We start from the raw sequence: 438,261 nt of genomic DNA, 5'->3' as shown, positions 1-438,261 counted from the left end.
GTGGGCGGGCTCGGACCGCGACGGCAACCCCTACGTCACCGTGGAGACCACCGAGCGCGTACTCGACCGGCAGCGCCGGCTCGTCACCGAGCGCTACCTCGACGACCTCGACGACCTGCTCGGCGCGCTCTCGATGGACGGCACGCGCGTGGACAGCGAGGCGGCCGCGGACCTCCTCGACGAGGCCAGCGAGGACGTGCCCCGGGTCGTCGACCAGGTCGCCGAGCGCTACCCGGACGAACTGTTCCGGCAGGTCGTCGCCGTCGTGCAGGAGCGCGTCGACCGCGTGACCGACGTCCAGCCGGGCGGCTACGCGGACGCCGAGAGCCTGCTTGAGGACGTTCGCGCGCTCGAAGCCGGCCTGCGGGAGGCCGGGCTCGGGAAGGTCGCCGACGAACACGTCGTGCCGTTCGTGCGGCGCGTGGAGACGTTCGGCTTCCACCTCGCGGCCCTGGACCTCCGCGACCACCGCGAGAAGCACACGCACGCGGTCGGAGAGGCGCTCGACCGCGAGGGCATCGACTACGCGGGGATGAGCGAGGACGAGCGCGTGGAGTTCCTCACGGAAGCCGTCCTGCAGGACGACCCCGTGGTGGACCTCGAAGACACCGAGGGCGTGGACGACGAGACGGCGCGCGTGCTCGGGCGCTTCGACGCGCTCGCGGACTGGCACCGCGAGTACGGCCCGGACGCCATCGACGCGTACTGCATCAGCATGACCGAGGAACCGAGTCACGTGCTGGAGGTCGTCTTCCTCGCGGACCAGGCGGGCGTGCTCTCGCTGCCCGACCACGCCGGCCTCGACGTGGTACCCCTCCTGGAGACGCGGTCGGCGCTGTCGAACGCCCGCGACATTCTCGGAACGCTGTTCGAGAACGAGGCGTACGGCGCGCTCGTAGAGGCCCGCGACAGCACACAGGAGATCATGCTGGGATACTCTGACTCCAACAAGGAGAACGGCTTCCTCGCGGCGAACTGGCAACTGGACCGCGCGCAGCGCCGACTCGCCGCCATCTGCGACGACCACGACGTCGACGTGCGCTTCTTCCACGGGCGCGGCGGCTCCATCTCGCGGGGCGGCGGCCCGATGAACGAGGCGCTGCTCGCGCTCCCCAAGGAGACGGTGACCGGCGACGTGAAGTTCACCCAGCAGGGCGAGTCCATCGCGGAGACGTACGGCAACCCCCGCATCGCGGAGCGCGAACTCGAGCAGATGCTGAACGCCCAAGTGCGCGCGCGCCACGCCGCCATCGCCGAGGACAACCCGGACGTCCCCAACGAGTGGGTCGACGCGATGGAGGAGATGGCCGAGACCGCGCGCGAGGCGTACCGCGACCTCCTCGACTCGGAGGGGTTCGTCTCGTACTTCGAGGCGATAACGCCCATCGACGTCGTCGAAGACCTCAACCTCGGGTCGCGGCCCGCCTCCCGGACGGGCGAGCGTGCCGTCGAGGACCTGCGGGCGATTCCGTGGGTGTTCTCGTGGACGCAGACGCGGTGTGTCATCCCCGGCTGGTACGGCCTCGGCGCGGGCCTCGCGGCCTGCGAGGACGACGACCTCCTCGCGGAGATGTACGAGGAGTGGCCGTTCTTCCGGACGACGCTGGACAACGCGGCGCTCGCGCTCGCGCGCAGCGAACCCGAAATCACCCACGAGTACGCCGCGCTCGCGCCCGACGACCTCCGCGAGCGCTTCCAGCCGCGCATCGACGACGAGTACGAGCAGGCCCGCGACGAGGTGCTGTCGGTGACGGGCCGCGACGACCTCGTCGACCGCGCGTGGCTCCGCGAGAGCCTCGACCGCCGCAACCCCTACGTCGACCCGCTGAACTTCCTGCAAGTGGAGCTCCTGGACCGCAAACACCGGAGTCCCAGCGCCGAGCGCGCGCTCCGGCTCTCCGTGATGGGCGTCGCCGCGGGCATGCAGAACACGGGCTGACCCAGAACCGGCCGCCGACTTCCGTGGCCTTAACCGCGTCACGTGCCTTCCGTATTTTAAATGCCGCCAGCGATACGCACCGACGACCTCGTCAAGGAGTACGGGGACGTCCGCGCGCTCGACGGCCTCTCGCTGTCCGTTCCCGAGGGCTCCTTCTTCGGGTTGCTCGGGCCGAACGGCGCGGGGAAGACGACGTTCATCAACACGCTCGTCGGGCTCGCCCGCAAGACCAGTGGCACCGCCGAAGTGTTCGGCCACGACGTCGAGGACGACTACCGGGAAGCCCGGGACGCCATCGGGCTCGCGCCCCAGGAGTACAACGTCGACCGCTTCTTCCCGATTCGCGAGGTGCTGATGCACAAGGCCGGCTACCACGGCGTCTCCGACGAGGAGGCCGCCGAGCGCGCCGCCGAAGCCCTCGAAACCGTCGGACTGGGTGGGAAGGCCGAGACGCGCTTCGACTGGCTCTCCGGCGGGATGAAGCGCCGGTTCATGCTCGCGCGAGCGATGGTCACCGACCCCGACCTCCTCATCCTCGACGAACCCACCGCCGGGGTGGACGTCGAATTGCGCCACGACCTCTGGGAGGTCATCCGCGGACTCAACGACGACGGTACCACCATCCTCCTCACCACGCACTACATCGAGGAGGCCGAGCGCCTCTGCGACGAGGTCGCCATCATCGACTCCGGGCAGAAAGTGACCGTCGCGACGCCCGACGACCTCACCGAGCGCGGCACCGACGAGGTGACGCTCACGCTCGACGCCGCGCCCGCGGCGACACCGACCATCGACGACGACCGCGTCGATAGGGTGACCGTCGACGGGAGCACGCTGACGCTGCGCGCGAGCAGCGGGAGTGAAGTCGTCCCGGTCGCCATCCGCCAACTGGAGGCCGCGGGCCACCGCGTCCTCGACGTCGACGTCGCGCGCACCAGCCTCGAAGACGTCTTCGTGGACATCACCCGCACCGGCGGCGACGCCACCGACGGCAGCAGCGGCGACCACGAGGACAGTGAGAAACAGGAGGTGGCGCCGTGAATCTCTCGACGGGACTGAAGGCGCTGACGCGCCGCGAGATTCTGCGGTTCGTCCGCCGGCCGTACAACACGTTCCTGCCGCCGCTCATCACGAACGTACTCTACTTCAGCGTGTTCGGCGTCATCCTCGGCGCACGCATCAGCGACATCGGCGGCGTCCCCTACATCCAATTCATCCTCCCCGGGCTGGCCGTGCTGGGCGCGGTCTCGAACGCCTTCGAGAACGCTTCCTTCTCCATCTTCCACGGGCGCTGGAACGAGTACATTCACGAAGCGCTCACCAGCCCGATGGCGTACTGGGAGATGGTCGTCGCGTACGTCGTCTCCTCGGCGCTCCGTGGCGTCCTCATCGGCATCCTCATCGCCGTCATCGGCGCGCTGTTCACGCCCGTCCGAACGCTCGCCCACCCGTTCTACGCGGTGGCGTTCCTCGGGGTCATCACCACGCTGTTCGCGGCGTTCGGCGTCATCGGCGGGCTCGTCGCGGAGGACTTCGACCACCTCACGGTGCTCAACCAGTTCATCCTCCGGCCGCTGGTGTTCTTCGGCGGCGTCTTCTACAGCCTCGACGCCCTCGACGGGCTCGCGCGCACCGCGAGCTACCTGAACCCGATGGTGTACATGGTCAACGGCGTGCGCTACGGCATCATCGGCGTCTCCGACATCGAGCCCGACACCGCGCTCGTCGTGCTGTCGGCGCTCACCGTGGTCGTGCTCGCTATCGACGTCTGGCTGTTCCAGCGCGGCTACGGCCTCACCGACTAACTTTTTCCGACCCGCGTTCTCGCTTGCTGCATGCCGAGCAATCGCGCGTTCGCTACCAGCGTCGCTGCCGTCGGCCTCGTCGCATTCGCGCACGCCGTGCTGACGTGGCCGCCGGTCGCCGTGCTCGCGTTCTTCGGCGGCGGCGCTGCCGTCGCGTTCGTCGCGGAAGCAGTCGTCATCAATCTGGGCTGGCTCGAACACCACGTCGGCCCGAAAGTCCTCGGCGTCCCGGTCTACGTGCTGTTCGGGTGGACGGGCGCCGTCTACGTCGCGTTCCGCGCGGCGCTCCTCGTCACCGAGGGCTGGCTGGCAGTCGCGCTCGCGGCCGTACTCGCAACTGGTTACGACGTGCTCGTCGACCACCGCGGCGTCGCAGACGGCCGCTGGACGTACACCGACGACCTCCCCGGGCCGCGCGTCCGCGGGGTGCCGTGGTGGAACTTCGCCGGCTGGCTCGCCATCAGCGCCGTGACTGCCGGGCTCGCCACGCTCGTCCTGTAGAAAGGAGCCGCGGTTACGGAAGTGCAAGGAGAAAGCCTCGCCCTTCAGAGCGGGGATCAATCCGACAATCGACTACACAATTCACCGTTCGATTGCACGGCAGGATATTCCACGTTGCGTCATCCACATCTTCAAGTGAGTTTGACTACATAGATTACGTATGGCGAAACAGGTCGTCACCCGCACCTACACTGCTTCCATACGGAACCAGCAACAGGTGTCTGACGACCTTGATTCGCTCGGGTTCTCGGCCTCGAAACTCTGGAACGTTGGGCGGTGGGTCTGCGACCGTGTGTGGAATGAAATCGGCCACATTCCCAGTCACAACGAACTCACCGCGTACCTGAAGTCACACGAACGCTACGATGACCTGCATTCTCAGTCAAGTCAGCGAGTCCTTCAAGAACTCGCTGAGGCGTTCAACGGCTGGTACGGCAAACGGCGCAACGGAGACACGCGGGCGAACCCGCCGAAGTACCGCAAACACGGTGACGAACACCCGCGAAGCACGGTCACATTCAAAGCCGCTGGCTTCAAACTCGACACCGAGTACGGGAGAGTCAGACTTAGCAAAGGCTCGAACCTCAAGGAGTATTGGTCGGACTTCATCCTCTGCGAGTATCAGACTCAGCCTGGCGTTGATCTCTCCACCGTGGAGAGCGTACAACAAGCCAGAGCCGTCTGGACTAGTGACGAGTGGGAGTTGCACTTCGTGTGCAAGGTCGAAATCGAGGTTTCTGAAGCACCCGGTGAGAAAACCGTGGGTGTTGACCTCGGTATCAACAACTTCGCCGCGCTCGCCTACGAGGACGGTCACAGCGAACTGTACCCGCTGAACTGTTTGAAGCAGGACGACTACTACTTCAGCAAACGCATCGCTCGCTGTGATGACTCCGATTCCGAGCAGGCCACGCGGTTGAACCAGAAGAAGTCGGCTCGGCGCACCCACTACTGCCACACCCTCTCCAAGCACATCGTCGAACGGTGCGTAGACAAAGGTGTGGGAACGATCGTGGTGGGCGACCTCTCCGACATCCGCGAGGATGAGGAGAACGGCGAGTCGAAGAACTGGGGCAAGCACGGAAACCTCGACCTGCACTCGTGGGCGTTCAACCGCTTCACCTCGATGCTTGAGTACAAAGCCGAGGTGGAAGGCATCACGGTCGAGCAAGTATCGGAGCGTGATACGTCGAAGTCGTGTTCGTGCTGTGGTCGGAAGCGTGGCGCGAACCGTGTGGAGCGCGGGTTGTACGTCTGTGACGAGTGCGAGACGGTGGCGAACGCGGACGTGAACGGTGCTGAGAACATTCGGCAGAAAGTATCTCCGAGTTCACCGAATCTGTCGGTGAATAGGAGTAACGGCTGGTTGGCACAGCCATCGACGTACCTGTTCGATTCAGAGAGCGGCTGCTTCGCACCGCGAGAACAGGTCACGTCGTAGACCACAATATCCCAACGCGGGAATCCTCGCCCTTCAGGGCGGGGAGGATGTCAAGCCGACAGCAGGACCGTGTCGCCGTCTTCCTCGACGTTCACGTCGTAGCCGAACTCCGCGAGGAGGTCGATGCAGGTCTCGACGTGCGTCGTCACTTCGGGCGCCCGGACTTCGCCGCCCGCGAGCGCGACGAACGGGAGCAGCTGGTCGGCGAGGTACTCGTCGACGGCAGCGTCGCCGTCCTCGAACGCCTCGAAGCGCTCGACGGCCTTCTCGCCGACCGTCTCGGGTTCGACGCCCATCTCGCCGAGCTCCGCGAAGCCCGCGCGGGAGTGTTCGTACTCGGCTGCGAGCACGAACGCCGACCCCGAGCAGTCCGCCTCGACGTACTCGGTCTCGACGTCGGCCGCGTCGGGCGCGGGCTCGGCCTGGCGCTCCGCGACGTCGTCCTCGGCCTCGGACTCCTCGGCGACGGAGTACGCGGTCAGCGACTCGCGCTCGCCGCGTTCGGTGACGTCGAGGGCGTCGAGCGTGGACGGCTCGATGGTCAGCGTCGCCTTCCCGCCGCCGCGCGGGTAGAAGCCACGGCGATTCAGGGTGACGTCAGCGTCGAGGCCGTGCTCCTGCAGGACGGGGAGTTTGACGTGCTGGAAGTAGTCGAACGGCGGCGCCCACTTCGCGTCGGTGCCGCCCTCCAGGCGGGCCGTGAAGGACTCGTCGAGCGCGATGGCGACCGGGAGCAAGGCGTCGAACACCAGCGGGACGCTGCCCGCGGTGCCGACTTCCACGGAGACGCTCCCGCCGAGAACCCCCTGGTCCGCCGGGTCGGCGTCCTCGTCGATGTCCTCGTTCGGCTCGAACGTGAACGACTCCGACCCCACTTCGACGCCCCCCGTCTCGGCGTTGCAGACGGCCGCGACTGCTTCGATTGCCGCGCAGTGCTGGGCCTGCAATCCCGGGTTCGCGCGAGCGCGCCGGACGTGTCGCATCCGGAACGGTTCGCCTGTGACCGCGGACAGCGCGAGCGCGGTGCGGACCAACTGGCCGCCGCCCTCGCCCCCGTCGAGAATGTTCATACCGGTACGAGACGTTCGGAGGTGAAAAGGGATTCGTCACCTCGCGGAGTCGCCACAGTTACCACGCTCCCAGCCACACCACCAGCCATGACCGACGAGCCCGCGTTCGACGAAGCGGCGTGGCGCGAGCGCGTTCACGAGCACCGCGCCGAGAAAGACGAGTTCTTCGCGGAGCACCCGCAGTCCCCGATTCCAGTCGGCGACCGCGAGGACTTCGACGGGCTGTCGTACTTCGAGCCCGACCCCGACTACCGCGTCGTCGCACGCTTCGGACGCGCGCAGAACCCCGAGCCGGTCTCGCTGGAGACCACGCAGGGCCCGCCCGCGGAGTACGACCGCGTCGGCGTACTCGGGTTCACGCTCGACGGCGAGCACCGCACCCTCGAAGCGTTCCGCGTCGAGGGCGAGGACTCGCTGTTCGTGCCGTTCGCCGACGAGACGAACGGCGACGAGACGTACCACCGCGGCCGCTACCTCGACGTGGACGCCGCGGACGCCGAACAGGGCGACGACGTCGTGGTGGACTTCAACCTCGCGTACAACCCCTTCTGCGCGTACGCCGACCATTTCTCGTGTGCGCTCCCGCCCGCCGAGAACCGTCTCGACGTGGCGGTTCGAGCGGGCGAGAGAGCCTACGACGCGTAATCGGCGAGCCGCCGGCTACGCGGCGTGAAGAACAGAAAAACCGTCAGCAGTGACGCCACCAGTGACCGCAGTCGGCCGCGTTAGGCCGCGACTTCAGTCGCTTCCAGGAGCTCCTGGTAGCGGTTCCGGATGGTGACCTCGCTGACGTCCGTGACCTCGCTGACCTCGCTCTGGGTCACCTTGTGGTTGGTGAGCAGGCTCGAGGCGTAGATCGCGGCGGCCGCGAGACCGACCGGCGACTTCCCGCTCGTGACGCCGTCCTCTTTGGCGTTGTCGAGCAGTTCGCGGGCGCGGCGCTCGACCTCGTCCGGGAGGTCGAGTTCGGAGGCGAACCGCGGGACGTAGCTGGCGGGGTCGGCGGGCGCGACTTCCAAACCGAGTTCGCGGACGATGTAGCGGTACGTTCGCTTGAACTCCATCGCGTCAATGCGGCTGACGTTGGCCACTTCGTCGATGGAGCGCGGCGTCTGCATCTGCCGTGCGGCGGCGTACAGCGCGCTCGTGGCGACGCCTTCGATGGAGCGGCCGGGGAGCAGGTCTTCGCTGAGGGCGCGGCGGTAGATGACGGAGGCCGTCTCGCGGACCTCCTTCGGGAGGCCGAGCGCGGACGCCATCCGTTCGATCTCGCCGAGAGCCTGCTTGAGGTTACGCTCCTTGCTGTTGCGGGTGCGGAAGCGCTCGTTCCACTTGCGGAGCCGCTGCATCTTCTGACGCTGGCTGCTGGACAGGGAGTTACCGTAGGCGTCTTTGTCCTGCCAGCCGATGTTCGTCGACAGCCCCTTGTCGTGCATCATGTTCGTGGTCGGGGCGCCGACGCGGCTCTTGTTGTCCTTCTCGGTGGAGTTGAACGCGCGCCACTCGGGGCCGCGGTCGATGCTGTCCTCCTCGATGACGAGGCCACAGTCCGCACAGATGGACTCGCCGTGTTCCTCGTCATTGACGACGCGGCCGCCACACTCGGGGCAGCTGAGCCGCTCGTCGGAGGACTCTACCTCGGACTCGGATTCGTTCTCGTTCTGCTGTCGGTCACTGGAGTACGTACGGATTGTGGTGTCACTCATGATGGTGGAAACGTCGGGTGGAGGGCGCACGAGGCTGCCCGACTCGTCGTACTCAGTAGTAGGAGCGATAAGTACTTAAACCTTTTGCAGTTTTGCGCATCGTTGACACACTCTCTTTCGGCCACAGAGACGAAAAGAAGCGAGAATAACCGACTTTTGGGGACACCTAACGATTCGGCCACGATAACCGAAGGGTAGGGAGGATACTGAAAGGTGTTTCGGTGGTAGTCAGTACCACGACCGGTGCCGTCGGAGTATTTTGAGGGGAAAGTGCCGACTGGAGAAACCTTTAACACGGGTGACTATCGATACAGCACAGACCGACTCCCACGCATGACAGACGAAGGGGCACGCGTACTCGTGGTCGACGACGACGAAGCGCTCACCGACGTGTACGCCGAGTGGCTCTCCGAGCGGTACGCCGTCCAGACCGCGACCACCGGCGAAGCCGCCCTGCGCGACCTCGACGACGGCGTCGACGTCGTGCTCCTCGACCGTCGGATGCCGGGGCTCTCCGGCGAAGACGTCCTCGACCGCATCCGCCACGCGGAGTACAACTGCCGCGTCGCGATGGTCACGGGCGTGCGCCCGAACACCGACGTCGTCGAATTGGGCTTCGACGAGTACCTCCTCAAGCCCGTCGACCGCGACGACCTCCACGACGTCGTCGACACCCTCCTCGACCGCTCCGCGTACGACGACCGCCTCCAGGAGCTGTACGCCCTCGCCTCGAAGCGCGCGCTGCTCGAATCCGAAGCCGAGGACGGCGACCTCGAATTGGACGAGTCCTACCAGGAGCTCGTCGCTCGCATCCAGGAGCTCCGGGACCGCATCGACGACACGATGGACGGCTTCGGGTTCGACGACTTCCGCGTCGCGTTCCGCGACGTCCCCGACCGGAACACGGGCAGCGACTGACCAGATGTCGCCGGAGCGCCCTCTCGTCGGCACCGTGACGCGAGCCGTCCAGCGAGCCGACACGGTCCCCGCCCTCCGAAGTGGCGTCTGCGACGCTGTCGTCGACGCCGGCCACGAGTTCGCCTGCTTCTGTGGCACCGACGGTGACTCCGTGACGGCGAGCAAGGCCGCAGTCGAACCGCCCGACCCACAGACCGTCACGCCGACGTTCCGGAGCGCAGCGAGCGGTCCGACCCCGTCCGGGTCCGACGAGGGAGGCGGCGTGTCCGAGCCACTCGACGACGCACACGCACCGACGGCGGACGAACGCACCGTGACGTGGGTCGCGTACGACGACGCGTACGCCGCCGCAGTCCCCGTCGTGGACGCCGACGACTACTACGGGACGCTCGCGTTCGGGCCGGACGGGCGCGCCGACACCGACGCCGAGCGCGAGCGCCTCGCCACCGTCGGCAGAGTCGTCGGCCAGGGGTTCACGCGGCTGGACGCCGTCCGGGAGCGCGACCGGCTGCGGGACTCCCTCCAGACCGAGCGCCGGCAGTTCGAGAAACTCCACAGCGTCGCCGCCGGGATGGTCGGCTGCGAGGACGCCACGAGCATCTACCACCTCGCCATCGACGCCGCCGAGAACATCCTCGAATTCGACGTCTGCGGCATCGACGTCGTCGAGGACGGCTACCTCGTCCCGAAGGCCACCTCCACCGAGTTGGAGCCCGAGGACTCCCAGCGCCTCCCCGCCGACACCGGTATCGCCGGACGGACCTACCAGGAGAACACCTCGATGGTCGTCGACGACGTCGGCGACCACGACGACGCCGAGCCCGCCAACCCCGAGTACACGGCCGTGTTGAGCGTGCCCATCGACGACGTGGGCGTGTTCCAGGCCGGCTCCCGCGAGCACGGCGCGTTCTCGCAGACGGACGCCGAACTCGTCGAACTGTTGATGGCGCACGTCTCCGCGACGCTCCGGCGACTGCGCTCGGCCGACGCGCTCCGGGAGAGCGAGCAGAAGTACCGGACGCTCGTCGAGCAGAGCCACGACGCCGTCGTCACGTACGCCGACGGCGAGCTCTCGTTCGCCAACGAACGCGCGTCGGCGCTGTTCGGGCGCTCCCGCGAGGAACTCCTCGCCGCCGACGCCTGCGAGCTGTTCCACCCCGAGGACCGCGTGAAAGCCGAACGCGTCGCCGGCGAACTGACCGCGGCGGCCGGCCGCCGGCAGACGTTCGAGAGCCGCATCCGGCGACCCGACGGCGGCGTGCGCTTCTGCGAATTCAGCGCCACGAGCATCGACTACGAGGACGACGTGGCGGTGCTCGCCTCGATTCGGGACATCACCGAGCGCAAGGCCCGCGAGCGCGAACTCGAACGGCAGAACGAGCGCTTGGACGAGTTCGCGAGCGTCGTCAGCCACGACCTCCGCAGCCCCATCAACGTCGCGCGCGGGAGCCTCGACCTCGCGACGGACACCGGCGACCACGACCACCTCGACCGCGCCAGCAGCGCCCTCGACCGCATGGAGGGCCTCGTCGAGGACGTGCTGGAACTCGCCCGGCAGGGCCGGCTCGTCGACGAAAGCGAGCGCGTCGCGCTTGCCGACGTCGCGACGGACGCGTGGGACTGCGTCGGCGCAGGAGACGCGACGCTCGCGGTCGAAACCGACGACAGCGTAGAAGCGGACGCCTCGCGGCTCCAGGAGTTGTTCGAGAACCTCTTCCGAAATGCTGTGGAGCATGGCTCCACGAACCCTCGTTCGCACGCTCACGAGGACGCTGTCGAGCACGCCGGGGACGGCGTCTCGGTCACAGTCACGTCGCACGCGGACGGCTTCGCCGTCACCGACGACGGCCCGGGACTGCCCGAGGGCAGCCACGACGAGGTGTTCGAGCGCGGGTACACGTCCGTGGACGGCGGCACCGGGTTCGGGCTCGCAATCGTGGAGCGCATCGCCGACGCCCACGGCTGGACCGTCGAGGCCGTTCCGCCAGACGAGGGCGAGCCGGAGCGCGGTGCCCGGTTCGAAGTTACCGGCTGTCGTGGCGAGTAGGACAACACTTACAGCACCTGACGTTGGCTGTCAGTACGACTAGCCATGAGCCGGGGGCGTGACGACGCGACTGTGCTCGCCGTCGACGACCTGCAGGACTACCTCGACGTCTACGAGCACCGACTCGGCGACCGGTACGACGTGCGGACGGCCAACGGCGGCGAGGCGGCGCTGGACGCGCTCTCGTCGGACGTGGACGTCGTGCTCCTCGACAGGGACATGCCCGACGTCTCGGGCGACGACGTGCTGGCGGCGATTCGGGAAGCCGACTACGACTGCCGGGTGGCGATGGTGACGGCGAACGAGCCGGACGAGGACATCGTCGGACTCGGCTACGACGCCTACCTCAGAAAACCCGTCTCGGCAGACGACTTGACCGACGTCGTCGAGCGCTTGCGCTCGTTGTCAGCGTACGTCGACGCCGTCGAAGCGTTCCACGAGACCAGCGAGCGTCGCGCGGCGGGCGAGCACGACGACGCCGAGCGCGTGCGCGAACTCCGCGAGCGCGCCGACGACATCGCGGACGGCTTCGACGCGCGGGACTACCGCATCGTCTTCCGCGACCTAGAGTGATTACTCGTCGAGGGAGTCGGCGATGGCCGAGAGGCTCGAATCCGGCGGCTGGGTCGCGGCGTACGTCGCGGACTCGCCGGGGACGCGGACGCCGTACTTGAAGCCGGGTTCGACGACGTCGACGTGCACGGAGCGCCCGGCCTCCAGCGGGCCGTCGTCGAGCCACTCCGCGAGGTGGTTGGTGGCGCTCCCGGGGTCGCGGGCGAGCGACGGCGTGTCGTACGCGCCGCGAATCACGGGCGTGCCGTCGTCGTGGTGGCGGAGCTGCACGTGGTACTCGTCGCCGTCGAGAACGATACGAACGACCTCGCCAGCGGGGAAGTCGTCGGCGGCGTCCGCGGGCAGGCGGAGTTCGTGGCGGCGCGTCCCCCCGGCGCGGGCGACGGTCCCGGTCACCGTCTCGACGGTCTCCTCGGAGACGTAGTCGGGCATACGCGAACGGACGGCGCTCGCGCCTAAAAGCCGGGCGGTTACTCGTAGTCGTGGCGGCGCTGCTGGATGGCCCCGAACAGCCTGATGACGCCGCCGAGTAGCGCGCTACAGGCGGCGAAGATGATAGTGAACCAGATGGCAATCGAGAGCAGTATCTCGACGTTCGGGCCGCTGGCCACCCGCCGTGCGAGCACGCCGCCAGCGAGCACGACGGCGTAGAACGCCGCGACTTTGAGCGGGAGGGCGTTCTGCTCGACGAATCGCCCAACTCCCGCCGTCCCCGTGCCGGCCGCCGTACCGTGGGCTCCGCGGTTCTCGGAGTCGAAGCGAGACATCGTGTATCCGGTCGTGAGTGGCGTCTCGCGGAAGAGGGTTGGGTCGAGTTGTGCGCGACCAACCCGTTACAAACTACAGCCGAACGGCCGCCGAAACGAACGGGCGAGCGAACCGCCGCGTTGCGCCGGCCGAACGCGCCGGATTGTCGGCGCTCACAGCGCACCCGGAAGCGAGCGTGGCTACGAAGCCTGATAGGTCGCTTTGCGGGGATGCCGTCGCGGTCGGCGAACGCGCAAAGGGTGGGCTTTTGGTTACCGCTCGCGAACAACCGACTATGGACGCGCCGATACCGACGCCGACCGACGACGCCGGCGGGAGCCGGCGGTACGCGTTCCTCGCCATCCTCCCGTTCCTCCTACTCGGCATCGCGGACGTCGTCCTCCTGCTCGTCTGGGGGTTGAACCCGCTGTGGGGGTTCGTCATCCTCCCGCCGATTCTGTTCATCAGCGTGCTCGGCTGGATTGCGTTCAAGTCCGGGTTCGTCGAGGACCGCGGCACCGCCGACCAGGCCTAGTCGTCGGCGACCGCTCGCACGGGCGCGCCGTCCGCGTCCACGGGCAACGGGTACGCGCGAATCGTGCATCGCTGTGGGAGCGCGTCGAGGTTCCGTAGATTCTCTAGAATCAGTCGCTCGTCGCCGAGCAGCGCGTGGTGAGCCGGATAACCCGTCGGCTCGTCGTCCGTCGCACGCTCGGAGGCCGACGTGACAGTCGAGGGCCGCACAGCGCGCTGCCGCGCTCGTAGTGAGGTAGGGGTGGTCGAAGTAGCGCTGGTCGCCCCAGTGCTCGCTCCAGCCGGTGCGGAAGACGACGAGGTCGGCGTCGGTGTCGGGGACGCGGTCGGCGGGAATCGGCTCGCGCGCGCCGAACGCCGTGCAGTCGACGGTTCGCGCGTCGAACGCGAACGTCTCGACGTCGTACGCGCCGAGCGTCGCGCCGTCGGCGAGCAGGTGCGCGGGCGCGTCGACGTGCGTCCCCGAGTGCGTCGAGCACGCGACTTCGGCGACCCGGTAGCCGTCCGCCTCGAAGGTCGCGTGCGGCGTCATGGACGCCTGCGGGTCGCCGGGGTACCGCAGCCCGGAGCCAATTTCGTGCGTGAGGTCCCACATGGCGACGGCTACCACCGCCGCGGGGTAAACGTTCGCGGTCGTGCGTTCGTGTAAAATCAGTAAACATTAAGCCCGCGCTCGGGCAGTACGACGTATGGGACTGGTCGCCGGCGCGCTCTACGGCGCTCTCGGGGTCGTGCTCGTCGGCGGCGGACTGGTGCTGCGCCGCCAGAAGTCGATGGACGACGTTCCGCTGTACGACCCCGACGCCGCCGACGACCCCGCCGCGCTCGCGCGCCTGCTCGGGCTGTCGCTTGCCGTCTTCGGCCTCGTCACGCTCGCGTTCGGCGTCGCGGAGACGTTCGACCGCGCGACCGGCGTCGTCGTCGGCGGCTACGCGCTCGTCGTGCTGTTCGTCGCGCTCGTGACGGCCGTGCGCTCCCGGCGCTACGAGTGACTCAGACGTCCAGCCGCCGACCGTCCACGTAGGTCTCCTCGACGCGCCGCACCGCCGAGATGTCTGCCAGCGGGTCGTCCGCGAGGACCGCGAAGTCCGCGCGAGCGCCCTCCGTCAGCGTCCCGACATCGTTCCGCGGGAGGGTGCGCGCGGCGACCCGCGTCCCGGCCTGGATGGCGTCCATCTCCGAGAACCCGATTTCGTCCACGAGTAGCTCCATCTCCAGGGCGTTCTCGCCGTGCGGGACCAACTCCGGCCCCATGAAGTCCGTGCCGGCGGCGATGGCGGTGTTCGCCTCGTACGCGCGCTCGACGGCTTCGACGTGGGCGTCGCGCGCTTCGAGAGCCTTCTCCAGCGCCCACTCGGGGACACCGTGGTCGCCGCCGCGCTCGGTGATGCGGTACATAATCGAGAGCGTCGGGACGAACGTCCCGCCGCACTCCTTCAGGAGGCTGACGCAGTCGTCGTCCAGGTAGAAGCCGTGCTCGATGGTAGTCGCGCCGTTCCGCAACGCGGCCCTGATGCCCGCGCTGCCCTGCGCGTGGGCGGCGACGTCGACGCCGGCGCGGTCGGCCTCCCGCGTCATCGCCGTGATTTCGTCGTCCGTGAATTGGCGGCGGTCGGGGGCGTCGCGCTCGCTCAACACGCCGCCCGTGGTCATGATTTTCAGGCAGTCGACGCCGTCCCGCACTCGCTTGCGGGCTTCCCGCCGGCACTCGTCGGCGCCGTCCGCGAGCGTGGACAGCGGCGTGCCGTCGGCGACCCACTCGTGGGGGAGCCCGTGGATGTCACCGTGGCCGGCGGTCTGGGAGATAGCGCGCCCGCTCGTAAACACGCGCGGGCCCGAAACCTCGCCGTCCGCGACCGCCTCGCGGAGCCCGAGGCCGACCGTGCTGCCGAGGTCGCGGACGCTCGTGAACCCCGCGTCGGCCAACTTCCGCAGGTCCGCGGTGGCGCGGGCGGCCGCCAGCGAATCAGGTGTGGTCGTCCAGTCGGCGACGTCCATCGAGCGCGCGCCCTGGAGGTGGACGTGGGCATCGACGAACCCCGGGACGACGGTACGGTCCGGGAACTCGACGTGCTCGGTGTCTGGTGGCGCGTCGACGGACTCGCGGGGACCGGCCGCGGCGATAGTGCCGTCGTCCTCGACGACGAGGCGGGCGTCGTCCACGGCGTCGTCGCGTTGGCCGTCGACGAGTCGTGCGACGTCGAACACTCGCATGGCCGGGCGTTCGCGCGCCACCGGGAAAGCGTTACCCTCCGTTCAGGCCGAGCGCCGCGCGGCGCCGAGCGCGTCCAGCGCGTCGTCGACGAGGCTCGTGTCGTACGTCCAGAAGCCGTAGAAGCCGTCGCTGTGCTCCTCCGCGAGCAGCGCGCACGCCTGCCGTGGGTCGTCGCCGCCGTCGAAGACCACGAACCACGACGACGTGACGTCCGGAATCGCGCTGCCGTGGAAGGTTACGTCGTCGGGCACGTCCACGGTGTCGTCGGGGACGCCGTAGACGTGGACGTCGAGGTCGGTGCTGGCGAGGCGCTCGTAGGTGCCGCGCTCGCCCGCGAAGTTCGACAGCCGCTGGAAGCCCGCGAACAGCCGGCCGTCGCCCGTGCGCCACGCGCGGTCCTCGATTTCGCGGGAGGCTTCCAGCATCTGACGGCGGTTGTACGACGTGAACGTGGTGCGGTCGAGGTGTGAGAGGAGGCGGCTGTACGCGGCGTCCTCGCCGACCGAGCGCGGACTCCCGTGGGTCAGCGAGCGGAGCGCGTCGATGCCGACCGCGGTGAGGAACTCGCCGTCGTCGGACAGCACCGCGTGCTCGGGGTCGCTGCCGGCGTCGGCTTCCTCGATGGCGACGTTCTGGGACGCGAAGTACTCCCGGAGTTCGGGCACGACGTCCGTCCCCGGTTCCGTGTACACCGTGAGCGTCTTCTCGCGCCCCCGGACCGTCGCCACCACCTCGCGGAGGCTCATACTCCGACCGTTCCACCCCTAGTACAAATGCGTTCGGCTGCCGTGTGCCGACCCGCAAGGGCCCGCGAGATTTATGGTGGGACGCCGACGGCGGTGGAACATGGAACGCGCCATCGCCGTCGTGGAAGCCTCCGACTCCGCGAGAGCCCTCGTCGAAGAAGCCGGCGAACTCGCCGCGGGCGTCGACGCGGAACTCCTCCTGGTCCACGTGACGACCGACGACGAGTACGCCGAGCGGCGCGAGTCGATGATGAGCGTCCCGAGCCTCGACGTCAACTACACCGTCGACGAGGCCCGCGACGGCGCCGAGAAGTTCGCGGACGACGTCGGCCGCGACGTCCTCGCCGACGTTGACGTCGACTACGAGCCGGTCGGACGGCTCGGCGAGAAGGGCGACGAGATTCTGGCGCTCGCCAAGGAGCGCGACGCCGACCACATCTTCCTCGCCGGCCGCAAGCGCTCGCCTGCTGGAAAAGCCATCTTCGGGGACGTCACGCAGCGCATCATCCTCGAATTCGACGGCGCTGTCACCGTCGTCACGACGTGAATTGGGACCCGCTCGACGATAGTGTTATGTGGTAGCACGACCCATGATTCGGTATGCACGAGGCAGCGCCGGGCCGACCAGCGTGGAGTCGCCCCGCGGACATCGCCATCCTGACGTTCCTCGCGGGCCGCAGCGCCGAGTACCCCGCCATCGTCGCGAACCGCATCGGGATGCACACGCCGTACGTCGAGACTCGCTTCGAGGCGCTCGCCGAGCGCGACCTCGTCGAACCCGTCACCGGAGAGGTCGTCTACCGCATCACCGAGCGCGGGGAGCGCGCGCTCGACGCCGGCGTCTTGCCAGAGTGAACGGCCATATACGTCCCCGCGCCGAACGTCACAGTATGAACCACGAGTCCTACCTCCGGGCCGTGGACCTCCCGGAGTACACCGACCACGCGACGAACGCCGCCGAACGCGGCGCGGCGCTCGTCGCCCGCCCGCCACACGCGACCGTCGACGCCGACACCGTCGAGGACTGCTACGTCTACCCCGTCCCCGAACTCGGGCCGGACGGGGCCTGTGGCGTGGGCCTCGCGGACGAACCGTACAACCTCGCGCCCATCTGCGGGCTGGAGTACGAGCCCGAACGCCTCCGCGACCACCCCAACACCGCACGCCTGGTCGCGCTCGACGAGACGGTGCGCCGGCTCGCCGAGGAGACCAACCCCGACTGGCTCGGCGTCTACCGCCGCGCCACCAACCCCGACGGCGAGGAAGTGCTCGTCAAGGAGGCGTACGTCGGCGAGCACTCCCGCGCGGAGTTCCCGCTCACCGAGTCGTTCGCCGAGCGCTCGAACAATACCACCGTCGGGCTCACCGGCGAAGCCGTGCTAGTCGAGGACGTCGGCGACTACGACGGCCCGTACTACGAGTGCGACGACAGCGTCCAGAGCGAGTTCTGCTGCCCCATCCTCGCGGACGGCGACGTCGTCGGTATCATCGACGCCGAGGCCCACGAACCGAACTTCTTCACGCCCGACCGCGTGCTCGCCATCGCTGGCGCGTGCGCTGCGCTCGCCGAATCGGACCTCCTGACGCCGCCGCGAGTCGAGGCCTGATTCGACCGCTCTCGCGGGTTTTTCCGAGACGGCGTGGCCACCGAACTTAATACGATACCGGACCTCGCTGCAACCAGAACCATGGACGACCTCACCGGCTTCCAACGCGACCTCCTCGTCGTGACGGCGGGCCTCGAGGACCCCAACGGGCTCGACATCAAGGACGAACTCGAACAGTACTACGAGTCGGACATCAACCACGGCCGCCTCTACCCGAACCTCGACACGCTCGTCGAGAAGGGGCTCATCGAGAAGGGGCAGCACGACGAGCGCACCAACGAGTACGGGGTCACCCCGCGAGGGGACCGCGAACTCCGCGCGCGCCGCAAGTGGGAGAATCGCTACGTACAGGATGTCGTCAAGGAACTCGACGACGACCACCTGCTACTGGCAAACTGAATGGAGCTCGCTGACGCCGTCGACGCCGAGGGAGTCGTCTGCGCGGTCGGGGCGGGTGGGAAGAAGTCGCTGTTGTACGCGCTCGCCGGACGGGTCGACCGCGCGGTCGTCACCGCGACCGTCCGCATCCCGATTTTCGACGAACACGTCTCGCAGGTCGTCGTCACGGACGACCCGGCCGCCGCCGTGCACGAATCGACCGAGTGGCCGCTCGGCGTGGTCCCCGAGCGCGAGCGCGAGGACCGCTACCGCGGCTACGAACCGGAGCGAATAGCGAGCATCGCCGACGCGAACGCGAACGCCGTCCTCGTGAAAGCCGACGGCGCGCGCACCCGCCGGCTGAAAGCGCCCGGCGAGCACGAGCCACAGATTCCGGACTGCGCGGACGTCGTGGTGCCAATTGCGAGCGTGCGCGCGGTCGGCGAACCGCTCTCGGAAGCCGTCGCCCACCGCCCCGAGCGCGTCGCCGCCATCACCGACCTCTCGGTCGGCGACGAGATTCGCCCCGAAGACGTCGCACGCGTGCTCGCCCACCCGGAAGGCGGGATGAAAGACGTTCCCGAGGGCGCGACCGTGATTCCGCTCGTGAACATGGCCGACGACGCCGCACTCGTCCAGACCGCCACCGAAATCGCCGAGGGTGTCCACGACCGCGTGGACGTGCCCCGCGTCGTCGTCACGTCGCTGAAAGCCGACGACCCGGTGAAGACCGTCGTCTAGCGGCCGTTCGTCCGTTCTCGTTGTTCGTCTTCCGGGATAGTCTTACGCGCTAACAGTACGAATCCTGCACAATTATTTATGTGGCTGGCCGCCGTGTTGATCGTATGGAAGGCGACGCGCTCGACCAGCAGGCGGACTTCCGGTCGCTGGTCGACCACCTCGACGGCGTCGCGGTCTGGGTCGCGTCCGAACGGGGCGACTTCGACTACATCAGCGACGGCTTCGAGGACGTGTGGGGAATCCCGCCCGAGGAAATCGAGAACGAACCGGGCGGCTCGTCGAGACGATTCACCCCGACGACCGCGAGCGCGTCCGCTCGAATCTCGAACAGGCCGACCCGGACGAAATCGAGGACACCTACGAGGGTCGCATCGTCCGCCCGGACGGGTCGGTGCGGTGGCTGCAAAACCGCCAGATTCCGGTTCGGGACGCCGAGGGGAACGTCGTCCGGGTCGTCGGCATCTCGACGGACATCACCGAGCAGAAGCGCCGCGAGAACGAACTCGACGCGCTCAACCGGATTCTCCGCCACGACATCCGCAACGACGTGAACGTCGTCGCCGGGTGGGCAGAACTACTCGAGCCCCACGTCACCGAGGAGGGACGCCCACACCTCGAGCGAATCGCCGACGCCGCCGAGCACGTCCTCGAACTCACGGAGATTGCCGGTGAGTACGCGAAGACGGTGACCGACGACCAAGACCTCGAAACGAAGCCGGTTTCGCTGCGCGAGACGCTCCAGCACGTCCTCGACGTCCGCCGCGAGTCCTACCCCGACGCCACGTTCGTCGTCGACGGGGAGATACCGGACGTGGACGTGACGGCCAACGAGATGCTGGGGTCCGTGTTCCGGAACCTCCTCAACAACGCCGTCGAGCACAACGACACCGACGACCCCGCCGTCGAGATACGCTGCGAGACGGCTCCCGACGCCGTCCACGTCCACGTCGCGGACAACGGCCCGGGTATCCCGGACCACCAGAAGCAGATAATCTTCGAGGAGGGCGAGAAGGGGCTCGGGAGTTCTGGCACGGGGATGGGACTACACCTCGTCCAGACGCTGGTCGAACAGTACGACGGCGACGTTCGGGTCGCGGACAACGACCCGACTGGCAGCGTCTTCTCGGTCACACTGCCGCGAGCGACGTAATCCGGACCCGTAGGGACTACTGCGGGGCGAACCGCTCGGCCGCGGCTTCGACGGCTTCGCGGGTGTTGAGGTTCTCGAAGGATTCGAGGTCGCCAGCCGCCGCCACGTCGCGCTCCGGGACCGCGACCCAGTCCAGCGATTCGAGCGGCGCGAGAATCTTGCGGTCGCCGCGGTCGAGGGCGTCCGCGCAGGCCGCGGCCATCGCGTCGGCGCGGTAGACTGCTTGCGTCGTCTGGTACCAGCCGTCGTCCATCTCGGGGACGGCGGCGTCGTGGCCGGCGGCGCGGTCGAAGAGGAGGTCGACGACGGCCGGGTCGACGAACGGCATGTCGCAGGCGACGACGAGCGCGTACTCGCCGCCGGCTTCCCGGAGACCCGCGGCGATGCCCGCCATCGGCCCCTCGTCGGGTTCGGGGTCCTCCGCGACCTTCACGGGGTTCGAGTAGCCGTCGAGAGCGTCGCGGTGAGGGCCGCGCTGGTCGTCGCGGCAATTCACGACTAGTTCGTCGGTGACGTCGGCGAGGCGGTCGGCGACCCGGCGGAGCATCGGCGTCCCGGCGAGGTCGGCCAGCGCCTTGTCGCCGTCGCCGTACCGGGTCGAGCGGCCACCCGCGAGCACGACTGCTGAGCGCACGAGAGAAGGTCGGCGCGCCAGTCGCTTGAACGCTCCGGAGCGACAATGCTTAACCCCGCGCAACCGTTGCCTTCGGGCATGGTCGGGGACCACGTGTTGCGCGTGCGGCTCGGCGAGGGGACCGTGTCGCGCGAGGAGATTCCGCCCGAGTGGCGACAGCGCTACGTCGGCGGGAAGGGCCTCGCCGCGCGCTACCTGCTCGCGGACACCGACGCGGGCGTCGACCCGCTCGGCCCCGAGAACCTGCTCGCGTTCGCAGTCGGCCCGCTCACCGGGCGTGCGCCCGGCGAACCCCGGTTCGCCGTCGTGACGAAGTCCCCGCTCACGGACGCGTTTCTGGACTCGTACGCCGGCGGCGACTTCGCCGCGCGGCTCGCGGGCAGCCTCGACGACTGTCTGCTCGTCCTCGTCGAGGGGGAGCGCGACGAACCGGGCGTCCTCGTCGTCGAAGACGGCACCGCACACATCGAGGATGCGCCCGAACTCGCGGGGATGGACGCCGCCGAGACCGACGCCCAGTATCCGGACGCGGCGGTCGCGTGCGTCGGCCCTGCGGGCGAGCACGGCGTCCGGTTCGCGACGGTCGCGACGGACGGCGGGGACCACCACGCTGGTCGCGGCGGCGCGGGCACCGTGATGGGCGCGAAAGGACTGAAAGCCGTCGTCGCGCGCGGCGACGCACCCAAGACCCCGTCGGAACTGGAAGCCGCGAACGAGGAGTTCGCGGACGCGGAAGTCGGGCGCTGGCAGGCCGCCAGCGAGACCCTCGAATCCGTCGACTTCGCCGACGAAGTCGGCGCGCTCCCGACGCGGGGCTGGCAGTCGGGGACGTTCGACGGGGCCGACGACGTCGGCATCGAGGCCGTCCGCGAAGCCAGCGTCGGGCGAGAGCGACCCGGCGAGGCCGTGCCGGGCGGGTTCCGCGTGCCCGACGGCGACGGCGAGACGGTCCCTCGGGGCGCGGCGTCCATCACGCTGGGCGCCGGCCTCGGCATCAGAGACTTCGACGCGGTCGCGGAGTTAGGTGGACTCTGCGACCGCCTCGGTGTGGACGTCATCAGCGCCGGGAGCGCGGTCGCGTTCGCCGCCCGGGCGAGCGAGCGCGGCGCCCTCGACAGGGACGTCGACTTCGGCGACCCCGAGGGCGCGCGGCGGCTCATCCGCGAGGTCGCTACCCGGGAGACGGACCTCGGGGACGCGCTCGCGGACGGCGTCGTCGCGGCCGCCGACCGACTCGGCTTCGACCAGTTGATTCCCGCGGTGAAGGCGATGGAACTCCCGACGTACGACCCGCGGGCGGCCCCCGCGATGGCGCTGGCGTACGCGACCAGCGACCGCGGGGCGTGCCACCGGCGCGCTCGCCCCATCGAGGAGGCCGCCGTCGCCGCCGAGTCGTGGAGCGACGCGGACCGCGTGCAGGCCGTCGTCAGCGAGCAGAACGCCCGGAGTGCGCGCTGGTGTCTCGTTGCCGACGACTTCGCGGGCGAAGCGGCACCCGAGCAGGGCGCGCGCTGGCTGCGCGCGGTCGGCGTGGACGCCACGGCGGAGTCGCTGGCCGACCTCGGCGAGCGCGCGTGGAACCTCACGCGGCTGTTCAACGTCCGCGAGGGCCACGACCGGCAGGACGACGCGCTCCCCGAGGCGATGACCGTGCCGCTGCCGGACGGCCCCGCGGAGGGCGCGGCCGTCGACCGGGAGCGGTTCGACGCGATGCTAGACGCGTACTACGACGCCCGCGGCTGGTCGGCAGCGGGTGTCCCGACCGAGGCGACGCTGGACCGACTCGACTTGACGGAGGTTACACAGTGACAGAACGAATCGACCTAGACGACGTCGAGGTGGAGACCGAGGAAGACGAGGGCAACGACGGCGACTGGCTGTGGCGCGAGGACGCGTCCGACGACATCGACGGCGACGTCGGTGGCACGGCCGCCGACAGCAGCAGCGGCGGCGGGACGGCGACGGAACCCAGCAGCGACGACGCTGCTGCGGAGTCGTCCGGCGACTCGCAGGGCGACCGTATCCCGCACGTTCCCTACGAATCCTCGAACAGCCCCGCGGGCATCCCGAAAGAGCACGGTGGCTCGGGCGGCGGCGCGGGCCCCGCGGAGGACCGCGCGGAAGCGCCCGAGGCCAGCGGGCCGCACGGCGGGGGCGTCGACGAGATGGCGACCGCGTACACGTACGAGGCCGTCCAGCGCCTCGTCGACCCGCGCATCGCGCTCGCGGAGACGAACGAGTGGTCCGACTGGGTGGGGCTGGTGGGCGACATGCCGGCGCACGCCATCAACTCGTTCCTGCGCGAGCACCAGCTCGACATCGACTTCTTCAACGGTTCCGGGGACGGCCCCGCCGAGCGGCTCGCGGCCATCGGCGAACACTCGATGTTCTACTCCGAGCGGATGGTCGTCGTCGGCGTCGAGGGCGAGGAGTGGATTGCCGAGGAAGCCGGCTGGGAGTTCGTCGACCTCGCCGACGCCGCGGAGAGTGCTGGCTGGGAACTCGACGACTGACGGCGGCTGGGAGTGACGTTCCGAGGGGGAATGATTTTTTACGCGAGAGCCCATCCCTCCGGACATGAGTCTCAGAGAGGCAATCGACCAGACCGGGTGGCTCCCCGTCGCGGTACTGCTGGTCCTGCTGTGGACCATCGTCACTGCGCTCAACGTAGTGAACCTCACGCAGGCGTACTCGGGCGTCGTCGGTCCCTACGTCGGTCAGACGTTCGTCGGCGGCGCACTCGGGCTGCTCGTGCTGCTCGGGTTCGGCGCGGGCGTCGTCTACGTCTACGGCGAGGCCGGCGAGAGCGAACCCACCCCCGAGTCGTTCCCGCCGCAATGATGTACGAATGCTCGCAGTGCGAGAACATGACCCGCATGCCGGGCTGCGAGACGAACGCGACGACGCGCCAGTGTCCCGTCTGTGAGGAAGTGACGACGTGGCAGGTCGCCTTCGAGGGCGAGGGGCTGAGCTTCTGATGCAGTTCGAAGCCAGCGACCGCCTCGTCGCGGCCGCCGACGAGTGGGCGGAGAAACGCATGAGCGACCGCGAGGACGCGCTCGAGACGAAAGTCGAGCAGGCGCTCCTGGAGGTCGAACACCTCGTCTCCGGCGAGCAGGACGTCGACTTCGACGTCGACGAGCGGACGGTCACCTACGAGCCGACCGACGAGCTCGCGGCGTTCCTCGACCAGCAAGCCGAATCAGTCGGCGTCGACCCGGAGGACGTGCTGTCGATGTACGCCGACCTGTTCGCGACGGTGTTCCTCGACAACTACGACCAGGAGGAGCGCCCGCCGAACGCGCCGCCGACGGAGTAGGCGACCGCAACGTTTTCTACGCCCCCCGCTCTACGGCATAGCATGGCACACAAAGAGTCCGGCTGGAAACCGAAGGGCCGCGCGATGCAGTACAAAGGCGAGGACGTCACGGACCACGCCGTCGCCCCCGGCGAAATCAACGACGCGGAGAAAGAAGCCGGCGACAACGACGACGAGTAGTTCTTTTTTACGCGACGAGGTCGCGTTCGAACTCCACGAACCCGCGGAGCACGTGGACCGCGGCGAGGTAGAACGGCTCGTCGGTGGCGTCCACGACGTCGTCGAGGTACGCGTCCAGCCACGTCGAGAGGTGTTCGTCGAGGAACACGCGCTCGAAGCCGACGGCTTCCTCCTCGCCGGCCTGCTGGCGGCGCAGCAGGTTCCGGAGGAACAGCAGTTCGACGCCGACGTAGTCGGCCTCCTCGCTAATCGACTCGGGCACCTTCCAGCCGGCGGCGCCGTAGCTGGCGTCGACTTCCGCCAGCCCCGACGAGAGGAAGTCGGTGTCCTCGCGGTAGTAGGTCTCGTGGGGCTGGACGGGCGGTCGCGGCCCGACGAACAGCCGCGTGAACTCCTTGGCGAGGTCGTCGACGACCGCCTCGACGTCGCGGCCCTCGTTCTCCTCGACGAAGTCGTGGAGGTACTCGAAGCCCGTATCGAGGTCGTCGTTGATGGAGTCTGCGGGCGTGTCGAGACCGCCGTCGAGGAGTCGTTCGACGAACGCCTCCTCGGGGGTGTCGTAGAGTGCGTCGACGAGGTAGTCGACGAGTTCGAGTCGTGCGTCGTAGAGTGCCTGCTGGTCCAAGCTCATGGTTACGTGTCGTAGACGAGTTTCGCGCGGCAGTCGCTGCAGTACTCGAAGACGTCGCCGTCGGCGTCGGGCGCGATGCCCGCGACGACGTCCCCGACTTCCTCGCTAATCTTCTGTGCGGACGCCTCGCTGGTGAACGGCTTGCCGCAGCGGCGACACTCGCGCATCTCGCCGTCCGCGACGGTCGTCCACGCGTCCCCGTCGTTGTTCTCGGGGAGCAGGCCGAGTTCGAGGCCGCCGTCCACGCGGATGGCGTCCTCCATGCAGCCCTCCTCGCAGAGCCCGCAATTCACGCAGCGCTCGTGGTCGAACTCCAGGCCAGCTTCCTCGCGGCGGAGCGCGTCCGTCGGGCAGAGGTTCGAACACGTCGGCGTGAACGTGCAGTCCTCGTTGACTTCGACGCGGCCGAACGACTCCAGCCCGCGGACAACGTCCCGGGGGTCGGTGTGCGGGACGATGGCGCGCACGCTCTCGAGCCCCCACTCGTGGGTGTTGAATTCGGGGTTCGCGGTGGTCGCGTCGGCGATGCCGGTGGCCTCGTGGCCGGTCGGCACCGGCGACGGGTCGAGACCCAGTTCGACGAACCGGCTGATGTCCTCGACGAACGCCTCCGGCTCGCCGGGTTCGGGCGCGAAGAACGCCGTGCGCTTGCCGAGCCCGAGGTCCTCGGTCGCCTGATTCATGCGTGTCACGAGTTCGGCCTTCGGGTCCGGGCCGGAGTGCAGGCAGTCGCCACCACAGCCGACGATGGCGACGCCGTCAGCGCCCGCAGCGAGCGCGTGCAGGACGTGGGCCTCGCCGACGGTGTCCGCACAGGGCACCTCGACGGGGAGAAGCGGCGGGTACTCGATGCCGTCCTGCTGGCGCGCGCGGCGGCCGTACTCGTCGAGCGTGCGGCTCGCACGCTCGTCGCAGACGAACGCCACGACGCCGGTCTCGATGCCATCCGACGACGAGAGCAGTCCGGAGTCGTCGGTCTCGACGAGCATCGACTCGACCTCGCGGGCGATGCGCTCGTTCGAGGGTTCGCGAGCGCGCACTGCGCCGGTCGGGCACGCACTCGTACACGCGCCACAGCCCTCACACGCCACTTCGTCGAACTCCACGCTGTCGATGGTGGGACGGGAGACGGCGCCGTGCGGGCAGGCGTCCGAACAAATCGTACAGCCCTGCTGGCTGGACCCCCCTGCGGCACAGACGTCCATCTCCACGTCGAGGAACTGCGGCTTCTCGATGCCACCGATGAGGTCCTGAACGGCCGCGACGGTCGCGGCGTCGACGGGACCCGTGTAGAAGCCCATGCGGCCGCCGCGCGTCTCCCGGGACGCATCCGGGTAGACGACCTGGTCGGCTTCGACGGTGCGCTCTTCGGGGTGGATGGCGTCCGTGGGACAGCAGTCCACCCAGTCGCCGTTCGGCGCGCCCGGCAGCACGTCGACGGGCTGGCTCGTGACGTACTCGTCGGGCCCCTGCTTGACGCACTCCATGCAGTCGATGCAGTCTTCGGTGACGCCGGCCTGCACCTGTAACTCGAACTCGCCGTAGACGCCGTCGACGTCCGTGACGCGGCCGCGAGCGATGGTGACGTCGCGGAGGTCGTAGTCGGCGTCGGCGAAGTCCTTCCCGTCGGCCAGTAGCGTGACGTCCGCGGAGTCAGACAGCGCCTCGGCGGCTTCGGGGTCGCCGACGACCACGACGTCGTCGCCGGCTTCCCGGGAGACGGTTCGCGGCGGTGCCTCTTCGCGGAGGCCGGCGTACGCGGCGTTGATTTTCCGCGCGACGAGGTCCGTCGCGTCGGTCTCGTCGTGGACCCACGCGCCGCGCTCGCGGTGGTTGACGAACGAGATTGCTTCCGGGTGGAGCCCGGCGTCGTCGAGCACCGTCCGGTATCGTTGCTTGCAGTTGTCGCTCTCGGCCGTGACTATCAGGTGGTCGAGGTCGTACTCCTCGACGACGTGTCGGACTTTCGGGAGCCCTTCCGTACAGAGGAGCGACCCGCTCGCGACGACGTCGACGTCCCGGACGCCTTCCCGGACGCCTTCGAGGTCGAGGTCGACCGCACCACCACAGCCACAGACGAACGCCCCGACGTTCATTCACTCGCCGTTACGTGCGCCCACCGAAAGAGGTTGCGGCTGACTCCCACGAAGAACCGGCAGTCCCCACTTCCTTCCGGGAATTCGGAGGTCAGAATGGCGGGCCCAGGCAGGAACACTAAAGTGGCTGGTCCATCATTAATCGTGGTACACGGTGACAGGCTCTAAACCATGAGTACACAACCGGTCTCTCTGGACCTTGACCGTCGTTCGTTCATGAAGGCGAGCGCCCTCGCGGGCGGCATCGCCCTCGGCGGCGGGATAACCGGCCAGACGCTCGCTCAGGACGGCGAAAGCGGTGGCGCCGACATCTCCGGCGACGATTCGACGCTCACCAAGACCATCTGTAACTTCTGCGCGGTTGGATGTGGTTTCCGCGGAGAACGTGAAGGTGACGCTTTCGTCGGACAGGAGCCCTGGGAGGAGAACCCGATTAACAACGGGTCGCTCTGTTCGAAGGGGGCTGCCATCTACGGCAGCGAACACTCCGAGCGACGTCTGAAACATCCGATGCGGAAGGAAGGCGGCGAGTGGAAGAAGATTACGTGGGACGAAGCGTACTCCCACATCACGGAGGAGCTCGAACGAATCTGGGACGAGTACGGCCGAGACAGCCTGATGTTCCTCGGGAGTGCCCACCACTGCAACGAGGAGGCGTACGCGTCGCGCAAGCTCGCCTCCTTCATGGGCACGAACAACATCGACCACCAGGCCCGTATCTGCCACTCCACGACCGTCACTGGCCTCGCGAACACGTGGGGCTACGGTGCGATGACGAACACGGTCAACGACTACCGGAACTTCGACCTCAACATCATCATCGGGCAGAACCCCGCGGAAGCCCACCCCATCGCGATGCAGCACATCCTCGAGGGGCAGGCCCGCGGCGGCACGGTCGTCTCCGTCGACCCCCGGTACACGAAGACGTCCGCTCACGCGGACGACTTCTACCGGCTGCGTCCGGGGACGGACGTCGCGCTGATGATGGGGCTCATGCGGTACCTCCGCGAGCAGGGCGAGCTCGACGACGAGATGCTCGAGGAGCGCGTGCAGGGGTGGCCCGACGTCGACGGCGAACTCGACGACTACGACCCCGAGACCGTCGAGGAGATTACCTGGATTAGCGCCGACCGCGTCCGGGAACTCGGCGACCTCATCATCGAGAACAAGCCCAACGTCCAGATCGAGTGGGCGATGGGTGGCACTCAGCACAACAACGGCACGCAGAACATCCGTTCGTACGCGCTGACCAGCCTCGCCTCCGGGAGCGCCGCCCACTCGGGCGGTGGCCTGCAGGTGATGCGTGGCCACGCGAACGTGCAGGGTGCGACGGACCTCGGCGTCGCCAGCCACATTCTCCCCGGCTACTACGGCGTCTCCAGCCGTGGTTCCTGGGAGTACTGGGCCGACGTCTGGGACCAGACGCAGACCACGTCCGGCGACGTCACCTACCAGGACCTCTACCAGAAGTTCGAGACGATGCCGCAGGACCTCTTCGAGCAGCAGGGCGGCGACCCTGGTGCCTCCGCGGAGGACCGCTCGCTGATGTTCCAGAACGGGCTGACGGTCGCCCGCTGGTTCGAAGCGGCGCTCCCGCAAGAGGACCGGCTACTGGAGTCGCCAATCTACCAGGAGAACCCCGTGAAGGCGGCGTTCTTCTGGGGGCACTCCTCGAACTCCATCTCGGAGATGCCACGGATGCGCCAGGCGATGGAGGCGCTGGACCTGCTGGTCGTCGTCGACCTGTTCCCGTCGCTGGCGTCCGTGCTGCCGGACCGCGAGGACGGCGTCATCCTGCTGCCGGCGGCCAGCCAGTACGAGCACTGGCGCTCGGTCACGAATTCCCACCGTGCGGTGCAGTGGAGCGAGCCCGTGCGGCCGCCGAGCCACGAGGCGAAGCCGGACCTGCAGATTATGCAGGAGCTGGCCGACCGCCTCGGCTTCGGCGAGCACTTCGACTGGGGTTCGGGCCCCGAGATGTTCAACGGGAAGTCCACCTACGAGGAGGCGCTGCGCGAAATCAACCTCGGCGTCCGTACTATCGGCTATCAGCAGAGCCCCGAACGGCTCCAGCAACACCGGGAGTACGACTACGCCTTCTCCGAGGAGGACACGAAGGCCCACGACACGGGGACGCCGGTCAGCGGCGAGTACTGGAGTCTCCCGTGGCCGTGCTGGGGTGACGGACACCCGGGCACGCCGATTCTCTGGACCGACGAAGTCGACCCCCGCGAGGGCGGCCAGGACTTCCGTTCCCGCTGGGGGACGGAGGCGCCGTCGCCCGACGACTGGGCGGCGATGGACACGGACAAGGAGTACCCGCTCCAGGCGACCTACGACCAGGGCGGCGACGAAGCCCTGAACATGCTCCGGGCGTCGTTCTCCCCGGACTGGTACGACGGCGAAATCGAGGGCGTCCCCGAGTACCCGGGCTTCGCGACGGCGCTGCCCGAGGACCTCGACAACCCCTCGGCACCGTCGCTCCCGTTCGAGTACGCGCTCAGCGAGGACCACTCGCCGTACGACACCGCGGTGGCGCTCAACGAGCGCGACGAGTTCGACTTCGACCTCGACTTCTGGGAGCAGTTCGACAACCCGCAGCCGGACCCGCCGACGGGGCGCGGTCGGGCTCGTGCGGTCGCGTGGGAGTTCCTCGACACGACGCCGGTCCACCGGGAGCCCATCGAGAGCCCCGAGCCGGAGCTGACCGAGGAGTGGCCGGCGAACGGCCAGCAGCACAACGTCTACCGGCTGGACCAGAACAACGCGGAGGTCCAGGACCAGGCGATGAGCCGCATCGCCGACTCCGACGGCGGCATCGACACCATCATGACGACCGGTCGACAGGTCGAACACCAGGGTGGTGGGTCGGAGACGCGGTCGAACATCTTCACCGCGGACCTCCAGCCGCACATGTACGCCGAGATTCACCCGGACATGGCCGAGGAGCTCGGCGTGGACGGCGGGGAACTCGTGGTCGTCGAGACGACGAACCGCGGCTCCGTGCTGGTGAAGGCGCGCGTGACGAATCGCCCGAACGCCGAGGAGACGTTCCTCCCGTACCACTGGGGCGGCATCTTCCAGGGGGAGAGCCTCTTGGACGAGTACCCGGACGGGATGGCACCGTACGCCATCGGTGACAGCGTGAATTCCATCACGTCGCCGGGGTACGACGTCGAAACCCAGATGCAGGAGACGAAGGCCGCGATGGTTCGCATCCGGAAGGCGACCCAGTCCGTGGTCGACGAACTCAACATGGACGTCGACCTGTCGTCGTTCTCGTTCCCTCAGGACGAGAACGGTATCGGCCGACAGAAAGACTTCGACGTCCGGGAGAACAAGCCCGTTCAGTAACAAATGTCATCGAACCAACAATCACAACGTGAGGTCTTGAGCCAGGGGGTCATCAGCACCGGCGAAGGTGCCCGCATCTTCCCCGACGTCGAGGCCTGTATCGACTGCGGTGGCTGTGTCGTCGCGTGCAAGCGCACGTGGGACATCGGCCCGGAGGAACAGCGCATCAGCATCTCCACGATGTTCGAGGGCGAGCAAGCCGACGAGGGCTACAACGCCAACAGCTCGCAGGCGCTCGACGACGGCGCGTTCCCCGGCGAGACCGCCATCCCGATGCAGTGTTACCACTGCGAGAACGCCCCCTGCGTGTCGGTCTGTCCGACCGACGCGCTCCAGAAGAACGACGACGACTTCGTGCAGGTCAGCGAGGACCTCTGCGTCGGCTGTCAGTACTGCCTGTCGGCGTGTCCGTTCGGCGCCCCGCAGTTCCCCGACGAAGACGACGGCGGGAACGCGGTCGTCGGCACCGGCGGCATCATGGACAAGTGTACGATGTGCGAGGAGCGCCAGAACGTCGGGAAGGGCCCGGCGTGCGCCGAAGAGTGCGCGACCGACGCCATCCTCGTCGGCCAGCCCGGTCAGATTGCCGACGAACTCGACAAGCGCGACCGTGACCCCTTCTTCAACGACGAAGCCATGGGGGTCATCTTCGGCGAGGACGCGGAGGTGTTCAACTGATGGCTCGCAGCGACGACGCACGCGGCATGTCGGAGGCGCTCTCCATCGCGGTCAGCGCCGTCGTCGGTATCGTCGTCGCAGTCGCCTCCGTCTGGTACGTCAGCGGCCCCTTCGACGCGAGCTTCGAGACGCTGTACCGCGTCAACCCGACCGTCGAAGGCGGTGGCGTCGGCACCGACTACGTCGCCGGCAACACCGACCCGCTGCTCGACGCGCTCATCGTCGTCATCCATGCGGTCGACGTGCTGATGGGCGTGTTCATCCTCGTGCTCGTGTTCGTGCACTGGGGCGCGTTCCGCCGCCTCGGCGCGCGGATGCGCGACCACGACGAACCCGCGGAGGTCGCCACGGACGGCGGCCGCGACGCGGACAGCGGAGGTGAGAGCGCGTGACGAACATGGACCACGGGAAGTTCACGCGCGTCACGACGTACTTCCACTCGCTGCTCGCGCTGGACGTCTTCCTGTTGTTCTTCACGGGCTACTCCGTGATGTTCAACGACGAACTCTGGTGGATGGTGGAGTTCATGGGCGGCAACGCGGGCGTGCTCGCGCTCCACCGCATCGCCGGCTTCGGCCTCATCGTGCTCACCGTCTTCTGGGTGACACTGATGCTCATCGGGCCGGGACGGCGCAAGAACTTCAAGGCGGTACTCCCGACGCCGACGGACGCGAAGGCGTTCATCCAGGACGTGCAGTTCGTCCTCGGGCGTGCCGACGAACGCCACCCGAACGCGCGCCAGTTCGCGGGCTACTCCTCTGACGAGGTCCCGCTGCTGTCGTACGTCGGGAAGGGCGTCGTCTGGATCTTCACGGTCGAGCTCGTCCTCCTGATGATTTCCGGGCTGCTCATCTGGAGCAAGGTCGGGCTCGCGCAGTTCTTCCAGTCGAAGGCCACCGCGACCGCGTTCGTCACCTTCCACGGCCTGCTCGGAGTCGTGATGGTGATGGGTATCATGTTCCACATCTACGAGCACGGGTTCCATCCCGCGTTCTACCCCGTGGAGATGAAGGCGTTCGTGCCGAAGTCGATGATGCCCCACGAGGAACACGAGGACCACGAGGGCACCGGCATCGAGCTGCTCTCGCTGCGCCCCACGTGGAAGTGGGCCGTGAACCTCGCCGGCGCTGCCGTCGTCATCGGCATCGTCAGCATGCTCTTCGCGAGCATCTTCGACTCCGGCTACCCGATACCCGCCGGGCTGACCCCCGGCGGCGGGCCGACGAGCGTCCTGCTCACAATCGGCGTCAACATCGGGATGTTCGTGCTGCTGCTGGGCGTCGTGCTCTCGACGTACGGCAACGTCCTGCGCGCTCGCTACGAGCAGCAGGTCGCCGGCGACGAACACGACTCCGAGCCCGAGGCGGCCGCAGACGGCGGCCAGCCCCGCGACGACGAGTAACCACACCACGACTCCGTTTTTTCGCCGTCAGCCGGTTCGTTTAAGGGACTCGTCGTGTTAGCCGATATCATGGCTGGTGTACTCGACCTCGTGTACGTCGCGCTCGCACTGCTCGTCTCCGTCGGCGGCGTGTTCACCGTCTGGTGGATCGGTCGCGACCTCGACGACGAAATCGACCCGACCTCGGACCTGCTGCGCGCGGTCGCGGTGTCGGCGTTCCTCGTGCTGCTCGCGTGGCCGTTGCTGGGCTGAATCGCGCGCCAAAAAATCCGTTTTTCGTAGTCGTTACGCCGTCAGCAGCTCCGCGGACTCCTCGGAGAGTTCGACAGTGACGTCCTGGCGGGTCTGCTGGCTAATCTGGTCGATGTTCCGCGTGAGCACGTCCAGAATGTCCTCGGGTTCCGGGTAGACGAGCATGTTCCCCTCGTCGTCCTCCATCACGAGCTGGGTGTCCGCGAGGTTCACCTGGTCGTGGTCGAGGTTCGCGACGATGGCGGGGAGTTCCTCGGCGCCGCCGGGGTCGCCCTCCTCGACCATCGTCACGTACAGCGCGTCTAGGCCGATGAGGTCCTTGTACTCGCGGACGCGGCGCGCAATCTCCACCATGTCCTTCGTGACGGCAGTCTTCTCTGGGTTGCCGTGTTCGCCCTCGTAGCAGTGTTTGCACACCCGCAGTTCGATACGCATAGACGACCGAAGGTGCGACGGCCGCTTGAACCTTCGGCTGTGCGGGCGATTTTCCGTCTCTCGGGCGACGGAAGATTAACCACCCGTGGAGCCGAACGGTGGGGTATGCCCGCCGAATCGCTCGCGAGCTATCTGCGCGAGCTCGACGCCGGTGACCTCAGGTCGGCCGTCCACTACGAAGGCGACGACTACGAGACCGTCTACCAGCGCGAGGACCTCTCCGAGGAGTACACCGAGGCGGAGTTCGAGGAAATCGCGAAGAACTTCGTGCTGAAGGGGTTCGACGACCCACTCGAACAGCCGGAGTTCGCGCGCTTCGGCCACCTCGACGCGACCGTCCGGTGGTTCCACGAGGTCGTCGTCGTCCAGATACCCCTCGACGAGTGGTCGGGCGTCATCGTCGCGTTCGACCGCGAGAGCATCGAGGACACGGGGACGCTCGTCGACGCCCTCCTGGAGTACGTCGAGGAGAACTTCGCCGAGCACGGCGACGTCGCCGAAGACCCGGACGAGCTCGCCGGCGAGTTCGACTAGTAGGACACCCACTCGGTCGGCGACTCGCCGAGGCCGACCACGCGGAGTTCGCGGCCGTCTTCTTCGCTGCGCGTCTGAATCATGCCGTCGTACAGCGGCGCGAGCGTGTCGAAGCTCTCGCGGTTGCTGGTGTCGAGGACGCCGAGTCCGAGCCAGCCCAGCCGCTCGATGTGGCCGACGAAGACGTGCAGAAACCGGTAGACGCGGCGCACGTCGGCGTACATCAGCATCGTCGAGATAGTGGAGATGTCCAGCCGTGCCCGGTCGCACTCGCGTTCGAGGCGCTGGAAGATACCGCCCAGCCGGATGCCCATGTCCGTGATGTCGCCCGGCGAGGAGACGTACTTCACGAGGTCCTGGTCGCGGACCGACTCGCCGCGCTGGCGCGTCACGCAGTCGACGATGCCGGCGCGGCCGTTCTTCACTTGCTCCCAGACGTGTGGCGCGCGCTTCCGGATGGTCTTCGTGCTGTCGTGCGCGCCGACGACGATACCGCCATCGTCGCGCTCGCAGCCGTCGTCGACCAGCGAGAGCGCGAGCTCGCGTTTCCCCGTCAGCGGCGGCCCGCCGACGAGGAGGTTCGAACCCTCGGGAATTTCCTCCACGGGGAGGAACTCAGCGACGTCGTAGCCCATTACGTCGTACTGTTAGCCGCACCGGGATAGGGTTTGTTCCCGACGTGTGACTCGTTTGTCTGTTCTGTGGTCATTCGCGTTCCGCGCGCAGTTCCTCGACGAGGCCGCGAGCGGCTTCCCGGACGGCTTCGTCGCTGGACTGGCTGGGCTCCCAGCCGAGCGCGGAGAGCTTCTCGATGGAGAGGCGCATCTTCGGGACGTCGCCGGTCCAGCCGCGGTCGCCGCCGGTGTACTCGTAGTCGGGTTCGACGTCGAGCTCGTCGGCGACGATGTCCGCGATGCGGTTGACGGAGGTGGTGGTGCGCGTGCCGAGGTTGTAGACGTTGTAGTCGTCGTCCGCGTGCTCGACGACGTGGGTCATGGCGTCGACGCACTCCTCGACGTGCAGGTAGGACTTCTCCTGGCGGCCGTCCCCCAGAATCTCCAGCGTCTCCGGGTCCGCCAGGAGTTTCTCGATGAAGTCCGGGACGACGTTGCCGCGCTGGCGCGGCCCGACGATGTTCGCGAACCGGTACACCCACGACTGGATGCCGTAGGAGTTGGCGTACGTCGAAATCAGCCCCTCGTCGGCGAGCTTGCTCGCGCCGTACACCGAGATGGGTTCGAGGGGCGCGTAGTCCTCTGGCGTGGGCATCGGCGCTTCGCCGTACACCGTCGACGAGGAGGTGAACGCGAGCTTGTCGACGCCGACCTCGTGCATGCGTTCGAGGACGTTGTACGTCATCTCCGTGTTCTCCTCGAACAGCTGGCGGGGTTCGCCGTAGTTCGTGTCCGTGTACGCCGCGAAGTGGAAGACGATGTCCACGTCCGCCGTAATCACGTCGTTCACGTCGTCGGGGTCGCGCACGTCGGCTTTCGCGAACTCCACGTCGTCCGGGACGCGGTCCCGCGTGCCCTTCGAGAGGTCGTCCACCGCGAGCACGTCGTTGTCGGCCGCGAGGTCCGCGGCGAGGTGAGAGCCGACGAGTCCGGCGGCACCCGTCACGACGACGCGCTTGCCTGTGAGGTCCATACCCGACGACACCGGACCGTCGGTCAAGAGCGTTCCGATGGGTGACACGCAGCGTCGCTCAGTCGAGGTGTGCAGGCGGCTCCGGGAGGGCGTCGAGGTGGTCGCGGTCGTGCGAGAGGAAGACGTCGGCGTCCCAGCGCTGCGCGTCGTTCCGGAGGCGGCGCGTGGTCGCGATGGCGGTCTCGGTGTCCCACGCGAACGACGGCTGTCGGTCGGCCTCGTAGGCGGTTTCGAGGAACGCCACGTCGCCGCCGAGCACGACCGTCCCCTCGTTCTCGAGGTCGACCTTCACGGACTGGTGGCCGGCGGTGTGGCCGGGCGTCGGGACGCACTCGATTGCGCCGTCGCCGAACACGTCGTAGCGCCCCTCGACTGGCGTCACGTCGAACTCCGGGGAGCGCAGCACGCCGAAGTCCCCCTCCAGGTAGAGGTCGCGCTGGAACGGGTCCGCGGGCCACCACGCGTACTCCAACTCGGCCTGCTGGACGACGATTTCGGCGTCCGCGAACGACTTCACGTCGCCCGCGTGGTCGAGGTGGAGGTGCGTGAGTACGACCACGTCGACGTCCTCGGGACTGTAGCCGACTTCCGTGAGCAGCGCGGACGCGCGGCGGCCGGCGTTCGTCTCGATGGCCGCGGCGTGGTCGGCGGCCTGCGGTGCGCCGTAGTTGCCGTAGTTCTCGGGGTCCGCGACCATCGCCGGGTCGACGCCGGTGTCCACGAGCACCGTCCCCTCGGGGTGGTCGACGAGGTAACACGGGCACGGCGAGGCGTACGTCTCGCCGGGCTGCTCGCCGCGGACCATCGAGCTGTACTCGTAGTCCCAGTCGGCTGTATCGAACGCGTAGAGCTTCGACGCGGGCATGCTCGTGGCTGCGCCCGGCTCCCTCCTAAGCGTGGTTGCCGAGCCCCGGCAACGAGCGCGGCCGCGGAGAGACTTTTGAACGTGTGGCCCTTCGAGTCGAACATGGATTCTCCCTTCGACGTGCTGGGGGTCGACGAGGACGCCAGCGAGGGGGAAATCGAGCACGCGTACCGCGAGCGCGTCAAGGAAGCCCACCCCGACCAGGGCGGCTCTGCGGCGGAGTTCCAGTTGGTGCGCGCGGCCTACGAGAAGGTCACCAGCGAGGACGCCGACGACGGCACTGACATCGCGACGGAAGCCGGCTTCGGCGACGAGTCACCGACCGACTACGGCGTCGACCCCGAACGCGACTTCCGGCCGTGGGAGGAGACCCACGTCGAGTACCTGAACTACGCCGTGCTGGACGACTACGGCTGGTCGCTCGGCGACGACGACCTCTTCGAGCGCGCCGCCGACGCCGGCCTCGACCCCGTCAACCACGGCGAATTCGACGTCGCGCCCGGCGAGTCGCTCCTGGAAGCCGCCGAGGACCGCGGGTTCGCGTGGCCGTACGCCTGCCGTGGCGGCGCGTGCGCGAACTGCGCGGTCGTGGTCGTCGACGGCGACCTCTCCCAGCCCACCGACCACATTCTCTCCCCGGAGCTGGTCGACCGCGACATCCGGCTGTCCTGCAACGGCGTCCCCACCACCGAGGACCTCCGCGTCGTCTACAACGTCAAACACCTCTCGGAACTGGAGGACCTCCGGCTGCCGCCGTACCCCTTCGAACTCGCGCACGCCGACGACTGACCGCGCGAGTCGAAACGCGTACCCCGGCGGGACGATTCTGCGGACGTATGCAGGGATACCCCGAGGTCACGGTGCTCCGGTACGGCCACCGGCCGGGCCGGGACGACCGGATGACGACGCACGTCGGCCTGACGGCGCGCGCGCTCGGCGCGGACCGCGTCGTCTTCCCCGGGAACGCCGGGCAGTCCGAGCAGACGGTCGCGGACATCACCGAGCGGTTCGGCGGCCCCTTCGACGTCGAACTCACGGACGAACTGGACGCGTTCATCCGCGACTGGGACGGCTTCATCGTCCACCTCACGATGTACGGCGAGCGCCTCCAGGACGTCGAGAGCGAGATTCGACGCATCCACGACGACCAGCGACAACCACTCCTGGTGGTCGTCGGCGGCGAGAAAGTCTCCTTCGAGGTGTACGAGGAAGCCGACTTCAACGTCGGCGTCACGAACCAGCCCCACTCGGAGGTGGCGGGCCTGGCGGTGTTCCTCGACCACCTCTTCGACGGCGCGGAACTCGACCAGGAGTACGAGAACGCCGAGCAGCGCGTGATTCCGCAGGCGCTGGGCAAGCGCGTCGAGGAAGTCGACGAGGAGTGACGCCACAATACTGCCAGTAGGCGAAAGTTTCTCCTTCCGGGTCGTCGCCGTACGAGTATGAGTGTCAGCGGAGGGATTTCGCGGGTGGCACAGGTCGCGAGCAAGTACTTCGTCGTCTGGGTGATAGCGGCGGCGGGCCTCGCGCTCGCCTATCCGGACGCGTTCGTCCCGGTACTGAACTACGTCAACCCCCTCTTGGGCATCATCATGCTCGGGATGGGGCTGACGCTCCAGCCCGCGGACTTCAAACGCCTCGTCGAGCGCCCCGTCGACGTGGGCATCGGCGCGGTGACGCAGTGGCTCGTGATGCCGCTGGCGGCGTACGCGCTCTACCTCCTCTTCGACCTGCCGGACGCCATCGGCGTCGGCCTCATCCTCGTCGGCGCCGCACCCGGTGGTACTGCGTCGAACGTGATGTCGTACCTCGGCCGCGGCGACGTCGCGCTGTCGGTCGCCATCACGACGGTGACGACGCTCGCCGCGCCCATCGTGATGCCCGCGTGGACGCTGTTCATCCTCGGGGAGGCCATCGACGTGACGTTCATGGAGATGTTCACGAGCATCGTCCAAATCGTCATCATCCCGGTCGTGCTCGGCTTCGGGATTCGGTACGTCCTCGACCGCTACTCGCCGAAGGCGGCCGAGGTCGGTGTCGACGTCTTCCCCGTGATTAGCGTCGTCGCCATCGTCGCTATCGTCGCGGGTGTCGTCGGCGCGAACGTCGACAATATCCTCACCGCGGGTGTGCTCGTGCTGGCGGCGGTCGTTCTCCACAACGGTATCGGGCTCGGTGCGGGCTACGGCGTCGGTCGGCTGTTCGGCATGACGGAGGACCGCGTGCGGACGACCACTTTCGAGGTCGGCCTCCAGAACAGCGGGCTCGCGGTCGCGCTCGCGGCGTCGCTGTTCGACCCGGCGGCCGCGCTCATCCCCGCGCTGTTCAGCGTCTGGCACAACGTCAGCGGCCCCGCGCTGGCGAGCTACTTCACGTGGCGCGACGACCAGACCGCGGACGCCGCTGGGGCGACCGCGGACTGACGGTCCGCGCCCGTCAGACGGGGGAGTGACAAGACTTAATGCCGGCGCGGACCCCTTTTTGACGTAATGGCTTTTGAGGAGCTACTCGACGACCCCGTGGTTCAGAAGTACCTCCACGAGTTGGTCGGGCCGAAGGGGATGCCGGTGGCGGTGTCCCCGCCGGACGGCGAAGTAACCGACGAGGAGCTCGCCGAGCGGCTCGGGCTCGAACTGAACGACGTGCGCCGAGCGCTGTTCATCCTCTACGAGAACGACCTCGCGACCTACCGTCGCGTCCGCGACGAGGACTCGGGGTGGCTCACGTACCTCTGGACGTTCGAGTACGACAACGTCCCGGAGAACCTCCGCGAGGAGATGGACCGCCTGCTGGAGGCGCTCGTCGACCGCCGCGAGTACGAACTAGCGAACGAGTTCTACCTCTGTGAGGTGTGCTCGATTCGCTTCGAATTCGGGGAGGCGATGGACCTCGGCTTCGAGTGCCCCGAGTGCGGGTCACCCGTCGAAGCGATGGAGAACACCGACCTCGTGGAAGCGATGGACGAGCGCATCGAGAATCTCCGCGCGGAACTCGGAGTGAGGGCCTGATGGTCGTCCTCGCAACCAAACTGTACGTGGAGGGCGACGCCCGCGAGCGCTCGCTGGACAGCCTCCGGTCGCAAGTAGAGAACGACGTCGGTGAACTCGACGTCGAGTACGACGTCGGCGTGCGCCACGACGACTTCCCGACGGTGACCCTCGAGGGTCCCGACGAGGTGGCCGCGCGGAACGTCCTCGCGGAGACGTGGGGCGAAATCACCGAGGGCTTCGAGGAAGGCGAGACGTACGTCGGCACGCTCGAATCCTGGGACGACGAGGGATTCGTGCTCGACGCGGGCGAGGACGTCCGCGTGCCCACCGACGAACTCGGCCTCGGGCCGGGGACGGCCACCCAGATTCGCGAGCGCTTCGGGCTCGTGCAGCACGTGCCGCTGCGGTTCACGTACGGCGAGCCGGCCGAACTCGCGGAGGTCGAGCGCGACCGCCTCTACGAGTGGACGCGCGGCACCGGCCGCCTGAACGTCAACAGCGCGACTCGCGGCGAGGTCCGCGCGACGGTCAACCGCGCCGGCCACGCCCAGGACATCGTCACCGTCGAACGCCTCGGTCTGCTCGAACAGAGCATCGTCTGCCGCGAGGGCACGGACCCGCCCGGCCTGCTCGCGGCCATCGGGGAGTACCTCCCCTCGGAGCTGCTCGCGGTCGTTCCATGAGCAGGGCCAGGGTGGCGCTCGGGCTGCTCGCGCTCGTCGCACTCGCCGGCTGCGCCGGCACCGGTCTCGGCGGCGCACCCGCGCCTAGCGACGAGCAACTCGCGGAGAACGCGACCTACGACTGGGACCGCGACGCCGACGTCACGCTCAACGTCACCGGCGAACAGTACAAGACCGTCGCCGACGTGAACGGCACCGAGCGCGTGCGCCTCGCCTCGACGAGCGGGTTCGGCGGCCGGAACCCCGTGTTAATTTCGGCGGTGCAGTTCCGCTACGAGAACGGCACCGTCGTCGGCGCGGACGCCATCGACGTCTCCACGCGCGACCAGCGCACGGTAGTCGACCTGCCCGCGGCGAACGGCACGTTCGCGTACACCGGGTCGGCCGGCACGCGCTCGGTGAACGCGCCCCTCGACTTCGAGGGCTCGCACGAGGTCGTGTTGCCGCCGGGGATGCGCGTGTCGTTCCCCATCTTCGGTGACGTCTCGCCGGGCGGCTACGAGAAGTCCATCGAAGACAACCACGTCCACCTGCGCTGGGAGTCCCTAGACAGCGCCACTGTCAGCGCCGAGTACTACCTCGACCGCGACCTCTACATCTTCGGCGGCATCGTCGGCGTGCTGGCGGTCGTCGCGGTCGGCGGCGTCGTCTACTACCGGCTGCGCATCCGCCGGCTGGAGCGCGAACGCGAGCAGTCTGGCCTCGACTACGAGCAGTAGCCCGCGGGGACGTGACTTTTCACCCTCCACTGTATACGAGTGGCCATGCAGGTTGCGGTGGTCACAGTCGGTGACGAACTCCTCGTCGGCGACACCGAGAACACGAACGCGTCGTGGCTGGGCGCACGCCTCACCGAGCGGGGCGCGACCGTCGAGCGCGTCGTGGTGGTGCCCGACGAGCGCGACGCCATCGCCAGCGAAGTCGGGTCGCTGGCGGACCGCTACGACGCGGTCGTCGTCACGGGCGGCGTCGGCCCGACCCACGACGACGTGACGATGGACGGCGTCGCGGCCGCCTTCGACCGCGAGATGGTCGAGCACGCGGACGCAGTCTCGTACTTCCAGACACACGACACCTACCAATTCGCCGACCTCACGGACGGCACCGCGGCGCTCCCCGAGAACGCGCGCCTCCTCGAGAACGAAGTGGGCGTCGCGCCGGGCGCGGTCGTGGAGAACGCGTACGTGTTCCCGGGCGTCCCCGCCGAGATGAAGGCGATGTTCGAGTCCGTCGCCGACGAATTCACCGGGACGACCAACCACGTCGAGTTCGTCCACGTGGACGCCCCGGAGAGTTCGCTGGTGACACCACTAGAAGAGTTACAGGCGGAGTTCGGCGTCACCGTCGGGAGCTACCCCGGCGACGGCGTGCGCGTGAAGATTCAACACGAGAACGAACAGACGGTCCACGACGCAGCCGCGTGGCTGCGCGAACGCGTCTAGCGGTAGAGGTACGCGGTCCACGCGACCGCGAGGACGAGGCCGAGTATCGTCACGGCCCAGCCGACGGAGTTTATCGGGAGTGCAGTGCCATCGGTCGCAGCCAGCAGGAAGCTCATGGCCGGTAGTTCCCGCCGCCCGGTCTTAATTCTTGGTTCACTCGGTCGCGTCGTGCACGACGTCGACGACGTCCCGCCCAGTGTAGTCGCCGCTGGCGTCGAGGGAGACGAGGTAGCCCGAGCGGTCGTCGGTCGGCACGTGCACGACCACGCCGTCCTCGAAGAGGCGGACGGTCGCGTGGAGGTCGCCGAGGTCGTACAGCGACTCCTGGCGGGGCGAAGCGAGCACGTCCAAGACGAGGTCGTCGGCGATGTCGTCGATGGACGCGTCGGCGTACCCTTCGCGGACGTCTTCGCGCATGTACTCGATGTGCCAGTCGGACCCCTCGTGGAAGCCGACGACGCGGAGCGCGTCGCCAACGGTGTCGCGGAGGGCTTCGGCGATGTCGGCGTCGGGAGTCGGCATCGTCGTACGCACGTCACGCCACGACTGTGATACTTTCGAACGACCGACCGGTCGGCTTTTCGGCGCGAATACCCTAGGCAGAGTATGCGAACTGTCGGCGTCGTCGTGAACCCCATCGCCGGGATGGGCGGTCGCGTCGGCCTGAAGGGGACGGACGGGAACGTCGAGGCGGCCCGCGAGCGCGGCGCAGAGCAGCGCGCGCCGGACCGGGCACGCGACGCCCTCGTGGCGCTCCGCGAGCGCGCACCCGACACCGAGATTTTGGCGTACGGCGGCGAGATGGGTGCCGAGGAGGCGCGCGAGGCGGGCTTCGACCCCGAGGTCGTCGGCGAGCCCGACAGCGACGAGACAGCCGCTGCGGACACGAAGGACGCGGTGCGCGCGTTCGTCGACCGCGGCGTCGACCTGATTCTGTTCGTCGGCGGCGACGGCACCGCGACCGACGTCGCGACCGAGCTCGACGAGGTGGACAGCGACGTGCCTGTGCTGGGCGTACCTGCGGGCGTGAAGGTGTACTCGTCGGTGTTCGCGGTGCGCCCGGAGGCAGCGGGCCGGGTCGCCGCGACGTTCGAGGACACCGAGAGCCGGGAAGTCAACGACATCGACGAAGAAGCGTACCGCGGCGGCGAGGTGCGTACGCGTCTCCGGGGCGTCGTCGAGGTGCCCGTGGCGGAGGACCTCCAGTCCGCCAAGCAGGTGCACGCGGGGAGCACGGAAGCGCTCGCGGAAGCGGTCGCCGAGGAAGTCGAACTCGGCGTGACGTACGTACTCGGGCCCGGTGGGACGCTCGGCGACGTGGCGGACGCGCTCGGCGTCGACGGGTCGCCGCTGGGCGTCGACGTCTACCGGGACGGCGAGCTCGTCGTCCGCGACGGCAGCGAGGCCGAGATTCTGGACACGCTCGGCGACGAGAACGTGATTTTCGTCTCCCCCATCGGCGGCCAGGGGTTCGTCTTCGGCCGGGGGAACCACCAGATTTCGCCCGCGGTCGTCGAACAGAGCGAGGTGCGCGTGCTCGCGTCGCCACGGAAACTCGACGAGACGGGCGTACTCCGCGTGGACACCGGCGACGAGGCCGTCGACGAGTCGCTGCGTGGCTGGACGAAAGTCCGGACTGGGCGCTTCGAGCGACGCATGATGAAAGTGGTGTAGCCGCGCGGCAAAAGCAGGAAGAGACGGAGGGAGCCGCGTTACTCGTCGTCTTTCATCGACTGGAGCTGGTCGATGAGTTCGTCGCTGTCGGCGTCGGTGTCGAAGTTGACGCTGCCGTCGTGGTCGTTCTCGTGGACGTTGACTGCGCCGTCTTCGTCGATGTCCGTATTCTGGTTCTCCTGCTCGGACTCGTCGTAGCTACCAAAACCCATGACTACTCCCAGGGGCGGGACAGCCAAAAGGGTCCCGGAATTCGGGGGGACATTTCCGCGCGTCTGCCCACACCTTAAGGCAAGTATAAGGTTAGAGGGATAAGACTAAGGTCGTTCCAGTGCGTTCCAGACGTATGGAAACCCGGAAAGTCCAACGGCTGGGGCCGTCTACGCTGGCGATGACGCTCCCCGCGGAGTGGGCGCGCAATCAGGACGTCGAGAAGGGCGACGAGGTCACCGTCCGCGAGAGCGGGAAGGGCTCGCTGACGGTCACGCCCGAGTCCGCGCACGGCGAGGAGACCGAGGCGACGATTCACGCCGAGAACTTCGACGCGGACGCCGTCGAACGCGCCATCGTCGGCCAGTACGTCCTCGGCCGCCGCATCATCCACGTCGAGAGCGAGGACGCCCTCGACTCCGAACACATCAACGCCGTCTACAAGGCCGAGACCCAGCTCATGGGCCTCGGCGTCGTCGAGGAGACGCCCGAACGCATCACCATCCGGTGCTCGGTCGACCCCGAGGACTTCGACCTCGACAACCTCCTCGAACGCCTGGAGAGCACTGGCTCGACGATGCGCGAGGAGGCCGTGAAGGCGCTCGCACACGGCAGCCCGGACATGGCCCAGCGCGCGCTCAACCGCGAGCGCCAGGCGAACAAGATTTTCGTCCTGTTGCTCCGGCTCATCTTCACCGCCTACCAGAACCCGAACCTCGCGCGCGCCGTCGGCCTCGACGACGGCTTCCCGCTCATCGGCTACCGGTCGGTCGCGAAGAACTTAGAGCTCACCGCGGACAACGCCGAGGACATCGCGGAAATCGTGCTCGAAACCGAGGGCCACACCCTCGACGTCGAGCAGTCCACGATGCGGCGCATCCGGGAATTCACCGACCAGGTCGACGAAATCACGGCTGCCGCCGTCGAAGCCGTCGTCACCCGCGACTACGACGCGACCGTCGAGGTCCGCGAACTGTTCGCGGAATTGGGCGACCGCGAGGGCGACATTCTCGACGACCTCCCGGAGATGGACAACGAGGACATCCTCGAAGTCCGAGAAGTGCTCGTGAGCCTCCAGCACACCGCCGAGTACGCGATGCGCAACGCCGAAATCGCGGCGAACCTCGCGCTCAACGAGCAGTCCAGCCACACCACCATCAGCTAGTCTCCGTTTTCTCACCCCGCAGCGGGTTGCGTGACGCCAGCGTACACGGGAACGCCGGGTGTTCGGCGAAGTGCCGCACGAGCATGTGGCGACGCGACCCCGTGAAGCCGGCCGCGGAGAGGTTCTCCGCGCCGAAGGTTTCGGGGAGCCGGTCGAATAGCCGGCGGACCGCCGCGAAACTGTCGAAGACCGCGGAGTTGCCCGTCGACTCCGCGCCGCGGCGTTCGACGACGTAGCTGCCGTCCTCGCGGTGCTCGGCGGCAGTGCGGAAGAATTCTTCGCGACTCGTCAGCGCGTCACCGACGGCGTCCCGGAGTTCGGCGGCGTGCTCGCGGGAGAGTTCGATGGTTTCGCCGTCGACGGTGACGCGGATATCGCCGCCGTCTGGCTCGACGGCGATGGACTGTTCACAGTCGGAGAACGCGACCAGGAGCCTGGGTACTCCGGTTCATGTGTGCTGAAAGTGAAGCATCGCGTAAAAATCTATCCCCGGCGCGGGGCAGTGCCACGAAGCCTAGTCAGGCTGGCTGCGAACCGCGCGCGAGCAAGCCGTCCTCGGTCGTCGTCCCGTCACCGCTGGTGGTCGTGCTGTCGTCCGTGGTCGTTCCGTCGGTTGTCGTGCTGTCCGACGTAGTCCCGCTGCTCGAGGTCGTGCCGTCGCTGGTGGTAGTCGTGCCGTCGCTGGTGGTAGTCGTGCCGTCGGCGGTCGTCGTAGTCGTCTCGTTGTCGCTCACCTCGCCACCGGCATCACTGCCCGAGTCGCCCTTGTTCCCGAACATGTCGGTCTCGATGGTCTGCGTGTACGTCAGTTCGTCCAGCGGCACGCGAATCGTCTCCGAGGAGCCCGGCGGCTCGATTTCCGCGTAGAAGTCGATGCGGAGCTCGGTCGTCTGGTTGTTCTCGACGTGGGTCACCCACCACTCGTCGAGATTCTCGTTGTCGATGACCGTCGGCGTCTCCACCACGCGGGAACTCTTCCCGGGGATGGTCTGCCCGTTCTCGGTCTCGCCCGCGCCGACCGGCACGCCGTTCATCGTGATGTTGTAGCCGACGTTCGAGACGACGACCGGCGACGTCTTCGGGTTGTAGACGCCGAATTCCAGGTCGATGGGCGTCTCCGCGTCGGTGACGTTGCCCCAGGAGGCGTTCGTCCGCTCGATGACGAGCACGGGGTCCTCGACGAGCGGCATCTCGGCGTTCACCGGGCGGTCCTCGCTGGAGTTGAACTGGCCGAGCAGGTCCGTCTCGATGGTCTCGGCGGCCGGCTGGAACGACGCCGACTGGCCGACGAACCCGGGCTGAACAGTCGCGGACACGGTGAGGCTCGTCTGCTCGCCGCCCCGGACGTGGCTCACCCACCACGCGGGGATGCGCTCGTTGTGGAGTTGCGTCGTCAGATTCACCGTCGAGTTCCCGGTGCCGATGCCGACGCCGTGTTTGTCCCCGCTGGCCATCCGGATATCGTTCATCGCCACCGTGTAGTTCACGCTGGTGTCACCGAGCCGAACGCCGACCGGGTTCGGGTTGTGTATCACGAGGTCGGTCTCGATTTCGGTGTAGGTGTCGTTGACCTCACCGAATTCGTTGTCGACCTGTTCGACGGTCGGCACGCCGAGGAAGCCGGCGAAGAAGGCGCCACCGGCGACCAGTCCGAGGCCGGCGACGACCGTGATAGCGACCCGTATCGTGCTCCCGAACAGCAGCGCGCGGACGTCCATGCTCGATTCGGGGTGCTTGCACAGTGAAAGTCTGTCGGCCTCCGCGGTCGCACCGAGTAGAACCAGTTAAGGGATACCACACGCAACGCCCTGCCATGACGACTGGGTCCACGCAGGAAACGGACATGGGCGTCGGCGTCGGCCTCGCGTTCGGCCTGCTCGCCGTCGCCGCGGCCGCGTACACGTTCGTCGCGCCCGGACAGTTCCAAACCGCACTCGGCTTCGCCGGCGCCGTCACGCTGTCGGCGCTGTGCGTCGCCGCCCTCCACGTGTGGGGGTAGCAAAAGCGATAAACCGCCTTCGGCCGTAGTTGTCAGGTAATGACCGACGAATACACCGACGAGGAACGCCGGATTCTGGAGTTCCTCCACGAGAGCGTCGAGAAGGGCGAGCGGTACTTCCGCTCGAAGAACATCGCGAACCACCTCGGCCTCTCCTCGAAGCAGGTCGGTGTGCGGCTCCCCGAACTCGCGGAGAAGACCGAGGACGTCGACATCGAGAAGTGGAGTCGCTCGAAGTCGACGACGTGGCGCGTCGAACCCGCGTAATCGGCGGCTTTTTGCTGGCGGGCGGAAAAGTCCGCGTATGACAGTTCGGGTCGAGCGCACGTTCGAGGTGTCGGTATCGCCCGAAGACGTGTGGGCGTTCATCGCCGACCCCGAGAAGCGCGCGGGCGCAATCAGCGTCGTGGACAGCTACGAGCACGAGGGCGACACGACGACGTGGCACGTCCGCCTCCCGATTCCGGTCGTCCGGAGCACGATTCCCGTGGAGACGCGGGACGTCGAGACGGAACCCCCGCGGTACGTGAAGTTCGTTGGGAAGTCCCGAATTTTCGACGTCACGGGCGAGCACGAGGTCGAAGCCGCGAACGGCGGCTCCCGCGTGACCAACCGGTTCGTCGTCGACGGCAAAGTCCCGGGCGTGGAGAAGTTCTTCGAGCGCAACCTGGACGACGAACTCGACGGCCTCCAGAGCGCGCTGGAGGCGGAGGCCTGAGATGCGCGTCGCACTCGCCCAGATCGACGTCGAGGGCGCTGCCGTCGACGCGAACGTCGAGCGCGCCGTCGCAGCCATCCGAGAAGCCGCCAGCGAGGGCGCGGACCTCGTCTGCCTGCCGGAGCTGTTCAACGTCGGCTTCTTCGCGTTCGACGCCTACCAGCGCGAGGCCGAACCGCTGGACGGCCCCTCCCTCTCCGCGGTCCGCGAGGCGGCCGTCGAGGCGGACGTCGCTCTGCTCGCGGGGAGCATCGTCGAGGAGTTGAGCGAAACCGAAGGTGGCCCCGACGAGGACGGCCTCTCGAACACGAGTGTGCTCTTCGACAGCGATGGCGAGCGCCTGCTCGCGTACCGGAAACACCACCTCTTCGGCTACGAGTCCGCGGAAGCCCAACTGCTGACGCCCGGTGAGCGGGTTCCGACCGCCAAAATCGGCGGGTTCACGGCTGCGGTCACGACGTGCTACGACCTCCGGTTCCCGGAACTCTACCGGGAGCTGGTCGCCGACGGCGTCGACCTCCTGCTCGTGCCGTCGGCGTGGCCGTACCCGCGCGTCGAACACTGGAAGCTCCTGCCGCAGGCACGCGCCGTCGAGAACCTCGCGTACGTCGCCGCCGTCAACGGCAGCGGTCAATTCGACGAGGCGGAACTGCTCGGCCGCTCGACGGTGTACGACCCCTGGGGAACCCCAGTCGCGAGCACGAGCGACCAGCCCAGCATCGTCTACGCCGACCTCGACCCCGAGCGCGTCGCGACCGTCCGCGAGGAGTTCCCCGCACTCGACGACCGCCGGCACTGACGCGCCGATACCCGCGATACGTGAATTTAAGTGTCGTCGCGCGCTACTCCGTGTTGCCGGTAGTCGACGCTTTTCTCGTCGAACCGGCAAGAACCTCGCGTCCACGTCCGCTCCGCGTCCGCCGACGCGGCCGTGTCCCGGCCCACGGCCGCAGTCCGCGGGAAGTCAACCGCCACCCCTTCCGCCTTCCTCTCTCACGCGCCCCTGAGTCGTGGCTGTCGTCGTAGCTCGAAGAAAAAGCCGCGACGGGCTGCTCAGTCCTCTTCCGTCTTAATGTCCGCAGAGAGACCCTGCAGCCACCAAGCCCTCACGCCTCACTTCGTTCGGCGTTCGCCCTTGGAGATTCCACCAGGGCCGCTACCGGCTGCTCAGTCGTCCTCGGTCTTGATGTCCGCACTCAGCCCTTGGGCCATCTCGATTTCTTTGCTGTTGTTGAGCGTCCACGCGGTGCGCTCGGTGACGGCTTCGATGACCTCGCGAGCGCTCGGGTAGCCGTTACCGGACTTCTTGACGCCGCCGAACGGCAGTTGGACCTCCGCGCCGATGCACGGGAGGTTCCCGTACGCGAGGCCGACTTCGGCGTGGTCGCGGTAGTAGTTGATTTGGCGGTAGTCCTCGCTGATGACCGCGCCAGCGAGTCCGTAGGGCGTGTCGTTGTGGATGTCGACCGCGTGCTCGATGTCCCCGGAGTACTCCACGAGCGCGACGTGTGGGCCGAACACCTCTTCTTTGAGACAGCGGAGGCTCGGGTCGTAGTCGACCTCGTAGACGAACGGGCCGACCCAGTGGCCGTCCTCGTGGCCCTCGGGGATTTCCTCGTCGTCAAGTTCCGTGCGGTCGACGAGCACGTTCGTCGCCTCCTCGCGGGCGAGGTCGTTGTACTGCTGAATCTTCTCGACGTGCTCGGCCTCGATTGCCGGACCCATGAACGTCGAGTCGTCCAGCGGGTCGCCGACAGCGACCTTCTCGGCAACCTCGACGAAGCGCTGCTTGAACTCGTCGTAGATGTCCTCGTGGACGATGAGGCGTTCGCTGGAGACACAGCGCTGGCCAGTCGTCTTGAATGAACTCATCACTGCGGAGTGGACGGCGATGTCGAGGTCCGCTTCTTCCGTAATGACGATGCCGTTCTTCCCGCCCATCTCGCAGGCCGCGAGCTTCCCCGGGTCGCTGGCGACCTCGCTAGCGATTTCGTGACCGACCTCCGCGGAGCCGGTGAACAGCACCGTGTCCACGCGGTCGTCGTCGACGATGGCCGCGCCCGCGTCGCCGTAACCCTGCACCATGTTGAAGACGCCGTCCGGAATCCCGGACTCCTCGAACATCTCCGCGACAATCTGGCCGCACCAGGGTGTCTGCTCGGCGGGCTTCCAGACGACCGTGTTCCCCTCGACGAGCGAGACGGCCATGTGCCAGAACGGAATCGCGACCGGGAAGTTCCACGGCGTGATACAGCCCACGACGCCCCGAGGTTTCCGGCGCATGTAGGCGTCCTTGCTCGGAATCTCGGAGGGCACCACGTCGCCCTTCGGGTGGCGGGCGTCGCCGGCCGCCCACTCGACCATGTGCCACGCCTCGGTGACGTCGGCTTTCCCCTCGCTAATCTCCTTGCCGCACTCCTTGGTGACGACCTCGCCGAGTTCCTCGTGGCGCTCTTTGAGCTCGTGGTAGATGTCCCAGAGGTACTCCGCGCGGTCGATGTGGGAGAGGTCGCGCCACGTCTCGAAGGCGTCGTCGGCGGCCGCGGTGGCCTCGCGGACGTCGGCCTCGGTGCCGCGGTGGAACTCGCCGAGCGACTCGCCGGTCGCGGGGTTCTCGCTCTCGAAGGTCTCGGTCCCGTGGCCGTCGACCCACTCGCCGTCGATGTAATGCTGGTACGTCATCGGCAAAAACTGCGACCGGCGCGGTGAAAAAGGTACACCTTGTGCCCCAGACTCGAGTTACCGCGTCGCGTCGCTGCGCGAACTCGCGGCCTTCTCGATTTCGCCGGCCAGCGCCGCCGCGTCGAAGGCGTGGTCGGGTCGAATCTGAACGAAGCTCAGGAAGTCCTGGGCGTCCAGCAGCGCCGCGGCGTTGTCCGCGCGCGTCCGCGAGCCGTCGCCGGTGTCGTAGGCGTCCAGCGCCACCTCGACGACGGTCTGGGCGCCGACGAGCGGTTCGAGCGCGGCCAGCGCACACGCGAGGTCGTACGCGCGAGCGCCTTCCAATCCGTCGCCGGCGACGTTCGTCGCGTCGATGAAGTAGAGGTCGTCCTCGTAGACGAGGACGTTCTCGCCGCGCAGGTCGCCGTGTGCGACGCCGTTCTCGTGCATCGTCGCGAGCGCGCCGAACAGCTCGGGCGCGTGGCGTTCGACGGCGTCGGCGGGGAGGTCGTCGAGTGGGCGGAACTCCGGGAGGTACTCGAGGACGAGCACGCCGAGCCCGTCCACCTCGAACGCCTCCACGGGTTCGGGCGCGTTCACGCCGATGTCGCGGAGTTTCTGCGTGGCTTCGAGTTCGTGCTCGGCCATCTCGACGGGGCCGTCGAACGGCTCGAAGAACCCCTCGCGGCCGCTGGAGAACGCGCCGAGGTTCCGCGCGCCGGTGAACAGCGCGTGCACGAGCGCGTTCTGCCCGGAGACAATCTTCACGAACCAGCGATCGTTGACGACGCAGGGCGTCGACAGCCAGTTGTCCGTCTCCAGGAACGTCACCCGGACCGTCTCCTGGTCGTAGCGGTCGGCGACCTCGCGGGCGACGGCTTCCAAGGAGTCCCACGGGACGGTCCCGCGGACGAACTGGCGGATGCTCACACCGACGAGAGGGGCCGCGCGAATAAAATTCCGGCGGGCGCGTGCTCGACCGAATGGGAGAGCACGTTATTGCGAACGGTGAACGCAGTGAACCGTGAGCGGAGTGAGCCGCGAGCAGCGTACTCGAATAGCGCAACCCACGAGACGCCCTCCCCCGGAGAGCGCCCGAGCACCGACGAGATGGGAATCGTTCACGGTCGTTCCGGTGTGTTTATGCTGGCGGTGGCAAAGTTTGCAGTATGGACTTCGACCTTCCCGACGAACACCGGATGATTCGGGACACCGTCAGGGAGTTCGCGGAGGCGGAAATCGAGCCCATCGCGTGGGACATCGAGGAGGAACACCGCTTCCCGGCGGAGGTGTTCGAGGAGCTCGCGGACCTCGACATGATGGGCGTGCCCGTCAGCGAGGAGTACGGCGGGCTCGGCGGCGACCAACTGATGTACGCGCTCGTCGCGGAGGAACTCGGCCGCGTCTCGGGCTCTATCGGGCTGTCGTACGCCGCGCACGTCTCGCTGGCGTCGAAGCCAATCGAACTGTTCGGCACGGACGAGCAGAAGGAGCGCTGGCTGCGCCCGCTCGCGGAAGGCGAGTACCTCGGTTCGTGGGCGCTCACCGAACCCGACAGCGGCAGCGACGCCAGCGACATGGACACGACCGCCGAGAAGGACGGTGACGAGTACGTGCTCAACGGCACGAAGCAGTTCATCACGAACGCCTCCGTCGCGGGCAGCGTGCTCGTGAAGGCCGTCACGGACCCCGAGGCGGGCTACGGCGGTATCTCCACGTTCATCGTCGACCCCGAGGAAGACGACGGCTTCGAGGTCACGACCGAGTGGGACAAGATGGGGTTGAACGCCTCGCCGACCTGCGAGATTCAGTTCGACGACTGCCGGATTCCCGCCGACCGCCTGCTCGGCGAGGAGGGCGAGGGCTGGGAGCAGACGAAGAAGACCCTCGACGGCGGCCGCATCTCCATCGCGGCGCTCTCCACGGGCCTCGCACAGGGAGCCTACGAGGCCGCCAAGGAGTACGCCGTCGAGCGCGAGCAGTTCGGCCAGCCAATCTCCGAATTCGACGCCATCCGGAACAAACTCGTCTCCATGCACCGGAAGACCGAGCGCGCCCGCCTCCTCACGCACAAGGCCGCGACGCGCTACGACAACGGCGAATCCGTCACGCAAGAATCGGCGCTCGCGAAACTCGACGCCAGCGAAGCCGCCCGCGAAGTCGCCGAGGACGCCGTCCAGACGCTCGGCGGCTACGGCTACACCACGGACTTCGCCCCGCAGCGGTTCTTCCGCGACGCCAAACTCATGGAAATTGGCGAGGGGACGAGCGAGATTCAGCACCTCGTCATCGGCCGCGAGCTAGGATTGTAAATCGGGAATGCTGGCGCTGTCTTCGCCATCGCTGTCTCCTCCTCGGAAGCCCCCGTTCGCTCGACTCGCGCGGGTCGCTGTGCGCCTCGTCGCTCGCTACGCTCGCTCCTGCGGTGCTTGCATCCCCGTGCTTCGCCGAGCGAACGGCCCCTTCCAGTCCCACCTCGTTGCTCGTTCGGTGAGTGTGGTTCTGCCGGCTGACCCGTCTGTGCGGGTGGGACTGAAAGGGGCGGCTGGCTCGCGTTCAATTTAGTCGTCTCGCGACGCAAGCACCGCAGCGAACGCAGTGAGCGAGGAGCACAGCGAGCGAGCGACCGCGAGCCAGCCGGGGCTTTCGAGGAGATACCGTTGGCAGAGTCGAACGGATACGTGCCCGCGAAAAACAAACCTAGCAGCGCTGTTGCAGAATCCGGTCGACGATGTCGCCCGTAGACAGTACTTCGTCGTCGTAGCGCTTCTCGCGGCCCGACGCGCGGCGGACTTCGCAGTCGACGCCGCGGTCCGCGAGTTCGCTCTCGATGGCGTCGGCGTCGTGGTGTTGGTCGTAGCCGAGCGCGATGACGTCCGGGTCGATGTCCTCGATGGGGGCGAAGATGTCGGATTCGTGGCCGACGCGGGCGTGGTCGACGGCGTCGAGGGCGGCGACGACGTCGCGGCGCTGGCGGTTCGGGAGCACCGGCGGTTCCTTGTGGGTGACGTTCTCGCGGCGCGCGACGATGACGTGCAGTTCGTCACCCATCGCGGCAGCGTCCTCCAGGTAGTGAATGTGGCCGGGGTGAATCAGGTCGAAAGTCCCCTGCGCGACGACTCGTCTCACAGTTCCTCGTCGATGTCTTCCTGCGTGAAGTCGAAAAACGATTCGGGTTCGGGGAGCGGGACGTCGTAGACGTCGAGGGTGCGGGGTTCGCCCTCGTGGTCGAACGCGCGCCACGAGTTCGGGTCGTAGGGCGCGCCGAGGATGATGTGGACGTCGCCGCAGCCGAACGTCGCACGGTCGGCGTCGGAGGGCGCGAGCACGCCGTTGGGGTGGGAGTGGACGCTCCCGACGTTGCGCATGTCGTTGGGGACTTGGCTGGAGTTGAACGTCGCGCTCACGGGGTTGGTCTCCGTGCCCGGCACCATCAACACGTCCGTGACGACGTAGCCGTCGTCGGGGCCGACGTCGAACTCCTTGGCGGGCGTCCCGCGCAGCAGGCCGAGGTACTCGTTGGGGTGGCTGTCCTCGGCGGCTTCCATCGCGAAGTCCAGGGCTTCCCGTGCGATGCCGACGACGTCGGGACGCCCACCGAACAGCATACCTGATAGTCGGCGGCGGTGACTGTTGAGGCTTCCGGAACATCGCGGGACACGGGTCCGCCAGTTTCGCGCGTTCGCACGCGAGACGGCCTTGAAAAGGGTTAAAAACGCCGACGCCGAATCTAGGCACAAGATGACTGACGCTTCCTCCGACGACGAGGCCGACCGGCCGGTCGTCGTCGACCTCCACTCCTCGTGTACCGCGCAGGAGGTCGAATCCGGCGAGTACTACCACGCGACCGTGAACGGCGTCGTCGACTACGGCGTCTTCGTCGACCTCTCCGAGCACGTCTCCGGGCTCGTCCACGAGTCCACGTTCGACGGCGAGCAGGACCTCTACGTCGGCGACGACGTCGTCGTGAAGCTCACGGAAGTCCGCGAGAACGGCGACCTGAGCTTCGAACTCGCCGCCCTCGACGACTACGAGACCGTCGAGCGCGAGCACAGCTACGACCGCATCGACGCCGAGACTGTCGGCGACCACGTCGGCGAGACCGTCCACGTCGAGGGCGAGGTCGTGCAAATCAAGCAGACCGGCGGCCCGACCATCTTCCGCGTGCGTGACGAGACCAGCGCCGTCCCGTGTACGGCCTTCGAGGCTGCGGGCGTTCGCGCGCACCCGGTCGTGGAAGTCGGCGACCTCGTGCACGTGAAAGGCGACGTCGAGGAGCGCGAAGGAACCTACCAGGTCGAAGTCACGGAAATCGACGTGCTCGAAGCCGAGGAAGCCGCCGACGTCGCGGGCCGTCTCGACGCCGCGCTCACCGAGCGCGCCGAACCCATCGACGTCGACCCGCTCGTCGACTGGCCGGCCCTCGAAGGGATGTTGCCGGAACTGCGCTCGGTCGCGCGCACGCTCCGCCGCGCCGTCCTCGAAGGCCGCCCGATTCGGATGCGCCACCACGCCGACGGCGACGGCATGGCCGCCAGCGTCCCCGTGCAGTACGCGCTCACGCAGTTCATCGAGGACGCTCACCAGGACACCGACGCCGCGCGCCACCTCCTCAAGCGCCTCCCGAGCAAGGCCCCGTACTACGAGATGGAGGACGCCACCCGCGACCTCAACTTCGCGCTCGAAGACCGCGCGCGCCACGGCCAGAAGCTCCCGCTGCTCCTCATGCTGGACAACGGCAGCACCGAGGAGGACACGCCCGCGTACAAGGCGCTGGACAACTACGACATCCCCATCGTCGTCGTCGACCACCACCACCCCGACCCCGACGCCGTGAACCCGCTCGTCGAGGAGCACGTCAACCCCTACCTCCACGGCGAGGACTACCGCATCACCACGGGGATGCTCTGCGTCGAACTCGCGCGCATGATCTACCCCGGGCTCACCGAGGAACTCGAACACGTCCCCGCGGTCGCGGGGCTCTCGGACCGCTCGAAGGCCGACGAGATGACCGACTACCTCGAAATTGCCCGCGAGGCCGGCTACGACGACCAGTTCCTCCAGAACATCAGCGAGGCGCTGGACTACGAGGCGTACATGCTGCGCTACGACCCCGGTACGCAGCTCATCAACGACATCCTCAACGTGAACGGCGACGAGGACCGGCACCGCGAACTCGTGCCGTTCCTCGCGAACCGCGCCGACGAAGACGTCGCCGAACAGCTCGAGGCGGCGACCCCGCACGTCGAACACGAGCGCGTCGCGAACGGCGCGAACCTCTACCGCATTGACGTCGAGAACCACGCCCACCGGTTCACGTACCCCGCGCCGGGGAAGACCACCGGCGAAATCCACGACCGCAAAGTCGAGGAGACCGGCGAACCCGTCATCACCATCGGCTACGGGCCGGACTTCTCCGTGCTTCGCAGCGACGGCGTGCGCCTCGACATCCCGACGATGGTCGAGGAACTCAACGAAGAACTTCCGGGTGCGGGCGTCTCCGGCGGCGGCCACCTCGTCGTCGGCTCCATCCGCTTCGTCCCCGGGATGCGCGAGGAAGTGCTGGACGCCCTCATCGAGAAGATGGCGGAAGCCGAACTCGACGAGGAACTCCACACCGCCCCGAAGCGGTAGTCACCGCTCCCCGTTCTCCTGCCAGAAGCCGTCGCGGCCGACGTCACTACTATCGCCGAATTCGATTCGCCGAGCGCAGCCTGCAGTAGCGACTGCAGCGACGGCGACGACTACAGCGAGGGCGACAGGGAACCGCCACGCGCCGCCGCGCCAGTCCGCGCGGAACGCGCGCCCGAAGTAGTCCGCGACCGCGTCGTCTTCGACAACGACCACGACTTCGCGGTTCTCCGTGGCGGCGTGCTCGTTCCAATTTAGACTGCCCACGAGCGCGCGCTCGCCGTCCACGACCGCGCCCTTGACGTGGACTTTCTCGAAGCGCGACCGCGGCTCGACGAGTCGCGCGTCCAGGTTCAGGTTCTCTTCGGCGGCGATGCGGTTCAGGCGCTCCGTCGTGTTCCGGTTGTCCGCACGAGCGTACCACTTCCCGGACAGCAGCACGCGCACGCGGACGCCGCGCCGCGCAGCGTCGATAGTCCAATTCGTGAACGCGCTGTTCCGTTCGAGGCTCGCCTGCTCGACGACCAGCGACTCGTTCGCGGAGGCCACGAGGTCGCGCACCCCGGAGCGCGCGTTGTCGGGCGCGACCAGCACGCGGACGCTGTCGGCCTCTGAGTCTACTGGCGGAAACCGTGTCGGGTACGACTCAGTCGCCGGCTCGCCGTCGACGACGGTGAAGTTCTCGCGGACGGCTCGCCAGGGCTTGGCGTCCGTCCAACTGGTGTCCGCGCGGAACACGCGCGCGAGGTGGTCGGCAATTTGCGGATTTTCGACGGTGACGCCCCAGCCGCGGTTGCCGTGGCCGCCGCTGCCCGAGGGCTTCCAGTTCTCCGAGAGCACGACCGCGCGGTCGTCGGCGACGGCGTACTTGGCGTGGTGGAAACTGTACCGGGCGCGCTCGCCGTCGAGGACCCGGACGTCGACGCCCGCAGCACGGAGCATGTCGAGCCGGTCGTCTTCTGGGCTGGGCGCGCCGCCAGCGACGCTTCCCTCGACGAGTACGCGTACGTCCACACCACGCTGTGCGGCCGCGGCGAGCGCGCGAGTGGCGCGTGCGGAGGTGAACGTGTAGCCCGCGAGGTAGAGTCGGCGCTCGGCGGATTCGAGGGTCTCGATGGGCGGGCCGGCGGCGTCGGGGAGCGCGAACGCGGACACGGAGACGTTCGTTGCAGCGAACGGCGCGAACGAGGAGGCGCCTAGCGGTGTCCACTCGCTCCCGTTCCACTGTTCGGCTGTGGGAGCACGCGGGTACGCGAGTTCGTCGACAGTCTCGTTCCCGGAGCGGAGTTCGACTGTCTCGCCACTGTTTGCGAGTGCAAGTGAGCCGTTCAGCCCGACGACCGGGAGGTCGGTGCGGTTGCGGGCGGCCGCTGGCTGCGTCGAGAGCGCGACCGTCCCGGAGAGCGTGCGGTTCGGAAGTCGGGCGGCGTCGTTGTCGTCGGCGAGCGTCCAGCCAGTCGTGTTCGTCGGCTCGTCGAACGTGACGGCGACGAATTCGCCGGCGTCCCCATCGCTGGCCGGATTGGGCGCGACGGCCGTAATCGTCGCCGACGCGAGCAGCGCGGCGACTGCGAGGCGCGCGAGCACGCCCCGGGTTGGTCCCGGCTTCGTACGTAAAGGTCGGGGAACGCGAGAAGGGTTACGCGGCGGCTTCGGCGGCGTCCGCGTCGAGCGCGTCGGCGGCTTTCTGGGCCTCCTGTTCGACGATGTACGCGCGGTCGTCGGCGTACTCGGCGGCGGCTTCGAGCGCGCGCTCGGTGCCGATTTGGACGAGCGCCCACGCCGCGGACGCCCGCACCGTGTCGCTGTCGTCGTCAGCAAGCACGTCGGTCAATGGCTCGATGGCGCGCGTGTCACCGATGAGGCCCAGGGAGCGCGCCGCGCGGCTGCGCACGCTGTCGTTGTCGGCGACCAGTTGGTTGGCGACGTCCTGGGTGGTGTCTTCGCTGCCGATTTCGCCGAGAGACTTCAGCGCGGTCGTGCGGAGGTCGGGGTTGCCCTCGGCGTCCACGAAGTCGACGACGTGCTCGATGCCGTCCTCGCTGCCGATGCGGCCGACGATTTCGACGGCGAGCGTGTTCCGGCGCGCGGCGCGCTGGCCGACCTCGTCGAGTGCTTCCGGGCTGGCGACGCGCTTGAGCGCCTCCAGACAGTGGCGCTCCATGAAGTCGGAGTCGCCCATGTGTTCGAGGCAGAGCAGAATCATCTCGACGTTCTCGCGCTGCTCCCACTGCTTGAGCGCCGTCCACTCCGGCGGGAAGTCCTTGCGCTTCTGCCCCATGACCTCGTAGTAGCCTTCCGCGCGGAGCTTCTGACGGACCGAGAGGTCGTCCCACTCCTGGGCGTCCTCGACGCCCGCGGTGAGCGCGTCGGTCGCCTCCGTGAGCGCCTCGATTGTCTCGGCGTCCTCGTCGGGGTCGAGGTCCGCGGCTTCGACCGCGGCGACGACCTCGTCGAGTTCCTCCGCGAGCGCCTCCGGGTCGGCGACTTCGCCGCCGACGAACGTCTCGTCGAGCGCCTCGCCGGCGTCGTCGAGGTACGTGCTCACGGCCGCCTGCAGTGCTTGTTCGCCCTGTTCGGTCCAGCGCGTCGACTCCAGCGTGGACTGGGCGTCCTCGATTGCCGCGACGACGTCCTCGGCGTACGGCCCGCGCTGGGCTTCGAGGTCCTCGCGGAGCTCGGACAGCCGGGACTCGAGTGCCTCGGCAGGGGCCTCCTCGTCGTCCTCCTCGGGTTCCGGGAGGTCCGCCGCTTCGAGGTCGGACTCGACGGCGTCGAGAATCGCTTCGACGTCGTCGAGGTCGGCCTCCGTCTCGGCGCTTTCGAGGGCGTCGGCGGCGTCGTCGAGACGCTCCTGAAGCGTTTCTACGTCCACGTCCGGGGCCGGCGCGTCGGCCGACTCCTCGGGTTCCTCGTCCCCGTCGCTCATACCAATTCGTTCCGCCAGCGCGCCTATGAGCGTTTCCCTTCGCCCCGCCAGTAGAATCGCGGCGCGAGCACGAGGTACGCGCACGCCCACGCCAGCAGGACGCGGGGGAACAGCCGCGGGCCGAGCGTCGGCGCGAGCACGGCAGCAGCCTGCACCGCGCCCATCGCGAGCGCGTCCCGCGAGTAGAGGTCGGGGTACGTAATCGACGACACCATCAGCACGGTGAGAACAGTGATTGCGGCGACGACGATTCGCGGGTCGCCGACGCCGGCGAGCACGCCCGCGGCCAGCAGGGTCGCGGCGAGCGTCGTCGGCACGCCCTCCGTGTGGTCGTTGCCCGTGTCGTAGGCCGTGTAGAGGCCGAGGCGGACGACGCCCGCGGCGACGAACAACGCGCACGCGGCGAGCGCGACGACGCCCCACGTGCTCTCGAAGCCCCACGCGTTCCGCGCGACGATGGCAACGAGGAACGCGGGCGCGACGCTGAACGACGCCACGTCCGCCAGCGAGTCGAGGTGTTCGCCGGCCGGCGTCCCGCCGTACTTGCGCGCGAGCACGCCGTCGAGCCCGTCCGCGATGGCGGCGAGCAACACCAATCGCGCGGCGAGCGCCACGTCGACGGTGGCCGCCACGACCGCCACGAAGCCGAGTGCCGCGTTCGCCGCGGTCACGGCGTCCGCGACGCCCAACCGGCCGACGAAGCGGGGTTGCATGTTCCACGCATCTCGGCAGGCGTCCTTACGTGTTTACATCCGTGCTCCCGTCTTGTCCCCGCGTTGTCACCGGTTCGAGGCTCGCGTCGGCGGGACCGCGCCGTATAAATGCGCGACGAACCGACTGTCGACCATGCAACGCCGGGCGTTCCTCGCCGCAGCAGGGGCTGGCGTCAGCGCGGCGCTGGCCGGCTGTATCGGGCCGTCGCTGTCCACCTCGGAGTACGACATCGGCATGCAGTCGAACGCGTTCGTCCCCGAGCCCGCCGTCGAGGGGAACGACGTGCCGACGTTCGAGGCGAGCGTCGGCGACACCGTCGTCTGGGCGAACACCGGCTCCCGGAACCACACCGTCACCGCCTACGAGGACGGCGTCCCCGAGGGGGCCGACTACTGGGCCTCCGGCGGCTTCGAGAGCGAGCAGGCCGCCCGCGACGCGTGGGAGAACAGCATCAACGGCGGCGGCATCGTGCAACCAAGCGAGACCTACGAGCACACCTTCGAGGTCGCTGGGGACTACTACTACGTCTGCATCCCGCACGAGAGCGCGGGGATGCTCGGGAAGGTCGTCGTCACCGAGTGAGGCGACTGCCGGTCGCGCCGCTGTCGGCGTAGTGCGCGAAAAGTGTGAATTCGGACTGTTCGGAAGCGGTTAGACTTCGTCTTCGACGCCGACGGCCGTCTCCTCTTCCTCGTGGACTTCCTCGGGCGGCGCTTCGAGCGTCGCCTTCTGGACTTCCACGCGGCGAAGCGGGTAGATGGTGTTCGCTTCGTCGTAGATGGCCGAGGAGAGCCGGCCCTCCGTGATGGAGTCGATGAGCGCTTCGAACGTGCGCTCCTCGCCGGCTTCCTCGACGAGGTCGATCATCGTGCGACGGATGGCCTTCTGCTGGCTCTGGTCGGCCTGCTTCGTGGTGTACGCGACCGGCTGAATCTTCACGCGGTAGTCGTCCGTCGTGAGGACCGTGATGGTCACGCCAATCTTCGACGACCCGCGGCGCACGAGACTACGCTTGTAGTCCCGCGTGAGTTCGTGCTTCACGAACTCCGTGGACGCGGTGTCGCTCCCGACGTCGTCCACCTGGAAGGTGAGTTTGACGTTGTTCTCGCCGCCGTCGACGAGTTCGTCGAGTGTCGTCTCGATGGTTCGGTCGTAGACCTGTTCTGGCTCTTCGGCGGGCGTCTCGCCGAGCTCCTGCCGGTCGAACTCCTCCGGCGCGAGCACGGTGTACCACCGTTTCTCTTGGTTCTGCTTGGATACGGAACGTTCGCTCATGATTCGTTTGTCGTGTGTCGGTTTGCGTGCTGTGCGACTTCGGTCGCCACCGTGACGTTCACGACGTAGTCGTCGACGGTCGACTGGAGGCCGCCGGTGTCGTCGCGCTCGATGCGCGTGACGACGGCGTCCTCCGTGACTCGCGTGTCCATCTCGGCGGTGTTGTCGGGGCGGACGGCGGCCGCGACCAGTTCCGGGTCCGGTACTGCGGTCCTCATCGTCGCGTGCCGCGTCATAGTTCGCCCCGCACGGTTTCTACGAGGTCTGCTTCGTGTTCGGCGTCTGCGACCGCCAGCGTCGACGTCCCCACGCTGTTCGGGAGGACGTCACGGGCGTCCGCGTCGGTCGTCGCGAGCGCGGCAGCGTCGTCGCCGACGACGAGCACTGCGGGTTCGCGAGCCCGGTAGTCCCGGACGAGTCGCGCGACGGTCGGCTGCGCGACGTCGGCCTCGACGACCTCGACCGCGCTGTACCGCGACGGGTCCGCGCGTCGGACCGCCGCGTGTGCGTCGGTCGCGTGGTCGCGCCACGCGTCCAGCGCCGTCGGCGCGTCGACCGCGCCCTGCGCCAGCGCGACGCCCAAGCCGGGTGCGTCCCACGCTAGCGCACCGAGCACGTCCGCGAACCCCTCGACAGTCTCGAAGGGTCCGGCGGGCGTCTCGTGCGGGCGGAGGACGTCCGCGACGCGGTCCGCGGCGCGCGCCGTCTCGCCGGTCGCGTCGAGTGCGACTACCGAGGCGAGGCGGCGCTGTGCCGCGTCGTCGAGTTCCGGTGGGAGGCCAATTTCGGCGAGCGTCGCGCCCGCCGCCTGCTCGTCCCCCGAGAACGACGCGTGGACGCGCATCGAGTGCGCCAGGCCCGCCGCGAGGTCCGCGGTCGGAATCCCGACGCCCGGACGCCGCGTCGACCCGGCGGCCTCCCGGACGTCGCTGGACGGCTCGACGCCGTCAGCGAGCGCGCCCGCGAACGCCACCACTGGGTCGGGGGCTGCACCGGCTTCCCGCGCCGCGTCGAAGGCCGCGTTCGGTGCGTCCTCGACGAACGACGCGTCGGCAGCCGGCGATTCGACGCCGACGGCCACGAGGGACGTCTCGGCCGCGTCCGGAGCCGACGGCGCGCCGCGAGTCACGCGCACCTGGTACGGTACGTCGCGCTCGTCGCACGCCCCGGCGAGCATCGCGGCGGCCGCGATGCTCCCGCCGGTCGGTGCCGCCAGCACGCGGACGAACTCCGCGTCGGCCAGCACCGACTCGGCGTCGGGCTCGGTCGCAGCTGTGGTGCGTCCCGTCGTCGCCATCTATTCGAGCAGTTCGACCGCGTTCTCGTAGGAGTACTTGAAGTCCTCGTCGAGCTCGTCGCCGCGGTAGTAGTTGGCGAGCCGACGGATTTTGGACTCCGTGTTCTGGAGCGCGCGCTTGTTCTGGTGGTCCTGTCCGTTCTCCTGAACGTGCTCGCGCAGCCGAATCGCCTGCTCGAGGAGGTTACGGAAGTCCTCGGGCAGGTCGGACTTGGCGTCGTTCTCTTCGAGAATCTCGGTGACCTTCTTCCCGGTCGCCAGCTTGACGTCCGGAATCGGCGTGCCCTGCACGCCCTCGTCGCGGAGCTTCATGCCAATCTGCGAGGGGTCGTGCCCCTGCTCGGCGAGCTCCACCACGCGGTCCTCGATTGCGTCTTCGTCTACGTCGCTCCACTCCGGTGGTTCGTCTGCCGCCGGGCGGTCCGAACCGGACGACCCACGGCGGCGCGTGTGCATTCGTGCCATGATTTTCGGATTGGAACTACACGAAACGCTGGCGGCACCGACTGGTGCCGGAACACTACCGCAGTCCCAAGCCGCGCCAGCGAACGCAATTTGCGTCCGAACCCGCGCGGCGCCGTCGGATCTACGGCCGTGTGGTTCCCTACAGGCGAGAACGCCCTCGGGCACGTAAAGGGTTTCCATCTCCCCGTGGAGCCGCCAAATGAATTCGCGGGGTTTATCAACGACCGCGGGAAACGTTTGGATGCGTTCGAGGGCTCGTAGATCAGTGGTAGATCATCCCCCTGGCACGGGGAAGGCCTCGGGTTCAAATCCCGACGAGTCCACTTCTCTAACACTCGACCGCGAAGCGACGCGTGTGTCGCTTCGCGTCGATACTGAGTATTGGCGAGTCGGGATTTGAAGCCCTGGAAGTCGCAGCGCCGAGCGTAGCGAGGCGACCGTCTTCCTCCGGGTTCAAATCCCGCAGGCGAGCGCAGCGAGCCTGCGTCCCTCGCGAAACCTTCGGTTTCGCTCAGTCCCGACGAGTCCACACGTGTTTGTGGCACAAGGCTACGCGTGTGTTAATTCGGTAGAATATCGACGAAACGGTCACGACTTACATTGACGCTCATCGTTATCGGGATTCTGAGTCTTGAAGTTGCGTCAATGAAGCCCAATCTCTTACTCTGACAGCCGCGTCCAGGCGGCACAAGAAGAACCACTCGAGGCCAAGTGAAAGTAGTCAAGGCCGTAACTCCGACCGAAGTTCTCCGACGACCGAGAATGCCGCAAGGTCACTCGGCCGTTGAGGAGCCCTCGGCGTTGTCGCCATCTACCGCCGAACCACTCGTAGTAGACCAATCCGTCCGTTCACGCTTATAGAGATACACCAACCCCGGGATAATCGCAAGCATCGGAATCAACGAACACGCGACCAAGATACTGGTCGTCTTCGGTGACACATTACGGATCCCTGTTCCTCGAGCATCAAGCGACATCCCCACGGGTAGAGCTAGCCAAGCAATAAGTAGAATCCCACCCGCGACAGCCGGTGCTGTATCCGGAATTAATGAAAACCACAGCCATAGAACACCCCACGCAATTATACCAACGACAGCAGTATAGAGCCGCCACTGTCTCTCAGTATTCACACCGACAGTATCCGACCGTTCAAGCCCGAGAAATCGCAGAGCTCGTTCCCTCACGGAGTCCGCAAATCCGTGCGCTTTCAGCACTCTTGTGCCACCATCAGCTAACCACCGCTTATCCGATACACCCCGGCGAATCACGCCAATAACACGACCTGTTGGTTTCCCCGCGATCGCTGCTTTTGGAATATAATCATTCAAATCCTCTACGAACAAATCTCCGTCACTAGCGAGATGCAGATCATCCTTTAGGATGGCGTATTTCACCTTCTGCGACTCAAACTCGCGTTCAACATCCGCGTCCGGATCTGAGAAGATGCCGAATTCGGCCGCATCATGTGGGTTCAGCACAACTTTCCTGTGCGCGCGCTCCATCGCCCGATTTGCTCGGTACTGCTCGTCTTCTAGGAACTCTTCAGCAGACTGCCCCGTGGCAGACTCGATGGCCTCACGGTCGCTCTCACTGAGGTGTTGAAGCTCGCTCTTTAACGAGGAGTCAGACGCGTCTTCACTAGCAGGTGTCGTGCCAAGATACTCCTCAACGATGTCGTACGCATCCATCTCGCCAATAAGATTGATGAGATCGTCGCCATCGATGAGTTTGACGTTTAAGTCACGGGCACGATCCTCGGCAGATCCAGTAAAGTACCCTGTCGTGACGATGATGGCCTCGTCAGTGTCTGCTTCTTGCTGCTTGAGAGCTGAGTATTGTTGAATATCGGGGCCGCCAACGGTATTGGTGTCGCTATACCGCTTTGCTTGGATGAGGGCCTTTTTTCGATAGGGCGAAGTTTTTGTTGCGCGAATATCGACACCAGCGTCGCTGGATTGTTGTTCAACTTCAGCGGTCCAGCCCTGGCGACGCCAAAGGTCGGCGATCAGATGCTCAAACTCAAAGTCGTCCATCGATTGAAGGCGACGCCGGAGCTCGTCGTCCGGCCACGAATGATGGTCGCCGTCAGAGGCCATACGCTGGCCGACTCATGACAGTGGCATAATTATTTCTGTGAGTGATTTTGTGTGTGCGCGCTGCAACTGCGCTCGCGGAATGTGCAGAGACGACGAATCTCAAATTCGACGGACGACATGCGACTGCTCTCACGTCGATTCGGGCATCCGGTACGTGAGCGCGATGACGACGGCCATCACGACCGCGAGGAAGACGTAGCCTTCGTCGAAGTAGCCGTGGTCGCCGACGACGCCGAAGACGACCGGGCCGGCGGCGGCCAGCGACGCGGTGAGCGTGCGGATGACGCCGAGGCCGGTGCCCTGGGTCGCCTCGGAGAACGCTTCCGCGAGGAACGACTGCGTGATTGCGCCGGTGCCGAGCATCGTGCTGACGAGCGCGGTGATGCCGACGAGCGGCCAGATGCCGGAGACGACGGGCAACAGGAGGAAGCCCGCGGCGGCCGGCAGCAGAATCCCGATGAGCGAGCGGCGCATCCCGATGCGGTCGTAGGCCGCGCCGGCCAGCGGCTTGACGAGCACGCCGACCGCGAAGAAGAATCCGAACAGCACGCTCGCCTGCGGGGTGGAGAGGTCTTTCACTGACGTGAGGTAGGTCGGGTAGAACGCGGTGAACGACTGCCAGATGAACATGTAGAGGAAGAGGATGACCGTCATGAACCCGATTTCCGGCGTGCGGAGTTCCGCGAGGACGTCGACGGCGTCCCGCAGTGACTGCGTGCTCTCCGAGTCCGTCCCGGCGTCTGTCCCGTCGTCCCGGCTCGGTGACGTGGCGTAGATGAGAATCCCGGCGACGACGAGCAGCGGCGCGACGAAGCCGAGGCCGGCCTGCCACGCGACGGCGGCGGCGAGCGCGGCGGCAATCGGCGGGAGGACAGTCTGTCCGATGTCGCCGGTCGCCATCGTGACGCCGAGCGCGCTGCCGAGGCGCTGCGTGTAGAGCTTCGAGAGAATCGTGATTCTGGCAATCGGGTACAGCGAGTGGCCGAGTCCCCAGACGGCGGTCGCCGCGAACAGGACGAGTGGCGACGAGGACGTGACGACGAGGCCGAGCGCCGCGGCGACGACGACCGCGCTCACGGCCATGAGCGCGCGCTCGTCGTACCGGTCGGCGAGCATCCCACCGGGGAGCTGGCCGATTGCCGCGAAGAACCACAGCACGGTCACGAGCAGCCCCGTCACCGTCAGTGAGAGCCCGTAGTCAGTCTGGAGGTAGGGGATGATGACGGGGTAGACCATCCGCCCGCCGTTCAGCAGGCCCCAGCCGGTCGCGATAGCGACGAGGGAGACGCCCTTCCCGCCGCCCCACAGCGCCGTCACTTCCTGCCGAACTGCGGTGCGCAGGCCCATTAGGTCTACTCGGAACGGGCAGTCGTGCGCCAATAATAACTGTGTTTCTGCCGTCTCCTCGGGCAAGCGGCGAAGAGTCGAGCGACCGACCGGCCAGCGACTCCGGCCTGGGCGCGGAGGTGAATACCGTTGGTTATATTGGCGAACCTGGCTATTACTCACACGAGTATCTAATGACGGCGAACGACCGGATTCGCACGACGCACATCGGTAGCCTTCCCCGACCACCGGAGCTGCTCGACCTTCTAGAGCAGCGCCAGGACGGCGAGGACGTCGACGCCGACGAGTGGGACGCGACCGTCGCGGACGCCACGCGCGACGTCGTCGAGCGCCAGGCCGAAGTCGGCCTCGACGTCGCCAACAACGGCGAGCAGTCCCGCGTCTCGTTCAACTGGTACGTCGCGGACCGCCTCAGCGGCATCGACGGCGAGCGCGAGCAGGAACTCTGGGCGGACCTCCAGGAGTTCCCCGACTACGCCTCGGAGACGTTCGAGACGGACGTCATCGACCTCTCGATGCAGCCCGTCGTCACCGGCCCCGTCGAGTACACCGGCCACGACGACGCGAAGGCCGAATTGGACGGGTTCCAGGACGCCCTCGACGACGTCGACGCGGACTTCGAGGACACGTTCGTCACCTCGGCGTCGCCCAGCGTCGTCACCGCCACGCACGTCGACGACTACTACGGTGACTACGAGGAGTACCTCTTCGCGGTCGCGGACGCGATGGCCGAGGAGTACGAGCTCGTCGCCGAGACCGGGACGACCCTCCAAATCGACGCGCCCGAACTCCTCACGGTGGGCCACACCGCGGAGTACGCGGACGCACCTCTCGACGAAGTCAAGGCAGCCACGCGCCTCCACGTCGAGGCGCTCAACGAGGCGCTGTCGAACGTCCCCGCCGAGCAGGTCCGGCTCCACACCTGCTGGGGGAGTTACGAGGGCCCCCACCACCTCGACACGGGCCTCGCGGAGCTGCTCCCGGAAATCTACGAGGCCGACATCACGGGGCTCAGCGTCGAGCAGGCCAACCCCCGCCACCAGCACGAGTACCGCGCGTTCGCCGAGCACCCGGTGCCGGACGGCTGGGACCTGATTCCGGGCGTCGTCGACGTGAAGACGAACGTCGTCGACCACCCCGAGACCATCGCGGACCGCCTGGAGCGCGTGGCCGCCGCCGTCGACGACTCGACGCCGCTGGTCGCCGCGCCCGACTGCGGCTTCGGCACGCAGGCCGGCATCGGCATGGTCCACCCCGAAATCGCGTGGAAGAAGCTCGACGCGCTCGCCGAGGGCGCGGAGATAGCGACCGAACGCATCTACTGACGCCCGCACCGGCTCGCGTCGGCGCTTCGCGGATTTGTTTCTACCCCATCATTTATTTGGTGTCAGCAGAGTTACGACTCGTTGTGAGGGGAGCCACCGAATGTCACTGACCGACGCACAGCGACCCGCGAACAGGCGCGAACGCTACCGCACGATGGCCGACGCCGCCACCCGACCGTTCGCGGTCGGCGCCGTCGCCGTCCCCCTGGTCCTGCCCGTCCTGGGCTACCTCTCCGGGGACGTCCGAATCATGTTCACCGTCCACCTCTTCCTCGGCGCGTTCTGGTTCGGCACCGCGGTGCTCGGCGCGGTCGTCCTGGGCCCCGTCATGGGGAGCCTCTCCGAGGAGGCCAACGCGGAGTTCGCGGAGGGCTTCGTCCCGAAGATGAACCTGCTCATGGAGCCGGTGTCGCTCGGCGTCGTCGGCTCCGGCGTCGGGCTCGCGGGCCTGATGGGGCTCTGGGACTCCCCGACGCCGTCGCTGTGGGCGGCGGTCGCGCTCGCCGCCGCGCTGCTCGTGCTCGGGTTCGGCCCGCTCCACAAATTCACGGCCGGGATGTTCGACGAAATCGCCGCCGACGACACCGACCACGAGCGGCTCGCCGACCTGAACAAGAAGTACGGCATGCTGAGCCTCGTCGAACTCGTCCTCATGGTCGCCATCGTCGGCACCATGTCCGGCCTCCGCTGGGGATTCTGAGGGGGAGATTCAGTCCTCGACGCGCGTGCTAATCTCCTCGGCGATGCGGCCGCCGGGGTGGCGCAGCGTGCCGCTCTCGACTTCGTAGACGTAGCCGTGGACATTTGCGTCGACGAGCGGGTGTTCCTCGAGGTATCGGACTTGTGCGGCGCAGGCTTCGTCGATGTCGTCGGTCATGCGCACCCAGTCGGCGACGGTGGCGTCACCGATCGAGAGGTCGGGGAGCGCGGGGTCGAGGTCGACGTCGTCGAGGTCGCCACCCGCGGCGGCCTCCAGTCCGTCGACGACGGCATCGTCGGGTGCGCTCATCATCCCGCAGTCGGTGTGGTTGACGACGATGATTTCCTCGGTGTCGAAGAACTGGGTGGTGAGCGCGGCCGAGCGAATCACGTCGTCGGTGACTTTCCCGCCGGCGTTCCGGAAAATCTGGGCGTCCCCGAGTTCGATGTCGAGGGCGTCCTCGACGGGGATGCGTTCGTCCATGCAGGCGACGACCAGCAGGCGGTCGTCGGTCGGGATGCCCTTGCGGCGGCGTCGCGCCCAGTCGTCGTGGTCCTCGACGGTCGCGTCGACGTGCTCGTGGTGGTGGCCGGGTTCGTGGTCGTGGTTGTGTGAGTCTGCCATGCGAGTGAGCGTTTCTCGCAGAAGCGTGTGGTAGTTGGTCACTCGGCGAGCCTCGCCGGGGAATCCGGGACCACCGAGAACCGCCAGAAAGAACTCGAGAGCCGAGAATTACGCCGGGCTGGGCGTCTGGACGGTGGAGATGTACGACGCGAGGTCCGTCGTGGTAATCATGCCGATGACGTTGTCCTCCTCGTCGACGACGGGCATGTGGTGGAAGCCGTGTTCGAGCATGGCGTCGGCGACGTCGCGGATGGAGTCCTGCGCGCCGGTAGTGACGACGTCCGTGGTCATGTAGCGCTCGACGGTGGTCTGGGCCTTCGGCTTGCTCTTAGCCACGATGGTGACGAAGTCGGTGTTGGTGAGGATGCCTTCGAGGTGGCCGTGCTCGTCGACGACGACGACCGAGCCGATGCTGTTGTCGAGCATGAGCTCGGCGGCGTCCTCGACGAGCGTGTCGGGCGTGACGGTGTGGATGCTGTCCGACATGAGTCGGCCGACGAAAATATCGTCCATACTCGAAGATAGCGCCGCGGCGTGTTAAGCGTTGTCCGCCACCACGTCACGATAGCACAGGCAGCCGCGAGAAACCGAACGACCTACACTCGCTGCAGCGCAACCGGGAACTGTGATTCCCGTCGCGCACGCCCAGACTGCAGGGCTGGACGTTCCGCTCGTGGTGGCGCTCGCCGCCGCGGGCGTGGCGTCCGCCCTGCTCACGGGCGCGGCGCTGGTGGCGTTCCTGCGGCGGCGCTCCCGGCCCTACTTGCTGGTCGCGCTCGCGCTCGCCACGCTGCTCGCGCGCTCGGTCGTCGCCGGCGCGAGCGTCGGCGGCTTGCTCGCGGGCGACGTCCACCACGTCCTCGAACACGGCCTCGACGTCGTAATGGCGGGCCTCGTCATCGCCGCGGTCTGGTACGCGCGCTCGGTCGCCGGCACGCCCACGGGAGGTGACGAGCGGTGACCGACACCCGCGACCGCGTCGCCGCGCACGTCCGCGACGACCCCGGCGTCCACTTCAACGCGGTCGTCCGGGCGACAGACCTCGCGCCCGGGCAGGTCCAGCACCACGCCCGGCGACTCGTCCGCGCGGGCGACCTCGCGGTCGAACGCGTCTCGGGGCGTACGCACTACTTCCCGCCCGAGTTCGACGACTGGGAGCGCGGCGTCGTCGCGCTCGCGCGCCGCGAGACCGCCCGCGACGCCCTCTACCACCTCCTCGACAACGGCCCGTCGCGCCCGGACGACGTCGCGGACAGCGTCGGCGTCGCGCGCTCGACGCTCGAACACCACCTCGACGCGCTCACCACGCACGACGTCGTGGAGAAGCGCCGCGACGAGCGCAACCGCGTCACGCTCGCGCTCGTGCGGCCAGAAGAGACCGTCCGACTGCTCGCCGATGTCGACCCCACTGCGGCCGACCGGTTCGTCGACCGCTTCGAGCGCCTGCTCGACAACTTCTTCGACTAGGCGGCGACCGGTCGGCCGCCGCCCGTCGCGCGCACGATGCTCCCGAGCATCAACAGGACACTCGCCGCGAAAAACACGCCGCCGACGGGCGACGTCGGGTCCATGAACGCCCAGTACGCGGGGGTGGCGGCGGCGCCGAACAGCACCGAGAGCACGCCGTAGAACGCGGGCGCGCAGCAACAGCACGCGGTCGCGCCGGTCGTGGCGACCATCCCGAGCGCGGACGTGCCGCCGTCCGCGGCGCTCTCGGCGCGCGCCTGCTGGACGAGCACGCCGACGTTGACGGCGACGAGGCTCCCGAGCAGCCCCATCATGACGACCGTCCCAACGGAGACGAACCCAGCCATCGGGACCGACGGGAAGACGAACTCGACGGCCGGCCACGCGACCAGCGGGTCCGCGACGGGCAGAAAGACGACCGTCGACTCGGTCGGCGCGCCGACGCCGGGGTCGGGGTTGAGGGTGAGCGTCCCCGCGGAGAACGCGAAGAAGCCGACGAACAGCACGCCCGCGGCGAGACCCGCGCCGAGCGGCCGGCGGTCGCGGCGCAGGCTCTGGACGACGCCCCACGCGTCGCGGTACAGGACGTATCCCACGGCAAACACGACGGTCGCGACGAGCACGTAGCCGAGGACGTGGTAGGTGCCGCCGTTCGGCATCACGATGGGATACACCACCCACGCCGCGAGCAGCACGCCGAGCGCGACGTAGCGCGGGCGTTCGGGCCATCGGCGGCGGCCGACGACGAGGCTGCCGACCGCCATCGCAGTGCCGACGACGAGACTCAGCGTCGGGTAGATAGAGCGAATCTGGGGGCCAGTGTCGGCGACGACCTGGAGTTCGACGAGGCCGACGAGCCCGAACCCGCCGGCGAGCGCGGCGACGAGGCCCGCAGCGGCCCCCGTCGTGCCGTCGACGCGGCCGCGGCGGTACGCGGCCATCGTGACGGCAGCGACGCCGATGCCGACGAACGCGAGCGCGAACAGCAGCCAGTGGGGCGTGCCGGCGTGCGTGGTCCCAGTATGGGCGGCTGCCGGACTCGCGAGCGCAGCGACCGCGGCGACGATGCCGCCGGCGCGGCCAGCGGCACGGAACGGATGCATACCCGTTCTCTCGTGCGGAGTGGCTTGCGGGTTCTGGTCCGCGCGTCGAATTCGACGGGTGCACCAGAACGGCTTTTCGCGTGAACGCGCAACATCCGGGTATGCTTCCGGACTCCCGCGGCGTGAGCCGCCGCGCGTTCCTCAAGTCCGCGGTCGCCATCGGCGGCGCGAGCGCGCTCGCGGCGTGCATGGACCGCGAGGACGCCGACGTTCCAGCAGGCGTCGACGACCCGGCGTCGCTGCCCGAGCGCCAGCACGCGTGGAACGACGCCCTCTCGCGGGACGACGCGGGGAACGTCGTGCCGCCGCGCCACCACGCGCTCCTCCACTTCGACCTCGACGGCGAACCCACCGACGAAGCCCGCGGGACCGTCGAATCCGCGCTCCGCACGCTCGAACGCGCCTACGAGTACTCGAACGACGGCCTGCTCGCGACGCTGGGCTACTCCCCCGCGTACTTCGAGCGCTTCGACGCCGAACTCCCCGAGTCCGTCCACCTCCCCGAGCCGCAGCCACTCTCGGACCTCGAAGACCCCGCGCTGGACACGCCCGACGCCATCCTCCACCTCGCCAGCGACCACGCCAGCGCCGTCCTCGAAGCCGAGGAGGCGATGCGCGGGAACCGCGACACCGCGAACGGAATCGACGTCGACGCCGCGCTCACGGGCGTCTTCTCGGTCGCGGACCGGCGCTCCGGGTTCGTCGGCGACGGCCTCCCCGCCGAGCACCAGGACACGGGCGGCGTCCCGGACTCTGAGCCCGTGCCCGAGGACGCGCCGTTCTACATGGGGTTCGAGTCGGGCTTCGAGAAGAGCCAGGCGACCGAGGACCGCGTCACCATCCAGTCCGGGCCGTTCGCGGGCGGCACCACCCAGCACGTCTCCCACATCGACCTGAACCTCACGCAGTGGTACGAGCAGGACGACCGCGAGTCCCGCGTCGCGCAGATGTTCTGTCCCGCGCACGCCGACAGCGGCGCGGTCGAGGGCACGGGCGAGAACCTCGGCGACAGCCCCCAGCTCGACGACTGCGGCGACCCCGTGGAGACGGGCAGCGAGCGCGGCGTCGTCGGGCACTCGCAGAAGTTCCAGCGCGTCCGCGAGGACGGCCGGCCGGTCATCCTTCGCCGGGACTTCGACTCGACGGACGGCGGCCACGCGGGCGTGCACTTCCTCGCGCTCCAGCGCGAAATCGCGGACTTCGAGCGCACTCGCGAGGCGATGAACGCCACCGACGTTAGCGGCCAGACGCCGGTCGGCCGCACGCAGAACAACGGCATCCGCCAGTACCTCTCGGTCACCCACCGCGGCAACTACCTGCTGCCGCCGCGGTCGAGTCGCGCGCTCCCCACCCCGGAGGGCAGCGATGCGTAAGCCGAGTCGGCGCGCGTTCCTCGCGGCAGCAGGCGCTACCGGTCTCGGCGCGACCGCGGGCTGTCTGGGATTCCTCGAAACGGAGCGCGCGACCCGCGAGCCGCCGCTCCCCGAGAACCGCCCAGACGCCGCCTACGTCCCCTCGCACGTCGAAGGCATGGAGATGCCTGGAATGCAGACCAGCGGCCGGTACGCGTGCGCGCTCTCCTACACGTTCCCGCACCGCTTCTGGCTGGTGCGCGGGACGGACACCGACCGCGTGGACGTCCGCGGCGAGGACGACGTCCACCTGATGGTCGCCGTCTGGGACACCGAAACCGGCACGGTGCTGCCGGAAGCGAACGTCGCCATCGAGCACACGGGCCCGGACGGCGAGACGTCGTCGGTGACGCCGTGGCAGATGCTCTCCCAGCAGATGGGCGTCCACCACGGCGACAACGTCGCGCTCGGGCCGGAGGGCAACTACGACGTCACTGTGCGCGTCGTCCCGCCGACCACGCGCCGGACGGGCGAATCGGCCGCGACCGACCCCGTGGAGTTCGGCTTCTCGTTCACGTTCGACCGCTCCAGCCTCGACGACCTCCCGTTCGAGGACATCCCCGCCGACCGCGAGGGAAGCGAGGGCGCGGTCGACCCGATGGACATGAAGAGCGCGACGCTCTCGCAGGCACCCACAGAAGACGCGTTCCCGATTCCGGTGCGCGGCACAGGCGAGACGGGCGGCGCGAATCTGGTCGTCGGGACCGCGGACCGACTCGGGAGCCTCGCAACCGGCGACGGCGAGACGTACGTCGCGACGTCGCTGCGCACGCCACACAACCGATTCGTGCTCCCGAACGCATCGTTGTCGGCGACCGTCGACGCGGGCGGCGAGCGCGTCTTCGACGGCGACCTCGTGCCGACGCTCGACGCCGACCTCGGCTACCACTACGGCGCGGTCGTCTCCGCTTCTGACGCAATCGAGAACGTGACCGTGAGTGTCGACACGCCGCCGCAGGTGTCGCGCCACGAGGGGTACGAGACGGCGTTCTTCGACTTCTCGGACGTGTCGGTCTGAACGGCGAATCGACAGCCCGGTAGCTACTGTTGGACTTCGTCGACCAGTGACGCGACGGCGTCGTCGACGAGGCGCTGCCTCAGCCGCCCTTGCCAGAACGCGATGTCGTCGGAACTGAGCGACTGGACACCCCACGGGACGATGCGGCTCTGTTCGGGTGTTCCACCGCGTATCCAGTCGTCGTCCGGGATTTCGAGGAGTCCGTCCATCCACGACTTCGTTGTCAGCGTGACTACGATGTACTGTTCGCCGTGGAACGGTCGGTCCTCGTGATTCGAGAGGACGAGCCAGGGGCGTGCCTGCTTGGCACCGTCGAACGGGTCTACGCCGTAGACGACGTCGCCCGGTTCGAAAATCGGCGTCGGTTCCTCGTCGCTCACTGTTCGTCGTCGACGCTCGGGTGCGCTCCCTCGGGCGACTGCTCGCGCCAGGCGTCCGCGTCCTCCTCGCCGAGTTGCTCGTTGAACAGGGAGGTGGCGCGCTCGTAGCCGTCGTACTCCGCGAGTCGCTGCTCGTCGTCGGTGACCGCCCAGTACGTCGCCTTGTGTTCGACGAGGTCGCGGTCCTTGAGCCGCGTGAGGGCGGTGCTGACCGCTCCTTCGTCGATTTCGAGGCGAGCGGCAATCTCGCCCGCTTCGAACGCGTGTCCGTCGTGGCTCGCGAGGAACCCGAGGACGCGCTCTGGGACGGACAGTCCGGCGAGCTCGTCCTCGCTCGCGTTCTCGAAGGTTTCGCGGTCGATAGACATCTCGGGTGGACGTACGGTCTCCAGCGACAAGAGCGTTAGTGACGAAACCGACGTAAGCACCGAAAGTACGCGAACCCCGCATCCTTTTGGCTCGACGGGCGAACGCGGGGTATGGAGCGGTTACGCGAGTCCTTCCAGCGCGCGCCCGTCATCGAGAAAGAGGGTGGGTACGAGTACGTCGTCCTCCCAATCAGCAACGGCGTGCCGATGCTCGAGCCCGCGCTGCTGCGGGAGGTCGTCGTCGGCATCACGCGGGTCGCGGACCTCGAGGACGTGGACAAAATCGTGACGCCGGAGGCGATGGGCATCCACATCTCCACGGCCGTGAGCCTGCAGACGGACCTCCCCGTGACAGTCGTCCGGAAGCGCGAGTACGGGCTGCCCGGGGAGGTCGAAATCCACCAGGAGACGGGCTACTCGGAGGGTGAGATGTACGTCAACGACGTGGAGGAGGGTGACCGCGTGCTCGTGCTGGACGACCTGCTGTCGACGGGTGGGACGCTGCGCGCGCTCACGGACGCCCTCGACGGCATCGGCGCGGACATCGCGGACGTCGTGGTGGTCATCCGGAAGGTCGGCTCGGAGAGCGCGATGGCCGACTCGCCCCACGACGTGACGGCGCTGGTGGACATCGAGGTCGCGGACGGCGAGGTCACGGTCGTCGACGAGTACCGGTAGCGCCCGCCGGCTTCGTGTCAAGGAGCGTGGTAATTGGTCGCAAGGGTTTTTGCGGCTGCCTGGCCAGTACTGGCTAATGGCAGGCGACGATGCCGGGGCCGGTGGGGCGACCGCCAGCGGCGGCACCGACGACGCACCAGCTGAGGGCACACCGGGCGAGCGGAATCGGGACTACGACTGGCAGCAGCTCACGCCCGCCGTCCGCGAGTACGACGGCGGCGCGACGGTCGGAGAGTACTCCTGGGTGGACTATCTGGAGGAGTACGGGAGCGAGGACGCCGCCGAGCGCGTTCAGGAGCGCCGCGAGCGCGCACGGCACGAACTCGCGGCCGCCGAGGCGGGCCGCAAGGAGGACGTCGAACCGCCGTACCCCGAGTGGGACGAACTCGGCGCGGACCCACCGAAGCCGAAGTGGGGGGCCGTCGACGCGGACCCGAGCGACGACCTCGGGTTCGACCCCGACGAGAAGGGCGACGTGCTCGGGACGGCGGCGCGGCGCGCGAGCAACTTCCACGACTACTTCGACGAATTCACCGACCCCGCGACGACGCCCGTCGCGAAAGACGAGTGGATGTGGGAGCACTTCAAGCGCGAGTACTACTACGTCGGCGACAACGACTGGACGCGGCCCCGCGACGACGACGGCGAAATCGTCCGGTTCGACCCCGTGGAGTACCTCGGCTTCGACCCGGAGAACGTCGAGAACTGGCTGTCCGTGAAAGACGACGCCGCCGACGAGATGCTCGACCTCGAAGACGAGCGCACGGTCGACATCCACGAGGACATCGACGAGGACGCGTTCTTCTCGACTATCGAGGGGAAGACCACCATCGCGAACCGCTACGACCTGGAGAAGGCGGTGCCGATGGAGAAGAAACGCCACTTCCGGGAGGTCGAGCGCTACTGGGTGAACAAGCCGTACGCGTTCGTCGTCATCTTCCACTCCGACCGCGAGAACGAGAAGAAGTACTACCTCGTGGAGCCCTACCGCAACCCCATCGAGGCGGACCTCCAAGAGTTCCTCACGGAGAAGCTCAGAACGGCTATCAAGTACGCCAGCGACGACGTCACGGCCGCCGGCGACGAGGCCGAGCGCCGCGGCGTCATCGAGCGCGAGACGCGGAAACTGCTGGACCGCTACGACCTCTACGTCGGCCCGGTCGGGCGCGAGCAGTCGTTCGTCGACAAACTGCTGGCGGCCGTCGGGAGAGGGAAACCACCGGTCGAAACCGACGACGGCCACCTCGACGGCATCATGGCGCGCCCCGAGCCCGCGGTGCTCGCCGAGGACCCGGACGCCCTCACGCAGTACCAGGTAGAGACGCTGCTGTACGTGCTCCAGCGGAACTTCATCGGCTACGAGCGCATCGACGGCATCAAACACGACATCAACGTCGAGGACATCTCCTGCGACGGCTACGACTCGCCGGTGTTCGTCTACCACACCGACTACGAGAACCTCATCACGAACGTCTACCACGGCCGCGAGAGCCTCGACGACTTCGTCGTGAAACTCGCCCAGCGCTCCGGAAAGGGCATCTCGAAGCGCCAGCCGCAGGTCGACGCCACGCTCCGCGACGGCTCCCGCGCCCAGCTCACGCTCGGCCAGGAGGTCAGCGACCACGGGACCAACTACACCATCCGCCAATTCAAGGACGTGCCGTTCACGCCCGTGGACCTCGTGAATTGGCAGACGTTCAGCCTCGACGAGATGGCGTTCCTCTGGCTCTGCATCGAGTCCCACAAGAGCCTCGTCTTCGCGGGCGGCACCGCCTCCGGGAAGACCACGAGCCTGAACGCGGTCTCGCTGTTCATCCCGAGCAACGCGAAAATCGTCTCCATCGAGGACACCCGCGAGGTCGAACTCCCCCAGCGCAACTGGATTGCCAGCGTCACCCGCCCGAGCTTCGGCGAGGACGAGACCGGCGACATCGACGAGTTCGACCTGCTGGAAGCCGCGCTCCGCCAGCGCCCCGACTACATCGTGATGGGCGAGGTGCGCGGCGAGGAGGGTCGCACGCTCTTCCAGGTGATGAGCACCGGCCACACCACGTACACGACGTTCCACGCGGACAACGTCGGCGAGGTCCTCAAGCGCTTCACCACCGAACCAATCAACGTCTCGAAGACGCTGTTCACCGCGCTGGACCTCGTGTCGGTGCAGTCCCAGACGCGCGTACGCGGCCAAAAGGTCCGGCGCAACCGCTCGATTACGGAAATCAACCGCTACGACCCGGAGAACGACGAAATCAACGTCAACGACGTCTTCCAGTGGGAGCCCGAGGACGACTCCTACCGGCAGACTGCGGACTCCTCGACGCTCGAGGACATCAAATTCGACCGCGGCTGGACGCAGATGGAGCTCGACCGCCAACTGCAGGAGCGCCGCGTCCTGCTGGCGTACCTCATCGAGCAGGGCCTCAACGAGTACGCGCAGGTCGCCGCGACCGCGCAGGCGTACATCAACGACCCCGAGACCATCCTCACGCTCGTCGCCAACGGCCAACTGGAGGCGGCGCTCGAAGACCTCCGCGGGATGGAGAGCGTGCTCATCGACGTCGATCCCGACAAGGAGGCGATGGTCCCGCGCCCGGACCCCTCCGAGAGCGTGCTCGCGGAGGCCGAGTCCATCCTCGAAACCGCCCGCGAGGAGGGCGGCGTGCTCACGGAGTACGAGGGCGAGTCCGCGGAGTCGCTGGCGACCGCGCTCACGCCCGACGCCGCCGCGGAGGACGTGGTCGCGGACACTCGTGGGCTCGACGCCGAGGACCTCGAAGCCGCCATCGAGGAGGTGGCCGACGCCGACCTCCCGACCGAGCAGGAAGCCACGGAGTCGTCGACGCGGGACGCGTTCGCCGACGACCTCGACCCCGCCATCGAACCCGTGGCAGAGAGCGACGACGGGTTCGGGAGCTTCGAGCCCGCGGCACCCAGCGACGACACGGCCGCCAGCGACGGCGGTGAGGCCGCCGACGAGTCCGAGGACGAACGCGAGGGGAGCACCGAATGAGCACGGGGTCGCAGTCGTTCGGCGAGGGCGCGGACGTCGTCGCGGACGCGTTCTTCCCCGTCTACCAGTGGGCGTTCAGCGACGGCAGCGACTTCATCGCGGACGTCGAGACGAAGCTCGCGGAAGCCCGCATGGACGACCCCGTGGAGCTGTTCGTCTCCCGGGCCATCGGCGTGGGCGTCCTCGCGGGCGTCACGCTCTGGCTGCTCGGGCTCGCGCTCGGCTACGGCCTCTTCTACACCGGGCTCGTGGAGACGGAGACGCTCATCGGCGTCCCCGTCCCGAACGAGACGCTGCTGGCCATCGTGCAGGCGCTGAAGATTCCCGCGCTGGTCGTCGGCACCGGCCTCTTCTTCGGGTTTATCGGCTTCACGGCCGGGTTCGGCGGGCTGCTCTCCGTGCCGTACATGCGCTCCAGTTCCCGGGAGCGCGAGATCAACATGCTGCTGCCGGACGCCGTCTCGTTCATGTACGCGCTCTCCATCGGCGGCATGAACCAACTGGAGATTCTGGAGGCGATGGCGAAGGCCGACGACACGTACGGCGAGGTCGCCATGGAGTTCCGGAGCATCGTCCAGGAGACCGAGTACTTCGACACGGACTACCGGAGTGCGGTGCGGAACCGCTCGATGGAGACGCCCAGCGACGAACTCAGCCAGTTCCTGACGGACATGCTCTCCATCATCAACTCCGGCGGGGACATGACGGAGTTCCTCTCGGACAAGAAGGACAAGCACATGCGCACCGCCAAACAGCAACAGGAGCTCACGCTCGACACCCTGGAGCTGTTCGGCGAGATGTACATGACGCTGTCGCTGTTCCCACTCCTCCTCATCATCATCCTCGTCATCATGAGCATGCTCGGGCAGGCCCAGATGCGGCTGCTCTATGCCACCGTCTACGTGCTCACGCCCATCGTCGGCCTCGGCTTCCTCGTGCTCGTCTCCACGGTCAAGCAGGACGAAATCGGGGACGGCTTCCTCGAATTCGAGGGCGAGGACACCGGCCACCGCGAACCCGGCCTGCTCAGCCTCGGTCTCGTTGAGCGCTTCGTCGGCGAGTACGCGATTTTCGACCGCGTGAAGCGCCGCGAGGGGACCTACGAGACGATGCAGGTGATGCGCCACCCCGCGCGCTTCTTCCGAGACAACCCGCTGTTCACGCTCGCGTTCACCGTGCCGGTGACGCTCGTGCTCGTCGTGAACGCGTTCCTCGCAGGCCTCGCGCCGACGACGCTCGACGCCATGGTCGACGCCCCAATCTGGGGGACGTTCCTCTACGTCTACCTCCCGCTGTATCTGATTGGGTTCCCGCTGGCGGTGTTCCGCGAGTGGAACGTGCGCTCGCGGCGCCGCATCACGAACAAGCTCTCGGACAACCTCCGGAAGCTCTCCTCGGCCAACGACACCGGGATGACGATTCTGGAGTCCATCGGCGCGGTCTCGGAGACCACCAGCGGGAAGCTCGGCGAGGAGTTCGAGACGATGTACGCGAAGGTGAACTACGGCACGAGTCTGAAGCGCGCGCTCGTCGAATTCAACAACAAGTACCACATCCCGCGGCTCGCCCGCACGGTCAAACTCATCACGAAGGCACAGGAGGCGTCCAGTCAGATTACGGCGGTGCTGTCGACGGCCGCACAGGCCAGCGAGAACCAGGACGACATCGAACGCGAGCGGCGCTCGCGGGCCCGCATGCAGGTCGTCATCATCATCATGACGTATCTCACGCTGCTGGCAGTGATGCTCATCCTCCAGGTGAAGTTCCTCGGCACGATGAGCGGCCTGGAGACGTCGACCGGGGGTGCTGGCGGCGCGGGCGGCCAGTTGAGCTTCGGCGGGAACATCGACACCGAACTGCTGGGGATGATGTTCTTCCACGCGGTGACGATGCAGGGCGTCATCTCCGGGTTCGTCGCGGGCTACATCCGCGACGCGAGCCTGCTCTCGGGCGTGAAATTCGCAGTGATACTGCCGACCGTCGCGCTGATAGCGTTCTCCTTCGCGTGACCATGTCCCGAGCACAGACCACCATGGACTTCGCCGCGGGCGTCAGCATCTTCCTCGTGACTGTGGCGTTCGCGTTCGCGTTCGTCCCCGGCATCATCACGCCGTTCGCGGACCCGGACGTCGGCGACCCCGTCTCCGCGAACCGCATCGCCGACGACCTCGCGACCGACCGACTCGCGTCCCCGAACCAGCCCTACGCCCTCGACACGGAGCGAACTGCCGCGTTCTTCGCGGACGGCGACGCCATCGGCGAGTTGGCGCTGCGCGACTACAAGTCGGCGAACGTGACATTGACGACTACTTCTGGTGACGTGGCGACCATCGACGGCGTGCGCGCAACGGCCGGACAGTCGGTGTCTGCGGACGCCGACGCGACCGTCGCGTGGCGGAGCGTGACCGTCGGCGGCGACCGCTACGAGCTCGTCGTGAGGGTGTGGTAGCATGCGGGCGCAAGCGCACACGCTGGAGGGCGTCGCCGCCGCGCTGCTCATCGTCGCGACGGTCGCGTTCACGATTCAGGCGACCGCGGTGACGCCGCTGACCGCGAGCACGGCCAGCCAGCACATCGAGACCCAGCACGAGCGGGCGGCGTCCGGCCTGCTGGAGACCGAGCGCGCGAACGGCAACCTCTCGCGGACGCTGCGCTACTGGAACGGCTCCGCGGCGGCGTTCACGAACGCCAGCAACGAAGGCTACTACGTCGGCGAAACCCCCGGAGCGTCGTTCCTGCTCGCCGTCGAGGAGACGTTCGGCGACCGCGCGGTCGCGTACAACGTCAACGCCTACTACGTCGGTGCCGACGGCGACCGCCACGTCCGCCGGCTCGCGTTCCACGGCCAGCCGAGCGCGGACGCGGTCGCCGCCACGCGGCTGGTCACGCTCTACGACAATCAATCGGTGATGGAACGTAACGGCACTCGCTTCGAGCCGACGGCGAAGACGCTCGCGGACGTGAACGCGGCGGCAGGCGAGCGCTACTTCGCGCCGAACGCACCCGGCCACGCGTACGCCGTCGTCGAAGTGGAGGTGGTAGTGTGGCGGATGTGAGCCGGTCGTGGTGCGGCGACGACCGCGGCGTCTCCACGGCGCTCGGCTACGTGTTGAACGTCGGCGTCGCCGCCATCCTCGTGACGATGCTGTTGTTCTCCGCGGGGTCGCTCGTGGAGACCCAGCGCGACCGCGCCGTCGAGACCGAACTCCGCGTGGTCGGCGACCGCGTCGCCGCGGACCTCGCGGCCGCCGACACGCTCGCACGCGCCAGCGACGGCGGCAGCGTTCGGTACACCGTCGAAGCGCCGTCGAACGTCGCCGGCTACGGGTACGACGTGCACGTCAACGAGTCCGGGAACGGGAACGTCGTGCTCAACGCCGACCGCTCGGACGTCACCATCACTGTCGAATTCCAGACGGAGATACCGGTCGAGAACGCGACCGTCGAGGGCGGCGACTTCGTCGTGGTCTACGACGGCAACCGGCTGGAGGTCGAGGATGCGTAGCGTGCGCATCGACGGCCTCTCGGGAGAGCGCGCGGTCAGCGACACGCTCGGATTCGTGCTCATCTTCGGTATCATCGTCTCCACGACCGCGGTCGTCTACGTCGGCGGATTCGACGCGCTCACCAGCGCGCGGGACGCCCAGCAGTTCTCGAACACCGAGCGCGCGTTCGACGTGCTCGACTCGAACGTCGACGACCTCGCCGTCCGCGGCGCGCCCAGCCGTTCGACGGAGGTGTTGCTGTCGGACGGCGCGCTCGGGTTCGGCGACCCGGTGACGTTCAACGTCTCCGCCGACAGCGGGGCGTTCTATCAGGCCACGACCAGGCCGATAGTGTACCGCGCCGACGACGGCGACCGGCTCGTCTACTCGAACGGCGCGCTGTTCCGCCAGTACGGCGACCGCGCGGTGCTGTTCGGCGAGCCGCGCGTCTCGGCGGGCGACCGCACGCTCGTCCCCGTCGTCGCCACGGAGCCGGACGGCCGAGGCGTCTCCACGGACGGCACGCAGCGAGTGCTCGTCCGGACGACCGTCAGCGCCCGCGACGTCGAGTCGTTCTCGACGCCCGCGAACCTCACAGTCACGTCGCCGCGCGCCGCGGCCTGGGAGCAGTACCTCGAAGCCGAATTCGGACAGAACTGTGACGGCCCGGACGAGGGCCGCACCGGCGAAGTCGAGTGCCCACTGCCCGGCAAAGAAGTCTACGTGCAGGGCATCTACATCGACGTCGCGGTGGCCTGACTACCGCACGGTCACGTTCACCGCGTTCTCGGTGATGTGGAGGAACGTGACGACGCGCTCCCCGGAGGAGTCGTACTCGAGTTGGCCCGTGGACGCCGAGAGGTCGGTGCTCGCGGAGTTCCCCGACGGGTTCTGTTTGCCCTTCGAGAGCACCTTCAGGTCGACGTTCGGCCCCATCTTGCCGAGCGCATAATTCACGAGGTTCCCCGTGGAGTTGTTCGCGACGGGCGCCCCGCCGCCGCTCTCGTACGTGAGATTCGTGTCCCCGGTCAAGTCGAGATGCATCGTCGGCGTGTTGTCGCCGTCGCAACTGTACGCGTACGTCGAGTCGTTCTTCGAGAAGACGTCGCTGCCGCCCCACGTGTGCGTCGTCCCGCCGTCCGTGTACTCCAGCGTGACGTCGGGCTGGTTGCCGTCATTGCAGACGTTCGCGCCCTGAATGTCGAACTCGAAGCGCTGGGAGCCGCCGTCGTCGGCGACGAGCGTCCAGTGGAGGTCGCTGAAGTCGGAGTTCTTGTTCGGTTTCAGCGTGAACGTCAGCGACTCCACGGGGTCGTCGCCGGCGAGCCCGCGCAGTTCGAGGGGCGTCTCTTCGAGCGTGAATTGGCCGCCGGTCCCGCGCGCGACGAGTTCCAACTCGACGCGGTTCTCGTCGGGTAGCACGGTGACGTTGCCGCTCGTCCGCGACTGGAAGAACGACGCCCAGCCGCGGTAGTAGTCGCTCTCCACGGCGACGGTCACGGTCCCGTTCTGGAGCGGGTTCGTCCGTCCCGGCCCGGGGAAGACGGAGCGATTCGTCTCGGCCTCGTTGCGCGTCACGCGCGCGGTCGGCGCGCCGGCCGCCGTCTGCGCGCTGCCGGTGACGCGAATCACCGGGAGCGTCAGCGTCGCGTCCTGGTAGTTGAACTCCGGCGGCGACACCATCTCCGCGCCGGCGCCCCGCGAGTACCAGACGCCGCCGCCCTGGTACGCGACCTCGGTGTCGCCGTTCTCGTAGACGACCGACCCCAGCGTCGTGTTCAGGTACTCGGTCGTCGAACCGCCGTCGCCTTCCCTGACGACGACCATGCGACCGGTGTCGGGCCGCACCTCGTAGCTGCCGCGCTCGGAGTTCGCCAGCGTCAGCGACTGGCCGTCCGACCGCCCGAGCGCGACGAGCGCGCTGCGCGCGTCGAAGAGACTCATCGACTGCTCGGCGCGCTGGACCGACGACTGGTCCTGTGCGGCGTCAAGCGCGCTGCCACCCGCCACGACCACGACGCCGACCCCGGCGACCGTGATAGCGAGCAACAGCACCACTCCGATAGTCTCCGTCTGCCCCCGCGCGTCCATACACCCTCCAGTTCGCCGGTGACACGCAAGAAGGTGACGGGGAACTGTTGGAGAACGACCACGAGCGCGGGCGAACGGCCAGATGAAGGGGAGGAAAGCCGCGGAAGTTAGCAGTAATAGAGGGCGTGACGGGAGTCGAACCCGCGATCTAGAGGTTAGGAACCTCTCGCCGTGTCCGCTTGGCCACACGCCCTCTACGTCGAGCGAGGACGGGGCAGAGAAAAACCGTTACGTTAGTTGCCGGACGGGGTTTCGGAGTCCGTGTCGGCGTCCGTCGAGTCCGTGGTGGTCTCGGTTTCCGTGCTCTCCGTCTCGGGCTCGCCCTCAGCTTCGGGGCCGTCGCGCATCTCCTGGAGTTCCTGCTCGACTTCCTCGCGGCCTTTCTGGAACTCGCCGATGGCCTCGCCGCTGGAGCGGGCGAGCTTCGGAATCTTGTTCGCGCCGAACAGGAGGACGGCGATGAGCAGGATGACTGCCCACTCCATGCCGCCCGGCAACCCGCCGATGAACAGGGGAGTACTGGTGAACATCGCTACTCGATGGTAGCCTGTTCGCAATTATAGGCTTTATGCTCCTTTCAGTGTCGCAGTAACGGCAGCGAGCGGACACGAGCGGTGCGTTTTCGGCCGCGCTCGCTCCCGGTGGCGACTGCGAGGAAGCCGGCACCGTCACACGGTTTTTCACGACGGCCCACGAATCCCCGAGGTATGAGCGACGCCACGCAGTCCGACGCCGACCGCGAGTACGACCCGGACGCCGAGCACGCGTTCCCGGACGAGCGCCTGAACGAGGTGCTGGCGTTCGTCACCGACGACCCCGAGATTACGACGTACCTCGACGCGCAGAACGTCAACCCGGTCAAGCGGAAGGGGTACAACGACCACGGGACCAAGCACATCGAAATCGTCCGGAATCGCGCGCTCAAACTCTACGACCTGTTGAAGCGCGGCGGCGTCGAGTTCAACGGCGCGGCCGACCAGGGGCTCGACGAGGCCGACGAGGGCGTTATCGTCGCGCTCGCGGCGACGCTGCACGACATCGGGCACGTCGTCCACCGCGACGAGCACGCGTACTACTCGATTCCGCTGGCGGCGGACCTCCTGGACCGCATCCTCCCCGAGTTCTACGCGACGCCCGAAGCCGTGCGCGTCAAAGCAGAGGTGCTGCACGCGATTCTCTGCCACCACACCGAGGAGGACCCGCTCACGACGGAAGCGGGCGTCATCCGCGTCGCGGACGGCCTCGACATGGAGCGCGGGCGGTCGCGACTCCCCTACGAGCGCGGCGGCCGCGGTATCAACACCATCTCCAGCCAGGCCATCGACTCGGTCACCCTCGAGGAGGGCGACGAACGTCCCGTACTCGTGGAAATCGAGATGCGCAACGCCGCGGGCGTCTACCAGGTCGACAACCTCCTGAAGGAGAAACTGCACAAGTCCGGCATCGAGAACGACGTTCGCATCGTCGCGCTCAACACCGGCGGCGACAGCGACCAGCTCGTCGAGCGCATCGAACTGTAACCGTGGGACGCCGCCCTCGCTCGTCTCGCCGGGGGTAGACTCTTATCCGAATAGCACGAACGATTGGCACACTCGTGTCTCTCTCGTCCCGGACGGGCGGCACCGCCATCGTGGTGCTCGGCCTCGTCCTCTCCGCGTTTCACGTGCGGACCGTCGGCGTGCTGTGGGGCGCGCCGGCGCGCGTCGTCGTGAACGGGCTCCTCCCGTTAGTGCTGGCCACGTTCGTGGTGGCCGCGGGCGTGAAACTCGTGCGCAACGACGTGGTCGCCGACCAGTTCGTCACGCGCGTGCTCTCGTGGGTTGCGGTCGGCGTCGTCGTGCTCGCTGCGGCGACAGCGTGGATGTTCGCGAGCGTGCTCGTCACCGGCCCCCTCCCAGCGAACGCCACGCTGACGCTGTTGAACGCCGCGACGCTCGGCGGTCTCATCGGCTATCTGGTCGGCGTCTACGACGCGCGCCGCCGCGAACAGCAGGTCCAGGTCGACCAGTTGAACCGCATCAACAACACGCTCCGCATCGCGACGCGGGAAATCGTGAACGCGGACACCCGCAGCGAACTCGAACAGCAGGTCTGCGAGCGCCTCCAGCAGTCCGAGCCCTACGAGTCGGCGTGGATAGGGCGCTACGACCCGGAGGACAGCGAACTCCGGCCGGACGCGTGGGCGGGGTTGGACGACGAGTACTACGAGTCCGTCGTCATCGCCGTCGACGGGGACGACGCCCACGGACAGGGTGCCGGCGGGCGCGCCGTCCGCACGGGCGAGATTCAGTGCTCGCAGAACGTCTCGACGGACCCGTCGATGGAGCCGTGGCGGGAGCTGTTCGCCGAGCACGGCGTCGAGTCGGTGGCGGTCGTCCCGCTCGTGGACGGCGACACAGTCCACGGAATTTTGAGCGTGTACGCCGACCGCCCGTACGTCTTCGACGAGCCCGAACGGGAGGTGTTGATGGAACTCGGCGAGACCATCGGACACGACATCACCTCGCTGGAAGCCCGCGAGCAACTCCGCCGCCGCGAGCGCGAGTTGGCCAGTCAGAACGACCGCCTCGAGGAGTTCGCGTCGGTCGTCAGCCACGACCTCCGCAACCCGATGAACGTCGCGGAGGGCTCGATTTCCCTGGAGCGCGAGGACCGCGACAGCGACGCGCTCCAGCGGGCTGCGGACGCGCTCACGCGGATGAACGAACTCGTCGAGGACATCCTGGCGCTCGCGCGGACCGGCCAACTGGTGAGCGAGTTCGCCAGCGTCGACCTCCGGGCGGTCGTCGAGGACGCGTGGGCGACCACCGAGACCGAGACGGCGACACTCGACGTCGAGCCGTCGCTCGGCACGGTCTCCGGGGACGAGAGCCGCATCCGCGAGCTGTTCGAGAACCTCTTCCGGAACGCCATCGAACACGCCGGCGACGACGTCACCGTCTCCGTCGGCAGCCTCGACGACGCCGACGGCTTCTACGTCGCCGACGACGGCCCCGGCATCTCGCCGGCGGACCGCGAGAGGGTGTTCGACGTGGGCTACTCGACGAACCCGGACGGCACCGGGTTCGGGCTCAACATCGTCCGCAGCATCGCCGACGCGCACGGCTGGGACGTCACAATCACGGAGAGCGACGCGGGCGGCACGCGCTTCGAGTTCTCGGGCGTCGAGACCGACGCCGCCCGTCCGGTCGACGAACAGGTCGCGTAGAGTGAGCCACTACCCCTATGAGTGCGCGTCGCGAATCGAACCCATGACAGCGGACATTCGCGTGCTCCACGTCGACGACGAGCCAGGGTTCGCGGAGCTGTCCGCAGAGTTCCTCGAACGCGACAGCGACCGCATCACGGTCGAAACCGCGGCCGACGCGGACGAGGCGCTCGCCTACCTCGCCGACAACGTCGTGGACTGCGTCGTCTCCGACCACGACATGCCCGGTCGCACGGGCATCGAACTGCTCGAAGCCGTGCGCGAGGACCACCCCGACCTCCCGTTCGTGTTGTTCACGGGGAAGGGCAGCGAGGAAGTCGCCAGCGACGCGATTTCGGCGGGCGTCACCGACTACCTCCAGAAGGAAGCGGGCACCGACCAGTACGCCGTGCTCGCCCACCGCGTGACGAACGCGGTCGAGCGAGCGCGCGCCGAGCAGGCGGCCGAGCAGACGCGAACACAACTCCAGGCGGTCGTGGAGAACACCGCCGACACCATCCTCATCGTGGACGGCGAGAGCACGATTCTGTTCGCGAACCCTGCCGCCGAGGAGCTGTTCGGGTACACGCCCGGCGAACTCGACGGCGAGTCGCTGACCACGCTGATGCCCGCGCGCTACCGGGACGAGCACCTCGACGCCGTCCAGCAGTACCTGGAGACCGGCGAGCGGACCAACGACTGGCAGGCCGTCGAGTTCCCCGCGCTCCACCGGGACGGCCACGAGGTCCCCGTCTCGGTTTCGTTCGGCGAGTTCGAGCAGGCCGGCGAGCAGCGGTTCATCGGCGTCCTCCGGGACGTCTCCGAGCGCATCCGGATGGAGGAACAGCTCCGGGAGCGCGAGGAGCGCTTCCGGCAGGTCGTCGAGAACATCTCGGAGGTCGTCTGGCTGTTCGACCCGGACAACGAGGCCGCCTTCTACGTCAATCCGGCCTACGAGGAGGTCTGGGGCCGGTCGGCGGAGAGCCTCTACGCGAACCCGACGTCGTTCCTCGACGCGGTCCACCCCGAGGACCGCGAGCGCGTCGAGGCGGCGCTCGGCTCGCGCGCCGACGGCGAGTACAGCGAAGAGTACCGCGTCGTGCGTCCCGACGGCGAGGTGCGGTGGGTGCACGACCGCGCCGTCCCCGTCGAGGACGACGACGGCGACGTCTACCGGCTGGTCGGGGTCGTCTCCGACGTCACGGAGCGCCGGCAGCAACGCGAGGACCTGCTGCGGGTGCAGGACCTGCTGGAGAAGACCGAGCGCATCGCGGACGTCGGCGGCTGGGAGATAGACACGGAGACGATGGAGGTGTTCTGGACCGACCACCTCTTCGACCTGCTGGGCGTGGAGTACGACGAGGAGCCGCCGCTGGACGAGGCCCTCGACGTCTACCACGAGGACGACCGGCCAATCGTCGAGGGCGCGGTCGAAGCCGCGCTCGAATCGGGGGAGCCCTTCGACGTGGAGGTCCGGTTCCGGCGGCCGGACGACGAGGTCCGCTGGCTCCGCATAAAGGGCGTTCCGACCATCGAGGACGGCGACGTGGTGACGCTCCGCGGCGCAGTGCAGGACGTCACCGAGCAGCGCCGCTACCGCCACCAACTGGAGCGACAGAACGCGCGCCTCGACCAGTTCGCCAGCGTCGTCAGCCACGACCTCCGCAACCCCCTCAACGTCGCGTCCGGCCACCTGGAACTGCTGTCGCTGGACCAGGAGGACGAGCACTACGACGCGATTGCGCACGCGCTCGACCGGATGGACCGCATCGTCGAGGACATGCTGTGGCTCGCCCGCGAGGGCAAAGACATCGACGCGACCGAACCGGTCGACCTGCGGACCGCGGCCGAGGACGCTTGGCAGGCGGTCGTGGGAGCCGACGACGACAGCGAACTGGTCGTCGCGGACGACCTCGACGCCGTCGACGCAGACTACGACCGGCTGTGTCAGCTCCTGGAGAACCTGTTCCGAAACTCGCTGGAGCACGGAGCAGACGCCGGCGACGGCGTGACCGTCTCCGTCGGCGCCCTCGCCGACGGCGCGGGGTTCTACGTCGCGGACGACGGTCCCGGGGTTCCCGAATCCGAGCGCGAGTCGGTGTTCGAGGACGGCTACTCGACGTCGGCGTCGGGCACCGGGTTCGGGCTCTCGATTGTCGAGCAAATCGCCGACGCGCACGGCTGGGACGTGCGAGTCACGGAGGGGGCGGCGGGTGGCGCGCGAATCGAGATAACGAAGCGGGAGTGACGGCGCTGGCGTCAGCGCGGTGTGAGGCCGACGGCGTCGGCGAGGAGTTCGTGCGAGCGGAGCGCGTCGTCGTGGTCGGCGACGACGTGCTGAATCATCACTTCGTCGACGCCGACGCGGTCCGCCAACTGTTCTAAGAGGGAGTTCAGCGTCTCCGGACTGCCCGAAATCGCGCGCGGCCACTCGTCTTCGTCCAGCGTCTCGGGCGTCGGCTCGGGAACGCCGCCGAGTTCGTCGATGGCTTCCTCGACGGACGGCGCGGTGCCGGTGACGCCGCGCTTCATCCGCTGGAAGGACGCTTCTGCGGTCGCGCGGAGTCGCGCGGCTTCCTCGTCGGTCTCCGCGCAGACGGCGTTGACGGCGACCATGCCCTCGGGTTCGTCGACGCTGCCGGCCAACTGTGAGGGCTGGAACGCCTCGCGGTACTCCTCGAAGGCGTGCGTGGCGAACTGCGGGCGGATGAACGCCGCGAAGCAGTAGCGCAGGCCGAGTTTGCCCGCGATTTTCGCGCTGGAGGGACTGGAGCCGAGCGCCCACGGAACGGGGGTCGCTTCGCCGGAGCGCGGAATCTCGACGTCGCTGTAGGCGTGCGTGGCAGGGTAGTCGTCGTAGAGGTGGTTGACGACGGCCTCGATTTTCTCACGGTGGTCCTCGTCCGGGTTCGGGACGTGGCGTTCGGTGCCGAGGGCTCGGTCGACCGCCGGCGAGCCGTTCGCGCGCCCGAGACCGGCGTCGATGCGGCCCGGCGCGAGCGCGTCGAGGACGCCGAACTGCTCGGCGACCTTGAACGGGCTGTAGTGGTTGAGGAGGACGGCCCCCGAGCCGAGGCGGATTTCGTCCGTCTCGGCGGCGAGGTGGCCGAGCAACACTTCGGGCGTGGTGCCGGCGAGCGTGTCGCCCATGCCGTGGTGCTCGGCGACCCAGAAGCGCTCGTAGCCGAGGCGTTCGGCCTGCTGGGCGGCCTCGACGGTGTTCGCGTAGGCGTCCGTCGCGGTGCCGCCCTCGGGAACCGGGGAGAGGTCGACGACAGAGAGGTCCATGTTCCCGTTCGTGGACTGCGGGAGAAAACGGTTCGGCTCGCGGAAGCCGGTCGCCGGACAGGAGGAATTATGGCGCCCGACGCCCGGGTCGTTCGTATGACGGAGTTCTCCCAGCGAGTCGAAGCCATCTCCATCAGCGGCATCCGGGAAGTGTTCGAGGCGGCCGGCGAGGACGCCATCAACCTCGGACTCGGCCAGCCCGACTTCCCGACGCCCGAGCACGCCCGACAGGCCGCCGTCGACGCCATCGAGGCGGGCGACGCGGACGCGTACACGTCGAACCGCGGGACGCCCGAACTCGTGGACGCCATCGTCCAGAAACACCAGCGCGACAACGACCTCGACGTCGCGCCGGAGGGCGTCATCGCGACCTCCGGCGGGAGCGAAGCGCTCCACCTCGCGCTGGAAGCCCACGTCGACCCCGGCGAGGAAGTGCTGTTCCCGGACCCCGGGTTCGTCTCCTACGACGCGCTCACGCGCATCGCGGGCGGCGAGCCGGTCGGCCTGCCGCTGCGCGAGGACCTCACGCTCGACCCCGCGACCGTCGAGGAACACATCACGGAGGACACGGCGGCGTTCGTCGTGAACTCGCCAGCGAACCCGACGGGCGCGGTGCAGTCCCCCGAGGACATGCGGGAGTTCGCGCGCATCGCCGACGAGCACGACGTGCTCTGTGTCTCCGACGAGGTGTACGAACACATCGTCTTCGACGGCGAACACCGCTCGCCGATGGAGTTCGCAGAGACCGACAACGTCGTCGTAGTGAGCGCGTGCTCGAAGACGTACTCGATGACGGGGTGGCGCCTGGGCTGGGTCGCCGCCAGCGAGCGCCGCGCCGAGCGCATGCTGCGCGTCCACCAGTACTCGCAGGCCTGCGCCAGCGCGCCCGCGCAGTACGCCGCCGAAGCCGCACTCAGCGGCCCGCAGGACGTCGTCGACGAGATGGTCGCGCAGTTCGAGCAGCGCCGCGACCTCGTGCTCGACGAACTCGAAGACATGGGCCTCGACGTCCCGAAGCCGGAGGGCGCGTTCTACGCGATGCCGAAGGTGCCCGACGGCTGGGTGGACGAGGTCATCGACCGCGGCGTCGTCGTCGTGCCCGGTGAGGCGTTCGGCGAGCACGGCGAGGGCTACGCCCGCATCTCCTACGCCACGGACACCGAACAGCTCCGCGAGGCCCTCGACATCATGCGCGAGGCGACGAACGCGCTCCAGTAGTACCCTCGTTTTTGCTGTCGGTCCGTAGTTCGCTCCCTGACAGTTATGCCGCCCGCGTCCTTTGGTACGTGTATGCACATCACGCGGCACGGGCGTGGGGGCCGCGCGACCGTCGCGGCGCTGGCGTCGCAGGTCCACCCGGTGTTCATGCTGCCGCCGCTGGCCGCGGCCGGATTCGGGGCCGTGCTCGCAGGCGAGTTCTCGCTGGCCGTCGCGGGCGTCCACCTCGCCGCGATGTTCTGCGCCGTCTACACCGCCCACGTCAAGGACGGCTACGTGGACTTCCACGTGCGCGGCGAGGACGACGACCACCCGCTCACTCCAGCGGGCTGCCGGGTCGCCATCCGCGCTGCGTCGCTGTCGTTCTTCGCCTGTGTCGCCGGCCTCTGGTGGCTCGTCGGCCCCGGTGCCGCCGCGCTCGCCGTGCCCGCGTGGCTCGTCGGATACCACCACGCGCCCCAACTCGACACGAACCCCGTCACGACGACGACCGGCTACCCGCTCGGCATCGCCGTCGCGCTCGTCGGTGGCTACTACGCGCAAGCCCAGTCGCTCGCCGTCCGCCCCGTCGCGTTCGCGGGCGTCCTGCTCGTGCTGCTCTCGGGCGTGAAGGTCGTCGACGACGTGCAGGACTACGACTACGACCGCTCCATCGACAAGCGCAGCGTCGCCGTCGTGCTCGGGAAACCGGGCGCGCGACGGCTCGCGTACGGCCTGATGGCGGCCGCGATGGCCTGCGTCGTAGCGCTCGCTGTACTCGCCGTCTTCCCGCCGAGCGCCGTCGCTGCGGTCGCCGCGTTCGCAGTCGTCGCCTGGTTCGCGGCGCGCGCCGAACCTACCGTCGCGACGATGCTGCTCGTGCGGGGCTGCTACGTCTTCCTCGCGGCGCTGGTCGCCGCGGTCTGGTTCCATCCGCTCGCGTAGCCCGCTCGCGGCGAGAGCGGTGTGCTGAAGGGCGCGGGCGGCGTCTGGACGGCCATGGACGCCTGGCAGGACGACGACGCGCTCGCCGACCAGTACGCGGACGCGTCGAACCTCGCCGCCCGACAGGTCTTGCACGCGCGGTTCTCCACGGCCGACCGCTCTCCCCACGAGTGGCTGTTCGACCAGTTCGACCTCCCAGAGGACGCGATGGTGCTCTCGCTCGGCTCGGGGCACGGCGCGCTCTGGACCGCCAACGCCGACCGGATTCCCGCCGGCTGGGACGTCACCGTGACGGACAACTCCGCGGGGATGATGATGGACGCGATGGAGGCGCTGGAGGACGTTGACCGCGAGTTCGACTTCGACTCGGTGGACGCCCGCGACATCCCCTACCCGGACGACACCTTCGACGCCGTCACCGCCCACTTCGTGCTCTCTCACCTCGCTGCTGCGGACCGCGAGCAGGCACTCTCGGAGATTCGGCGCGTGCTGAAGCCCGACGGGACGCTGTACGCCGCGACGACCGGGACCGACGACCTCGCCGCCGTCTTCGACGCGGTCGCCGAATTCGGCAGCCGGCCCGCGGACGCCGGGTTCGCGCTGGAGAACGGCGAAGCACAGCTGCGCGAGCAGTTCGCGAGCGTCGAACGCCGGGACTTCGAGGACGAACTCGAGATTACGAAGTCCGAGCCGCTGGTCGCGTACCTGCTCTCGCTACCGGGCTTCGACGGCAGCGACGCTTTCGAGTTGGAACGCGCGTTCCGCGACAAAATCGGCGAAGAGAGGTTCGTCGTCGAACGGTCCGTGGGCGTGTTCGTCGCGTCGGGGTGACTACTTCGCGGTGGAGACGATTTTGATAACGTCGCCTTCCTCGAGTTCGTAACCCTCACCGACCTCCCGGCTGGTCTTCGCGTTCACCGCGTGGAGGTAGCCCTCGACGATGTCCGAGTGGACGGCGTACGCGAGGTCCACGGGCGTCGAGCCGTTCTCCAGGAGGAACGCGTCAGGGAGGACGTTGCCTCTCGCGTCGGTCCACTTCGACTGGTCCTGCACGGGGTAGGCCGTGACCATGTCGAGCAGGTCGTAGACCGCGTGGTTCAGCGCCGCCTGGACGCCCGTGCCGCCGTACTCGCTCGTCGTCTCGCGGAGTTCGTCGAGGGCTTCGCGCTGGCCCTCGCTGATTTCGCCCGTTATCTCGAAGTCCTCGTCGCCGGGGTCGTAGTCGAGGAAGCCGGCGTCGACGCCGCGGCGGAGCGCGAGTTCGCCCTGCGCAGTCGCGGGAATCACGGGCTTGTCGAGGTCGAGCAACCGCTGGACGTTCTCGGCGGGCGCGACGTCGATTTTGTTCGCGACGACGACGATGGGCTTCGTGCGCTGGCGGATGCCGCGTGCGAGCGCCTCGCGGTCCTCGGTGGTCCACTGCACCGGGTCCTCGGAGTAGTCCATCCCGCGGAGGACGGCAGCGACGTCGTACTCGGTCGCGCCGAACCCCGTCATCAGGTCGGTCACGGCCTCTTCGATGTCGAAGCCGGGGCTGCGGGACTGGCGCTCGACGGTCTCCCAGTTGCGGTCGACGATGCCCGCCAGCCAGAGGTCCATCTCCTCCTCGATGAAGTCGATGTCCTCGATTGGGTCGTGCGTGCCGACCTCCACGGGTTCGCCCTCCTCGTCGGTCGCGCCCGCGGCGTCCACGACGTTCACGATGACGTCCGCGTTCGTGAGCTCGTCGAGGAACTGGTTGCCGAGCCCGCGCCCCTCGTGTGCGCCCGGCACGAGGCCCGCCACGTCTAGCAGTTCGACGGGGACGTAGCGCTTGCCGTCGTGGCAGTTCTCGTGCCCGCAGCGCTCCTCGCGAGTGAGACACGGACACTCCGTGCGCACGTGAGTGATGCCGCGGTTCGCGTCGATGGTGGTGAACGGGTAGTTCGCGACGTCCACCTCCGAGCGCGTCGCGGCGGTGTAGAACGTCGACTTGCCGGCGTTCGGCTTCCCGGCAAGCGCGATAGAGAGCATACCACGTGGTAGCGCGAGCGCGGAAGAATGGCTTTCGGTTGGGCGACTCACCCCAAGCGATATTCGGCGCCCGACAGAACCACTCGGGCGATGAACACGCTCGAGGTTACGCTCCGGCTGGTCGCGGGGCTCGGGTTGATTCTCGCGAACGGCTTCTTCGTCGCCATCGAGTTTGCCCTGACCCGCGCCCGCCAATTCACCGAGGCGGAGTTCGTCGACGGCAACCCCTCTCTGGAGCGCGCGTGGGAGATGACCAACGACCTCGAGCTCTACCTGACGACGTGCCAGGTCGGCATCACGGCGTCCTCGATTGCGGTCGGTATCGTCGCCGAACCGGCGCTCGCAGCCATCTTCGAGCCGGTGTTCCACAACACGTGGCTCGCGTCGGTCGGCGCCGGGGCGGTGCTGGCGTTCCTCGTCATCAACCTCGTCCACCTCACGCACGGCGAACAGACGCCGACCTACCTCGGCGTGGAGCGCTCGCGGTTCGTCTCCAAGTACGGCGCCGGGCCGCTGTACTGGTTCCACTTCGCCATCTCGCCGATTATCAAGCTCGGCGACGGCGTCGCGAAGGGGACGCTGAAGCTGTTCGGCGTCGAGATGACGGGTGCGTGGCTGGAGACCGAGGAGGACGTCATCGAGTCGCGCGCCGACCTCCGGAACCGCCTCGGGTCCGTGCTCGGCGAGTCCGACCTCACCCAGGAGCGCCGCGAGGAAGTCCTGGGCGCGCTCGACATCGACCAGATGCCCATCGAGAACGTGATGGTCGACGCCGACGACGTCGTCGCGCTGTCGACGACCGTCGGTCTCGAGGAGAACCTCGAACGGATGAGCGAGACGCCGCACGTCCGGTACCCACTGGTCGGCGAGACCCTGGACGACTTCCGCGGCATCGTCTATCTGCCGGCGGTGTTCCGCGACCTCGACGACCTCCGGTCGGGTGAGGACACCCTCGACGACGTCGCCCAGCCGCCGATGACGATTCCGGCGTCACTACCCGTCAGTGACGCCATCGACCGCTTCCAGTCGGAGCGCCAGGAGCTGGCGTTCGTCACCGACGAGAACGACCACGTCGTCGGCCTCGTCACGGTCACGGACGCACTGGAAGCCATCGCCGGCGAAGTCGAGGACCCGCTCGACGACGAGCACGAGCGTTAATCCGCCCGCAAGCGCGTCGCAGCGCTCCCGGCCGCGACGACGAGGAGCATCACGCCTGCGAACAGGTACGCGAGGTCGCCAGCGAGGTCCCACACCTTGTACTGGTAGTCGTAGAAGCCACCGCCGAGCACGAACCAGAAGCCGTTGACGCCGGTGAGCAGCGCGACGAGTCCCAGAAACGCGACGAGTCCCTCGCGCCACAGTCGCACGCCGACCACGAGCGGCGACGGGGACTTGTCGGGTTCACCGCGCTCGGGAACGTGGGGGTTACCCGCGTCGGCGTCACCGCTGGAGGGCGAGTCAGACATAGGGAGGACTGGTCGAGGAGCCGACTAAACTATTCGGGGTCGCGGTCCGCACGGCTGCCGAGGTGCATCTCGCCGCGGGCGCGGATGACGCCGTCGACGTCGGCGTCCGGGTGGACGTGGACGTCCTGCCCGGAGACGTCGCCGAGCACGACCGCGCCCGGTTCGACGCGTACGTCGCCGTTGCGCGTCGTGACGTCGCCGTGAATCTTCGTGCCCGAACCCACGCTCACGTCGTCTTGGGCGCGCAGGCTGCCGAAGATGTTGTTGTCCTCGCCGACGTCGATGCTGGTCGCGCGGATGTTGCCGTGCAGCCGGCAGTCGTCGCCGATGGTGGCGGGCGTGGAGACGCGCCACGCGTCGTCGGAGACGCTCCCGGAGCGCGGAATCGTCAACGGCTGGGCGTCGCCGCTGGCGGCGAACTGGTCGACGAGCTCCTCAGCTTCCTCCTCCTCGCCGATTTGGAGGAGGTGGGTGAGGTAGACGACGAAGAACGTGATGGTGGGCATCGGATTCCGGATGACGATCCAGCCGGAGGCCTCGAAGCCCTCCTCGATGTCGACGTCGTCGCCGATGTCGAGGTCGCCGCCGACGACCAGCCGACCCGTGATGTGGACGCGCTCGCCGAGGTAGGCGTCCTCGCTGGCGAGCACGTTCCCGTCCACGTCGCACCACATGTCCAGCCGGCAGTCGCCGTCGGCTTCGATGTCGCCGGCGAACGAGACGCGTTCGCCCGCGATTACGCTGTGGCCGCGAACCCCGAGTTCGACCGTGGACTGGCCGCCGACCAGCACGTCGCCGTCCACCACGACGTCGTGTTCCTGTACGGTGGTGCCGTCGGGCACGACGAGTTCGTCTATCGGGTTCGGGCCGAGCACACCCGTCCAATCACCCCGCACGCCAATAAACCCCGCGAGAGCGCACGCCAACCGTCGGACGGCGGGCTTTTGTCCGCTCGTCGCCTACTCGGTGGTATGACTACGCTCTCGTTCGAAGACGACGGCGTCGACATCGTCTACGAAGGCACGGAGTTCCGCATGGAGCGCGAACTCATCGAGGAAGCCACCGACAAGAACTACCACGAGGTCACCGACCACGAGGTGCTCAAACTCGTGGAGCGCGACCCCTCGCTCTCCGGCGAGCCGCGGCGCATCGGCGACATCGTCTAGACGCGAAGTTTTAGGTCCGAGCGCGGCAATCGACGGGTATGACCGCGACGCTCCCCGACTTCGAACACCCCTCGTGGGTGACGGCGCTGGCTACGTTCGCGAGCTACGGGCTCGTCCTGCTCGCGATGACCGTCCTGTTGTTCCTCGTGCCGTACGCCATTTTCACGGCGCTGTGAGCAGGAGCTAGCGACAAAATACTCGTCGCGTAAAATCAGGGGGAAAGCGGCAGCTACGCGGCGTCGAACCGAAGAGGACGAGAGAGAGGAGTTACGCGAAGGTGCGCGTGGGTTCGGCGCTGGCGTCGGTGTCCTGTTCGAGCTTCTCCAGCGCGTTCTCGAAGTCCTGCATCGTGATTTCCTCGCGGTCGTCGCGGATGGCGAACATCCCCGCCTCCGTGCAGATTGCTGCGACGTCCGCGCCGGACTTGTCGTCGGTCTCCGCGGCGAGGCGCGTGAAGTCCACGTCCTCGGCGAGGTTCATGCTCCGCGTGTGGATGCGGAAGATCTTCTCGCGGCCGGTCTCGTCGGGGTTCGGCACCTCGATGAGGCGGTCGAAGCGGCCGGGGCGGAGGATGGCGCGGTCGAGCATGTCGAAGCGGTTGGTGGCGGCGATGATGCGGATGTCACCGCGCTCGTCGAAGCCGTCCATCTCCGAGAGGAGCTGCATCATCGTCCGCTGCACCTCGGCGTCGCCGGAGGTCTTCGAGTCCGTACGCTTGGACGCGATGGCGTCGATTTCGTCGATGAAGACGACGGCGGGCTCGTGGTCGCGGGCGACCTGGAAGAGGTCGCGGACGAGCTTCGCGCCCTCGCCGATGAATTTGTGGACGAGTTCGCTGCCGGCCATCTTGATGAACGTCGCGTCCGTCTGGTTCGCGACGGCCTTCGCCATCAGCGTCTTCCCGGTGCCCGGTGGCCCGTGCAGGAGCACGCCGCTCGGCGGGTCGATGCCGACGGTGTCGAACATCTCGGGCTCCTTCATCGGGAGCTCGACGGTTTCGCGCACCTCGCGGAGCTGCTCGTCGAGCCCGCCGATGTCCTCGTAGCCGACCTCGGGGGACTCGTCGACTTCCATGACGCGGGCGCGGACGTCGGCCTCGTCATCGAGGCGTTCGACGATAGAGAGGGAGTTGTTGACCGCTACCCGGGCGCCGGGTTCGAGGTCGTCGCGGAGGTCGTCGGTGACCTCGGTGAGCGCCTCCTGGTTGTTGCCGTGCTGTTTGATGATGGCACCGTCGTTGTTGAGTTCCTGGACGGTGGCCACGAACAGCGGCGACTGCTTGAGCTTCTTGTTCTCGTGGGAGAGCCGTTCGAGCTTCTGCTGGTACTTGTTGTTCTCGGCGTTGGCGTCGAGCAGGCGGTCCCGCATCTCCTCGTTCTCGTCCTCGAGGGCGGAGAGCTGCTCCTCTAGGGCCTCGATTTTCTCCTGGAGAGAGGCGCCGTCGTCGTAGGGCAGCTCGGCGTCCTCTGCGGTCTCAGTCATCACTTCTGGGTAGGGTGTTAGTTCATAAGAGGCTTCGGGTGACCCAACACCTCGCGCCGAGGATAACCGTTGTGCATTTTCGATAGCGAAACCATTATCTAAGTGCATCCGGAATGGGTGGGTATGAGCGCCACCGCCAAAGACACGGAGACGGCCGAAGCACTCGAAGACCTCCCCCCGAGCGCGAAGCTCGTCGCGAAAGTCCTCGAATACAACGACACCCTCACGCAGAGCGAACTCGCCGAAGAGACCCTGCTGCCAGCCCGCACCGTCCGCTACGCGCTCACCCGCCTCGAAGAGCAGGACGTCGTCGAGTCCCGGTTCTCGTTCTCCGACGCGCGCAAGCGCATCTACACCCTCGCCTGATTCGGGCGTCGACCGCTGTCCCTGCTCCTGCTGCGCCAGCTACCCGCGGTGGACCCTGTGTTTTGTCTGCAGAAGCCACGTCTAGTCGAGCGAAAGCCGGCCGAGTAGCCGCTATCGGGCAGGAAATCGAAAGGGGCCGACCGCTCGCGGAGCGAGCCGACGCAAGCACGGCCGCAGGCCGCGCGCAGCGAGGCGCAGCCCGCGAGCGCGAGGGGGCTTTCGGAGACGTCGTCGCTGTCTCCAGTCCAGTAATCGCCTCCACTACCCACCCCACAGAAGCGCCGAACCTTTATCCGGCGTAGCGCTACATCCCCACAGTAATGGTTCGCGTCATCCACACGGGGGACACCCACCTCGGCTACCGCCAGTACCACTCCCCCGAGCGCCGGCAGGACTTCCTCGATGCCTTCGAGTCGGTCGTCGAGGACGCCGTCGCGGCGGACGTGGACGCCGTCGTCCACGCCGGCGACCTCTACCACGACCGGCGTCCCGGCCTCCGCGACATCCTCGGCACCATCGACGTGCTGCGGCCGCTCCGCGAGGCCGACATCCCGTTCCTCGCCATCGTCGGCAACCACGAGGGGACGCGGGACGCCCAGTGGCTCGACCTCTTCGAGACGCTGGGGCTCGCCGAGCGCCTCGACGAGACCGGTCGCCGCGTCGACGACACCACGTTCTACGGCCTCGACTACGTCCCCGAGTCCAAGCGCCCGGCCCTCGACTACGAGTTCGCCGAACCCGAGGCCGAGCACACCGCGCTCGTCTCCCACGGCCTGTTCACGCCGTTCGCGCACGCCAACTGGAACCTCGACGCGGTGCTCGGCGAGTCGAACGTCGACTTCGACGCCGTGCTCCTCGGCGACAACCACGCCGCCGACACCGCGCAGGTCGGCGACACGTGGGTCACGTACTGCGGCTCGACGGAGCGCGCGAGCGCCAGCGAGCGCGACCCCCGCGGCTACAACGTCGTGGAGTTCGACGACGGTGACGTCGCCATCTCCCGGAAAGGCATCGAGACCCGGGAGTTCGTGTTCGTGGACGTCGACCTCGGGCCGGAGGACGGCACCGAGTACGTCCGCGAGCGCCTCCGCGAGCGCGACCTCGAAGACGCCGTCGTCGTGGTCACCGTGGAGGGCGACGGCGATACCGTCACGCCCGCCGACGTCGAGCGGTTCGGCGACGAGCGCGGTGCGCTACTCACGCGCGTCAACGACCGCCGCGAGGTCGAGACCGACGAGGAGGTCGAGGTGTCGTTCGCGGACCCCGACGAGGCCGTCCGCGAACGCGTCCGTGACCTCGGGCTGCGGGAGGCGAGCCTCGACATCGACGATACGGTCCGGGACGGCGACCTCGCGGACTCGAACGTCCGCGAGCGCGTGAAACAGCGCGTCGAAGCCGTGCTCGACGACGAGCCGACCACCGAGGCCGACACTGACGCCGACGCTGACGGCGAGGAGGAACCGGCCGAACGAGCGCAGGCGACGACCATGGAGGACTTCTCGTGAGATTCACGCGCGTCTCCCTGCGGAACTTCAAGTGCTACGAGGACGCGGACGTGCGCCTCGACCGCGGGGTCACGGTCATCCACGGACTGAACGGCAGCGGGAAGTCCAGCCTGCTGGAAGCCTGCTTCTTCGCGCTGTACGGCGCGAGCGCCCTCGACAAGACGCTCGACGAAATCGTCACCATCGGCGCGGAAGAAGCCGAAATCGACCTCTGGTTCACGCACGCGGACAGCGACTACCACGTCCACCGCCGCGTCCGGAACACGGGCGAGCGCGCGTCGACGCCGGACTGCACGCTCGAGACGCCGTCCGGGAGCATCGACGGCGTCACCGACGTCGAGGAGTACGTCGGCGACCTGCTGCGGATGGATGCGGAGGCGTTCGTGAACTGCGCGTACGTCCGGCAGGGCGAGGTGAACAAGCTCATCAACGCGTCGCCGAGCACGCGCCAGGACATGCTCGACGACCTGCTCCAGCTCGGGAAACTGGAGGACTACCGCCAGCGCGCCGGGGACGCACGGCTCGGCGTGGAGGACGTCAAGACCAACGTCGCGGGGAAGCTCGACCAACTCGACGAACAAATCGAGGCCAAGGAAGCCGAAAATCCCCACGACACGCTCGCGAGTCTGAAGTCCGAACTCGCGGACGTCACCGAGGACATCGAGAATTACGAGGACCAGCGCGAGACCGCCCGCGAGACCCTCGAAGACGCGGAGAGCGTCCTCGACGCCTACGAGGAGAAGCGCGCGGAACTGGACGACGTTGCGGAGACGATTCGCGACGTCCGGGAGGCCATCGCGGAGACCGAGAGCGAGCGCGAGGAACTCGCCGACGAAATCGGCGAGCACCGCGAGCAGGCGGACGACCTCGAAGCCGAAGCCGACGAACTGGTCGCGGAGACCGAACTGGACGAGGCGGACGCGGAGGCCGCGGAAGCGAAGCGCGGGGAACTCGCTGCGGAACGCGAGAACGTCACCGAGCGCGTCTCCGAGGTCGCGCCCGAAGTCTCGAAGCTCTCGACGGAGGCCGACAACGCCGCCGAGCGCGCCGACGAACTCGAAGAACGTGCCGCTGACCTGCGAGAGGCGGCCGACGAACTCGAAGCCGAAGTCGAGGAACTTGAGGCCGAACGCGAGGAAGCCGTCGAACGCATCGAGGAATTGGACGAGGAAATCGCCGAGGAGAAGGCGGCGTTCGAGGACGCGCCAGTCGAATTCGGGAATGCCGAGGCGCACCTCGACTCGCTGAACGCGGACCTCGACGACCTCCGGGAGCGCCGCGAGGGCGTGCGCGCCGACCGCCAATCCGCCGAGGACCGCGTGGAAGAGGCCGAGGAGCTACTGAACGCCGGGAAGTGCCCGGAGTGCGGCCAGCCAATCGAGGGGTCGCCGCACGTCGAGAGCGTCGACGAGTACCGCGAGCGCGTCGCCGACCTCGAAGCCGAACTGGATACCATCGAGGAAGACGTCGAAGACGTCACCAGGCGCATCGACCGCACCGAGGGCCTCGTGGAGCGCGAGCGCGAGGTCGCGGACCTCGAACGCAACCGCGAACTTGCAGTCGAGCGCCGCGACGACCGCGAGGACGCCGCGAGCGAAGCGCGCGAGGACGCGGCGGAGAAACGCGAGCAGGCCGACGACCTCGAAGCCGAGGCCGGGGACGCCCGTGAGGAAGCCGAATCCAAGCGCGAGCAGGCCGAAGCCAAGCGCGAGGAACTCGCGGAGTTGAACGCCGAACAGTCCACGCTCAAGGAGCGCATCGAGCGGTTAGCCGACCTCGCGGACGTGCTGGAGGAGGCTGCCGACCACCGCGAGGCCGCGGACCAACTCGCGGAGAAGCGCGCGAGCCTCGAGGACCGGAACCGCGAGCGCCGCGACCGCCTGAGCGACCTCCGGGAGCGCAAGCAACGCCTCGAAGCCGACTTCGACGAGGACCGCGTCGAGGCGGCGAAGGCGGACGAGGAGCGCGCCGAGGACTACCTCGAACAGGTCGAATCCAAACTGGACGACCTCCACGAGCGCCGCGACGAGCTCCAGGGCCAGATTGGCGCGGCGGAGAACGCCATCGAGGAACTGGAAGCGCTGCGCGACCAGCGCGAGACGGTCGCCGCGCGCCTCGACGAACTCCAGGAGATTCACGACGAGGTCTCCGAGTTGGAGTCGATGTACGGCGACCTGCGCGCGGAACTACGTCAACAGAACGTCGCGAAACTGGAGCGCCTGCTGAACGAGACGTTCGAGCTGGTGTATCAGAATGACTCGTACGCCCGCATCGAACTCTCCGGGGACTACGAGCTCACCGTCTACCAGAAGGACGGCGAGCCTCTCGAACCCGAGCAACTGTCGGGCGGGGAGCGCGCGCTGTTCAACCTCAGCCTGCGCTGTGCCATCTACCGGCTGCTCGCGGAGGGCATCGACGGCGAGGCACCGCTCCCGCCGCTCATCCTCGACGAGCCCACGGTGTTCCTCGATTCGGGGCACGTCTCGCAGCTCGTCGAACTGGTCGAGCAGATGCGCCGCATGGGCGTCGAGCAGATTGTCGTGGTGAGCCACGACGACGAACTCGTGGACGCCGCCGACGACGTCGTGCGCGTGGAGAAGGACGCGACAACGAACCGGTCGCGCGTGGTGCGCGACCCCGAGGAAGTGCTGGCGGACTAGTTCTGTCGGAGCGCGTCGATGCCGTCTCTCCCCGTCTCGGTGAGCTGGTAGCCGCGCTCGCCGTTCACCGTCGCTTCCTCGACGAGGCCGGCGGCGCGGAGTTCAGTGACGCCACCGAGCAGGTCGCTCTCGCAGGTGTCGTACGCGCCGAGCATCTCGCGGGCAGCTAGCGGGCCGCGATCCGCCAAGTCGACGAGCAGGCCGAGCAGCCAGTCGTCGTGGCAGGCGGTGACGACGCGGCGCGCGGGCTCGGGGACGGCGGTCGCGAGCGCGTCGAGGGGCGCGTCGCCGTCCGCGGGTTCGAGGTCGTCGTTCGGGACGTGGCGCTCGTCGCCGGTCTCGGGGTCGCGGACGAGGCTGCTGTCGCTGCTCTGCTTGAGGAGGAGGTAGTGGTGGCCGTCGTCGTCGCGAACCGTACGCATGTGAGGAACGAGCGGGCGCGTGGCGTTAGGCCTTCCGGGGTGTCACTCGTTGTCGCTCTCGCCGGTGTAGCGCTGGTAGCGCCAGTAGCCGAACGCGAACAGCACGAGCCCGAGGACGACCGCGAGGCCGCCGTACTGCCAGCGCCCGCGGAACGCGACGAACATCAGGCCGAGGCTGACGGCGAGCAACGCGACGTTGAACGTGGCGACGAGCGTCCAGAACCGCCGGCGGAGGCCCGCGGGCGCGTCCGAGCCGTCCGGAATCTCAGGCGCGTCGACGGACGGGACATCGACCTCGGGCGCGAGCTCCTGCTCGGCGTCGCTGGGTTCGTCGTCGAGGAAGTCGTGGTCGCCGTCCGCTTCGGACTCGTCGAACACGCTCGGAGAAGGGCGGCGTCGGTGGAAAAGCGTTGCCTATCAGAGCACGTCGCCCAGCGACACGGCGTTCGTCGCTTTGAGCCACGCGAGCGGATTGTCGGCGTCGTAGAACACGACGCCGTCATCTGTGTCGTAGGACTCGACTGTATCTCGGGCGTCCTCGCCCTCGGGCAGCTGTGGGACGTCGTTGTGGCGGTTCGTGTCGCCCGCTGCGTGGTCAGTCACGTCTGTCACCTCGGTCTGTGGTAAGAAGTAGCATGGCATAAGCCTTCTCCCGGTGGCCGATTTCGCCGCGCAGAAGGGCGAGTTTTTAGGCGACAGGACCGAACGATTACGTAATGGAAGACACGGACCTCTCCGAGTTCATGCACGAGGGGAGCGACGCCGCCGACGACGCGGCGGACGTCCCCGACGACACGGTCCGCGCGGAAGCGGAAGTCGTCGCGGGGGACGGCGACCCCGTCGTGAACGAAATCGTCTCCGCGGAAGCCGACGCGCTCCCGGACGCCGACAGCGACGTCGAACTGATGGTCACGCAGGTCGACTACACCGTCGAGGGCGACGGCGACCGCGAGCGCCCCGTCGTCCACGTGTTCGGCCGCACCGCCGACAACACGGCCGAGCACGTCCGCGTCCACGGGTTCCGGCCGTACTTCTACGCGCCCACGGACAGCATCGACGAGGACGACCTCGCGCAGGACGTCATCACGGGCTCCGAGGAGACCGACGAGAACGGCGACCCCTACGAGTCCATCCGCGGCGAGAAGCTCACGAAGATTTTCGGGCGCACACCCCGCGACGTCGGTAATATTCGGGACCGCTTCGAGCACTACGAGGCGGACATCCTGTTCCCGAACCGCCTGCTCATCGACAAGGACATCACCAGCGGCATGCGCGTGCCCGAGCGCCGCGCCGACGACGGCGCGGTCTACGTCCACCACGACGAAATCGAGACCTGCGAGGTCGACGCCGACGTCCGCGTCAACACCTTCGACATCGAGGTCGACGACCGCTCCGGGTTCCCCGAAGAGGGCGAGGAACCGATACTGTGCCTGACGAGCCACGACTCCTACCGCGACGAGTACATCGCGTGGCTCTACGAGGCACCGGACGCGACCGCGCCCTCACCCGACGAACTCGTCGACCACGACCTGATGGACGAGCGCGCGGACCTCGAAATCCGGGCGTTCGACACGGAAGAGGCGATGCACGAGGCGTTCGTCGACTACCTCGACGAGACCGACCCGGACGTGCTCACGGGCTGGAACTTCGACGACTTCGACGCGCCGTACTACATCGACCGGCTGGACGAACTCGACCCGTACACGGACCACGACCTCGACTCTGACAGGCTCTCGCGCGTGGACGAGGTCTGGACGTCGGGCTGGGGCGGTCCGAACGTGAAGGGGCGGGTCGTCTTCGACCTGCTGTACGGCTACCAGCGGATGCAGCGCTCCGAACTGGACTCCTACCGGCTGGACGCGGTCGGCGAGAAGGAACTCGACGCCGGCAAGGAGCGGTACACGGGCGACATCGGCGACCTCTGGGAGAACGACCCCGAGCGCCTGCTGGAGTACAACGTCAGGGACGTGGAGCTCTGCGTGGAAATCGACCGCAAGCAGAACATCGTCCCGTTCTGGAAGGAGGTCGCGGAGTTCGTCGGCTGCAAGCTCGAAGACGCCACCACGCCCGGGGACGCGGTGGACGTGTACATCCTGCACAAGGCGTACGGTCGGTTCGTGCTGCCGTCGAAGGGCCAGCAGGAGTCCGAGGACTACGAGGGCGGCGCGGTGTTCGACCCGATTACGGGCGTCCGCGAGAACGTCACCGTGCTCGACCTGAAGTGTTTCAGCGGAGACACGGACCTGCTGACACCGGAGGGCGTTCGGAATATCCGCGAGATGGAGCGAGGTGATCCGGTGTACACGCTGAACCCGGAGACGTTCGAATGTGAAGTGAAACCCGTCGCGGAGACCCACACCTACGACAACCGATTCGGGGAACTCCACCACCTCAGCGGCACGACCCACGACCTCAAAATCACGGAAAACCACAGACTCCTCCACTCGAAAGAACGCGGCTGGGACGAGCAGACGCCGGACGACTTCGAGTTCGCCGAATACCGTGACATCCCTGACAACGAACGATTCGCGTTCCCCCAGCACGAGCCCATGCGCGGACGCACCCCAGAGCAGTTCGACCTCGCGGACGAAGTAGCCGACGGGCACATCGCCGTCTACTCCGAGGACGACCTCCGTGTGTTCCGCCATCAGATGCCGGACGCAGTGACCGAGCGCCTCGACCTCGTCCACGGGAGTTCACAGGCGCTCGGACTCCAGCGCAAGGTGGGAAAATATCTACTCCCCATCGAGACGTACCGCGCACACCGGGCAGTAATCGATGAACACGCGGATGACGTGTTCCTCAAATACGACAGCGGGCACTGCGAAACGCCGCTTTCGTTCGAGATGAACGATTGGCTTCGTCTGGTAGGGTGGTACGTGACGGAGGGGAGCGTCGATTCGAACAACGGACGGATCACGCTCCATCAGCAGGATACGGACGGTCGAGAGCGCATTCGGGAACTGCTCGACCGGATGAAACTCGACTACAACGCCGACAAACGCGGCTTCAATATCTCGAACAGAGTGCTACAGGAGTGGCTCGTCACACACTGCGGTGAGGGGTACGCCGACAAACAGCTGCCCGACTGGGTGTTCTCTCTCGATGCAACCTTGCTCTCTACCCTCCTCAATACGACGGTTCGGGGGGACGGGTCGGTTACGGAGTCGGGGCTACGGAAGTTCTGGACGAAGAGTGTTCATCTCCGCGATGCGATAGCCGACATCGCGGTTCGCTGTGGGCACAAGCCCACCGTCTCGGAACAGTCGGACGGAACCTACTACGTGTCCATCGGCAAACGGGGGTCGTTCCACAAGGGAACGAACGCGACGGTAGAAGAACATGACGGGCAGGTCCACTGCATCACTGCCGAGGACAACCACGTAGTTCTCGCCGGCCGTAACGGGAACTTCCAGTGGGTCGGACAGTCGCTGTACCCGATGTGCATGGTGACGACGAACGCGTCACCGGAGACGAAGGTCGACCCCGAGGCCTACGACGGGGAGACGTACCGCGCGCCCAACGGGACACACTTCCGGAAGGAGCCGGACGGCATCATCCGCGAGATCATCGACGAGACGCTCGGTGAGCGCGAGCAGAAGAAGGCGCTGCGCAACGACCACGACCCGGAGAGCGAGGACTACGACCGCTACGACCGCCAGCAGGCCGCAGTCAAGGTTATCATGAACTGCTTCACGCCGGACACCGACGTCCTGACACCCAAGGGGGTCCGCAACATCCGGGACCTGGCCGTCGGCGACGAGGTGTACTCGCTCGATCCGGACACGGTGGAATTGGAGGTCAAGCCGGTCGTCGACACCCACACATACCCCGACTACCGCGGTGACCTTGTCGACATCGAGACGAACAAGACGGATTTCCGGGTAACTCCGAACCACCGGATGCTGGTGCGCAAGAACGAGACGAACGGGATTACCCACGACGACTACCGCTTTGTCGAGGCAGGCAACCTCGACGACGCGACGAACTACGAGCTGCCCCACGACTGGGACGGACCGGATGGGGACTCGCTAGACGTAGTCGACCTGACCGAATATGTCGACGACTACGAGGTCTGGGTTCGGCCGTCGGTACACGGACACACCTTCGCAGCCGAACTCGGGTACTACCCCGACACGGTCCTGAAGAACGACCTCGGCGAGGAAGGGTACGTCTTCGGGCCCGATGAGTTCGAGAAGCACAGGGAATACATCGAGACTGTCGCCGAGCGAACGTACGTCCACGCCGAACCCGGGCGGAAGTGGATTCCGCGGACGTTCGACGGTGACGACTTCCTCGACCTGCTGGCGTGGTACGTCACCGAGGGGAACGTCTACACGTCCGAGACGAAGCAGTTCGGCGAGAAGACGCGCGGCGCCGCGACGTCTGTCAAGATAGCCCAGGAAGCTATCGCGGACGGCGGTGACGGCGACCACGCCGCTATCGGCGACCTGCTCGACCGGATGGGGTTCGATTACTTCGTCGACGACCGAAGCTATCAGTTCACGTCGCAGCTACTCGGGAACCTGCTCCGGGACCGCTGTGGCGATGACAGCTTCGAGAAGCGGATTCCGGAGTTCGTATTCGACTTGAGCCAGCGGCAGAAACGCCGATTCCTGGAAACGCTCGTCGACGGAGACGGTGACCGGCAACCGAACTCGTGGCGCTACACGACGTCGAGTGAACGACTCCGGGACGATGTCTTGCGGCTGTGTACACACCTCGGGCTGACCGCGGGCTACAACCGCGACAGCGGCTCCTGGCGGATCCACGTCACCGAGGAGAGCAAGAACACGCTTCGGATGCACCGGAGCGGGTCGCTGAGTACGGCCGAGGACGGAGTCTACTGTGTCACCGTGGAGGACAACCACACGCTGTTGGCTGGGCGAAACGGGAAGTTCCAGTTCGTCGGTCAGTCGATGTACGGCGTGCTGGGCTGGGAGCGCTTCCGCCTCTACGACAAGGAGATGGGCGCGGCGGTCACCGCGACGGGCCGCGAAGTCATCTCGTTCACGGAGGAAGCCGCCAACGAGGTCGGCCACGAGGTCGCGTACGGGGATAGCGTCACCGGCGACCGACCGGTCGTCTCGCGGGACCCGAACGGACGCATCCGCATTCTCCCTATCGAAGACCTCTTCGAGCGCGGCGAGACGGAGACCGAAGTCCTCATCGCCGCGGACGGGGACGTCGTCGCGAGTACAACACCTGGAAAGGCGCGGCGGTCACTCGATGGTTGGGACGCCCTGTCACTGAGCGACGACGGCGAACCGGAGTGGCAGCCGATTCAGCAGGCGATTCGCCACGAACCGGACAAGCCGGTCGTGAACCTCCAGCACAAGTTCGGTGAGTCCACGACCACGCGCGACCATTCGTACGTCGTCGAGGACGGGGACGAATACGTGGAGGCGTCGCCGGAAGACGTCTCGGAGCCGCTCCGTATCCCCGGATTTGCGGACGTTGCGGAAGTATCCGAGATCGACGTGTACGAGGTACTGTCGGGGTACACGCGGACCTACGAGGACGGCCGGAGCGTCGGATCGGCCAACGCCGAGCAGAAAGTAAAATGCGTCCACGCCAACGACGAGTACGTCTGGTTTGGCCACGAGCACCACGGCAGCCTTGACTCCACGATCAAGGTCAAGCGCCACATCGACCTGCACAGCGAGGACGGTCTGGCACTGGTCCGGCTCCTCGCTGCGTACGTCACCGAGGGAAGCGCCACGACAACGGAGACCGCCGAATCGAAGTTCGGAGCGAGCATCGCCGAATCCCGTCGTCCCTGGCTCGAAGGGCTGCAGGAAGACTACGACAGGCTGTTCGAGAACGCGACAGTTAGCGTGATCGAGGGCGATTCGAGCAACGAACGAACAGTTGGATACAGCATCGCGGACGGCGAGAGTGAGGTCTCGTACGACGACACGACGCAGAAGCTCCGGATGATGAACGAACTCTCGGCAGTGTTCTTCCGGGAGTTCGCCGGACAGACGTCACGCGGGAAGCGCATCCCGTCGGTCATCTACCACCTCGACGACGACCTCCAGGAGTTGTTCCTCGACGTTCTCGTGGAGGGAGACGGGTCGAGGAAGTTCCCACGCTACAGCGACGAGTACTGCGAGCGGAACTTCGACTTCGAGACGACGAGCCGGGAACTGGCTGCCGGACTGTCGATGCTGCTCACACAACGCGGAGAGAAGCACTCACTCAAATACCGGGACGAGAAGGAGTCGTACACGATTCGAACCTGTGACCACTATCGAGCGGGCCGCGACCCGGTCGTCAGCGAAGCCGAACACGACGGCTACGTGTACGACCTCAGCGTCGCGGAGAACGATAACTTCGTCGACGCCGTCGGCGGAATCGTCCTCCACAACACCGACTCCGTGATGCTGGAACTCGGTGGGGACGTCACCACGGAGGAGGCCATCGGTGAGTCCTTCGACATCGAGGACCACATCAACGCGGCCTACGACGAGTTCGCCAGCGAACAGTTGAACGCCGACGAGCACCGCTTCCAAATCGAGTTCGAGAAGCTCTACCGACGGTTCTTCCAGGCGGGCAAGAAGAAGCGCTACGCCGGCCACATCGTCTGGAAGGAGGGCAAGGACGTCGACGACATCGACATCACAGGCTTCGAGTACCAGCGCTCGGACATCGCGCCCATCACGAAGCGCGTGCAGAAGCGCGTCATCGAGCTCATCGTCAAGGAGGGCGACGTCGACGCCGTCGAGGAGTACGTCCACGACGTCATCGAGGAGTACCAGGACGGGGACGTCGACCTCGACGACATCGGCATCCCGGGCGGTATCGGCAAGCGCCTGGACAACTACGACACGGACACCGCGCAGGTCCGGGGCGCGAAGTACGCGAACCTCCTGCTCGGCACGAATTTCCAGCGCGGCTCCAAGCCCAAGCGCGTCTACCTGCGGAAGGTGCATCCGGAGTTCTTCCGCGAATTGGAGGGCGAGAACCCGGACATCCGCGACGACCCGCTGTACGTGGAGTTCAAGACCGACCACGACGTCATCTGCTACGAGTACGCCGACCAGATTCCCGAGTCGTTCGAAATCGACTACGACGTGATGCTCGACAAGACCCTCAAGGGCCCCATCGAGCGCATTCTCGAAGCGCTGGACATCTCCTGGGACGAGGTCAAGAGCGGGCAGACCCAGACCGGGCTCGGGAACTTCATGTAGGCGCCGGGGGCGTCAGTCGCCGTGGACCGACTGCGCCCGCTGGACGTCGCGTTCGAGCCGGTCAGCGTGTTCCAGACGGAGCGCCCTGGCTCGCTCGCGCGAGACTGTGCTGTCTCCGTCGATTTCGTGCGTTAGCGGGTCGTACGCATCGACGTCGAAGCCCATGCGGTCGAGGTAGGCGCGGACGGCCGACGAATCGAGTCCGTCGCGAATCGCGGTGTCGACGTACTCGCGGACGGTGTCGAACGCCGGCGCGACGACGCCGCGCTCGGTGACGCCGCCGTCCTCCCCGACCCGGAACCCGTCCTCGCGGACGTGTTCGACGACGCCGACGACGTCGTCGGCGAGTTGGAGCACCTGACTCGGGAGCGCGGTGTCGGGCGCGCGCCACTCGACGGTGCCGAACTCCTCGCGGAACTTCACCGGCGTCCAGACGGCGTTCTCCGGGTCGAACGTCGACTCCACCGTCTGTCGGTCGACGCCCGCGTCGACGGCAGCGTCGACGAACTCCTCGTAGCGACGGTCGAGGCGGTCCTCCCAGTCGGCGGTGTCCTCGACGTACGGCCACAGTTCGCCCTGCTCGGGGAGGGCGTCGTAGGCAAGTCGGCGGTAGCACTTCGAGCGCGCGCCGGCGGCGACGCGCTCGCCCCGGAAGTACGGCGAGGAGTTGACTAGCGCCAGTGCCGGGTCGAGCGCGACGAGCGCGTTGAACTGCGCGACCTCGTGGCCGGGCTGCTGTTCGACGTGGACGTGCGTGCCCGCACAGGGCCGGACGTAGTCGAAGCGCTCGCCGATAGCCCGGCTCTGGATGCGCGTGCGGTCGCTCGTCCGCTCGGCTATCTCGTCGTGGTTCACGGGCGTCGCCAGCGGGACGAGGCGCTTCCCGGCGTCGTCCGCACGGCGGAGCACGGCCCGGAGGCGGTCGAGCAGCGTCGCGCGCAGTTCGGCCGTCGTCTCGCAGGGTGTCGTCTTGACTTCCAGCACCGGTTCGACGAACTCCCGCTCTGCACCCTCGACGTCGACGAGCGCGCCGGGTTCGGTCAGTCGGCCGTTCTCGTCGACGACCCAGTATTCGACCTCGATACTCCGTCGTATCGGCTCTGATTCGCGTGCTGACACGGTCCTGTGTGTGAGTGTGCTCAGTCGTCGGTTCGACTCGCGGTCAGGCCCGCACGAATCGTGTCACACGTTAGCACAGAACGACAGTCAACAAGAAGGTTTCGCGGCCGGCGAATTTCCGGTCGTTCGTCCAGCCGGCGGCGGTCAGAAGTGGCTGAATTTGTCGCGGCGGTAGACGTCGATTTCGCTGGTCGTCGTCGGCGCTTCCTGCCGAGCGGCGAACGCGATGGCTTCCGCGATTTCGACTGGCTCGGTGACCTCGCCGGGCTCGAACACGTCCTCGAAGGCGTCGCCGTCCTCGCTGCCGAACTCCGAGCGGACCTCCGTGGGATTGACGACGGTGACCGCGACGCCGTCGTCGCCGTACGCGGCTTCGACGCTGTGCGCGAACCCGCGCAGCCACCACTTCGTCGCGGCGTAGACGGGGTTCGACGGCCGCGGGTACTGGCCGGCGAAACTCCCCACGAAGATGAGGTTGCCGTCGGCCTCGCGGAGGTGTGGGAGCGCCGCCCGCGTCGCGAAGAACGCGCCGTCGCAGTTCACGTCCATCATCTGGCGGTACTGGCTCGTGTCGAGGCTCTCGACGTCGCTGCCGCGGCCGAGGCCGGCGTTGTTCACGAGCACGTCGACGCCGCCGAACTCCTCGACGGTGGCGTCCACCAGCGACTGGACTTCGGCTTCGTTCGTCACGTCCGTCGGCACGACGTGGGTGTCGGCGTCGTGTTCGGCGGCGAGGTCGTCGGCAATCGCTTCGAGGCGTTCGCGGCGGCGTGCGGCGAGCACGACTGTCGCGCCGTCGCGAGCGAGCACGCGCGCCGTGGCTTCGCCGATGCCGCTGCTGGCACCGGTGACGATGGCGACTTCGCCGTCGAGTCCTGCTGAGACCATGTGCGGCCGAACGGCAGCGAGGGGCTTGATAGTTGGCCGAGTCTACGGCGAAACCAGGCGCCCATCACGACCCGTTCAGGGGTTTAGGTTTTCCCAAACGAAAACAGTTTTTTCGCAAACGCGAACCGGAACCCGTGAATTCCGTAACCGTTATGCGTCCCACGCCCCTCCCTACAGACGACTGAGGCAATGGCTACGCTCGAACTCAAAAACGTACACGCGAAAGTCGCAGAAGAGGGCGGAGAGCAGATTCTCGAAGGCGTCGACCTCGAAATCCCGTCGGGCGAAATCCACGCCCTGATGGGCCCGAACGGCTCGGGGAAGTCGACCACCTCGAAGATTATCGCCGGCCACCCGGCCTACGACGTCACCGAAGGTGAAGTCCTCCTCCACCTCGAGGAGGGAGACTTCGACGACGTCGCCGAGTTGCCGGAGGACGCACGGACGTGGAACCTCCTCGACCTGGAGCCGAACGAGCGCGCCGCGCTCGGCATCTACCTCGGCTTCCAGTACCCCGCCGAAATCGAGGGCGTCACGCTCGTGAATTTCCTCCGCACCGCGCTCAACGCGAAACTCGAAGAGCGCGACGAACTCCTCTTCGGCGAGGACGAGGAAGCGGAAGAAGACGACGAGGGCTACGAGACCTCCCCGATGGAGGGCCCCGCCGACGAAGGCGAAGTCGGCGTCGCGGAGTTCCAGGAACTCCTCTCCGAGAAGATGGAAGCCCTGGACATGGACGAGTCGTTCGCGACGCGCTACCTCAACGCCGGCTTCTCCGGCGGCGAGAAGAAGCAGAACGAGGTCCTCCAGGCCGCCATCCTCGAACCGTCGATTGCCGTGCTCGACGAAATCGACTCCGGCCTCGACATCGACCGTCTGCAGGACGTCGCGAAGGGCATCAACGCACTGCGCGACGAACAGGACACGGGTATCCTCCAGATTACCCACTACCAGCGCATTCTCGACTACGTCGAACCCGACCGCGTCCACATCATGCTCGACGGCGAAGTCGTCATGGAAGGGGACGCCGAGCTCGCCGAGAAGCTCGAAGACAAGGGCTACGACTGGGTGCGCGACCAGGTCTACGAGACCGCGTAAACCACAATCATGAGCTCAGACCAAGACCACCTCGAAGAAACCGACACCGAGGCCCGATTCGAATTCAAGAAGGAGGAGAAGTCCGCCTTCAAGTCCGAGAAAGGCCTCACTGAGGAGACCATTCGGCTCATCTCCGACGACAAAGACGAGCCCGAGTGGATGCTCGACCGGCGCCTGCGCGCCCTCGAGCAGTACAAGAAGATGCCGATGCCGACGGACTGGCCGGGCCAGCCGGACCTCTCCGAACTCGACGTCGAAGAGATTGTCCCCTACATCCGCCCCGACGTGGACAAGCGCTCGGGCGCGGACGAGTGGGAGGACCTCCCGGACGAGATTCAGGACACGTTCGAACAGCTGGGCATCCCCGAGGCCGAGCGCGAGGCGCTCTCCGGCGTCGGCGCCCAGTACGAGTCGGAAGTCGTCTACCAGAACATGCAGGAGCGCTGGGAGGAGAAGGGCGTCGTCTTCTGCAACATGGACGAAGCCGTGCAGGAGTACCCCGAACTGGTCAAAGAGCACTTCATGACGAAGTGCGTGCCGGCCAGCGACAACAAATTCGCGGCGCTCCACGGCGCCGTCTGGTCCGGCGGGAGCTTCGTGCACATCCCCGAGGACGTGACCGTGAACATGCCCGTGCAGGCGTACTTCCGGATGAACTCCGAGGGCATGGGTCAGTTCGAGCACACGCTCATCATCGCCGAGGAAGGCTCCGAAGTGCACTACATCGAAGGTTGTTCGGCGCCGAAGTACGGCAGCCACAACCTCCACTCCGGTGGCGTCGAAGTCTTCGTGAAAGAGGACGCTCACGTGCAGTACTCGACCGTGCAGAACTGGTCGAAGAACACGTTCAACCTCAACACGAAGCGCGCCATCGTCGAGGAGAACGCCACCATGGAGTGGGTCTCCGGTTCCATGGGGTCGAAGGCGACGATGCTGTACCCCTCCTCGATTCTGAAGGGCCGCGGCGCGACTGACAACCACATCACCATCGCGTTCGCGGGCGAGGGCCAGGACATCGACACCGGCGCGAAGGTCTACCACAACGCGCCCGACACGAAGTCCACCATCGAGTCCAAGTCCATCGCGAAAGACGGCGGCCGCACGAACTACCGCGGCCTCGTCCACATCGCCGACGGCGCCGAGAACTCCTCGACGTCCGTCGAGTGCGACGCGCTGATGTTCGACAACGAGTCCACCAGCGACACCATGCCGTACATGGAGATCAACGAGTCGAAGGTGGACGTCGCCCACGAGGCGACCGTCGGCAAAATCGGCGACGAGGACGTCTTCTACCTCCAGTCTCGCGGCCTCGACGACGACGACGCCAAGCAGATGATTGTCGCGGGCTTCATCGAGCCCATCACGGAGGAACTGCCCATCGAGTACGCGGTCGAGCTCAACCGCCTCATCGAACTCGAGATGGAGGGGAGCCTCGGATAACATGAGCACCCAACTGCACCAGGACATCAGCGAAGAGACCGTACGGCAGCTCGCCGACGAGCACGACGAGCCCGAGTGGCTGCTCCAGACGCGACTGGACGCCCTCGACGCGCTCGAAGACCTCGACTACCCGAGCGTCATCGAGACGCCCGGCCGCAAGTGGACGAACCTCGAGGACCTCGACTTCGAGGCGCTGGTCGACCCGCTCACCCAGACCGAGCAGAAAGACCAGGTCGGCCCCGAGGACGTCGAAGTCGCGTCGTTCCACGAGGCCCTGCAGGACGACGACCTCGCCGAACTCGTCGAGGAGCACTTCGGCAGCATCGTCGACCCGCAGCAGAACCGCCTGACCGCGCTGTCGACGGCGCTGTTCACGACCGGCACGGTCGTCTACGTGCCCGCCGGCGTCGACGCCGAGGACGTGAAGATTCGGACGTCGATGACCTCCCGTTCGCTGTTCAACTACACGCTCGTCGTCACCGAGAGCAACTCCTCGGTGACCATCCTGGAGCGCCAGGACACGAGCGACGACGCCGCTCCGGTCGACGACGGCCGGTACTACTCCGGCGTCGTCGAAGTCGACGCAGGCGAGAACTCCTACGTCCAGTACGGGAGCCTGCAGGACTTCGACGAGGACACGTACAACTACACCGTCAAGCGCGGCGACGCGACCACCTACAGCACGGTCGACTGGATCGAGGGTAACCTCGGCAGCCGCCTGACGAAGACGAGCGTCTCCACGGAGCTCAACGGCGACTCCAGTGAGACGAAAATCGTCGGCGCGTTCTTCGGCCACGACGGCCAGCACTTCGACCTCGACTCGAAGGTCTGGCACCGCGGCGAACACACGACTGCCGACCTCGTCACGCGCGGCGTCATCGACGACGACGCGCGCTCGGTGTACGAGGGCGTCCAGGACGTCGGCGAAGACGCCTGGGACACCTCCAGCTACCAGCGCGAGAACACGCTGATGCTGAGCGACGAGAGCGAGGCCGACGCCTCCCCGAAGCTCATCATCAACAACCACGACACCGAGGCCAGCCACTCCGCGACCGTCGGTCAGGTCGACGAGGAGACGCTGTTCTACATGGAGAACCGCGGCGTTCCCGAGCAGCTCGCCACGGACATGCTCGTCGAGGGCTTCTTCGTGCCGGTGCTCGAAGAAGTCGAAGTCGAGGAGCTCCGCGAGGACCTCCAGACGCGCATCCACGAGCGCCTGCAGTAGGCGTTCGCGCTCCGAGGACGGCCACTGTCGCGCCGTCGTCGGAGGGAACGGTTTAAGTCCGCTTCTCTCTCAGTTACGAGTAGTATGACCGGAGTACCGCCGTCGAGGTGTGCGCCGTGAGTTCGGTCGCGGCCCGCGTCGACTCCGACGACCAGCTCGCGCGCCTCCTCCAGATCGGCATCGTGCTCGAAGAGGTCGTGGAGGCCCGCGCGCACCGACACTACCAGTCGCTACCCGTCGAGGAGCGCGACGAAGCCATCGAGGAGCTGCTCTCGGAGGCCAGCGCGGAGTCCGCCGAACACCGCCGACGGCTCGAATCGCTCGTCGAGGAACTCGACGCCGACAGCATCCCCTTCGAGGACGTCAAAGAGCTCGTCGCGGGGAGCTACGGGCAGACCGGCCCGGAGGACTTCGACGGCGTACTCTACGACCAGCTCCACGGCGAGGAGACCGCGTACAAATTCTACGACGACCTCATCGACGCCGTCGAAGCCAGCGACGCCACGTTCGGCGTCGACCGCGAGGCGGTCCTGGAGACGCTCCGGGACATTCGCCACGCGGAAGCCGAAGGCGTCGAAGAGGTCGCGAAACTGATGGAGGCCCGCGCATGAGCACGGAACAACCGACCCCACAGCGGAGGTGTGTCGCGTGAACACTGCCGACCAGTACTTGAAGACGATTTTCCTCGTCGAGCAGCTCGAAGACGGCCCGGCGGCGACCGGCGAGCTCGCCGACCGCCTCGGCGTCAGCCCGGCGAGCGTCAACGAGATGGTGGGGAAACTCGAAGAGCGCGGGCTCGTCGCCCACGAGAAGTACAAGGGCGCGACCGTCACCGACGACGGCGAAGCCCGCGCCCGCGAGGCGCTGCAGACGTACTGCATCCTCGAGCGCTTCCTCGCGAACGTCCTCGACGTCGACGACTTCCGCGCGGAAGCCCGGCAACTGGAGCCAGTCATCGACGAGACGGTCGCGGACCGCCTCGACATGATTATCGACCGCGAACCGCAGTGTCCGGAGTGCTTCGACGCGGAAGCCGACGCCTGTGGCCTGCTCGTCGAGGAAGGTATCGAAGCCGACGACTGAGCGGTTCTTTAAGTGGGCTAAATTTCTAGTCGGGTCCGGACGTGGCGTCCGTATGGACTGCCCGACCTGCGAGAAGGCGCTCTCGACGGAGCGGGGGATGCGCCAGCACCACACGAAAGTCCACGACGAACCACTCCCGAACCGGACCTGTGCGGACTGTGGTACTGAGTTCTACGACCCGAAGTCGCGGCGCACGTACTGCGACGACTGCTACTCACAGGCGGGAGAGAAGAACGGGAACTACGCTGGCGCAAAGGAGACGACGGAGTGCGAGCAGTGTGGTGACTCCTTCGACTACTACCCTTCCAACAAGGACGGCGTCTACTGCTCGGCGTGTGTCGAGGACGCGGACGGCCTACTCCCCGGTGAAAGTTCGTCTGTCCCGCACGTCGAAGTCGAGTGTGAGTACTGTGGAGAACTACTAGAACGGCACCCATCACGCGTCGAGTCGGCGTCGTACGGCGAGTTCTGCGACCTCGGCTGTTACGGCGAGTGGCTGTCGGAGAACGTCGTCGGAGAGGCCCACCACCAGTGGGAGGGTGGGACGATTCCCTACGGTTCCTCGTGGTGGCAAGTCCGGCGTGCGGCACTGGTTCGTGACGAGTACGAGTGCCAGAACTGCGGCGCTGGGGTCGAGGAACTGGGCCGTAAGCCAGACGTCCATCACATCGACCGCGTTCGGGATTTCGACGACCCCGAGGACGCCCACAAACTAGACAACGTGGTCTGTCTCTGTCGGTCGTGTCACCGTCGCATCGAGGACGGCGACGTGGCGCTCCCCTCTGGGAATCCGTGAAGAGCAATCTTATTGTGTGCCCGCCGGTTACCGTCGGATGCAGTCCCGTGGTGTAGTGGCCAATCATATGGGCCTTTGGACCGGTGCGGGTTTGCGTACCGGAAAGACAGCCCACGACGGCGGTTCGAATCCGCCCGGGACTACTGTCACTTTTGGCGAGCCGTGCTCTACTACTTCGACGCCAGTACCGCGATTTTCGCGGCGACGTGAGGAACTAAAGGGGCGTCGTACTTCGAAGCGAGCAGACCGGCAAACCCGTTAATCTGTAGCCCCTACCGAGAATAATGACTGACTCCATCCGCGTGCTCCACGTCGACGACGAGCCCGGGTTCGCGGAGATGGCGGGCGAATTCCTCGAACGCGAGGACGACCGCATCGAAGTGGAGACTGCTACGAACGCCAGCGACGCGCACTCGATTCTCGCCGACGAGGACGTCGACTGCGTCGTCTCGGACTTCGACATGCCGGGGCAGAACGGTATCGAGTTCCTCGAAGCCGTGCGCGAGGAGTACCCCGAGTTGCCGTTCGTGCTGTTCACGGGGAAGGGCAGCGAGGAAGTCGCCAGCGAAGCAATTTCGGCGGGTGCGACCGACTACCTCCAGAAGGAGGCGGGTACCGACCAGTACACGATTCTCGCGAACCGCGTGCTGAACTACGTCGACACGGCGCGCGCGAAGTCCCAGCGGCAGCGGCAGTTGGACGCCATCGAGGCCGCGAAGGAGGGCATCAGCATCCTCGACGAGGACGGCGAGTTCATCTACGTGAACGAGGCCTACGCCGACCTCTACGGCTACGAGCCCGACGACCTCGTCGGCGAGCACTGGCGGGTGCTGTACCCGGATGACGCCGTGTCGCTCGTCGAGGACGAAATCCTCCCACAGGTCAGGGAGGTCGGCGTGTGGAGCGGGCAGACGACGGGGCTGCGGGCGGACGGCGAGACGTTCGTCGAGGACCACACGCTGGCGCTAACGGAGAACGACGAACTCGTCTGTACCGTCCGCGACATCACGCAGAACCGGGAGCGCGGGGAGGCCCTGGCGGCGCTGCACGACGCGGCGACGGACCTGGAGGCGGCGGACACCGAAGACGAGGTGTACGAGATTCTCGTGGACGCCGCCGAGGACATCCTCGACTTCGACCTGGTAGCGGTGGACGTCTACGACGACGACGCGCTCGTGCAGGCGGCGTGGTCGCTGGACGCAGACACGGAGGGCTACTGGGAGGTGACGCCGCTGGAGGAGGACACGTTCGCGACGCGAGCGTACAAGGGCCAGGAGACCATCGTCGTCGACGACCTCCGGGAGTACGAGATTACGCCCGCGGACCCCGAGTATCGGTCGGCGTTGACGACGCCGATTGCGGACATCGGGACGTTCCAGGCGGTCTCGCGCGAGCCAGAGGCCTTCGGCGCGACGGACCGCGAATTGGCGGAACTGCTGGCGGGCCACGCGCGGGAGGCGCTCACGCGCCTGGAGTCCGAGCAGCAACTCCGCGAGCGCACGGAGGAACTGGAGCGACAGAACGAGCGCCTCGAGGCGTTCGCGACCATCGTCTCCCACGACCTGCGGGCCCCGCTGAACGTCGCCAGTGGCCGGCTGGCGCTCGCTCGCGACGATGACGACAGCGAACACCTCGAAGCAGTCGCGTCGTCGCTGGACCGCATGGAGACGCTCATCGAGGACACGCTGACGCTCGCCCGCGAAGGACAGGCAGTCTCGGACCGCGAGCACGTCGACGTCGCGGACGTCGCCGAGCAGTGCTGGGCGCGTGTCGCCGACGCGTCGGCCACGCTAAACGTGGTCGACGAATTCGCCGTCCGCGGCGACCGCGACCGCCTCCAGCAGGTGTTCGAGAACCTCTTCAGAAATGCGGTGGAACACGGCGGCGAAGGCGTCACGGTTCGCGTCGCCCGGCTCGACGACGGCAGCGGGTTCTACGTCGAGGACGACGGTCAGGGCATCCCCGAGGACGAGCGCGAGGCCGTCTTCGGGCACGGGTACACGACCAGCGACGACGGCACCGGATTCGGGCTCGCCATCGTCGAGGAAATCGTGAACGCGCACGGCTGGTCGGTCAGCGTCGCGGACAGCGAGGACGGCGCCCGCTTCGAAATCACGGGCGTAGAACTGGTCGAGCGCGCCGACGCCGCACAGTAGCCGCGAGCGACCTGAACGGGCAGAGCGGTTAAGTGTCGTCCACGAGAGCACTCTCGTGGAGTTCCACCATGGCAACCGGCACCGTCGACTTCTTCAACGACCAGAAGGGGTACGGGTTCATCGAGACCGAGGACGCCGACGACGACGTGTTCTTCCACATGGAGGACGTCGGCGGCGCGGACCTCGAAGAAGGTCAGGAGGTCGAGTTCGACATCGAGGAGGGCGAGAAGGGACCGCGCGCGACGAACGTCACGCGCCTGTAGCGGGCGCGTCGATTCTTCGCCGTTACGACCGGGTGGCGCGAGCCTCGCGGACGTCCGCGCCGTCCCGCACCATGTCCGGACAGTCCGGGCAGACGCGCGGCTGTTCGACGCCGGGCGGGGTGAACACGCGGACGTAGTCTTTGGTGACGAACGACTCGCAGTTCTGGCAGAGCGGCATCTCGATTGGAGGCGATGGAGTGTCGGTATATATGTTTTGTGTGGATTTTACCAGCGTGAATAAATAGTCCTCCGGAGCCCGCAGAGCGAACGGCCTAACCGTCGCGGCCGCCTCCAGCGCGTATGAGCGATACGCTGGAGTCGCTGCCGGACCGCCCGCTGCGACAGCAGGAAGTCACCGCGCTCAACCACGCCGACGCGTTCTCGCTGGTGGTGCCCGTCGACCGCGAGGACGCCGTCGAGGCCGACACCCGCGAGCCCGTCGTCATCACCGAACGCGTCATCCTCGGCACCGACGACTGGGTGACGGGGCTGGTGTACGACGACGGCTGGCTAGAGGTCGAGTCGGTCGCCATCGACGACCCCGACGAGGAGCGCTTCGAGGCGATGCGGGACTGCGAGGCGGCGGTCGCCGAGTACGACCTGGACTGACCGTTCGGCCGGTCTCGGGAGACCTGCAAAAGGCTAAAGAGAGAAACAAGCCTTCGTTGTAGTAATGACAGTACGTGTACGCCGGCCAACGGAGGTGAGACTGTGGGCGTCGAGATAAAGGAGTCGCCGGTCTCCGAGCCGCAGTTCGACGAGATGGCGGCGTTCGTCCGCGACTACCTCGAAGCGAGCGTGGAGAACGAGGACGACGGCGGGCGGATGCGGTGGTATCCGTGGCACTCCGCGGAGTACCGCTTCACCCACATCCGGAACGTCGTCGAGCTCGGCGAGCGCATCGCGCGCGAGGAGGGCGCGGACGTCGACGTCGTCCGCGTCGCGGCGCTGTTCCACGACATCGCGAAACTGGAAGCCGAGCAGGAGGAGCACGCCGACGAGGGCGCGCGCATCGCGCGGAAGTACCTGGAGACCCACGGCGACTTCGCGCCGTCGTTCGTCGACCAGGTGTGTGCGGCCATCGCCGACCACTCCCACCAGGGCGACCTCTCGGAACTCCCGCTGGAGACGCGGTGTCTCATCGAGGCCGACGTCCTCGACAAGGCGGGCGCGAACGGCGCGGCGCTGATGTTACTGCGGATGGGCTACGAGGCCCGCACGCACGTCGACGCCGCGGAGATGATAGACCGCGTGCTCGAGCGCGGCGAGAACGCCGCCGAGCGCGTGGAGAGCGACACCGCCGACTCCATCGCCCACCAGCGCATCAAGCGCGTGCGGTGGTTCCGGGAGTGGCTGGAAGCCGAAGTGCCGGGGATGCGCGAGTAGTTACAGCCCGGCCGCCGTTTTGAGGAAGAGGACGCCGAAGACCGCCAGCGCGCCCGCGCTGACGTACGCGACTGCTTTTCCGAACGCATCGACGCGCTCGCCGGCCGCGCGCAGCGACGCCGGGAAGCCCGCGGCCCAGAGGAGGATACCGCTGAAGAAGCCGGCGATGGTGAGCGCGCCGTTGCCCGCGGCCAACTGGAGGCCGAACGCCGAAATCTCGGTCGGGTTCAGGAGGGCGACGCCGGCGGTCAGCCACCACGTCATCTGGTAGGGGTTCGCGAGCGCGAGCACGAACGCCTTCCGGAAGCCGCGGCCTTCTGCGGGCTCGGCGTCGGAGAACGAGCCGGCGTCCTGGAAGGCGCCGTACGCGTAGTAGAGCATGAGCACGCCGCCGATACCGACCATCACTGTCTCGACGGCCGGGGCGTCGTGGATGAGGGCGACGACGCCGACGAGCGCGAGCACGAAGAAGCAGGCGTCGGCGGCCATCGCGCCCAGGCCCGCGAAGAAGCCCGCGCGCCAGCCACGAGTCACGGCCTCCTCGGCGATGACGGCGTTCATCGGGCCCGGTGGCGCGGCCAGCGACAGTCCGAGGGCGAGCCCAGCAATCACGGAGACGGCAACGTCGAACACGACTACAGATAGTCGCAGGCCGCGAAAAAGCCGCCGATTACAGTGCCAAGAACACCGGGAGCGCGCGAGCGACCGAGCCGACGATGCCCTCCCAGACGGAGACGTCGAAGAGGAGTTGCAGCGCGACGTCCCCCGCGAAGAAGAAGAAGAGCGTGGCGGCCGCGAGGTGCGCGCGGCGCGCGTCGAAGCTCTGGGAGAACCGTGCGAAGAACATCGCGTTCAGTAGGCTGACGGGGATAATGGCGGCCATCTCGCCGACCCAGATGGCCGGTGCCGCGCCATATTGGGCGGCCAGCCCGATGGTGACCAGTTGGGTCTTGTCGCCGAATTCGCCGACGAACATCATCGCGAAGATGGGGAGGAACCCGCCGAAGTACGTCGGGATGGCGCGCCCGAAGATTGTGGCTTGCTCGAAGCGGCCGCCGAGCGCGACGATGCCGCCGTCGCCCTGCATCGGCCCAGGGTTGCCGTCGGCGGGCATCGAGCGCAACAGGAGCACGCCGAACACGAAGAACAGCGCGCCCGTGATGGCGTCGAGGTAGACGCCGGGGAGCGCGTTCCGGAGCGCGTTTCCGACGAGGATTTCGGCGGCCGTCCAGATGGCGAACGCGGTGGTGGCGGCGGCGACGACGACTTTCGGGTCGTACTGCGTGGACAGCCCCGCGATGATGAATTGGACTTTCTCGCCCGGCAGGACCGCGAGTTGGGCGGCGAACGCGATGCCGGCGAGTTCGGCGAAGCCGGTCACGATTCGGACACCTCGTCGAGCGAGCGCACGCGAATCACGGCCGCGACGCGGTCCGGGAGGTGAACATCCTCGCCGTCGATGTCGACGACGAACAGCCCGATGGGGGCGTGTTCGCGGACGGAGAGTTCGGTGCCGGGTTCGATGCCGGCGTCCGTGAGGTAGCGCAGTTCCTCGGAGTTGCGGTCGTCGACGCGCGCGACGACGACGCGGTCGCCGGCGACGTGGTCGGCGAGCGCGGTGGTGTCGGGGTGTTCGGGCGGTTCGAGGTCCGCGCTCGGAATCGGGTCGCCGTGCGGGTCGACGGTGGGGTCGTCGAGTTTCCGGGCGAGGCGGCGCTCGAACTCCTCGCTGATGTGGTGTTCGAGCGCGTCGGCCTCGTCGTGGACCTCGTCGTACTCGTAGTCGAGGTGGTCCGCGAGGAACGACTCCAGGAGGCGGTGGTGGCGCAACACTTCCAGCGCGACCGTCTCGCCCTCGGGGGTGAGTTCGACGCCCTTGTACTTCTCGCGGGCGACGAGCCCGCGCTCTTCGAGCTTCCCGACCATGCTGGTGACCGTCGGGGGCGTGACGTCGAGGTAGTCGGCGATGGCGGAGGTCTTGACCGGCGGGCCGTGCTCGCGCTGGAGCACGTAGACCGCCTTCAGGTAGTCCTCCATGACGTCCGAGAGCATTCGTTGTCGGGGGTTTAGACGCGTCTAAACAAATAGTTGGTGATAGTAAAACAGGCTGCCGTGCCGGTCACTGGGTGCTACCGCGCCGGCCAGCGTACGAACCGACGCCGACCGCCGTCGCGGCCGCCAGTACGGCCACCTCGGCGAGACTGTCGCCGAAGACGAGGACGGCCAGTGCGACGTACACCACGGCCGCGACGGCCGCGGTGAGGACGGCGAACGGAATTGGGCCCATCGACCGGAGTTCGGGCATCAGCCCGGACGAGGGTCGCGGAACGTGAAACGGTGGCGGGCAGTCGCAGCGACAGCGAACGCGACGCCGGAGGGACAAGATACCTGTAGGCTGCGCCTGACAACTCTCCCATGCCCCGCTCTCGGCGCGCCCTCCTCGCCAGTACCGCCGCCGTCGCCATCGGCGCACTCGCCGGGTGTAGCCGCCCGTTCCGCGGGTCCCGGCCGGGCGTCACACCGACCCAGTCAGACGCGTGGGCGACCCGACACGGCGGGAGCAGTCGGACTCGCGCCAGCGACGCGGCCGCAGTCAGTTCCGACCCCGCGCACCAGTGGCGAGACACCGACTTCCCGCAGTACGACGGCGGCGTCTTCACCGCCGCTGGCGGGGGGTTCGTTGTCGACACGCACACCGTCACCGCCGTCGCACCGGACGGCAGCGTCCGCTGGCGCGACGACACCGGCTACTACGGCCAACCCCTGCTCACGCGGGACGCGGTCGTCGTCGCGGCGATGGACGGCAGTCTCGTCGCTCTCGACCGCGCGTCGGGGGAGCGCGCGTGGACCGGCGCGGAGGTGTCGCCGACCGCACTCGCTGCCGGCCGAATTCTCGGGGCGGACGGCTCCGAAACCGTCGCCGCTGCCCGACCGGGTGGCGGGACTGCGTGGACGCGTCGCAGCGCTCACGCCGACTACGTGCCAGCTGTCGCGTGCGGCGAGGAGACGGTTCTCGCGGCATTCACCTACCGCCACCAGCCGCGGGACGACACCACCGCGATGCGGAATCGGTCGACCGTCGTCGCGTACGACGCCGGCAGCGGCGACGTACAGTGGCAGTTCGGCGTCCCCGGGGCCGTCGAGCGTCTCGCAGTCAGGAACGGTCGGGTGTACGTCGGCGCGGGAATTCGAGACCTGGGCGCGGTGCTGTCCGTCCTCTCGCTGTCGGAGGGACGCGTGGCGGTTCGACGTACGTTCCTCGGGGCGTGGCTCGACGGCCTGACGGTCACTGCAGACCGCGCAGTCGCGGCTGCCGGGACGACACTGGTCGGGTTCGACGAACGCCTCGACGGCCGGGTCTGGTCGGAGTCGCTGCCGGCGCGCCCGAGTTCGCTGGCTACAGCCGCCTCGCTGGTGTACGCGACGTGGAGCGAGCCGACGGACGAAACCGTCGTCGCGGCGTTCGACGCCGCCGACGGCGAGCGCGAGTGGCAGGTCACGCTGACGGCGGACTGGGGGTACGTCGCGGGCGTGACAGACGGCCGCGTGTTCGTCGCCACGAACGACGAGACGGGACTGCACGTGCTCGAATAAGGCCCGCCCGTCGATGGCGGTCGGCCACGTCCGGTGTCGTGCTCGGGCAGTGCCCGCCGATTCCACGGGAGTGGCCTCTAACGGGCCTACGCTCCGCTTCTGTACGTCTGTGAACTCCGTGGAGTGCGCCCAGCGTATTCTTGCCGTAACCGCACCGTACTCGACAGTAATATAAACCTGCCGGCTGTCTCGTGTGATAGTATGTCATCCGAAAAGACGCGTCGTCGGTTCCTCGAAGCAGCGGGTATTGCTGGCGTTGCGGCGCTCGCTGGCTGTAGCGGAAACGGCGGCGACGGCGACTCGACGACACAGGACGGCGACTCGACGACGACGCAGAGTGGCGGCGGAAGCAACCGCCTGAGCTGGCACGCCGGCGGCACGGGTGGCACGTACTACCCGCTCTCGAACGAGATCAAGACCATCGTCGAGGCGAACACCGACTTCTCGCTGAACGTCCAGTCCACGGGCGCCAGCGTCGAGAACGTCGGGAGCCTCTCGGACGGCTCCGCGGACTTCGCGCTCATCCAGAACGACATCGCGTACTTCGCGAAGAACGGGACGGGCATCGACACGTTCCAGGGTAACGAAATCGAGAACCTCCAGGGCGTGGCGACGCTGTACCCCGAGACGATTACCGTCGTGACGCTGCAGGACACCGGCATCGAGACGCTGAGCGACCTCAGCGGCGCGACCATCAACACCGGCGACCTCGGCTCCGGGACGCAGGTCAACGCGAACCAGATTCTGGAAGCGGTCGGCATCACCGACTACAACGAGCAGAACGCCGGCTTCTCCCAGGCGTCCGAACAGCTCGCGAACGGCGACATCGACGCGGCGTTCGTCGTCGGTGGCTGGCCGGTCGGCGCAATCGAGGACCTCGCGAACACGAACGACGTCCAGATTGTCCCGATTCAGGGCGAGAACCGCCAGGCCGTCAAGGACGCCGCCTCGTGGTTCGCCGACGACACGATTCCGGCCGGGACGTACACGGGCGTCGACCAGGCCGTCGAGACCGTCGCCGTGCAGGCGATGATTGCCACGCACTCGGGTGTGGATGCCGAAACCGTCGAAACGGTCACCGCGGCCATCTTCGACAACGTCGACGAGCTAACCATCAAGACGGACTTCATCTCCGCCGACAGTGCGCAGGACGGGATGTCCATCGAGCTCCACGACGGCGCGGCGGCGTACTTCGACGCGTAAACCACACAGACAGCCATCGCGGCGCCGACGCTCGCTTCCTCCTCGGTGCCGTCGCGGTAATCCCCTCCACTACCCATCGTGATTCACCGAATCCTCCGACGAAAGCGGGTCGTGGTAGCGCTGGTAGCCGTCGTCGCCGTGCTACTGGTCGCTCTCGCTGGCGGAGCAGCAGGTGTCTCGACCGGGCAGGTGCTCGTGGTCGAAGACCTCGACACGGGCGAACGATACGTCACGGAACCGGTCGAGACGGGCAGTACCGTCGAACTACGGTACATGCACAGCGTCGAGAAGACGCCAGTGAACGACGTGTATCGCGTCGACGGCGAGACGCTCGTCAACACGCGAATGGAGTTCGAATCCTACGGCTGGGGGCTCCCAGCGCGGGTCAACGTCACGAACGTCAACGGAACGTTCGTCTACGACCCGCCGGAACCAATCATGACCCTCGAGACGCTCTCGGTGTCCCCTGGTCGGGTTGCGAACCACACACTAATCGTCGACGACCGACGGATTGACTTGGTGGCGCAGACGAACGCGAGTGATGTCCGCATTCACGTCGAACGGCGGACGTTGACCGACGTATTCCTATGAGCACGAACAACCCAGACGACAGTGACGAAGCGGAGCTTTCCAGAGAAGAGGCCGACGAGCTCATCGACGAAATCGAGCGGCGGCGGTCGCTGAAGGGGCTCGCCGCCCTCGCCGTCTCGGCGATAGGGATTCTCTTCTCGCTGTTCCAGTTGATTCTGGCTGCCCAGAGTTTCTACTTCACGATTCCGCTTCCGCTGGTCGCCGACATCGAAGTGGGGTTACAGCTCCTGCAGGCGAACGCTATCCACGTGGCGTTCGCCCTGGTGTTGACGTTCCTGATGTTCCCCGCGACGATGGGCGAAGGAGTCTTCTCCAAGCGCCTCGGGACCGCGGTCGACGCAGCGGCCGCCCGGCTCGGCTCGGCGAACCCCGTCGCACGCGTGCTCGACCGACTCCGGAGCGTCGCTCGCTGGGCGTTCGTCGACCCCAACCGGAGTCGCGTCACGCCGTTCGACGTGGTCTGTATGGGCTTCGCGGTGCTCACCGCGCTGTACTTCCTCACCGAGTTCGGAGAGATACGAGACATGCGCGTGTTCGGGCTAGAGTCCGGCCGGCCGGTCACGGGCGTCTACCCGTTCCTCGAACCGGTTCTCGGCGGCGTGCCGTTCGTCAGCGAGTTCTCGTACGCGCTACTGTTGGGCGCAATCGGCATCGTCCTCGTGCTCGAAGCGACGCGTCGGACGCTCGGCCTCCCGCTGATGATTATCGTCGCGACGTTCATCGTATACGCACGCTGGGGCTTCCTCATAAGTAGCGACACGCCGTTCCTGGGCCTGCTCGCGATTCCCCGGCTGACCTGGCCGGACATCGTGCAGAACCTCTGGTACAACACGGAGAACGGCGTCTTCGGGATTCCGGTGACGGTCTCCGTGAGCTTCATCTACATCTTCATCCTGTTCGGCTCGTTCCTCGAGATGAGCGGCGCTGGCCAGTGGTTCATCGACCTCGCGTACGCCGCGACCGGCAAGCGGAAGGGCGGCCCCGCGAAGGCGAGCATCCTCGCGAGCGGCTTCATGGGGACGATTTCGGGGTCGTCGATCGCGAACACGGTCACCACCGGCGCGTTCACCATCCCGCTGATGAAGCGCTCGGGATACTCGCCGGAGTTCTCCGGTGCCGTCGAATCCTCTGCGTCATCCGGCGGCCAAATTCTCCCGCCAGTGATGGGGGCGGCGGCGTTCCTGATGGTCCAGTACACCGCGACGCCGTTCCGCGAAATCATCCTCCTCGCGACCGTGCCGGCCATCGTGTTCTTCTTCGGCGTCTGGGTGATGGTGCACCTGAAAGCCGTCCAGGAGGGCATCGGTGGCGTCGAGAGCGTCGAAACCGCGTCGATGCGCGACCACCTCAAGCGCGGCTGGTTCTACCTCGTCCCCATCTTCCTGTTGCTGTACTACCTCATCATCGAGCGGCTCTCCGTCTCCCGCTCGGCGTGGTTCACCCTCGTCGCGCTCGTCGCGCTCATCACGTTCATCGCCGCCTACAGCGAGCGGACGCGCACCTTCCTGCTCGGGTCGCTGGCCGTTATCGCCGGCGCTGACCTCCTGAGTTTCGTCGTCGCCGGCGTCCCGGCCACGGGCTTCCTCGGCGGTGCCGGCGGTGCCGGCATCCCGCTCGGCGAGGCGGCCGGCATTGTCGTCCCGCGGTTCGGCTGGTACGCGATGCTCGCTGGCGTCCTGACGATGCTGTTCTACACGGACGTGCAGTCGGCGTTGCTTGACCTGAACCCGACCGTCCAGAACGCCGCCGAAACCGCCGGCGAACGCGCTGGTCGCGACCTCGGCAAGAACCAGTTGTTCCGCACCGGAACCTTCGTCGTCAAGTCGATGGACGAGGGCGCGCGGACGGCGGTCCCGGTCGTCATCGCAGTCGCGGCTGCCGGCATCATCCCGGGCGTCATCAGCGTCTCCGGCCTCGGGCCGAACCTCACCTCGTTGCTGCTCGCGCTCTCCGGTGGCTCCATCGTGATTATGCTGCTCGTGACCGCCGTCGCGAGCATCATCCTCGGCATGGGGATGCCGACGACGGTGACGTACATCATCCTCATCTCGATGCTCGCGACGCCGCTCGTCGAGTTCGGCATCCCGCTGCTGGCCGCGCACCTGTTCATCCTCTACTTCGGCGTCATCGCCGACATCACACCGCCGGTCGCCGTCGCGGCCTACGCCGCCAGCGGCGTCGCGAAGTCCGACCCGTTCCAGACCGGCGTGAAGGCGTTCTCGCTGTCGCTGAACAAAGCAATCGTCCCCTTCGCGTTCGTGCTCGCGCCCGGCATCGTCCTCCTGCGTGAGAAGGCGAACGCGGCCGAGTTGCCGCTGCGGGAGCGCTACCGCGTGGTCAACTTCGGCGACCTCGCGGAGCTGTCGTACTCCGTGCCCGAGATTCTGGTGCCGATTGCCGGGGTCTTCCTCGGCGTCATCGCGCTCGGGGCGACCGTCATCGGCACGCTGTACACGGACGTCAACCGGCGCGAGCGGGCGGGCTTCGCGCTCAGCTCCCTCCTCCTCATGGCCCCCGCGCTCCTCTCGACGTCGGTGTTCGACCTGCTCGGCTTCGTCGGCGTCACCGTGTCCGTCAACGCGCTCCTGCTCGACCTGACGCTCCGAGGCGTCGGCTTCGTCCTGTTCGTCGCGCTCACGCTGAAGAACCGGCGGGAGCTCGGTTCGACCGGTGAGACGCCCGACGCAGCGTCCGCCTGAGCGCGCCGCTGTCGTCGACGATTTTACTAGGACTGTTCTGCCTCGCTGCGAGAAACGTGACCGCGACCGTCACCAGGGCGTGCCGTTTCGACCTCAGTCGGGACGGCGTTCGTCGCTCGTTCTGGGGTATCGAGGCGAAGTCGTCCTCAGATGCCCTTGCTCATCAGGTGCGAGCGCAGCACGTCGGCGTCCTTGTTGGCGCTTCCCGTGTTCAGGATGACGACCGTGTCGTCCTCGCCGAACGCGCCGTCCTCGGCGAGCGCGGACGCACCCGAGGCGGCGGCCGCACACGTCGCGCCCATCTCCAGGCCCTCGTGGGCGGCGACGGTCGTCGCGGCGTCCAGAATCTCCTCGTCGCTGGTCGCGACCGCGCCGCCGTCGCTCTCGCGGAGTGCCTCCAGCACGAGCGGGCTGGCACCCGGGTCCGGAATCTCGATGCCGCCACAGATGGTGTCCGGCGTGTCCCACGGCTCGTGGACGTCGCGGCCCTCCTGGAACGCGCGCACGATGGGCGCGCAGCCCTCCGCTTGGGCGGCGTACATCTTCGGGAGGTCGTCGGTGAGCCCGAGGTCGCGGAGCTCCTTCGCCGCCTTGTGCATGCCGACGAGGCCGACGCCGCCGCCGGTCGGGTAGACGACGTGGTCGGGGGTCTCCCAGTCCAGCTGTTCGGCGGTCTCGTAGTACATCGTCTTCTTGCCCTCGTGGCGGTACGGCGTCTCGAAGGTCCGCACCGAGTACCAGTCGTCGTGCTCGTCCATCGCGCCGTCGAAGGCAGCGCCTGCGTCCCCGATGCGGCCCTCCACGATAGTCATGTCGCCGCCGTGGACGTTCACCATCGCCTTGTTGGCGAAGCCGGACCGCGACGGCAGGAAGACGTGCGAGTCGATGCCCGCGCGGCCCGCGTACGCGGCCGCCGACTGGCCGGCGTTCCCGGCCGAGACGAGCGCCACGTCGCTAGCGCCGTGCTGGTGGGCGGCGGTCACGGCGACCGTCTGCCCGCGGTCCTTGAACGTCCCCGTCGGGTTCCGACCTTCGTCCTTGATGTACACCTCGCCGACGCCCATCTCGTCGGCGAGCGTCGGGCACGACACGAGCGCCGTCGCACCCTCGTCCATCGAAATCGCCGAACTCCGCGAGAACGGCAGCAGTTCCTCGTAGCGCCACATCGAGTCGAAGCGCCGCGACTCGAAGGTCTCCCGGGTGACGTCGAGGCTGTCGTAGTCGTAGGTCGGGTCGAGGATGCCCCCGCAGTCCGGACAGCGGTGGGTCGCCGTCTCCGGGTCGAACGTCTCCTCGCAGTCTACGCACCGAAGCCCCTCGAACGCCGGCGTCGTCTCCATGTGCGGGCCTTCGTAGCGGGCGCGAAAAGCCCTGTCCCTTCCGGCGTGACCGCCCCGAGAGCCCGCACGTTCTTGTCGCCCGCGGGCGAACGGCTGGGTATGTCTGACTCTCGAGTCGTGGTCGTCGGCGGCGGGCTCGCCGGGCTCACGGCGGCGCGCCACCTCGCCGCGGACGGCTTCGACGTGACGCTGTTCGAGCGCAACGAGGACGTCGGCGGGCGCGTGCGCTCGCGGCGCGGCGACGGCTACATTTTCGACCGCGGCTTCCAGGTGTTGTTCACCGCGTACCCCGCGGCGCGACGGGAACTGGACTTCGGCGCGCTGGACCTGCGCGCGTTCTCGGCGGGCGCGACCATCTGCCGAGGCGACCAGCGCTCCGTGCTCGCGGACCCCCTGCGGGAGCCCGGCGCGCTCGCGGAGACGCTGTTCAACGCCGAGATTTCGACGATGGACAAACTCCGCACGCTCCGGCTGCGCGCGGACCTCAAGGCGAAGTCCGTCGACGAAATCTTCGCGGAACCCGACGCAACCATCGAACAGTACCTCTACACGTACGGGTTCTCCGAGCGGTACGTCGAGCGGTTCGTGCGGCCGTTCTACGGCGGCATCACGCTCGACTGCGACCTCGACACGTCCAAGCGCGTCTTCGAATTCACGTTCAAGATGCTCTCGGAGGGGAAGACGGTCGTCCCGGCTGGCGGGATGGGCGAACTCTCGGACCAGTTGGCTGACCGTGCGATTACGCAGGACGCGCGCATCGTCACGGAGACGCCAGTCGAGGGAATCGCCCCGGGGGACGCCGCGGTCGACGTCCAGATTTCTGGCGAAACCGTCGAGGCGGACGCGGTCGTGGTCGCCGCGGACCCCAAATCCAGCCACAACCTCACGGGCGTCGACGCGATTCCGACCGACGGCCGCGGCTGCGTCACCCAGTACTTCGCGGTGCCGTCGGGTCACCCGCTCGCGGACAGCGACCGCATCCACCTGAACGCAGGCGGCGAGGTACCGACGACGGTCGCGCCGCTGTCCGGCGTCGCCCCCGAGTACGCGCCCGACGACCGCGCGCTCGTCGCCGCCACGACGGTCGGCCACGAGGACGCCGGCGACGACGTCCGCATCGAGTCCGACGGCGACCTCGAAACCCAGACGCGCGAGGTCCTCTCCGCGTGGTACCCGGCGGCGTCGCTGGGCGACTTCGAACTGTTGCGCACCGACCGCCTCCCGTTCGCGCAGTTCGCGCAGCCGCCGGGCGTCCACGAGGACCTCCCCGACGTTCGCGCGCCCGGCGGCGCGGTCTACCTCGCGGGCGACTACACACACGACTCCTCCATCAACGGCGCATTAGCGAGCGGAAAAGCGGCGGCCGACGCAGTCAGCGAAGACTTACAGTAGGCCGCGTAGGTCGCCGAGCGCGGGGAACGCCAGCGTCTCGCCCTCGCTGACGACGACGGGCCGGAAGCCGTCCGGGTCCGAGAGCATCGAAGACAGCGAGTCGTCGCGTCGAAGGCCGTTCACGAGCGTGCCCGGCGCGAGGCGCGTGAACGCCGGCAGCACGACGACGTCGCTGCCCTCGTGCTGGCGCGGGCCGTAGAGGAAACACGGGTGGCGCGTCCCCTCGATTTCGACCGCGGGGTGTTCGTGGCCGACGACGTAGCGCTCGGCGTCCACGGGCGGGTCGTCGTGGCCGTGCCAGATTGCCGTGCCGTCCGGGAGCACGACGGCATCCTCCGCGTCGATGCCGACGGAGTCCAGCATCGCGTCGTGGTTCCCGCGGACGACGCGGAACGTGGCGTCCGCTCCACGGACTGCTGTCTCGATGGCGTCGACAGTACCACGGACGCCGTCGGGGACGGTTCCGTGGACGTGCAAGAGGTCGCCCGCGACAACGACGGTCGCCGGCTCGAACTCGGCGAGCAAGGCGTCGAGGCGCTCCACGAGGTCCGCGCGCTCGCCCAGCGGCAGGGCGACGTCGGAGGCCGCGTCCCGGCCGACGTGGACATCAGCGAGCACGAGCGCGTCCGCCTCCGGGAGGTAGGCGGCGCGCTCCCCGAACGCCAGCCACGACGGAGTGTCGCTCACGCACCCCAGTCGGCACTACGGGGGGTTAGGTCCAGCGGTCCGCGAGCAGACAGGAAAAACGGGTCGCCGTTAGCCGATGTACCGGAGGTCTTCCTCGCCGCCGGGGCTCGGGCCCTCCTCCATCTCGCGGAGGCGGCTGACGACCTCCTCCATCTCCTCGGCGCGGTCGTCGAGGGCTTCCTCGTCGAGGTCGAAGCCGAGCATGTCTTCGAGCACCGCGAGGACGGCCTTCGCGGCCTTCGGGTCCACGAGGTAGCCCGACGTCTCGCCCATCAGGCAGGCGGCGTCGAAGCCGCGGCGGCCGCCCAGCCCGAGCAGCAGGCCGCTGGAGCCGACGATGCCGCCCGCGGGCTCCTCGCTGCGGAACTCCACGCCCGCTTCTTCGAGGCGCTCCTTGAGGTCGTCCTCGGAGACGGCGCCGATGACGTCGTGCTCCTCGACGAGTTCCCCCGTGGGGACGCCGCCGAGCGCGTACAGCTCGCTCGCGCCGAAGTCCTCGGCGACGTCGAGGAACGCCTCGGTGACGCGGTAGTGGCCGACGTTGTCCTGGGCCTGGTGGTTGCCCGTGAGCACGAGGAGGTCCCGGCCCTCCGTGTCGACGGCGTGAATCTCGGCGTGCGCGAGCGCCGCGACGCTGTCGTCCCCGACCGTGACCTGTGGCGGGAAGTGCTCGCTGTGCACGCGCGCGACGAGTTCGCTGTCCGCCTCCTCGACGACGTGCTCGGCGACGAGTTTCCCGACGTGCCCGACGCCGGGCAGTCCTTCGACGAACACGGGGTCGTCCAGCTCCGGCTCGGATTCCCACGCGATGTCGATTTCGTCCATACCCTAGGGGCGGCTGCGTTCCTTAAGAGCGCGTCGGTAGCGCCCGTGCGGGTCCTCCGGGTCGAACGGCGCCGGCGCGCTGTTGACGGCGTCGGCTCCGCAGTCGGGACACTCCGCAGAAAGCGTGTACACCGGGCGGCCGTGGCGGTCGCGCCACGCCGAACACACCCGGATGTCGGACTTCATTCCTCTTCGAGCTGGCGCTCGCGGTGGAAGTTCCCCTCGCCGCCCTGCGCGTCGATTTCCTCGACGGCGCGGGCGCCGGCGGCTTCCAACTGGTCCTCGGCGGTCTTGTAGTTCGGCGCCTGCACCCGAATCCGGTACTCGGGCGCGCCGACGTACGTCACTTCGAGGTCGGCCTCGTCGGGGACCTCACCGTTCCCCTCGGCGGCCTGCAGGGCTTCCTTCACGTCGTCGACGCCGTCGGGGGCGGGCGACGTCAGCGTCACGTAGCCCGTGACCGTGACGTAGGGCACGGAGACGTTCTCGCGTGCGGTCTCGACGATGGCGTCCTGCTCGTCGTCGTCGAGGTCCGTCTTCTCGAGGGCCTCGTAGCCGTGAATCGCGGCCTGCTCGAACCCCTCGTAGAGGCTGCCGAACTCGCCGAGGAGTTCGTTGGCGATGCGGCGGAACTGGTCGTCGTCCATGTCCTCGCCGAACGCCAGCGTCAGCCACTTGTCGGCCTTCTGCTCGTTCTTCCACTCCTGAATCTTGTCCGAGCGCTGGTGGTCGTTGACGTCCTTCAGCGAGAGGTCGATTTGCTGAGCGGACTCGTCGACGTCCAGCACCTTCGCGACGACCGTCTGGTCTTCGTTGACGTGGTCGCGAACGTTCTTGATCCAGCCGCTGGCCACTTCGCTGACGTGTACGAGGCCACGCTTGTCCTCGTACTCTTCGAGGTCGACGAACACGCCGAAGTCCTCGATGTCGTCGACCTTGCCGACGACGAGTTCGCCCTCCTCGGGCCAGCCGACGTACTTCATCTGGCCTCGACAGTTTCGACGACCTCACCGGTGAACTCCGCCTCGCCGCCGGTCGGACGCGCGAGCGTCGTTCCGCAGACGGCGCAGGCGACCTCCGAGGAGGCCTTACCGAAGACGATTTGCTCGTTCTCACAATCCGGACACTCGACTTTGAAGAATCCTCCCGCCATTGTTAGTCCTGGAAGACGAGACGGCCGGTGCGCCATCCCTCGCGGAGGTGAGCGTTCCCGCACTCGTTGCAGCGGTACTTGAGGTCCGTCTTCTTCGTCGGCTTGTTGCCGACCGGCACCTTCGAGAACCGACCGTGGTTCCCGATGGAGGCGTTCGCGCGCTTGGTGCGGCGAGCGTCCCACTTCATGCCGGACGAGCGGCCCGTACGGACCTTCTCGACCTCGATTTGGTTGTGTTCGTCACAGTGCGGGCAGTAGCTGTTGAATCGGCGTGGCATCTCCATAGGCTAAATCAGCTCTGTTGTCTCTCGGTTACACGTGGCCGCTTAAAATCCGTTTGGTTTCGGGGGCGAACCACTCAACCCACGCACAGGTCTCTCGCTCGCGCTCGGTGCGGGCGCGCGACGGCCGGCTTCGAAGCGTTTAATCCGCCACCCTCCGAAGCCGCAGCCATGAAGCGACTCATCATCCACGGCGACCCCGGCGTGCGCCGTGACGGCGTCATCGAGTACGACGGCGAGGAGAAGGTCCTCTTCCAGGTGACGCGAAACGGCGACTGGCACGGCCCGGACGAAGTCCAGCTGTGGTGTGTCGTCGGCGACGAGGACGAATTCGAGGACTACGAGAAGCGCAACTTCATCCCGCACTGGCTGGACGTCGACACCGTCGACGCCGACGACGTCACCGTCCACAAGCGCGCCGGCGACCTCGCGGTCTAATTTTCGGTTCCTACTGTTCGACGAGTTCGGACTGTGTGACTTCGTAGACGGTCACGTTCTCGTTCGTGAACGCGACACGGATGCCCGGTTCCTCGTCGGTCACGCGCACATTGTAGCGGTCGCGCTCGACCGGCCCGACCCAGACGTACTGCACGTCGTGTTTCCGCAGGACGATGGCCCGCGAGACGGCTTCGCTGGTCTCGTAGACCACGCCAACGTCGCTGACGCGCGTCCGGTACGCGGAGTCGCTGTGGTAGTTGCCGGCGTGCGACCAGCCCGCGACCGTCGGGATTCCAGTGAGACTCGACGCTGGGTTCTGCCACGTGTACGGCGTCGTCCCCGGCGCGGAGACGATGTGCGGCTGGCCGGGCTTCTCGTTCAGCCACTCGATTGCGGCCCCCTCGTCGGGGCGCTCGTCGTTGACGTACTCGAAGGCGTCGAGGGTCGCGTCGTCCGCGCTGTCGACGTGGCTGGCGACCGCGAAGCCGCCGTAGATGGACGCCGACACCACAAGCAGGACGGCGAGCGCGGTGCCGCCGACGGACCGCAGGCGGGACGCGTCGGGCGTCCGCGCAGCGAGGGCGGCGAGCGCGACGCCGGCCGGCACCGACCAGAGCGCCCACACCTGCGCGTATACCTTGAAAATCGTGTTGTAGCGCTCGTAGGAGGCGGCGTCCGCGACGTAGACGTACTCGATGATGACGACGAGGCCCGCGCCGGCGACGACGAGCACGCCCTCGAAGCCGACGGCGTCCCGGCGCCGGAGCAGCCACGCGCCCGCGAGTATCGGACCGGCGAGCAGGACGGCGACGACGCCGACGCGCACGCCGGCAATCACGGGGTCGACGGTCGCGGCGAGTAGAATCGCGGCGATGGCAGCGAGGCCCGCCGCCGCCCAGTCCGAGCCGTCTCGAGCGACCCGGGAGACGAGGTACGCGCCGAACGAGACGAGGAACAGGCCGTGTACGAGGAGGAACGCGCCGAGTTGCGTCGGCACGGGGAACGCCGCGGGGTGTTGGTTGCTCGCGCCCGCGAGCAGGACGCTCTGGACGAACGGCAACGCCACGACGAACCCCAGAATGGCGACTGCGACCGCGACGGCGACGGCGAAGAGGACGCGCTGTACCTCTCGCGCTGCCGCGCTCGACCGCTCGAATCGCCGTGCGACGGATTCGGGCAGCAGCGTTCGCGGGTCGGCGTCCGCGAGTGCGACGCTCAGCATCGCCACGCCGGCGACGGCCGGGAAACTCCACGTGTTCACCGTGAGAATCGTCGCCGCGGCGACCGGGAACGCGCCGAACAGCAGTACGAGCCGGCGGCGGCGCTCCGGCTCGGGAGTTCGTGCGTACGCCAACCCGACGCCGACCGCGAGGAACAACACGGCGACGCTCATCATGTGCGCGTGCAGGTCGCCGTTCAGGTACGCGAACAGCGGAAACTCGTTGATGCCGGTCTCTACGACGCGGCTCGCGTGCCACATGTCGAACTCCGCGGGCGAAATCGTCGGCGCGCGGTTGGACTTGATGCCCGCGGCGACGACCGCCTCCCGGACCACGTCGTAGGTGCCCGCGAGCAGCCGCACCGGCGTCACGAGGTTGCTCGCGAACCCGTAGACGAACGCCGCCAGAATCCCCGCGCGGACCCGCGTCGACCCCGCGAGCACGGCGGCCGCGAACGCAGCCGGCACGGCGAGGTAGTACCACGGCACGCCCAGCGTCACGAGCAACACGACGAAGACGACCGCCGCGACGCCGAGCGCTATCGAACCCTCGACGGGATCGCTGTCCTCGAAGCGGCCCGCGGTAATCGTACTCGCGAGCCCGTACGCGGCGGTCACGGCCATCGCGTAGAAGCCCGCCAGCGCCGGGTCGTAGGCGAACCGGCCGGTCGTCCCGGACAACAGCGCAAGCGTCGCCGCCATCAGGTGGCCGCCGTAGTAGTAGACGACGCGCTCGCCCGCGAACCAGAAGTCCTGGGGCGGTAGCCGGTCGGCGCGCAACAGGCTCTGCAGCAGCCCGAAGTCGAGGAACTTCTCGCCGCCGTAAGGGTGGACGCCGTCCGCAGCCGCCCGAATCGCGATTAGGAACAGGAACGCGACGGTGAACACCGCTACGACCTCCGCGAGCGGGCGCTTCGGGACGTCGACGCCGCCGCGCGCCAGCCACGCCGACGCCGCTACCAGCGCGGCTGCGACGCCGACAACCACCCACAGCCCGAACGCCAGTTGGCCGACCCACAGCGTCGGCACCGTCAGCAACACGACGGCCGTCGGCACGGCCAGCGACGCGCCCCGGTCCGGCGCGTCCGGCAGCAGTCGCGCCGCGAACGGCAGCCCGACGACCAGCAACACCTGGTAGAGCAGCCACCAGCGAACGACGACGCCGTACTCCATCGGTGGAACCGTACGCAGCCGCCGCTAAACGCTTTCGGGTTCGTTCTCTGCGCTCCCCTCTCGACGACCGAACGGCTTAATGCTCGCACCCGACACCCCCCGAGAGTAACCGATGAGCCGCGCGCACGACGACGAGGAGGTCCCGGAAGCCGAACGCGACGCGCTGCTGACGATTGCGCACGGCGCGGTCGTGACCTCCAGCGGCGTCTCCGCGCAGCGCGCGCTGATTACCGCCTCGGAGTTCGTGCTCGCGCGCGGCCTCGGCCCCGTCGCGTACGGCGTGTACGCGCTCGCGTGGCGCATCGCGCAACTGCTCTCCCGGCTCGTCACGTTCGGCAGCGTGCCCACGCTCCAGCGCTACCTCCCGGCCTCCGAGGACGACCCTGCGAAACAGTCCAGGGTGACTGGGCTCGCGTACGCCACCACCATCGGTGTCGGCGCGCTCATCGCGGCGGGCGTGTGGGTGCTCGCGCCGTGGATTAACGCGACGACCGTCGACCACCCGGCGTTCCCGGCGACGATGCGGCTGTTCGGTGTCTTTGTCGTGCTCCTCGGCCTCGTGATGGTGTACGCCGCGACCTTCCGCGCGGGCGGGTCGGCGCGCGGCGAAGTCCTGTTCAACAAGCTCCTGCGGCCCGCCACGCGGCTCGTCGGCGCGCTCGCGGCGCTCGCGCTCGGCTACTCCGTCGTCGGCGTTGCGGGCGCGTTCGTCGCCTGCCTATTCGTCGTGGTCGTCGCCGGCTACCCGGTCACCGCGCGCGTCACCGGCATCCGACCGTCGCTGAAGGGTGCTCGCAGCGAAGCGCGCCAGTTCTACGACCACGCGCTCCCGGTGGCGATGAGCAGCCTCGGGAAGGTGTTCCAGAACCGCGTCGACGTCCTCCTCGTCGGCGCGCTGCTGACGGCGGTCGCGGCCGGCGTCTACAACGTCGTGCTCGTGCTCGTCTCGATTGCGTGGATTCCGCTGCTGTCGTTCAACCAACTGCTGCCGCCGGTCGCCTCGCGGCTCTACGCCGAGGACGACACCGCGACCCTGAACGCCGTCTACTCGTCGGTCACGCGGCTCATCGTCACCACCGTCGTCCCGATTCTCGCCGTCCAACTCGTGTTCGGGCGGGAGCTCCTCGCGCTGTTCGGCGAAACGTACGTCCGCGGGTACGTCCCGCTTGCGGTCTACCTCGGCGGCGTCTTCGTCGGAAGTGCCGTCGGCGCGACCGGCTGGCTGCTGATGATGACTGACCACCAGTACGCCCGCATGGCCCTCGACTGGCTGCTCGCTGTGCTGAACGTCGCACTCACCTACTTGTTCGTCCGGGAGTTCGGGCTCGTCGGCGCTGCACTCGGCACCTCACTGGCCATCGCCGTCCAGAACGGTATTCAGGTCGTGCTCCTCCGGCGCTTCGAGGACCTGTGGCCGTTCGACGCCACATTCCTCCGCCCGCTCGCCGCGGGCGTCGTCATGGCCGCCGTGCTGGCCGGTGTTCGTACTGCTATCGACGGCATCGTCGTTGTCCCGCTCGGCGTGCTCGTCGGCCTCCCGATCTACGTCACGGCCCTCCACGTGCTCGGCGTCGACCCGCGCGACCGCTTCGTCGTCCGCGAACTCGCCGCCTGCTACCGCGACGCGCTCGGCGAGAAACTGGCGCGTTGAACCGCTGGGGGCGTAGAAACGGCGTCACAACTTCGCAAAAACACACGTGATGCGTCGCGCGGAGGCGACGCTGTGGAATGTGAGTTTTAGAGGCGTAGCGGGAAGTAGATTTGAACCGGAGCCAGACGGTCCTCGCGCCGCCAGAGCAAGCTCTGGCGTGCTCTCGCTCGCTTCGTTCACGAGAACTCCGCTCGGCTGCGTCTGGCAGGGTTCAAATCCGCCGCGACTACGTGTGGAAACAATCGCGGAGATGAAACTCCGCGATTGGTTTCGTGGAAGAAGTAGCGGGAAGTAGATTTGAACTACGTGAACCTCGCTGCGCTCGGTTCTCTCGTTCCAATCCACTTCGCTACACGCACGTTGTCGCGGCACGCCCGGCGATGAAACGCCGGGCTATGCGGCGCGACGTTGAGAGAAGTAGCGGGAAGTAGATTTGAACTACCGATCTCCGGGTTATGAGCCCGGCGGAATCTCCTGGCTATCCCATCCCGCTGCATTCCTTCGTAGCCCGGTCCCGCAGTTAAGGGTTCTGTTTCGGTCGCCGTGTGGGAGTTCTCCCCCAGCTACGCGTCGAGTTCGTCGAGGAGGGTCTGGGCGGCCGCGCTGGACGAGCCGGGGCCGCGCGCGGTGAGGAGGTCACCGTCGACGGTGACGCTGGTGTCGGCGTCGAGTTCGGCGTCCCAGTTCCCGCCGGCGGCTTTCACTTCGTCCTCGACCCAGTAGGGGAGCTTGCGGCCGTCGGGCATCCGGTCGTGGTCGTCGACGATGCCTTCCTCCCACTCGTTCGGGAAGCCGGTGACGTCCCGGCCGGCGACGAGGAAGTCGTTGTCGCTGGCTCGCGGGTCGCTACGCTCCCCGCTCGCTCGTTCCGAGGCGCTACGCGCCTCGCTATCTCTCGTGAACGCGAGAATCCCCGCGGCGTGGCAGACGACCAGCGCCTTCTCGCTGTCGCCCTCCACGGCGTTCCGGAGGAGGCGGCGGGCGTCGACATCCTGGTTGACGTCCCACTCCGTGCCGTGGCCGCCGGGGAAGACGACCGCGTCGTAGTCCGCGGCCTCGACTTCCGTGACCGAGACCGGATTGTTGAGGCGCTCGTCGTTCTCGTGGACGTCGCGCACCCACTCGGCGGTCTCCTCGCCGACGTTCTCGGGGTCCGCGGAGCGCTCGTCGAGCACCGGCGGCGACCCGCTCGGCGTCGCGACCGTAATCTCGAAGCCTTCGCTGTCGAGCGTCGTGAGCGGTTCGACGCACTCCTCTCCCCAGTAGCCTTCCTCGCTGACGACGAATAGTGCAGACGGCATACACGAACAGTGGAGCGGCAGCGGGAAAAACTCCGTCGAGGCCGCGAGTTCCGCCGGCAGTCGGCTCAGTCGTCGCCTTCGGCGTCGACGATGACGACGTCGCCGTCCTGGACGTCGACGTTGATGAGCGTCTTCACGGCCGTGTCGGTGTCGTCGAGCTCGTTCGGGCCGGCCTTCTTGATGACCGCGAGGACGTCCGCGACGTCCGCGCCGATGTGTTCGAGGGCGTCCGTGATGGCGCGCAGGGTGCCGCCCGTCGAGAGCACGTCGTCGAGGACGAGCACGCGGTCGCCTTCTTCCACGTCGTTGATGTACATCTCGTTCTCCGAGTAGCCGGTCTGCTGGCTGAGCGCGACCTCGCCGGGCAGGCCGTACTCGCGTTTGCGGATGACGACGATGGGGATGTCGGTCATCAGCGACACCGCCGTGGAGATGTGGATGCCCATCGCGGCCGGCGTGACAATCTTGTCGACCTCGTCGAGTTCTGCTTTCCGGATGATGCGGATGACGATTTCCCGCAGCAGCTCGGGCTCCAGCATCGGGACGCCGTCGCTGATGGGGTGGACGAAGTAGTGGTAGCCGTCTTTCTCGATGATGGGCGCGTCGAGCAGGGACTGCTTGAGCCTATCCATGCAGGAAGTACTTGCGCCGCGAATAAAAGGTGACGGAACGAGCGCGACCGTGAGAGGGGGTCGCGGGGTTACAGCACGAGTACGAGCGCGACGGCGACCATCACGACGACCAGCAGGATGCTCGTGCTCATGTCCGCGCGCAGCGAGACGCGGTCCTCGCCAACGAGCCGCCCCGCGGCAGCGCCCGGTGCAGTGACGACCGCCGCAGTCGCGTCGGCAGTGCGGACGGCGGCGCGGTCGACGGCGGCGTACAGTTCGGTGACGCCGACGGCCAGATACCGGGTGGCGTAGAACGTCAGTGGGTTGTACGCGTTGTCGACGTCCGGCACGCGCCCGAGCTTCGAGAGCGGCTTCTTCACGAGCACGAAGCCGACCAGCCCGGCCGCGGCGAGCGCGACGCCTTCGAGGATGTGGCTGGTGGTGTACGTGTGGTAGGCGTGAGAGACGACGTTGGGGTCGGTGACGTCGTAGGGCAGCACGGCGAACAGCGCGTCCGGCGCGAGCCCGTAGACGATACACAGCGCTGCCACAGTCACCATCGCGACCGACTGGCCGCGGTTGGCGTCCTTCACGGAGCCGTCGTAGCTGCCGTGGAAGAACGCGTAGTAGCCGAACTTGATGAACGACATGAACGTCCCGACGCCACCGATGAGCAGCAGAATCTCGAGGCTGGTGTAGCCGGCGACCGAGAACGGTCCCTTCACGAAGTCGTAGTGGCTCGCCGAGATGACGATGCCCTTGCTGACGAAGCCGTTGAATCCGGGGAAGCCCGCAATCGAGAGCGCCGCGACGGTGAACGCGGCGGCGGTCAGCGGCATCTCGCGGGCGAGCCCGCCGAGCTTCTTCAGGTTCTCCTCGCCGGTGCGGTAGACGACGACGCCGGCGGCCATGAACAGCAGGCCCTTGTAGAGGATGTGGTTGAAGACGTGCGCGAACGCGCCGGCCTGCGCGAGCGCCGAGCCGATGCCGACGCCGGCGACCATGTAGCCGACCTGCGACTGGATGTGGTAGGAGAGCAGCCGGCGCATGTCGTTCTGGAACAGCGCCATCGTCGCGCCGAAGACGGCCATGAAGCCGCCCATGTACGCGACGGCGACGCTGCCGTCGTCGGGGAACACGCGGTACATGCCGTAGACGCCGGTCTTCGTAGTGAACACGCAGAGGAAGACGCTGGCGGCGACGTGCGGGCGCGGGTAGGTGTCGGGAAGCCACGCGTGCAGCCCGATGAACCCGACGTTGACGCCGATGCCGATTGCGCCGAGCACGGGCGCGACTGGGCCCGCGAGCCCGCCGGCTTCGGGGCCGCCGGGGACCGACGCGAACAGGAACGTCCCGGTCTCGGCGAAGTGCCAGACGATGGCGCCGAGCAGGAGCGTGCCGCTGATGCCGTGCGCGAGCGCGTACCGGAAGCCCGCGCGGACGGCGCGGCCGCCGTAGTGCCACACCAGCAGCGTGCTCGTGACGGCCATCAGCTCCCAGAAGAAGATGAGCGTGAGCCAGTCGCCGCCGAAGACGGCACCGAGGCTCGTGCCCACGTAGCCGAGCGCGAACGCGCTCTGGAGGTTCTCGGCATCACTGGCGTACGAGTAGAGGATGGCGGCAGCACCGATGAACCCGAAGATGAGCCCCATCAGCGTCGAGAACGGGTCGACGTTGAACAGCACGGCGTCGAACCCGAACAGCGTCGTCCGGAAGTAGACGCCGTCGGAGACGAGCCAGACGTAGGGGACGACGGCGGCGCTGGCGAGCGCGCCGAGCGCGTGACCGACGCGCCGCCCGAGGAACGGCAACAGTATCGCCGCCAGCAGGACGGGGACGAACGGCGGCACGATGGCGTCCATCAGGCCACCACCCCCATGGTGACGGCGGCGTCGGCGACGTCACGGACGAGCTGGAGGAACACCGCGGTGTCCGGCACGACGCCGAGCACGACGGAGCCCGCGGCCGCGAACAGAATCGGGCCGAGTAGCAGCCACGTCGACTCCGCGCCGTTCGGCGCGCGGCGCTCGAACCCGCCGTGGCCGTGGTCGTGCCCGCCGTCAGCGCGGGTCTTGTCGCCGAAGCGACCGCCGAGCGGCCCGGAGACGAGTGGCTTCTCGTCGGAGCCCTCGGCGCTCTCGAAGAACGCTGTGTAGACGACCGGCCAGAAGTACGCGATGTTCAGGATGCCCGAGAGCAGGAGTGCGGCGGTAAACACGAGGTTGCCGCTGGAGACGGTCCCGATCAACAGGAAGTACTTGCTGACGAACCCCGCAATCAGCGGGATGCCCGCCATGCCGGCGGCGGCGACGGCGAACGCGCCCATCGTGAGCGGCATCCGCTTACCGATGCCGGCCATCTCCGAGATGTAGTCGACGTGGGTCTCGACGTGGACCGCGCCCGCGCAGAAGAACAGCGTGAGCTTCATGAACGCGTGCGCCGGGATGTGCAGCAGCCCGCCGATGAGCGCCCACTTCGCGGCCTCGCCGGGACCGACGGCACCGGCGACTGCGATGCCGAGCACGATGTACGAGAGCTGGCTAATCGTCGAGAACGCGAGCCGGCGCTTGAGGTGGTCCTGCCGGAGCGCGATGACGCTGGCGACGACGAGCGTGAACGCGGCGACCGCCGCGAGCACGCCGCCGACGCCGAGTTCCGCGACGAGGTCGATGCCGAAGACGTCCAGGAGGACGCGCGCGATGCCGAAGACGCCGGACTTGACGACCGCGACCGCGTGCAGCAGGCCGGAAACGGGCGTCGGCGCGACCATCGCGTCCGGGAGCCAGGAGTGCAGCGGCATCAGCGCGGCCTTCACGCCAAAGCCGGTGACCAGCAGCGCGAACGCCGCGCGAGCGAGCGTCGGGTCGGCGTTCGCGAGCGCGGCGATGCCGCCCGTGGTGAACGCCACCGTCCCCGTGAGCTGGTAGACGAGCACCGTGCCGGCGAGCACGGCGACGCCGCCGCCGAACGTGTACGCGAGGTACTTGCGACCGGCGGCGCGCGCCTCGTCGGTGCCGTCGTGGGCGACCAGCGGGTACGTCGCGACCGTCAGCAGCTCGTAGAACACGTAGAGCACGACGAGGTTCGACGCGAACGCGACGCCGACGGCGGCGGAGACGCTGCCGGCGAACGCGGCGAAGTACCGCGTCTGGTGGTCTTCGTCGAGCCCCCGCATGTAGCCCATGCTGTAGAAGCTCGTGACTATCCAGAGGGTGCTCGCCAACAGCGCGAACAGCAGGCCCAGCGAGTCCGCACGGAGCGTGAACTCGACGTACGGGACGAGCTGTCCGAGTTCGGTGACGTAGACGTCGCCGGCGAGCGCGGCCGGCACCATGCTAGCCACCAGCCCGAACTTCGCCAGCGCCGCCAGCATCGTCCACGCTTCGCGGACGTTCGGGCGGCCGTTGGACGCCAGAATCGGCGCGACCGCGACCGCCGACACGAGCACCGCAGCGAGTGGCCGGAGGGAGGTGATTTCAGTCATGAGAGGAGTGCCTCGATTGTCGGTTGGAGGGCGTCACTGTAGCCGAAGACCGCGAATCCGAGCGCGACCGCGAGGACGGCCGCGGCGACGACCGTCGCCTGCATGCCGAAGGAGACGCCGGTCGCGTCCTCGCCGCCGTCAGCACGCGCGTCGACGCGCTCGACGGCGGGTTCGAGGTCGACGCTGGGTTCGCGGAAGAACATGCGTTCGACGAGCCGCGCGAAGTACGCCAGCGTGAGCAGCGTGCTCCCGACGATGACCGCGAGCAGCGCCCACGAGCCGGCTTCGGCAGCGCCGACGGCGATGTACCACTTGCCCGCGAAGCCGATTGTCGGCGGGATGCCGACCATCGCGACCGCGAGCACGCCGAAGACGCCCGCGCCGACCGGCGAGCGCTGGACGAGGCCGTCGAACTCCTCGACGCGGCGCGCGCCGGTCTCCGTGGCGACCAGCCCGGCAGTGAGGAACAGCCCGCCCTTCATGATGGCGTGGCCGACGAGGTGGATGGCCGCACCCATGAGTGCGGTGACGTTCCCGATGGAGATGGCGGCGACCACGAGGCCGAACTGCGAGACCGACGAGTACGCCAGCATCCGCTTGACTTCCGACTGGGAAATCGCCAGCAGGCTGCCGGCGACGATGCTGACGACGGCCCCGCCGACGAGGATGGCGTGCGCCAGCGGGTTCGCGTCGACGAATCCAGCGCCGAACACCGTGTAGACGACGCGCAACAGCGCGTACGCCGCAATCGTGGAGACGAGCGCGGAGATGAGCGCGCTGACAGTGTCGGGAGCGCCCGCGTAGGCGTCGGGCTGCCACGTGTGCAGCGGGAACACCGCGACCTTGATGAACAAGCCGACGACGATGAACGCGAACGCCGCCTGCGTGAGCGTCGCCGTGTAGCCGTTCTCGGCGAGCTTCACGGCGAGGTCGGCCATGTTCAGCGTCCCGGTGTCGATGTACGCGTAGCCGACGCCGAGCAGGAACAGCGACGCGCCGACGGTGCCGACGAGCAGGTACTTCAGCGCCGCGACCGCCGACCGGCCGCGGTCGCCGCTGGCGACGAGCGCGTACGCCGCCAGCCCCGTGATTTCGAGGAAGACGTACATGTTGAACAGGTCGGCGGTGACGCTCATCCCGGTCAGGCCGGTGACCAGCAGCATGTACACCGCGTAGAACGGATTCGACCGCGGTCCCGCGCGCCGGGCGTACGCGAGCACGCCCAGCGAGACGACCGCAATCAGAACTATCATCGTCGCGGTCAGGCCGTCGACGACGAGTTCGATGCCGTACGGCGCTTCGAAGCCGCCGACGACGTACTCGATTGTGCCCTCCGTGAACGCCGTCGCCGCGAGCTGTGCGGCGACGACGAGCTGGACGGCGCACGCGACGACCGCGACCGGCCAGCCGCTCTTCGAGCGCACGATGCCGGCGACGAGCGCCACGAGCGACCCGACGATGGGTGCGGCGACTGCGAGCGCGACGAGGTCACTCACTCTCACGCACCTCCTTGAGGGTGTCCTCGGTGAGCGTGCCGTACTCCGCGTAGATGCGGACAATCATCCCGAGCGCGACCGCCGTCAGCGCGACGCCGACGACGATAGCGGTGAGGATGAGCACGTGCGGCAGCGGGCTGACGTACGGTGCGCTGGCCGTCAGCACGGGCGGGCTGCCGCCGTCGAGGTACGCCGACGCGATGAAGAACAGGAAGATACCGGTCTGAAAGATGTTCATGCCGATGACTTTCTTCACGAAGTTCCCGGCGGCTATCATCACGTACGTCCCGATACCGAGCAGCAGGAACGACGCGACGTAGTAGTCCCGGGTGACGAGTAGGTCTATCATTCGTTGTCACCTCCGTCCTTGCCGGCGTCGATGGCGAAGAACAGGCCCGTGATGGTGCCCGCGACGATGACGCCGATGAACAGTTCCACCACTTCGATGCCGTACTTGCTGGCGTGGTGGATGCCGTACGCCGAGTAGTCGAGGAAGCCGCCGCCCGCGACGACCGTGCCGACGCCGATGGCGACGAACGCCGCGACGCCGCCCGCGACGACGAGCACGAGCGTGGCTTCGCCGACCCACTCGCGGAGCGGGTCGATGCCGAACGCGATGCCGAGCATCAACATCACGGTGGCGACGACGACGCCGCCCTGGAACCCGCCGCCGGAGGAGTCCGCGCCGTGGAACATCAGGTAGAGGCCGTACGTGAACACGAACGGCGCGACGACGCGAACCGTCGCCATGATGATGGGGCTCTCGACGTACGATTGCAGGTCGTCGGCCGTCTCGGCGGCCTCCGGGTCGGCTTCCGAGGTAGATTCGCTCATGCGAACACCTCCTTCTTGAGCACGACGAGCAGCCCGACGCCCGCGGAGTAGACGACGACCGCCTCGCCGAGGGTGTCGAACCCACGGTAGGCCGCGAGCACGGCCGTAACGGCGTTTTTCACGCCCGTCTCCTTGTACGCGTGTTCGAGGTAGTACTGCGTGACGTCCGACGCGATGACGGTCGTGTCGGCGGCCCCGATTTCGGGGAGCGCGCCGAGCGTGGTCGCCAGCACGGCGACGAACAGTACGGCGACGCCGAGCGCCGGCACATCGAGGCGTTCGAGCACGCGGTCGCCCGACGGCCGCACCGTCTTCGCAATAGTGAGGAGGAACAACACGGTGGTGACGCCAGCGCCGACCGCGGCCTCGGTGAGGCCGACGTCGGGTGCCTGCAACACAACCCAGACGACCGCGATGCCGAGACTGTACGTCGCGAACGCGATGATTGCGGCGAGCACGTCCCGGAGGACGGCCGTCGCCAGCGCGGACGCGAGCACGAACGCGATGAGCGGGAGTTCGAAGTTCATTCGCTATCACCCTCGTCGGTCGTCCACGGTTCGATACCCTGGTCTTCGGCGGCGCGCGCGATGGCGTGGGCTGCGGTCGGGTTCGTGACGAACATGAACAGGACGAGCAGCGCGGCCTTCACGCTGGAGAGGTCGAAGCCGAACGTGACGGCGACCGCCGCGAGCGCGAGGCCAGCGCCGAGCGTGTCGCTCTTCGACGCGCCGTGGGTGCGCGTGTAGACGTCGGGCAGCCGCAGCAGCCCGACCGCCGCGACGAACGCGAAGAACGCGCCACCCGCGACGAGCGCGAGCACCGCAATCTCGCGGGGCGTCACAGCACACCACCCCGTTCGACGGTGAACTTCGAGATGGCGATGCTCATCAGGAAGTTCAACAGCGCGTAGACGATGGCGATGTCGAGCGCCGAGGGGTTGCCGGTGGCCGCCGCGACGAGCGCGATGATGACGACGATGTTCGTCCCGATGGCGTTGACCGCGATGACGCGGTCCTGCATCGTCGGGCCGCGCACGACGCGGTAGAGGATGGACAGCGAGACGACGATGAACGCCGCCGCGCCCCCGAGGAGGATGTCGGTGAGCAGCGTCACGCGTTCTCACCCTCCGTTTCGTCGTCGGTGCGTGCGCCGCGTTCGGTGGGGCTGGCGATGCGGGCGGCGCGCCGGCCGTAGAACACGAACCGGACCGCGCGTTCGAGCGCGCCGTCCAGCAGGTCGTCGCGAGCACCGGCCGTGAGGCTGTGCACCGTGAAGTGGCGCTGCGTGACGTCGATGGTGAGCGTCCCGGGCGTAAGCGTGATGCTGTTCGCGAGCGTCGTCGCCGGGAGCGCCGACCACACCGCGGCGTCGAACTCCACGACGCGCGGGTCGATGGGGAGCCGCGGATGGAGGACGACGTACGCGATGTCGAGGTTCGCCTTCACGATTTCCCACAGCAGGAAGGGAACGTACAGCGCGAACCGTGCGAGCCGGCCGCCGAGCTTGCTCACCTCGACCTCGCCGCGCGTCGTGATGCGCCACAACAGCGCGGAGACGACGCCCGCGGTGATGGCACCGGTCGCGAGGTCGAACGTCGCCAGCGTGCCCGAGACGAGCAGGTAGAACCCGTACGTCGCGCAGAACAACACGACGAACTGGCCGAGGCCGGCGGTCCGGGTGAGCGGGCTGCGGCGGGTCGGCCGCTCGACGGGCGCGAGTTCGACGGTCAGGCCGGCGGATTCGAGTTCGCCCTCCAACGGCGGGAGCAGCGGGGCCATCCCGAGCGGGTTGTACTCGGGGTCGAGCACGACCGTCCCGACGCCGTGGCGGCGCGCGTAGTCGGCGAGCACGTCGGCGTAGTCGCCGGGGTTGAAGAGGTACTCCGTCCGCCCGACGACGGCAGTTGCGACGGCGACCGAGTCGGCGTCCTCGCCGAGGTCTTCCTCGACCCACACTTCGATGCGGTCGAGGAGGTCCGCGGCAGCCGTCGCTTCCGAGCCCTCCTCGCTGGTGTCGATGCGTTCCGACACTGGGTAGACGAAGTGCAGGGTCGGCCGGCCGTCGGCGTCGGCCGCCCGTTCGGCGACGTACGCCACCGTCTTCCGGAGCGTCACCGAGTCGTCGACTGGGACGAGCAGGTCGTCGCCAGCCATCAGGTCACCCCCCATGGTTCGGGCCGCAGCGCCGACTGCGGCCGCGTAGCTAGCGTCATTTGTCGTGTTCGGCGAGTGGGTGCGCCGTATAATGATGCCTTCGGTTTCCCCGCCAACTGCCGACGGTTCCGCGCGCTCCGGGTCAGTCCCGCGCGGCGAGTTCGTCAGCGACGCGGCGGCCGAGCGCGGTCTTGCTGCCGACGAACTCGGTGATGTCCTCGCGGGTCACGAACAGCACGCGGGTGTCCTCGTCACCCATCACGCTGGCGTCGTTGGCGACGACGAACGAAAGGTCCGCGCGTTCGAGCGTCTGCCGCGCGGCGGCGACCATCGCGTCGTCGTCGCCGGACGTCTCGGCCTTGAACCCGACGATGGTGAGGTCGGGGTGCGCCTCGCGGACTTCGTCGATGAGCTTCGGCGTCGGCTCCAAGTCGAGCGTGAGGTCCTGCCCGGAGCGAATCTTCTCCTCGCTGACGTCGACGGTGTAGTCGCTGACCGCGGCCGCGGAGACGAGCGCGTCGGCGTCCGCGCAGGCTTCGCGGGTCGCCGCCAGCATCTCCGCGGCGGTCTCGACCCGCACCGTGTCGGCGTGGGGGACGGCCTCGCCCTGGTGAACGAGCGTGACGTCGGCCCCGGCGACGTAGCAGCCCGCGGCGACAGCGCGGCCCGTCCGGCCGGACGCGCGGTTCGTGAGCACGCGCACGGGGTCGATTGGCTCGCTGGTCGCGCCGCTGGTGACGACGACGTGCTCGCCGGCCAGCGGGTCCCCGCTGGCGGCGCGCGCCGTCTCGACGGCGATGGCTTCCTCGGTGGCGATTTTGGCTTTTCCCTCCTCGACGCGCGGGTCCACGAAGTTGACGCCCCACGACTCCACGCGGTCGATGGCGTCCAGCACGCCCGGGTGGTCGTACATCGGCTCGTGCATCGCGGGCGCGATGACGACGGGGACGTCGGCTCCGAGCGCGGTCGTCGCGCACGTCGTCACGGGCGTGTCGTCGATTGCGCCCGCGATTTTCCCGACCGTGTTCGCGGTCGCCGGCGCAATCAGGAAGACGTCCGCCCAGCCGTCACGCCCGCAGAGGTCGACGTGCTCGACGCTCCCCGTAATCTCGGTGACGACGGGGTTGTCCGTGGCGAACTCGACGGCCCACGGGTTGACGATACCCTGTGCGCTCCCGGTTGTCACGGCCCGCACGCTCGCGCCGCGGCGGCGGAGTTCGTGGGCGAGTTCCACGACCTTCACCGCCGCGATGCTGCCCGTGACCCCGAGGGCGACGTTCACTCCGGAGAGCATTCACAGGGGGTTCGCGCTCCCGGCTATAAATAGGCTGGTCAGTCGTCGTCCTCGACGCTCGGGTGCATCGTCGGCGGCTCCACGGGCGAGAGCGCGGCGAGGGCGTCCAGGCTCGCCCGCTCGCGCTCGCGGCGTTCGGCCTCGTCGATTTCCTCGCAGCCAGGCGGCACGTCGCGGTCGCGGCCCGTGAAGTAGCCCTCGGGTGCCACCCAGTCGTGGTAGTGGGGGACGTCGCTGTCGTCGATGACGGTGAGGCCGACAGTCGCGCCGTGGCCCGCTGCGACGACGGCCTGGTGGTACTGGCGCGCGACGCGGCCCGCGGCGTAGATGCCGTCGAGGTCGGTGCGGCCGAATTCATCGACGTCGAGCATCGTCTTCGAGCCGCGGTCGATGCGGGACAGCTCGAAGCCGTCGAGGTAGGAGCTGTCGGGCCACGACGCCGCGACGACGAAGTCCGCGGCGTCAGTACCGGCGTCGTCCGTCTCGACGACGAAGCCGTTGTCGGTGTCAGTGACGCGTTCGACGTGCGCTTCGACGAATTCGACGCCGGCGTTCTCGGCCTGCTGGCGGGTGGCGTCGAGGAAGGTTCGCGCGTTCACGCCCGCGGGGAACCCGGGGACGTTTTCGAGGTGGGCGTTGCGCGCGAGAATCGGCTCGCCGGCGTCGTAGACGGTCGTGTCGAGGCCGGCGCGTGCGGTGTAGATGGCGGCGGTCAGGCCCGCGGGCCCGCCACCGACCACGGCGACGTGTGCTGTCATGGCTGCGCGTTGGCACCGGACGGATACAAGCACCGCGGTCGAGGCGGGCCCGCAGTAGACCTTTGTCGCCGCGCGGCGTAGGGAGTGTGTGAACACGGTCGAGGTGAGCACGGACGTCCGCGTCCCCATCGAGGAAGCGTACGCGTTCGTCGCCGACTTCCCGCGGTACGCCAAGTATTCGGAGTACCTGCAGTCGGTCACCCAGCACGGGAGCGGCGGCGTGGATACCGAGTACGAGCTGACGTTCGCCTGGTGGAAACTCACGCACGCGGTGCGCTCGCGGGTCACCGATACGGACGAGCCCGAGCAAATCGACTGGAAGCTCGTGGACGGCATCGACGCGCACGGCCGCTGGGAGGTCGCCGAGACCGCGGACGGGGCGCGGGTGACGCTCGTCGTCACGTACGACACGGGCAGCGCGCGCGGCGCGCTCGACTTGCCGCGGCTGGTGTCCCTCGATTGGGTGGTCGACAAGGTCGTGGGACTCGTCGTCGAGGAGGGCGAGCGCGTCGTCGAGCGCGTCGTCGCGGACCTCGAAGGCGAGCGCCGCCCGGTCGAGCTCGCGGTCGAGACGTACTGAGGGCACGACAACGCTTATCCGGTATCGAGTGAACGCTGCGGACGTGACAGTACGCGACACGAGCGCGGGGTTCGGCGCTCGACGGAGGGCAGCACAGTGACCGACGAACCGCTCTCGGTCGGCATGCTCGGCTACGGGTTCATGGGCGACGCGCACACGAACGCGCTCCGCACGCTCCCGCAGTTCTTCCCGGACGCACCCGCGGTGTCGCTGGACGTGCTCGTCGGGCGCAACGAGAGCGCCGCCCGCGAGGCCGCCGACCGCCTCGGCTTCGACCGCGTGGAGACCGACTGGCGGGACGCTATCGACGACGTTGACGTCTTCTACAACCTCGGCCCGAACGACGTCCACGCCGACCCCTCCATCGCGGCGCTGGAGAACAACGTCCACGTGCTCTGCGAGAAGCCGCTCGCGCCGACCGTCGACGACGCCGAGCGGATGGCGGAGGCGGCCACAGAGAGCGACGCGACCGCGGGCATCGGGTTCAACTATCGATTCGTGCCCGCCGTCCAGTACGCCAAACGGCTCATCGAGGACGGCGCGCTCGGCGAGATTCGCCACGCGCGCTTCCGCTACCTCCAGGACTGGCTGGTCGACGCGGACGCGCCGTGGTCGTGGCGGATGGACGCCGACACCGCGGGGTCGGGCGCGCTCGGCGACCTCGGCGCGCACAGCTTCGACCTCGCGCGCTACCTCGTCGGCGACATCGACGCCGTCAGCGGGCACCGCGAGACGTTCGTCGAGGAGCGCGTCCCCGAGGGCGAGAGCGAAGCACGGCCCGTCACCGTCGACGACGCGTTCGCCGCGCACGCGGAGTTCGCGAACGGCGCGATGGGGACCTTCGAGGCGACGCGGTACGCGACCGGCCGGAAGAACGGCCACACGTTCGAAATCGACGGCTCCGAGGGCGCGGTCCGATTCGACCTCGAACGGCTCAACGAGCTGGAGGTCCGCCGCGGGGACGGCCGCGGCTTCGAGACGGTACTGGTCACCGACGAGGACGACCCCTACGGCGAGCACTGGTGGCCCGCGGGCCACGTGCTCGGGTGGGAGCACACGTTCGTCCACGAGAACAGCGAGTTCCTCGGCGCGGCCGCCGGCGACGGTGAGTTCGCGCCGGACTTCGCGGACGGCTTAGCTGTTCAGCGGCTGCTGGACGCCGTCGAGCGCAGTGACGACCGCCGCGAGTGGGTGACGGTCTGAGAAGTTACTCCTCGAAGTCGCCTTCGTAGTCGCCGCCGTACCGCATGAAGAGGTAGGTCAGGCCGAGCACGGAGACCATCGACCCGGTCGCGGCGACGCCCAGCGTCTTCGCGCTGTCCGGGAGGATGGACTGGTAGCCGGTCTGTTCGGGCGGATTCTCCGTGACTTCGATGACGCCTTCCATCCCCGCGCCGGCGTGGGGCGTGCAGACGTACTCGTAGGTGCCTTCGACCTCGAACGTGTGCTCGTAGGTGAACCCGGAGTCTTCGAGCGGTTCGTGGCCCTCCCAGGAGGCCTCGCCGGGAATCGACGTCGGGGCGACGTTGTGGCCGCTGCTCCCCCACTCCCAGCGGACGGTGCCGCCGGGCTTGACGTACGCGGTTTCGGGGTCGAAGACGAGACTCCCGCCCGGCCCGACCGTGACGACTGTCGGGCCGCCCTCGCCTTCCTGTGCGGCGGCGGTCCCGGTGGCGGCGACCCCCGCAGCGGCGGCACCGGCACCCGCCCGGAGGAACCTGCGGCGTGTCACCCGCTCGTCTGCATCGGAGTTCATGTCCGGGGCTATGTGACACCGGGTACTGAATACTTTGGTTTGTGGCTCCTGCCGGCCGTCCCGCGAGTCGCCGACGGAGCCGCGACCGTCAGTCCTCGCGTCGCTCCGCGGGCGGCCGCTTGACGCGGGCTGCCAACGGGCCGTCGAGGGCCAGCTGCATCGTCACTTCCGCGCGGAGCCGCTCGGTGACGTCGAAGCCGAGGTTGTCGTAGACGTGGACGGCGCGCTCGTTGTCCTCGTCGACGGTCAACACGAGCGACTCGCAGCCGACCGCGTCGGCGTACGCGACCAGTTGTTTGAGGAGTTCGGTACCCACGCCGCAGCCCCGGTGGTCGGGGTGGACGAACACCACGAGTTCGGGGTCGCTGGCGTCGGCGGGTGCCGCGGCGGCGTGCCCCCGGACGCCGTCGTCGGCGACCGCGAGCAGATTCAGCCCACCGTCCGCGAGGCCGTCTAGCCACCGTTCGATGCGCTCGCGGGTGCGCGGCGGGAGGCCGAGCGTCGTCGTCTCCAAACTCATCGCGTCGTACATCTCGACGAGTGGCGCGCGGTCATCGGCGGTGGACGGCCGTACGACGTAGGGCTGGCCGTCGTCGTCGAACGCGCGCGGGCACCGTGGCTGGCAGTACGCTGTCCCCCCGCAGCGCGAGTTGTCCCACGCGTCACACGCGGGCCGCTGGTCGCTTCCGTCCACGGGCATACTCGCTCGTAGGACGCGAACTGCCTTCAAAACGGAGCCGAAACTGTGGGGGTGTTGATAACGGGATGCGGAGCGACACGGCACCCGCAGCGAGCGCGACGCGCGCAAAAACTCCGCGTGCCGAGTCGAGGGTTCCAGAACCCTTTTGCCGGGTCGCTGTCCACGTGCGAACATGGCAGACGTCGAAACCGAACTCCGCAAGGAACTTTTGGACGCGTTCTCGGGTGCCGACTACCCCGTGAAGAACCAGATGGGCCTCGTGCCCGCGCTCCCGAACGGCCCCTCGACGAAGTTTGAGGCTGGCGGCAAGTCCTTCACCGCGATGGAACTGGCGACGAAGCTCTCCAGCCGCGCCGAGTTCCCCTACGACGACGCCGAATCCCTCGTCGACGACGTCATCGAGGGACTCAAAGACGAAGGCGACATCTGAACGCGAACCGATAGCGCGACGACGCGCCGCAGTGCGATTTCTCTTTCCGAAACGACTTACGGCGTGGTCGGCGTCGGTACGGTCATGACCGACTGGATTGGCGACGTGTTCACCAGCGAGACCGGCTGGACGCACCTCGAAACGCTCGTCGACGTGCGCGACCGGATGGCGGGGTCGCCGGGCGAACGCGAAGCCGCCGAAGCGACGCGGGACGCGCTCGCGGCCGCCTGCGGGGACGCCTCCCTCGACGAGTTCGAGATTCAGGGCTGGACGCGCGGCGACAGCGCCGTCGAGACGCCCGCCGGCGAGGAGGACTGCATCGCCTTGCCACGCAGCCCGAACGGCGACGTTGCGGGCGAGTTCGTCGACCTCGGCTACGGCCTCCCGAACGACTTCGAGGAGACGGACCTCGCCGGGAAGGTCGTGATGGTGGCCTCGGACGTGCCCGGCTGGTACGACCGCTACCTCCACCGGCGCGAGAAGTACTACCACGCCGTCGAAGCGGGTGCCGCGGCGTTCGTCTACAAGAACCACGTGGAGGGCTGCCTGCCGCCGACTGGGAGCGTCGGCACCGAGGAGCAACCGCTCGGCGAGATTCCCGCGGTCGGCGTCTCCAAGGAGGTCGGCGCGCGCCTCGGTCGGAAGTACGACGGCGAAAGCGTGGGCGTCTCCGTGAGCGCCGAGGTCGGCGACGCGACGAGTCAGAACGCCCACGCGACGCTCGGCCCGGACACCGACGAGGAACTGCTCGTGACGAGCCACGTCGACGCCCACGACATCGCGGAGGGCGCGATGGACAACGGTGCCGGCACCGCGATGGTCGTCGAACTCGCGCACGTGCTTGCCGACCGCGAGGCCGACCTCGACACGAAGGTTCGCTTCGTCTGCTTCGGCGCGGAAGAGGTCGGACTCGTCGGCTCGGCCTACGACGCCGCGAACCGGGCCCGCGAGCACGTCCGCGCCGTGTTGAACCTCGACGGCGTCGTCGCCGGCCGCACGCTGGAGTTCTACACGCACCACTTCGACGCGCTCGGCGACGCCGCCCGCGAGGTCGCCGACCGCTTCGACCACCCGATTTCGGTGACGCCCGTGATGGGCCCACACTCCGACCACTGGGAGTACGTGAAGTTCGGCGTCCCCGGCTACCACGTCACCAGCCAGACCGACGGCGACGGCCGCGGCTGGGGACACACGCACGCGGACACGCTCGACAAACTGGAAGTGCGGACGTTCCGCGAGCAAGCCATCCTGCTCACGGAGCTCGCGGTCGAACTCGCCAGCGAGGGGTTCGCCGTCGCGCACGCCAGCGAGGCCGACGTCGCCGCCGCGCTCGAGGACGAGGACCTCGCGGAGGGGATGAAGAGTACCGGCGACTGGCCGTACTGACGCCGGGAGCCCGTAGCCTTTTTGCGACTGCCGGCCCCGCGTTCCGACGATGAGCGAGACGAGGCTGCGTGGGGTGTCGCGGTGACGCGCGTCGGCATGCTCGGCGACGGAGCGACGGCTGCCGCCGACGTCGTGCGTGACGCCGGCGGGGAAGCCGTCGTGGGCGACGAGGTGCTCGACAGCGACGCGGACGCCGACGTGGTCGCGGCGCTCGGCGAGGACGCGCTCCTCGACGCGCTCGCCGCGGCGTCCGGCGCGCCCGTCCTCCCGGTAAGCGCGGGCAGCGAGTACGGCGGCGTCACTCGCGACGACCTGCCGGACGCGCTCGCCGCACTCGCCAGCGGCGACTACGAGGTCGACGACCGCCCGACGATGGCGGTCCGCGCCGGCGAGACGGCGGTTCGCGCGCTCGCGGACGTGATGCTCGTGACGGACGAGCCCGCGCGCATCTCCGAGTACGCGGTCACCACGCAGGGTCGCGACGTCGACGAGGTGCGCGCGGACGGCGTCGTCGTGGCGACGCCCGCCGGCAGCCACGGCTACGCCGCCGACGCGGGTGGACCGTTGCTGTCCGCGGACGCCGACGCGCTCGCCGTCGTCCCCGTCGCGCCGTTCCGCGTCGAACGCGTCGAGTGGGTGCTCGACGCGCCCGCCTCCGTCACCGTCGTCCGGGAGGAAGCCGACGTCGCGTTGTTCGTCGACGGCCGCGATTACGGGTTCGCGGCCCCGCACGCCCCCGTCGAATTCGACTGGGGGGAGCCGTTCCCCGTGGCGGTCGTCGCGGCGTCGCGGGGCGTCGGCTTCGAGTGAGCGTATTGGAAAAGACATAATACCGCGACAGACCGACGTTCGCGCATGGCAGTTCCATCGGTCACGCTCTTCGGGCCACTCGACACGGTGCTCGCGCCCTACGCGGAGTACGCCGTGTTGCTCATGGTCGTGTTGAACTTCGTCAGCCGGCGCGTCGCGCACGCCGCCCACGAGCGGCAGGCCGAGGACGGCGCGGACGCGCTCTCGTGGCACCCGTTCCACGCCTTCACGACGTGGGGCGTCGTGCTGTTGAGCTTCTACTACCTCACGCTGCACCACCACAGCGGAATCGTGTTGTCCGCGCTCGCCGTCGGCACGCTCCTCGCCGACTTCTTCGAGTTCGAGGCCCGCAAGGTCGAAGCCCGCGAAGGCCTCGAACTGGAAGCCCCGAAGGGTGCCATCGTCGCGGCGACAATTACGCTCATGTACGCGGCCTACATCAGCGTCTTCTTCCTCGTCAAGCCGTACTGGGTGCAGGTCGTCTGAGGCGGCCCCGGCTCGAACTTCTTGCCACTTCGAATAAACTGTCCAATAACACGGTCGTCCCACCAGTTCTCTCCAGCGACGAGCACGCTCCGCTGCGGTTTGGGAACATCTCGGTAGCGACCACGAGTAGCGTAGTGGACGCCAGCAGCGACACGAGCGACGACGAGCGGAGGCGGCGCTACGCAACGGGAGAAACGACGGCGAGGAGGAGCGCGGTTACTCGCTGCTGACCTTCGCGTACAGCTCGCGGCCGAGCGGCACGCCCACCCAGAAGACGAGCGCGCCGAAGATGGCCAGCCAGAACATCGACTCCAGTAGTATCAGCGCGGCTTCGCCGAGCATCGAGAGGTCACTCGGCGGCGCGCCAGTGAGCTGGGGACCCGCGAAGCTCGGGGTCTTGTACCAGCCAGCCAGCACCATCCAGATGAGGCCCGCACCCGTCAACAGGCCGAGCCCTTTCGCGAACTCGTCAGCCATTATCCGAAGGTTCGTCGCCGCTGTCTTTATCCTTTGCCATTCCGCTGGCGCGGAACCGCGAGGAGAACGCGTACACGAGGCCGCCCGCCGCGATGAGACCGACGCCGAGCGCCGCGAACGCGACGTTCACGTCCTCGGGCGCTGCCCGTCCCGCGTTCGTCGCGGTGTCCAGCGCGACGAACCCGAGCACGACCGACACGACGGCGAACAGCGTGGAGAAGACTGTCACGGACTTGTAGAGCCGGTCGGGCACGACCACGTCGCGGCCGCGTTCGTCGTCACCCATTAGCTGGACGAACGGGCGGCCGATACTTCACTGTCGCGGTCGACGGGAAACAGGCGCACTGAGAACGAGGAAAGGAGAGTGTGAGGCGGGAGAGGTGAGGAACGTCGGCGCGGGTCGAAGCCGGTTACTTCGGCGGCCGGAGCTTGTAGTAGCGGCGGTTGAGGTCGTACATGTACCCCTCGCGCATCGTCTTCAGCAGGGCGTACGAGATGGCACCCGCAATCGGCGGCACGAGGAACGTCAGGTCGAACAGGAGGTGGGGATTGATGGGCACCAGATTCTTCATCGACAGCGCGCTGATGGTCACCGCGAACACGACGCCCATCACGCCGATGGCCGCCCAGAACGGCTGCTCGACGGGGCGGCGCGCGCTCCCCTTGTTGAGGAACGGAACGATGGCGATGAACCCGACGACGACGAGGTTGGCGAGCACGCCGTACGTCCGGTCGGCCATCAGCTTCTGCCCGCCGAGGATGGCGAGGTCGGGGTTCAGCGGACCGAGCTTGAGCAGGCCGAACGACCAGTAGAGGTACCAGTCCGGCAGGATGATGCTCGGCGTCTGGCTCGGGTTCGCGGGCGCGCCGAGGTGCGGCGGGAGCGTCGACGCCAGGAAGAAAATCATCCCGACGAAGAAGCTCGTGAGCGCGAGGTTCCGGATGAGTTCGTGGGGCCAGACCGGGAACGCGAGCACGTCGCGTTCGACGTAGTCGGACTCCTCGCGGAGGTCCTGGTCCTCGCGGCGGGAGCGTTCGAAGTACTCGTAAGTCAGCCGGGAGAGGCCGGTCGTGCGCTCCTTGCGTTCGCGCCACGTCGGCGTCTCGTCGTCCGGCGGAACGATGCCCGTGCCGTCGGTGCGAGCCGCGTCGTCGGTGTGTTCGTCGTCTGCCATGGTTTTAGTGGGGTTCCGCGATGCCCTGCATCCAGACGAGTCCGAGGTGGATGGCGATGACCGTCGTCACCACGAACGGGAGCAGGAACACGTGGAGGATGTACATTCGCTGGAGTGTCGGCTGCCCCGGCGAGAAGCCGCCGAACACGAGCTGTGCGACCCATTCGCCGATGAGCGGAATCGAGAGGCTCATCTCGACCCCGATCTGTCCGGCCCAGAACGCGAGCTGGTCCCACGGGAGCAGGTAGCCGGTGTACCCGAAGACCATCGTGAGACTGAGCAGGACGATGCCGATGATCCAGTTGACCTCGCGGGGTTCCTTGTACGCGCCCGTGAAGTAGACGCGCAGCATGTGGAGGAACACCGCGGCGGTCATCACCTGCGCGGCCCACCGGTGCAGCGACCGGAGGAAGAACCCGAAGTTCAGGTCCGTCATGATGGCGGCGACCGTGCTGTACGCGACGGTCGCGCCCTCGATGTCGACGGAGCCGGCGGCCGCGGACGGCGAGTAGTAGAACCCGAGCAACGCGCCGGATATCGCCGCGACGACGTACGCCAGCGTGGAGAAGAACCCAAGCGAGTACAGGGGGTACCAGTACCAGAACTTGTTGTCGAGGTTGTACTGCTCGGTGTGGCTCTTCGGCATCTGGAGGTTGACGCGGTAGTACAGCGTCTCCAGCAGTTCGAGGTAGTCGACCAGCCGCAGCCGCTTGTCGAGCCAGACGAGCGTCGCGAGGAACGTGTGCTCGATTGGCGTGAGGTCCTTCTCTTCGAGCCACGCGTCGTGGTCGTGGTCGTCCTTGCGTTCGACGCTCATCTATCCGTCCTCCGGGCGCGGGTACGCCGTGAAACTACGCTTGACGATGCTGTACGGGTCGTAGATGGACTGGTGGCACGCACAGTAAATTTTGTCCCCGGCACCCTCGTAGTTCGAGGACCGGTAGCCGGGCACACAGCAGTAGTGCGTGCACTTGTTGAGGAACGCCATGAAGCCGTCCTGGGTGGCGGCGTCGAGCCACTCGCCGACTTGGCCGCTTGCTTGCTCGACGGCGTCTTCGAGGAGCGTGCTCCTGATGACCTGCACCGGAATCGAGTTGTCCGTCTCCTGGGAGCGCCACGTCACTGACGCGGGCTTCCCGATGCCGGCTTCGCCGTACTGGTTGTCCCACGTCTCGTAGTCTTCGAAGTCGTCGACGTGGACCTGCCCCGAGCCGGGCTGCCACTCGTAGGCACTCGAACCGCCCGAGTACCGGAAGTAGTTGTCGCCCTCGTAGCTCGGCTGGATCCCCTGGTAGTCCTGAATGCCGCAGTACTGGTACCAGTCGACTTCGTACGTGATGCCGCCGAGGTCTTGGCGGGCGACCTGGACGGTCTCGCCCTGCTGTTCGACTTCCTGAATCTCGGGGTAGACGCCGCGGAGGTACCCCTCGTCGTCGATTTCGATGGGAACCATCGGCATCGCACGCGGGGCCGGGCCGTCGGTGTTCTGGACGCCGAAGTACGTCGTCTGGCCGCCGCCGGTCCCCGTCTGGTTGGTGACGGCGTCGAGGCTGGCCACGCCGGCCGTACCGACGCCGGCCACGCCAGCGCTCCCGACGACGCCCTTCACGAAGCGGCGACGCCCCGAACTCTCTGGGTACTTGTCAGACATAGTTATTTCTCGTAGTAGGGGTAGATTGCCTTCTTGAACTGTTCGCCGACGTCACCGAACGCGGATTCGCCGTCGACCTGGTCCTCGCGGACGTAGAGGTCTTCCCACTTGCGCCGGCGCTTCTTCACGATCATCACGTCCGGCAGGAACTCCTTGCGGTAGAGGAGCAGGACGAACGAGAGGTCGATGAAGATGGCCGCGAGGAGGAACCCGAGGTACATGTTCCCGACCGGGTCGACGCCCCAGCCCGTGATGAGGCCGTACGCGAACACGGCCACGAACGCGATTTCGACGAACGTCAGCAACACGATGGCGATGGTCGCCGCCGTGCTCTCGCGGGCGGGCTCGTACCGGTGGATGTCGCCGTAGTTGGAGCCTTTCGAGGACATTTATTCTTTGTTGGGTGCGCTCGCGTTCTGTGATTCGCCGTACTTGAGGACGAAGAAGGCGTAGACGAGCGACACGATCATCATCAGGATGGTCGCGATGCCCACGAAGTGTGCCTGAAACGGCACGCCCATCTCTTCGGGGTTGAGCTCGGCCTCGCCGCCTTCGCCGCCGGGTGCCTGTCCGCTCTCGTTGACGACCACGTTGCCGACCATCCCGAGCGCCTCGTGGGGGTCACAGACGTAGTGGTACTCGCCCAGCGGCCCGTCGAACGTGTACGAGTACGTGAACTCGGGGCCGGTGATTTCGGTCTGGACGTCCCAGTCAGCGCCCTCCGGTACGTCGGTCGCGTGGACGTTGTGGCCTGCCGACCGCCACACCCACTCGACCGTCGCGCCGCGCTGAACGTAGACGGTCTCGGGGTCGAAGACGTTCTGGCCGTTCGGGCCGACCTCGACCGTCTTCGTCGTCCCCGCGCCCGGGAGTTCTTCGCCCTCGCCGGAACCGCTACCGTCGGTCGTGGCGTTCCCGGAGGTCGTGTTGTTTCCTTCGCCCTCCTGGACGGCGGCGGACGTGGAGGACGACCGAGCGCCGGCTGCGCCGATGGCTGCAGCGCCGCCGGCCGAACCGGTCGCAATCTTCAGAAAGTCCCGCCTCTTCATACAGTCGTGAGTCAGGATGGCTCCCGCATAAACCCACCGATGGCCGCGCGGGACGAGACGCGCCGTACGCCGGTTCTACCGGCGTTCAGGGGGCGTCGGAGTGGTCCCGCTGGCTGTCCGTTTCCGGGACGAACGACGGGCGCTCGCCGTCGCCGAGCCCCGCCGAACGCAGCCGGTTGCGAAACTCCTCGGAGCGGAAGCGGTCCGACAGCCGGGCGTTGGCGACGACGACCAGCATTAGCGCGCCGAACAGCACGAAGCCGACGCCCGCGATGACGGCGATGATGGCGGAGTTCCCGAGTGGGTGGAGTTCCAGGGTCGTCCCCGCGACCGTGCAGGCGCGCGCCGTTGACCCGGTGACCGGTGGACACCCCCGCACGAGCGGGTCGTAGACGAGCGGGGAAAGCACGAGGAGGAGGCCGACGACGACCTGCGCGAGGCCGATGTACTGGAGCAGCGTCGTCCCGAGGCCGCCGCTCCCCTCGGGGACCTCCTGTGGGTCCGGGAGGCCGGCGTTCTCGGGCGCGTCGGGGACGTCGTAGTCGTCCATCGAGCAGAGCGCGACCGTCGGTTTCACGTCCCGGAGGACGGTGCCGCGGCCCTCGACGGTGCCGTCGGCGTAGACGACCGCGTACCCCTCGTCGGAGTACGCGAGCACGACGGGTTCGCCGTCGATGGTGTCGCGTTCGACCACCGCGAACACGTCGCGGGTGGCGACCCGGTGCCGGAGGTCGGCCTCCACGCGGTCGAGCAGCTGTTCGCCCGTAATCCACGTGTCGGGGTCGAAGGCGGCGTCCCACTCCTCGGCGGACAGCTCGGCCATCTCCTTCGGGCCGAACTCCTCGAAGTCGACCTGTTCTCGGAGGTCCGCCGGCGTCTCAGCGTCGGGCTCCTCGTCCGGCGCAGGCTGTCCGCCCTCGCCGGCGTTGGAGTCAGTCATCACCTCGAAGTTGCGCGTGAAGCGGGTAAACGCTTCCGACCTACACGACGACGTAGTCGACGTTCGTGTCGTTGGCATAGACGGTCACGTCGACGGACTCGTAGGCGAGGATTGCCTTGTCGAAGACTGTCTCGTTGCCGCGGTCGACGACCACGCGCACGTCGTGCCCGCGGTCGTGTATCTCCCGCGTGAGAGAGACCTCGTTACCGGCGGGGACGTCGTAGGTGTCGGCGTCACCGTCGGGTGCCAGCGTCACGGAGACGTTCTCCACGCCCGCGCTGGCGTGCACCGAGAAGTGGTCGGGGGCGTGCGACGTGCCGACGCCCGTGTGTGGTTCGGTCGTGTCACTGGTCGTCTCCGTCGGTGTCGCCGTCGGCGCAGTCGTCGGGACCGTCGTCTCGCTACCGGTCGGCGCGAGCCCCGCACAGCCCGCGACGGCGACGAGGAGGGCGACTGCGGCGATTCGCGTCGAGGACATAGCCAGAACCTGCGGCCGAGACCGGTAAACGTCTTGTGTCAGTCGCTCCCGCGGTTTCCGCGTCGAGGGAACGAAGCGAACCCGTTTAGTCGCGTCGCGCGAACCTCCCGGTATGGTCGCAGACGTGACGGTGGCGAGCGTGGCCGCGCTGCTGGTCACCGCGAGCTTCCCGTGCTACCTCTACGGCGCGTGGATAATCGTCGACGCCGAGACCGTCACGTGGGGGACGCTTAGACACCACCTCGCGTACATCTTCCTCGGGCTCGCGCTCAACACCGTCCCCGTCGTCGTCTGGATGGTTCCCGCGCTGTTCGACCAGCTCGGCGGGTTCGCCGTCGTTCACGCGTTCTTCGGCGTGCAGGCGTACGCGCTGCTGGCGTTCGCGCTCACCGGCATCGTCCCTATTCTGCGCGCGAAACGCGAGTACAACCTCTACCACGACCCCGACCAGGACGTCGACCTCGACGAGATTCACGAGAACATGAGCGCGTGGCGGCTCCGCCTGCGCGCGGGCGTCATCGGATACGTGCTCTGCTGGCTGGTGGCGTGGGTGCTGGGCGTCGCGCGGTTCGTGACGAAGTACGAGACGGAGTTCTGAGGACCCTACCGCCCGCGAGGTCCCTACCGCCCGCGGTACCAGACGTAGCCGAGGACGACCGCGAGGACGAGCAGCCCGCCGGCGAAGAACAGCACGCCCGGCGGGAGCCCCTGTGCGGCCGACTGCGACGCGGTAGTCGCGGCGGTCGTCGTCGCCTGCGCCGTTTCCGTGGCCTGCTCGTTCATGATGCCGATACCTCCACCATCGGTCGTCGCGGCCGCCGTATCGCCCGACCCGCCAGTCGTCTGGTAGTCCGTCGGTGCACCCTGTCCGCCGAACAGCCGCTGGACGACGAGGCTCGCGACGCCGAGCACGCCGACCGCGCCGAGCACGCGCAACAGCCGCTCTTTCAGCGACGGCTTCGACGCCTCGTCGGCGGCGAACACGACCAGTGACTCCGAGGCGGGCGCGTAGACGTTCATCTCGCGGCCCTGCTCGGAGTACCACGTGTCCGCGACCTCCACGAGGTCCGCCGCCACGAGCTTCTCCAGGTGGTACGTCGCGTTCTGGAGCGACGTTCCGACGTCGTCGGCGACGCTCGACGCGGTGTCGGGCTCCTCGTACAGCGCGGCGAGGATCTCGCGAGCGGTGCTCGAAGACAGCGCTTCGAACACCTCGTCGGCGGCGTCCTCGCGGATGCCGACCACGCGCGAGCCGTCGCCGCGCTCGACGGTCGACCGCGACGGGAGTAAGCGGTTCCCAGCCATCTACGCGGGGCTACACGTCGCTCCCTCAAAGCACCTCCTAAAGCTAAAGCTCCGATTTGACTCTGTCGGCGGGAGAGCCAAACGCGCGCTTACCGGCGGCTTACCACTTGCTGCCGTCGGCGAGGTCGACGTCGTGCTGGAGCTTCGAGGACGGACAGACGTCTTCGAGCAGGCAGTCCGAGCAGTCCGGGTTGCGCGCGGTACACGTGTCCCGGCCGTGGCTGATGAGCCAGTGCGTGAAGTTCTGCCAGTGTTTGCGCGGGACGACGTCCATCAGGTCCTCCTCGATGGATTCGGGACGTTCCTCCTCGGTGATGCCGAGCCGCCGCGAGATGCGCTGGACGTGTGTGTCCACGACGATGCCCTCGGTGATGTCGTGGCCGTGCTGGAGCACGACGTTCGCGGTCTTCCGCCCGACGCCGGGAAGGTCCGTGAGTTCGCTCATCGTGTCCGGAACCTCGCCGTCGTGCGCTTCGACGATTTGCTGGCAGGCGTTCTTGAGATAGCCGGCCTTGCTGTTGTAGTACGTAATCGAACTGAGGTCCTCGGCGAGTTCGTCCTCGTCGGCGTTCGCGTAGCCCTCCGGGGACTGGTACTTCTCGAAGAGGTGGGCGGTTTCCTTGTTCACCCGCTCGTCGGTGCACTGCGCGGAGAGAATCACGGCGACCAGCAGTTCGAGGCGGCTCGAGAAGTTCAGCGAAATCTCGGGCTCGGGGTACTCCTCTTCGAGTCGGTCGATGACCTCCTCGACCTGCGCCTCGCGCGTGTCCAGCGGTGTTCCCATACCAGGAAATCGACCGTCCACCCCTTCCCTGTAACGGAACCGGCGCGGCGAACGTTCAAATACGAAGACGGGACCACGGCCACGCGTGACCTGACGACGGCGGCAGGGTGTTCGCGGGAGCGCGGCACGCCACTCTGCCGACCCGCCGACGCGCGTGCCGCCTGTCAGCCCTACGTGCCACCCGGTTCCGTCACCTGCCGGCCGGCTTCCGGGACGTTTATGCGCGCGACAGACCCCCATCGGGGTATGAAAGCGACCGCGCGAGCCCACCCGATTCAGGGCATCGTGAAGTACCACGGGATGCGGGACGAGCAGCTCCGGCTCCCCTACCACGACTCCATCAGCGTCTGCACCGCGCCGAGCAACACGACGACGACCGTGGCGTTCGAACCCGACCGCAGCGAGGACAGCTACGTCGTCGACGGCGAGGTCGTCGACGGCTCCGGGGCCGACCGCATCCGGAAGGTCGTCGATGAAGTGCGCGAGCGCGCGGGCGTCGACCACCGCGTGCAGGTCGAGAGCGTGAACAACTTCCAGTCGAACATCGGCCTCGGGTCGTCGGCGTCCGGGTTCGCCGCGCTCGCTCGCGCGGCCACCGAGGCCGTCGGCCTCGACCTCTCGCTGCCCGAGGTTTCGACCATCGCGCGGCTCGGGTCAGCATCCGCAGCGCGCGCCGTCACGGGCGGGTTCTCCGACCTCCACACGGGCCTGAACGACGAGGACTGCCGGAGCGAGCGCCTCGACGTCCCCGACGAGTTCGTCGACGACCTCCGCATCGTCATCGCGAAAGTCCCGTCGTACAAGGAGACCGGGCACGCGCACGCCGAGGCCGCGGACAGTCACATGTTTCAGGCGCGCCTCGCGCACATCCACGCGCAACTGGCGGAGGCACGGGACGCCCTCCGCGAGGGTGACTTCGAGCGCGTGTTCGAGACCGCCGAGCACGACTCGCTGTCGCTGGCCGCGACGACGATGACCGGCCCGTCGGGGTGGGTGTACTGGAAGCCGGACACCATCGAGGTGTTCGACGCCGTCCGCGAACTCCGCAGCGAGGCGGACGTGCCCGCCTACTTCTCGACGGACACCGGCGCGACCGTCTACGTCAACACGCGCGCCGAGCACGCCGACGAGGTCGAAGCGGCAATCGCGGACTGCGGCGTCGAAACCGACGTTTGGAAGGTCGGCGGCCCCGCGCACGTGCTTGACAAGAGCGACGCGCTGTTCTAACCCGCGCGGGCGGGTACGGTTTTGACCCTGGCTCGCGTAGCCAGTCATATGCGCGTCGTCGTACTCGGCGGTGGTTACGCGGGCGTCGTCCTAACCGACCGGCTGGAGCAGCGCCTCCCGGCCGACGTCGACCTCGTGGTGGTCGACGACACCGGCGACCACCTCGTCCAGCACGAACTCCACCGCGCGATACGCCACCCGGAGTTCGCCGCCGACGTCGTCGTCCCGCTCGACGACATCTTCGACCGAGCGCGCGTCGAGGTCACGACCGTCGAGCGCGTCGACCGCGACGTCCGACAAGTCGAACTCGCGGACGGCACCAGCCTCGACTACGACGTGGCCGCGGTCTGTCTCGGCGCGGAGACCGCGTACTACGGCCTCCCGGGCGTCGAGTCACACGCCAGCCCGCTGAAGCGGCTGCCGGACGCTGCACGCATCCGCCACGAGTTCGAGAACCTCGTCGAGTCGGGCGGCGGCACGGCCGTCGTCGGTGGCGCTGGCCTCTCCGGCGTGCAGACGGCGGGCGAACTCGCAGCGTTCGCGCGCGAGAAGGACGCCGCCGTCGACGTCGTGTTGCTCGAACAGCGCGAGACGGTCGCGCCGTCGTTCCCTGAGCAGTTCCGGGATGCGGTCCGCGACGAACTCGATCGCGAAGACGTCGAGGTGCGCACCGGCGTCACCGTCTCGCGCGCGAGGGCCGAGGCAATCGAAACCGACGACGGCGACGTGGCGTACGACGTGTTCGTGTGGACGGGCGGCATCCGCGGCCCGGACGCGGTCGGCGGCGAGCGCGTGAACGTTCGCGCGGACTTCGCCGTGGACGACCACACGCTCGTGCTCGGGGACGCCGCGCGCGTCGTCGACGCCGAGGGGACGGCAGTACCGGCGTCCGCGCAGGCGGCCGTCCGCGAGGCGAAGGTCGCGGCGCGGAACGTCGAGGAAGTGGTCGCAGACCTGCGTGAACACGACGACGGCTTCCGGCCCCGACTCGAACGGTACACGTTCGACTCGCCGGGCTGGCTGGTGAGCGTCGGCGACGGCGCGGTCGCGCAGGTCGGCCCGAGCGTGTTCCGCGGCGCTGCGGCGAACGCCGTGAAGTCCGGCGTGGGTGCGAGCTACCTCGCGTCCGCCGGCAGCATCCGGGATGCGGTCGGGCTGCTCCGCGAGGAGTTCGACCTCGCCGGGGAGTGACCCGGCTCGTGTAACTTGACGGCCAATCCAGTTTTACGGGACCCAACCGACTAGACGAGTATGACGGCCGACAGTTCCGCGGCTTCGGGTCCGCCCGTACAGACCGACGGGAGGGGGTCTGCAGAGGGCAGCGACGCGCTCGACGGCGACCACACGGTTCTCGTCGTAGATGACGAGGCGGAGTTCGCGGGGGCAGTCGGCAACTGGATAGACCAGCGGTGGAATGCGGTCGTCGCGACCAACGGCGAGGAAGCCCTCGAAAAGTACGGCCCCCACGTCGACGCCATGTTGCTCGACCGGCGGATGCCGAAGCTCTCCGGCGACGAGACCCTCCAGCGGATACGCGAGCGCGCCGGGAGCGCCCGCGTCGCGATGTTGACAGCGCTTGAGCCCGACCTCGACGTGGTCGAGTTGGACTATGACATGTACCTTGAGAAGCCCGTGGACCGCGGAGAGGTCGTGGACGCCACTCGGGAGCTCCTGGAGCGCGCGAACTACACGCGAGAACTCCGGGCGCTGTACGCGCTCAGTTCGAAAGTTGCCGAGTTGCAGGCGCGCTACGACGAGGCGGAGCTGGCCGACGACGAGCGCTTCCAGCGGCTGCAGACGGAGTTAGAGCGCGTGCGCGAGCAGGCTGCCTCGCAACTCGACGGCACCGACGACAGGACGATGGCCGAACTCCTGCAGGTCGTCGAGGACGCCGGCCGGTAGTCGTCAGGTCGACGCCACGGGGAGCGTGATGCGGACGACGGTGCCCGTGGGTTCGTTGTCCCGGATTTCGACGCCGCCACCGTAGGATTCGACGGTTTTGCGCACGAGGAACAGCCCGAAGCCGCTGCCGGAACTGTGTTCGCCGAGTTCGCCGCGCTCGAACACTGCTTCCTTGCGGTCGTCGGAGATGCCGGGGCCGTTGTCCGCGACCCGGACGGTCACCCAGTCGCCGTGGCGTTCGGCGTCGACGTGGACTCGGGGCGTCTCCTTGTCGTTGTGTTCGACGGCATTCGTGAGGACGTTCTCCAGCACTGGTTCGAGGAGTTCGTCGGCGCTCACGGCGACCTGCGGGATGTCGCCGAGCGAGACGACCGCGTCCTCGTAGGCGTTGCGCGTGCCGTCGGCGACGTCTTCGAGCGCCGGCCGGAGGTCCACGGGCCGGAGAACGTGTTCGTCGTCCTCGACGAGGGACTTGGTGTAGGTGCGCATCGTCTGGACGAACTCCGCCATGCGGTCGAGGTGGTCGAGGAGGACGTCGCGGTGGTCGTCGAGTTGTTCGTCGTCGGCGTCGTCGAGCGTCTGGAGGCGGGCCCGCACGACCTGGATGTCGTTGAGGAGGTTGTGGCGGAGCGTGCGGTTGATGAAGTCCAGTTCCTCGCGCTCGGCCGCGAGTTCGCGCTCGTAGTCGAGGCGGCCGAGCACGTCGTCGAGATGGGTAGCGAGCACGTTGACTGCGTTGAGTTCGCGAGTGGCAAGGTGGGCGACGAGTTCGACGCGGCCGCGGTCCCCAACCTCGGCAACCGTGTTGAACGTGCTGTCGGAATCGTCCAAGCCGGCGACGACCTCGCCGTCGAGCACGACGCGGACGTCCGAGGGAGCGTACAGTTCCTCGACGGCTTCCCGGGCGAGCGCGGCGGCGCGGTCGCGGCTTTCCGCGTTCACGAGCTTCGACGCGTACTCGTGGAGGAGGTCGAGGCGTTCGTTGGCTTCCCGCTCGCGCGCGAGCTGTTTCTGCTCGGTGACGTCGGTCGCGACGACGTAGACGTACGTTCGCCCGCGGTCGGTTTCGTAGGGGACGAACTGGACGATGAATTCGCGGGCGTCGTGGTCGCCGCGGTCGCCGTACGCGACTTCGTGAACGCCGTTCGCTACGCTGTACGCGATTTCCTGAGTCGTCGTCTCGCCGCCGTGGTCGCCGTCGAACAGTGACGACACCGACGTCCCCGCGAGGCGGGAAGCGGCCTCGATGGCGGCGTCCGGGTCGTCGAACGTCTCCCGGAAGCGCTCGTTCGTCGACGAGACGGTGGGCGAGCAGTCCGCGAGTTCGACGGTGGCGACGGCGTCGCTGGTGTTCTCGAAGAGGCCGGCGAGGCGGTTCCGTTCGACCTGGAGGTCGCGGCGGCGGCTGTCAGAGCGCGCGCGGTAGACGCCGATGCCGAACGACCCGAGCGCGCCGACGACGACAGCGTCGAGCGCGATGACGTACGGCTTGAGTTCGTGCATCGTCCACAGTTGGATGGCGACAATCCACGCGAACAGCGCGGCCGTCGCGACGAACCCGGCGAACGTCGTGGACACGACCGTGGTGGCGTGGTCGCTGTCCCACTCGGAGCGCGCGAGCCAGACGCCGCCCGCGACGAGGAGGGCGGCGAGCGCGAACAGGGTGACGTTCTCGACGAGCGAGGGAAGGATGCCCCAGCCGAGTTCGGTGGTGTCCTCCCAGACGTCGTACAGCGGCACGGCGAACAGCGCAGCACCGAGGAAGGCGACGGCGTACCCGGCGAGCCGCCGGCGGCTGTCCGATGTCAGGGAGTCGGCCATTTGTCGCAACTGCTGGCAGCAGGCAGTTAAGCGTACTCGCCGAACCGAGCGCGAGCGCGCCGAATTACGCCGTGTTCGCGCGCGGCAGGTCGACGACGAACACGGTTCCACGGGGCTCGTTGTCGGTGACGCGGACGTTGCCGTCGTAGTGGGCGACGAGCGTGTGCACGAGGTCGAGGCCGCCGTCGGCGTCGGCGAGGACGGCGGGGTCGACGCCGGGGCCGTTGTCGCGGACTTCGAGGTGCACCGTGTCGTCGACGGGTTCGACCGCGACCTCGACCCAGGGGTCGTCGGCGTCGTTGTGCTCGGCGGCGTTCTCCACGAGGTTGTCCACGACCGTCTGGAGGGCATCGTTCGCCCACACGTGCGCGGACTCGGGAAAGTCGGTCCTGACAGTGACGCGGTAGGCGTCGGCGACGCGGTCAGCGGCAGTCTCGGCGAACGCCGTGAGGTCGACGGGTTCGAGGGTCGCGTCGTCGGTGATGGTGTTCGCGATGGTGGTGGCGTTCTCGACGCGGTCGAGCGCCTCGTTGGTCTGTTCGCGAATCGTCTCGGTGCGGGATTCGACCGATTCGTCGTCGGTCCTGGTAGCGAGCAGCTCGGCCTGCCCGCGGACGATACCGAGGCTGTTGCGGATATCGTGGCGGAGCACGTCGTTGACGAACGCGAACGCGTCGCTGGCGTGGGATGCGCGCTCGGCGTCACGGCGCGCGCGGACGTAGAAGACGCCCGCGACGAAGCCGGCGAGCGCGCCGACGCCCGTGTAGACGAGCATCGGGAACACGGGTTCGGCGACACTGCGGCCCTCGAACTCGCGGACGGCGATGGTGAGGAACGTGATGGTGGCGAAGAGCGTGCCCCCGACCGCCGACCAGGTCGCGACGAGCCAGCGCCTGTCGGTCTCCAGGTCCGCGGTGTGCAGCCAGTAGCCGGCTGCGAGGAGTGCCACGGCGGGGACGCTGTCGACGACGAATGCAGACAGCGGCCCGCTGACGTGGTTGATATGCTCGATTTCGGTGGCGTGGTGGGCCGCGGAGACGGCGAGCAGGCCGACTGCGAGCCCCGCGACGCCGGCGACCGGCAGGTGTCGTTGCACACCGCCCATATGGGAAGCGACCGGAGACGCTAACTTAGTTGTTTGTAGTCACGAGGCGGGTGAACGACGCGAAGAAGGAGTTCTCAGTTCTCGGGGTGCTGGAGCGTGAACGGGCTGTCCTTGCCGGGAGTCGCGCGCAGGACGCGCTGGACGCGGTTGTACCACTGGTCGTAGAACCGGCGGCGTTCGGCGTCGGACGCCTCGCCCGCGACCAGTTTCGGAATCAGGTCCGTCACGCTGTCGCCGTCCGCGCGCGGCGGCGACGTGCCGACGGCTCCCGGCGCGAACGAGACGCGGACGCTGTCGTCGGTGTCGAGGCGGTGGAACACGAACGTGCGGCCGGGGCCGTCGAGGTCTGTGAACGACAGCAGGTTCTCGCGGCCGCCGTAGCCGCCGAACCCAGTGAAGCCGGTCTCGCGGTCCGCGCCGGTGACGTGGCTGACGACGTTCGCCATCGGGCCGAGGCCGTGGTCGTCGGGTTTGCCGCCGACTTCGACGGCGACGTCGCTGCGGACGGGGAGGTCGTCGGGGTAGAGGTCGTCGAGCGCGAGCTGCGTCGCACGGAACGCGCCCGCGACGGCGGGGCAAGCGTGGCCCGCGGCGAGCACGACTTCGGGGAAGCCGACGACCAGCGGGTCGCCCTCGGGGACGACGCCGAGCAGTTCCGCGAGCGGGTCCCGGACCGCGATGGGGTCGGCGTCCCCGAGGTGCTGCCAGTTCGTTCGCTCGGTGCCGCGTCTCGGTGTCGGGTCAGTCGCTGAGTCGAGGAGGTCACTCATGGATTTCGAGGTAGGTGGTGTACTGTTTGCGGAGGACGCGCCGCCGGCGCTCGACGACGGCGAGCAGTTCGTGCGGGGTCTCGGCGGCGAGTTTCGGGTACTCGGTCTTCGCGCGGCGGTCGGTGCTGTGGATTTCTAGTACCGCTCCCGCGGGGAGGTCTTCGAGCGCGCGCTGCACGCGCACGATGCCGTTGGCACAGCCGCGGCCGCGGTTGTCGACGGTGCGGTCGGGGTCGACGTCGGGTTCGGTGTCGGGGACGTCGAGGTCGGGCATCAGTCGCCCACCTCCTCGTCCATCTCCGCGAGGTCACAGACGCCGTCGATGGGCGAGCACGCGCGCCACATCGGGCACGCGAGGAAGATGGCGAACAGGACGGCGACGAACCCGAGTTTCGCGAGCACCGCGAGCCCGACGGTCGTGCCGACGTACGTGCCGGCGCTGGTCCCAAGTGCGTCGACGGCCTGGTAGACGCCGGTCGCGACGAGCGTCGGGATGACGAACCGCACCGTCCACCGGAACCGTCCGAGCTGTTCGCCGGCCGCTTGGACGACGGGCGGCGTCGGACGGAGTTGGCCGGTCGGCACGGCGACGAAGATGTTCCAGACCGCGCCGCCGACCCACGCTGCGAACGCGAGCAGGTGGACCGCCCGGGAGACTGCGGAAACGGTCCCGCCACCCGCGAGTGCGACGTCGGTGATGGCAGACAGCGCGACGGTGAGGACAGCGCCCACGAGCGCGAGAACGCCGGCGAGCGTCCGGAAGCGTTCGGGCACGGGGGCGTCGTCGAAGGTGTCGATGGCCCCCGTAGAGACGGTGGCACCGAGCGCGACGGCGAGCGCCACGCGGAGCCCGGGCGGCGCGTCGGCGTAGACGACGGTGAGTAGCGCGACGCCAGTCGCGGCGAGCACGGCGAGCGCGGCGACCGCGATGCGGTCGAAGCGCCGGTACATCTCCGCGCAGTAGTCGGCGGCGGCGTCGACGTCCCCCGGGCGGACGAAGCCGTGTTTCCAGAGCAGGCCGCCGAGGAGCACGCCGAGCGCGACGAAGTAGCCCCACTTGGCGAGTGCCAGCACCGGCGACCACTGCCCGGTGAGGTCGAGGGTCAGCGCGGTGCCGACCAGCGACGCCGCGAGGATGACCGCAAGCGCGGCTTTCGGGAGGAGATACTTGTCGAAGAGTTCGTCGGCGACTGTGCCGGCCGGCTCGTGGGTCACGTCTGCCATCGCGACTGGAACACCTCGCCCGGTGATTAGGCACACCTAAACTAAGGGCTGTGCGCGGACATGTTCGGCTCCAATCACGCAGCCCCAACCGAACATCTCCGGACGCAAGCCTTTGCGCGCCAGCGGCCTACGTCGAGGTGATGGACGCTTCGACGCGCGACGCCGAGGTCGGCGTGGAGTGGACGCGAGCGAGCGCGAGCGAGCGCTGCGCGCCGGTCCAGCGGAAGGTTCGCTACCTCGAAGTCGTCATCGAATACCGGGGGCTGGAGGCCACGCGGTTCGGCGGCGCGTTCTTCCCCGACGCCGTCCCCTACACCTGCGGCGAGGCGGCCCGCGTCTTCTACTGGCGTTCGGTCCTCGACGCCGCCACGCCCCCGGCGAGCGAGTGGGACCACGTCTGCGCGACGCCGTACCGCGTCCAGCCAGCGAGGGAGGGCGAGCGAGTCACACCGGCGCTGACAGCCGACGACGGGCGGACGGTCGTCGTGGAGGGGACGGTCGGCGGCGACTCGACGGAAGCCGAACTCGCAGCGGGCGTGGCTCCCGAGGTGACCGTCGAACGGGTGGCCGGGGGCGAGGTAGTCGTCGCGGCGGCCGGCGACTGCTACCGCGTGGAGCGCGGGGAACGCCACGAACTCCCGCTCGGCGAGCAACGGGTCGAACCCCCCGACGGCGAACGCGCGACGGCGACGCCCGTGCTGACCGTCCGGTACCCGGGCGAGCGGACGTTCTACCATCCTGCCGTCGACGCGTCCTACCGGCTGTTCCCGTCGTTCGGGCTCGACCTCGATAACGTGTCGCACACGCTAAACATCGAGCCCGGGCCGAACGTCGGCGAGGACGCAGTCGCCGCGGCACTCGGCGTCGATCTCGATTCGCGGCCGTACGCCGAGCGCGTGCTCTGGCAGGCGTTCGTCCACACCGCGTTCGGGGACGACGCAGCGCCGACGCTCGCGCAGTTCCCGGGCGGCCTGCTCGCGGTCTGGCCGGGCGAGTGAACTCGACTACTCGTCGGCCGGTCCGAGGTAGTCCCACGCCCGCAGGCAGTGACTGTCGGCCTCGATATAGTGCTTGACGTCGTGGCCTTCCTCGTGGACCCGCTGCGCCACGTCCCCGATGCGGGCGGTGTCTGCGGGGACGAACAGAAACTTCGTCGGTTCCACACCGACCAGGCGCGGGGTGCGACCAAAAGAATGCTGACCACCCCGAGCGAGGAACGTCTCAGTTCCGCCATAGGTCAACTCCCGGAATTGCGACCGGACCCGAGTGATTCCGCCGAATGCGTGGTGAAAGGTGTCATATCCGGAATCCATTTATACCAGCTGCCTGTTAATGCGTGGTATGCCATCAAGAGTCAATCGGCGCGACGTCATCCGCGGGCTCGGAGCTGCAGGTGTCGCCGGGCTCGCCGGCTGTACCGGCGGCGACGGCGGCGGCAGTGACGAGACGACGACCGGCGGGAGCGTTGGCGACACGAACACCACCAGCGACGGCGGCAGCACCAGCCGGACGCTCATGCAGGGCGTCCTCCTGCCGACGACCGGCGACCTCGCGGACCTCGGCGCACCCATCCGCGACGGCGCAATCCTCCCGCAGACGCTGCTCGAAGGCGAGACGGACTTCGAGCTGGACTTCTCCGTGCAGGACACCCAGACCGACCCCAACGCCGGCCAGTCCGCGGCGCAGACGCTGCGCAACGGCGGCTACCCCGCGGTCACGGGCGCGGCGTCCTCGGAGGTCACCATCGCCGTCGCGGAGAACGTCTTCATCCCCTCGGGGATGGTCGGCTGCTCGCCCGCGAGCACGTCCCCGGCCATCACCGACCTCGAAGACAACGGCCTCATCTTCCGCACGCCGCCGACGGACGCCCTGCAGGGCCAGGTGCTCGCACAGGTCGCCGTCGAACAGCACCAGGCGTCGACCGCGGCGACGATGTACGTGAACAACTCCTACGGCCAGCTGCTCGCCGAGAGCTTCAACTCGGCGTTCCAGGACCAGGACGGGCAGGTCGCCCAGGAGGTCTCCTTCCAGAAGGGACAGTCGTCGTACACCTCGCGCATCTCGCAGGCGCTCAACGACAACCCGGACGTCATCGTCGTCATCGGCTACCCCGAGAGCGGCATCCAGCTGTTCCGTGACTTCTACTCGGACTTCGACACGGACGTCCCGATTCTCGTCACGGACGGGATGCGGTCGGCGAGCCTCCCCGCGGACGTCGGCAACCCGCTGGACAACGTCACCGGCACCGCGCCGCTGGCGGCGGGTCCGGGCCGGGACTACTTCGACGAGCAGTACCAGGCCGAGTACGGCGAGGAACCCGGCGTGTTCACGTCGCAGGCGTTCGACGCCACCGCGGTCTGTCTGCTCGCGAACGCGGCCGCCGGCGAGAACTCCGGGGCCGCCATCGCCCAGGAGATGCAGAACGTCGCCAATCCCGGCGGCGAAGAAGTCACGCCGAGCACGCTCGCGGAAGGCCTCGAAATGGCCGCCGAGGGCACCGAAATCCAGTACTCCGGTGCGTCCAGCGCCGTCGACTTCGACGAGAACGGCGACCTGAAGGCCGCGACCTACGAGTACTTTGGCTTCCAGGAGGGCGGCGGCATCGAGACCCTCGACGAGATTCAGTTCTCAGCGTAACGCCACGACCACCCGTTTTTTCGACGCCACGCCCGACAGCGACGCGTCCCGCGCGCCGAGACGGATTCTCTGGGCTTGCGAACGCCACCAGCGTGTTTTGTCGGTGCCTGTGAAACTGCCGCGCGGAGAGTCATGCAAGCTACACGAATGCGAGTGGCGGCAGCGACCGCCCTCGTCGTCGTCTCCCTGACTGCGGGCTGCATCGGCGGGCTGTCGGCCGACGGCTCCGTCGACGCGAGCGCGGTCGGAGACGCAGTCGAACAGCGGTACGCCGCCCTGAACGGCTACGACGCGACGGTCACCCGCACGGTCGAAGTCGGCGACTCGACCACGACGGCCCGCGCGAACGTCACCGTCCGCGGCGACCGACGAGAGGTAACGTACACGGCCGGGCCGCGCGCCGGTGAGACAATTGCAGGAACGACCGACGGCGGCCCGGTTTTCGACGCCGGCACGAGCGCGGGAAGCCCCGCGACGGCCGCCGGCTACGGCGCGCTCGCGGAAGCACTCGTGCGCACGAGCGACGTCAGCGTCGAGCGCGTGACCACCTACGACGGCCACCGGGCCGCGGTCGTCGAACTGGACCCACAGGAGAACGCGACCGACGACGGAGCGAACGCCACGCGGACCGTCTGGGTCGACCTCGACCGCGAGATTCCCTTGAAGGTCGTCACGTCGTGGACGACCGCCGACGGCCAGTCCGCGTCGGTGACGGTCACGTACGACGACGTGACGCTCGTCCGGAACGAGTCCGCGAACGCGGAGGTGGCGGCGTGACGACCGACCGCTCCGCCCGCGGCAGCGTACGCGGCGTGACCATCGTGCTCGTCGTCGTCGGCGTGGTGGTCGGCGTCGCGTTCGCGCCCCAGGCGTGGGGGTACGCCACCGAGCCCGACGGTACGGTCGCCGTCGTGGAACTCCACGGCACCATCACGGGCGACTCCGCGAGCGCGGTCGTCGACGACCTCCGGGAAGCCCGACAGAACGACTCCATCGAGGCGGTCGTCCTCGACGTGGACAGCCCCGGCGGGACCGCATCCGCGAGCGAACAGCTCTACCTCGCGGTGAAACGCACCGCGGGCGAGATGCCCGTCGTCGCGAGCGTCACCGGCACCGCGGCCTCCGGGTCGTACTACGCCGCCGCGCCCGCCGACAACATCTACGTTACGCCCGCCTCCGTCGTCGGGAGTGTCGGCGTGCGCGCCACCCTGCCCTCGGGCGGTGTGCCCGCCGGCGAAGTCGTGACCGGCCCGGACAAGGGCAGCGGCTCGACGCCGGACGAAGTGCGCGAGCGCGTCGAGACGCTGCGCCGCGCGTTCGTCGGCTCCGTCTTCGCCGAGCGCGGCGACCGCATCAAGTTGACGCGCGAGGAGGTCTCGCACGCGAAAGTGTATGCGGGCGCAAGCGGCGTGGAGAACGGCCTCGCCGACGAAATCGGCGGCGTCGACACGGCCATCGGGGCCGCCGCCGACGACGCCGGCCTCGACGACTACGACGTGGTGCGCATGGAAGCACCGCAGCCGTCGGTGCTCGCCCAACTCGGGCTCTCGACCGACGACGCCCCCGCGGACGCGACCACCGGGCAGGTGTTCGAGTACCGCGGCGTGGACACCGTCCAGTACCTGATGCTGCACGGGACAATCGAGGCGAATACGCAAACGGAGGTGACCGCGAATGCGAGCGCGTGAGGTTGCACGCGCCGTCGGCGTCGTCGCCGTCGTCGCTGCAGTCGTCCTCGCGGCGGCGTTTGCGGGCGGCCTGGTGTTGGGGTCGCCCGCCCAGTCCGACGCGCCCGCCGCGCCGGCCTACGACACGAACGAACTCGTCGCCGAGCCGATCGAGGACGGCGGGAGCGTCACCCCGCCCGCGGGCGACGAATCGAAGACCGTCGTGGTGGACGTGAGCCACGGCAACGACGTCAGCGAGGACGCCCTCCAGCCGCTCGTCGACGCGCTCGTCGCCGCGGATCACGAAGTCCGGGTGTACGGCGGCGGGTCGTCGAGCGGGTTCAACAGTCAGCCCGGCGCGGCGTTCAACGAGACGCTGCGCGGTGCGGACGCGCTCGTCGTCGCCAGTCCCGCAACGACGTACTCGTCGAACGAGGTGGCGGGCGTGGAAGCGTTCGCCGACGCGGGCGGTCGCGTGCTGCTCGCCGCGGAGCCGCCGCCGACGACGAGCACGACGTCGACCGTCTCGATTCCCGGCCTGACGTCCAGCGGGTCCGTGTCAGCAGCCGGTCAGCCGGCGAACCTCGCGGCGGCGTTCGGCGTGTCGTTCGGGAACGGCTACCTCTACGACATGGCCGAGAACGCGAACAACTTCCAGTCCGTCTACGCGAGCGGTGACGGCGGCGTCGCCGACGGCGTGGAGAGCGCTATCCTCACCGACGCGACACCCGTGACGACTGGCGGGGACGCCTCTCCGGTGCTCACCGCCAGCGACGTGTCGCTGTCCTCGACACGCGACGAGGCGTCGTACAGCGTCGCCGCGCGCAACGGGAACGTGCTCGCAGTCGGGGACACCGACTTCCTGACGTCGAGCGCCGCGACCGAGGGCGACAACGACGTGCTGTTGAGCAACGTCGCGGCGTTCCTCGTCACTGGAGACAAAGAAGCAGGCGCGCCGGCCAGCCCGTCCGGGTCGGCTGGCGGACAGAACGGAACCGGGACGCCGGTCGTGACGGCCTAGCCGCCGAGGAACTCCTGGCGGACCTCGTCGTCCGCGAGGAGCGCGTCGCCGTCGTCCATGTAGCTGTTCTCGCCGTTGACGAGCACGTAGCCGCGGTCACAACGGCGCAGCGCCTCCTTGGCGTTCTGCTCGACCATCAGCACCGAGGTGCCGTCGTCGTTGATGCGGTCGATGCGGTCGAACATCTCGTCGACGAGGTCGGGTGCGAGGCCCGCCGAGGGCTCGTCGAGCATCAGGAGGTCGGGGTCGAGCATGAGCGCGCGGCCCATCGCGAGCATCTGCTGTTGGCCGCCCGACAGCGACCCCGCCTTTTGGGTGGCCCGCTCTTCGAGAATCGGGAAGCGGTCGTACACCGACTGTATCTGGTCCTCGGGAACGTCGTCGAGGATGTACGCGCCCATTTCGAGGTTCTCGCGGACCGACAGCCCCGCGAAGACGTTCTCGTTCTGGGGGACGTAGCCGATGCCCTCGTGGATGATTTCCTCGGGCGGGAGTTCGTGGATGGGCGTCTCCTGGAACGTAATCGCGCCGCCCATGTACGTCGTCAGCCCGAAGATGGATTTCATCACGGTGGACTTGCCGGCCCCGTTCGGGCCGACGATGGTGACGTACTCGCCGTCGCGGACGTCGAGGTCCACGCCCGACAGCACCTGGAGGTCGCCGTAGCCCGCGTCGAGGTCGCGGACCGCGAGGATGCCTTCCTCGTCGTCGGGGAGTGCGGCCTCGCGGGAGGCGTGTTCGCTCATACGTTCCCCCCGAGGTAGGCCTCGATGACTTCCTCGTTGTTCTGTATCTGTTCGGGCGGCCCCTCGTCGAGGACGCGCCCCTGGTGCATGACGATGACGTGCTCGCAGTTCTCCATGATGAGGTCCATGTCGTGTTCGACGAGCAGGAACGTCAGCCCCTGCTCGCGGAGGTCGTGGATGCGGTCGAGGAGCTTCTCCTCCAGCGTGGGGTTGACGCCCGCGAACGGCTCGTCCAGCAACATCACGTCGGGGTCGGTCATCAGCGCGCGCGCCAGTTCGAGGAGTTTGCGCTGGCCGCCCGAGAGGTTGCCGGCGTACTCGGTCGCGAGGTGGTCGAGTTCGAAGAACTCCAACGTCTCCCAGGCTTCCTCGCGGCGGTCGCGCTCCTGGTCGACGACCTGGCCGCGCATCCCGGGGACGACCGAGCGCGTGATGGACTCGCCCTGCTGGTCGCCCGGCGCGAGCATCACGTTCTCCAGGACCGTCATCTCGTCGAGTTCGCGGGCAATCTGGAACGTCCGCACGAGCCCGCGCTGGGCGATGTCGTGGGGCTGGAGGCCCGTGACTTCCTCGCCGCGGAAGTAGACGTCGCCGGCGGTCGGCTCGTGGACGCCCGTGATGCAGTTGAACGTCGTTGATTTGCCGGCCCCGTTCGGGCCGATGAGCCCGGTCAGCGACCCCTCTTCGACTTCGAAGGAGGCGCCGTCGACGGCCGTGATGCCGCCGAACTCCTTGCGCAGCCCCTCGACTCGGAGCGGGAGGCCGCGGGGCACTTCCTTCGCGCCCTCCTCGATTTCGGAGTCGGCGGCTTCCGGTTCGAGGTCCTCGGGGACGTCGACGTCCTCAGGCACCTCCGCGTCGGCGATGTCGTCGCCGGCGTTACTCATCGTCGTCACCTCCGTTCTCGGCAGCAGGACTGCGGCCCGGGCGCGTGTCCGCGGCCAGCGAGACGCCGGCAGCAGTCTCCTTGCGCGCGCCGAGCAGGCCGTCCGGCCGGCGCTGGACGAGTACGACGAGCAACAGCCCCATGCCCATGAACCGGAGCGTGTCGATGTTGTTCAACAGGAACCCGGCCAGCGGCATGAGTTCGCCGCTGGCGATGGGGACGAGCGCTTCGATGAGGTTCGCGGGGTCCGCGGAGACATCGAAGGCGTTCGTGATGATGTTCCGGACGACCGGCGGCGCCTCGAACAGCAGGCTGGCGAACAGCGCGCCGCCGAGCACGCTCCCCATGTTCGACCCGGCGCCGCCGATGATGAGCGCGATGAAGATGTAGAACGTGATGTTCGGTCGGAACGTCACCGGCGTAATTGAGGCCCGCGGCCCCATCGCGAACCAGAGGATGCCCGCCAGGCCCATCAGCCCGCAGCCCAGCGCGAACGCGCGCACCTTGAAGTTCTGGGTGTCCTTGCCCAGCGACTGGGCGGCGGTCTCGTCCTCGCGGATGGCCTTCAGCACGCGGCCGTACGGGGACTTCCCCGTGCGCTCTAAGACGAGGTAGACGACCAGCAGCGCTACCAGCACGCCGACCGTGTAGACGGTGTTGATGGCGGTGAACCGCTGGATTCCGAACTGTTCGGCGAACGAGAACACCACTTGTCCGACCGCGGTCGGCTCCGAGATGGTGCTCGACGGGTCGCTCAACAGCAGCGTGTTGGCGGGGCTCGTCGGGAGGTTGTCGAAGCCGCTGGCACCGCCCGTGATGTCCGCGAACGCGGGCGTGTTGTAGACGATGCGGATGATTTCGGAGAGCGCGACCGTGACGATGGCGAGGTAGTCGGCTTTCAAGCGGAGCGCCGGCAGCGCCGCGACGAGGCCGACGATGGTCGCCGCGAGCATGCCGCCGATGATACCGATTGGCAGCGGGAGCCCGAGGCCGGCCGGACTGCCGGCTGGCGAACTGGACAGCATCGCGACGGTGTACGCGCCGACCGCCATGAAGCCCGCCACACCGATGTTGAACAGGCCCGCGTACCCCCACTGGATGTTCAGCGCGAGCACGACGATGCCGTACACCGCCGACAGGAACGTCACGCGGCGCACGAGCGCGAGCAGGCCGTTGTTCCCGTAGCCGAGCTGGGTGCCGAACGCGTAGAACAGCGCCCAGATGCCGAGGAACATCACCGTGACTTTCGCGGCGTCGTACGCGAAGAGCTTGCGCAGCGGGTCGAGGGCGTCCCGTGTGGTGGACTCGCTCATGCGGTCTTCACCCCCCCGAAGATGCCCGACGGGCGGAAGAGTAGAATGAGAATCATGAGCGCGAACGCGGTCGGCCGGGCGAACGACGAGAGGTCGCCCTGCAGCCAGATGAGCGACATCCGGCTCGCGAGCCCGATGACGAGCCCGCCCGCGATGGCACCGTAGATGGAGCCGATGCCGCCCATGATGACCGCCGCGAAGATGAGCAACAACAGCAGCCAGCCGGTCTGGAAGCCCAGCCCGCCCTGCGAGAGCACGAGCAGGTAGCCGGCGGCACCCGTCAGTCCGGCCCCGATGAGCCACGTCGACTTGATGACGCGCTCGGTCGGGATGCCGGTAACCTGCGCGAGCGCTCGGTTGTCGGCCATCGCGCGCATCGCCTTCCCGAGTTTCGTCTGCTGGAGGAGGACGTGGAGACCGACCATGAGTACGGCGGCGACGACCACGAGCGTGACCTCGTGGAGGTCGACGATGATAGCGCTGCGGGCCGGGCCGAGGAACGGCAGCGCGTCCGTCACCGCCTGCGAGACGTTCATCGACGGGAGCTGGTCGGTGGACGTGACGATGCGGCGGCCGTTCCCGAACACGAACGCGACCAGGTACCGGAGCATGAACGCCACGCCGATGGACGCGATGAGCAAGGAGATGCCGTCGGCGTCGCGCATCGGCCGGTAGACGAAGCGGTCGAGCACGAGCGCGACCGCGACGGTCATCGCGACGGCGACGACGAGCCCGACGACGATGGCCAGCGGCGACAGCCAGATGTTCGCGCCGGCGTCCAGCGGCGGCGTTTGGAGCAGGACGAGCGAGACGAGGTCCGCGTCTTCGAGGCGTGGTTGGCCGAGGCCCGTAACGGCGTTGATGGCCGTCTCGGTGATGGCCAGCAGGCCGCCGATGCCGGCGATGACGTACGTGACCGCCCACCCGGAGAACGCGCCCGCGGTGAGGTAGTCGCCGTGCGCGAAGTTGGCGAAGTTGAGGATGCTGTACGTCAGCGACAGGCCGATGCTCGCGAGGCCGATGACAGCGCCGATGACGACGCCGTCCCACGCCAGCCCCGCGGCTTCACTGAGGGGGACGTCCCCGCCGAACCAGAGCGCGAACCACGGGGTCTCGAAGGGGCCCAGCGAGACGCCCACGAGTTTCGCGAGCAGGTCCAGGAGGAGGACGGCCGCGACCGCCCAGACGACGGCCGCGCCGGGACTGCGCCGCGCGGCCCGGAGTCCGCGTTCTACTGTTGCGTTCGCTTCCATGTGTATTTCTCTCGTGGTACGCTCGGACACGGAGCGATAAATAACGCTCGTTCGATGTGGCAGTATTTGCCTATCGCGGTCCCTGTTGGCGAATCATCCGCGAAAAATCGAACCGGGCCGCGCTACCTCAGACCGCGTCGACGCCCGTCTCGTCGGTCCGAATCTGGTAGGCCTCCGAGACCGGGAGGATGAAGATTTTGCCGTCGCCCGGTTCGCCCGTGTGAGCGGCCTCGCTGAGCGCTTCGGCGACGTCCTCGGCGTCGATGTCCGCGACGACGATTTCGATTTTCACCTTCTGGTGGAGGTCGACGGTGTACTCCTCGCCGCGCCACTGCTCGGTCATCGCGGGCTGGCTGCCGCGCCCGCTGACGTCCGTGACCGTCAGACTGGGCGCGCCGACTTCCGCCAGCGCCTGCTTCGCTTCCGAGAGCTTGTCCGGCCGGATAACCGCCATGACGAGTTCGATGTCGCTTTCAGTCATCTTCGTTCACCCCACTGCCGTCGGTTGCCATAGCTCCACTGTCCCCGCTGGTGACCGTGACGCCGCCGTCGCCGGCGGTGTCGACGAACTCGGGGTACGCCGTGTACCCGTGCTCGCTGCGGTCGAGTCCGATGTCTTCGTCGTCCTCGTCGGGGCGGAGCCCGACGGCGACGTCCGCAATCTTGAACACAATCACCGTCGTGACGACGGTCCAGACGACGATGACGCCGATGCCGACCGCCTGCATCAGCAGCTGCGAGGCGGAGAAGCCGTCGACCGCGAACACCGGAATCAGCAGCGTCCCGATTGCGCCCGCGCTCCCGTGGACGGGGAAGACGGCTGCGACGTCGTCGATTTTGAGCGTGTCCGTGACCCACCGGTAGACGATGGGTGCCTGCGCGCCGCCGATGATGCCGAGGACGAGGCCGCCGACCCACGTGACGTGGGGGACAGCACCCGTGACTGCGACGAGGCCGGCGAGCAGGCCGCTCGCAGTGAACAGCGGGTCGGGCTTGCCGTCCGACCAGCCGGTCACGAGCGCGGCGGCGACTGCGCCGCCGCCCATGCCGAGGGTGGTGTTCAGCGCGACGCGACCGAGCGCGTCACCGGTGAACGAGAGCGCGCCGTCCGTGACGCTGAGCACTGCCGCCTGCGTGCCGACGTTGAAACCGTACCAGCCGAACGCGAGGATGAACGTCCCGAGCACGGCCAGCGTGATGGAGTGACCGGGAATCGGCTGACTATTGCCTTCGGAGTCGTAGCGGCCGCGGCGCGGGCCGACCATGTACGCGCCGACGAGGCCGGCGACGCCGCCGAGCATGTGGACGACGGTCGCGCCCGCGAAGTCGAGGAAGCCGGCACCGATGGCCTGACCGACGTAGCCCGCGCTCGACAGCAGGCCGTTGCCGCCCCACGCGAACCCGGCGACGACCGGGTAGATGAACGCCGTGAGGCCGATGGAGTAGAAGATGTACGCCTTGAACTTGATGCGTTCGGCGACCGCTCCGCTGACGATGGTCGCCGCGGTCATCGCGAACACGGCGCTGAACAGGTACGAGCCGATCCACGCGCTCGGGTCGTTGACGTACGCGAACGCCGCGGAGACGCTTACGTCCGCCCCGGGCGTCGTGAGGGCACCCGCGAGCCCGAAGACGCCGAGCCCGAGCACGAAGAACACGAGCACGCCCATCCCCCAGTCCATGAGGTTCTTCATCAGGACGTTGGCGACGTTCTTCGCGCGTACCTGCCCAGCTTCCAGCAGCGCGAAGCCCGGCTGCATGAAGAAGATGAGGAAGCAGACCACGAGCGTCCAGACGGTGTTGACGCCGTCGACGATGGTACCGGCGTCCGCCTGCGCGAGGAGTGCGCCCTCAAGCATCGTCGCGCCCCTCGACACCTGCTGAGGTCGGAGTTACGTTCAGCGAACGGTGCATTTCTTGTAGAACACGACCACTAATCTTTGATATTGCTCCACGTTCAGGCATTAAATCCGTCACATCGTTGGACACCCGGCTTCTACACTAAAGGTTAACGTATAAACGCCTAATCGAATGGTATTACGATGGTAGTGTAGGTAGTGTATAAGGACAATACAACAGGTTTCTCAAGAAATACAATCTATTTCTGTTCACCCTCAAAATATAGGCTTGTCGCTTCCATGTGCACGAGGTGCGCAGGCGGAACGAACATATTTCCAGCCAGTGAGCCAGTGAGAACGAGGCTGGACGACGAAACCGGACTGCGAAACGCGCGTGGCGACTCGGGGATGCCGAGTTAGAAGAGCGTGATGCCGACGCTGTACGCCCAGCCGGTCGTGGCGTACGCGGCGATGGCGAGCGCGCCGCCCGCGAGGGCGACGTTCTTCAGGAATCCGGTCATCTCGTCCTGCTGTTGGTCCTCGGGGACCGCCCAGAAGTCGTGCATCGTGAGCGCGGAGACGACGAGGAACCCAGCGAGCGCGACGGCACCGACGACCGGCAGGACGCCCGCGACGACCGAGAGGCCGCCGAACACGAGCACCGCGCCGGAAACGAGCACCGAGAGCTTCGGCGCGGGGAGGCCCTTGTGCTGGGCGTAGCCAGTCATGGCTTCGGTCTGCATGAAGTGGTTGAGACCCATGAACGCGAGCACGCTGCCGTACAGCACGCGTGCGACCAGCAGGAGGACGTCGGCGGCCGCCATCAGGCCGACACCTCCGCGTGGAAGTCGGAGTGGTCGTCGAGCGATGCAGCCGCGTCGGCTGACGTCTGGATAGTAGCTTTCACAACGTTACTTGGTTCGTTGCAGAACCTACTTGTACGTTTGGCGATACGCGGGCCACCGGGTGACACGCGTGTCGCCGACTAGTTGGACGCCTGCAACGATTCGGCCAGAGTGCCGTCTCATACCTCTTCGCCGACGATATCGCCGAGCCACGACCCGACAACCGCGAACTCGTCGTCGGTGACCTCGTGGCCGACACCCTCGTAGACGCGCTCGGTGACGTCGCCGTTCAACTCGTGGAACACGGCCGCGGTCTCGTGGACGCGCTCGACGGGCACGTTCGGGTCGCTGTCGCCGACGCCGAGGAAGACCGGCGCGCCGTCGAGCGAACCATGATAGTCGCTGGAGTCGACCTCCTCGCCGAGCAGGCCGCCGCTCAACGCCGCGACGCCGCCGTACCTGCGGGGATTGCGCGCGGCGTACTCGCTGGCGAGGAACGCGCCCTGCGAGAACCCGAACAGGACAACGTCTTCGATTGCCACGCCCCACTCGCGCACGTCGGCGAGCACGCGGTCGACGGCCGCGAGTGCCGACGAGACGTGTGGCTCGTTGCGTTCGACCGGCGCGAACGACGAGTACGGATACCACCGGCTGCGCGCGGCGTCGGGCGCGACGAACGTCACGCCGTGGCGGTACAGCGGCTCCGCGAGGTTCACGACACCCTGCGCGGTCGCGCCGCGCCCGTGCAGCAGGACGACCACGGCGGCCGCCACGGACGCTGGCGCGCCCGCGGTGACTGCCGGCTGGTCGGCGTGCGGGTCGCCGTCAGTCATCCAGATACGGGACCGAGAGCGGCGGGAGCTGGCGCTCGATGAGGTCGCGGTCCTCGGCGAACTGGTCGGGCAACCGGAGCGATTCGCCGAGGTCGGCGACGTCCTCGTCGAACGCGAGCCCGGGCTTCTCGGTGGCCAGTTCGACGAGGATGCCGCCCGGCTCGCGGACGTACAGCGAGTGGAAGAAGTACCGGTCGTGCACGCGCGATACGTCGTAGTCCCGGTCACGGAGGAAGTCGTGCCACTCGTACAGTTCCTCGACACTCTCGGCGCGCACGGCGACGTGCTGAATCGAGCCCGTTCCCTCGCGCCCGAACTCGCTGGTCGGGCGGTCGAGCAGGTCGATGACGGTCGCGTACTCGCCGTCGGCCTCGTAGCGAATCCGCGTCTCGTCTCGCGTGCGTTCCTCACCCACGAATTCGAGGCCCAGCGTCTCCAGCAGCGCGCCAGTCGTGTAGGGGTTCGTCGGGAGCGCGGTGACGCTGTGTACGCACCGAATCGCGTACGCCTCGGGGACGGGGCCGCCAGTCCACGGCTCGACGGGGGCCTCGCCCTCGACGAGTTCGACGTTCGTGCCGTCCGGGTCGGTGAAACGGAGCACGCGGTCGCCGAACCGGCTGTCGGTCCCGATTACGTCGACGTCCGCAGAACACTCTGTGTTCCGATGGGCTGGGGAAGACGACTCGGTCGTCTTCCCAACGCCGTGGTCGGCGAGGCGGCCGCGCCAGTACGGCAGCGAGCCTTCCGGGACGACGAACGCCACCGCCGAAATCTGGGGTTTGCCGACGCGGCCCGGCACCTCGTTGGGGTACGGGAAGCACGTCAGCACGGTCCCGGGGTCGCCGGCCTCGTTCCCGTAGAAGAGGTGGTAGCGCAGCATGTCGTTCTGGTTGACCGTGCGCTTGACGAGCCGCAGCCCGAGGACGCCGGCGTAGAAGTCGACGTTGCGCTGGGCGGACTCGACGAGGCCGGTGACGTGGTGGATGCCGGGCGTGTCAGTGAGCACGAGTGTGGGGAAAACCGAGGCGGGGAGCGTTCAGTAGCCGACGCCGGTGGAGGCGTCGGGCAGGTCCGCGGGTTCGGCGTCGAGGCCGAGCTCTTCGAGAGCCTGCTTCATGTGGCGGTCCTCGGCGAAGTCCGCGCCGTCCGCCTCGCGGAGACGCTGGGCGGTCGCCAGCACTTCGCCGCGGCGGTCGTCCGGGATGTCGTACTTGTCCGCGGAGAGTTCGACGATGAGGCCGTTGTTGTCCTGCGTGTACAGCGAGAAGAAGATGCCGCGGTCGAAGACGTTGTAGCCGTGGCCGGCATCGTCGAGGGCTTCCATGACGTCCTCGAAATCCTCCGCCTCAATTGAAAATGAAAGGTGGTGGACGCTGCCTGTCTGCGTGGGGATGCGGCCGCGGTTCGAGGCGCGGTCGTCGCTGACGAAGACGGTGAGGATGCGGCCGTCGCCGGTGTCGAAGAACAGGTGCGTCTGCGAGGGGTCGTCGAGGTTCGGCTGGCGGAGCACGAGCGGCATCCCGAGCAGGTCGCGGTAGAACGCGATGGTGTCGTCGGGGTTGCTCCCCCAGATGGTGATGTGGTCGGTGCCCGTGGTCCGGAACGGGCTGTCGGGTGCTTCTGCGGAGACGGGAATGGATTCGTCTGCCATACCCCTCCGTAGGCCGTCCGGTCGGATAAGCGCTCGCGGGTGTCGACGCCACCGGGTGACACGCACGTCATCGGGCCGGGGAACGTCACCGCTTTATTCGGGAGCGGCGTACCCGCGAGCGTGCAGATTGTGGGGTACAAGACGACGCCCGGCGAGGGGCCGGCCGCACTCCGCGTCGCCAGCGAGGGGCGCGTCGAGCGCGTGCCGCTGCTGGCGGGCGAGTCGCTGGCGTACGCGCTCGCCGAGCGCCACTGCGCGGGCGCGACCGAGGACGGCGTTGGGAAGACGACTGAGTCGTCTTCCCCAGCCCATCGGAACACAGAGTGTTCTGCGGACGTCCACGAGGCCTGCGGGAACGAGGACGCGCCGTACTGCGACGACCACACGTCGACGTGGCCGTGCGCGCGCTGCGTCGGGAACTGCGCGATGCCCCGCGAGTCGTGCCACGAGGAGCACGCCGTCTACCTCGCGGCGTTCGCACCGGACACGTTCAAGGTGGGCGTGACGCGCTCGTGGCGACTCGACACGCGGCTGCGCGAGCAGGGCGCGGACCGCGCGGCCCACATCCGAACCGTCGAGGACGGCAAGCGCGCGCGGCAAATCGAGTACGGCATCGCCGAGGAGATTGCCGACCGCGTGCGCGTCCCCACCAAAATCCGGGGATTCGCCGAGCGCGTGGACGACGACGCGTGGGACGCCCTCGTCGCGGCGTACGACCCCATCGAGCGCTTCGACTTCGACTACGGGCTGGCCTTCGACGCGCGCCCGGTGGCGGAGACGATGGCCACGGGGACCGTGCTCGGCACGAAGGGGCGCGTGCTCACGTTGGAGCGCGGTGGGACGACGTACGCCGTGGACATGCGCGACCTCGTGGGCTACGACGTCACCGAGGGCGCGAGCGAGCGGGACCGCCAGTCGAGTCTCGGCGCGTTCTAGACGCGGCGAACGCGACCGTGGAAAGCGACTTTTTTCCGTGCGGGTAGTGAACCAGATGGTATGGCAGACGACGAATCCGACGCCGAGAACGAGGGAGACGAGGAGGAGAAGTCCTTCCGAGAGCGCGTCGAGGAAATCCGAGAGGAACGCGCGCAGGAACGGGACGAGGGCGAAGAGGGTGAAGGCGGCCCCCGCGAGCGGATGCAAGAAGCCATGGGCGGCGGCGGTGGCGGCCCGCCCGGAATGGGTGGCGGCGGTGGCGGCAACCCGTTCGCGCAGATGATGGGCGGCATGATGGGCGGTGGCGGCGGTGGCGGCCCGCCCGGTATGGGTGGCGGCCGCGGCGAGGAGTCCGAGGGCGGCACCAGCGAGAAGGTCGAGCGCGAACTCGAACAGCTCCGCAAGGAGCTCGAACGCACGAACAACAAGCTCGACCGCATCGCGAACGCGCTCGAAGACTAGCGCAGTTCGCCGTACAGCTCTTCTAAGTCGTCGATTGCGCGTTCGACGCTAATCGCCTCGCGGCGCGCGAGACAGTTCTGTGCGAGGCGTTCGCGTTCGTCGAGCGTGCGCTCGATGGCCTCGCGGAAGCCGTCGATGTCGCCGGGTTCGTAGTGATAGCCGGTTTCGCCGTCGTCGATGGTCTCGGCGAGCGCGCCGGCGTTCACCCCCGCGACGGGCGTCCCGCAGGCGTTGGCCTCCAGGGCGACCAGGCCCTCCGTCTCGACGGGGCTGGGGAACGCGAACGCGTCCAGCGCGGCGTAGAACGCCGGCAGTTCCTCGCGGTCGAGGAACCCCAGAAAGCGCACATCGGCGTCGCGCTCGCGGGCTTCGGCTTCGAGGTCGTCGCGGGCGGGGCCGTCCCCGCCGAAGACGACCGTCGCGTCCAGTCCTTCCGCGGCCGCGAGCAGGTCCGAGAGCCGCTTCTCGTAGCCGTGGCGGCCGGTGTAGCCGACCAGCGCCTCGTCTTCGGGGAGGTCGTGGCGCGCGCGGAAGTCGTCGGTGTCGACCGGCCGGAACGTCTGGACGTCGACGCCGTTCGGGAGTGGTTCCACCGGCGCGTCGACGCCGAGGTCCCAGACGTGGTCGCGGGTGCGCTCGCTCGGCGTCAACACGAGGTCGGCGTGGTCGAGGAACCAGCGCTCCCAGCGCTCGCTCGCGCGCCGGACGACGCCCGTCGCCGCGTCGGGGACGACGTAGTTGGCGTACTCGGCCGTGGGCGTGTGGTAGGACGCGACGAACGGGAGGTCGTGCTTGCGCGCGAACCGCAGGCCGGCGAGTCCGAGGCCGAACGGCGTGTGCGCGTGCACGACGTCAACGTCGAGGTCCACGACGGCGCTCGGAGTGCGCGGGAGCGCCATCCGGTAGCCCTCGTAGAACGGGAACCCCAGGCTCGGCACGGCGTGCTCCGCTGGCCCGGCGTCGTAGTCCGCGCGCGGGTAGACGACCGGCATCTCGCCGCCCCGGGACTGCCAGCGGTCGTGCCACGTCGAAACCGTGTAGGTCACGCCGTTGACCGTCGGCAGGTACGAATCCGTGAACGCCGCGACGGTCGGCAAGTCCTCGCTCACGCTACCCCTCCGCGTCGCCCGCAGCGACCTCTTCCGGTGGCACGCCGTCGACGAGGCCCTGGTAGGCGGCTTCGAGTTCGTCGCCGACGCGAGCGAGGCTGTGCGACTCGGCGGTCTCCCGGGCGTTCTCGCCGAGGCCCTCCCGGAGTTCGGGGTTGTCGGCGAGCCGCTGGAGGGCGTCTCGGAACTCCGCGAACGTCGAGCACATCAGGCAGTCCTCGCCGTCCGTGAAGAACTCCCGGAACACGTCGATGTCCCGGAGGACGACCGGCTTCCCGCAGGCCATCGCCTCCAAGACGGCGATGCCCTGGTTCTCGACTTTCGCGGGGAAGAGGTAGACGTCGCCCGCGCCGAACGCCGCGCGCTTGTCCTCCATGTAGCCGGTGAACGTCACGTTCTCCGGCGGATTGTTCACCCACTTTCGCGTGGCTTTCCCGGCCTGTGGCCCCTCGTCGTAGGGGCCGAACCACGCGAAGTCGTACTCCGTGGCCTTCGCGAGTTCGCAGAACATCGTGAGGCCCTTGCGCTCGAACACCTCGCCGACGGCGTACACGACCATGCCGTCGAGGTCGAAGCGCTCCCGAGTGTCCTCGCGGAACTGGTCGTAGCCCGCCAAACTCTCGACGTCCACGCCGTTCGAAATCTGCTTGATTGGCGCGTCCACCGGGTAGGATTCGAGGACGCCCCTGGTGTACTCGCTGGGGCAGAGCACGAGGTCGGCCTGCGAGTAGAACCACCGCAGGTAGGGTTCCAGCGCGGGGGCGACCGTCGACGACCCCCTGAAGGACTCCGCGAAGTCCTCCTTCGTGACGTGCGCGTGCAGCACGAGCGGAATGTCGTTGCGCTTGGCGTGCCGCGCGACGGCGACGCTCCCCGGCCCGACGAGGTTGCAGTGCACGAGGTCGTAGTCCGCGAAGTAGCCTTCGCCAGCGAACAGCGTGCCCAGCGACTGCACCGGGTTGCCCGCGCGCCACGGCGTCTCCACCACCTCGACGGCCGTCGTCGCGAGGGCCTCGCGCTGCTGGCGCGTCGCCGTCACGATTCCCCCGCGGAGCCGGTCCTCGAATTCGAGGTAGTTCAGCGCCCGCATCGTCCGACGCAAGCCGACCGTCGCCGATAATCCTACCGGAACTGTCTTCGGTCACCCACGCCTGCCCGTAGATATGTCCATCGCGGCGGAGCGAATCGAGCGACTGCACGCCCTGGCACGGGAGGCCGCCCGCGAGGGCGACGACGACCGCGCCCGCGAGTACGTCCGCCTCGCGCGCCGGCTCGCGGAACGCAACCGGCTCACGCTCCCCCGCGAGTTCCGGCGGTCCACTTGCGACGCCTGCGACGCCTACCTCGTCCCCGGCCGGAACGCCCGCGTCCGCACGCAGGACGGCCACGTCGTCGTCACCTGCGACTGCGGCCACCAGTCCCGGTACCCCTACGAGTAGCAGAGCCGGCCGCGACCGATGCAACAAGTTTCAAAGCCTCGCGGCCTGAACTGTTGATAGAACATGAGCGAGGACCTAGCGAAGCAAGCCCACGAGGCCGACGTCACGGTCTGGGTGGGGAAGGCGGGCGTGGACGCGGTCGCGGACGAACTCTCTGACCAGCTCGACGACCGGGACGTCGTGAAAGTGAAGTTCCTGCGTTCGGCGCGCGGCGAGGGCTCCACCGAGGAGCTCGCCGACCAGCTCGCGGACCTCGCCGGCGCGGACGTCGTGGAGACGCGCGGTAACACGGCGGTGTACCAGTAATGCCAGTGGAGCCGCTGCCGTTCATCCGGGAACTCGTGCCGCAGTACGCGGGCGCAGTCACGCAGTTCCTCTACTTCGTCGCGGCGTTCGTCGCCATCTACCTCGTCGGGAAGGTGGTCGTGCGCCCGCTGTTCGACCGCGTGCTCCGCCGCCGCGACCTCGACGCCCACGCCCGCAAGCCCCTCCAGAAGCTCGTGAACTTCGCCGTCGTCTTCGTCGCCATCTCGGTGGCGTTCGGGTTCGCGGGCTACGGGAACTTCCTGACGAGCCTCGCGACCATCGCCGCCGCGGCGACGCTCGCCGTCGGGTTCGCGATGCAGGACGTCATCAAGAACTTCGTCGCGGGCGTGTTCATCTACACGGACGAGCCGTTCCGCGTCGACGACTGGATCGAGTGGGACGGCAACGCCGGCGTCGTCGAGGACATCAGCCTCCGCGTCACCCGCGTGCGCACGTTCGACAACGAACTGCTCACGGTACCGAACTCGAACCTCACGGACGACGTCATCAAGAACCCGGTGGCGAAGGACAAGCTCCGCCAGCAGTTCCTGTTCGGCATCGGCTACGACGACGACATCGACGAGGCCACCGAAATCATCGTCGAGGAAGCCGAGGCCCACGACGGCATCCTCGACGACCCGGGCGTGACGGTGCGGCTGACCGAACTCGGCGACTCCTATGTCGGCCTCAAGTCGCGGTTCTGGATTGCCAACCCCTCGCGGTCGGACTTCGTGAGGACCCGCAGCGAGTACGTCCAGTCGGTCAAAGAGCGCTTCGACGAGGCGGGCATCGACATCCCGTACCCGATTCGCACGCTCGACGGCGAGGTCGAGATTTCGGGGTCGCCGGCGACCGAACACCTCGAATAACGCGGTCCGCCGCGGCGGGCCACCCGGTTCGCCCGCGAACTGGGGTGCCCGGCCAACGATACACGAGTTGACGTGATGGCGTGACGGGTCGCTGGAACAGCACGTGGACGCCCCGACGAGGATGAAATTTTACGGGGCCAGATAGTGTACAGCGCGTATGATTCTCTGCGTAGACCCCGACGCGTCGGCCCGCGAACGCACGCGGGCCGCGCTCTCCGAGGCCGGCTTCGACGTGGTAGCGGCCGGCTCGCTCGCCGACGGCCGGGCCGTCCTCGACGAGCACGCCGTCGAGTGCGTCGTCACGGAACACGAACTCCCGGACGGCACCGGCCTCGAACTCGTGGACGCGGTGCGCGAGCGCTACCCCGACGCAGCCTGCGTGCTGTTCACGGCGACGTCGCTGGACAACATCGACACCGGTGCGTTCGGCTCCCTAGTCGCGGAGTACGTGCACAAGGACGACGACCACGACGAACTCGTCGACGTCGTCGAGCACGCGCTGGCGTTTCGCAGCCAGACCGCGTACCCGCTGCCGGAGAACGAGGACGCCAGGCTCGCCGCGCTCGAACGATACACCAGCGAGACCGAGTCGCTTGGCGATTCCCTCGACCGCCTCACCGAGCTCGCGGCCGAGCTCTTGGACGTCGACTCCGCCGCCGTCGGCATCATCGACACCCACACCGAGGAGTTCCTGTCGTGCCACGGCATCGACTTCGGCACGATGGACCGCGACGAGTCGGTGTGCACGTACGCGATTCTGGACGACGACGTGACCGTCGTCGAGAACGTCCAAGCGGACCCACGGTTCGCGGACAACGACGCGCTGCGCGCCGCAAACATCCGGTTCTACGCGGGCAAGCCGCTGGTCACGCCGGACGGGGAAGCCATCGGGACGTTCTGCGTGCAGGACGGCGAATCCCGGGGGTTCCCGGACCGCGACCGCGAGCTGCTGTCGATGCTCGGCGACGAGGCGATGGAACAGCTGACACTGCGGCGGCGAATCCGCGACGCGCGGCGGGGTGGTCGGGATGACTGACGACTACGACTTCGAGGGGCTGCCGCTAGTGTCGCTGCGCCCGGGCACGAGCGTGCTGGTCGTCGGGCCGTCGCACGCCGGCACCCGTCACCTCGCGTTCCGGATGCTCTCCGGGCCGCCCGACGAGGGCGCGATTCTCGTCAGCACGAACCAGCGCGCGGGCCGCATCGCCGACGACTGGGCGCGCAGCGGCTTCGAACTCGACGAGGAGCGCGCCGCGATTCTGGACTGCGTCGGCGACGAGGACCAGAGCGTCCGCGCGCAGGTCCTACCGGTCTCCGGACCGTCGGACCTGACCGGCATCGGCATGCGCTACTCGGACGTCGACCGGACGTTCCGCGAGTCCGGCGTCGAGCGCGTGCGCACGGGCCTGTTCTCGGTGTCGACGCTGCTGTCGTTCGGCGACCTCAAGCCTGTCTCGCGGTTCGTGCACACGCTCGTCGGCCGCATCGACGCTATCGACGGCATCGGCGTGTTCTGCATCGACCCCGGGATGCACGACGAGCAGACCGTGAGCACCATCACGCAGTTCTGCTCGGCGCGCATCGACGTCCGCGAGACCGAATCCGGCCAAGAACTCCGCGCCCGCGGCGTCCCCGACCAGCCCCGCGAGTGGGTAAGTTTCGACGTCGAAACGGAGTAAGAGACGAGAGCGGCGCGCTATGCGCGCCGGCTGACGAACGACGAACGCAGCTCGCCGTGCCGTCGCTGTGCGGTTTTTTAGCGTAGATTTTGCAGCCGCGAGCCGTCGGCTCGCGGCTGTAAAAGGTACGTATGAATGGTTGGACGGGCCGAGGTGGCCCGGCGTTCCTGCCCGGGTAGTCCCGGTCGCCTTCTCCACCCCGCGACCCTCCGAGCGACGAGCGTTCGGTGCTCCGCTGCTCACTTCCGTGCCTGACGGAGTGGCACCGACGAACCGCGACGGCGACACCCTTGCAGGTGCGCGCCGCGGGCCGCCGTCCCCGAAGGACGAGGCTTCCACGTTGGCTTCCGGGGCCCGGACGGGTCGACCGGACTCCCCCGGATTTCGGCCCCCGCTGATGACTGTCTCGCGGGTAGAGGGCGGGGCCAAACCGCCCGGCCTAGTCCAGTTCATCGTAGTCGACTCCCTCTTAAGGGCCTTTCGGGACGACCGCTGCGTTGTATGACATCACGGAGCGCGTTAGCACTTTAGCGTCGCTGCGAAAACTGCCAGCCATGTCGGCACTGCTCGACCACTACGAAGCCGTCCGCGAGGAGTTCGACTACGACCGCCCGGACGTCGACATCGGGTCGCTGTCGGCGTCGCTCGTAGACCGCGCGTTCGTCGCGACGACCGACACTGATGCGCTCCGGGAGGCCGACGACCGCGACACGCTGTTCGTCGCGAGTGCGGGCCTCACCGGAACGCCGCACGTCGGCACCGTCGCGCAGATGTACGCAGTCAAGCGCCTCCACGAGGCGGGCTTGGACACGCAGTTTCTGCTCGCCGACTACGAGAAGTACGCCAGCGACGGCCGCGACCTCGACGTGGTGCGCTCGCTCGCCGACGACTACCGGACGTTCCTCGACCGAATCGGATACGGTGGCGAGGTGCGCACGCAGTACGACGACCGCGATGTGATGCAGACGGCGTTCCGGCTCGCCCCCTATTTCGAGTTCGAGGACGGCCCGACGTTCGACGTGGAGCCGACCGAGTGGGTCGAACAACTCCGGACGGTGTACGACGACGACCAACTGACCCACGACGACGCGACAGGTGCCACGAGGTTCGGCGGTCGGGTCGCGTCGCTGCTCTGTCTCGCGGACTTCCTCCACCCCACAGTCGAGGACGACTACGACCAGACCGTGTTCGTGCTCGGCGTCGACGAGCACGCGCTCGTGCTCGCAAACGAGTACTACACCGAGAAGACGCCGTTCGAGCCCGCCTTCGAGGGATTGTTCACGCGCATGGTCCCGGGGCTGAACAGCTACCCGAAAATGGCGAAGACGATTCCGGGGTCGGGCATCACGATGGACATGTCCCCGGAACGAGTGCGGCGACTCGTCCACGAGGCCGACGACGGCGCGACGCCCGCCGAATCCACCGTCTATCAGATGCTGTGTCTGGTCTCCGAACACGACGACCAACGCCTCGGCGAGTTGGCGGACGCCTGTCGAGCAGGCGGCGAAGAGTGGGATGCCGCAGTCGCGGCGTACGCCGACTTCCTCGCGGACCTCGCGGCGGCGTGGCCCGAGTAGCAGAAGCGACCGCTGGCACTACAGCCGAGGGAAACGGTCATCCCGGGCGAACGTCTACTGCCGGCCATGGGATTCGGCTCGACCGCGAAGAAGCTCCAGAAAGTGACGGAGATGGCGGACAAGCTCTACGAGCGCTTCGAGCGCCTCCGGGAGCAGGTCAACGACCTGACCGAGACCGTCGAGGACACCCACGGCCGCGTCGCGGACCTCGAAGCCGAACTCGCCGAGCAGCGCGCGCTCGTCGAAGCGCTCGCCGAGAAGGAGGGTGTCGACGTCGAGAGCGTCGTCGGCACTGAGTCCGAGGCCGCCGCGGAGGCTGGCGTCGGCGACGCCGGCAGCGAGCGTGTGGATGGCAACGACTAAAGAACCCAGGCAAGAATTACCGGCCAGATGACCACCCACCGGAGGCCGCTGGACTCGGTGCTAGAGACTATCGGGGAGACGCCGCTCGTGCGCGTCCACGCGTCGCCCGACGACGTCCCGGTGTACGCGAAACTGGAGTCGTTCAACCCCGGCGCGAGCGTGAAAGACCGCATCGGGAAGTACATGCTCGAAGCGATGCTCGACTCGGGAAAACTCTCCGAGGGCGGCACCGTCGTCGAGCCGACCGCCGGCAACACCGGCATCGGGTTCGCGGTCGCCGCCGGCCAGCTCGACGTCGACGCCGTCTTCGTCGTCCCCGAGCGCTTCAGCGTCGAGAAACAGCAGTTGATGCGCGCGCTCGGTGCCGACGTCATCAACACGCCCACCGAGCACGGGATGGGCGGCGCCATCGAGCGCGCCCACGAACTCGCCGAGGAACTCGACGACGCCGTCGTCCCCCAGCAGTTCTCGAACCCGCTGAACCCACGAGCCCACTACGAGACCACGGGCCCCGAAATCGGCGAGGCGCTCGACGGCGAGGTCGGCGCGCTCGTCGCGGGCTGTGGCACCGCGGGCACGCTCATGGGCACGGGCCGGTTCCTCCGCGAGCGAGTGCCCTACCTCCACGTCACGGCCGTCGAACCGAAGGGGTCACTGTACGCGACCACACAGGGAACCGACGTCGAGAAGGGCGAGTACAAGACCGAGGGCATCGGCACTCACGACCCGACGACGAACGAGCTGTTCGACCCCGAGTTCGTCGACGACGTCGTCCAGATACCCGACGAGGACACGCACGCGGAGATGCAGCGGCTCGCCCGCGAGGAAGGCCACCTCGTGGCGTCCAGCTCCGCCGCGAACTGTCTCGCAGCGCTGGACGTCGCCGAGCGCGCGGCGGCCGGCGACCTCGACTTGCCACACGACTGCGTGGTCACCGTCTTCCCGGACTCCAGCGAGCGCTACCTCTCGAAGGGCGTCTACGGCAGCTACGAGGAGTGGGAGGGCTGACGCCACCCGACCACTGTCGGAGCGGGAGCGTTCGCACGACGCGTCACTCGACGAAGCCTATAACTCGGACTGTCGAGAACCGGGCCGACGTCCCCATGGACCTCTCGAATCTCCCACGAGCCGCCGAAGCCGACGCCGACGGGTTTCGCAAGGAGAACAACCGCCTCCTCGGCATCCCAGTCGACGGAACCGTGATGATTCGCGCCGGCTCGATGGTCGGTTACACCGGCGAGTTGACGTTCACCGGGAAGTCGACCGCCGAGGGCGGCCTCACCGGCTTCGTCAAGGAAGCCGTGACCAGCGAAGGGACGCCGGTCATGGTCGCGGAAGGCTCCGGCTACCTCTACGTCGCCGACCGCAGCAAGAAAGTCCAGACTCTCGACCTCGACGCCGGCGAGTCGCTCTCCGTCAACGGCAACGACGTGCTCGCGTTCGAGTCGAGCGTCGACTACGAAATCAACACCGTCGGCAGCCTCTCGGGGGCTGCCGCGAGCGGACTGACGAACGTCTACCTGACTGGTCCCGGCGAAGTCGCCGTCACGACGCACGGCGACCCGCTGGTCGTGACGCCACCCGTGAAGACCGACCCGGACGCGACGGTCGCGTGGAGCGACGGTCTCTCGCCGTCGTTCTCCGTGAACAAGGCGCTCGAAATCGGGCAGACCTCCGGCGAGTCCGTCCAGATGGAGTTCACCGCCGACGAGGGATTCGTCGTTCTCCAACCCCACGAAGAAGGCGGGCAGATGTAGAGTAGGGTTTCAGGCCTTCAAGCGGCCGTGCTCGACTTTCATGCACTTGTCCTGGACGACGCGCAGCCCCGCGTCTTCGGCGCGCTGGGCGGCGTCGTCGTCGCGGATGCCGAGTTGCGTCCAGACGACCTGCACGTCGTCGCGCGCGATAGCTTCGTCAACAATAGCTGCGACCTCCTCGCTAGGCCGGAACACGTCCACGATGTCGACCTGTTCGTCAACATCGGACAGCGAGTCGTAGGCCTCCCGCCCGAAGAGTTCGTCGGCGTACGGGTTCACGGGAATCACGTCGTAGCCGTGGTCGAGGAGGTACTGGGGGACGTCGTGGGCAGCCTTCCCTGGCGTCGAGGAACAGCCGACGACGGCGACGTGGTCGTGCTCCAGAATCTCCCCGAGTTCGGCGTCGGATTCGACGGGCATACGCTCTCGTTGGGCGGCCGCAGCGAAAAAGCTACAGGTCCCGCCAGTCGGTGCCGTCGTCGATGCCGACGAGGCGCGACTCGAAGCCGCCGTCCTCGCGCTCCCGAATCGTGACGATGCCGTCGAACAGTTGTTTGAGCGTGCTCACCGTCTGCTCGTCGTGGGCGCTGGAGTCGACGACGAACACACCGAGGGCGTCCGCGCTCTGCACGCGCCCCGTGAACACGTGGAGGAACCGGAACACCGTCTGGAGGTCCGAGTACATCAACAGCGTCGACAGCGAGTGCAGGAGAATGCGGTTGCGGGTGACGCCGCGCTGCTGGTAGAGCGCGCGCAGCAGCTCGGAGAGCTCGATACCGATGCCGGTGAGGTCCACCGGCGAGGACGCGTAGCGCACGAGTTCGGACTCCGTCGCCGTCCCCATCCCCTGCTGTTTGGTGACGCAGTCGACGACGCCCAGCAGCGGCTCGGCCTCGCCGACGTGCTCGGCGAAGTCCTCGATGATGCGCTCGGCGCTGTCCTTCGTCGACACGACGATGGCACCCTCGCCTTCCCAAGCGCCGGTCGCGAGGATGTCGAATCCGAAGTCTCGCTTGCCGCTCATCGGCGGTCCCTCAACGAGGATGTTGGTCCCCGGGTCGACGTTCACGTCCGAGAAGGCCGCGCCAAGCTCGTACATTATGCTACCCCTCGCGTCCCGACTGCGACCGGGGGGTGGCGTGTCGACGAGTCGTGCTCCCCCGTTCTCATCTGCCCGAAAGATATGCTGATTCGCTTATATTCCTTTTGATTGGCCGCCTTACGGGGCGGCCAGCCGACCGGCGATAAACGCTACAGCGGCAACGAACGTCCCGGCCTTCAGTAGTTGCTGGCCCGCCTCCGGGTCGTCGAAACTCCGGTACGCCGCCGCCAACATCACCGCGTCCGCGGGTGCCACGACGACGAGATACCAAACCCCGAACGTCCCAACCAGGTACGGCACCGGGCTCGCGAGCACGGCGATCACCAAGAGCACGGTCCCGAGCACGAGCGCGTGCCGCTCGCCCACGACGATGGGGAGCGTCCGCAGCCCCTCCTCGCGGTCTCCGGCCACGTCCTCGACGTCCTTGATGACCTCGCGCGTGAACGTCGACAGCGCTGCCAGCACCGCGAGCACGCCGCCCGCCAGCGGGTCGCCCACGGCCGCCGCGCCGAACAGGAACGTGCTCCCGACGAGGTACGCGACCAGCGCGTTCCCCGCGCCCGGCAGCCCCTTGAAGTACTCCGTGTACGTCACCAGCGCGACGAGGTTTACTGCCGCGATGCCCAGCGCCAGCGGCGGCAACTGCAGCGCGAGCAACATCGCACCCGCGAACAGCGCGAGACTGAACGCGAGCGCACCGCGCTCGGACACCGCACCCCGCGGAATCGGCCGCTCCGGATTGTTGATGCGGTCGATCTCCCGGTCGAAGTAGTCGTTTATCGCCATCCCTGCCGCCGTCGCGAACCACGTCGCCCCCACCGCGGCCGCCGTCGCCGCCGGCTCCGCGAACGCCCCACCGGCGACGAACGCCCCGATGAACGTCAACGCGCCCGCCGCGACCGTGTTCACTGGCCGCGTGAGCTCCACCAGCCCTCGAACTGTCGCCGCCACGCTCATGCCCACGCGTACGCGGACCACCCCGAATAAAGGAGGCGATACGACCGAACCCCCGCCCGTACCGAATCACCGGGTTTAAAGCCGACCTCCGTCTACGTTCGCGTGCCGGGCGCTTAGCTCAGCTTGGACAGAGCACTTGGCTTCGGACCAAGACGCCGCGGGTTCAAATCCTGCAGCGCCCATCATTTTGCGACGGACGTAGGTGAGGATCTACATCCGGGCCGAAGAATTTGAACCCTGGCAGTCGCGCGCAGCGAAGCGAGCACGTCTGCCTCCGGTTCAAATCCTATAGCGCCATTTCGGGGGTTCTCACAAGGCTGTCCCCGATGATTTCGCGCGACCGGTTTCTACCGAATCCTCCGAAGTCACACGTCACTCGCTACCGAGTAACTGCTTGCCTCTCACGCTGGTCCCATCTTCCGTTGTGAGGGCCTCCGTCGAACTCGTCCGAGCAGGCCCACCAAGTTGGCTCACACTGTACACACGGCAACGGATAAGTGGACAGGCCCACAACGTACACATCATGAGCGCCGACAAGAAGCGAGTGCAATTCCGCGCTCCGGACCGCCTCATCGACCGCACAGACGCACTCGCAACCGTTCTCGGCGAGGACCGAACCGACATCCTCGTCACTGCCCTCCGCGAGTACCTCCAAGACGCCACCCACGACGACGCCCTCACCCAGGAAATTGCCGCCGCCTACTACGACGACGAAATCTCCTACGACCAACTCAAATCCCTCGTCGGCGCCGAAGAAGCTGCGAACCTCCGTGTCCTCAAACAGCAACTGAACGAAGACTTCGTCGACGACATCGCCGAGCAATAAATGGCGACGCTCGTCGCAGACACCTCCGCACTCGTCAGCCTTGGTATCCCAGCTGATAGCGACTTCAGCCCGCTCTCTCTATGTTTCTCCGCCTACGACGTCCGCATTCCGACTGTCGTTGTGGACGAGCTCCGCGAAATCGCGTCCTACGACGACGAACACGGTCGCGCCGCAACCGACGTTCTGGACCGAATCGACGACGCGATGACCCAGACAGTCGAACTGGACACGGAATTTCCACTCGATGACGGTGAGAACGCCGCCGTGACGCTCGCGAACAACACCGAAGCAGCCCTCCTGCCGTGTGACGAATTCAATCGACTCGGGCTCATTCACGCGTCGCTGGCCGATACGCGACTCGTCACGACGCCGACGCTCCTCTCGGTATTCGTTCGAACGGAGCAACTGTCTTCGGAGGATGCGCTTGCACTCCTCGCCGACATCAGTACGGCCCGCAGTTGGGACGACAACAGCTACGTCCAACGCGCACGCTCGCTCCTCACGAACGACTAGAAGCGAAGTGACTGGGGCTGTTCGTCACTCGCTGGTGACCGTCAACGAAGGATAATATGTTGTTCGTATCTGGCAAAGTGCGGTCTCGTTTCTGGATCGATCGCCGTTAGCTAGCACCTCGTCGGTTAGCGGATTGCTGTGCGCTATCCGACAAAAATCCGCAAAAGACGGCACTACAGCCCGCTACGCGGTGCTGTTCGTGAGCGTGACTTCCTCCTGCGTGACGACGGTCTGGGAACCGCCTTCACCGTACGCGGTGACCGTAATCGTGGTTGAAATCGGGCCGTCCGCAGTATTATACACTTTCACGGTATCCCCGACTTCAGCGAGATTGACGCCGTCGGTGGCGTTAGTGTCGGTGCTAGTTGTAGAGACACTGAGGTTGACCGCATTCCCCTCGCTAATCCACGTCACGCTCGCATTACCGTCGTCTGTCTGACTGATATCCGCCCCCGCCTGCACGTTCTCGCTCACGGAGTCGCCGAAGCCGAGTACGAAGCTGGCGATGACGGCGGCCAGGATGACTGTAATCGCTACCATCAGGATGACGCCGATGACCGGCGAGACCCCACGTTCGTCGCGGTCAGGGATTTCGAAGCTGATTTTCATGGTTCTCGTCACACGCATGACACCGATGGTCAGCGCTTACACTCAAATGGCCATCACCTGTAATAAAACCTCTGTGGCAGGTCATAGCCAATCTAACATGTGAAAGACGCTCGTCTGACGAGTGAGAGGGGGCGGACCGTGGCGATGCCAGGCCCACGAAGAAATCAACGTCGAGATGCTGACTGACCTCGGAATCCTACCGGGGTGAACGTACTCCTCCCGCCCGCCGGTGAAAGTTTTGTGGGCAATCTCGGCACGGCGTCGAGTTCCCGATAGCGAGAATCCATTCAGGTGCGCGAGCCGCGCCGTTTTTCCGGCCGTGCGGCGCGTATTCCAGCATGGCGACACTCGGCACGAAACTGGTGCAGATGGACGCGGTGCCCGCGGTGCCCGCGGTGGTACACTACGCGGACGGCGGGCAGGACGGCCCGCTGGAGATTCAACACGTGCAAGTCGAGGACGACACCGTGAACGCGGTGATTCACGTGCAGGCGGGCGGGAAGCAGTCGCTCGCACGGATTACGGGTGGGCTCGACGACGACGATCTCGAACTCCAGATTCCGACCGAGCCCGCGGACTTCGACTCCGTGGAGGCGTTTCTGGCTGCCGACGACATCTTCGAGACCGCGAAAACCATCGTCGACATCCAGACGGACCTCTGACGCGGGCCGAGGGAGCGGGACGCTACTCGTCGGCCTGTTCGGGGTCGCGGCCCGGCACGAGCCCCTGCGCCATGAGGCGGCGCGCGACGACGACGAGCCCGTTCCCGACGCCGGTGCCGAAGATGGCTTGCTCGGTGTGCGTGTCGGGCATGATGGAACTCACGAGGAACGACGACTGGTCGACGAGCATGAGCCGACCGATGCCGACGTCGTGGTCGGCGTCAGTCTCGCTCCGGAGCCACTCCAGCCCGGAGATGAACGTCGTGGCCTCTGGCACCGCATCCTGAATCTCGGCCTGTGCGGACGCCGAGACGGTGCCGATGGCCAGGTCGACGTCCTCGGGGAAGCCGTTCAGGTGTTCGACGAGTTCGTCGGTCAGCAGGGAGCGGTCGCCGACGACCAGCACGACTTCGTCGTCGGCGTCCTCGACGAGCTGGTTCGCGCGGTTTGCGATTGCGGTCTGTCCGGTCAGCGTCCACACTTCCTGGACCGAGGACTTCGCGTCGCTCTCGACGCTCTCGACGGCTTCGAGCGCGTCGCGGAGCTGTTCGACGCGGGATTCGTACCGGTCGCGCAGCGTCTCGGTGGCTTCCGCCAGCGGGACGGCGCGGAACTGCTGGGGACTGGAGTGCTGAATTTCGACGAGTCCCTGTGCCTCCAGGACGCGAATCGCGTCGTAAATCCGTGTTCGCGGCACGTCGGTGATTTCGCTGAGCTTTTTCGCCGTGCCCGTCGGAACCCGTGTCAGGCCGACGAAGCACTTGGCTTCGTACTCTTTCAAGCCGAGTTCTTGGAGGACGTCGATGGCCTCCTCGGCGTTCTCGTTCCTGGTCATGTGTCCCAACGCGCAGCCCGGACGAGTCCGGGAGTCTAACGAAGAGTAGCACTGCAGGACGGATATGCGTTGTTACTGTAACCGTCAGTAGCGGTGACAGTGATCCATCCATAAGTGCCGTAAACTGTTGTCTCACCGCTATTCCGAGGATTATTTGTGATTCCTACAGTGACAGAAGAGTCGCGATAGCGAGCGGCAATATCGGACTCGCTTCGCTCGTTATCTCGGTTTACCCGATTAATCATAAAATCATTATACGGTCGGCTGAGAAACTTCACGGGTGGCACGCGACCCCTTTGTGTCCCTACCACAACTCCGCGTGCCAGCCTCGCCACACCGCGTGGCGGGGTTCTCGGAGCGGGCAGACCAGTTATGACTGCTAATTCACCCGACGACGCGCGCGCCGTCGCCATCGAACAGCTCGAACAGTTCGGCCTGAGCACGTACGCGGCGCGGACGTTCGTCGCGCTCGTCGGCCTCGACACCGGCACCGCCAAGGACGTCAGTCGGGTCGCGGACGTGCCTCGAACGCGAGTCTACGACGCCGTCGACGAACTCCGCGACTACGGCCTCGTCGACGTCCAGCAGTCCACACCTAAGGAGTTCTGGGCCATCTCCGCGGAGACGACCGGGCGGAAGGTCGAACGCGAGTGGCAGCACCGCGCAGCCGTCCTCACGGAAGCGCTGGACGAAATCGAGCCAATCGAGCGCCGGGACGAACAGCGCGGCGTCTGGACGGTTTCCGGCCGGGAGACCGTGACCGACCGCGTGCTGGAGTTCTGCGAGAACGCCGAAGACCGCATCGTCTACATGACCGTCGAGGAGCTGCTCACCGAGGGCGTCGTCGACGCCCTCGAAGCGGCCGCGGACCGCGGCGTCGACATCGAGCTCGCGGGCGTGTCGCCGGACGTCCAGGAGCGCATCCAGGAGGAGGTGCCCAGCGCCGAGCTGTTCGAGTCGCTGTGGATGTGGTCGGACACGCCGGCCGGCCGGCTCATGATGGTGGACGGCGAAACGACGCTCGTGAGCGTGCTCGTCGACGGGGAGAACGGCCAACCGTCGACGCCCGAGTCGGAGACGGCCATCTGGGGGAGCGGGGAGTCGAACAGCCTCGTCGTCGTGCTGCGGGCGATTTTCACGTGGCGTCTCGACGACGCCGACTAGCTATCTCGTCGCGAGCGCGAGCACGACTGCGGTCAATCCACCCCACGCGACAGCGCCGCCGACGGCGAACGTGAGCAGCGTGCCGTCCCCCAGGAAGCCGGCGACGGCCCACGTGAGCACGCCGACTCCGGCGAGCACGTGCGTCATCGTGCCGCGGACCGGGGGGTCGCGGCCACCGACGGAGAGCCACGTCCCGTAGGCACCAAGCACCAGCGCGAGCACGTAGAACAGCGCCCCCAGCCCGCCCCACAGCGAGAACAGGCTCGCCAGCAACGAGCCGTCACTGCCGTCACTGGAGCCGGGTGCGGTGGTCACTGTCGCGGTCGGCCCTACCGTCGGCCGCTGTGTCGTCCGCTCGGCGGGCTCGACGGTGACGTTCACGGTCGCGTCGTCGAGGCTGCGGACGCCCAGTTCGTCCTCGACGGTGAGCGAGACCTCGTACGTCCCGGGCTCCTCGAACGCGGTCACGTGTGTCGCCGCCACGCCGGAGCGACGCTCGCCGTCGACGGTGAAGTCGTAGCGCGCGATAGCGCCGTCGTCGGTGGATTGGCGTCCCGAGAGTTCGACCGGCTCGCCGGGCCGAACGGTCGTCTCGTTGGCTGCGAGCACCGCGGTCGGGCGCTCGTAGCGCGGGCCGAACGGCTCGCTCGCGAACGGTATCGGGTCGACCTTCCCGCCGTCGGTGACGACCGCGTCGCCCGCGCCGCCGGGGTTGAGCGTTTCGTGGTACGGGCCCGACTCGGCACCCCAGTAGTTGTGCTCGGCGACGACGGTCCCCCCGTCGAGAGAGCTACGCAGGCCGACGATGTGGCCGTAGACGTCGTTGTGCACGAGTTCGACGTTCGGGGCGTTCTCGACGACCACGCCAGTCGCAGCAGCGGCGTCGCGGCCGCCGTCGGCGCGCTCCCGGTCCGCCGTGTTCAACACCACGGAGTTGTTGGCGAGTCGCGCCGGCGTCGGCCCGGCGACGCGCGCGCCGTTCGCGTTCGCCGCGATGGTGTTGTTGTGGATTTCGGTGGTCGTGCCCGCGCGCTGTCCCGCGACGTCGACGCCGAACTCGTCGTTGTCGAGCGCGTCGTTGAAGCCGACGACCACACCGCCGAGCAGGTCGCTCGCCCGAACGGAGAGTCCGTCATCGGCGTTCCCGACGAGGCGGTTCCGGAGGGCAGTCACGCCGCGCACGCGGACCGCGGAGACAGCAATTCCCGGGCCACCGTTCCCGCGCACGACGTTGTCCGCGAACACCGTCTCGTCGACCTGCTGGGTGGCGAACGTCGCGCCGCCGTCGCCGTTCTCGGCGAGCGTGTTGTTCCGCACGTCGAAGGCGTCCACGAAGACGTACTCCGCGGTGGCGTCGACGCCGTACCGGTCGTTACGTGCGAACTCGTTGTTCTCGACGGCGAGCGAGACGTGCTGGATGCCGCCGGTCGTCCGCCGCAGCGCGACTTGGAGGCCGTTTCGGGCGTCGACGACCGTGTTGCGCGCGAAGCGCACGCGGTCGGCGTCGGTCGCCGCTTCCACGTGGAAGCCGCTCCCGGACGCACCCCGGACCACGCTGTCCAGCACGTACACGCCGTCGAGCGCGCCGCCACGGAACGCGACGCCGTCGCCGCCCACGCTCTCGACGCTGATGCGCCGGAGCGTCACGTCCTCGATGCGGTGCGCGTTCGTGGACTGCGGGCGCGCGTCCGTCGACTCGGTCTCGAACGCCACGCCAGCGGCCGAGACGCCGGCGACCGTGACGTCGGTCATGCTGACGTCGGAAATCTGCCGCGCTCGCACGCGAACGCCGTTCGCGCCAGTGTTCGCGAACGTGGTCCCGGAGATTTGCACATTCCGGATGGCGTCCACGTACGGTTCGGTCTCAGGAACCTCGAATGCGACGCCCGCGCGTCCGACGTCCGTGAACCGTGAGTCCGTAATCCGAATCGACGGCGACCCGTTGCGCGTCGTGACGGCCAGCCCGTCGCGGACGTGCTCGCGGACCGTCGCGTTGCCGAGCCGAATCGACCCCTCGCTGGAGGTCGCCGTAATCGCCGTCGTGCCGTGTTCGACGACAGCGTGCGCCAACCGGAGCGTCGAATCGCCGTCGCCGGCGTACTCGATGGTTTGCCACGTGCCCGCGTCCGAGGACGCGTCCGCGGTCGTGAACTGAATCGGGTCGGCCGCGGTTCCGGCCGCGATCAGGCTTCCTTCGACGGTGATCGTGACCTCCTCGCCGACGTTGACTCGCGTTCCGGGCTCGACAGTGAGCGTCGCGTCCCCGGTAATCGTCAAGTCGCCGCCGACGTAGTACGGGCCGTCCTCGGCCGTCCACATCGTGTTCTCGGTCACGTTACGCTCGACGTACGTCGGCGTCGTCTCCGCAGCCGTCGCTGGCACGGCAGCGCTCGCGGCGACGCCGGTGGCGACCACCCCGAGCACCACGAGCGCGCCGAGAAGGAGTTTTCGCGACGTCATGTGAGTGCGTGCAGGAGCCGTCCCAGCGGGTAGTGAATCGACCAGTCGAACGCGCCAGTACTGCCCGCGACCGCCGAGTTCTCCGCGTCGTCGTTCGGGGTCGTGGGGTCCGTGCTGCGTAACACTTCCTCGCCGTCCGGAATCCCGTCGCCGTCCGAGTCGGTTGCGGTCGGATTGGAGCCGTACCGCCGCAGTTCGATGGCGTCTTCGACGCCGTCGCCGTCCGTGTCCGCGTCCAGCGGGTCCGTCCCCGTGTCGCGGTACTCGGTCAGGTCGGTGAGCCCGTCGCCATCCGTGTCGCGGTCCTCGTCGTCGGTGTCGAGTTCGGCTTCGAGCGGGTCCGGGAGCCCGTCGAGGTCCGCGTCGGCCTCGATGGCCGACGTGTTCCCAGCGAGTTCGGAGCGGTCGTCGAGGCTGTCGGCGTCCGTGTCCGCGTCCCCGTAGTCGGTTCCCTCACGGATTTCGTCGTCGTCGCGGACGCCGTCGCCGTCCGTGTCGCGGGCGGCCGGGTCGGAGTCGAACTGGTGGACCTCGTAGCCGTCTTCGAGTTCGTCGCCGTCCGTGTCCGCGTCCTGGAAGTCGGTCCCCAAGGAGAGTTCGTTGGCGTTTGAGAGCCCGTCGGCGTCGAGGTCACCGCCCTTATTGACGACGTGGACTGTGATTGCCTGGTCGTCGCGGCGCTCGGTGTCGCCGCTCTGCGAACTGTACATCGTCGCGTACAGCGTGTGTCGGCCTGGTTCGAGCTCATGCTCTCGGGGTTCGAGCGTGAGGTCGGCGTCGGTCGTCGCCAGTTCGCCGAGCGTTACCGTCGTCACGTCCAGCGAGGTGTCGAACGGTTCGCTGTAGCTGGCCTCCCGGGTTTCGGTCAGGCGGACGTCGTAGTCGGCGTAGTAGGTGTCGGAGTCGTCGAGGTAGTCGCCGACGGTCACCTGTACGGTCGCGGGTTCGTCGGCCCACACGTAGTAGACGCCACCGCGCTCGGTCGCAGCGCCCGCGCCGGTCACGTCGACCGAGAGGACGCCGGAGTCGACCGTGGTGGCGTCGGTGGTGCCGGCTGCGAGCGCCGTCGCCGGGCTCGCCGCCACGAGAGCGAGGACGACGGCGACCACGGCGACACGCGGAACTGAGCACCGAGACACGTACCTCTGTCTTGGTGTAACGCACTTGAAGATAGTGGTGAGTGCACCCGACTAGGTGAGCAGTCCGGCCGCCGTCCCGGGTTACTCGTCGACGTCCGGGCCGGGGAACCGCCGCATCGCGTCGTCGCTCATGCGCAGGGACGCGGCGGTCAGGACAATCGGTGTGCCGGGTGCCCTCGCGACGCGGCGGGCGTCGACCGCAGCGCGAGCGCCGTCGCTACGAGTGGAGCGTCTCGTACACCTGCGGGAGCAGGTACGCGAACGCGGCGAGCACCACGGCGAACAGCAGCGTCAGTAGCAGTTCGACGGGACTCATAGATTATTTGTTTTCTTCGAGAGGACGTAATCTTTGTGGCCGGCAAAGAGAAAACGGTTTGCCGCCCTACCATCCACGAAAGACCATGAAGGTACGAATCGGTGCCGGCGCGACCGAGGAGGAAGCGCAGGCGGTCGCCGCCGCGCTCGCCGAACACGTCGCCGACGAGGTCGAAGTGTACCTCGGCGAGGCCGACGAGCCCGCAGCCACCCACGCCGCCCCCGAGCCCTCCGCGAGCGACGAACCCGAGGAGCGCGAACTCGGGCCGACCGAGCGCGAACAGCGGCTCCGCGAGGAAATCGCGGACGTCCTCGAAGGCGGCCCCGAGAAGTACAAGGCGCGCCTGAGCGAGCAGGACAAGCTGTTCGTGCGCGACCGCCTCGACCTCTGGTTCGGGGACGAGGACGGGGACGGCGCGGGTGACCTCCTCTTCGAGGACGGGAAATTCGCCAACTTCGACTCCTGGCACCCGAACAGCCCGGACGTCGACGAGGCCGACCCCGACACCCGCCTCCCGGCGGACGGCCTCATCACCGGGGCGGCGGACTTCGAGGGCCGGGACGTCCACTTCATGGCCAACGACTTCACCGTGAAGGCGGGGTCGATGGCCGAGCGCGGCGTCGAGAAGTTCCTCCGGATGCAGCAGCGCGCGCTCAAGACCGGCCAGCCGGTGCTGTACCTGATGGACTCCTCGGGCGGCCGCATCGACGAGCAGTCCGGGTTCTTCGCCAACCGCGAGGGCATCGGGAAGTACTACTTCAACCACTCGCGGCTCTCCGGGCGCGTCCCCCAGATATGCGTGCTGTACGGGCCGTGCATCGCCGGAGCCGCCTATACGCCCGTGTTCGCGGACTTCACCGTGATGGTCGAAGGGATGTCCGCGATGGCCATCGCCAGCCCCCGGATGGTGAAGATGGTGACCGGCGAGGAAATCGAGATGCAAGAACTGGGTGGGTCCGAGGTGCACGCCCGCCAGTCCGGGAGCGCGGACCTCGTCGCCCGCGACGAGGAACACGCCCGCGAACTCGTCTCGGACCTGATTCAGTACCTCCCGGACAACAGCGACGAGCAGCCGCCGAGCCAGCCCGCGAAGCCGCCCGCGAAACCCACCGCGGGCATCGACGGCCTGATTCCCGAGTCCCCGAACCGGGCGTACGACATGCACGACCTCGTCGAGCGCGTGGTTGACGGCGACTCCTTCTTCGAACTCAAACCCGAATACGGCAAGGAGATTCTCACGGGGTACGCGCGCATGGACGGCCGCACCGTCGGCATCGTCGCGAACCAGCCCGCCGAGCGCGCGGGCGCTATCTTCCCGGACGCCGCCGAGAAAGCCGCGGAGTTCGTCTGGAAGTCCGACGCCTACAACATCCCGCTGCTGTACCTCTGTGACACGCCCGGCTTCATGGCGGGCTCGCAGGTGGAGGAAGACGCCATCCTGGAGAAGGGCAAGAAGATGATTTACGCCACCAGCGAGGCGACCGTCCCCAAGCAGTCCGTCGTCGTGCGGAAGGCCTACGGCGCGGGCATCTACGCCATGACAGGCCCCGCCTACGATCCCGAAGCCACCATCGCGCTCCCCTCGGGTGAAATCGGCATCATGGGGCCGGAAGCCGCAATCAACGCCGTCTACGCGAACAAGCTGAACGACATCGACGACCCCGAGGAACGAAAGCAGCGCGAGCAGGAACTCCGCGAGGAGTACCGCGAGGACATCGACGTCCACCGGATGGCCAGCGAGACCGTCATCGACGAAATCGTCCCGCCCTCGAAACTCCGGACGGAGCTCTCGAACCGCTTCGCGTTCTACGAGGACGTGGAGAAAGACCGCCCGTCGAAGAAACACGGCACAATTCTCTGAGGCGGCGATGTTTCGGGCGCGCTACGACAGGTGCGCGGTGACGTCCGTCGAGGAAATCATGCCGACGTAGTCGTCGTCGACGACCGGGAGGTGTTTGATGCCGTACGTGGTCAGCATGGCGGCGACCTCCTCCATGTAGAGGTCGGGCGCGGCGGTCTCGACGTCGGTCGTCATCACGTCCGCGACCGTCATCTCGGCGACGCCCTGCCCGTCGGCGACGGCGTCGAGGACGTCCGTGCTGCTGATTATCGCGCGCGGCGTCGTCGTGACGACGAGCGCGCTGATGTCGTTCGCGCGCATCCGCTGTGCGGCCTCCTTCACGGTCGCGTCGGCGCTAATGGTCTCCAGCGGCGTGGACATCACGTCCTCGACTGTGGGCTTCTCGGAAGAAGACATATCACACGACACGAACTCCCCGACCAAGGCAGTTTCCCCGTCCGCGGGGTTGCAGTCGCGAACAGTTGCGGTCAGTCCTCGGCGTGTTTGCGCTTCAGCGAGAGCGCCGTCCGGTCGAACTCGCAGACCAACTCGTCGCCGCGGTTCACGGCGAACGCTTCGACGTGGAAGGTGACGACGCCGCGCTCGCCGTCGCTGGTCTCGCGCTTGTCGGTGACCGTCGACTGCGCGCGGATGGTGTCGCCGTGGAACACCGGCGCGGGGTGTTCGACGTCGTCGTACGAGAGGTTCGCGACGATAGTCCCGTCGGTGGTGTCCGGGATGGTGAGGCCGACGGCGAGACTGAGCGTGTAGAGGCCGTTGACGACGCGCTCGCCGAACTGCGTGTCGGCGGCGAACTCGGCGTCGAGGTGCAGCGGCTGCTGGTTCATCGTGAGGTCGCAGAACTGCTGGTTGTCCGCCTCCGAGACGGTGCGGCGCTTCTCGTGCTCGATGGTCTCGCCGACGTCGAACTCCGCGTAGTAGCGTCCCGTCATGCGTGAGTGGGGTCGGCCCCAATCCTTAAAACCGCCGAAATCGCGGCCAACAGGCTTTTACTCCGGGGTATGGCCACCAGCCTTTTTCAGTCAGCAGGCGACGTTGGGAATATGTCAGGGGACTACGTCCGTGCAGGGGTACTGGTGGCTGTCGTTGTCACGGCTGCCGCGTTCGCCGGGCTGACGACAGCAGCAACGAGCGGCTCGATAGAAGCGTCGCCGAACGACGCAGGCGCGACCGCGACGCACACGGTGACAGCCACGGTGGACAGCGACGAGGGTGGTAGCTCCTGGAACGGACTAGCGGTCCACTACGAGGCGACCGACGTGAGCAACGTCGGCCAGAACGACCTCGTCGATATTCGCATCGAGCGCGACAACAGCAGCGAGTCCATCGACGTCTCCGACGACGTCAGCAGCGTCGGTTCGGAGAACAACGGCCAGACGCTCAACATCGGACTCGGCGGCGTCTACGACCTCTACGAGGGCGACCAGATCGTCGCCACCTACGACGGCGCGCAGAACCCGGACGCAGGCGACTACGGAGTGGGCATCCGCATCAACCCGCAGAGCAGCAGCGCGGAAGCGTCCGCGACGCTCTCGATTTCGTCGAACACGACGGCCACGCAGACGGCGACCGCGACCGCCACGGCCACGCCGACCGCGACGACGAGTGATTCCGGTGGGAGCGACACGACGGACAGTAACGACGGCGATACGTCCGGCGGCAGCGACACGACCACGAGTACGTCCGGCGGCAGTGACACCACCGCGACCACCACGACGTCGGACAGCAGCGACGAAGACAACGGGACGTCCGACATCGTCTCCTGGGCGTCCGTCGACGCGGAACCCGCGGAACCGAACACGAACGCGACGCATACGGTGATTGCCACGGTCGACAACGAGACCGCGGGCGACTCGTGGAACGGGCTCGCAGTCGACTACAGCGGGACGGGGACGAACGTCGACGAGGTCGGACAGGGCGACGTCGCGAAAATCGGCATCGACCGCGGCGGCGACGCGGGCAACGACACCGTCGACGTGAACGTCTCCGACGACCTCAGCAGCGTCGACGCGTCGAACGACGGCCAGACGCTGACCGTCGGCCTCGGCGGGAACTACGACCTCCAGTACGGCGACGAAGTGGTGGTCGTCTACGAGGACGTCCAGAACCCCTCGGAGGGCATCTACCAGGTGCCGCTGGACGTGAACCACCAGAGCAGCGGCGGCACGGGAACCGCGCCGTTCGTCCTGCTGACGGACGACGAGACGACCGAGACCGCGACGCCGAACACCGAGACCGCGACCGAGACCGCGACGCCGAACACCGAGACCGCGACAGCGGAGTCGACGCCGTCGACGTCGCCCGGATTCGGGACTATCGCTGCGGTCGTCGCGCTCGCCGCGGCCGCGCTGCTCGCGCGCCGATAGACATACAAACGGCCGGGGCGACCCCCCGGCATGGCTCGACGCAGCGTCCTGTTTTCGCCGGGCGACCAGCCGGAGTTACTGCGGAAGGCACCGGAGACGGGCGCAGACGTCGTCGTCTTCGACCTCGAAGACGCGGTCGTGCCCGCGCGCAAGACGGAGGCGCGGACCGCCGTCCAGTCGGTGCTCGCGGACCCCGGGTTCGACCCGGACTGCGAGGTCTGCGTGCGCGTGAACCCGATTGGAGCGGGCGCTCGTGACGACGTGGAGACGGTGCTCGCCGGGGAGAGCCCGCGCCTCGACGCTGTCGTCCTCCCGAAAGCCCGGTCCGCCGACGAGGTGACGACGCTCGGCCGACTGCTCGACGAGCGCGCATTCGACGTCCCCGTACTGGCGCTCGTGGAGTCCGCGCGCGGCGTCCTGCGCGCCGAGGAGATCGCGGACGCCGGGCCGACGGACGCGCTCGTGTTCGGTGCCGAAGACCTCGCAGCGGACGTCGGCGCGACGCGGACCGACGACGGCGTGGAAGTCCTCCACGCGCGCGAACAGGTCGTGCTCGCGGCGGGCGCAGCGGGCGTGGACGCCATCGACACCGTCTACACGGACATCGAGGACACGGAGGGGCTCGCCGAGGAGACCGAGTTCGCCGCGCAGTTGGGCTACGACGGGAAGCTCGCGATTCACCCCTCGCAGGTCGACCCCATTAACGACGCGTTCACGCCCGCCGACGAGGACGTCGAGTGGGCGAAGCGGGTTCTCGACGCCAAAGAGGAGGCCGACGAGGCGGGCCACGGCGTGTACCGCGTGGACGGCGAGATGGTGGACGCGCCGCTGGTCGCGCAGGCCGAACGCATCCTCGAACGGGCGCTCGCGGCCGGAATCGAGAATGGTAATTAGTAACGTTCGGTGCATATCCTCACACGAATTCCGCCACGCTTTTGCTGAGCGACGAAGTCGCTCGGAGTAATGACGGACACGAATCCCTTCGAGAGTCTACAGGAACAACTCGACGACGCGAGCGAGTACCTCGATGTCCGCGAGGACGTCCTCGAACGCCTCAAACAGCCCGAGCGCGTGCTCGAACTCACGCTGTCCGTGGAGATGGACGACGGCACCATCGAGACGTTCGACGCGTACCGCTCGCAGTTCAACGGCGACCGCGGCCCGTACAAGGGCGGCATCCGCTATCACCCCGGCGTCACCCGCGACGAAGTGAAGGCGCTCTCCGGGTGGATGGCGTACAAGACGGCCGTCGTCGACATCCCCTACGGCGGGGGGAAGGGCGGCATCGAACTGGACCCCAGCGAGTACTCCGAGAGCGAACTCGAACGCATCACGCGGTCGTTCGCCGAGGAGATTCGGCCGTTCATCGGCGAGGACAAGGACGTGCCCGCGCCCGACGTGAACACGGGTCAGCGGGAGATGAACTGGATCAAAGACACCTACGAGACGCTGGAGAACACGACCGCGCCCGGCGTCATCACGGGGAAAGCCCTCGAAAACGGCGGCAGCAAGGGCCGCGTCGAGGCGACCGGCCGCTCGACGATGTTCGCCGCCCGCGAGGTCTTCGACTACCTCGGCAAGGACATGGAGGAAGCCACGGTCGCCGTTCAGGGGTACGGGAACGCCGGCTCTATCGCCGCGCGACTCCTCGAAGACCTCGGCGCGAACGTCGTCGCCGTCTCGGACTCCTCGGGCGCCATCTACAACCCCGAAGGGTTCGACACTCGCCAGGTCAAGGAGTTCAAGCGCGATACCGGCAGCGTCGCGGGCTACGACCGCACGACCGAGGAGTTCGGCAACGAGGACCTGCTCACGCTCGACGTCGACCTGCTCGTGCCCGCGGCCCTGGAAAACGCCATCGACGGCGGCCTCGCCCACGACGTCCAGGCAGACGTGATCGTGGAGGCCGCGAACGGCCCGCTCACGCCGGATGCCGACGACGTGCTCACGGAGCGCGGCATCCACGTCGTCCCGGACATCCTCGCGAACGCGGGCGGCGTCACCGTCTCGTACTTCGAGTGGGTGCAGAACCGCCAGCGCTTCCAGTGGACAGAGGAGCGTGTCAACGAGGAACTGGAGTCCGTCATCACCGACGCCTTCGACGCGATGATTGACGCCTACGAGGCCAACGACCTCCCGAACCTCCGCACGGCCGCGTACGTCGTCGCCGTCCAGCGCGTCGTCGACGCCTACGAAGGCAGCGGTAGTTGGCCGTAACTCCTCGAAAAAAGCCGCGGGTCGCGTTACAGGTAGCCTTCTTCCGCGAGGCGCTCGACCGCTTCTTCGAGCCGTTCGGTGCTCGCCGCGTACGAGATGCGCGCGTAGCCCGGCGTGCCGAACGCGCTCCCGGGGACGGTCGCGACGTGGGCGTCCTTCAGGGCGTCCTGGCACCACTGCTGGTCTCGCGGCTCCCCGCCGCTCGACGATTCCGAGGCGCTACGCGCCTCGCCGTCCCCGTCGACGGGCACCATCACGTAGAACGCGCCGTCCGGCTCGGGGACGTCGGTGCCGTGCTCGGCGAACAGTTCCAGCAGGCGCTCCTTCCGGGACTCGAACGCCTCGACCATCTCCTCGACGGCCTCGTCGGTGTTCTCGATGGCTTCGACGCCGCCATGCTGGACGAAGTTCGTCGCCGAGGAGACGGAGTGCGAGTGCACCTTCCCCGCCTGGTCGATGAGCTCCTCGGGTCCCGCGAGGTAGCCCAGGCGCCAGCCCGTCATCGCGTACGCCTTCGAGAAGCCGTTGATGGTGACGGTGCGCTCGAACATCCCGTCGAGGGCGGCGAGGCTCACGTGCTCGCGGCCGTAGTTGATGTGCTGGTAGATTTCGTCCGAGATGACCGTGATGTCGTGCTCGACGGCGAGGTCGCGGACACTCTCCATCGCCTCGCGGGAGTACACCGAGCCCGTGGGGTTGCTCGGGGAGTTCACGACCAGCAGCTCGGTGTCCTCGGACACCGCGTCGGCGAGTTCGTCCAGCGCCGGCTCCAACTGGAAGTCGTGGGGAGAGAGGTCAACGCGGTTCAGTTCCGCGCCTGCGATTTTCGCCATCGCCTCGTAGGACACCCACGCGGGGTCCAGCAGCGCGACCTCGTCGCCGTCGTCGACGAGCGCCTGGAACGTCTCGAACAGCGCCTGCTTCGCGCCCGGCGTCACGATGACGTTGCCCGCCTCGTAGTCGATGCCGTCGCCGCGGAGCTTCGACGCGATGGCCTCCCGGAGTTCCGGGATGCCGTTCGAGGACGTGTAGCCCGTCTCGCCCGCTTCGAGGGCGTTCTCGGCGGCGTCCTTGACGTTCTGCGGCGTGTCGAAGTCCGGTTCGCCGACCGAGAGGTCGATGACGTCTTTCCCTTCGGCTTCGAGTTCGTTCGCGAGGTTGCTGACCGCAAGCGTCGCGCTCGGTTCTACTCGTCGTACCCTGTCAGTGAAGTCCATCTTAGAGTTCCTCCGCGAGGTGAATCGCGCTGTCTACGGCTTCCGCTCCCTTCTGCACTCGTTCGCGGGCTTCCGCGCCCGACATCCCCGGCCCGGCGACGCCGAACGCCACCGGCGTGTCGCGGTCGAGGCTGACGTCGGTGAGCTTCTGGGCGGTCGCGTGTGCGATGACGACGTCGTGGTCGGTGTCGCCCGTGACGATAGCGCCGACGACCGCGACGGCGTCGACGTCGTCGCGGCGCGCGAGCCGGTCGGCGGCCAGCGGCGCGTCGTACGCGCCCGGCACGCGGACCAACTCCACGACGTTGGCGTCCGCGTCGTCGGCCGTCTCCACGGCCGCCGACTCCATCTGTTCGGTGACGCTGCGGTTGAACTCCGCAACGACGAGCCCGAGCTCTACCATGTCCGAACGGTCTCTCGGGGTGGATAAAGGCCTACCGTTACGGACAGTTCCCGCGAACCCACAAGTTTGTATGCACCCCGTTCCGTTTGGCGAACGAAATGCCCTCCTTCGGACGCCGCCGCGCCACGGCGCTCGCGGTTGCCTTCGCGGTGCTGGCCGCGCTCGTCCTCCGAGTCGTCGCGCTCGGCGACCGCATCTTCCACTGGGACGAGGCCCGCGTCGGCTACTGGGTGCTCCAGTACGCCGCGACCGGCGAGTGGGCCTACCGCGCCATCGTCCACGGCCCGTTCCTCTTCCACGTGAACGAGTGGCTGTTCGGCGTCTTCGGCACCAGTGACGCCGTCGCGCGAGCGCCTGTCGCGGTCGTCGGCGCGCTCCTCCCGGCGACGGCGTGGCTGTTCCGCGCGCACCTCGACGACGTGGAGGTGGCGGCGCTGGCCGCGCTGTTCGCGCTCAACCCCGTGCTCGTCTACTACTCGCGGTTCATGCGCAGCGACGTGCTCGTCGCGGCGTTCAGCGTCGCCGCGCTCGGCCTCGCGGTACGCGCGCTCGACACCCGCCGCGGCGGCTACCTCGTCGCCGCCGGCGCGGTGCTCGGCCTCGCGTTCACGACCAAGGAGAACGCGCTCGTCTACGTCGCGATGTTCGTCGGCGCGAGCGCGCTCCTACTGGACGAACAGCTGTTCACGGCGCGCAAGCGCGACGAGTCGTTCGAGACCGTGCTCCACGAGCACCTCCAGCGCGCCGGAAGTGGCCTGCTCGCGTGGCGGCGCGCCATCGCGGGCGGCGCGCTCGCGTTCCTCGTCGTAGTCGTCGTCTTCTACGCGCCGCGGCCCGAGTTCTACGCGGCGCTCACGAACCCGACGCAGCTTCCGGGCGTCGTCGCTGCGGGGACAGCCGGCGCGTGGACGGAGTTCTGGAGCACGTGGGGCGTCAGCGGCAGCGCCTCCCGCCAGCACAGCTACGTCGCGTTCCTCGCGGATGCGCTGCAGACGCTCGGCGCGGCGTCGCTGATGCTCGTCACTGCCGCCGTCGTCGGCTTCCTCGCGGAGCGCTACGTCGCCGACGAACCCCGCGACCTCGTGCTGTTCGCGGGCTACTGGGCGGTCGCGTCGGTCGTCGTCTACCCCGCGATTACGGACATCTCCGGGCACTGGTCGGTCGTGCACGCGGTGGTTCCGCTGGCGGTTCCCGCGGCCGTCGGCGTGCGCGTGGTCGTGGACCGCGGCCGGTCGGCCTCCCGGAGCGACGACCGCGTCGGCGTCGCGCTCGCCGCACTCGTGTTGCTCGCGGCGGCCGGGCAGATGGGAGCCGTCACCGCGGAGACGTCGTACCTGATGCAACTGGACGAGGACAACGCGCTCGTCCAGTACGGCCAGCCCGGCAGCGACATGCGCGCGACCATCGAGCGCATCGACCGCATCGCCCCCGGGAACGACGGCACGGACGTGCTCTACTACGGCAGTCACTTCCACGTCACCGGCGAGTACGACGCCTCGGACCCGGACAGTGTCGAGGGGACAAACTGGTTCAATCGGCTGCCGCTCCCGTGGTACACGGAGCGCGCGGACGCGGTGACCGACTCCACGACGCGACTGACCGAGCCGGCGGTCGCCGGGAACGAGACGGTCAGCGTCGAGACGACGGACGCGCCGGTCGTCGTGACGCAGGCGAAGCACTACCAGGAGGTCCGCGAGCGCCTCGGCCCCGAGTACGAGGGGTGGACGTACGAACTCACGGCGAGGAACACGATAATCGTCGTCTTCGTGGACACCGGGGCACCGGGCTTCGCTGACTCCGAGTGAGCACGGGCGTGTACACTCTGTCGGTTCCTTCGGCAATTCTTATGCAGGAGTAGGCGGAAGTCGCGGGTGATGACGGTACCCGTTCCCGGAGCGACAGTCGGGGTCGTTGGCGGCGGCCAATTGGGCCGGATGCTCGCGGAAGCAGCGAGCCCGCTGGGCGTCGACGTGGTCGTCCTCGACCCGACGCCGGACTGCCCGGCGTGTCCGCCTGCTGCCGACCAGATTACGGCGGCGTTCGACGACCGCGACGCCATCCGCGAGCTCGCCGAGCGCGCGGACGTCCTCACGTACGAAATCGAGCTCGCGGACCCCGCGGTGCTCGCGGACGTGAGCGACGAGTACGACGTGCCCGTCCACCCGTCCCCGGGGACGCTGGAGACGATTCAGGACAAGCTCGTGCAGAATCGGGCGTTCGAGGACGCGGGCGTCCCGGTCCCGCCGTTCCGCGCGGTCGACGACGCCGACGACCTCGAAGCCGCGTTCGAGGCGTTCGGGCGGCCGCTGATGCTGAAGGCGCGCACCGGCGGCTACGACGGCCGCGGGAACGCGCCCGTGGAGTCGGTCGCCGAGGCCCGCGAGACGTTCGACGGCCTCGACAGCATGGTCGCCGAGAAGCTCGTCGACTTCGAGCGCGAACTCTCGGTCATCGCGGCCAGCGGCGACGGTGAGACGGCGACGTTCCCGGTCGCGGAGAACGTCCACGAGGCCGAGATTCTCCGCGAATCCGTCGTTCCGGCGCGCACCAGCGAGCGCGTCCGCGAAGAGGCGACTGAAGTCGCCCGCGACGTGCTCGACGCGCTCGACGGCCGCGGCGTTTTCGGCGTCGAGTTATTTGAAGTGGATGGCCGAATCCTCGTCAACGAGATCGCGCCCCGCCCGCACAACTCCGGGCACTACACCATCGAGGGCTGTCACACCTCGCAGTTCGCGCAGTTCGCGCGCGCGCTCTGCGGGCTGCCGCTCGGGGACACGACGCTCCGCCAGCCGGCCGTGATGGCGAACGTGCTCGGCGACCCGGAGGGCGCGGAGCGCCCCGCCGAACTGGCCGGCGTGTCGAGCGCGCTGCGGGACGACCGCATCGCCCTCCACTGGTACGGCAAACGCGACGTCCGCCCGCTCCGGAAGATGGGGCACGTCACGGTCGTCGGCGACGACCGCGGCGAACTCCTGATGCGCGCTCGCGCCGCCCGCGACGCGCTCTCGTTCACACCCTCAAACTCATGACCACAGTAGCAGACCTCGTCGAGTTGTTCGAATCGGAAGCCGCACGGGACCGCCCCAGCGAGCAGACGCCCGACGTCGGCGTCATCATGGGCAGCGACAGCGACCTCGACGTGATGGCGGGCGCGCACGACGCGCTCACCGACCTCGGCTTCGCGGAAGTCACGGACTACGACGACCCGCCTTCGGGGTACACCTTCGAGTCGTGGGTCGTCTCCGCGCACCGGACGCCGGACCTGATGTACGCGTACGCGGAGACGGCAGCCGACCGCGGGCTCGACGTCATCGTCGCGGGTGCCGGCGGGAAGTCCGCGGACCTCCCGAACATGACCGCGTCGCTTTCGTACCCGATTCCGGTCGTCGGCGTCCCCGTGCAGGAGAAGTCCGTCGACTCGGTCATCGGGATGCCGACGGGCGCGCCCATCACGGCCGTCGACGCCGGGAAGTCCTACAACGCCGGGCTGTCGGCCGCACAGTTCCTCGCGACCAGCGACGACGAACTCGCCCAGCGGCTCCGCGACCTCCACGCCGAACGCCGGGACGGCGTCGCGGACGTGTCCCGCGAACTTCACGAACGCGGGACGCCGGGCTTCCGGTCGGCGCGGGACTGACCAGTCACGTCACCGACGCCCGAACGCCGCAGTCGCCCTGAAACCCCCGAATTCTCCCGTCTCCGGCCGTGCGAGCATAAATCAACGTTTATGGGCGTGGGGTCCAAACTCCCGCTCGTCACGGAGACACTCCTATGAATCCATGGATCGCCATCGGTATGTTGGCGCTCGTGGGCATCCTCATCCCCGCATCGATGATGATGGTGTCCTCGCTACTGCGCCCGACCGTACCTGAACAAGGGAAGCGAGCCACCTACGAGAGTGGCGAGGTTCCGACGGGGAACGCGCGCGTCCAGTTCAACATCCAGTACTACATGGTCGCGCTGCTGTTCCTCGTGTTCGACATCGAGACCGTTCTCATCTTCCCGTGGACCGTCATCTACCAGGACGCCGTCCAGTCTGCCGGCCTGACGCGTGCACTGCTGCCGATGCTCGTCTTCATCGGCGTGCTCGTCGTCGGCCTCGCGTGGGCGTGGCGCAAGGGCGTCGTCCGGTGGGTGCGGACACCGCGGCACGGAGGAAAACCACATGAGCAGTGACCAACCACGCGACAGTATTACGGGAACCAGCGAACCGCTGACTGACACCCGCGAAGCCCGAATGGGGGAGGGCGTCGACAGCCGGTTCAACTCGAAGCTCCGCGAGGCGTTCGGCTCGACGCCGTTCATCCTCACGAAGTTCGACAAATTCATGAACTGGGTTCGCGGGTCGAGTATGTTCATGCTGCAGTTCGGCATCGCTTGCTGCAGCATCGAGATGATGCACACGTACTCGGTCAAACACGACCTGGACCGCTTCCACGCCGGCGTCCCCCGCGCGTCGCCGCGGCAGGCCGACGTGATGATTGTGCCGGGGACCATCGTCTCGAAGTTCGCCCCGCGCATGAAGCGCGTCTACGACCAGATGCCGGAGCCGAAGTTCGTCGTCAACATGGGGAACTGTTCGACCTCCGGCGGCCCCTTCCAGGAGGGGTACAACGTCGTGAAGGGCGCCGAGGAAGTCATCCCGGTCGACATCCATATCCCGGGCTGCCCGCCCCGCCCGGAGGCGCTCGTCTACGGCGTCGCGAAGCTCCAGGAACGCATCGCCAACGGCGAGTCATCGCCGGTCACGGTCAAGCCCTACGAGCTCGAACAGTTCGGGGACCTCGACCGCGACGAGATGGTCCAGAAGCTCGCCGACGACATCGACGAGGAGACCCTCGTCATGCGCTACAACTGGGCTGATTCGCCATGAGTACGTACGAAGAGCGCAACGTCGAACCCCCGACGACTGAGTCGGGCGACGTCGACGGTGACGCCATCGAAGCGCTGCTCGGCGACCACGTCCTCGACCGCGAGGAACACCTCAACGCCGACGCCTACGTCGTCCGCGCGGACGCCGTCCAGGACGTCCTCCAGACGCTGAAGGACGACGCCGGCTTCGACCACCTCTCGTGTGTCACCGCCGAGGAGCACGAGGACCGCTTCGAGAGCATCTACCACCTCAAGCAGTACGACGACCCGACCAACGAGGTCAGCATCGTCGTGCCGACGTCCCGCGAGGAGCCGGTCAGCGAGAGCGCGGCCCCCGTCTTCCGCACCGCCGACTGGCACGAGCGGGAGGCCTACGACCTCGTCGGCGTCCAGTACGACGACCACCCGAACCTCGAACGCATCCTCCTCCCCGACACGTGGCAGGGCCACCCCCTGGGTCTGGACTACAACCAGGACAAGCCCCAGATTGTCACGTTCGAGGAGAACAAGAACCCGCTGGAGGACCACGCCCGCGGCGGCGAGGACTCGGACACGATGTTCCTCAACATCGGTCCCCACCACCCCGCCACGCACGGCGTCCTCCACGTCGAGACGGTGCTGGACGGCGAACAGGTCGCGGACGTCAACCCCGACATCGGCTACCTCCACCGCTGCGAGGAGCAGATGGCCCAGAAGGGGACCTACCGCTACCAGATTATGCCGTACCCCGACCGCTGGGACTACGGCCCGGGCGGCATCGTCAACGAGTGGGCGTACGCCCGCGCCGCCGAGGACCTCGCGGACATCAAGGTCCCCGAGTACGCGCAGGTCATCCGGACGATGGGCTCGGAGATGTGCCGCATCGCCTGCCACCTGCTCGCCACCGCGACGTTCGCGCTGGACCTCTACGGCGACTTCACCGCCATCTTCATGTACGGCATGCGGGACCGGGAAATCGTCCAGAACCTCCTGGAGGACCTCACCGGCCAGCGCATGATGTTCAACTACCTCCGGCTCGGCGGGGTCGTCTGGGACATCCCCGAACCCCGCGACGAGTACTTCGAGAACGTCCGGGACTTCCTCGACGACCTCCCGGCGAAGCTCGACGAGTACCACGACCTCATCACGGAGAACGAGATCTTCCAGTCCCGGTGTGTCGACACCGGCTACCTCGACCCCGAGGTCGCCAAGAACTACGGCGTCACGGGCCCGGTCGCCCGCGGCTCCGGCATCGACTACGACCTCCGCCGCGACGACTCCTACGGCTACTACGACGAGCTCGAATGGGACGTCGTCACGGAGGACGGCGGCGACAACTTCGCGCGCCTCCTCGTGCGGATGCGCGAAATCGAACAGTCCGCCCGCATCATCGAGCAGTGCGTCGACCTGCTGGAGGACTGGCCGGAGGACGAGCGCGAGATTCAGGCCAACGTCCCGCGCACCCTCAAGCCCGAAGCCGGCAAGGAGACGTACCGCGCCGTCGAGGGCGCGAAGGGCGAACTCGGCATCTACATCCGCGCGGACGGCACCGAGAAGCCCGGGCGGTTCAAGATTCGCAGCCCGGCGTTCTCGAACCTCTCCGCGCTCAAGGAGATGTCCACCGGGGAGTACATCCCGGACCTCGTCGCCACGCTCGGCAGCCTCGACGTGATTCTCGGGGAGGTGGACCGATAGATGGCGACGGCGACGCCACTCCCCGACACCATCCAGGACCTCCTCGGCATCGGCGGGTTCGCCGGGGAACTGCTCTCGATGCTGCTGGGCGCGGCGCTCGTCGGCACCATCATGCTGACGATGACCGCGTTCGCGGGCCCGTGGGCGAAACGGAAGATTACCGCGGCGTTCACGGACCGCATCTCCGTCAACCGCATCGGCCCGATGGGGCTGGGGACCATCATCGTCGACGCAGTCCGACTGCTGTCGAAGGAGCTCATCATCCCCGAAGGTGCCGACCGGCCCGCGTACGACGTCGCGCCGGTCGTGCTCGCGGGCTCGGCGCTGCTCGCGTTCGCCGTTATTCCGATGGGCAACGGCATCCACCTCGCCGACCCCGAGACGGGGCTCGTGTTCGTGTTCGCAATCGCGTCGATTGCGAGCCTCGGCCTCCTGATGGGCGGGTACGCGTCGAACAACAAGTACAGCCTCCTCGGCGGCCTGCGCGCCGTCGCACAGAACATCGCCTACGAGATTCCGCTCGTCGTTACCGCGGCCTCCGTCGTGCTGTTCACGGGGTCGCTCCAGATGAGCGAAATCGTCGCCGCCCAGACCGTGGAACTGGTGACCATCGCCGGCATCCGGATTCCGGCGTGGTTCGCGTTCGTGAACCCGTTCGCGTTCGTGTTGTTCCTGATAGCGAACCTCGCGGAGGTAGGCCGCAACCCCTTCGACACGCCCGAAGCGCCGACCGAAATCGTCGGCGGCTACCAGACCGAGTACTCCTCGGTGTACTTCGTGCTGTTCTACCTCGGCGAGTTCGTGCACATCTTCCTCGGCGGTGCCATCATCGCGACGCTGTTCCTCGGCGGCCCGGCGGGACCGTTCCTGCCCGGGTTCGTCTGGTTCACCATCAAAATCTGGGCGGTGTTCCTGTTCACGCAGTGGTGCCGGTCGGCGGTCCCGCGCGTGCGCATCGACCAGATTATTGAGATTGGCTGGAAGGGCCTGCTGGTCCTCTCCTTTGCTAACCTCCTGCTCACCGCAGTTATCCTCGGGGTGCTCGGACTATGATTGGACTACTCAAAGGGATGGCAACGACGATGAAACACGCCCTCGACGGTGAGACGTTCACCGTCGAGTACCCGGAGGAAGCGCCCGAAGTCAGCCCGCGCTTCCGCGGGGTGCACAAGTTCAGCCAGGAGCGCTGCATCTGGTGTCGCCAATGCGAGAACGTCTGCCCGAACGACACCATCCAGATTGTCACGGACAAGCAGCGCAACGGCGAGCAGTACAACCTCCACGTCGGACAGTGCATCTACTGTCGGCTCTGCGAGGAGGTCTGCCCGGTGGACGCGATTCTCCTCACGGAGAACTTCGAGTTCACCGGGGACACGAAACACGACCTCGTGTTCAACAAAGAACAGTTGAAGAACGTGCCGTGGTACAACGACCTCGACCCGCTGGCGTCCCGCGAACCCGACCGGGGTTCCTGGGTCGGCGAAGGCGAAGGCGAGGTCGACTACCAGTAGTTGCGCGCCCGTCTCGAAACCTACAAAGGGCGTATTTGCGAACCACAAGGTGACTGAAATGACGACCGAAACAATCGCGTTCGGGCTGTTCGCGCTGCTCACTGTAGCGTGCAGTCTCGGCGCTGTCCTGGTGCGGGACGTGTGGCACTCCGCGCTGCTGCTCGGCGGCTCGCTGATGAGCTTCGCCGTGCACTACGTGATGTTACAGGCGGAGTTCGTCGCCGCGATGCAGATTCTCGTCTACGTCGGCGGCGTCCTCATCCTCATCACGTTCGCAGTGATGCTCACGCGTCAAACTGGAGGTACAGGAGAGGTGACTAACGCATGACGACGCGACCACGACTGCGCGACCCGTCGACGTTCGCGACGGGCGTCGTCGCGGTCGCGTTGTTCGCGGTACTCGCGGCCGTGTTCCTCGGCGCTGGCTTCGAGGGCGCGGCCGGGTTCGCCGGCGACGCGAACCTCACGGCGACCATCGGCTACGCGCTGCTCGGCCTGATGGACGTCGCGGGCGAGAACACGGTCGCCAGCGAGGGCTTCCTCGCGGCGTTCATCATCGTCGCGTTGCTGCTGGACGCCGCGCTGGAGGGCTCGGTGCTGCTCGCGAGCCGCGACAACGAAGGGGGTGACGGCGAGTAATGGCGGTCGCCGTCGAGTACTACCTCCTGTTGTCCGCGGCCGTGTTCTGCACGGGCGTGTTCGGCGTGCTCACGCGCGAGAACGCGCTCATGTTCCTCATCAGTGTCGAGCTGATGCTGAACTCGGCGAACATCAACCTCGTGGCGTTCTCGCAGTTCTACGGGAACGCGACGGGCCAGGTGTTCAGCCTGTTCGTGATGGCGCTGGCCGCGGCGGAGGTCGCCGTCGGCCTCGGCATCATTCTCGTGTTGTACCGGAACTTCGACGACGTCGACGTGCGCAACGCGACGACCATGAGGTGGTAAGATGGTAGGTGCATTCGACTTCACTCCGGCCATTCCGCTGCTGCCGTTCGCCGCGTTCCTCGTGGCGCTGCTCGTCGGCCACTTCGCGCCGCGGCTGCTGCCGAAAGGCGGCGCGATTCCCGGCATCCTCGCGACCGCCGGGTCGCTGCTGTTGTCCCTCTGGACGTTCCTGGCAGTGAGCGGCGGCAGCTACCACGCACAGGACATCTACACGTGGGTCGTCGGCCAGAACACGTTCAGTCTCCACTTCGGCATCCTCGTCGACCCGCTGTCGGCGATGATGCTGGTCATCGTGTCGCTGGTCGCCGTCCTCGTGCACGTGTTCAGCCTCGGCTACATGAACGACGAGGGCGAGACCGGCCTCCCGCGGTACTACGCCGGCCTCGGCCTGTTCACGTTCTCGATGCTGGCGTTCGTCGTCGCGGACAACCTCCTGATGGCGTTCATGTTCTTCGAGCTGGTCGGGCTCTGCTCGTACCTGCTCATCGGGTTCCACTTCCGGGAGCCCGGTCCGCCGAGCGCCGCGAAGAAGGCGTTCCTCGTCACGCGCTTCGGGGACTACTTCTTCCTCGTCGGCGTCGTCGGCATCCTCGCGACGTTCGGCACCGCGCGGTTCGTCGCCGTCGGTGACGGTGTCCACAGCTTCCCGCACCTCGCCGAGCAAGCGCTCGCGGCTGCGGGCGGCGAGGGCACGATGCCCGAACACGTCGCGCACTTCCTCGACGTCGTCGGCATGAGTCCCGAGACGTGGTTCGCGATTCTCGGCCTGCTCGTGCTCGGCGGCGTCGTCGGCAAGTCCGCGCAGTTCCCGCTGCACACGTGGCTGCCGGACGCGATGGAGGGCCCGACGCCCGTCTCCGCGCTCATCCACGCCGCGACGATGGTGGCGGCCGGCGTCTACCTCGTCGCGCGCATGTACGGCTTCTACGCGCTGCTCCCGACCGTCCTCGCGATTATCGCGCTGGTCGGCGGGTTCACCGCGCTGTTCGCCGCGTCGATGGGCGTCGTCAAGGACGAGCTCAAGCAGGTGCTGGCGTACTCGACAATCAGCCAGTACGGCTACATGATGCTCGGGCTCGGTACCGGCGGCTACATCGCCGCAACCTTCCACCTGATGACCCACGCGTTCTTCAAGGCGCTACTCTTCCTCGGCGCCGGGTCGGTCATCATCGCGATGCACCACAACGAGGACATGTGGGACATGGGCGGCCTCCGCGAGAAGATGCCCGTGACCTACTACACGTTCCTCTCCGGCAGCCTCGCGCTCGCCGGCATCGTGCCGTTCTCGGGCTTCTGGTCGAAGGACGAAATCCTCTACGAGGCGCTCATCTACGGCGCCGGCGACAGCCCGATTCTGCTCGCCGCGTACGCGATGGGGCTGCTCGCGGTGTTCTTCACGGGCTTCTACACGTTCCGGATGGTGTTCCTCACCTTCCACGGCGAACCCCGCAGTGACACCGCCCGCGACCCCCACAGCGTCCGCTGGAACGTCAAGCTCCCGCTGGTCGTCCTCGGGATTCTCGCGGCCACCGTCGGCCTCGTGAACATGACGCCCGTCGCGGAGCTCACGGGCCTCCACATCGAATACCTCCAGCAGTGGCTGGTGATTCCGGAGGCCAGCGACTTCGCCGCGCTCGGCTACGACAACTACCACCACCTGCTCGAAGAGTTCGCCGGCTACAAGGCCGCAGACATCGGCCCGCTCGCGCCGGGTGCCGTCTCGCTGGCGCTCGCGCTCGGCGGTGCCGGCCTCGCGTGGGTGCTGTACAACGTCGACTCGCCGACCGAGCACACCGAGAAGCTCGGCGACGTCAAGACCGTACTGTACAACAACTACTACCAGGACGAGTACCAGGTGTGGCTCGCGCGAGGCGTCACGCTCCCGCTCGCCCGCGCCGCCGACACGTTCGACCAGGGCATCGTCGACGGCGTCGTCAACGGCGTCAGCAGCGTGAGCCTGTTCGCCGGCAGCCGCGTCAAGCGGATTCAGGACGGCCTCATCACGCACTACGCCGCCCTGTTGACGCTGAGTCTGGTCGTCCTCCTGGTGGCCTTCGGCCTCCTCGGGGGGTGGTTCTGAATGTTGATCGAAGCACTCATCGCCGTCACGTTGGTTTCGGCGTTCGTCGTCATGCTCGCGCCCGACAAGGTCGCGGGCAAGCTGGCGTTCGCCCTGAGTCTGCTCCCCGTCGCGGGGAGCCTCTGGATGTTCGGACAGTTCGACGCGAGCGGGAACGCGCTCTTCGAGAGCGGGTCGCTCGCGTTCGAGACGACCGCGCGCTGGATTAGCGTCGGCCCGTACGCGCTCAACTGGCACGTCGGCCTCGACGGCATCAGCATGCCGCTGGTCGTGCTGTCGACGCTGCTGACGTCGCTGGCCATCGTGAGCGCGTGGACGCCGATTCAGGAGCGCCAGAGCCAGTTCTACTCGCTGATGCTGTTCATGCTGGCGAGCCTCCTGGGCGTGTTCACGGCGCTGGACTTCTTCGTCTGGTTCGTCTTCTGGGAGTTCGTGCTCGTGCCGATGTACTTCCTCATCGGCATCTGGGGCGGCCCGCGCCGGAAGTACGCCGCCATCAAATTCTTCGTCTACACGAACGTCGCCAGCCTGGTGATGTTCATCGGGTTCGTGGCGCTCGTGTTCGCGCTCCCGGTCCAGACGATGGACCTGCCGGCCATCGCGGCCGCGCTCGACGCTGGCAACTTCCAGACGACGTACGGCCTCGGTGCCGAGACCCTGAAAGTCGTCGCGTTCTTCGCGATGTTCCTCGGGTTCGCGGTGAAGGTGCCGTTGGTCCCGCTGCACACGTGGCTGCCGGACGCCCACGTGCAGGCCCCCACGCCGGCCTCCGTGATGCTGGCGGGGGTGCTCCTGAAGATGGGGACGTACGCGCTGCTCCGGTTCAACTTCACGCTGCTGCCGGGCGTCGCGCGCGACTACGCGGTGCTCATCGCCATCTTCGCCGTCGTGTCGGTCATCTACGGCGCGATGCTCGCGCTCGCCCAGCAGGACCTCAAGCGCATCGTCGCGTACTCCTCGGTGTCGTCGATGGGGTACGTGATTCTCGGGCTCGTGGCGTACAACGTCTACGGGCTCGGCGGCGCGACCTTCCAGATGGTCGCCCACGGCCTCATCTCGGGGCTGATGTTCATGTGCGTCGGCGTCATCTACAACGTCGCCCACACGCGCATGGTCGGCGACCTCTCCGGCATCGCGGACAAGATGCCGGTGACCGCTGCGGTGTTCGTCGCTGCGGCGTTCGGCTACATGGGCCTGCCGCTGATGGCGGGCTTCGCGGGCGAGCTGTTCATCTTCCTCGGCGGCTTCAGCGCCACCTTCCCGTACGCCCAGCTGTTCACGGCGCTGGCGATGTTCGGCATCGTCGTCGTCGCGGGCTACTTGCTGTTCGCGATGCAGCGCGTCCTCTTCGGGCCGTTCAGCGCGGACACGGACTACGACATCGTGCCCGCAGCGCCCCACGACGCGGTCGCCATCGTCGTGCTGGTGGTGCTGGTCGTCGTGCTCGGGACGGTCCCCGAGGTGTTCTACGACATGATTCAGGACGCGGTCAACCCGATGGTGGACTCGCTGCCGGAGGTAACCGCCTTCCTCACCGGGGGTGAGCTCTGATGGTGGAACTGCCACCGCTGACGCCCCAGCTGCTACTCGGGCTGACGGCCATCGTGCTGTTCGGCATCGACATCGTCGCGCCCGACGCGCGGAAGAACGGGCTGCTGGCGTCGGTGAGCGCCATCGGCACCGTCGCCGCCGCCGCGACCGCGGTGTGGTTCCTCGCGGCCGGCTCGGGCGACTACCGGTTCGTGCAGTTCGACGGCGCGCTCGTCGTGGACGCGTTGAGCCTGTTCTTCGCGTTCGTCGTCGCGAGCGTCGCCACGCTCGTCGTGATTGCGAGCTACGACTACATCGAGGGCGAGGAGCACGTCTCCGAGTACTACTCGCTGGTGCTGCTGGCGGCGACCGGCATGTCGCTGATGGCGGCCGCCAACAGCCTCGTGACGGTGTTCGTCGCGCTGGAACTGGCGAGCCTGCCGTCGTACGCGCTCGTTTCGTTCCTGAAGACCGACCGCGGCAGCGTCGAAGCCGGCCTGAAGTACTTCCTCATCGGCGCGCTGTCCTCCGCCGTGATGGCGTACGGCATCAGCCTCGTGTACGCCGCGACGGGCACGCTCCTGCTGGACGACATCGCGGCCGAAGTCGCCGGCAACCAGTTCGGCGGCGTGCTCGGTCTCGGCATCCTGCTGCTCGCCGGCGGGTTCGCGTTCAAGACGGCCTCGGTGCCGTTCCACTTCTGGGCACCGGAGGCCTACGAGGGCGCGCCCGCGCCGATTAGCGCGTTCCTCTCGTCGGCGTCGAAGGCCGCCGGCTTCGCGGTCGCGTTCCGCGTGTTCACGACCGCGTTCCCGCTCGACGCGGTGGCCGCCGTCGCCATCGACTGGTCGCTGCTGTTCGCCGTGCTCGCGGTGGTCACGATGACCCTCGGGAACTTCGCGGCGGCCACGCAGAACGAGGTCAAGCGGATGCTCGCGTACTCCTCCATCGGACAAGCGGGCTACGTGCTGATGGGGCTTGCCGCGCTCCAGAGCGGCGCTGCGGAGGCGAACGCCTTCGTGCTCGGTGCGTCGATGACCCACCTGCTCGTCTACGGCTTCATGAACACGGGCGCGTTCCTGTTCGTCGCGCTCGCGGAGTACTGGGACGTGGGCCGCACGTTCGAGGACTACAACGGGCTCGCGACCCGCGCCCCCGTGGCGTGTGTCGCGATGACCGTGTTCATGTTCAGCCTCGCCGGCCTCCCGGTCGGCGGCGGCTTCCTCTCGAAGTACCTGCTGTTCGCGGGGACCGTCCAGGCTGGCTTCGCGTGGCTCGCGGCCATCGCGGCCATCAACAGTGCGCTGTCGCTGTACTACTACTCGCGAGTCGTCAAGGCAATCTGGATCGAGGACCCCAGCGACGACCTCTCGCTGGCCGGGACGCCGACCGGCCTCTACACCGCCGTCGTCGCGGCGGCGGTGGCGACGGTCGTCCTGCTGGTGGCGTTCGACCCGGTCGCGCAGACCGCCGTCCACGCCGCCGACGTCCTGTTCGCGCTGTAAGCGAACGGGGCACAACGGTACCTTTTAGCGGATTCAGCAGCTATCACGGGTCAACGAATGGTTTCTCGGCTCGTGCTCGGTTGCGGCACGACCGGTCACGCCCTCGTCGAACACCTCTCACAGCGCCGCGGCGAGCTGTTCGTGCTCGACGGCGACGCGAGCCGCGTGGAGTCGCTACGCAACGAGAAGGTCGCCGCCGAGGTCCGGGACGTCACCGACCCCGCCGAGATTAGCGGGTTGGAGCGCGACGTCGACGTGGTGCTGGTGGCGACCGACGGGGCCGCCGCCAACCGGCTAGCCGCGGAGGCCGCTCGCGAGGTCTACCCGGACGCCGAACTCGTGGCGTACCTGGGGTTCGAGGCGACCAGCGACGACCGCGAGGCGCTGGACGCGGTCGCCGACCGCGTTGTCGACCCCGGGGCGGCGATACTCGACCACGTCGAGGAGGTCGCGACCGCCGAGGGTTCCGGGAAACTGCAGGCGCTGCGCACGACGCTCGAAGCCATCGACGGGACGCTGGGCGTGTTCATGCACGATAACCCCGACCCGGACGCTATCGCGACGGCCGTCGGGCTGTCGCGCATCGCCGCGGAGTTCGGGGTCGAGACGGAGGCGTATTACTTCGGGGAGATTTCCCACCAGGAGAACCGCGCGTTCGTCAACCTCCTTGACCTCGACCTCCGGAACGTCGAGGCCGGCGAGGAACTGGACTTCGACGCCATCGCGCTCGTGGACCACTCCGCGCCCGGCGTCAACGACCAACTCGACCCCGAGACGGAGGTGGACATCGTCGTCGACCACCACCCGCCGAACGACGACGTGGAAGCCGACTTCGTGGACATCCGCCCCGGGCTGGGTGCGGCCAGCACCATCCTCGTGGAGTACATCCGCGGGTTCGGCCTCGACGTCGAGACCGAGGTCGCGACGGCGCTTCTGTACGGCATCCGCGTGGACACCGACGACTTCGCCCGCGAGATTACGACCGACGACTTCGAGGCGGGCGCGTGGCTGCTGGACCGCGCGGACACCGACATCCTGGAGCGCATCGAGAGCCCGTCGGTGAGCGCGGACACCCTCGACACCATCGCGCGCGCCATCCGCAACCGCGAACTCGACGGCTCCGTGCTGGCCTCCTGTGTGGGCGCCATCTCCGACCGCGACACGCTCGCGCAGGCCGCCGACCGCCTGCTCGCGATGCGGGGCGTGACGGTGACGTTCGTCTACGGCTACACCGAGGGTACCATCTACGTCTCCGCGCGGTCGCGGGGCAGCGACGAGGACCTCGGCGCAGTGTTGCGGTCGGCGTTCGACGAGATGGGGAGCGCGGGCGGCCACGCGGACATGGCGGGCGCACAACTCCCACTCGGGCTGTTCGACGACGTCGGCGAGGAGGCCGAGCAGACGCTCACGGAGATGGTCGAGGACGTGGTGGCAACGCGGTTCTTCGAGGCGGTTCGCGGGGGGTGAGTTTTTCCCGGTCGACGCGTAACGGGCACGTGATGGATTCGGCCCTCGACCACAACGGCGCGAAACCCACGGTCGACGACTACATGACCCGTGACGTCGCGACCGTCTCCCCCGACGACACCGTGCGCGACGTCGCGACCCGCATCTCCGAGAGCGAACACAACGGCTTCCCGGTGACCGAGGGGCGGCGCGTCGAAGGGTTCGTCTCCGCGCGGGACCTCCTCCTCTCCGACCCCGACGAACTCGTGTTCAAGGTGATGAGCGACGAGCTCATCGTCGCCCACCCCGAGATGAAGGTGACCGACGCCGCCCGGGTCATCCTGCGGTCGGGCATCCAGAAGCTCCCGGTCGTCGACGACGCGGGCAACCTCGTCGGCATCATCTCGAACTCCGACGTCATCCGCTCGCAAATCGAGCGCGCCACGCCCGAGAAGGTCGGGAAGCTCAAGCGCACCCTGGAGACGATTCACGGCATCGAGGCCAGGGAGGAGCGCCGCACCGTCGAACTGGCCGAGCTGGTGCCGACCCAGGGGAAGGTGTACGCCGACGAACTGGAGGGCCGCCAGTACGAACTCGAACACGGGCTCGCGGAGCCGCTGGTCGTCATCGACAACGGCGGCGTCGAACTCCTGCTGGCGGACGGCCACCACCGCGTGATGGCCGCCGAGCGCGCGGGCATCGGGGAGATGGACGCCTACGTCATCGTCCTGGAGCGCCGCGTCGACCTGGGGATGGCCCGCACCGCCGACAAGGAGGGCCTGGAGTCGATTTCGGACATCCACGTCGTGGACTACGCCCACCACCCGCTCGTGGAGACTATCGAGCGCCTGCAGTAGGCGCGCCTACACCTCGTCGACGGCCAGCGTGTCGTCGACCCGTAGCGTCACGTCGTCGTCCCCGACAGCGACTGTGAGTTCGACAGCCGAGCCGTCGGCCGTGAGGTCGGCGCTGTCCGGGTCCCACACGAACGACAGGCTCGCGGGGAGTTCGCGCTGCGCGTCGACGCCGTGGTCGTAGTACAGCGAGACGACCGCGGGGTGGCCCATGACGGCGGCCGCGGCCCGCGTGGTCAGCGACAGCCAGCAGTTCTCGCAGGCGAACGTGGCGTTGACGTGGCCGTCCTCGGTCTCCTCGAACTCCGCGACGGCCACCGGCGCGGAGCAGACGAAACAGACGCCGTCCGCGAGCGAGCGCAGGTCGCGGTGGACGTCGCCGACAGCGAACGCGAGCACGTCCTCGATGGTCGCGTCCGCGACGGCCGTCGGCGGGACCGAGCGCTGGAGAAACAGCCCGTGGTCGTCGCACTCGACGGAGACGTAGTGGTTCTCGTAGCGCGCAGTCAGCGCTGCGCCGCAGTGCGGGCAGTCGTGGTCGACCAGACCCGACCGCGGTTCGGGGTCGTGGCTGTACGTCCCCGACTCGATGGAGCCGATGGCGCGGAGGCCGACGGCCGTGGGCGCGTAGCCGCCGTCGCGCTTGCGCACGAACTGGTCACGGAGCTTGTCGAGGTGGTAGTTGAACCGCCCGGCGTCGTCGACGCCGACTGCCCGACGGAGTTCCGCGAACGGCACGCTCGTCTCGCCAGCGGGGTGTTCGCGGTCGCTGAGTTCGCGGAGGATGGCGACGCGGACGGGGTCCGAGAGCACGCCGAACGCGTCGGCGACGCGCGCGGCGTCGGCGGGGTGGTCGCTCATACGCCCGCATCCACAGCCAGCGTCAAAAACCTAGCACGGGACCGCCCTCGTATCAGATACGAAACAGAACAGTCGTTCTGGAAACCATTAACCGAGTCGCTGGCGGACTCGTGGCCATGCAGCGCACCCACCCTGAACGGCGGGCCGACGAGCCCGCCGACTCCGCCGGCGACGAGGTGCTCGTCGTCGACGACCTCCAGAAGACGTACGGCGACGGCGAGGACGCCGTGCGCGCCGTCGACGGCGTCTCTTTTTCCGTCAAGCGCGGCGACGTCGTCGGCGTGCTCGGGCCGAACGGCGCCGGCAAGACGACCACAATCAAGTCGATTCTCGGGCTCGTCGTCCCGACCGGCGGCACCGTCGAAATCGCTGGCGTGGACGCCCACGACGACCCGCGAGCGGTCTATCGGCACGTCGGCGCGATGCTGGAGGGCGCGCGCAACGTCTACTGGCGGCTCACGGTCCGCGAGAACCTCGATTTCTTCGCGGCGCTCGGCGGACAGAACCCCGCCGCTGCTCGCGGGCGCCACGACAGCCTGCTGGCGCAGTTCGGCCTCACCGAGAAGGCCGACGAGACGGTCAACGACCTCTCGCGGGGGCAGAAGCAGAAGGTGTCGCTGGCGTGCACGCTCGCCCGCGGCACCGACGTCGTCTTCCTCGACGAGCCGACGCTCGGCCTCGACGTCGAAGCGTCGCTGGAGCTGCGCCGCGAGCTCCGCCGGCTCGCCGACGAGGAGGCGATTACGGTCGTGCTCTCCAGCCACGACATGGACGTCGTCGAGGACGTCTGCGACCGCGTCGTCATCCTCTCGGAGGGCGAGGTCATCGCCGACGACCCAATCGAGGACCTCGTGCGCGTCTTCGAGACGCAAGCCTACCGCGTCACCGTCGACGGCGACGTTCCCGAGCGCGTCCGCGAACGCCTCGCTAACTCCTTCGACGTCGCGGAGTGGGAGACGGTGGGCGGCCGCACGCGCTTCGACGTGACGCTCACCGAGGGCGACGCGCTCTACGACGTCCTCGACGTGCTCCGGGACGCGGACCTCGCGCTCGCGGACGTCGACGGCCTCGACCCGGACCTCGAAGACATCTTCCTCGAAGTCACGGGGCGCACGCTCGGCGAGCACGCGGAGGGGTCGCAGTGAGCGCGCCGACTGACGACACTGGCGTCGGTAGTGACGCCGCGGCAGTCGACACGGGCGTGCGAGGCTACGGCCAGTTCTTCCGCGCGGCGTTCCGGAAGAAACTGCTGTTGCTCGTGCGCTACCCCGTGAACACCATCTCGCAGTTCGGGACGTTCCTGCTGGTCTTTTTCGTCGTGTTCTACGGCGGTCGCGCGGTCGCGCCCGCCGCAATTTCGGAGAGCATCGAGGGCATCATCGTCGGCTACCTGCTGTGGAGCATGTCCATCACGGCGTACTCGGGGCTGTCGTGGGGCGTCACCCGGGAGGCCCAGTGGGGAACCCTCGAGCAGCTGTTCATGTCGCCGTTCGGCTTCGGCCCCGTGATGGTCGTCAAGACCGTCGTGAACGTCCTCGAATCGTTCCTCTGGGGCGCGGCGACGCTGCTCGTGATGATGACCGTGACGGGGCGCTGGCTCACCCTCGACCCGCTGACGGTGCTGCCGCTGGGCGTGCTCGCGCTCGCACCCGCGGTCGGCGTCGGCTTCGTCTTCGGCGGGCTCGCCATCCGCTTCAAGCGCATCGAGAACGCCTTCCAGCTCGTGCAGTTCGTGTTCATCGGGCTCATCGCCGCCCCCGTCGCCCAGTACCCGCTGCTGAAGTGGCTGCCGCTCGCGCAGGGCAGCAACCTCCTGCGGACCGCGATGCAGGACGGCGTCGCGCTCTGGAACCTCCCGCCCGCCGAAATTGCCATCCTCGTCGTGACGGGCGTGGGCTACCTCGTCGCCGGCTACGCCGCCTTCCACTACTGCCAGCGGTGGGCGCGCCGCGAAGGCGTGATGGGGCACTACTGACTGGTTCGCTTCGACGTGGCCTCCCGTTGGTCGTCGACGCCGCTCACGGCTCCCGGTGGTCGCCGTTCGTGCTAGCGTGGCTCGCTTTGCTCGCCACGCACCCCTCGAAAACCCTATGAACGTTCCGGCAAGATTTGAGAGCATGTTCGACGACGAGGAGCTCGCCGACATCCGCGAGGCCCGGGAGGACTGGGAGGACGACACCCTCGACCCCGTGCTCGACGCCTACGGCGAGCGCAAGGAGCGCTTCGCGACCGTCTCCAACGTGGAAGTCGACCGGCTCTACACCCCGGAAGACGTCGCGGACCGCGACTACACCGAGGACCTCGGGTTCCCCGGGGAGTTCCCGTACACGCGCGGCGTCTACCCGACCGGCTACCGCGGCCGCACGTGGACGATGCGGCAGTTCGCGGGCTTCGGCACCGCCGAGGAGACCAACGAGCGCTTCCACTACCTCATCGAGAACGGCCAGACCGGGCTCTCGACGGCCTTCGACATGCCCTCGCTGATGGGCCTGGACAGCGACGACCCGATGAGCCTCGGGGAGGTCGGCAAGGAGGGCGTCGCCGTCGACACCCTCCGCGACATGGAGATTCTGTTCGACGGCATCGACCTCTCGGAGGTCTCGACGTCGTTCACCATCAACCCGAGCGCGCCAGTAATCTACGCGATGTACCTCGCGCTCGCCGACCAGCAGGGCGTCCCCCGCGAGGAGATTCGGGGCACCCTCCAGAACGACATGCTCAAGGAGTTCATCGCGCAGAAGGAGTGGGTCGTCCCGCCGGGGCCCTCGCTGGACCTCGTGACGGACGTCGTGGAGTACTGCGCCGCGGAGACGCCGAAGTTCCACCCCATCTCGGTGTCCGGCTACCACATCCGCGAGGCGGGGTCGACCGCGGTCCAGGAGTTGGCGTTCACGCTCGCGGACGGGTTCGCGTACGTCGAGGACGCCCTCGACCGAGGACTTGACGTCGACGAGTTCGCGCCTCAGCTCTCCTTCTTCTTCAACTCGCACAACTCCATTTTCGAGGAGGTCGCGAAGTTCCGCGCGGCGCGGCGCATCTACGCCCGCGTGATGGACGAGCGCTACGACGCCGAGAAGGGGGCCTCCAAGCAACTGAAGTTCCACACGCAGACCGCGGGACAGAGCCTCACCGCCCAGCAGCCGCTGAACAACGTCGCCCGCGTCACGCTACAGGCTCTGGCGGCGGTGCTGGGCGGCTCGCAGAGCGTCCACACGAACTCCTACGACGAGGCGCTCGCGCTCCCCAGCGAGGACGCCGTGCGGGTCGCGCTCCGCACCCAGCAGATTATCGCCGAGGAGTCCGGCGCGGCGGACATCGTCGACCCGCTCGGCGGGAGCTTCGCCATCGAAGCGCTCACCGACGAGGTCGAGGCGGAGGCGATGGCGTACATCGACGAAATCGAGGCGAAAGGCGACGGCTCGATTCGGGACGGCGTGCTCGCGGGCATCGAAGAGGGATACTTCCACCGCGAGATTCAGGAGGCCGCCTACGAGTACCAGTCCCGCGTCGACGCCGGCGAGGAGACGGTCGTCGGCGTCAACGCCTACGAAGTCGAGGAGGACACCAGCCCGGACACGCTCCACGTCGACGAGGACGCCACCCGGGAGCGCCAACTCGGCCGGCTGGCGGACGTGAAAGCCGAGCGCGACGACGACGCGGTCGCTGACGCGCTAGACACGCTCCGGGATGCCATCCACGGCGACGAGAACACCGTCCCCTACATCGTGGACGCGGTGAAGGCGTACGCGACGATGGGCGAAATCATGCAGGTGTTCGAGGACGAGTTCGGCGGCTACCAGGAGACGGCCGCGGTCGCCTGACTAGAGGTACGCCGAGTCCCACCGCGTCGCCTTCCGCTTGTTCGCGCACTCGCTGCACTCCACGCGCCCCATCGCGTCCATCGAGGTGTCCAGCGACCCGCAGTTCGCGCAGTAGAAGCCGTAGCGGTCCGCGCGGTCGGGCGTGTTGTAGGCCGCGTAGAACGGTGCCTTCGAGCCGCGCTCGCGCTCGTCGTACGCGACGAAGACGGTGCCGCCGTCGACCTCGTGTTCCTCCGTGAGTTCCGCAGCCTCGTCCGCGGGGAGGTTCACGTAGAGGTGTTCGGTGTACGTCTCCCCGGCGATGTCGAGCGTGCGCTTGCCGGTGCGCGCGTAGCCACTCGCCTGGTAGAACTCGTTGCCCGCGCGGTTCGCCGCGAGCACGCGTCCCTCCACACGGTTCGCGCTCCGCTCTAGGAGTTCGGTCTCGGTGTGTTCGAGCAGCCGGCCGCCGAGCCCGCGGTCCCGATGGTCGGGGTGGACGTGCAGCCACTGGATGGCCGCGACGCCGGCCGCGGACGCCGAGGACTGGCCGCCGTCGGGCTGGCGGACGTCGAGTTCGCTCTCCGAGAACGCGACCACGCTGTCGTCGTCCACGACGACGAGGTAGACGACGTCGTCGGCGTCGAGGCGGTCGGCGAGCCGGTCCGTGCCGTACCACTCGTCGGCCGCGGCCGCGACGATGTCCTCGCCGAGCTGGCCGGCGTACGTCGCTTCGAGAGACGCCTCCGCCACGCGCCGGATGCCGTCCGCGTCGTCGTGAGTGGCTTCTCGAACCTTCATGTCCGTTTGCATGTCCTTCCACCCACTAATACCTACCCGCAGTCCACGAACGGTCAGGCGTCGGCGCGCTCGGAGACGAAAACGATAGCCAGGAGGCCGATGCCGAGCAGGACGCCCACGGAGACGACGCCGAACAGCGCGAGGTTCAGCGGGTTCAACTGGAACGTAATCGGGCCGACGGCACCGTAGGCTGCGCCCGACCCTTCCACGAGCGGCCCGGAGGGGCCGCCGCCGTCCCCGTAGACGATGATGCCGAGCACGTAGCCGAACAGCCCGGCGACGGCGACCGCGGAGGCGTACATCCACAGCACCACTCGTCGACCGCGCGTGTCGGGTTCGCTCACGCGCAGTCGTAGGCAGCGGAGTGGGTAGCCTTTTGCGGTGTCGCCGCCAACAGGCCGGGTATGGAAGACAAGGAGCTCATGTTCGTGGTGCTGGCGGGTATCGCACTCCTGATGTTCCTGACCGGCTTCGTGCTCGTTCTCGCGTAGAAAAACTCGTGCGTCTCAGTCCGCGGACTGGGTGTCGTCGGATTCGCCGCCGTCCGTCGCCGGGACGGGCGACTCGCGCTGCTGTTCGTACCACTCCCAGTCGTTGGTGAGCTGGCCCGTCTCGTCGAGGTCCCACGGGTCGCCGCTGTCGACCTTGGGGCCCTCCTTCCAGGAGACGACCATGTTCCACACCCACAGCAGGGTGCTGATGCCGATGAGGAACGCGCCCGCGGTCGCGATCTGGTGGGCGGTGACGAACTGCGGGAGATACGTCGCGTACCGCCGCGGCATGCCGCCGTAGCCGAGCCACAGCATCGCGAGGAAGGTCATGTTCGACCCGACGAGGCCGAGCCAGAAGTGCGCGTGCGCGAACCGCTTCTGGTACATCCGACCGGTGATCATCGGGAACCAGTAGTAGGTGCCCGCGAACAGCGCGAAGCCGATGGCACCGTAGACGATGAAGTGGAAGTGGCCGACGACGTAGTAGGTGTCGTGGAGGATGAGGTCGACGGGGATGGCGGCGAGGAAGATGCCGGTGACGCCGCCGATGATGAAGTTCTGGACGAAGCCGATGCAGAACAGCATCGGCGCGGTGAGCCGGAGCTTGCCGTTCCACATCGTCGTAATCCAGTTGAACACCTTCACGGCGGATGGTATCGCAATCGCGAGCGACACCGCCATGAAGCTCGCGCGGAGCCGGGGGTCGATACCCGTGGTGAACATGTGGTGGGCCCACACGCCGAACGAGAGGACGCCGATAGCCAGCGTGGAGTAGACGACGAACTTGAACCCGAACAGTTTCCGCCCCGAGAACTTCGGCAGCACGAGGCTGACGATACCCATCGGCGGCAACACGAGAATGTACACTTCGGGGTGGCCGAAGAACCAGAACAGGTGTTGCCAGAGAATCGGGTCACCGCCGGCGACCGTGAAGAACGTCGTGCCGAAGTTGCGGTCGAGCAGCAACATGATGAGCGCGCTGCCCAGCAGCGGGAACGCGAACAGAATCAGCCCGGACTGCGTGAGCATCGTCCACGAGAAGATGTCGAGGCTCGGCCAGCCGACGTCGTCGCCGCGCTCGGTGAAGATGGTCGCGATGAAGTTGACCGCACCCATCGTCGCCGAGACCCCCGTGAGGTGGAGGCCGAGCAGCATCATGTCGATGGCGGGGCTGGACATCTGGATGGACAGCGGCGTGTACATCGTCCAGCTGGTCTGGGCGGTCGCGACGCCCGGCAGCAGGAAGCCGCTCCAGACGAGCAGCGCGCCCGGCGGGAGCAGCCAGAACGCGATGGCGTTGATGCGGGGGAACGCCATGTCGTCGGCACCGATGAGCAGCGGGATGAAGTAGTTCCCGAACGCCGCAATCATCGGCGTCCCGAACAGGAACAGCATCGTGATGCCGTGACTGGTCAGGAGGCCGTTGTACAGCGCGGGGTCGATGATGTTCGTCGCGGGTGCGGCGAGCTCGATGCGCATCAGGAGCACGGCGAGGCCGCCCCAGGCGAACGCGATGACACCGTACGTGCCGTAGAGAATCCCGATGTCTTTGTGGTCGACCGTCGTGAGCCACCGGACGACGCCGCCCGGCTTCTCTTCGTGTCCGTGTTCGGTGCGCTCCCCGAGCGCACCGCCGACGTCGCTGAGAGGCGTGTACGACCGCCAGTCCTCGAGGCGCGCGAGGGAAGCAGCCACCGCGACGAGAAGCACGCCCATCAGCACGGTTAGCACCAGTGATGACGAGGCCATGGAGCACAGTCAGTACCGGACCGTAAAGAAAGCTTAGGATTGGGCGCGCCAGCGCGCGCACCGAGAATCACGGGACGCCGCGCAGATTTCGCGCGGGAGACGGCGGCGCGGTCGAGAGCCGGTTCAGCAGTTTCGAGGTGGAGTCTCCGGCCTCAAGGAGTGACCGAAGCGTAGCGAAGGGAGCGAGTAGGCCGGAGAGGAAACCGACATGGGACGATATAACCGACATACTGCGACCACCCGACTCCCAAGTATTTAAGAATCGATGGCATTATATCTGAAATATGGAGGTCCGGCGTACCGCTCCTGTCAAACTCGTCGTTCCTGACGAGCGCCGCGACGACCTCCACGAAACCGCGCGGCAATTTCGTTATTGTGCCAACCGCGCAAGCGAGTTCTGTTGGTCCGATACCTCCTATACCGAGTGCGTCACGGCCAACACCACCGCACGGGACGGACTTTACGACGACCTCCGCGAGGAAACTGGCCTTACCGCGAACCTCGTCCAAGAAGCCATTCGACGCGGCGTCCAAGCCGTCAAAGGATGCGTCGAACGCTGGAGACAGGGTAAGCGCGTGAGCCGACCGGAGTTCACGTCCTGGAGTCTGCTCTACGACAAGCGGAGTGCGACCTTCTACCGGAACAAAGTCTCGCTCTCAACCGTTAACGGGCGTGTCGAGTGTGACTTTGAACTCCCCTCGGACAGCCCCACACCATACGAGGAGTACGTGCTGTCCGAGGAGTTCGAGTTCCGTGCGAGCACGCTCCAGTACGACGCAGTCGACGACGAGTTCTACTTCCATATCACCACGCGGAAGTACGACTGCGACGGAGACGATGGTGGGTCAGCTGAGGTTTCAGCAGATACCGAGCACCAAACAGTTCTTGGTATCGACCTCGGCGTCAACAGTCTCGCCGTCTCCTCAACCGGCACGTTCTGGCAAGCAGACGACTACGACCACTGGACTCAGGAGTTCGAGAAGCGACGTGGTGAGATGCAACAGCGCGGCACGCAAGCCGCGCACAACGCCGTGCGTCGCCTCGGCAAGCGCGAACAAGCGTGGCGCAAACAGTACATCCACACAGTCGCTAACGAAGTCGTCACGGAGGCCCTCTCTTACGACTGCGACGTAATCGTATTCGAGGACTTGACCGATATTCGAGAACGACTTCCCGAAGCGAAGTGGCACCACGTCTGGGCGTTCCGACGCCTGTTCGAGTACGTCTCCTACAAGGCCCCCGAACAGGGTGTCTCCGTGGAGCAAGTCGAGCCGAACCACACGTCCCAACGCTGTTCTCGGACGGACTGTGGGTTCACGCACGACGATAACCGCCACGGCGAACACTTCGAGTGTCAGAAGTGTGGTACGAAACCAGCGCGGACTACAACGCCGCAAAGAACATCGGACTGCGGTACGCTCGGAAGCGACAACACAGCCTCCGTTCCTCGCCCAAGTCGGGGAGCGGAGACGCAGAAGTAGACCTGCGTATAAATGGTGGGACGTTGAACGGCGACGGGTACCAGCGTATTGCTGGCGACTGATTGCCGGGAGTCCACATCAAAGCCACCGAAAGGCATCGCCTTTCGAGGCCTCGACGGAGCAACGTTCCGTCGGTGGCCCCACCCTCAACGAACTGAGGCGCGGAGCGCTGAGGGAGTAGGGTGGGGTAGTTTACTGCGGGCCGACTTCCTCCTCGCCGGTCTCGATGCGCTTGGCCGCCGCGTACGTGAGGATGGAGAGCGCGACCAGCATCCAGCCCACGAGGATGAACTGGATGACGCGTTCGAGCGTGAAGCCCGACCCCCACGGGTTCACGGCCACGAAGGCCACGAAGAAGAACGCGAGGATGGCCAGCGGGACGATGTTGACCGTGAGGTCGAGGAGGGTGTCCGTGTCGAAGATGGTGGAACTCATTAGCGGGAGTTCGGAGCGGCGGACAAATATAGCTTGAGGATTCAGCGCCAGCCCCGGGCTACAGGCGACCGGTTTCGAGGAGGAACAGCGCGACCGACGCGGCGGCGACGACGATGCCGGTGCCGCCGAGTGCGAGGCCACGCGCGGTCGCGGACGTGGCGACGTAGAGCAGGCCGCCGAGCGCCCCGAACACCGCGCCGACCGCAAGCGCGGGCCGGTGCAGCGTGGATGCGAACCCGGATTCGCGGAGGATGCCGACGATGCTGCCCGCGAGCAGCACGAGCCCGCCGACGGCGACGGGAAGCAGCCCGTCGAAGAGGATGCCGATTTCGGAGATGACGAGGCCCAACACGAGCGGAATCGGCCACGGGCTGGCGCGCGGGTACTGGTCGCTCAGTCCCTGCTCCGTTTGCTCGACCATACCACGACGTTCGGCGCGGTGGGTTAGAAAGCCATCGCTTCCGCTCAGACGGCGACCACGGCGTACGTCATCAGGAACCCGAAGTACAGCGCGACGAGCACGGCGAGCGCGCGCAGTCGGAACGACCGAAGGTCCTCGCTCTCGTCGTGGTAGGCGTCCTCGAAGGCGTCGCGCTCGTCGTCGTCGAGGTGCTCGTAGTGTTCGAGCCCGCGGTGGAGCGCGCGCAGGCGCTCGGTCGGGAACGCCTCGCCGCAGTACGAGCACCGGAGCGCGTCGTCGGGAGCGGTGGTATCGGTCATAGGAACGGTGGTTCGGCGGCCGGCTGGCCGATTATCCAGAGGCTGGTCATCGTGTAGAACACCATCACGAGGGTGAGCGTGTACTGGCTGCGAATCGCCTGCAGGCGACCAGGGAGTTCGTCGTAGGCGGTGCCGTGCGCGACCCAAATGGCGAGCAGGTGGCCGAGGAGGACCGCGGCGACGCCGACGCCGGAGAGCCAACTCGGGAGCACGAGCGTGCGCGCGACCGGCGGGTCCAGGGGCGCGAGCAGCGCCCCGAACAGCGACGGGGACAGCGACAGCGCGTACACGAGGTAGTGCGCGAGGTGGTAGCCCGCAGCGATGGCGAGCAGCGACGGCGCGAACCGGCGCGCGAGCACGGCGGCGTCCGTGTACGTCGGCGCGACGTCGCGGGCCTTCCGGGCGGCCCACCAGTAGAGTCGGTGGAAGCCGAGGAAGCCGACGAGGAGTGCGCCCGGGTAGAGCACTGGCGCAGGGACGCCGGCGTCGACGACCGAGCGCGCGAACGACGCCCACGCGGGCGTGCCGACGAACCCGTCGTAGGTCGTCCCCCGGACGAGCGCGAGCAGGAACGCCGTCGATGCCCACGCCGCACGGCCTGGCGAGAGCGCGACGTCGCGTCCGTCGAGCACTCACGCGACCGGGCGCGTGAGCGTCCGGAACGGATTCACGGGAGGCCACGAGTTCCCGACGAGGTACGTCGACATCGCGAACGCCGCCCACCAGCCCACCCAGACGAGCACGATAGCACCGTTCCGGAGCGGCTCGGTCGGCCCCGCAAACCCAGTGAGCAGGACGAACGCGAAGCCGGCGAGGCCGACGACGTGGCGGACCCACGGGAGCACGCGCCGAGGCGCGGGGAGGTGGTGGTGCCACTCGTGGACGGCCGCGACGAACTCGCGGTCCGTGACGAAACTCGCCAGCAGGAACGACGCGCCGACGACGGCGCCACCCGTCGAGAGGAACAGCCACGTCGGCACCGCCAGTTCCTGCCCGCTGGCGTCGCGGAGGCTGCCGCCGTGCGCGACGGCGACACCACAGACCACGACGAGGCCGACGACGGCACCGAGCACGCGCGCGCCGCGACGAGACATATCTGGGGGTTACCGGCGGCTCCTCGTGAGGATTGCGGTACGGCTCCGGCGCGGACGGAGTTGGATGGGTTTTTAGTATTCGCCCCGCAACTCGCTGGTATGACCGTCACGGACGACTCAGAGGACCACGGCCACCACCTGCCGGCCGTGGAGGACTGGCCGAAGGGCTTCGGCGAGGCCAGCTGGTGGCCGTTCGTCACCGCCGTCGGTGCCGCCGGGTTCTACATCGGCGCCGCGCTGTACGTGCTCGGACAGAACGAGACGTTCGGGTTCGTCACTCCGATGGTCGGGCCGGCCGTCTTCGTGGGGAGCGTGTTCGTCTTCCTCGCGGGCCTGTACGGCTGGGTGTACCACGCCTTCGTGAAGCACTTCTGGAGCCGGGAGACGACCGGCGGCGCGGCGCTCCGCTGGGGGATGATGCTGTTCCTCGGCACGGAGATTGCGACGTTCGGTGCCGGGTTCGTCTACTACTTCTTCATCCGCGCGGGCTCGCAGTGGTCCCAGGCAGTCCAGCACGTTCCCGAGGGGTTCCTCGGTGCGCTCGTGCTCGCGAACACCGCCATCCTCGTGGTGTCCAGCATCACGCTGCACTTCGCGCACGTCGCGCTCCGGGAGGGCAACCGGTCGCGATTCCTCTCGCTGCTCGTCTCGACGCTCGTGCTCGGCGTGATATTCATCGCCGGCCAGGTGTACGAGTACTACGAGTTCATCGTCCACGAGGGGCTGTCGCCGACCGGCGGCATCTTCGAGAGCGCGTTCTTCGGGCTGACCGGCCTCCACGGCCTCCACGTCTCCCTCGGTGCGGTGCTGCTGGCCATCGTCACCGTCCGCGCGTTCAAGGGCCAGTACTCCCACGAGCGCGACGTCTCCGTGGCCACCGTCTCGATGTACTGGCACTTCGTCGACGCCGTCTGGATCTTCCTCGTCGTCGTGCTGTACGCCGGCGCGGTCGTCAGCTTCTAAGCGACCGCCGTCTTTTTTCGCGTCTGCCGCGAACGCGCAGGCATGACAGTCGACGCCGACCGGCTGCGCTCGCTCGTCGACGCGCCGGTCGTCCACCGCAAGTCGGTGCCGAGCACGAACGACCTCGCGCGCGCCGAGGGCCGCGACGGCGCAGCCCACGGCACGTTCGTCGTCGCGGACGAGCAGACCGCGGGCCGCGGCCGCACGGGGAACGTATGGGCGTCGCCGCCGGGCGGCGTCTGGTCGAGCACGCTCGTCTACCCCGACTTCGACGCGAGCCACGTGGGCCGGCTCACGTTCGCGGGCGGGCTCGCGGCCGCCGAGACCGTCGAATCGTTCGGCGTGGACGCGGCCCTGAAGTGGCCCAACGACGTGGTCGTCGGCGACGACGCGCGGAAGCTCTGCGGCGTGCTCACCGAAGCGGTCGTCGACGAGGTGCCGGTCGCCGGTAAGCCCGTCGACGAAGTGCTGCCCGGCACGGACCCCGCGGACGCCGAGTTGTCGTTCGCGGTGCTGGGCGTCGGCGTGAACGCGGCCCTCGACCCGAGCGACCTCGACGTAGAGCGGGATGTGACGACGTTGCGGGCGGAAGTCGCGGACGTGGACGCGACGGCAGTCGCGGCGACGCTGCACGAGCGACTGCTCGCGTGGGTCGAGCGCGTCGGGACCGACGACGGATTCGCGGCGGCGCTGGACGCGTGGCGCGAGCGGAGCGCGACGCTCGGCGAACGCGTGCGCGTCGAAACGCGGAGCGGCGAGACGGTCGTCGGCGACGCTACCGGTGTCACGTCCCGTGGCGCGCTCGTCGTCAACACGGGCGACGAGGCCGTCGCCGTCACGGAAGGCGAGTGCAGTCGGCTCCGGCGCGCGTAGCTACGCGGCGAAGCGGTGCGGAGCAGCGAGAAAGGAACGAGAGAAGCGTCGTTAAACGTCGATGGTCGTGTTCTCGGGATCCTCGACCCACTCCTGGTAGGTGTCTTCCTCGACGACCGCGATGGTGCCGAGCATCTCGGAGTGACCCTGGCCGCAGAACTCAGCGCAGTAGAGCTGGTAGGTGCCCTTCTCGTTGACCTCGGTGATGAGGTAGTTGGTCTGCCCGGGGACGGCGTCGGCCTTCAGGCCGATTTCGGGCGCGTGGAACGCGTGAATCACGTCCTGTGACTGCGTGCGTATCACGAGCTTCGTGTCCTCCGGGACCACCATCGGTTGGTTGCCGACGTCGACGTCGTCGGTCGCAGCGCCGGAGCTCACCGTGAGGTTCTGTTCGGGGTACTGGTAGTTCCAGTACCACTGAACGCCGACGGCGTCGACGACGACGGTGTCGTCTTCGGCCATCGCCTCCTGGGCGTCGGCCTGCGTCGCCGTGACCGACGGCTGTGCCATCACGCCGTAGGCGGCGACGCCGACGAACAGGAGGACGACGGCGGTGGCGACGGTCCACGTGATTTCGAGCCGGCGGTTCTCCTTGGTCGGTTTCGCCTCGTCGCTGTTCCGGAACTTCCACACCGTGTAGACGAGGATGCCCTCCACGAGCAGCGTGACCGGGAGCGCGGCCGCGAGCAGCATCGAGTTCAGGTTGCGGATGAGCTCCTCGGTCACCGACTGGTACTGCTGGGCAGCGACCGGGTCCACGAAGGCGGCGAGGAAGCCGACGGCGGCGACGAGAACGGGTACGAGCCGCTTGCCTCTCATACTATCGTGGTCGTTCGGAGCGGTTCCATAAATAGGTGCTGAATCGGGGCGTCGGCGAGTCGGATAGGCTAAGTGGGCCGCGGCGTAATCAGCTGACGAGAGACGTTCGTGACTCGAAACATCCCCGACCGGTTCACGGCGGTGCTCGCGGCGGCCGCGATGGGCGTCTACGCGCTGCTCGTCGTCGGCGCGACGTCCGCGCTGACGAACGCAGCCGCAGCGTGTCGCTCGTGGCCGGCCTGCGACGGACGCTGGTACGCCCTCGACTCGCTGTCGCTGGCGGTCGTCTGGGGCCACCGGACCGCCGCCGTCGTCACCGGCGTGCTCGTGCTCGCCGCCGCGGTGATGGCGTGGCGGCGTGACTCCTCCGCGCGCGTTCGCGCTGCGGTCACCGTCGCGCTGGCCGCCTACCCGGTCCAAATCGCGGTCGGCGCGCTCACTGCGACGACGCCGGCTTCGGCCGCGCTCGGCGGCGCACACCTCGCGCTCGGCGTGTTCATCTTCGCCGGGCTGGTCGCCGCGCTCGCGTGGACGCTGGAACTCCAGACGGGCCACCTCCCGTCCGCGGAGTGGGAGGGCGAGCCGAAGGGCGACGACGGCGACGACAGTGTCCCCGTTTCGGGGCCGCTGGCGACCGCGTACGCGTACTTCCGGCTGACGAAGCCGCGGCTGATGTGGCTGCTCTGCTTGGTCGCCGCCGCCGGCATGGCGCTGGCCGCTGGGCCGAGCCTCCACGCGGAGACGGTCGTCGCGACACTCGGTGGCGGCGTGCTCGCCATCGGCGCGTCGGGCACGTTCAACCACGTGCTCGAACGCGAGAAAGACCAGAAGATGTCCCGCACCGACGACCGGCCGCTGGCGACCGACCGCATCCCGAAGCGCAACGCCATCGCGTTCGGCGTGACGCTGGCGGCGGCGTCGCTGGCCGCGTTCTACTCGGTGAACCCGCTGACCGCGGCGTTGGGGTTCACCGCCATCGTGTTCTACTCGGTAATCTACACGCTCGTGCTGAAGCCCAACACCCGACAGAGCACGGTCATCGGTGGCGCAGCGGGCGCGCTCCCCGCGCTCATCGGCTGGGCCGCGGTCACGGGCCAGGTGGGCGTCGCGGGCCTCGCGCTCGCGGCGGTCATCTTCCTGTGGACGCCCGCGCACTTCTACAACCTCGCGCTCGCGTACAAGGACGACTACGAGCGCGGCGGCTTCCCGCTGATGCCCGTCGTCAGCGGCGAAGCGACGACGCGCAAGCATATCGTCTACTACCTCGGCGCGACGCTCGTCGCCGCGGTGGCGCTGTCCGCGCTCGCGGGCCTCGGCGTGCTGTACGCGGCGACGACGGTCGTCTTCGGCGGCGTGTTCCTGTACGCCGCGATGCGGCTCCACCGGGAGCGCGACCGCGCCGCCGCGATGCGCGCGTTCCACGCGTCGAACGCCTACCTCGGCTGCCTGCTGGTGGCCGTCGTCGTGGACGCGATGGTGGTCTGAGTGGGCGCGTCAGTCTCGCTCTCCCCGAGCCGATTCCAGCCCACGCGGAAGACGCTGCTGTACGCCGCGTTCCTGCTGAACGGCGAACTCGCCGTCGTCCTGTTCTACTTCGCGGTGTCGGCGTCGGTCCCCACCGACCCCGTGGTGCTGGCGTACCCGTTCGTCTGGATTAACGCCTCCATCTGGGCCGTCTCCCGGGTGGACCTCCCGGACGCCTCCCGGCGACAGCGCGTGTTCGCGCTCGGCGTCGGCCTCGCGTACTTCCTCCTGTTGGGGGGAATCGGCGGCGTCTACATGTTCGACGGCGCTGGCCTCGGCGCGCGCATCTCGTGGCTCTCCCCGGGCTGGGGACCCGCGCTCGTCTACAGCGGGTCCGCGCTCACGGTCAGCCTCCTCCCGTTCAAGGTCGTCGGCTACGCGACGCTGGCGTACCTCGTCGCCGCCACCGTCCTCGACGCCGCGAAGACCGGCGTCGCGGGCCTGCTCGGCTTGCTCGCGTGCGTGAGTTGCACGTGGCCGATAGCCGCGACCGTGTTCACGGGCGCGTTCGGCAGCGCGTCCGCGCTCGCCGCCGCCGCGCAGAACGAGCCGTACGGGCTCTCGACGGTCGTGTTCGTCTCGTCCATCCTCTTGCTCGTGTGGCGGCCGACGCGGTAGCCGACCGCGTTCCGCAGTGCTTTACGTCCGCGCCCGCCGACTCACCAGTATGACTTCCGTTGTCGTCGCCGAGGCCGTCGAGAAGGCCTACGGCGACACCACCGCCGTCGACGGCGTCTCGCTGTCGGTCGGCGAGGGCGAGGTGTTCGCGCTCGTCGGCCCGAACGGCGCGGGCAAGACGACGCTCGTGCGCTGTCTGACCGGCACGACGACGCCCGACAGCGGCAGCGTCGAGTTGCTCGGCGACGAGCCCAGCGAGACGAACGACCAGCGCGTCGGCCTACTGCCACAGGAGTTCGCGCCACCGGACCGCCTCACTGCGGGCGAACTCGTCGGCTACTACGCCGGCCTCTACGACGACGCCCGCGACCCCGAGGCGGTCCTCGCGGAGGTCGGCCTCGACCCCGACACGGAGACGTGGTACGGCGACCTCTCGGGCGGCGAACAGCGCCGCGCGTGTGTCGCCGCCGCGCTCGTGAACGCGCCGGACGTGCTGTTCCTCGACGAGCCGACGACCGCCGTCGACCCCGCGGGCCGGCGCGCGCTCTGGCGCGTGTTCGAGGACCTCGCAGCATCGGGCACGACCATCTTCCTCACGACGCACGACATGGCCGAAGCACAGCGCCTCGCGGACCGCGTCGCCCTGCTCGCGGACGGGACGGTCGCGGCGACAGGAACCCCCCGAGAGCTCGTCGCCGAGCACGGCGGGGAGCCGCGACTGGTCGTCGAACTCCCCGAGGAACCGTCGGAAGCGCCCGACGTGCCGGGTTTCGGCCCCGAGGTGACGCGGGAGGGACTCGTTTTCTCGGACGTTGCACCCGAGGCCATCGGCGACGTCGTGGCCGCGCTCGACGACGCCGGGGTGGCATTCGAGGCGCTGTCGTGGCGCGAGCCGACGCTAGAGGACGCGTACCTCGCGCTCGCCGGCGACGTCGAAGGCGTGGAGGTGAAGCGATGAGCCGGCTGGCCCGCGTTCGCGCGGAAGCGACCGCGACCTATCGGACGTTCCTGCGGCGTCGGACGGCGGTGTTCTTCACGTTCTTCTTCCCGGTGTTGCTCATCGTCATCTTCGCCGGGCTCGTCCGCACGACGTCGGGCAGCGGCGGGCTGTTCACGGAGCCGACCGCGTACTACGTGCCGGCGTATCTCGCCACCGTCGTGCTGTTCACGCCGCTGTCCCGGGTCGGGAGCACGGTCGCGCGCCACCGCGAGGGCAACCGCTTCGAGAAGCTGTCGACGACGCCGCTGACGCGCGCGGAGTGGCTCGCCGCGCACACGCTCGTGAACGTCGCGCTCATCGCCGCGGCGTGCGCGGTGCTGCTCGTCGCGCTGCTCGCGACGGGCGCGTCGTTCGCGCTCTCCCCGTGGCTCGCCGTGCTCGTGCCCGCGACGTCCGTGGTGTTCTGCGGCGCCGGCGCGGTCATCGGGAGCTACGCGGACGGCCAGGACGGCGCTATCGCCGCGAGCAACGGCATCGCGCTCCCGTTACTGTTCCTCTCGGAGACGTTCGTCCAGCCCGACCTGTTCCCGGCGTGGTTCCGGCCAGTCGTGGACCTCTCGCCGCTGGCGTACTTCGCGCGGGGCGTCCGCGCGGCGACCTATGCGGGCGGCGACGTGACGACGAACGCGGCGGTGGTCGTCGCGCTGGCGGTCGCCGCGTTCGCCGTCGGCACGCTCGCGATTCCGTGGACCGAGTGAGAAAGACTACGCCACGAACCCGGTTCGCTGGGTGACTGCGGCCGCGCCCGCGACGACCGACAGCACGACTGCGACGGCAGCGACGCCGACCCACAGTGTGAACGCGAGACTCGCCAGCGCTCCCGCGAGCAGCCACTGCGCGACGCCGAGCGGCACGGCGAGAACGCCGGCGACGGCGGCGGTGCGCGTGGCAATCGTCTTCGCTTGCGCGACGCGGAGCGCGGTGGCGTCCGCCTGCGATTCGGCCGACCCGAGCACCGTCTCCGCGCCGTCGCCCGCGACGAACGTCGTGTTCCAGCAGCGCTCGCAGGGCGGGTCAGGCTCGGGCTGGCGCGTCCCGCAGGCCTTGCAGCGCCACACCTGTTCGTCGTCGGCGGCGTCCATGCTGGCGTCTTCTCCCGATTCCGCGAGCAAGTAGCTATCGATGCCTCCGCGTTCGCGCCCGGATTTCTGCCGACTCCACAGCCGGTACGGGGTGGACTGAGCGAACGCTGCGCGTTCGCGAGGGTCGGAAGACGAACGCAGTGAGTCTTCCGGGACTGAAAGGGGCGGGGCGCTCGACGAACCCAGCCGACGCAAGCACCGAGGGAGCACAGCGACCGAGGCGCGCAGCGAGGCTCGGGAGTCGAGCGCCCCGGGGCTTTCGAGGAAGTGTAGATAGCAGCGAGTCCTACGGCGTAGAGGACTCTGGCTAGCGCGGGACCCAGGAGTAGACGTGGTTGAGCATCCAGTAGGTGACGACGCCCAGGAACAGCGACAGCGACCACGCCGTCACGGCAATCCGGCCGTACTTGGCGTGGCTCGTCTCCCGCAGTTCCGCCGGGCTGTGCGTGAGACCGAGCGTGATGGCGTAGAGGACGACGGGGACGGCGACGACGGAGAGGCCGATGTGGATGGCGAGCATGAGGAGGTACAGCGGTTCGACGATACCCGCGTACTGGGCGAGGAACTGGCCTTCCTCGATGACGATGGACTTCTCGAAGCCGCCGCCGACTTTCCAGAGGTAGAGCACGAGGAACACGCAGATGAGCGCGAACGCGGTCAGCATCGCGGCGCGGTGTTTCCGGACGTCGCCGCGCTTGATGAAGGCCGCGCCGACGAGCAGGCTGGTGAGCGCGAGCGTGTTCACGACGGCGATGGCGTCCGAGAACAGCAGCACGGTCTCGTCTGAGAGGGGCGGGAACAGCGGAACGATGCCGGAGAAGGCGGCGGCGACGAGCGCGTAGCCGACGACCGAGAGCACCACAGTGACGCGGCGCGGGTTCGCTCGCGCGTAGTCGGAGACGGAGGTCATGAGTGGACGTTCGGCCCCGTCCACAAACCCGCTTTCGCTTCTCGCGGGAACAACCGGAGTTTGGGTAGCGCAAGCAGAACTGTAATAGAAGTCCGTTAGAGTGAAACACGTATGTGGCAAAATTCCGGCCATGAGCCACGAATCCCAGCGGAACATCCGGTGCCTGGTGGCCAAAGTCGGACTCGACGGCCACGACCGGGGCGCTCACGTCATCACGCGGGCGTTCCGCGACGCCGGATTCGAGGTCATCTACTCGGGCCTCCACAAGGCCCCCGAGGAAATCGTGCAGGCGGCCGTCCAGGAGGACGTCGACGTGCTCGGCATCTCCATCCTCTCGGGCGCGCACAACACGCTCGTCCCGAAAATCGTCGAAGGCCTCGAAGCGTACGATGCCTTCGAGGACACCCTCATCATCGTCGGCGGCATCGTCCCCGACGAGGACCGCGAGGGCCTGAAGGAGGCGGGCGTGGACGCCATCTTCGGGCCGGGGACGCCGATGGAGGAGACCATCGAGTTCATCCGGGCGAACGTGACGCGGCGTGACTGAGATGGCCGCCCAGGACGCCCTCGACCTCGTGGACGAGCTGCTTGCCGGGAAGCACCGGGCGCTCGCGCGCACCATCACGCGCATCGAGAACCGGTCCCCGGGCTACCGCGACCTCGTCGCCGCGCTCTACCCGCACACGGGGAACGCGGACGTCATCGGCATCACGGGCAGCCCGGGCTCCGGGAAGTCGACGCTCGTGGACAAGATGGCGAAGGCGTACCGCGACCGCGGGCTCACCGTCGGCGTCATCGCGGTCGACCCGTCGTCGCCGTTCACGGGTGGCGCGGTGCTCGGGGACCGCATCCGGATGGCCTCCACCGCGACTGACATGGACGTGTTCTTCCGGTCGATGTCCGCGCGCGGCAGTCTCGGCGGCCTCTCGACGGCGACCACGGACGCCGTCAAAGCGCTGGACGCGTTCGGGAAGGACAAAATCATCATCGAGACGGTGGGTGCCGGGCAGAACGAGGTCGACGTCGTGAAGACCGCGGACACGGTCGCCGTGCTCGTGCCGCCCTCCTCCGGCGACGACGTCCAGATGCTGAAGGCGGGCATCCTCGAAATCGGGGACGTCTTCGTCGTGAACAAGGCCGACCTCGCCGGCTCGGACAAGACCGTCACCGAACTGAAGAACATGCTCGACATGCGCGAGGGCGAGCCCGGCGACTGGAACCCCGAGGTCGTCGAGACGATTGCGAACAGCGGCGAGGGAGTAACCGAATTCCTCGACGTGCTCGACGCCCACACCGACTGGCTCGACGAGTCGGGCCGCCGCGAGGCTAAGCGCCACCAGCGCCACGCCGAGGAACTGCGGAACCTCCTCCGGGAGGACGCGAGTGAACTCATCGAGGACGAACTCGACGCGCGCGGCGGCATCGACGACCTCGTCGAGCGCATCGACGCGGGCGAGACGACGCCGTACGACATCGCCGACGACGTGGTCGAACCCCTCGCGGACTGCCTCGACCAGCAGCGCGACTGAGCCCGTCACAACGGCTAAGCGACTGGCGGCTGAACCGTCCCGTATGCGACTTCGTAGACTCCTCGCTGGCGCTGTCGGCACCGTCGCGGCCGCGGACCTCCTCGACCGCGGCCTCCGCGCGAAGGCCGGGGAGTTGCCGCCGACGCTCGCGGGCGCACAGGACACCTACCGGTGGCGCGGGTTCGACGTAGCCTACACCGAGGCCGGCGAGCCCGACCGGCCGGACGTGGTCTGCCTGCACGGGATTCACGCCGCCGCGTCGAGTTGCGAGTTCGAGGGCATCTTCGACGCGCTCGCCGAGGACTACCACGTGATTGCGCCGGACCTTCCCGGGTTCGGTCGGACCGACCGCCCGCCGGTCGCGTACACGTCCTCGCTGTACGAGGAGTTCGTCGCGGACTTCGTCTCGGACGTTGCCGACGACCCGGTCGTCCTCGGGAGTTCGCTCTCGGGCGCGTGGGCGGCGATTGCCGCCGGGGAAACGGACGTCTCGGGGCTGTTGCTCGTCTGTCCGACCGCGGACACCAGCCCGCGCCGGCCGTGGCTGCGCGCGCTGTTCCGCTCGCCCGTGCTCGGCGCGGCGGCGTTCGACGCGCTGACCGCGAAGCCGTCGCTGCGGTTCTTCGACGAGCGCGACGCCTTCTACTACCCCGAGCGCATCCCCGAGGACCTCCTGGATTACCAGTGGCGGACCGCCCACCAGGAAAGCGCGCGGTTCGCGCCCGCGTCGTTCGTCGGCGGCTATCTCGACGCGGACGTCGACCTCGGTGCAGAACTCGGCGAGCGCGACTGCCCGGTGACGCTCGTCTGGGGCCGGGAAGCCACCGTCTCGACGCTCGCCGCCGGCCGGGACGTCGCCGAGGACGCGGACACGCGGCTGGTCGTCGTCGACGAGACGCGCCTGCTCCCCCACGCAGAACAGCCCGAGGTGTTCCTCGACGCGGTCCGCGAGGACCTACCGCGGCTCGAAGACCACTAGCCGCTCGCCCCCCGTCTCCGTCTCGCCGATACCGGGTTCGACGTCCAGCCCGATTTCGACGTCCGCTACGTCTGCTAGCACCTGCCCCGTGAGCCGCACCGGGCCGAAGTCCGCGACGGCCGTGACGTAGGGTGCGTCCTCGGCGAACGACGGTGCAGGGACGTGGACCTTCGTGTACGTCGCCACCGCACCGGACTCCGGGAGTAACACTTCGTCGAGGTCGGCGCTCCCGCACTCCGGGCAGACGCGCCGCGGCGGCAGGCTCCCGTGGCCGTTCGCGCACTCCACGTAGTAGCCGTCGCCCTCGGCGAGCGCGTCGAGGAACTCGTCGAAGCCCGCGTCGCGCACGGATTCGTCGTCTTCAGTCATTCTGCGACCTCCGCTAAGACGTGGACCACGGCACTCGCCACCGTCCCACCGGCGTTGTGCGCGACGCCGACACGCGCCTCGGGGACGTGCTCGCTGTTGACGTGGTCGCCGCGCAGCAGTTTCGTGAGTTCGGCGACCTGACTCGTCCCCGTCGCGCCGACCGGGTGGCCCTTCGCCTTCAGCCCCCCGGAGAGGTTCACGGGGAGGTCACCGTCCTGCGTGGTCACGCCTTCGCGGGCGGCCGTGATTCCCTCACCAGTCTCGAAGAGGCCCAGCGATTCCAACGCGAGCACTTCCGCAATAGTGAAGCAGTCGTGGACCTCCGCGACGTCCACGTCGTCGGCCGCGATGCCGGCGTCCGCGTACGCCTCTTCAGCGGCTTCGGTAGCGGCGGGCGACGTCGCGACGTTCTCGCGGTCCTGCAGCGCCATCCGGTCGCCGCCCTGTCCCGTTCCGGTAATCGCGACGCCCGCGTCGAGGTCGTGCGACTCCCCGTACTCCTCGCTAACGAGAACGACCGCGCTCGCGCCGTCGGTCACGGGGCAGGCGTCGTAGAGGTGCAGCGGGTCCGCGACCGGCGGCGAGTCCAGCGCCGCCTCGACGGTGATTTCGCGCTGGTACTGCGCGTGCTCGTTGCCCACAGCGTTGGCGTGGTTCTTCACCGCGACGTGCGCGAGGTCCTCGCGCGTGCCGCCGAACTGCTCGAAGTACGCCGTCGCCATCATCGCGTACGCGCCGGGGAACGTGACGCCCGCGCGCACCTCGTACAGTTCGTCCGCGGCGATGGCCAACGCCTCCGTCGACCCCGCCGTCGAGAGGTTCGTCATGCGCTCGGACCCACCGACAACGAGCACGTCGGCCTCGCCGTTCCGGACGTCCCGGACGGCCTGCCGGAGCGCCACGCCGCTGGACGCGCACGCGCTCTCGTAGCGCGTCGCGGGCGCTTGCACGCCCAGCGCCTCCGCCGCGAGCGGGCCCTGGTGGCCCTGGTGCTCGCTCAACTCGCCCATGAAGTTGCCGTAGTAGACGCCCTCGACGTCGTCGCGGGCGACGCCGGCGTCCTCGATGGCGGTCGCCCCCGCCTCCGCGAACAGGTCGCGGCTCGTGCGCTCGGGGTGGCGGCCGAACTTCGTGATCCCGGCACCGGCCACGCGAACCTTGGTCATGGCTCACGATTGTTCGAGCGGGGTCAAAAGGTGTGGGGAACCCCGGGTTACATCCCCATGTCCGCGGCGGCGTCAGGAACCGGGAGGTCGTTGGGGTCCACGCCGAGCAGCTCCGCGGCGTGGTCCAGAGCCATGTCGAAGCCGTAGTACCGCTCCAGTTCGTCGCCGTCCGCGGTCGGGCGCACCTTCAACATCGCGTACCCTTCGACGTTCTGCGCGACGGCGGCCGTCCGGCCGTCGCGCTCGAACGCCAGCACGCGCTCGGTGTCGGTCTCGGAGTAGCGGGCGGTGACGCCGTCGGCCTCGGCGGTCTCCTCGGTCATCGTCGGCGATTCGGCCGGCCACGGGAAAAACACGACGGGTCTGCACGATGGAGGGACTTATGGTGTCGCCCCGACCACGACCGTCCGATGGCGATTCCACGTTGGACGTGGCCAGACACCGACGACCCAGCGACCGCCACCGAACTTCGGGACGCGACGGCGGCGTTCGACGCGCTCTCGGACCCGACGCGCGCAGCGATTCTCGGCGCGCTGTTCGACGCGAGCGGGCCACTGTCGTACTCCGCCCTCGCGTCTGCCGCCGACGTCCCGGATAACGGCCGCCTGAACTATCACCTCCGACGCCTCGACGACCTCGTCGACCACTCGTCGGCCGGCTACTCGCTGTCGGCGCGCGGTCGTGCGCTCGTCGAGGGCGCGCTCGACGCGACGGAGGGAGACCGTAGTCGGGAGAACGTTCGTTCTCCAAATCGTTAACGGCGCGGGGGACGTGTCTCGAAGCGATGCGAGTCGCCACGCGGAGGGGTAGCGTTGGCTGAAGGCGAACCGACCACCGAGCACAGCGATAGGGACGGCGTGCAGTCCGTGGAGTTCACCGCGGCGGGCGTCCGCGAGGGGTTCGTCTCGGGGTTCCCCGTGGCAGTCGGCGTCGCGGGCTACGGCGTCGTCTTCGGCGTAGTTGCGCGCCGTGCAGGGTTGAGCGTCGCGGAAGCCGGGCTGATGAGCGCGACCGTGCTCGCGGGCGCAGCACAGTTGGTCGCCGTCGAACTGTGGGCGGCCCCGATTCCCGTGGTCGCGGTGGTCGCGACGACCGCGCTCGTGAACCTCCGATACGTGCTGATGGGCGCGGCGTTGCGGCCGTGGCTCCAGCAGGTCACCGTGCCGCAGGCGTACACGAGCGTGTTCTTCTTCGCCGACGAGAACTGGGCGCTGTCCATCGGGACGTTGCGCGCCGGGAGCAGCAACGGCGCGTTCCTGTTCGGGAGCGGCGTCGTGCTCTGGCTGCTGTGGATAGCCTCCACCGTCGTCGGCGCGACCGCCGGCGACCTCGTCGGCGACCCCGCGACGTACGGTCTGGACTTCGTCGCGACGGCGCTGTTCCTCACGCTCGCCGCCGGCTTCTGGGAGGGGACAGAGTCGCTGCGGCCGTGGGTCGTCGCGGCGACCGCCGCGCTCGCCGTGCACGCCGTCGTCCCCGGCGAGTGGTACATCCTCGCGGGCGCGCTCGCCGGTGCCGCGACGGAGGTGGTGACCTACGATGATTGACGCGCTCAACCTCGACCCGACCGTCGTCGGGGTGATTCTCGCGATGGCCGCCGTGACGTACGCCACGAAGGCGGGCGGTTTCTGGCTACTCGGCCGCGTCGACCTCTCCGAGCGCGCGGAAGCCGGCATCGACGTGCTCCCGGGCGCGGTCGTCGTCGCGTTCGTCGCGCCCGCGCTCGCCGAGGGTGGAGTTCCCGAGTGGGTCGCCGCCGTCGCAACCGTCGCCGTCGCGCGCAAGACCGGAAACCTGCTGGTGTCGCTGGCGCTCGGCGTCGCGGTCGTGCTCGCGGTCCGGAACGTGCTGTAGCCGCAGACCAGCGCCTGCACCACACCTTTTGTGTCGGCTGCCTAACGAACCAGTCGAGTGATGGGCGACCACCCGGCGGACCGGTACGTGAGACGCGAGTTGGAGCGCGACCGATGAGCGGTAATGGTGGACCGACGCCCCCGTCCGAGCGCGTCGTCGGCCTCGACGCGCTCCGCGGGTTCGCGCTGCTCGGTATCCTGGTCGTCAACGTCCGACTGTTCTCGATGCCCGAAGTCGTGTTGCTCAACCCGACGGCGTACGGCGACTTCGCGGGCGCGAACTACTGGGCGTGGTTCGCCGGTCACGTGCTCGTCGAGCAGAAGTTCATCACGCTGTTCACGCTGCTGTTCGGCGGCGGCATCGCGCTGTTCACCCGCAATCGCGAGCGCCGCGGCGACCCGGTGCTCGGCCTCCACCTCCGGCGGTCCGGCTTGCTCGTCGCGTTCGGCCTCCTGCACGCCTACCTGCTGTGGTACGGCGACGTGCTCGTCGCGTACGGCGTCACCGCGCTCTGGGTCGTCTCCGCGCGCCACGAGACCGCACGACGGCAAGCGGTGCTCGGGCTCGGCCTGCTCCTCGTGCCGTCCGCGACGGAGGTGCTGTCCGCGCTGTTCTCGGACCTCTCGGCGTTCGTGCAGACGTGGCGACCAGCCGAGGCAGCGCTCCGCGCGGAAGTCGAAACGTACCGGAGCGGCTGGCTCGCACAGATGGCTCACCGCGTGCCGACCTCGTTCGAGCGCCAGACGGCCGGCTACCTCGCGTCGACGGGCTGGCGCGTGAGCGGGTCGATGCTGCTCGGGATGGCGCTGTTCGAGTGGGGTGTCCTGACGAACGACCGCTCGCGGCGGTTCTACCGGCAGCTCGCAGCCGTCGGCGGCGTCACTGGGCTCGCAGTCGCGCTCGCCGGCGTCTGGTACGTCGAAGCCAGCAACTGGACCCCGGCCGCGGGCCTGCTCTGGCGGCAGTTCAACTACTGGGGGAGCCTCCCGCTGGCCAGCGCGTACGTCGCGCTCGTCATGCTGTACGCGCGCCGGCGCCCCGACGGCATCCTGACGCGCACGCTGGCGGGCATCGGCCGCACCGCCTTCAGCAACTACCTCCTCCAGAGCGTGCTCGCGACGTGGGTTTTCTACGGCCACGGCCTCGGGCTGTTCGGCCGCGTGACGCGATTCGAAGCGCTCGGCATCGTCGCCGCCATCTGGGTCGTGCAGGCCGCCCTCTCGATGCTCTGGCTGCAACGGTTCCGCTTCGGGCCGATGGAGTGGCTCTGGCGCACGCTCACGTACGGCGAGCGCCAGCCGCTACGAATCGACTGACTACTTCAGCAACCGTTGCGCAATCGTATTTCGGAGCACTTCGCTGGTGCCCTCGTAGATTTCGTTGAGCTTCGCGTCCCGGTAGTAGCGCTCGACGGCGAAGTCCTTCGTGTAGCCGTAGCCGCCGTGAATCTGGATGCCCTCGTTGGTGACCTCGCGGCTGATTTCGGAGGCGTAGAGTTTGGCCTGCGCGGCGTCCTTGATGAAGTCCTCGCCGCGCATCTTCTTGTCCGCGGCGCGGTGCATCAGCAGTTTCGCGGACTGAATCTTCGTGTCCATGTCCGCGAGCTTGTGCTGAATCGCCTGGAAGTCGCTGATGGGCTGGTCGAACTGCTTGCGGGCCTGCGCGTACGTGAGGCTGTCGTCGAGGGCCGCGCGCGCCAGGCCGATGGAGCGCGCGGCGATGGTGATGCGGCCGCCGTTGAGCGTTTCGAGCGCCTGCTGGAAGCCCTCGCCTTCCTCGCCGAGCAGGCGGTCCGTGGGAATTCGCATGTCGTCGAAGCGTAGTTCCGCGGTCGGACAGCCCTTGTCGCCGAGCTTGTCCTCCGTGCCCTCGACGTGGAAGCCGTCGTCCTCGTCAGGACGCACGACAAACGACGAGATGCCGCGGTGGCCGGCGTCGGGGTCGGTCTTCGCGAACAGCGTAACCGTGTCCGCGACGCTCCCGTTCGAAATCCAGAGCTTCTCGCCGTTTATCACGTATTCGTCGCCTGCGTGCCCGCTGGCACGTTCGGCGGTCGTCTCCATCGACGGAACGTCCGAGCCCGCGCCTGCCTCCGAGAGCGCGAACGCGCCGATTTCGTCGCCGCGGTTCATCGCCGCGAGGTACTCGGCCTTCTGGTCGTCGTCGCCGTACTGGTAGAGCATGTTCCCCGCGAGGCTCGTGTGCGCCGCGACGACCGTGCCGAGTCCGCCGCTGCCCCGGGAGAGTTCTTCGAGCGCGATAGCGTAGGAGTGGTAGTCCAGGCCCGCGCCGTCGTACTCCTCGGGGAACGGCATCCCCATCAGGCCGAGGTCGCTCATCTCCTCGACGAGGTCCTGCGGGAACTCGTCGTCGTGGTCGATGTCCGCGGCGCGCGGAATCACTTCCTCGTCGACGAACTCCGAGACCATCTCCTTGATTTGGCGCTGTTCGTCGCTGAGGCTGAAGTCCATACGCGAATCTTGCCGGGTCGTTCCTTTAGTTTTCCTATGAGCGTGGCCGACCGCAGGGAGGCCACGTTACGGCGAGCGGGGAGCACCGCGACCCGCGAGCAGCGTGGCCGAACAACGCGATCTCACATTTCCGCGAACGCGGAGCACGCGCTCGACGGCGGAGAGCGCGGAACGTTGAGCGGGGAACGGAGTGACCCGCGAGCCGCGTGGTCGAGAGCCACTGTCCGCCTCGCGAGCACCGCGACTAGGAATCCGTCGGTTCGCCAAACCGTCCCCCGTCCCTTTTTGCGCGTGGTCCCCGTAACGGGGGTATAGCGATGGTCGGAGGCCACCCACAGTCCCCCCAGCCCGCGGCCGACGAGCGCGCGTGGTGCCACGACGCCGTGCAGGACGTCTCCCGCACGTTCGCGTTGACTATCGACGCGCTCGAAGAGCCGATGGCGACGCGCATCTGCGTCGGCTACCTGTTGTGCCGCGTGGCGGACACCGTCGAGGACGCCACGTCGATACCGCCCGCCGAGCAGGCCGCGCTCCTGCGGACGTACGACCGCGTACTGGACCCCGGCGACGAGACGGGTATCGCGGCGTTCCAGGAGGACGTGGAGCCACACCTGCCGGCCGAACTGGACGCCGACTGGACGGTCGTCGCGGAGGCCTCGCGGGTCCTGCGGGCGTTCGAGAGCCTCGACGCGGACGCGCAGGCCTCGATTCGGCCGACCGTCCGCGAGATGACGACGGGGATGGCGTCGTTCGTGGAGCGGTACGCCGAGGACGGCGGCCTCCGCATCCAGTCCGTGGAAGAACTCGAAGAGTACTGCTGGTACGTGGCGGGGACAGTGGGGGAACTCGTCACGGAGCTGCTGGCGGCGGACGCGGCCCGCGAGGAGGCGGCGACGATGCGCGAGCACGCGCGGTCGTTCGCGCTCCTCCTCCAGTTGGTGAACGTCGCCAAAGACGTCCGGCCGGACTACCACGAGGAGAACAACGTCTACCTGCCGGCGTCGTGGCTGGACGAGGCGGGTGTCGACCCGGACGCGGTCGCGGACCCGTCGAACGCCGACGGCGTGGGGAGCGTCGTCGAGCGCGTCGTCGACCGCGCACGGGGGTACGCGGACGGCGCGCAGCGGTGGCTGGAGGCGATGCCGACGACCAGCGGGAACACGCTGGCGGCGTGGACGGTGCCGTACCTGCTGGCGGTCGGGACGATGCGGGAACTCCGGGACCGACCCGGGGATGTCGTCGTGGACGGCGACGTGAAGGTCTCGCGCGCCGAGGTGCACGCGGTGCTGGCGCGCGTCACGGACGACTTCGACCGGACGGCGCTGGACCGGCTGCGCGAGCGCATCGCGAGCCAGTCGCTGGCCTGAACCCGGAACGCGTTAGTCGCTGCCGGCGCGAGCCTTTCTCATGGAGACAGTCGCCGACGTCGTCGCGAGTCTCGACGACCCGGACCGGCCGGTCGTGCGCGCCGACCGCGTCCACGACGCCCGCGAGTTCCGGTCGCAGACGTACAAGACCGGGAACGCGCTGCGGCACTGTGGCGTGCGCGAGGAAGCTGGCGTCGCGATTCTGGACGTGCCCGCGCCCGCCGCGCTACAGACGTTCCTCGGCGCGGCGCTGCTGGGCGCGACCGTGGAGTTCGAGCCGGACCGCGTGGTCGAGGCGCGCGTGCTCGCGGGGCCGACTGCGGAACTCGGCGAGTACGACCTGCCGCCGGGCGGCCAGCGCGTCGGCTGGGGGGAGCCGCCCGCGGACCCGTCGTGGATGTACTTCGAGCGCGACGTGTGGAGCGAGAACCCGACGTTCCCGGAGCCGTCGGTCACGCCGGAGACCGAACTCCTCGCCGGCGTCACGCACGGCGAAGCGGTCGACGCGGCGCAACGGGTCGCCGAGCAGTACGACGCGGACGACCGGGTCGCAGTGCGCGCGCCGCTCGCGGAGCCGGGGACGATTATCGCGGGCGTGCTCGCGCCGTTGCTCGCGGGTGCGTCGATAGTGCTACCGCCCGCTGGGGGCGCGGGAACGGTCGCGGTCGCGACAGGGGACGCGCCCGAGGACCGCGTGGTCGCGCCGGGCGACGCCGCGCCGTAGGCGACTGTCCGTGAATGAGTACCAATCTCGCGGAACCGCTATTATCCGGGGGTGAAATGGGGGACACATGCCAGATGCAGTAATCAGCTGGGGTGGCCGAGCCTCCACGGGCGCGGCCGAGTCCGAGCGCGCCGACGGCGCCCCCGAGGGCGACGAGCGCGACGGAGGCACCCAGTGCGGCACGCATCGAACAGTGGGAGCGAGCGGCAGCGAATCGAGCGGCGACGTGGTGAGCGAGTGATGCCCGGACCGATACTCGAGGTCGGCGACGACCTCGTCCTGCGGACCGTCGAGCGCGACGACGCGGCGTTCCTCCAGCGCTTGTTCACGGACCCGTACGCGCGCCTCGGCCTCCACGCGGGCGGCCACAAGAGCGAGGCGGAGGTCGAGGAGTTCGTCGAGGAGGAAGTCGAGGACGACTCCAACGCGGCCTACCTCGCGTGCGTGGACGAGGACGACGCGCCCTACGACCACCCGGACGACGAGGAAACGACGCCGGTCGCGTTCGTGTTCGCGAGCCACGTCGACCGCGACCGTCCGGGCCTCGTGCTCTGGGTGCCCGAAGAGCACCGCGACGAGGGCTACGGCGCTGCCGCAGTCGACCTCGCGCTGAAGGGGCTGTTCCGGACGTACGACGCCCACACCGTCGGCGCCGAAGTGCTCGAGGGCGACGACTACACGCGGACCGCGTTCGAGACTGTCGGCTTCACCGACGAGGGCCGCGGCCGCGAGGTGTGGTTCGCGGAGGGCGAGTACCAGGACGCCATCGAGTACGGCTTGCTCCGCGAGGAGTGGGAGGGTCGATGATGCCCGGGCCAGTCGTCACAGAGGGCGAGCGCGTCACGTTCCGCACCGTCGAGCGCGACGACGCGGCGTTCATCCAGCGCTCCTGCACGGACCCCCGCATTCGCTACTCGCTGGGCTCGATTCACCACCGCTCGCGCGCCCAGCAGGAGGAGGGCATCGAGGAGTGGATAGAGAGCGAGGGCACCGTGACGTTCGTCGCGTGTGCAGACGAAGAAGACGCGCCCCGCGGCCACCCCGACGACGAGGAGACCACGCCCATCGGGAGTTTCAACGCACGCCACGTGGACGGCGACCGCGTCTGGCTGTCGTACTGGCTGCTCCCCGAGTACCACGGCGAGGGCTACGGCCGCGACGTGGCCGAGACGGGTATCGACTACGTCTTCGAGAACTACGACGTCCACGGCATCACCGCGGGCGCCTACGAGTTCAACGACGCCTCCCGCGGGCTGCTGGAGGCGATGGGGTTCACGCAGGTCGCGCGCCGCCGCGAGTCCCGGTACATCGACGGCGACTACTACGACGAGGTGCGCTACGACCTGCTGCGCCGCGAGTGGGCCGAACAGTAATTCTTTTTTGCGCGTGCTCGGTCGGTGCCGGCAGTGACCGAGACGACCGCGCGTTGTCTGATTCGGGAGCTCGACGAACTGTTCGTCGAGGAGGTCGTCGACCCCGACGAGGGCCGGGTCTACCGGCCGTTCGGCCGTGAGGTGGAACCAGACGAGTCCCCCGAGGCGGCCGTCCGCGCAGCGTTCCGGGAGACGCTCGGCGTCGACCTCTCATGGGTGACCGAATTGGGCGAGTACGACGGCGTGCGCGTCTTCGAGGCGAGCGCCGACCAGAACTGGCTGTACGACGAGACCGGAATTACGGTCTACGACCCCGAGACCGGAGAGACGACGCGGCTGGCGTGGCTCCACCGTGAGGACTTCGAGAAGTACGGGGAGACGTTACGCCCCGAGGGGCTGCTGGCCGACCTCTGACTACTGGGCGTTCTCGATTGCGTCGATGGCGTCGGGGTTCTCGATGCTGGAGCGGTCGCCGATGTCCTCGCCGGTGTACGCGCCCTCGATGGCGCGGCGGACGATTTTCCCGGACTGGGTCTTCGGGAACTCGTCGACGAACAGCACCTCGCGCGGACGGAACGGCTTGCCCAATTCGGCGCCGACCTGCTCGCGGAGTTCCGCGCGGAGGTCGTCGCTGGGTTCGACATCGTCCTCCAGAATCACGTACGCGACGACGGCCTCGCCCGTGGTGTCGTCGGGAACGCCGACCGCGGCAGCCTGGTTGACGGCGTCGTGGTCGATGAGCGCGCCCTCCACTTCGGCGGGGCCGACCTTCCGGCCGGCGACGTTGATGGCGTCGTCCGCGCGGCCGTGCAGGAACCAGAAGCCGTCCTCGTCGACCTGCGCCCAGTCGCCGTGGTTCCAGACGTCCTCGAAGCGCGACCAGTACTCCTCGAGGTGGCGCTCGTCGCCGCTCCACAGGGACTTGGTCATCGCGGGGTTCGAGGAGCGCGCGACGAGGTAGCCGCGCTCGTGGGCGTCCTTGATGGAGTTGCCGTCCTCGTCGACGACGTCGATGTCCATGCCGAGGCCGGGGCCGCCCAGCGTGCAGGGCTTCAGCGGCTGGATGGGCATCGGCATGAGGAAGCAGCCGAACACCTCGGTGCCGCCGGAGATGTTGATGATGGGGGCTTCGCCGTTGCCGACGTGCTCGTAGAACCACTCCCAGCTCTCGGGGTCCCACGGCTCGCCCGTCGACCCCAGCAGGCGCAGACTCGAGAGGTCGTGGCCCTCCAGCCACTCGTCGCCGTATTTCCGGAGCGCGCGAATCGCGGTCGGCGAGATGCCGAATTGGGTGACGCCGTGGCGGTCTATCATCTCCCAGAAGCGGTCGGGTTCGGGGTGGTCGGGCGCGCCCTCGTACATCACGATGGTGCCGCCGAACGCGTGGTTGCCGACGAGCGTCCACGGTCCCATCATCCAGCCGATGTCGCTGACCCAGAAGAAGCGGTCGCCGGGTTTCTGGTCGAAGCCGAAGTGAATCTCCTTGGTGGGTTGGACGAGCGTGCCCGCGTGCGTGTGGACGATGCCCTTCGGCTTCCCCGTCGTCCCCGACGAGTACAGGAGCATGCAGGGGTCGCTGGCGTCCATCTCGCGCGTCTCGAAGTCGTCGGCCTGCGTCTCGACGGCCTCGCTCCACCACTCGTCGCGGTCGTCGTCCCACGGGATGTCCGCGTCTAGCCGGTCGTAGACGATGGTGTGCTCGACGTGGCCGGCCTGTTCGATGGCCTCGTCGGCGGTCTCCTTGAGCGTGATTTCGTCGCCGCGACGGTAGAAGCCGTCCCCGGTGAACAGCACCGAGCACTCCGCGTCCGAAATCCGGGTGGCGGTGGCGTCGACGCCGAACCCGGAGAAGATGGGGACGGCGATGGCGCCGACCTTGAAGATGCCGTAGAGGATGCTCTGGACCTCCGGCACCATCGGCATGTAGAGGCCGACTGTGTCGCCCTCGCCGATGCCGCGCTCGGTCAGCGCGTTCGCGACCTGATTGGCCTGCCGGTGGAGGTCGTGGTAGGTCTGCTGGCGGACCTCGCCGTCCTCGCCCTCCCAGATGCAGGCGACGTGGTTGCGGGTGCCCGAGTCGACGGCGGCGTGGCGGTCGACGGTGTTGTGCGCGACGTTGAGTGTCGCGCCCGGATACCACTCCGTGAACTGCGGCCCCTCGGAGTCGTCCCGGACCTCGTCGAAGCCCTCGTAGAACTCCAATCCGAGGTAGCCCGGGAGCTCCCCCCAGAACCAGTCGAGGTCCGAGGTGGTGCGCTCGACGAGTTCGTCGTAGTCCGCGATGGCGTACGTCTGCATGAAGTCCCAGACGTTCGTGGACTCGACGAACTCGTCGTCGGGTCGGTGGACGATCTCGTCCACTTCGTCGAGCGTATCCATACGTGGCAACTCTTGCGTTCCCGTCAAAGGTGTTTCGCAGTCCCCGGCGCGCGGGCTGACGCCGGGAGCGTCGGATGTGTGGCCGCACACGCATCACAAACGTTATTAAAATATCCACCGTTCGTTCGGTTAATAAATGATGCCGAGCGGCCCCTCCACCGACCGCGGGGGCGTCACCACGGTAGTGGTGGTCGCCGCCGTCGCCGCCGTGGTCGTCGCCGGCGCGCTGTGGTTGGTCGCCGCGCCCGAAGCGACCAGCCAGCCAATCGGCACGGACGCCAGCGAGCAGTACGCCAGCATCGGCGGCGTCACGGCGACGGAGACGACCGTCGTCGAGCGCGGGAGCCGCACGAGCCGGACGGTCGCCGAGGTGGCGCTCCGGCCCGGAACGGACCAGCGCCGCGAGGTGGTCGTGAACGAGAGCGAGCGCTACGAGGTGACGGTGTCGAACGGGTCGACGATGTGGTTCTACGACGGCGACGCGAACCGCGCGAAGCGCGTGCCCCTCTCGCCGACGCCGGGCGACGCGGCCAGCCGCGCCGACCGCATCGAGCGGCTGTTCACTGCACTGAACGTCACGCAGAGCGACGCGTCCACGAGCGCGTCTGGGCCGGAAGTCGCGCCGCTGCCCGTTGTCCCGGACGCCGCCAGCGAGCCGAACGCGTCCACCGACACGGCGCTCGGCGTCGAGTACCGCGGCACGACGACAGTCGGCGACCGCGAAGCGTACGTCCTCCACGTCGCGCCGCAGACCGACGGCGCGGCCTACGAGCAGACGCTACTGGTGGACACGCAGCGGTTCTTCGTGCTCGAACAGCGCACCGAGTGGGTCGACGACGGGACGCGCGTCTCCGTGCGTACGACGTACACGAACGTCTCCTTCGACCCCGGGCTGAGCGCGGACGCGTTCACGTTCGACCCGCCCGCGAACGCGACCGTCGAGCACGTCGACACGCCCGAGACGACGACCTACGAGAGCGCAGCGGCGCTCCGCGAGGCGACGAACGTCTCCGTTCCCTCCCCGGAACTACCGGCGTCGTTCCGGCCGACGTACACCTCCGAAACGACGGGTGACGTGCACGGCGTCGGCCTCCGGTACGTCAACGAGACCGGGCGCATCACGGTCGCGAAGTACAATCGGACGTTCCCCGCGGACGGCGATCGCACAGTCTTGGTCGGCGACCACGAGGCCGCGGTGACGTACGGCCCCACGGCGTCGGTGTCGTGGAACTGCGAGGAGTACCGGTATACGGTCCGCGGGCAGGACGTGCCCGCGTCGGTGCTCGTGGAGGTCGCGCGCTCGGTCGCCTGCGAAGGGTCGTCGGCGTGATATTTTAGTCGAGTGGCTGCGAACGTCCGCGAGTGACCCGAGCCCTCCTCACAGCCCTGGTCCTCGCCAGCATCGTCGCCGGCGCCGTCGCCGGGAGCGCCGTGGCTGCGGACGCCGACGCCAGCCTGGTCGCGCGCTATCCGGCGGAAAACGGCTCGATGACCGAGACGCCGGTCGTGACCGCCGACGACATCGCCTCGGCCGAACCGACAACGACGCAGCACGGACAGCCGGGGGTCGCCGTCACGCTGACCGACGAGGGCGCACAGTCGTTCACCGACACGCTCGTCGACGCAGGATTCACGTCCGACAACGCCACCGGGAACTGTCCGGCCGACGGCGCGGAGCGGAACGACGAGGGGTACTGCCTGCTCACCGTCCTCGACGGTGAAGTCGTCTACGCGGCGGCGCTCTCGCCGTCGCTGGCGGACGCCATCGAGGGTGGCGCGCTCGCGGACGACCCGCAGCTGTTGCTCGCCACCGCCACCGAGTCGAACGCGACCCGGCTCGCGGAGGCGTTCGGCGCGTCGGTCTCCGAGAACACGACCACGGCGCGCACACAGACACCGACGACCAGCGACTCGGCCGAGAACGCGACGGCGACGACGAACACGACGGGGACGAGCGTCCCCGGGTTCGGCGTCGTCGCGGCGCTGCTCGCGGTCGCGCTCGCTGCCGGTGTGCTGTCGCGTCGGTGACCGACGGCGGCCATGTTTAGTCGAGCGAAAGCCGGACGCTCAACCGCTCTCGTGGCGGGAAATCGAAAGGGGCCGAGCGCTCGCGGAGCGAGCCGACGTAAGCACCGCAGGCCGACGGCCGAGGAGCATGGTTCGAGAGACGCCGGCGGCGTCTCTCGTCATCTCGAAAGAGCGCTACGCGCTCTTTCGGCGACAGCGAGGCGCAGCCCGCGAGCGGGAGGGGGCTTTCGAAGAAGACGTTGTCACCATTCTCCCGTCCTGTCCCCTCCGTAACTAAACAGTATCCCGACGGCCCCGCAAACGCTTTTCCGAGGGGCGTCCAAGGGAGGAGTATGTACGCCCGCGACGCGAAGAAACACGAGGAGGTGTGGTTGCTCGACCGCCTCGACGAGTTCGGGTTCGAGGACCCGGCGTTCCGCTCGCGGGACTACGTGCTCGCCATCGACGAGCAGACCAACGAGCGCGCGGGGTTCGCGCGCCTCCGCGTGCACGCCGTCGACGACGAGCAGGTCTGCGAATTCACGAACATCGGCGTGCTGGAGGACTGGCGCAGCCGCGGCGTCGGCGCACACCTCCTCGAACATCTCGTGGAGGACGCCCGCGACCAGGGCTTCGAGACGGCGTACGCGCTCACGGACGAGCCCGAGTACCTCGCGCAGTTCGGCTTCCAGCGCGTGCCCGCCGACTCCCTGCCCGAGCCGCTCCCGGACCGGCTGGACGCGACCCGCGAGTACCAGCCCGACGCGGTGCCGGTCCGCCTGAACTTCGTGGACTTCGAGATTCCCGAACGCCTGCGGAAGCGCTTCACCGAGCGCGAGAGCGACGAGGAATCGGAACCCGAGGAGTCCGCCGAGGACTTCGGCATCGACTCGGACTCGGCGACGTACAAGTACGACACGGGCGGGTGACGGAGGGCTTCGGGGAGCGCACGAACTAAGGCACAGTCCCGCCTCGCTCCAATCATGTTCGACGACGAGGACCTCGCAGCGATTCGCGAGTCCCGCGAGGAGTGGGAGGAAGACTCCCTCTCCCCCACGCTCGACCGGTTCGGGGAGCGCAAGGACGAGTTCCGAACGGACACGGGCGGGCAGTCCGTCGACCCGCTCTACACGCCCGACGACGTCGCGGACCTCGACTACGAGGAGGACCTCGGCTTTCCCGGCGAGGACCCGTACACGCGCGGCGTCTACCCGACGATGTACAGGGGGCGGCTGTGGACGATGCGCCAGTACGCCGGCTTCGGCACGCCCGAGGAGACCAACGAGCGCTTCCACTACCTCCTCGACCAGGGCCAGACCGGGCTGTCGATGGCGTTCGACCTCCCGACGCAGATGGGCTACGACTCCGACGCCACGATGGCGCAGGGCGAGGTCGGGAAGTCCGGGGTCGCCATCGACACGCTCCGCGACTTCGAGAAGGTCTTCGACGGCATCCCGCTGGACGAGGTGTCGACGTCGATGACCATCAACGCACCCGCCAGCGTCCTGCTGGCGATGTACATCGCGGTCGGCGACCAGCAGGGCGTCGACCGCGAGGAGCTCCGCGGAACCATCCAGAACGACATCCTCAAGGAGTACATCGCGCGGAACACGTACATCTTCCCGCCGGAGCCGTCGATGCGCGTCATCACGGACATCTTCGAGTACTGTGCCGCGGAGACGCCGAAGTTCAACACCATCTCCATCTCGGGCTACCACATCCGAGAGGCGGGCGCGACGGCGGCCCAGGAAATCGCGTTCACGCTCGGCGACGGCATCGAGTACGTCGAGACGGCGCTGGACGCGGGCTTGGACGTCGACGAGTTCGCGCCGCAGCTCTCCTTCTTCTTCAACGCCCACAACAACATCTTCGAGGAGGTCGCGAAGTTCCGCGCCGCGCGCCGCATGTGGGCGTCGATTATGGAGGAGCGCTTCGACGCCACCGACCCCAAGAGCAAGCAGTTGAAGTTCCACACGCAGACTGCGGGGTCGACGCTGACCGCCCAGCAGATCGACAACAACATCGTGCGCGTCGGCTACCAGGCGCTCGCCGCGGTGCTCGGCGGCACGCAGAGCCTCCACACGAACGGGAAAGACGAGGCGCTCTCGATTCCCACCGAGGAGTCTGTCCGGACTGCGCTCCGGACCCAGCAGATTCTCGCCCACGAGTCCGGCGCGGCAGACACCATCGACCCGCTCGCGGGGAGTTACTACGTCGAGAACCTCACCGACGAAGTGGAGGCCGAAGCCCGCGAGATTCTCGACGACGTGGACGACCGCGGCGGGATGCGCCAGGCCGTCGAGGACCAGTGGGTGCAGCGCCAGATTCAGGACGTGGCGTTCGAGCGCCAGCAGGAAATCGAGGACGGCGAGCGCATCATCGTCGGCGTCAACGAATTCGAGGTCGAGGAGGACGAACCCGAGGTCGACATCGAGGAGGTCACCGCGGAGGACGAGCGGCAGAAAGTCGAGCAGGTCGAGTCCGTCAAAGCCGACCGCGACGAGGAGGCCGTCGAAGCCGCGCTCGCCGACTTGAAAGACGCCGCGGCGGGCGAGGAGAACGTGATGCCGTACATCGTGGACGCGGTGAAGGCGTACGCCAGCGTCGGCGAAATCTGTAACGCGCTCCGGGACGTCTTCGGCGAGCACCAGCCCGGCGCCGCGCTGTAGAGACGCGGCTGGCGTCGCCGCGACGCCCCGTATTATGGAGCTCCCGCGCGGAGTTGAACACATGTTCAACGACAGCGGCTGGACCGCCGACGAGCTGCCCGACCAGTCCGGGCGGAACGTCGTCGTGACGGGCGCGAACAGCGGCATCGGTTACGAGGCCACGAAGGCGTTCGCGGCACACGGCGCGCACGTCGTGCTGGCCGTCCGGAGCGTCGAACGCGGCGAGGACGCCAAACGGGAAATCGAGGCCGAGTATCCGGGCGCGTCGCTGACCGTCCACGAAGTCGACCTCGCGGACCTCGACTCCGTGGCGGCGTTCGCCGACTGGTACGATACCGAGTACGATTCGCTTTCCGTGCTCGCGAACAACGCGGGCGTGATGGCGATTCCGCGCTCGGAGACCACGGACGGCTTCGAGACGCAGTTCGGCGTCAACCACCTCGGGCACTTCGCGCTCACCGGCCACTTGCTGGGCGTCCTGCGGCGGACGAGCGGCCAAGCGCGCGTCGTCACGCAATCCAGCATGGCCCACGAGAGCGGCGAAATCGACTTCGACGACCTCCAGCACGAACAGGAGTACGACAAGTGGGAAGCCTACGGCCAGTCGAAACTCGCGAACGTGCTGTTCGCGTACGAACTCGACCGCCGGCTACGCGCTGCGAATGCGAGCGTCACCAGCGTCGCCTGCCACCCCGGGTTCGCCGCGACGAACCTCCAACTGCGCGGCCCCGAAGCCGAGGGGTCGCGGCTGCGCCTGCTCGGGATGAAGGCCGCCAACGCCGTGCTCGCGCAGAGCGCCGAAGCGGGCGCGTGGCCGCTGCTGTACGCCGCCACGCACCCGTCCATCGACGGCGGGGAGTACGTCGGCCCCGGTGGTTTGTTGAATATGCGCGGCCACCCCGAAGAACAGCAGTCCAGCGAGCGCTCGCGGGACGAGGCGACCGCGCGCCGGCTCTGGTCGGTCTCCGAGGACCTCACCGGCGTCTCCGTCGACCTGCCCGCGCCGAGCGACGACTGACGCGGCCGGGCACGCGCCGGAGCCTTGATGGTGGGTCGCCAGCCACCTCTCCGCATGCACGTCGACCACATCGGTGTCGCCACCGACGACGCCGACGGTCTCGCGGCGCTGTACGAGACGCTCTTCGACGCGCCCGCGGTCCACGAAGAGACGCTCGACGGCCTCCGGGTCGTCTTTCTCGAACTCGACGAGAACAGCTACTTCGAACTACTCGAACCGGTCGACGCGGACACCGACATCGGCGCGTACCTCGACCGCGAGGGACCTGGCATCCACCACGTCGCGCTCGCGACCGAGGACATCCAGGCCGCGCTCGCCACGGCACGCGAGATGGGCGTCGACCTCATCGACGAGGAACCCCGAGAAGGTGCGTGGGGCCACGAAATCGCGTTCTTGCATCCGAGCGACACGGGCGGCGCGCTCGTGGAGTTCGTCCAGCACTAGTCGGAGAGAATCGCGCTGACGTGCGGGCCGACGGCGTCCGGTGGGTCCGCGGGGTCGAACCACCGCGCCTCCAGAATCTCCTCGGACAGCGAGAGCTCCGCGTCGCTGGTTTCGCCCTCGAAGAACACCCACAGGCCGGTGACGCCGTCCCCGCCCTCCACGAGCGCGAACGACTGCTCGATGACGCGCGCAACCCCCGTCAGCGTGCACGTCGAACCGACGTCGTCGTGGACGCGGAACTTCGCCGTGTCCGTGTGGGACTCGCCGCGCTCCGTCGACCCCCCGGGGAAGTCCCACGCTTCGGGGTGGTCGTGGTAGCGCACGAGCAACACCTCGTCGTCGTGGCGGAGGACGACGCGCGCGCCGCCAAGCGACCCTGCTTCGGCCGCTTGCAGGCAGTCGGTGTAGACGGCGCGCGGGACGACCGTCTCCTCCTCGACGACGTCGAACGCCCCGTAGTCTCGTTCGAGGCCGGCGAGCCGTTGCCGAACCCCGTCCCAACCACTAGACGACACGGAACGACCAAAGGAATCCTCGGGTTTAGTTCGTTTGGCTTCGAGAGACGCGCACGGTCCCGTCCACGGGACTATCCGCGACTGCGCTACGGCGCGGGCCCGAAGCTCTCGACTTTCGCGGCGTCCACGTCGAACCCGGCGGCTTCGAGCGCCTCGACGGCTTCCTCGCAGAAGCCCGCGAACCCGTAGACGAACGGCACGGCGTCCGCGGGCCCGGTGAGCGACTGGACCGCGGCCGCGACGCCGTCCGAGACGAAGACGACGCGCGCGCCGGCGTTCGCGAGCGCCGCGAGGCGGTCCTCGTGGACCGGTTCGTCGTCCTGGTAGACGACGGTGACGTCCGCGCCGTCCGCGAGCGCGCGCTCGCCCACCGCGACCGCCGGCCCGACGCCCGGCCCGCCCGCGAGCACGACGACGCTGGCCTCGCCCTCGTAGTAGTCGTCGCCGAACGGCCCGGAGACGACGACCTCGTCGCCGGGGTCGCGCGAGGCCAGCCACGGCCCGAGCGTCCCCTCCGGGTCCACTTCGACCGTAATCTCGAACGTCTCCGCGACGTCCGGCGAGGAGAGCGTGTAGAAACGGCCCTCGCGCTCGCCGTCGAACTCGCCGAAGACCTGTACGAACTGGCCGGGCTCGGCCTCGAACCCCTCGGGGCTCTCGAACACCACGGCGACGGTGTCGGGGCCCGCGTCGCGGACCGCCCGAACCGAAACTGCTGTCTCGTCCATACGACGGGTTCGCGCCCGCGACCCAAATGGATTCGCTTCCCGGCCAGCCGACCTCGAGTGAGCTGTCATCACGGCACAACGACAACTCGGGAATCGGAATTTTCCGGTAGACACGCGGGCGTAACGCGCGCGTGTAACGGCCGTCCATCACGACCCCCTAGTCTATCATGGACGAATGCCCAATTATTTCGACCTATCGCCGAGAATCACCCGTTTCGGAGGGACGTACGGGTTCAGAAGGCTTTTTGCAAGGGGCACGGCTACCCCCACTCACATGCACGACGACCTGAACTGGGCCATCGGCGGCGAAGCCGGCGATGGAATCGCGTCCACCGGGAAAATTTTCGCGCAGGCGCTGTCCCGCGCGGGTCGCCACGTCTTCACCTCGAAGGACTTCGCGTCCCGAATCCGCGGCGGCTACACCGCCTACAAGATTCGAACGTCCGTCGACGAGGTGCAGAGCGTCGTCGACCGACTCGACGTCCTCATCGCGCTCACCGAGCGCACCGTCGACGAGAACCTCGACGAACTCCACGAGGAGTCGGTCATCATCTTCGACGGTGACCGCACGGAGTTCTCGGACTTCGAGGCCCCCGCCGACACCGTCGGCCTCGACATCCCCCTGAAGTCGCTGGCCGAGGACGCCGGCGGCGCCATCATGCGCAACATCGTCGCGCTGGGCGCCGTCTGCGCGGTCACGGACTTCCCCATCGAGAACCTCGACGAGTCCCTGGAGAAGCGCTTCGGGAGCAAAGGCGAGAGCATCGTCGAGAACAACAAACAGGCCGCCCGGCTCGGCTTCGAGTACGTCAACGACGAGTACGCCGACGTCGAGAACCCCTACGAGCTGGAGACAACCGACAACGACTACGTCCTGCTGAACGGCGACGAAGCCATCGGCATGGGCGCCATCGCCGCCGGTTGCCGGTTCTACGCCGGCTACCCCATCACGCCCGCGACGGACGTCATGGAGTACCTCACCGGCCGCATCGAGCAGTTCGGCGGCCACGTCGTCCAGGCCGAGGACGAACTCTCCGCCATCAACATGGCGCTCGGCGCCGCCCGCGCCGGCGCTCGCGCGATGACCGCGACCTCCGGTCCCGGCATCGACCTGATGAGCGAGACGTTCGGCCTCGTCGCCACCAGCGAGACGCCGCTGGTCATCACGAACGTCATGCGCTCGGGTCCCTCCACGGGGATGCCCACGAAGCAAGAGCAGGGCGACCTCAACATGATGCTGTACGGCGGCCACGGTGAAGTGCCGCGGTTCGTCCTCGCGCCCACGTCGGTCGCGGAGTGCTTCCACAAGACCGTCGAGGCGTTCAACCTCGCCGAGAAGTACCAGCTCCCCGTCTACCTCACGGCCGACCTCTCGATGGCCGTCACCGAGCGCACCTACGAACCCGAGGAGTTCGACATGGACGAGGTCGAAATCGACCGCGGGAAGCTCGTCGACGAGGACGAGATTTCCGCGTGGCAGAACGAGAAAGACCAATTCAAGGCCCACGCCGTCACCGCCGACGGCATCAGCCCGCGCGCCGTCCCCGGCACCGAGGGTGGCGTCCACATGTCCACCGGCCTCGAACACGACGAACTCGGCCGCCGGACCGAGGACACGGACGTCCGTGTCGAACAGGTCGACAAGCGCAACCGCAAAGTCGAGACCGCCGAGGAACGCGAGGACTTCGACTACCGCGAATTCGGCGACGCCGACGCGGACAGCCTCGTCATCTCGTGGGGCTCCAACGAGGGGACCATCGTCGAAGCGCTCGACTACCTCGACGACCTCGACGTGCGCGTGCTCTCCGTCCCGTACATCTTCCCGCGGCCCGACCTCACCGACGACGTGCAGGCCGCCGACGACGTCGTCGTCATCGAAGCCAACGCCACCGGCCAATTCGCGAACGTCGTCGAACACGACACCCTCGAACGCGTCGACCGAATCAACAAGTACGACGGCGTCGACTTCAAGGCTGACGAACTCGCCGACGAAATCAAGCAGACACTGGAGGCCTAACCCATGAGCTCAGAGAACGTCCGATTCACCGACTTCAAGTCCGACAAACAGCCGACGTGGTGCCCGGGTTGCGGCGACTTCGGCACCATGAACGGCATGATGAAAGCGCTCGCGGAGACTGGCAACACGCCCGACGACACGTTCGTCGTCGCGGGCATCGGCTGCTCCGGCAAAATCGGGACATACATGCGCTCGTACGCGCTCCACGGCGTCCACGGCCGCGCGCTCCCGGTCGGCACCGGCGCGAAGCTCGCCAACCCCGACCTCGAAGTGATGGTCGCGGGCGGCGACGGCGACGGCTACTCCATCGGCGTCGGCCACTTCATCCACGCCGTCCGCCGGAACGTCGACATCACGTACGTCGTGATGGACAACCGCATCTACGGCCTCACCAAGGGCCAGGCGTCCCCGACCAGCCGACCCGACTTCGAGACCTCCACCACCCCGGAGGGCCCGAAGCAGCCGCCGGTCAACCCGCTCGCGCTCGCGATGTCCGCCGGCGCGTCGTTCATCGCCCAGAGTTTCTCCTCTGACGCGCTGCGTCACACGGAGATTGTCAAGGAGGCCATCGAACACGACGGCTTCAGCCTCGTCAACACGTTCAGTCCGTGTGTCACGTTCAACGACGTCGACACCTACGACTACTTCCGCGACTCCCTTGTGGACCTCTCGGAGGAAGACGACTACGACCGCCACAACTACGACCAGGCCAAGGACGCCATCCTCGACGCCGACAAGGAGTACATGGGCGTCCTCTACCAGGACGAGAACTCCACGCCGTACCACGAAGCCCACGGCGTCCACGAGAACATGGCCGAGATTCCCGACGGCGCCCCCGACGGCGCGACCGACCTCGTTCGGGAGTTCTACTAGTACCTTTTTGCTGCGGTCGCGCGCCTTCGGCGCGCTCCCTGGCAAAAATCTACGCTAAAAAGCCGTCCTCACCCCCTTCGGGGGTTCGTCGGCCTCGCGGCGAAGCCGCGAGTGACCCGCTCGCGCCTCACGGCGCTCGCGAATGCTCGCTATATTCTGTCTTTTTCGCTGTCGCGCCGCCGTGTTTATCGTCGGTGGCCGCGAGCGTACGGGCATGTCAGACGTTCCGGCGGAGCCGTTCCGGTACGACAGCGAGGTGCCACCCGGGGAGAAGCGCCACTTGCGCTACGAAATCGGGGAGACGTACCTCGGCGACCTCGTGGAGATGCCCGTCACCGTCGTGAACGGCGAGGCCGGCGGGCCGACCGTCTGCCTAATCGCGGGTATCCACGGCGACGAACTGAACGGCGTGAAAGTACTCCAGGAGGTCGCCGCCGAGTACGACCCCAGCGACCTCCACGGAACGCTGGTCTGCCTGCACGTCGTCAACGTCCCGGGCTACCTCGCCCAGCAGCGCGACATCCCCATCTACGACCAAGACCTCAACCGCTCGTTCCCTGGCCGGGAGCGCGCGAACACCGCCGAGCGAATGGCTCACGAGGTGTACCGGCGGTTCGTGAGTAAGTGCGACGTGGCCGTGGACTTCCACACCTCGACGCGGAACCGCACGACGATGTACCACGTGCGCGCGGACACCACCAACCCGGACGTCGAGCGCCTCGCGGCGGCGTTCGGCGCGAACGTGATTCTCACGGGTTCGGGCGACGACGGGTCGCTGCGGGCCGTCGCGACGCGGGACGGCATCCCCACCATCACCGTGGAGATGGGGAAGGCCCACCGGTTCCAGCGCCCGCTCGTCGAGAAAGCGCTGGAGGGTGTGGAGAGCGTGCTCGCGGCGTACGACGTGCTCCCGGACGGCGAGGTTCTGCGCCCGAAGTGGCAGGAAGTACTCGGCGGCAATCAGGAGAAGCGGTGGCTGCGTGCGGACGCCGGCGGCCTCGTGGACATGCAGTGGGGGCCGACGCCGCTGGTCCACGAGGGCGAGACCATCTGCACCATCAGCGACCACTTCAGCACCGAGGAGTACGTCGTCGAAGCGCCGTTCACGGGGATTCTCGTCGGCATCCTGGAGAATCCGGTGGCAGCGCCCGGCCACCCTCTCTGTCACCTCGCGCGCATTGACGCCGACACCCACGCCGAAATCGAGCGCGAAATCGAGGCCGGCGAGTTCGACGGCTACCGGCTGCTCGGCCTGCGGTGGATGGGCGACGGCGAGGAAGCCGAGTAACCCAATTCCGCCCTCTCGCGGGCGTCAAGAACGTTCCCGCGTGTTTTTTACCTGCGACGCGACTTACGTCGAGTAACAGTGACTGCGGACGCCGACACGACCGGCTACGGGGACGGGCACTCGCCCGCGCGCCGACGCCCACAGCCCGGCGCCCGCACGACTATCGCGGCCCGAGCGCCGCACCCACACACCGACCCTCTACGCCATGTCTGAGCACTACGACGTCGTCGTCGCCGGCGCCGGTCCGGCAGGAGCACAGTGCGCGCGAGACCTCGCCCAGCGGGACTACGACGTCCTCGTGCTGGAAGCCGAACCCGAGGACGGGTTCCCGCGCCAGTCGAACAAGTCCACGGCGGGCACGTTCGCGTCGATGACGGGCGCGTTCGGGATTCCCGACGACGTCGTGATGCAGTACACCGACGAGGTCGTTCTCGAATCCCCGAACGAGCACTTCGTGCAGACCCAGCCCGGCGCAGTGCTGGACTTCGCGGAGTTCAAGCAGTGGCTCGTCGCGGAGGGCCACGAGCACGGCGCGGAGTACCGATTCGACGCGCGCGTGAACAACCCCATCATGGAGGACGGGGACATCGTCGGCGTACAGTACGCCGGCGACGAGGAGGTCTACGCCGAGATTGTCGTCGACGCGACGGGGCCGGCGGCGCCGCTCGCGAAGAAACTCGGCGTCTGCGACCTCCAGCGCCAACACCAGGCGGTCGGCATCGAGTGGGAGATGGAGGGCGTCGACGTCGACCATCCCGGCTTCGCGGACCTCTCGAATGCGATGATGCTGCGCCTCGACCACGACGTCGTCCCCGGCGGCTACTCGTGGATTTTCCACACGGGCGAGGACACGGCGAAGGTCGGCCTCTGTTACATCCAGAGCGAGCGCTACCAGCAGTACGGCGACACGACGCGGAGCATCGACGAGCACCTCGAAGCGTGGCTCGACGAGGACCCCCGCTTCGAGAACGCCGAACGCATCACGGACAAACAACAGCACCGCGGCTCCGCGCACATCCAGATGCCCGACGGCTTCAGCACGGACAACTTCATGGCCATCGGCGACACCGTCCCTACCATCGACCCGCTGTGGGGGGAGGGCATCCACAAGGGCATGGAGTCCGCGCGCGCCGCGGCCATCACCGCCGACCGCTGTCTGATGGGGACGGAGACCGACACGTCCGCGGACGCGATGTCGATTTACGACGACCTCTGGCGGAGCCGGGTCGCCCCCGACATGCGCCGCCGGCTCACGATGACCCAACTCCTGTACCTCGCGCCGAACGAGCGCTACGACCGCCTGATGGACGACCTCAACGCGATGGACGTGGAGACCCTCGGCGAAGCCAACGAGGGCGGGCTGCGCGGCATCTCGAAACTCGTCCACCTCGACGACCTGCCGCTGCTCGCGCGGTTCGCGAAACAGCGCCTCGCCGAGCGATAAGTCTGGGACCTCGCCGCCTTCCCAAGCACTAACCACGCGGCGCCCCTCGATTCGACCATGTCTCAGAACGAGCAGCGACGCGCACCGCTGGCGAACGGGATGCCGATGCTGGGCCTCGGCACGTGGCAGAACGACGATGCAGCACAGTGCGCCGAGAGCGTCCGCACTGCCCTCGAAGCCGGCTACCGGCACATCGACACGGCGCAGGCGTACGGCAACGAGGAAGCCGTCGGCCGCGGCATCGAGGAGGCCGACGTCCCTCGCGAGGACGTCTTCCTGGCGACGAAAGTCTGGATCGAGAACCTCGCTCACGACGACGTGATTTCGACCACCGAGGAGAGCCTGGAGAATCTCGGCGTCGACTCCGTCGACCTGCTGTACGTCCACTGGCCGGCCGGCGAGTACGACGCCGAGGAGACGCTGTCGGCGCTCCAGCAGCTCCGCGAGGACGGGCTCATCGACGACATCGGCGTGAGCAACTTCGAACCGCGACACCTCGACGAGGCTCGCGACGTCCTCGGCGAGGACCCGTTCGCGAATCAGGTCGAACTCCACCCGCTGCTCCCCCAGGAGGAACTCCGGGAGTACGCCGAAGGACGCGACCTCGAACTCGTCGGGTACTCGCCGCTCGCGCGCGGCGAGGTGTTCGACGTCCCCGAGATTCAGGCCGTCGCGGAGAAACACGGCGTCAGCGAAGCCCAGGTCAGCCTCGCGTGGGTTCGCGAGAAGGGTGTCACCGCCATCCCGAAGGCCACCAGCGAGTCCCACATCGTAGACAACTTCGAGAGCCTCGCGGTCGACCTCGACGACGAGGACGTCGCGAAAATCGACGGCAGCGACGCCCGCGAGCGGCAGGTCGACCCCGGCTTCGCGCCGTGGAACTGAACTAGCACAGTCGCTACGCCGTCGGACTCGTTCTTTCCCCGAATTCGCAAGAAATCATAGCAACGAGCATCGGCGCGCGGAGCGTGCCGTTCCCCCGCGCGAGCGGAGCGAGGCGCGAAGCGCCTCGGACTGTGCGAACGGCGAGCGTAGCGAGCCGTGAGCAGCGAGCGCGGGCGCCGAGGACCCCCGTAGCGGGGTCCGACGGCGCTTTTTAGCGTAGATTTTTGCCAGCGAGCGAGGGCGCGTCAGCGCCCGAGCGAGTGCAGCAAAAAGGTACTACATGTACCCGAGGTCGCGCAGGCGCTCCATGAGGTCTTCTTTGTCCTGGGCGCGGCCTGCGCGCTCGGTCGTGTTCTCTAAGTCCTGCAGCCAGGCGGGCTCGTCGGCGGACTTGTCAGTGGAGATTTCGCTGCCGAGCGAGCGGAAGCCCTTGAAGTACTTCGGGGAGACGGGGATGTCCTCGTGGGTGAGGCCGTTCGGGAGGTCGTCGTAGTCCTGGGGGACGTAGCCGTCGTCCGGGAACTCCTCGACGGTCTCGGGGACGACGTAGAACCAGAAGGCGTCCCAGACGGCGGCTTCGTCGAATTGGAGAATCGGCTGGATGCGGTCGTGGGGCGGGTAGACGTCGGGGTCGTGGCGCGGGCTGAAGAACGTCTCGTCGGCGCGGGCTTCCTGTTCGTCCCAGCGGATGCCGGAGAGGATGCCGTCGACGTCGTGCTCTTCGAGGGCGTTGTTGAGCGCGACCGTCTTCAGGAGGTGGTTGCCGACGTAGGTGTCCAGCAGGAACGGGAACGACTCGTCCTCGTACTCGAGGAGGTCGCGGACGTGGTGCTGGTTCTGTTCGTTGAGCGCGTCGATGGGGATGTCGTCGCCGGGTTCGAGGTCGTGTTCGTCGACGTAGTCGCCGATGTCCTCGTTGCGGGCGTAGACGACGTCGAGGTCCCACTCGTCGGCCCAGTGGTCGACGAAGTCGTGGAGTTCGTCGAAGTGCTGGAAGTGGTCGATGAAGATGGTCGGCGGCACTTCGAGGTCGAACTGCTCGGCGACCTCCTTGACGAAGTACAGCGTGAGCGTGGAGTCCTTCCCGCCGGTCCACATGATGGCGGGGTTCTCGTACTCTTCGAGGCCCTTGCGCGTGACTTCGATCGCCTTCTCGATTTTGTCTTCGAGCGTCGGGTAGTCCTCCGGTGTTTCGCCTTCACCATCCGTGTAGTCGACGTCGAGGTAGTCGGGGAATTCCTCGCTCATACGCTCGGAATCGACGCTGTCACGTATAGGTTTGTGGATATCGAGTACCGGTGTCAGTAGTCGCGGACGCCGGCAGAACTTACGGGTCGGGCGTGGGCGCGGACTTCTGGAGCGCGGTCTCGGCGATGTTGCCGCCGTAGTCCGCGCTCCGCGAGAGAGAGTCGACGACGAGCCCGAGGTGCTGGGCGTGGTGTGGGTCGAGGTCGTGGAGGAGGTCGTCGATGGCACGGGTGTGTTCGTCGATTGCGCGGACGTCCGCGCGGGCTTCGTTGGCGAGTTTGGTCGCTTCCTCCGGATCGTCGGTAAACAGTGCCTCCATCGCGGTGCCGACGATGTCGGTGGCGTCCGCTTCGAGGTCGGCGAGCGCGTCGGCCACCTCGCCGGGGACGTCCGCGTCGAGTTCGTGGGTGACGTTGGCGATTTTCGCGGCGTGGTCGGCGACGCGTTCGAGCTGGCGGGCGCTGGAGTGGTAGTCGAAGGCGGTCTCGCGGCCGAGCCCGATTTCCTGGGCGACCTTCGGGGAGCGCAGGGCGCCGCGGAAAATCCGGGAGACGACGTACCAGAGGCGGTCGACGTCGTCGTCGCGCTCGATGACGTCGGTGGCGACGTCGAGGTCGCGGTTGCCGAGCGCGTCGACGGCGTCGCCGAGCATCGAGGTGGAGATGAGGTGCATGCGGCGGACGGCGTTGTGAATCGAGAGTTCCGAGGAGTCCAGGAGGTCCTGAATGACGACGCGGTTGCCGGTCTCTTCGAGCACTTCGAGGCCGACGAGACCCTGCGTGGCGTTGCGGATGACGCGTCGCTGGTCGGAGGTGATGCGGTCGGCTTCGAGCGCGAGCACGTCGAAGCCGCTGACGTACATCGTCATCACCGCGCGCATGAGTTCGTCGCCCTCCATCCCGGAGATGTCCAGCGTCCCCTCTTCAGTCTCTGTGGGGGAGACTGGCGTCAACAGCAGGGACCCGCTGTCGGGGTGGAAGCCGACCTCGTCGCCGGCTTCGACGTCGTGGTCTCGCGCCCAGTCTTTCGGAATCGAGACAGTGAACGTCGACCCGCCCGTGACTTGGACCTTCCTGCGTTCCATACTTCGTCGTTGAGAGTGTACCAATATAAATTCTTCCACCCATATATATCTCGCACTCGCAGACAGGAGTTGTCCAGAACGGGCGGTATATCGACTGATAGATTGATTATCGGCGATATTTCGTCTTCCGCCCGAGCCACGGAATACCCGTGGTAACGTCTGAATGGGTATACCTATATAGATAACATAGTAGGGTATTTATCTACATCTCCCTCACCAACAGTTGATGACTCGCAACGAGTCGGCTGTTCGTACGCGTCGCCAGTTCTTGACCGGTGTCGGTGTCGTCGGGGCCGCAGCGCTCGCCGGCTGTCAGAGCACCGGCGACAGCGGTTCGGGTGACGGACTCTCGGGCTCCATCGACATCGCCGGGAGTTCGACCGTCTTCCCGCTCGCGACGGCGATGTCCGAGGAGTTCCGCGCCGAACACGACGGCGTCGACTTCAACCTCCAGTCGACGGGCACCGGCGGCGGCTTCGCGAACCACTTCTGTCCGGGCAACACCGACTTCAACAACGCCTCCCGCCAGATTCGGGAGCAGGAACGCCAGCAGTGCGCCGACAACGACGTCGAACCCGTCGAACTGACCGTCGCGACGGACGCGCTCACCGTCATCGTCAACAACGACCTCGACATCGACAGCATCACCGTCGAGGAGCTGGCGACCATCTGGTCCGCCGAGGAGCAGCCCGAACTGTGGAGCGACGTCAACTCCGACTGGCCGGACGAACCCCTCGAACTGTACGGCCCCTCTGACGCCTCCGGTACCTACGACTACTTCATCGAGTCCGTCCTCCACAGCGGCGACGAGGAACTCAGTCACCGTCAGGACTACTCCGGCACCGAGCAGGACCGGACCATCATCCAGGGCGTCGAGGGCTCCCAGTACGCGATGGGGTACATGGGCTTCGCGTACTACTCCACGAACAAGGACCGCGTGAAGGCCCTCGCCATCGACAACGGCGACGGCGAGCCCGTCGAGCCGAGCCTCGAAACCGCTCGCTCCGGCGAGTACCAGCCGCTGTCGCGGCCGCTGTTCACGTACCCCGCGAAGTCCTCGCTGGCCGAGGAGCACATCGCGGAGTTCGCGCGCTTCTGGGTGGAGAACTCCACCAGCGAGGAAATCGTCGCCAACGACGTCGGCTACGTTCCCCTCAGCGAGGAAGCCAAGCAAGAACAGCTCGACGTCCTCGAGACGGCCATCGAGGAAGCGCAGAGTTAACCGCCCACACGGCCGAACAAAGAGCTTATAGGTTCAGCATGACCGGAACAAATTAATGAGCGGCGACAGCCTGGCGGACGACCTCACTCGTCGGACCCAGAACGCGCCACCGGAGTTACTCTCGCGGACGTTCTTCTTCGTGTGTGCCGCGCTCTCGATAGCCACGACCATCGGTCTCATCGTCCTCCTGACGACGGAGGCCGCGAAGTTCTTCACGTTCTCCGCGCCGCTGGTCGGCGTGGAGGGCGAGACCGCGACTGTCGTCGAGTTCCTCACCGGTACCGAGTGGCAACCAACCAGCGGGCGCTTCGGCGTGCTCGCGCTCGTGACGGCGACGCTGATGGTGATGATCGGTTCCTCCATCATCGCGTTGCCGCTGGGCGTCGGCACCGCTATCTACCTCAGCGAGTACGCCAGCCCGCGCGTGCGTTCGATTCTCAAGCCCGGCCTGGAGATTCTGGCGGGCATCCCGACGGTCGTCTACGGCTTCTTCGCCATCATCTACATCACGCCGATGCTCCAGCCGTTCGTCCCCGGACTGGGGACGTTCAACATGCTGTCGGCGTGTATCGTCGTCGGCATCATGATTATCCCGATGGTCGCGTCCATCAGCGAGGACGCGATGTCCGCGGTCCCCGAAGAACTCCGGCAGGCGGGCTACGGGATGGGCGCGACAAAATTCGAGGTCTCGACGGACATCGTCGTCCCGTCGGCGCTCTCGGGCATCTTCTCGTCGTTCATCCTCGCGCTCTCGCGGGCCATCGGCGAGACGATGGCGGTCACCATCGCGGCCGGCTCGACCGCGCAGTTCCTCAACCCGTTCAACCCCGCCACGTACACGGAGCGCGCGCTCCCGATGACCGCCGCGATGATCAAACTCATCGGCGGGGACGTGACGGGCGGCGGCCTCGCGTACCGGAGCGTGTTCGCCATCGGCATCACCCTCTTCGTCATCACGCTCGCCATGAACGTCATCAGCGACTACGTCGCACAGCGCTACCGGGAGGAGTACTGAGATGGCCACGAACAACGAAATCGAGGGGTTCGGACGCGTCAGCCGGACGGCGGGCACGCTGTTCCGCTACCTGCTGTTGGCGGCGACGCTGTTCGGCCTCGTCTTCGTCACGATACTGCTGGTCTACGTCGCCAACGACGCCATCCGGCCGCTGACCGCCGACCCCGGCTGGCACCTGACGTTCTTCCTCACGCTCGTGATACCGACGCTGGCGGCCGGCGCGTACGCCAACCGACGGGACATCGCTGCGCTCCGCACGGGCGTGTTCACCATCGGCTTCGTCGTCGTCGCGCTGATGTTCAGCGGCGGCGCGGCGATGATTTTCGTGGACATCGTCGAGCCGCTGACGTGGCTGGCGTTCCTGCTCGCGCTCGCCGTCCCCACCGCGGTCACGATGGCGGTCGTCAGCTACGACCACCGCGTCTCGTTCGTCGCGCAGTTCGTCGTCACCGTCGCCGCGTTCTACCTCTCGCTGTTCGGCGTACCCGGCCCGCTGGGCTCGCTCGCGGGCGTCCCGACCATCGTCCCGAGCCTCTTCGGCTTCGTCGCGGGCCTGCCGTTCGCACCGGCACCGTGGCTGATGATGGCCATGACGTTCGGGCCACCCGTGGCGTACATCGGGAGCCGGTACGTCGCCGGCGACCGCGACCGACGAACCCACGTGCTGGTCGGTGCGGGCATCCTCGCGGTCGTGCTCGCCGGCGGCGCGCTCGCCCCGTTCGCGGGCGTCGACCCCGTTCCCGGCGTCGTCGTCGCGGCGGTCGGCATCGCGCCGCCGCTCGTCTACGCGGCCGGCACCGCCGTGAACCGCCCGACCGAACGCGTCGGCCTGCTCGTCCCGGCGACCGTCGTCGTCGGGTCGCTCGTCGGGGCCGTAGCCGTAGACGTCGTCGGGTTCGCCGGCCCGCAGTCGTGGGTCGACTGGGCGTTCCTCACGAACTCGCACAGCAGCACCGCCGCGGAAGCCGGCTTCTACCCCGCCATCGGCGGCTCGATTCTGCTGATGTTGACCGTCGCCGTGCTCGCGTTCCCCGTGGGCATCGGCGCTGCCGTCTACCTCGAAGAGTACGCGCCGAACAACCGGTTCACGCGCATCATCGACGTGAACATCTCGAACCTCGCTGGCGTGCCGTCGGTCGTCTACGGGCTGCTCGGGCTCGGGCTGTTCGTCACGTACCTGAACCAGCCCCCGGGCACGGTGTTGCTCGGCGGCGCGACCCTCGGCCTGCTCATCCTCCCCATCGTCATCATCTCCGCGCGGGAAGCCATCCGCGCGGTGCCCGAGGAGACGCGGGCGGCGTCGTACGGGATGGGCGCGACGAAGTGGCAAACCGTCAAGAACGTCGTGCTACCGCGGTCGTTCTCGGGCATCCTCACCGGGACGATTCTCGCGCTCGGCCGCGCCATCGGCGAGACCGCGCCGCTCATCATGATCGGCGCGCCGAACGTCAAGTACTCGCTGCCGGCCGGCCTCTCGGAGGCCGCCAGCGCGATGCCGCTGCAGGTGTACGCGTGGTCGAGTCTCTACGCCGGCGACGACTTCTACCAGAAGGCCGTCCCGGCTGGCGTCGTGGTGCTCGTCGCCATCCTGCTGGCGATGAACTCCATCGCCATCGTCCTGCGGAACAAGTACCAGTCCACGGAGTGATTCACTATGAGCGACAACACATCAGAGTTCAGCGCCGACGCGGGCGACGGAGAGACCGCCGACCCGACGGCCGACGACATGGTCATCGAGACCGACGTCGCGAGCGCGACGTCCAGCAGCGAGACGACGACCACCCCCGACCCCATCATCCGCTCGCGGGACCTCGACGTGTTCTACGGCGAGGAACAGGCCCTCGACAGCATCGACATCGACATCCCGGAGAACCGCGTCACCGCCATCATCGGGCCGTCGGGCTGCGGGAAGTCGACGTTCCTGCGCTGCATCAACCGGATGAACGACCGCATCGAGGCCTGCCGGGTGGAGGGCGAGCTCTCCCTGCGCGGGAAGAACGTCTACGACCCCGACGTCGACCCGGTGGCGCTGCGCCGCCGCGTCGGCATGGTGTTCCAGGAGCCCAACCCGTTCCCGAAGAGCATCTACGACAACGTCGCCTACGGCCTCGAAATCCAGGACGTGGAGGGCGACCACGACGAAATCGTCGAGCAGTCCCTCAAGCGCGCGGCGCTGTGGGACGAGGTCAGCCACCAGCTCGACAGCTCCGGCCTGGAACTGTCGGGCGGGCAGCAACAGCGGCTCTGCATCGCGCGCGCCATCGCGCCGGACCCCGAGGTCCTGCTGATGGACGAGCCGGCGTCGGCGCTCGACCCGGTCGCGACCAGCCAGGTCGAGGACCTCATCGAGGAGCTCGCCGAGGACTACACGGTCGTCATCGTCACGCACAACATGCAGCAGGCCGCCCGCATCTCCGACAAGACGGCCGTATTCCTTACGGGCGGGGAGCTCGTCGAATTCGGTGACACCGACCAAATCTTCGAGAACCCCGAGCACGACCGGGTCGAAGATTACATTACGGGCAAGTTCGGGTAACAACCATGCCACGAGAGAGCTACCAAGAGAAACTCGAGGCGCTCCGCAGCGACGTCCTCTACATGAGCGAAGTGGTCGTCGACCGCCTGCGGCTGGCGCTCGAAGCCATGGAACAGAAAGACGAGGAGGCCGCCTGGGACGTCATCGAGGGCGACGACGAGGTCAACCAACTCTACCTCGACCTCGAGGAGGAATGCATCGACCTGCTCGCGCTCCAGCAGCCCGTCGCCGGCGACCTCCGGCTCATCGCGTCGTCGTTCAAGATTACGACGGACCTCGAACGCATCGGCGACCTCGCGACGAACCTCGCGGAGTACACCCTCGACGCGGACCGCGACATGTTCCCCGAGGTCGACATCCAGGCCATCGGCACCACCACCATCGAGATGGTCGAGGACGCGATGAACGCCTACGCCGACGAGGACGTCGACGCCTGCTACGAAATCGCCGAGCGCGACGACGACCTCGACGAGGCCTGCCGGCAGGCCTCGGAGACGGTGATGCGGGACCTCATCGAGACCGAAATCGACGCCGAGTCCAGCGAGGCGGAGATCGAGGCCCTGATGAACGACGTCTCCCGGATGCTGCTGACGGTGCGGGACCTCGAGCGCGTCGGCGACCACGCGGTCAACGTCGCCGCGCGCACCGTCTACATGGTCGAGAAGGACGACGAGCTCATCTACTGACGCGACCCAATCCTTTTGCGCGTGCTCGGGGTACAGCGACGCATGGACACCCACCCCGAGTTCGACGCCTACGTCGGCAGCGACGGGGTAACTCTGGACACGCGGGACGTCGCGCTGTTGCGCGCCATCGACGACGAGGGCTCGCTGAGCAGCGCGTCGGCGTCGCTGGGGCGCTCGTACGCGCACGCCCAGCGCCGCGTCGTCGAACTCGAAGACGCGTTCGGGTCGCTCGTCGAGCGCCAGCGCGGCGGCTCCGGCGGCGGCGGCAGCGAACTCACGGACACCGCGACCGAACTGCTCGCGACGTTCGAGCGCCTGCAGACGAGCTTCGAGGGGGTCACGAAGGTCGCGGAGACGGTGCTCTCGGGGACAGTCGTCGAGCGCGACGGCGAACTCGCGACGGTCGAGACGGCCGCGGGGCGCGTGCGCGCGCTCGTCCCGGAGGGCGACGGCGACGTCCACCTCACGCTGCGCGCGGACGCCGTCACGCTGACCGACCCCGCGGACACGCCGACGCCCGAGCACACGAGCGCACGGAACCGCTTCTCCGGCACCGTCACGAGCGTCGAGACCGGGGAGCGCATCGCGCGCGTCGCCGTCGACGTCGGCGCCGACGACCCCGTGCTCGCGCTGGTCACCGAGGACAGCCGTCAGCGACTTTCGCTGGAAACGGGTCGCGACGTCGTCGTCTCCTTCAAAGCCACCGCGACGCGCGGCGTCCCCGTCGAATAGCGATACCCGCCGCTACGCGGCGAGCGTCGAAGAAAAGTGCCTCGGTGCGGCTCAGAACGGGGACTCGACGCCGTCGTCCGCGCTCGTCGCTGCGGCGTCCTCGTCGACGTCGGCGTCGTCGGCGTTCAGTTCGTCCGCGAGCTCGCCGCGCTCTTCGAGTTCAGCGAGAATGTCGCTGCCGCCCACGAACTCCCCGTCGACGAACGTCTGCGGGATGGTCTCCCAGCCGCTGCGCTCCTCGAGCGCGACGCGGAACTCGTCGAGGCTCTGGAGCGCGTCCACCGTGTGCACGTCCGGTCGGTACTGCGAAATCAGGTTGACCGCGCGCTTCGAGAACCCACACTGGGGCATCCGCGCGTCCCCCTTCATGAACAGCACCACGTCGTTGTTCTCGATCGCCTCGGCGACGATTTCGTCGACCGCTTCCTGCTCCATCGCGGAGTCCATCGGGTCGAAAGCCATACCCGTCCTACGGCGAGGACAGAGAAATGCCTTGGGACGCGTGGCGCGCTGGCGGCGCGCCACGGAACGAGCGAACGGCGACCAGCGGGAGCCGTGAGCCGCATGGCCGACCGCAGGGAGGCCACGTTAAAGCGACCCGCGAGCCGCGTGCTCGACCGCAGGATGGTTTTCGAGACTACCTCGAGAGCCGAGGGTCAGTCGTCGTTGCCGACGCGGATGACCTGGAACAGCGATTCGAGGGGGACGTCGTCGACGTCCGCGATGCCCTGCTTGTCCACGAGGACGCCGCAGGCGACGGGTTTGCCGCCGGCGTCGCGGATGGCGTCGACGGTCTCGGAGATGGTGGTGCCCGAGGTGATGGTGTCGTCGACGACGAAGCACTCGCGGTCCTCGACGCTGGCGAAGTTCCGGCTGAAACTCCCGCCGAGGTTCTCGATGTCGCCTTCCTCCCACTGGTGCTTGCGCGGGGTGTAGGTCGCGAGGTCGGTCTTCAGTTCGTTCGAGACGGCGGTCGCCAGCGGCACGCCAGCCTTCTCGACGCCGACGATGAGGTCGACGTCGTGGCTGTGCTCGCGGAGCGCGTCGGCCAGCGCCATGCCGATGGCGTTGAGGCGCGCGCCGGCTTCGCCGATGTTGCTCCAGTCCACGTGCACGTCCTGGGGGCCACCGGACGGTTCTTCGTCGACGGGAGACGCGGTGCCGCCCGCGCGCTCGACGAGCCAGCTCGCAGTCTCCCGGGAGACGTTCAGTTCGTCCGCGATTTCGCCACGCGACAGCCCGCGGGCCGCCAATTCCGAGGCGCTGTCGATGAGGTCGTCGACGTTCTTCATCTACTGTCGAATTGAACCGCCGTCTTGATGGTCGTTTCGTCGTCGACGAATGCTCGGTCGAAGTCGTCGAGGTCGTAGACGCCGGTGACGAGGTCGTCGAACAGCCACTCCGGGAGCGCCTGCAGCGTGTCGACGGCAGCCTCGAAGTGCTCGACGCCGGAGTTGACGCTGCCGACCAGCGCCTTGTTCTGGAGGACGAACTCGCGGTGCAGGCGACCGCCGTCGACCGAGAACGCCCAGTTCTCGGGCACGCCGAGGAGCGCGCCGACGCCGTTGGGCGCGAGCGCCTCTATCGTCTCGAAGGCGTGTTTCGGGTAGCCGGTGGCCTCGTAGACGAAGTCCATCGGTTCGTGGGCGGCTGGAACGTCGGGCACCGCGGTCTCCCGGGAGTCGACGTACGTCGCGCCGAGGCGTTCGATGACGTCGATTGTGGGGTCGGGTCGGTCGCGGCGGCCGAGGCAGTACGTCCGCTCGAACCGGTCGTCGGTTTCGAGCATCGCGAGCGTGAGCAGGCCGAGCGAGCCGTTCCCGAGCACGAGCGCGGTCTCGGGCTGCCAGTCGAAGGCCGACCGCGCGGCGAACGCGTGCTCGAAGGCCTTCTCGGAGATGCTGACGGGTTCGACGAGGAAGCCGCGCGCCGCGAGGTCGGCGGGAATCTCGACGAGGAACTCCGCGGGGCTGGTGAAGTACTCGGCCATGAAGCCGTGCGCGCCCTCGATGCCGCGCTCGTGGTACTCGCCGCCGGGCGCCATGTCGGGCTCGCCGCGCTCGAAGTAGTCGTTGGCGCCGTTCGGCCGCCGGCGGACCGTCGGCACGACGACGTCGCCGGCGTCGAGGTCGGTGCCGTTCGGGTCCTCGACGACGCCGACGGCCTCGTGGCCGAGCACGAGGTGGTCGTCGCCCTCGGGGAAGCCGCCGTGGCTACCCGCGATGACTTCGTGGTCCGTGCCGTCGACGCCGACGCGGAGCGTGCGCACGAGCGCTTCCCCGTGCGCCGGGTCGGGCCGCGGCAGGTCGACGACGCGCGGCGTCCGGTCGTCGCGGGTGACGGCGATTGCGTCCATGCCTACCTCTCACACCCACACCGACTAAATATTTATTATGTATCGAGTAAGTCGTCGCGGACGAACCCCACCCGCGCGCCGGCTCCCACCCACACCTAAACCGGTGCCGTCCGTCCAGCCGGTATGGAACGGTACGACCGACTGTACGCACTCTACGACGAGTTCGACGCGGAGACGATACGCGCCTACCAGGACCTCGTGGACCTGTTCCCACCCGTCGACTCCCGCGTGGCCCTGGAGTACTGGGAGTCCGCCAGCGACGAACTCGCCGCGCGGAAGGACGACGTCCGCGCGGCGTTCGACGACGGCGACACGTACGCCGAATTGGTCGCGCGAGCGTCCCGCGAGCAGGCGTTCGCGGCGCTGGACCTCCACGCGAAGTACGACCGCGGCGTCAACGTGCTCGTGCTCGACGTCGACGAGACGCTTCGCTCGGCGGGCCACACGGACAACGAGATTCCCCGCGAGACGCTACACCTGCTCACGGAGTTCCACGAGGCCGGCGTCCCCATCGTCATCTGTACGGGGCAGACCCTGGAGAACGTCAAGGGCTTCCTGATTCAGGGGCTCGGGAACGAACTCGTCCACTCGGGGAACGTCTCCATCGTCTACGAGGCGGGGACGGGCGTGTTCACGCCTGGCCACGGCCCCGACACGAAACAACTGCTCTACGAGGGGCTCGAAGACGACGTGCGCACGGTGTTCGACGACGTGCGCGCCCGCGTGCTCTCCGACGCCCCGGAGGGTATCCGGCAGGGCTGTCACCTCCAGGGCAACGAGTTCAACGTCACGCTCAAGCCGAACTTCGAGACGGGCAGCGACCGCGCCCGCGGCCTCATCGACGACGCGCTCCGGTACGAACTCGAACTGCTGGCGGACTGCGTGGCGGGCGCGACCGCCGACCACGTGCGCGCGTTCTACGCCGACCAGGATCCCGAAATCGCGGGCGTCCTCGCCGACGCCGACCAGCAGCCCGAGGACGTCACCGTCCCCGAGGACGTGCGCGCGGTGCTCGAACGAATCGACGTAGCGTACTACGAGGCCGACGCCGCCGAAATCGCGTCCCGCGAACTGAACAAGGTCGTGGGCGTGCAGGGAGCCTTCGACGTGCTCGACGTCGACGACCCGTTCGCGCTCGTGATGGGCGACAGCAAGAGCGACCTGCGCGTGATGGAGTGGGTCGCCGAAGAGGACGCGGGTATCGCGGCAGCGCCCGACCACGCCTCCAAGCGCGTCCTAGAGCACGTCTGGGAGACCGACGACCTCGTCTTCGACGAGGGCGCGGCCGACGAGGTGCTCAGGACCGCGTGGGCGCTGAATCGGCTCGCAGAACAGTAGGTTAGCTGGCGAGGCTGAAACGGACGGTGTCGCCCTCGTGGAGGCGGCTACCGGCGGAGAGCGGCTCGCTGTCCGTGGAGTCCCGGACGACGACCGTGTCCGTGCGGAGCCGCGACCCTTCGAGGACACCTGCGCGGACGTGGGACCCGAGTTCGTCGGCGAGCGCGTCCACGACGTCGGCGACAGTGGCGTCGGCGGCGACGCCGACGCGGGCGCTGTGCGTGCCGGTACGAGCGGCGAGCGTTCCCGTGAGCTTCACCTCGACGTCCATGCGAGCACGTACCGATCGCGGCGGCAAAAAGTTTACTCACGTGTGGAAAAGTCGTCGTCGGAACCACGGCGCTTATGCTGGCGGCGGGCGACCCGCCGCACGTGCCAGACCACGCACCAGCCCCCGGCGCGGACGACCCCCTCGACCTCCACGGGGTTGTCCCGCCGACCGTGACAGCGTTCCACGACGACGAAACGGTCGACTTCGAGCGCACCGCCGAACACGCACGGTTCGTCGTCGACCGCGGCGTCGACGGCGTCTTCCCGCTCGGGACGAACGGCGAGTTCCCCCTGCTGACGGGCGGCGAACGACAGCGCGTCGTCGAAGCCGTCGTCGACGAGGTCGGCGGCGAGGTCCCGGTCATCGCCGGCGTCGGCGCGCCCAGCACCCGGCAGACGGTCGCACACGCCGAACACGCCGAGGAAGCCGGCGTCGACGGCGTCGTCGTCGTCACGCCGTACTACTACCCGCTGGACGACGAGGCTACAGTCGCGCACTACGAGCGCGTCGCCGCCGCCGTCGACCTCCCGGTGTACGTCTACCACATCCCCTCGAAGACGGGGAACTCGCTGTCCCTGGACGTGCTCGACGACCTCTCGGCCATCGACAACCTCGCGGGCATCAAGGACTCCTCGAAGGACGTCCCGTGGCTCGGGCAGGCCATCGACGACCACCCCGAGCTCACCTTCGTCGCGGGCTCGGACTCGCTGCTCGTGCCCGGCCTCGACCTCGGCTGCACGGGCATGGTGTCGGCGGTCGCGAACGCGTTCCCGGAACTCGTCGTGGACCTCTACGAGGCCTACGACGAGGGGAACACCGAGCACGCGCGCAACCTCCAGAGCACGGTCTACGACGTCCGCACGGCGCTCAAGCAGGGGCCGTACATGGCGGGCGTGAAGACCGCGCTCCAGTTGCGCGGGTTCGACGCCGGCCCGCTGCGCTCGCCGTTACGGACGATGGACGACGACCAGCGCGAGGCCCTCGAAGTCCGCCTGGACGAACTCGGTCTCCTCGAAACCATAGATTTACACCGAAACGAGTGAACCTTCGACCATGGGGATAGATTACAGCGACCTCCACGACCCGAACGCGGAGTACACGATGCGCGAGCTCTCCGCGGAGACGATGGGAGCCGACCGGGAGCGGCCCGCACCCCGCGACCTCGAAATCACGGACGTACAGACGACGATGGTCGACGGTAACTTCCCGTGGACGCTCGTCCGCGTCTACACCGACGCGGGCGTCGTCGGCACCGGCGAAGCCTACTGGGGCGCGGGCGTCCCCGAACTCATCGAGCGGATGAAGCCGTTCGTCATCGGGGAGAACCCCCTCGACATCGACCGCCTCTTCGAGCACCTCGTCCAGAAGATGAGCGGCGAGGGCTCCGTCGAGGGCGTCACTGTGACGGCCATCTCCGGCATCGAGGTCGCGCTCCACGACCTCGCCGGGAAAGTGCTGGACGTGCCCGCCTACCAGCTGCTCGGCGGGAAGTACCGCGACGACGTGCGCGTCTACTGTGACTGCCACACCGAGGAGGAAGCCGACCCCGAGGCGTGCGCCGAGGAAGCCGAACGCGTCGTCGAGGAACTCGGCTACGACGCCCTCAAATTCGACCTCGACGTGCCCAGCGGCCTGGAGAAGGACCGCGCGAACCGCCACCTCCGCCCGGGCGAGATTCGCCACAAGGCCGAAATCGTCGAGCAGGTCACCGAGCGCGTGAAAGACCGCGCGGACGTCGCCTTCGACTGCCACTGGACGTTCTCCGGTGGCTCGGCGAAGCGCCTCGCCAGCGAACTCGAGGAGTACGACGTCTGGTGGCTCGAAGACCCCGTCCCCCCGGAGAACCTCGAAGTGCAGGAGGAGGTCACGAAGTCCACGACGACGCCCATCGCGGTCGGCGAGAACCGCTACCGCGTCACCGAGGAGCGCCGCCTCATCGAGAACCAGGCCGTGGACATCGTCGCGCCCGACCTCCCGAAGGTCGGCGGCATGCGCGAGACCCAGAAAATTGCGGACGTCGCCAACCAGTACTACGTGCCGGTGGCGATGCACAACGTCTCCTCGCCCATCGCGACGATGGCGAGCGCCCAGGTCGGCGCCGCCATCCCGAACAGCCTCGCCGTGGAGTTCCACTCCTACGAACTCGGCTGGTGGAGCGACCTCGTCGAAGAAGACGTCATCGAGGACGGCTCCATCACCATCCCCGAGAAGCCCGGCCTCGGCCTCACCCTCGACATGGACACCGTCGAGGAGCACATGGTCGAAGGCGAGACCCTATTCGACCCCGCATAGCGGGGCCGAGCGAGTGAGTCGCAGCGCGAACGCAGTGAGCGACCATCTCACTACGTTCGACGAGGCGTAAGTCGACCCGTCGGTTCGGTAACCGCTACTATTCCTCGACTTCGCGGTCCCGCACGACCAGTACGGGTGCGACCGCGCCTTCCGCGACGCGCTCGGTCTCGTCGCCGAACAGCGCCGCGAACACCGACTCGCCGCCCGCGCCCATGACGATGACGTCGAACTCGCCGGAGCGGTCGACGATGCTGCGGATGGGGTACTCCGATTCAGTAACTTCGGTGGTAATCTGGTCGGCGGGGAGCCCGCGGTCGGCGAGCGTCTCGCGGACGTACTCCACGGCTTCGTCGGCGTCGAAGTCGACGCCGCTCTCCTCGATGCCCCAGAGCGTGACGGTGCCCTCGCCGCCCGCGAGCAGCGTACCGACGAGGTCCGCGAGGCGGTCGGCGTCGACGGTGCCCCGAATCGGGACGACGACGTCCTCGATGTCGCCGACGGGATTCGGGAGGAGGACGGCAGTCGCGCCGACCTCCTCGGCGACGCGTTCGACGGTCTGGTCGCGGTCGTGCGTGAACGCGACTCGGGTTTCGACGTCGCGGCCAGCGGCGCGGAACGTTTCCGCGAGGTCCTCGACGGCTTCCTGCGCGCGGTCCTCGAACTGCATGCTCGCCTGCTCGGTCGGCGTCTGCTCGGGGAGGACGTGGTAGCCCAGGACGACGACGTTCGCAGGCGCGAGGAACGCAGCCAGCGACTCCGAGATGGACTCGCCCTCCAGCACTTCCACGGGCACGAGCACGCGCGGGGGCTCGCGGATGTGCAGCGATTCGTCGGCTGGCGCGGACTCGAACGGCGTGGATTCGTCGGCTGTCATCAGAGGACCCCCTTGAGTTGCACGTCGCTCGCGTAGTACTTGTACCACCCGGCGGCCGCGGCCATGATGGCGAGCCCGATTATCTGGGAGGCGCGCTGCATGAACCCGATGAGCGCGAAACTGGCGACTGCGCCGACGCCCGCGACCAGCCAGTAGGCGGGCACGCGGAAGTCGGGGTCGTACCACTCGGGTTCGTCGCGGCGCATCGAAATCAGCGCGACGCACATCAGCCCGTACATCACGAGGTGGAGGAACGACGCGACCTCCGCGAGCACTTCGACCTCGCCGAGCGCGACGAGCACGAGCACCGGGCCGCCGGCCATCGCGAGCGCGACGTGCGGCGTGCCGTACTTGAGGTTGAGGCGGCTCGCATACTGCGGGACGAGCGCGTCCTTGCTCACCGCGAACACTGCCCGCGAGGTGGAGAGAATCGACGCGTTCGCGCTGGAGACGGTCGCGAGCAGGCCGGCGACGAGGATGGCGAGCGCGCCCGCGTCACCGAAGTACGCTCGTGCGACCTCGACGATGGCGGTCTCGCCGAACCGCGACAGCGGGTCGCTGCCGAACGCGCTCGTCGCCACGAAAATCGTCGAGACGTAGAGGATGCCGACGATGACGACCGAGCCGACCATCGCCAGCGGGAGGTTCCGTCCGGGGTTCTTGATGTCGCCGGCGACGGTCGCGACCTGCGCGAATCCCAGATACGAGGTGAACACGAGCGCCGCGGTCGTGAACATCGGCATCGGCCCGAACGGCATGAACGTCTCGGGCGTGCTCGCGGTCCCGAACACGCCGACGGCGTCGAGGCCGCCGTAGCCGAGGAAGAGGACGAGAATCGTCAACAGCAGGCCGACGACGTAGTTCTGGAGTTTCGCGGCGTTCTCCGTCCCGAAGAGGTTCAGCGCCGTGAGCGCCACGCCGAACACCAGCGCCAGCGGCACGACCACCGGGATGTTCCCGACGGGGACGCCGGCTTCGAGCAGCAAGGCGGCGGCGTAGTTCCCGAAGCCGACGAGGTAGAACGCGGTCGCGAACACGAGCCCGAGCCAGATGCTGATGCCGACGACCGCGCCGGGGAGCGCGCCGAGCGCCCGCGAGATGAAGTAGTAGCCGCCGCCGGACTTGGGCATCGCGGTCGCCAACTCCGAAGCCGGGAGCGCGACGAGCAACGCGATGACCGCGCCGATGGCGAACGACCCCGCGGCCGCGGGCCCGGCGTTGCCGGCCGCCAGCCCCGGGAACACGAAGATACCCGCGCCAATCATCGTCCCGACGCCGATGGCGACGCCGCCCTTCAGGCCGATGGAGCGTTCGAGTTCCGTCCCCTCCTCGGTGACGGTCGTCTCGCCGTCCGCCGCCGTGGGCGGCGCGACCGGTTCCGGCGTCTCGCCCGCCACGTTCGTGCCGTTCTCGCCAGCCGTTCCCATACCGGATTCCCGACACGAACCCGGAATAAGGTACTGGCCACTCCTCCCCTACTCGCCCAGCCGTGCGTCCGTAACCTCGATGTGGCCGCGGTCGCCGTTCCAGACGGTGTCGTACTCCAACTCGATTGGACGAGACATGTGCGGGCCGTCGGTGACGAAGGTCTCGAACTCCCCGCCCTCGCCGAGCACGTGGACGCCGTACTCTTCGTTGAGGGCTTCGAGTTCGTCGAGCGCGTCGCGGTCGAGCGTGCGGCCGAGCCACGACTTGTCGAGGCCGTACGCCGCCACCTGGACGATGGTGATTTCGAAGCCGGCGGCGAGCATCTCGTCGGCGAGGTCGCGGGGGTCGCGCTGCCACAGCGGCGCGAACACCTCGCAGCCGAGCCGCTCGGCCATCGCCTCGATGCGTGAGGTCTGGTACTCGCTCTCGACGGCCCCCGCGGTGACGCCCGCGAGCCCGCCGTCGAGGTCGTCGGCGAGGTCGGCGAGCGCGGCTTCCAGCGGTTCGAGTTCGGTGTCGCCCTGCTCGCCGGACTCGGTTGCGGCTGCCGCCTCGAAGTCCTCGGGTTCGACGTCCACGAGCGGGATGCCGATGCTCTCGGCGGCGAGGCTGGCGAGGCGCGTCGCGGGTACGTGGTACATGTACGAGTCGCCCTCGGGGTGGACGGTGACGAGGCGCGCGACGTCCAGACCCTCCTCGAGCGCGCGGTAGAGCGCCCACGAGGAGTCCTTGCCGCCGGAGAACAGGCTCACCCACTGGCCGTCAGTCATACTCGTGCTTGCGGCGCGGCGTTGAAATACTCCACTCTATGGCTCCACTGGCTCCTCGCCGTCCTCCACGTCGACTTCGTCGACGTCGCTGAACCGGGTCGCGACGCGGAGGCCGATGACGCTGACGAGCACGCCGGCGACGACGAACGCCGCGAGCCGCTCCTCGGGGGAGAGCACGAACCCCTCGATGGAGAGCGCGCCGACCTCCGCGGCAGGCACCGCGACGGCGTCGAGTTCGCCGGCCAGTTCCATGAAGTACGCCGAGAACCCGCGGACGACGAGCCCCACCGCGAGCACGCCGAACGGGAGGTTGAGGAACGACGTGCGGACCTCCTCGTGGCGGATGAACTCGTCGAACAGCCGGCCGGCGCTGGCCGCGAGGCCACCGAGTGTTATCCACGGCACGCTGTAGTAGGTGAACGCCATCGCGGTCAACAACAGCGGCGTCTCCGAGGGCAGGTCGGAGATGCCGAGCGCGCCCGCGAACACGCCGACGAGCGCGAGGCCGCCCGCCACGACGTACGTGACGATGGAGACGCGGCCGGAGTACAGCGCGTCCCGCGCCTGCGCGGGGACCTCCGCGAGGTAGTTCTCGATGCTCAGGCCCTTGTAGAGGACGAACAGGCCGATGACGGCGGTGATGGCGGCGACCGCGACCGCGAGGCTGCCGGTCACCATCATCAGCGCCGGGAACACCAGCAGGACGATGCCCAGCGGCACGAGCACGGTCTGTCGGAGCTCCTCGTCGGCGAGGAACTGCTTGAGGAGGTAGTACGTGGACTCGAGGTCGCGGGCCTGCCGGACGACCACGCGGTCGACGGCGTCCACCTGAAGGCGGCTCTCCACGATGGGGACGACGCGCTCGTCCTCGGCGCTGTCGATGACGACGACCGCCGAGTCGGGGTCGTAGCGCTCGATGAGGTCGTCCAGTTGGTCGGCGACCGAGCGGTCCGCGGAGACGGTGTCGCCGCTCCCGGAGATGGCGGCGACGACGGCGTCGTCCTCGCCGTCCCGGAGGTCGCGGGTGACCCGAAGCGCCTCCAGCAGGGTGTTCACGGCGGAGTCCTCGGGGTCGGCGATGCCCATCTCCACGACCAGCGACTGCACCGCCTCCCAGCCCGCGACCGGCGTCTGCAACCCGGTCTGTCGGGGGATGTCCCCGGTCCGGTCCACACAGACGACCAGCGTGCGCATCTATCGTCCACAGCGTCGCGCTGCCGTGATAAAAACCCCGCGCTCGGGTCACCGGAGGTCGACGTTCGTCCCGTCGCCGTCACCGACTGCGTCGGCCAGCCCCGCGCCGAACGCGTACGCCGCGCCGACGGCGGTCCGCCGCATCCGCACGAACATCCCGCGCGGCGGCTCGAACTCTCTAATTTCGACCTCGTGGCCGACTTCGGCTTCGAGGTACGCTTCGGCGTCGTCCCGGGTCCCGACTTCGTCCACGAGGTCGCGCTCGTGGGCGTCCCGGCCGACGTAGACGCGGGCCTCCGTGTCCCGAATCTGCTCGGGGGAGAGGTCCCGGCCCTCGGCGACGCGCTCGACGAACGACTCGTAGAAGTCGTCGACCAGCCCCTGGAGGTAGCGGCGGTCGTCCTCGCGCATCTCCCGCAGCGGGTTGCCGGCGTCCTTGTACTCGCCGGCGACGAAGCGCTCGTAGTCGACGCCGAGGTCGTCCGCGAGCGCCGAGGCGTTCAGCGTCGACCCGCGCACGCCGATGCTGCCGACGAGGCTGTTCTCGCGGGCGACCACGTGGTCGCAGGCGCTGGCAATCCAGTAGCCGCCGCTCGCGCAGACGTCGGTGACGTACGCGACTGTCGGCCCGTCGAAGTCGAGGACTGCGCGCCGGATATCGTCGCTCGGGACGACCTCGCCGCCGGGCGTGTTCAGGCGGACGGCGAGCGCGTTCGTGTTGCTGTCGTCGTCTGCGCGCTCGATCTGGTCGACCACGGCGTCCGCGGGAATCTGTCGCGGGTCGGTCGGTAGCGACTGCCCGCCGTCCCGTGCTATCGGACCCTCGACGCGGACTTCGGCGGTGTCGTACGCGCCGAACACGGTGTCCGCGGCGTTCCCGCCCAACTGGAGGAACACCACGCCGGTGAGGAGCGTCAACAGCACGCCGAGAATCGTGGGGCCGCCGGCCGGCGTCCGCACGAACAACACCCAGCCGACGACCACGCCGACGACCACGCCGAGTGCCAGCACGGTCAACCGGCCGACTCGTTTGGGGAGCGTGTCCATGGCTACGGCGTCGGCGGCCGGGCCCGTAATTCACGCGGCCGACACGGCGCGGGCCGCAGTCGTGGAAGTGCTGTCGCTACGCGCGGGAAAATACGGAGAAATCAGCAGTAGACAGCTTAGAGGTGACCGGACTTCTGGAGCTTGCGAAGGTCCTCGGTGTCGAGGGTCTCGCCCTCCTTGAACCGCTCGTAGATTTCCTCGGCTTCCTCGCGGGCTTCGGCCTGCTCGGCGGCGCGCTCGTCCTCGCGCTCTTCTTCTTCCTGCTTGTCGAGCTCGCGGAGGCGCTTCTGGACCTGCACGAACGCCTCGTGGTGGGCGTCGGCGGCTTCCTGGGCCTCGACGAACTTCTCGTGCATCTCGTCGGCCTCGTCACGGATGTCGTCGGCCTCGCGGTAGGCCTCGATCATCTCGTTGTGGTGCTCCTGGGCCTTGTCCGCGAGCTCCGTCACCTTCTCGTGGTGCTCGGAGGCTTCCGCGCGGACTTCCTCGGCCTCGTCGACGAGTTCTTCGAGGTCGCCGGAGGCGTCGAGTTTCTCCTTTCGGTCCTGGTACTCCTCGCGCTTGTCCTCGATTTTCTCGATGAGTTCGCGCTCGTCCTCCGTCGAGAGAACCTCGGTCTGCTGCTTGAACTCGAGCTGCTCGATTTCCTCCTTGAGCTCTTCGAGGTCTTTGCCCTCGTCGAGTTCGAGGTCCTCTTTGCGCTGCTCGACCTCGTCGAAGAGCTCGTTCGCCTCGGCGTTGAGCTCGTTGCGGACTTCCTTGTGTTCCTGGACGCGCTCGTTGAGCTCGTCGCGCTTCTCGCGGTGTTCCTGGGCCTCGTCGACCTTCTCGCGGGTCTTCGCGTTGAGTTCGTCGCGGTCGGAGGCGCGGGAACTGGCGAGCTGGTTCAGCTCGTTCCGGCGGTCGCGGAACTGGCCGGCGTTCTTGATGAGCTGACCCTTGGACTTCTCTTGAAGTTCTTCGTCAGTAATGAGTTCGTCTGCGCTCGATACTTCGATAGTTTGTTCTTCCTCAGCCATTGTTCAAACCTCGATGCCATACCCGCTGGGTGTTCGAGACAGCCGTCGCTCGGAGCGTGTTACTTCCCGGTCGGAAGGAGAACGTCCTGTCATTCTCTCGGGCTGTGCACGAACGCACGCAGCGTTCTGGTAACGGGTAATACTCCTCCACGCCACTTAAAATTTCCGACGGGGCGTCGCGTGCAAGCAGTTGTCAGACCCCGTTCAGCGAGTGCGAACGGCTCCCACGGGGACGGGTGGCTGCACTTAAAGAGCGGGCGTGGAACGCCGCACACAAGTGCGGCTACCGGCAACCCCAGCGCATGGAAGAAGTCGTGCGGGCGACCGGCCACGAACACGTCACCGCCGAACACGCGTCCACGCTGGAAGTGACGACCGACGACTACCTCACGCCCGCCGGCGACTGCATCGTCGGCATCGACGCCGACCGCGCGCCCGCGGACTTCGACCGCGACTTCGTCGCCGCCTGCCAGGACGAGGACGCCACGATTACGCTCGTGCTCGAAGCCGACGGCCACCGCGAGGAAGTGACGGGGTCGGGCCACCCGGACCTCGAGTACACGAACGAGCGCAGCATGGTCGGACGCACGAGCACGTACGTCGACGACCGTACCATCTTCGTGGACGCAGACAAGGCCGCGACGGACCTCGACCGCGACCTCGTCGCCGCGCTCGCGGACGGCGCGGACCTCACGGCGACGCTGCGCGTCGAGTAGCCCGCCGTCTGGGAGCCGTCGCGGTGCTTTTTGGTGTCCCCGACACACCTCCGAACATGGACGACGAGCCAGCAGAGAACATCTCGGGTGGCGACGCCGCGGCCGGCCGCTTCAGCGAGTTCGAACCCGGCGACGGCACGAGCCGCGCGGAAGCCGTCGTCGACCGGCTCGGCGACATGTACTGGCAGAAGGCCTACGGCGGCCGCGACGCCTTCGAGTGTCTCGTCCGGACGATTCTCAGCCAGAACACCAGCGACGTCGCCAGCCAGCCGGCGCACGACGCGCTGATGGAGAAATATAACTCGGGAGGGGACCTCGCGGAATCGCTCGCGGACGCCCACCAGGACGAACTCGCCGAAACCATCTCCTCGGCCGGGCTCTACAATCAAAAATCCGAGACGCTGATTCGCATCGCCGACCGAATCTGCGAGGAGTACGGTGGCGAGAAGGAGTTCGACAAGTTCGTGCGTACGGGCGACCCCGACGACGTCCGGGCGGCGCTGCTGGACATGAAGGGCGTCGGCCCGAAGACCGCCGACTGCGTGCTGTTGTTCGCGGGCGGGCGCGACGGCGTCTTCCCGGTCGACACGCACGTCCACCGCATCGCGCGCCGGCTCGGACTCGCGGCCCCAAACGCCGACCACGAGGACGTCCGCGAGGCCCTAGAGGCCGAGGTGCCTGGAGAGAAGTGCGGGTTCGGGCACACGGCGATGATTCAGTTCGGCCGCGAGTACTGTTCCGCTCGCAAGCCCGCGTGCCTCGACGGCCCCGAAGCCTGCCCGCTGTACGACCTCTGCGATAGAGTCGGTGTGGACGAACTCGCCGAAGAAGTCGTCGACCCCGCCGAAGCCGCCGATTAGAGGCTCCGCCAGCAGGTGTCCGCGAACGACGCCAGCGGCAGGTCGACGTCGGACTCGACGCTGACGAACAGCCCCGTGTACTCCTCCTCGGCGAAGTGGAACGCGGTCATCTCGTCGAAGCGGTGCATCGAGCAGTGGAGGTCGCCCGCGCCGAAGAGGTCTTCGAGGTGCTCGCGGCTGATGCCCTCGAGCACGAGGTTCCGGTGGATGGCGTCCGCGCGCTCGTCGAGGCGCGCGCCGACGTCCTCGCGGACGTAGCGTATCTCGTACCCCTCCCTGTCGTACTCGGCGACGACGCGCAGTGCGTCTCCGGCCTGCTGCTGGAGCTCCGCGACGAGTTCGTCGCCCTCTGGCATGGGTTGACATAACAATCCCGCAGGTTTGAAACTTCGGCTCCGCGCTACGGGCTGCTCCCGTTTATCGTCTCGTTGCCCTCGTAGCTGAAGTCGTCGCCCGAAGCCGGCCCCGCCGAGAGAAACGGCAGGTCGAGTTCCCACTCCGCGACGACGGAGAACCGCGAGAAGGGGTTCGAGAGGAAGCTACTCAGGTCGCCGACGCCGTCGAAGCGCAGTTGCACGTCGATGGCGACGACCTGCGTGTCCATCGCGTGGCCGACTGCGCTGAACCCGAAGTCGCCGGCCGCGCCGAGGTTCGTGAACAGGTCCATGTGGAGCCAGAACGTGATGTTGGTCTCGTTACCGCCGACGTCGAACCGGTAGCCGCCGTCGCCTTCGACCGGCTGGCCGGGCTGCGCGACCTGCGCGGCTTGCGCGGCGACGGCGGGGCCGACGAACGCCGTCGACACCAGCAGCGCCACGACGAACAGGCTCACTCCTCGCGTGTGCCTCACACCGTACAGTACCGCGACGTGGAGTATAGTGCTGTCGGCTTCTGCAACGACACGGCGAAAGACGACTAGAATCAGTCCGAGACGGCTAGACGAAGCGGAACGTCTCGAGGTTCTTCGGCGCGAACGTCCGCATGTTGTAGTCGTGGTAGAGCGCGCTGGAGAGGTCCTGCGTGGAGGACTCGTCGCCGTGCACGCACAGCACCTTCTCGGGGCGCGGGTTCATCGTGCGCACGAAGTCTTCGAGGCCCTGCCGGTCGGCGTGGCCGGAGAAGCCGTCGACGGTCTCCGTGTCCATCTCGAGCTGGAGGCGCTCCGTACGGCCGCTGCCGCGGGAGTCGGGCATCGGAATCTCGTCCCAGCCGGACTGGATGCGGCGGCCGAGCGTTCCCTGGGCCTGGTAGCCGACGAACGTCATCGTCGAGTCCGGGTCCGGACCGATGTGCTGAATCCAGGACATGATGGGGCCGCCGGTGACCATCCCGGACGTGGAGAGGATGATACACTGGTCGCCGTCGGCGACCTCCTGGCGTTCCTCCTCGCCGCCGTCGATGTGGTTGAATTGGGGCGCGAGGAACGGGTTCTCGTCCTCGTGGAAGATGCGGTCGCGGAGGTCGTCGCGGAGGTACTCGGGGTAGGTGGTGTGGATGGCGGTCGCCTCCCAAATCATGCCGTCCAGGTGGATGGGCATCTCGGGGATGTCGCCCTTCCGCATCGCCTCTTCGAGGACGAGCATCATCTCCTGGGAGCGGCCGACCGCGAACGCCGGAATCAGGACCTTCCCGCCGTCCTCGTACGTCTCGTTGATGACGCGCTTGAGTTTCTCCTCGGAGTCCTCCTGGTCGGTCTGGTAGTCGTTGCGACCACCGTACGTGGACTCGAGGACGAGCGTCTCCACGCGCGGGAAGTCGTTGACCGCGCCGTTGAACAGTCGCGTGTCCTCGTAGTGGATGTCGCCGGAGAACGCGACGTTGTAGAGGCCGTCGCCGATGTGGAAGTGCGAGACCGCGCTCCCGAGGATGTGGCCGGCGTTGTGGAACGTGAGCTTCACGTCAGGCGCGATGTCCGTGACGTCGCCGTACTCCAGCGGGATGCAGTGCTTGATGGCTTCGCGCACCATCTCGGAGTCGTAGGGAGGCGTTCGACCCTCCTTGGCGGCGACGTCGAGGTAGTCCAGCGTCAGCAGCCCCATGAGGTCCCGGGTCGGTTCCGTGGTGTAGATGGGACCGTCGTAGCCGTACTTGAACAGCAGCGGGATGAACGCGGAGTGGTCGAGGTGGGCGTGCGTGAGCACGACCGCGTCGATAGAATTCGCGCCCGCACCCAGTGCTTCCTGGACCTGGAGGTAGGGGACTTCGTCCTCGCTGCCGGGCTTGTCGCCGCAGTCGACGAGGATGCGCGTCTCGGGCGTCGAGAGGATGAAGCTCGCGCGACCGACCTCGCGGCAGCAGCCCAGCGTCGTGATGCGGACGTACTCGTCGTCGCTCATCTCCTCGCGGTGAATCTGGCGGCCGACCTTCTCTAGGATGTCGCGGCGCTCGTCGCGCTCGGACTTGAGGAAGTTCCGGACGTTCGAGACGGTGGAGGATTCGATGGGCGGCGTGCGCACGACTTCGGGCGTCCAGCCCGCGGCTTCCGTGATTTCGCGGAGCGTGGAGCCGTGGCGGCCGATGACCATCCCGGGCTTCTCGGCCTCGATGACGACCTCACCGGTGTCCTCGTGGAAGTCGAGGTCGGTGACGCCGGCGTCGTCGGGGATGACGTTCAGAATCTTCTCGCGGGCGGTCTCCGGGCGGGAGAGCACCGCGGGGTCGGGACGGACCGTGATGCGCTTGCGGAGTTTGCTCGCGAGCCGCCGAACGAGGTCGCCGTCCTGGGCGAACTGCTTGGGGTCCCGGGTGTAGACGACGAGCTCGGGGCCCTCGTACTTCACGTCGGTCACCGAGATGTCCGGCGGAATCTCGTTCGTAATCTGGTCCTGTAACTCTTCGAGTTGCTGGTCTACAGTGCTCATAGTCAGTGAATGAGGCCTCCTGCGTCCGCGTCTCCGTTAGGACCACTCGCGGCCCGCCGTAGGCGGGGTGAGGAGTGGACCGTAGAACGTGGTGAGTAGACACACTCTGTCGTCATTCCAGTATGGAGACCGGTGTTCCGGCCGAAGACGGCCGGGCCGCGGGGATACTACAGGAGAACCCGCTTACTCGGCAGTATGCGGTTCCGGTTATAAAAGCCTTCGCAAAGTTGGTAGTCGTTGACGCACGACGATGTGCATGGAACTGACAGCAGACGCGGTCGCGCGGGAGCGCGAGTGGGTGCTCGAACGGGCCGACGTCGTCGTCCCGCTAATCAACGACGTCCGGGACGCACTCGGCGACGCCTTCGACACCGACGTCGCCCCCGTGACCGACGCGCAGTACCGGGGTGCGGTCGAGGACGTGTTCGCGGACGGCGACCGCGCGGTGAACGTGGCGGCACTCGTTGCGCTGCTCCGCGACCTCGACGTCACCGACGACTACCCGGGGTTCGTCGTGGACGAACTGCTCGGCCGCGAGCTCGCCGCGATGATTGCGGGCGAGCAGCCGCTCCGGCTGCTCGCGGAGTCGACGTTCCACTACGCGGACGTCCACACCAGCGGCGACGGCGACGACGCTGCCGGCGCGGACGACCTGGACGCGGCGCTGGCGGCCGGCGTCCAGACGCGGCTCCCGGGCTGGGCGTGGACGGAGACCGAGAGCCCGTTCGACGTCGCGCGACGATAGCCGCGGCTACGGGGTTCGGTCGCCAGAGAAGGGTCGACGGCCGCGGGTCGCTACTCTTCGAACTCGATTTCGTCTTCCTGCGGGTCCGGCGGGTCGTCGGCGGCTGTCAGCGTGCGCTCGACTTCCTGCTCGCGGAGCTGTTCGCGCTTCTTCTGACCCTGCCGTTCGCGGCCGCGTTTCGTGTCGCCCATACAGTGGGGGACGTTCCCATACCACTTAGTTCTCTCGCCGAGCACGAGCGACGCGGAACGACCCCGAATTTTCGCGGTTCACGACAGCGCGTCGTCGACGAATTGGGAGACGACGAGGTCCTCGGCGCTGCGCAGCCGGTACTGGACCGTCGAGCGCGGGATGTCGAGTTCGTCGCTGAGGTCGCTGACCGTGACCTCCCGCGGCCGCGAGTAGTAGCCGTGCTCGACTGCGGCTTCCAGCACCGCGCGGTTCTCGGGCGTCAACTCGGCAGCGACCCGGGACTCGGCGTTCCAATTCCCGGCGCTGGAGAGCCGGGACAGCGACAGCGAGAGCCCGTCGCGCAGCTGGGCTTCGATGGCGTCGTAGACGCCGCCGACCGGCTGCTCGTCGGGGTGGAGCACGCGCCACCGGTACTCGTCGTCGCTCCGTCGCGCCTCGAAGACGACGCCGTCGCCGACGTGCTCGTGGACGTAGTGGGGGACCGAGTGGCAGCCGTGGACCTCCTCGCGGAACGTGTAGACGGTCCGAGAATTCGTGGACTCGTCGAGGACGTGGTACTCGCGGTACGTGTCACAGTCCGGGAGGTCCAGGCACTCGTTGCACCGCGATTCGTCGAGGAAGACGTCGTCGAAAGCATCCAAGGCTTCCTCCGTGCCGGTGGCGTGGTCGATGCGCCACATCCGCTCGCGGGTCGTGAAACAGACCGAGGTCCACGCTGTGAGACTGTCGTGCTCGATGAAGCAGTCCATGAGGGCGTCGCTCCCCGGTTCGAACGTCACTGTGAACTCGAACTCGCGCACGCCCACTCGTACGCGCCCGGCCACTAATTAGTTACTGCTAACTCCTCAGTATCTCGTGGTTCTGACGAATTGGGCGTGCCACGAGGACTGTGCGTATTTCCGTCGTATCTCTCCTCCGGGAGTTAGCGATAACCAATCCTCTCGGGGTTCGAGGCGCGCCCGCACACCTTCACGGGTTTTAAGAGCGAGTCAGGCCACAGTTGGGGTAATGAGCGACGAACAGGAGCTCGGCATCACCGAGTCCAAAGAGCACAGTCCAGGCGACTGGTACGCGGAAGTCGTCCAGAAGGCGGAGCTGGCCGACTACGCGCCGATGGGCGGGTTCATCGTCACCCGACCCCGCGGGTACGCCCTCTGGGAGGCGATTCAGGACAACCTCGACGGCTGGTTCAAGCAGACCGGCGTCGACAACGCCTACTTCCCGATGTTCATCCCCGAGTCGTACCTCGAGCGGGAGAAGGACATCGTCGAAGGGTTCGACCCCGAGGTCGCGTGGGTCACGCAGGGCGGCCACGAGGAGCTCGAGGAGCGCCTCGCCGTCCGGCCGACTTCCGAGTCCATCGTCGCGCCGTACATGGCTCAGTGGGTGCGCTCGCACCGCGACCTCCCGCTGCGCCTGAACCAGTGGAACTCCGTCGTGCGCTGGGAGGCCACGGAGACGAAGCCGTTCTTCCGCACGAAGGAGTTCCTCTGGCAGGAGGGCCACACCGCCCACGAGAGCGACGAGGAGGCGTGGGCCGAGACGACGCTGCGCCTCGACCAGTACCAGCGGCTCTACGAGGACGTCCTCGGGATGCCCGTGCTGCGCGGCCGGAAGCCCGACCACGACAAGTTCCCGGGCGCGGACACCACGACGACCGTCGAGGCGCTGATGCCAGACGGGAAGTCCGTGCAGGGCGGCACGAGCCACCACCTCGGCCAGTCGTTCGCGGAAGCGTTCGACATCACGTTCTCGGACGTCGACGAGGAAGAGCGCACCGCGTACACGACGTCGTGGGGGCTGTCGTGGCGCGCCATCGGCGCGCTCGTAATGAGCCACAGCGACGACCAGGGGCTCGTGCTCCCGCCGACGGTCGCGCCCAAGCAGGTCGTCATCGTCCCCATCTGGCAGGAGGACACCAAAGAGGACGTGCTCCAGTACTCCTCGGAAATCGCCGCGGAACTGGAGGCGCAGGGCGTGCGCGTCCACCTCGACGACCGCGACGAGCGCAACCCCGGCTTCAAATTCAACGAGTGGGAGTTGAAGGGCGTCCCCGTGCGATTCGAAATCGGCCCGAACGAGGTCGAGGACGAGGAAGTCACAGTCGTCCACCGGCCCGACGGCGAGGACGCCGTCGAGGACCGCGCGGACATCACGGCCACCGTCCACGACCACCTCGAGGACGTCTACGAGAAGCTCTACGACGCGGCCGCCGAGCGCCTCGACGAGAACGTGCGGGAGGCCGAGAGCCGCGAGGAGATTCTGGGCACCATCGGCCAGCACGGCGGCTACGTGAAGGCGCCGTGGTGCGGCGACGAGGCCTGTGAGGGCGAAATCAAAGACCAGATTCACGCCGAAATCGTGCTCGTGCCGCTAGCCGAGGACAGCGCCGCGCGCGCCGCCTCGGAGTTCGAGGACGAGCACCTCCCGACCCCCGACCACGAGGGCAAAGCGTGTGCGGTCTGTGGGGAGCCCGCCGAGGAGACCGCGTTCTTCGCGAAGTCGTACTGAGCCGGCGACTATTTGTCACGGTCGATTATTTAATGGTGGATGCGGTCGAAGGCAGAAGCAACCACAGCTACGAGTCCAACCCCAATACGGTGCCGACAGGCACCGAGAATACGGTTTGCGGGCGGAACGGACGCCGCGTTCGGGCACCTTAGTTTTCCTTATACGCATCTATATTACCCTTAGTGATTCAGGAGTAGGGTTTTACTCGGTCGTGCCACAGGCTGGCACATGCACCAGTCCGACAGCACGAACAACCGCCTCCTCGCAGACCCGACCGACGAACGGTCGAACTGCGGGGTCGGGGTCGTCGTCGACCTCGACGGTGGCCAGTCCCACCGCGTTCTCTCTGACGCGCTCGACGTACTGGAGAATCTCCAACACCGCGGCACCACCGGTGCCGAGGAGAACACCGGCGACGGAGCCGGCGCGCTCATCCAGACGCCCGACGGGTTCTTCGCCGACGTCTTCGGCGGCCTCCCCGAGACCTACGCCGTCGGCTCGTTCTTTCTCCCGCAGGACGCCGACGAACGCGCCGCAGTGGTCGAAACCGTCGAAGCCGCGCTCGCCGAGCACGGCCTCGCCGTCGACGCGTGGCGCGACGTCCCCACGAACAACGACGACCTCGGCGCGACTGCGGTCGACTCCGAACCCCACGTCGCGCAGGCCGTAGTACGTCCGAACGGTGCCGAGGACTTCCAGAAGGCGCTGTACGTCGGCCGGCAGGCCGTCGAAGCAGCCGTCGACCACGAGCGCTTCTACGTCTGCTCGCTCGACGAGGACACCGTCGTCTACAAGGGTCTCCTGAAGGGCGACCAGGTCGCTTCCTACTACCCCGACCTCACCGACGAGCGCGTCGAGACCGGGTTCGCGCTCGTGCACGCTCGCTTCTCCACGAACACGCTCGGCGCGTGGCACCTCGCGCACCCCTACCGGAACATCATCCACAACGGCGAGTTCAACACCATCCGCGGGAACGTCAACTGGATGCGCGCCCGCGAGTCGGACCTCGACGCCGCGGGGTTCACCGACGACGAACTCGAGACGGTGCTCCCGGTCATCGACGACCCCGAGCAGTCCGACACCGCCAGCGTCGACAACGCGCTCGAACTGCTGATGCAGACGGGGCGCTCGCTCCCGCACGCGCTCCGCATGCTCGTCCCCGAGGCGTGGCAGGGCGACGACGAGATGAGCGACGCGCGCAAGGAGTTCTACGACTACCACGCCAGCCTCGTGGAGCCGTGGGACGGCCCCGCGCTGGTCATCGGCACCGACGGCGACCGCATCGGCGGCGTCCTCGACCGGAACGGCCTGCGGCCGTGCCGCTACGAGAAGCGCTCGGACGGCACGCTCGTGATGGCGTCCGAGCAGGGCGCCTTAGAGGGCGACGTCAGCGAGGTCGAGGAGCGCGGCCGCCTTCGCCCCGGCCAGTTGTTCCTCGCGGAGCCCGGCGAGGGCGTCGTCGACGACGAGGACGTCTTCGAGGAACTCACCGACGAGCAGTACGGCGAGTGGGTCGAGCAGAACCAGCTCCGCCCGGAGACCGGCGAGGACGTGCTGCCCAGTGACCCGACCGAGGACCTGCGCTCCGAGCAGGCGATGTTCGGATACACGCGCGACGAACTCGACGAACTGGTCGCGCCGATGGTCCAGGACGGCAAGGACCCCGTCGGCTCGATGGGCGACGACGCGCCGCTCCCGGGCATCTCGGAGTTCAACCACCCGCTGGCGTCGTACTTCCGCCAGCTGTTCGCGCAGGTCACGAACCCGCCAATCGACTACATCCGCGAGGACCTCGTGACGAGCATGGAGACGCGACTCGGCCGGCAGAACAACCTCCTCGGCGAGTCCCCCGAGCACGCCGAGCAGGTCGTCCTCGACAGCCCCGTCCTGGCCGACAGCGACCTGAACGAAGTCGTGAACGCGGGCCTGTCGTCGGCGACCATCGACCTCTCGTTCGGGCCCGAGGAGTCCCTCGAAGCCGCCGTCGAGCGCGTCCAGCGCGAGGCCGCCGACGCGGTCGACGACGGCGTCGAACTACTCGTCCTCTCCCAGCGCGAGGCCGGCGAGGACGCGATTCCGGTGCCGAGCCTGCTGGCGACCGGTGCCGTCCATCACCACCTCACCCGCGAGGGGCTGCGGGCGCGCGCCGGCCTCGTCGTCGAAGCCGGCGACGTCCGCACCGTCCACCAGCTCGCGGCGACGGTCGGCTACGGCGCGGGCGCGGTCAACCCCTACCTCGCCATCGAGTCCGCCCGCGACATCGTCGCCGGGCCGGACGGCCCCGACCCCGCGGACGCGGTGTCGTCGTACCTGAAGGCCCACGAAGACGGCCTGCTGAAGGTGATGGCGAAGATGGGCATCTCGACGGTCGAGTCCTACCAGGGCGCCCAAATCTTCGAGGTCGTCGGCCTCGACTCGTCGGTCGTCGACCGGTTCTTCTCCGGGACGCCGAACCGCACGGAGGGCGTCGGCCTCGACGAACTCGAAGCCGACATCCGCGCGCGCCACGCCGCCGGCTTCGACGACGAACCGGACGTCGAGCGCATCGGCGAATTCGAGAACCGTACCTCCGGGCGGTTCCACCAGTGGAACCCCCAGACGGTCCACAGCCTCCAGGAGGGCGTGGACAACGGCGACTACGAGGCGTTTGAGGACTACGCCGAGCAGGTCAACGACCAGGCCGAACAGCTCCAGACGCTGCGCGGCCTCCTCGACATCGACACCGACGAGCGCGAGAGCGTCCCCGTCGAGGACGTCGAGTCGGCCGCGGACATCGTCGAGCGGTTCTCGACGGCCGCGATGAGCCTCGGGAGCCTCAGCCCGGAGGCCCACGAGACCAACGCCGAGGCCGCCAACGGACTCGGCGCGAAGGCGAACACGGGCGAGGGCGGGGAGCCGCCCGAGCGCTTCGGCACCGACAAGGAGTGCGCCATCAAGCAGGTGGCGTCCGGTCGGTTCGGCGTCACGAGCACGTACCTCTCGGCCGCCGACGACCTCCAAATCAAGATGGCGCAGGGCTCCAAGCCCGGCGAGGGCGGCCACCTCCCCGGGAAGAAGGTCAACGAGATGATTGCGGACGTACGGTGTTCGACGCCGGGCGTCGGCCTCATCAGCCCGCCGCCCCAGCACGACATCTACAGCATCGAGGACCTCAAGCAGCTCATCTCCGACCTCCGCGCGGGCAACCCGGACGCCCGCGTCCACGTGAAACTCGTCTCCGAGGCGGGCATCGGCACAGTCGCGGCGGGCTGCGCGAAGGCGGGCGCGGACTGCATCCACATCTCCGGCCACGACGGCGGGACGGGCGCGTCCCCGAAGACGAGCATCAAGCACGCCGGCCTCCCGTGGGAACTCGGGCTCGCGGAAGCGAACCAGCTGCTCGTGGAGACCGGCCTCCGCTCGCGCGTGACGCTGCGCGTGGACGGCGGCCTGAAGACCGGCCGCGACGTCGCGGTCGGCGCGCTGCTGGGTGCCGAGGAGTTCGCGTTCGGCACCGCGTCGCTGGTGTCGGCGGGCTGCGTGATGGCGCGCATCTGCCACACGAACAACTGCCCGACCGGCGTCGCGACGCAGGACGACGAACTCCGCGAGCGCTTCCACGGCACGCCGGAGAAGGTCGCGAACTACCTCACGTTCGTCGCGCGCGAACTCCGCGAACTGCTCGCGGAGTTGGGCTACACGAGCGTCGAGGACGCCGTCGGCCGCGTCGAACACCTCTCCCAGCCGGAGAGCACCCACCCGAAGGGCAAGCACATCGACCTCTCGCGCGTGCTCGCCGAACCCGAGGGCAACGGCCGCACGCACACCGTCGAGCAGGACCAGCCCGACATGGAACTCGACGAGAGCATCATCGCGGACGCGCAGGCGGCCATCGCGGGCGACGAGTCCGTCTCGCTGACCCGCGAGATTACGACCCGCGACCGCACCGTCGGTGCGCGCGTCTCCCACGCCGTCAGTAGCGAACACGGCGTCGAGGGACTGGCCGACGACACGCTCAACGTCACGCTCGAAGGGAACGCCGGCCAGTCGTTCGGCGCGTTCCTCGCGTCCGGCGTCACGATGTCGCTGACCGGGGCCGCCAACGACTACGTCGGGAAGGGGCTCTCGGGCGGCACGCTCGCCGTCGAGACGCCGCCGGAAGCGGGCTTCGAGCCCGCGGAGAACACGCTCGTCGGCAACGTCGCGCTGTACGGCGCGACCGACGGCGAGTGCTACGTCAACGGCGTCGCCGGCGAGCGCTTCGCCGTCCGGAACTCCGGCGCGCACGCCGTCGTGGAAGGCGTCGGCGACCACGGCTGCGAGTACATGACCGGCGGCATCGTCGTCGTGCTCGGCGACGTCGGCCGGAACTTCGCCGCGGGGATGTCCGGCGGCGTCGCGTACGTCCACGACCCCGACGGCGACTTCGAGGACCGCTGCAACACCGGGATGGTCGCGGTCTCCCGCGACCTCTCGGAGCGCGACGAGTCCGCGATTCGCCGCCTCGTGGAGAACCACGCCGCGCGCACCGACAGCGACCGCGCGGCCGAACTGCTCGGGAACTGGGAGGAGGCGGTCTCGGACTTCGCGGTCGTCATGCCGGACGCCTACCAGGAAGCCATCGACGAGCGGCCGGAAGCGGACGCGCGCCGCTCGCTGCCCGCCAGCGCCATCGAGGGCTCGCTCGCCGGCAGCGCCGACTGACGCCGTAGCCCCGAATTCGTCGGTATTTCTCGTGCGGTTTACTTCCGAATAGCCACCGCTTTTGTGGCGGCCACCCAACCCGCCAGTATGGATTCCGCGCTCGTTGTCGGCGGCACGCGCTTCATCGGCCGCCACCTCGTGGAGGAACTGCTCGCCCACGACTACCGCGTCACGACGTTCAACCGCGGGAAGCACGACGACCCGTTCGCGGACGACGACCGCGTCCACCACGTGCAGGGCGACCGCACCGACCGGAAGGCCCTGCTGACGGCGAAGCGGGAGGTCGAGCCCGACGTGGTCTTCGACTGCGTGGCGTACAAGCCACGGGAAGTCGAGCACGCCATCGACATCTTCGGCGGCGTGGACGCCTACGTCTACGTCTCCAGCGGCGCCGCGTACGCCGACGAGGACGTCCCGAAGCGCGAGGACGAGACGACCCTGGAGAGCTGTACCGCCGAGCAGGCGACCGACGACTCGATGGAGACGTACGGCCCGCGGAAGGCCGCCGGCGACCGCATCGTCTTCCAGGCGGCCGAGCGCGGCGTGAACGCGATGAGCGTGCGGCCGCCGGTCGTCTACGGCCCCCACGACTACACCGAGCGCCTCGCGTACTGGGTCCACCGCGTCGCCGAGCACGACGAGGTCGTCGTCCCCGGTGACGGCACGAACCTCTGGCAGCGCGTCTACGTCGAGGACGTCGCCCGCGGCCTCCGCCTCGTCGCCGAGGAGGGCGAGCCGGGCGAAGCGTACAACGTCGGCGACCGGAATGCGGTCAGCCTCGACCGCATGCTCGACCTGATTGCGGACGCGCTCGGGACGGACGTCGAGCGCGTGTACACGAGCCCCCGCGAAGTCGACATCGTCGACCTCGACCTCGAGGGCTTCCCGCTGTACCGCGACTACCCCCACCTGCTGGACACGTCGAAAGTCGAAGAACTCGGCTACGAGTCCACGCCCGTCGAGGAAGCGATGGCGGAGACCGTCGACGCCCACCGCGAGCACGGCCGCACCGGCGAAGAGGAAGGTCCGGACCGCGAGGACGAGGAGCGCCTCCTCGACGTGCTCGGCACGGTCTGAGACGAGAACAGTTCGCACACCCGCCGAACGCTTATTTTGTGGCGCGCCGAACCACGGCGTAGCGCGATGACCTGGCTTCTCGTCACGTGACGGCTCCCCGTTCGTGGGGGGCTGTCGCCGCTCGGACCGCTTTTGACTACCGACAGCCACGAAATCCATGCGAATACGAGAAGCCACATCAGAGGACGCACAGACCGTCGAAGACGAACTGCTCGTGCCGGGATACCGCGAGACGGCCGCGGTCGCGCCCGAGTACAGCGAACTCGACGAGGATGGGGTCGCGGCGTCGAGTGTGGACCGCTGGCTCGACGACGACGAGCGCGTGCTGTTCGTCGCCGAAACCGACGGCGACCTCGCGGGCTACGTCTCTGACGGCCGCCACGAAAGCCCGCCAATCTACGCTCGCGGGACGTACACGAACGTCGACGGCCTCTACGTGAAACCCGCGTACCGCCGCGACGGGCTCGCCAGCCGCCTGCTCGACCGCATCGAGGCGTGGGCTGCCGACCGGGGCTGCGAGTACGTCGGCGTCTCCGCGCACGTCGCCAACGACCCCGCTGTCGAGCTGTACGACGACCGCTTCGAGCGGACGTACGTGAGCTATCGTGGGCGAATCGACGACGAGTAGACTTTTACTCGTCCCCGGGCGAGGCTTGGACATGTTCGAGAAGTCGAAGTGGATACGCCTCCCGCGGAGCGTCGTGCTCGGCCACGACGTGCTCTCGCAGACCCGGGAGGTCGTCGTCGAGACCCACTTGACCGGGCGGCCGCTGGTCGTCACCAGCGAGACGCCCCGGGAGGTGGCCGCCGACCGCATCGTCGCGCAGTTCGAGGCCGCGGGCGACGACCCCGAAATCGTCGTCGTGGAGGAGGCGACCTTCGAGGCCGTCGAGGACGTGCTCGACGTCGCGCGCGGGATGGAGGTCGGCTACCTCGTCGGTGTCGGCGGCGGGAAGCCAATCGACATCGCGAAGATGGCCAGTGACCACCTCAACGTCGGGTTCGTGAGCGTGCCGACGGCGGCGAGCCACGACGGCATCGTCTCGGGGCGCGGGTCGGTGCCGGAGGGCGACACCCGGCACTCGGTCGCGGCAGCACCGCCGGTCGCGGTCGTCGCGGACACGGGCGTCATCGCGGACGCGCCGTGGGAGTTGACGACCGCGGGCTGCGCGGACATCATCTCCAACTACACCGCCGTGAAGGACTGGCGGCTGGCGAACCGCCTCCAGAACGTGCCGTACAGCGAGTACGCGGGCGCGCTCAGTCAGATGACCGCGGAGATGCTCGTCGACAGCGCGGACTCCATCAAACCGGAGTTGGAGGAGTCCGCGTGGATGGTGATGAAGGCGCTGGTCTCCTCGGGGGTCGCGATGTCCATCGCGGGCTCCTCGCGGCCCGCGTCGGGGAGCGAGCACCTGTTCAGCCACCAACTCGACCGCATCGCGCCCGGGAAGGCCCTCCACGGCCACCAGGTCGGCGTCGGCTCGATTCTCGCGGAGTACTTGCACTCGGGCGAGCAGGGCGAGTGGCGGTCCGTCCGAGACGCGCTCGCCAGTCTGGACGCGCCGACGACCGCGGACGGGCTCGGCGTCACCGACGAGGAAGTGCTGGAGGCGCTGACGTCCGCCCACGAGATTCGGGACCGCTACACGATTCTGGGGTCGGGCATCAGCGAGGATGCCGCAATCGAGGCCGCGACGAGGACGGGCGTCATCTAGTCGGCGAGTTCGCCGGTCGCCGCGACGTCCAGCGTCCACAGGGAGAGCCCGCCCGCCATCACCTGCACGAGCACCATGCTCGACCGGTAGAGTACGAGCGCGGAGGCGAGTTCGCCCAGCGAGTGCGGCGTGAGCGTGACGAGCACGCCGCCGAGCGCGACGTCCACCGGGCCGATACCGGCGGGCAGCGGGACGGCGCGCGCGAACCCGGAGACCGTCACCGCGACCATCACGACCGCGGGCGACACCACCACGCCCACCGCGAGCAGACTGACGAACAGCGGAATTATCCAGCAGAGCCACGCGGCGTGGGCCGCGGCGAGCACGGTCACGAACCGCGAGCGGTCCGCGGTGAGCCGACTCAGCGTCGCGAAGAACTCGTCGAGACCGCGGCGCACGCGTCCGGCGTCGAGGCGCACGTCGTGGCCGGGAACGACGCGCGCCAACACGGGCTCGAACGCGAGTGCGAGCCGAGTGACGACGGCAGCGACGGCCTCGCGGTAGGCTTCGAGGACGACGCCGGCCGTGGCGATGGCGGCCAGCACCGCACCGAACGCGACGAACAGGCCGACCGTTCCCGCGGGGTCCTGGCCAGCGACGACGACGCCGAGCACGCCGACGCCGCCGACGACGGCGGACGCGACCATCATCACGAACTCCCAGCCGGTGACGCCAGCGACGGCCTCGCTGACGGTGACGTCGCCGTGGCGGCTCACCGTGTACGCGACGAATCCGCCGCCGCCGACGTTCCCGGCCGGGAGGAAGTTCCGGACGATGGCGGCGCCGTAGAACGCCCGCCGCGCGAGCGCGCCCCGGACGCTCCACACGGGGAAGCCGAGCGCGACGCGCGTCCCCTCGCCGCCGGCGAGCAGCGCGAGCGCGGCCCCGAGCGGCGCGAACGCGTAGGTAGCGAGGTTGGCGTCGCGGAGGTTCCGGAGCACGCGGTCCCAGCCGACCCCGGTGACCAGCAGGGCGGCGATGGCGACGGCGACGACGACCCGGAACGCGACGCGTCGGCGGTCGAAGTCCACGGTGGCACCTCGCGGGGAGTCAGGAAAAACGGTTGGGTCACCGGAGCCGGCTGCGGCGCCGGCCGACCGCGGGGTGGAACGAGACCAAACGCGCGAACCGCGAGTGCTCCGTGGGGACGAGGCCGCGGTCGGCGAGCGTGGCGAGCGCGCGCTCCATCGCGGCGTCGCCGATGTGAGCCGCGGCGTACGCGTCGGCGTCGAACTCCGTCCACCGCACCAGCGGACCGACCGCGAGCAGCAACACGAACGAGAGCACGACTGCCGGCACGAACGCGTCCACGACGCCGTTCGCGACGAGGAAGATGGGTGCGAGCGCGAGCCCAGTAGCGAGGAAGCGCGCGACGACGTGGCCGCGGCGGTGGTGGCCGACCTCGTGGGCGATGACGGCGGTCGTGGCGTCGGCGTCGAGCGTGCGGAACAGCGCGTCCGTCACGAACACGTACCGGGAACCGGGCAGCACGCCCGCGGCGACGGCGTTCGCGACCGGGTGGCTGCCAGTCTCGACGACCCGCACACGCAGGCCGTCGGCGCACGCGGGAACGACGGCGGCTTCGGCGTCGGTCGGCGCTCGCACGGGGCCGAAGCACGCGGCGAGCGGCGGGAGCGCGACGGCGACGAGCGCAGCGGCACTGACGACGGCGACGAGGCTCGTGGTCCCGCTCGGAGCAGCCAGCCACACGCCGACGACGAACAGCGCGGGCGCGACGAGCACGGCAGCGAGTCCGAGGAACCGCCGGACTGTCGCCGCGTAGTCGGTCACGTTCCCGGTGACGCTCGCCCACGCGGGCCGCGTGCCGAGGTGGACCGCGAACGCCGGGACGACGCCACCGACGAGCACGGTCACGGCGAGCGCGCCGAACGCGCCGACGGCGTCCGGCACGGGGAGCGCAGCCGCGAACGCGTCGTCGAGCGGTGAATCAGTGACCGTGAATAGGCCGAAGAGTGCGGCGCTCGCCTGCAGGAGACGGTTCGCGCGCCGCAGCCGCGACGCGGCCGTCACGCGGTCCGTCGCGCGGACGGCAGCAACGCCAGCGAGTCGGCTCGCTACGTACGCGACGACGGGGAGGGCGAGGACCACGGCAGCGTGCATCACGTGGCGGTAACTCGGGCTCCCACTAACAGTTGTCGCGGGGGGAGGTCACTCTCGCTGGATGTACGCGTACACGATGGCGAACGCGAGCCCGCCGGCGACCCCGCGGACGACCGCGCCGGCGACGTCGCCGTCGAGGACGAGCAGTTCGGCTGCCACGAACATCGCCACCCACAGCGCGACGACGAGCGCGCCGAACAGCCACGGGTTCGTCAAGTCGACTTCCATGGTGGGCGGTGACGGCCGCGCCGTAAGTAGTTAGACGTGTTCATCGAGGAAGTCCACGACCGCGCGGTAGGCGGTGAGCTTGTTCTCCAGTTTGGTGAAACCGTGGCCCTCGTCCTCGAAAATCAGTTGCTCCGTGGGGACGTGCTCGCTGGCCTGTTCGACGATTTGCTCGGCTTCCTCGACGGGGACCCGGGGGTCGTTGGCGCCGTGGAGCACGAGCAGCGGCGCGCGGATGCGGTCGGCGTTGTTGACGGGACTGATGGCTTCGAGGAACTCGCGGTCCTCGGCGAGGCTGCCGTACTCGGCCTCGCGGTGTTCGCGCCGCCAGTCGCCCGTATTTTCGAGGAACGTCACGAAATTCGCGATGCCGACGACGTCGACGCCCGCCGCCCACAACTCGGGGTACTCGGTGAGCGACGCCAGCACCATGAACCCGCCGTAGGAGCCGCCGTAGGCGACGACGCGGTCCTCGTCGACGTCCTCGCGGCCGGCGAGCCACTCGACGCCCGCCTTGCCGTCCTTCACGGAGTCCATCCGGTTGCGGACGTTGTCGAGGTTCATGTACTCGGTGCCGTACCCGGAGGAGCCGCGGACGTTCGGCTCGAAGACGGCGTAGCCGTTGTCCACGAAGTACTGGCGCAGCGACGAGAAGAATGGCCGGCGCTGGGCTTCGGGGCCGCCGTGGAAGTCCACGACGACGGGGTGGGGACCGTCGCCTTCGGGGAGCGTGAGGAACGCCGGAATTTCGAGTGCGTTGAAGCTCTCGTAGTGGATTAGTTCGGGTTCGCGGAACGTCTCCTTCGGGATGCCCGCGGTGGCGGCGTCGGTCCAGCGGCGGCTGTCGCCGCTGGCGACGTCCACGACGTAGACGTTCCCGTTCTCCGTCGGGGAGGAGGCCGACACCGCGACGCGCTCGGCGTCGTTGTCGAAGCTCAGCCCGAAGACGACGCCGTCGATGATGTCGGGTTCGGGATGTTCGTCGAGGCTCGCGCCGTCGGCATCCGCGAGCGTGAGTTCGCTGTACCCGTCGACGTTCCGGACGTACGCCAGCCGCCCGGAGTCGTGGTCGACGGCGACGGACTCCAGCGGCCAGTCGCCGCCGCTGGCGACCTCCTCGACGTCGCCGGTCTCGGGGTCGAGCACGCCGAGGTAGTGGGTGTCCGCGCCGTAGTTCGTGCAGACGTAGATACCGTCGCCGTCGGGCGTCCACGAGACCGAGGAGAACTGCACGTCCTCGTCGAAGGGCGTCGCGTGCGTGACCTCGCCGGAGGCGACGTCGACCACGTAGAGGTCGGCGTCGAAGTTCGAGTGACTCTCGTGGAGCAACAGCCGGTCGTCGCTGGGGCTCCAGCCCGCCGCCGCGAGCATGTCGTAGTCGTCGCCCGCTACGAGCAGGTCGGCGTCTTCGCCCGTCTCGTCGCGGCCCTGTACGTAGACGTCGAACACACCCTGGTCGCGGCGGTTCGCGGCGTACGCGACGCGGTCGCCGTCGTGGCTCCAGCCGCCGAATTGGTGTTTCGCGTCCGGGTCGTCGGTGAGCGCGACGTCCTCGCTGCCGTCCGCGGCGAGCCGGTGGAGCTGCCAGAACTCGTCGCCGCCGACGTCCTTCGCGTAGACGAGTTCGTCGCGGGTCGGCGAGAACGACGCGTACGCCACGCGCTCGTCGTGGAACGTCAACTGCGAGGGCCACGCCTCGGGCGCGTCCACGCGCCACACCTGGGTCGACCCCGTGACGTCCAGCGTGAACGCGAGTTCGCCCGCGGGCCCGAACGTCGGCCCGCCCGCGCTCCGGATGTTGAGATACCGCTCGATGTCGTAGGCCATGCTCCAGACAGCCACCGGAGCGCCGATAGCGCTTCTGGTCGCGGAACCGGGGGCCGCGAGAACAGAACCGTTTTTACCGGCGTACTGCGTCCCGGCGAGTATGCGCGTGGCGTTCGTCTCGGAGACGACCGCCCACCACGTCGACGCCGACGACGTCGACCGCCTGCGCCTGCTGGGGGACTTGCTCGCGGCGCGCGGTCACGACGTCCACGTCTGCTGTGCGCAGTGGTGGGAGGGACAACCGGACACGTTCGAGCACGAGGACCTGACGTACCACGCCGTCACTGCCGAGCGCGGCCAGCGCTGGTTCTCGCCAAAGGCGGCCGCCACCCTCCGGAACCTCGACCCGGACGTCGTCCACGGCACGAGTCGGACGCCCGGCCACGTCTACGGCGCTCGCTGGGGCGCGCTCCTCGCGGGTGCACCGCTGATTCTGGACTGGTACGACCCACACGACACCACCGAGGGCCTGCGCGGTCGCGCGTACCGCTACGCCGCGCGGAAGCCCAGCGCCGTCGTCACGCCGTCGCGGACCGTGAAGACGAGCGCCCGGGAGTGTGGCGCGAACGGCGACGAGGTCCGCGTCGTCCCCACTGGCATCGACATGACGGGGATTCGAACCGTCGAACCCGCCGACGCCGGCGACATCGTGTTCAGCCGCCGCCTCGACGAGGACGCCAACCTCGAATCCCTGTTCCTGGCGCTCGCGGAGTTCCGCGAGTACGGGTGGAACTGCACTATCGTGGGCGACGGCCCGGCTCGCGAGGGCTACGAGCGCCAGGCCCGGGACCTCCGCATCGACGACCGCGTGGAGTTCGTCGGCGAGAAGAGCGTCGAGGAGCGCGTCCGCCTGTTCAAGGACGCCCACGTCTACGTCCACACCGCCGAACGCACCTCCTTCGGCCTCGACTTGCTGCGCGCGCTCGCCTGCGGCTGCGTCGGCATCGTCGAGTACCACGCCGAGTCCAGCGCCCACGAACTCGTCGAGACGTACGACCGGGGGTTCCGCGCGACCAACGACGAGGAGATTACGGAGTGTCTGGTCGCGGCCGGCGACCTCGAACGCATGGCCGTCGACGAGACGTTCGCCGAGTACGACCACGAGCACTTCCTCGAAGCGCACCTCGACGTCTACCGCGAAGCGCAGGAACAGGCCGGCTTGCTCTGATTACTCGTCGTCCGCGCCGCGGCGCGTCCGTTCGGCGACGCGGACTGCTGCGACGTTCTCTTCGACGTCATGCACGCGGACGATGTCCGCGCCGCGTTCGGCCGCGATTGCCGTGCCCGCGACCGTCGCGTAGCCGCCCTCGTCGGGGTAGCGGTCGACGGCGCCGAACATCGACTTGTGGCTGTGCCCGATGAGGACGGGGCAGCCGAGCGCGTGGAATTCGTCGGTGCGGTCGAGCACCTCGAAGTTCTCCGCCGTCGACTTCCCGAAGCCGAGGCCGGGGTCGACGATGATTTTCTCCCGCGGCAGGCCCGCTTTCTCCGCGAGCAGCACGCGCTCGGTGAGTTCGTCGATTACGTCGTCGACGACGTCGTCGTAGTGGACCTCGTCGCCGGGCTCGACGGGCGCGTTGATGGAGTGCATCACCACGAGCGGCGCGTCGTACTCGGCCGCGACGAAGCGCATCTCTGGGTCCTCCAAGCCGGTCACGTCGTTCAGGATGTCCGCGCCCGCTTCGAGGGCCTGCCGACCGACTTCGGCCTTGCGCGTGTCCACGGAAATCATGGCGTCGAGGTCCGCGATGCGCTCGACGACGGGGACGACGCGGTCCAGTTCTTCTTCGAGCGGGACGGGGTCGGCGCCGGGCCGCGTGGACTCACCGCCCACGTCGATGACATCCGCGCCCGCGTCGACCATCGCCTCGGCGCGCGCGACAGCGTCCTCGACGGCCTCGTACTCGCCGCCGTCGTGGAAGCTGTCCGGCGTCACGTTCAGGATTCCCATGACGGCGGTGCCGTCCTCCCACGGGTAGCCGTGGGTCGCGGGCTCGGTCTGGATGCCCAGCGTCTCCCGGAGTTCGTCGGCGTACACGGAGAGGCCGTACGGCTGCCCGTCGAGCTTCTCGGCGAGGCGCTTGAACTGCGCGAGCGTCCCCATCAGCACGGCGTCGAGGTAGCCCCGCGGCTGGGCGTTCAGCCCCGAGAGCGAGCACTCGCCGCCGAGGCTCAGCATCTCCTCTTTGAGGTACTGCGCCTGGCGCTTCTGGACGCGCGTCTCCACGACGCGGTGGACGCCCTTCGCGCGCATCCGCCAGACGCCCGGCGGCGTGACGTGCGCGCCCTCCAGCACGTCCCGCGAGTCGTCGAGGTTGCCGACGTCCTTCTGGACGTTCGTGCGCGTCCAGCGCTTGCGGGCCTCGGCGACTGCGAACAGCGACCCCGTGACGAGCACGAGGTCGTCCTCGCCGGCGGCGTCGAGCGCGTCGTCGAGCGCCGCCTCGACCGAGCGCGTGACCGTCGTGTCAGCGCCCGCTTCGTCGAAGACAGTCGCAAGCACGTCCGCGTCCTCGGCGCGCTCGGAGTCGGGTTCGCACGCCCACACGCGGTCGGGCGTCGGTAGCGCGTCGGCCATCCCGCGGTGGTCCTTGTCGTGCATCGCGCCGAACACGCAGTGGAGGTTCTCGTAGTCGAACTCCGCGAGCGTCCCCGCGAGCGCGTCGCAGGCCGCCGGGTTGTGCGCGCCGTCCAGCACGGTCACCGGAGCCGCGCTCATCACCTCGAAGCGCCCCGGCCAGTACGCCTTCCGCAGGCCGCGTTCGAGGAGGTCCTCGTCCACGTCCGCGACCTGTCGCGCGAGCGTCGCGGCGACGCCCGCGTTCTCGGTCTGGAACGAGCCGAGCAGCGGAATCTGGGCGTCCACCGACCAGCCATCCCCCGACAGCGAGACCGCCGCCTCGGTGTGGTTCGTGCGTCCTTGGTAGGTCGCGCGTACGTCGCCGTCGTCGCCGACAGTCACCACGTCGCCCGCGTGGTCGCGGACTGCGGCGAGGGCGTCGCCGGTCGTCGCCGTGACGAGTGGGTTCGATTCGGGCGCGACGTGGGCCTTGTCGCGGGCGATTTCCTCGACGGTGTCCCCGAGCACGCTCGTGTGTTCGAGACTCACCGACGTCACCGCGCTCGCCACCGGGTCGACGACGCTGGTCGCGTCGAAGCGTCCGCCGATGCCGACTTCGAGGACGGCGACGTCGACGTCCTCGCGGCCGAACTGCCACAGCGCCATCGCGGTCACGACCTCGAAGAACGTCGGCGCGTTCCCGTTCGCGGCGCGCTCGTTCACGCGCGGTCGAATCGCCTCGACGAACTCCGTCAGCGCCGCTTCGGACATGCGGCGGCCGTCGACGGTGACGCGCTCGCGCACGTCGTCGAGGTGTGGGGACGTGTACAGGCCGACGTCGAGGCCGGCCTCCCGGAGCACGGATTCGAGCAGCCGCGCCGTCGACCCCTTCCCGTTCGACCCCGCGACCTGCACGTACTGCGGGCCCTCGTGGGGGTCGTCGAGCGCGGCCAGCAGGTCCGCCGTCGAGTCCGTCCCGGGCTTGGGCCGGTAGCGGCGGAGGTCCAGCAGGAAGTTCGCCGCCTCGTCGTATCGCATACCCGAATCGAGCGCGGCGGCCCGCTTTAGGCTGTCGGACCCGGGACTGGGGCGTCTCTCAAAGAGCCGTTTGACTCTCCAGAAAGGACTTGATACCGGCGGGCGACGACGCAACTGGAGCGTCACCGGCCCCCAATCCCCACCCCAACTGCCCCCTTCACCTGTGTCAATCCGCTGGCGCTCCACTCTCCTTCGAAACCGAGGCTACTCAGTCGTGTCTGAAGGTGCGGTGGCCGGTGAACACCATCGCCATCCCGTGCTCGTTCGCTTCCTCGATGACGTCCTCGTCGTTGACGGAGCCGCCGGGCTGGATGACGGCTTCGACGCCCGCGTCGGCGGCGGCCTCAATGCCGTCCGGGAACGGGAAGAACGCGTCGGAGGCCATCACGGCGCCCTCCGCGTTCTTGCCGTCGGCGTCCCGCTCTGCTTTCTTCGCGGCGAGTTCGACGGCGTCCACGCGAGAGACCTGGCCGACGCCGAGGCCGACCGTCTCGGTGCCGTCCGCGAACAGGATGCCATTGGACTTGACGTGCTTGAGCACGCGCCACGCGAACAGCATCGTCTCGAATTCGTCCTCGGTGGGTTCGCGCTCCGTGACGACTTCGAGGTCGTCGCGCTCGGGCGCCCAGAGGTCCCGTTCCTGCACGAGGCGGCCGCCGACCAGCGGCTTCTCCGTGATGGTCTCGGTGACCTCGCCGAGTGGGCCGGTTTCGAGCACGCGGAGGTTGTCCTTGGCGGTGAGCACGTCGAGCGCGGCGTCGGTGTAGCCGGGCGCGACGACGACCTCCTTGAAGGAGTCGACGACGAGTTCCGCGGTCTCGGGGTCGCACTCGCGGTTGAGCGCGACGATGCCGCCGAACGCGCTCTTGGCGTCGGTGGCGAGCGCGTCGGCGTAGGCCTCGGCGAGCGTGTCAGCGACCGCGGCCCCCGCGGGGTTGGTGTGCTTGATGACGGCGGCGGCGGGCTCGTCGAACTCCTTGATGAGGTTGAGCGCACCGTCGGCGTCGTTGTAGTTGTTGTACGAGAGCGCCTTCGCGCCCTCGTTGAGCTGGTCGGCGTGGACGACGCTGGCCTCCTCGCAGGTGTCGTCGCGGTAGAGCGCGGCGTCCTGGTGGGGGTTCTCGCCGTAGCGCAGGTCGCTGTCGCGGTCGTTGCTCACGAGCCGGCGCACCGGGAAGTCGCCGCCCGTGTCAGCGTCGACGGTGACGCCCTCAGAGGTGACGTCGAGGTCGCCGTTCGCCGCCCAGCGCACGGCGCGCGGGTACGCCTCGAACTCGGCCTCGTAGAGCACGCGCTCCTTGAGGTCGCTCTCGTCGTCGTCCGCGTAGACCGGAACCGGCTCCTGCGTGACGACGGGGCCGGCGTCGACGTCCTCGGTGCGGACGCTACCGTCGTCGGCGACGGCGTTCGTGACGACGTGGACCGTGCAGCCCGTCACGGAGACCTCCGCGTCCAGCACTTGCTCGTGGGCGTCCGCGCCGGGGAACGACGGCAGGAGGCTCGGGTGGACGTTCAGCGTGAGCGGCGTCGCCTCCAGGAACACCTCCGAGAGCACGCGCATGTAGCCGTCGAGGCAGACGAGGTCGACGTCGTACTCGTCGAGGGCGTCGACGACGCGCTGCTCGTGGTCGCGCCGGGACTCGTCGTCGCGGTGCTTGACGACTTCCGTGGGGATGCCCCGAGCGTCGGCCGCGTCGAGGACCGGCGCGTCCGGGTCGTCCGCGAGCACGACGGCGAGGTCGGCGCCGCCGGGCCGCAGGTCGTCGATGTGCAGGAGGTTTCGGCCGCGGTTGCTGGCCAGACCGGCTACGTTCGTCATGTCCCACCGACCGGCGTCCGCGGGCAAAGTGGTTGCGGTTCGCGCCCAGGAGGTATGCACGAACTAGCATAGAAATATGCGTCTGTTGCCGCTATTCCCTCGAGTGTATGCACGCTCGTGGTTCGCTCGACCGGCAGGCTTTTGCCGCGAGCGCGGCCACTCCGAGGCATGACCGACACCCACGCCCTCCACGCCGTGACGCCGCTGGACGGCCGCTACGCGGGCCGCACCGAACCGCTCCGAGCGTACGCCAGCGAGGCGGCGCTGATGCGCGCTCGCGTCCGCGTCGAAGTCGAGTACTTGCTCGCGCTCGCCGACCTCGACGAGGTCGACCTCGACCTCACCGACGAAGAGCGCGAGACGCTGCGCGCGGCCTACGAGGGCTTCGACGACGAGGACGCGGCGCTCGTGAAGGCCATCGAGACCGAGGGCGCGCGGGGCTACGACGCAACCAACCACGACGTGAAGGCCGTCGAGTACTTCGTCCGCGAGCACGCCCCCGAGCGCGCGCATCCGTGGATTCACTTCGCGCTCACCAGCGAGGACGTCAACAACCTCGCGCACCGCCTGCTCGTCAAGCCCGCCGTCGAGGACGTGCTCGTGCCGGAACTCCGCGAGGTGCGGGACGCGCTCGTGGAGTTCGCGCACGACTACGCCGACCTCCCGATGCTCGCGCGCACCCACGGTCAGCCCGCGACGCCGACGACGTTCGGCAAGGAGATGGCCGTCTACGCCGCCCGGCTCGGCCGCGCAATCGCGCGCGTCGAGGCCGCCAGCGGCGACCTCGCGGGGAAACTCGCGGGCGCGTCCGGTACGTGGGCCGCCCACCACGCCGCGTTCCCCGAGGTCGACTGGCGCGCGTTCTCCCGCGACTTCGTGGAAGGCCTCGGCCTGTCGTACGTCGAACCCACGACGCAGGTGAACCCGAGCGACGACTTCGGCGCGCTGTTCGGCGCGCTCACGGGCGTCAACGGCGTCCTGCTGGACCTCTCGCGCGACGTCTGGCTGTACGTCTCCCAGCGCTACCTCGGGCAGGAAGCCGCCAAGTCCGAGACGGGCTCCTCGACGATGCCGCACAAGGTCAACCCAATCGACTTCGAGAACGCCGAGGGCAACCTCTCGAAGGCCGACAGCGACCTCGACTTCCTCTCGGAGTACCTCGCGACGAGCCGCCTCCAGCGCGACCTCTCGGACTCGACGGTCAAGCGCAACATCGGCGCGTCGCTGTCGTACTGCCTGCTCGCGTACACGAAACTCCAGAACGGGCTCGCGAAGGTCACGCCCAACGAGCAAGTCATGCGCGAGGACCTCGAAGCCAACCCCGAGGTCATCGGGGAGGCCGTCCAGACGATTCTCCGCCGCGAGGGCCACGGCGACGCCTACGAGCGCGTGAAGGAACTCACGCGCGGCGAGCGCGTCACCCTCGAGGACTTCCACGACCTGTTCGCGGAACTGGACGTCGAGGAGTCGGTGCGCGAGGAACTGCTCGCGCTCACGCCCGCGTCGTACACCGGCGTCGCCGGCGACATCGCGCGCGACGCCTGACTACGCGAACACGAGGAGGAACATGCCGGCGGCGACGAGTGATACGCCCGCGACGCGCCGCCAGCGCGCCGCTCTCGCCGACAACTCCCGGGACTCGACGTCGAACACGCGGCCTACGGCGTCCCGTAGCACGCGCGGCTCGACGAGGATCGCCGTGCCGTAGGCGACGCCGGCGACGCCGAGGAAGAACCGCGAGAGCCCGAGCGGTGTCACGGTGGCAGCAGAGTGCTCGTCGCCCGAAGTGTGTTGTGGCCCTGAAAACTTATGCCGCGGCGCCGCGCACCGGCCACGCGTGTCCCCGAACGAACACGACGGCTGCCCGAAGTGTGGTCACGACGAAGTCGACGTCGGCTCCATCTCGGCGACCGGCTCCGGGCTCTCCAAACTCTTCGACATCCAGACGAACAACTTCCAGACCGTGACCTGCACGTCCTGCGGGTACACCGAACTGTACGCGGACGTCGCCTCGCGCGGCACCGACCTCGCGGACGTCTTCTTCGGTTAGACCAGCGCGTCCAGCGCATCCGTGAGGATTTCGGCGGCGCGCTCCACGTCCGACCGGTGGACGTACTCGCGCTGGGCGTGGGCGACCGGTCCCTCGTCGTCGGCGAGCACGCCCGGCCCGAAGACGACCGTTGGTGCGTCCGCGGCGAAGTAGGAAGCTTCCGTCGCAGCGCCGAACGGCCGCGGGCTGCCAGCGCCCGCGTCGACGAGCGCTTCGACGACGGCGCTGTCGTCGGCCGTGTCGAACGCTTCGAGGAACGGCGTCTCTCGTTCCGCTGGCTGGACAGCGACGCCGACGTGCTCCGGGACCTCGTCCCGGACGTGCGCCGCGAAGCCGTCGAAGAACTCCGTCTGCGTCTCCGGCGGGACGGTCCGCCGGTCGAAGACGATTGTACAGTCGTCGGGCACGCGGTTCGCGGCGTCCCCGCCCGCAATGCGCGTGGGCGTGAGCGTCGGCGGCCCGAGTTCCGGATGCTCGGCAGCGCCACGGGACGCGTCGTACGTCCGGACCGCTTCGAGCGCCTGCTCGGCCGCGGCGACCGCGTTCGCGCCCGTCTCGGGCTCGGCGGCGTGTGCGCCCTCGCCCGCGAGTTCGACGGTGCCCTGGAAGCGGCCACGGGCGCTCGTGCACGCGTCGAGGTCAGTCGGCTCGCCCACGACGAACCCGTCCGGGTCGAGGTCGAGCGCTGCCGCGCCCATCGAGTCCGTCTCCTCGTCGGGCGTAATCGCGAGCGTTACCTTCCCCTCGTCGGCGTCGACGGCGAAGAATGCGGCGAGCAGCGCGGCCAGCGGCCCCTTCGCGTCGCAGGCCCCCCGGCCCTCGACGACGTCGCCGTCCCGCGCGAAGTCGACGTGCGGCGGCACGGTGTCGATGTGCGTGTTCAGGACGACGTGGGGCTCCCCAGTTCCCTTCGACGCGAGGACGTTCCCGGCGTCGTCGACCGCGGGGTCGTGGCCGTGCTCGCGCAGCGTCGCGACGAGCAGTTCGCGCATCTCCGTAACGTCCTCGTGGGAGGGCGTACGGACTGCGCGCTCGTGGAAGTCCAGAACGGAGAACGAGTCAGGCATCGAGCTGGCGCGCGGAGACGACCTCGGCTTCCCCGTCGACCTCGTGCTCGGTCGGGCCGCGCAGCGTCGCGGTGGTATCCGAGAGGTCGACGTGGAGTTCGCCACCCGGCGGTCGGACCGCGACCCGGTCCCCGCAGCGGCCCTCGCGGCGCGCGACGGCGGCAACCGCGACCGCGCCCGTGCCACAGGAGTCGGTCTCGCCCTCGACGCCGCGCTCGAACGTGCGCTGGCGGAACGCGTCCTCGCCGTCCGGGGACGCGAACGTGACGTTCGCGCCGTCCGGGAACGCCTCGTGGTGGCGAATGTCGGGCGCGGCCGCCTCGATGTCCACGTCGTCGACGTCGTCGACGAACACGACGGCGTGGGGGACGCCCGTGTTCACGGCGGTGACCTCGTAGTCCGCCAGTTCCTCGCGCTCCATCGGCTCGTCGCGGAACGCCGGCACGTCGCGGGGCGCGAACGACGGCTCGCCCATCTCCACGGTGACCTCCGCGCCGTCGAGGTCCGCGCGCCGCGTCCCCGCCTGCGTGTCCAGCATCACGGCGTCCGCGCCGGTCTGCTCGGCGACCCAGCGGGCCGCGCAGCGCGCCCCGTTCCCGCACATGTCGGCGGTGGAGCCGTCGGGCTGGCGCAGCGTCATCACCGCGCGCGGCGGCGTGTAGCGGTCCTCCAGCGCGAGGAACAGGACGCCGTCGATGCCGAGGTCGGCGCAGAGCCGCTCGGCGAACGCCCCGCGGTCGGGGACGTAGTTCGACGCGTCGACGATTGCGAAGTCGTTGCCGGTGCCGTGGTATCGTTCGTAGGGAATCATCGTTCTGGGGCGGGGTGTGGGCTGTGTACGGGAATCATCGTTCTGGGGTGGCGAGGTCGGACAGCGAGTCGCGTTCGCGGGCGAGCCGGTGGTCGCCGCCCTCCACGGCGACGACGGCGGGTCGCGGTCGGGAGTTGTACTGGGACGCCATCTCGACGCCGTACGCACCTGCGTTCCCGACTGCGAGCAGGTCGCCGCGCTCCGGTCGTGGGAGCCGTCGGCGCTCCGCGAGTACGTCTGTGCTCTCACAGATGGGCCCGACGACCGTAACTGTACGGTCTGGGCGGTTGTGGCTGTCGCGGGTCAGCGTGCGCACTTCGTGGTGGGCGTCGTAGAGCGCGGGACGGAGCAGCGTCGTCATGCCGGCGTCGACGCCAGCGAGCGTCGGGCCGTCGGTGCGCTTGACGGTGTTCACTTCGGTCAGGAGGACGCCGGCGTCCGCGACGAGGAAGCGCCCGGGTTCGACGACGAGTTCGGCGTCCACGTCCACGAGCGCGTCCCGGGTCGCGTCCGCGACTGCGTCGAGGTCCAGCGGGTCCTCCTCGGGGCGATACGGGACGCCGAAGCCGCCGCCGACGTCCACGAATTCGAGGGCCACGGGCGCGTCGCGTGCGACCGCGGCGAGGCGTTCGACGACCTCGCGGTGGGCGTCGACGTCCGATTCGGAGAGCATCCCGCTGCCGACGTGGGCGTGAATCCCGACCACGTCGAAGCCGCGGGCGTCGGCCTCGCGGAGTACGTCCGCCGCGCGCTCGTGGGGGATGCCGAATTTGGCGTCCGCGCCGGTCGCCACCTCGTCGCTGTGGCCCGCACCGACGCCGGGGTGGACGCGGACCGCGAGTCGGCCGTCGAAGCCGCGCTCTTCGAGGCGGTCGATTGTGTCGCGGGCGCCCACGACGAACGTCGCCGCAGGTGCCGCGTCGAGCACGTAGTCGAGGTCGCGGGCGGGCGGATTGACGGCCGTGTAGTGAATCTCGTCGGGTTCGTAGCCGGCGTCGAGCGCGCGGTACACTTCGCCGGCGGACGCGCACTCCGCGCCGGCGCCCGCGTCCCGGAGCGCTTCGAGGACCGCGCGGCCGGCGTTGGCCTTCACGGCGTAGTGGACGTCGGCGTCCGGGAACGCGGCCGCGAGCCGGTCGTAGTTCTCCCTGACACGGTCGAGGTCCTGCACGTACAGCGGCGTCTCGTACTCGGCTGCGAGGTCGCGGAGGTCGGCCGCCGACCAGTCCGCGAGCCGCCGCACGGCGGGGGCCTCGACGCGCGTCACGACCGCAGAACCTCCTCGCGCTGGGTCGCGTCGAGCGTCTCCGCTTCGAGGTCCATCGCGACGACGGCGGGCTTGAACGCGCCGCCGTCGAAGAGGTCGTGGTCGCCGACGCTGGACTCGACGTAGCGCGTGAACGCGCGGCGCTCGGGCGGCAGTTCGCCGTACAGAATCTCCTCCTCGACGAGGTCGTAGACGGGGATGCGCGGCGTCAGCAGCGTGTTCTCGCCGACGACGGAGCCCTCGCCGACGACGAACCCGGAGGTGACCCGGCAGCCCGCGCCCAGCGAGACGCCGTCCTCGACGACGACGGGCGCGCTCTCGACGGGTTCGAGCACGCCGCCGATGAGCGTGTTCGCGCCGAGCTTCACGTCCTCGCCGATTTGCGCGCAGGAGCCGACGGTGTCACAGGAGTCGACGAGCGTGCCGTCGCCGACGTGCGCGCCGATGTTCACGAACGCCGGGGACATCACGATGCAGTCCGAGCCGAGGTGCGCGCCACGGCGGAGCACCGTGCCGTCGGGCGTGTTCCGCGTGCCGCGCTCGTAGAGGTCGTCGGTGTCGCGAAGCGGGAGCACGTCGTGGTAGGTGACGTCGCCGTACTCGCGGGGCTCGGTCTCGCGGAGCGCGAAGTTCAGGAGCACGCCGCGCTTGACCCACTCGACGGCCTCCCACTCGCCGCCGGAATGCTCGGCGGCGCGCACGTCCCCGGCTTCGAGCGCGTCGAGGAACGCTTCGAGCGTGTCCGCGTCGTCCGCGTTCGCGGTCTCTGCCGTCAGGTCGCCGTCTTCGTGTCGGTGCCACAGGTCTCGTACGTCAGATTCCAGACTCATAGTTCGGAAGCAACCTCCTCGAATCGGTAAAACTCCGCGGGCTGGTCGGCGAGCCACGCGGCGGCGTCGAGCGCGCCCGCCGCGAACACCGACCGGTCGCCCGCGCGGTGTGTGAGTTCCAGCACTTCGCCGTTCCCGGCGAGCAGCGCCTCGTGCTCGCCGGTGACGTCGCCGGCTCGGCGCGCGTGTACGCCGATTTCGCCCTCCTCGCGGGGCTGGTCGCCCACGCGACCGTGGACCCGTTCAGATTCGCCCCGCTCGTCTTCGATACGGTCCAGCAGCACGTTCGCGGTGCCGCTGGGCGCGTCGCGCTTCCCGTTGTGGTGGGTCTCGGTGACCTCCACGTCGTACTCGGGGAGCGACCCGACTGCCTGCTCGACCACGTCTAGGAGGGCCTGGATGCCCCGCGAGAAGTTCGCGCCGAGCAGCACGGGCGCGTCGCTGCCCGCGTCCCGGAGCGCGTCCAGTTGGTCGTCGTCAAAGCCGGTGGTGCCGACGACGATGGGGACGCCGGCGGCCGCGCAGGCGGTCACGTACTCCACGCTCGCCTCCGGCACGGTAAAGTCCACGACCGCGTCAGGATTCTCGGCTTCGACGAGTGACGCGAACTCGCTGTCGGGGTCGAGGTTGCTGCCGGGGTCGCGGGTCGTCGCGAACGCCACTTCGACGCCGCGCTCGGCGGCCTCCTCGCGGACCTCGCGGCCCATCCGCCCGGTCGCGCCAGTGACCCCGATTCTCATGCGGGTACCTCCGCGTCGTCGAGCGCGTCCAGCGCCGCGCGGAGCCGTTCGCGCGTCTCCTCGGAGGCATCGGTGAGCGGCGAGCGGTAGTTCGCGGGACCGTGACCCAGAATCTCCTGAGCGGCCTTCACGGGAATCGGGTTCGTCTCCGCGAACAGCGCGCGGTTCAGCGGTTCGAGTTCCTGGTGGCGCTGGCGCGCGGCCTCGTAGTCGCCGTCGTGGGCCGACCAGACGAGGTCGCTGACGCGCTCGGGTTCGACGTTCGCGGTGACGCTGATGGTCCCGGTGCCGCCGACCGAGAGAACGGGCAGCGTCAGGCCGTCGTCGCCGGAGAGCACGCCGAAGTCCTCCTCGCGTGTGCGCTCGACGACCTCGCTGATGCGGCCGACGTCGCCGCTGGCAGCCTTGTAGCCGACGATGTTCTCGTGGCTCGCGAGCGCCTCGGCGGTCTCGATGGCGATGTTGCGGCCGGTCCGCGAGGGCACGTTGTAGATGATTTGGGGCACGTTTACGCGGTCGGCGATTTCCCGGTAGTGTGCCTCCATGCCCTCGGGTTCGGGCTTGTTGTAGTACGGGGAGATGAGCAGCAGGGCGTCCGCGCCCGCGTCCACGGAGCGCTGGGAGAGCCCCAGCGCCTCGTGCGTGGAGTTGCTGCCGGCGCCCGCGATAATCGGGACTTCGTCGCCGGCTTCGGCGACGACGGCTTCCACGACCTCCACGTGCTCGTCGTGGGTGAGCGTCGCGCTCTCGCCGGTCGAACCCACGGGCACGAGGCCGTCGACGCCGCTGTCGACGAGGCGTCGCGCGTGTGCTCGGAGTCGGTCGAAATCGATGCTACCGTCGGCCGTGAACGGCGTCGTCATCGCCGGGAAGACGCCGTTCACGAATGTTGTGTGGTCCATCTGGGTTTGGGTGTCGCGTCGGAGTCGGTGTGCGGGCCGTGCGTCCGTCGGCGGCCCGGCACGGGAGTGCTACGCCCGCAGCGAGCCGTACGTGTCGGCTGTGCTGCGTTTGCGTTTACCCGAGAAGGAGACGGCACTCTCGACGGCGCTGAACCGTGTGCCGAGAGCACCACTCATACGCTCAAGTGTGGGCAGCGGGGGACAAAGAGTTGTCGCCGCACGCAAGGACTGCCGACCCGCCGAGCGCGCACCGGGAGGTTTTTGCCGCGTCTAGTCACAGGTCCGTGTAGATGCTAGTCCTCGGGGACGCACACGCGAGCACGACCGACCGACGGCAGTCGCTGTTCGCCGCGTACCGCGCGGCCGACGCCGACGTCGCGCTCCAGGCCGGGGACCTCATGTACTACGACCTCCCGATTCCGACCTACTTCATCGGCGGCAACAACGAGGACTTCGACGTCGTCGAGGCGCTGCGCCACGGCCGCATCGAGAGCGACGACGTCTCGAACGCCTACCTCCTCCACAGCACCGCCGAAACCGTCGACGGCCTGCGCGTCGCCGGGCTCTCCGGGAACTACGCGCCCACGCAGTTCGAGAAGTCCCGCGAGCAGCTCTACGACGACCGCCGCCGCCACTTCGTCCGCGACGATGTCGAGCGAGCCAAGCAGCTCGACGACGTGGACGTCTTCCTCGCGCACGAAGCCCCGCACGGGCTCCCGGTCACGGAGGAGTACGACGTCGGCTGCAAGCACATCGACGACATCCTCGAGACCCTCGAACCCGACCTCTGTCTGGTCGGCCACCACCACGAGCACGCCGAGACCCAGTTCGGCCCCACGCACGTGGTCTCGCTGGCGCCCGCGTGGGAGTCGTACTACGAACTCGACCCCGACTCGCTGTCGCTGACGCGCCACGACACGCCGCCTGCCTGACCGGGCGGGTCGCGTACCTTCTTTACGGCGCCGGCGCGTACGGTCAGTATGGCTCCAATCCAACCGGGGCAGCGAGTCGCCGTGCTGGCCGACTCGCAGAACCTCTATCACTCCGCGCAGAGCGTCTACTCTCGGAACATCGACTACTCCTCGCTCCTCGAGAAGGCCGTCCAGGAACGCGAACTGACGCGCGCCATCGCGTACGTCATCCGCGCCCAGTCCGAGGACGAGGACAGTTTCTTCGACGCGCTGCGGGACATCGGCTTCGAGACGAAAATCAAGGACATCAAGACGTTCGGCGACGGCTCCAAGAAGGCCGACTGGGACGTCGGCATGAGCCTCGACGCGGTGACGCTCGCCGACCACGTCGACACCGTCGTGCTCTGTACGGGCGACGGCGACTTCTCGCGGCTCTGCAACCACCTCCGCCACGAGGGCGTCCGCGTGGAAGTAATGGCCTTCGAGGAGTCCACCGCGGAGGAACTCGTGGACGTCGCCGACGCGTTCGTCGACCTCAGCGAGCGAGAAGAGACGTTCCTACTCTAAACCATCCGACCGTCGGTGCCGGTCGACCCCATCAACAGCGACCCGGCGGCCAGCAGCGTCGTCGCGACGGCCGCCACGACCAGCAGCAGTGTCGTCCCCGAGGGGTCGAAGCTCGCCCACACCAACATCGCGGCGCCGACAGCGAGCAGCACCGCCGCAATCCCGATTTTCGCGGTCTCGTTCATGCCTCTGGGTTGCGGCCCACACCACATAAACGCATCCACTTTCCGGGCGCCCGCGCCAGCGACCCGAAGTGGCTTTACGCCCGCCAGCCGACCCTCGACGCATGCAGGACGCGGACGTGCACTCGCTGCGCACCGTCGCCGACTACCAGTTCGGAGCCGGCGCGGGCGCGGCGCTGTTCCCGCCGGAGGAACGCTTCGAGGTGCAGCGCTCGACCACCGGCCGCCCCCAGCAGGTCGCCCGCGACGACGGCACGCGCCTCGTCTCCGTCGGGATGGACGGCCGCTTCACGCTCGGCGCGGCGGGCGGCCGTCGACTCGTCGACAACCTCGCGCACCCCGCGGCGCGCGTGGTCGTCGGTGACGACAGCGAGCCGTTCGTCCGCGAGGGGAAGAACGTCTTCGCGAAGTTCGTCCAGACGGTCGATCCGGACGTCCGCGCCGGCGACGAGGTCGCCGTCGTCCACGAGCGCGGCGCGCTGCTCGCGGTCGGCCGCGCGGAACTCGACGCCGGCTCGATACTCGACTTCGATACCGGGATGGCAGTGATGGTTCGGGACAGCGTCGAGAAGTAGCGACCGGACGAGCGAAGCGAGTCCTCGTCGCAACCGGTCGTTCGTCATCCTTTTCACGCCGCGACGCTACGCTTCGGGCATGTTTGGCGGAGGCGGCATGAACCCCCAGAAGATGCAGCAGATGATGAAACAGATGGGCATCGACGTCGACGAAATCGATGCCACCGAGGTCGTCATCAAGCGGGCCGACGGCGACCAGCTCGTCTTCGACAACCCGGACGTCACGAAGATGGACGCCCGCGGGCAGGAGACCTACCAGATTATCGGCGAGCCCGAGACCGTCGAGAGCGCGGGCGAGATCGAAGCCGAGGCCGAGGTCGAGGCACCGGGCGAGAGCGGCGGCGGCATTCCCGAAGACGACATCGAGCTGGTCGTCCAGCGGACCGGCGCCACCGAGGCCGACGCGCGCGCTGCGCTGGAGGCGACCGACGGCGACCTCGCCGCGGCCATCTCCCGGCTGGAGTGATTCTGCTCGTTCGGGAGGACCGAGAGTTCCTCGCTGCACCGGGCGACGAGGTCCACACCGACCTCGGCGTCATCGACGTCCCCGAGAGCGTCGAAGCCGGTGAGAGGGTGGAGACGCATCTCGGCGAGCCGTTCACGGTCCGGGAGCTACGCGGCCCGGACCTGTTCAACCACCTCGACCGGACGGGCGCGCCGATGATGCCCAAGGACATCGGGCTTGTCGTCGGCCACACGGGTGCGTCGCGAGGCGACCGCGTGCTCGACGCCGGCACGGGCACCGGAGTGCTCGCCGCCTACCTCGGTCGTCTAGGTGCGGACGTCATGACCTACGAGCGCGACCCGGACTTCGCGGAGGTCGCACGCGAGAACATGGAACTCGCGGAAGTCGCGGACACGGTCGACGTTCGCACGGGCGACGTGACCGACCACCTCGACGACCTCGCGGAGTTCGACTTGCTGACCTTGGACACCGCGAACGCGCCGACGGCCGTCGAGCGCGCGGACGACCTGCTGGTCTCGGGCGGCTACGCCGCCGTCTACTCGCCGTTCGTGGAGGACGCACGCGAGGTCAACCTCGCCGCGGAGGACGCGGGCCTGGCGAACGTGGAGACCGTCGAGACGATTCAGCGGGAGATGGACCTTGACGAGCGCGGTTCGCGGCCGTCGACAGCGGGCGTCGGCCACACCGGCTACTTGACGTTCGCGCGGAACCCGTAGCTGTCCGACGGCTCGTTCTCGGGGACGGCTCGCCGCCTCGCTGCATCCACCGCCCCACATTCGATTACTGCATAGCCGTCGCTGGTCGCGCTTCGGTATTTAGACGTTCGCGAGCGGGTCCAGAAGCACCAGCATACGCGCGGCCTCGCCGCGCGTTTCACTGCGCGAACGGAGTGAGCGCAGGGAATTTTTAGCGTAGATTTTTGCAAGCGGGGGTGCGCCTGCGGCGCGCCCTCCGCAGTAAAAAGGTCCTTTTAGTTGTCGTCTTCGCGCCAGCGCTGCTCGCACTCCGTGCAGATGAAGAAGCGCGTCTCGGATTCGTCGGCGGACCGAATCTGTTGCATGTACCAGTGGGCCCGGTCGTTCTCACAGTTCGGGCAGACCACTTCCGTCGTCGGGAGCCCACGGTCTTGGGCGTCGCTGACGTCGACGATTTCGGTCTCTTCCTGCCCTTCGGTGACGACGAAGGAGGCGTCGGGGTCTTTGGGCTGTTTGTTCCCGCAGCCGCCGCAGACCCAGAGGCCGTCCTCCGCTTTCATCATCGAGCCGCACTCGTCGCAGAACTCCATACAACGTGAAGGCCGTCGTGTAAGTTAAGCCCCCTGTTTCACCCGTCGCCCTCCGATTGGCCGGGTTCGCCGACGGCTTCCGTCGGGAGGTTGTTGTAGAGGGCGGCTTCGAGGTCGTCGGGGCTGACGAACACGTCCTCGGTGACGCGGCCGACGACGTCGCCGAGGTGTTCTTCGCCGTCCGCGTACCGCAACACGACGTCGTCGAACTCCGCGAGGACGTCCTCGCGGGTCGCGGGGTAGGTGAGCGAGTCGAGTTCGGCCCGGAGTTCGTTGAGTTTCACGTCGGGTGCCATGCTCGAACGTACCAGACGTACGTCCCTAACTGTTGCCCCTCTAATCGGACTACTCGAAGTCCGGCTCGCGGTCGTCGAGGAACGCTTGCATACCCTCGCGCTGGTCGTGGCTCCCGAACAGGCTCGCCCACGTCCGGCGTTCGTACTCCAGCCCGGCGTCGAGTGGCGTCTCGTGGCTCTGGTTGATGGCGTCCTTGGCGGCGCCGAGCGCAGTCTTCGATTTCTCCGCGAGGTCGGCCGCGAGGTCGGCGACGTGGTCGTCCAGTTCGTCGTGCGCGACGACCTCCCCGACGAGGCCTTCCTCGTAGGCGTCGGTCGCGTCGAGGCGGTCGCCGAAGTAGACGAGCCGGCGCGCGGTCTCGTCGCCGACCAGCTGGGGGAGCCGCTGGGTCGCGCCCCAGCCCGGGATGATGCCGAGGTCGATTTCGGTCTGGCCCATCACCGCGGTCTCGCTGGCGACGCGGAGGTCGCAGGCGAGCGCGAGCTCCATCCCGCCGCCGAACGCGTAGCCGTTGATGGCGGCGACGACCGGCGCGGGGAACGACTCGATGGCGTCCGCGAGGTCGTGACCGAGTTCGGCGTACTCGTGGGCTTCCTGGGAGTTCATCTCGGCCATGTGGGAGATGTCCGCGCCCGCGACGAACGCGTCGTCGCCGGCGCCCGTAAGCACGAGCACGCGGGCGTCCCGCCGTTCGGCCTCGTCGACGGCGTCGTGGAGCGCGTGCAGCGTCTCGACGTTGAGCGCGTTCAGGCGCTCGGGGCGGTCGACAGTGACGGTCGCGACGCCGTCCTCGAAGTCGGAGCGGACTGTGTCTGCCATGCGCGTGTGGACGTAGACGGCGCAAATAATGGCCGGGGTCTTCGCAAGCCCGAAATACTGGCGCTGAGTACCGACTCCCATGACCCTCTCCGAGGAGGACCGCGAGCGGCTGGCGGACATCGTGGAACTCCAGCCGACGAAAAACGGCGTGCTCCAGGACCGCTGGGACATGGAAAGCGGCAGCGACGTCCACCAGTACCTCGAGTCGGAGCTGCGGGACTACTACTACCGCGACGAGAACAGCCTGATTCGCGCGACCGCGGAAGCCGCCGAAATCGTCGGAAAGGCGCCCGAGAGCGGCGAAGCACCCGCCGTCCACATGTCCGAGAACGAGCGCCGCGTGTTCGCGGTCATCGCCGGCCCGGACGAGCGCGCCGAGAGCGTCGTCTCGGTGCTGCACGCGGTTCGCGACGAGTTCGACGTGCCGGACCTCGAATCCGCGGACGTCCGTCGCGCGCTCCAGACGCTCAAGCGCAAGGGCATCGTGACCGTCGAACACCGCACCGTCCCGACGTACAAGCTCGCGGTCCCGCGCGAGGACGTGAACATCGCGGAGCGGGACGGCGAGCAGTCCGCCGCCTCGGAAGCCTGACCCTGACGGCCGCTCGCGCCGACTGTCGCTGTTGATTATGTGGGTGAACGTGGGACACTATCCACCTGGAGGCCGTATCTTCGAGTAGTGGTTTTCCATGCCCTACACGGTGACCTGCACACTGTGTAGTTTCACGCGCGAGATGGAGGCGTTAGACGACGTCTTCGAATTCCGCGACGAACACCAGGCGACGTACGGCGACGAACACGTCATCGAGTTCGAACTCGTCCAGTAGCGCGCCGCCGACGTCCGAGACGAACCCGACCAGCTACCGCTCTCGCTGCCGACGTTCGTCGAGGACGCGGCGAATCGTCGCGCCCGGTCCGCCCTTGACTGGCCACCCGCCCTGCCGCCACGTCGGCGGTTCGGGCTCGTACTCGGGACACGACCCCGAGCACTCCGCGGCCGTCTGCTCGCGTCCCTTCGCCGCGCAGTACGGGACGTAGCCGTGTGCATCCCGCTGGACCGCGAAGTGCCGGCAGTCCGGCTGCATCGTGTCGAGGTAAGAGCGCCAGCCCCGTTCGTACGCGCGTTCGGCGATGGCGAGCCGTTTCTCTGCTTTCCAGTCCGCGTCGACGTACTCGAAGCTCGCGGGCGACTGGTCGAACTCGCTGCTGGACGGCCGCTCGGTGATTCTGGTGCCGACCGACTCGGGGGACAGCGACCGCGGGTGCCACGCGACCGACGCCTCGCCGTCCGCGAACGTGAGGACCCCGGCTTCGACGGGCATCTCCGCGAACAGCGCGAGCTCGGCGCCGCGCTCGTCGCTGGACTCGGTCGCCAGCCACACCTCGTCGGCGAGCCCGAGCGCCACGTCGCGCTCCAGTTGGTCGGCGAGCGCGTCCGCCGCCGAGGCGTCGAGGTCGGGCTTGTTCTCGATGGCGACGATTCGCTCGACCCAGTCGGGGTACGACCACTTCCGCCTGAGTTCTATCCTGTTGCCGTTCCGCCGCGTCTCCACGACGCCGCGGTCGGCGGCCTCGTGAATCGCCTCGCGGACGTAACGCCACGGGTAGCCTGGGTGCGGGAGCGCGTCCCGGTAGAACGCCCAGTCCTCGGGCGCGTTTCTGACGACGTGCAGGAGGTCCGAGTCGAGCCGGTCGGTGCCGAAGTTCGCGCGCGCCGCCAGCGCCTCGGGGTCGACCTCGACGACGACGGTGTCCCAGCGCCGCCGCTTCGTGCCGAGCTGGCGCGCGACGATGCAGGGGCGCTCGCCGTCGGGGTGCCAGTGCTGCTCGGCCCACGCGCAGACGCGGAGTTCGAACGCGAACTCGGAGTCGACCACGCCGAACGTGGGGCCGCCGACCCACCTACGTCTTTCGCTGGGGCTCCGGAGAAGCGGCGGGTCCCGCGACGAGCAGGGGACCGAAGTACCGCACGGGACCGAGTCACGGGTATGCGAGCATACGAAGTGCAGGAGGGCGACCCGGAGTACGAGGGCGTCGTCGAGGTCGAACGCGAGCGCCCCGAACCGGAAAGCGACGAGGCGCTCGTTCGCGTGCGAGCGGCGTCGCTGAACTACCGCGACCTCGCTATCGCGAACAGCGACCTGACCTACCCCGGCGCGAGCCTTCCCGTGGTGCCGCTGTCGGACGGCGCGGGCGACGTCGTGGCGGTCGGCGAGGACGTCGACCGGCTCTCGGAGGGCGACCGCGTGGCGACGCCGTTCGCCCCCGACTGGGTGGACGGCCCCGCGGAGCCCGAGAAAATCCAGCGGACCACGGGTGGGAACGTCGACGGCGCGCTCGCCGAGTACGCCACGTTCCCCGCCGACAGCCTCCCCGTGCTCCCCGACTACCTCTCCTACGAGCAGGGCGCGGCGCTGTCGTGTGCGGGGCTGACGGCGTGGCGCGAACTCGTCGAGAAAGGAGACCTCACCGCCGACGAAACGGTGCTGGCGCTCGGCACGGGCGGCGTCTCCACGTTCGCGACGCAGTTCGCGTCCGCCCGCGGCGCGGACGTCGTCGTCACGTCCTCCAGCGACGAGAAACTCGACCGCGCCCGCGACCTCGGCGCGGACGTCACCGTCAACTACGAGGAGACCCCGGAGTGGGGCGACGTCGTCGCCGAGCAGACGGGCGGCGTCGACCACGTCGTCGAAGTCGGTGGCGCCGGCACGCTCGAACAGTCCCTACAGGCGGCCGGGTTCGGCGGCCACGTCCACGTCATCGGCGTGCTCGCCGACCAGGAAGCAGTCGTCCACCCCGGCCCGATTCTCGGGAAGGCGCTGCGCGTGGAGGGGTCGATGGGCGTCGGCAGCCGCGCGATGTTCGACCGAATGCTCGCCGCGATGGCCGCCGACGAAGTCGAACCAGAAATCGACCGCGTCTTCGACTTCGACGAAGTACGGGAGGCCTACCGCTACGTCGAGGCTGGCGACCATCAGGGGAAGGTCGTCGTCTCCGTCGAGTAGCACCGGCGTCGCCGCCGCTACGTGGCGGTAAAATAGCGACCGGTGGGAGGCCGGTCAGGCTTCTTCGAGCTGCTGGTCGATGAAGTCGTGGGCGTCCCGGAGGATGTCCCGCGGGCCGTCCTGCGTAATCGTGTTGATGGCCTGCTCGTAGTCGCGCCACTGCAGGTCCGAGTGTTCGTTCGACAGTTCGGCGCTCGCCTCGAAGGACTTGGCGACGAACAGGTGGACCGTCTTGTGGATGCGAGTACCGTTCGCCTCGAACACGTAGTCGTAGTCGTCTCGGAAGCCGTCCAAGAGCCGGAAGTCCTCGATGCCGGCTTCCTCCTGTACCTCTCTGATAGCCGTCTGCTGGAGCTCTTCGTCCCCCTCCACGCCGCCCTTCGGGAACTCCCAGTCCCCGGGCCGGCTCTTCAGGAGGAGGTATTCGCGCCGGTCCCGCGTGTCGCGGAACAAGATGGCTCCGGCGCTGGTCGCTTCGACCGTCATTAACACGAAGTAGTGGACGACCAGTTAAGAGAATGTCGGAGTGGGTGGGTGACTGACACGCACCGTCCGGCTAAACACACGCTTTTTCACGGTGGAGCGCGTGGATTCGTACAGCACCCCCAGCCATGACCTTCGTCACAAAACTCTCTCTGAAGAGCGGTGACCGAGCCGCCCTCAACGGCGTCGTCTCCGACATCAAGGCGACGTGCCGCCGGAAGGGCGCGGAAATGAAAGGGCCCCACTCGGACAGCCCGGACGAGCAGTCCGTCCCGCTGTACAGCGGTCTCGGCGGCCGCGACGACGAGAAGACCGGCGCGTGGCACTACACGGTCTACCGCCGCCGCATCGAACTGTACGGCCACGACGACCTCGCCCGCGACATCATGGAGCGGGACTTCCCGGACAGCGTCCACGTCGAAGCCGAACTGGAGCAAGTGAAGCCGCTGGGTTCCTCGTAGCTGGGTCTTCTCTCTGCGACCGACGTCGAAACGCGACAGCGACGGCGCCGGCGAGTTAGAACGAGCTCTCGCCGACGGTTTCGAGGTACTCCGCCTGCCCGACGTGGGTGTCCTCGTTGAAGCCCTCGACGCGCAGGCGCACGAGCGTGTCGACGGCGTCGGCGGGCGCGTTCGAGATGCGGAGTTTCGAGTCGCCGACGCGCGCGACGGCCGTCCCGTCCTCGACGCCGGTGACGAACGCCGTAATCTCGTCGCCGGCCTCGAACGACGGCGTGTTCGTGCGGAAGCCGACGCCCGCGAGGAACGAGCCGAGCGTCATGCGCGACTCACCTCCTCGGACTCGCGGTCGCTAACGTACTCCAGGCCGTACCCCGTGACGGCGGCCGCCAGGAAGACGAAAAAGAGTAGCCAGCCGTGGAAGACGAACGGCCAGACGTCGATGGGGTTGACGACGGGGATGTTCTCGCCGAGCCCGCGCATCGTCTCGTAGCCGACGAGCACGCCGCCCGCCCACGGGAAGATGTAGCCGAGCGCGCTGGTGTTGGCGTCGAGGATGTTCGCGCGCCGGTAGCCGTTGATGTTGAAGCGCTCGCCGATGCGCGCGATGTACGGCGCGATGGCGATTTCGGCGGCGGTGTTGATGGTAATCATCGCGTTGACGGTCGCCGTACCGAGGACCATCGTGGTCTCGGCGCGGCGGACGTTGGTCGCGACGCGGTTCAGGAGGAACGCCTGAATCGCCTCGAAGCCGCCGCCCTGAATCATGATGCGGGCGCCGGCGACGATGAGCAGCGTGAGCACGATGAGCGGGAAGAACCCGGACGCGCCGCCGTAGAGGCTGCCCGCGACGCCCGTGCCTTCCTCGACGGTGACCACGAACGGCAGCCAGTCCAGCGACTGCGCCAGCCCGGAACTGGCGGGCGCGCGGAACAGCAGCGCGGGCGCGGTCTGGAGCCCGCTCTCGATGACGCCCCACGACGCGAGGAGCGTGGAGCCGACGTTGAACACGAGCGCGACGATGATACCCCACGAGATGGCTTCGATGATGTGGCGGCCGGCGACCGCGAGGCCGATAACCGTCAGCATCGAGAGCACGTGGACGAGGCCGAGCGGCTGGCCGTCGAGGGACGCGGTCGCGCCCGCTGCGACGTCCGAGCCCGGCATCACCTGGCCGGCGACGACGTAGCCGGCGAACGCTAGCACCGCGGCGAGGATGGCGTACTTGAACCGCGACGCGACCACGCCGCCGATGTCGGCGTTCTGCGTGACCGCGGAGACGATAGTGGTGTCGCTGACGGGTGCGAGGTTGTCGCCGAAGACGGCCCCGGAGAGGATGGCACCGAACAGTAGCACGGGGTTCGCGCCGAGCAGCACGCCCGCGGGGTAGAACAGCCCCGTGAACGCGATAGTGCCCCCGTACCCGGTGCCGATACCGGTGGTGAACAGTGCGGCGAGCAGGAAGGTGACCGCGGGGAACAGCGGCCCGGAGACGCTGGCCACGTCTGCGGCCCAGACGAGTCCCTGCACGAAGCCGCCGTCCTGGAGCAGTTGTGCGAACATGCCGGCCCACAGCCACGCGACGATGGCGGTGGCTGCGACCCGCTGGGTCATCCCCTCGAAGATGGTGTTTGCGTACGACGCCCACGACCCCTTCGTGAAGAACATGCCCACGACGAGCGCCGCGAGCATGCCGATGACGAGGCCAGTCGTGTCACTGACTTGCAGGACGCCGCTCTGGAAGATAGCCCACGCGACGAAGAGCGCGAGCGGTATCGCGCTCGCGATGCGGCCACCGTAGAACTCGATGTCGTGGCCGCCGCCCTCGCCGGGCTCGTGTAATTCGTCCGCTACGTCGCTGTCGTCGGTTGCCATACGTGTTTCCCTCACTTCGCCGCACGTATTAAAAACCTACACCGTGGGACGTGACGGTTTATGTGGCAGCCGCGCTTTCGCAGCAGTATGAGTGCTGACACGGCCGAGCGGCTGGTGGCCCTGCGCCGGGACCTCCACCGTCACCCGGAGCCGGCGTGGTGTGAGTTCTACACGACCGCGCGCATCGTAGAGGAGTGCCGCCGAATCGGCGTCGACAGACTCCACGTCGGCCGCGACGCAATCGACCCGGAGGCACGGATGGCGGTACCCGAGGACGACGAACTCGCGGCCTGGTTCGAGCGCGCCCACGACGAGGGTGTGGACCCAGCGATTCTCGAACAACTGGAGGGTGGCCACACGGGTGCCGTCGCGGTACTCGAACGTGGCGAAGGGCCGACCGTCGCGCTGCGCGTGGATATCGACGCACTCCACATCACCGAGTCCGAGAGACCGGACCACCACCCCGCGAGCGAGGGGTTCCGCTCCGAGCACGAGGGGCAGATGCACGCCTGCGGGCACGACGGCCACGCCGCCATCGGCGTCGGCGTGCTCGAAGCCATCGCGGACAGCGACTTCGCGGGCACGTTCAAGGTCGTCTTCCAGCCTGCGGAGGAGCGCGTCGGCGGCGGGAAGGCGGTCGCGGAGAGCGGCCACCTCGACGACGTCGACTACCTCTACGCGGTCCACCTCGGCCTCGACCACCCCACGGGCGAGGTGGTCGCGGGCATCGACGGCTTCCTCGCGGTCAGCCACCTGCTCGCGGAGTTCGAGGGCGAGCCCGCGCACGCCGGGGCTCACCCCGAGCAGGGCCGGAACGCGGTGCAGGCGATGGCGACGGCCATCCAGAACCTCTACGCGATTCCGCGCCACGACGGCGGCGCGACGCGCGTGAACGCCGGGCGCGCGGGCGGTGGCACCGCGACGAACATCGTCCCCGAGGACGCCTTCGTCGAGGGCGAGGTCCGCGGCGAGACCACCGAACTGATGCGCTACATGAAGGAGAAGGCCGACCGCGTGCTGCAGTCGGCCGCGGAGATGCACGAGTGCGAGGTCGAACTCTCCACGGAGGGCGAAGCGCCGAGCGCCACCAGCGACGACGAACTCCGCGACGTCTTCGGTGCGGAAGCCGCGGCCGTGGCGGGCGTCGATTCGGTCATGGACCGCGACGACCTCGGCGGCAGCGAGGACGCCACGTTCCTCATGAAGCGCGTCCAAGAACAGGGTGGCTTGGCGTGTTACGTCTGCGTCGGTACCGACCACCCCGGCGGCCACCACACGTCGACGTTCGACGTGGACGAGACCTCGATTAGTATCGGCGTGGAGAGTCTCACAGAAGCGATTCTGCGCGTCGCCAGCGAGCAGCCGTAGTCAGTACTTCGGGTCCGCGCCGGTGACCTCGTAGACGTCCTCCATGATGTCGTCCCGCTGGGCCTGCCAGTCGGCGAGCGCGTCCGGGCTGGTGGGGTAGTCCTCGTAGTGCTCGAGGAGGCGGTCGGCCTGCTGTTTGGTCTTGTAGAACTCCCAGATGTTCGACCAGTAGCCGAAGGACTTCAGCGCGGTGACGACCTTCAACTGGAGGCTGAACTCCGTACTGCCGCCATAGAGCGCTTCCGCGAGTTTCTCGCCGGGGAGCGACGCGAGCAGCCCCATCAGGTCGTCGACGTCGACGGCCGTCGAGAGGATGTTGTAGACGTCGAGCGCGGCGTAGCGCGCACCGTAGTGGTCCATCACGCGCTCGTTGTACTCCCAGAGCATCGACTCGGAGACGTCGCCGGCTTCGATGGCGTCGATGGCTGCTTCGGCGGCGTACTTGCCGGCGTACGCCGCGCCCGCGATGCCGCCGCCCGTGGTCGGGTTGACGTGTGCCGCGGCGTCGCCGACGGCCATGTAGCCGGGCGCGGTCGCGGAGTCGTACGGCCGCCGCGTCGGCAGCGCCGCGCCGAGTTTGTCCGTGACCTCGCCGCCCTCGAACTCCTCGCGCTGGCGGAGGTCTTGCTTCAGGTCGTCGACGAGTTCCATCGGCTCCTCGTTCATCTGGAAGCCCAGCCCCGCGTTGATTTCGGTGCTCGTCCGCGGGAAGTACCAGAGGTAGCCAGCGGCGCGCTCGGTGGGCTTGAACACGAGCGCGTCGTCCCACTCGACCTCCTCGGGGACTTCGACGATTTCGCGGTACGCCGAGCAGAACTGCGAGTAGGAGACGTTCGTGTCGAAGGTAGCCTCGGAGAAGTCGGTCTTGTCCTGGAGGATGGAGAGCGCGCCAGCCGCGTCGATGACGACGTCGGCGTCGAATTCGTGGACGCCGCCGCGGCGCGTGCCCTTCACGCCGGTGACGGTGCCGTCGTCGTCCTGGAGCACGTCCTGCACGACGACGTCGTAGTAGAAGTCCGCGCCCGCGTCCTCGGTCGCCTCGATGATGCGGCGGCCGTACTCCCGGCGGTCGATGACCGCGAGTTCGCCGGGGACGGGGATTTCGAGGACGGTGTCCTCCTGGGGAATCTCGAAGCGGCCGTGGTCGACGCCTGTGTTCGTGAACGCGGGCTCGAGGCGCTCCTTCGGGATGGCTTCGGGGAACGCGTCCGCGCCCTTCAGGGCGTCGCCGCAGGCGATGTGTCCGGCTTCCTCCGCGGACTTTCGCTCGACGACGGCGACGTCGTAGCCGGCGTTGGCCACGGTCGCGGCCGTGTAACAGCCCGCGGTGCCGGCCCCGACGACGGCGACGTCGTACTCGTGAGTGGTCATACGCTTCGGATTCGCGCCCGCGAGGAAAACTCTTTACGTACAATCTGTCCTCTCGGCGCGGACACGGGCGAAGGAAGAGTTTTACCCGTTCTCCTGCAACCGCCAGCCATGACCGAGTACACCGTCGAGTTCGTCGGGACCGGCGAGGAGATTCAGGTCTCCGACAAGGAGACCGTGCTGTCGGCCTGCCTCGAAGCGGGCATCGCCCAGGAGTACTCCTGCCGCGTCGGGATGTGTCTGGCGTGCTCCGCGAAAATCGAGGCGGGTGAGGTCACCCAGCCCGCCGCGCGCGGACTCACCGAGGAGGAAGCCGAGAACTACGCGCTGACGTGCATGGCGCGCCCGCAGTCGGACCTGAAACTCGACCGCGGGAAGTACCCGCCGAGCATCGAGGAGGACGCCGCCGCGGGAGCGGCCGCGGCCGACGACGACTGAGTCACGTCGAGGACACCGCGCAGTTGTTCGGCCCACGCTCTAGTTCTAGCGTCTCCGCGTCGAGGTCTCGCCGTCCGAGGTTCGTCGCGACGATTGTCTCGTAGTTCGCCGGTCGCGGCGGCAGGTCCGTCGTGAGCGCGTCCACGAACGCCTCACGCGACAAATCCGTAACGTCCAGCGATTCCCGAACTGCGCCGAGGCTCCGAGCGAAACCGTCGTCCGCGAGCGGTGTCGTCGCCTCGACGTGCCCGGGGAGCACGCGGGTGTCGTCCGGGTACGCGAAAATCAGGTCGTGGAGCGTGTCGTACTGGTGGCCAGCGAGTTCGCGGGCGCGGTCGGCGTCCTCGAGGTCGGGACGGCCCACGCCGTCGAGGAACAGGCAGTCCGCGGTGAGCAACGCCTCACCCCACTCCAGCACAACGAGTTCGGTGGTGTGGCCGGGCGCGTGCCGCGCCACGAGCTCGCGGTCGCCGACTTGGAGCGAATCCCCGTCCGCGAGCAGCGTCGCGTCGTAATCGAGACCGCGCTCGGTCGCACCCGCGGGCAGCACGCGCTCGGCACCCGTCTCGTCGGCGAGCGCGCGGACTCCGGAGAAGTGGTCGGCGTGGACGTGCGTGTCGACGGCCCACCGGAGTTCGAGGCCGCGGTCGGCCGCGTCGTCGGCGTACCGCTCGCTCGCGGCCGCCAGCGGGTCGACAACGGCGGCTTCGTCGGCGTCGTGGAGGAGGTAGGAGAGACAGCCCGACGACGGTCGCTCGTACTGTACGACCCCCTCTCCGAGGTCGTGGGCGACCACGAGGTCCGCCCACGCCTCCATTCCGCCGTCGAGGTTCACGGCGTCGACGCCTTCCTCGCGGAGCGCCGCCGCGACCTCGTCGCTGGCCTCGCCGACCCCACACACGGCGACGATTGGCTCGTCCAATTCGTCCGGGACGAGGTCGGCCGCGTCGCCCGAGACCTGCGCCGAGACGAACTGCATATAGGGGACGTGAGCGGCGGTCACGTCGGGGCCGTCGACGTGCCACGCATCGAACTCGTCGCGGTCGCGGACGTCCAGCACGGAGACCGAGCCGCTCCGGATGCGGTCGTAGAGGTCGCGCGGCGTGATGGCTGGCGAAGTCACACCCGTGCGTAGGGTTGGAAGTGGCAAAAGCTCACGTGCACCGCGCGCGAATCGGGAGTCATGAACGTCGACGACTTCCGCGACGACGTGGCGGCCGCCGTGGAGACCGAACTCGACCGCCTCGGCTCCTCGAAGCGCCTCGTCGCGCTCACGGACGCGACACTCGACGACGAGACGGTGCTGCGCGCGGCCGCCGCCAGCGAGGCCGCCGCAGCCGACGTGTTCGCGGCGTGGGCGGCCGACGCGACCGGTGACGCCGCCGAGACGTTCGCCGCGTTCGCGGAGCGCGAGCGCGAGCACTACGAGCGCGTCGCCGCGGAACTCGACGAAGACCCGGACGCCGACCCCGGCGCCGTCCACGACTACCTCCGCGACCTCGACGACACCGTCGAGCGCGCGGGCGGCGTCGTCGGCCGCGGCCTCGTCGCGGAACGCACGCTCGCGCAGTTCGTGAGTTACTTCGTGAACAGCGCCGACGAAGCGCGCGCGGACCTGTTCCGGGAACTACGCACCGACACCGACGCGGACACCGAGGCTGCGCTCTCCCTGCTCGCGGACGCGGCAGCAGACGAAACGGACGTCGAGCGCGCGAGAGCCGCCGCTGTCGAGGTCGTGAACGTCGCCTACGAAGAGTACGTCGAGGCGCTCGAATCGATGGGCGTGAACGCCAAGTCCGTCTGTTGATTACTCGCCGTTGGATATCGTGGTGTGCGCGCCGATGAGCGCGCCAGCGAAGTCGATGTTCTCGAGGTGAGTCTGCTCGTCGATGATGGAGTCGCGGACGTCGCAGTCGTGCAGCGTCGCGTCCGGGAAGATGACGGAGTTGTCGACGCTGGAGTTGCGGAGTTCGGCGTCGGCCATCACGTGGACGTTCTCGCCGATGGTGGTGTTCTCCACGACGGCGTCGTCGCTGACGAGGTTGTCGCCGTCGAGCTTCCAGCGCACGGCGTCGAGGTACGACTCCGGCGTGCCGATGTCGAACCACGCGCCCTCGAAGGTGAACGCGTGGACGGACTGGCGGGCCTGCAGCCACTGGAGGAACCAGCCGGGCTCGTCGGGGTTCTCGCCCTCTTCGAGGTACGTCTGGAGGTCGGGCAGCGTCTCACGGGGGAACGCGTAGCACGCGATGGAGACGAGCGTGCTCTTGGGGTGTTCGGGTTTCTCCTGGAAGTCGACGACCTCGTCGCCGTCGAGGTCCACGAGCCCATAGGACTTCGCACGTTCGAGACTGCCGACGTCGTAGGCGGCCAGCGCGGGCGTCCCCTTCGCCTCGAAGAAGTCCACGAATTCGGCGATGTCGAAGCTGATGAGGTTGTCCCCGGCGACCACGACGAGGTCGTCGTCGACGTTCTCGCGGTCGACGAGCTGGGCGAGCGCGCCGACGACGCCGAACTTCTCGTCCTCCTCGGACGTGTCTTCGACCGTGAGCGTCGGCTTCTGGAAGTCGCTGTCCGCGAGGTACTCCCGGAAGTCCTCCGCGAAGCGCTCGTTCGTGGAGACGAACACCTCCTCGATGCGGTCGTCGGCTTCCAGGTCCGCGAAAATCTCGTCGATGACTGTCGAGTCGCCGACCGGGAGGAACATCTTCGGCCGATGTTTCGTGATTGGCCACAGCCGGGTCGCGTACCCGCCGGCGAGGACGACGGCTTTCATACCCCGACGGTACTCCGCGTCCGATAAGGCCTTTTTCATCCAGTCTCCCTGTTCGAGCATGGACGACCAGACCACCCGCGAACGCATCCTCGACACGCTCCGCGAGCGCCCCGACACGCCGAGTGGCCTCGCCGAGGAGTTCGGCGTCTCGCGCGGCACGGTGCTGACGCACGTCCGCCACCTCTCGAAGACGCTGGAAGGGACCGACGAGGAACTGCTCGTGAAGCCGCCGGAGTGCCAGGACTGCGGGTTCAACGACTTCGACGACCCCGTGAACGTGCCGTCGCGGTGCCCCGAGTGCAAGAGCGAGAGCATCGAGGAGCCCGCGTTCGTCGTCGAGGACGTCTAGAAGCCGAGGCGCGCGCCAGGGGACGTCGAGAGGTCCGCGGGGTCGTCGTCCTCGACGCCCGCCCGCACGAATTCGTAGTCGTCGTCCGCGAGGAAGACCTCGCCGTCCCGCGTCTCGACCGCGACAGGGTCGAGTTGCGCGCCCTCGCAGGGGCCGTGCGTGCAGACCCCGGAGTCCTTCTCGAAGGTCGCGGCGTGCTTGCGGCAGACCACGTCGCCGTTCCGCACGGGCGCACCGTCGCCCGTGTCGAGTTTCACGTCCGTCCAGTGCATGCAGTAGTTCAAAAACGACGTGACGGTGCCGTCCGAGAGTTTCAGTAGGATGGCCTCGCGCTCGTCGCCGTCGTCGGCGAGCGTGTACAGCAGCGTTCCGTCCGCCGGCACCTCGTCGACCGCAGCGATGCGCTCGTCTCCCATCGACTCCGGCTACCGGTTCGGTGGCTTTGAGCGTACCGGAAGCAGCCAGTGTTCCTCGAGCATCCGCGAGCGCCTATGGCGCGAGCGGTTCACTCACGGCGAAGCCGCGAGGCCGACGAGCGACCGCAGGGAGCGAGGAGTGCTTTTTCCGCAAGTTTTTGCAAGCGAACGCGCCGCTGGCGCGTGAGCGCAGCAAAAAGTGCGTTAGTAATGTCTCTGTTCAATCTCTTCGGCGAACGCGCGGGCGAGGCGGGCGCCGACCTTGCACGTGGTGTAGGTGGTGTCGTCGTAGGTGGCGACGGGCCGGACCTCCCACGTGGTGTTCGTGAGGAACAGTTCGTCGGCAGCGCGCAAATCGCGGGGCATGTAGTGGCCTTCCTCCACTGGGATGCCGAGTTCGTCCGCGAGTTCGACGACTGCCCAGCGCGTGATACCGGGGAGGACCGGGAGGTCGAGGCTGGGCGTGTGGAGCGTGCCGTCGTCGACGAAGAAGACGTTGCTCGTGGCGCCCTCGGTGACGCGACCGTCGGCGTCGAGGAGGATGGCTTCGTCGGCGTCGCCGGCGTCGATGCGCGCGAGGACGCCGTTGAGGTAGTTGTGAGTCTTCGCGACTGCGGGGAGCGCGTCGTCGGAGACGCGTTCGACCGCGGCGGTCGCGACCGTCGCGGGTTCGCTCCAGACGCGTTCGCCGTCGACGCCGCCGCGCGGGAGTTCCTTCGCGACGACCACCACGGTCGGGTCGACGTCGTCGGCGGGCGCGAACGCGCCGTCCTGTACGCCCCGGGAAATCGTCAGTCGGATAGTCGCGTTCGCGAGGTCGTTGGCAGCGAGCGTGGCGTGGACGCGGCCGCGGAGGTCGCGGTCCGAGAGTCCGTGCTCGATGCCGAGCGCGTCGCAGGTCGCCTGGAGGCGGGTGGCGTGGGCGTCCCACGCGAACACCTGCCCGCCGTACGCCCGCAGCGTCTCGAAGGCGGCGTCGCCGTACTGGAAGCCGCGGTCGCGGACGCTCACCGTGGCGTCCTCGGCGGCGACGACCTCGCCGTCTACGTGGTAGTACACGTGTCGGAGGCGGACAGGCCGTGTGCGGCCATCAGGCGTGGTCTTGGGCGGTGTCCACCCAGCGGCCGACGCGCTTCGCGGAGAGGTCGACGCGCTCCGCGAGCTCCTCGGGGTCGGCCGCGGCGAGGTCCGCCACAGTTTCGATGCCCGCGTCTTCGAGGCGGTCGGCGTACGCCGGCCCGATGCCCTTCAGGACGGTGACGGGGTCGCCGTCGACCGACGTCGGCGTCTCCTCCTCGCCGGGGCTGGCGGCCTCGGCGGGTTCGGCGGCGCGCGTCGGGTCGTCGGTGTGCTCCTCGTCGACCAGCGACTCCGTGGAGGCGGCAGCGTCGGTCTCCGTCGCGACCGGCTCGTCGACGTCTTCCTCTTCGGCCTCGGTTTCAGTTTCGGCTTCGTGCTCCGCCTCCGGTTCCTTCACCGCTCGCTCGGATTCCGCCGAGGCTTCGTGTTCGACGGTCACGTCGACGCCGCTCCCGGCGGAGCGGCCCTCTTCCTCCATCCCGAGCAGCGATTTGAGTGTCGAGAGCAGTCCCATTAGCTGGCTATATCCCCCGACTGCACTTAAAGCCGTGCCCGACGGTCAGAGTTTCGCGCGCAGCGCGTCGTTCATCGCGGCTATCGGCGCGTCTCGACCCGTCCACAGTTCGAACGCCGCGACACCCTGGAAGAGGAGCATCCACGCGCCGTCGATGGTCGTAGCACCCGCGGCGTCGGCGTCCCGGAGCAGCCGCGTCTCCAGCGGCGCGTACACCGCGTCCAGCACCGCGAGGTCGGCGTGGAGCGCGGCCGCCGGAACGGGCGACTCGTCCGCTTCCATCCCGACGCTCGTCGCGTTCACGAGCACGTCGGCGTCCGCGAGCAGCTCCGGGAGTGCGTCGAGGCCGTGGGCGGACGCGGCTGCTCCGACGTCGTCGGCCAGCAGTTCCGCGGTTTCGACGGTTCGGTTGGCGATGCTGACGGACGCGCCCGCGTCGGCGAGCGCGAACGCCGCCGCGCGGCCCGCGCCGCCCGCACCAACGACGACCGCGTCGCGGCCGTCCAGTTCGACGTCGTGGTGGGCGAACGAGCGGCGCACGCCCTCCGCGTCCGTGTTGTGGCCAGTGATGGTGTCCCCGGAGAAGTCGATAGTGTTGACCGCGCCGATGCGGGCCGCGAGGTCGTCCGGGTCGACGACGTCGAGGACCGCCTGCTTGAACGGGATGGTGACGTTCAAGCCGGCGACACCGAGCGCGTCCGCGCCCTCGACTGCGGCCGCGATTTCGTCGCGCGCCGGCTCGAAGGTGACGTAGCGGGCGTCCAGCCCGACTTCGTCGTAGGCGGCCTCGTGCATCGGCGGCGACAGCGAGTGTTCGACCGGGTTCCCGACGAGTCCGAATACCTGCACGCCTCGACCCACTCGCCGCCCGTTTATAACTGATACTCACTCCGAACGGTTTTTGCCCGCGAGCCAGTTTCCCGGCGTATGGCCGGCACACTCCTCGCCGACGGCGCGATACTGCTCGTCGGCATCCTGCTGCTCTACGTGGGCGCCGAGTTCCTCGTCGCCGCGGCGTCCGCGCTCGCGCTCTCCCACGGCGTGAAGGCGGCGACGGTCGGCGTCACCATCGTCGCGTTCGCCACCACCGCGCCCGAACTGTTCGTCAGCGCCACCGGCGCCCTGACCGCCTCCGACAGCATCGCGCTCGGCAACATCGTCGGGTCGAACATCGCCAACATCGGGCTCGTGCTCGGCGCGTCCGCGCTCGTCCGCCCGATGGAGGTCGACGACAAGACGCTCTACCAGCACGGCCCGTTCATGTTCACGGCCGCCGTCGCGCTCGTCGTCCTCGGGCTCGACGGCAGCATCGGCACGTTCGACGGCGTCGTCCTCCTCGCGCTACTGGCCGGCTTCACCGGCTACCTCTACTACAAGTCTCGACAGGAGGACGACGTCGCGCTCCCCGAAGAGGTCGAGATGGACGAAGACGCCACGACCGCCGGCGTCCGCGAGTACGTCACGCTCGTCGGCGCCATCGTCCTCCTGCTGGCTGGCTCCCGCGCGCTCATCGACGGCGGCCGCGGCGTCCTCACGGCGTGGGGCTTCGACGACCTCTTCATCGGTCTCACCATCATCGCGTTCGGCACCTCCGTCCCCGAATTGGCGACGTCGCTCGTGAGCGCGATTCGCGGGGAAGCCGAGTTCTCCATCGGGAACGTCGTCGGGTCGAACATCTACAACGTGCTCGCGGTCATCGGCGTCGTCGCCGTCGCCGTCCCCATCTCGGTGTCCGGGTCGACGATTGGCTACGAGTTCCCCGTCATGCTGGCGTTCACCGTCGCTGCGCTCGCCATCATGGCGTTCGGCGACCGCATCACGCGCGTCGAGGGCGCCGGCTTGGTCGTCGGCTACGTCGGCTTCGTCTACTTCCTGCTGCCGTAACCCGGAGTCCGTCGCCCAACCACAAGCGTTAGGGAGCGCTTCGCGGACAGTGTCGGTATGTTACGAGAGCGGCTACAGCACCCACTGACGGCGCTGGCGCTCGCGACGCTGCTGACCGCGCCATGGGTCGGCGTCTTCCTCACCGGCGGCCCCGACGCGTACGGGTTCGGCGAAGTTACGACCGTCGCGGTCAGCGGCATCGCCGTCCTCGGCGCGGCGTTCCTGCTGGCGTGGGGTGCCGAGACCGCCGAGAAGGACGTACCACCCGCGTTCGCCATCGCCGTACTCGCGGTGCTCGCAGTTGCCCCCGAGTACGCCGTCGACGCGCTGTACGCGTGGACTGCCGGCGCGAACGCCGGGACCGCACGCGGCATCGAAGCCGCGAACCTCGCGGTCGCGAACATGACCGGCGCGAACCGCATCCTCATCGGGCTCGGGTGGTCCGGCGTCGCGCTGTTCACCGTCTACAAGGCCCGCTCCTCGAAGGACCCCGCGGTCGAGCAGCGCGGCGGCCTCCGTAGCGTCGTCAACCTCGACCCCGCCATCGCCACCGAAATCACGTTCCTGCTCGCGGCGACCGCCTACGCCTTCCTCGTGCCGCTCCGGGGCGGCATCGACATCGTCGACACGGTCGTGCTCGTGGGGTTGTTCGCGGCCTACATCGCCATCATCATTCGGGGCGACGTCTCCCACGACACCGAACACGTCGGCGTCCCCGCGTACCTCCAGGAGTTCCGGCGGCCCGCCCGCGTCGCCACCGTCCTCTTCCTGTTCGCGTTCTCCGGCGCGGTCATCTACACCGCCGTCCACCCGTTCGCGCACGGCCTCGAAGTGCTCGGCGAGGGCGCCGGCATCCCGCCGTTCTTCATGATTCAGTGGATTGCGCCGCTGGCCTCCGAGGCACCCGAACTCATCGTCGTCGTCTACCTCGTGAACAAGGCGCGCTCGACGGCCGGATTCAACGCGCTCATCTCCTCGAAGCTCAACCAGTGGACGCTGCTCATCGGGACGCTCGCGGTCGTCTACAGCATCGCGTACGGGGGCGTCGCCACGCTCCCGTTCGACGAGAAGCAGGCCGCCGAAATCTGGATTACCGCCGCCCAGAGCCTCTTCGCCATCGCCATCCTCGCGAACTTCAACATCGCCGTCTGGGAGGGTATCACGCTGCTGGTGCTGTTCCTCACGCAGGTGTTCGTGGAGTTCGGCATCATCCGGCTGGTCGCGGAGCCCCGGGCGACCGAACTCAGCATCCTCGTGCTCTACGCCTACACCGTCGTCTACCTCGCGCTCGCCGTGGTGTTGCTCGTGCGTCGCCGCGAGTCCGTCGCCCGGCTGCTCCGAGTCACCGCACGGGGCGCTCGGTCGGCGTTCGAGTAGCGCCGCAGGACGCGGTCGGTTCGTCGGGGAACGGCAGTCGTTTTACGGCCCACTGCGTACCGCAGGCCGTGATTGGAATCGTCGTGAGCCGGGCCGACAGCGCGTCCGAACACATCGGCGAGCAGCTGCTGGCGCTCGGCGGCTTCGAGCAGACCGGCGAGGGCGTCTATCGTCGGGAGGGGTTCGAGCTCCGGGAGTTCGACGACCTCCACATCGACCTCGAGGACCCGGCGACGGCGTTCGACGACCCCGACTACGTGGTGGTCGTGTCCCGGCACGCCGGCGACACCGGCGCACTGCTGACCGCCCACCACACCGGGAACTTCGGCGACGCGGAGTACGGCGGCGAGGACCGCGCGCTCGCGGAAGCCTGCCCGAACGCACACCGCGAGGTCGTCGACGCGCTCCGCGAGCACGCGCCCGACGGCTACGAGGTCGGTATGGAGTGCACGCACCACGGCCCGACCGAGGTGAGTGCGCCGTCGATGTTCGTGGAACTCGGCAGCGACGAGGCGCAGTGGGACGACCCGGATGGAGCGCGAGCGGTCGCGCAGGCTGTCCTCGACCTCCGCGGCGTCGACGCGCGCTCGGATCGCGCGCTCGTCGCGTTCGGCGGCGGCCACTACGCCCCCCGCCCCACGCGCATCGTCAGGGAGACCGACTGGGGCGTCGGCCACGTCGCCGCCGACTGGTGTCTCGACGACCTCGGCGACCCCGAGGACCACCAAGACGTTATCGAGCGGATGTTCGAGGCGAGCGGCGCGGAGCACGCCGTCGTGGACGGCGACAAGCCCGCAGTCGAGCGCGTCGTCTCGGGATTGGGCTACCGCGTCGTCAGCGAGACGTGGGTCCGGGAGACCGACGGGGTCGACCTCGAACTCGTGGACAGCGTCGAAGAACGCGTCGGCACAGTCGACGACGGCCTCCGCTTCGGCTCGCCTGCTGTGGGCTACGAAGACGGCTACGCGGTCGTCGACCTGCCCGCCGACCTGCTCGATACCGTCCACGCGACCGACCCCGAGGCGGCCGTCGACGCCGCCGCCGAGACCGCGCTCGCCTACGCCACCGACGAGAACGGCAACCGGCTCGCCGGCCCCGCCGCGTTCGCGGACGAGGAGGCCTACGACGCGTTCCTCGCTCGCGTTGCGAACATTCTCGAACGTGACTACGACGTGACCCGCGATGACGGCGCGTTGACCGCGACGCGGGACGCGTTCGACCCCGCCGCCGCCAGCGAACTCGGCGTTCCCGAAGGCCCCAAATTCGGGAAACTCGCCGCCGGCGAACCCGTGGCCGTCGACGACGCGGAAATCCGGCCGGCCGACGTCACCCGCACCGAGACGACCACCGTTTCGGTCGGATTCCGCGAGCGGACGCGTGAGCGCGTGCGACGCCCGTCCGACGCGGAGGGGAAAGGTAATTAAGCCTCACACGCTACCCGTTACGCAACATGGACTCGATTGTGCAGGACGCCATCGACGAAGCCGAGGAGGACTCGGCTTCGGAGGCAGGTGACGTCCCAGCGGAGGGGACGAGCGCCAGCGTCCCCACCGGCGAGATGACTGACGACGAACTCGAGGACGTCCTCCAGGAGCTCCAGACGAGCATCACCGTCGTGGGCTGTGGCGGGGCGGGCTCGAACACTATCGACCGAATGTTCGAGGAGGGCATCCACGGTGCATCGCTGGTCGCCGCCAACACCGACGTCCAGCACCTCGTCGAAATCGAGGCCGACACCAAGATTCTCATGGGCCAGCAGAAGACCCAGGGCCGAGGTGCCGGCTCGCTCCCGCAGGTCGGCGAGGAAGCCGCCCTCGAATCACAGGACGAAATCCGGGACTCCATCGAGGGCTCGGACATGGTGTTCGTCACCGCCGGCCTCGGTGGTGGCACTGGGACTGGCTCCGCGCCCGTCGTCGCGAAGGCCGCCCGCGAAGCCGGCGCGCTCACCATCGCCATCGTCACCACGCCGTTCACGGCCGAGGGCGAGGTCCGCCGCACGAACGCCGAAGCCGGCCTCGAACGCCTCCGCGACGTCGCCGACACCGTCATCGTCGTCCCCAACGACCGCCTCCTCGACTCGGTCGGCAAGCTCCCCGTCCGGGAAGCGTTCAAAGTCTCGGACGAAGTCCTCATGCGCTCCGTGAAGGGCATCACGGAACTCATCACCAAGCCCGGCCTCGTCAACCTCGACTTCGCCGACGTTCGCACCGTCATGGAGAAGGGTGGCGTCGCCATGATTGGCCTCGGCGAAGCCGACTCCGACGCCAAAGCCGCCGACTCCGTCAAGAGCGCGCTCCGCTCTCCGCTGCTCGACGTCGACATCTCCTCTGCGAACTCCGCGCTCGTCAACGTGACTGGTGGCCCGGACATGAGCATCGAAGAGGCCGAAGGCGTCGTCGAGCAGCTCTACGACCGCATCGACCCCGACGCCCGCATCATCTGGGGGACCAGCATCGACGAAGACCTCGACGGCGAAATGCGCACCATGGTCGTCGTCACCGGCGTCGCCTCCCCGCAGATTTACGGCCGCAACGACGCCCCCGAGCCCGAACCCGAGCCCGACGGCGGCGACAGCGAAATCGACGACATCGACTACGTCGAGTAGAAGGACCTTTTTACTTCGTCGGGTGCGCTCGCTCCGCTCGCGCACCGCTCCTCGCAAAAATCTACGCTAAAAACGTCCTGCGCTCACTCGCTGCTCACGGCTCGCGCTGCTCGCCGTTCGCACGTTCCGAGGCGCTTCGCGCCTCGCTACGCTCGTTCGCGCAGTGAACCGCTCGCTTCGCTCGCGGACGCTCCTGCTCCGTACAGCCAGTCCGCACCGCTACGCTATTCGATTTCGAGCTCGCCAGTCTCGCCGGCTGCCTCGCCGTCTTCGGGCCACTCGAGTTCGAACTCGACGCTCAGTTCTTTCGCGCCGTCGGCCGGCCCCTCGCGTTCGGCTTTGACCTCGAACGTCGGGCGACTCGGCGGGTCAAGCGTGACCTCGTCACCACCCGCTTTCAGCGTGATTGCGCTCCCGGATTCGAGGTTGTCGGCAATCGTGCGGAGGTACGACGCGATTTCCTCGCGGCTGCGGTCGCTCTCGGACTCGAAGAGGAGTTCTTCTGGCATGCGAGTGGGCGATACGTCGCCCGCACCGATAAACGAGCGGGCCGTTGCCCTCGCACGGCATCAATAGATAAAAGAGCGCTCGCCGACTCTACACGTGTATGGACGTTCCCCTAGAGCTTTCCGCGTATACGCGCGTGCTCCGACTGGCGAGCACGCCGTCGTGGGAGGAGTTCTCCCAGATTTCGAAAATCGCCGGTGCCGGCATCCTGCTGGTCGGCCTGCTCGGCTTCGTCATCTTCCTGGTGATGGAAGCAGTCACGTCGGTGATATAAGATGGGCGTGTACGCCGTCAAGACCACCGCGAGCCAGGAACAGACCGTCGCCAGCATGATTGCCAACCGCGAAGCCGACGAGATTCACGCGGTGCTGGCACCCGACGCGCTCACCAGCTACGTGATGGTCGAAGCAGACGACCACAACATCATCGAGCGCGTGATGGAAGAGATTCCCCACGCGCGCAGCCTCGTCCCCGGCGAGTCCGGCATCAGCGAGGTCGAGCACTTCCTCTCCCCGAAGCCCGACGTCGAGGGCATCGCGGAGGGCGACATCGTCGAACTCATCGCCGGCCCGTTCAAGGGCGAGAAGGCCCAGGTCCAGCGCATCGACGAGAGCAAAGACCAGGTCACCGTCGAACTGTACGAGGCCACCGTCCCGATTCCGGTGACGGTCCGTGGCGACCAGATTCGCGTACTCGACTCCGAAGAGCGGTAACGTCCGCCGAGCGGAGCGAGGCGGTTCACTGCTCGCGTCCGTCGGACGCGAGCAGGTCGTTTTTCACCACGTTTTTGCGAGGAGTGGTCGCCGTCGGCGACCCGACGAAGCAAAAAGTGGGCGTGTGACGGTCCGTGGCGACCAGATTCGCGTGCTCGACTCCGAAGAGCGATAGCGAACGCGACCAGCGAGGAACAGCGAGCGCAGCCAAGCGTTCCTCGAATCGCCAGTCGACGTTTCCACAATTTTCGACGTTCAGCGCCTCGCGGCCCAAATCCTTACGTTCGAGGCAGCCGCAGCCACCACCGGAAGGAAGAGTCACACGCTCCTTCCACCCCCGTTTTTCGGCCACGAACACGCCGACGGTGGCCGGCTGTTGTTCGTATCTTCGTGAAAATATTAGCGAACGGCAACAGTACTCATCACCTAGTGACGAGTCGTGTTATCTATGCCCAAACACCTGTTCGCGGAGTGCCCGGCATGTGGTTGGGACCCGAGGTGCGCGTACCTGCGTGAGGACCAGGAGCTCTCCGACGAGTCCGCCCACGACCGAATCGTCGAGCACGTCCAGCTGACCGACGACAAATTCCACAACCGAATCGAGAGCGAGCTCCAGCGGGCGTGACGAGCCGGTGCTCGCCGGTCGTGCTTCGACTCAGTTCTCGGCGGTCGGTTCGGCGATGGTGTTTTCGAGCGTGCCGACGCCCTCGTAGGTGATTTCGACGGTGTCGCCGGGTTCGACGAGCCCCGGATTCGCGGGGCTGCCGAACGCGACGACGTCCCCGGGCTGGAACGTGAATCGCTCGGAGAGGAACGAGACGACCTCGTAGGGGTCGAACAGCATGAGTTCGGTATTGGCTTCCTGACGGCGCTCGCCCGCGACGTCGGTGTGCATGTCGATGCCGCGCGGGTCGACGTCGGTCTCTATCCACGGACCGAGCGGCCCGGAGCCGTCGAAGGCCTTGCGCGCGGTGCGCCCGGGCTGGTCGAGCGCGTCGAGATCGTTCATGATGGTGAACCCGCGGAGCACGTCCGGCACGTCGCGCTCGTCGACGCGGTGGCAGCGCTCGCCGACGACGGCCGCGAGTTCGCCCGCGTACGTCAATTCGTCCGTGAATGTCGGGTACGGCACGTCGTCGCCGTGTCCGACCACGGAGACCGGCGGCTTGATGAAGAAGTCGGGCTGCTCGGGGCGCTCGTAGTCCATCTGGTCGAGCGTCTCGGCGTAGTTGCGTCCGACGCAGTACAGCGCCGACGGGTCGCAAGGCGGCGCGAGCGTGCCGTCCTCGCCGACGACGTACTCGGCGTCCTCGGTGGCGACGCGTCCGTCGCGGTACTCGCCTTCGACGAGGCCGTCGTCGGTCCGGAGTCGTGCGAGTCGCATGGCTGAACGTCACGGAGGCGCGGCAAATCGCTTACGAACGCGGCGAGAAGCTAGCTCGTGGTGGCGTGCGCGGCGTCGGTGGCCTCGGCGACGTCGATGGGTTCGTCGCTCAGGAGGTCTTCGAGCACCGACGGGTCGAGTGCCTCGGCGACGTCGTCGAGCACGCGCTCGCGCTCGCGGATGGCTTCAGCGTCGCCGTCGTAGAACCGGACGTACTCGGCGCGCGTGTGCTCGCGGAGCCCGTGCTTGATGGCGAAGAAGCCCTCGGGGACCGTCTCCCCGCAGATTTCGCACTCGTGGGCGTCGTGGTCCGCGACCTGATGGGCCAACAGCGCCTCGACGCTCCCGAACGTCGACCCACAACCGACAATCGCGCACTCCCACGCAGACATACGCCTCTGTAACCTTAGCGCGCAAATAAACCTTGTGTCGCTTTTTCGACCACTGAACCCGCTCCGTCCGCCGTTCGTCTGTCTTCCGTCAGACAAATTATCGCCAGCGAAACGCCGTTTAGTCGGGTGTTAACGCCCAGCAATCGAAGCCTGATACGGGCACTTCGAGAGGTCTCCCGTCCGTTTCTCGATTCGGGCGAGTGGAAAGCATCGAATTTACTGGCGGTCGGTAGACAGGGCAGCGTCTGCCTCGCTACTGCTCGCCAGACTGCCGATAAATCAGGTTCCGCTGAATCTCGTTCGCGCCCTCGTAGATGACCGGGATGCGGGCGTCGCGGTAGACGCGGGCGATGCGGCGGTCTGTGAGAATCGAGCGGCCGCCGTGGAACTGCATCCCCTGTTCGGCGTTGTCGACGGCGACCTCGGTGGACTTCGTCTTCGCCATCGCCGCCCAGAGGCCGGGGTTCTCGTAGGCCTCGACTTTGCGGGCGGCGCGGTAGTTCAGCGCGCGTGCGGCCTCGAATTCGAGGCGCATGTCCGCGAGGCCGTGCTGGACGGCCTGGAAGTCCGCGACGTGGCGGCCGAACTCCTCGCGCTCGTGCACGAAGTCCCACGCCTCCTCGAGCGCGGCGGCGGCGAGGCCGAGGCCGTGCCCGCCGACGACGACGCGGCCGTGGTTGAAGAAGTCCGCGAGCATCATGAACCCGGCTCCCTCGCTCCCGATGAGGTTCTCCGCGGGAATCCGGCAGTCGTCGAAGACGATGTGCGCCTGCTTGGACGCGGGCATCCCCATCTTCTCGGGGATGTGCTCGGCGACGTATCCCTCGGTGTCCGTGGGCACGACGAACAGCGAGTAGTTCATGTAGCGGTCGTCGGTGTCGCCGGTCTTGGCGTACACCGTCACCCAGTCGGCTTCGACGCCGTTGCCAATCCAGTACTTCTCGCCGTTCAGCACGTACTCGTCTCCGTCCTTCTGCGCAGTGGTTTGCATGCCGGCGAGGTCGGAGCCGATTTCGGGCTCGGAGACCGCGAGGCCGGTAATCTGGTCGTTCTCCGCGACCGGGCGGAGCCACTGTTCTTTCTGTTCGTCGGTGCCGTACTGTTCGAGCATCTCCGCGCCGAAGCTCGCGAGCTGGAGCGTCAGCGCGATGCCGGCGTCCGCGCGATAGAACTCCTCGGCGACGGCGAGAATCTGTTCGAGGTCGAGGCCGCGGCCGCCGTACTCCTCGCTGATGTCCTGGGCGACGAGGCCGGCGTCCATCCCGGCCTCCAGAACCTCCCACGGGTAGTCGCCGGTTCGGTAGTACTCCTCGGCGTTCGGCGCGATGTGCTCGGTGGCGAAGTCGCGGGCCTCCCGCTTGACGTCGCGGGCGTGCTCGGGCACGAGGTCCTCGGAGAGCAGATTCAGGCTCATACCGGCAGTTGGGGCGCCACGGACATAAACGGCCGCGAACGCCCAACAGCGGGCACGGAGTTTATCGGCCGGAACCGTAAGCCGCTAATCCTCGGCTGACGAACCCGGGCACGTGCCGACGACACGGGTCGACCTCCACGCGAAGGTGCTCGACGACGAGGCGGTCCGCCGCGCGAAGGCCGCCGGCATCGACGTGCTGGTGTACGCCCCGCACTTCACGCGGCTGCCGGACGCCCGCGAGCGCGCGGCCGAGTACTCGGACGAGGAGCTACTGGTGGTGCCCGGCCGCGAGGTGTTCACGGGGTCGTGGCGCGACCGCAAGCACGTGCTCGCGGTCGGCCTCGACGACCCAATCCCGGACTTCGTGACGCTGGACGGCGCGTTCGCGGCGTTCCGCGAGCAGGACGCCGCCGTGCTCGCCCCCCACCCGGAGTACCTCACGGTGAGCCTGACGGCCGCGGAAATCGAGCGGTTCCGCGAGGACGTCGACGCCGTGGAGACGTACAACCCGAAGCACTTCCCGTGGGACAACGACCGCGCGCGAGCGCTCGCCGACGGTTACGACATCCCCGGGTTCGCGTCCTCGTACGCCCACCGCGCGGCGACCGTGGGCGGCGTCTGGACGGAGTTCGACGCCGACATCCAGTCGGAGGCGGACCTCGTGGACGCGCTCAAGTCGGGCGTGGCGCGCCGTACCTACCACCAGCGCAATCCGCGGTTCCGGGCGCGCGAACTGGTGGAGAAGGCCCACCTCGCGTACGAGAACACGTGGGAGAAAGTCGACCGCCTCCTCCTCTCGGGCATGGAGCCCACCCACCCCCGTCACATCGCGTACGGCGGCGAGTTCGACGACGTCGCCATCTACTAGAATAGGCTGCTGACGGCGTCGGTCGGAACGTACTGCGGGGCGACGTGGACGACGACCGCGATGGCCGCGAGTTCGACGAGCGTGATGACGACGGTGACCGTGCTGGCGTACTTCGAGACCGTCGTGACGCCGACGGGCAGCCCGTACTCCTGGTCGGAGAGCGGGTAGAACAACGCGATGCCGCGCTTGCTCCCGACGACGTCGAGCACGTAGTGGGTGGCGACGCCGATCCAGACGTACTGGAGGTTCCCGAAGTACATCGGGAAGACGTACAACAGTGCCAGTATCGGGATGTTGTGGAGGGTCTTGCGGTGTTTCCCGAAGTCGGTGTCGACGTCCGGGAACAGCGCGCCCAGCACGACGGGGATGAGCACGGCGGCGATGGTGCGCAGCGTCTCGACGCCACCGGAGGGGTAGAGCACGTAGCCCAGCCCGATGGCGAGCAGGATGCCGTTGAGGATGTGGTCGCCCTTGTTCATTATCGGGGCCGAGAGCACGCGGCCACGTCACCGTTTCGGCACACGGCCGCTACGTCCGGACCGACTCGACTTCCTCGCGGAGTTTGCGGAGCGCGCGCCGCGCAATCTGTTCTTTGACTTCGGTGCGCGTGCCGTCGAACTCCCGGCGCTCGACGGTCGTGTAACTGGACTGCGTGCCCCACTCGCCGGCGTACGCGACGCCGATGTAGACGGTGCCGACGGGCTTCTCCTCGCTCCCACCGGTCGGGCCGGCGATGCCGGTCGTGGAGACGCCCCACCTCGTGCCGGCGGCGTCGCGGGTCGCCTGCGCCATCTGCCGGGCGACGGGCTCGCTGACGGCACCGTGTTCGTCCAGCGCTTCCCGGGAGACGCCGGTGTCGAGTTTGGCGTCGTACGTGTATGTCACCAGCGCGCGGTCGAAGTAGTCGCTGGAGCCCGAGACGTCGGTCAGCAGCGACCCGACGAGCCCGCCAGTACAGGACTCGGCGGTCGCGACGGTGTGGCCGGCTTCGGGGAGCACGTCGTTGAGTTCCTCCTCTATCGGCGGGTCGGCGGCGTACTCGCGCATGGTCCGGGCTACCGCGCCGGCGAGCAAGAAGGTGGTGGCGTCAGACGGTGTCGCGGTCGGTGTACGTGTACCGCTTCGCGATGCGACCGTCCTCGAAGACGTGAATGTCAGCGAACCCGAACTCGACGTTCTCGCCGTCCTGCACGCCCGAGAACATCCCGCGGACGGCCGCGCGATTCCCGTCCACGAGCACGTCGTGGACGGTGTGGCTGCCGTCTTCGAGCGGGCGGTCCTCGCGGTAGAACGCTTCGAGGTCGGCCTTGCCCTCGATCGGCGGCTGGCCGGGCCGGTCGTAGACGACGTCGTCGGCGAACAGCGCGAGCAGGTCGTCGATGCGGTCGGCGTCCACGGCGTCGTAGTACTCGTGGACGTGCTCGGTGTAGTCGGTCATGGATGGACTGTCGGGTGGCCGGCGAATCAACCGCACAGTACCGGCAAGCGCCGCTCGTTTCCGCGGGCGAAAGAGCCACGTGGTGGGACGGAAACGCTGGTGTATGGAGTACGAGGAGCCGCTGTTCTTCCGCGTGATGGAGTACGCGGCGAAGTCAGACAGCGACGTGGTGAACATGGTCTCGGGGAACCCCGACTGGGGGTCGCCGCCCGCGCTCGCGGAGGGCCTCCACGAGTACGCCGACACGGGCGGCCGCCAGTTCCAGTACCCGCCCAGCGAGGGGCTCCGGGAGCTCCGCGAGGAAATCGCGGCGCGCCGGCAGGTCCCCGTCGAGCAGGTCATCGTCACGAACGGCGCGGGGGAGGCGAACTACCTCGGGATGGGGCGCGCGCTCGAACGCGGCGCGGGCGACGAAGTCGTGATGACCGACCCAGTCTACCCCTACTATCCGGGGAAGACGGACATGCTCGGCGGCGAGCAGGTGTTCGTCGAGACGGCCGAGGACGGCAGCCTCGACCCCGACGACGTGCGCGCCGCCGCCGGCGAGGACACCGCGTGCATCATGGCGACGACGCCGAACAACCCCACGGGTGCGGTGTACGGCGAGGAGACGATGCGCGAACTCGTCGCCGTCGCCGAGGAGTACGACGCCGTCCTCGTCAGCGACGAGGTGTACGACCACTTCGACTTCTCCGGGCGGTTCACCTCGGCGCTGGAGTTCGACTCCGAGCACCGCATCGTCGTGAACGCGTTCTCGAAGTCGCTCGCTATCACGGGGTTCCGGGTCGGCTACTGCATCGCGCCCGAGCGCCACGCCGACCCGATGAAGTCCCGGCACATGCTGACGAACGTGGCGACGACGCGCCCGGGCCAGGCCGCCGTCCTGCACGCGCTCCGCGAGACCGAGCCGGAGTACTACGAGCAGACCCGGGAGACGCTGAAGGAGCGCGTGGACACGTTCACGTCGGCGCTGGACGACGCGGGCGCGGAGTACACCGAACCCGACGGCAGCTTCTACGTGCTCGCGCGCTTCCCGGACTTCCCCGGCACGCTGGAGAACACGTACGAACTCATCGACGAGGCGGGCGTCGCGGGGATGCCGGGCTCCGGGTTCGGGACCGCGCGCGAGGACTGGCTGCGGTTCGCGCTCGTCACGCCGCGCGTCGAAGAAGCAGCCGACCGGCTCGCGGCCTACTTCGCGGAACGGTAGTCAGTAGCCGCCCGCGTCCGAATTCGAGAAACACCGCCCGCAGCGGCAGGCGTCGAAGTCGTCGAGCGCGCGCTCGACCGCGACCGTCCGGATGTCGTCGTGGCTGACGTCGTTGGTCGCGCCACACTTCGTCCGGCTGTAGGGGTTCTCCACCCCCTTCTTGTGCACGGTCGCGGTGCGCTCGTTCAGTACGCCCTCCATGCGGGCTAGTGACACGCTCTGCGCGGAAAACTGCTCCGGCCAAAACGTTCGGGACGCGCCCGCGAGGACCGCGACCGACGGATTGACCCCGCTGGGTCGCCCACTCCGTGTATGGACGAAATCGAGGTCGAGGCGGTCGACTCCCTCGACCCCGGGGTAGTCAGCGACACCGCCGAGTACGTGCTGTACGGCGGGAAGGGTGGCGTGGGGAAGACGACGATGGCGGCGGCGACCGCGCTCGCGAGCGCGAACGACGGCACCGCCACGCTCGTGGTGTCGACGGACCCCGCGCACTCGCTGTCTGACACGCTGGAGTTCGACGTGCCGAGCCGGCCCGCGAAGGTGCGCGAGGACAGCCCGCTGTGGGCGGTCGAAATCGACCCGGACGACGCGCTCTCACAAGCCGGGATGTTCGGGCAGGACGGCGGGTTCGCGGGCGGCCTCGACGAACTGCTCGGCGGCGCGGGCGGTGCTGGCGACGACGGTGCGATGATGCCGGGGGCCGACGAGGCCGCCGCGGTCCAGCTCCTCCTCGAATACATGGACGACGAGCGCTTCGACCGCGTCGTGGTCGACACCGCGCCGACGGGCCACACGCTCCGGCTGCTGGAACTCCCCGAAGTGCTGGACTCGATGGTCGGCCGCATGATGCAGATGCGCGACCGCTTCGGCGGAATGATGGACGGCCTCACCGGAATGTTCGGGCAGGGCGACGACGAGGACGAGCAAGCCGGCTTCGGGAACCTCGACGCCGTCGAGGAGCGCGTCGAGCGACTCCGCGACGTACTCACGGACCCGACGCGGACCGACTTCCGCGTCGTGCTCGTGCCCGAGGAGATGAGCGTGCTGGAAGCCCAGCGGCTCACCGACCGCCTCGACGAATTCGGCGTGCCCGTGGGGACCGTCGTCGTCAACCGCGTGATGGAGCCGCTGGCGGACGCCGCGGACGTCCCCGGCGACGCGTTCGTCGCGCCGAACCACGAGGACTGCGAGTTCTGCGCGCGCCGCTGGGACGTCCAGCAGGCCGCGCTCGCGGACGCACAAGACCTGTTCAGAGACTACGACGTCAAGCGCGTGCCGCTGCTCGCCGACGAAGTGCGGGGCGAGCGCCCGCTGCGCGTCGTCGCGGCGTGTCTGGACTGACGGCCGGCTCCTACGTCGATTTCTGAACGATGCCGGGGGAGGTAATTTTATACGTATTAATTGTATGAGACCGGTTGCATGTTGTCAGGAATTCCGCTGGTACTGTTGCTCTTGGCGGCAGTCGCGTTCATCATCGTCGCCACCGCGAAACTGAACCTGCACGCGTTTCTCGCGCTGCTCATCGCGGCGTACGGCACGGCGCTCGTCGCGGGCGTCGACCCGGCCGAAGCTGCCTCCCTCGTCACGGACGGGTTCGGCGGCGTCCTCGGGTACATCGGCATCGTGATTCTCGCGGGGACCATCATCGGCACCGCGCTCGAACGCTCCGGCGCGGCGATCGTCATCGCGGAGTCGATTCTCGGGGTCGTCGGCGAGGAGTACACGACCGAGGTGATGGCGATCACGGGGAGCATCGTCAGCATCCCCGTGTTCTGTGACTCCGGATTCGTCATCCTCTCCGGGCTGAACCGCTCGCTGGCCGAGCGCTCCTCGCTCTCACTGTCCACGCTCGGCGTCGCGCTCGCCGGCGGCCTCTACGTCACTCACGTGTTCGTCCCGCCGACGCCCGGACCCATCGCCGCGGCGGGGATTCTCGGCGCGGACATCGGTCTCGTGATGCTCGCGGGACTCGTCGTGAGCGCCCCCATCGTGTTCGTCGCGTCGGCGTGGGCCAACCGGGTCGCGTCTCGGTTCCACATCGACCCGGCGCCCGAGATGACCATGGAGGACATCAAGGCGGAGTACGGCTCGCTGCCGTCCCCCGCGGCGTCGTTCGCGCCGCTGGTCGTCCCCATCGCGCTCATCGCGCTCGGGAGCATCGCGGCGTATCCGGAAGCCGAGAATCCGGAACTCGTCACCGGCGCGCTCCAGCGCTGGCTGCTGTTCATCGGCGACCCCGCGGTCGCGCTCCTCATCGGCGTGTTCATCTCGTTCGTGGTGGTTCCCGAATTCACGACCGACATCACCGACGAGTGGGTGAGCGAGGGCATCAAGAAGGCCGCCGTCATCCTCGCCGTGACCGGTGCCGGTGGCGCGTTCGGCGAAGTGCTCGGCGCGCTCCCGCTCGAACAGTTCGTCACGGACACGTTCGGCGGCCTGGGCATCGGCCTGCTCGCCGCGTTCGTCGTCGCGGCTGCGATGAAGACCGCGCTCGGCTCCTCGACGGTTGCCATCCTGACGACCGCCAGCCTCATCGCGTCGCTGCTCGACCCGCTCGGTCTCGCGACCCAGTGGGGGCGGGTCTTCGCGGTGCTCGCCATCGGTGCGGGGAGCATGACCGTCAGTCACGCGAACGACTCCTACTTCTGGATCATCACGGAGTTCACGGACATGGAGGCGGCGACCGCCTACCAGGCGTGGACGCTCGGGACGCTCGTGCTCGGCGTCGCCAGCATCATCTGGATTCTCGTCGTCCAGAACATCGTCGGCCTGGTGCTGTAGCGGCCACCACTCAGCCGGCGTTCACCACGCGATTCGTGCAACCGTCCCCAGTCGACGGGGGCCAAACGCGTCTCAGCACACAGCTGGCAACCAGACGACAGCGCCACCGACGGCAGCGCCATAACCAGAAAGCCAGCTAGTCGGCTCAGTCAGGAGTCGTCCTCGACGACCAGCACCCGGAGGTCGTTGACGTTCGTGCCAGTCGCGCCCGTCTGAATCAGTTCGCCTCGTTCCCGGAGGAACGGTGTGACGTCGTTGTCGGCGAGCGCCGCGCGGGCTGCATCGGCGTCCTTCTCGCCGACCGTGTCGGCGTCGACGACGGCGCCCGCGGCGTCGGTCGCACCGTCGATGCCGTCGGTGTCGACGGCCGCCAGCGTCACGCCGTCGATGTCCAGTTCTGCGGCGGCGCTGGTGGCGAACTCCTGATTCGGCCCGCCCTCGCCGTCGCCGCTGACCGTCACCGTCGTCTCACCGCCCGAGAGGACGACCGCCGGCGCCGGGACGGGGTTGTCGGTCGCGACCACCTCCTCGGCGACCGCGACGTGGGTCTTGGCGGCCTCGCGGGCCTCCCCGCGGACGCTCGCGGAGAGAATCATCGTCTCGTACCCCCGCTCGGCGGCGACCTCGCGGGCGGCGGCGAGTGCGGTGGACCCGTTCGCCAGGACGTAGTTGGTGACGCGGTCGAACACGGAATCGCCACTCGTCGGCGTCTCCGCGACGTCTACAGGACCGTCAGTCGATGCCTGCGCGTCTCGACAGTCGGCCGCGCGGTCGCCCCGGTCAGCGCCGCGACGGAGTCGCGACTCCACGCGTTCGGGGACCGCCACGTCGTAGGCTTCGAGGACTTCGACGGCGTCCGCGAACGTCGAGTCGTCCGGTGCGGTCGGCCCGCTACCGATGACGCTCTGGTCGTCGCCGTTCACGTCGCTCAACAGCAGCCCCACCACCGTTCCGGGCGCGGCGGCGCGAGCGAGCTGTCCGCCCTTCAGCGCGGAGAGGTGCTTCCGGACGGCGTTTATCTCGTGGATGGTCGCGCCGGACGCGAGCAGTTCGTCGGTCGTCGCCTGGAGGTCCGCGAGCGTGACGTCTCCGGCGGGCGCCGGGAGGAGGGCGCTCCCGCCACCGGTGACCACCGCCAGCACGAGCGTGTCCTCGGTCGCAGACTCGGCGAGATCGAGGACGGTGCTCGCTCCCGCGACGCCGCGCTCGCTCGGTACCGGATGGTCGCCCGGCAGGACGTCGACGTACTCGGTCGAAGTCGGGTCGTCAGTGACGACAGCTCCGCGGTCGAGCCGGTCGCCGAGCACGTCCTCGAGGGCGGCCGCGACGTACCCGGCGGCGTTCCCGCCACCGACGACCACGACCTCGGTATACTCGCGCAGGTCGTACTCGTCGTCGAGTACGGACAGTGTGTTTCCAGAACGAGTGACGGCCTCGCGGACGACCGACTTCGGGTGCGCCGCTCGAATCCCCGCCTCGACACACGCGAGTGCGGTGTCCCGGCCCTCGGTCGTCGCCAGCTCCTCCCGGTTCCGTATCATCAGGATAGTTCTGACGCGGGGCCACGCGGGCAAGACGATTCCGGTTGCTGTGACGACTGCCGGACACCAGTCGCCGAGGAGTCCCCCGTTGCCCGTCTCGACGAGTAGTCAGGCGAACCGCTGGAGCAGCCGGTAGCCGGCGTCCAGCCAGCGGTCGGGGAGGAAGCGCGCGAGCACGCCGACGCGACCCGGCGTCCCGACGGGGTACCGGGACTTGGGGTCGGGGCTGACCGCGGCTTCCGTGATTACTGCTGCAACTTTCTCCGGTGGGACGGCACCGACGCCGTTGACCGCGCTGGCGTCCTCGAAGAACGAGTAGAGCTTCTCGTAGGCGCCGCTGCGGTCCAGGCCCTCGATTTCTGCTTCGGCGCGCTCCGAGAACGAGGTTTCGACCGGGCCGGGTTCGACGATAGCGACGTCGACGTCGTAGGGCGCGACTTCCGCGCGGAGCGCGTCGCTCATCCCTTCGAGCGCGAACTTCGAGCCGTTGTACGCGCCCATCCCCGGGGTCGCGACGCGCCCGGCGACGCTGGAGACGTTGACGATGGTGCCGTCCTCTCGCTCGCGCATGTGCGGGAGCGCGGCGCGAATCAGGCGGTGCGGGCCGTAGACGTTCACGTCGAACTGCCGGTGGAGTTCCCGCGTCGGCACGTCCTCCAGCGGTCCGAGTTGGGCGTAGCCGGCGTTGTTCACGAGACAGTCCAGCCGGCCGTGTTCTTCGACGACCTCGTCGACGACGTTGCGGCACTGCGCGGGCTTCGTGACGTCGATTTCGGCAGTCTCACAGCCCTCGTCGGCGAGCGCCGCGAGGTCGTCGGTGTCCCGGGCGGTCGCGACGACCGTCCACTCCTCGGCGAGCAGCGACCGGGCGGTCGCCGCGCCGATGCCCGACGAACACCCCGTCACGAGTGCGACCTTCTCCATGCCCGATTGGTCGTGGCCCCGGCAGTTAAAGGGTCGAGTCGTCGCCGCAGTCAGTCCTTCAGGTCGTCGGCGTACGCGTCCGCGAGCCGCGTCGGCGCGGGGAGTTTGTAGCCCGTGCAGGTCGCCTCCACGACGTCCACGGTGGTTTCGGCGCTGACGCGGTGGCCCGGGCTCACGATGAGCGGGTTGACGTGGCGCTTCTCGGGGTTGGGGTACTGCCGGGACTGGAAGGCGTATCCGACGACGGTGCCGTCGGGTGCGTCCATCGAGTCGTCGGCCTCGATGGCGACGCGAGCACCCTCCGGCAGCGGCTCGTCCAGTGGTTCGCGAGGCGTCCCACAGAGCAAGTTCTTCGCGACGCCCACCGCGGGCACGTCGAAGAGCACGCCCACGTGCGTCGCGAGCCCGGCTTGCCGGAAGTGGATGCGGCCGCTCCCGTCGAGCACGAGCACGTCCGGCTCCACGGAGAGCGACTCGAGCGCGTCCACGATGGCGTCACCCTCGCGGAACGCCAACAGTCCCGGAATGTAGGGCACTTCCAGTTCCGCGCGGCCAGCGGCGCGCTCGACGACGCGGCCGTCCCGAATCGCGACCGCGGCGCTCACGGAGTAGTCGTCCCCGACGAACGCCTGGTCGACGCCGACGACCACGGGCGCGTCGCTGTCGGTGAGCGTGACCTGTTCGCCGACGCTCCCCGCAGCAGTCGGCGCGTCCGTCGGCGACTCGTCCAGTTCGATGTCTGCGACGTCGAAGCCGAAGTCGTCCTCGAAGGACGCCGTCGCCGCTATCTCGCGCTGGAGGGCCTCCATCGCCTCGTGGGAGCGGTCCGGGTCCGGGAGGAACTCGGGGCGAACGACCTCCATGTCAGGGACGCCGGCGGCCGGGACCGCCCGGGCCGCCCGGCCCACCGGGGCCGCCGAATTGGAGTTGCTTGGGTGCCCGCTCGCCCTCGCGCTTGAGCTTCACGCCGTACAGCAGGCCGATGCCGAGGCCGGCGAGGTGCGCGAACTGCGCGACGCCGCCCGCGCCGATGCCGCCGCCGACCGTCGAGACGAAGATGGAGTAGCCCGCGAACAGCAGGGTCGCGAGCCACAGCGGCATCGGGATGATGAAGTAGAGGTAGATGCGGAGGTTCGGGTTCAGTACCGTGAGCACGCCCATCAGCGCCGCGATGGCACCGCTCGCGCCGAGCACCGCGGAGCCGTTCTGCGTGAGCACGAGCGGCACGCCGAGCACGTCCGGGTTCATCAGCAGCGTCGCGCCGACCTGCGCGAGGCCCGCGAGCGCGCCTGCGACCACGAACAAGCCGACGAGTTTCGTGGAGCCGATGCGCTTCTCGACCACGGGGCCGAAGAAGTACAGCACGATGCTGTTCAACACGATGTGGCCGAAGCCGCCGTGCGCGAACACGGACGTCACCCACGTCCAGACGGCCAGCGGCTCCGTCGTGTTGATGGTGAAGATGTTGAACCACTGCTGGCTGTACGCCTCCACGCCGAGCGCGGGCGCGACCGCGTACTGCAGCACGAACGTCAGCCACATCACTGCGAGCAGCGCGAACGAGACGTTCCCGCGGAAGTAGCCGAGCACGCCACCCGGTCCCGTGTCCACGGGCACCTTCGCCGCGAGCCCGCCGCTATTCTGGGATTGGCTCACGCTGTCGTCGAACCCGCTGTCGAAGACGCCGCCGGGGTCGTTCCACTCGTCGAGGCCCGGACAGTCGTGGTTCTCCGGGAGCCTGTGGGACGAACAGAACGTGCCGCCGCAGAGCCGACACTGGTACGGCATCGACTCCTGCTCGCCACACCGGTCACACGTCGCCATTACCGGCGGTTGGGTGGGCGCGTGGTTATCGTTTTGGGTCTCGGGCTTCCGTACGGATTGTTTCGCGGGCAACGGCTTTGTTACGTACGACGGCTCCGGTACCTGCGAGGATTTCGTTGTCTACAACGGCTTTTCTGTCGACGACACCTCGAAAGCCCCGGCTCGCTGAACCGTCCGCGGCTCGCTGCGCTCCAGTAGGTGCTTGCTTCGCCGGGGCCGGGTTCAGCGAGCCGCCCCTTTCAGTCCCGGAAGACTCACTACGTTCGTCTTCCGACCCTCGCGAACGCCCCGCGTTCGCTCAGTCCTCCCGTAGCCGGTTGGACAGCCGGTAACGGGTGGGACTGAAAGGGGCGAGGCTGTAGACGAAGGCAGGCGAAGTAAGCACCACAGGGAGCGAAGCGACCGAGGAGCGCAACGAGCCTCCCGAGTCTACAGCCTCGGGGCTTTCTATACCTGGGTGGAAGCAAGCCCAGAGCCGAATAGTTCGAATTCGAGTCGAAGTAGCCGGGGGGCTTTTGCGGGAGCCGGCGGTAACACGAGTATGCGCGAGTTCGAGCGGAAGCAACTCCTCGAGCGCGTCGACCGGGAGGCGGCGACGGTGGGGGCGTCGATTCCGGACACGCTCGACGTGCAGGGCGAGGAGTTCGAGTTACGGGAGTTCGTCTTCGAGGTGAAGAAGCTCGATTCGGTGCCGGCCGAGCGCCGCGAGGACGTCGAGGAAGCGAAGAAGCTGCTGCGGCGGGAGCGCCTGCAGCGCCGCGAGCGCCTCGAGGAGGGGTACATCACGCGCGAGGAGGGCGAGGAAGTCGTGAACGCCATCATCGGCATCGAGCGGGCGCTGAACGCCCTGGAGTCGCTGGGGACGACGAGCATCGAGGCGGAAATCGAGGCGAGCGAGCGCGCGGACAAGAAGCGCTGGTTCTCGTTCCTGAAGGAGGCGCTGGGCCACGACAACGAGGAGGGCATCAAGCGATGAGCCGGAACAACGAGGTCGCGAGCGTGCTCGAGGAGTACGCCGACCTGCTGGAGGCCCAGGACGTCGGTTACAAGCCGAACACGTACCGGCGCGCGGCGTCGAACATCCGGGACTACCCGGAAGCCGTCGAGGACCTCGCGGCCGAAGGCACGGACGCGGTCCAGAAGATCGACGCGGTCGGAGAGTCCATCGCGTCGAAGGTCGTGGAGTACGTCGAGACCGGCGAAATCGAGGAGTTGGAGGAGGAACGCGAGAAACTCCCGGTGGACATCGAGCAGTTGACGTCCGTCGAGGGGGTCGGGCCGAAGACCGTCAAGAAGCTCTACGACGCGCTCGGTGTGCAGACGTTGGACGACCTCGAGGAGGCGGCTCGCGCGGGCGAGATTCAGGAAGTCGAGGGGTTCGGGCCGAAGACCGAGCAGAACATCCTCGACCACATCGGGTTCGCGCGGCAGGCCCAGGAACGCGAACTCCTCGGGAACGGCCGCCCCATCGCGGAGGACGTACGGTCGTTCCTCGCGGACCTCGACGCCGTCGAGCGCGTGGAGGTCGCGGGGTCGACGCGGCGGTGGCGCGAGACCATCGGCGACGTGGACGTGCTCGTCGCCAGCGACGCTGGCGAGACGGTCGGGGAGGCGCTGACGGAGTGGGACCGCGTGGACGAGACGCTCGATCTGGGGCCGACGAAGACGAGCGTGCGGTCGAACCAGCTCCGCATCGACCTCCGCGTGGTGGTCGACGAGGAGTTCGGGGCGGCGCTGCAGTACTTCACGGGCAGCAAGGACCACAACATCACGCTGCGCAACCACGCCATCGACCAGGGCAAGAAGGTCAACGAGTACGGCGTCTTCGACGTCTCGGACGTCGACGACCCGGATGCGGGCCAGCGCGTGGGCGAGCGGCTCGCCAGCGAGACCGAGGAAGCCGTCTACGACGCGCTCGGCCTGCCGTTGATTCCGCCGGAGGTGCGCGAGGACCGCGGCGAGGTCGACGCCGCCGCCAGCGGCGACCTCCCGGACTTAATCGAGGAGGGCGACGTGCGCGGCGACGTGCACGCGCACACGGACTGGTCGGACGGCGACCTCACGGTCCGCGAGATGGTCGAGGGAGCCGCCGACTTCGGCCACGACTACGTCGCTATCACCGACCACGCGGAGGGCCCGGGCGTGTTCGGGGATAGCGGGCTCTCCGACGCGGACGTCCGCGAGCAGGTCGACGAAATCGAGGCCGCACGCGAGGAGACGGATATCACCGTCTTCCACGGCATCGAAGCGAACGTCGACACTGACGGGAACGTCGTCGAAGTCAGCGACGACGTGCTCGCGGACCTCGACGTCGTGGTCGCGAGCCCGCACAGCGGCCTCGGCGAGGACGGCGGCGACCAGACCGAGCGCCTGATTGCGGCCGTCGAACACCCACACGTCGACATTCTCGGGCACCCCTCCGGACGGCTCATCAACGACCGCCCAGCGATGGAGTTCGACCCCGAAGCGCTCGCGGAGGCCGCCGCCGAGGCCGGTACCGCGCTCGAAATCAACAGCAACCCACACCGCCTCGACCTCTGGGGGAGCGTCGTCCAGACGGCCGTCGACGCGGGTGCGACGATATCAGTCAACACGGACGCGCACTCCACCAGCGAGTACGACTACATCGAGTACGGCGTCCACACAGCGCGCCGCGGCTGGGCGGAAGCCAGCGACGTGTTGAATACTCGGGACGCGGACGGCGTCCGCGAGTTCCTCGACTCGTGAAACTGCTGCTGGACGCGATGCTCGGCAGCCTCGCGCGCATGCTGCGAATGTGCGGGCACGACGCCGCGTACTGTCTGGACCGGGGCGTTGAGGCCGACGACGCGATTCGTGACCTCGCCGCCCGCGAGGACCGCGTGCTCGTCACGCGGGACCGCGAACTCGCCGAGCGAGCGCCCGAGAGCATCCTCGTCGAGTCCAAAGACGTCGACGACCAACTCCGCGAAGTCGCCGCCGCGGGCGTGGACCTGACACCGACGCCGGGCGAGCGCTGCGGCGCGTGCAACGGCGAACTCCACGAGGTCGAAGGAGAGACAGAAATTCCGGAGTACGTCCCCGACGACGCGTTGCCCGTCTGGCGGTGCGAGGACTGCGGGCAGTACTTCTGGGAGGGCAGTCACTGGGACGACGTCGAGAAGCGGCTCGCAGCACTGTAACTACTGGTCGTTGCGCTCCCACCACTCGCAGGCTTCCATGTCGTCCATCTCCTCCTCGTAGAGCCCGCAGTACGGCTGCATGCCGTCGTTTCCGGCGTACTCGAAGTGCCCGCAGTTCCCGCAGTACTTGTCCGGCGTCGGGCCGCCCGCGGAGGGCGAGGCGTCGCCGTCGAGCGGCGAGGAGATGTCGTCGGTGGCCGCGCCGCCGTCCGAGACGGAGGGGGACGCGCCGGCCGTCGACTCTGTCTGCGTGGCCGGGGACGACGGCTTCGGTTCGGAGGCGTTCGCGCGAGTGCGCTCGTCGGGGTCCTCGACGCCGCCGAAGACGCCGACGCCGCCGAAACTCCCGGACGCGAGTTTCTCGCGGGCGCTCTCGACGTCGTCCGCGGGCACCTCGACGGTGTGCGTCTCGCCGTCCTTCGTGACGGTGAGCGTGACGCTGCCGCCCGGGTCGTTGCGCGTCTTGAACGTCGCGACCGCGGTGAACAGACACCAGAACGTCGTGACGACGCCGGCCGCGTAGACGAGCACGAACGCCAGCGTCGCCGTCGACGGGACGCCGCCCGAATTCGGGACGTAGAGATACGGGTACGTCGCGCGGAACAACATCACGCCGAGGACGGTCAGCCCCGCACCGACGGCTGCAGCAGCACGCTGAACGCGGCTCGCGGGCAGCACGGTGAAGATGCCGACGAACACCGCGGGGACGCCCAACCCCGCGAGGATGCCCGCGATTTCCCGGCTCTCGTACTGCCCGAAGCCGTTGTTGATGAGGAGCCCCGTCGCGCCCGCGAGAATTCCCCCGACGACGAGCAGCGCGCCCGCGGCGAACAGGCCGGTGCCGAGGTAGACGCGCCGCTGGCTGGCCTCGCCCGCGCGCCGGTCGTAGGTCTCCCCCAGGCTGGTCATGCGTGCCCGTTAGACGTGCAGGGTAAAAACAGTACGTCAGACGTTCGACCGCGCGAGCGAGTGGAAGCGGGATGCTAGTCCTGGGTTGTTCTGGTCGTTGGAGGCACGCTGCTCGCGGGTCGGTCTGGTCGCTAGACGAGCACGCTGCTCGCGGGTCACTTCGTTCCCCGCTCGCCACAACGTGGCCTCCCGCTGGTCGGCCACGCTCCGAAAGGTTGAATCCACGCCCCCTCGAATCGCCGTGTATGGCTGACGAGACCGACGAGGACGAGGAACCCGCCGTCGAACTCGGCGAGGGCGAGCCGGTCGAGGGCGCGCCGCTGTCGCGCGTGGCGTCCCGACTGACGTGGGCCCAGCAGAAGAGCGAGGTCGCCCGCAAGGAGGGCGATTCGGTCGTCCGAACGCCCGACGGCCCCCAGAAACTCGAAGCGCTCCTCGAAGACGTCGACATCACGTACTTCGAGACGCGCCGCGAGTTCGAGGACGCCGTCCGCGAGGTCGTCGGCACCGGTCCCGTGCCGACCGAGTAGTCACGGACGAAACCGGCGACGGCCGACGGCTCGCCGGGCTTTATTTTCGCGGCGCTCGGACTTCCGGGCATGCTGCCAATCGACCCCAGCGACATCGACCCCGAGGATTACGGCGAGGAGCAGGCCGTGCTGGCGATGGACCACGAGGAAGCCGTCGAGCACGTCCGCGAGGCGTTCTCCGAGGCCGGCTTCGGGTTCCCCGCGGAGTTCTCGCCGTCGGACCTCCTCAACGAGAAGGTCGACGCGGACCGCGACCCCTACTACGTGCTGGGCGCGTGCAACCCCGAGGTCGCAGACAAGGCGCTGGACGCAAGCGACAACAGAATCGGCGCGCTGTTCCCGTGCAACGTCGTCGTCTGGCAGGAGGAACCCGGCAAACAGCGCGTCTACCACGTCTCCATCATGCGCATCGCGCGGTTGCTCGGGATGGCGCCCGACGACGAGACGTGGGACGAAATCGTCGCGGAGACCGGCGAGTACGTCGAGGAAGCGTTCTCGAACCTACAGGAGAGCGGCGAACACGGCGAATAGTCCGGTTCCAGTGTCCCCGCCGGTGGGGGCGAACGCCTGGATGGTGAACAGCGTCGCGTTGTAGAGCCCGTGGCAGAGCGCGGGGACGACGAGGTTCCGGGTGCGCTCGTAGACGAACCCGAACACGAGACTCGGCACCGTGAGGATGCTGATGGTGAGCGCGGCCGCTTGCGGACTCCCGGACAGCGACAGGATGTGGGCGGGCGCGAACATCGCGGTGGCGAGGACGATTGCTCCCGCCGCGGAGAAGTGCCGGCGCAGCGACCCCTGGATGATGCCGCGGAACAGCAGCTCCTCGCCCGGCCCGATGAGCAGCAGGGACGCGGGAATCATCCACAGGAGCAAGCCGCTCTCTGCGGCGGCTTGTGCGCCCTCGTTCGTCGCCGGTTCGGTCGCGAAGGCGGACGTGATGACGACCAGCGTTGCGAGCACGAGGACGAACGCGGTGAGGTAGCCGCCCACCACGTACCCGAGGTCTCGGAGCGACGGAACGGAGACCGGCACGAAGTCGAAGGAGAGCCCCGAGAACCGGATGTAGGCGTACGCGACCAGGCCGAACCCGATGCCCTGCAAGCCGACGAGCCCGAGCACGAGGAGCGCGGACGTCGTGAGTTCGAAGCCGAGCGCGACCCAGACGCCCATCAGGACCAGTGAGACGGCGAGACCGACGACGAACCCGAGGACGGCGACGCCGAACGCGACGAGCACGGCGCGCAGTTTCGACCCGGACGGTGTCGCGTCGCCGTCGTCGGGAGACGGCGAGGACGCGTCCGCGTTAGTGGAGAGCGAATCCATGCACGGCCGTTCGTCGCGGGTGTCGAAAAACCCCGGGGCTGTAGCCGCGCGCGGCGGCGCGCTGGCCGGCTACTCCTCGTCGCGGTCGCGGAGTTCTTCGCGGAGCGCGTCGACTTGCCCTTCGAGGTTGGCGACGCGGTCTTCGAGGTTGCTCGTCGAGGAGCGGCTGAGGGCGCGAACGACGGCGAGGACGACGTAGCCGACGGAGACGAGTACGACGATGTTCAGGAAGATAACTGCGAACTCCATACCACCGGGGAGGCCGCCGACGAATGCAGGGATCATGGTGGGACTGTTCGCCCGGCTGCGGGATAAACGAACCCCCGAATCGCGGGCTACGAGAACTCCGAGAGGTCGCTCTGGACGCCCGCGACCATGCTGGACTTGCGGCGCAGCGCCCCGAGCGAGACGGGGAGGTGGTCGACGACCTCGCGGACCGCACCGTGGAACGACTGGCTCTCGCCCGGCTCGGTGTCGAAGGCGTTCCGGACGCTCTCGCGGACCTGCCAGACGCCGACGGGTGCCCAGTAGTCGTCGCTGACCTCGCGGAGCACGAGCGCCTTCGCCTGCCGGCCGATGCTGTCGAGGTGTTCGAGCACGCCGAGCCGGGACGCGTAGTACGCGCCCGCGGTCTCGTCGACGTAGCCCGAGCGCCCCTCGTAGCCCTCGCTGGCGGACGCCATCCAGATGTCGCCCGCGGGGTCGGGGTTCCAGATGCTGCCCGGGGCCTTCATCTCCACGAGCTCGTACTCCCACGAGCCGGGGGCGAGCACCACCCAGTAGCGGTTGCCCATGTACTCGTTGACGTGGACGGTGACGCGGTTCACGCTCGGGTTGTCCCGAATCTTCCCGCGGAGGAACTGCCCAATCGTGTCGTCGACGGCCGTAATCGACCATCGGGTCGGGACGAGCCGGCGGTGGTCGGCCTGCCCGAGCGCGCCCACGGAGAGCACGCGGTTGATGTCGTAGACGTCGAAGCCGCGGCGGTAGAGGTACGTCATCGCGCCCTCCGCCGCCCAGTCGTCGTCCTCGAGGGTCTTCTCGACGTAGCGCGGCACGTGGGGGTTCTCGGTGAGCGCCGCGGACTCGGCGCTCGCGTTCGGCCCAGAGGGAGCGTTCGCCGCGGGGTTCGTGTACTCGCTGGCGTCGAAGTCCGGCGTGTCGGAGAGCCCGATTTCGACGTCCACGGGCCGGTCGGCCATCGCGACCTCGCGCTGCGTGCCGACGAAGCCGTCCCAGACGTCGTGGACGTTCACGTTCGCGGAGCGCCGCGAGTTCAGCAGGCCCGTCCGGTACTGGAGGACGTTGTCGATGTCCAGACCCTGCTGGTACCACTCGCCGCTGGTCGCGTACTCCTCGGGGTCCGCGCCGCCCGCGACTGGCGAGAGAATCCCCGCGGAGACGTTCGGATACGACGACCTGCCGACGAACACCGACGGCGCGGTCGCGCCGACGAGCGTGTCCCCCTGTACGGCGGACTCGAAGCCGGATTCGACGTCGTCGAGGTAGTCCAGCACCTCGTAGGACTTCTCCTCGGCGAGCTGGCGTCGCTGGACCGACTCGTCGGGCTGGAGTCCCTCGATGTAGTCGTCGAGACGCACGACTGCTACTTGCGCGGGCGTCTACTTACCCGCTTCGCCGCGCACACGAAACATCCCCCAGGCAGCTACAGATATAGTAATCAGTCGTTCCGGTAATAGCGTGAAAAGGACTCCATACGAGCAACAATATCCATATTTACAGTAGTACGTACGATTCTATTCTCGAATTGCCAACGCTCGCCAAAATCTATTTATGCCTTCGATGTGTGGTAACGTGTATCATGAGCGTCGTGGAACAGCTCCGGCAACGCGTGGAGGACTCGCCCACCGAATTCGAGTGCGGGATTTGCGCGGCCCGCTACGAGCGCCAGCGGTTGAACTGCCCCGCGTGCGGGAGCGGCGAGTTCAGAGAAGCCTGACCGCTAGTCCGCCTGCGCCTGCCACTCGCGGACGTTCTCCTCGCTGACGCCCGACACCGTCTCGGCGAGCTCGTCGGCGTCCGCGCTCGCCAGGTCGCCGACGTCCTCGATGCCCGCTTCTTCGAGTTTCTCCGCCGTCGCGGGGCCGATGCCGTCCAGCGCCTCGACGCCCTGCTTGCGCTGTCGCTCCTGGTACTCCTCGTAGTTGCAGATGGGACACCCCAATTCCCACGGCTCGTCGTCGTCGCCGTCGTGGACGACGAGTTCGGGGAGGTCGTGCTCGTCGCAGTAGGTGTCGGTAATCTCGATGTCGCCGCGACGCGGCAGGGGGAGCGAGTAGTCGCAGTCCGGGTAGCGCGTGCAGCCGACGAGCCGGCTGCCGGTCTGGAGTTGTTTGATGGCGAGTTCGCCACCCTCCTCGTCGCCGCATTCGGGGCACGCGCCGATGACGCGGTCCTCGCTCTCCTCGGCCTCCTCGGCCGCGCAGAGCGGGCAGCCGTGGACGAACGTGTCCCGGCCCGCGAGCATCTTTACCTCGTGGAGCCCGTGCTCGTCGCAGGTCTCCTCCAGGACGAGCGGTTCGCCCGTGGAGGGCAGCGGGAGCGTGAACCGACACTCGGGGTAGCCGTCGCAGCCCACGAAGTACGAACCCGTACGGGAGCGCCGCACGAGTAGCGTGTCGCCGCACTCGGGGCACTCCCCGAGCGTCTTGTCCGCCTTCAGGGAGTCGCGGAGGTGGTCGCCGATTTCCTCCCGGGAGTCGGTGAGTTCGTCGAAGACGCGGTCCAGAATCTCGCGGGACTCCGCGGTGACCTCGTCGAGGGACTTCTCGCCCTCGGCGATGGCGGTCATGTCGCCCTCCAGTTCGCTGGTCATCTGCTCGCTGACCACGAGGTCGGCGTACTCCTCGGCGGCCTCCACGACCGCCTTCGCCAGCGTCGTCGGCCGCGGCGGGTCGCCCTCGATGTAGCCGCGGTCGTAGAGCTTCTCGATGGTGTTGTGACGCGTGGACTTCGTCCCGATGCCCATGTCCTCCATCGTCTCGATGAGCCGGCTCTGCCCGTACCGGCGGGGCGGCTGCGTCTGCTTGGCCTCCATCCGGGGGTCGGTGAGGTCGAGGTGTTCGCCCTCGTCGACGTCCGGCACGTAGTTCTCGGTCGTGTTGAAGTACGGATAGACCGCGTGATAGCCCTCTTCGAGGAGGCGCTTGCCGTTCGCCTTCAGCGACTCGCCGTCGGCGTCCGCGACGACGCGCAGGTGCTCCCAGACGGCGGGCTCGGCGAGCGTCGCGAAGAACCTCCGCACGACGAGCTCGTACACCTCCCACTCGTCCTCGGAGAGCTTGTTCCGGTCGGGGAAGTCCGGCGTCGGGTGAATCGGCGGGTGGTCGGTCGTCTCCTCGTCTCCCTCCGTCGGCGAGAGGTCGTCCCGCTCGAGCAGCATCTCGGCGTCGTCGCCGAATATCGTCTGCTCGAACTCGCCGAGCAGGTCGCGCTCGTCCAGGTCCTCGGGGTAGACGGTGTTGTCCGTCCGCGGGTACGTGATGTAGCCCGCCGTGTAGAGGTCCTCGGCGATGCTCATCGCGCGACCCGCAGAGTACCCGAGGGAGCCAGCAGCGCGGATGTACTGCGTGGTGTTGAACGGCGCTGGCGGGTCGTCGCTGCGGGTGCGCCGCGACACCGACTGCACGACCGCTTCGCCGGCCTCCCGGAGCACCGCGAACGCGCGCTCGGCGGCGTCCTCGTCCCAGACGCGCTCGGCCTCGTTACCGTCCTCGCCCTCGTAGAAGTACTGCGCCTCGAACGTCGTGTCGTCTTTCGCGAGGTCAGCGAACAGCTCCCAGTAGTCGTCGGGCTCGAACGCCTCGATTTCGCGCTCCTTGTCCACGATGAGTTTCAGCGTCGGGGACTGCACCCGACCCACCGAGATGAAGTCCTCTCCCATCTGCCGGGCGGACAGCGAGAGGAACCGCGTGAGCGCGGCCCCCCACACGAGGTCGATGATTTGGCGGGCCTCGCCCGCCGCGGCGAGGTCGAAGTCCACGTCGTCGGGGTCCGCGAACGCGGACTTGACCTCGTTGTCCGTAATCGAGGAGAAGCGCACGCGCTGGATGGGCGCCTCCTCGTTGACCTCGCGGACGAGCTCGTAGGCCTCCTTCCCGATGAGCTCGCCCTCGCGGTCGTAGTCCGTCGCGATGACGACGCTGTCGGCCTCGCGAGCGAGGCGCTGGAGCGCGTTCACGATGTCCTCCTGCGTGGGCTCTTTCACGACGTCGGCGTGCACGAGTTCGGCGGGCTCGACGTCCCGCCAATCGGAGTACTCGGGCGGGAAGTCGACGCCGACGACGTGGCCGGAGAGTCCGATGCAGCGGCGGCCCCCCCACTCGTAGACGTTGACGCCCGCGGTCGTGTCGGTGCTTTCCCCTCCCTCCGAGAGGATGTCGGCGATGCGTCGCGCGGCGTTGTTCTTCTCTGTGACGATGAGTTCCACGGTGTACCTCCACCTGCCGGGGTGGTCTTGGAGACGGATACGCCGCTACCGCGGGTAAAGATTTCGGGACCGAGAACCGCAAGCAAGCGACGGGACAAGGCGCGCTCGCGCCTGCCCACGAGTGCGGGTACTCGCGCGGCGTGCGAGCACGCGCAACGACTAACCCCGCCGCGGTTCGAGTAGCGGCATGGTTTAACGACGCGTGAATCGCTGGGTGGCGTCTTCCTCCTCGTCGTCGGCGTCGGCGGCTTCGCCCTAATGTTCCCGCCGTCGCTGCTGCTCGGTGTCCAGATGGCGTTGCTCGCGGTCGCCGGCGCGCTGTTCGTCGCGGCCGGCGTGACGGATCGCGTGCGCTGGTCGCTGCTCGCGGGCGTCGGGAACGTCGCGCTCGGCGCCTCGCTGGTCGTCTCCGGTGTCACGACGCTCGACGACGCCGAGACCAGCGACTACTTCTATGCCGTCGCGGTCGGCGTCGGCGGCCTCACGCTCGCAGCCATCGGCGTGCTCTACGTCGTCGAGCACGACGCCTTCGACACCGCGTAGCTACGCCCGGTAGAACATTCCCTTCGACGCGGGCCGCGTCTCCTCGAAGCCCCACTGCTCGTAGAAGCCGTCGACGTCCGCCATCAGGTTCACGTACGCGCTCTCCGGCGCGTGCTCGTCGACGTAACTCATTATCGCGTCCATCATCCGGGAGCCCAGGCCCTGTCGCTGGTGGTCGGGGTGGACGGCCATGTCGCAAATGTGGTAGACCGAGCCGCCGTCGCCGACGATGCGCGCCATTCCCACGGTCTCGCCGGACGACTCCTCGACTATCGTCACGCCGTACACGGAGTTCGGGAGGCCGCGCTCGACGCCCTCGCGGGAGCGCTCGGCCATCCCGGCGGCCGCGCGGAGTTCCCGGAAGCGCTCGGGCGTCGGGAGTTGCTCGCGGAGTTCGTACGCCATACCGGGAGTGACGACAGCGAGAAGAAAGCCGTGTCGGTGCCGACAGCGCGCGTCGCTACTCCAACTGCTCGCGCAGCAGTTCGTTCACCTGGCCGGGGTCGGCGCTCCCGCCGGTCTTCTGCATCACCTGGCCGACGAGGAAGTTCAGCGCACCTCCCTCGCCCGCGTAGTAGTCCTCGACGGCGTCGGGGTTCTCGTCGATTGCTTCCGCGACCGCGGCCTCGACCTCGCCGCCCGTGGTCTTCCCGAGGTTCTCGGCTTCCACGACCTCGTCGGGCTCGCGCCCCTCGTCGAGCATCTCCCGCAACACGACCTCCTCGGCGTTCTTCGCCGTAATCTCGTCCTCGGCGACGAGGTCCACGAGGCGCGCGAACTCGTCGATGCGGTCGGCGATGTCGCCGACCTCCATGCCGCGGTAGTTGAGTTCGCCGAGGACGTTGTCCGCGACCCACGTCGCCGCCAGGCCGGGGTCGTACTCCTCCGCGAGTTCCTCGAAGAGGTCCGCGACGGCCTTCCGCGACGTGAGTTTGGAGGCTGTTTCGGCGCCGAGGTCGTACTCCTCGCGGAACCGCTCGCGGCGCGCGTCCGGGAGTTCCGGAATCGGAATCTGCTCCTTCCAGTCCGAGACCTCCAGCGGCGGGATGTCCGCCTCCCGGAAGTAGCGGTAGTCCTTCTCCTCCTCCTTCGAGCGCATCGACACCGTGATGCCACGACTCTCGTCCCAGTGGCGGGTCTCCTGTTCGACCTCGCGGCCGCGCTGAATCTGGTTGCGCTGGCGCGTAATCTCGTAGGAGAGCGCCTTCTGTGCGCCCTTGTGGCTGGAGATGTTCTTCACTTCGGTGCGGTTCGCGGCTTCGAGCGCCTCGTCGCTGATGCCGCCCTCGAGCGTGGCGGCGTCGACCATCGAGATGTTGGCGTCCACGCGCAGGCTGCCGTCGCGCTCCGCGTCGAAGATGCCCAGGTACTCGAGGACGTCCGTGAGTTTCGCGAGGAACGCGCGCGCCTCGTCGGCGCTCCGGAAGTCCGGCCGCGTGACGATTTCCATCAGCGGCGTGCCCGCGCGGTTGTAGTCCACGAGCGTGTAGTCGGCGGTGTCGATGCTGCCGCCGACGTGCTGCAGGCTCCCCGGGTCCTCCTCGAGGTGCGCGCGCTCGATGCCGATTTCGTGGCGCTCGTCCTCGACGGTCACCACGAGCTCGCCGTCCTGGCAGATTGGGGCGTCGTACTGCGTAATCTGGAACCCCTTCGGCAGGTCGGGGTAGAAGTAGTTCTTCCGGTGGAAGCGGGTGCGCTCGGGGATGGCCGCGTCGATGGCCTTCCCGAGTTTCACGGCGGCCTCGACGGCCCCCTCGTTCAGCACGGGGAGCGCGCCCGGCAGCCCGAGACACACCGGACACGTGTGCGTGTTCGGCTCCGCGTTGCCGGTGTCGGTCGAACACCCACAGAAGATTTTGGTGTCCGTTTCCAGTTGCACGTGGACCTCCAGGCCGATGACCGCGGCGAGGTCCTGCGTGGCGGCCTGCGTACTCATTACGCCACGATTCGAGGGGTGGCCGCTTAGGACTAACGAAGGGGCCACGCGGGCGGCCCCACGCAACCAACCAGAATTTGTCTGACGCACGTCCGACCTATACTTATCCGTCTCGCGTCCCCTTCAGGACGTATGACTGACGACACCGATGTCGAGGAACTCGAACAGCGCGTCGAAGAACTGGAAGCGACCGTCCGCGGCCTCACCGAGGAACTCGTGGACGCCAGCGAGCGCATCCGCACGCTGGAAGCCGAACTCGACCGCACGCCGAGCACGGAGGAGCTCCGCGAATCCCGCGAGGGCGGCGTCATCGAGCCCGACGACGACCCCGACACCGAGGCAGACGAAGCGACTAAACCTGTGGACGGCGAGGCTGACGACAACGAGGAGTCGGGCCTCGACGACATCATCGTCGCGTAGGCCGCTCCCCTCCCCAGCATGTACATCGACGAAATCGTCCTCCAGAACTTCAAGAGCTTCGCCGGGACGACGCGCATCCCGTTCTACGAGGACTTCACGACGATTAGCGGGCCGAACGGCTCCGGGAAGTCGAACATCATCGACGCGGTGCTGTTCGCGCTCGGGCTCGCGCGCACCTCTGGGATGCGCGCGGAGAAGCTCACGGACCTCATCTACAACCCCAGCCACGAGGGCGAGGACGCGACCGCCGGCCCGAAGGAGGCCAGCGTCGAGGTCGTGCTGAACAACAGCGACGGGACGCTCTCGCGCTCGCAGGTCGAGGCCGCCGCGGGCTCGGAGAAGGTCGGCGACGTGGACACCATCACCGTCAAGCGCCGCGTGAAGCGCACGGACGACAACTACTACTCGTACTACTACCTGAACGGCCGCTCGGTGAACCTCTCGGACATCCGCGACCTGCTCGCGCAGGCGGGCGTCGCCCCCGAGGGGTACAACGTCGTGATGCAGGGCGACGTCACGGGCATCATCAACATGACGCCGGGCGAGCGCCGCGAAATCGTCGACGAAATCGCGGGCGTCGCCGAATTCGACGCGAAGAAGGAGGACGCCTACGCGGAACTGGAGGTCGTCGAGGAGCGCATCAACGAGGCGGACCTGCGTATCGACGAGAAGCGCGAGCGCCTCGAGCAGCTCGAAGACGAGCGCGAGACCGCGCTCGAGTACCAGGGACTCCGCGACGAGAAACAGGAGTACGAGAGCTACGCGAAGGCCGCCGAACTCGAAGAGAAGCGTGACGACCTCGACGCCACGCGCACGGACATCAGCGAGCGCGAGGACGAACTCGACGAACTTCAAGAGGAACTCGACGAGCGCCGCGGCGTCGTCCTCCGCTTGGAGGAGGACCTCGAGGACCTGAACGCGGAAATCGAGCGGAAGGGCGAGGACGAGCAGCTCGCCATCAAGCGCGAGATGGAGGAAGTGAAAGGCGACATCTCGCGCCTCGAGGACAAGGTCGAGGCCGCCGAAGAGCGCATCGAGGCCGCGGAGAACGAGCGCCGGCAGTCGTTCGTGGAAATCGACCGCAAGCAGGAGCAAATCGACGACCTGGAGGGCGACATCAAGGACCTGAAAGTCGAGAAGGCGTCCGTGAAGGCGGACATCCAGCAGCGCGAGTCCGACCTCGCAGACGTCGAGGCGGAAATCGAGTCCGTGGACACCGCGTTCGACGAACTCAAAGCCGAACTCGCCGAGAAGAAAGAGGAGTTGGAGGCCGCCAAGAGCGAGCGCAACGACCTCCAGCGCGAGCAGGACCGCCTGCTGGACGAGGCCAAGCGCCGCTCGGAAGCCGTCGACGAGGCCAAGTCCGACCTCGAGGACGCCCGCGAGCGCCTCCCCGAATTGGACGCGGTGCTGGACGACCTCGAGGACGAACTCGCGAAGGCCAAGCGCAACCGCGAGCAAATCGTGGAGGTTGTCGAGGACCTCAAGCAGGAGAAGCGGGAGCGCCAGGACGACCTCGAGGACGTCGAGGACGACCTCTCCGCCGCGCAGGAGGAGTACGCGCGCCTCGAGGCGCAGGCCGACCAGTCCGGGGATAGTTCGTACGGGAAGGCGGTCACGACGATTCTGAACAGCGACGTCGAGGGCGTCCACGGCACGGTCGGGCAACTCGGCGGCGTCAGCGAGCAGTACGCGACCGCCTGTGAGACGGCGGCTGGCGGCCGCCTCGCGAACGTGGTGGTGGACGACGATGGCACGGGCCAGCGCTGCATCGAGTACCTCAAGCAGCGCAACGCCGGCCGCGCGACGATGCTCCCCATCACGAAGATGCGCCACCGCTCGCTCCCGAGCACGCCGGAGATGCCGGGCGTGGTGGACTTCGCGTACAACCTCGTGGACTTCGACGAGCAGTACGAGCCCATCTTCTCGTACGTGCTCGGGGACACGCTCGTCGTGGAGAACATGGAGACCGCCCGCGACCTGATGGGCGACTTCCGGCTGGTGACGCTCTCCGGCGAACTCGTGGAGAAGTCCGGCGCGATGACCGGCGGGTCGCGCTCTGGCTCGCGGTACTCGTTCTCGAAGTCCGGCAAAGGCCAACTCGAACGGGTCGCCGAGCGCATCCAGCGCCTCGAAGACGAACGCGCCGAGATTCGGGAGGACGTCCGCGAAATCGACGACCGCCTGGAGGACGCCCGGGACCGCCGGCAGGACGCCACCGACCAGGTACGCTCGCTCCAGAACGACGTGGAGGACGCCGAGAGCGAGCGTGAGGACGTCGAAGAGCGCATCGACGACCTCGAAGCGAAAATCGAGGAGCTGCAGGGCGAGCGCGAGGACGTCGACGAGGAGATGCAGGAAATCGAGGCCGACATCTCCGCGAAGCAGGACGAGCTCGCGGCCTTAGAGGACGACATCGCCGAGTTGGAGAGCGAGCTCGCGGACTCGAAGATTCCCGAACTCACCTCGCAGAAGGAGGACATCGAGGCGGACATCGCGGACCTCGAGTCGCGCGTGGATGACCTCGACGGCGAACTGAACAGCCTCCAGTTGGAGAAAGAGTACGCCGAGGACGCCGTGGAGGACCTCCACGACGACATCGAGGAGGCGCAGAACGAGAAGGCCGAACAGGAGGAACGCATCGGCGACCTCCGGGAACAAATCGAGGCCAAAGAAGAGACGCTCGCCGAGAAGGAGGAGGCCGTCGCCGAGTTGGAGGAGGAGTTAGCGGACCTCAAGAGCGAGCGCGAGGACCTCAAGGACGACCTCAAGGAGGCGAAGGCGGCCCGCGACGAGCAGGCCAACGAGGTCGAGAAGGTCGAGAACCGCCTAGAGAGCCTGCGCCGGGCGGAGTCGCGGCTTGCCGACGAAATCGACGACCTCGAAGAGGCCGTCGGCGACTACGACCCCGAGGAGATTCCGGACCTCGACGAAGTCGAGGAGAACGTCGCGCGCCTCGAACGCCAGATGGAGGCGCTCGAACCGGTGAACATGAAGGCCATCGAGGAGTACGACGACGTCGAAGCCGACCTCGACGACCTCGAAGCCAAGCGCGAGACGCTCGTGGAGGAGCGCGACGGCATCCAGGACCGCATCGACCAGTACGACGAGCAGAAGAAGTCGACGTTCATGGACGCCTTCGACGCCATCAACGACCAGTTCCAGCGCATCTTCTCGCGACTCTCGGCGGGCACGGGCGAACTCGAACTGGAGAACCCCGAGGACCCCTTCGAGGGCGGGCTGACGATGAAGGCTCAGCCCGCGGACAAGCCCGTGCAGCGCCTCGACGCGATGAGCGGCGGGGAGAAGTCGCTGACCGCGCTGGCGTTCATCTTCGGCATCCAGCGGCACAACCCCGCGCCGTTCTACGCGCTCGACGAGGTGGACGCGTTCCTCGACGCCGTCAACGCCGACCGCGTCGGCGAACTCGTCGACGAACTCGCCGGGGACGCGCAGTTCGTCGTCGTCAGCCACCGCTCGGCGATGCTAGACCGCTCCGAGCGCGCCATCGGCGTCACGATGCAGGAGGACAACCGCAGCATCGTCACGGGTATCGACCTCTCCGCGCCGGGGGCGACAGCGAATGACTAGGGACAGCCCGGACGAACGCAGTGAGTCCGCGAACGAGCGAGCGGGGAGCACTGCGACCCGCGAGCAGGACGAGCGGAGCGAGTCCGCGGAAAAGGTGAGCGACGACCGGCGGGAGCCGCGAACCGACGGCGGGTCCGACGACGTCCCGCTCGACATCACCGGCCACGAGGACCGGAAGGCCGAGCGGGAGTCCAGCGACGCGGAACCCGACGGCGGACTGACGACTGCGGACGCGCCCGGAGACGACACCGACGACACGCCCGACAGCGCCGCCGAGTTGATTGCACAGTCGCCGGCCGAACCCGAGGCGAACCCCGACGACGAGGTCGAGCCCGTGGAGTTGCTCGTGCAGCTCGCGAAGAACGGGGAAATCGAGCCGTGGGACATCGACATCGTCGCGGTGACGGACAAATTCCTCGAGGCGCTCGACGAGGCCGACCTGCGGACGTCCGGGCGCGCGCTGTTCTACGCGAGCGTCCTCCTGCGGATGAAGAGCGACGTGATGCTCGACGACGGCGACGACGAACCCGAGGAGGAGGAAGTCGAGCGACCGCCGTGGGAAGCACCACCGGCCGAGGCAGACGAGGACGGTCGCCCGGCCTACGACCCCGTGGACGCGCTCGAATCCGAGATGGACCGCCGGCTGGAGCGCAAGCAGGCCCGCGGCAACCCGGAGACACTGGACGAGCTCGTTCGCGACCTCCGGGAGGCCGAGCGCGGGTCGTGGTGGAAAGAGTCGAGGGAGTACGACACCAGCGACTCCCCGAAGGGGTTCCGGCGCGGCGTCCAGGAGTTAGATTACCACTCCGGGGACGAGTTCCGGATGGACGACGAGCCGACCGCCGAGGAGGCGCTCGGGAACGCCCACGAGGAGGACATCGAGGCGACCATCGCGGACGTCCGGACGGTACTGGACGAGAAGTACGGCGGCGGCCGCACGGAAGTGCTCTACGAGGAGGTCGCGGACGCCGGCGAGTCGCGCGTGCAGACGTTCCTCGCGCTCCTGTTTCTCGCGCACCGCGGCTCGGTCACGCTCGAACAGGACGACCTGTTCGGCGACCTCTGGGTCTGCGAGAACGCGGAGACGGAAGCGCCGACGCCGAACTAGAACGCGAACCAGTCGGTGACGCGGCCGGAGTCGTGGAGCCGCCAGCGCTGGCGGACGGTTCCTTCTGCGCCGGTTTCGACGGAGAGCGTCGCGTCGAACAGCGGCTCGACCGTCGCGAGGAGCGCGTCGTCGGCGCTCGTGGAGACGTGGAAGTGGCCCATACCGTCCACACTGCGCACGGAACTCGTGAGGAGGTGGAGGAAGCGGAACAGCCGCTCCTCGGAGACATCGCCCGAGCGCACGGTGTCGAAGAACGGGTCGAGGCCGTCCACGCAGAGTCGGAGCTCGCTGGGGTTGTCGGCGGACTCGGCGACGCGGTCGAAGGCGTCGGTGACGGCGGTGGTGAGCGCCGCGAAGTCGGTGGGGTCGTCGACGCGCTCGTACCACTCGCCGAGCGGCGTCGGGAGGTCGCTCGTACCGGAGGACGCGGCGGCCGCCGAACGTGCGCCCGTCGCGGGCGTGGCGTCCACGACGCCGAGTGTCGAAGGGTCGGTGCGGCGCGGGCTGTGGCGGTCCAGCACCGTCGAGACGTCCGACGACGTCTCGAGGAAGACGTGGCGGCGGTCGAGTTCGGGAGCACCGAGCAGACGCTCGCAGGCGGCGTCGCGGCCAGCGGCGTCGCTGACGACGAGAACGTTGCAGCCGTCGCGCTTCAGCGCCGCGAGCTCGGTCGAGAATGCTTCGGCGTCCGCGTGCTCCCCCATAGTCGACCTAACAAACGCGGGAATGGTATTTACATTTTGGGTCCGCGGCCGCGAATCTTACCGCGTTACCCGCCTCAGCGCCCGGCCTCAGAGATAGTCGCCGACGAGCGCGTCGACGCGCTCGCGGGTCTCCTCGGGGATGGCCTCGGTGGGCGTGTTGACGGTGCCGTCGAGGGCGTGCCCGCAGTCGCAGTCGCGCTCCTCGGGCAGCGTCTCGATGGCGTGCTCGACGGTGCGCTTGATGGCTTCCTCGTTGGCCGCGGCGTTCTCCAGCACCTCTTCGAGCGTGACCTCGCTGTCCGCCTTCCAGACGTCGTAGTCGGTGACGCCCGCGACGGTCGCGTAACACATCTCGGCTTCCCGCGCGAGCTTCGCCTCCGGGATGGCGGTCATGCCGACGAGGTCCCAGCCCTGGGCCTTGTAGAACTCAGACTCCGCGCGCGTCGAGTACTGCGGACCCTCGATACAGACGTACGTGCCGCCTTCTTGTGTCTCCGCGTCGGTCGCTTCCTCCGCGGACTCGTGGAGGTGTTCGACCATGTGCGGGCAGTACGGGTCCGCGAACGGCTGGTGGACGACGATGCCGTCGCCGAAGAACGTGGAGTCGCGGTGCTTCGTGCGGTCGAAAATCTGGTCCGGGACGACCAGCGTCTGCGGCGGCAGCTCCTCTTTGAGGCTGCCGACGGCGTTCGACGCGAGGATGCGTTCGACGCCGAGCTGCTTGAGCGCGTAGATGTTCGCCTTGTACGGGAGGTTCGTCGGCGAGCGCTGGTGGTCGGGGCCGTGGCGCGGCAGGAACGCGACTTCCGTCCCCGTGTCGCCGAACTCGCCGACGGTGACGGGCGCGCTCGGGTCGCCGTACGGCGTCGTCACGTCCTCCTCGCGGACGTCGTTCAGCGGGAGCGCTTCGTAGATGCCGGAACCGCCGATGAAGCCAATCATGAGACGACGTGGGCGGCGGACGCACCTAAACGAAACGATGCCGGCTCAGGCGTCGACGCGGAGCTTCCACTCCTCGGGGCCGGCCTTCACGAGCACGTCGCGGCGTACCATCTCCTCCAGCACTTCGTCGAGGCGGTCGGGCTGGGCGATTTCCATCTCGATGCGTTCGACGTCGTGGTACGACGCGAGGAGGTTCTGGATGCCCTCGCGCGTGTAGGGACCGTCGCCGTCCTTCTCCATGACGCCGGAGATGAGGTCGATCATGTCCTCGATGAAGTTCCAGGGGTAGACGACCCACGCCCACTCGTCGAGGTACTCGCCGACGTAGTCGGGGTCGTACTCACTGGTGCCGAGCAACTGGAGGGTGGCGGTCCGAATCTCGTTGGCGTCCCGTTCGGCGACGTACTCGTGGGCGCGCTCGATGGAGCCGCCGGTGTCGGCGATGTCGTCGATGATGAGGACGTCTTTGTCCTCGACGGAGCCCTCCGGCATCGGGTACCGGACCTCGGGCTCGTCGGCCTTCTCGGCGGTGCCGACGTAGTGCTCCATCTTGAGACTCGTGAGGTCGTCGAGGCCGAGGAAGTCACAGAGACACCGGCCCGCGAACCAGCCGCCGCGGGCGAGCGCAACCACGACGTCGGGCTCGAACTCGGAGGTTTTGACGTCGTCGCTGACGTCGCGGCAGAGACCGTAGATGTACTCCCAGTTGGTGATAGTACACTTGAACTCGTCCGGGAGGTCGCTCATTACGTATTGGCCCTCGGGCACCTCGCTACTTAACGGTTTACAGGTGCGCTCGGCCGCCTGAACGTGTCAGCGAGTCAGTCAGCGAGAACGCGGGAAACGTTCAAGCCGCGCGTGGTCGAAGCGGGCCACGTGACCACGCCCTCCAACGACACGTCGACCAACCACAGTCGCCGTCGGGTCCTCCAGTCCGCGGCCGCAGTCGCGCTTGCCGGCCTCGCGGGCTGTTCGGGCGGCGACGGCGACGGAGCCACGACCGCGCCGACCCAGACGACGGCGGAGTCGACTACGACTACGCCGACGACCGTCAGCGACGCCGACCAACGCGAGAAAGCAATCGAGTTCGTGCAGACGCTGGCGGCCGGCGAGTACGAGACGGCGTTCGGGATGCTCTCCGAGAACATTCGGAGCCAGTACTCCGCCGCGCGGTTGGAGACCGACTGGACGCAGACGACCGCCGACTACGGCCGCTTCGAGGGTATCTCGGGGACGACTCGAGAGCCGACGGGCGGCTACGACGTGCTCGTCGTGCAGGCGCAGTTCGAGGCGGGCGTGCTCGGCGTGCAGTTGGCCTTCGAACAGGCGTCCATCGAGGGGCTGCAGTTCGTGCCGCTCCAGGGGGCGTACTCGCCGCCCACGTACGCCGACGAGTCCGCCTTCGAGGAGCGCGAACTGGCGCTCGACTCGCCGGCCTGCGACCTGGGTGCGACGCTGACAGTGCCGACCGACGGCGCGGACACCGGCGTCGTGCTCGTGCACGGCTCGGGACCGAACGACCGCGACGAGACCATCGGCCCGAACAAGCCGCTGAAGGACCTCGCGTGGGGGCTGGCGACCGAGGGCGTCGCCGTGCTGCGGTACGACAAGCGCACGTACGCCTGCGACGTGGCGACCGGTGACCTCGGGTTCGACGCGCTCGTCGCCGACGACGCGCTGACCGCGCTCGACCGCCTGCGCGCGGAGACGGATGTGAGCAATTCCGCGGTCGTCGGCCACAGCCTCGGCGGGTACGCCGCCCCCTACGTCGCCGAACGGGACGGCGACGCGGCCGCGTTCCTGCTCGCCGCGCCGTCGCGCCCGCTGTACGAACTCGTCCCCGACCAACTGCGCTACCTCGCCAACCTCGACGATACGGTGACCGATGCCGAACGCTCGCGCATCGAGGACGCGGAAGCGACCGCCGAACGGCTCGCGAACGGCAACTACGAGAGCGGCGGCTTCGCGTGGAGCGCGGACTTCTGGCGCGCGGTCGCGGAGTACGACCCCGTGGCGACTGCGACGTCGCTGGACGGCGAGGTGTACGCGCTACAGGGTGGCCGCGACTACCAGGTGAGTCCGACCGAGGACTTCCCCGCGTGGCAGGACGCGCTCAGCGAGTCCAACACGGCGCTGTACGACGACCTGAACCACCTGTTCGTGGCCGGCGCGGGCGACCCGAACCCGAACGAGTACTTCCGGGGCGGGAACGTCGCCGAAGCAGTCGTGACGGACCTCGCGGGCTGGCTCGGGTAGGGAAGGAAAACACGCAACACGCGGGAGCGAGAAGCCGCGTCCATGACAGCGACGCGAGCGCTCCTCGTGGACGCGTTCACCGACGAGCCGTGCGCGGGGAACGCGGCTGGCGTGGTGCCGGACGCCGACGACCTGACGGAGGGACAGATGCAGGCCATCGCCGCCGAACTCGGCGCGAGCGAGACGGCGTTCGTCCGCGAGAGCGACGACGCCGACCGCCGGATTCGGTACTTCACGCCGACGACCGAAGTGGACCTCTGCGGGCACGCGACCATCGCGAGCCACGCGCACCTGTTCGCGGACGGTGCCATCGAGGCGGGCGAGCACACGCTGGAGACGAACGTCGGCGTGCTCGACGTCGACGTCGAGGACGACGGCACGGTGTGGATGACGCAGAACCCACCCGAAATCCGGGAAGTGGACGTGACCTACGAGCGTGTCGCGGCTGCGACGGGGCTGGACGAGGAGGCGCTCCGGGGCGCCAGCGACGACCTGCCACTGGCAGTGGCCTCGACGGGGCTGCCGTTCCTCGTCGCGCCCGTGACGTACCTCTCGGACCTGGGCGACGCGAGTCCGGACTTCGACGCAATCGAAGCGCTCGCCGACGAAGTGGGCGCGGCTGGCGTGTACGCGTTCTCGTTCGACGCGCTGGCCAGCGCGTCGACGCTCCACGGGCGTGCGTGGGTGCCGGGCGTGGGCATCGACGAGGACCCCGTGACGGGGACGGCCAGCGGTGCGGCGGGCGCGTACCTCGAACACTACGCGGCGTTCGGCGGCGACGTCGCCGAGGAGATGGTCTTCGAGCAAGGGCACTTCGTCGACCGCCCGGGCCGCGTTCGGGTGCGCGTGCAGGACGGCGGCGCGCCGAAAGTCGGCGGGACGGCCGTGGAAACGCTCGACGGCGACCTCCAGGTGCCGCCGGCCGAGACCGACGACATCCTCGAAGCCTAGTCCTTGGAATTCGGCGCGTCGCCGAATTCGAACGCGTCGTCCTCCTTGAGTTTGCGGAGCTCGCGGTTCACCGACTGGAGGTCGTTCTGCATGTCCGCGAGCCGGTCGTCGAGCACGCTGACGATGTCGCTTTTGACGTGCTGGGTGTCGAAGGTGTCCGAGAGCGCGTCCTCGTTGGCGGCGGTGAGCGTCTTGTACAGCGACCACGCCTTCCCGAAGCGGTAGACGAGCAGGCCCGCGACGGCGAGTGCGATGCCGGGCGCGGCGGCCGACAGCGCCTGGCCCGTCGCCGAGGAGTCCGCCGAGAGGATATCCCACGCTTCGAGCCCGCCGAGCGCGATGCCGCCGCCGACCAGCGCGAGGCCGACGACCGCGAACGCGGACGTGAACAGGAAGTACTTGCCAGCGTGAACGGCTGCGCGTTTCGCGTCCATGCCCGAGTGGTGACGAGCCGCCGGCTAAAATCCTCCGCTGGCGGTTGCGAGGCGAGCACAGTCGGCGGCGACCACGCCTCGAACGGACAATCAGTACTCGGAACCGAGTTTGCAATTATTGCGCATGAGCCGTTCGCAACCTTCTTATGAGCCGTTCCGGTGTATCTACCTGTCAATGGCTGTTCGATGGCTGGAAGACGTACGGGCCGACGACATCGACAGTGTCGGCGGCAAGGGCGCGTCGCTCGGCGAACTCACGGACGCCGGGCTCCCCGTCCCCCCGGGGTTCGTCGTGACCGCGGGGACGTACCGCACGTTCATCGAGGACGCGAACATCGACGACGAACTGTTCGACGCCGTCGAAGTCGACCCCGAGGACTCCAGCGCGCTCGCCGACGCCGAAGCGGCCGCGAAAGACCTCATCCTCAACACCGAACTCCCGGAGCACATTCGAGAGGACATCCTGTCGTCGTACGACGACTTGGACGACGGACAGGCGTCGGTCGCGGTGCGGTCGTCGGCGACCGCCGAGGACCTCCCGGACGCGAGTTTCGCGGGCCAACAGGAGACGTTCCTCAACATCACCCGCGAGGACCTCATCGACCGCGTGAAGCGCTGCTGGGCGTCGCTGTTCACGCAGCGCGCCATCTACTACCGCGAGGAGCAGGGCTTCGACCACCGCAAGGTCGACATCGCGGTTGTCGTCCAGAAGATGGTCGACGCCGAAAAGTCCGGCGTGATGTTCACGAGTCACCCCTCGACGGGCGCTCACGAGGCCATCATCGAGGCCGCGTGGGGGCTCGGCGAGGCAGTCGTCTCCGGCTCCGTCTCCCCGGACAACTACCACGTCGACCGCGACACGAACACCGTCGAGGAGGTCTCGGTCGCGGACAAGAAGGTGATGTGCGTCCGCGACCCCGACACCGGCGAGACCGTCGAGCGCGAGGTCCCCGCGGAGAAGCGCGAGCAGCGCGTGCTCTCCGACGAGGAGATTCTGGACCTCGTCACCATCGGCGAGCGCGTCGAGGAGCACTACGGCGAACCACAGGACGTCGAGTGGGCGATGACTGACGGCGACATCTACATGCTGCAGTCCCGCCCAATCACGACCATCGACGAGGACACCGAGATGACCGAAAACGGCGAAACCGGCGAGGAACTCGTGAACGGCCTCGGCGCGAGCCCCGGCATCGCCTCGGGCCCGGCTCGCGTCGTCACCAAGCTCGACCAGCTCGACAAGGTCGGCGAGGGCGACATCATCGTCACCGAGATGACGACCCCGGACATGGTGCCCGCGATGAAGCGCGGCGCCGGCATCGTCACCGACGAGGGTGGCATGACCAGCCACGCCGCCATCGTCTCCCGCGAATTGGGCTGTCCCGCGGTCGTCGGCGCGACGAACGCCACGGACGTGCTCCACGACGACCAGATTATCACGCTCGACGGCGACCGCGGAACCATCACCGAGGGCCGCACCGAGGAGGAGTCCGAGCGCAAGCCAATCGAGGAAGCGCGCCCGACGACGCCCGTGAAGCCGATGACCGCGACCGAGGTGAAGGTCAACGTCTCGATTCCCGAGGCCGCCGAGCGCGCCGCCGCGACCGGAGCCGACGGCGTCGGCTTGCTCCGCACGGAGCACATGATTCTCTCCACGAACAAGACGCCCGAGCGCTACATCGAAGACCACGGCGAGGACGCCTACGTGGACGAACTCGTCTCCGGCGTGCGCACGGTCGCCGAGGAGTTCTACCCGCGCCCCGTCCGCGTCCGCACGCTCGACGCGCCGACCGACGAGTTCCGGCAACTGGAGGGCGGCAGCGACGAACCCCACGAACACAATCCGATGCTGGGCTACCGCGGCATCCGCCGCAGCCTCGACCGCCCCGAGGTGTTCAAGCACGAACTGGAGGCGTTCAAGGAACTGTACGAGATGGGCTACGACAACGTCGAAATCATGTTCCCGCTCGTGAACGACGCCGACGACGTGCGCCAGGCCCGCGAACTCATGACCGAGGTCGGCCTCGACACCGAGAAGCGCACCTGGGGGGCGATGATCGAGACGCCCGCGGCCGCGCTCTCCGTCGAGGAACTCGCCGCCGAAGGCATCGACTTCGCGTCGTTCGGCACGAACGACCTCACGCAGTACACGCTCGCCGTCGACCGGAACAACGGCAACGTCGCCGACCGCTTCGACGAACTCCACCCCGCCGTCCTGGACCTCATCGAGGGCGCCATCGAGACGTGCCGCGAACACGACGTCGCCACCAGCATCTGCGGGCAGGCCGGCTCGAAGCCCGAGATGGTGAATTTCCTCGTGGAGACCGGCATCTCCTCGATTTCCGCGAACATCGACGCCGTCCGGGACGTCCAACACGAGGTCAAGCGCGTCGAACAGCGCCTCATCCTCGACTCCGTCCGGGACTAACCGCACACCTCTCCCACCCGCACGTTCCTCCAGTCCGCTCGGCGACACGACAGACGTTTTCACCGCCGGGGTCCTATCCCGGAGTATGCTCGCGTATCACGCCGTCTTCCTGCTGTTGGTCGCCGGTTCGACCGGCTTCTTCGTCGCGCTCGCCGCGCTGAACGTCCGGCACGCCGACCGCACCGTTCGCGAGCGCACGGAGTGGCTGGCCGACACCGTCGGCGTCGACGACCCCGAGCGGCTGCTGGACTACCACCGGCTGACGACCGCCGCCGGCCAACTGCAGAGCGTCGTCGTGCTCGGCGTCGTCCTGCTCGTGCTCTACACCGGCCTGTTCGGGGGCGCCGTCGCGGCTGCCTACGACACAATCGGGAACGACCTGCTCGCGGGCGTCGCGGTGTTCGTCGGGGCCGCGCTCGCGTTCCAACTGCTGCGCGTGCCCTTCGACGCCTTCGAGACGTTCGCCGTCGAGGACGCGTTCGACTTCAACGAGCAGTCGCCGAAACTGTTCGTCCGCGACAAACTCGTCAGCACCGCGTTCACCGTCGCCCTCGTCGCTGCACTCGGCGCGGCCGTGCTGTTCGTCGTGGACGCGTTCCCCGAGTGGTGGTGGCTCGCCGCCAACGGCGTCGTCGGCGTCTTCCTGCTCGCTACCCAGATTATCGTGCCGCGCGTGTTCCTCCCGCTGTTCTACGACTTCGAGCCAGTCGAGGACTCCAGCCTCCGCGACGCCGTCGACGACGTCTTCGAGCGCGCCGGCTTCACCTGCGACGACGTCTACGTGATGAACGCCAGTTCGCGCTCCGGGCACTCGAACGCGTTCTTCACGGGCTTCGGCGCGACCAAGCGCGTCGTCCTCTTCGACACGCTCGTCGACCAGCTCGACGAGACCGAACTCCAGAGCGTGCTCGCGCACGAACTCGCGCACTGGAAGAAGGGCCACATCTGGCAGGGGATGGCCGCCAGCGTCGTGCAGGCTGGCATCCTCCTGTTCGTCGCGCAGTTCCTCGTGGAGTCGTCGTGGCTGTACGCGATGTTCGGCGCGCCCGAGGTGCCCGCCGCGGGCCTGCTGCTCGCGGCGCTATGGGTCGAACCCGTGAGCCAGTTCGCCAGCCCGCTCTCGAACCGGCTCTGGCTCGCGAACGAGCGCGAGGCCGACGCGTTCGCCGTGGACGTGATGGACGGCGGCCAGCCGCTCGCGGGCGCGCTCGCCGCGCTCACCAGCGAGAACCTCGGCAACCCCTTCCCGCACCCGCTGTACGAGACGTTCCACTACCAGCACCCGCCCGTCCCCGAGCGCATCCGCTACCTCACGGAAGACTGACCCGAGAGCGGAACCGCTAAATCGCTCCTTCGACTGGCAGACAGTATGCCACGCGCGGAGCCGACGCCCACCCCGCAGGACTTCGACCGCGTGCTCTCCTCGATGTGTACGGAGCCCCACCCGGCCGCCCGCGACGCCGCGGTGGCGTTCCTCGCCGACAACCCCGGCGACCCCGCGACCTACCCCGCCGTCGCGGACCTCGAAACCGAAGCGGTCGACGCGCTCGGCGACGTCGTCGGACTCGACGACCCGCACGGCTACGTCGGCTCCGGCGGCACCGAAGCGAACATTCAGGCAGTTCGTGCCGCCCGCAACCTCGCCGACGGCGACGTGAACGTCGTCGCGCCCGAGAGCGCGCACTTCAGTTTCCAGAAGGCCGCCGACGTGCTCGACGTCGAACTCCGGCTCGTGCCCACGAACGACGACCACCGCGTGGACGTGGACAGCGTCGTCGACCTCGCGGACGACGACACCGCGCTCGTCGTCGGCGTCGCCGGCACGACCGAGTACGGCCGCGTCGACCCGATTCCTGCGCTCGCGGACGTCGCCACGGACGTGGACGCGCGCCTCCACGTCGACGCCGCGTGGGGCGGGTTCGTCCTCCCGTTCACCGACCACGAGTGGAGTTTCGCGGACGCGCCCGTCGACACGATGACCATCGACCCGCACAAGATGGGGCAGGCACCGATTCCCGCCGGTGGCTTCCTCGCGCGGGACGCCGAGACGCTGGACGCGCTCGCCATCGACACCCCCTACCTCGAATCCGACACGCAGCCGACGCTCGGCGGCACGCGCTCGGGCGCGGGCGTCGCCGGCACCCACGCCGCCCTCGACGCGCTCTGGCCGGACGGCTACCGCGACCAGTACGAGCGCTCGCAGGCCAACGCCGACTACCTCGCCGCGGAACTCGACGCCCGCGGCTACGACGTCGTCGACCCCGTGCTCCCGCTTGTCGCTGCCGACCTCTCGGACACCGAGTTCGAGGCGCTCCGCGACGAGGGGTGGCGCATCTCCCGCACGGCCACCGGCGAACTCCGCGTCGTCTGCATGCCCCACGTCACCCGCGAGATGCTTGACGAGTTCCTCGCGGCGCTGTCCGGTGTCGGTAACGTTTAATCCCGCGACAGTCCACCACATAGACAGTGCTCTCGTCCGTTCTGCTCGCGCTCTCCATCGACCTCAGCGCCGTCGAGGGAGCGGTCCGTGCCGCGACGGGCTGGCCGGGACTCGGCATCATCTTCGTCTACTCGTTCCTCATCGCGTTCGTCCTCCCGCTGCCCAGCGAAGTCGTATTGTGTCCCGCCGGCTACGTCTGCGGGAGCGCCGCGACGCTCGGCCTCGGCCTCCCCGGCCCCGCACTCGTCGCGGTCGTCGTCGTCGTCAGCGGCGTCGGGAAGTCCCTCGGCAGCGTCATCGCGCTCTCGGTCGGCCACGGCGCCAGCCACTCCAGCGTCGTCGTGCGCGCGCTCCGCCGGCTCGGCTTCGACCCCGTCGAGTGGTCGAAGACTCGCATGGTCGAGCTCGTTCAGACGTACGGCTACTACGGGATGGCTGTGGGGCTCAGCGTGCCGTTCTTCCCGGACACCATCTCGCTGTACGCGTTCTCCGTCATCGAGAAGGACTACCGGCGGTTCGCGCTCGCGACGTTCGCCGGCAGCGTCGGCCGCCTCGCGATTACCATCGCGCTCATCGAGGGCGTGCTGTTCGTCGCGTGACGACGAAACCGGAACGCCGAGACGCAACCAGCGGGCTTTAGGCCCGCGCCGGAAGAACGGAAAACCATGACCTACGAGGACTTCCCGACCGACGAGCAGACGGTGGTCACTGCGGGGTTGCCGTACGCCAACGGCGACCTCCACATCGGCCACCTGCGTAGCTACGTGAACGCCGACGCGTTCACGCGCGGCCTCCGGAAACTCGGCCAGGACGCCATCTACGTCTCCGGGAGCGACATGCACGGCACCCCCATCGCCGTCAACGCCGCCGAAGAAGGCGTCAGTCCCGAGGAGTTCGCGCTCCGTCACCACGAACAGTACGAACAGACGTTCCCGAAATTCAACGTCGACTTCGACCAGTACGGCCACACCCACGACAAGACCAACACCGAGCTCACGAAAGAGTTCGTCCGCAAGTGGGAGGAGAACGGCCACGTCCACGAGAAGGAAATCAACGTCGCCTACGACCCCGAGGCCGACCAGTGGCTCCCCGACCGCTACGTCGAGGGCACGTGCCCGTACTGCGGCGAGCACGCCCGGGGCGACGAGTGCGACGAGGGCTGCCAGCGCCACCTCGAACCCGGCGAAATCGAAGACCCCGTCTCCACGCTCACCGGCAACCCCGCGGAGTACCGCGTGCGCGACCACAAGTTCCTCCGGCTCTCGGACGTCCAGGAGCACCTCCAGGGGTTCATCAACCGACTCGAGGGCACGAGCAATGCCCAGAATCAGCCCCGCGAGTGGATCGAGGGCGAACTGGAGGACTTCTGCATCACGCGGGACATGGACTGGGGCATCGACTACCCCGGTGAGGGCTCGGACGACCTCGTGCTGTACGTCTGGGTGGACGCCCCCATCGAGTACGTCTCCACCACCAAGCAGTACAGCGAGCGCACGGGCGACTTCGACTGGGAGCCCGTCTGGAAGGACGGCGACGGCCACATCGTCCACATCATCGGCCGCGACATCATCCAGCACCACACCGTCTACTGGCCGGCGATGCTGGAGGCCGCCGACTACGCCGAGCCGCGCGCCGTCTGCGCGACCGGGTTCGTGAACATCGACGGCAAGGGCCTCTCGACGTCGAAGAACCGCGCCATCTGGGCCGAGGAGTACCTCGACGAGGGGTTCCACCCGGACCTGCTGCGGTACTACATGGCGACCGCCAGCGGGTTCGAGCGCGACGTGAACTTCTCGTGGGACCGGTTCGCCGAGCGCGTGAACAGCGAACTCGCGGACGTCGTCGGGAACTTCGTCTACCGCGCGCTGCTGTTCGCGACCCGGAATTTCGACGGGACGCCGGACGCGGACGTCTCCGCGGACGTCGAGACCGAAATCGCGGACGCAATGGACGACTACGAGGACGCGCTCAACGACTACGACCTCAAATCCGCTGGGGAGCGCGCGGTCGCGCTCGCTCGCTACGGCAACGAGTACATCCAGCGCAACGAGCCCTGGAAGCTCGACGACGAGGAGGCCGCACCGGTCATCCGCGACTGCGTGCAGCTCGTGAAGGCCGTCGCGGTCCTGCTGCAGCCGTTCATCCCCGAGAAGGCCGACGAGATATGGGCGCAAATCGAGGAGGACAATTCCGTGGCGGACGCGACCATCGGCGACTGTCTGCAGGCACCGCCCGCGGCGTTCGGCGAGCCCGAGGAGCTGTTCACGAAGGTCGAGGACGAGCGCGTCGAGGAACTCGACGAGAAGCTCCAGGAGAAAATCGAAGCCGCTAGTAGCGGCGAGGAAGAGAGCGAGGACGTGAGCGAAGCATCCGAGACCGAACTCGAACCGCTCGCCGACGAGCGCGTCAGTTTCGAGGACTTCCAAGCCCTCGACCTGCGCGTCGGCGAAATCGAGGCTGCGGAAGGCATCGAGGGTGCCGACGACCTCGCGCGCCTCGAAGTCGACATCGGCCACGAGGTCCGTCAGATCGTCGCGGGCATCAAGCAGCTCCACGACCTCGACGAACTGCCGGGCAAGCGCGTCGTCATCGTCGCGAACCTCGAGAAGGCCGAGCTGTTCGGCGTCGAGTCCAACGGCATGATTCTCGCCGCCGGCGAGGACGCCGACCTCCTCACCACGCACGAGGACAGCGAACCGGGCACGAAGATAAAATAGCCACTTTTTCCTGCGCTCACGCGCCTTCGGCGCGTTCGCTTGCAAAAACTTGGGGAAAAAGCGCCGTCGGACCCCACTACGGGGTCCTCGACGCCCGCGCTCCCTACGGTCGCGCGGAGAATCGCGGCGCTCAGGACCTACGGACCGTTCGCGCCGCGAATACTCGTCACCTGATTACGTAGACCGGCGTCAAGCATCCGCGAGCCGAGCGGTCTGAAAGACCCGAGGCGAGCGGTTCACCGCGCGAACGCAGTGAGCGCGGGCCGACGACTGAGGGACGGAACGGACCGAAAGAGGAGTGCTTTTTCCGCAAGTTTTTGCAAGCGACGGCGCGCTACGCGCGCCGAGCGCTGGAAAAAGTGCGTTCTAGAGATCCTCCACGATGTCGCCGAGTTTCTCGACGTCCATGGCTTCCATGGTCTGCATGTCGATGCCGTAGCGTTCGGCGGCGATAGAGGCTTGGAGGGCAGCTTCGCGGTCGGGGGCGTCGAAGAGGAGGAGGACGTCGCGCTCGCCGAGGAGGACGTAGGCGTCCCGGAGGTCGCAGTCCTGGGCTTCGAGGTCGGCGCGGACGTCGCCCCAGATAGCAGCGAGTTCTTGGGCGTTCTGGAACTGGCCGGTCTCGACGTTGGCGATGGCGGCGTACGTCGGCATACGCGGGGGTTGTGTCGGCCGCCGAAAAGTCGCTGTGGCCGGGCTGTAACTCGGCGGCGAGTTAATCACGTACGTTTTTGCGTGGCGGCGTCGTAGCCGCGGCGTATGAGAAACGCGAAAATCGTCTGTACGCTGGGACCGGCGACAGACGACGAGTCGTCGATACGGTCGCTGGTGGAGGCGGGGATGTCGGTCGCGCGCATCAACGCGAGCCACGGCAACCTCGACGACCGCCGCGACCTGATTGGGACGGCGCGGCGGGTCGACGAGCTGACCGAGAAACCAGTCGCCGTCATGCTGGACACGAAGGGGCCGGAGGTCCGGACGGCCGAGACCGACGAACCAGTTCACATCGAGACCGGGGGACTGGTGGACTTCGTACCGGGCAGCGAGACGACGGGCGAGACCATCGGCCTCTCGACGAGCGTCGCGGCGGCCGAACCCGGGGACCGCGTGCTGCTGGACGACGGCCGCATCGAGACCGTCGTCGAGGACGTCGAGGGCGACGTCGTCACCGCACGCGTGGAGTCCGGCGGCGAACTCGGCAGCCGGAAGGGTGTGAACGTCCCGGGCGTCGACCTCGACCTCGACGTGGTCACGGAGAAGGACCGCCGCGACCTCGAACTCGCGGCCGAGGAAGAGGTCGACTACGTCGCCGCGAGCTTCGTGCGGGACGCCGACGACGTCCTCGAAGTCGAGCGCGTGCTCGAATCGTTCGGCGCCGACGTGCCCGTGGTCGCGAAAATCGAGCGCGCGGGTGCCGTCGACAACCTCGACAGCATCGTGGAAGCCGCCGACGGGGTGATGGTCGCGCGCGGTGACCTCGGCGTGGAGTGCCCGATGGAGGACGTGCCGATGATTCAGAAGCGCATCATCAGGAAGTGCCGGGACGCCGGCGTCCCCGTCATCACCGCGACGGAGATGCTCGACTCGATGGTGCACGCGCGCCGGCCGACGCGCGCCGAGGCCAGCGACGTCGCGAACGCCGTTCTCGACGGTACGGACGCCGTGATGCTGTCCGCCGAGACCGCGGTCGGCGACAACCCGACGCGCGTCGTGGAGACGATGGACCGCATCGTGCGCGAAGTCGAATCCAGCGGCGAGTACGCCGAACTGCAGGAGCAACGCGTCCCGACCGCGGACGGCACGGCGAAGACCGACGCGCTCGCGCGGTCGGCGCGCTACCTCGCCCGCGACATCGACGCGAGCGCGGTCGTCGTCGCCTCCGAATCCGGCTACACCGCGCGGAAGGCTGCGAAGTTCCGCCCGCGCGTCCCGGTCGTCTGTGCGACGCCCTCCCACCGCGTGCGCCGCGAACTCGCGCTCAACTGGGGCGTCCACGCCGAGTACGCCGCAGTCGCGGAGGGCGACGCGACGACGGTCGTCGAGCACGCGGTCCAGTCGGCGGTCGACTCGGGCATCGTCGACAGCGGCGACACCGTGGTCGTCCTCGTCGGCATGATGACCGACCTCGAAGGCGCGAGCACGACGAACACGCTGAAAGTCCACGTCGCCGCGGAGACGCTGACGGTCGGCCAGTCCGTCGTGAAGGGGCGCATCACCGCGCCCGTCGCGGTGCTCGACGACGGCGACCTCTCCAATGTCCCCGAGCGCGCGGTGGTCGTGCTCGGCCCGGACTTCGACGACGAGTTCCACGGCGACCTCTCGAAGATTGTAGGCATCGTGAGCGCCCAGTCCGGGATGACCGGCTACCCCGCGATGGTCGCGCGCGAACTCGACGTGCCGATGGTCGGGGACGCCGACCTCGACGACATCGCGGACGGCGACACCGTCACCGTGGACGGCGAACGCGGCGTCGTCTACGCCGGCGAGTCCTGAACCCATCGAACCCGCGAGTTTTTCCACGTCGATAGAGTAGAAGCGAGTATGTCAGAGAACGACGAGCGCGCGTGGCGCTACGAGGTCGACGAAGTCGGCCCCGACGCCGAACCCGACGTGCGAGCCATCGAACCCGGGTCGCCGAACCCGGAGAACGTCGCGTTCTTCCTGCTCGGCGTCGCCGCCATGGTCGGCGTGCTCGCGCTCCTGCTGTTCTGAAAGGGCGACCTGTTTCGGAGTAGTCACGCGGCTCGCGCATCGCTTCGCTCCGCGCTCACTCTGACGTGGCCTCGCTACGCTCGGCCACGCGGCTCGCGGGTCACTCCACTCGCGGCTTACTTCGTTCCCCGCTCGCCGTTCTGTGCCTTCCCTGCGGTCGGGCACACGCTCCGCGTTCGCTCTGACGTGGCCTCGCTGCGGCCGACCACGCGGGTAAACGGTTTTCCCGCCGCGCGCCTAACTCCCGGGTATGGCCGAACTGTTCGGACAGTCGCTGTCGTTCCTGCTCGTCCTCGCCGGGACGGCGCTGTGCATCATGGAGGCGCTCGCGCCGGGTGCACACCTCATCGTCCTCGGCGTCGCGCTCCTGGCCGCCGGCCTCATCGGGCTGTTCGTGCCGGCTGCGGCGACGCCGTTCGTGCTCGCGGGCCTCGTGCTCGGCATCGGGCTGATTTCGCTCTACCTGTACCGCAACTACGACATCTACCAGGGGACGGGGCGCGGCCAGACGCTGGATTCGGAGGACCTCCGCGGGAAGCGCGGCTACGTCCTCGAAGAGGTGACACCGCGCTCGGGTCGCGTGAAACTCGAATCCGGCGGGTTCAACCCGACGTACGGCGCGCGCAGCATCTCGGGCACCATCGAGGAGGACACGGAAGTCATGGTCGTCGACCCCGGCGGCGGCAACATCCTCACCGTGGAAGCCGTCGACGGGGCCGACGACATCGACCGGGAACTCGACCGGGACCGCGGCGACACCGAAAGCGCCTGATTCTGCGGGGCGGCGGTCGCTCGCGGCGCGAAGCGTACCAACACTTATTGTCCGCTCGCCGAACGTTCACACATGGAATTGACCCCGCTACAGACGGGCGGCGCAGTGATACCAGCAGTCGGACTGCTGTTGTTGCTGCTGTTGGCCGTCGTCGTCTACGAGACCGTCGAAATCGTGGACGCCTACGAGAAGAAAGCGCTCACGGTGTTCGGGGAGTACCGCGGCCTCCTCGAACCCGGTATCAACATCGTGCCGCCGTTCGTCGCGCGCACGTACCCCTTCGACATGCGCACGCAGACCATCGACGTACCCCGGCAGGAAGCCATCACCCGCGACAACTCGCCGGTGACCGCCGACGCCGTCGTGTACATCCGCGTGCGGGACGCCAAGCGGGCGTTCCTCGAAGTCGACCACTACAAGACCGCCGTCTCGAACCTCGCGCAGACGACGCTGCGCGCGGTGCTGGGCGACATGGAACTGGACGACACGCTGAACAAGCGCCAGGAAATCAACGCGCGAATCCGCACGGAACTGGACGAACCAACCGACGAGTGGGGGATTCGCGTCGAGAGCGTGGAGGTACGGGAAGTCAACCCCTCCCAGGAGGTCCAGAAGGCGATGGAGCAACAGACCAGCGCCGAGCGTCGCCGCCGCGCGATGATTCTCGAAGCGCAGGGGGAACGGCAGTCCGCCATCGAGAACGCGCAGGGTGACAAGCAGTCGAACATCATCCGCGCACAGGGGGAGAAGCAGTCCCAGATTCTGGAAGCGCAGGGTGACGCCATCTCCACCGTGCTGCGCGCGAAGTCCGCCGAGTCGATGGGCGAGCGCGCCATCATCGAGAAGGGCATGGAGACGCTGGAGGGCATCGGCGACGGCGAGTCGAACACGTTCATCCTCCCGCAGGAGGTCACCAGCCTCGTCGGCCGGTACGGCAAGCACCTCGCCGGCAGCGACGTGGCCGGCGGCGGCACCGAACTCGACAGCCTCGAATTCGACGCCGAGACCCGCGAACTCATCGGCCTCGACAACATCGACGAGATTCTCAATCAGATTAGCGAGGAAGCCGACATCGACCCCGAGAAGCTCGAAGAGCAGGCCGAGGCCGTCCAGCGCGGCGAGGACGCCGGTCTGACGTCGACCGACGAGGTCATCGAGGAGATGGACCAGGAACTCGATACGGGCGACAGCGCCCCCAGCGGTGACGACGAGAAGGACGCGTAACGCGTCGGCGCTGGCGTGCTATCCGGTACCGAACGTTTTTCTCGGGTGACCGCTTACGACCACGTAGATGGGTATCGACGAGGACAAGCGCTCGACGCTCCGCCGGTTCGCCGCCGTGGGCGCAGCGAGCCCGCTGACGCGACTCGCCGGCGGTGACGACGACGGCGAGGGCGGCGACAGCGACGTCCGCGACGCCATCACGGGCTACGTGACGGCGACGCCGGGCGCGCACTTCTCGAAACTCCGGGACGACCTCCAACTGGGGACCGGAGAGACCCAACACCACCTCCGACGGCTGCTGGAGGAGGCCGCCGTCGAGAGCGAGCGCGACGGCGACTACAAGCGCTTCTTCCCCGCAGAGCGGTTCTCACCGTTCGAGAAGCGCGCGCTCGGCTACCTCCGCCGGGAGACGCCGCGCGGGATGGTCGTCGAACTCCTCCGGAATCCGGACGCGACCGCCAGCGACCTCGCGGAGTCGCTGGACGTGTCGCCGGCAACGGTGAGCAAGTACGCCGCGCAACTGGAGGACGCGGGCGTGCTCTCGCGGGCGGACGGCTACGCCGTCGAGCGCCCGGAGACGCTCATCACGTTGCTCGTTCGGTACGCCGACTCCTTCGACGCGAACGCCGCCGAGTTCGCCGGCGAGGCCGCCGACCTTCTCTCCTACGAACCCTGACTGCGAGTCGAATCGTGTGCTCGTGTCCCGACCCGTAGCGGCCGCTCCGTAGCAGAAAACGAGTGCAGCCCGAGTGGGACTGCGACAGACACTGGATTCCCGGCAGGGCCGGGGAGAACGCGAATCCCGCGCGGGTGGATGACGAGTCCGCGCGGGCCGAACCGTCAGACGGCGGTCAGGCCTCGACCTTCCACGTCGTCGAGGAGGAGTACCCCCAGCGCTCGACGTCGATGTCGAACTCGCCGGCCTCGATGGCAGGCATGTTGGCGCCGACCTCCTTCGCGGAGAGGTCGAGCTCGTCGCCGATGAGCCGCGACTTGAAGTACGTGCGGTCGTCGGCGTGGTCGCGGAGGTAGTCGAGGATGCGACGCTGCTTCGGGGTGAGTGCCTGACTCGCCGCGGCTGTCGCGCTCATACCAGTACAGTGGCACGGCCACCCCAAGAGGGGTTTGGTACGTGTGGTAAATCGGCCGCTGTCTTGCGGTTTTGGTGTGCTCCGTGCCGGGGGTGATGGCCCGGAGCGGGCGTATTGGTAGGCGCGGTTAACACCGCGTTGCGCGCCCCGAGGCAGAAAGTTCTTACCCGGTCACGGCCGAATTCTCGGATAATGACAGCGTCGAGCGTCGAAGTGAGCGTCGTCCTCCCCGCCTACAACGAGGCCGACACCATCGAGCGGACGGTCCGGACGACGCTCTCGACGCTCGACGCCTTCCTCCCCGCCGGCAGCTACGAGGTCATCGTCGCGGAGGACGGCTGCGAGGACGAGACGCCCGAAATCGCCTCGCGGCTCGCCGCAGAAGACGACCGCGTCCGCCACTTCCACAGCGACGAACGGCTGGGCCGCGGTGGCGCGCTGAACGCCGCGTTCCGGGCGGCGGACGGGGACACGCTGGCGTACTTCGACACGGACCTCGCGACGGACATGCGCCACCTCGAAGAACTAATCGAGAGCGTGCGCTCCGGGGACGCGGACGTCGCGACGGGCTCGCGGTGGATTCCCGGCGAGCAGGCCGACCGTCCCGCCAAGCGCGGCATCCCCTCGCGGGGGTTCAACCTCGCCGTGCGGACGCTGCTGGGCTCGGACCTGCGCGACCACCAGTGCGGCTTCAAGGCGTTCAGCCGCGAGGCCTTCGAGAGCCTCGTCGACGAGGTCGAGGACGAGCACTGGTTCTGGGACACGGAGATGCTGGTGCGCGCCCAGCGCCGCGGGTTCACGGTCGCGGAGTTCCCCGTCGACTGGACGCCGAAGGGCGACTCGAAAGTCGACCTGGTGCGGGACGTCTTCGGGATGGGCAGCCAGATTCTGCGCTGCTTCTGGGAATTCAACGTGAGCCCGTACGCGAACCGCCGCACGGGCACCGTCGTCGGCGTGCTGCTCTCGGTGCTGGCGTTCGCGCTGATGTTCGTCTACATCGACGTCGGCGCATTCGTGGACGCCGTACAGGACGCGGACCCCGCGCTGGTCGCGGCGGGCGCGGTCGTCTACCTGACGTCGTGGCCGCTGCGCGGCCTGCGCTACCGCGACATCCTCGCGGAGTTGGGCTACCGCGAGAACACGTGGTTCCTGATGGGTGCGGTGTTCATCAGCCAGACCGGAAACCTCGTGATACCTGCACGTGTTGGTGACGCCATCCGCGCGTACGTCGTGAAAGCGCGGCGCAACATCCCGTACACGACGGGGTTCGCGTCGCTGACCGTCGAGCGCGTCTTCGACCTGCTCACCATCGCGGTGCTTGCGGGCAGCGTACTGGTCGCGCTGGCGGCGTTCGCACCCGAGACGGTCGCCGAACTCGCGGCGACCGCGGCGGGAGAAGGGCTAGGCGGGGACGAGTCAGAGGCGTTCCAGCAGGCCGTCGTCGTGGCTTCCGCGGTGGGCGTGCTCGCGCTCGCCGCGGTCGTCGCCATCGTCTGGTCGGCGCGCTCGGATACCAACTACGTGCGACGGGTCGTCGAGTGGGCCAGCGACGACTCCTATACGGAGATGGTGGCGAGCGTCTTCGAGCAGTTCGTCGGCGACATCCAGCGGGTCGCCGCGGACGGCCGCGCGTTCGCGCGCATCGGCGGGACGAGCGTACTCATCTGGGCCATCGACGTCGCCACTGCCCTATTAATTTTCCTCGCGTTCGGCTTCGACGTCGCGCTCGTGAGCCTGCTCGCGGTCGGCTTCTTCGCCGTCAGCATCGGCAACCTCGCGAAAGTCATCCCGGGACCGCCGGGCGGTATCGGCATCTACGAGGCGGCGTTCGCGGCCATCGTCTGGACGTTGCTTCCCGTCCCATTCGAGTCTGCGCTCAGTGTCGCCATCGTCGACCACGTCGTGAAGAACGTCGTGACTGTCGCGGGCGGCGCCGTGTCGATGACCTGGCTGGACGTCTCCCTGACGGAAGCCGTCGAGGGCGACGAGGCGGACCTCTCGGCGGACGCCGCTGCCGTCGAGGAGTAGTCAGTAGTAGTCGGTGACGAACGGCCCGAGCGCGCCAGCGACCGCCGTTCGCAGCGCTTCCGTTCGGTTCGTGATGCCACCAGTCAGCACGCCCGCCGCACCCTGGTTCTCCGCGACACCCGAGGTGTCCAGCAGGTCGTCCATCACGGGGCCGAGTTCCGTGCCGTCGTGCAGCCGTGCGGCCACGTCGTCCGGGAGGCGCATCCGGGGCCCACCGCCGATTTCGACGCGTTCGCCGTCGCTCGCGGCCGCCCACATGATGAGGAAGAGGTCGTCATCGCGTTCTGCAACTCCTCCTTCGAGACCGACACCGAGGTCGTACTCGCCAGCGTCGAGCGCGCGCTCCGCACGGTTCTGCGCGCCCTCGATAGTTTCGTCGTCGCCCCACGGCTGTTCGGGGACGCCGCTGGCGACGCTGACCGATTCGACTGTCGCGTCCGGGAGTGCGGCCGCGACCGCGTCACGCTTCACCGGGTTCCCGGAGCCGACTGCGACTCGCATACCGGGAATCCGAGGGCCCGCGCCTTAGTCGCCGCGGATTCGCGCGGCGAGCATTTCGAGGCCGTCGAGCAGTCGGGGGCTCGGTTGGTTGAGGAGGCTGTCGTCGATAACGTGGACGTCGGCGTCGAACGTCCAGCCGCGGCCCGCGAAGTCCGGGTCGACGCTGTCGCCCTTCCCGCAGACGTGGACGACGGCGTGCTCGGGGTCGGCGGCCTCGACCGCGCTCGCTTCGACCTCGCGGGAGCGCTCGCCGGCATCCACGAACGGATAGCGGCCGCCCGCGGCTTCCACCACGTCGGGTACCCAGTTTCCGGCAGCCATCGGCGGGTCCGACCACTCCTCGCAGTAGACGACCGGGCCGTCTTCCGGTGCGGTTTCCCGGATTTCTCGGACGCGCTCGCGGCTCTCGGCTCCCAATTCGATTCCTGTGTCGGGGAGGCCGACGGCGTCACCGATTTCCGCGAACGACGAGAGGACGTCGTCGAGCGTCGCTGGCTCGACGTGGTGGACGTCGAAGCCGCGGTCGCGGAAGTCGTCCCGGACGTCGCGCTGGAGGGCGTCGCTGGTGAGAACGATATCCGGGTCGAGGTCGGCCACCGTCTCGAAGTCGGGGTTCAGCCAGCCGCCGACGACGGGGGCGTCGATATCTCTGGAATGTGCGGTAACGCCGACGAGCCGGTCGCTGCCGCCGAGGGCGGCGACAGTGGCTGTGGCGCTCGGTGCGAGCGAGACGACGCGCATGCCCGTGGGTTCGTTCCCCGTGGTAAAAACCGACGCGATTGGGTCTCCCCTCGTCGGAATAGCGCAACGGTTAAGTGTGTTTTGTCCCAACCGATTGGCTACGACTCACCCGGGTTTTCCGGTGATTTCACGCTAATGACAGATGCACGCATGCGCTCCCGAGAGCAGGAGCGCACGGACGAAGAAGAGACGACGGACGGCTGCCCGGAGTGTGGCGGTCTCGTCGTCCAGGACGAAGAGCACGGCGAGTCGGTCTGCGCCGACTGCGGCCTCGTGGTCGAGGAGGACGGCATCGACCGCGGGCCCGAGTGGCGCGCGTTCGACTCCAAAGAGAAAGACGAGAAATCCCGCGTCGGCGCCCCCACCACGAACACGATGCACGACAAGGGGCTGTCGACGAACATCGACTGGCGCGACAAGGACGCGTACGGCAACTCACTGTCCTCGAACCAGCGCCAGAAGATGCAGCGCCTCCGCAAGTGGAACGAGCGCTTCCGCACCCGCGACGCCAAAGAGCGCAACCTCAAGCAGGCGCTCGGCGAAATCGACCGCATGGCCTCCGCGCTCGGCCTCCCGGACAACGTCCGCGAGACCGCCTCGGTCATCTACCGCCGCGCGCTCGAGGACGACCTGCTGCCCGGCCGCTCCATCGAGGGCGTCGCGACCTCCTGCGTGTACGCCGCCGCCCGACAGGCCGGCGTCCCGCGCAGCCTCGACGAGATTGCGGACGTCTCCCGCGTCGAGAAGTCCGAAATCGCGCGCACGTACCGCTACGTCGTCCGCGAACTCGGTCTGGAAGTCGCGCCCGCCGACCCCGAGAGCTACGTCCCGCGGTTCGCCTCGTCGCTGGAGCTCTCCGACGAGTCCGCCCACCGCGCCCGCGAACTCCTCAAGACCGCGAAGGACAAGGGCGTCCACTCCGGGAAGAGCCCGGTCGGCCTCGCCGCGGCCGCGGTGTACGCCGCCGCGCTGCTGACCAACGAGAAGACCACGCAGGCGAAGGTCTCGGAGGTCGCGGACATCTCCGAGGTCACCATCCGCAACCGCTACCACGAGCTGCTCGAAGCCGAAGACACGATTCCGGTCTAACCGGCTCCGTTCCGACCGTAGCGCCGCTTTTCCGCGCTTTCCGAGACGACAGCCGCGCGTCTCCCGGCTTCCCAACCGGTCGCAGGGGCGGAAGACGAACGCAGTGAGTCTTCCGGGACTGAAAGGGGCGGCGGGCTCGCGCTTGCTTGGTCGTCTCGCGGGCCTCTATCTGCAAGCGTAGCGAGCAGATATGTCCGCGAGCGACCGCGAATGCGTTGCCGACCGGAGGGAGGCCACGGAAATCGCGAACGGGGAGCGTAGCGACCCGTGAGCGAGCCCGCCGGGGCTTTCGAGGAGGTAGAGGCGTGAAGTAGTTCGTCGAAGAAAGACGGCGAATCTCGCCCAGGACTCCGAAACCGTATTGCGGGCGGCCCGCACAGGACACCCCATGGACTTCGAGGAGTTCGTGTTGGCGGCGCCCGTCTCCGACCTCGGGGACGAGCCGGCCGCCCGCGAGCACGCCGACGCCGTCGAGTTCCGGATGGACCTCGCCGACGACCCGTTGCCGGGGCTCGACGACTACGACGGCGAGCTCCCGATTATCGCGACGAATCGCGCCGAGTGGGAGGGCGGCGAGGCGGGCGAGGACGGCCGCATCGACGCGCTCGCGGAGGCCGCGCGCACCGACTGCGTAGACGCCATCGACGTCGAACTCGCGGCGCTCACGGAGGAGGACGGCGACGGCGTGGAGGCGCTGGCGGCCGCGCGAGCCGAGGACACCGCGGCCATCGTCTCCGTCCACGACTTCGAGGGGACGCCCGAGATGGGCGTGCTCGCGGAGTTGCTGGGCGAAGCGTGCTCGCTGGGGGACGTCGGGAAGCTCGCAGTCACCGCCGAGGGCAACGGGGACGCGCTGGACCTGCTGCGCGTCACCCACGAGTTCAGCGCGGTGGACGCGCCCGTCGCCACGATGGCGATGGGGGAGGCAGGCCGGCACACGCGTGCGGTCGCGCCGCTGTACGGCTCCCGCATCGGGTACGCGCCCGCCGACCCCGAGAACGCGACCGCGCCCGGCCAGTACGACGCCGCGACGCTGCGTACGCTCGTGGACAACCTCCAGTAGTCGCCGTTCGGTGGCTTTAGGAGCGCGCGGCCCCGAGTCCCGGTAACTGTGGTCAATCGACGCGGCGTCATCGCGGCGGTACTCGGTTTCGTCTACCCCGGCCTCGGACACGTCTACCTGCGGCGCTGGGTACGCGCCGTCTCGTGGTTCGTGCTCGCGCTCGTGACGGCCGCGCTGGTCGTCCCCGAGTCGGCGTACCAGGCGTTCCAGACCGACGGCTTCGCGGGCCTCGTGGAGGCCAGCGAGAGCTTCGGGCTGGAAGTGACGCTCAGCCTGCTGGTGATTCGCGTGCTGAACGTCGTCGACGCGTACCTCGTCGCGGTGCGGGACACGGCGAACGAGGTCGCCGAGCGCGTGCCGACGCCCGGCGGGGCCGACGCGGACGCTGCTGGCGAACCAGTCGAATGTCCGGAGTGCGGCAAAGAACTCGACAGCGACCTCGACTTCTGTCCGTGGTGTACGACGCGCTTCGACACCGCGACCGACGACGCCGAATCCGCGTAGCGGCCGACGGCTCCTTACTGTTCGATGATGCGCTCGTCGATGGCTTCGCCGAAGTGGCGACCGCCCTCTTCGAGGTAGGCCAGAATCTCGTCGCCCTCGTCGAGGTCCGTGACGGCGGTGCGGCCCTCGCGCGTGGAGACTTTGATGGTCTCGGCGTTCTGGAGCAGCGTCTCGATGCGGTCGCCGGACTCGGTCTCGGCTTCGACGCGGAACATCGGGCGCTTCTCGATTTTCGCGCGGCCGACCACCGCGGTCCGCGTGTGGCCCTCGCGGTCGACGACCTGCACTTCGTCGCCACTGGAGAGTTCCGCGAGGTACTTCGTGCCGCCGTCCGGCGTCCGGACGTAGGCGTGGACGGCCCCCGCGTTCACACGGAACGGGCGGGACGCGACGTACGGCGACTCCGCGGTCTCGGCGTGCACGAAGAACAGCCCGCGGGACATCGACCCGACGAGCATCCCCTCGTCGTCCTCCATGAGGGTGCCCGTGTCGACGCAGACGCGGTCCGCGCTCCCGGCTTCCTCGATTTCCGTGACGGTGACCCACGCGAGATCGAGGCGCTCGCGCTCGGCGGCGTCCCGAGCCTGCACGGTGCGGCGAATCTCGTCCGGGTCGTCGCTGTCCAGTAGCACGGCGTCAGCGCCGATGTCCAGCGTCTCGAAGGCGGTCTCGGCTTCTGCCGCGGATTCGACGCCCGCGACGAGCGTGGTCTCGTCGCCGATGCGCGCGATGAGGTTCTCCAGCGGGATGATGGTCCAGTCCTCGCCGACGACGATGGTGTGTTCGGCGTCCTGAGCGGCTTCCTCGGCGAACGCCTCGTAGCGCTCGTCGAGGATGCGGACGTAGGCGGCGTCGGCGTTGCCGCGGCGAATCGTGGAGAGGTCCGCGCTCCCCGAGAAGTCCTCCGGCAGGTCGACGGTGCCGTCGCCCTCGCCGTCCTTCCCGACGACGTACGCGTCGGGCTCGGCGGGCTCCTCGCTGTCGGCCTCCTCGATGACGTCGCCGTCGTCCGTGCGGAACGCCGCGACGTTCACCGAGCCGAGTTCGCGGACGCGCTCGACGTCCTCGTCGTCGACGAGCACCCAGTCGACGCCGGCCTCCAGGCCGGTCGTGATGCGTCGCTTGCGCGTCTCCCAGTCACCGACAGTGTCGTCGGCCTTCAGCCAGACGGACCGTGTCATTAGGCAGATGGAGACGTGGTGCGGCCTTGAACGTACCGGAGCAACGCGTACTTGCTGGCGGCGCGTGTGCCGGAATGACACGATTTATACTGCTGAACTACCGAGGTCGTGGTATGGCAACGAGTGGACAGGGCCGCATCATGGGCGAGCGCGTGCCGTTCGCGCTCGACGCCGCCGAGTCCCTCAGCTGGGACCTCGGCTCCGAGCTCGTCGACCGGAAACCCGAGTGCGCGCACCTCGAACGCGCGGGCGGCGGCTCGCTGACCGCGTTCGAGGCGACCGACCACACGGTCGTCGTGCGGGTGCGGACGGCCGTCGGCCGCAAGAAGTTCTACGGGCTGGCCGCCACGGAGTTCCGGAGCGCGCTCGACACGCTCCCGGGCGCGTGGGAACTCGCGTACGCCGACGTCTGAGAAGAGAAAACGACGGACGACGGGTCAGGCTTCGATGGGGAGGCCGGCCTCGCGGAGCGCTTCGTCGGGCGTGGCGTCCTCGTGGACCACGGCGGCGATGGCGGCGGTCATCGCTCCGGGGTCGTCGTGCTGGAAGACAGTGCGACCAGTCGAGACGCCCGCAGCGCCGGCGTCGATCGCGTCGCGGATGTCCTGGAGGGTCTCGCGGTCGCCGTCGGGGCTGCCGCCGGCGATGATGACCGGTTTGCTCGTGGACTCGACGACGCGCTCGAAGCTCTCGCGGCTCCCCGAGTAGGCGGTTTTCACGACGTCCGCGCCGAGTTCCTCGGCGAGTCGGACGGCGTGGCCGAGGCTCTCGGCGTCGTGTTCGTCGACGCCCGGGCCGCGGGCGTACGCCATCGCGAGCACGGGCATCCCGAGGTCCTGGGCGTCGTCGACGACTTCCGCGAGCTGCGTAATCTGGTCCGGTTCGTGGTCGCTGCCGACGTTGATGTGGAAGGAGACGGCGTCTGCGCCCGCGCGGACGGCTTCCTCGACGGTGCCGGTGAAGCGTTTGTCGTTGGAGTCCGGCCCGATAGACGTAGAGGCGTTGAGGTGGACGATGTAGCCGGCGTCGTTCTTGTTCCCGTGGACGCGGGGGGCGATGCCTTTCTGGGTGAGCACGGCGTCAGCGCCGTTGCTCGTGACGGCGTCGATGGTGGATTCGATGTCGACGAGGCCGTCTACCGCGCCGAGTGTGATTCCGTGGTCCATCGGGATGGTGACGAATCGGCCATCCCGGCCGATGCGGTCGAGTCGCGCTGTCTTCCCTGGTGTCATTGGTAGTGAGTAGCAAACGGTCGGCTATTTGCGTTCCGGTTCGGGCAGACCCTTCCGCGCCCCCGCCTTCAGTTCCGCGGCGAGCGCTTCGAGGCGGTCGGCGACCTCCTCGGTCGGCAGGTCGTTCTCCACGCCGTCGGCGATGATGTCGACGTACGCGCTCCCGACGATGACGCCGTCGGCACCGCTCGCGACGACCTCGCGGGCCTGCTCGCCCGACGAGATGCCGAACCCGACGGCCTTCGGGACGTCGGCGTCCTGCAGGCGTTCGAGCGCCTCGGGCGTGTTCTCGCTGACCTCGTCGCGGGCGCCGGTCGTGCCGAGCCGCCCCTGCACGTAGACGAACCCCGTGGTTCGGTCGAGCATGGATTCGAGGCGCTCGGGCGTCGTCGTCGGCGCGACGATGAATATCAGGTCGAGGCCGTGCTCGCGGCACGCCTCGTACATCGGCTCGGACTCGTTCACGGGGAGGTCCGGCACGACGAACCCGGAGATGCCAGCGTCCGCCGCTGCCGCTACGAATTCCTCGGGACCTGCCTCTTCGCCGTATTGGTAGATGAGGTTGTAGTACGTCATGCAGACGACGGGCACGTCCACATCCAACTCCCGCACGAGGTCGAGGTAGGCCTCCGGCGTCATCCCGGCCTCCAGGGCGCGCTTGATGGCGTTCTGAATCGTGGTGCCCTCCGCGACCGGCTCCGAGAACGGCAGGCCGAGTTCGACGACATCGGTGCCGCCGTCGACGAGTGCTTCGACGTACTCCTTCGTGGCGTCCGCGCTCGGGTCACCCGCGGCGACGTAGGAGACGAGCGCGGGGCCGTCCTCGAACGCGGCACGAATCTCGCTACGGGTCACTCCTCGAACACCTCCATCGTGGGCGCGCCGGCGATGTCGCGCGCGGCGGACTCCTCGATGACCGTGTCGAGGTCCTTGTCGCCGCGCCCGGAGACGTTCACGACGACCGGGCCGTCACCCTCGTACTCCTCAAGGTAGGCAACGGCGTGGCTCGACTCGAGCGCGGGGATGATGCCCTCCTCGCGGGAGAGGCGGTGGAACGCTTCGAGCGCGGCGTCGTCGTCGACATTCACGGGATCGACGCGGCCCTCGTCGACGAGGTACGCCAGTTCCGGGCCGACGCCCGCGTAGTCGAGGCCCGCGCTCACGGAGTGGGACTCGACGATTTGGCCCTCCTCCGTCTGGAGGAGTTTCGTGCGCGCGCCGTGGAGCACGCCCTCAGTTCCGGTCGAGAGGCTCGCGGAGTTCGGCGCGTACCCTTCCGCTTTGTCCACGCCGAGGCTGGAGCCGCCCGCTTCGACGGCGAGCAGGTCCACGTCCGGCGCGGATTCCTGCGCCCCCTCCGGCGCCCCTGCGAGCCGGGCGCTGCCGACGAACGAGGCGAACGCGCCCATCGTGTTCGACCCGCCGCCCGCGCACGCGACGACGGCTTCGGGGAGTTGGCCGAGCTGGTCCCGGGACTGCTCGCGCATCTCCTCGCTGATGACCGACTGGAAGTCCCGGACCATCGCCGGGAACGGGTGCGGCCCCACCACGGAACCGATGACGTAGTGGGTGTCCTCGACGTTCGTCGCCCAGTCGCGCATCGTCTCGTTGATTGCTTCCTTCAGCGTTCCCGAGCCGACGTCGACGGGGTTAACTTCGGCGTCGTGGATGCGCATCCGGAAAACGTTCGGGCGCTGGCGGTTGACGTCCGTGCGGCCCATGTAAATCTCGCAGGGCATGTCGAGGTACGCACACGCCATCGCGGTCGCGGTGCCGTGCTGGCCCGCGCCGGTCTCGGCGACGATGCGCTCCTTGCCCATGTACTTCGCGAGCAACACCTGCCCGAGCGCGTTGTTGAGTTTGTGCGCGCCGCCGTGCAGGAGGTCCTCGCGCTTGAGGTAGACGTCGAAGCCGTAGCGCTCCGAGAGGTTCTCGGCGTGCGAGAGGGGCGTCGGCCGCCCGCCGAACTCCCGGATGCGCTGGCGGAAGTCGTCCACGAAGTCGTCCTCGTTCTCGAGGACGTAGCGCTCGTAGGCGTCCGCGAGTTCCTCGACCGCCGGCATCAGGACCTCGGGGACGTACTGGCCGCCGTACTCCCCGAACTTCCCGGCCCGCGTCTCCGACTGTGCGCCCGTCGTTCGCTTGGATTCCTCGCTCATGCGTTCACTAGCGTCTCTGTGTTCTCGGTTACGTCGCCGTCCATGATGGCGCTTCCGACGAGCAGACCGTCGGCGCCCGCCTCGCGCATCCGCCGGACGTCCGCGGGCGAACTCACGCCGCTCTCCGCAATCAGCGTCACGTCGTTGGGGGCATGGGGTGCGACCGTCTCGAACGTCGAGAGGTCGACCTCCAGTTTCGCGAGGTCGCGGTTGTTCACGCCGATGATGTCCGCGCCCGCTTCGACTGCGCGGTCGAGTTCGTCGCGGTCGTGGACCTCCACGAGCGCCTGGAAACCGCGCTCGCGGGCCGCGTCCAGCATCGGTTCGAGGTCGTCGCCGAGGAAGCGCGCGATGAGCAGGACGACGTCGGCTTCGACGGCGTCCAGTTGCGCCTCCCGCAGCAGGAAGTCCTTCCGGAGCACGGGCACGTCGACGGCGTCCCGAATCGCGCGCAGGTTCTCGGGGCTGCCGCCGAAGTGCTCGGGTTCGGTGAGCACGGAGAGCGCGGCGGCGCCGCCGGCGACCATCTGCTCGGCGAGGTCGACGGGGTCGTCGTGGCGCTCGCCCTCCGTGGTGGGACTGGTCGGCTTCACTTCCGCAATCGTGGGCACGCGCCCGTCCGCCTCGGCGGCCGCGAACGCGTCCGGGAGCGACCGCGGGGACACCGACACCCGTCCGCCGTCCGGTTCGCGCTCGCGGGCCGCGTCCAGGATGGACTGCACCGCCGGCGCGAGCCCGTCACTCTCGTCCATTATTGTGCATTAATGCACTAGTTTGTACATAAGTCTTGCGTCAGTACGCACGTCGTATCTGCCCGACTCACCGGTGGGCGAACGTACAAGGCCGTGTCGCCCGTGGACGCACACATGGCTGCGGCCGGTATCTACGCACGCGAGTCGTCGTATCTCGACAGAGCCGTCCAACTCGGCGTCGCGGGCGACCGCGTCATCAGCGTCTCCTTCCCCGAGAGCGCGCCCGCGGACGCCGACCCCGACCACCCGCTGCTCGACCGCGTCGAGGCGTACTTCGAGGGGAGCGAGGACGACTTCGACGACGTCGAGGTCGGCCTGACCGTCCCGACGAAACACCGCGAAGTCCTCGAAGCCGTCCGGAACATCCCGTACGGCGAGCACGTCACAGTCAAGCGCGTGCTCTCGATGGTTCCCGACACGGACCCCGAGGACAGCGACGCCCGCGAGACCGCGCGCGCCGCGCTCGCGAGCAATCCCGTCCCGCTGTTCGTCCCCGACCACCGCGTCCGCGACGGCCCGAGCGGCGCGCCACCCGGAGTCGCGGACCGGCTCCGCGCGCTCGAATCCTGACTACCGCGCGTGCGCCGCGAACTCCGCGGCGTTCACGACGTAGTGCGCGACGAACACCGCGAGGAGGCTGCCGGTGAGGACGTAGGCGGCAGCGAGCGCGAACCCCAGTAGCGTCGTGACGACGACGCCAGTCGCGCCCTGCGCGGTGTGCGCCGTCCCGAACGCGACGCTGGATGCGGCCGCGAGCACCCACGGCGACACGCCGAACCCCGTCGTGAACGCGCCGACGAGAATCCCGCGGAACAACAGTTCCTCGAAGCCCGCGACGACGGGCAGCGCGACGAAGAACAGAATCAGCCAGCCACCGCGCGACTCGGGCGTCAGCGTCTCCCGGAGTTCCTCGTCGTAGCCCAGCCCGGCCGAGTCGAGTACGTGCATCGCGGCCTCGTTTCCAAGCGCTAGCACGAGCCCCACGACCACGCCGACTGCGACGAGGTCAGCGGAGACTGCGACGCCCAGCGAGCCGAGTGGAATCCGCGCGAGCCACACCGCGACCACGAGGAGCGCGCCGACGACCGCCTGCGAGAGCGTCGTCTGCAGCAGCAACTCGCCCGCCGTGAAGTCCTCGGTTCCCTCGCCGACGACGCCCGCCGACGCTCGCGTGAGCGCGACGAGCCCAGCGGTCACCAGCAGCGCGAACGCCGCGAACGCGACCCAGTACGCCATCACGTCGGCGCACGCGGGACGCGCGTAGAAAAGTGGCGGTCACAAAGCGATGAGCATACGCGCGGCGAAGCCGCGCGTTTCACTGCGCGAACGGAGCGAGCGCAGGGAGTTTTTAGCGTAGATTTTTGCGACCCGACGAAGTAAAAAGGTACTATTGCGGACTCGGCGAGCCGCTCGTCGTACCGGACTCCGTCTGGCCTTCGAGGGCCTTGCCGGTGATGGACTTCAGGCGGTCGACCAGCGAGTCCTTCTCGGGTTCGCCGACGAGCGCGACGTCGAGGACCTCGCTGATGTGCGAGACCGGGATGATCTCGATCTGGTCCTTGTACTCGTCCTCGATCATCACGTCCTGTTCGTTCGCCTTCGGGATGATGACGCGCTTGCAGCCCGCCTTCGCGGCGGCCTCGATTTTGTGCGTGACGCCACCGACCGGCAGCACGTCCCCGCGGACGGAGAGGCTGCCAGTCATCGCGAGGTCCTGCGCGATGGGGATGTCCTCCAGCGCGCTGATGACCGCGGTCGCGACCGTGATGGAGGCGGAGTCGCCGTCGACGCCGCCCTCGCCAGCCTGGACGAACTGGATGTGCACGTCCTTCTCGGACATGTTCTCGTCGCTGAATTTCTTGATGATGGCGGAGACGTTCTCGACTGCCTCCTCGGCCATCTCCTTGAGCTGGCCGGTCGCGTAGATGCGACCCTCCTCCTGGCTCTGCGCGGGCGTGATTTCCGCCATCACGGGCAGCATGATGCCGGAGTCGCCGCCCATGACCGCGAGGCCGTTCACGCGGCCGACAGCCTCCTCCTGGGAGGTGCCGAGCTCGTAGTCCTTGCGGCGCTCGATGTAGTTGTCCACGAACTGCTGTTCGATGGACCGCGAGCGCTTCTTCGCCTGCAGCACGTCGTCGCGCGTGGTGAGTTCGTGGTCCTTCGAACTCGCGATGTCGCCGGCGACCCGCACGAGCCCACCGAGGTCACGCAGTTCGAGCGTGAGGTGGTCCTTGCGACCGGCGCGGCGCTTCGCTTCGAGGATAATCTCCCGGACCGCGTCGTCGTCGAAGTGCGGGAGCTGGCCGTCGCGTTCGACCTCCTGAGCGACGAAGCGCGCGAACTTCCGGCGCATCTCCGGGGTGTCCTCGATGGTGTCGTCCATGTACACCTCGTACCCGTACCCGCGAACGCGGGAACGGAGCGCGGGGTGCATGTTCTCCATCGCGTCCATGTTCCCGGACGCGACCATGATGAAGTCACACGGGACGGGTTCGGTCTGGACCATCGCACCGGAACTGCGTTCGGACTGCCCGGTGATGGAGAACTCGCCCTCCTGAATCGCCGTCATCAGCTTCTGCTGGCTGCGGACGTCGAGCGTGTTGATTTCGTCGATGAACAGCACGCCCTTGTGCGCCTTCTGGATGGCACCGGCCTCGACGCGCTCGTGGCTCGGCGTCCCCATGCCGCCAGACTGGAACGGGTCGTGGCGGACGTCGCCGAGCAGCGCGCCGGCGTGGGCACCTGTTGCGTCCTCGAACGGCGCGGTCTGGCTGTCGGCGTTGTTGATGAGGAGCTTGGGCACCATCGCGTCGCCGCCGCGGTCGGTGTAGCGGAACGCCAGATAGATGACACCGGCCGCGAGCACGCCCAGCAGCGGCTGGTGGGCGATGAGGAGCGCGTAGCCCACGACGAGCAGGATGATAATCCACATGAGGAACGACCGCATCTGGTTGCGTTTGCGGGCTTCCTCCTGGTGGGCTTCGACAATCTGTTCGCCCTTCCCGGCGGGGACGGTCCGGACCTTCGGCTCGTTGGAGTCGTCCGGGTTGTTGTAGACGAGAACGTCCTGTAGACTCTCCTTCGGGAGGAGGTGGCTCATCGCCTTCGCGAGCATCGACTTCCCCGTCCCCGGGGAGCCGATCATCATCACGTGGCGGTGCTGTTTGGCCGCGCGCAGGATGATGTCGCGGGCCTCGGACTGGCCGATGACCTGGTCGACCAGCCGTTCGGGCACCTCGATGGCCGAGGTGTCCGGGATTTCGAGGCCGCCAAGCAGGTCGTCCTCGGCGTTGTCCTCGTTGATAGAGACGTCGCCTTCCACGCCGACCTCGCTGCCGAGGTCCTCGAGGTCGTCGAGGGGTTCGGCAGGTTCGGGCGTCGACTCCTCGCCCTCTTCGGGGGCGTCGGGGGCGTCGACGTCGGGGTCCTCGTGGTGGGGCTCGTCTTCGGTCGATTCGTTGCTCATAGAAGTGGTTTCGACACGTGAAACCAAGGACGGGCGACTGATATACTTTCTCCCTCGAAAGAACGCGTAACCGGCCGTATTACCCGGTTTCGGGCCTTCAGGCGCCCGAACAGGATTTCGCCGACCGGCACTAGCGGGGCCGAACCGTCGGTTGCGGCGAACTCGCCATTCTTATAGGCGCTGACGGGGTGTTTCGAGGTGAGGAAATGACCCGCGGGTTCTACATCGGTCGCTTCCAGCCGTACCACAACGGCCACCACCGCGTCGTCGAGCAGATTGCCACCGAGGTCGACGAACTCGTCGTCGGCATCGGGAGCGCCGGCGACTCCCACACCACGCGGAACCCGTTTACCGCGGGCGAGCGCATCATGATGATTACGAAGTCCCTCGTGGACTTCGACCTCGTGACGTACGCGGTCCCCATCGAGGACCTCGATCGGAACGCGGTCTGGGTGAGCCACGTCCAGTCGATGAGCCCGAACTTCGACGTGGCGTACTCGAACAACCCGCTCGTCATCCGGCTGTTCGACGAGGCCGGCATCGAGGTCCGGCAGTCACCGATGTTCGAGCGCGACGTGCTCGAGGGGACCGAGATTCGTCGCCGGATGGCTGAGGACGGCGACTGGCGCGAACTCGTCCCGAAGCCGGTCGCTGACGTCATCGACGAAATCGACGGCATCGACCGCATCCGGAAGGTCAGCGACACGGACGCGGGCGACAGCCCCGCCGAGTAGTTTTCAACGACGGCGCCGTAACCGCGACGTATGATAACGCTGAGTTCCGACTTCGGCTCGCCGTACCCGGCGGCGATGAAGGGTGTCGTCCTCCAGTCGACGGACGCGCGCCTCGTCGACGTCGCACACGACTTCCCGCGGCAGAACGTGCGCGCGACGGCGTTCTGGCTGCGCGAGGTGCTGCCCTACTTCCCGCCAGCAGTCCACCTAGTCGTCGTCGACCCGGGCGTCGGCACCGACCGAAAGGCCGTGGTCGTCCGCGCGGGCCGCCATGCCATCGTCGCGCCGGACAACGGCGTCGCGATTCCCGCGGCGCGACGACTCGCCGAGGACGTAGAAGTGTTCGAAATCGCGGTCGAGAATCCCGCAAGTTCGACGTTCCACGGCCGGGACGTGTTCGCACCCGCTGCCGCTGACGTCCACGAGCGCGGCGTCGAGGCGTTCGACGACTACCCCGGATACGAGCGCCTCGACGACTACGAGACCGTCGCGTTCCCCGACCCCGACCTCAAGGGCGACGTACTTCGCGGCGAGGTACTCGTCGTGGACGGCTTCGGGAACGCCATCACGAACCTCCCGGGACGCGTCGTCGACGACCGAATCGGTGACTCCGTGCGCGTGAACCGCGACCGCGTGCGCGTCGAACCCTCGTACGCTCACGTCGAGCCCGGCGAGCGCGTCGTGACAGTCGGCAGCCACGGGAACGTCGAGCTCGCCGTGAACCGCGGGCGCGGCGACGACGCGTTCGGCGTCGAACCCGGCAGCCCCGTGGAGCTCTCGCTGTAGGGTGGGCACCGTCACACCGAAATACCCTGCCGGCAACCTACGCGTATGCTCGAACTGGAGCACGGGTTCCGGATTGTGGACCTGCACGCGCGGCTCCACGCCGGCCCGGGGCGCCCAGTCCGGGGCCGCACCATCGACGGCGAGGACCTCGAACGCGAGATGCACCAGGCCGGGGTCGTCCGCTCAGTCGTCTTCCCCGGACCGCGGAAGGGCGAACAGGGCTACCTCCGCGCGAACAACGCGGTCGCCCGGCAGGCCGTCCAGCGGCCGTTCATCGCGTTCGCGCGCATCGACGGCCCGCGCGACCCCGGCGACGGCGCAACCTCCCGCCTGAAGAACCTCCGGTCAAATCGGTCGGACTGGCAGACCTCCCCCGAGGACGTCGAGCAGTACGCCTACGACGACCGCTTCCACGGCTTCAAACTCGACCCGACCCGCGACGGCCTCCCCGAACCAGACGTCCTCGACGTGCTCGACGACGTCGGCCTCCCGGTGCTCGTCCACGGCGGCGAGGGTTTCCCGCCGAGCGCGCTCGAAGCCACGCTGCTCGACCGCGAATTCCCGGTCGTGCTCGCGCACTTCGGCGGCCACCCGCTCGACCGCGACCTGATGCACGAGGCCGTCTCACTGCTCGGCTCCTACGAGGACCTCTACCTGGACACCGCAGCAGTTCGCTACCGCGAACTCCTCGAACACGCCATCGTCGAACACCCCGACCGCGTCGTCTTCGGGAGCGGCGCGCCCGACACCCACCCGAACGTCGCGGTCATGGAGATTCTCACCCTCGACGTCACCGAGGACGCGATGCGGAAGGTACTCGGGAAGAATCCGGTGCGGGTCGTCCCGGGTCTCGACCGAGAGTGACAGGGCTCGCGGATACTTCGCTGGCCGTCCCGACACTAGATTTATGCCGGTCGTTCGTGTATGACGATTGAACTATGTCCGACGGCGAGTTGACTGACTTCCTCATCCTGCGCGAACTGGACGAACCGATTACCGAAGCCGAACTCGCGGCGGCCGGCGAGCAGTCCGGAGACGCGCTCAAAGCGCTCCGGGACGAGGGCGTCGGCATCAGGTGGGTCGACTCGGAAGTGATGACGAACGAAACGGGCGACGTCACGGGGACGTTCTGCCACTACCAGGCCGAAGACGAGGCGGCCGTCCGGGAGCACGGCGAGCGCGCCGGCCTCCCGGTCACGCGCGTCGACCGACGTGGGAAGCCCCTCGACGGCGAGTAAGCAGGAACTGCGGCGAGGGTCGCGAACAGGTCGCCGCCTAGCAGTCGTGGCGGACCATCGTGCGGTCCATGCGCGCGGAGACGCCGTTGGGATTGCGCCGGGGCGTCCGGTCCGCCATCCGCGCGGACATCCCGTCCTGGCTGCCCGTCCAGACGTTCGGGACGACGGCGCTGCCGGCGGCCGCCCACTCCGTGAGTTTCGCGTCGCCGCGGAGCACGTCGCCACCGACCGAGAACGCGTCCCCGACCGCGTACTTCACGATGCGGGCGGCGATGCGCGCGCCGAACCCGTAGTTCTTCACGAGCCGGTACGCCAGCGAGCGGTACTTCAGCCCCCACGCGGTCTCCTCGGCGTCCTCCGGGAGCCGGTGGCGGATGTCGTCTTTCTCCTCGCGGAGCACGACCGCGTCCGCGCCCCAGACGACCTCGCGGTCCATACCCGCGAGCCGGTGGGCGGCGTCCCGCGCGGCCCCGGTCTGGAGGTACTCGTCGAACCCGTCAAGGGCGTCGATGGCGTCGCGGACGAACGCGACGTTGCCGCCGTCGAAGTACGTGACGTGGCGGCCCGCGACCGTCGCGGTTTCGACGGACTCGGTGGTGACGCCGCCCTCGACGCGGTGGTGGACGGGGCCGGTGACCGCGTCCGCGCCGCCGTCAAGTGCGTCCTCGACGGCCTCCACCCAGCCCTCCCGAATCTGGGAGTCCTGGCCGACGAACGCGACGACGTCGCCGTCAGCGGCGGCGATGCCGGCGTTCCGGGAGGCGTTGAGGTTCCGCTCGGAGACTTCCAACAAGAGGTCGGCTGCGTCGTGGTCGCGCACCATCCCGGACGTCCCGTCCACGGACGGACCGTTGACGACCACGACCTCGGCGTCGGGTGCGTGGGCCGCGAGCGCGTCCAGCGACGCAGCGAGCACGTCGCGGCCGTTGAGGGTGGGCACCACTACCGAGAGGTCCATAGCGTACACGAGTCTGCGCGGTGGTAAAAACGTCCCGGGTCGAAACCCGCCGAAATCGTCCGCGAGCTCACACGAACCGCCGGTTTCGTCAGACGCTCGTGTGCCAGTAGGAGACCGACGCGAGCGAGCGGCCGACCGGCGTTTCGCCGATGGCCGTGTCCGCGCGCCGAATCGGGCCGGCAATCCAGTCCGGGACTTTGCGGTAGAACCCGTACGGGACGACGAAGTCGTGTTCGTCCCGCACGAGGTCCAGGCCGGCTTCGTCGACGAGCCCGCGGACCTCGCTGTCGCCGTACAGTCGCGACCCCATCGGGAGCAGCCAGTTGTACAGCGAGCGCGTGCTGAACCGGTTGAACGTGTCGAAGAACACGGTGTCTTTGGAGACGCGAGCCATCTCCGTGAGGAACTTCGCCGGCGTGTCCGCGAGGTGGAAGAATCGCATCGCGAACACGGTGTCGAAGTGGTCGTCCGGGAACGGGAGCCGGCCGGCGTCGCCGCGCATGAAGTCGATGGTGTCGGTGACGTCCGCGCGCTGGGCCTTCTCGCGGCCCTCCTGGAGCATCGGCCCGGAGATGTCCAGCCCCGTGATGTCCGCGCCGCGCTCGGCGAGCATCACGGTGAAGCGGCCGGTCCCACACGCGATTTCGAGGACCCGCTGGTCCTCGACCGGCCCCACCGCGTCGAGGACGGCCTGTTTCTCCCGTCGGTCGATGAGCCGGCCGCCACGGGAGAATCGCTTCTCGTCGTACTCCTCCGCGACCTCCGTGGCCTGGTACCACTCCTGTCCCTTCACGCTTCTCGATTGCACTTCGGAGACGGGTGGTTAAAACCGTACTGGAAAACACGCGACGAACACCGGTACCACGACGTGAACGCGCGCCGCCCCGAGAGAACGACCCCAGGTGGCCCCGCTCGCAGCGCCATTATACGATATAAGGTGTATAGTCCCACGGGTAGACAACCTTTACCTCCCTCAGTATGTGAGGGAGTTCCATGAGCACGTCCGCCACGGAACACGGGTCACTCATTCAGGACGACGAAGAATTCCGCGAGCGCCTCCGCGAGCTCCCGCCGAGCGCGAAACTCGTCGCGAAGGTCCTCGAAATCGACGCGCCGCTCTCGCAGGGCCAGCTCGCCGAGGAGTCCCTGCTCCCGGACCGCACCGTCCGGTACGCCCTCAACCGCCTCGACGACGCGGACCTCGTCGGCTCCCGCTACAGCTTCCAGGACGCCCGCAAGCAAGTGTACTTCCTCGACGACTAACCGCCGGCTTTTCCTCGCAGGTCTCGTCTCTGCACCCGTGATAGCGCGCTACGCCGTTCCAGTCGAAGCGCCGGTTCCCGGTGGCGCGACGAACGCCTACGTCCTCGGCGACGACGAGCACTTGCTCGTCGACCCTGCTGGCCGCACACCTGAACTCGACGACGCCGCCAACGAAGTCGAGCACGTCGCCGTCACGCACACGCACCCTGACCACGTCGACGCCGTTGCCGACTACGCGTCCGAAGCCGACGCGACCGTCTGGGCGCACGCGTCGTTCCCCGAGCGCTTCGCGGACGCAACCGGCGTCGAACCCGACCGACTGTTCCGCCCCGGCGACACCATCGCAGACACCGGCGTCTCCGTGCTGGCGACGCCCGGCCACGCACCCGACCACGTCGCGTTCGTCGCGGACGACGAAGCCGTCACTGGCGACCTCGTATTCGCGGACGGCAGCGTCTTCGTCGGCACGCCGGACGGCGACGTGCGCACGTACCTCGCGTCCCTGCGCCGCCTGCTCGCCCGCGACTTCGACACCCTCTACCCCGGCCACGGCGACCCAATCCGGAATCCCGACGAGCGCATCCGCGAGACGTACTTCCACCGCCGCGACCGCGAGCGCAGCGTCCGTGCGGCCGTCGAGTCCGGGGCCGAGACCGTCGACGAGATTCTCGACGCCGCCTACGAGAAAGCGCTCGGCGACGCCCGCAGCCTCGCCGCGAAGGTCGTCCGCGCACACCTCCAGAAGCTCGCCGTCGAGGGCCACGTCGAGTGGGACGGCGAACGCGCCCGCCCGCCGGCCGACCGGCAGTAGCCAGCGAGCCAACGGTCCGAGCGCCTGAGAACCAACCGGTAGGGCGGGAAATCCGAAAGGGGCCGACCGGTCGGCGAGCGAGAACCCGCAAGCACGCGAGCGAAGCGAGCGCGCGCAGCGCGGTTCGCAGCCGCCGAGCGGGAGGGGGCTTTCGAGGAAGCGTCGACGGGGCCAACGGAGGAGAGTAATGAGTCGATACCTAGCCCGCGAATCTTTTCCGCACTCGCTGCCAACCCACGGCCATGGAGGAGCTCGAAGTCGAACTCGAACGCGCGCGGGACCTCGACGTGTCCGAGTTGGCGGACGCCATCGAGGCCATCGGCTTCGAGTGCACGCGGTGTGGGGCGTGCTGTAAGAGCGAGGACGACGACCCGCACACGGCGACCGTGTTCCCCGACGAAGTCCGGGAACTGGAGGACGCAACAGAGCGCGACTGGCGCGAGATTGCGCGTCCGATGCCGTACGGGCTCGACGAGGACGGCACGGGCGAGACGTTCGAGTGGGCGCTCCAGACCGCTGCCTGCGGGGACTGCACGTTCTACGAGGAGGACGAGGACGGAACCGGAGCGTGCACGGTCCACGACAGCCGGCCGCTCATCTGCGAGACGTACCCGTTCAGCGTCGCGCTCGGTGGGACGAGCCAGCCGATGGGCGAGGCGGTGGACGAATCCGGAATGGTGCGCGCTCACGAGTGCGAGGGACTCGGACGGGACATCTCCCGAGAGGACGCCGAATCGCTGGCGGCAGCCCTGAAGGAACGGGCGGTGCGCGACATCGAGGAAGCCATGGCAGTCCGGGACAACTACGAGCCCGCGAGTCCCGGTCCCGACGAGACGGTCGTGCACGACTCCGAGGGCGCGAAACGCCCGGACGGGACGGCCTACGAGGACTGAACGGGCGGTCGTCGCGTGGCGGGGCCGTGGCAACGATTAAGTCACGGGGCCGACACGCACGAATGGAGGCCCGTCATGGAAATCTCTGACCAACTCCTCTGTCTGTTCAGTGCGGAAGTGACTGTCAAGGACGACGAGTACGTCGTCGAAATCCCGCGGAGCGAAGTCGAAGCCGGCTCCGTCGAACCCGGCGACGTCTACCGCGTCGCGCTCATCTCGCAGGCCGAAGCCGAGACCAGGACCGAGACCGAGACGACGAGCGAGCCCGCCGAGTCCGAACCCCAGCCCCCCGTCGAGGAGGGCGAGATTCGGTACGTCGAAATCGAGGACATCGGCAAGCAGGGCGACGGCATCGCGCGCGTCGAACGCGGCTACGTCATCATCGTACCGGACGCCGAAATCGGCGAGCGCGTGAAAGTCGAAGTGACCGAAGTGAAGTCGAACTTCGCGGTCGGCGAAATCATCGAAGACGAGTACTGAGCGCCGCTCTGCTCTGCGAACCCTTTATTGCGTGAACTTCGCGAGGTCCGCGTCCTCGACGCTCGGCGCGGAGTCGTGAGGCCGGTCGACGAGCAGGTCGCCGGCCGTCGACGACCCGATGCCGGGAATCGCCGTGAGTTCGTCCATCGACGCCTCGTTGACGTCAAGCGGGTGCGGGACGCCCGTCACCGAGCGGTAGCCGTGGTCGGTGACCGCGACGTCGATGGTCTGCCCGAGTTCGCGCTCGCCGGGAATCCCCACGAGCAGCGAGTACGTCCCCAACTGCCGGCCGAACGTCTTCCCATCCTGGTGGTACTCCAGGTGGATATCCTTCAGGAGCGTGCCCGGCGGCACCACGCGGTTCAGCATCGCGTTGTCGATGTTCTCCCGCACGTCCTGCTTGTAGCGCTTGAACTGCTGTTTGTGGTCCTCGGCGAGCTGGGCGCCCGTCTCGGCCATGTCGGTGCCCTCGAACGCCATCACCTGCCGGATGTTGATGCGGCGCAACATCAGCCCCTCGTCGAGCACACTCTGGAGGAAGCGCTTGTTGTGCGCGAACGTCTCCTCGCGCTCGCCCGTCAAGCCGTGCACGAGGTTGATTCCGGGCAGAATCTTCGGCAGCCGATTGGTGGCTTCGTCGCCCCAAGTGGGCGCGTCCTCGGGGGACTCGCCGGGTCGCCAGCCGCCGACCTCGTTGACGACGCGCACCGCCTCGAGGCACTCCTCGGCGGACACGAGGAGGTTGTTCTCCTCCTGTACCACGGGGTCCGCCGATTCGAGACCGAACGCCGCGGTGTCGCCGGCGGTGTTGTGCTCGGCGATGATGCGGATGGCCTCTCGGGACTTCTCGGGGTAGTCCACGATGGTCACCGGGTTCATGTTGTCGAGGTGCAGCGTCTCTAGGTCGGGCGCGACCTCCCGGATGCCGCCGTAGAGCCGCCGGAGCGCGTCCGGATTCGGCGCTTCGCCGTCCCCACCGAACGCGAGGATGTCGGCCTGCCGGCCGAGCCGGAAGTGGCGCGCGCCGTGGTCGTAGAGGTTCCCGACCTCCCGCACGACGCTCTGCGCGCTCCGGAAGCCGGGGTCACCGTACATCGGCTCCGTGCAGAACGAACAGCGGTACGCGCAGCCCCGCGAGGTCTCCATCTCGCAGATGAGGTAGTCGGGGTAGTTCGGATGCTGTTCGACGACGAACGCGCCCTTCGCGCCCCACCGGTCGATTTCCTCGTTGTCGCGGTAGCGGTCCTCGAACCCTTCGAGGCCGTTGCTCACGAGGTCGTAGACGGCGGCCTCGACGTCCGCCATCGCGAGGAAGTCGAAGTCGAGGTCCGAGCGCTCCATCTCCTGTGCGCCCGCGTTCTCCTCGCCGACGCCGAACCGCACGGGCCCGCCCATGATGCTCGTGCCCTCCGCGACCCACGCCATCTCGCGGACTTCGTCGGGCTCGGCGGGCGTCCCACCGACGTACTTCCCGGGGACGGTCATCCCGCCGACGTAGACGAAGAGGTCGGCGTCGGCGACGTCGTTGAACTTCGACTTGTCCTCGCGGAGTTCGTCGATGGTGTGGTACGTAATGCGGTCCTCGGGGACGCCAGCGTCCACGAGCGCGCCGGCCGCGTACCGCGGATACGTGGAGATGTACGGCGGCACCCCGAAGTGCGCCGGCTCGTCGACGTAGCCGTCGACGAGCGTCACGTCCAACTCCGCGGGGTCAATCATACACCAGCGTTGGGCTTCGACGCGTAAGAACGTAACTACACGTAGATGCGGCCCTCGACGTTGCCCGTGCCGTAGTCGAACTCGCCGACGTTTCGATACACGGCGACTGCGGCGGCGAGGCTGTCGAGCGCGTCGCCTTCGGCATCCTCGACGATTTGCTCGCGGACTGCGGGGTGAACGGACAGGTTGGCGTGTTCCGTGAGCCCCGCCAAATTCCGTTCGCGACGGCGTTGCTCGCCTGGGTCGTTACCCTTGTATCCCTCTCGGCAGAGTCCGAGCACGTCCAGCGTTGCGGCGGGATAGACTTCCGCGACGACCGGCCCGCTGCTACGCTCGTCGAATGGCGCGACCGTCGTCTCGTCGCGGACGTTCGCGAGGACATCCGCCATCCCGTAGTACGCCTGCGCGTTCACGAAGAAGTGATAAGGGGAGAACGCGCCCCACTCAGCGTCAGTCTCGCGCTTCAGGTAGGTGCCGTCGGTGTGCTCGCGCGCCCACTCGGCACACGTCTCGGCGTACGTGTCGGCGTCCGCACAGTCCGCGACGCCGTCGAGGACGCCCTCCCACGTGTCGGCGTCGAACGCGCCGCGCGCGACTCGCTCCGGAACCGAGAACGGGAAGTCGAACCCGACGACCGACTCGGACTGACAGGACTCGACGAACGAGACCAGCGCGTCGAGCGTGGCTTCGCGGTTCGTCGTCGGAACTCCAGAGTAGTGCGATTCGAGGGCCTCTACCGCGGGACGACAGCGAACGAGCGTCGGGTCGTCGTCGGTCACGTCTACCTCCGAGACCCAGATGTTCTCGCCGGCCTCGCGCGCACCGCTGAAGTCAACGCCGTAGACGGTCTCGAAGCCCATACCTCGACACGCCGCGGGTCAAACAAAACCGTTCGCCCGCTCGGTGGCCGCCCGGTGCTGGTACAGCAGGCAGCCCGCGAGCACGAGCCACGCGCCAATCGTCGGCGGAAGCACGAAGGAGAACAGGCCGGTCGCTGCGTCCCGGACGACGCTAGCGGCGCCTGCTGGCAGCACGGCCGTCACCGAGGTGACGCTCGCCCACGTGACCGGAACCAGCAGCAGGAGCGCGCCGGCGAGGAAGAGTCGCCGCGGCCAGCCGTCGTCGAGCGCGTAGAGAAGCGGGAGCAGCGGAAACAGGACGAGGATGACGTAGAACGGCTCCAGTGGGAGCAAAAGGAGCGTCGCAAGCAGCGTCCCCTGGAGCGCGACGAGGCGGCTGCGGAGGTCCGCGACCACGCGGTTCACGCCGGCGAAGACGGGTGCGAGCACGAGCGCGCCGACCGGCAGCAGCCACGACGAGGGGAGTCCGGGTGCGAGCACGGCTAACTGCCGGCGAATCGTGACGAACGGCGCAGTCGGGTCCGGGCCGCCCGCGAACGACGCGACCGCGGTCTCGCCCGCGAGCGTCTCGGTGACGTACGTGACCGAGGCGTCCGGACCGAAGGCGAGCAGGCCCACGGCGAGGCCGGCGACCCCCGTCACAGTGGCGGCGGCGATGGCGCGCCACGCGCGCCGGCGGAGCAGCCAGACGCCGACGAGCGCGGGGAACAGTTTCACGAGCGCGACCAGCCCGAACGCCGCGCCGGCGGCCGCGTCGCGGTCGCGTTCGAGGAGGACGGCGCCGCCCGCGAGGCCGAGCGCGAGCAGCGGATTCACCTGTCCCATGACGAGGTTGACGCCGACGGGGCCGACGAGAAAGACGGTGGTCGCGAGAAGCACGCGGTCGAGCGTAGTGAGAGCGACGCCTGCACGTTCGACCGCACGAATCACGAGCACGGCGAGTCCCCCGAGCGCAGCGAGGTTCAGGAGCCACTGGAGCGCATACGCGAGCACGGGGTCGCCGAGTGCGGCGTGCGGGACGAACGCGAGCACGACCGCGGGCGGGTACCGGAAGCCGGCCTGCCCGATAGGGTTGACGGCGTAGAAGTCCGCGCCGCGAAGCGCGGCGCGCGCCGAGTAGTAGTATACGTCCGTCGCGAGCGCGACCTGTTCGGGGTTGCGCAGCGGGAAGAGGACGGTGTTCGCGACGCCCGCGAGCACGCTGGCGAGGAGGACGAGTCGCGGCGCGCGGACCGAAGGCATGACTCACGAACCGACGCCGCAGTACTTTCGTCTTGTGGAGGCGGCCGCCAGCAGTCGTTCTCACCGCGGCCCGCCCCTTTTTGCACTCGCCGCTCCAACGACCGCGTATGCCCGCTACTGAGGAACTGAAGTGCACGAGCGACGACTGCGAGCTGGACATGTTCGAGAACCACTACACGTACGACGTCAGCGAGGACCTCACCATCGAGGACCTGCAGTGTCCGCTGTGTGGTGGCACTGACTGCCTGGAGCGCATCGAGTTATGAGGGCACGCGAGTTCGCGGAGAGCGTCGGCGACGCCGTCTTCGAGCGGCTGGGCCGCGCGGCCTCCCAGATGCAGGAGGAGTCGCCGCTGCCGGTGGACGTCCTCGAGAGCGACGACGAGTACCTCGTGGTGTTCGACGCGCCGGGCGCGACCGCCAGCGACGTGCAGGTGAACTACGTCGGCGGCGCGGTCGAGGTCCGCGTCGACCGCTTCCGGGAGTTCCGCGACGGCTTCGAGATGGTGTTCCCGGGTCGCGGCCTGAAGCTCGACGGCCGCGCCGAACTCCCCGAGGACGCCGTCGTTGACGCCGACGAGGCGCGTGCGGAACTGCGCGACAACGGTGCGCTGTACGTCTTCCTCCCGAAGGGCGAACCCGAGGGCACCGAAGTGGACGTGACGACGCCGGACGACGCGGACGAAGACGAGGAGTAGCGCGCCTCACTCGACGGTCATCCCTTCGACGACCTCGAACACTTCGTCGCCGTCGAAGCGCGACGGGTCGAACGCGGGGACGCCCTCCCCGCCCAGGATTTCTTCCGCGACTGCTTCGCCGGTCGCTGGCGCGCGCAT

At 68.0% G+C, this 438,261-nt stretch carries 470 protein-coding genes, 5 tRNA genes, 1 other RNA gene and 3 pseudogenes (2 of these 479 cut by a window edge); 255 read left to right on the top strand and 224 right to left on the bottom strand.

All coding sequences use genetic code 11. The annotated features are described in order from the left end of the window. The 5 genes from ppc to LPA46_RS03610 all read left to right on the top strand — a co-directional run. Positions 1 to 1,939, top strand: the 3' portion of a protein-coding gene (gene ppc / locus LPA46_RS03630) for a phosphoenolpyruvate carboxylase (protein WP_230891421.1). 743 nt of this gene lie to the left of the window's left edge; only the last 1,939 of its 2,682 coding nucleotides appear in the window; its start codon lies beyond the left edge, outside the window; it ends in the stop codon at positions 1,937 to 1,939. Between the two features lie 60 nt (positions 1,940 to 1,999). Beyond that, positions 2,000 to 2,980: an ABC transporter ATP-binding protein gene (locus tag LPA46_RS03625; RefSeq protein WP_230891420.1), complete on the top strand. Its 981-nt coding sequence runs from the start codon at positions 2,000 to 2,002 to the stop codon at positions 2,978 to 2,980. Further along, positions 2,977 to 3,744, top strand: coding sequence for an ABC transporter permease (locus LPA46_RS03620; protein WP_230888491.1), 768 nt, complete (start codon positions 2,977 to 2,979; stop codon positions 3,742 to 3,744). The genes LPA46_RS03625 and LPA46_RS03620 overlap by 4 nt, the downstream gene beginning before the upstream one ends. A gap of 30 nt (positions 3,745 to 3,774) precedes the next feature. After that, positions 3,775 to 4,245: a carotenoid biosynthesis protein gene (locus LPA46_RS03615; protein ID WP_230891419.1), complete on the top strand. Its 471-nt coding sequence runs from the start codon at positions 3,775 to 3,777 to the stop codon at positions 4,243 to 4,245. 160 nt (positions 4,246 to 4,405) lie between these two features. Next, positions 4,406 to 5,686 carry an RNA-guided endonuclease InsQ/TnpB family protein gene (locus LPA46_RS03610; protein ID WP_230891418.1) on the top strand — a complete coding sequence of 427 codons (1,281 nt, stop codon included), beginning with the start codon at positions 4,406 to 4,408 and terminating at the stop codon, positions 5,684 to 5,686. Positions 5,687 to 5,736: 50 nt separating this feature from the next. Here the strand turns inward: LPA46_RS03610 and rtcA are convergent, their stop codons facing one another. Next, positions 5,737 to 6,756, bottom strand: coding sequence for an RNA 3'-terminal phosphate cyclase (gene rtcA, locus LPA46_RS03605; protein ID WP_230891417.1), 1,020 nt, complete (start codon positions 6,754 to 6,756; stop codon positions 5,737 to 5,739). An 87-nt stretch (positions 6,757 to 6,843) separates the two neighbouring features. On the opposite strand from rtcA, the gene LPA46_RS03600 reads away from it, so the two are divergent. Further along, positions 6,844 to 7,401 carry a DUF1684 domain-containing protein gene (locus LPA46_RS03600; RefSeq protein WP_230891416.1) on the top strand — a complete coding sequence of 186 codons (558 nt, stop codon included), beginning with the start codon at positions 6,844 to 6,846 and terminating at the stop codon, positions 7,399 to 7,401. Between the two features lie 80 nt (positions 7,402 to 7,481). Here the strand turns inward: LPA46_RS03600 and LPA46_RS03595 are convergent, their stop codons facing one another. Continuing rightward, positions 7,482 to 8,462, bottom strand: coding sequence for a transcription initiation factor IIB (locus LPA46_RS03595; RefSeq protein WP_230891415.1), 981 nt, complete (start codon positions 8,460 to 8,462; stop codon positions 7,482 to 7,484). 333 nt (positions 8,463 to 8,795) lie between these two features. Between LPA46_RS03595 and LPA46_RS03590 the strand changes: the two genes are divergently transcribed. From LPA46_RS03590 to LPA46_RS03580, 3 genes are read left to right on the top strand one after another with little or no spacing between them, the layout of a single operon-like run. Beyond that, complete coding sequence (locus LPA46_RS03590; protein ID WP_230888496.1) at positions 8,796 to 9,380, top strand: HalX domain-containing protein; 585 nt, start codon at positions 8,796 to 8,798, stop codon at positions 9,378 to 9,380. Between the two features lie 4 nt (positions 9,381 to 9,384). After that, positions 9,385 to 11,427: a PAS domain S-box protein gene (locus LPA46_RS03585; RefSeq protein ID WP_230891414.1), complete on the top strand. Its 2,043-nt coding sequence runs from the start codon at positions 9,385 to 9,387 to the stop codon at positions 11,425 to 11,427. 45 nt (positions 11,428 to 11,472) lie between these two features. Beyond that, the gene (locus LPA46_RS03580; protein ID WP_230891413.1) at positions 11,473 to 12,000 is read left to right on the top strand and encodes a response regulator; all 528 of its coding nucleotides are present in this window, start codon (positions 11,473 to 11,475) and stop codon (positions 11,998 to 12,000) included. Here the strand turns inward: LPA46_RS03580 and LPA46_RS03575 are convergent, their stop codons facing one another. Then, positions 12,001 to 12,432: a DUF7112 family protein gene (locus tag LPA46_RS03575; RefSeq protein WP_230891412.1), complete on the bottom strand. Its 432-nt coding sequence runs from the start codon at positions 12,430 to 12,432 to the stop codon at positions 12,001 to 12,003. A 38-nt stretch (positions 12,433 to 12,470) separates the two neighbouring features. Further along, positions 12,471 to 12,767 carry a hypothetical protein gene (locus LPA46_RS03570; protein WP_230891411.1) on the bottom strand — a complete coding sequence of 99 codons (297 nt, stop codon included), beginning with the start codon at positions 12,765 to 12,767 and terminating at the stop codon, positions 12,471 to 12,473. A gap of 275 nt (positions 12,768 to 13,042) precedes the next feature. Between LPA46_RS03570 and LPA46_RS03565 the strand changes: the two genes are divergently transcribed. Continuing rightward, positions 13,043 to 13,282 (top strand): hypothetical protein, encoded by a 240-nt coding sequence (locus LPA46_RS03565; protein WP_230891410.1) that lies wholly within the window; start codon positions 13,043 to 13,045, stop codon positions 13,280 to 13,282. Here LPA46_RS03565 and LPA46_RS19075 read toward each other — a convergent pair. After that, positions 13,279 to 13,876 (bottom strand): annotated as a pseudogene (locus LPA46_RS19075) (cyclase family protein). The gene LPA46_RS03565 and the pseudogene LPA46_RS19075 sit on opposite strands and share 4 nt — an antisense overlap. 94 nt (positions 13,877 to 13,970) lie before the next feature. Here LPA46_RS19075 and LPA46_RS03555 point away from each other — a divergent pair. Further along, a complete protein-coding gene (locus LPA46_RS03555; protein ID WP_230891409.1) occupies positions 13,971 to 14,273 on the top strand; it encodes a hypothetical protein in 303 nt (100 codons plus the stop codon). A 1-nt stretch (position 14,274) separates the two neighbouring features. On the opposite strand, the gene LPA46_RS03550 is transcribed toward LPA46_RS03555, so the two are convergent. Then, positions 14,275 to 15,495, bottom strand: coding sequence for a metal-dependent hydrolase family protein (locus LPA46_RS03550; protein ID WP_230891408.1), 1,221 nt, complete (start codon positions 15,493 to 15,495; stop codon positions 14,275 to 14,277). A 42-nt stretch (positions 15,496 to 15,537) separates the two neighbouring features. Next, complete coding sequence (locus tag LPA46_RS03545; protein ID WP_230891407.1) at positions 15,538 to 16,242, bottom strand: DICT sensory domain-containing protein; 705 nt, start codon at positions 16,240 to 16,242, stop codon at positions 15,538 to 15,540. A gap of 100 nt (positions 16,243 to 16,342) precedes the next feature. Between LPA46_RS03545 and LPA46_RS03540 the strand changes: the two genes are divergently transcribed. The 6 genes from LPA46_RS03540 to LPA46_RS03515 all read left to right on the top strand — a co-directional run bounded on the left by LPA46_RS03540 (position 16,343) and on the right by LPA46_RS03515 (position 20,118). Next, positions 16,343 to 16,789, top strand: a complete 447-nt coding sequence (locus tag LPA46_RS03540) for a universal stress protein (protein WP_230891406.1) — start codon at positions 16,343 to 16,345, stop codon at positions 16,787 to 16,789. 53 nt (positions 16,790 to 16,842) lie between these two features. After that, positions 16,843 to 17,097: a hypothetical protein gene (locus LPA46_RS03535; RefSeq protein WP_230891405.1), complete on the top strand. Its 255-nt coding sequence runs from the start codon at positions 16,843 to 16,845 to the stop codon at positions 17,095 to 17,097. Positions 17,098 to 17,132: 35 nt separating this feature from the next. Continuing rightward, positions 17,133 to 17,849 (top strand): GAF domain-containing protein, encoded by a 717-nt coding sequence (locus tag LPA46_RS03530; protein WP_230891404.1) that lies wholly within the window; start codon positions 17,133 to 17,135, stop codon positions 17,847 to 17,849. Between the two features lie 81 nt (positions 17,850 to 17,930). Continuing rightward, positions 17,931 to 18,248 (top strand): PadR family transcriptional regulator, encoded by a 318-nt coding sequence (locus tag LPA46_RS03525; RefSeq protein WP_230888507.1) that lies wholly within the window; start codon positions 17,931 to 17,933, stop codon positions 18,246 to 18,248. Continuing rightward, positions 18,249 to 18,968: a selenium cofactor biosynthesis protein YqeC gene (yqeC, locus tag LPA46_RS03520; protein WP_230891403.1), complete on the top strand. Its 720-nt coding sequence runs from the start codon at positions 18,249 to 18,251 to the stop codon at positions 18,966 to 18,968. Between the two features lie 232 nt (positions 18,969 to 19,200). After that, positions 19,201 to 20,118 carry a sensor histidine kinase gene (locus LPA46_RS03515; protein ID WP_230891402.1) on the top strand — a complete coding sequence of 306 codons (918 nt, stop codon included), beginning with the start codon at positions 19,201 to 19,203 and terminating at the stop codon, positions 20,116 to 20,118. 16 nt (positions 20,119 to 20,134) lie between these two features. Here LPA46_RS03515 and mobA read toward each other — a convergent pair whose 3' ends face one another. Further along, a complete protein-coding gene (mobA, locus tag LPA46_RS03510; RefSeq protein ID WP_230891401.1) occupies positions 20,135 to 20,752 on the bottom strand; it encodes a molybdenum cofactor guanylyltransferase in 618 nt (205 codons plus the stop codon). 78 nt (positions 20,753 to 20,830) lie between these two features. On the opposite strand from mobA, the gene LPA46_RS03505 reads away from it, so the two are divergent. The 5 genes from LPA46_RS03505 (at position 20,831) to LPA46_RS03485 (ending at position 24,251) form a co-directional block, all read left to right on the top strand. Further along, entirely contained in the window at positions 20,831 to 22,561 is a 1,731-nt protein-coding gene (locus tag LPA46_RS03505) for an aldehyde ferredoxin oxidoreductase family protein (protein ID WP_230891400.1), read from the top strand. Beyond that, entirely contained in the window at positions 22,558 to 23,265 is a 708-nt protein-coding gene (locus LPA46_RS03500) for a DUF7124 domain-containing protein (protein WP_230891399.1), read from the top strand. Before LPA46_RS03505 ends, LPA46_RS03500 begins: the two co-directional genes overlap by 4 nt. A gap of 64 nt (positions 23,266 to 23,329) precedes the next feature. Beyond that, the gene (locus LPA46_RS03495) at positions 23,330 to 23,593 is read left to right on the top strand and encodes a hypothetical protein (protein WP_230891398.1); all 264 of its coding nucleotides are present in this window, start codon (positions 23,330 to 23,332) and stop codon (positions 23,591 to 23,593) included. 136 nt (positions 23,594 to 23,729) lie between these two features. After that, the gene (locus LPA46_RS03490; RefSeq protein ID WP_230891397.1) at positions 23,730 to 24,071 is read left to right on the top strand and encodes a hypothetical protein; all 342 of its coding nucleotides are present in this window, start codon (positions 23,730 to 23,732) and stop codon (positions 24,069 to 24,071) included. A gap of 42 nt (positions 24,072 to 24,113) precedes the next feature. Further along, positions 24,114 to 24,251: a hypothetical protein gene (locus LPA46_RS03485; RefSeq protein WP_230891396.1), complete on the top strand. Its 138-nt coding sequence runs from the start codon at positions 24,114 to 24,116 to the stop codon at positions 24,249 to 24,251. A gap of 7 nt (positions 24,252 to 24,258) precedes the next feature. Here LPA46_RS03485 and LPA46_RS03480 read toward each other — a convergent pair whose 3' ends face one another. Then, a complete protein-coding gene (locus LPA46_RS03480; RefSeq protein ID WP_230891395.1) occupies positions 24,259 to 24,882 on the bottom strand; it encodes a TorD/DmsD family molecular chaperone in 624 nt (207 codons plus the stop codon). Between the two features lie 2 nt (positions 24,883 to 24,884). Next, complete coding sequence (locus tag LPA46_RS03475; RefSeq protein ID WP_230891394.1) at positions 24,885 to 26,978, bottom strand: hydrogenase iron-sulfur subunit; 2,094 nt, start codon at positions 26,976 to 26,978, stop codon at positions 24,885 to 24,887. 171 nt (positions 26,979 to 27,149) lie between these two features. On the opposite strand from LPA46_RS03475, the gene LPA46_RS03470 reads away from it, so the two are divergent. The 5 genes from LPA46_RS03470 (at position 27,150) to LPA46_RS03450 (ending at position 32,664) form a co-directional block, all read left to right on the top strand. Further along, positions 27,150 to 30,332, top strand: a complete 3,183-nt coding sequence (locus tag LPA46_RS03470) for a molybdopterin oxidoreductase family protein (protein ID WP_230891393.1) — start codon at positions 27,150 to 27,152, stop codon at positions 30,330 to 30,332. A 3-nt stretch (positions 30,333 to 30,335) separates the two neighbouring features. Beyond that, positions 30,336 to 31,010 carry a 4Fe-4S dicluster domain-containing protein gene (locus tag LPA46_RS03465; protein WP_330166317.1) on the top strand — a complete coding sequence of 225 codons (675 nt, stop codon included), beginning with the start codon at positions 30,336 to 30,338 and terminating at the stop codon, positions 31,008 to 31,010. Then, positions 31,010 to 31,402: a hypothetical protein gene (locus LPA46_RS03460; protein WP_230891391.1), complete on the top strand. Its 393-nt coding sequence runs from the start codon at positions 31,010 to 31,012 to the stop codon at positions 31,400 to 31,402. Before LPA46_RS03465 ends, LPA46_RS03460 begins: the two co-directional genes overlap by 1 nt. Next, positions 31,399 to 32,412, top strand: a complete 1,014-nt coding sequence (locus LPA46_RS03455) for a cytochrome b/b6 domain-containing protein (protein WP_230891390.1) — start codon at positions 31,399 to 31,401, stop codon at positions 32,410 to 32,412. The genes LPA46_RS03460 and LPA46_RS03455 overlap by 4 nt, the downstream gene beginning before the upstream one ends. Before the next feature lie 69 nt (positions 32,413 to 32,481). Then, a complete protein-coding gene (locus tag LPA46_RS03450) occupies positions 32,482 to 32,664 on the top strand; it encodes a hypothetical protein (RefSeq protein ID WP_230891389.1) in 183 nt (60 codons plus the stop codon). A 33-nt stretch (positions 32,665 to 32,697) separates the two neighbouring features. On the opposite strand, the gene LPA46_RS03445 is transcribed toward LPA46_RS03450, so the two are convergent. After that, positions 32,698 to 33,099, bottom strand: a complete 402-nt coding sequence (locus LPA46_RS03445) for a hypothetical protein (protein WP_230891388.1) — start codon at positions 33,097 to 33,099, stop codon at positions 32,698 to 32,700. 105 nt (positions 33,100 to 33,204) lie between these two features. On the opposite strand from LPA46_RS03445, the gene LPA46_RS03440 reads away from it, so the two are divergent. Next, positions 33,205 to 33,633, top strand: a complete 429-nt coding sequence (locus LPA46_RS03440; RefSeq protein ID WP_230891387.1) for a DUF7522 family protein — start codon at positions 33,205 to 33,207, stop codon at positions 33,631 to 33,633. Here the strand turns inward: LPA46_RS03440 and LPA46_RS03435 are convergent. The 3 genes from LPA46_RS03435 to LPA46_RS03425 all read right to left on the bottom strand — a co-directional run bounded on the left by LPA46_RS03435 (position 33,630) and on the right by LPA46_RS03425 (position 36,145). Then, complete coding sequence (locus LPA46_RS03435; RefSeq protein WP_230891386.1) at positions 33,630 to 34,268, bottom strand: RAD55 family ATPase; 639 nt, start codon at positions 34,266 to 34,268, stop codon at positions 33,630 to 33,632. The two genes, LPA46_RS03440 and LPA46_RS03435, sit on opposite strands and share 4 nt — an antisense overlap. Before the next feature lie 70 nt (positions 34,269 to 34,338). Further along, a complete protein-coding gene (locus tag LPA46_RS03430; RefSeq protein ID WP_230891385.1) occupies positions 34,339 to 35,280 on the bottom strand; it encodes an NAD-dependent epimerase/dehydratase family protein in 942 nt (313 codons plus the stop codon). 58 nt (positions 35,281 to 35,338) lie between these two features. Further along, entirely contained in the window at positions 35,339 to 36,145 is an 807-nt protein-coding gene (locus tag LPA46_RS03425) for an N-acyl homoserine lactonase family protein (protein ID WP_230891384.1), read from the bottom strand. Between the two features lie 102 nt (positions 36,146 to 36,247). Here LPA46_RS03425 and fer point away from each other — a divergent pair, with 102 nt between their 5' ends. The 7 genes from fer to LPA46_RS03390 all read left to right on the top strand — a co-directional run bounded on the left by fer (position 36,248) and on the right by LPA46_RS03390 (position 41,260). After that, entirely contained in the window at positions 36,248 to 36,934 is a 687-nt protein-coding gene (gene fer, locus LPA46_RS03420) for a ferredoxin Fer (protein WP_230891383.1), read from the top strand. A gap of 47 nt (positions 36,935 to 36,981) precedes the next feature. Further along, on the top strand, positions 36,982 to 37,530 hold the full coding sequence (locus LPA46_RS03415) for a tRNA (cytidine(56)-2'-O)-methyltransferase (RefSeq protein WP_230891382.1): 549 nt from the start codon (positions 36,982 to 36,984) through the stop codon (positions 37,528 to 37,530). Between the two features lie 57 nt (positions 37,531 to 37,587). Continuing rightward, positions 37,588 to 38,568 (top strand): bile acid:sodium symporter family protein, encoded by a 981-nt coding sequence (locus LPA46_RS03410; RefSeq protein ID WP_230891381.1) that lies wholly within the window; start codon positions 37,588 to 37,590, stop codon positions 38,566 to 38,568. Between the two features lie 66 nt (positions 38,569 to 38,634). Next, positions 38,635 to 39,153 (top strand): transcription factor, encoded by a 519-nt coding sequence (locus tag LPA46_RS03405; RefSeq protein ID WP_230888531.1) that lies wholly within the window; start codon positions 38,635 to 38,637, stop codon positions 39,151 to 39,153. Further along, positions 39,153 to 39,818 carry a DUF2110 family protein gene (locus LPA46_RS03400; protein ID WP_230891380.1) on the top strand — a complete coding sequence of 222 codons (666 nt, stop codon included), beginning with the start codon at positions 39,153 to 39,155 and terminating at the stop codon, positions 39,816 to 39,818. Before LPA46_RS03405 ends, LPA46_RS03400 begins: the two co-directional genes overlap by 1 nt. Beyond that, entirely contained in the window at positions 39,815 to 40,537 is a 723-nt protein-coding gene (locus tag LPA46_RS03395; protein ID WP_230891379.1) for a DUF5803 family protein, read from the top strand. The genes LPA46_RS03400 and LPA46_RS03395 overlap by 4 nt, the downstream gene beginning before the upstream one ends. Positions 40,538 to 40,582: 45 nt before the next feature. Next, positions 40,583 to 41,260 (top strand): competence/damage-inducible protein A, encoded by a 678-nt coding sequence (locus LPA46_RS03390; protein WP_230891378.1) that lies wholly within the window; start codon positions 40,583 to 40,585, stop codon positions 41,258 to 41,260. Positions 41,261 to 41,413: 153 nt separating this feature from the next. Here LPA46_RS03390 and LPA46_RS03385 read toward each other — a convergent pair whose 3' ends face one another. Continuing rightward, positions 41,414 to 41,782, bottom strand: a complete 369-nt coding sequence (locus LPA46_RS03385; RefSeq protein WP_230891377.1) for a DUF7522 family protein — start codon at positions 41,780 to 41,782, stop codon at positions 41,414 to 41,416. A gap of 84 nt (positions 41,783 to 41,866) precedes the next feature. On the opposite strand from LPA46_RS03385, the gene LPA46_RS03380 reads away from it, so the two are divergent. Continuing rightward, entirely contained in the window at positions 41,867 to 42,934 is a 1,068-nt protein-coding gene (locus LPA46_RS03380) for an ATP-NAD kinase family protein (RefSeq protein WP_230891376.1), read from the top strand. A gap of 38 nt (positions 42,935 to 42,972) precedes the next feature. Here LPA46_RS03380 and LPA46_RS03375 read toward each other — a convergent pair whose 3' ends face one another. Beyond that, positions 42,973 to 43,146 carry a DUF5786 family protein gene (locus tag LPA46_RS03375; protein WP_230891375.1) on the bottom strand — a complete coding sequence of 58 codons (174 nt, stop codon included), beginning with the start codon at positions 43,144 to 43,146 and terminating at the stop codon, positions 42,973 to 42,975. A 134-nt stretch (positions 43,147 to 43,280) separates the two neighbouring features. Between LPA46_RS03375 and LPA46_RS03370 the strand changes: the two genes are divergently transcribed. Continuing rightward, a complete protein-coding gene (locus LPA46_RS03370; RefSeq protein WP_230891374.1) occupies positions 43,281 to 44,309 on the top strand; it encodes a phosphate signaling complex PhoU family protein in 1,029 nt (342 codons plus the stop codon). On the opposite strand, the gene LPA46_RS19070 is transcribed toward LPA46_RS03370, so the two are convergent. Together LPA46_RS19070 and LPA46_RS03365 are read right to left on the bottom strand one after the other, a co-directional pair. Beyond that, positions 44,302 to 44,709, bottom strand: coding sequence for a DUF7528 family protein (locus LPA46_RS19070; protein WP_442908205.1), 408 nt, complete (start codon positions 44,707 to 44,709; stop codon positions 44,302 to 44,304). The genes LPA46_RS03370 and LPA46_RS19070 overlap by 8 nt on opposite strands. A 118-nt stretch (positions 44,710 to 44,827) precedes the next feature. Further along, entirely contained in the window at positions 44,828 to 46,027 is a 1,200-nt protein-coding gene (locus tag LPA46_RS03365) for an LEA type 2 family protein (RefSeq protein ID WP_230891373.1), read from the bottom strand. A 95-nt stretch (positions 46,028 to 46,122) separates the two neighbouring features. Between LPA46_RS03365 and LPA46_RS03360 the strand changes: the two genes are divergently transcribed. From LPA46_RS03360 to LPA46_RS03345, 4 genes are read left to right on the top strand one after another with little or no spacing between them, the layout of a single operon-like run. Further along, positions 46,123 to 46,308 (top strand): DUF7525 family protein, encoded by a 186-nt coding sequence (locus LPA46_RS03360; RefSeq protein ID WP_058982012.1) that lies wholly within the window; start codon positions 46,123 to 46,125, stop codon positions 46,306 to 46,308. 39 nt (positions 46,309 to 46,347) lie between these two features. Beyond that, positions 46,348 to 46,575, top strand: coding sequence for a DUF7123 family protein (locus LPA46_RS03355; protein ID WP_058982011.1), 228 nt, complete (start codon positions 46,348 to 46,350; stop codon positions 46,573 to 46,575). Positions 46,576 to 46,612: 37 nt separating this feature from the next. Continuing rightward, on the top strand, positions 46,613 to 47,026 hold the full coding sequence (locus LPA46_RS03350; protein ID WP_230891372.1) for a CoxG family protein: 414 nt from the start codon (positions 46,613 to 46,615) through the stop codon (positions 47,024 to 47,026). A 1-nt stretch (position 47,027) separates the two neighbouring features. Continuing rightward, positions 47,028 to 47,825 (top strand): carbon-nitrogen family hydrolase, encoded by a 798-nt coding sequence (locus tag LPA46_RS03345; protein WP_230891371.1) that lies wholly within the window; start codon positions 47,028 to 47,030, stop codon positions 47,823 to 47,825. A 368-nt stretch (positions 47,826 to 48,193) separates the two neighbouring features. Here LPA46_RS03345 and LPA46_RS03340 read toward each other — a convergent pair whose 3' ends face one another. Both LPA46_RS03340 and LPA46_RS03335 read right to left on the bottom strand, forming a co-directional pair. Continuing rightward, positions 48,194 to 49,708, bottom strand: a complete 1,515-nt coding sequence (locus tag LPA46_RS03340; RefSeq protein WP_230891370.1) for an aldehyde dehydrogenase family protein — start codon at positions 49,706 to 49,708, stop codon at positions 48,194 to 48,196. 57 nt (positions 49,709 to 49,765) lie between these two features. Further along, on the bottom strand, positions 49,766 to 50,617 hold the full coding sequence (locus LPA46_RS03335) for an RIO1 family regulatory kinase/ATPase domain-containing protein (RefSeq protein WP_230891369.1): 852 nt from the start codon (positions 50,615 to 50,617) through the stop codon (positions 49,766 to 49,768). A gap of 239 nt (positions 50,618 to 50,856) precedes the next feature. Between LPA46_RS03335 and LPA46_RS03330 the strand changes: the two genes are divergently transcribed. Further along, positions 50,857 to 51,999, top strand: a complete 1,143-nt coding sequence (locus LPA46_RS03330) for an acyl-CoA dehydrogenase family protein (RefSeq protein WP_230891368.1) — start codon at positions 50,857 to 50,859, stop codon at positions 51,997 to 51,999. 388 nt (positions 52,000 to 52,387) lie between these two features. On the opposite strand, the gene LPA46_RS03325 is transcribed toward LPA46_RS03330, so the two are convergent. Both LPA46_RS03325 and LPA46_RS03320 read right to left on the bottom strand, forming a co-directional pair. Further along, the gene (locus LPA46_RS03325; RefSeq protein WP_230891367.1) at positions 52,388 to 52,816 is read right to left on the bottom strand and encodes an adenylyltransferase/cytidyltransferase family protein; all 429 of its coding nucleotides are present in this window, start codon (positions 52,814 to 52,816) and stop codon (positions 52,388 to 52,390) included. Continuing rightward, positions 52,813 to 53,295 carry a Mov34/MPN/PAD-1 family protein gene (locus LPA46_RS03320; protein WP_230891366.1) on the bottom strand — a complete coding sequence of 161 codons (483 nt, stop codon included), beginning with the start codon at positions 53,293 to 53,295 and terminating at the stop codon, positions 52,813 to 52,815. Before LPA46_RS03320 ends, LPA46_RS03325 begins: the two co-directional genes overlap by 4 nt. 133 nt (positions 53,296 to 53,428) lie before the next feature. Here LPA46_RS03320 and LPA46_RS03315 point away from each other — a divergent pair, with 133 nt between their 5' ends. Then, positions 53,429 to 55,321, top strand: a complete 1,893-nt coding sequence (locus tag LPA46_RS03315) for a DHH family phosphoesterase (RefSeq protein ID WP_230891365.1) — start codon at positions 53,429 to 53,431, stop codon at positions 55,319 to 55,321. On the opposite strand, the gene LPA46_RS03310 is transcribed toward LPA46_RS03315, so the two are convergent. From LPA46_RS03310 to LPA46_RS03300, 3 genes are read right to left on the bottom strand one after another with little or no spacing between them, the layout of a single operon-like run. Continuing rightward, positions 55,322 to 56,905, bottom strand: a complete 1,584-nt coding sequence (locus tag LPA46_RS03310) for a phospholipase D-like domain-containing protein (protein WP_230891364.1) — start codon at positions 56,903 to 56,905, stop codon at positions 55,322 to 55,324. 52 nt (positions 56,906 to 56,957) lie between these two features. Continuing rightward, positions 56,958 to 58,247 carry a HEAT repeat domain-containing protein gene (locus tag LPA46_RS03305; protein ID WP_230891363.1) on the bottom strand — a complete coding sequence of 430 codons (1,290 nt, stop codon included), beginning with the start codon at positions 58,245 to 58,247 and terminating at the stop codon, positions 56,958 to 56,960. Positions 58,248 to 58,270: 23 nt separating this feature from the next. Further along, positions 58,271 to 58,960, bottom strand: coding sequence for a protein sorting system archaetidylserine synthase (locus tag LPA46_RS03300; protein ID WP_230891362.1), 690 nt, complete (start codon positions 58,958 to 58,960; stop codon positions 58,271 to 58,273). 133 nt (positions 58,961 to 59,093) lie between these two features. On the opposite strand from LPA46_RS03300, the gene LPA46_RS03295 reads away from it, so the two are divergent. Continuing rightward, complete coding sequence (locus tag LPA46_RS03295) at positions 59,094 to 59,543, top strand: plastocyanin/azurin family copper-binding protein (protein WP_230891361.1); 450 nt, start codon at positions 59,094 to 59,096, stop codon at positions 59,541 to 59,543. Positions 59,544 to 59,612: 69 nt separating this feature from the next. On the opposite strand, the gene LPA46_RS03290 is transcribed toward LPA46_RS03295, so the two are convergent. Genes LPA46_RS03290 through LPA46_RS03275 form a run of 4 tightly spaced genes read right to left on the bottom strand, consistent with a single transcriptional unit; the run spans position 59,613 to position 61,998 of the window. Then, positions 59,613 to 60,236: a 30S ribosomal protein S3ae gene (locus LPA46_RS03290; RefSeq protein WP_230891360.1), complete on the bottom strand. Its 624-nt coding sequence runs from the start codon at positions 60,234 to 60,236 to the stop codon at positions 59,613 to 59,615. After that, positions 60,233 to 60,472: a KEOPS complex subunit Pcc1 gene (locus tag LPA46_RS03285; RefSeq protein ID WP_230891359.1), complete on the bottom strand. Its 240-nt coding sequence runs from the start codon at positions 60,470 to 60,472 to the stop codon at positions 60,233 to 60,235. Before LPA46_RS03285 ends, LPA46_RS03290 begins: the two co-directional genes overlap by 4 nt. Further along, positions 60,469 to 61,533 (bottom strand): hypothetical protein, encoded by a 1,065-nt coding sequence (locus tag LPA46_RS03280; RefSeq protein WP_230891358.1) that lies wholly within the window; start codon positions 61,531 to 61,533, stop codon positions 60,469 to 60,471. The genes LPA46_RS03285 and LPA46_RS03280 overlap by 4 nt, the downstream gene beginning before the upstream one ends. Next, positions 61,534 to 61,998: a 30S ribosomal protein S15 gene (locus LPA46_RS03275; protein ID WP_058981981.1), complete on the bottom strand. Its 465-nt coding sequence runs from the start codon at positions 61,996 to 61,998 to the stop codon at positions 61,534 to 61,536. Positions 61,999 to 62,249: 251 nt separating this feature from the next. Here LPA46_RS03275 and LPA46_RS03270 point away from each other — a divergent pair. Continuing rightward, positions 62,250 to 62,321 (top strand) — tRNA-Ala (locus tag LPA46_RS03270). Positions 62,322 to 62,771: 450 nt separating this feature from the next. On the opposite strand, the gene LPA46_RS03265 is transcribed toward LPA46_RS03270, so the two are convergent. Together LPA46_RS03265 and LPA46_RS03260 are read right to left on the bottom strand one after the other, a co-directional pair. Further along, entirely contained in the window at positions 62,772 to 64,094 is a 1,323-nt protein-coding gene (locus tag LPA46_RS03265) for a restriction endonuclease (RefSeq protein ID WP_230891357.1), read from the bottom strand. A gap of 129 nt (positions 64,095 to 64,223) precedes the next feature. Continuing rightward, complete coding sequence (locus LPA46_RS03260) at positions 64,224 to 65,441, bottom strand: MFS transporter (RefSeq protein WP_230891356.1); 1,218 nt, start codon at positions 65,439 to 65,441, stop codon at positions 64,224 to 64,226. Between the two features lie 173 nt (positions 65,442 to 65,614). Here LPA46_RS03260 and LPA46_RS03255 point away from each other — a divergent pair, with 173 nt between their 5' ends. Continuing rightward, positions 65,615 to 66,766: a cobalamin-independent methionine synthase II family protein gene (locus tag LPA46_RS03255; protein WP_230891355.1), complete on the top strand. Its 1,152-nt coding sequence runs from the start codon at positions 65,615 to 65,617 to the stop codon at positions 66,764 to 66,766. A gap of 100 nt (positions 66,767 to 66,866) precedes the next feature. Then, a complete protein-coding gene (locus LPA46_RS03250) occupies positions 66,867 to 67,466 on the top strand; it encodes a hypothetical protein (RefSeq protein WP_230888558.1) in 600 nt (199 codons plus the stop codon). A 9-nt stretch (positions 67,467 to 67,475) separates the two neighbouring features. Here the strand turns inward: LPA46_RS03250 and LPA46_RS03245 are convergent, their stop codons facing one another. Both LPA46_RS03245 and LPA46_RS03240 read right to left on the bottom strand, forming a co-directional pair. Further along, positions 67,476 to 68,090: a beta-class carbonic anhydrase gene (locus LPA46_RS03245; RefSeq protein ID WP_230891354.1), complete on the bottom strand. Its 615-nt coding sequence runs from the start codon at positions 68,088 to 68,090 to the stop codon at positions 67,476 to 67,478. 108 nt (positions 68,091 to 68,198) lie between these two features. Further along, positions 68,199 to 68,603 (bottom strand): CBS domain-containing protein, encoded by a 405-nt coding sequence (locus tag LPA46_RS03240; RefSeq protein WP_230891353.1) that lies wholly within the window; start codon positions 68,601 to 68,603, stop codon positions 68,199 to 68,201. 112 nt (positions 68,604 to 68,715) lie between these two features. On the opposite strand from LPA46_RS03240, the gene LPA46_RS03235 reads away from it, so the two are divergent. Both LPA46_RS03235 and LPA46_RS03230 read left to right on the top strand, forming a co-directional pair. Continuing rightward, a complete protein-coding gene (locus tag LPA46_RS03235) occupies positions 68,716 to 69,051 on the top strand; it encodes a DUF7471 family protein (protein ID WP_230891352.1) in 336 nt (111 codons plus the stop codon). Continuing rightward, on the top strand, positions 69,048 to 69,557 hold the full coding sequence (locus LPA46_RS03230) for a winged helix-turn-helix transcriptional regulator (protein WP_230891351.1): 510 nt from the start codon (positions 69,048 to 69,050) through the stop codon (positions 69,555 to 69,557). The genes LPA46_RS03235 and LPA46_RS03230 overlap by 4 nt, the downstream gene beginning before the upstream one ends. Here LPA46_RS03230 and LPA46_RS03225 read toward each other — a convergent pair. Next, positions 69,554 to 70,660 (bottom strand): hypothetical protein, encoded by a 1,107-nt coding sequence (locus LPA46_RS03225; protein ID WP_230891350.1) that lies wholly within the window; start codon positions 70,658 to 70,660, stop codon positions 69,554 to 69,556. The two genes, LPA46_RS03230 and LPA46_RS03225, sit on opposite strands and share 4 nt — an antisense overlap. A gap of 101 nt (positions 70,661 to 70,761) precedes the next feature. Between LPA46_RS03225 and LPA46_RS03220 the strand changes: the two genes are divergently transcribed. Beyond that, on the top strand, positions 70,762 to 72,033 hold the full coding sequence (locus LPA46_RS03220) for a DUF7405 family protein (protein ID WP_230891349.1): 1,272 nt from the start codon (positions 70,762 to 70,764) through the stop codon (positions 72,031 to 72,033). Further along, the gene (locus LPA46_RS03215) at positions 72,026 to 73,090 is read left to right on the top strand and encodes an iron transporter (protein ID WP_230891348.1); all 1,065 of its coding nucleotides are present in this window, start codon (positions 72,026 to 72,028) and stop codon (positions 73,088 to 73,090) included. The genes LPA46_RS03220 and LPA46_RS03215 overlap by 8 nt, the downstream gene beginning before the upstream one ends. A 23-nt stretch (positions 73,091 to 73,113) precedes the next feature. Here LPA46_RS03215 and LPA46_RS03210 read toward each other — a convergent pair whose 3' ends face one another. Together LPA46_RS03210 and LPA46_RS03205 are read right to left on the bottom strand one after the other, a co-directional pair. After that, positions 73,114 to 73,470, bottom strand: coding sequence for a type II toxin-antitoxin system PemK/MazF family toxin (locus LPA46_RS03210; RefSeq protein ID WP_230891347.1), 357 nt, complete (start codon positions 73,468 to 73,470; stop codon positions 73,114 to 73,116). Further along, positions 73,467 to 73,838, bottom strand: coding sequence for a MarR family transcriptional regulator (locus LPA46_RS03205; protein WP_058981934.1), 372 nt, complete (start codon positions 73,836 to 73,838; stop codon positions 73,467 to 73,469). The genes LPA46_RS03210 and LPA46_RS03205 overlap by 4 nt, the downstream gene beginning before the upstream one ends. A 111-nt stretch (positions 73,839 to 73,949) precedes the next feature. Here LPA46_RS03205 and hpt (LPA46_RS03200) point away from each other — a divergent pair, with 111 nt between their 5' ends. The 7 genes from hpt (LPA46_RS03200) (at position 73,950) to LPA46_RS03170 (ending at position 81,770) form a co-directional block, all read left to right on the top strand. Then, positions 73,950 to 74,516, top strand: coding sequence for a hypoxanthine/guanine phosphoribosyltransferase (gene hpt, locus LPA46_RS03200; RefSeq protein ID WP_230891346.1), 567 nt, complete (start codon positions 73,950 to 73,952; stop codon positions 74,514 to 74,516). A gap of 76 nt (positions 74,517 to 74,592) precedes the next feature. Continuing rightward, complete coding sequence (locus LPA46_RS03195; RefSeq protein WP_442908198.1) at positions 74,593 to 77,526, top strand: ATPase, T2SS/T4P/T4SS family; 2,934 nt, start codon at positions 74,593 to 74,595, stop codon at positions 77,524 to 77,526. Beyond that, the gene (locus tag LPA46_RS03190) at positions 77,523 to 79,535 is read left to right on the top strand and encodes a type II secretion system F family protein (protein WP_230891345.1); all 2,013 of its coding nucleotides are present in this window, start codon (positions 77,523 to 77,525) and stop codon (positions 79,533 to 79,535) included. The genes LPA46_RS03195 and LPA46_RS03190 overlap by 4 nt, the downstream gene beginning before the upstream one ends. Before the next feature lie 2 nt (positions 79,536 to 79,537). After that, on the top strand, positions 79,538 to 79,975 hold the full coding sequence (locus tag LPA46_RS03185; protein WP_442908197.1) for a DUF7287 family protein: 438 nt from the start codon (positions 79,538 to 79,540) through the stop codon (positions 79,973 to 79,975). Position 79,976: 1 nt separating this feature from the next. Then, a complete protein-coding gene (locus LPA46_RS03180) occupies positions 79,977 to 80,582 on the top strand; it encodes a DUF7288 family protein (RefSeq protein WP_230891343.1) in 606 nt (201 codons plus the stop codon). After that, on the top strand, positions 80,570 to 81,031 hold the full coding sequence (locus LPA46_RS03175; protein WP_230891342.1) for a DUF7266 family protein: 462 nt from the start codon (positions 80,570 to 80,572) through the stop codon (positions 81,029 to 81,031). Before LPA46_RS03180 ends, LPA46_RS03175 begins: the two co-directional genes overlap by 13 nt. Further along, positions 81,024 to 81,770, top strand: a complete 747-nt coding sequence (locus tag LPA46_RS03170) for a DUF7289 family protein (RefSeq protein ID WP_230891341.1) — start codon at positions 81,024 to 81,026, stop codon at positions 81,768 to 81,770. The genes LPA46_RS03175 and LPA46_RS03170 overlap by 8 nt, the downstream gene beginning before the upstream one ends. Here the strand turns inward: LPA46_RS03170 and LPA46_RS03165 are convergent, their stop codons facing one another. The 3 genes from LPA46_RS03165 to LPA46_RS03155 all read right to left on the bottom strand — a co-directional run bounded on the left by LPA46_RS03165 (position 81,771) and on the right by LPA46_RS03155 (position 83,632). Further along, positions 81,771 to 83,102, bottom strand: coding sequence for a DUF7289 family protein (locus LPA46_RS03165; protein ID WP_230891340.1), 1,332 nt, complete (start codon positions 83,100 to 83,102; stop codon positions 81,771 to 81,773). A gap of 120 nt (positions 83,103 to 83,222) precedes the next feature. After that, positions 83,223 to 83,295: transfer RNA gene (locus tag LPA46_RS03160), tRNA-Arg, on the bottom strand. 40 nt (positions 83,296 to 83,335) lie between these two features. Continuing rightward, positions 83,336 to 83,632, bottom strand: coding sequence for a twin-arginine translocase TatA/TatE family subunit (locus LPA46_RS03155; RefSeq protein WP_230891339.1), 297 nt, complete (start codon positions 83,630 to 83,632; stop codon positions 83,336 to 83,338). 177 nt (positions 83,633 to 83,809) lie between these two features. On the opposite strand from LPA46_RS03155, the gene LPA46_RS03150 reads away from it, so the two are divergent. The 3 genes from LPA46_RS03150 (at position 83,810) to LPA46_RS03140 (ending at position 88,537) form a co-directional block, all read left to right on the top strand. Further along, on the top strand, positions 83,810 to 84,622 hold the full coding sequence (locus LPA46_RS03150; protein ID WP_230891338.1) for an HD domain-containing protein: 813 nt from the start codon (positions 83,810 to 83,812) through the stop codon (positions 84,620 to 84,622). 74 nt (positions 84,623 to 84,696) lie between these two features. Beyond that, a complete protein-coding gene (locus LPA46_RS03145) occupies positions 84,697 to 86,310 on the top strand; it encodes a receiver/sensor box histidine kinase (RefSeq protein WP_230891337.1) in 1,614 nt (537 codons plus the stop codon). A gap of 43 nt (positions 86,311 to 86,353) precedes the next feature. Beyond that, positions 86,354 to 88,537 (top strand): hybrid sensor histidine kinase/response regulator, encoded by a 2,184-nt coding sequence (locus LPA46_RS03140; RefSeq protein WP_230891336.1) that lies wholly within the window; start codon positions 86,354 to 86,356, stop codon positions 88,535 to 88,537. Between the two features lie 11 nt (positions 88,538 to 88,548). Here the strand turns inward: LPA46_RS03140 and LPA46_RS03135 are convergent, their stop codons facing one another. After that, on the bottom strand, positions 88,549 to 89,577 hold the full coding sequence (locus LPA46_RS03135) for an LLM class flavin-dependent oxidoreductase (RefSeq protein WP_230891335.1): 1,029 nt from the start codon (positions 89,575 to 89,577) through the stop codon (positions 88,549 to 88,551). A 96-nt stretch (positions 89,578 to 89,673) separates the two neighbouring features. Between LPA46_RS03135 and LPA46_RS03130 the strand changes: the two genes are divergently transcribed. From LPA46_RS03130 to LPA46_RS03120, 3 genes are all read left to right on the top strand, one after another. Next, entirely contained in the window at positions 89,674 to 90,795 is a 1,122-nt protein-coding gene (locus LPA46_RS03130) for a pyridoxal phosphate-dependent aminotransferase (RefSeq protein WP_230891334.1), read from the top strand. Between the two features lie 72 nt (positions 90,796 to 90,867). After that, on the top strand, positions 90,868 to 91,719 hold the full coding sequence (locus LPA46_RS03125; protein ID WP_230891333.1) for a UbiA family prenyltransferase: 852 nt from the start codon (positions 90,868 to 90,870) through the stop codon (positions 91,717 to 91,719). 21 nt (positions 91,720 to 91,740) lie between these two features. After that, positions 91,741 to 92,550 carry a class I SAM-dependent methyltransferase gene (locus LPA46_RS03120; protein WP_230891332.1) on the top strand — a complete coding sequence of 270 codons (810 nt, stop codon included), beginning with the start codon at positions 91,741 to 91,743 and terminating at the stop codon, positions 92,548 to 92,550. Here the strand turns inward: LPA46_RS03120 and LPA46_RS03115 are convergent, their stop codons facing one another. Further along, positions 92,551 to 93,732 carry a redox-regulated ATPase YchF gene (locus tag LPA46_RS03115; RefSeq protein WP_230891331.1) on the bottom strand — a complete coding sequence of 394 codons (1,182 nt, stop codon included), beginning with the start codon at positions 93,730 to 93,732 and terminating at the stop codon, positions 92,551 to 92,553. Positions 93,733 to 93,822: 90 nt separating this feature from the next. Here LPA46_RS03115 and LPA46_RS03110 point away from each other — a divergent pair, with 90 nt between their 5' ends. Further along, the gene (locus tag LPA46_RS03110) at positions 93,823 to 94,890 is read left to right on the top strand and encodes a hemolysin family protein (protein WP_230891330.1); all 1,068 of its coding nucleotides are present in this window, start codon (positions 93,823 to 93,825) and stop codon (positions 94,888 to 94,890) included. Here LPA46_RS03110 and LPA46_RS03105 read toward each other — a convergent pair. Both LPA46_RS03105 and LPA46_RS18965 read right to left on the bottom strand, forming a co-directional pair. Then, positions 94,887 to 95,198 (bottom strand): hypothetical protein, encoded by a 312-nt coding sequence (locus tag LPA46_RS03105; RefSeq protein WP_230891329.1) that lies wholly within the window; start codon positions 95,196 to 95,198, stop codon positions 94,887 to 94,889. The two genes, LPA46_RS03110 and LPA46_RS03105, sit on opposite strands and share 4 nt — an antisense overlap. A gap of 29 nt (positions 95,199 to 95,227) precedes the next feature. Next, entirely contained in the window at positions 95,228 to 96,073 is an 846-nt protein-coding gene (locus tag LPA46_RS18965; protein ID WP_230890326.1) for a polymer-forming cytoskeletal protein, read from the bottom strand. 96 nt (positions 96,074 to 96,169) lie between these two features. On the opposite strand from LPA46_RS18965, the gene LPA46_RS03095 reads away from it, so the two are divergent. Together LPA46_RS03095 and LPA46_RS03090 are read left to right on the top strand one after the other, a co-directional pair. Next, positions 96,170 to 96,364, top strand: a complete 195-nt coding sequence (locus LPA46_RS03095; RefSeq protein WP_230891327.1) for a DUF5800 family protein — start codon at positions 96,170 to 96,172, stop codon at positions 96,362 to 96,364. A gap of 38 nt (positions 96,365 to 96,402) precedes the next feature. Beyond that, a complete protein-coding gene (locus LPA46_RS03090) occupies positions 96,403 to 96,540 on the top strand; it encodes a hypothetical protein (protein ID WP_230891326.1) in 138 nt (45 codons plus the stop codon). A gap of 91 nt (positions 96,541 to 96,631) precedes the next feature. On the opposite strand, the gene pan1 is transcribed toward LPA46_RS03090, so the two are convergent. Continuing rightward, positions 96,632 to 97,846: a proteasome-activating nucleotidase Pan1 gene (pan1, locus tag LPA46_RS03085; protein WP_230890323.1), complete on the bottom strand. Its 1,215-nt coding sequence runs from the start codon at positions 97,844 to 97,846 to the stop codon at positions 96,632 to 96,634. A 123-nt stretch (positions 97,847 to 97,969) separates the two neighbouring features. Between pan1 and LPA46_RS03080 the strand changes: the two genes are divergently transcribed. The 3 genes from LPA46_RS03080 to rad50 all read left to right on the top strand — a co-directional run bounded on the left by LPA46_RS03080 (position 97,970) and on the right by rad50 (position 102,377). After that, the gene (locus LPA46_RS03080; RefSeq protein WP_230891325.1) at positions 97,970 to 98,212 is read left to right on the top strand and encodes a MarR family transcriptional regulator; all 243 of its coding nucleotides are present in this window, start codon (positions 97,970 to 97,972) and stop codon (positions 98,210 to 98,212) included. Positions 98,213 to 98,532: 320 nt separating this feature from the next. Continuing rightward, positions 98,533 to 99,717: a DNA double-strand break repair protein Mre11 gene (mre11, locus tag LPA46_RS03075; protein WP_230891324.1), complete on the top strand. Its 1,185-nt coding sequence runs from the start codon at positions 98,533 to 98,535 to the stop codon at positions 99,715 to 99,717. After that, positions 99,714 to 102,377, top strand: coding sequence for a DNA double-strand break repair ATPase Rad50 (gene rad50, locus LPA46_RS03070; protein WP_230891323.1), 2,664 nt, complete (start codon positions 99,714 to 99,716; stop codon positions 102,375 to 102,377). Before mre11 ends, rad50 begins: the two co-directional genes overlap by 4 nt. Here the strand turns inward: rad50 and LPA46_RS03065 are convergent. The 3 genes from LPA46_RS03065 to LPA46_RS03055 are packed head-to-tail and all read right to left on the bottom strand — an operon-like array spanning position 102,374 to position 103,411. Further along, positions 102,374 to 102,799 (bottom strand): DUF7346 family protein, encoded by a 426-nt coding sequence (locus LPA46_RS03065; protein WP_230891322.1) that lies wholly within the window; start codon positions 102,797 to 102,799, stop codon positions 102,374 to 102,376. The two genes, rad50 and LPA46_RS03065, sit on opposite strands and share 4 nt — an antisense overlap. Positions 102,800 to 102,841: 42 nt before the next feature. Continuing rightward, positions 102,842 to 103,177 (bottom strand): DUF7322 domain-containing protein, encoded by a 336-nt coding sequence (locus LPA46_RS03060; RefSeq protein WP_230891321.1) that lies wholly within the window; start codon positions 103,175 to 103,177, stop codon positions 102,842 to 102,844. A 39-nt stretch (positions 103,178 to 103,216) separates the two neighbouring features. Further along, positions 103,217 to 103,411, bottom strand: a complete 195-nt coding sequence (locus tag LPA46_RS03055; RefSeq protein WP_230891320.1) for a DUF7331 family protein — start codon at positions 103,409 to 103,411, stop codon at positions 103,217 to 103,219. Between the two features lie 104 nt (positions 103,412 to 103,515). Here LPA46_RS03055 and LPA46_RS03050 point away from each other — a divergent pair, with 104 nt between their 5' ends. Continuing rightward, a complete protein-coding gene (locus tag LPA46_RS03050) occupies positions 103,516 to 109,992 on the top strand; it encodes a DNA polymerase domain-containing protein (RefSeq protein ID WP_230891319.1) in 6,477 nt (2,158 codons plus the stop codon). Between the two features lie 12 nt (positions 109,993 to 110,004). Here the strand turns inward: LPA46_RS03050 and LPA46_RS03045 are convergent, their stop codons facing one another. Together LPA46_RS03045 and LPA46_RS03040 are read right to left on the bottom strand one after the other, a co-directional pair. Then, positions 110,005 to 111,111: a glutamate-cysteine ligase family protein gene (locus tag LPA46_RS03045; RefSeq protein ID WP_230891318.1), complete on the bottom strand. Its 1,107-nt coding sequence runs from the start codon at positions 111,109 to 111,111 to the stop codon at positions 110,005 to 110,007. A gap of 144 nt (positions 111,112 to 111,255) precedes the next feature. Continuing rightward, a complete protein-coding gene (locus LPA46_RS03040; RefSeq protein WP_230891317.1) occupies positions 111,256 to 111,999 on the bottom strand; it encodes an SDR family oxidoreductase in 744 nt (247 codons plus the stop codon). Between the two features lie 189 nt (positions 112,000 to 112,188). On the opposite strand from LPA46_RS03040, the gene LPA46_RS03035 reads away from it, so the two are divergent. The 9 genes from LPA46_RS03035 to LPA46_RS02995 all read left to right on the top strand — a co-directional run bounded on the left by LPA46_RS03035 (position 112,189) and on the right by LPA46_RS02995 (position 120,060). Continuing rightward, entirely contained in the window at positions 112,189 to 113,097 is a 909-nt protein-coding gene (locus LPA46_RS03035) for an ABC transporter ATP-binding protein (RefSeq protein WP_230891316.1), read from the top strand. 9 nt (positions 113,098 to 113,106) lie between these two features. Beyond that, positions 113,107 to 114,537, top strand: coding sequence for a Fe-S cluster assembly protein SufB (gene sufB, locus LPA46_RS03030; RefSeq protein ID WP_230891315.1), 1,431 nt, complete (start codon positions 113,107 to 113,109; stop codon positions 114,535 to 114,537). Between the two features lies 1 nt (position 114,538). Further along, positions 114,539 to 115,762, top strand: coding sequence for a Fe-S cluster assembly protein SufD (sufD, locus tag LPA46_RS03025; RefSeq protein WP_230891314.1), 1,224 nt, complete (start codon positions 114,539 to 114,541; stop codon positions 115,760 to 115,762). A 116-nt stretch (positions 115,763 to 115,878) separates the two neighbouring features. Next, positions 115,879 to 116,373 carry a ferritin-like domain-containing protein gene (locus LPA46_RS03020; RefSeq protein WP_230891313.1) on the top strand — a complete coding sequence of 165 codons (495 nt, stop codon included), beginning with the start codon at positions 115,879 to 115,881 and terminating at the stop codon, positions 116,371 to 116,373. Between the two features lie 37 nt (positions 116,374 to 116,410). Beyond that, positions 116,411 to 116,845, top strand: coding sequence for a metal-dependent transcriptional regulator (locus LPA46_RS03015; RefSeq protein WP_058981870.1), 435 nt, complete (start codon positions 116,411 to 116,413; stop codon positions 116,843 to 116,845). Between the two features lie 52 nt (positions 116,846 to 116,897). Next, positions 116,898 to 117,641: an HNH endonuclease gene (locus tag LPA46_RS03010; protein WP_230891312.1), complete on the top strand. Its 744-nt coding sequence runs from the start codon at positions 116,898 to 116,900 to the stop codon at positions 117,639 to 117,641. Between the two features lie 41 nt (positions 117,642 to 117,682). After that, positions 117,683 to 117,784: transfer RNA gene (locus LPA46_RS03005), tRNA-Gln, on the top strand. 141 nt (positions 117,785 to 117,925) lie between these two features. Next, entirely contained in the window at positions 117,926 to 119,797 is a 1,872-nt protein-coding gene (locus LPA46_RS03000; RefSeq protein WP_230891311.1) for a hybrid sensor histidine kinase/response regulator, read from the top strand. Positions 119,798 to 119,865: 68 nt separating this feature from the next. After that, complete coding sequence (locus LPA46_RS02995) at positions 119,866 to 120,060, top strand: cold-shock protein (protein WP_230890306.1); 195 nt, start codon at positions 119,866 to 119,868, stop codon at positions 120,058 to 120,060. 22 nt (positions 120,061 to 120,082) lie between these two features. Here the strand turns inward: LPA46_RS02995 and LPA46_RS02990 are convergent, their stop codons facing one another. After that, positions 120,083 to 120,238 (bottom strand): DUF7563 family protein, encoded by a 156-nt coding sequence (locus LPA46_RS02990; RefSeq protein WP_169793386.1) that lies wholly within the window; start codon positions 120,236 to 120,238, stop codon positions 120,083 to 120,085. Positions 120,239 to 120,360: 122 nt separating this feature from the next. Between LPA46_RS02990 and LPA46_RS02985 the strand changes: the two genes are divergently transcribed. Both LPA46_RS02985 and LPA46_RS02980 read left to right on the top strand, forming a co-directional pair. Then, a complete protein-coding gene (locus LPA46_RS02985; protein WP_230891310.1) occupies positions 120,361 to 120,669 on the top strand; it encodes a hypothetical protein in 309 nt (102 codons plus the stop codon). Positions 120,670 to 120,771: 102 nt separating this feature from the next. Continuing rightward, on the top strand, positions 120,772 to 121,446 hold the full coding sequence (locus LPA46_RS02980) for an HD domain-containing protein (RefSeq protein WP_230891309.1): 675 nt from the start codon (positions 120,772 to 120,774) through the stop codon (positions 121,444 to 121,446). Here LPA46_RS02980 and LPA46_RS02975 read toward each other — a convergent pair whose 3' ends face one another. From LPA46_RS02975 to LPA46_RS02960, 4 genes are all read right to left on the bottom strand, one after another. Continuing rightward, complete coding sequence (locus tag LPA46_RS02975) at positions 121,447 to 122,079, bottom strand: LysE family translocator (RefSeq protein WP_230891308.1); 633 nt, start codon at positions 122,077 to 122,079, stop codon at positions 121,447 to 121,449. A gap of 37 nt (positions 122,080 to 122,116) precedes the next feature. Beyond that, complete coding sequence (locus LPA46_RS02970) at positions 122,117 to 122,827, bottom strand: TMEM165/GDT1 family protein (RefSeq protein ID WP_230891307.1); 711 nt, start codon at positions 122,825 to 122,827, stop codon at positions 122,117 to 122,119. Continuing rightward, positions 122,824 to 123,498 (bottom strand): metal-dependent transcriptional regulator, encoded by a 675-nt coding sequence (locus LPA46_RS02965; protein WP_230891306.1) that lies wholly within the window; start codon positions 123,496 to 123,498, stop codon positions 122,824 to 122,826. The genes LPA46_RS02970 and LPA46_RS02965 overlap by 4 nt, the downstream gene beginning before the upstream one ends. 67 nt (positions 123,499 to 123,565) lie before the next feature. Continuing rightward, complete coding sequence (locus LPA46_RS02960) at positions 123,566 to 123,751, bottom strand: hypothetical protein (protein ID WP_230891305.1); 186 nt, start codon at positions 123,749 to 123,751, stop codon at positions 123,566 to 123,568. A 110-nt stretch (positions 123,752 to 123,861) separates the two neighbouring features. Between LPA46_RS02960 and LPA46_RS02955 the strand changes: the two genes are divergently transcribed. The 4 genes from LPA46_RS02955 (at position 123,862) to LPA46_RS02940 (ending at position 129,533) form a co-directional block, all read left to right on the top strand. Beyond that, positions 123,862 to 125,040: an outer membrane protein assembly factor BamB family protein gene (locus LPA46_RS02955; RefSeq protein ID WP_230891304.1), complete on the top strand. Its 1,179-nt coding sequence runs from the start codon at positions 123,862 to 123,864 to the stop codon at positions 125,038 to 125,040. Between the two features lie 201 nt (positions 125,041 to 125,241). Further along, entirely contained in the window at positions 125,242 to 126,243 is a 1,002-nt protein-coding gene (locus LPA46_RS02950) for a TAXI family TRAP transporter solute-binding subunit (protein WP_230891303.1), read from the top strand. Between the two features lie 111 nt (positions 126,244 to 126,354). Further along, on the top strand, positions 126,355 to 126,834 hold the full coding sequence (locus LPA46_RS02945) for a DUF1850 domain-containing protein (RefSeq protein WP_230891302.1): 480 nt from the start codon (positions 126,355 to 126,357) through the stop codon (positions 126,832 to 126,834). Next, the gene (locus LPA46_RS02940; protein WP_230891301.1) at positions 126,831 to 129,533 is read left to right on the top strand and encodes a TRAP transporter permease; all 2,703 of its coding nucleotides are present in this window, start codon (positions 126,831 to 126,833) and stop codon (positions 129,531 to 129,533) included. Before LPA46_RS02945 ends, LPA46_RS02940 begins: the two co-directional genes overlap by 4 nt. A 146-nt stretch (positions 129,534 to 129,679) precedes the next feature. Here the strand turns inward: LPA46_RS02940 and LPA46_RS02935 are convergent, their stop codons facing one another. Beyond that, positions 129,680 to 130,873 carry a threonine synthase gene (locus LPA46_RS02935; protein ID WP_230891300.1) on the bottom strand — a complete coding sequence of 398 codons (1,194 nt, stop codon included), beginning with the start codon at positions 130,871 to 130,873 and terminating at the stop codon, positions 129,680 to 129,682. A 99-nt stretch (positions 130,874 to 130,972) separates the two neighbouring features. On the opposite strand from LPA46_RS02935, the gene LPA46_RS02930 reads away from it, so the two are divergent. Then, positions 130,973 to 132,265: an NAD(P)/FAD-dependent oxidoreductase gene (locus tag LPA46_RS02930; protein ID WP_230891299.1), complete on the top strand. Its 1,293-nt coding sequence runs from the start codon at positions 130,973 to 130,975 to the stop codon at positions 132,263 to 132,265. On the opposite strand, the gene LPA46_RS02925 is transcribed toward LPA46_RS02930, so the two are convergent. The 6 genes from LPA46_RS02925 to LPA46_RS02900 all read right to left on the bottom strand — a co-directional run bounded on the left by LPA46_RS02925 (position 132,257) and on the right by LPA46_RS02900 (position 135,214). Continuing rightward, the gene (locus LPA46_RS02925) at positions 132,257 to 132,952 is read right to left on the bottom strand and encodes a metallophosphoesterase (RefSeq protein WP_230891298.1); all 696 of its coding nucleotides are present in this window, start codon (positions 132,950 to 132,952) and stop codon (positions 132,257 to 132,259) included. The genes LPA46_RS02930 and LPA46_RS02925 overlap by 9 nt on opposite strands. Positions 132,953 to 133,021: 69 nt before the next feature. After that, on the bottom strand, positions 133,022 to 133,777 hold the full coding sequence (locus LPA46_RS02920) for a proteasome assembly chaperone family protein (RefSeq protein WP_230891297.1): 756 nt from the start codon (positions 133,775 to 133,777) through the stop codon (positions 133,022 to 133,024). A 3-nt stretch (positions 133,778 to 133,780) separates the two neighbouring features. Beyond that, positions 133,781 to 133,963, bottom strand: a complete 183-nt coding sequence (locus tag LPA46_RS02915) for an RNA-protein complex protein Nop10 (RefSeq protein WP_230891296.1) — start codon at positions 133,961 to 133,963, stop codon at positions 133,781 to 133,783. After that, positions 133,960 to 134,760: a translation initiation factor IF-2 subunit alpha gene (locus LPA46_RS02910; protein ID WP_230891295.1), complete on the bottom strand. Its 801-nt coding sequence runs from the start codon at positions 134,758 to 134,760 to the stop codon at positions 133,960 to 133,962. The genes LPA46_RS02915 and LPA46_RS02910 overlap by 4 nt, the downstream gene beginning before the upstream one ends. Further along, positions 134,757 to 134,930, bottom strand: a complete 174-nt coding sequence (locus LPA46_RS02905) for a 30S ribosomal protein S27e (RefSeq protein ID WP_230890292.1) — start codon at positions 134,928 to 134,930, stop codon at positions 134,757 to 134,759. The genes LPA46_RS02910 and LPA46_RS02905 overlap by 4 nt, the downstream gene beginning before the upstream one ends. Before the next feature lie 2 nt (positions 134,931 to 134,932). Then, entirely contained in the window at positions 134,933 to 135,214 is a 282-nt protein-coding gene (locus LPA46_RS02900) for a 50S ribosomal protein L44e (RefSeq protein WP_058981839.1), read from the bottom strand. Between the two features lie 168 nt (positions 135,215 to 135,382). Between LPA46_RS02900 and LPA46_RS02895 the strand changes: the two genes are divergently transcribed. After that, entirely contained in the window at positions 135,383 to 135,649 is a 267-nt protein-coding gene (locus LPA46_RS02895; RefSeq protein WP_230890290.1) for an HAH_0734 family protein, read from the top strand. Between the two features lie 10 nt (positions 135,650 to 135,659). On the opposite strand, the gene LPA46_RS02890 is transcribed toward LPA46_RS02895, so the two are convergent. Further along, a complete protein-coding gene (locus LPA46_RS02890) occupies positions 135,660 to 138,041 on the bottom strand; it encodes a DUF2298 domain-containing protein (protein ID WP_230891294.1) in 2,382 nt (793 codons plus the stop codon). A 112-nt stretch (positions 138,042 to 138,153) separates the two neighbouring features. Between LPA46_RS02890 and LPA46_RS02885 the strand changes: the two genes are divergently transcribed. Beyond that, the gene (locus LPA46_RS02885) at positions 138,154 to 139,692 is read left to right on the top strand and encodes a lipopolysaccharide biosynthesis protein (protein ID WP_230891293.1); all 1,539 of its coding nucleotides are present in this window, start codon (positions 138,154 to 138,156) and stop codon (positions 139,690 to 139,692) included. A 418-nt stretch (positions 139,693 to 140,110) separates the two neighbouring features. Here the strand turns inward: LPA46_RS02885 and LPA46_RS02880 are convergent. From LPA46_RS02880 to LPA46_RS02815, 14 genes are all read right to left on the bottom strand, one after another. Then, positions 140,111 to 140,185, bottom strand: a tRNA-Met gene (locus LPA46_RS02880). A 70-nt stretch (positions 140,186 to 140,255) separates the two neighbouring features. Further along, positions 140,256 to 140,993: a type 1 glutamine amidotransferase domain-containing protein gene (locus tag LPA46_RS02875; protein ID WP_230891292.1), complete on the bottom strand. Its 738-nt coding sequence runs from the start codon at positions 140,991 to 140,993 to the stop codon at positions 140,256 to 140,258. Between the two features lie 65 nt (positions 140,994 to 141,058). Further along, positions 141,059 to 141,625: a hypoxanthine/guanine phosphoribosyltransferase gene (gene hpt, locus LPA46_RS02870; protein WP_230891291.1), complete on the bottom strand. Its 567-nt coding sequence runs from the start codon at positions 141,623 to 141,625 to the stop codon at positions 141,059 to 141,061. A gap of 68 nt (positions 141,626 to 141,693) precedes the next feature. After that, on the bottom strand, positions 141,694 to 143,466 hold the full coding sequence (locus LPA46_RS02865) for a Na(+)/H(+) antiporter subunit D (RefSeq protein ID WP_230891290.1): 1,773 nt from the start codon (positions 143,464 to 143,466) through the stop codon (positions 141,694 to 141,696). Further along, on the bottom strand, positions 143,466 to 145,088 hold the full coding sequence (locus LPA46_RS02860; protein ID WP_230891289.1) for a cation:proton antiporter: 1,623 nt from the start codon (positions 145,086 to 145,088) through the stop codon (positions 143,466 to 143,468). The genes LPA46_RS02865 and LPA46_RS02860 overlap by 1 nt, the downstream gene beginning before the upstream one ends. Continuing rightward, a complete protein-coding gene (locus tag LPA46_RS02855; protein ID WP_230891288.1) occupies positions 145,085 to 146,584 on the bottom strand; it encodes a monovalent cation/H+ antiporter subunit D family protein in 1,500 nt (499 codons plus the stop codon). The genes LPA46_RS02860 and LPA46_RS02855 overlap by 4 nt, the downstream gene beginning before the upstream one ends. Further along, a complete protein-coding gene (locus LPA46_RS02850; RefSeq protein ID WP_230891287.1) occupies positions 146,577 to 146,933 on the bottom strand; it encodes a cation:proton antiporter subunit C in 357 nt (118 codons plus the stop codon). The genes LPA46_RS02855 and LPA46_RS02850 overlap by 8 nt, the downstream gene beginning before the upstream one ends. Further along, a complete protein-coding gene (locus tag LPA46_RS02845) occupies positions 146,930 to 147,418 on the bottom strand; it encodes an MnhB domain-containing protein (protein ID WP_230891286.1) in 489 nt (162 codons plus the stop codon). The genes LPA46_RS02850 and LPA46_RS02845 overlap by 4 nt, the downstream gene beginning before the upstream one ends. After that, complete coding sequence (locus LPA46_RS02840) at positions 147,415 to 147,945, bottom strand: DUF4040 domain-containing protein (RefSeq protein WP_230891285.1); 531 nt, start codon at positions 147,943 to 147,945, stop codon at positions 147,415 to 147,417. Before LPA46_RS02840 ends, LPA46_RS02845 begins: the two co-directional genes overlap by 4 nt. After that, complete coding sequence (mnhG, locus tag LPA46_RS02835) at positions 147,942 to 148,259, bottom strand: monovalent cation/H(+) antiporter subunit G (RefSeq protein ID WP_230891284.1); 318 nt, start codon at positions 148,257 to 148,259, stop codon at positions 147,942 to 147,944. The genes LPA46_RS02840 and mnhG overlap by 4 nt, the downstream gene beginning before the upstream one ends. Beyond that, positions 148,256 to 148,531, bottom strand: a complete 276-nt coding sequence (locus LPA46_RS02830) for a cation:proton antiporter (RefSeq protein ID WP_230891283.1) — start codon at positions 148,529 to 148,531, stop codon at positions 148,256 to 148,258. Before LPA46_RS02830 ends, mnhG begins: the two co-directional genes overlap by 4 nt. Continuing rightward, on the bottom strand, positions 148,528 to 149,571 hold the full coding sequence (locus LPA46_RS02825) for a monovalent cation/H+ antiporter subunit E (protein WP_230891282.1): 1,044 nt from the start codon (positions 149,569 to 149,571) through the stop codon (positions 148,528 to 148,530). Before LPA46_RS02825 ends, LPA46_RS02830 begins: the two co-directional genes overlap by 4 nt. A gap of 142 nt (positions 149,572 to 149,713) precedes the next feature. Further along, positions 149,714 to 150,865, bottom strand: coding sequence for a bifunctional phosphopantothenoylcysteine decarboxylase/phosphopantothenate--cysteine ligase CoaBC (coaBC, locus tag LPA46_RS02820; RefSeq protein ID WP_230891281.1), 1,152 nt, complete (start codon positions 150,863 to 150,865; stop codon positions 149,714 to 149,716). Positions 150,866 to 150,903: 38 nt separating this feature from the next. After that, positions 150,904 to 151,623 (bottom strand): NAD(P)/FAD-dependent oxidoreductase, encoded by a 720-nt coding sequence (locus LPA46_RS02815; protein ID WP_230891280.1) that lies wholly within the window; start codon positions 151,621 to 151,623, stop codon positions 150,904 to 150,906. 88 nt (positions 151,624 to 151,711) lie between these two features. Here LPA46_RS02815 and LPA46_RS02810 point away from each other — a divergent pair, with 88 nt between their 5' ends. Together LPA46_RS02810 and LPA46_RS02805 are read left to right on the top strand one after the other, a co-directional pair. Beyond that, positions 151,712 to 152,203 carry a type II toxin-antitoxin system RatA family toxin gene (locus tag LPA46_RS02810; RefSeq protein WP_230891279.1) on the top strand — a complete coding sequence of 164 codons (492 nt, stop codon included), beginning with the start codon at positions 151,712 to 151,714 and terminating at the stop codon, positions 152,201 to 152,203. 123 nt (positions 152,204 to 152,326) lie between these two features. Next, the gene (locus tag LPA46_RS02805) at positions 152,327 to 153,406 is read left to right on the top strand and encodes a Gfo/Idh/MocA family protein (RefSeq protein ID WP_230891634.1); all 1,080 of its coding nucleotides are present in this window, start codon (positions 152,327 to 152,329) and stop codon (positions 153,404 to 153,406) included. A 4-nt stretch (positions 153,407 to 153,410) separates the two neighbouring features. On the opposite strand, the gene LPA46_RS02800 is transcribed toward LPA46_RS02805, so the two are convergent. Together LPA46_RS02800 and LPA46_RS02795 are read right to left on the bottom strand one after the other, a co-directional pair. Further along, on the bottom strand, positions 153,411 to 153,959 hold the full coding sequence (locus LPA46_RS02800; RefSeq protein WP_230891278.1) for a plastocyanin/azurin family copper-binding protein: 549 nt from the start codon (positions 153,957 to 153,959) through the stop codon (positions 153,411 to 153,413). Positions 153,960 to 154,047: 88 nt separating this feature from the next. Next, positions 154,048 to 154,659: a GNAT family N-acetyltransferase gene (locus LPA46_RS02795; RefSeq protein WP_230891277.1), complete on the bottom strand. Its 612-nt coding sequence runs from the start codon at positions 154,657 to 154,659 to the stop codon at positions 154,048 to 154,050. 172 nt (positions 154,660 to 154,831) lie between these two features. Here LPA46_RS02795 and LPA46_RS02790 point away from each other — a divergent pair, with 172 nt between their 5' ends. The 4 genes from LPA46_RS02790 (at position 154,832) to LPA46_RS02775 (ending at position 157,771) form a co-directional block, all read left to right on the top strand. Next, complete coding sequence (locus LPA46_RS02790; RefSeq protein WP_230891276.1) at positions 154,832 to 155,089, top strand: MTH865 family protein; 258 nt, start codon at positions 154,832 to 154,834, stop codon at positions 155,087 to 155,089. A gap of 84 nt (positions 155,090 to 155,173) precedes the next feature. Beyond that, positions 155,174 to 156,475, top strand: coding sequence for a M28 family peptidase (locus LPA46_RS02785; protein ID WP_230891275.1), 1,302 nt, complete (start codon positions 155,174 to 155,176; stop codon positions 156,473 to 156,475). 81 nt (positions 156,476 to 156,556) lie between these two features. Beyond that, positions 156,557 to 157,285, top strand: coding sequence for a hypothetical protein (locus tag LPA46_RS18960; protein ID WP_230891274.1), 729 nt, complete (start codon positions 156,557 to 156,559; stop codon positions 157,283 to 157,285). Between the two features lie 45 nt (positions 157,286 to 157,330). After that, positions 157,331 to 157,771 carry a DUF7313 family protein gene (locus LPA46_RS02775; RefSeq protein WP_230891273.1) on the top strand — a complete coding sequence of 147 codons (441 nt, stop codon included), beginning with the start codon at positions 157,331 to 157,333 and terminating at the stop codon, positions 157,769 to 157,771. A 216-nt stretch (positions 157,772 to 157,987) separates the two neighbouring features. On the opposite strand, the gene LPA46_RS02770 is transcribed toward LPA46_RS02775, so the two are convergent. From LPA46_RS02770 to LPA46_RS02730, 9 genes are all read right to left on the bottom strand, one after another. Beyond that, entirely contained in the window at positions 157,988 to 158,248 is a 261-nt protein-coding gene (locus LPA46_RS02770; protein WP_230891272.1) for a DUF7314 family protein, read from the bottom strand. Further along, the gene (locus tag LPA46_RS02765; protein ID WP_157501088.1) at positions 158,241 to 158,534 is read right to left on the bottom strand and encodes a DUF7315 family membrane protein; all 294 of its coding nucleotides are present in this window, start codon (positions 158,532 to 158,534) and stop codon (positions 158,241 to 158,243) included. Before LPA46_RS02765 ends, LPA46_RS02770 begins: the two co-directional genes overlap by 8 nt. A 124-nt stretch (positions 158,535 to 158,658) precedes the next feature. Continuing rightward, positions 158,659 to 159,423 carry a cytochrome bc complex cytochrome b subunit gene (locus LPA46_RS02760; RefSeq protein WP_230891271.1) on the bottom strand — a complete coding sequence of 255 codons (765 nt, stop codon included), beginning with the start codon at positions 159,421 to 159,423 and terminating at the stop codon, positions 158,659 to 158,661. A gap of 4 nt (positions 159,424 to 159,427) precedes the next feature. Continuing rightward, positions 159,428 to 160,240 (bottom strand): cytochrome b, encoded by an 813-nt coding sequence (locus LPA46_RS02755; protein WP_230889620.1) that lies wholly within the window; start codon positions 160,238 to 160,240, stop codon positions 159,428 to 159,430. Next, on the bottom strand, positions 160,241 to 161,080 hold the full coding sequence (locus tag LPA46_RS02750) for a ubiquinol-cytochrome c reductase iron-sulfur subunit (RefSeq protein WP_442908204.1): 840 nt from the start codon (positions 161,078 to 161,080) through the stop codon (positions 160,241 to 160,243). Beyond that, the gene (locus LPA46_RS02745; RefSeq protein ID WP_230891269.1) at positions 161,077 to 161,463 is read right to left on the bottom strand and encodes a DUF7318 family protein; all 387 of its coding nucleotides are present in this window, start codon (positions 161,461 to 161,463) and stop codon (positions 161,077 to 161,079) included. The genes LPA46_RS02750 and LPA46_RS02745 overlap by 4 nt, the downstream gene beginning before the upstream one ends. Then, positions 161,464 to 162,123 carry a plastocyanin/azurin family copper-binding protein gene (locus LPA46_RS02740; RefSeq protein ID WP_230891268.1) on the bottom strand — a complete coding sequence of 220 codons (660 nt, stop codon included), beginning with the start codon at positions 162,121 to 162,123 and terminating at the stop codon, positions 161,464 to 161,466. An 85-nt stretch (positions 162,124 to 162,208) separates the two neighbouring features. Then, on the bottom strand, positions 162,209 to 163,063 hold the full coding sequence (locus LPA46_RS02735) for a DUF7319 domain-containing protein (RefSeq protein ID WP_230891267.1): 855 nt from the start codon (positions 163,061 to 163,063) through the stop codon (positions 162,209 to 162,211). A 40-nt stretch (positions 163,064 to 163,103) separates the two neighbouring features. After that, entirely contained in the window at positions 163,104 to 163,541 is a 438-nt protein-coding gene (locus LPA46_RS02730) for a hypothetical protein (RefSeq protein ID WP_230891266.1), read from the bottom strand. A 112-nt stretch (positions 163,542 to 163,653) separates the two neighbouring features. Between LPA46_RS02730 and LPA46_RS02725 the strand changes: the two genes are divergently transcribed. Continuing rightward, a complete protein-coding gene (locus LPA46_RS02725; protein WP_230891265.1) occupies positions 163,654 to 164,139 on the top strand; it encodes a DUF7321 family protein in 486 nt (161 codons plus the stop codon). Between the two features lie 23 nt (positions 164,140 to 164,162). Here LPA46_RS02725 and LPA46_RS02720 read toward each other — a convergent pair whose 3' ends face one another. Next, positions 164,163 to 164,846: an ArsR/SmtB family transcription factor gene (locus LPA46_RS02720; protein ID WP_230891264.1), complete on the bottom strand. Its 684-nt coding sequence runs from the start codon at positions 164,844 to 164,846 to the stop codon at positions 164,163 to 164,165. Positions 164,847 to 164,946: 100 nt separating this feature from the next. Next, the gene (gene nth, locus LPA46_RS02715) at positions 164,947 to 165,630 is read right to left on the bottom strand and encodes an endonuclease III (protein WP_230891263.1); all 684 of its coding nucleotides are present in this window, start codon (positions 165,628 to 165,630) and stop codon (positions 164,947 to 164,949) included. Positions 165,631 to 165,876: 246 nt separating this feature from the next. On the opposite strand from nth, the gene mvaD reads away from it, so the two are divergent. From mvaD to LPA46_RS02700, 3 genes are read left to right on the top strand one after another with little or no spacing between them, the layout of a single operon-like run. Then, on the top strand, positions 165,877 to 166,857 hold the full coding sequence (gene mvaD / locus LPA46_RS02710; RefSeq protein WP_230891262.1) for a phosphomevalonate decarboxylase MvaD: 981 nt from the start codon (positions 165,877 to 165,879) through the stop codon (positions 166,855 to 166,857). Positions 166,858 to 166,905: 48 nt separating this feature from the next. Beyond that, the gene (locus LPA46_RS02705; RefSeq protein WP_230891261.1) at positions 166,906 to 168,048 is read left to right on the top strand and encodes an NAD(P)/FAD-dependent oxidoreductase; all 1,143 of its coding nucleotides are present in this window, start codon (positions 166,906 to 166,908) and stop codon (positions 168,046 to 168,048) included. A gap of 60 nt (positions 168,049 to 168,108) precedes the next feature. Continuing rightward, positions 168,109 to 168,759, top strand: a complete 651-nt coding sequence (locus LPA46_RS02700) for a response regulator (RefSeq protein ID WP_230891260.1) — start codon at positions 168,109 to 168,111, stop codon at positions 168,757 to 168,759. A 3-nt stretch (positions 168,760 to 168,762) separates the two neighbouring features. Here LPA46_RS02700 and LPA46_RS02695 read toward each other — a convergent pair whose 3' ends face one another. The 5 genes from LPA46_RS02695 to LPA46_RS02675 form a co-directional block, all read right to left on the bottom strand. Further along, positions 168,763 to 170,580, bottom strand: a complete 1,818-nt coding sequence (locus LPA46_RS02695) for a sensor histidine kinase (protein WP_230891259.1) — start codon at positions 170,578 to 170,580, stop codon at positions 168,763 to 168,765. Positions 170,581 to 170,644: 64 nt separating this feature from the next. Continuing rightward, positions 170,645 to 171,685 carry an ATP-binding protein gene (locus LPA46_RS02690; protein ID WP_230891258.1) on the bottom strand — a complete coding sequence of 347 codons (1,041 nt, stop codon included), beginning with the start codon at positions 171,683 to 171,685 and terminating at the stop codon, positions 170,645 to 170,647. Between the two features lie 74 nt (positions 171,686 to 171,759). Continuing rightward, on the bottom strand, positions 171,760 to 172,455 hold the full coding sequence (locus LPA46_RS02685; RefSeq protein ID WP_230891257.1) for a hypothetical protein: 696 nt from the start codon (positions 172,453 to 172,455) through the stop codon (positions 171,760 to 171,762). Further along, entirely contained in the window at positions 172,448 to 172,729 is a 282-nt protein-coding gene (locus LPA46_RS02680; protein ID WP_230891256.1) for a sulfurtransferase TusA family protein, read from the bottom strand. Before LPA46_RS02680 ends, LPA46_RS02685 begins: the two co-directional genes overlap by 8 nt. Continuing rightward, positions 172,729 to 173,679, bottom strand: a complete 951-nt coding sequence (locus tag LPA46_RS02675) for a CopD family protein (RefSeq protein WP_230891255.1) — start codon at positions 173,677 to 173,679, stop codon at positions 172,729 to 172,731. The genes LPA46_RS02680 and LPA46_RS02675 overlap by 1 nt, the downstream gene beginning before the upstream one ends. 140 nt (positions 173,680 to 173,819) lie before the next feature. On the opposite strand from LPA46_RS02675, the gene LPA46_RS02670 reads away from it, so the two are divergent. Further along, positions 173,820 to 174,677 carry a hypothetical protein gene (locus tag LPA46_RS02670; RefSeq protein WP_230891254.1) on the top strand — a complete coding sequence of 286 codons (858 nt, stop codon included), beginning with the start codon at positions 173,820 to 173,822 and terminating at the stop codon, positions 174,675 to 174,677. Positions 174,678 to 174,683: 6 nt separating this feature from the next. Here LPA46_RS02670 and LPA46_RS02665 read toward each other — a convergent pair whose 3' ends face one another. Continuing rightward, entirely contained in the window at positions 174,684 to 174,842 is a 159-nt protein-coding gene (locus LPA46_RS02665) for a hypothetical protein (protein ID WP_230891253.1), read from the bottom strand. 178 nt (positions 174,843 to 175,020) lie between these two features. On the opposite strand from LPA46_RS02665, the gene LPA46_RS02660 reads away from it, so the two are divergent. From LPA46_RS02660 to LPA46_RS02645, 4 genes are all read left to right on the top strand, one after another. Next, positions 175,021 to 176,316 (top strand): ABC transporter substrate-binding protein, encoded by a 1,296-nt coding sequence (locus LPA46_RS02660; protein ID WP_230891252.1) that lies wholly within the window; start codon positions 175,021 to 175,023, stop codon positions 176,314 to 176,316. 147 nt (positions 176,317 to 176,463) lie between these two features. Continuing rightward, positions 176,464 to 177,093 carry a hypothetical protein gene (locus LPA46_RS02655; RefSeq protein WP_230891251.1) on the top strand — a complete coding sequence of 210 codons (630 nt, stop codon included), beginning with the start codon at positions 176,464 to 176,466 and terminating at the stop codon, positions 177,091 to 177,093. Next, complete coding sequence (locus tag LPA46_RS02650; RefSeq protein WP_230891250.1) at positions 177,090 to 178,004, top strand: S49 family peptidase; 915 nt, start codon at positions 177,090 to 177,092, stop codon at positions 178,002 to 178,004. Before LPA46_RS02655 ends, LPA46_RS02650 begins: the two co-directional genes overlap by 4 nt. Continuing rightward, complete coding sequence (locus tag LPA46_RS02645) at positions 177,991 to 179,004, top strand: DUF4350 domain-containing protein (protein ID WP_230891249.1); 1,014 nt, start codon at positions 177,991 to 177,993, stop codon at positions 179,002 to 179,004. Before LPA46_RS02650 ends, LPA46_RS02645 begins: the two co-directional genes overlap by 14 nt. Here LPA46_RS02645 and LPA46_RS02640 read toward each other — a convergent pair. The 10 genes from LPA46_RS02640 to LPA46_RS02595 form a co-directional block, all read right to left on the bottom strand. Further along, positions 179,001 to 179,750, bottom strand: coding sequence for an ABC transporter ATP-binding protein (locus LPA46_RS02640; RefSeq protein ID WP_230891248.1), 750 nt, complete (start codon positions 179,748 to 179,750; stop codon positions 179,001 to 179,003). The genes LPA46_RS02645 and LPA46_RS02640 overlap by 4 nt on opposite strands. Beyond that, positions 179,747 to 180,637 carry an ABC transporter ATP-binding protein gene (locus tag LPA46_RS02635; protein ID WP_230891247.1) on the bottom strand — a complete coding sequence of 297 codons (891 nt, stop codon included), beginning with the start codon at positions 180,635 to 180,637 and terminating at the stop codon, positions 179,747 to 179,749. The genes LPA46_RS02640 and LPA46_RS02635 overlap by 4 nt, the downstream gene beginning before the upstream one ends. Next, a complete protein-coding gene (locus LPA46_RS02630; RefSeq protein ID WP_230891246.1) occupies positions 180,630 to 181,949 on the bottom strand; it encodes a branched-chain amino acid ABC transporter permease in 1,320 nt (439 codons plus the stop codon). The genes LPA46_RS02635 and LPA46_RS02630 overlap by 8 nt, the downstream gene beginning before the upstream one ends. After that, on the bottom strand, positions 181,946 to 183,202 hold the full coding sequence (locus LPA46_RS02625) for a branched-chain amino acid ABC transporter permease (protein ID WP_230891245.1): 1,257 nt from the start codon (positions 183,200 to 183,202) through the stop codon (positions 181,946 to 181,948). The genes LPA46_RS02630 and LPA46_RS02625 overlap by 4 nt, the downstream gene beginning before the upstream one ends. A 127-nt stretch (positions 183,203 to 183,329) precedes the next feature. Beyond that, positions 183,330 to 183,683 carry a P-II family nitrogen regulator gene (locus tag LPA46_RS02620; protein ID WP_269073539.1) on the bottom strand — a complete coding sequence of 118 codons (354 nt, stop codon included), beginning with the start codon at positions 183,681 to 183,683 and terminating at the stop codon, positions 183,330 to 183,332. After that, complete coding sequence (locus LPA46_RS02615; RefSeq protein ID WP_230891244.1) at positions 183,676 to 185,061, bottom strand: ammonium transporter; 1,386 nt, start codon at positions 185,059 to 185,061, stop codon at positions 183,676 to 183,678. The genes LPA46_RS02620 and LPA46_RS02615 overlap by 8 nt, the downstream gene beginning before the upstream one ends. Before the next feature lie 395 nt (positions 185,062 to 185,456). Then, the gene (locus LPA46_RS02610; protein ID WP_230891243.1) at positions 185,457 to 185,864 is read right to left on the bottom strand and encodes a DoxX family protein; all 408 of its coding nucleotides are present in this window, start codon (positions 185,862 to 185,864) and stop codon (positions 185,457 to 185,459) included. Between the two features lie 200 nt (positions 185,865 to 186,064). Further along, complete coding sequence (locus LPA46_RS02605; protein WP_230891242.1) at positions 186,065 to 186,718, bottom strand: alpha/beta hydrolase; 654 nt, start codon at positions 186,716 to 186,718, stop codon at positions 186,065 to 186,067. Next, entirely contained in the window at positions 186,711 to 187,724 is a 1,014-nt protein-coding gene (locus LPA46_RS18955) for a VOC family protein (protein ID WP_230891241.1), read from the bottom strand. The genes LPA46_RS02605 and LPA46_RS18955 overlap by 8 nt, the downstream gene beginning before the upstream one ends. A 30-nt stretch (positions 187,725 to 187,754) precedes the next feature. After that, entirely contained in the window at positions 187,755 to 188,369 is a 615-nt protein-coding gene (locus LPA46_RS02595; protein WP_230891240.1) for a VOC family protein, read from the bottom strand. Between the two features lie 120 nt (positions 188,370 to 188,489). On the opposite strand from LPA46_RS02595, the gene LPA46_RS02590 reads away from it, so the two are divergent. Beyond that, positions 188,490 to 189,305, top strand: a complete 816-nt coding sequence (locus tag LPA46_RS02590) for a DUF2797 domain-containing protein (protein ID WP_230891632.1) — start codon at positions 188,490 to 188,492, stop codon at positions 189,303 to 189,305. A gap of 60 nt (positions 189,306 to 189,365) precedes the next feature. After that, on the top strand, positions 189,366 to 189,767 hold the full coding sequence (locus tag LPA46_RS02585; protein WP_230891239.1) for a hypothetical protein: 402 nt from the start codon (positions 189,366 to 189,368) through the stop codon (positions 189,765 to 189,767). On the opposite strand, the gene LPA46_RS02580 is transcribed toward LPA46_RS02585, so the two are convergent. Further along, positions 189,764 to 190,876: a glycosyltransferase gene (locus LPA46_RS02580; RefSeq protein ID WP_230891238.1), complete on the bottom strand. Its 1,113-nt coding sequence runs from the start codon at positions 190,874 to 190,876 to the stop codon at positions 189,764 to 189,766. The genes LPA46_RS02585 and LPA46_RS02580 overlap by 4 nt on opposite strands. A 1-nt stretch (position 190,877) precedes the next feature. Continuing rightward, on the bottom strand, positions 190,878 to 191,966 hold the full coding sequence (locus tag LPA46_RS02575; RefSeq protein WP_230891237.1) for a glycosyltransferase family 4 protein: 1,089 nt from the start codon (positions 191,964 to 191,966) through the stop codon (positions 190,878 to 190,880). A gap of 73 nt (positions 191,967 to 192,039) precedes the next feature. Here LPA46_RS02575 and LPA46_RS02570 point away from each other — a divergent pair, with 73 nt between their 5' ends. The 5 genes from LPA46_RS02570 (at position 192,040) to LPA46_RS02550 (ending at position 195,169) form a co-directional block, all read left to right on the top strand. Further along, a complete protein-coding gene (locus tag LPA46_RS02570; protein ID WP_230891236.1) occupies positions 192,040 to 192,315 on the top strand; it encodes a ribonuclease P protein component 4 in 276 nt (91 codons plus the stop codon). Positions 192,316 to 192,378: 63 nt separating this feature from the next. Continuing rightward, entirely contained in the window at positions 192,379 to 192,621 is a 243-nt protein-coding gene (locus LPA46_RS02565; RefSeq protein ID WP_230889946.1) for a YhbY family RNA-binding protein, read from the top strand. Further along, on the top strand, positions 192,621 to 193,490 hold the full coding sequence (locus tag LPA46_RS02560) for a mechanosensitive ion channel family protein (protein WP_230891235.1): 870 nt from the start codon (positions 192,621 to 192,623) through the stop codon (positions 193,488 to 193,490). The genes LPA46_RS02565 and LPA46_RS02560 overlap by 1 nt, the downstream gene beginning before the upstream one ends. Before the next feature lie 157 nt (positions 193,491 to 193,647). Continuing rightward, positions 193,648 to 194,526: a GAF domain-containing protein gene (locus tag LPA46_RS02555; RefSeq protein WP_230891234.1), complete on the top strand. Its 879-nt coding sequence runs from the start codon at positions 193,648 to 193,650 to the stop codon at positions 194,524 to 194,526. Further along, entirely contained in the window at positions 194,519 to 195,169 is a 651-nt protein-coding gene (locus tag LPA46_RS02550) for a DUF7504 family protein (protein ID WP_230891233.1), read from the top strand. The genes LPA46_RS02555 and LPA46_RS02550 overlap by 8 nt, the downstream gene beginning before the upstream one ends. Positions 195,170 to 195,306: 137 nt before the next feature. Here LPA46_RS02550 and ffs read toward each other — a convergent pair. Continuing rightward, positions 195,307 to 195,619, bottom strand: an RNA gene (gene ffs / locus LPA46_RS02545) — signal recognition particle sRNA. Positions 195,620 to 195,723: 104 nt separating this feature from the next. Between ffs and LPA46_RS02540 the strand changes: the two genes are divergently transcribed. The 4 genes from LPA46_RS02540 to LPA46_RS02525 all read left to right on the top strand — a co-directional run bounded on the left by LPA46_RS02540 (position 195,724) and on the right by LPA46_RS02525 (position 198,866). Continuing rightward, the gene (locus tag LPA46_RS02540) at positions 195,724 to 196,746 is read left to right on the top strand and encodes a hypothetical protein (protein WP_230891232.1); all 1,023 of its coding nucleotides are present in this window, start codon (positions 195,724 to 195,726) and stop codon (positions 196,744 to 196,746) included. A 66-nt stretch (positions 196,747 to 196,812) separates the two neighbouring features. Next, positions 196,813 to 197,109, top strand: a complete 297-nt coding sequence (locus LPA46_RS02535; protein ID WP_230891231.1) for a DUF5798 family protein — start codon at positions 196,813 to 196,815, stop codon at positions 197,107 to 197,109. Positions 197,110 to 197,136: 27 nt separating this feature from the next. After that, positions 197,137 to 198,117 carry a PLP-dependent cysteine synthase family protein gene (locus LPA46_RS02530; RefSeq protein ID WP_230891230.1) on the top strand — a complete coding sequence of 327 codons (981 nt, stop codon included), beginning with the start codon at positions 197,137 to 197,139 and terminating at the stop codon, positions 198,115 to 198,117. A 95-nt stretch (positions 198,118 to 198,212) separates the two neighbouring features. Then, positions 198,213 to 198,866: an AIM24 family protein gene (locus LPA46_RS02525; RefSeq protein ID WP_230891229.1), complete on the top strand. Its 654-nt coding sequence runs from the start codon at positions 198,213 to 198,215 to the stop codon at positions 198,864 to 198,866. A gap of 9 nt (positions 198,867 to 198,875) precedes the next feature. Here the strand turns inward: LPA46_RS02525 and LPA46_RS02520 are convergent, their stop codons facing one another. From LPA46_RS02520 to LPA46_RS02510, 3 genes are all read right to left on the bottom strand, one after another. Then, positions 198,876 to 199,286 carry a CoA-binding protein gene (locus LPA46_RS02520; RefSeq protein ID WP_230891228.1) on the bottom strand — a complete coding sequence of 137 codons (411 nt, stop codon included), beginning with the start codon at positions 199,284 to 199,286 and terminating at the stop codon, positions 198,876 to 198,878. 31 nt (positions 199,287 to 199,317) lie between these two features. After that, on the bottom strand, positions 199,318 to 199,965 hold the full coding sequence (locus LPA46_RS02515; RefSeq protein WP_230891227.1) for an RAD55 family ATPase: 648 nt from the start codon (positions 199,963 to 199,965) through the stop codon (positions 199,318 to 199,320). A 120-nt stretch (positions 199,966 to 200,085) separates the two neighbouring features. Next, on the bottom strand, positions 200,086 to 200,925 hold the full coding sequence (locus tag LPA46_RS02510) for a geranylgeranylglycerol-phosphate geranylgeranyltransferase (RefSeq protein ID WP_230891226.1): 840 nt from the start codon (positions 200,923 to 200,925) through the stop codon (positions 200,086 to 200,088). Between the two features lie 107 nt (positions 200,926 to 201,032). Here LPA46_RS02510 and LPA46_RS02505 point away from each other — a divergent pair. From LPA46_RS02505 to LPA46_RS02495, 3 genes are all read left to right on the top strand, one after another. Continuing rightward, a tRNA-Arg gene (locus LPA46_RS02505) sits at positions 201,033 to 201,107 on the top strand. A 341-nt stretch (positions 201,108 to 201,448) separates the two neighbouring features. Next, entirely contained in the window at positions 201,449 to 201,751 is a 303-nt protein-coding gene (locus LPA46_RS02500) for a hypothetical protein (protein WP_230891225.1), read from the top strand. Then, complete coding sequence (locus LPA46_RS02495) at positions 201,752 to 202,264, top strand: hypothetical protein (protein WP_230891224.1); 513 nt, start codon at positions 201,752 to 201,754, stop codon at positions 202,262 to 202,264. A gap of 183 nt (positions 202,265 to 202,447) precedes the next feature. Here LPA46_RS02495 and LPA46_RS02490 read toward each other — a convergent pair whose 3' ends face one another. Beyond that, positions 202,448 to 202,873, bottom strand: a complete 426-nt coding sequence (locus LPA46_RS02490; protein WP_230891223.1) for a type IV pilin — start codon at positions 202,871 to 202,873, stop codon at positions 202,448 to 202,450. A gap of 338 nt (positions 202,874 to 203,211) precedes the next feature. Here LPA46_RS02490 and LPA46_RS02485 point away from each other — a divergent pair, with 338 nt between their 5' ends. Then, positions 203,212 to 203,535, top strand: coding sequence for a hypothetical protein (locus LPA46_RS02485; RefSeq protein WP_230891222.1), 324 nt, complete (start codon positions 203,212 to 203,214; stop codon positions 203,533 to 203,535). Between the two features lie 22 nt (positions 203,536 to 203,557). Here the strand turns inward: LPA46_RS02485 and LPA46_RS02480 are convergent, their stop codons facing one another. Further along, complete coding sequence (locus LPA46_RS02480; RefSeq protein ID WP_230891221.1) at positions 203,558 to 204,370, bottom strand: TrmB family transcriptional regulator; 813 nt, start codon at positions 204,368 to 204,370, stop codon at positions 203,558 to 203,560. 372 nt (positions 204,371 to 204,742) lie between these two features. Between LPA46_RS02480 and LPA46_RS02475 the strand changes: the two genes are divergently transcribed. After that, positions 204,743 to 205,534 carry a TrmB family transcriptional regulator gene (locus LPA46_RS02475; RefSeq protein WP_230891220.1) on the top strand — a complete coding sequence of 264 codons (792 nt, stop codon included), beginning with the start codon at positions 204,743 to 204,745 and terminating at the stop codon, positions 205,532 to 205,534. On the opposite strand, the gene LPA46_RS02470 is transcribed toward LPA46_RS02475, so the two are convergent. Beyond that, positions 205,535 to 207,994, bottom strand: coding sequence for a right-handed parallel beta-helix repeat-containing protein (locus tag LPA46_RS02470; RefSeq protein WP_230891219.1), 2,460 nt, complete (start codon positions 207,992 to 207,994; stop codon positions 205,535 to 205,537). Next, complete coding sequence (locus LPA46_RS18950) at positions 207,991 to 209,133, bottom strand: calcium-binding protein (protein WP_230891218.1); 1,143 nt, start codon at positions 209,131 to 209,133, stop codon at positions 207,991 to 207,993. The genes LPA46_RS02470 and LPA46_RS18950 overlap by 4 nt, the downstream gene beginning before the upstream one ends. Positions 209,134 to 209,534: 401 nt before the next feature. Between LPA46_RS18950 and LPA46_RS02460 the strand changes: the two genes are divergently transcribed. Further along, positions 209,535 to 211,310, top strand: coding sequence for an acyl-CoA carboxylase subunit beta (locus tag LPA46_RS02460; protein WP_230891217.1), 1,776 nt, complete (start codon positions 209,535 to 209,537; stop codon positions 211,308 to 211,310). A 21-nt stretch (positions 211,311 to 211,331) separates the two neighbouring features. Here the strand turns inward: LPA46_RS02460 and LPA46_RS02455 are convergent, their stop codons facing one another. Continuing rightward, positions 211,332 to 211,706 (bottom strand): CBS domain-containing protein, encoded by a 375-nt coding sequence (locus tag LPA46_RS02455; protein ID WP_230891216.1) that lies wholly within the window; start codon positions 211,704 to 211,706, stop codon positions 211,332 to 211,334. Positions 211,707 to 211,777: 71 nt separating this feature from the next. Beyond that, positions 211,778 to 212,245, bottom strand: a pseudogene (locus tag LPA46_RS02450) (MaoC family dehydratase); the annotation flags it as partial. 108 nt (positions 212,246 to 212,353) lie between these two features. Here LPA46_RS02450 and LPA46_RS02445 point away from each other — a divergent pair. The 3 genes from LPA46_RS02445 (at position 212,354) to LPA46_RS02435 (ending at position 215,893) form a co-directional block, all read left to right on the top strand. Further along, on the top strand, positions 212,354 to 213,676 hold the full coding sequence (locus LPA46_RS02445; RefSeq protein WP_230891214.1) for a PGF-CTERM sorting domain-containing protein: 1,323 nt from the start codon (positions 212,354 to 212,356) through the stop codon (positions 213,674 to 213,676). A gap of 30 nt (positions 213,677 to 213,706) precedes the next feature. Then, positions 213,707 to 214,570 carry an HpcH/HpaI aldolase/citrate lyase family protein gene (locus tag LPA46_RS02440; protein WP_230891213.1) on the top strand — a complete coding sequence of 288 codons (864 nt, stop codon included), beginning with the start codon at positions 213,707 to 213,709 and terminating at the stop codon, positions 214,568 to 214,570. 69 nt (positions 214,571 to 214,639) lie between these two features. Further along, the gene (locus LPA46_RS02435) at positions 214,640 to 215,893 is read left to right on the top strand and encodes a Glu/Leu/Phe/Val family dehydrogenase (RefSeq protein ID WP_230891212.1); all 1,254 of its coding nucleotides are present in this window, start codon (positions 214,640 to 214,642) and stop codon (positions 215,891 to 215,893) included. A 26-nt stretch (positions 215,894 to 215,919) separates the two neighbouring features. Here LPA46_RS02435 and LPA46_RS02430 read toward each other — a convergent pair whose 3' ends face one another. Beyond that, a complete protein-coding gene (locus LPA46_RS02430) occupies positions 215,920 to 217,110 on the bottom strand; it encodes a pyridoxal phosphate-dependent aminotransferase (RefSeq protein ID WP_230891211.1) in 1,191 nt (396 codons plus the stop codon). Between the two features lies 1 nt (position 217,111). Then, a complete protein-coding gene (gene ribH, locus LPA46_RS02425; protein WP_230891210.1) occupies positions 217,112 to 217,513 on the bottom strand; it encodes a 6,7-dimethyl-8-ribityllumazine synthase in 402 nt (133 codons plus the stop codon). Positions 217,514 to 217,611: 98 nt separating this feature from the next. Here ribH and LPA46_RS02420 point away from each other — a divergent pair, with 98 nt between their 5' ends. The 16 genes from LPA46_RS02420 (at position 217,612) to LPA46_RS02345 (ending at position 233,932) form a co-directional block, all read left to right on the top strand. Next, positions 217,612 to 219,318, top strand: coding sequence for a flippase activity-associated protein Agl23 (locus tag LPA46_RS02420; RefSeq protein WP_230891209.1), 1,707 nt, complete (start codon positions 217,612 to 217,614; stop codon positions 219,316 to 219,318). Positions 219,319 to 219,384: 66 nt separating this feature from the next. Beyond that, the gene (locus tag LPA46_RS02415) at positions 219,385 to 220,542 is read left to right on the top strand and encodes a 5-(carboxyamino)imidazole ribonucleotide synthase (protein ID WP_330166316.1); all 1,158 of its coding nucleotides are present in this window, start codon (positions 219,385 to 219,387) and stop codon (positions 220,540 to 220,542) included. Beyond that, positions 220,539 to 221,150: a 5-(carboxyamino)imidazole ribonucleotide mutase gene (purE, locus tag LPA46_RS02410; RefSeq protein WP_230891207.1), complete on the top strand. Its 612-nt coding sequence runs from the start codon at positions 220,539 to 220,541 to the stop codon at positions 221,148 to 221,150. The genes LPA46_RS02415 and purE overlap by 4 nt, the downstream gene beginning before the upstream one ends. Positions 221,151 to 221,284: 134 nt before the next feature. Next, entirely contained in the window at positions 221,285 to 221,689 is a 405-nt protein-coding gene (locus tag LPA46_RS02405) for an NADH-quinone oxidoreductase subunit A (RefSeq protein ID WP_230891206.1), read from the top strand. After that, positions 221,679 to 222,386: an NADH-quinone oxidoreductase subunit B gene (locus LPA46_RS02400; protein ID WP_230887572.1), complete on the top strand. Its 708-nt coding sequence runs from the start codon at positions 221,679 to 221,681 to the stop codon at positions 222,384 to 222,386. The genes LPA46_RS02405 and LPA46_RS02400 overlap by 11 nt, the downstream gene beginning before the upstream one ends. Then, positions 222,383 to 224,059, top strand: a complete 1,677-nt coding sequence (locus LPA46_RS02395; protein WP_230891205.1) for an NADH-quinone oxidoreductase subunit D — start codon at positions 222,383 to 222,385, stop codon at positions 224,057 to 224,059. The genes LPA46_RS02400 and LPA46_RS02395 overlap by 4 nt, the downstream gene beginning before the upstream one ends. After that, positions 224,060 to 225,112: a complex I subunit 1/NuoH family protein gene (locus LPA46_RS02390; protein ID WP_230891204.1), complete on the top strand. Its 1,053-nt coding sequence runs from the start codon at positions 224,060 to 224,062 to the stop codon at positions 225,110 to 225,112. Then, positions 225,109 to 225,570 (top strand): NuoI/complex I 23 kDa subunit family protein, encoded by a 462-nt coding sequence (locus LPA46_RS02385; protein WP_157502830.1) that lies wholly within the window; start codon positions 225,109 to 225,111, stop codon positions 225,568 to 225,570. Before LPA46_RS02390 ends, LPA46_RS02385 begins: the two co-directional genes overlap by 4 nt. Positions 225,571 to 225,628: 58 nt before the next feature. Further along, on the top strand, positions 225,629 to 225,898 hold the full coding sequence (locus LPA46_RS02380) for an NADH-quinone oxidoreductase subunit J (protein WP_230887575.1): 270 nt from the start codon (positions 225,629 to 225,631) through the stop codon (positions 225,896 to 225,898). Next, positions 225,895 to 226,209, top strand: a complete 315-nt coding sequence (locus tag LPA46_RS02375) for a proton-conducting membrane transporter (RefSeq protein ID WP_230887576.1) — start codon at positions 225,895 to 225,897, stop codon at positions 226,207 to 226,209. The genes LPA46_RS02380 and LPA46_RS02375 overlap by 4 nt, the downstream gene beginning before the upstream one ends. Further along, positions 226,209 to 226,514 carry an NADH-quinone oxidoreductase subunit NuoK gene (gene nuoK, locus LPA46_RS02370; protein WP_230891203.1) on the top strand — a complete coding sequence of 102 codons (306 nt, stop codon included), beginning with the start codon at positions 226,209 to 226,211 and terminating at the stop codon, positions 226,512 to 226,514. Before LPA46_RS02375 ends, nuoK begins: the two co-directional genes overlap by 1 nt. A 1-nt stretch (position 226,515) precedes the next feature. Further along, a complete protein-coding gene (gene nuoL / locus LPA46_RS02365) occupies positions 226,516 to 228,594 on the top strand; it encodes an NADH-quinone oxidoreductase subunit L (RefSeq protein ID WP_230891202.1) in 2,079 nt (692 codons plus the stop codon). Then, positions 228,595 to 230,145, top strand: a complete 1,551-nt coding sequence (locus LPA46_RS02360; RefSeq protein ID WP_230891201.1) for a complex I subunit 4 family protein — start codon at positions 228,595 to 228,597, stop codon at positions 230,143 to 230,145. Further along, positions 230,145 to 231,629, top strand: a complete 1,485-nt coding sequence (locus LPA46_RS02355; RefSeq protein WP_230891200.1) for an NADH-quinone oxidoreductase subunit N — start codon at positions 230,145 to 230,147, stop codon at positions 231,627 to 231,629. Before LPA46_RS02360 ends, LPA46_RS02355 begins: the two co-directional genes overlap by 1 nt. Before the next feature lie 57 nt (positions 231,630 to 231,686). Then, on the top strand, positions 231,687 to 233,096 hold the full coding sequence (locus tag LPA46_RS02350) for a DHH family phosphoesterase (protein ID WP_230891199.1): 1,410 nt from the start codon (positions 231,687 to 231,689) through the stop codon (positions 233,094 to 233,096). 32 nt (positions 233,097 to 233,128) lie between these two features. Then, complete coding sequence (locus LPA46_RS02345; protein WP_230891198.1) at positions 233,129 to 233,932, top strand: CBS pair associated ParBc domain-containing protein; 804 nt, start codon at positions 233,129 to 233,131, stop codon at positions 233,930 to 233,932. Positions 233,933 to 233,938: 6 nt separating this feature from the next. Here LPA46_RS02345 and LPA46_RS02340 read toward each other — a convergent pair whose 3' ends face one another. Next, a complete protein-coding gene (locus tag LPA46_RS02340; RefSeq protein WP_230891197.1) occupies positions 233,939 to 234,790 on the bottom strand; it encodes an ArsR/SmtB family transcription factor in 852 nt (283 codons plus the stop codon). A 116-nt stretch (positions 234,791 to 234,906) separates the two neighbouring features. Here LPA46_RS02340 and LPA46_RS02335 point away from each other — a divergent pair, with 116 nt between their 5' ends. The 3 genes from LPA46_RS02335 (at position 234,907) to LPA46_RS02325 (ending at position 238,611) form a co-directional block, all read left to right on the top strand. Then, positions 234,907 to 235,935, top strand: coding sequence for an ABC transporter ATP-binding protein (locus LPA46_RS02335; RefSeq protein ID WP_230891196.1), 1,029 nt, complete (start codon positions 234,907 to 234,909; stop codon positions 235,933 to 235,935). Further along, positions 235,932 to 236,765, top strand: a complete 834-nt coding sequence (locus tag LPA46_RS02330; RefSeq protein WP_230891195.1) for an ABC transporter permease — start codon at positions 235,932 to 235,934, stop codon at positions 236,763 to 236,765. Before LPA46_RS02335 ends, LPA46_RS02330 begins: the two co-directional genes overlap by 4 nt. A gap of 142 nt (positions 236,766 to 236,907) precedes the next feature. Beyond that, a complete protein-coding gene (locus LPA46_RS02325; RefSeq protein ID WP_230891194.1) occupies positions 236,908 to 238,611 on the top strand; it encodes an acyl-CoA mutase large subunit family protein in 1,704 nt (567 codons plus the stop codon). Here LPA46_RS02325 and LPA46_RS02320 read toward each other — a convergent pair whose 3' ends face one another. From LPA46_RS02320 to ctaD, 3 genes are all read right to left on the bottom strand, one after another. Beyond that, positions 238,612 to 239,391, bottom strand: a complete 780-nt coding sequence (locus LPA46_RS02320; RefSeq protein ID WP_230891193.1) for a GNAT family N-acetyltransferase — start codon at positions 239,389 to 239,391, stop codon at positions 238,612 to 238,614. Between the two features lie 53 nt (positions 239,392 to 239,444). Beyond that, positions 239,445 to 239,735: a DUF7520 family protein gene (locus LPA46_RS02315; RefSeq protein WP_230891192.1), complete on the bottom strand. Its 291-nt coding sequence runs from the start codon at positions 239,733 to 239,735 to the stop codon at positions 239,445 to 239,447. Positions 239,736 to 239,897: 162 nt separating this feature from the next. After that, positions 239,898 to 241,631: a cytochrome c oxidase subunit I gene (gene ctaD, locus LPA46_RS02310; protein WP_230891191.1), complete on the bottom strand. Its 1,734-nt coding sequence runs from the start codon at positions 241,629 to 241,631 to the stop codon at positions 239,898 to 239,900. A 284-nt stretch (positions 241,632 to 241,915) separates the two neighbouring features. Between ctaD and LPA46_RS02305 the strand changes: the two are divergent. Further along, positions 241,916 to 243,174, top strand: a pseudogene (locus LPA46_RS02305) (RNA-guided endonuclease InsQ/TnpB family protein). A gap of 130 nt (positions 243,175 to 243,304) precedes the next feature. On the opposite strand, the gene LPA46_RS02300 reads toward LPA46_RS02305, so the two are convergent. From LPA46_RS02300 to LPA46_RS18940, 5 genes are read right to left on the bottom strand one after another with little or no spacing between them, the layout of a single operon-like run. Continuing rightward, on the bottom strand, positions 243,305 to 243,547 hold the full coding sequence (locus LPA46_RS02300; protein WP_230891190.1) for a DUF6684 family protein: 243 nt from the start codon (positions 243,545 to 243,547) through the stop codon (positions 243,305 to 243,307). A 58-nt stretch (positions 243,548 to 243,605) separates the two neighbouring features. After that, positions 243,606 to 243,968 (bottom strand): DUF7541 family protein, encoded by a 363-nt coding sequence (locus LPA46_RS02295; protein WP_230891189.1) that lies wholly within the window; start codon positions 243,966 to 243,968, stop codon positions 243,606 to 243,608. A 44-nt stretch (positions 243,969 to 244,012) separates the two neighbouring features. Next, a complete protein-coding gene (locus LPA46_RS02290; protein WP_230891188.1) occupies positions 244,013 to 244,267 on the bottom strand; it encodes a DUF7410 domain-containing protein in 255 nt (84 codons plus the stop codon). Further along, positions 244,264 to 244,899 carry a hypothetical protein gene (locus tag LPA46_RS18945; RefSeq protein WP_330166315.1) on the bottom strand — a complete coding sequence of 212 codons (636 nt, stop codon included), beginning with the start codon at positions 244,897 to 244,899 and terminating at the stop codon, positions 244,264 to 244,266. Before LPA46_RS18945 ends, LPA46_RS02290 begins: the two co-directional genes overlap by 4 nt. After that, positions 244,900 to 245,361 (bottom strand): hypothetical protein, encoded by a 462-nt coding sequence (locus LPA46_RS18940; protein ID WP_330166314.1) that lies wholly within the window; start codon positions 245,359 to 245,361, stop codon positions 244,900 to 244,902. It lies immediately after the preceding gene. 99 nt (positions 245,362 to 245,460) lie between these two features. Between LPA46_RS18940 and LPA46_RS02280 the strand changes: the two genes are divergently transcribed. After that, positions 245,461 to 246,324, top strand: a complete 864-nt coding sequence (locus tag LPA46_RS02280) for a cytochrome c oxidase subunit 3 (protein ID WP_230891187.1) — start codon at positions 245,461 to 245,463, stop codon at positions 246,322 to 246,324. 42 nt (positions 246,325 to 246,366) lie between these two features. After that, entirely contained in the window at positions 246,367 to 247,197 is an 831-nt protein-coding gene (locus LPA46_RS02275; RefSeq protein ID WP_230891186.1) for a biotin--[acetyl-CoA-carboxylase] ligase, read from the top strand. A 51-nt stretch (positions 247,198 to 247,248) separates the two neighbouring features. On the opposite strand, the gene coxB is transcribed toward LPA46_RS02275, so the two are convergent. Then, a complete protein-coding gene (gene coxB / locus LPA46_RS02270) occupies positions 247,249 to 248,016 on the bottom strand; it encodes a cytochrome c oxidase subunit II (RefSeq protein ID WP_230891185.1) in 768 nt (255 codons plus the stop codon). Between the two features lie 159 nt (positions 248,017 to 248,175). Between coxB and cyoE the strand changes: the two genes are divergently transcribed. Genes cyoE through LPA46_RS02250 form a run of 4 tightly spaced genes read left to right on the top strand, consistent with a single transcriptional unit; the run spans position 248,176 to position 251,856 of the window. Beyond that, complete coding sequence (cyoE, locus tag LPA46_RS02265; RefSeq protein WP_230891631.1) at positions 248,176 to 249,501, top strand: heme o synthase; 1,326 nt, start codon at positions 248,176 to 248,178, stop codon at positions 249,499 to 249,501. Next, positions 249,502 to 250,158, top strand: coding sequence for a DUF7546 family protein (locus tag LPA46_RS02260; RefSeq protein ID WP_230891184.1), 657 nt, complete (start codon positions 249,502 to 249,504; stop codon positions 250,156 to 250,158). Positions 250,159 to 250,207: 49 nt separating this feature from the next. Next, positions 250,208 to 251,116 carry an ABC transporter ATP-binding protein gene (locus LPA46_RS02255; protein WP_230891183.1) on the top strand — a complete coding sequence of 303 codons (909 nt, stop codon included), beginning with the start codon at positions 250,208 to 250,210 and terminating at the stop codon, positions 251,114 to 251,116. After that, positions 251,113 to 251,856, top strand: coding sequence for an ABC transporter permease (locus LPA46_RS02250; protein WP_230891182.1), 744 nt, complete (start codon positions 251,113 to 251,115; stop codon positions 251,854 to 251,856). Before LPA46_RS02255 ends, LPA46_RS02250 begins: the two co-directional genes overlap by 4 nt. 6 nt (positions 251,857 to 251,862) lie before the next feature. On the opposite strand, the gene LPA46_RS02245 is transcribed toward LPA46_RS02250, so the two are convergent. Together LPA46_RS02245 and LPA46_RS02240 are read right to left on the bottom strand one after the other, a co-directional pair. Beyond that, positions 251,863 to 252,270, bottom strand: a complete 408-nt coding sequence (locus LPA46_RS02245) for a hypothetical protein (protein ID WP_230891181.1) — start codon at positions 252,268 to 252,270, stop codon at positions 251,863 to 251,865. Positions 252,271 to 252,547: 277 nt separating this feature from the next. Then, positions 252,548 to 253,150, bottom strand: coding sequence for a DUF420 domain-containing protein (locus LPA46_RS02240; protein WP_230891180.1), 603 nt, complete (start codon positions 253,148 to 253,150; stop codon positions 252,548 to 252,550). Positions 253,151 to 253,280: 130 nt separating this feature from the next. Between LPA46_RS02240 and LPA46_RS02235 the strand changes: the two genes are divergently transcribed. Genes LPA46_RS02235 through LPA46_RS02225 form a run of 3 tightly spaced genes read left to right on the top strand, consistent with a single transcriptional unit; the run spans position 253,281 to position 255,658 of the window. Continuing rightward, complete coding sequence (locus tag LPA46_RS02235) at positions 253,281 to 253,697, top strand: cobalamin B12-binding domain-containing protein (protein ID WP_230891179.1); 417 nt, start codon at positions 253,281 to 253,283, stop codon at positions 253,695 to 253,697. Position 253,698: 1 nt separating this feature from the next. Continuing rightward, positions 253,699 to 254,679: a methylmalonyl Co-A mutase-associated GTPase MeaB gene (meaB, locus tag LPA46_RS02230; RefSeq protein ID WP_230891630.1), complete on the top strand. Its 981-nt coding sequence runs from the start codon at positions 253,699 to 253,701 to the stop codon at positions 254,677 to 254,679. 43 nt (positions 254,680 to 254,722) lie between these two features. Then, on the top strand, positions 254,723 to 255,658 hold the full coding sequence (locus LPA46_RS02225; RefSeq protein ID WP_230891178.1) for an alpha/beta fold hydrolase: 936 nt from the start codon (positions 254,723 to 254,725) through the stop codon (positions 255,656 to 255,658). Here LPA46_RS02225 and LPA46_RS02220 read toward each other — a convergent pair. Genes LPA46_RS02220 through LPA46_RS02210 form a run of 3 tightly spaced genes read right to left on the bottom strand, consistent with a single transcriptional unit; the run spans position 255,635 to position 257,516 of the window. Beyond that, on the bottom strand, positions 255,635 to 256,027 hold the full coding sequence (locus tag LPA46_RS02220; RefSeq protein ID WP_230891177.1) for a Zn-ribbon domain-containing OB-fold protein: 393 nt from the start codon (positions 256,025 to 256,027) through the stop codon (positions 255,635 to 255,637). The two genes, LPA46_RS02225 and LPA46_RS02220, sit on opposite strands and share 24 nt — an antisense overlap. After that, a complete protein-coding gene (locus tag LPA46_RS02215) occupies positions 256,024 to 257,193 on the bottom strand; it encodes a thiolase domain-containing protein (protein WP_230891176.1) in 1,170 nt (389 codons plus the stop codon). Before LPA46_RS02215 ends, LPA46_RS02220 begins: the two co-directional genes overlap by 4 nt. A 47-nt stretch (positions 257,194 to 257,240) precedes the next feature. Continuing rightward, entirely contained in the window at positions 257,241 to 257,516 is a 276-nt protein-coding gene (locus LPA46_RS02210) for a DUF7111 family protein (protein WP_230891175.1), read from the bottom strand. Between the two features lie 87 nt (positions 257,517 to 257,603). On the opposite strand from LPA46_RS02210, the gene LPA46_RS02205 reads away from it, so the two are divergent. The 4 genes from LPA46_RS02205 to LPA46_RS02190 all read left to right on the top strand — a co-directional run bounded on the left by LPA46_RS02205 (position 257,604) and on the right by LPA46_RS02190 (position 260,363). Then, entirely contained in the window at positions 257,604 to 257,951 is a 348-nt protein-coding gene (locus LPA46_RS02205; RefSeq protein WP_230891174.1) for an ArsR/SmtB family transcription factor, read from the top strand. 54 nt (positions 257,952 to 258,005) lie between these two features. Beyond that, on the top strand, positions 258,006 to 258,740 hold the full coding sequence (locus tag LPA46_RS02200) for an AzlC family ABC transporter permease (protein ID WP_230891173.1): 735 nt from the start codon (positions 258,006 to 258,008) through the stop codon (positions 258,738 to 258,740). Next, positions 258,733 to 259,047 (top strand): AzlD family protein, encoded by a 315-nt coding sequence (locus LPA46_RS02195; protein ID WP_230891172.1) that lies wholly within the window; start codon positions 258,733 to 258,735, stop codon positions 259,045 to 259,047. The genes LPA46_RS02200 and LPA46_RS02195 overlap by 8 nt, the downstream gene beginning before the upstream one ends. Before the next feature lie 113 nt (positions 259,048 to 259,160). Next, complete coding sequence (locus tag LPA46_RS02190; protein WP_230891171.1) at positions 259,161 to 260,363, top strand: DUF418 domain-containing protein; 1,203 nt, start codon at positions 259,161 to 259,163, stop codon at positions 260,361 to 260,363. Here LPA46_RS02190 and LPA46_RS02185 read toward each other — a convergent pair whose 3' ends face one another. After that, on the bottom strand, positions 260,364 to 261,518 hold the full coding sequence (locus LPA46_RS02185) for an acyl-CoA dehydrogenase (RefSeq protein ID WP_230891170.1): 1,155 nt from the start codon (positions 261,516 to 261,518) through the stop codon (positions 260,364 to 260,366). Between the two features lie 317 nt (positions 261,519 to 261,835). On the opposite strand from LPA46_RS02185, the gene LPA46_RS02180 reads away from it, so the two are divergent. The 6 genes from LPA46_RS02180 to LPA46_RS02155 all read left to right on the top strand — a co-directional run bounded on the left by LPA46_RS02180 (position 261,836) and on the right by LPA46_RS02155 (position 265,396). After that, positions 261,836 to 262,885: a squalene/phytoene synthase family protein gene (locus LPA46_RS02180; RefSeq protein WP_230891169.1), complete on the top strand. Its 1,050-nt coding sequence runs from the start codon at positions 261,836 to 261,838 to the stop codon at positions 262,883 to 262,885. A 40-nt stretch (positions 262,886 to 262,925) separates the two neighbouring features. Beyond that, complete coding sequence (locus LPA46_RS02175; protein WP_230891168.1) at positions 262,926 to 263,609, top strand: hypothetical protein; 684 nt, start codon at positions 262,926 to 262,928, stop codon at positions 263,607 to 263,609. Positions 263,610 to 263,676: 67 nt separating this feature from the next. Beyond that, on the top strand, positions 263,677 to 263,850 hold the full coding sequence (locus tag LPA46_RS02170) for a hypothetical protein (RefSeq protein ID WP_230891167.1): 174 nt from the start codon (positions 263,677 to 263,679) through the stop codon (positions 263,848 to 263,850). Continuing rightward, entirely contained in the window at positions 263,850 to 264,416 is a 567-nt protein-coding gene (locus LPA46_RS02165; RefSeq protein WP_230891166.1) for a GNAT family N-acetyltransferase, read from the top strand. The genes LPA46_RS02170 and LPA46_RS02165 overlap by 1 nt, the downstream gene beginning before the upstream one ends. Further along, entirely contained in the window at positions 264,413 to 264,982 is a 570-nt protein-coding gene (locus tag LPA46_RS02160; protein WP_230891165.1) for a GNAT family N-acetyltransferase, read from the top strand. The genes LPA46_RS02165 and LPA46_RS02160 overlap by 4 nt, the downstream gene beginning before the upstream one ends. Positions 264,983 to 265,015: 33 nt before the next feature. Continuing rightward, positions 265,016 to 265,396: a hypothetical protein gene (locus LPA46_RS02155; protein WP_230891164.1), complete on the top strand. Its 381-nt coding sequence runs from the start codon at positions 265,016 to 265,018 to the stop codon at positions 265,394 to 265,396. Here LPA46_RS02155 and LPA46_RS02150 read toward each other — a convergent pair whose 3' ends face one another. Further along, positions 265,397 to 267,361, bottom strand: a complete 1,965-nt coding sequence (locus tag LPA46_RS02150; RefSeq protein WP_230891163.1) for an AMP-binding protein — start codon at positions 267,359 to 267,361, stop codon at positions 265,397 to 265,399. 136 nt (positions 267,362 to 267,497) lie between these two features. Here LPA46_RS02150 and LPA46_RS02145 point away from each other — a divergent pair, with 136 nt between their 5' ends. The 6 genes from LPA46_RS02145 (at position 267,498) to mce (ending at position 273,499) form a co-directional block, all read left to right on the top strand. Then, positions 267,498 to 268,691: a LolA family protein gene (locus LPA46_RS02145; RefSeq protein ID WP_230891162.1), complete on the top strand. Its 1,194-nt coding sequence runs from the start codon at positions 267,498 to 267,500 to the stop codon at positions 268,689 to 268,691. 32 nt (positions 268,692 to 268,723) lie between these two features. Then, entirely contained in the window at positions 268,724 to 269,389 is a 666-nt protein-coding gene (locus tag LPA46_RS02140; protein WP_230891161.1) for a PGF-CTERM sorting domain-containing protein, read from the top strand. A gap of 332 nt (positions 269,390 to 269,721) precedes the next feature. Then, positions 269,722 to 270,297, top strand: a complete 576-nt coding sequence (locus tag LPA46_RS02135) for a GNAT family N-acetyltransferase (protein ID WP_230891160.1) — start codon at positions 269,722 to 269,724, stop codon at positions 270,295 to 270,297. 54 nt (positions 270,298 to 270,351) lie between these two features. After that, complete coding sequence (locus tag LPA46_RS02130; protein WP_230891159.1) at positions 270,352 to 272,037, top strand: acyl-CoA mutase large subunit family protein; 1,686 nt, start codon at positions 270,352 to 270,354, stop codon at positions 272,035 to 272,037. Between the two features lie 61 nt (positions 272,038 to 272,098). Further along, on the top strand, positions 272,099 to 273,055 hold the full coding sequence (locus tag LPA46_RS02125; protein ID WP_230891158.1) for an oxidoreductase: 957 nt from the start codon (positions 272,099 to 272,101) through the stop codon (positions 273,053 to 273,055). A gap of 54 nt (positions 273,056 to 273,109) precedes the next feature. Beyond that, positions 273,110 to 273,499, top strand: a complete 390-nt coding sequence (gene mce, locus LPA46_RS02120; RefSeq protein ID WP_230891157.1) for a methylmalonyl-CoA epimerase — start codon at positions 273,110 to 273,112, stop codon at positions 273,497 to 273,499. Here mce and LPA46_RS02115 read toward each other — a convergent pair. Both LPA46_RS02115 and LPA46_RS02110 read right to left on the bottom strand, forming a co-directional pair. Beyond that, positions 273,496 to 274,014 (bottom strand): NUDIX hydrolase, encoded by a 519-nt coding sequence (locus LPA46_RS02115; RefSeq protein ID WP_230891156.1) that lies wholly within the window; start codon positions 274,012 to 274,014, stop codon positions 273,496 to 273,498. The two genes, mce and LPA46_RS02115, sit on opposite strands and share 4 nt — an antisense overlap. An 86-nt stretch (positions 274,015 to 274,100) precedes the next feature. Next, the gene (locus LPA46_RS02110; RefSeq protein WP_230891155.1) at positions 274,101 to 274,742 is read right to left on the bottom strand and encodes an FAD-dependent oxidoreductase; all 642 of its coding nucleotides are present in this window, start codon (positions 274,740 to 274,742) and stop codon (positions 274,101 to 274,103) included. A 274-nt stretch (positions 274,743 to 275,016) separates the two neighbouring features. Here LPA46_RS02110 and LPA46_RS02105 point away from each other — a divergent pair, with 274 nt between their 5' ends. The 5 genes from LPA46_RS02105 (at position 275,017) to LPA46_RS02085 (ending at position 281,249) form a co-directional block, all read left to right on the top strand. Further along, the gene (locus tag LPA46_RS02105; RefSeq protein ID WP_230891154.1) at positions 275,017 to 276,759 is read left to right on the top strand and encodes a 2-oxoacid:acceptor oxidoreductase subunit alpha; all 1,743 of its coding nucleotides are present in this window, start codon (positions 275,017 to 275,019) and stop codon (positions 276,757 to 276,759) included. A gap of 3 nt (positions 276,760 to 276,762) precedes the next feature. Beyond that, the gene (locus tag LPA46_RS02100; RefSeq protein ID WP_230887627.1) at positions 276,763 to 277,632 is read left to right on the top strand and encodes a 2-oxoacid:ferredoxin oxidoreductase subunit beta; all 870 of its coding nucleotides are present in this window, start codon (positions 276,763 to 276,765) and stop codon (positions 277,630 to 277,632) included. Positions 277,633 to 277,846: 214 nt separating this feature from the next. After that, positions 277,847 to 278,920 (top strand): succinylglutamate desuccinylase/aspartoacylase family protein, encoded by a 1,074-nt coding sequence (locus tag LPA46_RS02095; RefSeq protein ID WP_230891153.1) that lies wholly within the window; start codon positions 277,847 to 277,849, stop codon positions 278,918 to 278,920. Between the two features lie 205 nt (positions 278,921 to 279,125). Further along, a complete protein-coding gene (locus tag LPA46_RS02090; RefSeq protein ID WP_230891152.1) occupies positions 279,126 to 280,364 on the top strand; it encodes a digeranylgeranylglycerophospholipid reductase in 1,239 nt (412 codons plus the stop codon). Positions 280,365 to 280,421: 57 nt separating this feature from the next. Then, positions 280,422 to 281,249 (top strand): aldo/keto reductase, encoded by an 828-nt coding sequence (locus LPA46_RS02085; RefSeq protein WP_230891151.1) that lies wholly within the window; start codon positions 280,422 to 280,424, stop codon positions 281,247 to 281,249. A gap of 276 nt (positions 281,250 to 281,525) precedes the next feature. On the opposite strand, the gene LPA46_RS02080 is transcribed toward LPA46_RS02085, so the two are convergent. Together LPA46_RS02080 and LPA46_RS02075 are read right to left on the bottom strand one after the other, a co-directional pair. Beyond that, positions 281,526 to 282,497, bottom strand: a complete 972-nt coding sequence (locus LPA46_RS02080; RefSeq protein ID WP_230891150.1) for a phosphoadenosine phosphosulfate reductase family protein — start codon at positions 282,495 to 282,497, stop codon at positions 281,526 to 281,528. 79 nt (positions 282,498 to 282,576) lie between these two features. Continuing rightward, entirely contained in the window at positions 282,577 to 283,581 is a 1,005-nt protein-coding gene (locus LPA46_RS02075) for a phosphate signaling complex PhoU family protein (protein ID WP_230891149.1), read from the bottom strand. Positions 283,582 to 283,807: 226 nt separating this feature from the next. On the opposite strand from LPA46_RS02075, the gene LPA46_RS02070 reads away from it, so the two are divergent. The 6 genes from LPA46_RS02070 to LPA46_RS02045 are packed head-to-tail and all read left to right on the top strand — an operon-like array spanning position 283,808 to position 289,772. Next, positions 283,808 to 284,803: a phosphate ABC transporter substrate-binding protein PstS family protein gene (locus tag LPA46_RS02070; RefSeq protein ID WP_230891148.1), complete on the top strand. Its 996-nt coding sequence runs from the start codon at positions 283,808 to 283,810 to the stop codon at positions 284,801 to 284,803. Between the two features lie 55 nt (positions 284,804 to 284,858). After that, positions 284,859 to 285,818, top strand: coding sequence for a phosphate ABC transporter permease subunit PstC (gene pstC, locus LPA46_RS02065; RefSeq protein WP_230887634.1), 960 nt, complete (start codon positions 284,859 to 284,861; stop codon positions 285,816 to 285,818). A gap of 1 nt (position 285,819) precedes the next feature. Further along, complete coding sequence (pstA, locus tag LPA46_RS02060) at positions 285,820 to 287,466, top strand: phosphate ABC transporter permease PstA (protein ID WP_230891147.1); 1,647 nt, start codon at positions 285,820 to 285,822, stop codon at positions 287,464 to 287,466. 6 nt (positions 287,467 to 287,472) lie between these two features. After that, positions 287,473 to 288,354 (top strand): phosphate ABC transporter ATP-binding protein PstB, encoded by an 882-nt coding sequence (pstB, locus tag LPA46_RS02055; protein ID WP_230887636.1) that lies wholly within the window; start codon positions 287,473 to 287,475, stop codon positions 288,352 to 288,354. 5 nt (positions 288,355 to 288,359) lie between these two features. Continuing rightward, positions 288,360 to 289,040: a phosphate signaling complex protein PhoU gene (gene phoU / locus LPA46_RS02050; RefSeq protein WP_230887637.1), complete on the top strand. Its 681-nt coding sequence runs from the start codon at positions 288,360 to 288,362 to the stop codon at positions 289,038 to 289,040. 42 nt (positions 289,041 to 289,082) lie between these two features. Next, positions 289,083 to 289,772, top strand: a complete 690-nt coding sequence (locus tag LPA46_RS02045; protein ID WP_230891146.1) for a TOBE domain-containing protein — start codon at positions 289,083 to 289,085, stop codon at positions 289,770 to 289,772. 51 nt (positions 289,773 to 289,823) lie between these two features. On the opposite strand, the gene LPA46_RS02040 is transcribed toward LPA46_RS02045, so the two are convergent. From LPA46_RS02040 to LPA46_RS02030, 3 genes are all read right to left on the bottom strand, one after another. Then, on the bottom strand, positions 289,824 to 290,234 hold the full coding sequence (locus LPA46_RS02040) for a glutaredoxin family protein (RefSeq protein WP_230887639.1): 411 nt from the start codon (positions 290,232 to 290,234) through the stop codon (positions 289,824 to 289,826). Between the two features lie 194 nt (positions 290,235 to 290,428). Next, on the bottom strand, positions 290,429 to 291,064 hold the full coding sequence (gene gfcR, locus LPA46_RS02035; RefSeq protein ID WP_230887640.1) for a transcriptional regulator GfcR: 636 nt from the start codon (positions 291,062 to 291,064) through the stop codon (positions 290,429 to 290,431). Beyond that, the gene (locus LPA46_RS02030; protein ID WP_230891145.1) at positions 291,061 to 292,128 is read right to left on the bottom strand and encodes a glucose 1-dehydrogenase; all 1,068 of its coding nucleotides are present in this window, start codon (positions 292,126 to 292,128) and stop codon (positions 291,061 to 291,063) included. Before LPA46_RS02030 ends, gfcR begins: the two co-directional genes overlap by 4 nt. A 123-nt stretch (positions 292,129 to 292,251) precedes the next feature. Here LPA46_RS02030 and LPA46_RS02025 point away from each other — a divergent pair, with 123 nt between their 5' ends. After that, positions 292,252 to 293,466: an HAD family hydrolase gene (locus tag LPA46_RS02025; RefSeq protein ID WP_230891144.1), complete on the top strand. Its 1,215-nt coding sequence runs from the start codon at positions 292,252 to 292,254 to the stop codon at positions 293,464 to 293,466. A gap of 1 nt (position 293,467) precedes the next feature. Here the strand turns inward: LPA46_RS02025 and LPA46_RS02020 are convergent, their stop codons facing one another. Further along, positions 293,468 to 293,737 (bottom strand): MoaD/ThiS family protein, encoded by a 270-nt coding sequence (locus LPA46_RS02020; protein WP_230887643.1) that lies wholly within the window; start codon positions 293,735 to 293,737, stop codon positions 293,468 to 293,470. Positions 293,738 to 293,838: 101 nt separating this feature from the next. Here LPA46_RS02020 and LPA46_RS02015 point away from each other — a divergent pair, with 101 nt between their 5' ends. Both LPA46_RS02015 and LPA46_RS02010 read left to right on the top strand, forming a co-directional pair. Beyond that, positions 293,839 to 294,780 carry a dihydrodipicolinate synthase family protein gene (locus LPA46_RS02015; protein WP_230891143.1) on the top strand — a complete coding sequence of 314 codons (942 nt, stop codon included), beginning with the start codon at positions 293,839 to 293,841 and terminating at the stop codon, positions 294,778 to 294,780. Positions 294,781 to 294,790: 10 nt separating this feature from the next. Continuing rightward, complete coding sequence (locus LPA46_RS02010) at positions 294,791 to 296,029, top strand: mandelate racemase/muconate lactonizing enzyme family protein (RefSeq protein ID WP_230891142.1); 1,239 nt, start codon at positions 294,791 to 294,793, stop codon at positions 296,027 to 296,029. Positions 296,030 to 296,126: 97 nt separating this feature from the next. On the opposite strand, the gene LPA46_RS02005 is transcribed toward LPA46_RS02010, so the two are convergent. From LPA46_RS02005 to LPA46_RS01980, 6 genes are all read right to left on the bottom strand, one after another. Further along, complete coding sequence (locus LPA46_RS02005; RefSeq protein ID WP_230891141.1) at positions 296,127 to 296,903, bottom strand: universal stress protein; 777 nt, start codon at positions 296,901 to 296,903, stop codon at positions 296,127 to 296,129. Continuing rightward, positions 296,903 to 298,330: an APC family permease gene (locus LPA46_RS02000; RefSeq protein WP_230887647.1), complete on the bottom strand. Its 1,428-nt coding sequence runs from the start codon at positions 298,328 to 298,330 to the stop codon at positions 296,903 to 296,905. Before LPA46_RS02000 ends, LPA46_RS02005 begins: the two co-directional genes overlap by 1 nt. Before the next feature lie 48 nt (positions 298,331 to 298,378). Then, on the bottom strand, positions 298,379 to 299,101 hold the full coding sequence (locus tag LPA46_RS01995) for a diphthine--ammonia ligase (protein ID WP_230891140.1): 723 nt from the start codon (positions 299,099 to 299,101) through the stop codon (positions 298,379 to 298,381). Between the two features lie 36 nt (positions 299,102 to 299,137). Continuing rightward, complete coding sequence (locus LPA46_RS01990; protein ID WP_230891139.1) at positions 299,138 to 300,295, bottom strand: DUF373 family protein; 1,158 nt, start codon at positions 300,293 to 300,295, stop codon at positions 299,138 to 299,140. A 48-nt stretch (positions 300,296 to 300,343) separates the two neighbouring features. Further along, on the bottom strand, positions 300,344 to 301,342 hold the full coding sequence (gene sppA, locus LPA46_RS01985) for a signal peptide peptidase SppA (RefSeq protein WP_230891138.1): 999 nt from the start codon (positions 301,340 to 301,342) through the stop codon (positions 300,344 to 300,346). 116 nt (positions 301,343 to 301,458) lie between these two features. Further along, positions 301,459 to 302,361 carry a coiled-coil protein gene (locus LPA46_RS01980; protein WP_230887651.1) on the bottom strand — a complete coding sequence of 301 codons (903 nt, stop codon included), beginning with the start codon at positions 302,359 to 302,361 and terminating at the stop codon, positions 301,459 to 301,461. A 302-nt stretch (positions 302,362 to 302,663) separates the two neighbouring features. On the opposite strand from LPA46_RS01980, the gene LPA46_RS01975 reads away from it, so the two are divergent. Together LPA46_RS01975 and LPA46_RS01970 are read left to right on the top strand one after the other, a co-directional pair. Further along, positions 302,664 to 303,077, top strand: coding sequence for a DUF371 domain-containing protein (locus LPA46_RS01975; RefSeq protein ID WP_230891629.1), 414 nt, complete (start codon positions 302,664 to 302,666; stop codon positions 303,075 to 303,077). Between the two features lie 56 nt (positions 303,078 to 303,133). Beyond that, complete coding sequence (locus tag LPA46_RS01970; RefSeq protein WP_230891137.1) at positions 303,134 to 303,937, top strand: endonuclease III domain-containing protein; 804 nt, start codon at positions 303,134 to 303,136, stop codon at positions 303,935 to 303,937. Here the strand turns inward: LPA46_RS01970 and LPA46_RS01965 are convergent. The 3 genes from LPA46_RS01965 to LPA46_RS01955 all read right to left on the bottom strand — a co-directional run bounded on the left by LPA46_RS01965 (position 303,934) and on the right by LPA46_RS01955 (position 306,798). After that, a complete protein-coding gene (locus LPA46_RS01965) occupies positions 303,934 to 304,293 on the bottom strand; it encodes a hypothetical protein (protein ID WP_230891136.1) in 360 nt (119 codons plus the stop codon). The genes LPA46_RS01970 and LPA46_RS01965 overlap by 4 nt on opposite strands. A 44-nt stretch (positions 304,294 to 304,337) precedes the next feature. After that, the gene (locus LPA46_RS01960) at positions 304,338 to 304,769 is read right to left on the bottom strand and encodes a DUF7332 family protein (RefSeq protein WP_230891135.1); all 432 of its coding nucleotides are present in this window, start codon (positions 304,767 to 304,769) and stop codon (positions 304,338 to 304,340) included. Positions 304,770 to 304,872: 103 nt separating this feature from the next. Further along, positions 304,873 to 306,798: a beta-CASP ribonuclease aCPSF1 gene (locus LPA46_RS01955; RefSeq protein ID WP_230891134.1), complete on the bottom strand. Its 1,926-nt coding sequence runs from the start codon at positions 306,796 to 306,798 to the stop codon at positions 304,873 to 304,875. Between the two features lie 256 nt (positions 306,799 to 307,054). Here LPA46_RS01955 and LPA46_RS01950 point away from each other — a divergent pair, with 256 nt between their 5' ends. Next, positions 307,055 to 307,543 carry a hypothetical protein gene (locus LPA46_RS01950; protein ID WP_230891133.1) on the top strand — a complete coding sequence of 163 codons (489 nt, stop codon included), beginning with the start codon at positions 307,055 to 307,057 and terminating at the stop codon, positions 307,541 to 307,543. Positions 307,544 to 307,593: 50 nt separating this feature from the next. On the opposite strand, the gene LPA46_RS01945 is transcribed toward LPA46_RS01950, so the two are convergent. Together LPA46_RS01945 and LPA46_RS01940 are read right to left on the bottom strand one after the other, a co-directional pair. Beyond that, positions 307,594 to 307,734 carry a hypothetical protein gene (locus LPA46_RS01945; protein WP_197407710.1) on the bottom strand — a complete coding sequence of 47 codons (141 nt, stop codon included), beginning with the start codon at positions 307,732 to 307,734 and terminating at the stop codon, positions 307,594 to 307,596. A gap of 78 nt (positions 307,735 to 307,812) precedes the next feature. Continuing rightward, complete coding sequence (locus LPA46_RS01940; protein ID WP_230891132.1) at positions 307,813 to 308,535, bottom strand: helix-turn-helix domain-containing protein; 723 nt, start codon at positions 308,533 to 308,535, stop codon at positions 307,813 to 307,815. Positions 308,536 to 308,743: 208 nt separating this feature from the next. On the opposite strand from LPA46_RS01940, the gene proS reads away from it, so the two are divergent. The 5 genes from proS (at position 308,744) to LPA46_RS01915 (ending at position 317,724) form a co-directional block, all read left to right on the top strand. Further along, positions 308,744 to 310,246: a proline--tRNA ligase gene (gene proS, locus LPA46_RS01935; protein WP_230891131.1), complete on the top strand. Its 1,503-nt coding sequence runs from the start codon at positions 308,744 to 308,746 to the stop codon at positions 310,244 to 310,246. A 228-nt stretch (positions 310,247 to 310,474) separates the two neighbouring features. Next, the gene (gene gltB / locus LPA46_RS01930; RefSeq protein ID WP_230891130.1) at positions 310,475 to 314,929 is read left to right on the top strand and encodes a glutamate synthase large subunit; all 4,455 of its coding nucleotides are present in this window, start codon (positions 310,475 to 310,477) and stop codon (positions 314,927 to 314,929) included. Positions 314,930 to 315,016: 87 nt separating this feature from the next. Beyond that, positions 315,017 to 316,006 (top strand): SDR family oxidoreductase, encoded by a 990-nt coding sequence (locus LPA46_RS01925; protein WP_230891129.1) that lies wholly within the window; start codon positions 315,017 to 315,019, stop codon positions 316,004 to 316,006. A gap of 157 nt (positions 316,007 to 316,163) precedes the next feature. Continuing rightward, complete coding sequence (locus LPA46_RS01920) at positions 316,164 to 316,634, top strand: GNAT family N-acetyltransferase (RefSeq protein WP_230891128.1); 471 nt, start codon at positions 316,164 to 316,166, stop codon at positions 316,632 to 316,634. Positions 316,635 to 316,665: 31 nt separating this feature from the next. Beyond that, positions 316,666 to 317,724: an NAD(P)-dependent glycerol-1-phosphate dehydrogenase gene (locus LPA46_RS01915; RefSeq protein ID WP_230891127.1), complete on the top strand. Its 1,059-nt coding sequence runs from the start codon at positions 316,666 to 316,668 to the stop codon at positions 317,722 to 317,724. Here the strand turns inward: LPA46_RS01915 and LPA46_RS01910 are convergent. The 4 genes from LPA46_RS01910 to LPA46_RS01895 are packed head-to-tail and all read right to left on the bottom strand — an operon-like array spanning position 317,721 to position 321,897. Then, a complete protein-coding gene (locus LPA46_RS01910; protein ID WP_230891126.1) occupies positions 317,721 to 318,755 on the bottom strand; it encodes a lysylphosphatidylglycerol synthase domain-containing protein in 1,035 nt (344 codons plus the stop codon). The two genes, LPA46_RS01915 and LPA46_RS01910, sit on opposite strands and share 4 nt — an antisense overlap. Positions 318,756 to 318,792: 37 nt before the next feature. Continuing rightward, on the bottom strand, positions 318,793 to 319,845 hold the full coding sequence (locus LPA46_RS01905; protein ID WP_230891125.1) for a M48 family metallopeptidase: 1,053 nt from the start codon (positions 319,843 to 319,845) through the stop codon (positions 318,793 to 318,795). Positions 319,846 to 319,893: 48 nt separating this feature from the next. Further along, on the bottom strand, positions 319,894 to 320,073 hold the full coding sequence (locus tag LPA46_RS01900) for a hypothetical protein (RefSeq protein ID WP_230887665.1): 180 nt from the start codon (positions 320,071 to 320,073) through the stop codon (positions 319,894 to 319,896). A 30-nt stretch (positions 320,074 to 320,103) separates the two neighbouring features. Beyond that, on the bottom strand, positions 320,104 to 321,897 hold the full coding sequence (locus LPA46_RS01895) for a S9 family peptidase (RefSeq protein WP_230891124.1): 1,794 nt from the start codon (positions 321,895 to 321,897) through the stop codon (positions 320,104 to 320,106). A 100-nt stretch (positions 321,898 to 321,997) separates the two neighbouring features. Here LPA46_RS01895 and LPA46_RS01890 point away from each other — a divergent pair, with 100 nt between their 5' ends. Next, positions 321,998 to 323,065, top strand: a complete 1,068-nt coding sequence (locus LPA46_RS01890; protein ID WP_230891123.1) for a glycosyltransferase family 4 protein — start codon at positions 321,998 to 322,000, stop codon at positions 323,063 to 323,065. Here LPA46_RS01890 and folP read toward each other — a convergent pair whose 3' ends face one another. Both folP and purH read right to left on the bottom strand, forming a co-directional pair. Then, positions 323,066 to 325,495 (bottom strand): dihydropteroate synthase, encoded by a 2,430-nt coding sequence (gene folP, locus LPA46_RS01885; protein ID WP_230891122.1) that lies wholly within the window; start codon positions 325,493 to 325,495, stop codon positions 323,066 to 323,068. A 208-nt stretch (positions 325,496 to 325,703) separates the two neighbouring features. Next, positions 325,704 to 327,314 carry a bifunctional phosphoribosylaminoimidazolecarboxamide formyltransferase/IMP cyclohydrolase gene (purH, locus tag LPA46_RS01880; protein ID WP_230891121.1) on the bottom strand — a complete coding sequence of 537 codons (1,611 nt, stop codon included), beginning with the start codon at positions 327,312 to 327,314 and terminating at the stop codon, positions 325,704 to 325,706. A gap of 168 nt (positions 327,315 to 327,482) precedes the next feature. Here purH and purB point away from each other — a divergent pair, with 168 nt between their 5' ends. Further along, positions 327,483 to 328,859 (top strand): adenylosuccinate lyase, encoded by a 1,377-nt coding sequence (gene purB, locus LPA46_RS01875; RefSeq protein ID WP_230891120.1) that lies wholly within the window; start codon positions 327,483 to 327,485, stop codon positions 328,857 to 328,859. On the opposite strand, the gene LPA46_RS01870 is transcribed toward purB, so the two are convergent. Beyond that, entirely contained in the window at positions 328,860 to 329,072 is a 213-nt protein-coding gene (locus LPA46_RS01870; RefSeq protein ID WP_230891119.1) for a hypothetical protein, read from the bottom strand. Positions 329,073 to 329,151: 79 nt separating this feature from the next. On the opposite strand from LPA46_RS01870, the gene LPA46_RS01865 reads away from it, so the two are divergent. Then, on the top strand, positions 329,152 to 329,364 hold the full coding sequence (locus LPA46_RS01865) for a zinc ribbon domain-containing protein (protein ID WP_230887672.1): 213 nt from the start codon (positions 329,152 to 329,154) through the stop codon (positions 329,362 to 329,364). Here the strand turns inward: LPA46_RS01865 and LPA46_RS01860 are convergent. Genes LPA46_RS01860 through dapA form a run of 6 tightly spaced genes read right to left on the bottom strand, consistent with a single transcriptional unit; the run spans position 329,361 to position 334,981 of the window. Then, positions 329,361 to 330,431 (bottom strand): M20/M25/M40 family metallo-hydrolase, encoded by a 1,071-nt coding sequence (locus LPA46_RS01860; RefSeq protein WP_230891118.1) that lies wholly within the window; start codon positions 330,429 to 330,431, stop codon positions 329,361 to 329,363. The genes LPA46_RS01865 and LPA46_RS01860 overlap by 4 nt on opposite strands. Beyond that, the gene (gene dapF, locus LPA46_RS01855; RefSeq protein WP_230891117.1) at positions 330,424 to 331,242 is read right to left on the bottom strand and encodes a diaminopimelate epimerase; all 819 of its coding nucleotides are present in this window, start codon (positions 331,240 to 331,242) and stop codon (positions 330,424 to 330,426) included. The genes LPA46_RS01860 and dapF overlap by 8 nt, the downstream gene beginning before the upstream one ends. A gap of 34 nt (positions 331,243 to 331,276) precedes the next feature. Continuing rightward, a complete protein-coding gene (gene lysA, locus LPA46_RS01850) occupies positions 331,277 to 332,509 on the bottom strand; it encodes a diaminopimelate decarboxylase (RefSeq protein WP_230891116.1) in 1,233 nt (410 codons plus the stop codon). Further along, positions 332,506 to 333,339 carry a 2,3,4,5-tetrahydropyridine-2,6-dicarboxylate N-succinyltransferase gene (locus LPA46_RS01845; RefSeq protein ID WP_230891115.1) on the bottom strand — a complete coding sequence of 278 codons (834 nt, stop codon included), beginning with the start codon at positions 333,337 to 333,339 and terminating at the stop codon, positions 332,506 to 332,508. Before LPA46_RS01845 ends, lysA begins: the two co-directional genes overlap by 4 nt. Next, positions 333,336 to 334,079, bottom strand: a complete 744-nt coding sequence (gene dapB, locus LPA46_RS01840; protein WP_230891114.1) for a 4-hydroxy-tetrahydrodipicolinate reductase — start codon at positions 334,077 to 334,079, stop codon at positions 333,336 to 333,338. The genes LPA46_RS01845 and dapB overlap by 4 nt, the downstream gene beginning before the upstream one ends. Continuing rightward, positions 334,076 to 334,981: a 4-hydroxy-tetrahydrodipicolinate synthase gene (gene dapA, locus LPA46_RS01835; RefSeq protein ID WP_230891113.1), complete on the bottom strand. Its 906-nt coding sequence runs from the start codon at positions 334,979 to 334,981 to the stop codon at positions 334,076 to 334,078. Before dapA ends, dapB begins: the two co-directional genes overlap by 4 nt. 290 nt (positions 334,982 to 335,271) lie before the next feature. On the opposite strand from dapA, the gene LPA46_RS01830 reads away from it, so the two are divergent. Beyond that, positions 335,272 to 335,913 carry a metallophosphoesterase family protein gene (locus tag LPA46_RS01830; RefSeq protein WP_230891112.1) on the top strand — a complete coding sequence of 214 codons (642 nt, stop codon included), beginning with the start codon at positions 335,272 to 335,274 and terminating at the stop codon, positions 335,911 to 335,913. A gap of 48 nt (positions 335,914 to 335,961) precedes the next feature. Then, on the top strand, positions 335,962 to 336,459 hold the full coding sequence (locus LPA46_RS01825) for a LabA-like NYN domain-containing protein (RefSeq protein ID WP_230887680.1): 498 nt from the start codon (positions 335,962 to 335,964) through the stop codon (positions 336,457 to 336,459). Here the strand turns inward: LPA46_RS01825 and LPA46_RS01820 are convergent. Beyond that, positions 336,456 to 336,644 (bottom strand): hypothetical protein, encoded by a 189-nt coding sequence (locus tag LPA46_RS01820; RefSeq protein WP_230887681.1) that lies wholly within the window; start codon positions 336,642 to 336,644, stop codon positions 336,456 to 336,458. The two genes, LPA46_RS01825 and LPA46_RS01820, sit on opposite strands and share 4 nt — an antisense overlap. A gap of 101 nt (positions 336,645 to 336,745) precedes the next feature. Here LPA46_RS01820 and LPA46_RS01815 point away from each other — a divergent pair, with 101 nt between their 5' ends. From LPA46_RS01815 to LPA46_RS01805, 3 genes are all read left to right on the top strand, one after another. Further along, positions 336,746 to 337,216, top strand: a complete 471-nt coding sequence (locus LPA46_RS01815; protein WP_230891111.1) for a PUA domain-containing protein — start codon at positions 336,746 to 336,748, stop codon at positions 337,214 to 337,216. 79 nt (positions 337,217 to 337,295) lie between these two features. Next, the gene (locus tag LPA46_RS01810) at positions 337,296 to 337,682 is read left to right on the top strand and encodes a nascent polypeptide-associated complex protein (RefSeq protein WP_230891110.1); all 387 of its coding nucleotides are present in this window, start codon (positions 337,296 to 337,298) and stop codon (positions 337,680 to 337,682) included. Continuing rightward, a complete protein-coding gene (locus LPA46_RS01805) occupies positions 337,679 to 338,398 on the top strand; it encodes a methyltransferase domain-containing protein (protein WP_442908191.1) in 720 nt (239 codons plus the stop codon). The genes LPA46_RS01810 and LPA46_RS01805 overlap by 4 nt, the downstream gene beginning before the upstream one ends. Before the next feature lie 254 nt (positions 338,399 to 338,652). On the opposite strand, the gene LPA46_RS01800 is transcribed toward LPA46_RS01805, so the two are convergent. From LPA46_RS01800 to LPA46_RS01790, 3 genes are read right to left on the bottom strand one after another with little or no spacing between them, the layout of a single operon-like run. Next, positions 338,653 to 338,967 carry a transcription factor S gene (locus LPA46_RS01800; RefSeq protein WP_230887684.1) on the bottom strand — a complete coding sequence of 105 codons (315 nt, stop codon included), beginning with the start codon at positions 338,965 to 338,967 and terminating at the stop codon, positions 338,653 to 338,655. A gap of 38 nt (positions 338,968 to 339,005) precedes the next feature. Then, positions 339,006 to 339,263 (bottom strand): DUF5789 family protein, encoded by a 258-nt coding sequence (locus tag LPA46_RS01795; RefSeq protein ID WP_230891109.1) that lies wholly within the window; start codon positions 339,261 to 339,263, stop codon positions 339,006 to 339,008. A 49-nt stretch (positions 339,264 to 339,312) separates the two neighbouring features. Further along, positions 339,313 to 340,083 (bottom strand): enoyl-CoA hydratase/isomerase family protein, encoded by a 771-nt coding sequence (locus LPA46_RS01790; protein ID WP_230891108.1) that lies wholly within the window; start codon positions 340,081 to 340,083, stop codon positions 339,313 to 339,315. Positions 340,084 to 340,162: 79 nt separating this feature from the next. Between LPA46_RS01790 and LPA46_RS01785 the strand changes: the two genes are divergently transcribed. Next, on the top strand, positions 340,163 to 340,675 hold the full coding sequence (locus LPA46_RS01785) for a DUF5797 family protein (protein ID WP_230891107.1): 513 nt from the start codon (positions 340,163 to 340,165) through the stop codon (positions 340,673 to 340,675). Positions 340,676 to 340,943: 268 nt separating this feature from the next. On the opposite strand, the gene LPA46_RS01780 is transcribed toward LPA46_RS01785, so the two are convergent. After that, positions 340,944 to 341,960 carry a DUF5787 family protein gene (locus LPA46_RS01780; protein WP_230891106.1) on the bottom strand — a complete coding sequence of 339 codons (1,017 nt, stop codon included), beginning with the start codon at positions 341,958 to 341,960 and terminating at the stop codon, positions 340,944 to 340,946. A gap of 111 nt (positions 341,961 to 342,071) precedes the next feature. Between LPA46_RS01780 and LPA46_RS01775 the strand changes: the two genes are divergently transcribed. Next, positions 342,072 to 343,088, top strand: coding sequence for a zinc-dependent alcohol dehydrogenase family protein (locus LPA46_RS01775; RefSeq protein ID WP_230891105.1), 1,017 nt, complete (start codon positions 342,072 to 342,074; stop codon positions 343,086 to 343,088). Between the two features lie 54 nt (positions 343,089 to 343,142). On the opposite strand, the gene LPA46_RS01770 is transcribed toward LPA46_RS01775, so the two are convergent. Further along, a complete protein-coding gene (locus LPA46_RS01770) occupies positions 343,143 to 343,574 on the bottom strand; it encodes a bis(5'-nucleosyl)-tetraphosphatase (RefSeq protein ID WP_230887691.1) in 432 nt (143 codons plus the stop codon). Positions 343,575 to 343,699: 125 nt separating this feature from the next. Between LPA46_RS01770 and LPA46_RS01765 the strand changes: the two genes are divergently transcribed. Beyond that, a complete protein-coding gene (locus tag LPA46_RS01765; protein ID WP_230891104.1) occupies positions 343,700 to 344,032 on the top strand; it encodes an uS10/mL48 family ribosomal protein in 333 nt (110 codons plus the stop codon). 55 nt (positions 344,033 to 344,087) lie between these two features. Here LPA46_RS01765 and LPA46_RS01760 read toward each other — a convergent pair whose 3' ends face one another. Next, positions 344,088 to 344,351, bottom strand: coding sequence for a DUF7513 family protein (locus LPA46_RS01760; protein ID WP_230887693.1), 264 nt, complete (start codon positions 344,349 to 344,351; stop codon positions 344,088 to 344,090). Next, positions 344,348 to 345,904 carry a Na+/H+ antiporter NhaC family protein gene (locus tag LPA46_RS01755; protein WP_230891103.1) on the bottom strand — a complete coding sequence of 519 codons (1,557 nt, stop codon included), beginning with the start codon at positions 345,902 to 345,904 and terminating at the stop codon, positions 344,348 to 344,350. The genes LPA46_RS01760 and LPA46_RS01755 overlap by 4 nt, the downstream gene beginning before the upstream one ends. Positions 345,905 to 345,991: 87 nt before the next feature. Here LPA46_RS01755 and LPA46_RS01750 point away from each other — a divergent pair, with 87 nt between their 5' ends. Then, on the top strand, positions 345,992 to 347,272 hold the full coding sequence (locus LPA46_RS01750) for an amidohydrolase (RefSeq protein WP_230891102.1): 1,281 nt from the start codon (positions 345,992 to 345,994) through the stop codon (positions 347,270 to 347,272). Here the strand turns inward: LPA46_RS01750 and LPA46_RS01745 are convergent, their stop codons facing one another. Continuing rightward, positions 347,273 to 348,643, bottom strand: a complete 1,371-nt coding sequence (locus tag LPA46_RS01745) for a geranylgeranyl reductase family protein (RefSeq protein WP_230891101.1) — start codon at positions 348,641 to 348,643, stop codon at positions 347,273 to 347,275. Positions 348,644 to 348,751: 108 nt separating this feature from the next. Between LPA46_RS01745 and LPA46_RS01740 the strand changes: the two genes are divergently transcribed. Next, positions 348,752 to 349,078 (top strand): 2Fe-2S iron-sulfur cluster-binding protein, encoded by a 327-nt coding sequence (locus LPA46_RS01740; RefSeq protein ID WP_058981537.1) that lies wholly within the window; start codon positions 348,752 to 348,754, stop codon positions 349,076 to 349,078. A gap of 1 nt (position 349,079) precedes the next feature. Here LPA46_RS01740 and LPA46_RS01735 read toward each other — a convergent pair whose 3' ends face one another. After that, entirely contained in the window at positions 349,080 to 350,201 is a 1,122-nt protein-coding gene (locus tag LPA46_RS01735) for an MBL fold metallo-hydrolase (RefSeq protein ID WP_230891100.1), read from the bottom strand. A 60-nt stretch (positions 350,202 to 350,261) separates the two neighbouring features. On the opposite strand from LPA46_RS01735, the gene LPA46_RS01730 reads away from it, so the two are divergent. Continuing rightward, on the top strand, positions 350,262 to 350,885 hold the full coding sequence (locus LPA46_RS01730; protein ID WP_230891099.1) for a rubrerythrin family protein: 624 nt from the start codon (positions 350,262 to 350,264) through the stop codon (positions 350,883 to 350,885). Here LPA46_RS01730 and LPA46_RS01725 read toward each other — a convergent pair whose 3' ends face one another. Next, positions 350,886 to 351,854: a sugar phosphate nucleotidyltransferase gene (locus LPA46_RS01725; protein WP_230891098.1), complete on the bottom strand. Its 969-nt coding sequence runs from the start codon at positions 351,852 to 351,854 to the stop codon at positions 350,886 to 350,888. It lies immediately after the preceding gene. 58 nt (positions 351,855 to 351,912) lie between these two features. Here LPA46_RS01725 and LPA46_RS01720 point away from each other — a divergent pair, with 58 nt between their 5' ends. Continuing rightward, positions 351,913 to 352,203: a transcriptional regulator gene (locus tag LPA46_RS01720; protein WP_230887700.1), complete on the top strand. Its 291-nt coding sequence runs from the start codon at positions 351,913 to 351,915 to the stop codon at positions 352,201 to 352,203. Here LPA46_RS01720 and LPA46_RS01715 read toward each other — a convergent pair. The 4 genes from LPA46_RS01715 to LPA46_RS01700 form a co-directional block, all read right to left on the bottom strand. After that, positions 352,200 to 352,619, bottom strand: coding sequence for a Rieske (2Fe-2S) protein (locus LPA46_RS01715; RefSeq protein WP_230891097.1), 420 nt, complete (start codon positions 352,617 to 352,619; stop codon positions 352,200 to 352,202). The two genes, LPA46_RS01720 and LPA46_RS01715, sit on opposite strands and share 4 nt — an antisense overlap. 204 nt (positions 352,620 to 352,823) lie before the next feature. Next, positions 352,824 to 353,678, bottom strand: a complete 855-nt coding sequence (locus tag LPA46_RS01710) for an aminotransferase class IV (protein WP_230891096.1) — start codon at positions 353,676 to 353,678, stop codon at positions 352,824 to 352,826. A 31-nt stretch (positions 353,679 to 353,709) separates the two neighbouring features. Further along, on the bottom strand, positions 353,710 to 354,213 hold the full coding sequence (locus LPA46_RS01705) for a helix-hairpin-helix domain-containing protein (protein ID WP_230891095.1): 504 nt from the start codon (positions 354,211 to 354,213) through the stop codon (positions 353,710 to 353,712). Positions 354,214 to 354,258: 45 nt separating this feature from the next. Next, positions 354,259 to 355,062 (bottom strand): shikimate dehydrogenase, encoded by an 804-nt coding sequence (locus LPA46_RS01700; RefSeq protein ID WP_230891094.1) that lies wholly within the window; start codon positions 355,060 to 355,062, stop codon positions 354,259 to 354,261. 78 nt (positions 355,063 to 355,140) lie between these two features. Here LPA46_RS01700 and LPA46_RS01695 point away from each other — a divergent pair, with 78 nt between their 5' ends. The 4 genes from LPA46_RS01695 (at position 355,141) to ftsZ (ending at position 360,082) form a co-directional block, all read left to right on the top strand. Next, entirely contained in the window at positions 355,141 to 356,097 is a 957-nt protein-coding gene (locus tag LPA46_RS01695; RefSeq protein ID WP_230891093.1) for a calcium/sodium antiporter, read from the top strand. 57 nt (positions 356,098 to 356,154) lie between these two features. Further along, positions 356,155 to 357,474 (top strand): sodium:calcium antiporter, encoded by a 1,320-nt coding sequence (locus LPA46_RS01690; protein ID WP_230891092.1) that lies wholly within the window; start codon positions 356,155 to 356,157, stop codon positions 357,472 to 357,474. A 68-nt stretch (positions 357,475 to 357,542) separates the two neighbouring features. After that, positions 357,543 to 358,898, top strand: a complete 1,356-nt coding sequence (locus LPA46_RS01685; protein WP_230891091.1) for a D-aminoacyl-tRNA deacylase — start codon at positions 357,543 to 357,545, stop codon at positions 358,896 to 358,898. A 26-nt stretch (positions 358,899 to 358,924) separates the two neighbouring features. Next, positions 358,925 to 360,082 (top strand): cell division protein FtsZ, encoded by a 1,158-nt coding sequence (ftsZ, locus tag LPA46_RS01680; RefSeq protein WP_230887708.1) that lies wholly within the window; start codon positions 358,925 to 358,927, stop codon positions 360,080 to 360,082. Positions 360,083 to 360,306: 224 nt separating this feature from the next. On the opposite strand, the gene LPA46_RS01675 is transcribed toward ftsZ, so the two are convergent. Further along, entirely contained in the window at positions 360,307 to 360,591 is a 285-nt protein-coding gene (locus tag LPA46_RS01675; RefSeq protein ID WP_230891090.1) for an amphi-Trp domain-containing protein, read from the bottom strand. A 98-nt stretch (positions 360,592 to 360,689) separates the two neighbouring features. Here LPA46_RS01675 and LPA46_RS01670 point away from each other — a divergent pair, with 98 nt between their 5' ends. Beyond that, complete coding sequence (locus LPA46_RS01670; protein WP_230887710.1) at positions 360,690 to 360,863, top strand: protein translocase SEC61 complex subunit gamma; 174 nt, start codon at positions 360,690 to 360,692, stop codon at positions 360,861 to 360,863. A gap of 1 nt (position 360,864) precedes the next feature. Continuing rightward, on the top strand, positions 360,865 to 361,302 hold the full coding sequence (locus LPA46_RS01665) for a transcription elongation factor Spt5 (RefSeq protein ID WP_058981570.1): 438 nt from the start codon (positions 360,865 to 360,867) through the stop codon (positions 361,300 to 361,302). Positions 361,303 to 361,327: 25 nt separating this feature from the next. On the opposite strand, the gene LPA46_RS01660 is transcribed toward LPA46_RS01665, so the two are convergent. Then, positions 361,328 to 361,660, bottom strand: a complete 333-nt coding sequence (locus tag LPA46_RS01660; RefSeq protein ID WP_230891089.1) for a hypothetical protein — start codon at positions 361,658 to 361,660, stop codon at positions 361,328 to 361,330. A gap of 90 nt (positions 361,661 to 361,750) precedes the next feature. Between LPA46_RS01660 and LPA46_RS01655 the strand changes: the two genes are divergently transcribed. Beyond that, positions 361,751 to 361,927, top strand: coding sequence for a hypothetical protein (locus tag LPA46_RS01655; protein ID WP_230891088.1), 177 nt, complete (start codon positions 361,751 to 361,753; stop codon positions 361,925 to 361,927). A gap of 30 nt (positions 361,928 to 361,957) precedes the next feature. Here the strand turns inward: LPA46_RS01655 and LPA46_RS01650 are convergent, their stop codons facing one another. The 3 genes from LPA46_RS01650 to LPA46_RS01640 form a co-directional block, all read right to left on the bottom strand. Beyond that, positions 361,958 to 362,686: a fumarylacetoacetate hydrolase family protein gene (locus LPA46_RS01650; RefSeq protein WP_230891087.1), complete on the bottom strand. Its 729-nt coding sequence runs from the start codon at positions 362,684 to 362,686 to the stop codon at positions 361,958 to 361,960. A gap of 50 nt (positions 362,687 to 362,736) precedes the next feature. Further along, the gene (locus LPA46_RS01645; RefSeq protein ID WP_230891086.1) at positions 362,737 to 363,078 is read right to left on the bottom strand and encodes a DUF7565 family protein; all 342 of its coding nucleotides are present in this window, start codon (positions 363,076 to 363,078) and stop codon (positions 362,737 to 362,739) included. Between the two features lie 253 nt (positions 363,079 to 363,331). Then, the gene (locus LPA46_RS01640) at positions 363,332 to 364,492 is read right to left on the bottom strand and encodes an acyl-CoA dehydrogenase family protein (protein WP_442908190.1); all 1,161 of its coding nucleotides are present in this window, start codon (positions 364,490 to 364,492) and stop codon (positions 363,332 to 363,334) included. Positions 364,493 to 364,604: 112 nt separating this feature from the next. Between LPA46_RS01640 and LPA46_RS01635 the strand changes: the two genes are divergently transcribed. Further along, positions 364,605 to 365,360 carry a PHP-associated domain-containing protein gene (locus LPA46_RS01635; protein WP_230891085.1) on the top strand — a complete coding sequence of 252 codons (756 nt, stop codon included), beginning with the start codon at positions 364,605 to 364,607 and terminating at the stop codon, positions 365,358 to 365,360. Here LPA46_RS01635 and LPA46_RS01630 read toward each other — a convergent pair. From LPA46_RS01630 to LPA46_RS01620, 3 genes are read right to left on the bottom strand one after another with little or no spacing between them, the layout of a single operon-like run. Next, a complete protein-coding gene (locus LPA46_RS01630) occupies positions 365,357 to 365,839 on the bottom strand; it encodes a metal-dependent hydrolase (protein WP_230891084.1) in 483 nt (160 codons plus the stop codon). The genes LPA46_RS01635 and LPA46_RS01630 overlap by 4 nt on opposite strands. A gap of 49 nt (positions 365,840 to 365,888) precedes the next feature. Further along, entirely contained in the window at positions 365,889 to 366,407 is a 519-nt protein-coding gene (locus LPA46_RS01625) for a CinA family protein (RefSeq protein ID WP_230891083.1), read from the bottom strand. Between the two features lie 40 nt (positions 366,408 to 366,447). Next, positions 366,448 to 366,798 (bottom strand): nuclear transport factor 2 family protein, encoded by a 351-nt coding sequence (locus LPA46_RS01620; protein WP_230891082.1) that lies wholly within the window; start codon positions 366,796 to 366,798, stop codon positions 366,448 to 366,450. A 103-nt stretch (positions 366,799 to 366,901) separates the two neighbouring features. On the opposite strand from LPA46_RS01620, the gene LPA46_RS01615 reads away from it, so the two are divergent. Then, positions 366,902 to 368,008, top strand: coding sequence for a pyridoxal phosphate-dependent aminotransferase (locus LPA46_RS01615; RefSeq protein ID WP_230891081.1), 1,107 nt, complete (start codon positions 366,902 to 366,904; stop codon positions 368,006 to 368,008). On the opposite strand, the gene LPA46_RS01610 is transcribed toward LPA46_RS01615, so the two are convergent. Further along, the gene (locus tag LPA46_RS01610; RefSeq protein WP_230891080.1) at positions 368,009 to 368,209 is read right to left on the bottom strand and encodes a hypothetical protein; all 201 of its coding nucleotides are present in this window, start codon (positions 368,207 to 368,209) and stop codon (positions 368,009 to 368,011) included. It abuts the gene before it with no gap. Between the two features lie 111 nt (positions 368,210 to 368,320). Here LPA46_RS01610 and LPA46_RS01605 point away from each other — a divergent pair, with 111 nt between their 5' ends. Continuing rightward, complete coding sequence (locus tag LPA46_RS01605) at positions 368,321 to 369,352, top strand: ArsA family ATPase (RefSeq protein ID WP_230891079.1); 1,032 nt, start codon at positions 368,321 to 368,323, stop codon at positions 369,350 to 369,352. A gap of 78 nt (positions 369,353 to 369,430) precedes the next feature. Then, entirely contained in the window at positions 369,431 to 370,792 is a 1,362-nt protein-coding gene (locus LPA46_RS01600) for a GntP family permease (protein WP_230891078.1), read from the top strand. Positions 370,793 to 370,941: 149 nt separating this feature from the next. On the opposite strand, the gene LPA46_RS01595 is transcribed toward LPA46_RS01600, so the two are convergent. From LPA46_RS01595 to LPA46_RS01580, 4 genes are all read right to left on the bottom strand, one after another. After that, entirely contained in the window at positions 370,942 to 372,333 is a 1,392-nt protein-coding gene (locus LPA46_RS01595) for a glycerate kinase type-2 family protein (RefSeq protein ID WP_230891077.1), read from the bottom strand. A 108-nt stretch (positions 372,334 to 372,441) separates the two neighbouring features. Next, positions 372,442 to 373,257: an SDR family oxidoreductase gene (locus tag LPA46_RS01590; RefSeq protein ID WP_230891076.1), complete on the bottom strand. Its 816-nt coding sequence runs from the start codon at positions 373,255 to 373,257 to the stop codon at positions 372,442 to 372,444. Between the two features lie 50 nt (positions 373,258 to 373,307). Beyond that, on the bottom strand, positions 373,308 to 374,120 hold the full coding sequence (locus LPA46_RS01585; RefSeq protein ID WP_230891075.1) for an endonuclease V: 813 nt from the start codon (positions 374,118 to 374,120) through the stop codon (positions 373,308 to 373,310). A gap of 1 nt (position 374,121) precedes the next feature. Then, entirely contained in the window at positions 374,122 to 375,081 is a 960-nt protein-coding gene (locus LPA46_RS01580; RefSeq protein WP_230891074.1) for a rhomboid family intramembrane serine protease, read from the bottom strand. Positions 375,082 to 375,622: 541 nt separating this feature from the next. Between LPA46_RS01580 and LPA46_RS01575 the strand changes: the two genes are divergently transcribed. Genes LPA46_RS01575 through LPA46_RS01565 form a run of 3 tightly spaced genes read left to right on the top strand, consistent with a single transcriptional unit; the run spans position 375,623 to position 378,242 of the window. After that, positions 375,623 to 376,057, top strand: a complete 435-nt coding sequence (locus tag LPA46_RS01575) for a DUF5788 family protein (RefSeq protein WP_230891073.1) — start codon at positions 375,623 to 375,625, stop codon at positions 376,055 to 376,057. After that, positions 376,054 to 377,808, top strand: a complete 1,755-nt coding sequence (polX, locus tag LPA46_RS01570; protein WP_230891072.1) for a DNA polymerase/3'-5' exonuclease PolX — start codon at positions 376,054 to 376,056, stop codon at positions 377,806 to 377,808. Before LPA46_RS01575 ends, polX begins: the two co-directional genes overlap by 4 nt. Continuing rightward, complete coding sequence (locus LPA46_RS01565) at positions 377,805 to 378,242, top strand: Mut7-C RNAse domain-containing protein (protein ID WP_330166312.1); 438 nt, start codon at positions 377,805 to 377,807, stop codon at positions 378,240 to 378,242. The genes polX and LPA46_RS01565 overlap by 4 nt, the downstream gene beginning before the upstream one ends. Here LPA46_RS01565 and LPA46_RS01560 read toward each other — a convergent pair whose 3' ends face one another. Next, positions 378,243 to 379,151: a DUF7139 domain-containing protein gene (locus LPA46_RS01560; protein WP_230891071.1), complete on the bottom strand. Its 909-nt coding sequence runs from the start codon at positions 379,149 to 379,151 to the stop codon at positions 378,243 to 378,245. It lies immediately after the preceding gene. A gap of 245 nt (positions 379,152 to 379,396) precedes the next feature. Between LPA46_RS01560 and LPA46_RS01555 the strand changes: the two genes are divergently transcribed. Further along, a complete protein-coding gene (locus LPA46_RS01555; protein ID WP_230887728.1) occupies positions 379,397 to 379,681 on the top strand; it encodes a DUF5789 family protein in 285 nt (94 codons plus the stop codon). Positions 379,682 to 379,750: 69 nt separating this feature from the next. Beyond that, positions 379,751 to 380,212: a DUF302 domain-containing protein gene (locus LPA46_RS01550; protein ID WP_230891070.1), complete on the top strand. Its 462-nt coding sequence runs from the start codon at positions 379,751 to 379,753 to the stop codon at positions 380,210 to 380,212. Here the strand turns inward: LPA46_RS01550 and LPA46_RS01545 are convergent. The 3 genes from LPA46_RS01545 to nreA form a co-directional block, all read right to left on the bottom strand. Beyond that, positions 380,183 to 381,007, bottom strand: a complete 825-nt coding sequence (locus LPA46_RS01545; protein WP_230891069.1) for a CPBP family intramembrane glutamic endopeptidase — start codon at positions 381,005 to 381,007, stop codon at positions 380,183 to 380,185. The genes LPA46_RS01550 and LPA46_RS01545 overlap by 30 nt on opposite strands. Positions 381,008 to 381,076: 69 nt before the next feature. Continuing rightward, positions 381,077 to 381,292: a hypothetical protein gene (locus tag LPA46_RS01540; protein ID WP_230891068.1), complete on the bottom strand. Its 216-nt coding sequence runs from the start codon at positions 381,290 to 381,292 to the stop codon at positions 381,077 to 381,079. Between the two features lie 50 nt (positions 381,293 to 381,342). Next, complete coding sequence (nreA, locus tag LPA46_RS01535; protein ID WP_230891067.1) at positions 381,343 to 382,608, bottom strand: DNA repair protein NreA; 1,266 nt, start codon at positions 382,606 to 382,608, stop codon at positions 381,343 to 381,345. Between the two features lie 221 nt (positions 382,609 to 382,829). On the opposite strand from nreA, the gene LPA46_RS01530 reads away from it, so the two are divergent. Beyond that, positions 382,830 to 382,967 (top strand): hypothetical protein, encoded by a 138-nt coding sequence (locus tag LPA46_RS01530; protein WP_230887732.1) that lies wholly within the window; start codon positions 382,830 to 382,832, stop codon positions 382,965 to 382,967. Positions 382,968 to 382,970: 3 nt separating this feature from the next. Here LPA46_RS01530 and LPA46_RS01525 read toward each other — a convergent pair whose 3' ends face one another. After that, the gene (locus tag LPA46_RS01525) at positions 382,971 to 385,457 is read right to left on the bottom strand and encodes a DNA topoisomerase I (RefSeq protein ID WP_230891066.1); all 2,487 of its coding nucleotides are present in this window, start codon (positions 385,455 to 385,457) and stop codon (positions 382,971 to 382,973) included. Between the two features lie 258 nt (positions 385,458 to 385,715). On the opposite strand from LPA46_RS01525, the gene LPA46_RS01520 reads away from it, so the two are divergent. Further along, positions 385,716 to 386,000, top strand: a complete 285-nt coding sequence (locus tag LPA46_RS01520; RefSeq protein WP_230891065.1) for a hypothetical protein — start codon at positions 385,716 to 385,718, stop codon at positions 385,998 to 386,000. Here the strand turns inward: LPA46_RS01520 and LPA46_RS01515 are convergent, their stop codons facing one another. Then, positions 386,001 to 386,405: a GNAT family N-acetyltransferase gene (locus LPA46_RS01515; protein ID WP_230891064.1), complete on the bottom strand. Its 405-nt coding sequence runs from the start codon at positions 386,403 to 386,405 to the stop codon at positions 386,001 to 386,003. It lies immediately after the preceding gene. 55 nt (positions 386,406 to 386,460) lie between these two features. Further along, positions 386,461 to 387,936 (bottom strand): Asp-tRNA(Asn)/Glu-tRNA(Gln) amidotransferase subunit GatB, encoded by a 1,476-nt coding sequence (gene gatB, locus LPA46_RS01510; RefSeq protein WP_230891063.1) that lies wholly within the window; start codon positions 387,934 to 387,936, stop codon positions 386,461 to 386,463. A 132-nt stretch (positions 387,937 to 388,068) separates the two neighbouring features. On the opposite strand from gatB, the gene LPA46_RS01505 reads away from it, so the two are divergent. Genes LPA46_RS01505 through LPA46_RS01495 form a run of 3 tightly spaced genes read left to right on the top strand, consistent with a single transcriptional unit; the run spans position 388,069 to position 393,055 of the window. Further along, the gene (locus LPA46_RS01505; protein WP_230891062.1) at positions 388,069 to 388,356 is read left to right on the top strand and encodes a DUF7518 family protein; all 288 of its coding nucleotides are present in this window, start codon (positions 388,069 to 388,071) and stop codon (positions 388,354 to 388,356) included. 18 nt (positions 388,357 to 388,374) lie between these two features. After that, on the top strand, positions 388,375 to 391,947 hold the full coding sequence (gene smc / locus LPA46_RS01500) for a chromosome segregation protein SMC (RefSeq protein WP_230891061.1): 3,573 nt from the start codon (positions 388,375 to 388,377) through the stop codon (positions 391,945 to 391,947). After that, positions 391,940 to 393,055 carry a segregation and condensation protein A gene (locus LPA46_RS01495; RefSeq protein WP_230891060.1) on the top strand — a complete coding sequence of 372 codons (1,116 nt, stop codon included), beginning with the start codon at positions 391,940 to 391,942 and terminating at the stop codon, positions 393,053 to 393,055. The genes smc and LPA46_RS01495 overlap by 8 nt, the downstream gene beginning before the upstream one ends. On the opposite strand, the gene LPA46_RS01490 is transcribed toward LPA46_RS01495, so the two are convergent. The 3 genes from LPA46_RS01490 to LPA46_RS01480 all read right to left on the bottom strand — a co-directional run bounded on the left by LPA46_RS01490 (position 393,052) and on the right by LPA46_RS01480 (position 395,448). Next, positions 393,052 to 393,759 carry a DUF7504 family protein gene (locus tag LPA46_RS01490; protein ID WP_230891059.1) on the bottom strand — a complete coding sequence of 236 codons (708 nt, stop codon included), beginning with the start codon at positions 393,757 to 393,759 and terminating at the stop codon, positions 393,052 to 393,054. The two genes, LPA46_RS01495 and LPA46_RS01490, sit on opposite strands and share 4 nt — an antisense overlap. An 87-nt stretch (positions 393,760 to 393,846) precedes the next feature. Beyond that, positions 393,847 to 394,701, bottom strand: coding sequence for an S-methyl-5'-thioadenosine phosphorylase (gene mtnP / locus LPA46_RS01485; protein WP_230887741.1), 855 nt, complete (start codon positions 394,699 to 394,701; stop codon positions 393,847 to 393,849). 45 nt (positions 394,702 to 394,746) lie between these two features. Continuing rightward, a complete protein-coding gene (locus tag LPA46_RS01480) occupies positions 394,747 to 395,448 on the bottom strand; it encodes a phosphoribosyltransferase (protein WP_230887742.1) in 702 nt (233 codons plus the stop codon). A 129-nt stretch (positions 395,449 to 395,577) separates the two neighbouring features. On the opposite strand from LPA46_RS01480, the gene LPA46_RS01475 reads away from it, so the two are divergent. Beyond that, positions 395,578 to 396,957 (top strand): alpha/beta hydrolase, encoded by a 1,380-nt coding sequence (locus tag LPA46_RS01475; RefSeq protein ID WP_230887743.1) that lies wholly within the window; start codon positions 395,578 to 395,580, stop codon positions 396,955 to 396,957. A 42-nt stretch (positions 396,958 to 396,999) separates the two neighbouring features. Next, entirely contained in the window at positions 397,000 to 397,908 is a 909-nt protein-coding gene (locus LPA46_RS01470) for a PhzF family phenazine biosynthesis protein (protein ID WP_230891058.1), read from the top strand. On the opposite strand, the gene LPA46_RS01465 is transcribed toward LPA46_RS01470, so the two are convergent. Continuing rightward, on the bottom strand, positions 397,905 to 398,342 hold the full coding sequence (locus tag LPA46_RS01465) for a hypothetical protein (RefSeq protein ID WP_230891057.1): 438 nt from the start codon (positions 398,340 to 398,342) through the stop codon (positions 397,905 to 397,907). The genes LPA46_RS01470 and LPA46_RS01465 overlap by 4 nt on opposite strands. A 175-nt stretch (positions 398,343 to 398,517) precedes the next feature. On the opposite strand from LPA46_RS01465, the gene ppsA reads away from it, so the two are divergent. The 5 genes from ppsA to metG all read left to right on the top strand — a co-directional run bounded on the left by ppsA (position 398,518) and on the right by metG (position 405,924). Further along, the gene (gene ppsA / locus LPA46_RS01460; RefSeq protein WP_230891056.1) at positions 398,518 to 400,767 is read left to right on the top strand and encodes a pyruvate, water dikinase; all 2,250 of its coding nucleotides are present in this window, start codon (positions 398,518 to 398,520) and stop codon (positions 400,765 to 400,767) included. A gap of 85 nt (positions 400,768 to 400,852) precedes the next feature. Then, entirely contained in the window at positions 400,853 to 402,091 is a 1,239-nt protein-coding gene (locus LPA46_RS01455; protein WP_230891055.1) for a M48 family metallopeptidase, read from the top strand. A 45-nt stretch (positions 402,092 to 402,136) separates the two neighbouring features. After that, entirely contained in the window at positions 402,137 to 403,207 is a 1,071-nt protein-coding gene (gene mfnA, locus LPA46_RS01450; protein ID WP_230891054.1) for a tyrosine decarboxylase MfnA, read from the top strand. A gap of 26 nt (positions 403,208 to 403,233) precedes the next feature. Continuing rightward, a complete protein-coding gene (locus tag LPA46_RS01445; protein WP_230887749.1) occupies positions 403,234 to 403,806 on the top strand; it encodes a VTT domain-containing protein in 573 nt (190 codons plus the stop codon). A 66-nt stretch (positions 403,807 to 403,872) separates the two neighbouring features. Next, positions 403,873 to 405,924: a methionine--tRNA ligase gene (gene metG, locus LPA46_RS01440; protein ID WP_230891053.1), complete on the top strand. Its 2,052-nt coding sequence runs from the start codon at positions 403,873 to 403,875 to the stop codon at positions 405,922 to 405,924. 366 nt (positions 405,925 to 406,290) lie between these two features. Here the strand turns inward: metG and LPA46_RS01435 are convergent, their stop codons facing one another. Further along, positions 406,291 to 406,578: a GYD domain-containing protein gene (locus tag LPA46_RS01435; RefSeq protein ID WP_230891052.1), complete on the bottom strand. Its 288-nt coding sequence runs from the start codon at positions 406,576 to 406,578 to the stop codon at positions 406,291 to 406,293. 105 nt (positions 406,579 to 406,683) lie between these two features. On the opposite strand from LPA46_RS01435, the gene pyk reads away from it, so the two are divergent. From pyk to LPA46_RS01410, 5 genes are all read left to right on the top strand, one after another. Then, positions 406,684 to 408,417 carry a pyruvate kinase gene (gene pyk, locus LPA46_RS01430; RefSeq protein WP_230891051.1) on the top strand — a complete coding sequence of 578 codons (1,734 nt, stop codon included), beginning with the start codon at positions 406,684 to 406,686 and terminating at the stop codon, positions 408,415 to 408,417. 48 nt (positions 408,418 to 408,465) lie between these two features. Continuing rightward, positions 408,466 to 408,636 (top strand): DUF7312 domain-containing protein, encoded by a 171-nt coding sequence (locus LPA46_RS01425; RefSeq protein WP_230887753.1) that lies wholly within the window; start codon positions 408,466 to 408,468, stop codon positions 408,634 to 408,636. A 250-nt stretch (positions 408,637 to 408,886) separates the two neighbouring features. After that, positions 408,887 to 409,408 (top strand): NfeD family protein, encoded by a 522-nt coding sequence (locus LPA46_RS01420; RefSeq protein ID WP_230891050.1) that lies wholly within the window; start codon positions 408,887 to 408,889, stop codon positions 409,406 to 409,408. Between the two features lie 72 nt (positions 409,409 to 409,480). Beyond that, complete coding sequence (locus tag LPA46_RS01415; protein ID WP_230891049.1) at positions 409,481 to 410,632, top strand: SPFH domain-containing protein; 1,152 nt, start codon at positions 409,481 to 409,483, stop codon at positions 410,630 to 410,632. Between the two features lie 67 nt (positions 410,633 to 410,699). Further along, positions 410,700 to 411,308: a winged helix-turn-helix transcriptional regulator gene (locus tag LPA46_RS01410; RefSeq protein WP_230891048.1), complete on the top strand. Its 609-nt coding sequence runs from the start codon at positions 410,700 to 410,702 to the stop codon at positions 411,306 to 411,308. A 175-nt stretch (positions 411,309 to 411,483) separates the two neighbouring features. On the opposite strand, the gene LPA46_RS01405 is transcribed toward LPA46_RS01410, so the two are convergent. Continuing rightward, entirely contained in the window at positions 411,484 to 411,723 is a 240-nt protein-coding gene (locus LPA46_RS01405) for a DUF7123 family protein (protein WP_230887757.1), read from the bottom strand. Positions 411,724 to 411,915: 192 nt separating this feature from the next. Here LPA46_RS01405 and LPA46_RS01400 point away from each other — a divergent pair, with 192 nt between their 5' ends. Beyond that, positions 411,916 to 413,751, top strand: coding sequence for a flippase-like domain-containing protein (locus LPA46_RS01400; RefSeq protein WP_230891047.1), 1,836 nt, complete (start codon positions 411,916 to 411,918; stop codon positions 413,749 to 413,751). On the opposite strand, the gene LPA46_RS01395 is transcribed toward LPA46_RS01400, so the two are convergent. Further along, complete coding sequence (locus LPA46_RS01395) at positions 413,752 to 414,252, bottom strand: DUF84 family protein (protein ID WP_230891046.1); 501 nt, start codon at positions 414,250 to 414,252, stop codon at positions 413,752 to 413,754. 24 nt (positions 414,253 to 414,276) lie between these two features. Then, on the bottom strand, positions 414,277 to 414,993 hold the full coding sequence (locus LPA46_RS01390) for a cobalamin-binding protein (protein WP_230891045.1): 717 nt from the start codon (positions 414,991 to 414,993) through the stop codon (positions 414,277 to 414,279). Between the two features lie 135 nt (positions 414,994 to 415,128). On the opposite strand from LPA46_RS01390, the gene LPA46_RS01385 reads away from it, so the two are divergent. From LPA46_RS01385 to LPA46_RS01375, 3 genes are all read left to right on the top strand, one after another. Then, a complete protein-coding gene (locus LPA46_RS01385) occupies positions 415,129 to 416,082 on the top strand; it encodes a transcription initiation factor IIB (RefSeq protein WP_059055800.1) in 954 nt (317 codons plus the stop codon). 388 nt (positions 416,083 to 416,470) lie between these two features. Beyond that, positions 416,471 to 417,145, top strand: a complete 675-nt coding sequence (locus LPA46_RS01380) for a type I 3-dehydroquinate dehydratase (RefSeq protein WP_230891044.1) — start codon at positions 416,471 to 416,473, stop codon at positions 417,143 to 417,145. A gap of 48 nt (positions 417,146 to 417,193) precedes the next feature. Then, complete coding sequence (locus LPA46_RS01375) at positions 417,194 to 417,649, top strand: zinc ribbon domain-containing protein (protein WP_230891043.1); 456 nt, start codon at positions 417,194 to 417,196, stop codon at positions 417,647 to 417,649. Positions 417,650 to 417,663: 14 nt separating this feature from the next. On the opposite strand, the gene LPA46_RS01370 is transcribed toward LPA46_RS01375, so the two are convergent. Then, complete coding sequence (locus LPA46_RS01370) at positions 417,664 to 418,830, bottom strand: 3-dehydroquinate synthase II (RefSeq protein ID WP_230891042.1); 1,167 nt, start codon at positions 418,828 to 418,830, stop codon at positions 417,664 to 417,666. A 113-nt stretch (positions 418,831 to 418,943) separates the two neighbouring features. Here LPA46_RS01370 and LPA46_RS01365 point away from each other — a divergent pair, with 113 nt between their 5' ends. Then, entirely contained in the window at positions 418,944 to 419,243 is a 300-nt protein-coding gene (locus tag LPA46_RS01365) for a hypothetical protein (protein ID WP_230891041.1), read from the top strand. Positions 419,244 to 419,267: 24 nt separating this feature from the next. Here LPA46_RS01365 and LPA46_RS01360 read toward each other — a convergent pair whose 3' ends face one another. The 4 genes from LPA46_RS01360 to trpC are packed head-to-tail and all read right to left on the bottom strand — an operon-like array spanning position 419,268 to position 422,973. Next, positions 419,268 to 420,062 (bottom strand): 2-amino-3,7-dideoxy-D-threo-hept-6-ulosonate synthase, encoded by a 795-nt coding sequence (locus tag LPA46_RS01360; protein WP_230887765.1) that lies wholly within the window; start codon positions 420,060 to 420,062, stop codon positions 419,268 to 419,270. A gap of 24 nt (positions 420,063 to 420,086) precedes the next feature. Then, a complete protein-coding gene (trpA, locus tag LPA46_RS01355; RefSeq protein ID WP_230891040.1) occupies positions 420,087 to 420,917 on the bottom strand; it encodes a tryptophan synthase subunit alpha in 831 nt (276 codons plus the stop codon). Beyond that, a complete protein-coding gene (trpB, locus tag LPA46_RS01350; RefSeq protein WP_230891039.1) occupies positions 420,914 to 422,221 on the bottom strand; it encodes a tryptophan synthase subunit beta in 1,308 nt (435 codons plus the stop codon). Before trpB ends, trpA begins: the two co-directional genes overlap by 4 nt. After that, positions 422,218 to 422,973 carry an indole-3-glycerol phosphate synthase gene (gene trpC / locus LPA46_RS01345; RefSeq protein WP_230891038.1) on the bottom strand — a complete coding sequence of 252 codons (756 nt, stop codon included), beginning with the start codon at positions 422,971 to 422,973 and terminating at the stop codon, positions 422,218 to 422,220. The genes trpB and trpC overlap by 4 nt, the downstream gene beginning before the upstream one ends. Positions 422,974 to 423,087: 114 nt before the next feature. On the opposite strand from trpC, the gene LPA46_RS01340 reads away from it, so the two are divergent. After that, complete coding sequence (locus LPA46_RS01340; RefSeq protein ID WP_230891037.1) at positions 423,088 to 423,543, top strand: MGMT family protein; 456 nt, start codon at positions 423,088 to 423,090, stop codon at positions 423,541 to 423,543. Here the strand turns inward: LPA46_RS01340 and LPA46_RS01335 are convergent, their stop codons facing one another. After that, complete coding sequence (locus LPA46_RS01335; protein ID WP_230891036.1) at positions 423,544 to 424,209, bottom strand: CPBP family intramembrane glutamic endopeptidase; 666 nt, start codon at positions 424,207 to 424,209, stop codon at positions 423,544 to 423,546. A 151-nt stretch (positions 424,210 to 424,360) separates the two neighbouring features. Next, the gene (gene lonB, locus LPA46_RS01330) at positions 424,361 to 426,442 is read right to left on the bottom strand and encodes an ATP-dependent protease LonB (protein ID WP_230887771.1); all 2,082 of its coding nucleotides are present in this window, start codon (positions 426,440 to 426,442) and stop codon (positions 424,361 to 424,363) included. Positions 426,443 to 426,648: 206 nt separating this feature from the next. Between lonB and LPA46_RS01325 the strand changes: the two genes are divergently transcribed. The 4 genes from LPA46_RS01325 (at position 426,649) to LPA46_RS01310 (ending at position 429,200) form a co-directional block, all read left to right on the top strand. Beyond that, a complete protein-coding gene (locus LPA46_RS01325) occupies positions 426,649 to 427,176 on the top strand; it encodes a nicotinamide-nucleotide adenylyltransferase (protein WP_230891035.1) in 528 nt (175 codons plus the stop codon). A 30-nt stretch (positions 427,177 to 427,206) separates the two neighbouring features. Continuing rightward, complete coding sequence (locus LPA46_RS01320) at positions 427,207 to 427,962, top strand: SAM hydrolase/SAM-dependent halogenase family protein (protein ID WP_230891034.1); 756 nt, start codon at positions 427,207 to 427,209, stop codon at positions 427,960 to 427,962. 45 nt (positions 427,963 to 428,007) lie between these two features. Then, entirely contained in the window at positions 428,008 to 428,826 is an 819-nt protein-coding gene (locus tag LPA46_RS01315; protein ID WP_230887774.1) for an amidohydrolase family protein, read from the top strand. Between the two features lie 74 nt (positions 428,827 to 428,900). Next, positions 428,901 to 429,200 carry a DUF4242 domain-containing protein gene (locus LPA46_RS01310; protein WP_230891033.1) on the top strand — a complete coding sequence of 100 codons (300 nt, stop codon included), beginning with the start codon at positions 428,901 to 428,903 and terminating at the stop codon, positions 429,198 to 429,200. A gap of 37 nt (positions 429,201 to 429,237) precedes the next feature. Here LPA46_RS01310 and LPA46_RS01305 read toward each other — a convergent pair whose 3' ends face one another. Beyond that, positions 429,238 to 430,158: a glycosyltransferase family 2 protein gene (locus LPA46_RS01305; RefSeq protein WP_230891032.1), complete on the bottom strand. Its 921-nt coding sequence runs from the start codon at positions 430,156 to 430,158 to the stop codon at positions 429,238 to 429,240. Between the two features lie 88 nt (positions 430,159 to 430,246). After that, on the bottom strand, positions 430,247 to 430,951 hold the full coding sequence (locus LPA46_RS01300) for a class I SAM-dependent methyltransferase (RefSeq protein ID WP_230891031.1): 705 nt from the start codon (positions 430,949 to 430,951) through the stop codon (positions 430,247 to 430,249). Between the two features lie 200 nt (positions 430,952 to 431,151). Between LPA46_RS01300 and LPA46_RS01295 the strand changes: the two genes are divergently transcribed. From LPA46_RS01295 to LPA46_RS01280, 4 genes are all read left to right on the top strand, one after another. Next, a complete protein-coding gene (locus tag LPA46_RS01295; RefSeq protein ID WP_230891030.1) occupies positions 431,152 to 431,421 on the top strand; it encodes a MarR family transcriptional regulator in 270 nt (89 codons plus the stop codon). Between the two features lie 37 nt (positions 431,422 to 431,458). After that, complete coding sequence (locus LPA46_RS01290) at positions 431,459 to 432,232, top strand: MBL fold metallo-hydrolase (protein WP_230891029.1); 774 nt, start codon at positions 431,459 to 431,461, stop codon at positions 432,230 to 432,232. Positions 432,233 to 432,474: 242 nt separating this feature from the next. Beyond that, a complete protein-coding gene (locus LPA46_RS01285) occupies positions 432,475 to 433,125 on the top strand; it encodes a YkgJ family cysteine cluster protein (protein WP_230891028.1) in 651 nt (216 codons plus the stop codon). Between the two features lie 75 nt (positions 433,126 to 433,200). After that, a complete protein-coding gene (locus LPA46_RS01280) occupies positions 433,201 to 433,605 on the top strand; it encodes a TRAM domain-containing protein (protein WP_230891027.1) in 405 nt (134 codons plus the stop codon). 24 nt (positions 433,606 to 433,629) lie between these two features. On the opposite strand, the gene LPA46_RS01275 is transcribed toward LPA46_RS01280, so the two are convergent. Genes LPA46_RS01275 through LPA46_RS01265 form a run of 3 tightly spaced genes read right to left on the bottom strand, consistent with a single transcriptional unit; the run spans position 433,630 to position 437,426 of the window. Next, entirely contained in the window at positions 433,630 to 435,324 is a 1,695-nt protein-coding gene (locus tag LPA46_RS01275) for a radical SAM protein (RefSeq protein WP_230891026.1), read from the bottom strand. A 35-nt stretch (positions 435,325 to 435,359) separates the two neighbouring features. Then, positions 435,360 to 436,184: a DUF429 domain-containing protein gene (locus LPA46_RS01270; RefSeq protein ID WP_230891025.1), complete on the bottom strand. Its 825-nt coding sequence runs from the start codon at positions 436,182 to 436,184 to the stop codon at positions 435,360 to 435,362. 18 nt (positions 436,185 to 436,202) lie between these two features. Further along, positions 436,203 to 437,426 (bottom strand): glycosyltransferase family 87 protein, encoded by a 1,224-nt coding sequence (locus LPA46_RS01265; RefSeq protein ID WP_230891024.1) that lies wholly within the window; start codon positions 437,424 to 437,426, stop codon positions 436,203 to 436,205. Between the two features lie 107 nt (positions 437,427 to 437,533). On the opposite strand from LPA46_RS01265, the gene LPA46_RS01260 reads away from it, so the two are divergent. Then, a complete protein-coding gene (locus tag LPA46_RS01260) occupies positions 437,534 to 437,692 on the top strand; it encodes a DUF7559 family protein (RefSeq protein ID WP_169793380.1) in 159 nt (52 codons plus the stop codon). Next, the gene (locus LPA46_RS01255) at positions 437,689 to 438,123 is read left to right on the top strand and encodes an Hsp20/alpha crystallin family protein (RefSeq protein WP_230887784.1); all 435 of its coding nucleotides are present in this window, start codon (positions 437,689 to 437,691) and stop codon (positions 438,121 to 438,123) included. The genes LPA46_RS01260 and LPA46_RS01255 overlap by 4 nt, the downstream gene beginning before the upstream one ends. Before the next feature lie 6 nt (positions 438,124 to 438,129). Here LPA46_RS01255 and LPA46_RS01250 read toward each other — a convergent pair whose 3' ends face one another. Further along, positions 438,130 to 438,261, bottom strand: the 3' portion of a protein-coding gene (locus LPA46_RS01250; RefSeq protein ID WP_230891023.1) for an NAD(P)/FAD-dependent oxidoreductase. The gene runs 1,002 nt beyond the window's last position; 132 of the gene's 1,134 nt are visible here — the last part of the coding sequence; the start codon falls outside the window, past its right edge — the gene reads right to left on this strand; it ends in the stop codon at positions 438,130 to 438,132.

It is taken from the genome of Halobacterium sp. KA-6 (genome assembly GCF_021029015.1).
Taxonomy (GTDB): domain Archaea; phylum Halobacteriota; class Halobacteria; order Halobacteriales; family Halobacteriaceae; genus Halobacterium.
This window is presented reverse-complemented; position numbering and strand designations above follow the sequence as displayed.

Bases quoted from the DNA above. Each gene is read 5' to 3' on its own strand.
- LPA46_RS02445 (WP_230891214.1), top strand. From the start codon at position 212,354: ATGTCAGGGGACTACGTCCGTGCAGGGGTACTGGTGGCTGTCGTTGTC.
- LPA46_RS03485 (WP_230891396.1), top strand. From the start codon at position 24,114: ATGGCACACAAAGAGTCCGGCTGGAAACCGAAGGGCCGCGCGATGCAG.
- LPA46_RS02610 (WP_230891243.1), bottom strand. From the start codon at position 185,864: ATGGCGGCCGCCGACGTCCTCCTGCTGGTCGCACGCGTGCTGTACGGC.
- LPA46_RS03010 (WP_230891312.1), top strand. From the start codon at position 116,898: ATGGACTGCCCGACCTGCGAGAAGGCGCTCTCGACGGAGCGGGGGATG.
- LPA46_RS01435 (WP_230891052.1), bottom strand. From the start codon at position 406,578: ATGCCGACGTACGCCGCCATCGCCAACGTCGAGACCGGCCAGTTCCAG.
- LPA46_RS01425 (WP_230887753.1), top strand. From the start codon at position 408,466: ATGTCAGAGAACGACGAGCGCGCGTGGCGCTACGAGGTCGACGAAGTC.
- LPA46_RS01995 (WP_230891140.1), bottom strand. From the start codon at position 299,101: ATGACTGACGGCCAGTGGGTGAGCCTGTTCTCCGGCGGCAAGGACTCC.
- LPA46_RS02095 (WP_230891153.1), top strand. From the start codon at position 277,847: ATGTCAGACGTTCCGGCGGAGCCGTTCCGGTACGACAGCGAGGTGCCA.
- LPA46_RS02385 (WP_157502830.1), top strand. From the start codon at position 225,109: ATGATTGGACTACTCAAAGGGATGGCAACGACGATGAAACACGCCCTC.
- LPA46_RS01595 (WP_230891077.1), bottom strand. From the start codon at position 372,333: ATGATACGGAACCGGGAGGAGCTGGCGACGACCGAGGGCCGGGACACC.
- LPA46_RS03625 (WP_230891420.1), top strand. From the start codon at position 2,000: ATGCCGCCAGCGATACGCACCGACGACCTCGTCAAGGAGTACGGGGAC.
- LPA46_RS03080 (WP_230891325.1), top strand. From the start codon at position 97,970: ATGAGCGCCACCGCCAAAGACACGGAGACGGCCGAAGCACTCGAAGAC.
- LPA46_RS03295 (WP_230891361.1), top strand. From the start codon at position 59,094: ATGCAACGCCGGGCGTTCCTCGCCGCAGCAGGGGCTGGCGTCAGCGCG.
- LPA46_RS02295 (WP_230891189.1), bottom strand. From the start codon at position 243,968: ATGGTCGAGCAAACGGAGCAGGGACTGAGCGACCAGTACCCGCGCGCC.
- LPA46_RS02765 (WP_157501088.1), bottom strand. From the start codon at position 158,534: ATGGGTGACGACGAACGCGGCCGCGACGTGGTCGTGCCCGACCGGCTC.
- lonB (WP_230887771.1), bottom strand. From the start codon at position 426,442: ATGAGCAACGAATCGACCGAAGACGAGCCCCACCACGAGGACCCCGAC.
- LPA46_RS03350 (WP_230891372.1), top strand. From the start codon at position 46,613: ATGACAGTTCGGGTCGAGCGCACGTTCGAGGTGTCGGTATCGCCCGAA.
- LPA46_RS01620 (WP_230891082.1), bottom strand. From the start codon at position 366,798: ATGACCGACTACACCGAGCACGTCCACGAGTACTACGACGCCGTGGAC.
- LPA46_RS02720 (WP_230891264.1), bottom strand. From the start codon at position 164,846: ATGGCTGGGAACCGCTTACTCCCGTCGCGGTCGACCGTCGAGCGCGGC.
- LPA46_RS01740 (WP_058981537.1), top strand. From the start codon at position 348,752: ATGACCGAGTACACCGTCGAGTTCGTCGGGACCGGCGAGGAGATTCAG.
- LPA46_RS03240 (WP_230891353.1), bottom strand. From the start codon at position 68,603: ATGGACGATATTTTCGTCGGCCGACTCATGTCGGACAGCATCCACACC.
- LPA46_RS02130 (WP_230891159.1), top strand. From the start codon at position 270,352: ATGTTCGACGACGAGGACCTCGCAGCGATTCGCGAGTCCCGCGAGGAG.
- LPA46_RS02640 (WP_230891248.1), bottom strand. From the start codon at position 179,750: ATGAGCGAACACGCCTCCCGCGAGGCCGCACTCCCCGACGACGAGGAA.
- LPA46_RS02145 (WP_230891162.1), top strand. From the start codon at position 267,498: ATGATGCCGAGCGGCCCCTCCACCGACCGCGGGGGCGTCACCACGGTA.
- phoU (WP_230887637.1), top strand. From the start codon at position 288,360: ATGCCACGAGAGAGCTACCAAGAGAAACTCGAGGCGCTCCGCAGCGAC.
- LPA46_RS02480 (WP_230891221.1), bottom strand. From the start codon at position 204,370: ATGACCAGGAACGAGAACGCCGAGGAGGCCATCGACGTCCTCCAAGAA.
- LPA46_RS02785 (WP_230891275.1), top strand. From the start codon at position 155,174: ATGACCGACTGGATTGGCGACGTGTTCACCAGCGAGACCGGCTGGACG.
- LPA46_RS03580 (WP_230891413.1), top strand. From the start codon at position 11,473: ATGAGCCGGGGGCGTGACGACGCGACTGTGCTCGCCGTCGACGACCTG.
- LPA46_RS03185 (WP_442908197.1), top strand. From the start codon at position 79,538: ATGTCCCGAGCACAGACCACCATGGACTTCGCCGCGGGCGTCAGCATC.
- LPA46_RS03150 (WP_230891338.1), top strand. From the start codon at position 83,810: ATGAGCGACGCCACGCAGTCCGACGCCGACCGCGAGTACGACCCGGAC.
- LPA46_RS02160 (WP_230891165.1), top strand. From the start codon at position 264,413: ATGATGCCCGGGCCAGTCGTCACAGAGGGCGAGCGCGTCACGTTCCGC.
- LPA46_RS01745 (WP_230891101.1), bottom strand. From the start codon at position 348,643: ATGACCACTCACGAGTACGACGTCGCCGTCGTCGGGGCCGGCACCGCG.
- LPA46_RS03400 (WP_230891380.1), top strand. From the start codon at position 39,153: ATGGTCGTCCTCGCAACCAAACTGTACGTGGAGGGCGACGCCCGCGAG.
- LPA46_RS02565 (WP_230889946.1), top strand. From the start codon at position 192,379: ATGAGCGAGGACCTAGCGAAGCAAGCCCACGAGGCCGACGTCACGGTC.
- LPA46_RS01625 (WP_230891083.1), bottom strand. From the start codon at position 366,407: ATGCGCGAGTACGCCGCCGACCCGCCGATAGAGGAGGAACTCAACGAC.
- LPA46_RS02540 (WP_230891232.1), top strand. From the start codon at position 195,724: ATGTCGGCACTGCTCGACCACTACGAAGCCGTCCGCGAGGAGTTCGAC.
- LPA46_RS01490 (WP_230891059.1), bottom strand. From the start codon at position 393,759: ATGGGGGAGCACGCGGACGCCGAAGCATTCTCGACCGAGCTCGCGGCG.
- LPA46_RS03140 (WP_230891336.1), top strand. From the start codon at position 86,354: ATGACAGCGGACATTCGCGTGCTCCACGTCGACGACGAGCCAGGGTTC.
- folP (WP_230891122.1), bottom strand. From the start codon at position 325,495: ATGCGATACGACGAGGCGGCGAACTTCCTGCTGGACCTCCGCCGCTAC.
- LPA46_RS02135 (WP_230891160.1), top strand. From the start codon at position 269,722: ATGTACGCCCGCGACGCGAAGAAACACGAGGAGGTGTGGTTGCTCGAC.
- LPA46_RS01275 (WP_230891026.1), bottom strand. From the start codon at position 435,324: ATGATTGACCCCGCGGAGTTGGACGTGACGCTCGTCGACGGCTACGTC.
- LPA46_RS03355 (WP_058982011.1), top strand. From the start codon at position 46,348: ATGACCGACGAATACACCGACGAGGAACGCCGGATTCTGGAGTTCCTC.
- LPA46_RS01690 (WP_230891092.1), top strand. From the start codon at position 356,155: ATGTTACGAGAGCGGCTACAGCACCCACTGACGGCGCTGGCGCTCGCG.
- gatB (WP_230891063.1), bottom strand. From the start codon at position 387,936: ATGAGTACGCAGGCCGCCACGCAGGACCTCGCCGCGGTCATCGGCCTG.
- LPA46_RS03330 (WP_230891368.1), top strand. From the start codon at position 50,857: ATGGACTTCGACCTTCCCGACGAACACCGGATGATTCGGGACACCGTC.
- LPA46_RS02725 (WP_230891265.1), top strand. From the start codon at position 163,654: ATGGTCGCAGACGTGACGGTGGCGAGCGTGGCCGCGCTGCTGGTCACC.
- LPA46_RS02935 (WP_230891300.1), bottom strand. From the start codon at position 130,873: ATGGAGACGACGCCGGCGTTCGAGGGGCTTCGGTGCGTAGACTGCGAG.
- LPA46_RS02825 (WP_230891282.1), bottom strand. From the start codon at position 149,571: ATGGCTGGCGACGACCTGCTCGTCCCAGTCGACGACTCGGTGACGCTC.
- LPA46_RS02125 (WP_230891158.1), top strand. From the start codon at position 272,099: ATGTTCAACGACAGCGGCTGGACCGCCGACGAGCTGCCCGACCAGTCC.
- LPA46_RS02075 (WP_230891149.1), bottom strand. From the start codon at position 283,581: ATGGAACGCAGGAAGGTCCAAGTCACGGGCGGGTCGACGTTCACTGTC.
- LPA46_RS02915 (WP_230891296.1), bottom strand. From the start codon at position 133,963: ATGAAGTCCGACATCCGGGTGTGTTCGGCGTGGCGCGACCGCCACGGC.
- LPA46_RS01615 (WP_230891081.1), top strand. From the start codon at position 366,902: ATGGAGTACGAGGAGCCGCTGTTCTTCCGCGTGATGGAGTACGCGGCG.
- LPA46_RS03370 (WP_230891374.1), top strand. From the start codon at position 43,281: ATGGAAACCCGGAAAGTCCAACGGCTGGGGCCGTCTACGCTGGCGATG.
- LPA46_RS02220 (WP_230891177.1), bottom strand. From the start codon at position 256,027: ATGACTGAAGACGACGAATCCGTGCGCGACGCGGGCTTCGACGAGTTC.
- LPA46_RS01610 (WP_230891080.1), bottom strand. From the start codon at position 368,209: ATGGAGGGCGTACTGAACGAGCGCACCGCGACCGTGCACAAGAAGGGG.
- LPA46_RS01390 (WP_230891045.1), bottom strand. From the start codon at position 414,993: ATGCGCGTCGTCTCGCTCGCACCGAGCGCCACAGCCACTGTCGCCGCC.
- LPA46_RS03535 (WP_230891405.1), top strand. From the start codon at position 16,843: ATGCACGAGGCAGCGCCGGGCCGACCAGCGTGGAGTCGCCCCGCGGAC.
- LPA46_RS02690 (WP_230891258.1), bottom strand. From the start codon at position 171,685: ATGGGCGGTGTGCAACGACACCTGCCGGTCGCCGGCGTCGCGGGGCTC.
- LPA46_RS02655 (WP_230891251.1), top strand. From the start codon at position 176,464: ATGCGAGTGGCGGCAGCGACCGCCCTCGTCGTCGTCTCCCTGACTGCG.
- LPA46_RS02280 (WP_230891187.1), top strand. From the start codon at position 245,461: ATGACCGTCACGGACGACTCAGAGGACCACGGCCACCACCTGCCGGCC.
- LPA46_RS02025 (WP_230891144.1), top strand. From the start codon at position 292,252: ATGGAACGGTACGACCGACTGTACGCACTCTACGACGAGTTCGACGCG.
- LPA46_RS01600 (WP_230891078.1), top strand. From the start codon at position 369,431: ATGTTGTCAGGAATTCCGCTGGTACTGTTGCTCTTGGCGGCAGTCGCG.
- LPA46_RS01325 (WP_230891035.1), top strand. From the start codon at position 426,649: ATGACCCGCGGGTTCTACATCGGTCGCTTCCAGCCGTACCACAACGGC.
- fer (WP_230891383.1), top strand. From the start codon at position 36,248: ATGGATTCTCCCTTCGACGTGCTGGGGGTCGACGAGGACGCCAGCGAG.
- LPA46_RS01720 (WP_230887700.1), top strand. From the start codon at position 351,913: ATGGACGACCAGACCACCCGCGAACGCATCCTCGACACGCTCCGCGAG.
- LPA46_RS01395 (WP_230891046.1), bottom strand. From the start codon at position 414,252: ATGCGAGTCGCAGTCGGCTCCGGGAACCCGGTGAAGCGTGACGCGGTC.
- LPA46_RS01455 (WP_230891055.1), top strand. From the start codon at position 400,853: ATGCTCGCGTATCACGCCGTCTTCCTGCTGTTGGTCGCCGGTTCGACC.
- LPA46_RS03445 (WP_230891388.1), bottom strand. From the start codon at position 33,099: ATGCGTATCGAACTGCGGGTGTGCAAACACTGCTACGAGGGCGAACAC.
- LPA46_RS03505 (WP_230891400.1), top strand. From the start codon at position 20,831: ATGGTCGGGGACCACGTGTTGCGCGTGCGGCTCGGCGAGGGGACCGTG.
- LPA46_RS02965 (WP_230891306.1), bottom strand. From the start codon at position 123,498: ATGCTCTCGGACGTCATGGAGGACTACCTGAAGGCGGTCTACGTGCTC.
- LPA46_RS01675 (WP_230891090.1), bottom strand. From the start codon at position 360,591: ATGCCAGAAGAACTCCTCTTCGAGTCCGAGAGCGACCGCAGCCGCGAG.
- LPA46_RS03285 (WP_230891359.1), bottom strand. From the start codon at position 60,472: ATGACGCGGCACGCGACGATGAGGACCGCAGTACCGGACCCGGAACTG.
- LPA46_RS01575 (WP_230891073.1), top strand. From the start codon at position 375,623: ATGCGCGAGTTCGAGCGGAAGCAACTCCTCGAGCGCGTCGACCGGGAG.
- LPA46_RS02885 (WP_230891293.1), top strand. From the start codon at position 138,154: ATGAGCCGCGCGCACGACGACGAGGAGGTCCCGGAAGCCGAACGCGAC.
- pyk (WP_230891051.1), top strand. From the start codon at position 406,684: ATGAGAAACGCGAAAATCGTCTGTACGCTGGGACCGGCGACAGACGAC.
- LPA46_RS01505 (WP_230891062.1), top strand. From the start codon at position 388,069: ATGACTGACGACACCGATGTCGAGGAACTCGAACAGCGCGTCGAAGAA.
- LPA46_RS03395 (WP_230891379.1), top strand. From the start codon at position 39,815: ATGAGCAGGGCCAGGGTGGCGCTCGGGCTGCTCGCGCTCGTCGCACTC.
- LPA46_RS02840 (WP_230891285.1), bottom strand. From the start codon at position 147,945: ATGAACTTCGAACTCCCGCTCATCGCGTTCGTGCTCGCGTCCGCGCTG.
- LPA46_RS01775 (WP_230891105.1), top strand. From the start codon at position 342,072: ATGCGAGCATACGAAGTGCAGGAGGGCGACCCGGAGTACGAGGGCGTC.
- rtcA (WP_230891417.1), bottom strand. From the start codon at position 6,756: ATGAACATTCTCGACGGGGGCGAGGGCGGCGGCCAGTTGGTCCGCACC.
- purH (WP_230891121.1), bottom strand. From the start codon at position 327,314: ATGACGAACGTAGCCGGTCTGGCCAGCAACCGCGGCCGAAACCTCCTG.
- LPA46_RS01695 (WP_230891093.1), top strand. From the start codon at position 355,141: ATGGCCGGCACACTCCTCGCCGACGGCGCGATACTGCTCGTCGGCATC.
- LPA46_RS02805 (WP_230891634.1), top strand. From the start codon at position 152,327: ATGCTCGGCTACGGGTTCATGGGCGACGCGCACACGAACGCGCTCCGC.
- smc (WP_230891061.1), top strand. From the start codon at position 388,375: ATGTACATCGACGAAATCGTCCTCCAGAACTTCAAGAGCTTCGCCGGG.
- LPA46_RS03585 (WP_230891414.1), top strand. From the start codon at position 9,385: ATGTCGCCGGAGCGCCCTCTCGTCGGCACCGTGACGCGAGCCGTCCAG.
- LPA46_RS02325 (WP_230891194.1), top strand. From the start codon at position 236,908: ATGTTCGACGACGAGGAGCTCGCCGACATCCGCGAGGCCCGGGAGGAC.
- LPA46_RS02070 (WP_230891148.1), top strand. From the start codon at position 283,808: ATGACTCGCAACGAGTCGGCTGTTCGTACGCGTCGCCAGTTCTTGACC.
- LPA46_RS18940 (WP_330166314.1), bottom strand. From the start codon at position 245,361: ATGTCTCGTCGCGGCGCGCGCGTGCTCGGTGCCGTCGTCGGCCTCGTC.
- pstA (WP_230891147.1), top strand. From the start codon at position 285,820: ATGGCCACGAACAACGAAATCGAGGGGTTCGGACGCGTCAGCCGGACG.
- LPA46_RS02815 (WP_230891280.1), bottom strand. From the start codon at position 151,623: ATGACAGCACACGTCGCCGTGGTCGGTGGCGGGCCCGCGGGCCTGACC.
- LPA46_RS02080 (WP_230891150.1), bottom strand. From the start codon at position 282,497: ATGAGCGAGGAATTCCCCGACTACCTCGACGTCGACTACACGGATGGT.
- LPA46_RS03245 (WP_230891354.1), bottom strand. From the start codon at position 68,090: ATGGCAGACTCACACAACCACGACCACGAACCCGGCCACCACCACGAG.
- LPA46_RS01895 (WP_230891124.1), bottom strand. From the start codon at position 321,897: ATGGCCTACGACATCGAGCGGTATCTCAACATCCGGAGCGCGGGCGGG.
- LPA46_RS03255 (WP_230891355.1), top strand. From the start codon at position 65,615: ATGACGGCGAACGACCGGATTCGCACGACGCACATCGGTAGCCTTCCC.
- LPA46_RS03105 (WP_230891329.1), bottom strand. From the start codon at position 95,198: ATGTCTGACTCGCCCTCCAGCGGTGACGCCGACGCGGGTAACCCCCAC.
- LPA46_RS01965 (WP_230891136.1), bottom strand. From the start codon at position 304,293: ATGCCAGAGGGCGACGAACTCGTCGCGGAGCTCCAGCAGCAGGCCGGA.
- LPA46_RS01920 (WP_230891128.1), top strand. From the start codon at position 316,164: ATGCGAATACGAGAAGCCACATCAGAGGACGCACAGACCGTCGAAGAC.
- LPA46_RS02740 (WP_230891268.1), bottom strand. From the start codon at position 162,123: ATGAAGAGGCGGGACTTTCTGAAGATTGCGACCGGTTCGGCCGGCGGC.
- LPA46_RS03610 (WP_230891418.1), top strand. From the start codon at position 4,406: ATGGCGAAACAGGTCGTCACCCGCACCTACACTGCTTCCATACGGAAC.
- LPA46_RS01815 (WP_230891111.1), top strand. From the start codon at position 336,746: ATGCAGGACGCGGACGTGCACTCGCTGCGCACCGTCGCCGACTACCAG.
- LPA46_RS01950 (WP_230891133.1), top strand. From the start codon at position 307,055: ATGGAACTGACAGCAGACGCGGTCGCGCGGGAGCGCGAGTGGGTGCTC.
- LPA46_RS03165 (WP_230891340.1), bottom strand. From the start codon at position 83,102: ATGGACGCGCGGGGGCAGACGGAGACTATCGGAGTGGTGCTGTTGCTC.
- LPA46_RS01810 (WP_230891110.1), top strand. From the start codon at position 337,296: ATGTTTGGCGGAGGCGGCATGAACCCCCAGAAGATGCAGCAGATGATG.
- LPA46_RS02435 (WP_230891212.1), top strand. From the start codon at position 214,640: ATGACGGACACGAATCCCTTCGAGAGTCTACAGGAACAACTCGACGAC.
- yqeC (WP_230891403.1), top strand. From the start codon at position 18,249: ATGGAGCTCGCTGACGCCGTCGACGCCGAGGGAGTCGTCTGCGCGGTC.
- LPA46_RS01640 (WP_442908190.1), bottom strand. From the start codon at position 364,492: ATGAGCCTGAATCTGCTCTCCGAGGACCTCGTGCCCGAGCACGCCCGC.
- LPA46_RS03190 (WP_230891345.1), top strand. From the start codon at position 77,523: ATGAGCACGGGGTCGCAGTCGTTCGGCGAGGGCGCGGACGTCGTCGCG.
- LPA46_RS02040 (WP_230887639.1), bottom strand. From the start codon at position 290,234: ATGGCTTTCGACCCGATGGACTCCGCGATGGAGCAGGAAGCGGTCGAC.
- LPA46_RS03550 (WP_230891408.1), bottom strand. From the start codon at position 15,495: ATGCGAGTGTTCGACGTCGCACGACTCGTCGACGGCCAACGCGACGAC.
- sufB (WP_230891315.1), top strand. From the start codon at position 113,107: ATGAGCTCAGACCAAGACCACCTCGAAGAAACCGACACCGAGGCCCGA.
- LPA46_RS01360 (WP_230887765.1), bottom strand. From the start codon at position 420,062: ATGACACCAGGGAAGACAGCGCGACTCGACCGCATCGGCCGGGATGGC.
- LPA46_RS01750 (WP_230891102.1), top strand. From the start codon at position 345,992: ATGAGTGCTGACACGGCCGAGCGGCTGGTGGCCCTGCGCCGGGACCTC.
- ribH (WP_230891210.1), bottom strand. From the start codon at position 217,513: ATGGTAGAGCTCGGGCTCGTCGTTGCGGAGTTCAACCGCAGCGTCACC.
- LPA46_RS02635 (WP_230891247.1), bottom strand. From the start codon at position 180,637: ATGAGTAACGCCGGCGACGACATCGCCGACGCGGAGGTGCCTGAGGAC.
- LPA46_RS02215 (WP_230891176.1), bottom strand. From the start codon at position 257,193: ATGACCAAGGTTCGCGTGGCCGGTGCCGGGATCACGAAGTTCGGCCGC.
- LPA46_RS01975 (WP_230891629.1), top strand. From the start codon at position 302,664: ATGGAAGAAGTCGTGCGGGCGACCGGCCACGAACACGTCACCGCCGAA.
- LPA46_RS02990 (WP_169793386.1), bottom strand. From the start codon at position 120,238: ATGCCGCTCTGCCAGAACTGCGAGTCGTTCGTCACCAAAGACTACGTC.
- LPA46_RS02500 (WP_230891225.1), top strand. From the start codon at position 201,449: ATGAGCGCCGACAAGAAGCGAGTGCAATTCCGCGCTCCGGACCGCCTC.
- ctaD (WP_230891191.1), bottom strand. From the start codon at position 241,631: ATGGCCTCGTCATCACTGGTGCTAACCGTGCTGATGGGCGTGCTTCTC.
- LPA46_RS01970 (WP_230891137.1), top strand. From the start codon at position 303,134: ATGGACGACGAGCCAGCAGAGAACATCTCGGGTGGCGACGCCGCGGCC.
- LPA46_RS02670 (WP_230891254.1), top strand. From the start codon at position 173,820: ATGGACGCTTCGACGCGCGACGCCGAGGTCGGCGTGGAGTGGACGCGA.
- LPA46_RS02985 (WP_230891310.1), top strand. From the start codon at position 120,361: ATGAGCGATACGCTGGAGTCGCTGCCGGACCGCCCGCTGCGACAGCAG.
- LPA46_RS02390 (WP_230891204.1), top strand. From the start codon at position 224,060: ATGGCGACGGCGACGCCACTCCCCGACACCATCCAGGACCTCCTCGGC.
- LPA46_RS02875 (WP_230891292.1), bottom strand. From the start codon at position 140,993: ATGCCGTCTGCACTATTCGTCGTCAGCGAGGAAGGCTACTGGGGAGAG.
- nuoL (WP_230891202.1), top strand. From the start codon at position 226,516: ATGGTAGGTGCATTCGACTTCACTCCGGCCATTCCGCTGCTGCCGTTC.
- LPA46_RS01725 (WP_230891098.1), bottom strand. From the start codon at position 351,854: ATGAAAGCCGTCGTCCTCGCCGGCGGGTACGCGACCCGGCTGTGGCCA.
- LPA46_RS01335 (WP_230891036.1), bottom strand. From the start codon at position 424,209: ATGGCGTACTGGGTCGCGTTCGCGGCGTTCGCGCTGCTGGTGACCGCT.
- LPA46_RS02320 (WP_230891193.1), bottom strand. From the start codon at position 239,391: ATGAAGGTTCGAGAAGCCACTCACGACGACGCGGACGGCATCCGGCGC.
- LPA46_RS02900 (WP_058981839.1), bottom strand. From the start codon at position 135,214: ATGGAGATGCCACGCCGATTCAACAGCTACTGCCCGCACTGTGACGAA.
- mce (WP_230891157.1), top strand. From the start codon at position 273,110: ATGCACGTCGACCACATCGGTGTCGCCACCGACGACGCCGACGGTCTC.
- LPA46_RS02770 (WP_230891272.1), bottom strand. From the start codon at position 158,248: ATGGCTGACGAGTTCGCGAAAGGGCTCGGCCTGTTGACGGGTGCGGGC.
- LPA46_RS02585 (WP_230891239.1), top strand. From the start codon at position 189,366: ATGGCAGACGACGAATCCGACGCCGAGAACGAGGGAGACGAGGAGGAG.
- LPA46_RS02620 (WP_269073539.1), bottom strand. From the start codon at position 183,683: ATGACTGAAAGCGACATCGAACTCGTCATGGCGGTTATCCGGCCGGAC.
- LPA46_RS01315 (WP_230887774.1), top strand. From the start codon at position 428,008: ATGCTCGAACTGGAGCACGGGTTCCGGATTGTGGACCTGCACGCGCGG.
- gltB (WP_230891130.1), top strand. From the start codon at position 310,475: ATGCACCAGTCCGACAGCACGAACAACCGCCTCCTCGCAGACCCGACC.
- LPA46_RS03565 (WP_230891410.1), top strand. From the start codon at position 13,043: ATGGACGCGCCGATACCGACGCCGACCGACGACGCCGGCGGGAGCCGG.
- LPA46_RS01465 (WP_230891057.1), bottom strand. From the start codon at position 398,342: ATGGACGCGAAACGCGCAGCCGTTCACGCTGGCAAGTACTTCCTGTTC.
- LPA46_RS02695 (WP_230891259.1), bottom strand. From the start codon at position 170,580: ATGGCCGACTCCCTGACATCGGACAGCCGCCGGCGGCTCGCCGGGTAC.
- LPA46_RS01385 (WP_059055800.1), top strand. From the start codon at position 415,129: ATGACAGATGCACGCATGCGCTCCCGAGAGCAGGAGCGCACGGACGAA.
- LPA46_RS02800 (WP_230891278.1), bottom strand. From the start codon at position 153,959: ATGAACTCCGATGCAGACGAGCGGGTGACACGCCGCAGGTTCCTCCGG.
- LPA46_RS03280 (WP_230891358.1), bottom strand. From the start codon at position 61,533: ATGGCGACGACGGGACGCACCACAGCTGCGACCGAGCCCGACGCCGAG.
- LPA46_RS02680 (WP_230891256.1), bottom strand. From the start codon at position 172,729: ATGCCCGACCTCGACGTCCCCGACACCGAACCCGACGTCGACCCCGAC.
- proS (WP_230891131.1), top strand. From the start codon at position 308,744: ATGAGCGACGAACAGGAGCTCGGCATCACCGAGTCCAAAGAGCACAGT.
- LPA46_RS03065 (WP_230891322.1), bottom strand. From the start codon at position 102,799: ATGCGTACGGTTCGCGACGACGACGGCCACCACTACCTCCTCCTCAAG.
- LPA46_RS03205 (WP_058981934.1), bottom strand. From the start codon at position 73,838: ATGTCTATCGACCGCGAAACCTTCGAGAACGCGAGCGAGGACGAGCTC.
- LPA46_RS02290 (WP_230891188.1), bottom strand. From the start codon at position 244,267: ATGACCGATACCACCGCTCCCGACGACGCGCTCCGGTGCTCGTACTGC.
- LPA46_RS02735 (WP_230891267.1), bottom strand. From the start codon at position 163,063: ATGACTGACTCCAACGCCGGCGAGGGCGGACAGCCTGCGCCGGACGAG.
- LPA46_RS02950 (WP_230891303.1), top strand. From the start codon at position 125,242: ATGTCATCCGAAAAGACGCGTCGTCGGTTCCTCGAAGCAGCGGGTATT.
- LPA46_RS01470 (WP_230891058.1), top strand. From the start codon at position 397,000: ATGACAGCGACGCGAGCGCTCCTCGTGGACGCGTTCACCGACGAGCCG.
- LPA46_RS01785 (WP_230891107.1), top strand. From the start codon at position 340,163: ATGACCCTCTCCGAGGAGGACCGCGAGCGGCTGGCGGACATCGTGGAA.
- LPA46_RS01795 (WP_230891109.1), bottom strand. From the start codon at position 339,263: ATGGCACCCGACGTGAAACTCAACGAACTCCGGGCCGAACTCGACTCG.
- LPA46_RS02850 (WP_230891287.1), bottom strand. From the start codon at position 146,933: ATGATAGACCTACTCGTCACCCGGGACTACTACGTCGCGTCGTTCCTG.
- LPA46_RS02175 (WP_230891168.1), top strand. From the start codon at position 262,926: ATGGAGACAGTCGCCGACGTCGTCGCGAGTCTCGACGACCCGGACCGG.
- LPA46_RS03375 (WP_230891375.1), bottom strand. From the start codon at position 43,146: ATGGGTTTTGGTAGCTACGACGAGTCCGAGCAGGAGAACCAGAATACG.
- LPA46_RS03450 (WP_230891389.1), top strand. From the start codon at position 32,482: ATGGCTGGTGTACTCGACCTCGTGTACGTCGCGCTCGCACTGCTCGTC.
- LPA46_RS02100 (WP_230887627.1), top strand. From the start codon at position 276,763: ATGAGCTCAGAGAACGTCCGATTCACCGACTTCAAGTCCGACAAACAG.
- LPA46_RS03320 (WP_230891366.1), bottom strand. From the start codon at position 53,295: ATGCTGTTCGGTGGGCGTCCCGACGTCGTCGGCATCGCACGGGAAGCC.
- LPA46_RS02235 (WP_230891179.1), top strand. From the start codon at position 253,281: ATGAGCCACGAATCCCAGCGGAACATCCGGTGCCTGGTGGCCAAAGTC.
- pstC (WP_230887634.1), top strand. From the start codon at position 284,859: ATGAGCGGCGACAGCCTGGCGGACGACCTCACTCGTCGGACCCAGAAC.
- LPA46_RS01400 (WP_230891047.1), top strand. From the start codon at position 411,916: ATGACAGCGTCGAGCGTCGAAGTGAGCGTCGTCCTCCCCGCCTACAAC.
- LPA46_RS01830 (WP_230891112.1), top strand. From the start codon at position 335,272: ATGCTAGTCCTCGGGGACGCACACGCGAGCACGACCGACCGACGGCAG.
- LPA46_RS03440 (WP_230891387.1), top strand. From the start codon at position 33,205: ATGCCCGCCGAATCGCTCGCGAGCTATCTGCGCGAGCTCGACGCCGGT.
- LPA46_RS02210 (WP_230891175.1), bottom strand. From the start codon at position 257,516: ATGACCGAGGAGACCGCCGAGGCCGACGGCGTCACCGCCCGCTACTCC.
- LPA46_RS03490 (WP_230891397.1), top strand. From the start codon at position 23,730: ATGCAGTTCGAAGCCAGCGACCGCCTCGTCGCGGCCGCCGACGAGTGG.
- LPA46_RS01730 (WP_230891099.1), top strand. From the start codon at position 350,262: ATGAACGTCGACGACTTCCGCGACGACGTGGCGGCCGCCGTGGAGACC.
- LPA46_RS02085 (WP_230891151.1), top strand. From the start codon at position 280,422: ATGTCTCAGAACGAGCAGCGACGCGCACCGCTGGCGAACGGGATGCCG.
- LPA46_RS02000 (WP_230887647.1), bottom strand. From the start codon at position 298,330: ATGGGAACGGCTGGCGAGAACGGCACGAACGTGGCGGGCGAGACGCCG.
- LPA46_RS01280 (WP_230891027.1), top strand. From the start codon at position 433,201: ATGGAAATCTCTGACCAACTCCTCTGTCTGTTCAGTGCGGAAGTGACT.
- LPA46_RS03570 (WP_230891411.1), bottom strand. From the start codon at position 12,767: ATGTCTCGCTTCGACTCCGAGAACCGCGGAGCCCACGGTACGGCGGCC.
- LPA46_RS01255 (WP_230887784.1), top strand. From the start codon at position 437,689: ATGAGGGCACGCGAGTTCGCGGAGAGCGTCGGCGACGCCGTCTTCGAG.
- LPA46_RS01540 (WP_230891068.1), bottom strand. From the start codon at position 381,292: ATGATCCCTGCATTCGTCGGCGGCCTCCCCGGTGGTATGGAGTTCGCA.
- LPA46_RS01705 (WP_230891095.1), bottom strand. From the start codon at position 354,213: ATGGGACTGCTCTCGACACTCAAATCGCTGCTCGGGATGGAGGAAGAG.
- LPA46_RS01585 (WP_230891075.1), bottom strand. From the start codon at position 374,120: ATGGAGGTCGTTCGCCCCGAGTTCCTCCCGGACCCGGACCGCTCCCAC.
- LPA46_RS01630 (WP_230891084.1), bottom strand. From the start codon at position 365,839: ATGAACAAGGGCGACCACATCCTCAACGGCATCCTGCTCGCCATCGGG.
- LPA46_RS01790 (WP_230891108.1), bottom strand. From the start codon at position 340,083: ATGGCAGACACAGTCCGCTCCGACTTCGAGGACGGCGTCGCGACCGTC.
- LPA46_RS03525 (WP_230888507.1), top strand. From the start codon at position 17,931: ATGGACGACCTCACCGGCTTCCAACGCGACCTCCTCGTCGTGACGGCG.
- LPA46_RS03050 (WP_230891319.1), top strand. From the start codon at position 103,516: ATGGAAGACACGGACCTCTCCGAGTTCATGCACGAGGGGAGCGACGCC.
- LPA46_RS03090 (WP_230891326.1), top strand. From the start codon at position 96,403: ATGACCGCGACGCTCCCCGACTTCGAACACCCCTCGTGGGTGACGGCG.
- LPA46_RS01545 (WP_230891069.1), bottom strand. From the start codon at position 381,007: ATGGATTCGCTCTCCACTAACGCGGACGCGTCCTCGCCGTCTCCCGAC.
- LPA46_RS01605 (WP_230891079.1), top strand. From the start codon at position 368,321: ATGGACGAAATCGAGGTCGAGGCGGTCGACTCCCTCGACCCCGGGGTA.
- LPA46_RS03430 (WP_230891385.1), bottom strand. From the start codon at position 35,280: ATGGACCTCACAGGCAAGCGCGTCGTCGTGACGGGTGCCGCCGGACTC.
- LPA46_RS02360 (WP_230891201.1), top strand. From the start codon at position 228,595: ATGTTGATCGAAGCACTCATCGCCGTCACGTTGGTTTCGGCGTTCGTC.
- LPA46_RS02920 (WP_230891297.1), bottom strand. From the start codon at position 133,777: ATGGACGAAATCGACATCGCGTGGGAATCCGAGCCGGAGCTGGACGAC.
- LPA46_RS02180 (WP_230891169.1), top strand. From the start codon at position 261,836: ATGGTCGGAGGCCACCCACAGTCCCCCCAGCCCGCGGCCGACGAGCGC.
- LPA46_RS01755 (WP_230891103.1), bottom strand. From the start codon at position 345,904: ATGGCAACCGACGACAGCGACGTAGCGGACGAATTACACGAGCCCGGC.
- LPA46_RS03465 (WP_330166317.1), top strand. From the start codon at position 30,336: ATGTCATCGAACCAACAATCACAACGTGAGGTCTTGAGCCAGGGGGTC.
- LPA46_RS02470 (WP_230891219.1), bottom strand. From the start codon at position 207,994: ATGACGTCGCGAAAACTCCTTCTCGGCGCGCTCGTGGTGCTCGGGGTG.
- LPA46_RS02755 (WP_230889620.1), bottom strand. From the start codon at position 160,240: ATGAGCGTCGAACGCAAGGACGACCACGACCACGACGCGTGGCTCGAA.
- LPA46_RS03575 (WP_230891412.1), bottom strand. From the start codon at position 12,432: ATGCCCGACTACGTCTCCGAGGAGACCGTCGAGACGGTGACCGGGACC.
- LPA46_RS02170 (WP_230891167.1), top strand. From the start codon at position 263,677: ATGCCAGATGCAGTAATCAGCTGGGGTGGCCGAGCCTCCACGGGCGCG.
- mfnA (WP_230891054.1), top strand. From the start codon at position 402,137: ATGCCACGCGCGGAGCCGACGCCCACCCCGCAGGACTTCGACCGCGTG.
- LPA46_RS01515 (WP_230891064.1), bottom strand. From the start codon at position 386,405: ATGGCGTACGAACTCCGCGAGCAACTCCCGACGCCCGAGCGCTTCCGG.
- LPA46_RS02895 (WP_230890290.1), top strand. From the start codon at position 135,383: ATGAAGCGACTCATCATCCACGGCGACCCCGGCGTGCGCCGTGACGGC.
- LPA46_RS01890 (WP_230891123.1), top strand. From the start codon at position 321,998: ATGCGCGTGGCGTTCGTCTCGGAGACGACCGCCCACCACGTCGACGCC.
- LPA46_RS02790 (WP_230891276.1), top strand. From the start codon at position 154,832: ATGGCAGACGTCGAAACCGAACTCCGCAAGGAACTTTTGGACGCGTTC.
- LPA46_RS02150 (WP_230891163.1), bottom strand. From the start codon at position 267,361: ATGGATACGCTCGACGAAGTGGACGAGATCGTCCACCGACCCGACGAC.
- mvaD (WP_230891262.1), top strand. From the start codon at position 165,877: ATGAAAGCGACCGCGCGAGCCCACCCGATTCAGGGCATCGTGAAGTAC.
- LPA46_RS01480 (WP_230887742.1), bottom strand. From the start codon at position 395,448: ATGAGCGACCTCCCGGACGAGTTCAAGTGTACTATCACCAACTGGGAG.
- LPA46_RS02045 (WP_230891146.1), top strand. From the start codon at position 289,083: ATGGACACCCACCCCGAGTTCGACGCCTACGTCGGCAGCGACGGGGTA.
- ppsA (WP_230891056.1), top strand. From the start codon at position 398,518: ATGGCTGTTCGATGGCTGGAAGACGTACGGGCCGACGACATCGACAGT.
- polX (WP_230891072.1), top strand. From the start codon at position 376,054: ATGAGCCGGAACAACGAGGTCGCGAGCGTGCTCGAGGAGTACGCCGAC.
- LPA46_RS02960 (WP_230891305.1), bottom strand. From the start codon at position 123,751: ATGCCCGAACTCCGGTCGATGGGCCCAATTCCGTTCGCCGTCCTCACC.
- LPA46_RS01420 (WP_230891050.1), top strand. From the start codon at position 408,887: ATGGCCGAACTGTTCGGACAGTCGCTGTCGTTCCTGCTCGTCCTCGCC.
- LPA46_RS02730 (WP_230891266.1), bottom strand. From the start codon at position 163,541: ATGTCCTCGACGCGAATCGCCGCAGTCGCCCTCCTCGTCGCCGTCGCG.
- LPA46_RS03615 (WP_230891419.1), top strand. From the start codon at position 3,775: ATGCCGAGCAATCGCGCGTTCGCTACCAGCGTCGCTGCCGTCGGCCTC.
- LPA46_RS02520 (WP_230891228.1), bottom strand. From the start codon at position 199,286: ATGCCCGTCGAATCCGACGCCGAACTCGGGGAGATTCTGGAGCACGAC.
- dapB (WP_230891114.1), bottom strand. From the start codon at position 334,079: ATGAGAATCGGGGTCACTGGCGCGACCGGGCGGATGGGCCGCGAGGTC.
- LPA46_RS02535 (WP_230891231.1), top strand. From the start codon at position 196,813: ATGGGATTCGGCTCGACCGCGAAGAAGCTCCAGAAAGTGACGGAGATG.
- LPA46_RS02165 (WP_230891166.1), top strand. From the start codon at position 263,850: ATGCCCGGACCGATACTCGAGGTCGGCGACGACCTCGTCCTGCGGACC.
- LPA46_RS03130 (WP_230891334.1), top strand. From the start codon at position 89,674: ATGACGGAGTTCTCCCAGCGAGTCGAAGCCATCTCCATCAGCGGCATC.
- nth (WP_230891263.1), bottom strand. From the start codon at position 165,630: ATGGGAACACCGCTGGACACGCGCGAGGCGCAGGTCGAGGAGGTCATC.
- LPA46_RS01405 (WP_230887757.1), bottom strand. From the start codon at position 411,723: ATGAGCGCGACAGCCGCGGCGAGTCAGGCACTCACCCCGAAGCAGCGT.
- LPA46_RS02010 (WP_230891142.1), top strand. From the start codon at position 294,791: ATGGGGATAGATTACAGCGACCTCCACGACCCGAACGCGGAGTACACG.
- LPA46_RS02675 (WP_230891255.1), bottom strand. From the start codon at position 173,679: ATGGCAGACGTGACCCACGAGCCGGCCGGCACAGTCGCCGACGAACTC.
- LPA46_RS03180 (WP_230891343.1), top strand. From the start codon at position 79,977: ATGCGGGCGCAAGCGCACACGCTGGAGGGCGTCGCCGCCGCGCTGCTC.
- LPA46_RS02660 (WP_230891252.1), top strand. From the start codon at position 175,021: ATGCCATCAAGAGTCAATCGGCGCGACGTCATCCGCGGGCTCGGAGCT.
- cyoE (WP_230891631.1), top strand. From the start codon at position 248,176: ATGGGCGTCTACGCGCTGCTCGTCGTCGGCGCGACGTCCGCGCTGACG.
- LPA46_RS02860 (WP_230891289.1), bottom strand. From the start codon at position 145,088: ATGACTGAAATCACCTCCCTCCGGCCACTCGCTGCGGTGCTCGTGTCG.
- metG (WP_230891053.1), top strand. From the start codon at position 403,873: ATGACCTACGAGGACTTCCCGACCGACGAGCAGACGGTGGTCACTGCG.
- LPA46_RS01310 (WP_230891033.1), top strand. From the start codon at position 428,901: ATGTCCGACGGCGAGTTGACTGACTTCCTCATCCTGCGCGAACTGGAC.
- LPA46_RS02275 (WP_230891186.1), top strand. From the start codon at position 246,367: ATGACAGTCGACGCCGACCGGCTGCGCTCGCTCGTCGACGCGCCGGTC.
- LPA46_RS03435 (WP_230891386.1), bottom strand. From the start codon at position 34,268: ATGGGCTACGACGTCGCTGAGTTCCTCCCCGTGGAGGAAATTCCCGAG.
- LPA46_RS01555 (WP_230887728.1), top strand. From the start codon at position 379,397: ATGGCTGACGAGACCGACGAGGACGAGGAACCCGCCGTCGAACTCGGC.
- nuoK (WP_230891203.1), top strand. From the start codon at position 226,209: ATGGCGGTCGCCGTCGAGTACTACCTCCTGTTGTCCGCGGCCGTGTTC.
- LPA46_RS02105 (WP_230891154.1), top strand. From the start codon at position 275,017: ATGCACGACGACCTGAACTGGGCCATCGGCGGCGAAGCCGGCGATGGA.
- LPA46_RS02020 (WP_230887643.1), bottom strand. From the start codon at position 293,737: ATGGACGTCGAGGTGAAGCTCACGGGAACGCTCGCCGCTCGTACCGGC.
- LPA46_RS02400 (WP_230887572.1), top strand. From the start codon at position 221,679: ATGAGCAGTGACCAACCACGCGACAGTATTACGGGAACCAGCGAACCG.
- LPA46_RS01590 (WP_230891076.1), bottom strand. From the start codon at position 373,257: ATGGAGAAGGTCGCACTCGTGACGGGGTGTTCGTCGGGCATCGGCGCG.
- dapA (WP_230891113.1), bottom strand. From the start codon at position 334,981: ATGGACCACACAACATTCGTGAACGGCGTCTTCCCGGCGATGACGACG.
- LPA46_RS02005 (WP_230891141.1), bottom strand. From the start codon at position 296,903: ATGACAGCCGACGAATCCACGCCGTTCGAGTCCGCGCCAGCCGACGAA.
- LPA46_RS01495 (WP_230891060.1), top strand. From the start codon at position 391,940: ATGACTAGGGACAGCCCGGACGAACGCAGTGAGTCCGCGAACGAGCGA.
- LPA46_RS01715 (WP_230891097.1), bottom strand. From the start codon at position 352,619: ATGGGAGACGAGCGCATCGCTGCGGTCGACGAGGTGCCGGCGGACGGA.
- LPA46_RS02475 (WP_230891220.1), top strand. From the start codon at position 204,743: ATGACTGCTAATTCACCCGACGACGCGCGCGCCGTCGCCATCGAACAG.
- trpC (WP_230891038.1), bottom strand. From the start codon at position 422,973: ATGGACGAGAGTGACGGGCTCGCGCCGGCGGTGCAGTCCATCCTGGAC.
- LPA46_RS01955 (WP_230891134.1), bottom strand. From the start codon at position 306,798: ATGAGCACTGTAGACCAGCAACTCGAAGAGTTACAGGACCAGATTACG.
- LPA46_RS02515 (WP_230891227.1), bottom strand. From the start codon at position 199,965: ATGTACGAGCTTGGCGCGGCCTTCTCGGACGTGAACGTCGACCCGGGG.
- LPA46_RS02440 (WP_230891213.1), top strand. From the start codon at position 213,707: ATGGCTCGACGCAGCGTCCTGTTTTCGCCGGGCGACCAGCCGGAGTTA.
- LPA46_RS03290 (WP_230891360.1), bottom strand. From the start codon at position 60,236: ATGAGCGAACGTTCCGTATCCAAGCAGAACCAAGAGAAACGGTGGTAC.
- LPA46_RS02560 (WP_230891235.1), top strand. From the start codon at position 192,621: ATGCCAGTGGAGCCGCTGCCGTTCATCCGGGAACTCGTGCCGCAGTAC.
- LPA46_RS01655 (WP_230891088.1), top strand. From the start codon at position 361,751: ATGCCCAAACACCTGTTCGCGGAGTGCCCGGCATGTGGTTGGGACCCG.
- LPA46_RS01820 (WP_230887681.1), bottom strand. From the start codon at position 336,644: ATGAACGAGACCGCGAAAATCGGGATTGCGGCGGTGCTGCTCGCTGTC.
- LPA46_RS02525 (WP_230891229.1), top strand. From the start codon at position 198,213: ATGGACCTCTCGAATCTCCCACGAGCCGCCGAAGCCGACGCCGACGGG.
- LPA46_RS01415 (WP_230891049.1), top strand. From the start codon at position 409,481: ATGGAATTGACCCCGCTACAGACGGGCGGCGCAGTGATACCAGCAGTC.
- LPA46_RS01340 (WP_230891037.1), top strand. From the start codon at position 423,088: ATGGCTGCGGCCGGTATCTACGCACGCGAGTCGTCGTATCTCGACAGA.
- LPA46_RS02645 (WP_230891249.1), top strand. From the start codon at position 177,991: ATGCGAGCGCGTGAGGTTGCACGCGCCGTCGGCGTCGTCGCCGTCGTC.
- LPA46_RS02195 (WP_230891172.1), top strand. From the start codon at position 258,733: ATGATTGACGCGCTCAACCTCGACCCGACCGTCGTCGGGGTGATTCTC.
- LPA46_RS03590 (WP_230888496.1), top strand. From the start codon at position 8,796: ATGACAGACGAAGGGGCACGCGTACTCGTGGTCGACGACGACGAAGCG.
- mre11 (WP_230891324.1), top strand. From the start codon at position 98,533: ATGGTTCGCGTCATCCACACGGGGGACACCCACCTCGGCTACCGCCAG.
- LPA46_RS01370 (WP_230891042.1), bottom strand. From the start codon at position 418,830: ATGACACGGTCCGTCTGGCTGAAGGCCGACGACACTGTCGGTGACTGG.
- LPA46_RS03480 (WP_230891395.1), bottom strand. From the start codon at position 24,882: ATGAGCTTGGACCAGCAGGCACTCTACGACGCACGACTCGAACTCGTC.
- LPA46_RS02995 (WP_230890306.1), top strand. From the start codon at position 119,866: ATGGCAACCGGCACCGTCGACTTCTTCAACGACCAGAAGGGGTACGGG.
- LPA46_RS02905 (WP_230890292.1), bottom strand. From the start codon at position 134,930: ATGGCGGGAGGATTCTTCAAAGTCGAGTGTCCGGATTGTGAGAACGAG.
- LPA46_RS01915 (WP_230891127.1), top strand. From the start codon at position 316,666: ATGTTCGAGAAGTCGAAGTGGATACGCCTCCCGCGGAGCGTCGTGCTC.
- LPA46_RS01550 (WP_230891070.1), top strand. From the start codon at position 379,751: ATGCTGCCAATCGACCCCAGCGACATCGACCCCGAGGATTACGGCGAG.
- LPA46_RS03155 (WP_230891339.1), bottom strand. From the start codon at position 83,632: ATGTTCACCAGTACTCCCCTGTTCATCGGCGGGTTGCCGGGCGGCATG.
- LPA46_RS01520 (WP_230891065.1), top strand. From the start codon at position 385,716: ATGTTCCCGCCGTCGCTGCTGCTCGGTGTCCAGATGGCGTTGCTCGCG.
- purE (WP_230891207.1), top strand. From the start codon at position 220,539: ATGACCACAGTAGCAGACCTCGTCGAGTTGTTCGAATCGGAAGCCGCA.
- LPA46_RS02455 (WP_230891216.1), bottom strand. From the start codon at position 211,706: ATGTCTTCTTCCGAGAAGCCCACAGTCGAGGACGTGATGTCCACGCCG.
- LPA46_RS02335 (WP_230891196.1), top strand. From the start codon at position 234,907: ATGCAGCGCACCCACCCTGAACGGCGGGCCGACGAGCCCGCCGACTCC.
- LPA46_RS01760 (WP_230887693.1), bottom strand. From the start codon at position 344,351: ATGACGCTCGGCTCGTTCCTCGCGGGCGTCGGCTTCCGCACGAACACG.
- LPA46_RS01560 (WP_230891071.1), bottom strand. From the start codon at position 379,151: ATGACCAGCCTGGGGGAGACCTACGACCGGCGCGCGGGCGAGGCCAGC.
- LPA46_RS02745 (WP_230891269.1), bottom strand. From the start codon at position 161,463: ATGTCCTCGAAAGGCTCCAACTACGGCGACATCCACCGGTACGAGCCC.
- LPA46_RS02795 (WP_230891277.1), bottom strand. From the start codon at position 154,659: ATGCCCGTGGACGGAAGCGACCAGCGGCCCGCGTGTGACGCGTGGGAC.
- LPA46_RS03530 (WP_230891404.1), top strand. From the start codon at position 17,133: ATGAACCACGAGTCCTACCTCCGGGCCGTGGACCTCCCGGAGTACACC.
- LPA46_RS01320 (WP_230891034.1), top strand. From the start codon at position 427,207: ATGATAACGCTGAGTTCCGACTTCGGCTCGCCGTACCCGGCGGCGATG.
- LPA46_RS02685 (WP_230891257.1), bottom strand. From the start codon at position 172,455: ATGAGTGACCTCCTCGACTCAGCGACTGACCCGACACCGAGACGCGGC.
- trpB (WP_230891039.1), bottom strand. From the start codon at position 422,221: ATGAGCGAGGAATCCAAGCGAACGACGGGCGCACAGTCGGAGACGCGG.
- LPA46_RS02430 (WP_230891211.1), bottom strand. From the start codon at position 217,110: ATGGACTTCACTGACAGGGTACGACGAGTAGAACCGAGCGCGACGCTT.
- LPA46_RS01825 (WP_230887680.1), top strand. From the start codon at position 335,962: ATGGCTCCAATCCAACCGGGGCAGCGAGTCGCCGTGCTGGCCGACTCG.
- LPA46_RS02345 (WP_230891198.1), top strand. From the start codon at position 233,129: ATGGATTCGGCCCTCGACCACAACGGCGCGAAACCCACGGTCGACGAC.
- LPA46_RS01980 (WP_230887651.1), bottom strand. From the start codon at position 302,361: ATGGCTGAGGAAGAACAAACTATCGAAGTATCGAGCGCAGACGAACTC.
- LPA46_RS03040 (WP_230891317.1), bottom strand. From the start codon at position 111,999: ATGGTCTCAGCAGGACTCGACGGCGAAGTCGCCATCGTCACCGGTGCC.
- LPA46_RS01925 (WP_230891129.1), top strand. From the start codon at position 315,017: ATGGATTCCGCGCTCGTTGTCGGCGGCACGCGCTTCATCGGCCGCCAC.
- LPA46_RS02845 (WP_230891286.1), bottom strand. From the start codon at position 147,418: ATGAGCGAATCTACCTCGGAAGCCGACCCGGAGGCCGCCGAGACGGCC.
- LPA46_RS03215 (WP_230891348.1), top strand. From the start codon at position 72,026: ATGCGTAAGCCGAGTCGGCGCGCGTTCCTCGCGGCAGCAGGCGCTACC.
- LPA46_RS02350 (WP_230891199.1), top strand. From the start codon at position 231,687: ATGGTTTCTCGGCTCGTGCTCGGTTGCGGCACGACCGGTCACGCCCTC.
- LPA46_RS01665 (WP_058981570.1), top strand. From the start codon at position 360,865: ATGGGCGTGTACGCCGTCAAGACCACCGCGAGCCAGGAACAGACCGTC.
- LPA46_RS02630 (WP_230891246.1), bottom strand. From the start codon at position 181,949: ATGAGCGAGTCCACCACACGGGACGCCCTCGACCCGCTGCGCAAGCTC.
- LPA46_RS02555 (WP_230891234.1), top strand. From the start codon at position 193,648: ATGATTCTCTGCGTAGACCCCGACGCGTCGGCCCGCGAACGCACGCGG.
- LPA46_RS01380 (WP_230891044.1), top strand. From the start codon at position 416,471: ATGGACTTCGAGGAGTTCGTGTTGGCGGCGCCCGTCTCCGACCTCGGG.
- LPA46_RS03415 (WP_230891382.1), top strand. From the start codon at position 36,982: ATGCAGGGATACCCCGAGGTCACGGTGCTCCGGTACGGCCACCGGCCG.
- LPA46_RS02405 (WP_230891206.1), top strand. From the start codon at position 221,285: ATGAATCCATGGATCGCCATCGGTATGTTGGCGCTCGTGGGCATCCTC.
- LPA46_RS03380 (WP_230891376.1), top strand. From the start codon at position 41,867: ATGCGAACTGTCGGCGTCGTCGTGAACCCCATCGCCGGGATGGGCGGT.
- LPA46_RS02705 (WP_230891261.1), top strand. From the start codon at position 166,906: ATGCGCGTCGTCGTACTCGGCGGTGGTTACGCGGGCGTCGTCCTAACC.
- LPA46_RS01295 (WP_230891030.1), top strand. From the start codon at position 431,152: ATGAGCACGTCCGCCACGGAACACGGGTCACTCATTCAGGACGACGAA.
- LPA46_RS02420 (WP_230891209.1), top strand. From the start codon at position 217,612: ATGCCCTCCTTCGGACGCCGCCGCGCCACGGCGCTCGCGGTTGCCTTC.
- LPA46_RS03300 (WP_230891362.1), bottom strand. From the start codon at position 58,960: ATGCAACCCCGCTTCGTCGGCCGGTTGGGCGTCGCGGACGCCGTGACC.
- LPA46_RS01860 (WP_230891118.1), bottom strand. From the start codon at position 330,431: ATGCCTGACTCGTTCTCCGTTCTGGACTTCCACGAGCGCGCAGTCCGT.
- LPA46_RS02355 (WP_230891200.1), top strand. From the start codon at position 230,145: ATGGTGGAACTGCCACCGCTGACGCCCCAGCTGCTACTCGGGCTGACG.
- hpt (WP_230891291.1), bottom strand. From the start codon at position 141,625: ATGGATAGGCTCAAGCAGTCCCTGCTCGACGCGCCCATCATCGAGAAA.
- LPA46_RS01530 (WP_230887732.1), top strand. From the start codon at position 382,830: ATGAGCGTCGTGGAACAGCTCCGGCAACGCGTGGAGGACTCGCCCACC.
- LPA46_RS03540 (WP_230891406.1), top strand. From the start codon at position 16,343: ATGGAACGCGCCATCGCCGTCGTGGAAGCCTCCGACTCCGCGAGAGCC.
- LPA46_RS01770 (WP_230887691.1), bottom strand. From the start codon at position 343,574: ATGACGGTCGAAGCGACCAGCGCCGGAGCCATCTTGTTCCGCGACACG.
- sppA (WP_230891138.1), bottom strand. From the start codon at position 301,342: ATGGACACGCTCCCCAAACGAGTCGGCCGGTTGACCGTGCTGGCACTC.
- pstB (WP_230887636.1), top strand. From the start codon at position 287,473: ATGAGCGACAACACATCAGAGTTCAGCGCCGACGCGGGCGACGGAGAG.
- LPA46_RS03135 (WP_230891335.1), bottom strand. From the start codon at position 89,577: ATGGACCTCTCTGTCGTCGACCTCTCCCCGGTTCCCGAGGGCGGCACC.
- mtnP (WP_230887741.1), bottom strand. From the start codon at position 394,701: ATGATTGGCTTCATCGGCGGTTCCGGCATCTACGAAGCGCTCCCGCTG.
- pan1 (WP_230890323.1), bottom strand. From the start codon at position 97,846: ATGACTGAGACCGCAGAGGACGCCGAGCTGCCCTACGACGACGGCGCC.
- LPA46_RS01305 (WP_230891032.1), bottom strand. From the start codon at position 430,158: ATGGACCTCTCGGTAGTGGTGCCCACCCTCAACGGCCGCGACGTGCTC.
- LPA46_RS03600 (WP_230891416.1), top strand. From the start codon at position 6,844: ATGACCGACGAGCCCGCGTTCGACGAAGCGGCGTGGCGCGAGCGCGTT.
- LPA46_RS03095 (WP_230891327.1), top strand. From the start codon at position 96,170: ATGACTACGCTCTCGTTCGAAGACGACGGCGTCGACATCGTCTACGAA.
- LPA46_RS03410 (WP_230891381.1), top strand. From the start codon at position 37,588: ATGAGTGTCAGCGGAGGGATTTCGCGGGTGGCACAGGTCGCGAGCAAG.
- LPA46_RS03555 (WP_230891409.1), top strand. From the start codon at position 13,971: ATGGGACTGGTCGCCGGCGCGCTCTACGGCGCTCTCGGGGTCGTGCTC.
- LPA46_RS03110 (WP_230891330.1), top strand. From the start codon at position 93,823: ATGAACACGCTCGAGGTTACGCTCCGGCTGGTCGCGGGGCTCGGGTTG.
- coaBC (WP_230891281.1), bottom strand. From the start codon at position 150,865: ATGCTCTCCGGAGTGAACGTCGCCCTCGGGGTCACGGGCAGCATCGCG.
- LPA46_RS02485 (WP_230891222.1), top strand. From the start codon at position 203,212: ATGGCGACACTCGGCACGAAACTGGTGCAGATGGACGCGGTGCCCGCG.
- LPA46_RS03595 (WP_230891415.1), bottom strand. From the start codon at position 8,462: ATGAGTGACACCACAATCCGTACGTACTCCAGTGACCGACAGCAGAAC.
- LPA46_RS02185 (WP_230891170.1), bottom strand. From the start codon at position 261,518: ATGGACTTCAGCCTCAGCGACGAACAGCGCCAAATCAAGGAGATGGTC.
- LPA46_RS01270 (WP_230891025.1), bottom strand. From the start codon at position 436,184: ATGGGCTTCGAGACCGTCTACGGCGTTGACTTCAGCGGTGCGCGCGAG.
- LPA46_RS03495 (WP_230891398.1), top strand. From the start codon at position 23,330: ATGAGTCTCAGAGAGGCAATCGACCAGACCGGGTGGCTCCCCGTCGCG.
- LPA46_RS03250 (WP_230888558.1), top strand. From the start codon at position 66,867: ATGTCACTGACCGACGCACAGCGACCCGCGAACAGGCGCGAACGCTAC.
- LPA46_RS02605 (WP_230891242.1), bottom strand. From the start codon at position 186,718: ATGACTGACGGCGACCCGCACGCCGACCAGCCGGCAGTCACCGCGGGC.
- LPA46_RS03115 (WP_230891331.1), bottom strand. From the start codon at position 93,732: ATGCTCTCTATCGCGCTTGCCGGGAAGCCGAACGCCGGCAAGTCGACG.
- LPA46_RS03275 (WP_058981981.1), bottom strand. From the start codon at position 61,998: ATGGCACGAATGCACACGCGCCGCCGTGGGTCGTCCGGTTCGGACCGC.
- LPA46_RS02595 (WP_230891240.1), bottom strand. From the start codon at position 188,369: ATGGCAGACGAATCCATTCCCGTCTCCGCAGAAGCACCCGACAGCCCG.
- LPA46_RS02255 (WP_230891183.1), top strand. From the start codon at position 250,208: ATGACTTCCGTTGTCGTCGCCGAGGCCGTCGAGAAGGCCTACGGCGAC.
- LPA46_RS02395 (WP_230891205.1), top strand. From the start codon at position 222,383: ATGAGTACGTACGAAGAGCGCAACGTCGAACCCCCGACGACTGAGTCG.
- LPA46_RS02760 (WP_230891271.1), bottom strand. From the start codon at position 159,423: ATGGCAGACGACGAACACACCGACGACGCGGCTCGCACCGACGGCACG.
- LPA46_RS03260 (WP_230891356.1), bottom strand. From the start codon at position 65,441: ATGGGCCTGCGCACCGCAGTTCGGCAGGAAGTGACGGCGCTGTGGGGC.
- LPA46_RS01260 (WP_169793380.1), top strand. From the start codon at position 437,534: ATGCCCGCTACTGAGGAACTGAAGTGCACGAGCGACGACTGCGAGCTG.
- LPA46_RS01580 (WP_230891074.1), bottom strand. From the start codon at position 375,081: ATGGCGACGTGTGACCGGTGTGGCGAGCAGGAGTCGATGCCGTACCAG.
- sufD (WP_230891314.1), top strand. From the start codon at position 114,539: ATGAGCACCCAACTGCACCAGGACATCAGCGAAGAGACCGTACGGCAG.
- LPA46_RS03365 (WP_230891373.1), bottom strand. From the start codon at position 46,027: ATGGACGTCCGCGCGCTGCTGTTCGGGAGCACGATACGGGTCGCTATC.
- LPA46_RS01650 (WP_230891087.1), bottom strand. From the start codon at position 362,686: ATGCGACTCGCACGACTCCGGACCGACGACGGCCTCGTCGAAGGCGAG.
- LPA46_RS03195 (WP_442908198.1), top strand. From the start codon at position 74,593: ATGGCAGGCGACGATGCCGGGGCCGGTGGGGCGACCGCCAGCGGCGGC.
- LPA46_RS02460 (WP_230891217.1), top strand. From the start codon at position 209,535: ATGAAGGTACGAATCGGTGCCGGCGCGACCGAGGAGGAAGCGCAGGCG.
- LPA46_RS02510 (WP_230891226.1), bottom strand. From the start codon at position 200,925: ATGAGCGTGGCGGCGACAGTTCGAGGGCTGGTGGAGCTCACGCGGCCA.
- LPA46_RS03225 (WP_230891350.1), bottom strand. From the start codon at position 70,660: ATGCATCCGTTCCGTGCCGCTGGCCGCGCCGGCGGCATCGTCGCCGCG.
- LPA46_RS03360 (WP_058982012.1), top strand. From the start codon at position 46,123: ATGACGACTGGGTCCACGCAGGAAACGGACATGGGCGTCGGCGTCGGC.
- LPA46_RS03315 (WP_230891365.1), top strand. From the start codon at position 53,429: ATGACTGACGCTTCCTCCGACGACGAGGCCGACCGGCCGGTCGTCGTC.
- LPA46_RS02375 (WP_230887576.1), top strand. From the start codon at position 225,895: ATGACGACGCGACCACGACTGCGCGACCCGTCGACGTTCGCGACGGGC.
- LPA46_RS01765 (WP_230891104.1), top strand. From the start codon at position 343,700: ATGACCTTCGTCACAAAACTCTCTCTGAAGAGCGGTGACCGAGCCGCC.
- LPA46_RS02495 (WP_230891224.1), top strand. From the start codon at position 201,752: ATGGCGACGCTCGTCGCAGACACCTCCGCACTCGTCAGCCTTGGTATC.
- LPA46_RS03125 (WP_230891333.1), top strand. From the start codon at position 90,868: ATGCACATCACGCGGCACGGGCGTGGGGGCCGCGCGACCGTCGCGGCG.
- LPA46_RS03035 (WP_230891316.1), top strand. From the start codon at position 112,189: ATGGCTACGCTCGAACTCAAAAACGTACACGCGAAAGTCGCAGAAGAG.
- LPA46_RS01900 (WP_230887665.1), bottom strand. From the start codon at position 320,073: ATGGAAGTCGACTTGACGAACCCGTGGCTGTTCGGCGCGCTCGTCGTC.
- meaB (WP_230891630.1), top strand. From the start codon at position 253,699: ATGGCCGCCCAGGACGCCCTCGACCTCGTGGACGAGCTGCTTGCCGGG.
- LPA46_RS03475 (WP_230891394.1), bottom strand. From the start codon at position 26,978: ATGAACGTCGGGGCGTTCGTCTGTGGCTGTGGTGGTGCGGTCGACCTC.
- LPA46_RS02570 (WP_230891236.1), top strand. From the start codon at position 192,040: ATGTCCATCGCGGCGGAGCGAATCGAGCGACTGCACGCCCTGGCACGG.
- LPA46_RS03390 (WP_230891378.1), top strand. From the start codon at position 40,583: ATGCAGGTTGCGGTGGTCACAGTCGGTGACGAACTCCTCGTCGGCGAC.
- LPA46_RS01365 (WP_230891041.1), top strand. From the start codon at position 418,944: ATGGCAACGAGTGGACAGGGCCGCATCATGGGCGAGCGCGTGCCGTTC.
- LPA46_RS03425 (WP_230891384.1), bottom strand. From the start codon at position 36,145: ATGCCCGCGTCGAAGCTCTACGCGTTCGATACAGCCGACTGGGACTAC.
- LPA46_RS01645 (WP_230891086.1), bottom strand. From the start codon at position 363,078: ATGTCTGCGTGGGAGTGCGCGATTGTCGGTTGTGGGTCGACGTTCGGG.
- LPA46_RS02090 (WP_230891152.1), top strand. From the start codon at position 279,126: ATGTCTGAGCACTACGACGTCGTCGTCGCCGGCGCCGGTCCGGCAGGA.
- LPA46_RS02930 (WP_230891299.1), top strand. From the start codon at position 130,973: ATGTCTGACTCTCGAGTCGTGGTCGTCGGCGGCGGGCTCGCCGGGCTC.
- LPA46_RS01905 (WP_230891125.1), bottom strand. From the start codon at position 319,845: ATGCACGCTGCCGTGGTCCTCGCCCTCCCCGTCGTCGCGTACGTAGCG.
- LPA46_RS02110 (WP_230891155.1), bottom strand. From the start codon at position 274,742: ATGGACGAGACAGCAGTTTCGGTTCGGGCGGTCCGCGACGCGGGCCCC.
- LPA46_RS03545 (WP_230891407.1), bottom strand. From the start codon at position 16,242: ATGAGCCTCCGCGAGGTGGTGGCGACGGTCCGGGGGCGCGAGAAGACG.
- LPA46_RS01265 (WP_230891024.1), bottom strand. From the start codon at position 437,426: ATGCCTTCGGTCCGCGCGCCGCGACTCGTCCTCCTCGCCAGCGTGCTC.
- LPA46_RS02225 (WP_230891178.1), top strand. From the start codon at position 254,723: ATGCGACTTCGTAGACTCCTCGCTGGCGCTGTCGGCACCGTCGCGGCC.
- coxB (WP_230891185.1), bottom strand. From the start codon at position 248,016: ATGAGAGGCAAGCGGCTCGTACCCGTTCTCGTCGCCGCCGTCGGCTTC.
- LPA46_RS03000 (WP_230891311.1), top strand. From the start codon at position 117,926: ATGACTGACTCCATCCGCGTGCTCCACGTCGACGACGAGCCCGGGTTC.
- LPA46_RS01990 (WP_230891139.1), bottom strand. From the start codon at position 300,295: ATGCGCACGCTGGTCGTCTGTGTGGACCGGACCGGGGACATCCCCCGA.
- LPA46_RS03345 (WP_230891371.1), top strand. From the start codon at position 47,028: ATGCGCGTCGCACTCGCCCAGATCGACGTCGAGGGCGCTGCCGTCGAC.
- LPA46_RS01945 (WP_197407710.1), bottom strand. From the start codon at position 307,734: ATGGGCGACACGAAACGCGGCCGCGAACGGCAGGGTCAGAAGAAGCGC.
- LPA46_RS03340 (WP_230891370.1), bottom strand. From the start codon at position 49,708: ATGACGTACCAGCATTACATCGACGGCGAGTGGGTCGACGGCCACGGG.
- LPA46_RS01410 (WP_230891048.1), top strand. From the start codon at position 410,700: ATGGGTATCGACGAGGACAAGCGCTCGACGCTCCGCCGGTTCGCCGCC.
- LPA46_RS01670 (WP_230887710.1), top strand. From the start codon at position 360,690: ATGGACGTTCCCCTAGAGCTTTCCGCGTATACGCGCGTGCTCCGACTG.
- LPA46_RS02490 (WP_230891223.1), bottom strand. From the start codon at position 202,873: ATGAAAATCAGCTTCGAAATCCCTGACCGCGACGAACGTGGGGTCTCG.
- LPA46_RS02340 (WP_230891197.1), bottom strand. From the start codon at position 234,790: ATGAGCGACCACCCCGCCGACGCCGCGCGCGTCGCCGACGCGTTCGGC.
- LPA46_RS02625 (WP_230891245.1), bottom strand. From the start codon at position 183,202: ATGGAAGCGAACGCAACAGTAGAACGCGGACTCCGGGCCGCGCGGCGC.
- gfcR (WP_230887640.1), bottom strand. From the start codon at position 291,064: ATGAAGAACGTCGACGACCTCATCGACAGCGCCTCGGAATTGGCGGCC.
- LPA46_RS02865 (WP_230891290.1), bottom strand. From the start codon at position 143,466: ATGGACGCCATCGTGCCGCCGTTCGTCCCCGTCCTGCTGGCGGCGATA.
- LPA46_RS02530 (WP_230891230.1), top strand. From the start codon at position 197,137: ATGACCACCCACCGGAGGCCGCTGGACTCGGTGCTAGAGACTATCGGG.
- LPA46_RS02775 (WP_230891273.1), top strand. From the start codon at position 157,331: ATGGCAGTTCCATCGGTCACGCTCTTCGGGCCACTCGACACGGTGCTC.
- LPA46_RS01845 (WP_230891115.1), bottom strand. From the start codon at position 333,339: ATGAGTCTGGAATCTGACGTACGAGACCTGTGGCACCGACACGAAGAC.
- LPA46_RS02700 (WP_230891260.1), top strand. From the start codon at position 168,109: ATGACGGCCGACAGTTCCGCGGCTTCGGGTCCGCCCGTACAGACCGAC.
- ftsZ (WP_230887708.1), top strand. From the start codon at position 358,925: ATGGACTCGATTGTGCAGGACGCCATCGACGAAGCCGAGGAGGACTCG.
- LPA46_RS03265 (WP_230891357.1), bottom strand. From the start codon at position 64,094: ATGGCCTCTGACGGCGACCATCATTCGTGGCCGGACGACGAGCTCCGG.
- LPA46_RS02380 (WP_230887575.1), top strand. From the start codon at position 225,629: ATGACGACCGAAACAATCGCGTTCGGGCTGTTCGCGCTGCTCACTGTA.
- LPA46_RS02250 (WP_230891182.1), top strand. From the start codon at position 251,113: ATGAGCCGGCTGGCCCGCGTTCGCGCGGAAGCGACCGCGACCTATCGG.
- LPA46_RS02030 (WP_230891145.1), bottom strand. From the start codon at position 292,128: ATGGACGCAATCGCCGTCACCCGCGACGACCGGACGCCGCGCGTCGTC.
- LPA46_RS02615 (WP_230891244.1), bottom strand. From the start codon at position 185,061: ATGCTTGAGGGCGCACTCCTCGCGCAGGCGGACGCCGGTACCATCGTC.
- LPA46_RS03220 (WP_230891349.1), top strand. From the start codon at position 70,762: ATGCTTCCGGACTCCCGCGGCGTGAGCCGCCGCGCGTTCCTCAAGTCC.
- LPA46_RS03460 (WP_230891391.1), top strand. From the start codon at position 31,010: ATGGCTCGCAGCGACGACGCACGCGGCATGTCGGAGGCGCTCTCCATC.
- purB (WP_230891120.1), top strand. From the start codon at position 327,483: ATGACCGACACCCACGCCCTCCACGCCGTGACGCCGCTGGACGGCCGC.
- hpt (WP_230891346.1), top strand. From the start codon at position 73,950: ATGGAGCGGTTACGCGAGTCCTTCCAGCGCGCGCCCGTCATCGAGAAA.
- LPA46_RS02940 (WP_230891301.1), top strand. From the start codon at position 126,831: ATGAGCACGAACAACCCAGACGACAGTGACGAAGCGGAGCTTTCCAGA.
- LPA46_RS02910 (WP_230891295.1), bottom strand. From the start codon at position 134,760: ATGAAGTACGTCGGCTGGCCCGAGGAGGGCGAACTCGTCGTCGGCAAG.
- LPA46_RS03385 (WP_230891377.1), bottom strand. From the start codon at position 41,782: ATGCCGACTCCCGACGCCGACATCGCCGAAGCCCTCCGCGACACCGTT.
- LPA46_RS02575 (WP_230891237.1), bottom strand. From the start codon at position 191,966: ATGCGGGCGCTGAACTACCTCGAATTCGAGGACCGGCTCCGCGGGGGA.
- LPA46_RS03170 (WP_230891341.1), top strand. From the start codon at position 81,024: ATGCGTAGCGTGCGCATCGACGGCCTCTCGGGAGAGCGCGCGGTCAGC.
- LPA46_RS02550 (WP_230891233.1), top strand. From the start codon at position 194,519: ATGACTGACGACTACGACTTCGAGGGGCTGCCGCTAGTGTCGCTGCGC.
- LPA46_RS02240 (WP_230891180.1), bottom strand. From the start codon at position 253,150: ATGACCTCCGTCTCCGACTACGCGCGAGCGAACCCGCGCCGCGTCACT.
- dapF (WP_230891117.1), bottom strand. From the start codon at position 331,242: ATGATTCCCTACGAACGATACCACGGCACCGGCAACGACTTCGCAATC.
- LPA46_RS02955 (WP_230891304.1), top strand. From the start codon at position 123,862: ATGCCCCGCTCTCGGCGCGCCCTCCTCGCCAGTACCGCCGCCGTCGCC.
- LPA46_RS01800 (WP_230887684.1), bottom strand. From the start codon at position 338,967: ATGGAGTTCTGCGACGAGTGCGGCTCGATGATGAAAGCGGAGGACGGC.
- LPA46_RS03470 (WP_230891393.1), top strand. From the start codon at position 27,150: ATGAGTACACAACCGGTCTCTCTGGACCTTGACCGTCGTTCGTTCATG.
- LPA46_RS03405 (WP_230888531.1), top strand. From the start codon at position 38,635: ATGGCTTTTGAGGAGCTACTCGACGACCCCGTGGTTCAGAAGTACCTC.
- LPA46_RS02190 (WP_230891171.1), top strand. From the start codon at position 259,161: ATGAGCGGTAATGGTGGACCGACGCCCCCGTCCGAGCGCGTCGTCGGC.
- LPA46_RS01285 (WP_230891028.1), top strand. From the start codon at position 432,475: ATGGAGGAGCTCGAAGTCGAACTCGAACGCGCGCGGGACCTCGACGTG.
- LPA46_RS02300 (WP_230891190.1), bottom strand. From the start codon at position 243,547: ATGAGTTCCACCATCTTCGACACGGACACCCTCCTCGACCTCACGGTC.
- LPA46_RS03305 (WP_230891363.1), bottom strand. From the start codon at position 58,247: ATGAGCGACGGGGACGAGGAACCCGAGGAGTCGGCCGACGCGCCGGCC.
- LPA46_RS02890 (WP_230891294.1), bottom strand. From the start codon at position 138,041: ATGGAGTACGGCGTCGTCGTTCGCTGGTGGCTGCTCTACCAGGTGTTG.
- LPA46_RS02205 (WP_230891174.1), top strand. From the start codon at position 257,604: ATGGCGATTCCACGTTGGACGTGGCCAGACACCGACGACCCAGCGACC.